Origin of the sequence: Pseudomonas sp. R1-1, assembly GCF_051132135.1 — a bacterium.
Lineage (GTDB): Bacteria > Pseudomonadota > Gammaproteobacteria > Pseudomonadales > Pseudomonadaceae > Aquipseudomonas.
Genome location: NZ_CP071663.1, coordinates 1553517 through 2013930, shown reverse-complemented (window position 1 = coordinate 2013930; position 460414 = coordinate 1553517). Strand labels below are relative to the sequence as shown.

At 59.9% G+C, this 460414-nt stretch carries 404 protein-coding genes, 13 tRNA genes, 3 rRNA genes, 7 pseudogenes and 1 riboswitch (2 of these 428 only partly in view); of the genes and pseudogenes, 163 read left to right on the top strand and 264 right to left on the bottom strand.

Annotated features, from left to right (window positions below; translation table 11 throughout):
• The 5 genes from J3P75_RS09240 to J3P75_RS09220 form a co-directional block, all read right to left on the bottom strand.
• Positions 1-1205 carry the 5' portion of an aminopeptidase P family protein gene (locus J3P75_RS09240; RefSeq protein WP_434710001.1) on the bottom strand. It extends 604 nt beyond the left edge of the window, so only the first 1205 of its 1809 coding nucleotides appear in the window; its start codon is at positions 1203-1205; its stop codon lies off the left edge, out of view.
• Between the two features lie 56 nt (positions 1206-1261).
• Positions 1262-2428: an aminotransferase class V-fold PLP-dependent enzyme gene (locus J3P75_RS09235; RefSeq protein WP_434710000.1), complete on the bottom strand. Its 1167-nt coding sequence runs from the start codon at positions 2426-2428 to the stop codon at positions 1262-1264.
• A gap of 205 nt (positions 2429-2633) precedes the next feature.
• Positions 2634-3248 (bottom strand): LysE family translocator, encoded by a 615-nt coding sequence (locus J3P75_RS09230; protein ID WP_434596712.1) that lies wholly within the window; start codon positions 3246-3248, stop codon positions 2634-2636.
• A 101-nt stretch (positions 3249-3349) separates the two neighbouring features.
• Positions 3350-3619, bottom strand: coding sequence for a hypothetical protein (locus tag J3P75_RS09225; RefSeq protein ID WP_090284800.1), 270 nt, complete (start codon positions 3617-3619; stop codon positions 3350-3352).
• 130 nt (positions 3620-3749) lie between these two features.
• On the bottom strand, positions 3750-4115 hold the full coding sequence (locus J3P75_RS09220; RefSeq protein WP_090284802.1) for an antibiotic biosynthesis monooxygenase: 366 nt from the start codon (positions 4113-4115) through the stop codon (positions 3750-3752).
• A gap of 90 nt (positions 4116-4205) precedes the next feature.
• Between J3P75_RS09220 and soxR the strand changes: the two genes are divergently transcribed.
• The 4 genes from soxR (at position 4206) to J3P75_RS09200 (ending at position 7294) form a co-directional block, all read left to right on the top strand.
• Positions 4206-4658, top strand: a complete 453-nt coding sequence (gene soxR / locus J3P75_RS09215; RefSeq protein ID WP_434709999.1) for a redox-sensitive transcriptional activator SoxR — start codon at positions 4206-4208, stop codon at positions 4656-4658.
• Between the two features lie 102 nt (positions 4659-4760).
• Positions 4761-5219: a VOC family protein gene (locus tag J3P75_RS09210; RefSeq protein WP_434709998.1), complete on the top strand. Its 459-nt coding sequence runs from the start codon at positions 4761-4763 to the stop codon at positions 5217-5219.
• A 224-nt stretch (positions 5220-5443) separates the two neighbouring features.
• Positions 5444-6319, top strand: coding sequence for an alpha/beta fold hydrolase (locus J3P75_RS09205; protein WP_434709997.1), 876 nt, complete (start codon positions 5444-5446; stop codon positions 6317-6319).
• A gap of 24 nt (positions 6320-6343) precedes the next feature.
• Positions 6344-7294, top strand: a complete 951-nt coding sequence (locus tag J3P75_RS09200) for a LysR substrate-binding domain-containing protein (RefSeq protein WP_434709996.1) — start codon at positions 6344-6346, stop codon at positions 7292-7294.
• A gap of 124 nt (positions 7295-7418) precedes the next feature.
• Here J3P75_RS09200 and leuD read toward each other — a convergent pair whose 3' ends face one another.
• Together leuD and leuC are read right to left on the bottom strand one after the other, a co-directional pair.
• Complete coding sequence (gene leuD / locus J3P75_RS09195) at positions 7419-8033, bottom strand: 3-isopropylmalate dehydratase small subunit (RefSeq protein ID WP_434709995.1); 615 nt, start codon at positions 8031-8033, stop codon at positions 7419-7421.
• A complete protein-coding gene (leuC, locus tag J3P75_RS09190) occupies positions 8030-9448 on the bottom strand; it encodes a 3-isopropylmalate dehydratase large subunit (RefSeq protein ID WP_434709994.1) in 1419 nt (472 codons plus the stop codon). Before leuC ends, leuD begins: the two co-directional genes overlap by 4 nt.
• A 401-nt stretch (positions 9449-9849) precedes the next feature.
• Here leuC and J3P75_RS09185 point away from each other — a divergent pair, with 401 nt between their 5' ends.
• The 8 genes from J3P75_RS09185 to J3P75_RS09150 are packed head-to-tail and all read left to right on the top strand — an operon-like array spanning position 9850 to position 16113.
• Positions 9850-11049, top strand: a complete 1200-nt coding sequence (locus J3P75_RS09185) for a PepSY-associated TM helix domain-containing protein (protein WP_090284814.1) — start codon at positions 9850-9852, stop codon at positions 11047-11049.
• Positions 11046-11588: a thiamine pyrophosphate-binding protein gene (locus J3P75_RS09180; RefSeq protein ID WP_434709993.1), complete on the top strand. Its 543-nt coding sequence runs from the start codon at positions 11046-11048 to the stop codon at positions 11586-11588. Before J3P75_RS09185 ends, J3P75_RS09180 begins: the two co-directional genes overlap by 4 nt.
• Positions 11585-11926 (top strand): hypothetical protein, encoded by a 342-nt coding sequence (locus tag J3P75_RS09175; RefSeq protein WP_203418831.1) that lies wholly within the window; start codon positions 11585-11587, stop codon positions 11924-11926. The genes J3P75_RS09180 and J3P75_RS09175 overlap by 4 nt, the downstream gene beginning before the upstream one ends.
• Positions 11923-12498, top strand: coding sequence for a DUF6162 family protein (locus J3P75_RS09170; protein WP_434709992.1), 576 nt, complete (start codon positions 11923-11925; stop codon positions 12496-12498). The genes J3P75_RS09175 and J3P75_RS09170 overlap by 4 nt, the downstream gene beginning before the upstream one ends.
• Positions 12498-13463, top strand: a complete 966-nt coding sequence (locus J3P75_RS09165; protein ID WP_408003537.1) for a metal ABC transporter substrate-binding protein — start codon at positions 12498-12500, stop codon at positions 13461-13463. Before J3P75_RS09170 ends, J3P75_RS09165 begins: the two co-directional genes overlap by 1 nt.
• Positions 13460-14308, top strand: a complete 849-nt coding sequence (locus tag J3P75_RS09160; RefSeq protein WP_434709991.1) for a metal ABC transporter ATP-binding protein — start codon at positions 13460-13462, stop codon at positions 14306-14308. The genes J3P75_RS09165 and J3P75_RS09160 overlap by 4 nt, the downstream gene beginning before the upstream one ends.
• Positions 14308-15207, top strand: a complete 900-nt coding sequence (locus J3P75_RS09155) for a metal ABC transporter permease (protein ID WP_203418833.1) — start codon at positions 14308-14310, stop codon at positions 15205-15207. The genes J3P75_RS09160 and J3P75_RS09155 overlap by 1 nt, the downstream gene beginning before the upstream one ends.
• Positions 15208-16113, top strand: a complete 906-nt coding sequence (locus J3P75_RS09150) for a metal ABC transporter substrate-binding protein (protein ID WP_434709990.1) — start codon at positions 15208-15210, stop codon at positions 16111-16113.
• 182 nt (positions 16114-16295) lie between these two features.
• On the opposite strand, the gene J3P75_RS09145 is transcribed toward J3P75_RS09150, so the two are convergent.
• The 5 genes from J3P75_RS09145 to J3P75_RS09125 all read right to left on the bottom strand — a co-directional run bounded on the left by J3P75_RS09145 (position 16296) and on the right by J3P75_RS09125 (position 20864).
• On the bottom strand, positions 16296-16520 hold the full coding sequence (locus J3P75_RS09145) for an MbtH family protein (RefSeq protein ID WP_053122206.1): 225 nt from the start codon (positions 16518-16520) through the stop codon (positions 16296-16298).
• 83 nt (positions 16521-16603) lie between these two features.
• Entirely contained in the window at positions 16604-18016 is a 1413-nt protein-coding gene (locus J3P75_RS09140) for an aspartate aminotransferase family protein (protein WP_434709989.1), read from the bottom strand.
• Positions 18017-18159: 143 nt separating this feature from the next.
• On the bottom strand, positions 18160-18645 hold the full coding sequence (locus J3P75_RS09135) for a GNAT family N-acetyltransferase (RefSeq protein WP_434709988.1): 486 nt from the start codon (positions 18643-18645) through the stop codon (positions 18160-18162).
• 216 nt (positions 18646-18861) lie between these two features.
• Complete coding sequence (locus J3P75_RS09130) at positions 18862-20184, bottom strand: ATP-binding protein (RefSeq protein ID WP_434709987.1); 1323 nt, start codon at positions 20182-20184, stop codon at positions 18862-18864.
• Positions 20184-20864, bottom strand: coding sequence for a response regulator (locus J3P75_RS09125; RefSeq protein ID WP_203418838.1), 681 nt, complete (start codon positions 20862-20864; stop codon positions 20184-20186). Before J3P75_RS09125 ends, J3P75_RS09130 begins: the two co-directional genes overlap by 1 nt.
• Positions 20865-21093: 229 nt before the next feature.
• Here J3P75_RS09125 and J3P75_RS09120 point away from each other — a divergent pair, with 229 nt between their 5' ends.
• The 4 genes from J3P75_RS09120 to dsbG all read left to right on the top strand — a co-directional run bounded on the left by J3P75_RS09120 (position 21094) and on the right by dsbG (position 25245).
• Positions 21094-21786: a hypothetical protein gene (locus J3P75_RS09120; RefSeq protein ID WP_434709986.1), complete on the top strand. Its 693-nt coding sequence runs from the start codon at positions 21094-21096 to the stop codon at positions 21784-21786.
• A 98-nt stretch (positions 21787-21884) separates the two neighbouring features.
• Positions 21885-23618: a protein-disulfide reductase DsbD gene (dsbD, locus tag J3P75_RS09115; protein ID WP_434709985.1), complete on the top strand. Its 1734-nt coding sequence runs from the start codon at positions 21885-21887 to the stop codon at positions 23616-23618.
• Positions 23618-24499 carry a prolipoprotein diacylglyceryl transferase family protein gene (locus tag J3P75_RS09110; RefSeq protein WP_434709984.1) on the top strand — a complete coding sequence of 294 codons (882 nt, stop codon included), beginning with the start codon at positions 23618-23620 and terminating at the stop codon, positions 24497-24499. The genes dsbD and J3P75_RS09110 overlap by 1 nt, the downstream gene beginning before the upstream one ends.
• Positions 24475-25245: a thiol:disulfide interchange protein DsbG gene (gene dsbG, locus J3P75_RS09105; protein WP_434709983.1), complete on the top strand. Its 771-nt coding sequence runs from the start codon at positions 24475-24477 to the stop codon at positions 25243-25245. Before J3P75_RS09110 ends, dsbG begins: the two co-directional genes overlap by 25 nt.
• A gap of 130 nt (positions 25246-25375) precedes the next feature.
• Here dsbG and J3P75_RS09100 read toward each other — a convergent pair whose 3' ends face one another.
• Together J3P75_RS09100 and J3P75_RS09095 are read right to left on the bottom strand one after the other, a co-directional pair.
• Complete coding sequence (locus tag J3P75_RS09100; protein WP_434709982.1) at positions 25376-26188, bottom strand: alpha/beta fold hydrolase; 813 nt, start codon at positions 26186-26188, stop codon at positions 25376-25378.
• Between the two features lie 206 nt (positions 26189-26394).
• Entirely contained in the window at positions 26395-39393 is a 12999-nt protein-coding gene (locus tag J3P75_RS09095; protein ID WP_434709981.1) for a non-ribosomal peptide synthetase, read from the bottom strand.
• A 372-nt stretch (positions 39394-39765) separates the two neighbouring features.
• Between J3P75_RS09095 and J3P75_RS09090 the strand changes: the two genes are divergently transcribed.
• Positions 39766-40320 (top strand): RNA polymerase factor sigma-70, encoded by a 555-nt coding sequence (locus J3P75_RS09090; protein WP_434709980.1) that lies wholly within the window; start codon positions 39766-39768, stop codon positions 40318-40320.
• Positions 40321-40445: 125 nt separating this feature from the next.
• Here the strand turns inward: J3P75_RS09090 and J3P75_RS09085 are convergent, their stop codons facing one another.
• From J3P75_RS09085 to J3P75_RS09075, 3 genes are all read right to left on the bottom strand, one after another.
• Complete coding sequence (locus J3P75_RS09085; RefSeq protein ID WP_434709979.1) at positions 40446-41459, bottom strand: GNAT family N-acetyltransferase; 1014 nt, start codon at positions 41457-41459, stop codon at positions 40446-40448.
• Positions 41460-41545: 86 nt separating this feature from the next.
• Positions 41546-42343 (bottom strand): substrate-binding periplasmic protein, encoded by a 798-nt coding sequence (locus J3P75_RS09080; protein ID WP_434709978.1) that lies wholly within the window; start codon positions 42341-42343, stop codon positions 41546-41548.
• A gap of 92 nt (positions 42344-42435) precedes the next feature.
• Positions 42436-43059, bottom strand: a complete 624-nt coding sequence (locus tag J3P75_RS09075) for a TetR/AcrR family transcriptional regulator (protein WP_434709977.1) — start codon at positions 43057-43059, stop codon at positions 42436-42438.
• 184 nt (positions 43060-43243) lie between these two features.
• Here J3P75_RS09075 and J3P75_RS09070 point away from each other — a divergent pair, with 184 nt between their 5' ends.
• The 10 genes and pseudogenes from J3P75_RS09070 (at position 43244) to J3P75_RS09025 (ending at position 52560) form a co-directional block, all read left to right on the top strand.
• Positions 43244-45028, top strand: coding sequence for an acyclic terpene utilization AtuA family protein (locus J3P75_RS09070; RefSeq protein ID WP_434709976.1), 1785 nt, complete (start codon positions 43244-43246; stop codon positions 45026-45028).
• Between the two features lie 12 nt (positions 45029-45040).
• Complete coding sequence (locus J3P75_RS09065) at positions 45041-45910, top strand: SDR family oxidoreductase (RefSeq protein ID WP_434709975.1); 870 nt, start codon at positions 45041-45043, stop codon at positions 45908-45910.
• 3 nt (positions 45911-45913) lie between these two features.
• Complete coding sequence (gene atuC, locus J3P75_RS09060; protein WP_434709974.1) at positions 45914-47530, top strand: geranyl-CoA carboxylase subunit beta; 1617 nt, start codon at positions 45914-45916, stop codon at positions 47528-47530.
• 30 nt (positions 47531-47560) lie between these two features.
• The gene (atuD, locus tag J3P75_RS09055) at positions 47561-48718 is read left to right on the top strand and encodes a citronellyl-CoA dehydrogenase (RefSeq protein WP_434709973.1); all 1158 of its coding nucleotides are present in this window, start codon (positions 47561-47563) and stop codon (positions 48716-48718) included.
• Positions 48715-49512 (top strand): enoyl-CoA hydratase/isomerase family protein, encoded by a 798-nt coding sequence (locus J3P75_RS09050; protein WP_434709972.1) that lies wholly within the window; start codon positions 48715-48717, stop codon positions 49510-49512. Before atuD ends, J3P75_RS09050 begins: the two co-directional genes overlap by 4 nt.
• Positions 49513-49630: 118 nt before the next feature.
• Positions 49631-51098: pseudogene (locus tag J3P75_RS09045) on the top strand (acetyl-CoA carboxylase biotin carboxylase subunit); the annotation flags it as partial.
• A pseudogene (locus J3P75_RS09040) lies at positions 51071-51283 on the top strand (3-methylcrotonyl-CoA carboxylase); the annotation flags it as partial. The pseudogenes J3P75_RS09045 and J3P75_RS09040, both read left to right, overlap by 28 nt.
• A gap of 117 nt (positions 51284-51400) precedes the next feature.
• A complete protein-coding gene (locus J3P75_RS09035) occupies positions 51401-51592 on the top strand; it encodes a biotin/lipoyl-containing protein (protein WP_434711246.1) in 192 nt (63 codons plus the stop codon).
• Between the two features lie 70 nt (positions 51593-51662).
• On the top strand, positions 51663-52205 hold the full coding sequence (locus tag J3P75_RS09030) for an exonuclease domain-containing protein (protein WP_434709971.1): 543 nt from the start codon (positions 51663-51665) through the stop codon (positions 52203-52205).
• Positions 52206-52275: 70 nt separating this feature from the next.
• On the top strand, positions 52276-52560 hold the full coding sequence (locus J3P75_RS09025) for a pyrimidine/purine nucleoside phosphorylase (protein ID WP_007940055.1): 285 nt from the start codon (positions 52276-52278) through the stop codon (positions 52558-52560).
• Between the two features lie 74 nt (positions 52561-52634).
• Here the strand turns inward: J3P75_RS09025 and J3P75_RS09020 are convergent, their stop codons facing one another.
• Together J3P75_RS09020 and J3P75_RS09015 are read right to left on the bottom strand one after the other, a co-directional pair.
• Positions 52635-53441: an MOSC domain-containing protein gene (locus tag J3P75_RS09020; protein ID WP_434709970.1), complete on the bottom strand. Its 807-nt coding sequence runs from the start codon at positions 53439-53441 to the stop codon at positions 52635-52637.
• 150 nt (positions 53442-53591) lie between these two features.
• Positions 53592-54527 carry a chemotaxis protein CheV gene (locus tag J3P75_RS09015; protein ID WP_090284879.1) on the bottom strand — a complete coding sequence of 312 codons (936 nt, stop codon included), beginning with the start codon at positions 54525-54527 and terminating at the stop codon, positions 53592-53594.
• 455 nt (positions 54528-54982) lie between these two features.
• On the opposite strand from J3P75_RS09015, the gene J3P75_RS09010 reads away from it, so the two are divergent.
• From J3P75_RS09010 to J3P75_RS09000, 3 genes are all read left to right on the top strand, one after another.
• Positions 54983-55450 carry a hypothetical protein gene (locus J3P75_RS09010; protein ID WP_434596647.1) on the top strand — a complete coding sequence of 156 codons (468 nt, stop codon included), beginning with the start codon at positions 54983-54985 and terminating at the stop codon, positions 55448-55450.
• 491 nt (positions 55451-55941) lie between these two features.
• Positions 55942-56835 carry a sensor histidine kinase gene (locus J3P75_RS09005; RefSeq protein ID WP_434711244.1) on the top strand — a complete coding sequence of 298 codons (894 nt, stop codon included), beginning with the start codon at positions 55942-55944 and terminating at the stop codon, positions 56833-56835.
• A complete protein-coding gene (locus J3P75_RS09000; RefSeq protein ID WP_434596646.1) occupies positions 56832-57491 on the top strand; it encodes a response regulator in 660 nt (219 codons plus the stop codon). Before J3P75_RS09005 ends, J3P75_RS09000 begins: the two co-directional genes overlap by 4 nt.
• Here J3P75_RS09000 and yegS read toward each other — a convergent pair.
• Positions 57475-58392, bottom strand: a complete 918-nt coding sequence (yegS, locus tag J3P75_RS08995; RefSeq protein WP_434709969.1) for a lipid kinase YegS — start codon at positions 58390-58392, stop codon at positions 57475-57477. The two genes, J3P75_RS09000 and yegS, sit on opposite strands and share 17 nt — an antisense overlap.
• A 315-nt stretch (positions 58393-58707) precedes the next feature.
• On the opposite strand from yegS, the gene J3P75_RS08990 reads away from it, so the two are divergent.
• Positions 58708-59016, top strand: coding sequence for a hypothetical protein (locus tag J3P75_RS08990; RefSeq protein ID WP_434596643.1), 309 nt, complete (start codon positions 58708-58710; stop codon positions 59014-59016).
• A gap of 61 nt (positions 59017-59077) precedes the next feature.
• Here J3P75_RS08990 and J3P75_RS08985 read toward each other — a convergent pair whose 3' ends face one another.
• Positions 59078-60304, bottom strand: a complete 1227-nt coding sequence (locus J3P75_RS08985) for a molybdopterin molybdotransferase MoeA (RefSeq protein ID WP_434709968.1) — start codon at positions 60302-60304, stop codon at positions 59078-59080.
• Positions 60288-60827: a molybdenum cofactor biosynthesis protein B gene (moaB, locus tag J3P75_RS08980; RefSeq protein ID WP_434709967.1), complete on the bottom strand. Its 540-nt coding sequence runs from the start codon at positions 60825-60827 to the stop codon at positions 60288-60290. The genes J3P75_RS08985 and moaB overlap by 17 nt, the downstream gene beginning before the upstream one ends.
• A gap of 81 nt (positions 60828-60908) precedes the next feature.
• Between moaB and mobA the strand changes: the two genes are divergently transcribed.
• Positions 60909-61511: a molybdenum cofactor guanylyltransferase MobA gene (gene mobA, locus J3P75_RS08975; protein WP_434709966.1), complete on the top strand. Its 603-nt coding sequence runs from the start codon at positions 60909-60911 to the stop codon at positions 61509-61511.
• A 78-nt stretch (positions 61512-61589) separates the two neighbouring features.
• Complete coding sequence (locus J3P75_RS08970; protein WP_016770600.1) at positions 61590-61811, top strand: YgdI/YgdR family lipoprotein; 222 nt, start codon at positions 61590-61592, stop codon at positions 61809-61811.
• Positions 61812-61886: 75 nt separating this feature from the next.
• On the opposite strand, the gene J3P75_RS08965 is transcribed toward J3P75_RS08970, so the two are convergent.
• The 3 genes from J3P75_RS08965 to J3P75_RS08955 form a co-directional block, all read right to left on the bottom strand.
• Entirely contained in the window at positions 61887-62777 is an 891-nt protein-coding gene (locus J3P75_RS08965) for a pseudouridine synthase (protein ID WP_434709965.1), read from the bottom strand.
• A gap of 71 nt (positions 62778-62848) precedes the next feature.
• Complete coding sequence (locus J3P75_RS08960; protein WP_434709964.1) at positions 62849-63166, bottom strand: transcriptional regulator; 318 nt, start codon at positions 63164-63166, stop codon at positions 62849-62851.
• 111 nt (positions 63167-63277) lie between these two features.
• On the bottom strand, positions 63278-63514 hold the full coding sequence (locus J3P75_RS08955) for a glutaredoxin family protein (protein WP_434709963.1): 237 nt from the start codon (positions 63512-63514) through the stop codon (positions 63278-63280).
• Between the two features lie 211 nt (positions 63515-63725).
• On the opposite strand from J3P75_RS08955, the gene J3P75_RS08950 reads away from it, so the two are divergent.
• Complete coding sequence (locus J3P75_RS08950) at positions 63726-65438, top strand: cation:proton antiporter (RefSeq protein WP_434709962.1); 1713 nt, start codon at positions 63726-63728, stop codon at positions 65436-65438.
• Here J3P75_RS08950 and J3P75_RS08945 read toward each other — a convergent pair.
• Positions 65435-66643: an ammonium transporter gene (locus tag J3P75_RS08945; RefSeq protein ID WP_434709961.1), complete on the bottom strand. Its 1209-nt coding sequence runs from the start codon at positions 66641-66643 to the stop codon at positions 65435-65437. The genes J3P75_RS08950 and J3P75_RS08945 overlap by 4 nt on opposite strands.
• 305 nt (positions 66644-66948) lie before the next feature.
• Here J3P75_RS08945 and J3P75_RS08940 point away from each other — a divergent pair, with 305 nt between their 5' ends.
• The 8 genes from J3P75_RS08940 (at position 66949) to J3P75_RS08905 (ending at position 78753) form a co-directional block, all read left to right on the top strand.
• The gene (locus tag J3P75_RS08940; RefSeq protein WP_090284903.1) at positions 66949-67263 is read left to right on the top strand and encodes a DUF883 family protein; all 315 of its coding nucleotides are present in this window, start codon (positions 66949-66951) and stop codon (positions 67261-67263) included.
• 2 nt (positions 67264-67265) lie between these two features.
• On the top strand, positions 67266-67652 hold the full coding sequence (locus J3P75_RS08935) for a phage holin family protein (RefSeq protein WP_090284905.1): 387 nt from the start codon (positions 67266-67268) through the stop codon (positions 67650-67652).
• Entirely contained in the window at positions 67649-67987 is a 339-nt protein-coding gene (locus tag J3P75_RS08930; protein ID WP_434709960.1) for a hypothetical protein, read from the top strand. The genes J3P75_RS08935 and J3P75_RS08930 overlap by 4 nt, the downstream gene beginning before the upstream one ends.
• Positions 67988-68106: 119 nt before the next feature.
• Complete coding sequence (locus tag J3P75_RS08925) at positions 68107-69270, top strand: EAL domain-containing protein (protein WP_434709959.1); 1164 nt, start codon at positions 68107-68109, stop codon at positions 69268-69270.
• Between the two features lie 76 nt (positions 69271-69346).
• The gene (locus J3P75_RS08920) at positions 69347-70675 is read left to right on the top strand and encodes a deoxyguanosinetriphosphate triphosphohydrolase (RefSeq protein ID WP_090284911.1); all 1329 of its coding nucleotides are present in this window, start codon (positions 69347-69349) and stop codon (positions 70673-70675) included.
• Positions 70676-71480: 805 nt separating this feature from the next.
• Positions 71481-72107, top strand: coding sequence for a response regulator (locus J3P75_RS08915; RefSeq protein ID WP_434596622.1), 627 nt, complete (start codon positions 71481-71483; stop codon positions 72105-72107).
• 8 nt (positions 72108-72115) lie between these two features.
• A complete protein-coding gene (locus J3P75_RS08910; protein ID WP_434709958.1) occupies positions 72116-75760 on the top strand; it encodes a transporter substrate-binding domain-containing protein in 3645 nt (1214 codons plus the stop codon).
• Between the two features lie 47 nt (positions 75761-75807).
• Positions 75808-78753: an HD domain-containing phosphohydrolase gene (locus J3P75_RS08905; protein ID WP_434709957.1), complete on the top strand. Its 2946-nt coding sequence runs from the start codon at positions 75808-75810 to the stop codon at positions 78751-78753.
• Here the strand turns inward: J3P75_RS08905 and J3P75_RS08900 are convergent, their stop codons facing one another.
• Entirely contained in the window at positions 78754-79236 is a 483-nt protein-coding gene (locus J3P75_RS08900; RefSeq protein ID WP_434596617.1) for a GAF domain-containing protein, read from the bottom strand. It abuts the gene before it with no gap.
• On the bottom strand, positions 79233-80123 hold the full coding sequence (locus J3P75_RS08895; RefSeq protein ID WP_434709956.1) for an ATP-binding protein: 891 nt from the start codon (positions 80121-80123) through the stop codon (positions 79233-79235). Before J3P75_RS08895 ends, J3P75_RS08900 begins: the two co-directional genes overlap by 4 nt.
• 166 nt (positions 80124-80289) lie before the next feature.
• Between J3P75_RS08895 and J3P75_RS08890 the strand changes: the two genes are divergently transcribed.
• On the top strand, positions 80290-82611 hold the full coding sequence (locus J3P75_RS08890) for a response regulator (RefSeq protein ID WP_434709955.1): 2322 nt from the start codon (positions 80290-80292) through the stop codon (positions 82609-82611).
• On the opposite strand, the gene J3P75_RS08885 is transcribed toward J3P75_RS08890, so the two are convergent.
• The 3 genes from J3P75_RS08885 to msrB all read right to left on the bottom strand — a co-directional run bounded on the left by J3P75_RS08885 (position 82595) and on the right by msrB (position 84043).
• Positions 82595-83056, bottom strand: coding sequence for a MarR family winged helix-turn-helix transcriptional regulator (locus tag J3P75_RS08885; protein ID WP_434709954.1), 462 nt, complete (start codon positions 83054-83056; stop codon positions 82595-82597). The two genes, J3P75_RS08890 and J3P75_RS08885, sit on opposite strands and share 17 nt — an antisense overlap.
• Positions 83053-83538, bottom strand: a complete 486-nt coding sequence (locus tag J3P75_RS08880) for a glutathione peroxidase (RefSeq protein WP_093099714.1) — start codon at positions 83536-83538, stop codon at positions 83053-83055. The genes J3P75_RS08885 and J3P75_RS08880 overlap by 4 nt, the downstream gene beginning before the upstream one ends.
• Before the next feature lie 109 nt (positions 83539-83647).
• On the bottom strand, positions 83648-84043 hold the full coding sequence (gene msrB / locus J3P75_RS08875; RefSeq protein ID WP_434596610.1) for a peptide-methionine (R)-S-oxide reductase MsrB: 396 nt from the start codon (positions 84041-84043) through the stop codon (positions 83648-83650).
• Between the two features lie 224 nt (positions 84044-84267).
• Here msrB and J3P75_RS08870 point away from each other — a divergent pair, with 224 nt between their 5' ends.
• Positions 84268-85479 (top strand): pyridoxal phosphate-dependent aminotransferase, encoded by a 1212-nt coding sequence (locus J3P75_RS08870; protein ID WP_025113152.1) that lies wholly within the window; start codon positions 84268-84270, stop codon positions 85477-85479.
• Between the two features lie 303 nt (positions 85480-85782).
• Positions 85783-86670, top strand: coding sequence for a protease HtpX (htpX, locus tag J3P75_RS08865; RefSeq protein ID WP_123466521.1), 888 nt, complete (start codon positions 85783-85785; stop codon positions 86668-86670).
• 201 nt (positions 86671-86871) lie between these two features.
• Here htpX and J3P75_RS08860 read toward each other — a convergent pair whose 3' ends face one another.
• Complete coding sequence (locus J3P75_RS08860; protein ID WP_434709953.1) at positions 86872-87528, bottom strand: thiopurine S-methyltransferase; 657 nt, start codon at positions 87526-87528, stop codon at positions 86872-86874.
• Between the two features lie 102 nt (positions 87529-87630).
• Here J3P75_RS08860 and J3P75_RS08855 point away from each other — a divergent pair, with 102 nt between their 5' ends.
• Positions 87631-88398: a DODA-type extradiol aromatic ring-opening family dioxygenase gene (locus J3P75_RS08855; RefSeq protein WP_434709952.1), complete on the top strand. Its 768-nt coding sequence runs from the start codon at positions 87631-87633 to the stop codon at positions 88396-88398.
• A gap of 117 nt (positions 88399-88515) precedes the next feature.
• Here the strand turns inward: J3P75_RS08855 and J3P75_RS08850 are convergent, their stop codons facing one another.
• A complete protein-coding gene (locus J3P75_RS08850; protein ID WP_090284939.1) occupies positions 88516-90189 on the bottom strand; it encodes a DEAD/DEAH box helicase in 1674 nt (557 codons plus the stop codon).
• A gap of 420 nt (positions 90190-90609) precedes the next feature.
• Between J3P75_RS08850 and J3P75_RS08845 the strand changes: the two genes are divergently transcribed.
• Positions 90610-91401, top strand: coding sequence for a crotonase/enoyl-CoA hydratase family protein (locus tag J3P75_RS08845; protein WP_434709951.1), 792 nt, complete (start codon positions 90610-90612; stop codon positions 91399-91401).
• 116 nt (positions 91402-91517) lie between these two features.
• On the opposite strand, the gene J3P75_RS08840 is transcribed toward J3P75_RS08845, so the two are convergent.
• Positions 91518-92273: a spermidine synthase gene (locus J3P75_RS08840; protein ID WP_434709950.1), complete on the bottom strand. Its 756-nt coding sequence runs from the start codon at positions 92271-92273 to the stop codon at positions 91518-91520.
• A gap of 152 nt (positions 92274-92425) precedes the next feature.
• Between J3P75_RS08840 and J3P75_RS08835 the strand changes: the two genes are divergently transcribed.
• Positions 92426-93772 carry a class II 3-deoxy-7-phosphoheptulonate synthase gene (locus J3P75_RS08835; RefSeq protein ID WP_434596598.1) on the top strand — a complete coding sequence of 449 codons (1347 nt, stop codon included), beginning with the start codon at positions 92426-92428 and terminating at the stop codon, positions 93770-93772.
• A 99-nt stretch (positions 93773-93871) separates the two neighbouring features.
• Here the strand turns inward: J3P75_RS08835 and J3P75_RS08830 are convergent, their stop codons facing one another.
• Positions 93872-95098 carry a winged helix-turn-helix domain-containing protein gene (locus J3P75_RS08830; RefSeq protein WP_434709949.1) on the bottom strand — a complete coding sequence of 409 codons (1227 nt, stop codon included), beginning with the start codon at positions 95096-95098 and terminating at the stop codon, positions 93872-93874.
• A gap of 64 nt (positions 95099-95162) precedes the next feature.
• Positions 95163-95384, bottom strand: a complete 222-nt coding sequence (locus J3P75_RS08825; RefSeq protein ID WP_258448469.1) for a DUF1127 domain-containing protein — start codon at positions 95382-95384, stop codon at positions 95163-95165.
• Between the two features lie 97 nt (positions 95385-95481).
• Between J3P75_RS08825 and J3P75_RS08820 the strand changes: the two genes are divergently transcribed.
• Positions 95482-96336 carry a LysR substrate-binding domain-containing protein gene (locus J3P75_RS08820; protein ID WP_007908606.1) on the top strand — a complete coding sequence of 285 codons (855 nt, stop codon included), beginning with the start codon at positions 95482-95484 and terminating at the stop codon, positions 96334-96336.
• Here the strand turns inward: J3P75_RS08820 and J3P75_RS08815 are convergent.
• Complete coding sequence (locus J3P75_RS08815; protein ID WP_434709948.1) at positions 96326-97075, bottom strand: sulfite exporter TauE/SafE family protein; 750 nt, start codon at positions 97073-97075, stop codon at positions 96326-96328. The two genes, J3P75_RS08820 and J3P75_RS08815, sit on opposite strands and share 11 nt — an antisense overlap.
• A gap of 106 nt (positions 97076-97181) precedes the next feature.
• Between J3P75_RS08815 and J3P75_RS08810 the strand changes: the two genes are divergently transcribed.
• The 4 genes from J3P75_RS08810 to J3P75_RS08795 all read left to right on the top strand — a co-directional run bounded on the left by J3P75_RS08810 (position 97182) and on the right by J3P75_RS08795 (position 100498).
• Positions 97182-98138 carry a LysR family transcriptional regulator gene (locus J3P75_RS08810; RefSeq protein ID WP_203418882.1) on the top strand — a complete coding sequence of 319 codons (957 nt, stop codon included), beginning with the start codon at positions 97182-97184 and terminating at the stop codon, positions 98136-98138.
• A 109-nt stretch (positions 98139-98247) separates the two neighbouring features.
• Positions 98248-98703 (top strand): MarR family winged helix-turn-helix transcriptional regulator, encoded by a 456-nt coding sequence (locus J3P75_RS08805; RefSeq protein WP_208940306.1) that lies wholly within the window; start codon positions 98248-98250, stop codon positions 98701-98703.
• A gap of 330 nt (positions 98704-99033) precedes the next feature.
• The gene (locus tag J3P75_RS08800; protein ID WP_027613448.1) at positions 99034-99453 is read left to right on the top strand and encodes an organic hydroperoxide resistance protein; all 420 of its coding nucleotides are present in this window, start codon (positions 99034-99036) and stop codon (positions 99451-99453) included.
• A 34-nt stretch (positions 99454-99487) separates the two neighbouring features.
• On the top strand, positions 99488-100498 hold the full coding sequence (locus tag J3P75_RS08795; RefSeq protein ID WP_258448467.1) for an alpha/beta hydrolase: 1011 nt from the start codon (positions 99488-99490) through the stop codon (positions 100496-100498).
• Between the two features lie 184 nt (positions 100499-100682).
• On the opposite strand, the gene J3P75_RS08790 is transcribed toward J3P75_RS08795, so the two are convergent.
• Positions 100683-101252: an elongation factor P gene (locus tag J3P75_RS08790; RefSeq protein ID WP_203418884.1), complete on the bottom strand. Its 570-nt coding sequence runs from the start codon at positions 101250-101252 to the stop codon at positions 100683-100685.
• Positions 101253-101300: 48 nt separating this feature from the next.
• The gene (gene earP, locus J3P75_RS08785) at positions 101301-102443 is read right to left on the bottom strand and encodes an elongation factor P maturation arginine rhamnosyltransferase EarP (RefSeq protein ID WP_434709947.1); all 1143 of its coding nucleotides are present in this window, start codon (positions 102441-102443) and stop codon (positions 101301-101303) included.
• A 124-nt stretch (positions 102444-102567) separates the two neighbouring features.
• Between earP and J3P75_RS08780 the strand changes: the two genes are divergently transcribed.
• Positions 102568-102978: a hypothetical protein gene (locus J3P75_RS08780; protein ID WP_434596583.1), complete on the top strand. Its 411-nt coding sequence runs from the start codon at positions 102568-102570 to the stop codon at positions 102976-102978.
• A gap of 2 nt (positions 102979-102980) precedes the next feature.
• Complete coding sequence (locus tag J3P75_RS08775) at positions 102981-103463, top strand: GreA/GreB family elongation factor (RefSeq protein ID WP_434596582.1); 483 nt, start codon at positions 102981-102983, stop codon at positions 103461-103463.
• Between the two features lie 9 nt (positions 103464-103472).
• Here J3P75_RS08775 and cysB read toward each other — a convergent pair whose 3' ends face one another.
• From cysB to J3P75_RS08750, 5 genes are all read right to left on the bottom strand, one after another.
• Positions 103473-104447 (bottom strand): HTH-type transcriptional regulator CysB, encoded by a 975-nt coding sequence (gene cysB / locus J3P75_RS08770; protein WP_208940300.1) that lies wholly within the window; start codon positions 104445-104447, stop codon positions 103473-103475.
• A 112-nt stretch (positions 104448-104559) separates the two neighbouring features.
• The gene (locus J3P75_RS08765) at positions 104560-105063 is read right to left on the bottom strand and encodes a universal stress protein (protein ID WP_434596580.1); all 504 of its coding nucleotides are present in this window, start codon (positions 105061-105063) and stop codon (positions 104560-104562) included.
• A 96-nt stretch (positions 105064-105159) separates the two neighbouring features.
• Positions 105160-106065 carry a 5'-nucleotidase gene (locus tag J3P75_RS08760; RefSeq protein WP_434709946.1) on the bottom strand — a complete coding sequence of 302 codons (906 nt, stop codon included), beginning with the start codon at positions 106063-106065 and terminating at the stop codon, positions 105160-105162.
• Positions 106066-106086: 21 nt separating this feature from the next.
• Positions 106087-107040, bottom strand: coding sequence for a putative 2-dehydropantoate 2-reductase (locus J3P75_RS08755; protein WP_434709945.1), 954 nt, complete (start codon positions 107038-107040; stop codon positions 106087-106089).
• A complete protein-coding gene (locus J3P75_RS08750) occupies positions 107040-107426 on the bottom strand; it encodes a thioredoxin family protein (protein ID WP_434596575.1) in 387 nt (128 codons plus the stop codon). The genes J3P75_RS08755 and J3P75_RS08750 overlap by 1 nt, the downstream gene beginning before the upstream one ends.
• Between J3P75_RS08750 and J3P75_RS08745 the strand changes: the two genes are divergently transcribed.
• Positions 107425-107868: a PilZ domain-containing protein gene (locus J3P75_RS08745; RefSeq protein WP_434709944.1), complete on the top strand. Its 444-nt coding sequence runs from the start codon at positions 107425-107427 to the stop codon at positions 107866-107868. The genes J3P75_RS08750 and J3P75_RS08745 overlap by 2 nt on opposite strands.
• A 129-nt stretch (positions 107869-107997) precedes the next feature.
• Positions 107998-109074, top strand: coding sequence for a 3-deoxy-7-phosphoheptulonate synthase (locus J3P75_RS08740; RefSeq protein WP_090284978.1), 1077 nt, complete (start codon positions 107998-108000; stop codon positions 109072-109074).
• Between the two features lie 64 nt (positions 109075-109138).
• Here J3P75_RS08740 and J3P75_RS08735 read toward each other — a convergent pair whose 3' ends face one another.
• Entirely contained in the window at positions 109139-109420 is a 282-nt protein-coding gene (locus tag J3P75_RS08735) for a GNAT family N-acetyltransferase (RefSeq protein ID WP_203418892.1), read from the bottom strand.
• A 639-nt stretch (positions 109421-110059) separates the two neighbouring features.
• Between J3P75_RS08735 and oprI the strand changes: the two genes are divergently transcribed.
• Positions 110060-110311, top strand: coding sequence for an outer membrane lipoprotei OprI (oprI, locus tag J3P75_RS08730; RefSeq protein WP_003183784.1), 252 nt, complete (start codon positions 110060-110062; stop codon positions 110309-110311).
• A 125-nt stretch (positions 110312-110436) separates the two neighbouring features.
• Here the strand turns inward: oprI and J3P75_RS08725 are convergent, their stop codons facing one another.
• From J3P75_RS08725 to J3P75_RS08715, 3 genes are all read right to left on the bottom strand, one after another.
• Positions 110437-111408 (bottom strand): L,D-transpeptidase family protein, encoded by a 972-nt coding sequence (locus J3P75_RS08725; RefSeq protein ID WP_090284982.1) that lies wholly within the window; start codon positions 111406-111408, stop codon positions 110437-110439.
• 102 nt (positions 111409-111510) lie between these two features.
• Complete coding sequence (locus J3P75_RS08720) at positions 111511-111804, bottom strand: hypothetical protein (RefSeq protein ID WP_003226812.1); 294 nt, start codon at positions 111802-111804, stop codon at positions 111511-111513.
• A 57-nt stretch (positions 111805-111861) separates the two neighbouring features.
• The gene (locus J3P75_RS08715; RefSeq protein ID WP_203418894.1) at positions 111862-112467 is read right to left on the bottom strand and encodes an arylesterase; all 606 of its coding nucleotides are present in this window, start codon (positions 112465-112467) and stop codon (positions 111862-111864) included.
• 10 nt (positions 112468-112477) lie between these two features.
• Here J3P75_RS08715 and J3P75_RS08710 point away from each other — a divergent pair, with 10 nt between their 5' ends.
• Genes J3P75_RS08710 through greB form a run of 3 tightly spaced genes read left to right on the top strand, consistent with a single transcriptional unit; the run spans position 112478 to position 116197 of the window.
• The gene (locus J3P75_RS08710; RefSeq protein WP_090284986.1) at positions 112478-113161 is read left to right on the top strand and encodes an ABC transporter ATP-binding protein; all 684 of its coding nucleotides are present in this window, start codon (positions 112478-112480) and stop codon (positions 113159-113161) included.
• Complete coding sequence (locus J3P75_RS08705) at positions 113161-115665, top strand: ABC transporter permease (protein ID WP_434709943.1); 2505 nt, start codon at positions 113161-113163, stop codon at positions 115663-115665. The genes J3P75_RS08710 and J3P75_RS08705 overlap by 1 nt, the downstream gene beginning before the upstream one ends.
• Before the next feature lie 34 nt (positions 115666-115699).
• On the top strand, positions 115700-116197 hold the full coding sequence (gene greB / locus J3P75_RS08700; protein ID WP_434709942.1) for a transcription elongation factor GreB: 498 nt from the start codon (positions 115700-115702) through the stop codon (positions 116195-116197).
• A gap of 6 nt (positions 116198-116203) precedes the next feature.
• On the opposite strand, the gene J3P75_RS08695 is transcribed toward greB, so the two are convergent.
• From J3P75_RS08695 to J3P75_RS08685, 3 genes are all read right to left on the bottom strand, one after another.
• The gene (locus J3P75_RS08695) at positions 116204-116512 is read right to left on the bottom strand and encodes a hypothetical protein (protein ID WP_090284993.1); all 309 of its coding nucleotides are present in this window, start codon (positions 116510-116512) and stop codon (positions 116204-116206) included.
• Positions 116513-116760: 248 nt separating this feature from the next.
• Positions 116761-117195, bottom strand: a complete 435-nt coding sequence (locus J3P75_RS08690) for a DoxX family protein (RefSeq protein ID WP_093099599.1) — start codon at positions 117193-117195, stop codon at positions 116761-116763.
• Between the two features lie 112 nt (positions 117196-117307).
• Entirely contained in the window at positions 117308-118729 is a 1422-nt protein-coding gene (locus tag J3P75_RS08685) for a transglycosylase SLT domain-containing protein (RefSeq protein WP_434709941.1), read from the bottom strand.
• A gap of 224 nt (positions 118730-118953) precedes the next feature.
• Here J3P75_RS08685 and J3P75_RS08680 point away from each other — a divergent pair, with 224 nt between their 5' ends.
• The 3 genes from J3P75_RS08680 to J3P75_RS08670 all read left to right on the top strand — a co-directional run bounded on the left by J3P75_RS08680 (position 118954) and on the right by J3P75_RS08670 (position 121971).
• Positions 118954-119760: a TatD family hydrolase gene (locus tag J3P75_RS08680; RefSeq protein WP_434709940.1), complete on the top strand. Its 807-nt coding sequence runs from the start codon at positions 118954-118956 to the stop codon at positions 119758-119760.
• Positions 119761-119976: 216 nt separating this feature from the next.
• Positions 119977-121458, top strand: coding sequence for a methyl-accepting chemotaxis protein (locus J3P75_RS08675; protein WP_434709939.1), 1482 nt, complete (start codon positions 119977-119979; stop codon positions 121456-121458).
• A 147-nt stretch (positions 121459-121605) separates the two neighbouring features.
• Positions 121606-121971, top strand: coding sequence for a terminase (locus J3P75_RS08670; protein ID WP_203418902.1), 366 nt, complete (start codon positions 121606-121608; stop codon positions 121969-121971).
• Here the strand turns inward: J3P75_RS08670 and J3P75_RS08665 are convergent, their stop codons facing one another.
• The 3 genes from J3P75_RS08665 to J3P75_RS08655 all read right to left on the bottom strand — a co-directional run bounded on the left by J3P75_RS08665 (position 121972) and on the right by J3P75_RS08655 (position 124115).
• Positions 121972-122766, bottom strand: a complete 795-nt coding sequence (locus J3P75_RS08665; protein ID WP_434709938.1) for an acyl-CoA thioesterase — start codon at positions 122764-122766, stop codon at positions 121972-121974. It lies immediately after the preceding gene.
• 231 nt (positions 122767-122997) lie between these two features.
• The gene (locus J3P75_RS08660) at positions 122998-123768 is read right to left on the bottom strand and encodes a CHAD domain-containing protein (protein WP_434709937.1); all 771 of its coding nucleotides are present in this window, start codon (positions 123766-123768) and stop codon (positions 122998-123000) included.
• A 68-nt stretch (positions 123769-123836) separates the two neighbouring features.
• Positions 123837-124115 carry a hypothetical protein gene (locus tag J3P75_RS08655; protein ID WP_090285007.1) on the bottom strand — a complete coding sequence of 93 codons (279 nt, stop codon included), beginning with the start codon at positions 124113-124115 and terminating at the stop codon, positions 123837-123839.
• 213 nt (positions 124116-124328) lie between these two features.
• Here J3P75_RS08655 and J3P75_RS08650 point away from each other — a divergent pair, with 213 nt between their 5' ends.
• Positions 124329-125366, top strand: coding sequence for a patatin-like phospholipase family protein (locus tag J3P75_RS08650; protein WP_203418905.1), 1038 nt, complete (start codon positions 124329-124331; stop codon positions 125364-125366).
• A 127-nt stretch (positions 125367-125493) separates the two neighbouring features.
• Here the strand turns inward: J3P75_RS08650 and J3P75_RS08645 are convergent, their stop codons facing one another.
• From J3P75_RS08645 to kdpF, 6 genes and pseudogenes are all read right to left on the bottom strand, one after another.
• Positions 125494-126192, bottom strand: a complete 699-nt coding sequence (locus J3P75_RS08645) for a response regulator (RefSeq protein WP_434709936.1) — start codon at positions 126190-126192, stop codon at positions 125494-125496.
• 48 nt (positions 126193-126240) lie between these two features.
• Complete coding sequence (locus tag J3P75_RS08640; RefSeq protein ID WP_434709935.1) at positions 126241-128892, bottom strand: DUF4118 domain-containing protein; 2652 nt, start codon at positions 128890-128892, stop codon at positions 126241-126243.
• Between the two features lie 127 nt (positions 128893-129019).
• Complete coding sequence (kdpC, locus tag J3P75_RS08635; protein WP_434709934.1) at positions 129020-129565, bottom strand: potassium-transporting ATPase subunit KdpC; 546 nt, start codon at positions 129563-129565, stop codon at positions 129020-129022.
• 233 nt (positions 129566-129798) lie between these two features.
• A pseudogene (gene kdpB / locus J3P75_RS08630) lies at positions 129799-131852 on the bottom strand (potassium-transporting ATPase subunit KdpB).
• Positions 131853-131866: 14 nt separating this feature from the next.
• Positions 131867-133561: a potassium-transporting ATPase subunit KdpA gene (gene kdpA, locus J3P75_RS08625; RefSeq protein ID WP_434709933.1), complete on the bottom strand. Its 1695-nt coding sequence runs from the start codon at positions 133559-133561 to the stop codon at positions 131867-131869.
• Positions 133562-133569: 8 nt separating this feature from the next.
• A complete protein-coding gene (gene kdpF / locus J3P75_RS08620) occupies positions 133570-133659 on the bottom strand; it encodes a K(+)-transporting ATPase subunit F (protein WP_007899818.1) in 90 nt (29 codons plus the stop codon).
• Positions 133660-134056: 397 nt separating this feature from the next.
• Here kdpF and eat point away from each other — a divergent pair, with 397 nt between their 5' ends.
• The 3 genes from eat to J3P75_RS08605 all read left to right on the top strand — a co-directional run bounded on the left by eat (position 134057) and on the right by J3P75_RS08605 (position 136410).
• The gene (gene eat / locus J3P75_RS08615) at positions 134057-135421 is read left to right on the top strand and encodes an ethanolamine permease (RefSeq protein ID WP_434709932.1); all 1365 of its coding nucleotides are present in this window, start codon (positions 134057-134059) and stop codon (positions 135419-135421) included.
• Between the two features lie 129 nt (positions 135422-135550).
• Positions 135551-135718: a DUF2897 family protein gene (locus J3P75_RS08610; RefSeq protein ID WP_203418912.1), complete on the top strand. Its 168-nt coding sequence runs from the start codon at positions 135551-135553 to the stop codon at positions 135716-135718.
• A gap of 137 nt (positions 135719-135855) precedes the next feature.
• Positions 135856-136410, top strand: a complete 555-nt coding sequence (locus J3P75_RS08605) for a TetR/AcrR family transcriptional regulator (RefSeq protein ID WP_434709931.1) — start codon at positions 135856-135858, stop codon at positions 136408-136410.
• Here the strand turns inward: J3P75_RS08605 and fabF (J3P75_RS08600) are convergent.
• The 4 genes from fabF (J3P75_RS08600) to J3P75_RS08585 all read right to left on the bottom strand — a co-directional run bounded on the left by fabF (J3P75_RS08600) (position 136407) and on the right by J3P75_RS08585 (position 141148).
• Complete coding sequence (fabF, locus tag J3P75_RS08600; RefSeq protein ID WP_434709930.1) at positions 136407-137681, bottom strand: beta-ketoacyl-ACP synthase II; 1275 nt, start codon at positions 137679-137681, stop codon at positions 136407-136409. The two genes, J3P75_RS08605 and fabF (J3P75_RS08600), sit on opposite strands and share 4 nt — an antisense overlap.
• Before the next feature lie 17 nt (positions 137682-137698).
• Positions 137699-138496: an SDR family NAD(P)-dependent oxidoreductase gene (locus J3P75_RS08595; RefSeq protein WP_434709929.1), complete on the bottom strand. Its 798-nt coding sequence runs from the start codon at positions 138494-138496 to the stop codon at positions 137699-137701.
• Between the two features lie 211 nt (positions 138497-138707).
• The gene (locus tag J3P75_RS08590; RefSeq protein WP_434709928.1) at positions 138708-139043 is read right to left on the bottom strand and encodes a ComEA family DNA-binding protein; all 336 of its coding nucleotides are present in this window, start codon (positions 139041-139043) and stop codon (positions 138708-138710) included.
• A gap of 110 nt (positions 139044-139153) precedes the next feature.
• Complete coding sequence (locus J3P75_RS08585; protein WP_434709927.1) at positions 139154-141148, bottom strand: polysaccharide biosynthesis protein; 1995 nt, start codon at positions 141146-141148, stop codon at positions 139154-139156.
• A gap of 298 nt (positions 141149-141446) precedes the next feature.
• On the opposite strand from J3P75_RS08585, the gene J3P75_RS08580 reads away from it, so the two are divergent.
• The 6 genes from J3P75_RS08580 to J3P75_RS08555 all read left to right on the top strand — a co-directional run bounded on the left by J3P75_RS08580 (position 141447) and on the right by J3P75_RS08555 (position 152044).
• Positions 141447-142433, top strand: a complete 987-nt coding sequence (locus J3P75_RS08580; RefSeq protein ID WP_434709926.1) for a glycosyltransferase family 2 protein — start codon at positions 141447-141449, stop codon at positions 142431-142433.
• A gap of 378 nt (positions 142434-142811) precedes the next feature.
• The gene (locus J3P75_RS08575; RefSeq protein ID WP_434709925.1) at positions 142812-143630 is read left to right on the top strand and encodes an ABC transporter permease; all 819 of its coding nucleotides are present in this window, start codon (positions 142812-142814) and stop codon (positions 143628-143630) included.
• Positions 143620-144978: an ABC transporter ATP-binding protein gene (locus J3P75_RS08570; RefSeq protein ID WP_434709924.1), complete on the top strand. Its 1359-nt coding sequence runs from the start codon at positions 143620-143622 to the stop codon at positions 144976-144978. The genes J3P75_RS08575 and J3P75_RS08570 overlap by 11 nt, the downstream gene beginning before the upstream one ends.
• A gap of 4 nt (positions 144979-144982) precedes the next feature.
• Positions 144983-149920: a glycoside hydrolase family 99-like domain-containing protein gene (locus tag J3P75_RS08565; RefSeq protein ID WP_434709923.1), complete on the top strand. Its 4938-nt coding sequence runs from the start codon at positions 144983-144985 to the stop codon at positions 149918-149920.
• 160 nt (positions 149921-150080) lie between these two features.
• On the top strand, positions 150081-150674 hold the full coding sequence (gene cysC, locus J3P75_RS08560; protein ID WP_434709922.1) for an adenylyl-sulfate kinase: 594 nt from the start codon (positions 150081-150083) through the stop codon (positions 150672-150674).
• Complete coding sequence (locus tag J3P75_RS08555) at positions 150671-152044, top strand: FAD/NAD(P)-binding protein (protein ID WP_434709921.1); 1374 nt, start codon at positions 150671-150673, stop codon at positions 152042-152044. The genes cysC and J3P75_RS08555 overlap by 4 nt, the downstream gene beginning before the upstream one ends.
• Here the strand turns inward: J3P75_RS08555 and J3P75_RS08550 are convergent.
• The 17 genes from J3P75_RS08550 to mtnA all read right to left on the bottom strand — a co-directional run bounded on the left by J3P75_RS08550 (position 152041) and on the right by mtnA (position 171802).
• Entirely contained in the window at positions 152041-153060 is a 1020-nt protein-coding gene (locus tag J3P75_RS08550; RefSeq protein WP_434709920.1) for an MraY family glycosyltransferase, read from the bottom strand. The genes J3P75_RS08555 and J3P75_RS08550 overlap by 4 nt on opposite strands.
• Positions 153057-154019: an NAD-dependent epimerase/dehydratase family protein gene (locus tag J3P75_RS08545; protein WP_434709919.1), complete on the bottom strand. Its 963-nt coding sequence runs from the start codon at positions 154017-154019 to the stop codon at positions 153057-153059. Before J3P75_RS08545 ends, J3P75_RS08550 begins: the two co-directional genes overlap by 4 nt.
• Positions 154019-154942 carry a glycosyltransferase gene (locus J3P75_RS08540; protein WP_434709918.1) on the bottom strand — a complete coding sequence of 308 codons (924 nt, stop codon included), beginning with the start codon at positions 154940-154942 and terminating at the stop codon, positions 154019-154021. The genes J3P75_RS08545 and J3P75_RS08540 overlap by 1 nt, the downstream gene beginning before the upstream one ends.
• A gap of 56 nt (positions 154943-154998) precedes the next feature.
• Positions 154999-155889 (bottom strand): glucose-1-phosphate thymidylyltransferase RfbA, encoded by an 891-nt coding sequence (gene rfbA / locus J3P75_RS08535; protein WP_434709917.1) that lies wholly within the window; start codon positions 155887-155889, stop codon positions 154999-155001.
• Positions 155886-156779 (bottom strand): dTDP-4-dehydrorhamnose reductase, encoded by an 894-nt coding sequence (rfbD, locus tag J3P75_RS08530; RefSeq protein ID WP_434709916.1) that lies wholly within the window; start codon positions 156777-156779, stop codon positions 155886-155888. The genes rfbA and rfbD overlap by 4 nt, the downstream gene beginning before the upstream one ends.
• Complete coding sequence (rfbB, locus tag J3P75_RS08525) at positions 156776-157852, bottom strand: dTDP-glucose 4,6-dehydratase (RefSeq protein ID WP_434709915.1); 1077 nt, start codon at positions 157850-157852, stop codon at positions 156776-156778. Before rfbB ends, rfbD begins: the two co-directional genes overlap by 4 nt.
• A 223-nt stretch (positions 157853-158075) precedes the next feature.
• Entirely contained in the window at positions 158076-158315 is a 240-nt protein-coding gene (locus J3P75_RS08520) for a lipopolysaccharide assembly protein LapA domain-containing protein (protein WP_073472358.1), read from the bottom strand.
• A 30-nt stretch (positions 158316-158345) separates the two neighbouring features.
• Positions 158346-158642: an integration host factor subunit beta gene (gene ihfB, locus J3P75_RS08515; protein ID WP_007950920.1), complete on the bottom strand. Its 297-nt coding sequence runs from the start codon at positions 158640-158642 to the stop codon at positions 158346-158348.
• A gap of 153 nt (positions 158643-158795) precedes the next feature.
• Positions 158796-159074: a hypothetical protein gene (locus J3P75_RS08510; RefSeq protein WP_434709914.1), complete on the bottom strand. Its 279-nt coding sequence runs from the start codon at positions 159072-159074 to the stop codon at positions 158796-158798.
• 193 nt (positions 159075-159267) lie between these two features.
• Positions 159268-160953: a 30S ribosomal protein S1 gene (gene rpsA, locus J3P75_RS08505; RefSeq protein ID WP_016770920.1), complete on the bottom strand. Its 1686-nt coding sequence runs from the start codon at positions 160951-160953 to the stop codon at positions 159268-159270.
• Between the two features lie 119 nt (positions 160954-161072).
• The gene (gene cmk, locus J3P75_RS08500; protein WP_203418935.1) at positions 161073-161762 is read right to left on the bottom strand and encodes a (d)CMP kinase; all 690 of its coding nucleotides are present in this window, start codon (positions 161760-161762) and stop codon (positions 161073-161075) included.
• The gene (locus J3P75_RS08495) at positions 161759-163966 is read right to left on the bottom strand and encodes a bifunctional prephenate dehydrogenase/3-phosphoshikimate 1-carboxyvinyltransferase (protein WP_434709913.1); all 2208 of its coding nucleotides are present in this window, start codon (positions 163964-163966) and stop codon (positions 161759-161761) included. The genes cmk and J3P75_RS08495 overlap by 4 nt, the downstream gene beginning before the upstream one ends.
• Before the next feature lie 28 nt (positions 163967-163994).
• Positions 163995-165107, bottom strand: coding sequence for a histidinol-phosphate transaminase (gene hisC, locus J3P75_RS08490; protein WP_434596482.1), 1113 nt, complete (start codon positions 165105-165107; stop codon positions 163995-163997).
• Positions 165108-165119: 12 nt separating this feature from the next.
• Positions 165120-166214 carry a prephenate dehydratase gene (gene pheA, locus J3P75_RS08485; protein WP_016770924.1) on the bottom strand — a complete coding sequence of 365 codons (1095 nt, stop codon included), beginning with the start codon at positions 166212-166214 and terminating at the stop codon, positions 165120-165122.
• On the bottom strand, positions 166214-167299 hold the full coding sequence (gene serC / locus J3P75_RS08480) for a 3-phosphoserine/phosphohydroxythreonine transaminase (RefSeq protein WP_434709912.1): 1086 nt from the start codon (positions 167297-167299) through the stop codon (positions 166214-166216). The genes pheA and serC overlap by 1 nt, the downstream gene beginning before the upstream one ends.
• Before the next feature lie 228 nt (positions 167300-167527).
• Complete coding sequence (gyrA, locus tag J3P75_RS08475; RefSeq protein ID WP_434709911.1) at positions 167528-170302, bottom strand: DNA gyrase subunit A; 2775 nt, start codon at positions 170300-170302, stop codon at positions 167528-167530.
• Between the two features lie 423 nt (positions 170303-170725).
• On the bottom strand, positions 170726-171802 hold the full coding sequence (gene mtnA / locus J3P75_RS08470) for an S-methyl-5-thioribose-1-phosphate isomerase (protein ID WP_206415881.1): 1077 nt from the start codon (positions 171800-171802) through the stop codon (positions 170726-170728).
• Between the two features lie 108 nt (positions 171803-171910).
• Here mtnA and J3P75_RS08465 point away from each other — a divergent pair, with 108 nt between their 5' ends.
• From J3P75_RS08465 to J3P75_RS08445, 5 genes are all read left to right on the top strand, one after another.
• Positions 171911-173245, top strand: a complete 1335-nt coding sequence (locus J3P75_RS08465; protein WP_434709910.1) for a TRZ/ATZ family hydrolase — start codon at positions 171911-171913, stop codon at positions 173243-173245.
• A 58-nt stretch (positions 173246-173303) separates the two neighbouring features.
• Positions 173304-174002: a bifunctional 2-polyprenyl-6-hydroxyphenol methylase/3-demethylubiquinol 3-O-methyltransferase UbiG gene (gene ubiG, locus J3P75_RS08460; protein ID WP_434596471.1), complete on the top strand. Its 699-nt coding sequence runs from the start codon at positions 173304-173306 to the stop codon at positions 174000-174002.
• Between the two features lie 2 nt (positions 174003-174004).
• Positions 174005-174676, top strand: coding sequence for an N-acetylmuramic acid 6-phosphate phosphatase MupP (mupP, locus tag J3P75_RS08455; RefSeq protein WP_206415883.1), 672 nt, complete (start codon positions 174005-174007; stop codon positions 174674-174676).
• A gap of 73 nt (positions 174677-174749) precedes the next feature.
• Positions 174750-175490, top strand: coding sequence for a YciK family oxidoreductase (locus J3P75_RS08450; protein ID WP_434709909.1), 741 nt, complete (start codon positions 174750-174752; stop codon positions 175488-175490).
• 361 nt (positions 175491-175851) lie between these two features.
• Positions 175852-176778: a GGDEF domain-containing protein gene (locus J3P75_RS08445; RefSeq protein ID WP_203418944.1), complete on the top strand. Its 927-nt coding sequence runs from the start codon at positions 175852-175854 to the stop codon at positions 176776-176778.
• Between the two features lie 525 nt (positions 176779-177303).
• On the opposite strand, the gene J3P75_RS08440 is transcribed toward J3P75_RS08445, so the two are convergent.
• From J3P75_RS08440 to J3P75_RS08410, 7 genes are all read right to left on the bottom strand, one after another.
• Positions 177304-178065, bottom strand: coding sequence for a TenA family transcriptional regulator (locus tag J3P75_RS08440; RefSeq protein WP_434709908.1), 762 nt, complete (start codon positions 178063-178065; stop codon positions 177304-177306).
• A gap of 79 nt (positions 178066-178144) precedes the next feature.
• Positions 178145-180604, bottom strand: a complete 2460-nt coding sequence (locus J3P75_RS08435) for an EAL domain-containing protein (protein ID WP_434709907.1) — start codon at positions 180602-180604, stop codon at positions 178145-178147.
• 201 nt (positions 180605-180805) lie between these two features.
• Positions 180806-182632 carry an ABC transporter ATP-binding protein gene (locus J3P75_RS08430; protein ID WP_434709906.1) on the bottom strand — a complete coding sequence of 609 codons (1827 nt, stop codon included), beginning with the start codon at positions 182630-182632 and terminating at the stop codon, positions 180806-180808.
• The gene (locus J3P75_RS08425) at positions 182625-183260 is read right to left on the bottom strand and encodes a DsbA family protein (protein ID WP_434709905.1); all 636 of its coding nucleotides are present in this window, start codon (positions 183258-183260) and stop codon (positions 182625-182627) included. The genes J3P75_RS08430 and J3P75_RS08425 overlap by 8 nt, the downstream gene beginning before the upstream one ends.
• A 2-nt stretch (positions 183261-183262) precedes the next feature.
• A complete protein-coding gene (locus J3P75_RS08420) occupies positions 183263-184204 on the bottom strand; it encodes a rhodanese-related sulfurtransferase (RefSeq protein WP_090285086.1) in 942 nt (313 codons plus the stop codon).
• A gap of 162 nt (positions 184205-184366) precedes the next feature.
• Positions 184367-184666, bottom strand: a complete 300-nt coding sequence (locus tag J3P75_RS08415) for a BolA family protein (protein WP_090285088.1) — start codon at positions 184664-184666, stop codon at positions 184367-184369.
• Positions 184667-184678: 12 nt separating this feature from the next.
• Entirely contained in the window at positions 184679-185194 is a 516-nt protein-coding gene (locus J3P75_RS08410; RefSeq protein WP_090285089.1) for a DUF2059 domain-containing protein, read from the bottom strand.
• Positions 185195-185386: 192 nt separating this feature from the next.
• On the opposite strand from J3P75_RS08410, the gene J3P75_RS08405 reads away from it, so the two are divergent.
• The gene (locus J3P75_RS08405; protein ID WP_434709904.1) at positions 185387-186781 is read left to right on the top strand and encodes a class II fumarate hydratase; all 1395 of its coding nucleotides are present in this window, start codon (positions 185387-185389) and stop codon (positions 186779-186781) included.
• Positions 186782-186885: 104 nt separating this feature from the next.
• Here J3P75_RS08405 and J3P75_RS08400 read toward each other — a convergent pair whose 3' ends face one another.
• A complete protein-coding gene (locus J3P75_RS08400) occupies positions 186886-187845 on the bottom strand; it encodes a DMT family transporter (RefSeq protein ID WP_434709903.1) in 960 nt (319 codons plus the stop codon).
• Positions 187846-188054: 209 nt separating this feature from the next.
• Here J3P75_RS08400 and J3P75_RS08395 point away from each other — a divergent pair, with 209 nt between their 5' ends.
• Entirely contained in the window at positions 188055-188249 is a 195-nt protein-coding gene (locus J3P75_RS08395; protein ID WP_434709902.1) for a DUF6316 family protein, read from the top strand.
• Between the two features lie 112 nt (positions 188250-188361).
• On the opposite strand, the gene J3P75_RS08390 is transcribed toward J3P75_RS08395, so the two are convergent.
• Both J3P75_RS08390 and pap read right to left on the bottom strand, forming a co-directional pair.
• Positions 188362-189546, bottom strand: coding sequence for a thiolase family protein (locus tag J3P75_RS08390; protein ID WP_203418950.1), 1185 nt, complete (start codon positions 189544-189546; stop codon positions 188362-188364).
• Positions 189547-189646: 100 nt separating this feature from the next.
• Complete coding sequence (gene pap / locus J3P75_RS08385; protein ID WP_434709901.1) at positions 189647-191161, bottom strand: polyphosphate:AMP phosphotransferase; 1515 nt, start codon at positions 191159-191161, stop codon at positions 189647-189649.
• 173 nt (positions 191162-191334) lie between these two features.
• Here pap and mnmC point away from each other — a divergent pair, with 173 nt between their 5' ends.
• Positions 191335-193314 carry a bifunctional tRNA (5-methylaminomethyl-2-thiouridine)(34)-methyltransferase MnmD/FAD-dependent 5-carboxymethylaminomethyl-2-thiouridine(34) oxidoreductase MnmC gene (gene mnmC / locus J3P75_RS08380; RefSeq protein ID WP_434709900.1) on the top strand — a complete coding sequence of 660 codons (1980 nt, stop codon included), beginning with the start codon at positions 191335-191337 and terminating at the stop codon, positions 193312-193314.
• A 3-nt stretch (positions 193315-193317) separates the two neighbouring features.
• Here mnmC and J3P75_RS08375 read toward each other — a convergent pair whose 3' ends face one another.
• Positions 193318-198144 carry an NEL-type E3 ubiquitin ligase domain-containing protein gene (locus J3P75_RS08375; RefSeq protein ID WP_434709899.1) on the bottom strand — a complete coding sequence of 1609 codons (4827 nt, stop codon included), beginning with the start codon at positions 198142-198144 and terminating at the stop codon, positions 193318-193320.
• A 242-nt stretch (positions 198145-198386) separates the two neighbouring features.
• Here J3P75_RS08375 and J3P75_RS08370 point away from each other — a divergent pair, with 242 nt between their 5' ends.
• The 4 genes from J3P75_RS08370 to J3P75_RS08355 all read left to right on the top strand — a co-directional run bounded on the left by J3P75_RS08370 (position 198387) and on the right by J3P75_RS08355 (position 203636).
• Positions 198387-200159: an N-acetylglutaminylglutamine amidotransferase gene (locus J3P75_RS08370; RefSeq protein ID WP_434596438.1), complete on the top strand. Its 1773-nt coding sequence runs from the start codon at positions 198387-198389 to the stop codon at positions 200157-200159.
• A gap of 3 nt (positions 200160-200162) precedes the next feature.
• Positions 200163-201908 (top strand): N-acetylglutaminylglutamine synthetase, encoded by a 1746-nt coding sequence (ngg, locus tag J3P75_RS08365; RefSeq protein WP_434709898.1) that lies wholly within the window; start codon positions 200163-200165, stop codon positions 201906-201908.
• A 138-nt stretch (positions 201909-202046) separates the two neighbouring features.
• Positions 202047-203237 (top strand): osmoprotectant NAGGN system M42 family peptidase, encoded by a 1191-nt coding sequence (locus J3P75_RS08360; protein WP_203418956.1) that lies wholly within the window; start codon positions 202047-202049, stop codon positions 203235-203237.
• A gap of 171 nt (positions 203238-203408) precedes the next feature.
• Complete coding sequence (locus J3P75_RS08355; protein ID WP_003172962.1) at positions 203409-203636, top strand: YheU family protein; 228 nt, start codon at positions 203409-203411, stop codon at positions 203634-203636.
• Between the two features lie 3 nt (positions 203637-203639).
• Here J3P75_RS08355 and csrA (J3P75_RS08350) read toward each other — a convergent pair whose 3' ends face one another.
• The 3 genes from csrA (J3P75_RS08350) to J3P75_RS08340 form a co-directional block, all read right to left on the bottom strand.
• The gene (csrA, locus tag J3P75_RS08350; protein WP_090285114.1) at positions 203640-203825 is read right to left on the bottom strand and encodes a carbon storage regulator CsrA; all 186 of its coding nucleotides are present in this window, start codon (positions 203823-203825) and stop codon (positions 203640-203642) included.
• Between the two features lie 135 nt (positions 203826-203960).
• Positions 203961-204293: a YnfA family protein gene (locus tag J3P75_RS08345; protein ID WP_008088571.1), complete on the bottom strand. Its 333-nt coding sequence runs from the start codon at positions 204291-204293 to the stop codon at positions 203961-203963.
• A 63-nt stretch (positions 204294-204356) separates the two neighbouring features.
• On the bottom strand, positions 204357-205172 hold the full coding sequence (locus J3P75_RS08340; protein WP_434709897.1) for an SDR family oxidoreductase: 816 nt from the start codon (positions 205170-205172) through the stop codon (positions 204357-204359).
• Between the two features lie 299 nt (positions 205173-205471).
• Between J3P75_RS08340 and J3P75_RS08335 the strand changes: the two genes are divergently transcribed.
• Positions 205472-205630, top strand: a complete 159-nt coding sequence (locus tag J3P75_RS08335) for a DUF3309 family protein (protein ID WP_172833327.1) — start codon at positions 205472-205474, stop codon at positions 205628-205630.
• A 69-nt stretch (positions 205631-205699) separates the two neighbouring features.
• Here J3P75_RS08335 and J3P75_RS08330 read toward each other — a convergent pair whose 3' ends face one another.
• The 10 genes from J3P75_RS08330 to J3P75_RS08285 form a co-directional block, all read right to left on the bottom strand.
• Positions 205700-207793 carry an LTA synthase family protein gene (locus tag J3P75_RS08330; RefSeq protein ID WP_434709896.1) on the bottom strand — a complete coding sequence of 698 codons (2094 nt, stop codon included), beginning with the start codon at positions 207791-207793 and terminating at the stop codon, positions 205700-205702.
• A 308-nt stretch (positions 207794-208101) separates the two neighbouring features.
• The gene (locus tag J3P75_RS08325; RefSeq protein ID WP_434709895.1) at positions 208102-208707 is read right to left on the bottom strand and encodes an START domain-containing protein; all 606 of its coding nucleotides are present in this window, start codon (positions 208705-208707) and stop codon (positions 208102-208104) included.
• A gap of 40 nt (positions 208708-208747) precedes the next feature.
• Positions 208748-209002 carry a YkgJ family cysteine cluster protein gene (locus J3P75_RS08320; RefSeq protein WP_434709894.1) on the bottom strand — a complete coding sequence of 85 codons (255 nt, stop codon included), beginning with the start codon at positions 209000-209002 and terminating at the stop codon, positions 208748-208750.
• A gap of 163 nt (positions 209003-209165) precedes the next feature.
• Positions 209166-209639, bottom strand: coding sequence for a translation initiation factor 2 (locus tag J3P75_RS08315; protein WP_434709893.1), 474 nt, complete (start codon positions 209637-209639; stop codon positions 209166-209168).
• A gap of 77 nt (positions 209640-209716) precedes the next feature.
• Positions 209717-211156: a PLP-dependent aminotransferase family protein gene (locus tag J3P75_RS08310; protein ID WP_090285127.1), complete on the bottom strand. Its 1440-nt coding sequence runs from the start codon at positions 211154-211156 to the stop codon at positions 209717-209719.
• Positions 211157-211907: 751 nt separating this feature from the next.
• Positions 211908-212720: an OmpA family protein gene (locus tag J3P75_RS08305; RefSeq protein ID WP_434709892.1), complete on the bottom strand. Its 813-nt coding sequence runs from the start codon at positions 212718-212720 to the stop codon at positions 211908-211910.
• Positions 212717-213073 (bottom strand): DUF4398 domain-containing protein, encoded by a 357-nt coding sequence (locus J3P75_RS08300; protein WP_090285131.1) that lies wholly within the window; start codon positions 213071-213073, stop codon positions 212717-212719. Before J3P75_RS08300 ends, J3P75_RS08305 begins: the two co-directional genes overlap by 4 nt.
• A gap of 9 nt (positions 213074-213082) precedes the next feature.
• The gene (locus tag J3P75_RS08295) at positions 213083-213901 is read right to left on the bottom strand and encodes a substrate-binding periplasmic protein (RefSeq protein WP_434709891.1); all 819 of its coding nucleotides are present in this window, start codon (positions 213899-213901) and stop codon (positions 213083-213085) included.
• Between the two features lie 79 nt (positions 213902-213980).
• The gene (locus tag J3P75_RS08290; protein WP_434709890.1) at positions 213981-214910 is read right to left on the bottom strand and encodes an electron transfer flavoprotein subunit alpha/FixB family protein; all 930 of its coding nucleotides are present in this window, start codon (positions 214908-214910) and stop codon (positions 213981-213983) included.
• Positions 214911-214912: 2 nt separating this feature from the next.
• Positions 214913-215662 carry an electron transfer flavoprotein subunit beta/FixA family protein gene (locus J3P75_RS08285; RefSeq protein WP_090285137.1) on the bottom strand — a complete coding sequence of 250 codons (750 nt, stop codon included), beginning with the start codon at positions 215660-215662 and terminating at the stop codon, positions 214913-214915.
• Positions 215663-216210: 548 nt separating this feature from the next.
• On the opposite strand from J3P75_RS08285, the gene J3P75_RS08280 reads away from it, so the two are divergent.
• Positions 216211-217875, top strand: a complete 1665-nt coding sequence (locus tag J3P75_RS08280; RefSeq protein ID WP_434709889.1) for an electron transfer flavoprotein-ubiquinone oxidoreductase — start codon at positions 216211-216213, stop codon at positions 217873-217875.
• Positions 217876-218055: 180 nt separating this feature from the next.
• Here J3P75_RS08280 and J3P75_RS08275 read toward each other — a convergent pair whose 3' ends face one another.
• On the bottom strand, positions 218056-218946 hold the full coding sequence (locus J3P75_RS08275) for an AraC family transcriptional regulator (protein ID WP_016770956.1): 891 nt from the start codon (positions 218944-218946) through the stop codon (positions 218056-218058).
• Between the two features lie 191 nt (positions 218947-219137).
• Between J3P75_RS08275 and J3P75_RS08270 the strand changes: the two genes are divergently transcribed.
• Positions 219138-220190: an NAD(P)-dependent alcohol dehydrogenase gene (locus J3P75_RS08270; protein ID WP_093099459.1), complete on the top strand. Its 1053-nt coding sequence runs from the start codon at positions 219138-219140 to the stop codon at positions 220188-220190.
• Positions 220191-220202: 12 nt separating this feature from the next.
• On the opposite strand, the gene J3P75_RS08265 is transcribed toward J3P75_RS08270, so the two are convergent.
• The 6 genes from J3P75_RS08265 to J3P75_RS08240 all read right to left on the bottom strand — a co-directional run bounded on the left by J3P75_RS08265 (position 220203) and on the right by J3P75_RS08240 (position 226033).
• Entirely contained in the window at positions 220203-221006 is an 804-nt protein-coding gene (locus tag J3P75_RS08265) for an IclR family transcriptional regulator (protein ID WP_434709888.1), read from the bottom strand.
• 62 nt (positions 221007-221068) lie between these two features.
• A complete protein-coding gene (locus J3P75_RS08260) occupies positions 221069-222379 on the bottom strand; it encodes an MFS transporter (protein ID WP_093099457.1) in 1311 nt (436 codons plus the stop codon).
• Positions 222380-222555: 176 nt separating this feature from the next.
• Entirely contained in the window at positions 222556-223704 is a 1149-nt protein-coding gene (gene dgoD / locus J3P75_RS08255) for a galactonate dehydratase (protein ID WP_007908327.1), read from the bottom strand.
• A 62-nt stretch (positions 223705-223766) separates the two neighbouring features.
• Positions 223767-224387, bottom strand: coding sequence for a 2-dehydro-3-deoxy-6-phosphogalactonate aldolase (locus J3P75_RS08250; RefSeq protein ID WP_093099455.1), 621 nt, complete (start codon positions 224385-224387; stop codon positions 223767-223769).
• An 18-nt stretch (positions 224388-224405) separates the two neighbouring features.
• Positions 224406-225395, bottom strand: a complete 990-nt coding sequence (locus J3P75_RS08245; RefSeq protein ID WP_434709887.1) for a 2-dehydro-3-deoxygalactonokinase — start codon at positions 225393-225395, stop codon at positions 224406-224408.
• A 155-nt stretch (positions 225396-225550) separates the two neighbouring features.
• Positions 225551-226033, bottom strand: a complete 483-nt coding sequence (locus tag J3P75_RS08240) for a GNAT family N-acetyltransferase (protein WP_090285151.1) — start codon at positions 226031-226033, stop codon at positions 225551-225553.
• A 221-nt stretch (positions 226034-226254) separates the two neighbouring features.
• Here J3P75_RS08240 and J3P75_RS08235 point away from each other — a divergent pair, with 221 nt between their 5' ends.
• The 4 genes from J3P75_RS08235 (at position 226255) to J3P75_RS08220 (ending at position 228107) form a co-directional block, all read left to right on the top strand.
• On the top strand, positions 226255-226926 hold the full coding sequence (locus J3P75_RS08235) for an HD domain-containing protein (protein ID WP_434709886.1): 672 nt from the start codon (positions 226255-226257) through the stop codon (positions 226924-226926).
• 90 nt (positions 226927-227016) lie between these two features.
• Positions 227017-227358: a hypothetical protein gene (locus J3P75_RS08230; protein ID WP_093099449.1), complete on the top strand. Its 342-nt coding sequence runs from the start codon at positions 227017-227019 to the stop codon at positions 227356-227358.
• A 47-nt stretch (positions 227359-227405) separates the two neighbouring features.
• Positions 227406-227663, top strand: coding sequence for a hypothetical protein (locus J3P75_RS08225; RefSeq protein ID WP_332767353.1), 258 nt, complete (start codon positions 227406-227408; stop codon positions 227661-227663).
• Positions 227664-227726: 63 nt separating this feature from the next.
• Complete coding sequence (locus J3P75_RS08220) at positions 227727-228107, top strand: Rho termination factor N-terminal domain-containing protein (RefSeq protein WP_090285159.1); 381 nt, start codon at positions 227727-227729, stop codon at positions 228105-228107.
• A gap of 212 nt (positions 228108-228319) precedes the next feature.
• On the opposite strand, the gene J3P75_RS08215 is transcribed toward J3P75_RS08220, so the two are convergent.
• The 27 genes from J3P75_RS08215 to J3P75_RS08085 form a co-directional block, all read right to left on the bottom strand.
• Complete coding sequence (locus J3P75_RS08215; protein WP_434709885.1) at positions 228320-229249, bottom strand: PfkB family carbohydrate kinase; 930 nt, start codon at positions 229247-229249, stop codon at positions 228320-228322.
• Complete coding sequence (locus J3P75_RS08210) at positions 229242-230708, bottom strand: purine-cytosine permease family protein (RefSeq protein ID WP_434709884.1); 1467 nt, start codon at positions 230706-230708, stop codon at positions 229242-229244. Before J3P75_RS08210 ends, J3P75_RS08215 begins: the two co-directional genes overlap by 8 nt.
• A gap of 199 nt (positions 230709-230907) precedes the next feature.
• Positions 230908-231906, bottom strand: a complete 999-nt coding sequence (locus J3P75_RS08205; protein WP_434709883.1) for an ADP-ribosylglycohydrolase family protein — start codon at positions 231904-231906, stop codon at positions 230908-230910.
• Positions 231903-232616, bottom strand: coding sequence for a GntR family transcriptional regulator (locus tag J3P75_RS08200; protein ID WP_016770970.1), 714 nt, complete (start codon positions 232614-232616; stop codon positions 231903-231905). Before J3P75_RS08200 ends, J3P75_RS08205 begins: the two co-directional genes overlap by 4 nt.
• Positions 232617-232799: 183 nt before the next feature.
• Positions 232800-233768, bottom strand: coding sequence for an L-arabinose ABC transporter permease AraH (gene araH / locus J3P75_RS08195; RefSeq protein WP_093106558.1), 969 nt, complete (start codon positions 233766-233768; stop codon positions 232800-232802).
• Between the two features lie 12 nt (positions 233769-233780).
• Complete coding sequence (gene araG, locus J3P75_RS08190) at positions 233781-235328, bottom strand: L-arabinose ABC transporter ATP-binding protein AraG (RefSeq protein WP_434709882.1); 1548 nt, start codon at positions 235326-235328, stop codon at positions 233781-233783.
• 53 nt (positions 235329-235381) lie between these two features.
• Positions 235382-236386, bottom strand: coding sequence for a substrate-binding domain-containing protein (locus J3P75_RS08185; RefSeq protein WP_434596386.1), 1005 nt, complete (start codon positions 236384-236386; stop codon positions 235382-235384).
• A gap of 136 nt (positions 236387-236522) precedes the next feature.
• Entirely contained in the window at positions 236523-237341 is an 819-nt protein-coding gene (locus tag J3P75_RS08180) for an SDR family oxidoreductase (RefSeq protein ID WP_434709881.1), read from the bottom strand.
• A gap of 270 nt (positions 237342-237611) precedes the next feature.
• Positions 237612-238487: an SMP-30/gluconolactonase/LRE family protein gene (locus J3P75_RS08175; protein ID WP_434709880.1), complete on the bottom strand. Its 876-nt coding sequence runs from the start codon at positions 238485-238487 to the stop codon at positions 237612-237614.
• A 128-nt stretch (positions 238488-238615) separates the two neighbouring features.
• The gene (locus J3P75_RS08170) at positions 238616-239332 is read right to left on the bottom strand and encodes a FadR/GntR family transcriptional regulator (protein WP_434709879.1); all 717 of its coding nucleotides are present in this window, start codon (positions 239330-239332) and stop codon (positions 238616-238618) included.
• A 193-nt stretch (positions 239333-239525) separates the two neighbouring features.
• Positions 239526-240086, bottom strand: a complete 561-nt coding sequence (locus J3P75_RS08165) for a DUF1285 domain-containing protein (RefSeq protein ID WP_434709878.1) — start codon at positions 240084-240086, stop codon at positions 239526-239528.
• 15 nt (positions 240087-240101) lie between these two features.
• On the bottom strand, positions 240102-240707 hold the full coding sequence (locus tag J3P75_RS08160; protein ID WP_434709877.1) for a DUF4823 domain-containing protein: 606 nt from the start codon (positions 240705-240707) through the stop codon (positions 240102-240104).
• 166 nt (positions 240708-240873) lie between these two features.
• Positions 240874-241842, bottom strand: a complete 969-nt coding sequence (locus J3P75_RS08155) for a GTP 3',8-cyclase MoaA (protein WP_434709876.1) — start codon at positions 241840-241842, stop codon at positions 240874-240876.
• Positions 241843-241979: 137 nt separating this feature from the next.
• Entirely contained in the window at positions 241980-242618 is a 639-nt protein-coding gene (locus J3P75_RS08150; protein ID WP_090285183.1) for a TetR/AcrR family transcriptional regulator, read from the bottom strand.
• A gap of 350 nt (positions 242619-242968) precedes the next feature.
• On the bottom strand, positions 242969-243760 hold the full coding sequence (locus J3P75_RS08145) for a TatD family hydrolase (protein WP_434709875.1): 792 nt from the start codon (positions 243758-243760) through the stop codon (positions 242969-242971).
• A gap of 12 nt (positions 243761-243772) precedes the next feature.
• Entirely contained in the window at positions 243773-244129 is a 357-nt protein-coding gene (locus J3P75_RS08140) for a PilZ domain-containing protein (RefSeq protein ID WP_434709874.1), read from the bottom strand.
• Positions 244130-244171: 42 nt separating this feature from the next.
• Positions 244172-245155: a DNA polymerase III subunit delta' gene (locus J3P75_RS08135; protein ID WP_434709873.1), complete on the bottom strand. Its 984-nt coding sequence runs from the start codon at positions 245153-245155 to the stop codon at positions 244172-244174.
• Entirely contained in the window at positions 245148-245780 is a 633-nt protein-coding gene (gene tmk, locus J3P75_RS08130; protein WP_090285190.1) for a dTMP kinase, read from the bottom strand. Before tmk ends, J3P75_RS08135 begins: the two co-directional genes overlap by 8 nt.
• Before the next feature lie 19 nt (positions 245781-245799).
• Positions 245800-246972: an endolytic transglycosylase MltG gene (gene mltG, locus J3P75_RS08125; RefSeq protein WP_434709872.1), complete on the bottom strand. Its 1173-nt coding sequence runs from the start codon at positions 246970-246972 to the stop codon at positions 245800-245802.
• A gap of 3 nt (positions 246973-246975) precedes the next feature.
• Positions 246976-247791 carry an aminodeoxychorismate lyase gene (pabC, locus tag J3P75_RS08120; RefSeq protein ID WP_434709871.1) on the bottom strand — a complete coding sequence of 272 codons (816 nt, stop codon included), beginning with the start codon at positions 247789-247791 and terminating at the stop codon, positions 246976-246978.
• Positions 247791-249035: a beta-ketoacyl-ACP synthase II gene (gene fabF, locus J3P75_RS08115; RefSeq protein WP_007908259.1), complete on the bottom strand. Its 1245-nt coding sequence runs from the start codon at positions 249033-249035 to the stop codon at positions 247791-247793. Before fabF (J3P75_RS08115) ends, pabC begins: the two co-directional genes overlap by 1 nt.
• A gap of 108 nt (positions 249036-249143) precedes the next feature.
• A complete protein-coding gene (gene acpP / locus J3P75_RS08110; RefSeq protein ID WP_087265500.1) occupies positions 249144-249380 on the bottom strand; it encodes an acyl carrier protein in 237 nt (78 codons plus the stop codon).
• Positions 249381-249576: 196 nt separating this feature from the next.
• Positions 249577-250320, bottom strand: a complete 744-nt coding sequence (gene fabG, locus J3P75_RS08105; RefSeq protein WP_016770989.1) for a 3-oxoacyl-ACP reductase FabG — start codon at positions 250318-250320, stop codon at positions 249577-249579.
• 16 nt (positions 250321-250336) lie between these two features.
• On the bottom strand, positions 250337-251275 hold the full coding sequence (gene fabD / locus J3P75_RS08100) for an ACP S-malonyltransferase (RefSeq protein WP_103306704.1): 939 nt from the start codon (positions 251273-251275) through the stop codon (positions 250337-250339).
• 123 nt (positions 251276-251398) lie between these two features.
• The gene (plsX, locus tag J3P75_RS08095; RefSeq protein WP_434709870.1) at positions 251399-252409 is read right to left on the bottom strand and encodes a phosphate acyltransferase PlsX; all 1011 of its coding nucleotides are present in this window, start codon (positions 252407-252409) and stop codon (positions 251399-251401) included.
• 4 nt (positions 252410-252413) lie between these two features.
• Positions 252414-252596 (bottom strand): 50S ribosomal protein L32, encoded by a 183-nt coding sequence (gene rpmF / locus J3P75_RS08090; protein WP_003179396.1) that lies wholly within the window; start codon positions 252594-252596, stop codon positions 252414-252416.
• A gap of 13 nt (positions 252597-252609) precedes the next feature.
• On the bottom strand, positions 252610-253137 hold the full coding sequence (locus J3P75_RS08085) for a YceD family protein (RefSeq protein ID WP_003204262.1): 528 nt from the start codon (positions 253135-253137) through the stop codon (positions 252610-252612).
• Positions 253138-253242: 105 nt separating this feature from the next.
• Between J3P75_RS08085 and J3P75_RS08080 the strand changes: the two genes are divergently transcribed.
• Entirely contained in the window at positions 253243-253821 is a 579-nt protein-coding gene (locus tag J3P75_RS08080) for a Maf family protein (protein ID WP_434709869.1), read from the top strand.
• Between the two features lie 51 nt (positions 253822-253872).
• Here the strand turns inward: J3P75_RS08080 and sppA are convergent, their stop codons facing one another.
• The 3 genes and pseudogenes from sppA to rluC all read right to left on the bottom strand — a co-directional run bounded on the left by sppA (position 253873) and on the right by rluC (position 256477).
• The gene (sppA, locus tag J3P75_RS08075; protein ID WP_434709868.1) at positions 253873-254862 is read right to left on the bottom strand and encodes a signal peptide peptidase SppA; all 990 of its coding nucleotides are present in this window, start codon (positions 254860-254862) and stop codon (positions 253873-253875) included.
• A gap of 20 nt (positions 254863-254882) precedes the next feature.
• Positions 254883-255531: pseudogene (locus J3P75_RS08070) on the bottom strand (HAD-IA family hydrolase).
• Positions 255518-256477: a 23S rRNA pseudouridine(955/2504/2580) synthase RluC gene (gene rluC, locus J3P75_RS08065; protein ID WP_394508464.1), complete on the bottom strand. Its 960-nt coding sequence runs from the start codon at positions 256475-256477 to the stop codon at positions 255518-255520. Before rluC ends, J3P75_RS08070 begins: the two are co-directional and overlap by 14 nt.
• Before the next feature lie 700 nt (positions 256478-257177).
• Between rluC and rne the strand changes: the two genes are divergently transcribed.
• Positions 257178-260435 carry a ribonuclease E gene (gene rne / locus J3P75_RS08060; RefSeq protein ID WP_434709867.1) on the top strand — a complete coding sequence of 1086 codons (3258 nt, stop codon included), beginning with the start codon at positions 257178-257180 and terminating at the stop codon, positions 260433-260435.
• Positions 260436-260626: 191 nt separating this feature from the next.
• On the opposite strand, the gene J3P75_RS08055 is transcribed toward rne, so the two are convergent.
• From J3P75_RS08055 to J3P75_RS08000, 12 genes are all read right to left on the bottom strand, one after another.
• Positions 260627-261223, bottom strand: coding sequence for a nucleotidyltransferase family protein (locus J3P75_RS08055; RefSeq protein WP_434709866.1), 597 nt, complete (start codon positions 261221-261223; stop codon positions 260627-260629).
• Entirely contained in the window at positions 261220-262200 is a 981-nt protein-coding gene (locus J3P75_RS08050; RefSeq protein ID WP_434709865.1) for an XdhC family protein, read from the bottom strand. Before J3P75_RS08050 ends, J3P75_RS08055 begins: the two co-directional genes overlap by 4 nt.
• A complete protein-coding gene (locus tag J3P75_RS08045; protein WP_434709864.1) occupies positions 262200-264521 on the bottom strand; it encodes a molybdopterin cofactor-binding domain-containing protein in 2322 nt (773 codons plus the stop codon). The genes J3P75_RS08050 and J3P75_RS08045 overlap by 1 nt, the downstream gene beginning before the upstream one ends.
• A complete protein-coding gene (locus tag J3P75_RS08040) occupies positions 264518-264988 on the bottom strand; it encodes a (2Fe-2S)-binding protein (protein ID WP_208940195.1) in 471 nt (156 codons plus the stop codon). Before J3P75_RS08040 ends, J3P75_RS08045 begins: the two co-directional genes overlap by 4 nt.
• A gap of 247 nt (positions 264989-265235) precedes the next feature.
• The gene (murB, locus tag J3P75_RS08035) at positions 265236-266255 is read right to left on the bottom strand and encodes a UDP-N-acetylmuramate dehydrogenase (RefSeq protein ID WP_434709863.1); all 1020 of its coding nucleotides are present in this window, start codon (positions 266253-266255) and stop codon (positions 265236-265238) included.
• A complete protein-coding gene (locus J3P75_RS08030) occupies positions 266252-266716 on the bottom strand; it encodes a low molecular weight protein-tyrosine-phosphatase (protein WP_093099392.1) in 465 nt (154 codons plus the stop codon). Before J3P75_RS08030 ends, murB begins: the two co-directional genes overlap by 4 nt.
• Positions 266716-267480 (bottom strand): 3-deoxy-manno-octulosonate cytidylyltransferase, encoded by a 765-nt coding sequence (gene kdsB, locus J3P75_RS08025; RefSeq protein ID WP_208940192.1) that lies wholly within the window; start codon positions 267478-267480, stop codon positions 266716-266718. The genes J3P75_RS08030 and kdsB overlap by 1 nt, the downstream gene beginning before the upstream one ends.
• On the bottom strand, positions 267477-267662 hold the full coding sequence (locus J3P75_RS08020) for a Trm112 family protein (RefSeq protein WP_003179363.1): 186 nt from the start codon (positions 267660-267662) through the stop codon (positions 267477-267479). Before J3P75_RS08020 ends, kdsB begins: the two co-directional genes overlap by 4 nt.
• A 24-nt stretch (positions 267663-267686) precedes the next feature.
• Positions 267687-268697 (bottom strand): tetraacyldisaccharide 4'-kinase, encoded by a 1011-nt coding sequence (lpxK, locus tag J3P75_RS08015; protein WP_434709862.1) that lies wholly within the window; start codon positions 268695-268697, stop codon positions 267687-267689.
• Positions 268697-269125, bottom strand: coding sequence for an ExbD/TolR family protein (locus J3P75_RS08010; protein ID WP_090285229.1), 429 nt, complete (start codon positions 269123-269125; stop codon positions 268697-268699). Before J3P75_RS08010 ends, lpxK begins: the two co-directional genes overlap by 1 nt.
• A complete protein-coding gene (locus tag J3P75_RS08005; RefSeq protein WP_167359904.1) occupies positions 269122-269757 on the bottom strand; it encodes a MotA/TolQ/ExbB proton channel family protein in 636 nt (211 codons plus the stop codon). Before J3P75_RS08005 ends, J3P75_RS08010 begins: the two co-directional genes overlap by 4 nt.
• Before the next feature lie 101 nt (positions 269758-269858).
• Positions 269859-272099 (bottom strand): DNA internalization-related competence protein ComEC/Rec2, encoded by a 2241-nt coding sequence (locus J3P75_RS08000; RefSeq protein WP_434709861.1) that lies wholly within the window; start codon positions 272097-272099, stop codon positions 269859-269861.
• Positions 272100-272235: 136 nt separating this feature from the next.
• Here J3P75_RS08000 and J3P75_RS07995 point away from each other — a divergent pair, with 136 nt between their 5' ends.
• Positions 272236-272754 carry a DUF2062 domain-containing protein gene (locus J3P75_RS07995; RefSeq protein ID WP_203419028.1) on the top strand — a complete coding sequence of 173 codons (519 nt, stop codon included), beginning with the start codon at positions 272236-272238 and terminating at the stop codon, positions 272752-272754.
• A gap of 827 nt (positions 272755-273581) precedes the next feature.
• Here J3P75_RS07995 and J3P75_RS07990 read toward each other — a convergent pair.
• From J3P75_RS07990 to J3P75_RS07975, 4 genes are all read right to left on the bottom strand, one after another.
• Positions 273582-274361, bottom strand: a complete 780-nt coding sequence (locus tag J3P75_RS07990; RefSeq protein WP_039760202.1) for an ABC transporter permease — start codon at positions 274359-274361, stop codon at positions 273582-273584.
• The gene (locus J3P75_RS07985; RefSeq protein WP_203419030.1) at positions 274358-275290 is read right to left on the bottom strand and encodes an ABC transporter ATP-binding protein; all 933 of its coding nucleotides are present in this window, start codon (positions 275288-275290) and stop codon (positions 274358-274360) included. The genes J3P75_RS07990 and J3P75_RS07985 overlap by 4 nt, the downstream gene beginning before the upstream one ends.
• 133 nt (positions 275291-275423) lie before the next feature.
• A complete protein-coding gene (locus J3P75_RS07980) occupies positions 275424-276047 on the bottom strand; it encodes a glutathione S-transferase family protein (protein WP_434709860.1) in 624 nt (207 codons plus the stop codon).
• A gap of 43 nt (positions 276048-276090) precedes the next feature.
• The gene (locus J3P75_RS07975; protein ID WP_434709859.1) at positions 276091-276750 is read right to left on the bottom strand and encodes a transglutaminase-like domain-containing protein; all 660 of its coding nucleotides are present in this window, start codon (positions 276748-276750) and stop codon (positions 276091-276093) included.
• 248 nt (positions 276751-276998) lie between these two features.
• On the opposite strand from J3P75_RS07975, the gene J3P75_RS07970 reads away from it, so the two are divergent.
• Both J3P75_RS07970 and J3P75_RS07965 read left to right on the top strand, forming a co-directional pair.
• Positions 276999-279446, top strand: a complete 2448-nt coding sequence (locus tag J3P75_RS07970) for an acyl-CoA dehydrogenase (RefSeq protein WP_434709858.1) — start codon at positions 276999-277001, stop codon at positions 279444-279446.
• A gap of 89 nt (positions 279447-279535) precedes the next feature.
• A complete protein-coding gene (locus tag J3P75_RS07965) occupies positions 279536-279943 on the top strand; it encodes a PA2817 family protein (protein ID WP_434709857.1) in 408 nt (135 codons plus the stop codon).
• Between the two features lie 706 nt (positions 279944-280649).
• On the opposite strand, the gene J3P75_RS07960 is transcribed toward J3P75_RS07965, so the two are convergent.
• Positions 280650-281648, bottom strand: a complete 999-nt coding sequence (locus J3P75_RS07960) for a LysR family transcriptional regulator (RefSeq protein ID WP_434709856.1) — start codon at positions 281646-281648, stop codon at positions 280650-280652.
• 90 nt (positions 281649-281738) lie between these two features.
• Between J3P75_RS07960 and J3P75_RS07955 the strand changes: the two genes are divergently transcribed.
• From J3P75_RS07955 to J3P75_RS07945, 3 genes are all read left to right on the top strand, one after another.
• Complete coding sequence (locus J3P75_RS07955; RefSeq protein WP_434709855.1) at positions 281739-282365, top strand: alanyl-tRNA editing protein; 627 nt, start codon at positions 281739-281741, stop codon at positions 282363-282365.
• Between the two features lie 87 nt (positions 282366-282452).
• The gene (locus tag J3P75_RS07950; protein ID WP_434709854.1) at positions 282453-283223 is read left to right on the top strand and encodes a 2OG-Fe(II) oxygenase; all 771 of its coding nucleotides are present in this window, start codon (positions 282453-282455) and stop codon (positions 283221-283223) included.
• A gap of 1 nt (position 283224) precedes the next feature.
• A complete protein-coding gene (locus J3P75_RS07945; RefSeq protein ID WP_434709853.1) occupies positions 283225-283863 on the top strand; it encodes a LysE family translocator in 639 nt (212 codons plus the stop codon).
• A 129-nt stretch (positions 283864-283992) separates the two neighbouring features.
• On the opposite strand, the gene J3P75_RS07940 is transcribed toward J3P75_RS07945, so the two are convergent.
• The 6 genes from J3P75_RS07940 to J3P75_RS07915 form a co-directional block, all read right to left on the bottom strand.
• Positions 283993-284068, bottom strand: a tRNA-Gly gene (locus J3P75_RS07940).
• 2 nt (positions 284069-284070) lie between these two features.
• Positions 284071-284146, bottom strand: a tRNA-Glu gene (locus tag J3P75_RS07935).
• A 57-nt stretch (positions 284147-284203) separates the two neighbouring features.
• A tRNA-Gly gene (locus J3P75_RS07930) sits at positions 284204-284279 on the bottom strand.
• 3 nt (positions 284280-284282) lie between these two features.
• Positions 284283-284358, bottom strand: a tRNA-Glu gene (locus tag J3P75_RS07925).
• A 104-nt stretch (positions 284359-284462) separates the two neighbouring features.
• Positions 284463-284538 (bottom strand) — tRNA-Gly (locus J3P75_RS07920).
• Positions 284539-284540: 2 nt separating this feature from the next.
• Positions 284541-284616: transfer RNA gene (locus tag J3P75_RS07915), tRNA-Glu, on the bottom strand.
• Between the two features lie 378 nt (positions 284617-284994).
• On the opposite strand from J3P75_RS07915, the gene J3P75_RS07910 reads away from it, so the two are divergent.
• The gene (locus tag J3P75_RS07910; RefSeq protein WP_434709852.1) at positions 284995-285753 is read left to right on the top strand and encodes a hypothetical protein; all 759 of its coding nucleotides are present in this window, start codon (positions 284995-284997) and stop codon (positions 285751-285753) included.
• Between the two features lie 699 nt (positions 285754-286452).
• Here the strand turns inward: J3P75_RS07910 and J3P75_RS07905 are convergent.
• The 4 genes and pseudogenes from J3P75_RS07905 to J3P75_RS07890 form a co-directional block, all read right to left on the bottom strand.
• Complete coding sequence (locus J3P75_RS07905; protein WP_434711242.1) at positions 286453-287157, bottom strand: methyl-accepting chemotaxis protein; 705 nt, start codon at positions 287155-287157, stop codon at positions 286453-286455.
• Positions 287158-287361: 204 nt separating this feature from the next.
• A pseudogene (locus tag J3P75_RS07900) lies at positions 287362-287538 on the bottom strand (HAMP domain-containing protein); the annotation flags it as partial.
• Positions 287539-288528: 990 nt separating this feature from the next.
• Entirely contained in the window at positions 288529-289929 is a 1401-nt protein-coding gene (locus J3P75_RS07895) for a PLP-dependent aminotransferase family protein (RefSeq protein ID WP_434709851.1), read from the bottom strand.
• 742 nt (positions 289930-290671) lie between these two features.
• On the bottom strand, positions 290672-291433 hold the full coding sequence (locus J3P75_RS07890) for an SDR family oxidoreductase (protein WP_093099361.1): 762 nt from the start codon (positions 291431-291433) through the stop codon (positions 290672-290674).
• 235 nt (positions 291434-291668) lie between these two features.
• On the opposite strand from J3P75_RS07890, the gene J3P75_RS07885 reads away from it, so the two are divergent.
• Positions 291669-292673, top strand: a complete 1005-nt coding sequence (locus J3P75_RS07885; RefSeq protein WP_434709850.1) for an NADP-dependent oxidoreductase — start codon at positions 291669-291671, stop codon at positions 292671-292673.
• A gap of 123 nt (positions 292674-292796) precedes the next feature.
• Here J3P75_RS07885 and pyrF read toward each other — a convergent pair whose 3' ends face one another.
• The gene (gene pyrF, locus J3P75_RS07880; RefSeq protein WP_175553485.1) at positions 292797-293495 is read right to left on the bottom strand and encodes an orotidine-5'-phosphate decarboxylase; all 699 of its coding nucleotides are present in this window, start codon (positions 293493-293495) and stop codon (positions 292797-292799) included.
• Between the two features lie 296 nt (positions 293496-293791).
• On the opposite strand from pyrF, the gene J3P75_RS07875 reads away from it, so the two are divergent.
• Positions 293792-294541 carry a response regulator gene (locus J3P75_RS07875; RefSeq protein WP_434709849.1) on the top strand — a complete coding sequence of 250 codons (750 nt, stop codon included), beginning with the start codon at positions 293792-293794 and terminating at the stop codon, positions 294539-294541.
• Entirely contained in the window at positions 294541-295593 is a 1053-nt protein-coding gene (locus J3P75_RS07870) for an ATP-binding protein (protein ID WP_434709848.1), read from the top strand. Before J3P75_RS07875 ends, J3P75_RS07870 begins: the two co-directional genes overlap by 1 nt.
• A gap of 677 nt (positions 295594-296270) precedes the next feature.
• On the opposite strand, the gene J3P75_RS07865 is transcribed toward J3P75_RS07870, so the two are convergent.
• The 4 genes from J3P75_RS07865 to J3P75_RS07850 all read right to left on the bottom strand — a co-directional run bounded on the left by J3P75_RS07865 (position 296271) and on the right by J3P75_RS07850 (position 299970).
• On the bottom strand, positions 296271-297323 hold the full coding sequence (locus tag J3P75_RS07865) for an AI-2E family transporter (protein ID WP_434709847.1): 1053 nt from the start codon (positions 297321-297323) through the stop codon (positions 296271-296273).
• 67 nt (positions 297324-297390) lie between these two features.
• The gene (locus J3P75_RS07860; RefSeq protein WP_434596305.1) at positions 297391-298197 is read right to left on the bottom strand and encodes a DUF4892 domain-containing protein; all 807 of its coding nucleotides are present in this window, start codon (positions 298195-298197) and stop codon (positions 297391-297393) included.
• A gap of 115 nt (positions 298198-298312) precedes the next feature.
• Positions 298313-299167, bottom strand: a complete 855-nt coding sequence (locus J3P75_RS07855) for an alpha/beta hydrolase (protein WP_434709846.1) — start codon at positions 299165-299167, stop codon at positions 298313-298315.
• Positions 299164-299970, bottom strand: coding sequence for an alpha/beta fold hydrolase (locus J3P75_RS07850; protein ID WP_434709845.1), 807 nt, complete (start codon positions 299968-299970; stop codon positions 299164-299166). The genes J3P75_RS07855 and J3P75_RS07850 overlap by 4 nt, the downstream gene beginning before the upstream one ends.
• 221 nt (positions 299971-300191) lie before the next feature.
• On the opposite strand from J3P75_RS07850, the gene J3P75_RS07845 reads away from it, so the two are divergent.
• Positions 300192-303182: an RHS repeat-associated core domain-containing protein gene (locus tag J3P75_RS07845; protein ID WP_434709844.1), complete on the top strand. Its 2991-nt coding sequence runs from the start codon at positions 300192-300194 to the stop codon at positions 303180-303182.
• A 1-nt stretch (position 303183) separates the two neighbouring features.
• Here the strand turns inward: J3P75_RS07845 and J3P75_RS07840 are convergent, their stop codons facing one another.
• The 5 genes from J3P75_RS07840 to J3P75_RS07820 all read right to left on the bottom strand — a co-directional run bounded on the left by J3P75_RS07840 (position 303184) and on the right by J3P75_RS07820 (position 307375).
• Positions 303184-303627: a hotdog fold thioesterase gene (locus J3P75_RS07840; protein WP_434596294.1), complete on the bottom strand. Its 444-nt coding sequence runs from the start codon at positions 303625-303627 to the stop codon at positions 303184-303186.
• Positions 303628-303659: 32 nt separating this feature from the next.
• Entirely contained in the window at positions 303660-305315 is a 1656-nt protein-coding gene (locus J3P75_RS07835; protein ID WP_434709843.1) for an AMP-binding protein, read from the bottom strand.
• Between the two features lie 207 nt (positions 305316-305522).
• Entirely contained in the window at positions 305523-305975 is a 453-nt protein-coding gene (sixA, locus tag J3P75_RS07830; protein ID WP_434709842.1) for a phosphohistidine phosphatase SixA, read from the bottom strand.
• A complete protein-coding gene (locus J3P75_RS07825; RefSeq protein WP_434709841.1) occupies positions 305972-306319 on the bottom strand; it encodes a DUF4389 domain-containing protein in 348 nt (115 codons plus the stop codon). The genes sixA and J3P75_RS07825 overlap by 4 nt, the downstream gene beginning before the upstream one ends.
• 30 nt (positions 306320-306349) lie before the next feature.
• The gene (locus J3P75_RS07820) at positions 306350-307375 is read right to left on the bottom strand and encodes an NAD(P)H-dependent glycerol-3-phosphate dehydrogenase (protein ID WP_434709840.1); all 1026 of its coding nucleotides are present in this window, start codon (positions 307373-307375) and stop codon (positions 306350-306352) included.
• A gap of 196 nt (positions 307376-307571) precedes the next feature.
• On the opposite strand from J3P75_RS07820, the gene J3P75_RS07815 reads away from it, so the two are divergent.
• The 6 genes from J3P75_RS07815 to J3P75_RS07790 all read left to right on the top strand — a co-directional run bounded on the left by J3P75_RS07815 (position 307572) and on the right by J3P75_RS07790 (position 315118).
• The gene (locus J3P75_RS07815; protein ID WP_434709839.1) at positions 307572-309695 is read left to right on the top strand and encodes a TonB-dependent receptor plug domain-containing protein; all 2124 of its coding nucleotides are present in this window, start codon (positions 307572-307574) and stop codon (positions 309693-309695) included.
• Between the two features lies 1 nt (position 309696).
• Positions 309697-310629 (top strand): ABC transporter substrate-binding protein, encoded by a 933-nt coding sequence (locus J3P75_RS07810; RefSeq protein ID WP_434709838.1) that lies wholly within the window; start codon positions 309697-309699, stop codon positions 310627-310629.
• Positions 310626-312530: an ATP-binding protein gene (locus tag J3P75_RS07805; protein WP_434709837.1), complete on the top strand. Its 1905-nt coding sequence runs from the start codon at positions 310626-310628 to the stop codon at positions 312528-312530. The genes J3P75_RS07810 and J3P75_RS07805 overlap by 4 nt, the downstream gene beginning before the upstream one ends.
• Before the next feature lie 247 nt (positions 312531-312777).
• Complete coding sequence (gene fabA, locus J3P75_RS07800) at positions 312778-313293, top strand: 3-hydroxyacyl-[acyl-carrier-protein] dehydratase FabA (protein WP_003227150.1); 516 nt, start codon at positions 312778-312780, stop codon at positions 313291-313293.
• An 11-nt stretch (positions 313294-313304) separates the two neighbouring features.
• Positions 313305-314525, top strand: coding sequence for a beta-ketoacyl-ACP synthase I (fabB, locus tag J3P75_RS07795; protein ID WP_434709836.1), 1221 nt, complete (start codon positions 313305-313307; stop codon positions 314523-314525).
• Positions 314526-314929: 404 nt separating this feature from the next.
• Complete coding sequence (locus tag J3P75_RS07790; protein WP_434709835.1) at positions 314930-315118, top strand: hypothetical protein; 189 nt, start codon at positions 314930-314932, stop codon at positions 315116-315118.
• 68 nt (positions 315119-315186) lie between these two features.
• Here J3P75_RS07790 and J3P75_RS07785 read toward each other — a convergent pair whose 3' ends face one another.
• The 8 genes from J3P75_RS07785 to J3P75_RS07750 form a co-directional block, all read right to left on the bottom strand.
• Entirely contained in the window at positions 315187-315729 is a 543-nt protein-coding gene (locus J3P75_RS07785) for a DUF2058 domain-containing protein (protein ID WP_090285301.1), read from the bottom strand.
• A 25-nt stretch (positions 315730-315754) separates the two neighbouring features.
• Positions 315755-316588: a nucleoside triphosphate pyrophosphohydrolase gene (gene mazG, locus J3P75_RS07780; RefSeq protein ID WP_434709834.1), complete on the bottom strand. Its 834-nt coding sequence runs from the start codon at positions 316586-316588 to the stop codon at positions 315755-315757.
• 139 nt (positions 316589-316727) lie between these two features.
• Positions 316728-318971, bottom strand: a complete 2244-nt coding sequence (gene relA / locus J3P75_RS07775; RefSeq protein ID WP_090285304.1) for a GTP diphosphokinase — start codon at positions 318969-318971, stop codon at positions 316728-316730.
• A 101-nt stretch (positions 318972-319072) separates the two neighbouring features.
• On the bottom strand, positions 319073-320449 hold the full coding sequence (rlmD, locus tag J3P75_RS07770; RefSeq protein WP_434709833.1) for a 23S rRNA (uracil(1939)-C(5))-methyltransferase RlmD: 1377 nt from the start codon (positions 320447-320449) through the stop codon (positions 319073-319075).
• Positions 320449-321351: a cysteine synthase CysM gene (gene cysM / locus J3P75_RS07765; RefSeq protein ID WP_434711240.1), complete on the bottom strand. Its 903-nt coding sequence runs from the start codon at positions 321349-321351 to the stop codon at positions 320449-320451. The genes rlmD and cysM overlap by 1 nt, the downstream gene beginning before the upstream one ends.
• 107 nt (positions 321352-321458) lie before the next feature.
• The gene (locus tag J3P75_RS07760; RefSeq protein WP_434709832.1) at positions 321459-322484 is read right to left on the bottom strand and encodes a PDDEXK nuclease domain-containing protein; all 1026 of its coding nucleotides are present in this window, start codon (positions 322482-322484) and stop codon (positions 321459-321461) included.
• A gap of 184 nt (positions 322485-322668) precedes the next feature.
• On the bottom strand, positions 322669-324093 hold the full coding sequence (locus tag J3P75_RS07755; RefSeq protein ID WP_434709831.1) for a histidine kinase sensor domain-containing protein: 1425 nt from the start codon (positions 324091-324093) through the stop codon (positions 322669-322671).
• Positions 324080-324802, bottom strand: a complete 723-nt coding sequence (locus J3P75_RS07750; protein ID WP_434596259.1) for a response regulator transcription factor — start codon at positions 324800-324802, stop codon at positions 324080-324082. Before J3P75_RS07750 ends, J3P75_RS07755 begins: the two co-directional genes overlap by 14 nt.
• 219 nt (positions 324803-325021) lie before the next feature.
• On the opposite strand from J3P75_RS07750, the gene J3P75_RS07745 reads away from it, so the two are divergent.
• Both J3P75_RS07745 and J3P75_RS07740 read left to right on the top strand, forming a co-directional pair.
• Positions 325022-327775 (top strand): response regulator, encoded by a 2754-nt coding sequence (locus J3P75_RS07745; protein WP_434711238.1) that lies wholly within the window; start codon positions 325022-325024, stop codon positions 327773-327775.
• Positions 327776-327856: 81 nt separating this feature from the next.
• Positions 327857-328846, top strand: coding sequence for a 2-hydroxyacid dehydrogenase (locus J3P75_RS07740; RefSeq protein WP_434709830.1), 990 nt, complete (start codon positions 327857-327859; stop codon positions 328844-328846).
• 10 nt (positions 328847-328856) lie between these two features.
• On the opposite strand, the gene J3P75_RS07735 is transcribed toward J3P75_RS07740, so the two are convergent.
• Positions 328857-329309 carry a hypothetical protein gene (locus J3P75_RS07735; protein WP_434709829.1) on the bottom strand — a complete coding sequence of 151 codons (453 nt, stop codon included), beginning with the start codon at positions 329307-329309 and terminating at the stop codon, positions 328857-328859.
• A gap of 133 nt (positions 329310-329442) precedes the next feature.
• On the opposite strand from J3P75_RS07735, the gene J3P75_RS07730 reads away from it, so the two are divergent.
• Together J3P75_RS07730 and J3P75_RS07725 are read left to right on the top strand one after the other, a co-directional pair.
• Positions 329443-329877, top strand: coding sequence for a hypothetical protein (locus tag J3P75_RS07730; RefSeq protein ID WP_434709828.1), 435 nt, complete (start codon positions 329443-329445; stop codon positions 329875-329877).
• On the top strand, positions 329877-330281 hold the full coding sequence (locus J3P75_RS07725; RefSeq protein WP_208940154.1) for an META domain-containing protein: 405 nt from the start codon (positions 329877-329879) through the stop codon (positions 330279-330281). The genes J3P75_RS07730 and J3P75_RS07725 overlap by 1 nt, the downstream gene beginning before the upstream one ends.
• 149 nt (positions 330282-330430) lie before the next feature.
• Here the strand turns inward: J3P75_RS07725 and J3P75_RS07720 are convergent, their stop codons facing one another.
• Complete coding sequence (locus J3P75_RS07720; RefSeq protein ID WP_434709827.1) at positions 330431-330898, bottom strand: TlpA disulfide reductase family protein; 468 nt, start codon at positions 330896-330898, stop codon at positions 330431-330433.
• Positions 330899-331011: 113 nt separating this feature from the next.
• Between J3P75_RS07720 and arsC the strand changes: the two genes are divergently transcribed.
• The 3 genes from arsC to J3P75_RS07705 are packed head-to-tail and all read left to right on the top strand — an operon-like array spanning position 331012 to position 332385.
• The gene (arsC, locus tag J3P75_RS07715) at positions 331012-331365 is read left to right on the top strand and encodes an arsenate reductase (glutaredoxin) (protein WP_434709826.1); all 354 of its coding nucleotides are present in this window, start codon (positions 331012-331014) and stop codon (positions 331363-331365) included.
• Positions 331362-331958, top strand: coding sequence for an NAD(P)H:quinone oxidoreductase (wrbA, locus tag J3P75_RS07710; RefSeq protein ID WP_090285324.1), 597 nt, complete (start codon positions 331362-331364; stop codon positions 331956-331958). The genes arsC and wrbA overlap by 4 nt, the downstream gene beginning before the upstream one ends.
• Before the next feature lies 1 nt (position 331959).
• A complete protein-coding gene (locus J3P75_RS07705; RefSeq protein WP_434709825.1) occupies positions 331960-332385 on the top strand; it encodes a DUF2069 domain-containing protein in 426 nt (141 codons plus the stop codon).
• Between the two features lie 97 nt (positions 332386-332482).
• Here the strand turns inward: J3P75_RS07705 and J3P75_RS07700 are convergent, their stop codons facing one another.
• Positions 332483-333157: a DNA-3-methyladenine glycosylase I gene (locus J3P75_RS07700; protein WP_434709824.1), complete on the bottom strand. Its 675-nt coding sequence runs from the start codon at positions 333155-333157 to the stop codon at positions 332483-332485.
• Between the two features lie 147 nt (positions 333158-333304).
• Positions 333305-334129: a tRNA 2-thiocytidine(32) synthetase TtcA gene (gene ttcA / locus J3P75_RS07695; RefSeq protein WP_434709823.1), complete on the bottom strand. Its 825-nt coding sequence runs from the start codon at positions 334127-334129 to the stop codon at positions 333305-333307.
• A gap of 287 nt (positions 334130-334416) precedes the next feature.
• Between ttcA and J3P75_RS07690 the strand changes: the two genes are divergently transcribed.
• Together J3P75_RS07690 and J3P75_RS07685 are read left to right on the top strand one after the other, a co-directional pair.
• Positions 334417-335019, top strand: coding sequence for a Yip1 family protein (locus J3P75_RS07690; RefSeq protein WP_090285332.1), 603 nt, complete (start codon positions 334417-334419; stop codon positions 335017-335019).
• Positions 335020-335149: 130 nt separating this feature from the next.
• Complete coding sequence (locus J3P75_RS07685) at positions 335150-335644, top strand: SprT family zinc-dependent metalloprotease (RefSeq protein WP_090285334.1); 495 nt, start codon at positions 335150-335152, stop codon at positions 335642-335644.
• A gap of 110 nt (positions 335645-335754) precedes the next feature.
• Here the strand turns inward: J3P75_RS07685 and J3P75_RS07680 are convergent, their stop codons facing one another.
• Entirely contained in the window at positions 335755-336936 is a 1182-nt protein-coding gene (locus J3P75_RS07680; RefSeq protein ID WP_434709822.1) for a CaiB/BaiF CoA transferase family protein, read from the bottom strand.
• A gap of 145 nt (positions 336937-337081) precedes the next feature.
• Positions 337082-338416, bottom strand: coding sequence for a dicarboxylate/amino acid:cation symporter (locus tag J3P75_RS07675; RefSeq protein ID WP_434709821.1), 1335 nt, complete (start codon positions 338414-338416; stop codon positions 337082-337084).
• A 345-nt stretch (positions 338417-338761) separates the two neighbouring features.
• On the opposite strand from J3P75_RS07675, the gene J3P75_RS07670 reads away from it, so the two are divergent.
• Positions 338762-339760 carry an AraC family transcriptional regulator gene (locus tag J3P75_RS07670; protein ID WP_434709820.1) on the top strand — a complete coding sequence of 333 codons (999 nt, stop codon included), beginning with the start codon at positions 338762-338764 and terminating at the stop codon, positions 339758-339760.
• A 169-nt stretch (positions 339761-339929) separates the two neighbouring features.
• Here the strand turns inward: J3P75_RS07670 and J3P75_RS07665 are convergent, their stop codons facing one another.
• The 3 genes from J3P75_RS07665 to J3P75_RS07655 all read right to left on the bottom strand — a co-directional run bounded on the left by J3P75_RS07665 (position 339930) and on the right by J3P75_RS07655 (position 342706).
• A complete protein-coding gene (locus J3P75_RS07665; RefSeq protein ID WP_203419103.1) occupies positions 339930-341276 on the bottom strand; it encodes an ATP-binding protein in 1347 nt (448 codons plus the stop codon).
• Positions 341273-341950 carry a response regulator transcription factor gene (locus tag J3P75_RS07660; RefSeq protein ID WP_042560510.1) on the bottom strand — a complete coding sequence of 226 codons (678 nt, stop codon included), beginning with the start codon at positions 341948-341950 and terminating at the stop codon, positions 341273-341275. Before J3P75_RS07660 ends, J3P75_RS07665 begins: the two co-directional genes overlap by 4 nt.
• A 150-nt stretch (positions 341951-342100) precedes the next feature.
• Positions 342101-342706: an outer membrane beta-barrel protein gene (locus J3P75_RS07655; RefSeq protein WP_090285344.1), complete on the bottom strand. Its 606-nt coding sequence runs from the start codon at positions 342704-342706 to the stop codon at positions 342101-342103.
• 143 nt (positions 342707-342849) lie between these two features.
• Here J3P75_RS07655 and J3P75_RS07650 point away from each other — a divergent pair, with 143 nt between their 5' ends.
• Both J3P75_RS07650 and J3P75_RS07645 read left to right on the top strand, forming a co-directional pair.
• A complete protein-coding gene (locus J3P75_RS07650) occupies positions 342850-343641 on the top strand; it encodes a dienelactone hydrolase family protein (protein ID WP_434709819.1) in 792 nt (263 codons plus the stop codon).
• Positions 343642-343812: 171 nt separating this feature from the next.
• Complete coding sequence (locus J3P75_RS07645) at positions 343813-344538, top strand: 4'-phosphopantetheinyl transferase family protein (RefSeq protein WP_434709818.1); 726 nt, start codon at positions 343813-343815, stop codon at positions 344536-344538.
• A gap of 117 nt (positions 344539-344655) precedes the next feature.
• On the opposite strand, the gene J3P75_RS07640 is transcribed toward J3P75_RS07645, so the two are convergent.
• Entirely contained in the window at positions 344656-346266 is a 1611-nt protein-coding gene (locus J3P75_RS07640) for an ATP-binding protein (RefSeq protein WP_434709817.1), read from the bottom strand.
• A complete protein-coding gene (locus J3P75_RS07635) occupies positions 346263-346985 on the bottom strand; it encodes a response regulator (protein ID WP_434709816.1) in 723 nt (240 codons plus the stop codon). Before J3P75_RS07635 ends, J3P75_RS07640 begins: the two co-directional genes overlap by 4 nt.
• Before the next feature lie 856 nt (positions 346986-347841).
• On the opposite strand from J3P75_RS07635, the gene J3P75_RS07630 reads away from it, so the two are divergent.
• Positions 347842-350736, top strand: coding sequence for a ribonucleoside-diphosphate reductase subunit alpha (locus J3P75_RS07630; RefSeq protein ID WP_093099251.1), 2895 nt, complete (start codon positions 347842-347844; stop codon positions 350734-350736).
• Between the two features lie 1030 nt (positions 350737-351766).
• On the opposite strand, the gene flgE is transcribed toward J3P75_RS07630, so the two are convergent.
• The 6 genes from flgE to J3P75_RS07600 all read right to left on the bottom strand — a co-directional run bounded on the left by flgE (position 351767) and on the right by J3P75_RS07600 (position 356916).
• Complete coding sequence (gene flgE / locus J3P75_RS07625; protein ID WP_076563858.1) at positions 351767-353113, bottom strand: flagellar hook protein FlgE; 1347 nt, start codon at positions 353111-353113, stop codon at positions 351767-351769.
• Between the two features lie 31 nt (positions 353114-353144).
• Positions 353145-353870 (bottom strand): flagellar hook assembly protein FlgD, encoded by a 726-nt coding sequence (gene flgD, locus J3P75_RS07620; RefSeq protein ID WP_090285356.1) that lies wholly within the window; start codon positions 353868-353870, stop codon positions 353145-353147.
• Between the two features lie 15 nt (positions 353871-353885).
• Positions 353886-354329, bottom strand: coding sequence for a flagellar basal body rod protein FlgC (flgC, locus tag J3P75_RS07615; protein ID WP_007937507.1), 444 nt, complete (start codon positions 354327-354329; stop codon positions 353886-353888).
• Positions 354330-354332: 3 nt separating this feature from the next.
• Positions 354333-354740, bottom strand: a complete 408-nt coding sequence (flgB, locus tag J3P75_RS07610; protein ID WP_093099242.1) for a flagellar basal body rod protein FlgB — start codon at positions 354738-354740, stop codon at positions 354333-354335.
• Positions 354741-355109: 369 nt separating this feature from the next.
• A complete protein-coding gene (gene cheR, locus J3P75_RS07605; RefSeq protein ID WP_016773612.1) occupies positions 355110-355937 on the bottom strand; it encodes a protein-glutamate O-methyltransferase CheR in 828 nt (275 codons plus the stop codon).
• 46 nt (positions 355938-355983) lie between these two features.
• A complete protein-coding gene (locus J3P75_RS07600) occupies positions 355984-356916 on the bottom strand; it encodes a chemotaxis protein CheV (protein WP_090285360.1) in 933 nt (310 codons plus the stop codon).
• Positions 356917-356998: 82 nt separating this feature from the next.
• Here J3P75_RS07600 and flgA point away from each other — a divergent pair, with 82 nt between their 5' ends.
• From flgA to J3P75_RS07580, 4 genes are all read left to right on the top strand, one after another.
• Positions 356999-357760 carry a flagellar basal body P-ring formation chaperone FlgA gene (gene flgA, locus J3P75_RS07595; protein WP_434711237.1) on the top strand — a complete coding sequence of 254 codons (762 nt, stop codon included), beginning with the start codon at positions 356999-357001 and terminating at the stop codon, positions 357758-357760.
• A gap of 161 nt (positions 357761-357921) precedes the next feature.
• On the top strand, positions 357922-358248 hold the full coding sequence (flgM, locus tag J3P75_RS07590; RefSeq protein WP_090285364.1) for a flagellar biosynthesis anti-sigma factor FlgM: 327 nt from the start codon (positions 357922-357924) through the stop codon (positions 358246-358248).
• A 48-nt stretch (positions 358249-358296) separates the two neighbouring features.
• Positions 358297-358764, top strand: coding sequence for a flagella synthesis protein FlgN (locus tag J3P75_RS07585; protein ID WP_434709815.1), 468 nt, complete (start codon positions 358297-358299; stop codon positions 358762-358764).
• 88 nt (positions 358765-358852) lie between these two features.
• Entirely contained in the window at positions 358853-359599 is a 747-nt protein-coding gene (locus J3P75_RS07580) for a flagellar brake protein (RefSeq protein WP_090285368.1), read from the top strand.
• A 72-nt stretch (positions 359600-359671) separates the two neighbouring features.
• Here the strand turns inward: J3P75_RS07580 and J3P75_RS07575 are convergent, their stop codons facing one another.
• The 4 genes from J3P75_RS07575 to J3P75_RS07560 all read right to left on the bottom strand — a co-directional run bounded on the left by J3P75_RS07575 (position 359672) and on the right by J3P75_RS07560 (position 364861).
• The gene (locus J3P75_RS07575) at positions 359672-361057 is read right to left on the bottom strand and encodes an MFS transporter (RefSeq protein WP_434596192.1); all 1386 of its coding nucleotides are present in this window, start codon (positions 361055-361057) and stop codon (positions 359672-359674) included.
• 69 nt (positions 361058-361126) lie between these two features.
• A complete protein-coding gene (locus tag J3P75_RS07570; RefSeq protein WP_434711235.1) occupies positions 361127-362368 on the bottom strand; it encodes a glutamine synthetase family protein in 1242 nt (413 codons plus the stop codon).
• A gap of 199 nt (positions 362369-362567) precedes the next feature.
• Positions 362568-363260, bottom strand: coding sequence for a sensor histidine kinase (locus J3P75_RS07565; RefSeq protein ID WP_434596189.1), 693 nt, complete (start codon positions 363258-363260; stop codon positions 362568-362570).
• Positions 363257-364861 (bottom strand): response regulator, encoded by a 1605-nt coding sequence (locus J3P75_RS07560; protein ID WP_434709814.1) that lies wholly within the window; start codon positions 364859-364861, stop codon positions 363257-363259. Before J3P75_RS07560 ends, J3P75_RS07565 begins: the two co-directional genes overlap by 4 nt.
• Positions 364862-365163: 302 nt before the next feature.
• Here J3P75_RS07560 and J3P75_RS07555 point away from each other — a divergent pair, with 302 nt between their 5' ends.
• Positions 365164-369300 carry a CheR family methyltransferase gene (locus J3P75_RS07555; RefSeq protein WP_434709813.1) on the top strand — a complete coding sequence of 1379 codons (4137 nt, stop codon included), beginning with the start codon at positions 365164-365166 and terminating at the stop codon, positions 369298-369300.
• Positions 369301-369305: 5 nt separating this feature from the next.
• Here J3P75_RS07555 and J3P75_RS07550 read toward each other — a convergent pair whose 3' ends face one another.
• The 7 genes from J3P75_RS07550 to J3P75_RS07520 form a co-directional block, all read right to left on the bottom strand.
• Positions 369306-369845, bottom strand: a complete 540-nt coding sequence (locus J3P75_RS07550) for a hypothetical protein (RefSeq protein WP_434709812.1) — start codon at positions 369843-369845, stop codon at positions 369306-369308.
• A 147-nt stretch (positions 369846-369992) separates the two neighbouring features.
• Positions 369993-370108 (bottom strand): 5S ribosomal RNA (gene rrf, locus J3P75_RS07545).
• A 148-nt stretch (positions 370109-370256) separates the two neighbouring features.
• A 23S ribosomal RNA gene (locus J3P75_RS07540) occupies positions 370257-373150 on the bottom strand.
• 234 nt (positions 373151-373384) lie between these two features.
• Positions 373385-373460 (bottom strand) — tRNA-Ala (locus tag J3P75_RS07535).
• A gap of 10 nt (positions 373461-373470) precedes the next feature.
• Positions 373471-373547 (bottom strand) — tRNA-Ile (locus J3P75_RS07530).
• A gap of 123 nt (positions 373548-373670) precedes the next feature.
• Positions 373671-375207, bottom strand: a 16S ribosomal RNA gene (locus J3P75_RS07525).
• Together the 16S, 23S and 5S rRNA genes with 2 tRNA genes alongside form the textbook arrangement of a ribosomal RNA operon.
• Positions 375208-375836: 629 nt before the next feature.
• Positions 375837-375913 (bottom strand) — tRNA-Arg (locus J3P75_RS07520).
• 293 nt (positions 375914-376206) lie between these two features.
• On the opposite strand from J3P75_RS07520, the gene J3P75_RS07515 reads away from it, so the two are divergent.
• A complete protein-coding gene (locus tag J3P75_RS07515) occupies positions 376207-376437 on the top strand; it encodes a hypothetical protein (RefSeq protein WP_434709811.1) in 231 nt (76 codons plus the stop codon).
• Positions 376438-376460: 23 nt separating this feature from the next.
• Positions 376461-376640, top strand: coding sequence for a PA3371 family protein (locus tag J3P75_RS07510; RefSeq protein ID WP_434709810.1), 180 nt, complete (start codon positions 376461-376463; stop codon positions 376638-376640).
• On the opposite strand, the gene phnN is transcribed toward J3P75_RS07510, so the two are convergent.
• On the bottom strand, positions 376615-377184 hold the full coding sequence (gene phnN / locus J3P75_RS07505) for a phosphonate metabolism protein/1,5-bisphosphokinase (PRPP-forming) PhnN (protein ID WP_434709809.1): 570 nt from the start codon (positions 377182-377184) through the stop codon (positions 376615-376617). The two genes, J3P75_RS07510 and phnN, sit on opposite strands and share 26 nt — an antisense overlap.
• Before the next feature lie 387 nt (positions 377185-377571).
• On the opposite strand from phnN, the gene J3P75_RS07500 reads away from it, so the two are divergent.
• On the top strand, positions 377572-377898 hold the full coding sequence (locus tag J3P75_RS07500) for an Arc family DNA-binding protein (protein ID WP_003178899.1): 327 nt from the start codon (positions 377572-377574) through the stop codon (positions 377896-377898).
• Positions 377899-378012: 114 nt separating this feature from the next.
• Here J3P75_RS07500 and mgtE read toward each other — a convergent pair whose 3' ends face one another.
• Complete coding sequence (gene mgtE / locus J3P75_RS07495; protein WP_203419134.1) at positions 378013-379455, bottom strand: magnesium transporter; 1443 nt, start codon at positions 379453-379455, stop codon at positions 378013-378015.
• Between the two features lie 320 nt (positions 379456-379775).
• Between mgtE and J3P75_RS07490 the strand changes: the two genes are divergently transcribed.
• Entirely contained in the window at positions 379776-380294 is a 519-nt protein-coding gene (locus J3P75_RS07490) for a cell envelope protein SmpA (RefSeq protein WP_434709808.1), read from the top strand.
• Between the two features lie 19 nt (positions 380295-380313).
• On the opposite strand, the gene J3P75_RS07485 is transcribed toward J3P75_RS07490, so the two are convergent.
• The 8 genes from J3P75_RS07485 to ltaE all read right to left on the bottom strand — a co-directional run bounded on the left by J3P75_RS07485 (position 380314) and on the right by ltaE (position 386422).
• Positions 380314-380390, bottom strand: a tRNA-Arg gene (locus J3P75_RS07485).
• A 72-nt stretch (positions 380391-380462) separates the two neighbouring features.
• Positions 380463-380539: transfer RNA gene (locus J3P75_RS07480), tRNA-Arg, on the bottom strand.
• 71 nt (positions 380540-380610) lie between these two features.
• A tRNA-Arg gene (locus J3P75_RS07475) sits at positions 380611-380687 on the bottom strand.
• Between the two features lie 107 nt (positions 380688-380794).
• Positions 380795-380885 (bottom strand) — tRNA-Ser (locus J3P75_RS07470).
• 62 nt (positions 380886-380947) lie between these two features.
• Positions 380948-381136 carry a carbon storage regulator CsrA gene (gene csrA, locus J3P75_RS07465; protein ID WP_002554426.1) on the bottom strand — a complete coding sequence of 63 codons (189 nt, stop codon included), beginning with the start codon at positions 381134-381136 and terminating at the stop codon, positions 380948-380950.
• A gap of 185 nt (positions 381137-381321) precedes the next feature.
• A complete protein-coding gene (locus J3P75_RS07460; protein WP_093099222.1) occupies positions 381322-382563 on the bottom strand; it encodes an aspartate kinase in 1242 nt (413 codons plus the stop codon).
• 90 nt (positions 382564-382653) lie between these two features.
• The gene (gene alaS, locus J3P75_RS07455) at positions 382654-385272 is read right to left on the bottom strand and encodes an alanine--tRNA ligase (RefSeq protein WP_434709807.1); all 2619 of its coding nucleotides are present in this window, start codon (positions 385270-385272) and stop codon (positions 382654-382656) included.
• Between the two features lie 145 nt (positions 385273-385417).
• Entirely contained in the window at positions 385418-386422 is a 1005-nt protein-coding gene (gene ltaE, locus J3P75_RS07450) for a low-specificity L-threonine aldolase (protein WP_434709806.1), read from the bottom strand.
• Between the two features lie 189 nt (positions 386423-386611).
• Positions 386612-386783, top strand: a riboswitch (FMN riboswitch).
• Between the two features lie 101 nt (positions 386784-386884).
• Between ltaE and J3P75_RS07445 the strand changes: the two genes are divergently transcribed.
• Positions 386885-387394 carry a 6,7-dimethyl-8-ribityllumazine synthase gene (locus J3P75_RS07445; RefSeq protein ID WP_434709805.1) on the top strand — a complete coding sequence of 170 codons (510 nt, stop codon included), beginning with the start codon at positions 386885-386887 and terminating at the stop codon, positions 387392-387394.
• A gap of 148 nt (positions 387395-387542) precedes the next feature.
• Here the strand turns inward: J3P75_RS07445 and astE are convergent, their stop codons facing one another.
• The 7 genes from astE to J3P75_RS07410 form a co-directional block, all read right to left on the bottom strand.
• Entirely contained in the window at positions 387543-388553 is a 1011-nt protein-coding gene (astE, locus tag J3P75_RS07440; RefSeq protein ID WP_434709804.1) for a succinylglutamate desuccinylase, read from the bottom strand.
• A gap of 12 nt (positions 388554-388565) precedes the next feature.
• Entirely contained in the window at positions 388566-388856 is a 291-nt protein-coding gene (locus J3P75_RS07435; protein ID WP_016773591.1) for a hypothetical protein, read from the bottom strand.
• A gap of 57 nt (positions 388857-388913) precedes the next feature.
• On the bottom strand, positions 388914-390260 hold the full coding sequence (astB, locus tag J3P75_RS07430; protein WP_434596144.1) for an N-succinylarginine dihydrolase: 1347 nt from the start codon (positions 390258-390260) through the stop codon (positions 388914-388916).
• Positions 390261-390397: 137 nt separating this feature from the next.
• A complete protein-coding gene (gene astD / locus J3P75_RS07425) occupies positions 390398-391864 on the bottom strand; it encodes a succinylglutamate-semialdehyde dehydrogenase (RefSeq protein ID WP_434709803.1) in 1467 nt (488 codons plus the stop codon).
• Positions 391861-392889 (bottom strand): arginine N-succinyltransferase, encoded by a 1029-nt coding sequence (astA, locus tag J3P75_RS07420; protein WP_093099208.1) that lies wholly within the window; start codon positions 392887-392889, stop codon positions 391861-391863. Before astA ends, astD begins: the two co-directional genes overlap by 4 nt.
• Positions 392890-392940: 51 nt before the next feature.
• Complete coding sequence (aruF, locus tag J3P75_RS07415; protein WP_059404897.1) at positions 392941-393960, bottom strand: arginine/ornithine succinyltransferase subunit alpha; 1020 nt, start codon at positions 393958-393960, stop codon at positions 392941-392943.
• Positions 393961-394188: 228 nt separating this feature from the next.
• Positions 394189-395409: an aspartate aminotransferase family protein gene (locus J3P75_RS07410; protein ID WP_434709802.1), complete on the bottom strand. Its 1221-nt coding sequence runs from the start codon at positions 395407-395409 to the stop codon at positions 394189-394191.
• A gap of 304 nt (positions 395410-395713) precedes the next feature.
• On the opposite strand from J3P75_RS07410, the gene J3P75_RS07405 reads away from it, so the two are divergent.
• The gene (locus tag J3P75_RS07405) at positions 395714-403498 is read left to right on the top strand and encodes a dermonecrotic toxin domain-containing protein (RefSeq protein WP_434709801.1); all 7785 of its coding nucleotides are present in this window, start codon (positions 395714-395716) and stop codon (positions 403496-403498) included.
• 8 nt (positions 403499-403506) lie between these two features.
• Here J3P75_RS07405 and argR read toward each other — a convergent pair whose 3' ends face one another.
• From argR to acs, 7 genes are all read right to left on the bottom strand, one after another.
• Positions 403507-404487 carry a transcriptional regulator ArgR gene (gene argR, locus J3P75_RS07400; RefSeq protein ID WP_434709800.1) on the bottom strand — a complete coding sequence of 327 codons (981 nt, stop codon included), beginning with the start codon at positions 404485-404487 and terminating at the stop codon, positions 403507-403509.
• Positions 404488-404735: 248 nt separating this feature from the next.
• Positions 404736-405500 (bottom strand): ABC transporter ATP-binding protein, encoded by a 765-nt coding sequence (locus J3P75_RS07395; protein ID WP_007912705.1) that lies wholly within the window; start codon positions 405498-405500, stop codon positions 404736-404738.
• Between the two features lie 27 nt (positions 405501-405527).
• Positions 405528-406640: a succinylglutamate desuccinylase/aspartoacylase family protein gene (locus tag J3P75_RS07390; protein ID WP_434709799.1), complete on the bottom strand. Its 1113-nt coding sequence runs from the start codon at positions 406638-406640 to the stop codon at positions 405528-405530.
• 1 nt (position 406641) lies between these two features.
• Positions 406642-407340: an ABC transporter permease gene (locus J3P75_RS07385; protein WP_101155916.1), complete on the bottom strand. Its 699-nt coding sequence runs from the start codon at positions 407338-407340 to the stop codon at positions 406642-406644.
• Positions 407337-408026, bottom strand: coding sequence for an ABC transporter permease (locus tag J3P75_RS07380; protein ID WP_007912702.1), 690 nt, complete (start codon positions 408024-408026; stop codon positions 407337-407339). The genes J3P75_RS07385 and J3P75_RS07380 overlap by 4 nt, the downstream gene beginning before the upstream one ends.
• A 91-nt stretch (positions 408027-408117) precedes the next feature.
• A complete protein-coding gene (locus tag J3P75_RS07375) occupies positions 408118-408891 on the bottom strand; it encodes an ABC transporter substrate-binding protein (protein WP_090285420.1) in 774 nt (257 codons plus the stop codon).
• 727 nt (positions 408892-409618) lie between these two features.
• Complete coding sequence (gene acs, locus J3P75_RS07370; protein ID WP_090285423.1) at positions 409619-411574, bottom strand: acetate--CoA ligase; 1956 nt, start codon at positions 411572-411574, stop codon at positions 409619-409621.
• Between the two features lie 673 nt (positions 411575-412247).
• On the opposite strand from acs, the gene J3P75_RS07365 reads away from it, so the two are divergent.
• From J3P75_RS07365 to J3P75_RS07350, 4 genes are all read left to right on the top strand, one after another.
• Positions 412248-412508 (top strand): DUF2790 domain-containing protein, encoded by a 261-nt coding sequence (locus J3P75_RS07365; RefSeq protein ID WP_203419157.1) that lies wholly within the window; start codon positions 412248-412250, stop codon positions 412506-412508.
• 549 nt (positions 412509-413057) lie between these two features.
• Positions 413058-414305: a ribonucleotide-diphosphate reductase subunit beta gene (locus J3P75_RS07360; RefSeq protein ID WP_090285427.1), complete on the top strand. Its 1248-nt coding sequence runs from the start codon at positions 413058-413060 to the stop codon at positions 414303-414305.
• A 368-nt stretch (positions 414306-414673) separates the two neighbouring features.
• A complete protein-coding gene (locus J3P75_RS07355; protein ID WP_434709798.1) occupies positions 414674-415207 on the top strand; it encodes a BRO-N domain-containing protein in 534 nt (177 codons plus the stop codon).
• Between the two features lie 113 nt (positions 415208-415320).
• The gene (locus J3P75_RS07350; protein ID WP_434709797.1) at positions 415321-416088 is read left to right on the top strand and encodes an HNH endonuclease; all 768 of its coding nucleotides are present in this window, start codon (positions 415321-415323) and stop codon (positions 416086-416088) included.
• On the opposite strand, the gene J3P75_RS07345 is transcribed toward J3P75_RS07350, so the two are convergent.
• On the bottom strand, positions 416085-417809 hold the full coding sequence (locus J3P75_RS07345) for a DUF262 domain-containing protein (RefSeq protein ID WP_434709796.1): 1725 nt from the start codon (positions 417807-417809) through the stop codon (positions 416085-416087). The genes J3P75_RS07350 and J3P75_RS07345 overlap by 4 nt on opposite strands.
• 389 nt (positions 417810-418198) lie before the next feature.
• On the opposite strand from J3P75_RS07345, the gene J3P75_RS07340 reads away from it, so the two are divergent.
• Complete coding sequence (locus J3P75_RS07340) at positions 418199-419188, top strand: hypothetical protein (protein ID WP_434709795.1); 990 nt, start codon at positions 418199-418201, stop codon at positions 419186-419188.
• 3 nt (positions 419189-419191) lie between these two features.
• On the opposite strand, the gene J3P75_RS07335 is transcribed toward J3P75_RS07340, so the two are convergent.
• The 3 genes from J3P75_RS07335 to J3P75_RS07325 all read right to left on the bottom strand — a co-directional run bounded on the left by J3P75_RS07335 (position 419192) and on the right by J3P75_RS07325 (position 422021).
• A complete protein-coding gene (locus J3P75_RS07335) occupies positions 419192-420328 on the bottom strand; it encodes a hypothetical protein (RefSeq protein ID WP_434709794.1) in 1137 nt (378 codons plus the stop codon).
• Positions 420329-420409: 81 nt separating this feature from the next.
• A complete protein-coding gene (locus J3P75_RS07330) occupies positions 420410-421129 on the bottom strand; it encodes a DUF6933 domain-containing protein (protein ID WP_434709793.1) in 720 nt (239 codons plus the stop codon).
• Positions 421130-421205: 76 nt separating this feature from the next.
• Positions 421206-422021, bottom strand: a complete 816-nt coding sequence (locus J3P75_RS07325) for a sulfite exporter TauE/SafE family protein (protein WP_434709792.1) — start codon at positions 422019-422021, stop codon at positions 421206-421208.
• Positions 422022-422132: 111 nt separating this feature from the next.
• On the opposite strand from J3P75_RS07325, the gene J3P75_RS07320 reads away from it, so the two are divergent.
• The 4 genes from J3P75_RS07320 to J3P75_RS07305 all read left to right on the top strand — a co-directional run bounded on the left by J3P75_RS07320 (position 422133) and on the right by J3P75_RS07305 (position 424030).
• Complete coding sequence (locus J3P75_RS07320) at positions 422133-422900, top strand: AraC family transcriptional regulator (RefSeq protein WP_434709791.1); 768 nt, start codon at positions 422133-422135, stop codon at positions 422898-422900.
• A gap of 93 nt (positions 422901-422993) precedes the next feature.
• Complete coding sequence (locus tag J3P75_RS07315; protein WP_434709790.1) at positions 422994-423311, top strand: XRE family transcriptional regulator; 318 nt, start codon at positions 422994-422996, stop codon at positions 423309-423311.
• Positions 423312-423411: 100 nt separating this feature from the next.
• The gene (locus J3P75_RS07310; protein WP_197677946.1) at positions 423412-423723 is read left to right on the top strand and encodes a type II toxin-antitoxin system RelE/ParE family toxin; all 312 of its coding nucleotides are present in this window, start codon (positions 423412-423414) and stop codon (positions 423721-423723) included.
• Positions 423713-424030 carry a helix-turn-helix domain-containing protein gene (locus J3P75_RS07305; RefSeq protein ID WP_090285453.1) on the top strand — a complete coding sequence of 106 codons (318 nt, stop codon included), beginning with the start codon at positions 423713-423715 and terminating at the stop codon, positions 424028-424030. The genes J3P75_RS07310 and J3P75_RS07305 overlap by 11 nt, the downstream gene beginning before the upstream one ends.
• 10 nt (positions 424031-424040) lie before the next feature.
• On the opposite strand, the gene J3P75_RS07300 is transcribed toward J3P75_RS07305, so the two are convergent.
• Positions 424041-425096, bottom strand: a complete 1056-nt coding sequence (locus tag J3P75_RS07300; RefSeq protein WP_434709789.1) for an MBL fold metallo-hydrolase — start codon at positions 425094-425096, stop codon at positions 424041-424043.
• 212 nt (positions 425097-425308) lie between these two features.
• Between J3P75_RS07300 and J3P75_RS07295 the strand changes: the two genes are divergently transcribed.
• Positions 425309-425917: a TetR/AcrR family transcriptional regulator gene (locus J3P75_RS07295; RefSeq protein ID WP_206415201.1), complete on the top strand. Its 609-nt coding sequence runs from the start codon at positions 425309-425311 to the stop codon at positions 425915-425917.
• A 447-nt stretch (positions 425918-426364) separates the two neighbouring features.
• Complete coding sequence (locus tag J3P75_RS07290) at positions 426365-427684, top strand: methyl-accepting chemotaxis protein (protein WP_434709788.1); 1320 nt, start codon at positions 426365-426367, stop codon at positions 427682-427684.
• A gap of 116 nt (positions 427685-427800) precedes the next feature.
• Here the strand turns inward: J3P75_RS07290 and J3P75_RS07285 are convergent, their stop codons facing one another.
• A complete protein-coding gene (locus tag J3P75_RS07285) occupies positions 427801-428742 on the bottom strand; it encodes a LysR family transcriptional regulator (RefSeq protein ID WP_434711233.1) in 942 nt (313 codons plus the stop codon).
• 15 nt (positions 428743-428757) lie between these two features.
• On the opposite strand from J3P75_RS07285, the gene J3P75_RS07280 reads away from it, so the two are divergent.
• Together J3P75_RS07280 and J3P75_RS07275 are read left to right on the top strand one after the other, a co-directional pair.
• A complete protein-coding gene (locus tag J3P75_RS07280) occupies positions 428758-429462 on the top strand; it encodes a CTP synthase C-terminal region-related (seleno)protein (RefSeq protein ID WP_434709787.1) in 705 nt (234 codons plus the stop codon).
• On the top strand, positions 429462-429767 hold the full coding sequence (locus J3P75_RS07275; protein ID WP_434709786.1) for an antibiotic biosynthesis monooxygenase family protein: 306 nt from the start codon (positions 429462-429464) through the stop codon (positions 429765-429767). The genes J3P75_RS07280 and J3P75_RS07275 overlap by 1 nt, the downstream gene beginning before the upstream one ends.
• Before the next feature lie 164 nt (positions 429768-429931).
• On the opposite strand, the gene J3P75_RS07270 is transcribed toward J3P75_RS07275, so the two are convergent.
• Positions 429932-430258, bottom strand: a complete 327-nt coding sequence (locus J3P75_RS07270) for a DUF2025 family protein (RefSeq protein ID WP_434709785.1) — start codon at positions 430256-430258, stop codon at positions 429932-429934.
• 220 nt (positions 430259-430478) lie between these two features.
• Here J3P75_RS07270 and J3P75_RS07265 point away from each other — a divergent pair, with 220 nt between their 5' ends.
• Positions 430479-431606, top strand: a complete 1128-nt coding sequence (locus J3P75_RS07265; RefSeq protein WP_434709784.1) for a glycerophosphodiester phosphodiesterase — start codon at positions 430479-430481, stop codon at positions 431604-431606.
• Between the two features lie 156 nt (positions 431607-431762).
• Positions 431763-432068, top strand: coding sequence for a PepSY domain-containing protein (locus J3P75_RS07260; RefSeq protein ID WP_434709783.1), 306 nt, complete (start codon positions 431763-431765; stop codon positions 432066-432068).
• Between the two features lie 295 nt (positions 432069-432363).
• Here J3P75_RS07260 and J3P75_RS07255 read toward each other — a convergent pair whose 3' ends face one another.
• Complete coding sequence (locus tag J3P75_RS07255; RefSeq protein WP_434709782.1) at positions 432364-433986, bottom strand: methyl-accepting chemotaxis protein; 1623 nt, start codon at positions 433984-433986, stop codon at positions 432364-432366.
• 276 nt (positions 433987-434262) lie between these two features.
• Here J3P75_RS07255 and J3P75_RS07250 point away from each other — a divergent pair, with 276 nt between their 5' ends.
• Positions 434263-435285 carry a transporter gene (locus J3P75_RS07250; RefSeq protein WP_434709781.1) on the top strand — a complete coding sequence of 341 codons (1023 nt, stop codon included), beginning with the start codon at positions 434263-434265 and terminating at the stop codon, positions 435283-435285.
• A gap of 239 nt (positions 435286-435524) precedes the next feature.
• Positions 435525-437138, top strand: a complete 1614-nt coding sequence (locus J3P75_RS07245; protein WP_434709780.1) for an inorganic phosphate transporter — start codon at positions 435525-435527, stop codon at positions 437136-437138.
• Positions 437139-437262: 124 nt separating this feature from the next.
• Here the strand turns inward: J3P75_RS07245 and J3P75_RS07240 are convergent, their stop codons facing one another.
• The gene (locus J3P75_RS07240; RefSeq protein ID WP_434709779.1) at positions 437263-438159 is read right to left on the bottom strand and encodes a LysR family transcriptional regulator; all 897 of its coding nucleotides are present in this window, start codon (positions 438157-438159) and stop codon (positions 437263-437265) included.
• Between the two features lie 122 nt (positions 438160-438281).
• Between J3P75_RS07240 and J3P75_RS07235 the strand changes: the two genes are divergently transcribed.
• A complete protein-coding gene (locus J3P75_RS07235) occupies positions 438282-439040 on the top strand; it encodes an SDR family NAD(P)-dependent oxidoreductase (protein WP_434709778.1) in 759 nt (252 codons plus the stop codon).
• Between the two features lie 48 nt (positions 439041-439088).
• Here the strand turns inward: J3P75_RS07235 and J3P75_RS07230 are convergent, their stop codons facing one another.
• On the bottom strand, positions 439089-439526 hold the full coding sequence (locus tag J3P75_RS07230; RefSeq protein WP_434709777.1) for a multidrug/biocide efflux PACE transporter: 438 nt from the start codon (positions 439524-439526) through the stop codon (positions 439089-439091).
• Positions 439527-439615: 89 nt separating this feature from the next.
• On the opposite strand from J3P75_RS07230, the gene J3P75_RS07225 reads away from it, so the two are divergent.
• Complete coding sequence (locus J3P75_RS07225) at positions 439616-440470, top strand: LysR family transcriptional regulator (protein ID WP_434709776.1); 855 nt, start codon at positions 439616-439618, stop codon at positions 440468-440470.
• A gap of 235 nt (positions 440471-440705) precedes the next feature.
• On the opposite strand, the gene J3P75_RS07220 is transcribed toward J3P75_RS07225, so the two are convergent.
• Genes J3P75_RS07220 through J3P75_RS07210 form a run of 3 tightly spaced genes read right to left on the bottom strand, consistent with a single transcriptional unit; the run spans position 440706 to position 442738 of the window.
• Entirely contained in the window at positions 440706-441935 is a 1230-nt protein-coding gene (locus J3P75_RS07220) for an RNA polymerase sigma factor (RefSeq protein WP_434709775.1), read from the bottom strand.
• A complete protein-coding gene (locus J3P75_RS07215) occupies positions 441928-442272 on the bottom strand; it encodes a YciI family protein (RefSeq protein WP_077574226.1) in 345 nt (114 codons plus the stop codon). Before J3P75_RS07215 ends, J3P75_RS07220 begins: the two co-directional genes overlap by 8 nt.
• 40 nt (positions 442273-442312) lie before the next feature.
• The gene (locus J3P75_RS07210; protein ID WP_203419186.1) at positions 442313-442738 is read right to left on the bottom strand and encodes a YybH family protein; all 426 of its coding nucleotides are present in this window, start codon (positions 442736-442738) and stop codon (positions 442313-442315) included.
• 140 nt (positions 442739-442878) lie between these two features.
• Here J3P75_RS07210 and J3P75_RS07205 point away from each other — a divergent pair, with 140 nt between their 5' ends.
• Positions 442879-443364: a GNAT family N-acetyltransferase gene (locus tag J3P75_RS07205; RefSeq protein WP_434709774.1), complete on the top strand. Its 486-nt coding sequence runs from the start codon at positions 442879-442881 to the stop codon at positions 443362-443364.
• 998 nt (positions 443365-444362) lie between these two features.
• Here the strand turns inward: J3P75_RS07205 and J3P75_RS07200 are convergent.
• The 3 genes from J3P75_RS07200 to J3P75_RS07190 form a co-directional block, all read right to left on the bottom strand.
• Positions 444363-444851 (bottom strand): GNAT family N-acetyltransferase, encoded by a 489-nt coding sequence (locus J3P75_RS07200; protein WP_090285489.1) that lies wholly within the window; start codon positions 444849-444851, stop codon positions 444363-444365.
• 86 nt (positions 444852-444937) lie between these two features.
• Positions 444938-445423, bottom strand: a complete 486-nt coding sequence (locus tag J3P75_RS07195; RefSeq protein WP_434709773.1) for a GyrI-like domain-containing protein — start codon at positions 445421-445423, stop codon at positions 444938-444940.
• A 69-nt stretch (positions 445424-445492) separates the two neighbouring features.
• Positions 445493-446155: a LysE family translocator gene (locus tag J3P75_RS07190; protein WP_434709772.1), complete on the bottom strand. Its 663-nt coding sequence runs from the start codon at positions 446153-446155 to the stop codon at positions 445493-445495.
• A 139-nt stretch (positions 446156-446294) separates the two neighbouring features.
• Between J3P75_RS07190 and alaC the strand changes: the two genes are divergently transcribed.
• The gene (gene alaC, locus J3P75_RS07185; RefSeq protein WP_434709771.1) at positions 446295-447512 is read left to right on the top strand and encodes an alanine transaminase; all 1218 of its coding nucleotides are present in this window, start codon (positions 446295-446297) and stop codon (positions 447510-447512) included.
• A gap of 177 nt (positions 447513-447689) precedes the next feature.
• Here alaC and J3P75_RS07180 read toward each other — a convergent pair whose 3' ends face one another.
• Both J3P75_RS07180 and J3P75_RS07175 read right to left on the bottom strand, forming a co-directional pair.
• Complete coding sequence (locus J3P75_RS07180) at positions 447690-449042, bottom strand: GntP family permease (protein ID WP_093099116.1); 1353 nt, start codon at positions 449040-449042, stop codon at positions 447690-447692.
• An 82-nt stretch (positions 449043-449124) separates the two neighbouring features.
• Complete coding sequence (locus tag J3P75_RS07175; RefSeq protein WP_203419196.1) at positions 449125-449658, bottom strand: gluconokinase; 534 nt, start codon at positions 449656-449658, stop codon at positions 449125-449127.
• A 216-nt stretch (positions 449659-449874) separates the two neighbouring features.
• Here J3P75_RS07175 and J3P75_RS07170 point away from each other — a divergent pair, with 216 nt between their 5' ends.
• Positions 449875-450906 carry a LacI family DNA-binding transcriptional regulator gene (locus J3P75_RS07170; protein WP_434709770.1) on the top strand — a complete coding sequence of 344 codons (1032 nt, stop codon included), beginning with the start codon at positions 449875-449877 and terminating at the stop codon, positions 450904-450906.
• Positions 450907-451043: 137 nt separating this feature from the next.
• Here the strand turns inward: J3P75_RS07170 and J3P75_RS07165 are convergent, their stop codons facing one another.
• Entirely contained in the window at positions 451044-451916 is an 873-nt protein-coding gene (locus J3P75_RS07165) for a LysR family transcriptional regulator (RefSeq protein WP_434709769.1), read from the bottom strand.
• Between the two features lie 122 nt (positions 451917-452038).
• Here J3P75_RS07165 and J3P75_RS07160 point away from each other — a divergent pair, with 122 nt between their 5' ends.
• From J3P75_RS07160 to J3P75_RS07150, 3 genes are all read left to right on the top strand, one after another.
• On the top strand, positions 452039-452479 hold the full coding sequence (locus J3P75_RS07160; RefSeq protein ID WP_434709768.1) for a PACE efflux transporter: 441 nt from the start codon (positions 452039-452041) through the stop codon (positions 452477-452479).
• 126 nt (positions 452480-452605) lie between these two features.
• Positions 452606-454030, top strand: a complete 1425-nt coding sequence (locus tag J3P75_RS07155) for an MFS transporter (protein WP_434709767.1) — start codon at positions 452606-452608, stop codon at positions 454028-454030.
• A 223-nt stretch (positions 454031-454253) separates the two neighbouring features.
• Positions 454254-454652 (top strand): hypothetical protein, encoded by a 399-nt coding sequence (locus J3P75_RS07150; RefSeq protein WP_434709766.1) that lies wholly within the window; start codon positions 454254-454256, stop codon positions 454650-454652.
• Between the two features lie 86 nt (positions 454653-454738).
• Here J3P75_RS07150 and J3P75_RS07145 read toward each other — a convergent pair.
• Together J3P75_RS07145 and J3P75_RS07140 are read right to left on the bottom strand one after the other, a co-directional pair.
• A pseudogene (locus J3P75_RS07145) lies at positions 454739-455164 on the bottom strand (methyl-accepting chemotaxis protein); the annotation flags it as partial.
• Between the two features lie 171 nt (positions 455165-455335).
• Positions 455336-455953, bottom strand: a pseudogene (locus tag J3P75_RS07140) (PAS domain-containing protein); the annotation flags it as partial.
• Positions 455954-456740: 787 nt separating this feature from the next.
• Here J3P75_RS07140 and J3P75_RS07135 point away from each other — a divergent pair.
• Entirely contained in the window at positions 456741-457157 is a 417-nt protein-coding gene (locus J3P75_RS07135; RefSeq protein WP_434709765.1) for a GNAT family N-acetyltransferase, read from the top strand.
• Between the two features lie 122 nt (positions 457158-457279).
• Here the strand turns inward: J3P75_RS07135 and def are convergent, their stop codons facing one another.
• The 3 genes from def to J3P75_RS07120 all read right to left on the bottom strand — a co-directional run bounded on the left by def (position 457280) and on the right by J3P75_RS07120 (position 459127).
• Positions 457280-457819: a peptide deformylase gene (gene def / locus J3P75_RS07130; protein ID WP_434709764.1), complete on the bottom strand. Its 540-nt coding sequence runs from the start codon at positions 457817-457819 to the stop codon at positions 457280-457282.
• A gap of 2 nt (positions 457820-457821) precedes the next feature.
• Complete coding sequence (locus J3P75_RS07125; protein ID WP_434709763.1) at positions 457822-458772, bottom strand: YihY/virulence factor BrkB family protein; 951 nt, start codon at positions 458770-458772, stop codon at positions 457822-457824.
• Positions 458773-458935: 163 nt separating this feature from the next.
• Positions 458936-459127 carry a CsbD family protein gene (locus J3P75_RS07120; RefSeq protein ID WP_090285520.1) on the bottom strand — a complete coding sequence of 64 codons (192 nt, stop codon included), beginning with the start codon at positions 459125-459127 and terminating at the stop codon, positions 458936-458938.
• Positions 459128-459321: 194 nt separating this feature from the next.
• Here J3P75_RS07120 and J3P75_RS07115 point away from each other — a divergent pair, with 194 nt between their 5' ends.
• Positions 459322-459699 carry a hypothetical protein gene (locus tag J3P75_RS07115; protein WP_007917843.1) on the top strand — a complete coding sequence of 126 codons (378 nt, stop codon included), beginning with the start codon at positions 459322-459324 and terminating at the stop codon, positions 459697-459699.
• A 257-nt stretch (positions 459700-459956) separates the two neighbouring features.
• Here J3P75_RS07115 and fadD1 read toward each other — a convergent pair whose 3' ends face one another.
• Positions 459957-460414 carry the 3' portion of a long-chain-fatty-acid--CoA ligase FadD1 gene (gene fadD1 / locus J3P75_RS07110; protein WP_090285522.1) on the bottom strand. The gene runs 1240 nt beyond the window's last position, so 458 of the gene's 1698 nt are visible here — the last part of the coding sequence; the start codon falls outside the window, past its right edge — the gene reads right to left on this strand; it ends in the stop codon at positions 459957-459959.

Sequence of the window (460414 nt, the reverse complement as noted above, 5' to 3'; positions counted from 1 at the left end):
ATCAGCAGCAAGCCGTCACCTTCGATCAGCGCATGCTCTTCTTCGGTGGCATGGTAATGCGGCATGGCGCCGTTGGCGTTGAAAGCGGCAATGGTATTGAAGCTCAGCGAGACATAATCCGGACGCCGCTCACGTGCAGCTGTCAGCTTCTCGTCGATGGTCAATTCGGTAATGCATTCGCGTCCCCAGGCCGATTCCAGCCAGGCAAAAAACTCGCACAGCGCCGCACCGTCCTGTTCCATCGCGCGGCGGATGTGCTGCGCATCCGCTTCACTTTTCTGTGATTTGGCAAGCGTGGTCGGGTTCAAGCCTTCGACCAGTTGCACTTCGCTGTCGAGGTTGTCCAGCAGGCCAGTGGTGACTCGCGCCGGATCGACCAGCAGGCTCGCGCCCTTCGGTACGTCACGCAGAGCGTGCGCTACTTCGCTGTAGTCGCGCAGCGTCACGCCATCCTGTTCCAGCACTGCGCGCAAATCCGCGTCGACTTTGCTCAGCGCGACGAACAGCGTCGCTTGCTGTTGACTGATCAAGGCAAACGAAACAAACACCGGGTTGAACGACACGTCGCCGCCGCGCAGGTTGAACAGCCAGGCGATGTCGTCGAGGGTGGCGATGAAATGCCAGTCAGCCCCGCGCTCCTGCAGGGTTTCGCGCAGTCTGGCGAGTTTTTCGCCACGGCTGACCGTCGCCTGCGGTGGCAGATGCGGATAGATCGGCGCATTCGGCAGGCTCGGGCGATCAATCCAGACTTGCTGCAGCAGGTCGATATCAGTGCGCAGACGAGCCCCACGCGCTTCGAGCTTGCTGCTCAAGGTACGCGCCGATGCCACGGCCATTACCGCACCGTCAACCGCGACCACACCGCCTTGCGGTGTCTGCTCGGCCAGCCAGTCCAGCGGGCTCGGCTGCCCCGGTTGCAACTTGACCAGTTCGATGCCGCTGCCCTTGAGTTCCTTGGTCGCCTGCTCCCAGTAACGGCTGTCGGCCCAGACCCCGGCGAAATCAGCGGTGACGATCAGCGTGCCGACCGAACCATGGAAACCCGACAACCACTGCCGGCCTTGCCAGTAGCCCGGCAGGTATTCCGACAGATGCGGGTCGGCGGACGGCACCAGCAACGCATGGATGCCTTCACGGCGCATCAGTTCGCGGGTCTGCGCCAGGCGCTGGGGCACCGATCCTTCGGTCAAGGTCTGGGTACTCATCATGTCTCCTGCTAATCATTTCATCGTTATTGTTCGTAGCCGTTTATCCGGCTCGTTTAAAGCCCTGTCGCCCAGAATGCCGGGGCACTGGCGCAGGCGCTCTTGATCAGTTCAACGGCCTTGTCGACATCCTCGGCGGTGGTGAAACGGCCAAGGCTCAGGCGGATGGTGCGGCCGGCCAGATGCGCGTCATGCCCCAGCGCCAGCAGCACGTGAGACGGCGCGTTACTTGCCGAATTGCACGCCGACGTCGCGGAAAAAGCGATCGACTGGCTCAACGCCGCACTGTTGAACTCACCTTCACTGAAGGTCAGGCTCAAGGTATGCGGAATACGCTGGCTGGCACAGCCGTTCAGGCGCACGCCCGGCAGGCTCAGCAGTTGTTCGAGCAGGCGTTGGCGCAGCGCGACAATGGTTGCTTTCTCCGCGTCGAAGGCTTCGGCGGCCAAGGCAAACGCGGCGCCCATGCCGGCAATCTGGTGGGTCGCCAACGTCCCGGAACGCAATCCACCTTCGTGACCGCCGCCGTGAATCTGCGCCTGCAAACGCTGCTGCGCCCGCGGGCCGACGTACAACGCGCCGATGCCTTTGGGGCCATAGAGCTTGTGCGCGGAAAACGACATCAGGTCCACCGGCCATTGCCGCAGATCGATGGCGACTTTACCGGCACCCTGCGCGGCATCAACGTGAAACAACGCCCCGCGAGCCCGGACGACTTCGCCAATCGCTTGCACATCATTGACGGTGCCCAACTCGTTGTTGACCAGCATCAGCGACACCAGAAAGGTGTCGTCGCGCAGGGCTTCGCTGACCGCTTGCGCCGTGATCAATCCATTGGCATCGGGCACCAGATAGGTCACGGCGACGCCGCTGTCCTGCAACTGGCGGGCGGTATCGAGGATGGCTTTGTGTTCGATCTGGCTGGTAATGATGTGGCCACCAGGCACACCGCGCGCCTGTGCCACGCCCTTGAGAGCAAGGTTGTTGGATTCGGTGGCGCCGGAGGTCCAGACGATCTGCCCGGCATTGGCTCCGACCAGTCCGGCGACTTGCTGGCGCGCCTGCTCGACCGTGTCCCGGGCCTGCTGGCCGAAGGCATGGGAGCTGGAAGCCGGGTTACCGAAATTGCCGTGAAAACCCAGACACTCGATCATCACCTGGATGACCCGCTCGTCCACCGGGGTGGTGGCGGCGTAATCGAAATACAACGGACGTGTGTTCATAAAAGACTCGCAGAGCGTGTTCCGGGATCAGGAGGCTCGTGTCTGCAAACGGCACCGCGCAGCCTCGTGAGTTGCGCGTCGGTTCGAGAGCGTCATCAATACCTGATCGGATGCCGTTAAAGAAGGACAACTTCATTTAAAAGTGCGTAGGAACGCTCCTGAAGCCGAGCTTAACAGGCATCCGGCCTGCGGTTGAAGCAATGCGTCAGCGAAAGCTTTCGAGAAGTAACGGGTACAGGGAAATCACCAGCAGCGCGGCCATGCCCCAGTTGAACACGCGCAACCAGCGCGGCTCCTTCAGTACATTGCGCAATAAAGTCCCGCAGGCGGCCCAGACACCGACGCTGGGCAAGTTGATGATGGCAAACACCGCAGCGATCACCACGACGTTGGTGAAATAACCCTGCATCGGCGTGTAGGTGCTGATCGCGCCAATGGCCATGATCCACGCTTTCGGGTTGACCCATTGAAACGCCGCGGCACCGAGATAGCTGATCGGCCTGGCCTCGCCTTCGACATTGTCGCCGACCGGCCCCGAATGGGCGATTTTCCACGCCAGGTACAACAGATACGCCGCGCCGACGTAGCGCAGTATCGTGTAGAGAATCGGATAGTTCTGAAACACCGCGCCCAGACCAAAGCCCACCGCGACCACCAGCACGAAGAAGCCGCAGGTGATGCCAAGCATGTGCGGAATGGTGCGGTTGAAGCCGAAATTCACCCCCGATGCCAGCAACATGGTGTTGTTCGGCCCCGGCGTTATCGAGGTGACAAGGGCAAACAGGGCAAAGCCCAACAGCAGGTCAAGCGAGAGGGTCATAGCGGGCAGTCCGTCAGGGTCATTCAGAGGTAGACCCTATACCACTGCGTACGCCCGGCCCACGGACAGTTACGCAAAACTTGTAGCAGTACAGTTGCGCTTCAGCTTGGGCGACCGTGCAGCTGTACGGCACGCTCGGCGCTCATCTCGCCTTGCTGATCGAAACCATAGGATTTCTGTGGCTGACCCAGCAGTGCGGCTTTTTTCGCGTGGTATTCGTCGAAGGACAGACCACTGCGGTTCAGCGCTTCGAGCGCCAGTTCGCGGGATTCTTCCGCAGTATAAGGGCGCAATTCCGGCGCAACGTGGCCGGCACATCCGGCGAGTACGGAAACAGCAAGCAGCAGCGAAACAGTCAATAAACGATTCATGGGAGCGTCCTGGCGAGCAGTGTTGGTCGATGTAGAAAGGCTACGCCGCGGCACGCTCGCGCAGAAATCAACGCTCTCAATAGTGGCTATCAGTGATTCGCCACGGCCAGTGATGAATCGCCGAATCGGCCTAACCGAGCAACCGGCAATGCAGCGCGTCATCGTGGCTGCGGGCGATGCTGCTGAGCACCTGGAACGAATTGAAGGTGATGGTTTTCGCCCGATGCCGACGAATCAGTTGCCAGAAATCCTGCTCACCGGTCTCGAAACTGCGAAACGCCGCCTCCCCCGCCTCACGGGTCTGCCATTGCAGAAACCCCAGCACGCGGCGGCCATCGTCGCTGGCTTGCACGCTCGCGCTGACGAAGCCGGCATAACGCTGGGCCAGGCGCTCGGTTTGTAGCGCCAGTTCCGCCACCAGGGCAGGCTGCTGGAGCGGTTCGATTTCGAATTCGATCAATTGCGTGAAGCTGCGGTTTTGCGCGGATGCTTGCATGGTGTCCCCACTTATCGTAAGGCGAATCTTGCGACTCGAAGGCCAGCAGGGTAAAACCTCCAGTTAAGTCAAGGTCAAGAGCTGTTTTCCATGATCAGCAAAGAACAGGTGCGTAAACCGTTGACCGTCGGTGAAGTAGCGGCGCGCAGCGGTGTTGCGGTCACGGCGCTGCATTTTTATGAAACCAAAGGCTTGATCAAGAGCCAACGCAACGCGGGCAATCAACGCCGCTATGAGCGTGAGGTGCTGCGCCGGGTGGCGCTGATCAAAGTGGCGCAGCGCCTGGGCATCCCACTGGCGCAGATAGGCGACGCATTGCAAATGCTCCCGGACGATCGCGCACCGACCGCCGCCGACTGGAAAATCCTCTCGGAGCGCTGGCGGCGGGAGCTGGATGAGCGCATCGAACAATTGCTGTTACTGCGCGACCGCCTCGACGGTTGCATCGGTTGCGGGTGTTTGTCGATGGAGGCCTGCCCGCTGCGCAATCACGGCGACGTACTCGGTGAACAGGGTCCGGGGCCGCATTTTCCCAACGATTGACGGCTCGTCGGGCAAACGTCTGCACTGCGCCGAGCGTTCTATAGTGGTTTTTCCACCCATCCGGTGGACCCCATTTCGTAGAACAAAATCAGGGAGAACGTCATGAGCGTCAAACCCATTCCCGAGGGGTATCACAGCATTACCCCCTATCTCGGCATCCACAAAGCGGCCGAGGCCATCGACTTTTATAAAAAAGCCTTCGGCGCCACCGAGGTCATGCGCCTGGCCATGCCCGACGGTTCCATCGGTCACGCCGAGCTGCGCATTGGCGACAGCGCAATCATGCTCGGTTCGCCTTGTGATCAGGGGCCGTTGAGCAATCCGGAGCAAGCGGTATCGGTCGGTTTGCATTTGTACGTGGTCGACGTCGATCAATCGTTTCAACGCGCGCTGGATGCCGGGGCGACGACGGTATCCGAGGTCCAGGATCAATTTTATGGCGATCGCAGCGGGACGTTGAAGGATCCCTATGGGCATTTGTGGTTTCTGGCTACGCGCAAGGAGGATTTGACTGAAGAGCAAATCAAGCAGCAGGCGATGGAGATGTTTCAGCAAAGTTGAGCGCTTTCGTGTCTGCACCGGCGCCATCGCGAGCAGGCTCACTCCTACAGTTGAAATACATTGCAAATGTAGGAGTGAGCCTGCTCGCGATGGCGCCGGCAAAGGCAACTCAAAACTCCCTGAACACAGTTCATGAACCTGCTCACCACGCTTTAGCCCTTGCCACACTCTCCGGACGATTTCAGGATGCATCCAACAAGAACCCTGAAAGAAGGACCAGCCCGATGTTTGCCGGATTCCGCAAAGACCAGCGTCACGTCAACGGCGTCGACATTGCCTACCGCATCGGTGGCAGCGGCCCGGGATTGTTGCTGTTGCACGGCCACCCGCAGACCCATGTGATCTGGCACAAGATCGCCGAATCCCTGGCCGAGCATTTCACCGTGGTCGCCGCCGACTTGCGCGGTTACGGCGACAGCGGCCGCCCGCCGGCGGATGACCTGCATCGCAATTATTCAAAACGGGAAATGGCCCGCGACAATGTCGAGCTGATGCAGTCGCTGGGTTTTGCACAGTTCTCGGTCCTGGCTCACGACCGCGGTGCGCGGGTCGCTCATCGTCTGGCGCTCGACCACGCCGAAGCCGTGCAACGCATGATGCTACTGGACATCGCGCCGACCCTGTCGATGTATGCGCAAACCAACGAAGCCTTCGCCCGCGCGTATTGGCACTGGTTCTTCCTGATCCGCCCGGCGCCGCTGCCGGAAACCCTGATCGAAGCCGATCCCGAAGGCTACCTGCGCAGTGTCATGGGCAGTCGCAGCGCCGGCTTCAAGCCGTTCACCGATGAGGCGTTTGGCGAATATCTGCGCTGTCTGCAACAACCGGGCAGTGCGCGCGGCCTCTGCGAGGATTACCGCGCCAGCGCCAGCATCGATCTGGAGGATGATCGCGCCGACATCGCTGCCGGACATCGACTGAATCTGCCGTTGCGCGTGCTGTGGGGCGCCGAAGGCACCGTCGGGCGCTGTTTCGATCCGCTCAAGGAATGGCAACACGTAGCCGCCAATGTCAGCGGCAAAGCCTTGCCCGCTGGCCATTACATCGCCGAAGAAGTCCCCGAGTTGCTGCTGGCCGAAGCGCTGGCGTTTCTGCGCTGAGCTGCGTCTGCACAGCGCGGTGCTATGCTGGCGGCTCGTCCCGCCAGTGCTCGTTTTGCCATGTCCCGGAATAAAGACGCCTTGCCCCTGCCCGAAGACCTGCGTGTGCTGCTCACGGTGATTCGCAAGAACGGTTTCGCTGCCGCGGCGGATGAATTGGGGCTGTCGCCGGCCTATGTCAGCAAACGCATCCAGATTCTCGAAAGCACCCTCGGCACGCGTCTGCTGCATCGCACCAGTCGGCGGATTTCGCTGACCGAAGATGGCGAGCGCGTGCAACGTTGGGCGCTGCGCATTCTCGATGATTTTCAGCAATTGCACGACGAATTGTCCGATGCCCACGCCAGTCCGCGTGGGCGTTTGCACATTTGCAGCAGCTTCGGCTTCGGCCGCAATCACGTGGCGCCAGCGGTGTCGTTGCTGGCAGAACGTTATCCGCAACTGGAGATTCGTCTCGACCTGTTTGACCGGGTGGTCGACATCATCGAGGAAGGCTTCGATCTGGAGATTCGCGTGGGTGATGACCTTCCCGGCCAGCACATCGGCCGCCGTCTGGTCAGTAATCGCCGCGTGCTGTGCGCCGCCCCCGCTTACCTGCAACGCCGCGGAACACCGCAGACCCTCGAAGACCTGCAAGCGCATGATTGTCTGGTGATCAAGGAGCGCGACAACGCTTTCGGCATCTGGAATCTGCAGGGTGACAACGGCGTGGAAGACGTGCGGGTCAGCGGGCCGTTGTCCTCGAACAACGGTGAGATCGTCCTGCAATGGGCGCTGGACGGCCGCGGGATTCTGCTGCGTTCACTGTGGGACGTGAAACCGCTGCTGGAGCAAGGGCGCCTGGTGCAGGTGCTGGACGGTTACAGCCAGAGCGCCAACGTCTGGGCGGTATACCCGACGCGCCTGGCGCATTCCGGGAAATTGCGCGCCTGTGTGGAGTTCTTGCAGGAGCATTTCAAAAGCTTGTCGCTGTAACCTCAAACACCCCAAAACACTTGTGGGAGCTAGCCTGCTAGCGATTGCGATGTGTCAGATATGCATCATTGCCTGACACTCCGCAATCGCTAGCAGGCTAGCTCCCACAGGGATTAGTGGTGAGTCAGGCGAGCCATGGGTTGCTGGCCAGATGCTCGCGCTCAAAGGCCTCGATCTGCTCGCGCCGCTGCAAGGTGCTGCCGATCGCATCGAGTCCCAGCAGCAACGCGCTTTTGCGCAAGGTGTCGATCTCAAAACCCACAACCGAGCCATCGGCCAGGCGGATCTGCTGCGCCTCAAGGTCAATGCTGATCCGCGCGGTTTCTGGCTGCCCGACCAGCCGGCCAATCCGCTGCACCTGCGCCTCGTCCAGGGTGATCAACAACACGCCGTTACGCTGGCAATTGTCGTAGAAAATCCCGGCAAAGCTGCTGCCGATCAGCGCGCGGATGCCCATTTGCTGCAAACCCCACACGGCATGTTCACGGCTGGAGCCGCAGCCGAAATTCGGCCCGACCACGAGAAACTTCGCCTCCTGCCACGCCGGTTGATTCAGCACGAAATCGGGGTCGGGACGGCCATCGCGCAGAAAGCGCAGATCGAAGAACAATCCGCGATCCAGTCCGTGGCGATCGATGCCCTTGAGGAACTGCTTGGGCATGATCACGTCGGTGTCGATGTTGGCCGCCAGTAACGGCGCGGCCTGGCCGCTGACTTGCGTGAAGGGTTGCAGGCTCATGGGCGTTCTCCAAAATCGCGGACATCGGTGAGTCGGCCGCTGATCGCTGCGGCGGCGACCATCGCCGGGCTCATCAGGTGGGTGCGCGCGCCGGCGCCCTGACGGCCTTCGAAATTGCGGTTGGTGCTGGAGGCGCAACGGTCGCCGGGCGCGAGCACATCGTCGTTCATCGCCAGGCACATCGAACAACCGGACTGGCGCCATTCGAAGCCAGCGTCGATAAAGATCCGCGCCAGCCCTTCCGCCTCAGCCTGGGCGCGGACTTCGCTGGAACCGGGTACGATCATCGCCCGCACGTGCCCGGCCACTTGCCGGCCATCGACGATTCGGGCGGCGTCACGCAAATCTTCGATGCGCGCATTGGTGCACGAGCCGATAAAGGCGTGGCTGATGGCGATCTCGCTGAGCGCCATGCCCGCTTCGAGGCCCATGTAATCGAGGGCGCGGCGCATGTCCTGACGCAGGATCGGATCGCTGATCGCTTGCGGGTCCGGTACACGCGCGCCAATAGCGGCAGCCTGATCCGGGCTGGTGCCCCAGGTGACCATCGGCTCGAGGACGCTGGCATCGAGGTGGATCTCGCGGTCAAACACCGCGCCCGGATCACTGCGCAGCTCACGCCACTTTTCCACGCCCTGCTCCCACAACGCGCCCGTTGGTGCACGCGGCTTGCCCTTGAGGTAGGCGAACACCTTGTCATCCGGCGCCATGAACGCTCCGCGCGCGCCGGCCTCGACCGCCATGTTGCAAATGGTCATGCGCGCTTCGACGCTCAAGGCATCGATGGTCGCACCGCAAAATTCGATCGCGTAGCCGCTGGCTCCGGACGCGCCGATCCGACCGATCAGGGCCATGATCACGTCTTTCGAGGTCAGGCCCGGTGCCAGCGCACCCTCAATGGTTACGCGCAAGGTTTTCAGGCGTTTGTAGATCAGTGTCTGTGACGCTAGCAGGTGCTCGATCTCGGAGGTGCCAATGCCAAAACCAAACGCACCGAGGGCGCCGTAGGTCGTGGTGTGGCTGTCGCCAGCGGCAATCACCATGCCCGGCAGAATGAAGCCCTGCTCCGGGGCGATCACATGTTCGATGCCCTGACGCTTGTCGAGGATGTCGAGTAATTCGATGCCGAAGTCCCGGCAGTTTTCCGCCAGATACGACACTTGCCGGGCGCCGCCCGCGTCGGGCATGGCGGCAATACGCAGCGGCGCGGTCGGGTTGACGTGGTCGACCACCGCCAGCGCCGTGCCCGGCCGCCACACCTTGCGCCCGGCCGCACGCAAACCGCTGAAGGCCTGCGGGCTGGTGTATTCGTTGATCACCTGGCGATCGATATACAACAGCACATGGCCCTGATCGTCGAGACGACAAACTGTGTGCGAGTCGATGTGTTTGGCGTAGAGGGTTCTGGCGGTCATCACGGGGCGCTCATCAGGGAATCCGGTGAAGCCCATCATAGGGAGCGTGCACGGGCCATCAATTGGCAGACGGTGATGGCGTCATTCATGAAGCGTGTTCGATCCCGACACACCGAATCCCCTTGTAGGAGTGAGCCTGCTCGCGATAGCGGTGTATCTGTCGGAGTTGCTCTGTCTGACAGACCGCTATCGCGAGCAGGCTCACTCCTACAGGGGCGGTTGCGCTTGGTGGAAACGCGAAACATTTACTTTCATATCGTTTATCGGGATTTGCCGCGCTCATCCGTCTTATATAGATGCGGGCCGGCCGCGTAGGCAAAAGCCACGGCCGGACCTTCCAGGGAAACAGCGCTGCGAAGCCCGTAGTCCTGCCCCTTTCACCGAAAACAAGACGCGCAACCATGTCGAAGAAATCCCGTTCCAAACTGTGGTTCCTGGTGCATAGCTGGCTCGCTTTGCCCATCTGGTTCTTTGTGCTGATCGTCTGTGTCACCGGCACGCTGGCGGTGGTCAGCCAGGAGATCGTCTGGCTGGCCAACCCGCAGATGCGCGCCAGCCAGCCGGCGGACGATGCGCCCCGACTCAGCTACGACCAGATTCTGGCCGCGATCAAACAAGCCGAACCGCAGACCGTGGTGCAGCGCATCAGCCGGCCCGACGAGTCGCATTTTGCTCTCGACGTCAACGTCAGCTACCCCGACGGGCGTTCGCAGACCGTTTACGTCAATCCCTATACCGGGGTGATTCAGGGCGGCGCGCCGGACTTCAACTTCAAAGCCTTCACCCGTGCGCTGCATGGCTGGTGGCTGGTGCCGTTCACCAACGGCTTCAGCTGGGGCTGGTATCTGGTGTCGTTCCTCGGTTTGCCGTTGCTGGCATCGTTGATCACCGGACTGGTGGTCTATAAACGCTTCTGGAAAGGCTTCTTCCGCCCGACCCTGCGTTTTCGCCACGGTGCGCGGATCTTCTGGGGCGATTTCCACCGCCTCAGCGGCATCTGGTCGATCTGGTTCATCGCGGTGATCTCGATCACCGGCATCTGGTTCCTGATCGAAGCGCTGCTGTTCGACAATCACATTTCCATTTCCAGCGAGCCGGTGATTCCGGCGATGGCCCGTGAAGCGGTGCCGATCTCCGCCGACGGCACACCGCCGCCGCGCATCAGCCTCGACCGCGCGATTGAAGTCGCACAACAGAAAATCCCCGGCCTGGAAGTCAGCTTCGTCAGCCTGCCGGGCAATGCCTATAGCCATATGAACCTCGGTGGCCGTGGCTGGTATCCGCTGATGTTCCAATCCGCCACGCTCAACCCGTTCAACGGTGATCTGGCCGCTTCGCGGCTGTTGTCCGATCGCACTGCGCTGGAGTTCGTCACCGAATCCATGCGTCCCCTGCACACCGGCGACTTTGGCGGGTTGTGGATCAAGCTGATCTGGTTCTTCTTCGGTCTGGTGCTGAGCATGATGGTGCTCAGCGGCCTGTTGATCTGGACCAAACGCACCGCACTGGCCACCGCCAATGCGCTCAAGCGTGAATCGAAGAAAACCCGCGTGACGGCGCAACCGGCCATCAATCGTGAACCTGCGGAGGTCAACCCGTGAGCAAGTCCATTGCGGCACCGCAACCCTCGCGCCTGAGCCGGTTCTGGCATAAGTGGCGCTTCCACATCAACGTTCTGCTGTTGCTGATTCCGTTGGGCTTCATGCCCAAGTACTTCGCCGATGCCGCGCTGTTTCGCGGCGATATCGGCCTGGGTGAGCGCGAAGTCGGTGAAATCGCCGTCGGCCCGTGGAGCCTGCGTCTGGCCGAACTGCGCAACGAAGCGCCACGCCTGGAAGGCCCGGCGGGCTACATGAAAGGTTTCAACGCCGCGCTCTGCGATGCCTGCATCGGCCAGGTCAAGGCCACCTACCTGCGGATCGGCAAACCGCGCAGCCTGCGCGCAGCCGGTGCGCTGTTCTTCGGCACGCCCTATCGCATGGGCGCGCAATTGCCGGTGCCGGAAAAAACCAAAGCCGATGCCGAACTGTGGATCACCATGGAAGGCTGGGACGGCAGCATGCATCAGGCCTCCATTCCCCTGAGCCAGGCCTCGCCCGCCACCCTCGACTGGCTGAACAAACAAGGAGCCCGACCATGACTCGCTTTCAACATGCTTCGCGCCTGAGCGTGAGCGCCGCGTTGCTGGTGCTGAGCGCCGCTTTCAGCAGCAGTGCGCTGGCGCATAACCCAATGTGCGAATGCACAGCCATCGACGCCGAACAGATCAAATGCACCGGCGGCTTTTCCGACGGCAGCGGCGCCCCGGGGGTGACCCTCGATGTGATCGGCTATGACGAAACGATCCTGGTGCCGGGCAAGCTCGGCGCCGATTCGACCCTGACCTTCAAAAAGCCCGGTGCCGAATTCTACGTATTGTTCGACGCCGGCCCCGGCCATGTGGTCGAAATCGACCAAGCGGATATCCAGGCCCCATGAGTACGCCAACCACGCAAATCGTGCGCCCGGCCGGCGCCGGCCACGAAACCCTGAATGTCTTGCTGCTGTGCCTGCTGATTCTGGCTATTGCCGGTTCCGTGGTGGCCTGGCGCGGGGTGTCCCATGAGCCGGCGCCCGTGGCCAGCAATCAGCTCGACGCGCGCCGCGACCTCACGGCGTCCGAACAAGGCATCTATGCCGATCTGCGCGTGACCCTCGATGAAATCCGTTTGCTGCGAGACGAACAGCAAGCGCTGCCGACGCCGCAACATCTGGCAGACGAAGGGTTTGCGCCGTTTGCCCGCGATGCCAGTTCGGTCAGCCGCGGCGGACATGCCTGGCAACTGCTCGGCGACACCGCCTACTTCGGTCACAGCCAGTCGAGCAGCGTCGCCGGTTCGTTTTTGATGCGCCTCGGCAGCGATGACCAGGCGGCGCCGGACATCTGGCTCAACCGTGGCGCGGATCTTCAAACACCGGCCGAATTGACCGACGCGGCACTCGCCGCTGCTGGCTGGAAACAGATTGTCGCGCAATACGATGCCGGGGTGACCCGCGAACATCGCCATTGATGCCTCGCCCATTTTCGAGAGAAGACTGCTTGCCCATGTCCATTTCATTACCTCGCCGTCCGTTGCTGCGTTCGTTTCTGCTCGGCCTCTGCGCCTGCCTGCTCAGCCCGCTGGTCAGCGCCGATCAGGCCAAGCGCCTGCGCATCGGCATCACCCTGCACCCGTATTACAGCTATGTGGCGAACATCGTCGGCGACAAGGCCGAAGTGGTGCCGCTGATTCCCGCCGGCTTCAACCCGCACGCCTATGAGCCGCGTGCCGAAGACATCAAACGCATCAGCGGCCTGGATGTGATCGTGCTCAACGGCGTCGGCCATGATGACTTCGCCGACCGCATGATCGCCGCCAGCGAAACACCGAACATCAAGACCATCGAAGCCAATGAAAACGTTCCGCTGCTGGCGGCCACCGGGGTGGCCGCGCGCGGCGCCGGCAAGGTGGTCAATCCGCACACGTTCCTGTCGATCAGCGCTTCCATCGCCCAGGTCAACAACATCGCCCGCGAACTGGGCAAACTCGATCCGGACAACGCCAAGACCTATACGCAGAACGCCCGCGCCTATGGCAAACGCCTGCGGCAGATGCGCGCCGACGCTCTGGCGAAACTGACCCAGGCGCCCAACGCCGAGTTGCGTGTCGCCACGGTGCACGCGGCCTATGATTACCTGTTGCGCGAATTTGGCCTCGAAGTCACCGCGGTGGTCGAACCGGCCCACGGCATCGAGCCAAGCCCGAGTCAGTTGAAAAAGACCATCGATCAACTGCGCGAGCTGGACGTGAAGGTGATCTTTTCGGAGATGGATTTCCCGTCCACTTATGTCGACACCATTCAGCGTGAGTCCGGGGTGAAGCTGTATCCGCTGTCGCACATTTCCTATGGCGAATACACCGCCGACAAGTACGAAAAGGAAATGACCGGCAACCTCAACACCGTGGTGCGGGCGATTCAGGAGTCTGGCGCATGACCTCAAAGGAAACCCTCTCTTCAGAAAACACCAAATCCCCTGTAGGAGTGAGCCTGCTCGCGATGGCGCCGGGTCAGCCGACATCATTGTTGAATGACACACCGCTATCGCGAGCAGGCTCACTCCTACAGGTTACGGGGCCGACGCTGGATTTTGCGGAAATCTCACTGACCCTGGGCCGCACGACCATTCTCGACAGGGTCACCTTCCAGGTGCAGCCCGGCAGCGTGCATGCGCTGGTCGGCCCGAACGGCGGCGGCAAGAGTTCGCTGATCAAGACCTTGCTCGGGCAGATGCCGCATCAGGGTCAGCTCAGTCTGCAGTGGCCCGGAGCGCCGGGCACCATCGGTTACGTGCCACAGGCGCTGGAGTTCGATCGCGGTTTACCGATGACGGTCGACGATTTCATGGCAGCGATGTGTCAGCGCCGTCCGGCATTCCTTGGTCTGAGCAAGCGCTATGCCGCCGCCATTGGTGAGGCGCTGGAGCGCGTCGGCATGCAGGACAAGCGCAAGCGGCGCATGGGCGCACTGTCCGGTGGCGAACGTCAGCGCGTTTTGCTCGCGCAGGGGCTGATTCCGGCACCGCAATTGCTGGTGCTGGATGAACCAATGTCGGCCCTCGATGAGGCCGGAATTCAGGTGTTCGAACGGCTGCTCGGCGACTGGCGCGCCGCGGGTATCACGGTGCTGTGGATCGAGCACGATCTGGAAGCGGTCGGCCGTTTGGCCGATCGGGTCACCGGGCTCAATCGGCGCGTGCTGTTCGACGCCTCGCCGCAACAGGCGCTGACCCCGGAACGGCTGCTCAGCCTGTTTTCGACCCATCCACGGAGTGCTGCCTGATGAGTTACGAAGCCTTTCGTTTGATGGTGCAAGGCTGGGCCTCGTCCGGTTATTTGCCGGAAGCGCTGGCCTACGGATTTGTGGTCAACGCGTTGCTCGCCGGCCTGCTGATCGGCCCGGTGCTCGGCGGCCTCGGCACGCTGGTGGTGGTCAAGCGCTTTGCGTTTTTCTCGGAAGCCGTCGGCCATGCGGCGCTGACCGGTGTGGCCATCGGCATTCTGCTCGGCGAACCCTACACCGGCCCGTATGGCGCCCTGTTCGGCTACTGCCTGCTGTTCGGCATCCTGCTCAACTATCTGCGCAACCGCACCGGTCTGGCGCCGGACACGTTGATCGGCGTGTTCCTCTCGGTGTCGCTGGCGCTGGGGGCGAGTCTGCTGCTGATTCTTGCCGGCAAGATCAACGTGCACATTCTCGAGAACGTGCTGTTCGGTTCGGTGCTGACGGTCAACGGCAACGACATTGCGGTGCTGGCGATTGTCGGCTCGCTGGTCATGGCCCTCGCCTTGCCGTTGTACAACCGCATCATGCTGGCCAGCTTCAACCCGCAACTGGCGGCGGTACGCGGCGTCGCGGTGAAGACCCTGGATTATCTGTTCGTGATTCTGGTGACCCTGATCACCGTGGCGGCGGTAAAAGTCATCGGCGCGATTCTGGTCGGTGCCTTGCTGGTGATTCCGGCCGCCGCCGCGCGCTTGCTCAGCCAGTCGCTCAAGGGCTTTTTCTGGTGTTCGGTGCTGATCGCCACGGTCAGTACGCTGTGCGGGATTCTCGCGCCGATCGTGTTCGATCTGCCGATCCCGTCCGGCGCCGCGATCATTCTGGTCGCCGGCATCGCCTTCGCCCTCGCCGCCGTTGCCCGCGGCGTTGTCCCCAGCCTGAAAGGGAATCTTGGATAAATGATCTTTTCATTGCGCAAACTGACCCTGGCCCTGGCCCTGTGCGGCATGGTCAGCACGCCGTTGTTGGCCGCCGAAAGCGCCAAACCGCTGCGGGTTTTGGCCTCGTTGCCGATTACCTATGGTCTGGGCGAGGTTCTGCTCAAGGGTACGGATGTCAGCCTTGAACGCGCGGCGCCGGCGAACCTGCCGGGCAGCCGGCAGAGCGCCTACTTCACCGGGCGTGGCGCGCCGGCCCTGAGCAAACTGGCCAGCGATGCCGACGCGGTGATAGGCGTACGCTCGCTGTGGCCGGATGATCAGCTGTACCCGATCGCCCGGCGCAGCAATATCCGCATCGTCGAAGTCGACGCGGCGCGCCCGGTCGACGGCGCCCTGCCCGGCATTGCCGTACAGCCAGATCTCAAAGTCGATGGTTTGAACAGTCAGCCATGGCTGGCCAGCAACAACATGGGACGCATGGCCGATGTAATGGCGGCTGATCTGGTGCGCCTGGCACCGGGCGCCAAAGCGAAAATCGAGGCGAATCTGGCGACGCTGAAACAACGCTTGCTCAAGCTCAGCGCCGACAGCGAGGCGCGCCTGGCCCGTGCAGATAACCTCAGCGTGATGAGTTTGAGCGATCACTTCGGCTATCTGATCGGTAGCCTCAATCTGGAGCTGATCGGTCAGGATGCGCGACCCGACGCAGAATGGACGGCTGAGGATCTGAAGAAACTCACGGCGACCCTCAAGGACAACGACGTCGCGGTGGTGCTGCATCATCGTCAGCCATCGGAAGCGGTGACGGCGGCGATTGCCGAATCGGGCAGCCGCTTGCTGGTATTGAGCACCGATGCGGTAGATCCGGTGGCGGAACTGGAAGGCAATGTGGATGCGCTGATCAAAGGGTTGAGCGGAGCGTAATTTCAGTCGAGCCGAATTATCGTGCATCGCCAGCAGGCTGGCTCCCACAGGGGTTTTGTTCACCGATAATCTTCTGTGGGAGCTAGCCTGCTGGCGATGAGGTCCGCCCGAGCAATACAAATCCAACACATAAAAAAACCCGCTGCCCCTAAGAGGTCCAGCGGGTTTCTTTTGCCCCGGATTTACTGGGCAGCGACCTGCGCTTCCATTTTCTGACGCAGGCTCAGCGGGCGCATATCGGTCCAGACTTCCTCGATGTAGGCCAGGCATTCCTTTTTCAGGCCGCTCTTGCCCACGGTGCGCCAGCCCTCTGGCACGGCTTTGTAATCCGGCCAGATCGAGTATTGCTCTTCGTGATTGACCACGACTTGAAAGAGGATGTCCTCGCGGTCGAATACTGACGTCATGCTGCTTCTCCATCGTTGTAAGGGTGGGCCGCACGCGCGGTGCAGCCGGGTATGTAGAAAGAACGTTCGGCGCGGCGAAAAATTTACAGTGCCGTGGTCGCCGCCGCCAAAGCGCGGCCGAAGATTTCGGCGACGCGGTCGATCTCGGCGGCAGTGATCACCAATGGCGGCAGGAACCGCACTACCGCGCCATGCCGCCCGCCCAACTCGAGGATCAGGCCACGCTTGAGGCATTCGCGCTGCACCAGTGGCGCCAGACGGGCAAATGCCGGTGGATGACCTAGGGCATCCACCGCGCCGTTAGGGTCGACCAGTTCAACGCCAAGCATCAGGCCACGCCCGCGGATATCGCCCAGTTGCGGGAAGTCGCGTTGCAGGATGTGCAGGTGCTCGCTCAGCCTTGCGCCCATGGCGGCGGCGTGCTCGCAGACCTTGTGTTCGAGCAGATAGCGCATCACCGCAGAACCGGCCGCCATGGCCATCTGATTGCCGCGGAAGGTGCCGGCGTGAGCGCCCGGCTGCCAGGTGTCGAGCCAGTCGCGATAGACCACCACCGCCAGCGGCAGGCTGCCGCCGATGGCTTTCGACAGCACCACCACATCCGGAATGATGCCGGCGTGCTCGAAGGCAAACATCTTGCCGGTGCGGGCGAAACCGCTCTGGATCTCGTCGACGATCAACGCCACGCCAGCCTGCTCGGTGATCCGGCGCAGGCCGCGCAACCACTCGATATCGGCGGGAATAACGCCGCCCTCGCCCTGCACCGCTTCAACGATGACCGCGGCGGGCAACTGCACACCGGCTTCGGGGTCGTTGAGCAGGTTTTCCAGATAACTCAGATTGGCTTTCACCCCCGCCGCGCCGCCGAGGCCGAACGGGCAACGGTAGTCATACGGGAACGGCATGAACTGCACGCCGTTGCTGAGCAAGGCACCCAGCGGTTTTTTCGGGCCCAGGCTGCCCATCAGGCTCAAAGCGCCCTGACTCATGCCGTGATAACCACCGGAAAACGACAGCACCGTGCTGCGCCCCGTGGCCGTGCGTACCAGTTTCAGCGCGGCTTCCACCGCGTCGGTCCCGGTCGGCCCGCAGAACTGGATTTTCGCTTGCGCCGCGAGAGTGGGCGGCAGCAGACCGAACAGGTCCTGGACAAACTGATCCTTGACCGGCGTGGTCAGGTCGAGGGTGTGCAAGGGCAATTCATCGGCCAGCACCTTCTGGATCGCCTCGATCACCACCGGGTGATTGTGCCCCAGCGCCAGCGTACCGGCACCGGCCAGGCAATCGATGAAGCGGCGGCCCTCGACGTCTTCGACATACAGGCCCTTGGCGCGTTTGAGCGCCAGCGGGATGCGCCGCGGATAACTGCGAGCATTCGACTCCTGTTGCGCCTGGCGCGCGAGCAATGGTGATTCGTCGAACTGATACAACGTTTCCGCAGGCGCCGGGCTGACCCGCGCCGACGATGCTTCGATAAGGCTGGTGGCGACTGACATTTCTCGACCCCTTGATTGGCAATGCATAGCGACCCAAAACAACACACCGGACAGGTGCGCATTCCGGTCACGGGGCGCACTGGCAGGTTTTCCTGTTCTGGAAACGCTTAAGAGCGGTGAGGATTTAGCCCTTGATCGGGTCGTCAGACCGGCAACAGCAAAGGCTTGTGCATCGGCTGCACCTGCAAGCCATGGCATTCGCAAGGCGCAGTGGCTGCGCGATAGCCCAGATGCCGATAAAACGCCTGGCCCGTACGCGTGCTGTTGAGCTGCGCCTGCAGCACACCACGTATCAGTAGCCAACACTCAAGATCCCTCATCAACGCGCGCCCGACACCGCGGCGAAACGATTCCGGCTGGACATGACACAGCAGAATCTCGCCGCCATTGCCCGCCATGCCGACGCCGACCGGCTTGTCATCAAGCAACGCGATGCACAGGTAAAACTGCGGGTCGGCGAGCCGGGCGCTGATGACATCGGCCGATTGCAGGCCGAGCCAGCGGCTGACCAGTGAAGGGTCGTTACGGTGATCGTGCGCACAGCCAAAGCGGATCGAACGTTCGATGATGCGGCTGATAAGGCCGGCGTCGGCCAGGGTGGCCGGGCTGATGCAGATGGACGCTTCCATGGCCCAGTTCCCTCAATCCATTGAGTCAAAGCTGCGATGACCTTACGCCCAGCCCGAGCGGATAGCGAACGCCGAGAAGTTACATTTGATGTGTCGAATCACCGAGTTTTGTAGGAGTGAGCCTGCTCGCGATGGCGTTGCGTCAGTCGACCGCATCATCGACTGACCGGACGCTATCGCGAGCAGGCTCGCTCCTACAGGGGATTTGTACAGGGTTCAGACGCGTTGCAACGGCATGGTCAGTTCAACACGCAACCCATCGGCGCGGCTGTCGAAATGCAGCGCACAGTCGCAGCGCTGGACGATCGCCTGAACGATCGCCAGGCCGAGGCCACAACCGGTGCTCTGGCCGTTGCGCCAGAAGCGTTGCGTCAGGTATTGCAGATCATCCGGGGCAATCCCCGGACCATGATCGCGGACGACGAAGCGCACACGGTTGCCGACGGTTACCAGACTCAGATCGACCCTGCAGTCCTCGGCGGTATGGCGCAGGGCGTTGTCGAGCAGATTACGCAGCGCGGCAATCGCCAGTGCGGCGGGCATTTGCAGCGGCGCTGTCGACAAATCTGTCGGCAGTTGCAGCTGAATGCGCGTGCGCTCGCCGCCGGTGGCGTCCTGAATCGCCAGGCGCGCGACTTGTTCGGCGCTGTATTGCGAGCCGTCGTCGAACGACAGGCTGCCCTCGACCCGCGCCAGCAACAACAACTGCTCGAGGGTACGATGCAGGCGATCGGCGCCCTCCTCGGCCCGCGCCAACGATTGATCGCGGGCGTTGCCGTCGGTCATTCGGGCAACTTGCAGGTGGGTCTTGATCGCGGTCAGCGGGCTGCGCAGTTCATGTGCGGCGTCACCGGTCAGGCGTCGTTCGCGTTCGAGGGTCTTGCCGATGCGCTGGAACAACTGGTTCTGGGTTTCCAGCAGCGGTTTCAATTCGCTGGGAAACGCCTGAATCTGCAACGGCTCAAGCGAATCGGCGTTGCGCCGCATCAGCGCTTCACGCAAGCGGTTGAGCGGCGCCAGCCCCTGGCCGATGCCCAGCCACAACAGGCACAGACAACCGAGCAGCGCCACACCGACCGGCACCGACGCCGCCAACAGGATCGACATGTTCAGCGCCTCACGCTCGATCTGCCGATCGGCTGTGGTAATCCGCACATCACCCCGCGCGAGGGTGAAACTGCGCCACGGTGCGCCGTCGATCATCTGATCGTGAAAGCCCATTTTCTCGGCTTCCAGCGCCTGGTCCGGATTGTTATGACTGCGGGCAAGGATTTCCCCGCGCAAGGAACTGACCTGACAGGCCATGCCGCCGGGAATATTCAGTTGCTCGGCGCTGAAATGAGTGCCCTCGCCTTTGCTCGGCAGCGCTGGCAACTGCTCGAGCAGGCCGGCGACCATCCGCGCCGATGCGACCAGTCGCTGATCGAGGGAAAACATCATCTGATTGCGCAGATCACTGAGCATCCACGCCGCCGCCAGCGCCCAGATCAACGCAAACGCGGCGCCGAGGGTCAGGCTCAGGCGCAACCGCAGACTCATCACTTGCCTTGCTCTCCACCGTCGGCCGGACCAAGACGATAGCCCAGACCGCGCACGGTTTCGACGATGCCCTTGCCCAGCTTGCTGCGCAGATGATGGATGTGCACGTTCAGTGCGTTGCTTTCCAGTTCATCGTTGAAACCGTAGACGCTGTCCTTCAATTGCTCGGTGGACAGCACCCGGCCACGATTGTGCAACAGCGCCTGAAGCAGTGACTGCTCGCGCCGCGACAGGTCGACCGGTTGCCCGGCCAGAGTGGTTTCGCGGCTGCTCGGGTCGTAGGTCAGTGCGCCGTGCTCGATCAGGTTGACGCTGCGTCCGGCCACCCGACGCAACAGGGTTTGCAGACGCGCGAACAACTCACGCAGATCAAAGGGTTTGAGCAGGTAATCGTCCGCCCCGGCCTGCAAGCCGTCGACGCGGTCGGTCACCGAATCGCGCGCGGTCAGTATCAGCACCGGAATCTCCAGCCCGCCCTGACGCAATTGCTGGAGCAACTTGAGGCCATCTTCGTCGGGCAGACCGAGGTCGAGCACCATCACGTCGAATTCGGCGACCTTGAGCATCGCCCGCGCTTTCGATGCGGTGTTGACGTGTTCTACCGTCAAACCCTGAGCCGTGAGGCCGGCAACGATGCCGCTGGCGATCAGCTCATCGTCTTCGCAAACCAGTACGTGCATGGGCGCTCCGAAAATAAAAAGGCGAGTGAAGCAGGCGAGGATTAAGCGGCAATTATGGCCGTCAGCAGCATTGACGGGAAGCCGAACCTGGGGAAAGGCAAGGCAGACCGGAAACCTTATTAAATATGTACACCGATACGGAAACACTTTGCGCCTGTTTCGGCGAACAGCGCTGTTTTAGCCTTGACGTTGAAGTTCCACCCCCATTTGTTAAAAGGACTTACTACAGATGCCTCAACTAAAAAATTTTGTCGCCATCGACTGGCGCGCCGGCCCGGATCGCATTTATTTCTTTTTCAAAGACAGCGAGACCTACTCTCGCTTCGATCTGGGCGCCAATAAGGTCCCAGATAATTACCCGGCCTCTACGGCAGGCAGCTGGGATAAGTTCGACCCGTTCATCAAAGACTTGCGCTTCGGTTTTACCACCACGTCAATCGGCTTCAACGCCCCGGGCGACGAAGACATCGCGTGGTTATTCCATTACCAGGGTTCAACGCCCATGGTCTGCAAGTACAATCAGGATAAAGATGCAGTAGACAGTTTTCAGAAAGTCGCCGATTCGATCTGGAAACCGATCCTGCCGTACTTCGATCAGATCATTGCCGGCACCTGGTTCCAACTGACCGGGCAAGCGTTTCTGTTTCGCTTCATCCTCAATGACGGCCATTATCTGTCGTTCAATTACCGAGCAAAAACCCTGACGCGCAAGCCGTTCGGCGAATATCAACTGGGGGTATTGAAGCCCTACAAAGACCGCATCGTTACCGCCGCACAAAATGACCGGACGTTCGCCGACAGCTACTGGTACATCTTTCTGACCAACAACCAGTATCTGGTTTACAACATCCAGAGCGACCGACTGGTCTCCGGCCCGCACACGATCAACGAAGCGAACTGGCCCGGACTGCTGCGCGGCTGATTGGCCGATCCGCAGAGAGCCTTGTACGATACGGGTTAATTATCGGTTAATCGCCGCCGCCCATTCTGCGCTCACTTGCACAGGGACAAGGCTCCTCCATGCGTCATTTCTTTCTGTTATTCGCGCTCTTGATCTCGGGTCTGGCCCAGGCAGGAAACAATCCATTCGATACCAAACCGGAGTTCTTGCCGGTCGACAAAGCCTTCGTGCTCACGTCCGAACGTCTTGAATCCGGGGAAACCCAGCTGTTCTGGCAGATCAGCGACGGCTATTACCTGTATCAGAAACGCTTGAAGTTCGACGGGCTCACCGCCGATCAGCAGCCGACGCTGCCTGAGGGCGAATCCCACAGCGACGAGTTCTTCGGCGAGCAACCGGTCTACCGTCAGGGTCTGGAAGTGAAAATTCCGGCGGCGGCCAGCGGTCAGATCAAGGTCAGCTATCAGGGCTGCGCCGATGCCGGTTTGTGTTATCCACCGCAAACCCGCGTGATTGATCTTGGCGGCAAGGCGGCCGTGGCGCCGGGCGCGCAGGCAGCGGACGAGGCACTGGCGAGCAGCCTGCAACAGCGCGCCCTGGGCTGGAGCCTGCTGGTGTTCTTCGGCCTCGGTCTGCTGCTGGCCTTTACTCCTTGCACCTTGCCGATGCTGCCGATTCTCGCCGGAATGGTGGTCGGTAGCGGCGCCACACCGCGGCGCGGTTTTGCTCTGGCCGGCAGCTATGTGATCTGCATGGCACTGGTCTATGCCGCGATGGGCGTGATTGCTGCGCTGCTCGGGGCGAACCTGCAGGCGTGGTTGCAGAACCCTTGGTTGCTCGGCACGTTCGCGGCGATTTTCGTGATCCTGGCCCTGCCGATGTTCGGCTTTTTCGAACTGCAACTGCCGGTGGCCCTGCGTGATCGCCTCGAACACGCCTCGCGCAGTCGCAGCGGTGGCAGCCTGATCGGCGCCGGGGTGCTCGGTGCGCTGTCCGGTCTACTGGTCGGCCCATGCATGACCGCTCCGCTGGCCGGCGCGCTGTTGTATATCGCGCAGACCGGCAATGCCTTGCACGGTGGTTTGATTCTGTTCTCGCTGGGCATCGGTATCGGTGTGCCGTTGCTGTTGCTGGTGACCGTGGGCAACCGCTTCCTGCCCAAACCCGGCGCGTGGATGAACATGCTCAAAGGCGTGTTCGGTTTCCTCTTTCTTGCCACTGCGCTGTTGATGTTGCGCCCGGTACTCGATACGTCGTTGTGGCTGGGCCTGTGCGGTGCATTGCTGTTGATCGCCGCGTTCTGCGCCTGGAAACAGTCCGCAGGTTTCGGCCGCGTCGCGCAGTTGTTCGGCGGCACGTCGTTGCTGCTCGGGTTGTGGGGCAGTCTGCTGGTGATTGGCGCAGCCGGCGGCAGCGACGACCCGTATCAACCATTGCAGGTCTACAGCGCTGGCCGTGCCGGTTCAGCGGCGCCTGCCGGGCATGAGGCGTTCACCACGATCAACGAGCCGGCGGCGCTGCAACGCGAACTCGACGCGGCCAAGGCGCAGGGCCAGTGGGTATTGCTCGACTACTACGCCGACTGGTGCGTGTCGTGCAAGGTCATGGAGAAGCAGGTGTTCGGCAAGGCCAATGTGATGCAGGCGTTGACTGATGTGCGCCTGCTGCGCCTCGATGTCACCACTGACAATGCCGCCAGCCGTGAGCTGCTCAGCCGCTATAAAGTGCCGGGGCCACCGAGTTTCGTCTGGATCGGCCCCGATGGTGAAGAACGCCGCAGCCAGCGGATTACCGGCGAAGTCGATGCCGATACATTCCTGCAACGCTGGAACGCTACCCGAGACGCCCATTAATGCTCACTCTCACCCTCGGCACCTTTGCCATCGCGCTCAATCATCTGCTGCTGATCAGCGCCCTGGCGCTGGCGACGTTTGTCGGCTGGCGGGTGGCCAAGCGCGGTGGCGATAACCCCGAGTCGGCACTGTTCAGCCTGTTTCTGCTGGGCATGCTCGCCGCGCGGGTGGCCTTTGTCGCGCTGTACTGGTCGCACTATCGCACTGACCCGTGGCAGATCATCGACCTGCGTGACGGCGGTTTCCTCGCCTGGCCGGGGGTGATCGTGCTGTTGCTGGCGGCGCTGTATCGCGGCTGGCGCCGTCCCGGGCTGCGTCGACCGCTGGGTTTCGGCGTGGCCAGCGGCGTGGCGTTCTGGCTGCTGGCGACGCTGTCGCTGAATATTTACGAGCAAGGTACCCGTCTGCCGGACATCAGCCTGCGCAACGCGGCCGGGGAAACCATCCAGCTCAGCGATTATCAGGGCGGGCCGCTGGTGATCAATCTGTGGGCGACCTGGTGCCCGCCGTGCCGGCGCGAAATGCCGGTGCTGGAAAATGCCCAGCAACAACGTCCGGACCTGACGTTCCTGTTCGTCAACCAGGCCGAAAGCATGCAAAGCGTGGCGACTTTCCTCGAAACCCAGGGGCTGAGCCTGAACAACGTCCTGTTCGACCGCAGCGGTCGCCTCGGCCAGGCCGTGGGTTCAATGGCATTGCCGACTACGCTGTTCTATAGCCCCGACGGTCTTCTGCTGAGCAGCCACCTCGGTGAACTGTCGAACGCCAGCCTTGCCCGCGCGCTGGAAAACTTCGACACACCGATCGCCCATTCGAATCCGGCCACCGCACCGGCCACCTCTGCAAGGAAACTGCCATGCCCCGCCTCCGCCACCTGCTGACCTTGACCCTGAGCGGCGCCCTGCTGCAATTGCCGTCGGTGCAGGCTGCCGAAGAACTGCCCGCCGCGATCAAGCAGATCGAAGCCAAGGGCGCGAAAATTGTCGGCCAGTTCGACGCACCCGATGGTCTGCGCGGTTATGCGGCGCAATACCAGAATCGCGGCATGGCGCTGTACCTGACGCCGGACGGCAAGCACGTTCTGCTGGGTAACCTGTACGACGCCGACGGCAAGGACCTGAGCAGCGAGCCGCTGCAAAAACTGGTCTATGCGCCGATGGCCAAGGAAGTCTGGGCCAGGTTCGAAGCGAGCAACTGGATTCAGGACGGCAACAAGGACGCACCGCGCACGGTGTACCTGTTCAGCGATCCGAACTGCCCGTACTGCAACATGTTCTGGGAGCAGGCGCGGCCGTGGGTGAAGGCCGGCAAGGTGCAATTGCGCCACATCATGGTCGGCATCATTCGCGAAGACAGCCCGGGCAAATCGGCGGCGCTGCTGGCGGCGAAAGACCCGGCCAAGGCACTGGAAGACCACGAAAAGGCTGGCAAGGGCAGCTCGCTCAAAGCCTTGAAGGATATTCCAGTGGCAGTGCAGACCAAACTGGCGGCGAACATGCAGTTGATGGAAGACCTTGAGTTGCAGGCAACACCGGCGATCTTCTATATGGATGACAAGGGTGAGCTGCAACAGCAGCAAGGGGCGCCGACGGCGGAGAAACTGGTGAAGATTCTGGGGCCGAAATAACCCTGGCCTTGCGTTGCCTGGACTGGCCTCATCGCGAGCAGGCGAAGGCCTACAGTTGATCGCATTCCTCCAGCACAAATGCGATCAACTGTAGGCCTTCGCCTGCTCGCGATTGGGATCACCCGGTGTATCAGTTGTGCTCGGCCAGAAACGCAAGCAGTGCTTCAGTGACAAACTGCGGATTCTCCAGATTGGAGATATGCCCCGCCTCCGGCACCAGCACGCATGGACAGCCGATCAACTCAGCCATTTCCCGGGCTTCCGCTGGTGGCCGTGGCTTGTCCTGATCCCCGCACAGCACCAGCGTCGATGCTGCGTCCAGCTCACCCAGGCGTGGCAGCAAGTCATCGCGACCAAAGGTGATACGCCCCATCGGCACGATGCTGTCGCGCAGTCGATCCGAGGAATACGCCGCCAGTTTCGCGCGGAAATCCTGATACAGCGCCGACTGCGGATCGATGCCCGGACGGAAGAAGATCGGCACGACGATATCGAGCAGTTGTTCGGAAATCTCGCCGCTGTCTTCGATCTGCTTGAACAGCGAGAAATAGTACTGGCGGGTCGGCTCGGGTTCGACGCCGACATAGGTGTCCATCAGCACCAGACCGTTGAGTCGCTGCGGCGCCGAGAGCGCCAGGCGCACGCCCCACATGCCGCCGACCGACAGGCCTACCAGCGTGACGCGGTCGATCTGCAGATGGTCGAGCAAGGCTTGCGCCTGACGGGCGATGTCATCCAGTGACGAGGTGCCTTCCGGCAACCGCCCCGACTCGCCATGGCCCCACAGGTCCAGCGCAATCACCCGATAGTGCGGCACCAGCGCGGCGATCTGCGGCGCCCACATGGCGTGATCCCACAAGTAACTGCCGGCCAGCAGCACCGCGGGGCCAGCGCCTTGATCGGTGTAATGCAGCGCTTGTCCGTCAACCGTGAAAAAAGGCATCGAGCATCCCTCGCGAGAATAAACAGAACCGGCAGACTGAGCTGCCGGTTGCTGATCGTCAAGGATCGAAATGTACAGTCACTTACCGGTTGATTTGTGTTGAATTTACTGACGCCATCGCGAGCAGGCTCACTCCTACAGGGGAACGCATTCCAACTTGTAGGAGTGAGCCTGTTTGCGATGGCGCCGGTTCAGACACTAAATAATCAAAGCCCCTCCAGCGCCGCCATCAGATCATTGAGCCGATCAACCTTCTCTTCGGTGATGTCACTCGCTCCCAGTCCATCGATGTACTCGGCCAACTCCTCCACCGTGCTGCACTCGAACATCGCCCGCAGCGGCACGTCACGTTGCAGGGCTTTCTGCACCCGCGAGGCAATCTGCGTGGCCAGCAACGAATGCCCGCCCAGTTCGAAGAAGTTGTCGCGCACGCCGACCTTGTCGACCTTGAGCACCTCGGCCCAGATATCCGCCAGCGTTTGCTCCAGCTCATTGCGCGGCGCCAGGTAGTCGTGGCTGTGCAACTGGCCGATTTCCAGCGTTGGCAAGGCTTTGCGGTCGAGCTTGCCGTTGGCGTTGAGCGGCAGTCGATCGAGCCACAGCCAGTGCAACGGCACCATGTATTCCGGCAGTTCGGCGCGCAGGCGCTGTTTGATTCGCTCCAGGCGTTCGTTCGGGTTCAGTGTGGAATCCGCTGCGACCAGGTAACCCACCAGATGTTTGCCGTTAGCCCCCTCCTGCACACCGACTGCGCCGTCGCGCACTTCCGGCTGTTCATGCAGGCGTGCTTCGATCTCGCCCAGCTCGATGCGGTAGCCACGGATTTTCACCTGATGGTCAACGCGGCCGACATATTCCAGCACGCCATCGCTGCGCCGCCGCGCCAGGTCACCGGTGCGATATAGACGCTCGCCCGGCGCACCGAACGGGTTCGGTACGAATACCGGCGCAGTCCGTAGCGGATCGCTGACATAACCGCGACCGACACCGGTGCCGGCCACGCAGAGTTCACCCACCGCGCCCAACGGCACCAGCTCCAGCGCACCGTCGAGCAGGTACAGCAAGTTGTTATCGGTCGGTGTACCGATCGGCAGATAGCTGCCGCGCGTCGATGCCATGTCGACACGGAAGAACGCCACATCGTCCGAGCACTCGGCCGGGCCATAGGCGTTGACCAGACCAATGTCCGGGTAACGCAGCAGCCATTGGTGCGCCAGCTCCGGTGGCATTGCTTCACCGGTTGGCAGCATCCAGCGCAAGCCATCCAGGCTCAGGCGCTCGGAAGCAAGCATGCCCTGAATCAGCGACGGCACGCTCTCCAGCACAGTGATGCCCTGCGCTTGCACATGCGTCAGCAAACCTTGCGGATCGTGAGCAATGCTGTTCGGCACGATGTCGACCCGCGCGCCGAACAACGGCGCGGCGAGGAACTGCCAGACCGAAATGTCGAAACTTTGCGAAGCGGTCTGCGCGATCACATCGGTTTCGCTCAGCTGCAGATACGGCACCTTGCTCAACTGGTTGTTGAGCATGCCGCGCTGCTCGACCATCACCCCTTTCGGCAACCCGGTGGAGCCCGAGGTGTAGATCACGTAGGCGAGGTTGTCCGGGCCGCTGTAAAGGCCGGGATTGTCCGTCGATGTCGCCGCCGCCTGGAGGTCTTCCCAGACCAGCAGCCGTGGACGATGCGCACAACCACATTCATCGAGCAACGCTTGTGCCTGTTTGCGGCAGGCCTCGCTGCAGACCAGTACCGGCGTGCGGCTCAGCTCGACGATGCGTTGCAGGCGCTGGCCCGGCAGGCCCGGGTCCAGCGGCAGATAGCCGGCGCCGGCCTTGAAGCTGCCGATGATCATACCGAGCAGGTCGAGATTGCGTTCGCCCAGCAGCGCCACCGGTTGATCGAATGTCACCCCGGCGGCGGCGAGTGCGTGACCGAGGCGGTTGGCGCGCTGGTTCAGCTCGGCGTAGCTCAGCTGTTGATCGAGATAACTGGCCGCAATGCGTTGCGGATGCGCGGCGACCTGCGCTTCGAACAGCGCGACGTAGCTCTGCTCCAGCGGATATTCCTGCGCACTCTGGTTGCAAGCGTGCAGGAGGAAATCCTCCTCCTGCGCACCGAGCAGCGGCAGCTCGGCCATGTCGCCATGGAAACCCTCGACCAGCGCCAGCAGCAAGCGCTTGAACTCAGCGAGCAGGCGTTCGACCGTCGATTCGTCGAAATAGCGCTGGTCATACGACAGGTGCAGACCGAGGTCATCGCCCGGGTAACACACCGCCGTCAGCGGGAAGTTGGTGTGGGTCCGGCCGGAATCCGAGGTCGCGTTGAGGCTCTGCGCGCGGTCCAGCACCGAGACTTCCACCGGGGCGTTTTCGAAGACGAACAGGCTGTCGAACAGCGGCTGGCCCTTGGGTAATTCGCTTTGTTCCTGAATGTTCACCAAAGGCAAATATTCGTACTCGCGCAACTGCATGTTGCGGTCGAGCAGCGCGCTCAGCCATTGCTGCACACTGCAGCGCTCATCGTCTGCCGGCATCTGCACGCGCAGCGCAATGCTGTTGATGAACAGACCGACGGTGCGTTGCATCTCCGGCATGTCCACCGGGCGCCCGGCCACGGTGACACCGAACAACACGTCGCGATCACCGCTAAGGCGACGCAAGACCAGCGCCCACGCCGCCTGGGCAAACGTATTGATCGTCAGCTGATGCGCCTGCGCCAGTTCACGCAACCGCGCACCGTCCTCGACATTGAGGCGGGTGTAGCAGTCGCCAACGATCATTCCGCCACTTTCACCGGCATGTTCACGCAGGAACGGACGGTCGCTCGGAATCGGTGTGGTGCGCTCGAACCCTTGCAGGTTCTGCTGCCACCACTGCCGCGCTTCGGCCAGACTCTGGCGTTGCAGCCAGCCGATGTAATCGCGATAACGCGGCGGCGTGCTCAACTGCGCTTCGCGGCCTTCACCGAGGGCGCTGTAGATTTCGAAGAAATCGTTCATCAGCAACGAGCGGCACCAGGCATCGATGAGGATGTGGTGGTTGCTCATCATGAACCAGTAACGCGCCGCGCCGACCTTGATCAGGCGCAGATGAAACGGCGCCTGAGCGAGCAGATCGAAACCGGCCTCGCGCTCGCGTTTCAGCAGCGCTTGCAGCTGCGGTTCCTGCTCGGCTTCGGCGATGGCGCTCCAGTCCAGATATTCGATCGGCGTGCGACCCGGCGTGTGGATCACTTGCAGCATGTCTTCGCCGACGTTCCAGCAGAACGATGCACGCAACGCTTCATGCCGGGCGACCACCGCTTGCCACGCCTGGGCAAAACGCTCGGGGTCGAGTTCGCTGTTGATGCGGTAGCGATCCTGCATGTAGTACAGACCGGTGCCCGGTTCGAGCAAGGTGTGCAGCAGCATGCCCTCCTGCATCGGCGTCAGCGGATAGACATCCTCGATGTGCGCAGCCGGCACCGGCAGCGCATCGAGTTGCGCCTGGGTCAGTTGCGCCAGCGGGAAGTCCGACGGCGTCAGGCCGCCGGCCTCGTCTTGCAGGCAATGGGCGATCAGGTTTTGCAGCTCAGCCAGGTAGGCATCGGCCAGATCGGTAATGGTCTTGGCATCGAAACGCTCGGCGCTGTAGGTCCAGCGCAGCTGCAGTTCGCCGCCGTAGACCTGACTGTCGACACTCAGCTCATTCGGCAACGGCGCCTGCGGATCGTGGGCGGCACCAAGCGGCTCGTCGAGTGGACGGAACAGCGCATCGCTGGCGAAGCTTTGGTCGAACTGGCCGAGGTAGTTGAAGGTGATCGGCGCGCTCGGCAGCGCGGTCATGCTCGCACGGCTGGCGTCGTCAGCCAGATAACGCAGCACACCGTAACCCAGGCCTTTGTGCGGCACTGCACGCAATTGTTCTTTGATCGCTTTGATCGCCGCGCCCTGCCCGGCGCTTTCTTCACTGGCACACGGCGTCAGGCGCAGCGGGTAAGCGCTGGTGAACCAGCCGACCGTGCGGGTCAGATCGATGTCTTCAAACAGGGTTTCGCGGCCGTGGCCTTCCAATTGAATCAGCGCCGACGCCTCGCCCGTCCAACGGCACAGCACGCGGGCCAGCGCGGTCAGCAACAAGTCGTTGACCTGCGTGCGGTAAGCGCTTGGCGCCTGTTGCAGCAGTTGCCGGGTACGCTCGGCATCGAGGCGCACGCTGACGGTTTGCGCGTGACGATGCTGTCGCCCGCCGTGTGGGTTCGCACACGGCAGATCGATACTCGGGCCGGCCAGTTGGGCCTGCCACCAACCGAGTTCTTCGCGCAGGGATTCGCTGCCGGCGTAGGCCTGCAAACGCCCGGCCCAATCCTTGAACGCGCTGGTTTTCGCCGGCAGTTGCAGCGGCTGCTCGGCATCGAGTTGGCGATAGACCGTTTGCACATCGTCGAGCAACACGCGCCACGAAACACCGTCGACCACCAAGTGATGAATTGCCATGAACAGACGTTGCTGACCTTGCGGGCCGTCGACCAGAACCGCACGCAACAGCGGACCTTGCGCCAGATCGAGGCTGCGCTGGGCCTCGGCGAACAGGGCTTGGCAAGCCTCCATCGATTCGACGCGGCGATGCCAGAAAAAATTCGCAGCGGACAGCGGTTCATGGGTGGCTTGCCACTGACCATTGACCTCGGCGAAACGCAGACGCAATGCATCGTGCTGCTCGATTACTGCCAGCAGCGCTTGCCCCAGAATCTGCGCTTGCAGCGCCGCGCTCGGCTCCAGCAGCAACGCCTGGTTCCAGTGCTGTCGCTGGGGAATGTCGGTGTCGAAGAACCAATGCTGAATCGGCGTCAGACGTGATTCACCCGTCACCAGACCCTGTTCGGCCGTCACCCGCTCGGTGCGGCTGGCGACGGCGGCGAGGCTCTGCACGGTCTGATGCTGGAACAGATCCCGCGGGCTGAAATGAATGCCCTGTTGACGCGCGCGACTGACCACCTGAATCGACAGAATCGAATCACCGCCGAGTTCGAAGAAGTTGTCGTTAAGACCGACCTGCTTGACGTTGAGCACATCGCACCAGATCAGCGCGAGGCTCTGCTCCAGTTCATTGCTCGGCGCCACATAATCCTGACGGTTAAGCTCAGGGTCGGGCGCGGGCAAGGCGCGGCGGTCGAGTTTGCCGTTGGCGGTCAGCGGCATGCTCGCCAACAGAATCAGGTGGGTCGGCACCATGTAATCCGGTAGCTGTGCCTTGAGATGGGCCTTCAGCGCTTCGCGCAGCTCGGCCTGGCTGGCTGCGCTTTGCTCGGCGACTTCGGTCACCAGATAGCCAACCAGTTGCTTGCCACTTGGCGCATCCAGCGCCAGTACCACGGCTTCGCGGATCGAATCGTGATCGAGCAGGCGGGTTTCGATTTCACCGAGTTCGATGCGGAAACCGCGGATTTTCACTTGATGATCGATACGCCCCAGATATTCCACCAGCCCATCGGCTCGCTGGCGCACCAGATCGCCGGTGCGGTACATGCGTCCGCCAGCAGCGGCAAACGGATCGGCGACAAAACGTTCGGCGCTGATCCCCGGACGATCGTGATAGGCCTGCGCCAGCCCCGCGCCACCGACAAACAGTTCACCGGTCGCACCTTGCGGTACCAGCGCTAGATCAGCGTCGAGAATGTACGCCACGCGCGCACCGATCACGCTGCCGATCGGCACACTGCCGGCGCCCTCCTCCAGCACCTCTGGCGCCAGACTGGCCAACGGCATGACCACGGTTTCCGTTGGGCCATAGGCATTGAAGAACAGCGCCGGTTTGAAGGCTGCACGAATCCGTTGCAGGTGTTCGCCGGTCAGCGCTTCGCCGCCGGTAATGATCATCCGCACTGGCAGGATTTGCTCTTGCGTGGCGAGGAACTGTGCCAACTGGCTGCCATAACTCGGCGTGAAACCGAGGACATTGATCCGATGGTCACGGATCAAACCGCAGATTTCCTCGGCGTCCCACTGACCTTGCGCACGCAGCACCACCTGCGCGCCACTGAGCAATGGCACCAACAGCCGCTCGGTCGCGGCGTCGAAGTTGATCGAATAGAAGTGCAGTTCGCAGTCGTCGGGGCGCATGCCGAAACGCTCGATCACCGCTTGGCAGTGCATGGCGATTTCGCCGTGGGAAACCACCACGCCTTTCGGTTTGCCGGTCGAACCCGAGGTGTAGATCAGGTACGCCTGATGCTGCGGCAGACTGATCAACGGCAGCTCGGTCACCGGGTAATCGGCGAGTGCCGCGCTGTCTTCTTCCAGGCACCAGCGCACGACGCCGGACGGCAGCTCACCGAGGGCGGCGAACATTGCCCGATCGCTGAGCAGCAGACCGATGCGGCTGTCTTCGATCATGTAGTGCAGACGGTCGAGCGGGTATTCCGGGTCGAGCGGCACATACGCGCCGCCGGCCTTGAGAATCGCCAGCAGGCCAATGACCATTTCCAGTGAGCGCTCCAGTGCCAGACCGACCCGCACTTGCGGGCCGACGCCGCGCTCGCGCAGGGCCCAGGCCAGACGATTGGCGCGGGCGTCGAGTTCGGCGTAGCTCAGGGTCTGCCCGGCAAAGGTCAGCGCCGGCGCGTCCTGGCGCGCCAGTGCCTGTTCGGCGAACAGGTGATGAATGCACTGGTCGAGACGGTGCGCGCCCGCCTCGACACCCAGGCTGTCGAGCAAGTGCTGCTGTTCGGGCTGATCGAGCAGCGGCAATTCGCTGAGACGCTGTTGCGGATCGGCGATCAGCGCTTCGAGCAGATTGCGCCAATGTCTGGCCATGCGCGCGATGGTCGGCTCGTCGAACAGATCGGTGCTGTAGGTCAGGCAGCAACCGAGACGCTGGTCGAGGTCGGTGACTTCCAGGTTGAGATCGAATTTGGTCGCGCGGGCATCGTTGGCCAGGTACTCGACGGTCATCCCGGCCAGACTGCGGCTCTGCTGGAATTCCCAGCGCTGCACGTTGCACATCACCTGGAACAACGGGTTGTACGCGGCACTGCGTGGCGGCTGCAACGCTTCAACCAAATGATCGAACGGCAGGTCCTGATGCGACTGACCTTCGATCACTGTGTGGCGTACCTGCTCGAACAGTTCGCTGACCGACATCATGCCGTCGAGCTGGCAACGCAGCACCTGGGTATTGAGGAACGCCCCAATCAGCCCTTCGCTTTCCGGGCGGATGCGGTTGGCCACCGGCGCGCCGATGCGCAGATCGGTCTGGCCGCTGTAGCGGTACAGCAAGGTGGCGAGCGCAGCCGTCATGGTCATGAACAGGGTCAGACCGTGTTGCGCATTGAATGCCCGCACGCGCGCGGCGAGGTCGTCGCTCAGGTCGAAGCGGAACAGTTCGCCTCGATGGCTTTGTACCGGTGGTCGTGGACGGTCGCCCGGCAGTTCCAGCAACGGATGTTCTCGGCCCAGTTGCGCGGTCCAGTAGTCGAGCTGACGCTGACGCTCGCCGGATTCCAGCCAGTGGCGCTGCCAGACGCTGTAGTCCAGATACTGCACTGGCAACGGCTCGAGCGGCGACTCGCGCTCATCGACAAAGGCTTCGTACAACGCGCTGAGTTCGCGGGCGAAAATGTCCATCGCCCAGCCTTCGGTGACGATGTGGTGCAGGGTCAGGACGAAGTAATGCTCCTGCTCGGCGGTCTTCACCAGACAGGCGCGCAGCAGCGGGCCGGTTTCCAGATCGAACGGCCGATGCGCTTCTTCGTCAGCCAGTTGCTGGACCTTTTGTTCACGCACGTCAGCAGCAGAGCCGGTGAAATCCTGCCAGCCCATGCGCACGCCCGTTTCGCCATGCACCTGCTGGCGGGCTACGCCGTCGATGCTGGGGAATGTGGTGCGCAGGGTTTCGTGACGCAGGATCAGCGCTTGCAGGGCTGCTTCAAAATGCTCGACGTGTAACACGCCGCGCAGCCGCGCCATGCCACCGACGTTGTACGCCGGGCTGTCCGGTTCCATCTGCCAGAGGAACCACATGCGCTGTTGCGAATAGGACAACGGCACCGCCTGGCTGCGATCGACTTTGGCGATTGGTGGCTGTTCGTTGGTGCGCCCGCTGAGCTGAATCTGCCGAACCTGCTCGGCGAAATCGCCGAGTTCGCTGTGTTCGAACAACGTACGCAGCGGCAGCTCGACGTCGCAGGCCTGGCGGGTACGCGAGATGATTTGCGTGGCCAGCAGCGAATGACCGCCAAGGGCGAAGAAGTCGTCACGCAGGCCGACCCGGGTCAGGCCCAACACTTCACGCCAGATCGCGGCGATCTGCTGCTGCAGTTCGGTCACCGGTTCGACGTGCTCGCGCAGCTGCCATTGCGGCTCGGGCAAGGCGCGGCGGTCGAGTTTGCCGCTGGGGCTCAACGGCATGGCGTCGAGGCGCAGCAGCTGCGCCGGGACCATGTATTCCGGCAGCTCGGCGGCCAGTGCGGCTTTCAGCCGAGTGATCTGCTCATCGTGATTTTCGCTGGCATCGCTAGCGGTGAAGTAGCCGATCAGTTGCGCGCCGGCAGCCGTTTCGCGCACCAGCACCACGGCTTGAGCGACGCCCTCCTGGGCGAGCAATCGCGCCTGGATTTCTTCCGGCTCGACGCGAAAGCCGCGCAGCTTGACCTGCTGATCGAGACGGCCAAGGTATTCGATCACGCCGTCACGGGTCCAGCGTGCGCGGTCGCCAGTGCGGTACAAACGTGCGCCCTGCTCGCCCAGTGGATCGACGACAAAGCGTTCCGCGGTCAGCGACGGACGCCCCAGATAACCGCGAGCCAGACCGATGCCGCTGATGCACAACTCGCCCGGCACGCCGGCCGGCAGCGGATTGAGATCGGCATCCAGCACGCGGCAGATCACGTTACCCAATGGACGGCCAATCGGCGAACGCTGGCCATCGGCAGCGGTGCAGTGCCAGTGGGTGACGTTGATCGCGGTTTCGGTCGGGCCATAACGGTTGTGCAATTGCACCGCTGGCAACTGTGCCAGCACGCGGTTGCGCAGTTCGGCGGGCAGCGCTTCACCGCCGGAAAAAACCCGGCGCAGGCTGGTGCATTCGACGCTCAGCGGTTCGTCGACGAACAGCGCCAGCAGCGGCGGCACGAAATGCAGCGTGGTCACGCCAAACTGCTGCACGAGCTGGGCGATGCGATGCGGATCGCGATGTTCACCGGGCCCGGCGAGCAACAACCGCGCACCAGTGATCAAAGGCCAGAAACACTCCCACACCGAGACGTCAAAACTGATCGGCGCTTTTTGCATCAGCACATCGGTTTCATCGAGACGGTAGGTGTTCTGCATCCATTGCAGACGTTCGGCCAGTGCCGCGTGGGTATTGCCGACGCCTTTTGGCTGGCCGGTGGAGCCCGATGTGTAAATCACGTAAGCGAGGTTGTCGCCATGCAGGTGCAGACCCGGTGCCTGGCTCGGCCAGTTTTCCAGGTGCAACGCGTCCATGGCGATCACACTGACGCCGTCGCTGGCCGGCAGGCGCTCAAGCAGTCGGGTCTGGGTCAGGAGCAATTCGACGCCGCTGTCGCGCAGCATGTAGGCCAGGCGCTCGGCCGGGTACTCCGGGTCCAGCGGCACGTAGGCACCGCCAGCCTTGATGATGGCCAACAGACCGATCAGCAGTTGCGGCGAACGCTCGGCGGCGATCGCCACGCAGACATCCGGGCCGACGCCTTTGTCGCGCAGATAATGCGCGAGGCGGTTGGCCTGCGTATGCAGTTCGGCGAAATCGAGGCTGCCGCCGTCCCACACCAGCGCGGTGCGCTGCGGGGTCAGGCCTGCCTGAAGATTGAGCAGTTGCGGCAGCCATCGTTGTGCCGGGGCGCAGGGTTCTGCGCTCCACTGTTGCTGGTGTTGCTGCTCATCGGGCGCCAGCAATTGCAGATCGCCAATCGCCTGCTGCGGATGCTCGCAGACATCACGCAACAGGTTGCAGAAGTGCTCGGCCAGTCGCCCGATGGTGGCCGCGTCGAACAGTTCGCTGGCGTAATCGAATGACAGGGTCAGGCGTCCGTTACGGTCTTCTTCGCTGTGCAGTTGCAGGTCGAACTTGGCTTCGCGGCTGTGCCACGGCAGTTCTTCGGCGAGCAGCCCCGGCAAACGCTTGAGCGCACTCAGATCCCGTTGCTGATGGTTGAACATGACCTGGAACAGACCGTGTTCACGAGCCTGCGGAAAGGCTTCGAGCAGTTGTTCGAACGGCAGGTCCTGATGCGCTTGTGCGCCAAGTGCCGCCAGGCGTGTCTCGGCCAGCAGTTGGGCAAACGACTGGCGTGAATCGATCTGCGCACGCAGCACCTGGGTGTTGATGAAGAAGCCGATCAGCCCTTGGGTATCGAGCCGTGGACGGTTGGCGTTGGGCACGCCGATGCGAATGTCGCGCTGACCGCTGTAGCGGTACAACAGGCTTTGCAAAGCGGCGAGCAACAGCATGAAGGCGGTCGATTCATGCGCCTGCGCTGTGTTGCGGATGGCTGCGCTGAGGCTCGCCTCCAGCCGCAGGCTATGCCGCGCTGCGCTGTGTTTTTGCTGGGCGGAGCGTGGGTGATCGGTGGCCAGTTCCAGCACCGGGTGCTCGTCGCCCAGTTGGGCTTGCCAGTACGCCAGTTGCCGTTCGCCCTCGCCTTGTGCCAGCCATTGGCGCTGCCAGTTGCCGTAGTCGGCGTACTGCGTGGGCAGCGCTGGCAGGTCAGCCGTCGCGCCTTGGCTGGCGGCGGCATACAGACGCGAGAACTCGTCGAGCAGGATGTTCAGCGACCAACCGTCGGCGATGATGTGGTGCATCGTCACCAGCAATTGATGATCTTCGTCGTCGAGGCGAATCAGGCTCGCGCTGAGCAGCGGGCCTTTTTCCAGATCGAACTGCGTATGCGCCTGGTCTTCGCGGATCTGTTGAGCGCGGGCTTCGCGCTCGTTGGCCGGCACGTCGCTGAGGTCGATCATTTGCAGTTCGAACTCGCCTGCCGCCAGCACTTGTTGCAAGGCGACGCCGTCGCGCTCGAAGAAGCGTGTGCGCAGGGATTCGTGGCGCTCGATCAGTTGCTCAAAACTGCCGCGCAGGGCGACCTCGTCGAGTTCGCCGCGCAAGCGCAAGGCACCCGGAATGTTGTAGGCGCTGCTGTGCGGGTCGAGTTGCCAGGTGATCCACAAGCGGTTTTGCGCCAGCGACTGCGGCATCGGCTCGCTGCGCGGCAACGCGGCGATTACACCTTGGGCTCTGCCGCCGGCCTGCTGCTGTTGCGCCACGGCAGCAGCGAACGCCGACAGGGTTGACGCCTCGAACAGCAGCCGCAGGTTCAGCTCCAGCGCGAGTTCTTCGCGCACCCGGGCGATCACCTGCGTGGCTGCAATCGAATTGCCGCCGAGCAGAAAAAAATGATCGTCGCTGGCGACCTGTTCGACGTTCAGCTGCTCGGCCCAGATCTGCCCGATCCGCGCTTGCAGATCCGAGCCACTGGTGGGCGCGGCTTGGGATTCGGCCGTCGTCGACGGGAACAGCGCATAGCTGTCGAGGCTGCCGTCGGCCAGACCACTGCGGCACGCCGAGCGCTGCAATTTGCCGCTGGAGGTTTTCGGCAAGGCGCCCGGATTGAGCAGGACCACCACGCTTGGCGCCTGTTGATACGCCTCGGCCACCGCTTGGCGAATGGCCTTGATCAACGCCTGCGGCGGGAGGATTTTCTGCACGCTGCGGCTGATTTCCGCGGCGATACCGATGCCCTCCTCGCCCTCATGATTGACGGCGAACGCGGCGACGCGGCCCTTGCGCACCACTTCCACTTCGTTCTCGACGGTTTTCTCGATGTCCTGCGGATAGAGGTTGTGACCGCGCACGATCAGCATGTCCTTCAGGCGCCCGGTGATGAACAGCTCGCCGTCGCGCAGAAAACCCAGATCACCGGTACGCAGCCAGGTGCGGCCGGCGTGCTGGACGAAGGTCTTGGCGCTGGCCTCGGGGTTGCGCCAGTAACCGTGAGCAATGCTCGGCCCGGTGGCCCAGACTTCACCGACGGCGTTATCCGCCAGTTGTTCCAGCGAATTCGGCTCGACGATCAGCACCGCGTGCCCCGGCTGGCTGATGCCGCAGCTCATGATCGCGCTGCCATCACCCGGTTCGGCGCGGTTCTGCGCCAAGGCTTGATCGTCGACACGCAACGCTGGAATCCCGGTGCCGCGCGGCGTGCCAGCAACGAACAGTGTGGCTTCGGCGAGGCCGTACGAGGCCATGAAACTCGCAGCGCTGAAACCGCACGCGGCAAATTTTTCGGCGAAGCGTTCGAGGCTGTCGAGGCGGATCGGTTCGGAGCCGGAATACGCCACGCGCCAGCGGCTCAGGTCGAGGCGCGCCAGGGCTGAATCGCTGACCCGTTCGCTGCACAGACGATAGGCAAAATCCGGTCCGCCGCTGATGGTGCCGCCGTATTCGCTGATCGCCTCCAACCAGCGCAACGGTCGACCGAGAAAATACGCCGGCGACATCAAAACGCACGGCACGCCGCTGAAGATCGGCTGCAGCAAACCGCCGATCAGACCCATGTCGTGGTACAGCGGCAGCCAGCTGACGATCACGTCGTCCGGATTGACGTCGATGCCAAAACCGTGGCGGATCAACTGTTCGTTGGCGACCAGATTGCCGTGGCTGACCTGCACGCCTTTGGGCAATGCGGTGGAGCCGGAGGTGTATTGCAGAAAGGCGATGTGATCGGCAGTCAGCGTCGGCTCGAGCCAGTTTTCTGCCTGCGCCTCGTCGAGGCTGTCGACGCACAGCAGCAGCGGCGCGCCTTCGATCTGCTGCAAGGCGTCGCGAAGATCGGCGCTGGTCAGCAACAGGCGTGGTTCGGCATCGGCAATGATCGACAGCAAGCGTTCCTGATGATGACGCCGCGCCGATTCTGGCGGATAGGCCGGCACTGCGATCACGCCGGCGTACAGGCAACCAAAAAACGCCGCGACGTAGTCCGGGCCGCTGGGAAACAGCAGCACCGCGCGGTCGCCCGCCTCGGCCTCCGCCTGCAACGCGGCAGCGATGGTCCGCGCCCGCTGATCGAGTTCGCGATAACTGAGTACCACAGCCTGCTCCTGGTTTTCGGCAAGAAAACGCAAGGCCAGTCGATCCGGCGTCAGGGCCGCACGGCGCTGAAGGGCTTGGACCAGGGTGCTGGGGAGTTCGAACGCGTCGGTCATGAGGTTTCCTGCCTGAATTCGGCTTGCTGATGGAATCGGGTTACGGCGTCACGCCTTGCGAAAAGGCCTGCGGAGGCGGGTCTGTGCCGACCGCGCAAGGCATCGGAATGCTCTCTGGCCGGGGAGCTATACCCGCGGCCATTCACAGATGAGAACGGATGACGTCTGCAAATAATTAGTCGCCAGCCGCGCCCCTCAACGGGGCCGGGGTGCGGCGGCGTGTCGCAGTTCGCAAAACACAATTGCTTGCAGCATTAGTTCTCTTTCTCAATTGACAATCATTATCATTCAACATAATTTGTCGCTCGATGTGTAGGACAGCCCTGCCCCCAGGGGCGTCCCACGAACCAATTTGGCAGCAAGGTGATTTCCATGACGGAACAAGTATCCACAAGCAGGTGCGATTCACCGCTACTTCAGGCATTCGTCGACAATCGGCTGATTCTGGTCAAGATCGCCGCGCGCATTACCGGTTGTCGTTCGCGCGCCGAGGATGTGGTGCAGGATGCGTTTTTCCGCCTGCAATCGGCGCCACCGATCACCTCGTCGATCAAGGCGCAACTGAGTTATCTGTTCCAGATCGTGCGCAACCTCGCGATCGATCACTACCGCAAACAGGCGCTCGAGCAGAAATACTCCGGCCCTGAAGAGGAAGGGCTGAATGTGGTCATCCAGGGTGCTTCGCCGGAAACCTCGCACATCAATTTCTCGACCCTGGAAAACATCGCCGACGCCCTGACCGAACTGCCCAGCCGCACACGCTATGCGTTCGAGATGTACCGCCTGCACGGCGTGCCGCAAAAGGACATCGCCAAGGAACTCGGCGTCTCGCCGACCCTGGTCAACTTCATGATTCGTGATGCGCTGGTGCACTGCCGCAAGGTTTCGGGCAGTCGGCGGGATGCAGTGGTGGCGGGGCGCAGGTAAACAACAAGATCTGTGGTGTGTTCAATCGCTGGCAGGGCTAGCTCCCACAGGGGTTTCGTGGACGACACAAACCCCGTGTGAGAGCCAGCCCTGCTGGCGATAGCGGTCTCAAGATCACTCGATCATCAAGCCAGCTTGCAGCGATCAAAAAACCGTTCACGCCCGAGCATCATCAGCGCCGCGCGCTTGTGCGGGAAGTCGAATTCCTTCTCGCAGTGGAAACACTGATTGTGCATGTGACTGATCATCTTCGCGTTGTCGGCACGCGGTTCGGCGACCACTCGTTGCGTGCGCGGATCATCAAGAAACAGGTAATGCACCAGCGCCGACAACCAGCTCGCCACTTTGTGCGGGCCGCGGTGGTCTTCCTCACCGACCAGCATGTGAATGCCGCGATCGTAATCGTCGGCATCGTAGAACGGCGCGATGCGATCTTCCTTGGCCCAATAAGCTTCGAAATAGGCAAACGGTTGATCGTCGAAACAGCCGATCAAGGTCAGCGTGTGCGGGTCGGCGTCGAGTTTACTGAGGTACTCTCGGTGCTTGTCGAGGCTGCCCTCTTCCTGCCAGAAACTGGCCACCCGCGGGCTGTTCTGCCAACGGTTGAAGCGCGGTAGATCATTTTCAATTTCGACGGTGCGCAGGGAAATCCACGCGCCAAGCCGTGCGTCGAAACGCCGATAGACTTCACCGCGCGGTTTGACCGGGCGCCGGGGATGGCGTTTGCCTTCGCTGATGATCATTTGTTGCGGATAACTGCCGGTCAACGACTGGCCGAGCCAGGGTTGCGGCAATTGCCAGAACAGCGTGCGTTCGCAACGATATTCGCCGCTCACCTCGGTGCTTATCAACAAACCACTGAGCAAGGCTTCGGTCGGCGGCTGATCCAGTTGCCAGGTCAGTTGCTGGCACGCCGGATCACGCGCAAACAGCCAGTAACAGGCGGCCCACAGCGCCTGGCCGGGCGGCAACGCGAAGCGCTCATCGATCTGGATCGGGCCCTTCGCGTCACGATCAAGGCGCAGGCGAATCAGCGGCTGGCCGTCGAGGCTCAGGCTCAAACGGCTTTCACTGGCATCAGCGATCAGTTGACTGCCCGAAGGCAAAGCCAGGGCAGTCAGGTCATTCAGATTGGACATGGGGCGGGCTCACGATAATCGTCGACAGTTAGACGATGTGACGTGAGCGGCAGGCGGAAATTTAGGCTTTCAGCGCAAATGGCGTCTCAGCGATTGAGTACCGGCACCACGGCGATTTTGTACGGATCGAAAATCTTCAGCATTTCGCCGTTGTCGCGCAGCCCCTGCAACAGCTTGCCGAAGGCCACGCCGCTGATCGGTGCCGCCGGGCGCAGAATCGCATAGTGGTGATAGATCTGATCGACACGCTGCGACACCAGCAACTCATCACGCACCTTCTCGTTACGCAGCAGGTAATCGCTCAGGTATGAGCGGGTCACCAGGGCGATGTCGGCGCGTGAGCGCAGCACCATCAGCAGGTTGCTGTCGTGGGAATAGGTCAGCGTCGCGTTGAATTGCTGCGCGAGGAATTTGGGGTCGGCGTTGAAGGCCGCGAATTCGTAGTGATAGCCGCTGAACAGCGCCAGACGCTTGCCTTTGAGGTCGGCGAAATAGTTTTGCTGACGGCCATCTGCACGCTGCGCGACGAAAATCTCGGCATCTTCAAGGCCCATGTCGACGTCGCTGTGGGGGATGTCTTTCCAGCCCCATTCAGGGTTCTCGAAGATCGCCATGTCGATCCGGCCCTGCTTGAAATCACCGAAACGCCGGGGAATCGACGTGGGCACCAGGACAAACTGATACTCGCTTTGCAGGCGGTTCAGCGCCTCGACCAATTGCGGCAGCAGACCGGTGTCGGCGCCGTTTTCCGGGCGAATGGTGTAGGGCGGAAAATGCGCCGCGCCGACCCGGACCAATTGCGCTGCCTGAGCGGGCAATACCCATAATGCAGCCAGCGCTGCGAGCATCAATCCCGCGACGGTCCGAATTGGCAAAGACTTCAAAACACCCCACTCCCCGAAAAAATACCGATCAATGCATTCAAGCTAGGCGGTTTCGCCCAGTTAGCCAGTTTCCCGGCCGGATAGAAAGTGGCTCAGCGCTCTTCGAGGACCAGAATCAGCGCCTCGTCGGCCAACTGATCGAGGCTCAAACTGCCGCCGGCACGGAACCAGGTGGTGGTCCAGGACAGTGCGCCGGTCAGGAAACGTCGCGTAATAAAAACGTCGCCACGGATAAATCCGGCGTCCTTGGCTTCACCCAGTACTTGCAACCAGATGTCTTCGTAGACGTCGCGCAGCGCCAGCACTTTGGCCTGGCCTTCTTCGGACAGCGAGCGCCACTCGTAGACCAGCACCGCCATGGCCTCGCCGCTGCCGCCCATGATCGACTGCAATTCGCAGCGGATCAGCGCCAGCACGCGTTCGCGGACACCGGCGGCATCGGCCAGCGCCGCGCGCATTAAAGCGGTGTTGTAGCGAATGGTTTCTTCCATCACCGCACGCAGGATCTCGTCCTTGCTCTTGAAGTGATGAAAAATGCTCCCCGATTGGATACCGACCGCGCCGGCCAGATCACGCACCGTGGTGCGCTCGTAGCCTTTGTTGCGAAACAGGTGAGCCGCCACTTGCAGCAATTTGCCGCGGGCGCTGTCGGGGTCGGTCAACTGGCCGCTGTCGACCAAATCGCGCATGACCCTCAGGGCTTTTTGCTCGTCCACCCGTTCTCTCCTACAGTCGATCAGTGTCTTGCCCCCTGAAACCGCAGGGTTGCGCGCAATTTAAGCCGCCAGCGGCAACCAAGCAAGCGCTTGGGCAGAAGATAGTTTCAGGTGTTTACAAACCAAGCGCTTGCTTGGTAGCCTCCAGACACTTCTGTCGCAGATCGCTGAGTCGGAGATAAAAATGCCAAATACCGTGCGGATCGGATGCGCCAGCGCCTTCTGGGGAGACACGTCGACCGCCGCCGCGCAACTGGTCGCCGGCGGGCGCCTGGATTATCTGGTATTCGATTATCTGGCCGAGATCACGATGTCGATCATGGCCGGCGCACGCATGAAAGACCCACAGGCCGGCTACGCCACTGATTTCATCGAAGTGCTGACACCGCTGCTGGCGCAATTGGCGGAACAAAATATCCGCGTCATCAGCAACGCCGGCGGGGTCAATCCACAGGCCTGCGCCGCCGCCCTGCAAGCCGCGTGTGATCGCGCCGGCGTCGCGTTGAAAATCGCTGTGCTGCTTGGCGATGACCTGCAGCCGCAACTGCGACAGCTCAGCGGTATCACTGAAATGTTCACTGGCGCCCCGCTGCCGCCACTGTGCGTGTCGACCAACGCCTACCTTGGCGCACCGGGCATCGTCGAAGCGCTGCGGCTGGGCGCCGATATCGTCATCACTGGCCGGGTGGTCGACAGCGCCGTGGTCAGCGCGGCGCTGGTGCACGAGTTCGGCTGGTCGTGGCACGACTACGACAAACTGGCCCAGGCCGCACTGGCCGGGCACATCATCGAATGCGGCGCGCAATGCACCGGCGGCAACTTTACCGATTGGCGCGACGTGCCGGATTACGAACACATCGGTTTTCCGATCGTCGAGGTCAGCGCCGACGGCCAGTTCACTGTTAGCAAACCCGAAGGCAGCGGCGGCCTGATCACAGCGCTGACCGTCGGCGAACAGATGCTCTATGAAATCGGCGATCCACAGGCGTATCGGCTGCCCGATGTGATCTGTGATTTCACTCAGGTCGAACTGCGGCAACACGGCAAAAACACCGTCCATGTGCAGGGTGCCAAAGGCCTGCCACCCAGCGACCAATACAAGGTCAGCGCGACTTACCCGGACGGCTTTCGCTGCACCGCCAGTTGCCTGATCGCCGGCATCGATGCGGTCGCCAAGGCGCAGCGCGTCAGTCAGGCGATCATCGACAAAACCGCTGAAATGTTCAGCCAGCGCGGCTGGGCGGCCTACAGCGAAACCCATGTCGAACTGCTCGGCAGCGAGGCCACCTACGGCCCGCACGGTCAGCGTCAGGACAGCCGCGAAGTGGTGATCAAACTCGCCGTGCGCCACCCGGACAAACGAGCGCTGGTTCTTTTTTCCAGGGAAATCGCTCAGGCCGCAACGGGCATGGCGCCGGGGTTGACCGGCATCGTCGGCGGTCGTCCGACGGTGTACCCGCTGATCCGCCTGTTTTCGTTTCTGATCGATAAAAGCGTCTGCACGCTGCACGTCGACATGGCTGGCGAACATCATCCGTGCAGCCTGCCGGTACCTGCCGCACCGCAAAGCCAAACCGCCCCCCTGCCCCATCACCCGCCCGAACCGCAGGGCCGCGCCGATGCTTCTGTGCCGCTGGTCAAACTCGCGGTCGCGCGTTCCGGCGACAAAGGCAATCACAGCAACATCGGCGTCATGCCGCGCAAACCCGAATATCTGCCGTGGATCGCCGCAGCGCTGACGCCAGCGGTGGTCGCAGACTGGATGCGCCATGTGCTCGACCCGGTTAACGGTCGGGTCGAGCGCTGGTACCTGCCCGGCACCCACAGCCTTAACTTCCTGCTGGAAAACGCCCTCGGCGGCGGCGGTGTCGCCAGTCTGCGCATCGATCCGCAAGGCAAGGCGTTCGCCCAGCAACTGCTGGAAATCCGCATACCGGTGCCGCAGAGCATCGCCGAACAACTCGACTAGAGGTTGAGCTTCATGGCCTACGCATCGATTTTCCAGGCCGGGCTGTTCAGCGGCCAGAGCATTATCGTCACCGGTGGCGGCAGCGGCATCGGCCGTTGTACCGCGCATGAACTGGCGGCGCTTGGCGCCAACGTTTTGCTGGTCGGGCGCAAGCCTGAAAAGCTCGAACGCGTCGCCGCAGAAATCGCCGAGGACGGCGGTCGCGCGCACTGGCAGGCCTGCGATATCCGCTATGAAGAAGCGGTAAAACAGCTGGTCAGTGAGCTGATTGCCGCACACGGGCCGATTCACGGTCTGGTCAACAATGCCGGCGGCCAGTATCCGTCGCCGCTGGCGTCGATCAATCAGAAAGGTTTCGAGACCGTGCTACGGACCAATCTGGTCGGTGGATTTCTGATGGCCCGGGAAGTGTTCAACCAGTCGATGAGCAAACACGGCGGCAACATCGTCAACATGCTCGCCGACATGTGGGGTGGCATGCCCGGCATGGGCCACTCTGGCGCTGCGCGCTCGGGCATGGACAACTTCACCAAAACCGCGGCCGTCGAGTGGGGTTATGCCGGGGTGCGGGTCAATTCGGTGGCGCCGGGCTGGATCGCTTCCAGCGGCATGGACACTTACCAAGGCGCGTTCAAAGCGGTGATTCCGACCTTGCGCGAGCATGTGCCGCTCAAGCGCATCGGCACCGAATCGGAAGTCAGCGCGGCGATCGTGTTCCTGCTCAGCCCGGCGGCGGCGTTCATCAGCGGCAGCACCTTGAAAATCGACGGCGCGGCCAGCCTCGGCAGTCGCGCCTGGCCCCTGCATAAAGCCACGCACAGCGAGTCGTTCAACGGATTTCATCGGACGTACCTGCCTGACGTGCTCAAGGACAAGGAATAAGCCATGGCACAGATCCAGTCGCAACTCGACCCGCACAGCGAAGCCTTCGCACGTAACCGTACGGCGATGCTCGCCGCCATCGAACACGTGCAGCAACTGGAACAGAACCTGCTGAACAAGGCCGCCGAAGCCAAGGCGAAATTCGCTCAGCGCGGGCAGCTTTTGCCGCGCGAACGGCTGAACCTGTTGCTCGATCCCGGCGCGCCGTTTCTGGAGCTGGCGAGTCTGGCCGGCTACAAACTGCACGACGACAAGGACGGCAGCGCGGCCGGTGGCGGCTTGATTGCCGGCATCGGTTACGTCTGCGGTATTCGCGCGATGGTGGTGGCGAACAACAGCGCGATCAAGGGCGGGACGATCTCGCCCAGCGGCCTGAAAAAATCCCTGCGCCTGCAACAGATCGCCCTGGAAAACAAACTGCCGATGATCACCCTCGCCGAAAGCGGCGGCGCCAATCTCAATTACGCCGCGGAGATTTTCGTCGAAGGCGCGCGCAGCTTTGCCAATCAGGCGCGGCTGTCAGCGCTGGGTTTGCCGCAGATTACCGTGGTGCATGGCTCGGCCACCGCTGGCGGCGCCTATCAGCCCGGTTTGTCGGATTATGTGGTGGTGGTGCGTGGCAAGGCCAAGCTGTTTCTCGCCGGGCCGCCGCTGCTCAAGGCGGCCACCGGTGAAGTCGCCACTGACGAAGAACTTGGCGGCGCCGAGATGCACGCGCAGGTCGCCGGGACCGCCGAGTACCTGGCGGAAAACGATGCCGATGGCGTGCGCCAGGTCCGCGATATCCTGCGCATGCTGCCGTGGAACGAACAACTGCCGTGGCGGCCGGAGCTGCAATACAACGAGCCGCTCTACCCCATCGACGAATTGCTCGGGCTGATCCCGGACGATCCGAAAAAGCCCTACGACGTGCGCGAAATCATCGCGCGCATCGCCGATGAATCGAACTTCGTCGAGTTCAAGGGCGAATACGATCAGCAGACCCTGTGCGGTCATCTGAAGATTCAGGGCCGCGCCTGCGGCTTCATCGGCAACAACGGCCCGATCACCCCGAACGGTGCGAGCAAAGCGGCGCAGTTCATCCAGCTGTGCGACCAGAGCCAGATCCCGCTGCTGTTTTTCCACAACACCACCGGCTTCATGGTCGGCACCGAATCGGAACAGCAAGGCGTGATCAAACACGGCTCGAAACTGATTCAAGCGGTAGCCAATGCCCGGGTGCCTAAACTGACTCTGGTGGTCGGTGGCTCCTACGGTGCCGGCAATTATGCGATGTGCGGACGCGGTCTCGATCCACGCTTCATTTTCGCTTGGCCGAACAGCCGCACCGCAGTGATGGGCGGCGCGCAGGCCGGCAAGGTGCTGCGCATCGTCACCGAGGCCAAACAATTGAAGGACGGCCTGGTGCCGGACCCAAAAATGCTCGACATGCTCGAACAGGTCACCGCGCAGAAACTCGACAGCCAGTCCACGGCGCTCTACGGCAGCGCCAACCTGTGGGACGACGGGCTGATCGACCCGCGCGACACGCGCACCCTGCTCGGCTATCTGCTGGACATTTGCCACGAAGCCGACGTTCGTAAGCTGCAACCCAACAGCTTCGGCGTCAGCCGCTTCTGACCGTCACGGATCTTACGGAGAACAAGAACAATGATCTTCACCCCGGAACACGAAGCGCTGCGCCGTACCGTTCGCCAGTTCGTCGACAATCAGATCAACCCGCACGTCGATGAATGGGAAAAGGCCGGACGCTTTCCGATCCACGAGATTTTCCGTCAGGCCGGTGAGCTGGGTTTGCTGGGGATTTCCAAACCGGAAAAATTCGGCGGCATGGGCCTCGACTACAGTTACTCGATCGTTGCCGCCGAGGAGTTCGGCACCATTCATTGCGGCGGCATTCCGATGTCGATCGGCGTGCAGACCGACATGTGCACGCCGGCGCTGGCCCGCTTCGGTTCCGATGCACTGCGCGAAGAGTTCCTGCGCCCGGCGATCAGCGGTGAGCAGGTCGGCTGCATCGGCGTCTCCGAAGTCGGCGCCGGCTCCGACGTCGCCGGGCTGAAGACCACCGCGCGCAAGGACGGCGACGATTACGTGATCAACGGCAGCAAGATGTGGATCACCAACTCGCCGAGCGCCGACTTCATCTGCCTGCTGGCCAACACGTCGGATGACAAGCCGCACATCAACAAGTCGCTGATCATGGTGCCGATGAACACGCCCGGCATCAGTCTCAGCTCACATCTGGACAAGCTCGGCATGCGCAGCTCGGAAACCGCCCAGGTGTTCTTCGATAACGTACGCGTGCCACAGCGCAACCGCATCGGCCACGAAGGCGCCGGTTTCATGATGCAGATGCTGCAGTTTCAGGAAGAACGCCTGTTCGGCGCGGCCAATATGATCAAGGGCCTGGAATATTGCGTCGACAGCACCATCGAGTACTGCAAGAAGCGCAAGACCTTCGGCAATGCGCTGATCGACAATCAGGTGATTCACTTCCGCCTCGCCGAGTTGCAGACCGAAATCGAGTGCCTGCGTGCGCTGGTCTATCAGGCCACCGAGCAGTACATCAAAGGCCAGGACGTCACCCGGCTGGCATCGATGGCCAAGCTCAAGGCCGGTCGGCTGGGCAGAGAGGTCAGCGACAGCTGCCTGCAATATTGGGGCGGCATGGGCTTCATGTGGGACAACCCGGTGGCGCGCGCCTATCGCGATGTGCGGCTGGTATCGATCGGCGGCGGTGCCGATGAAATCATGCTGGGGATCATCTGCAAGCTGATGGGCATCCTGCCGGGGAAAAAGAAATGAGCCACCTGCCAGAGTGCCAGACGCTGTTGCTGGAACTGCATGGCGGCGTCCTGCACGTCACGCTCAACCGGCCGGACAGCCGCAATGCGATGAGCCTGCAGATGGTCAGCGAGTTGCGTGCGGTGTTCGCCGCCGTTGGTGAAAAGCTCGATATTCGCGCACTGGTGCTCAGCGGCGCCGGCGGGCATTTCTGCGCTGGTGGCGACATCAAGGACATGGCCAGCGCCCGTACTCAAGGTGGCGAGGCTTATCGCGAGCTGAACCGGGCCTTCGGTGCCCTGCTCGAAGAAGCGCAAAACACACCGCAGGTATTGATCAGCGTGCTGCAAGGCGCGGTGCTCGGCGGTGGTTTCGGGCTGGCCTGCGTCAGCGATGTCGCGATTGCCGACCATCAGGCGCAGTTCGGTCTGCCGGAAACCAGTCTCGGCGTGATTCCGGCGCAGATCGCACCGTTTGTGCTGCAGCGCATCGGCCTCACAGAAACCCGCCGTCTGGCACTGACCGCAGCGCGTTTCGATGGCGATCAGGCTCGGCAACTGGGGCTGGTGCATTTTGTCGAGCGCGATGCCCAGGCGCTGGCCGAACGGCTCGATGAGGTGTTGCAGCAGGTACTGCGTTGCGCGCCGCAGGCGAATGCCATGACCAAGCAGTTGCTGCTGGCCAGTGCCGGGCAGCCGTCGAGTGAATTGCTTGATCAGGCCGCGCAGTGGTTCAGCGAAGCGGTGACGGGCGAAGAAGGCGTCGAGGGCACGCTGGCTATTGTACAAAAGCGCAAGCCTCGATGGGCCTTTTAAAAGCATCGCTAGCAGGCTAGCTCCCACAGGGGTTTTGCGTCGTTCAAAAAACCTGTGGGAGCTAGCCTGCTAGCGATGAGGCCGCCACATCCACCGCTACAACTTCAGGAAACCCAACATGCCCGTCATCCACAAAATCCTGATCGCCAACCGCGGTGAAATCGCCTGCCGCATCCAGCGCACCGCCCAGGCCCTCGGCTATCGGACCGTTGCCGTCTACAGCGATGCCGACGCCGATGCGCTGCACGTAAAGATGGCCGATCAGGCCGTGCGTATCGGCCCGGCCCCGGTGCAGCAGTCCTACCTGAACATCCCGGCAATCCTCGACGCCGCCCGCCGCAGCGGCGCCGACGCGGTCCATCCCGGCTATGGCTTTCTCTCGGAAAACGCCGAATTCGCCCGCGCCTGCGAACAGGCCGGGCTGACCTTCATCGGCCCCAGCGTCGAAGCCATCGAACTGATGGGCAGCAAACGCCTGTCGAAGATCGCCATGCTAGAGGCCGGCGTGCCGTGCATCCGCGGTTATCAGGGCGCCGCGCAGGACGACGCGACCTTGTTGCGTGAAGCCGAGCGCATCGGCTATCCGTTGATGATCAAGGCCAGTGCCGGCGGTGGCGGGCGCGGCATGCGCCTGGTGCACAGTGCGGCTGAGCTGCCGGCGCAATTGCGCACCGCGCGCTCGGAAGCGTTAAACGGTTTTGGCAGTGATGAATTGATTCTTGAACAGGCCGTGCTTGAACCTCGGCATATGGAAGTGCAGTTGTTCGGCGACCGTCACGGCAACTTGATTTATCTGGGCGAGCGCGACTGTTCGATCCAGCGACGCCATCAGAAAGTCATCGAAGAAGCGCCCTGCCCGATCATGACCACCGAGTTGCGCCAAGCTATGGGTGAAGCGGCGTTGAAGGCTGGCCGCGCGGTGAATTATGTCGGCGCCGGCACCGTGGAATTTCTGCTCGATGCACGAGGGCAGTTCTATTTTCTGGAGATGAACACGCGCCTGCAGGTCGAACACCCGGTCACCGAATTGATCACTGGTGTCGATCTGGTGGCGTGGCAATTACAGATTGCCGAGGGCCAGCCACTGCCGCTGACTCAGGATCAGGTGCAACTCGACGGCCACGCCATCGAGGTGCGGTTGTATGCGGAAGATCCGGCGCAGGATTTTCTTCCGCAGACCGGACGTATCGAGGCCTGGGAGCCGGCGCTGGGCCATGGTGTGCGGATTGATCACGGCTTGCTCGAAGGGCAAGCGGTCAGCCCGTTCTATGACCCGCTGCTGGGCAAACTGATCGCCCATGGTGCCACCCGGGAAGAGGCGCGACGCAAGCTGTTGCGCGCGGTGCAAGACACCGTGTTGTTAGGCGTGCAAAGTAATCAGCGCCTGCTCGCCAGCCTGTTACAGCATGAACAATTCGTCAGTGGCCAATTCAGTACCGCGTTCATTGCCCAGCATTTCAGCAATCACCCCGACCTGCATCGTTATGCACCCAGCGCCGAGGAACTGGCGATTGCGGCGCTGCTGTTCTATCAAACCAGTGCGCGCAACCATCGTCAGCCACTGAGCGGCTGGCGCAACAACGCCAGCGTACCGCTGACTTATCGCCTCGGCTTGGATGAGCAGAACTGGACGCTGCAACTGCACGCTCAAGGGCCAGACGTCTTTCAGGTTAGCCTCGGTGGACGCACGATCGACCTGCAACTCATCGACCTCGACGCGCATTCGCTGACGCTGACCGTCAACGGCGTGCGCCAGCGCCACGCCTGTCGACTGGCGGGCGCAGAGCTCTGGCTGTTCACCCATCCGGGCAGTCTGCGGCTGGAGGATCGAACTCATGCGGTGATCGACAGTCAGACCAGCGTCAGCTCCGGCACCTTGAAAGCGCCGATGGACGGCGCCATCGTCGACGTCCTGGTCAGCGAAGGCAGCACGGTCAGCAAAGGCCAGTTGCTGGTGGTACTGGAGGCAATGAAAATGGAGCACCCGCTCAAGGCCGGCATCGACGGCGTGCTCAAGCGGGTGCAAGTCAAGGTTGGCGATCAGGTAAAAAATCGTCAGGTTCTGTTGCAGGTCGAGTAGTCGCCCACACGCCGATGCGGGTTTTGACTACGCTCTGAGATATCAGAACGCGAAAATCAGGAACCCTGCGATGCCCCACTGGCTGGTCATAGATCTGGAAGCCACCACCGACGAGGGTGGCTGGCCGGTCACCGAAATGGAAATTATCGAGATCGGCGCGACCCTGGTTGATCGCGCCGGACGCGAGCAGGATCACTTCCAGCGTTTCGTCAAACCGACGCGGCGGCCCTTGCTCACCACGTTTTGCCGGGAACTGACGCACATCACCCAGGCCAATATCGATGCCGCGCAACCGCTGCATGAGGTCTGGCCGGCCTTCGAGCGCTGGCTGGCACAGCACCAGTCGCGCCTCGAGGGGTGGGTCAGCTGGGGCGATTACGATCGCCAGCAGTTGCTGCAGGAGTGGCAGCGCCTGCACATCGACAGTGGCCTCAGCCGCGTGCCGCACATGAACCTCAAACAACGCTTCGCCAAGGCCCGCCGCCTCGAGCGGCCACTGGGCCTCAACGGTGCGCTGCAACTGGCCGGCCTGCAGTTCAGCGGTCAGCAGCACCGGGCGCTGGAGGATGCGCGCAACACGGCGCGGTTATTGCCGCTGGTGTTGCCGCTTTAGAGACGTGACGGGGCTGAAAGCCTTGGGCATACTGGCCGGCCCCTTTTCAGCCCTTTTCGAGGAATCGCCCATGTTTAAAGTCAACGAGTACTTCGACGGCACCGTCAAGTCGATCGCCTTTGGCACTGCTGAAGGTCCGGCGACCATCGGCGTCATGGCCCCGGGCGAATACGAATTCGGCACCAGCCAGCGTGAAATCATGCACGTCGTGTCGGGCGCCCTGACCGTCAAGCTGCCCGACAGCAGCGACTGGGAAACCTTCGCCGCCGGCAGCCAGTTCAATGTACCGGCCAACAGCAAGTTCCAGCTGAAGGTCGCGGTCGACACTGCCTACCTGTGTGAATACCGCGGCTGATACGGCGGTTCTATCCAGCACAAAAAAAAGCCCGCGTACAACGACGCGGGCTTTTTTTATGCCTGCAAACTTATTTATTCGAGAATTTCCACCGGCATCCCGACTTCGAGTCGACCGTTACTGTCATTGACCAGGTTCTGCCCGAACATTGCGCCATCGGCTGTGGCCCGATGTTTTTGCAGGGTGGCGAACGGTTCGCGGTCGGCACTGCGCTCGCCGGTTTGCGGGTCGACGGTCGTCATGATGCAGCGTGAGCACGGCTTGACCACGCGAAACTCGATATCGCCGATACGAATACGCTTCCAGCCATCCTCGGCATAAGCCGCGCTGCCTTCGATCACCAGATTCGGCCGGAAACGCAGCATCTCCAGCGAACGCCCGACCTTGCCGGAAAGGTCCTGCAGCGAAGCGTCGCCAATCAATAGCAACGGATAGCCGTCGGCGAAGGCGACTTGATCGTTATCGTGGCCGAAACCCGATTGTGTCGTGCGTGCTCGATCCAGCGGCATCTGCACCAGGCGTGTCGGCTTGCCAAGGAACTCGCTGACCCAGCGCGCCGCCGCGTCGCCGGCATCCGGCACGCGCAAGGTATCGCGCCAGATGGTCACGCCGCGCAGTTCGGCATCATCCGCCGGCAAGGGAATATCGATGGAGCCTTGCCCGGGCGTCGCGAGTGTCAGGCCGCCATCGGCATTGCACAGCGCCGACAGCTGACTCATCCGTGCTTCGGCACGCTGAGTCAGGAAGCGCCCGCTGGCCTCGTCTACCAGCATCCAGCGTCGATCGCCCGTCAGCCCCAGCTTGTCCAGCTCGGCGCTTTGCAGCACTTCGCCCTTGCCGGATTTCAACGGGTAACGATAAAGCGCGCTCAGACGCAGCATGGCCAGCTCCTTGTGATTGAAGCGCCACCCTATACGAGCCGTGTGGCGGAATCAAAGTGTGGAAGCGCGCCTGCTCGCCAAAGCGCTGTTCGATCCAATCTACGCAGCGCAAGTGAGTTCGCAATTGCGACCTGCCCGCTCCTGATGCCGTCAGGCCGGGACTTCGTCGAGCATCAAACGCTGACGCACCACGTCGACCAGTTTGTCCGGCTGGAATTTGGACAGGAAGTTGTCGCAGCCGACCTTCTTCACCATCGAATCGTTGAAGCTGCCCGACAGCGAGGTGTGCAGCACCACGTAAAGGCCGCGCAGGCGCGGATCGTTGCGAATTTCGGTGGTCAGACGATAGCCGTCCATTTCCGGCATTTCCGCGTCGGTGAAGATCATCAGCAACTTGTCGGTCATGTGCACGCCGGTATCGGCCCAGGCCTTGAGCATGTTCAGCGCCTTGAGGCCGTCACTGGCAATGTGCATTTTCACCCCGAGCTGGCCGAGGGTGTCGCGCAGCTGCGAAAGCGCCACGTTGGAGTCGTCGACCAGCAGCACTTCACGGCCACGGGCGCGTTCCAGCACCGGATCATCGAGTTTGTCACGCGAGACCTTGGCGTTGTAGGGGACGATTTCGGCGAGGACTTTTTCCACGTCGATGATTTCCACCAACTGATCGTCGACCTTGCTGATGGCCGTCAGATAATGCTGGCGACCGGCGCTGGTCGGCGGCGGCAGAATGGCTTCCCAGTTCATGTTGACGATGCGATCGACGCCGCCCACCAGGAAGGCCTGCACCGAACGGTTGTATTCAGTGACGATGATCGTGCTGTTCGGCCCTGGCACCAGCGGGCGCATGCCGATCGCCTGGGACAGGTCGATCACCGGCAAGGTCTGCCCGCGCAGGTTGACCACACCGCAGACGAACGGGTGACGCTGCGGCATCAGGGTCAGCTTCGGCAGTTGCAGCACTTCCTGAACCTTGAACACGTTGATCGCAAACAACTGCCGCCCGGCCAGTCGAAACATGAGAATTTCCAGGCGATTCTCACCCACCAGTTGCGTGCGTTGGTCTACCGTGTCGAGAATGCCGGCCATCAATGACTCCTGGGCTTGTTCTGATGAATTCACTTATGTGAGGTTATCGGCTGCAAATGGCGCTTCTTGATTGTCATAACTGACCTGTAAAAAATGCTCTGGACAGCCATTGATGTCACATTAACATCATGGTTTACTGGCGCAGTGATTTTTATCTGCTACTTTTATCTGCGGCGCGACCTCGGTTTGCGTCATAGGTTCCCGCACCTAAGGGATTCCCCTAGGAGCAATCAGGCCCAACCTGATATTCCCGATATCCAATAGCCATTAATGTGACGCCATTCTCATTGCATGAACGGAGTCAGGCTATTGTGTGCGATCGCAGTTCAGTGGCAACAAACCCTCTGGAAACTCTCAGTCTGTGCACTTGCACGGCCGGGCGCGATCTGCCGACGATTCATGATCGTCGCTACACACGGCATTCGTTCATCAGACGTGACGTTGTGGAGATAAGCATGCCAATCGACCGCAAAGACTGGGTACAACGCTTCCCCGAATTTCTTGTCGAGGCTGAAACACTGCTGGCCAAGTCCGAGGAATGCCTGAGCCATCTGCAACTGATCAGCAATGACAGGGACGCCATTGAATGCATGCTCAGTACCCTGCTCAAGCTTGCTCGCCGGGCGGAAGCTCTGGCGCTGGAGTCGATCAGCGAATTTTCCCTGCACATCCACAGCCTGCTTGATCTCAATCATGCTCGTGTCGATCTTCATGATCAGGCGCTGCAAGCGTTGCAGGATTGCTTCACGCTGATGGCCTGGCAGCTCGAACTGGTCGATCAGAAGACTGGCCAACTGAGCCTGGATGAAAGCGAGCAGGCTTCACTGATCGAAGCGCTGGCGTTTCAGGTCGGTCAAAGCCCGATTCAGTCGCCGCTGCCAGGCAAACGTTTGCCGCAACTGCCTTACTCGGGCCAGGCCTGACTCATCGCCGTGGCGCGGATGGCCTTGGCGGACTCACGCGTCGAATGTCGTAATTGAATAGTCCATACCTGCCAGCGACAAAACGATACAAATAATCAGCATTGATCACCCGCCCTTTTTCCTGTCGGCCTCAGGGTTTGCCTGTGTACCAGGGAGCACAACTTCGGGCATCGCTGATCTTCTCTTCACACCCCATCAAAACCGACTTTCGACTTTATGGAACTGGCGTGCAAACCCATGTATTTCCTGACTGAATGGACATATATAGCAAGCGCGACCAACGGTATCTTAAGTGGTATTATGTCGACCATTAGTTGTCCTCAAATTAATGGCACGGTGCTTTCATTCAGGCGTTATCTACTGAAGTTCGCAAACATCCGGGGCTCCCGGCCATGTTGAAACCATTGCCATATTTGACAGTATTTCCAGACAGAGACCCGCCAGGCTCCGGCCGGTCTGCCCGCAGCGAACATTCATTGGCTCCATCCGCTATGTACGCCAGCCTCAAGTCAATTACCCAATGGCCTCCTTCGCGGGAAAATGCGCGTCGGTTCACGCTGATATTGTCAGTCGCGGCCACATTGGGCAGTTTGCTGACCTATGGTTTTTCAACTTCCTTCAGCCTCGGTCTGCTGCTATTGCAACTCGCGGCGACTGCCTGTGTCTGGGTGCAATATCGGCTGTCGCGCAAATCCATCAAGTTTCAGCCGCAGGAACTCGCCGACCGTCTGCTGCAAGTCCAGGAAAACGAACGCCATCGCCTCAGCCGTGAACTGCACGACGATATCGGCCAGTTGCTGACGGCGGCGAAACTGCAGAGCGAGTGGCTCAAGCGCCGCCTGCCGCCCGACTCGCAGGAGCAATGCGCGGTGTTATGCGACACCCTCGAAGAAACCCTGAACAAGGTGCGCGACGTTTCGGCCATTCTCAATCCACGCCAGTTGACCAGTCTGGGACTCGAGGCCAGCCTGCGTGCGCATCTGCTCAAGACCCTGGCCAACACCAGCGTGCAATGGAGCCTCGATTGTCAGCAGCGCCTCAATGGCATTCCGGAAGAGATGGCGGTCGCCGCCTTTCGCATCACCCAGGAAGCGGTGACCAATATTCTTCGTCACGCACAGGCGAAAAATCTGGTGGTACGCTTGCAGCGCCTGCCCGAAGGTCTGACATTATTGATCAGTGATGACGGCGCGGGATTTGCGCCGGCGACCGATCCAGGTCGTGAAGGACAACGCGGCATGGCCGGGATGGCCGAACGAATCGAGCAACTGGGTGGCACCCTGAGCGTCGTCAGCGAGCCGGGCAGAGGCACCCAGATCGAAGCACTTTTCCCGTGGGCGCCGCGCGCACTCGAACGGGCCAGTACGAATAAGGTTATGCGTTGACTTGCAATTTACTTCTGGTGGATGACCACTCGCTGATCAGGGCCGGCGTGCGCGCTCTGGTGCTGGATATTCCCGGTTACGCGGTGATTGGCGAGGCCAATGATGGTTCGCAATTGCTCGAAATGGTCGAGCAACTCAATCCCGATATCGTCTTGCTGGATATCTCCATGAAGGAAACCGGGGGGCTGGAAGCACTGCAACGCCTCAAGCGCGTGCGACCGCAGAGCAAGGTGCTGATTCTGTCGATGCACACCGATCCGGCGCTGATCATGCAGGCCCTCGAGTCCGGTGCCTACGGTTACTTGCTCAAGGACACCACCGCAACGGAACTCGAACACGCCCTGGAAGCCTTGCGCAACAACGAGCGCTACTTGAGTCCGGCCATTGCCCATACCGTGATCAATCAGGCGCTGACCCGCAATCAGAATCAGCAGCCGGACATCGCCGACTCGCACAACCTGACGGCGCGCCAACTGGAAATCCTGCGCCTGATCGTGCGGGGCAAGTCCACCCGCGAGATTGCCAACGGTCTGGGCTTGAGCATCAAAACGGTCGAAACCCACCGCTCCCAGATCATGAAGCGTCTGCAGATCTTCGACGTGGCGGGCCTCGTCCTGTTTGCCGTGCGCGAACAGATCATCAGCCTTGACGACTGATCGCTTCGGTACTGCTCAACAAGGGTGAATGCTCCGGCAAATGCACGCGCAATGCCGCCGGACGCGCTTCAAAGCGCAGGCTGTTGCACTCCAGCGGTTCGCCGTCGAGGTTCATGCAAAGCCCCTCGGCTACCTTGATTTCGACCCATGGCAAACGGGTTCGCACGAACAGATTATCCAGTCCGAAACCGTCGCTCAGCAGTGATTTCAAAGTCCCCACCAGCTCCTGTGGTGCTGGCAGGATGCTGATATCGAGCAGTCCATCATCGGCCAGCGCCTGCGGGCACAATACATGTCCGCCACCGGCCTGACGGCCATTGCCGATGCCCAGCGCCAACAGCTCGCCACTCCAATGGAAGTCCGGCCCCTGCAATTCACCATAGGCGGCATGCAACTCGCTGAAGCGCGACAACCCGGTGAACAGATAAGCTGCGCCGCCGAGGACTTTCTTCAAATCTTCAGACGTGTTGGCCGTGACCTGACTGCCGAACCCGCCGGTGGCCATGTTGAGAAAAATCTGTCCGCCAACCTCGCCGACATCGATAGCGTGCGGCGGCACATCGAGCAGATCCAGTGCTTCGGCAGGCTCCAGCGGCACCCCGGCGGCGCGGGAAAAGTCGTTGGCGGTACCCAATGGCAAAAGCACCAGACTGGCCTTGCCCGGATGCGCCGCGAGCGCTTCGGCAATATCGCGCAAGGTGCCATCGCCGCCGCCGGCAATAATCGTGGTGTAGCCTTCCGCCAACGCCTGTTCTACCCAGCGCTGAGCGTCTCCGGCTTCCCAGGTCAGGCGCACGGCCAGCTCCCAGCCCTGCTTGCGCTTGTCTTCGACGGCGGTGCGCACCGCCTCGTTGAGAGCCTGTTTGCCATGCAGAATCAACAGCGCCCGGCGCTCGTTCATCGTGTTACTCCCCAGAATCGAATCGATTGAAACATCTTGACCACTGCGGCACGCAAAAAAGCCCCGCCTTCCCTAATTAAATCTGCCTTGCGCCGCGGGTGTCCTACACGACGGTACTTTTTCTTACAAGACATGCGGAATCGGCTCAATTGACCCGCTTCGAGCATTGGGTCACCGTGTGCCGGCGGTATCAATCTTCAAATCCAATACACAAGGACGTGCATGTAATGAGTGGATACACCCACAAAGCTTCGGTCAGTTCTGCAGCCCGAATAGCCTGCAAGCGAACATTTGAAACAGCCGGTGGATGCTTCCATGCCAAGCCATGAAGCACGAATGCCAGTGAGCCCGGTTGGCCCCATCGTCGAAAGTCGCACGAACCACAAGTCCGACTTCAAAAACAGCGCCAGAACGACTGGAGAAGTTGATATGGAACCTCGTGTTACCGAGCTGGAAACCCATCTCAAATATCTTCGACGGGACATGGACGAAGTCCGTGGTGATGTCAGAACGATCAAACACCGGCTCGCCTATTCGGCCGGAGCCATGGCGGTGGTGCTGGGACTGCTGGGCTGGGTCGCCAACAGCCGGTTCGACCAGCTCGTCACCTTGATGAGCAATTGAACTTGTGAGTCATGGCGGGCGCCGCTTGAGTCAGCCGGCGCCCGCCTTTGCACTGTGCCGGTCAGCCCAGCAGATCACTCAACGGAATGAAGCCCACCTCGTCGCCTTCACTCAACGTGCGACCTTCCAGAACTTCGACCAGACCGTCAGCCCACACGGCGCTGCGCAATACCCCGGAACTCTGATTGCGGTAAACAGTAGCCTGCCCCTGCTCGAGACGCCCGCGCAGGTATTCACGCCGATTGCCGGCCACAGGCCAGGCGAAACCCGCGGGTACGCTGAATTTCAGCGGCTCGACGTCACGCACACCCTGGCGTCGCAACAGATAAGGCCGGGTCAGCAGCGCAAAGGTCACCAGGGTCGAAGCCGGATTTCCCGGCAAGCCAATCACCGGCACGTTGCGAAAATGACCACAGGTCAGTGGCTTCCCAGGTTTGATTGCCAGCTTCCACAGTGCGAGTTCACCCTCCTCACGCAGCGCGATGCCGAGAAAATCCGCTTCGCCGACCGACACGCCACCGGTGGAAAGAATCAGATCGACATCCTGCAATTCACCGAGCCGAGCGCGGGTGGTGGCGAGGTCGTCCGGAAGAATGCCGGCATCGATCACCTCGCAGCCAAGCCGTTGCAGCCAGCTGCAAAGCAGGACCCGGTTGCTGTTGTAGATCTGCCCCGGTCCAAGCGTCTGACCTGGTTCCACCAATTCGTCGCCAGTGGAAATCACCGCCACGCGAACCTTGCGCACCACCTTCAGCCCGGCACAGCCCAGCGACGCAGCAAGCCCTTGCTCGATAGGGCCCAGGCGGGTTCCGGCCGGCAGAATCAGCTCACCGATGGTGGTTTCCTGCCCTTGCGGCCGAATGTTCTGCCCAGCCTTCATCGCTTCGAGGAAGCGCACTTTGCCGCCGGCCTCGACCTCAGCGTTCTCCTGCATTTCCACGCAGTCGGCGCCCGCCGGTACCGGTGCGCCGGTGAAGATGCGTGCGCAGGTGCCAGGCTCCAAAGGTTGCGGAGGTTGGCCGGCAAATACTTTTTGACTGACCGGCAGCGGCTGCCCATTCCATTCGCCGAGGTTGAGTGCGTAACCATCCATGGCGGAGTTCGGCCAAGGTGGCAGATCCAGCGTGGAAAACAGATCCTCGCTTAGCACTCTGCCCTGGACCTGCGCCAGCGGCAGGTACTCATGCTCGACAATGGGTGAGGCCTCGGCCATTTCCAGCAAGCGCGCCAGCGCCACTTCGACCGGCATCAAGGCTCCGCTCTTGCCCGGCTTAGCCACGGGTTTCACACGGCGCCGCCTGCTTCAGATGCGTGACGAAATTGCACGGACGATGGCGGGCGTCCAACTGCTCACCGAGAATGCCATCCCAACCGGTGCGCACCGCATTGGTCGAACCCGGCAGGCAGCACACCAGCGTGCCATTGGCCAGACCGGCCAGCGCGCGTGATTGCACGGTCGAAGTGCCGATATCGGCGACCGAGATCTGCCGGAACAATTCGCCAAAGCCGTCGACCTGTTTGTCGAGCAGGCAGGCAACCGCTTCCGGGGTGCTGTCGCGACCGGTGAAACCAGTGCCGCCGGTGATCAGCACCACCTGCACGACATCGTCGGCAATCCAGTTGGCGACTTGCGCACGAATTTTGTAGAGATCATCTTTGAGCAACACGCGTTGCGCCAGGTTGTGGCCCGCCGCCGTCAAGCGGTCGACGAAGACCTGGCCGGAGGTGTCGGTTTCCAGGGTCCGGGTATCACTGACAGTCAGCACCGCAATATTGAGCGGCACGAAAGGTACTTCAGCCTTGGCTTTCATAGGCTCTTCCAGTTGTAGGAGAAACAGCCCGGTGTTATATCACAGCGCCCCCTTTTTTCGCCGCCCCTGTGGAGGGATGCAATGACCGTCAACACTCGACTACCCGCTTGTTCCATCCTCCTGTTGGCGGGCGGACGCGGCCAGCGCATGGGCGGCCAGGACAAAGGGCTGGTGCAATGGCTGGGCGAGCCGATGATCGCGCATCTGCAGCGCAAGGTCCGCGCGCTGACCGACGACCTGATTATTTCCTGCAACCGCAACCGCGAGCGCTACGCGCCGTTTGCCGATCAACTGGTTGCCGACGATGAAGGCGATTTCCCCGGGCCACTGGCCGGGATTCGTGCCGGCCTGAAAGCCGCACACCATTCGCACTTGCTGGTACTGCCCTGCGATGTTCCACGCATCGACACGGCATTGCTGCAGAGCATGCGTGAGACGGCGCAGCTGAATTCTGAAAAACCTTTAATGTTGCGTCATGGCGAACACTGGGAACCGTTGCTTTGCGTGATCCCGCTGAGCCTCTCGGCGGCCTTCGAAGAGGCCTGGAACGCCGGTGAACGCAGCCCAGGCCGGGTGATGCGCAGTCTCGGCGCGACGGCTCTGCAATGCCCGGACAACGACCCGCGCCTGGCCAACCTCAACACCCCCGAACTGTTAAACGCTTACAACACTGTGTCAGACTGACACCATTCAAGGAACTCTCACGCCTTGTATACGTCTCAAGCTCAGTAACCAAAAGAATTCCCATTCGGAGACACACTCATGACTCAACGGACCCTCGCCACTTTCATGCTCGCACTGGGCCTGGCTACCCTCGCCGGTTGCTCCTCGCCTACAGTGATCACCTTGAATGACGGTCGCGAAATCCAGGCCGTCGACACCCCGAAATACGATGACGATTCGGGCTTCTACGAGTTCCAGCAGCTGGACGGCAAAGAGACCCGCATCAACAAGGATCAGGTGCGTACCGTTAAAGAACTGTAAGTTCTGGTCAACCGGATACAAAAAAGCCCGCATTGATTGCGGGCTTTTTCATGGGCGCTCGAAAGTGCCTGGGTGTCACCACTGCAGCGTTATCCGGCTTTCGAACTCACGCGCCTCGCCCGTCACCGGATCGATGAATTTCAGTCCCTGCGCCAGCAGCTTCAGCGGGTTGGCGTAGTCATCCTCGATGTCTTTCAACACCTGCGGATAAAACGGATCGTTGCAGATGCTCGCGCCCAGCGCGGTCATGTGGACACGCAGTTGATGTTTCTTGCCGGTTACCGGATACAGCCCATAGCGCCACAGGTCGCCGTTCTTTTCCCGCACTTGCACCGCCGTTTCGGTATTGCTGACACCCGGACCTTCCTGCATGCGGAAGAACGGCTCGCCGTCGACCAGACGACTCTTGTGCACCAAGGGAAATTCCAGATCAGGCAGCGCCGGGGCAATCGCTTCATAACGCTTGTCGATCTGGCGCGTGGGGAACAACGACTGATAGGCCGAACGGGTCTGCGGATTGGCCGAGAAAATCACCAGCCCGGCGGTATGTCGATCGATACGGTGCAGCGGCACCAGATGAGGATTGTCCAGACGGCGGATCAAGCGGCGCAGTAACGTTTGCTCAACGTACTCCCCGGCCGGCGTCACCGGTAAAAAATGCGGTTTGTCCGCCACGACCAGGTGTTCATCGGCATACAGAATCGTCTCGAGCACCGGAATCGGCTTTTCGTCCGGCACTTCGCGAAAGTAATGAATGCGCAGACCTTCCCTGTAAGCCAGGTTCACGTCGATCGGCTGACCGTTGCCATCCAGTACACGCCCTCGGGCAATCCGGTCCAGCCATTGCTCACGGCCAACGGCACTGAAATGCTCGCACAGACAATCGAGTACGGTCCGCCATTGACCCGGCGGCAGATAGAGCGTGCTGGCCTGAGTGTGGGCGGCAGAGAATGTTGGAGTGGACATATGAAAATTCGGACCCTCAATGCGAAGTCGCATTATCCAGCACTGAGGGAAACCTACCTAGCGCAGAATACTTACGCCGGAATCGACTTGACCACTGCGGCCTCGGTGAATTCCTTGAGCCAGCGCAGCACGTCGACCGCCTCCCAGCGCCCCGGATCATACAAGGCATAAAGCAGGCCCTGATAACCGACCACATCCAGCTGTTTGTGATAACCGGCACGCTGGAACAACGCCTCGATCTCGGCGAAACAGGTGTTGAAATGCAATTTGTTGAAAGGCGTCTTGCCCTCCGTGACCAGCCCGTCCAGGCGCAATTCAAGAACCGCCTCGCGCACCACGTCAACCGACATCCGGTTCACGCTGTTCTTCAACTGTTCGACATTGACCACGGTTCATCCCTCTGACGCATTTACTGTATAGGCATACAGTAACCGAACGAACCGTAAAAAGCCAAGGGATGGAGGCCGGTGGCGACCGGCGGAAAACGCAGGCATTTTCAGTCAACGCAGAAAGGCGACAACCTCGTCCGCGCCGAACGGCCAGTCGAGTTCCGCTCCGGTATCGATCCGGCGCAGTACTGGAATTCTCAGGCTGTAAGCCTCATACCAGGTTTCATCTTCAGCAATATCGATCAGTTCGACCAGCAGCCCGTGCTCGACGAAAGGCATGAGCTCGGCTTCAGCGACCTCACAGAGATGACACCCGAGCGTGCCGAACAACTGACATTCAGGAGGCATGTGCGCGCAACCGCAAAATGAGTGGGGCTCCATTCTAGGCCTGCGCGCAAAACCCGTCGAGCCAGCACCGCCCAAAGGCTCCAGCGCCGCAACAGCGCAACGCTGGCAAAACCCTGACGCACATCAGTTCGCAGAAAAGCCGATTGCGCGATGCTTGCGGTCTTTTTGCTTCTACGCTTGAAAAAGCCTGAAGCCGCCGCCGGAGTGTCCAGTGTTCGCCAATCTGTTGATCATCCTCGCCTCGTCCCTCGTGGTGATTGCCCTGTTTCGACGGCTGCGATTGCCGCCAGTGCTGGGCTATCTGTGCGTCGGACTGCTGGTCGGGCCGAGTGCGTTCGATTGGGTCAACGAGAGCGAACATCTGCCGGACGTCGCCGAGCTGGGCGTGGTATTCCTGTTGTTTTCGCTGGGTCTGGAGTTTTCCCTGTCGAAGATGATTGCCCTGCGCCAGGTCGTGTTTCGCCTTGGCAGTCAGCAAGTACTGATCAGCACCGCGTTGCTCGGACTGCTGTTGATACTGCTGGGCATGCCAGTCACACCGGCGCTGCTGCTCGGCGCCGGACTTTCGCTGTCGTCGACGGCAATCGTCACCAAGGAGCTGGGCAGCCTCGGCGAAGTATTCAGCAGCCATGGGCAGAATGCGGTGGGGGTTTTGCTTTTTCAGGATGTCGTGGCGGTGTTGCTGCTGACCCTGATCCCGGTGTTTGCCGGCAGCAGCGAGCAAGCCTGGTACTGGGCGCTGCCGCTGACGCTGGGGAAAACCGTGGTGCTGTTCGTCGGTCTGTTGCTGGCCAGTCGCTGGTTGCTGCCGCGGCTGTTTCACGAAGTCGCGGCCTCGCGCTCGGCAGAGTTGTTTGTGTTGCTGGCGCTGGTGATCGTGCTGTTGACTGCCTGGCTGACCCACCTGCTGGGCCTGTCCCCTGCCCTTGGCGCCTTTCTCGCTGGGATGTTGCTCGGTGAAAGCCATTACCGCCACCAGATCGAGGCCGATATCCGGCCCTTTCGCGACATCCTGCTCGGAGTCTTTTTCGTCAGCATCGGCATGCTGATCGACCTGCAACTTTTCCTCAGCCACAGCCTGTCAATCCTCGGCCTCACCGTCGGGTTGATGGTGATCAAGGGCATCGTCGTGGCCTTGCTGGTGAAATGGCGCGGCAGCGACAGCGAAACCGCCTGGCGCAGCGGTCTGGCGCTGGCCCAGGGCGGCGAGTTCTGCTTCGCATTGATGGCGCAGATGCAACAGAACCGCATGCTGCCCGCGGGCTTGGGCGACCTGCTGCTGGCGGCGACATTCTGCTCGATGCTGCTGACCCCGCTATTGCTGCGTGCAGCACCACGCATCGCCGCAGCGCTGCATCGCAAACCCAATCAGGAAGCGCAGATCGAAGAAATCAGCGCGCTCAACGCCGACCTCAACCAACACGTAGTGATTTGCGGCTACGGCCGTGTCGGCCAATCGATCGGGCGGTTCGTGAGCAATGCCAGGCAGCCTTACATCGCCTTGGACAACGACCCGGTGCGCATACAGGAAGCCACACATGGCGAAAGTGACGTGCACTATGGCGACTCGTCGCGTAGCGACCTGCTGAGCGCCGTCGGCCTGCTACGTGCGCGACTGTTGGTGATCGCTGTGGATCAGAGCGATGTCGCCCTGCGCATTCTCAAGGAAGCGCGGCGGTTGAATGCCCATGTGCCGATTCTGGTGCGCACCCGCGACGACAGCCAGTGGGCCGAATTGAAAGCCGCCGGCGCCACTGAAGTGGTGCCGGAGCTGTTGGAGTCAAGCCTGATGCTCGCCTCTCACGCGTTGATCATGCTCGGATTGCCCGCGCATAAAGTGCAGGAACAAGTCGATCAGGTGCGCATCGACCGCTATCGCCTGCTGCATGGTTTTTATCCCGGTTCCGACGATGCCGAGACTTAATCCTGGCTCACCGCGCCGATCTTGTGCAGCGACAGGTCGGCACCGTAATACTCTTGTTCCTGGCTCAGGCGCAGACCATGCAATGCCTTGATCATGCCGTAGACGACGAAGCCGCCGACCAGCGCCACCGCGACGCCGAGCCCCGTGCCGATCAACTGGCTGATCAGGCTGACACCGCCGATACCGCCGAGCGCGGTCTGGCCGAAAATCCCGCAGGCGATGCCACCCCACACGCCGCACAAGCCGTGCAATGGCCATACACCCAGCACATCGTCGATGCGCCATTTCACTTGCGCAGCGGTAAAGCACCAGACAAACAGTGCGCCAGCGATCGCCCCGGTCAGCAGCGCGCCGACCGGATGCATCAAATCCGAACCGGCACAGATCGCCACCAACCCGGCCAGCGGGCCGTTGTGCAGAAAGCCCGGGTCATTGCGCCCGACAATCAGCGCCGCCACCGTGCCGCCGACCATCGCCATCAGCGAGTTGACCGCGACCAGACCACTGACGCCCTGCAGCGTCTGCGCGCTCATCACGTTGAAGCCGAACCAGCCAACAATCAGAATCCACGAGCCCAGTGCCAGGAACGGAATGCTCGACGGTGCGAACGCCACCAGACGCCCATCGCGATAACGGCCATTGCGCGGCCCCAGCAGCAACACCGCCGCCAGCGCCAGCCAGCCGCCCATGGCATGCACCACCACGGAACCGGCAAAGTCATGGAACGCCGCGCCGAACTGCGCCGTCAGCCAGGCTTGCAGGCCGTAGTTGCCGTTCCAGATCATGCCTTCGAAGAACGGATAAATGAACGCGACGATCAATGCCGTGGCGCACAACTGCGGAACGAAACGCGCACGCTCGGCGATGCCACCGGAAATGATCGCCGGGATCGCCGCGGCGAACGTCAGCAGGAAGAAAAACTTCACCAGACCGTAACCGTGATCGGCGCTCAGCACCGCTGCCGGTTGCATGAACGTCACACCGTAAGAGATCCAATAGCCTATAAAGAAATAGGCCAGCGTCGAGACGGCGAAATCGCTGAGAATTTTCGCCAGCGCGTTGACCTGGTTTTTCTGCCGGACCGTTCCGACCTCCAGAAAGGCGAAACCGGCGTGCATCGCCAGTACCATCACGGCACCGATCAGAATGAACAAGGTATTGGAGCTGTGGACCAGCGTGTCCACAGCGCTTTGCAGATTTTCCATAAGCAGGCAGACCTAACGGCAGAAAAGGCACCAAAGCGGTTCATGCGCACATTTCATGCACCAAGTTGCGACCAGACAGGCACCGAATGGCATCTTCAGCGACCTACTTTGGCGCACCCGGTCGATGTGCTGACACGAACCGCGATCATTCGGGACAAGGTTTCCCGTGGCGTACGCCCGGCAACAGCGCACAATGGCCGGGCGACGCACCACAACACAGCAATTGTCGTACCAGTCATTTCTACTGAACCTTCGCGCAAGGCTCATACTCGAACGCTTCAGACGTCACTACGGAGATCCACCCAATGGCCAGCATCAAGGCAAAGACTGCTCAAGACATCCTGATGAACGACTTCCAGACCCTGGTCGCCGACACCGAGCGTTTGCTCGAGCACACCGCCACCCTGGCCGGTGATCAGGCCGATGAGCTGCGTGCGCAGATCCACGACAGCCTGTTGCGTGCCCGCGAAACCCTGAAACTGACCGAAGACAGCCTGCGCGAACGCGGTCAGGCCGCTGTCACCGCCACCGAGGAATACGTGTCGGCCAACCCATGGCAGTCGGTCGGCATTGCTGCCGGCGTCGGTTTTCTGATTGGCCTGCTGGCCACTCGGCGCTGATCATGTCGATCGGTGAATCCGGCCCGACTGCGGGCACCGCCTCTTCCACGCGACGCCTGGGCGCCGCCGTTCTGGGTCTGCTGCACAGTCATGTCGAATTGTTCGGCATCGAATTGCAGGAGCAGAAATCGCGCACCGTCAGCCTGTTGCTGTTCGCCGGGCTGGCGCTGGTCTTTGCCCTGTTGTTACTGGTGGGGTTATCGACCCTGGTGATGATCCTGTTCTGGGATACGTATCGTCTGGCTGCCATCATCGGGCTGTGCGTTTTTTATACCCTGGCCTCGATCTTCTGCGGACTGCGCCTCAAGGCGGCCATCTTCGATGAGTCCTCGCCTTTCCACGGCACGCTCGAAGAGCTGGCCAACGACCGGGAGCGCCTGTTGCCATGAGCCATCCTCAATTGCCGCATAACAGCTCGCGCCGGGAAATGCGCAAGGCGCTGATTCGCCTGCGCATGGAAATGCATCGCCAGGAAATCCGCCATGAGGCCGGGCAGGTTCTGCAGCCTTTGCAGCGCGTGCGCGGCATGACGCAGGGTCTGCACAGCGGTTTCGGCATCAAGCACGCGCCATTGTGGGGCGTGGCAGCGGTTACGCTGCTGGGCTTTCTCACCGGCAAAGGCGCGAAAAGCGGCGGCGCCGGTGGGGTCAGCCGCTTGATCCGGCTCGGCACCACGCTGGGGCCGCTGATCAGACTGGTCATGCAGAGTTCGGCTAAACGCTGAAGTGCTCCATCTGGCTACATTCTTGCACTGACGGCGGGATGAACCTGTTATCCGCAGGTTCAATCCCGCACGCCTACGCGGCCATCGGGGTTCATCAAAACAAGAACCAAGGAGGCCCCGTGATCGACGGGCAACCGCTCGCCTGCTTTCAACCGTTCATCGATACCGCCACCGGACTGATTGCAGGCGTCGAAGCGCTGGGCCGCCTGCGCCAGCCTGACGGCCAACTGACTTCGGTCGGACCGTTGTTCGCCGATCCGCGTACGCCAGCGATTGCCCTGCGTCGCCTCGACCGGCAGATCCGTGACAACGCTTTGAGCCGCCTGCACGAAGCACCCTCCGACTGGTTTCTCAGCCTGAACATGTCGCCGCGCTGGATCAGTCGCCTGCGCGCCGGGCAGGCGTTGCCCAGCCTCAGGCAACTGGCGCGTCATGGTGTCGATCCGCAGCGCATAGTCTTCGAAATCACCGAACTGGGCGGCAATGATCAGCGCCTGGCCGAGGTGGTCGCGCGCTATCGCGAGGCCGGTGCCAGAATCGCTATCGACGACTTCGGCGCCGGGTATTCCCAGCTCGATCGGGTGCTGGCATTGCAACCGGACATTCTCAAACTCGACATGCGCCTGTTTCAGGCTGCGGCGCTGGGCGGGCCGAGCAGCGACGTGGTCAAGGCGCTGGCGCAAATGGCCGAGAAGACCGGCTGCTGGATCATTGCCGAAGGTGTCGAAACCGAAGCGCAGCTAAATTTCGCGCTGGAATGCGGGTCGCGCTACGTGCAGGGTTTTCTCTTCGCCCGGGCGCAAGAGGCGTTCTTCCCCACTGATGCGTTTGTGCAGCGGTTCGCCGAACTGCGTCAGCGCTATGTGCGGCAGAAACTCGCCGAACGCGGGCGGCTGATGCAGATGCGCCAGCAACTGGCCGAACTGATGTCGATCCTGCAAGCCTGGGCGCAGGCCCACGCACCATTGAGCGCGCTGCCACAACTGGACGCCTTCCCGTGGCTGCTGCGCTTTTATCAATGCGATCGCCATGGCACGCAACTGACGCCGAACCTGGAATGGCGCCAGCATCGCTGGGTCGCCGACAACCGATACCTGGGCCATAACTGGTCGTGGCGCCCGTACTTCTATCATCTGCTCGCCGAAGGCTGGGAGGAACGCCGTTTGACCCTGTCCAGCACTTACCGCGATGCCACCAGCAATCAGTACTGCCTCACCGCCGGGCAGTTTTTCGACAATGGCGAGCGCTTGCTGCTGATCGACATCGACGCGGCCGGTCTGTAGTTCCGCTTGCAGGGGCCAGCGCGAACCGGGAAGCTAGGGGCCAACGCCCCTAGTCACCTGACGGAGAGAAACAGCCTTGGATTGGCACACCCTGCTCAACCGCGAACGTCTCGGCAAGCCGCTGCACAGCCCGCAAGAACTCGGACGCAGCCCTTTTCACAAAGACCATGACCGGATCATCTTCTCCGGCGCCTTCCGCCGGCTCGGGCGCAAGACCCAAGTGCACCCGGTCACCAGCAACGACCATATTCACACGCGCCTGACCCACTCGCTGGAAGTCAGCTGCGTCGGCCGCTCGCTGGGCATGCGCGTCGGTGAAACCCTGCGCAGCGCGCTACCCGAATGGTGCGACCCGGCCGACCTCGGCATGGTCGTGCAATCGGCGTGTCTGGCCCACGACATCGGCAACCCGCCCTTCGGCCATTCCGGTGAAGACGCCATCCGTCACTGGTTCCAGCAGGCCGCCGGTCGCGGCTGGCTCGACGGCATGAGCGAAGCCGAACGCGGCGATTTTCTCAACTTTGAAGGCAATGCCCAAGGCTTCCGCGTCCTTACGCAACTGGAATACCACCAGTTCGACGGCGGCACCCGCCTGACCTACGCGACCCTCGGCACCTACCTGAAATACCCGTGGACTGCCCGCCACGCCGACTCGCTGGGCTACAAGAAACACAAGTTCGGCTGTTATCAGAGCGAACTGCCGCTGCTCGAGCAGATCGCCCACAAACTCGGCCTGCCGCAAATCGAAGACCAGCGCTGGGCGCGCCATCCACTGGTGTATCTGATGGAAGCCGCCGACGACATCTGCTACGCATTGATCGATCTCGAAGACGGCCTCGAAATGGAGCTGCTGGAATATGCCGAAGTCGAAGCGCTGCTGCTCGGCCTGGTCGGCGATGACCTGCCGGAAACCTATCGCCTGCTCGGCCCGCAAGACTCGCGCCGACGCAAACTGGCGATCCTGCGCGGCAAAGCCATCGAACACCTGACCAACGCCGCCGCACGCGCCTTCGTCGAACAACAGGACGCACTGCTCGCCGGCACCCTGCACGGCGACCTGGTCGAACATATGCACGGCCCGGCCAAACGCTGCGTACTGAACGCCAAAGACATCGCACGCAAGAAAATTTTCCAGGACAAACGCAAGACCCTGCACGAAATCGGCGCCTACACCACCCTGGAAATCCTCCTCAACTCCTTCTGCGGCGCAGCGCTGGAACAACACAACGGCCGCACCCCGTCCTTCAAAAGCCGACGCATCCTCGACCTGCTCGGCAGCAACGCCCCCGACCCGCAAGGCTCGCTGCACACCTCATTCCTGCGCATGATCGACTTCATCGCCGGCATGACCGACAGCTACGCCAGCGACATGGCACTGGAAATGACCGGACGCTCCAGCCACTGAGGCCTGCATGTACCGGCAACATCAAAAGCCCCTCACCCTAGCCCTCCCGAAACGTCGGACCGCCCGGAGGGAGAGGGGACTGATCGAGGTGAATTCGAAAGTTACGCCGACCAGAGTATCGAGTTCAATCCAACACTTGAAAAGCACACCGATCGGCTCCCTCTCCCTCGGGAGAGGGCTGGGGTGAGCGGCAGCACCACCACAAATCCAAAGCCATGCGACGCTTCTCACCACTCAACAATGAGCGTTAGCTCGAGTGCTTTTGATCTTGCGTCACCGGCGACATCGGAAGGCTGAGCGCAGGGATTGATCCGGGCGTGGGAGCGCAGCGACCGTCTGGCGCAGCCAGACACAGCGGACGTAGGTGCAGCGCAGCAAACCGTAGCCGCTGCGCCCGGATCGATCCCGGAGCGAAGGGACCCGAGCCTGCGAGGGCCGAACGCAGGAGCAAGCCTTTTTGGGTACTTTTTCGGCGTCTGGAAAAAGTGCCTCGCCGTAAGGGCGAAACCATAAGAAGCCGTCACCGCAGCAACGCATATTCACCCAAAATAAAACCCAAACACCCATAACTTTAAACAATAAAAAAACGCGATCCCCCGCCAACACTTACAACTCGATCAAGCCAAACTAAAAGCCCACCCCGATCCCGCACTTCCTTACGCCAAACCCAGTTCAACTGTAGTCCGCTTCCTCAATGATTGTAGGACTTATCCGATACCATGACCCAGACCCTGTCACTCCCTGCGTGTGCTCATACAACTGAGCTAAGGTGCGCGCTTTATTCGTGTTCGCATGGGATTTGATTATGAACTCCGTTTTTATTGTCGACGATCACCCGGTCATCCGTCTCGCCGTTCGAATGCTGCTCGAACATGAAGGTTACAAGGTCGTCGGCGAGACCGATAACGGAGTCGACGCCATGCAGATGGTCCGCGAATGCATGCCCGACCTGGTCATCCTCGACGTCAGCATTCCCAAGCTGGACGGCCTGGAAGTACTGGCGCGCTTCAACGCCATGGGCTCACCGCTGAAAATCCTGATCCTGACCGCACAGTGTCCGACCCTCTTCGGCATTCGCTGCATGCAATCCGGCGCCTCGGGTTATGTCTGCAAACAGGAAGACCTGAGCGAACTGGTCAGTGCGATCAAAGCAGTACTTTCCGGATACAACTACTTTCCCAGTCAAGCGTTGAACCCGGTTCGCAATGACGACGTCCGTTATGCCGAACTTGAACTGTTCAAAACCGTTAACGATCGCGAATTGATGGTCCTGCAACTTTTTGCCCAGGGCCGCACCAACAAGGAAATCGCCAAAGGCATGTTTCTGAGTAATAAAACCGTTAGCACTTACAAGAAGCGCCTGATGCAAAAACTCAAAGCCAAATCCCTTGTAGAACTTATCGAGATGGCCAAACGCAACGCACTCGTGTGAGAGCCAGCATGCCCAGTCGTTTGAAGGACTATCTGATCACGTTGAGCGCAGGACTGTTGCTGAGCGCAAACGTCTTCGCCCTGCCCGTCTCCTCGCCGGACTACGCCTTGCTCAGCCGGTCGGCGAGCGACGCGGTGACGGTGATGCTCGACCGGCCACAGCGGCAGTGGCTGCTGGAACGCAACGAACTGGTGCTGGGCACCTCGGCGCCCGACTACCCGCCGTTTGACATGACGGTCAGTGGCAAGGATTACGAAGGCCTCACCGCCGACTACGCCGGACTGCTGAGCCAGGCCACCGGTCTGCCGATCCGGGTGCAGCGCTTCCCTTCACGCGATGCGGCAATTCGCGCCCTGCTTGATGGCCAGGTCGACCTGCTCGGGACCGCCAACGGCTTCGAAGCCAGCAACGCCAACCTCGCCCTGTCGGCCCCTTACGCTTTTGATCAACCGGTGCTGGTTACCCGCGAGGACGAAACCCGCTCGCTCAGCGAAGGCCTCGCCGGGCTGCGGCTGAGCATGGTCTATCACTATCTGCCGTTGCCCGAAATCAAGGCGCTGTATCCGAAAGCGCTCATCACCTGCTATCCCTCCTACCAGAACGCGATCAACGCGGTGGCGTTCGATCAGGCCGATGTGTTTCTCGGCGATACCCTGTCCACTCACTACATGATCAACAAGGGCTACCTGAACAACGTGCGCATGGCCAATTTCGGCAAGCAGGAAGCCCAGGGTTTCAGCTTCGCCGTGCGTCGCAGCAACCCGCAACTGTTAAGCATCATCGACCGCGTGCTCAAAGCCGTGCCGGCCAGTGAACGTGACAGTATAGCCAAACGCTGGAGCGCCGGTAGCGATCTGCTGCTCAGCGAGCAGAAACCGCAACTGACCGAGCGCGAAGAAGCCTGGCTCAAACAGCATCCGGTGGTCAGCGTGGTGGTCAATGAGGCCTTTGCCCCCCTGACGTTCTTTGATAACGACGGTAATTTTCGCGGCATCAGCGCCGACCTGCTCGAGCTGATCCGCCTGCGTACCGGCCTGCGCTTCGAGATTCGGCGCAGCCGTAACGACGCGGAAATGATCGAGCAGATCGATCGCCATCAAGCCGATCTGATCGCCGCGCTGCTGCCGTCGGAGGAACGCGAGAAACACCTGAGTTTCAGTCGGCCCTATCTGGAAAATTCCTACGTGTTGCTCACGCGCAAGAGCGCCGACGGGCCGACCAATCTCGGCCAGTTGCGCGGCAAGCAATTGGCAATTGCCCAGGGCAATCCAATGGTCGACTACCTGCGCGAGGAATATCCGCGCATCCATCTGATTGAAACCGCGGACACCTTCAGCGCAGTGTCGCTACTTGCCGAAGGCCGGGTCGACGGCGCCGTGAATTCGCTGGTCATTGCCAACTACTTCATTTCCTCGCGGATCTTCAACCAGCCGCTACAGATCACCACCACCATTGGTACGCGCCAGGCCGCATTTTCCCTGGCGACGGCGCGCGACAACACCGAGCTGACCTCGATCATCAACAAGGCGTTATTGAGCATCGCACCGGATGAGCTGGGCGTGATCAATGGCCGTTGGCGCGGTTACTCCACCGCCTCACAAAACATCTGGCACAACTATCAGCGCCTGTTCTATCAAGTCATTCTCGGCGCCTGTCTGCTGTTGTTGCTGCTACTGGCGTGGAACGCCTACATGCGCCACCAGATCAAGCAGCGCCAGGCCGCCGAACGCGCGCTGAACGATCAACTGGAGTTCATGCGTTCACTGGTCGACGGCACACCGCATCCGATTTACGTGCGCGACCGCCAGGGCTTGCTGCAAAGTTGCAACGAAAGCTACCTCGAAGCATTTGCTGCCAAGCGTGAGGACGTGATTGGCAAAAGCGTCATTGAAGGCACCTTGAGCAATGCTTTCGAGGCCCATGCCTTTCATGCCGATTACCAGCGAGTGGTTGCCGAAGGCACGCCGATGGTAGTCGACCGGCCGTTGCACATCGGCAACCGCCGCCTGACGATCTATCACTGGATATTGCCGTACCGCGATTCCAGCGGCGCTGTGCAGGGCATCATCGGCGGCTGGATCGACATCAGCGAGCGTCGTCAGTTGTTCGATGAACTGCGCGCGGCCAAGGAGCAGGCGGACGAGGCCAACCGGGCGAAAAGCACCTTTCTGGCGACCATGAGCCATGAGATCCGCACGCCGATGAACGCGGTGATCGGCATGCTCGAACTGACCCTCAAACGCATGGATCAACAACACCCGGATCGTTCTTCGATCGATACCGCCTACCATTCGGCCAAGGATCTGCTCGGTTTGATCGGCGACATTCTCGACATTGCACGCATCGAATCCGGGCACCTGAGCCTGTGTCCGGAGCGGGTCAATCTGGTCGATACCGTGGCATCGGTCACGCGTATTTTCGACGGCCTCGCCCGGCAGAAAAACCTCGTCCTGCAAACCCTGCTCAACCCACCGGAACTGGCCGTCGATGTCTATCTCGACCCGCTGCGCTTCAAGCAGGTGCTGTCGAATCTGGTCAGCAACGCAATCAAATTCACCGAGCAGGGTCATGTCAGGATCACCCTCGATCTGATCAACACCGAAGTGCCCGACCGCGCGCTGATGCAACTGACCGTGCAGGACAGCGGCGTCGGTATCAACGCTGAAGATCAGCAACGCCTGTTCGCGCCATTTGCCCAGGCGCAGAACAGCCATCGACAAGCTCGAAGCGGCGCCGGTCTGGGCCTGGTGATCAGTCGTAACCTGTGCGAAATGATGGGCGGCCAGTTGCAATTAAGCAGCCAGCCGGGAATCGGCACTCAGGTGTGCATTACGCTGGCTGTGGAAACGCTGCCAGCACAGGTGAGCGCCAGCAAAAACGAAGCTGTAATCAAAACAGCGCGTACGCCCCTGCGCGTGCTGGTGGTGGACGATCACCCGGCCAACCGCCTGCTGATGTGCCAGCAGCTGGAATTTCTCGGCCATCGCTTCAGCGTTGCCGAAAACGGCTGCGTCGGTCTGCAATTGTGGCAGGCCGGCCACTTCGATCTGGTGATCGTCGATTGCAACATGCCGCTGATGAACGGCTATGAGCTGACCCGCGCTATTCGCCAGCATGAAGCGCAGACGCGTTGCCCGCCCTGCACGGTGCTGGGCTTTACCGCCAATGCGCAACCGGAAGAAGTCCAGCGTTGCAAACAGGCCGGCATGGACGATTGTCTGTTCAAACCGCTGAGTCTGAGCCTGCTCAGTGAATGGGTCGACGGCATCACCCCGGCGTCAGCAAGCCCGGCGTTCGATCTGCAAAACCTCGACATGCTGACCGCTGGCAACCCGGCGCAGACCCAACGTTTGCTGGCCGAGTTGCTCAAGAGCAGCCGCCTTGACCGCCAGGAGCTGCTGGCGTTAGCGCCGGCCAATGACCGCGCGGCACTGGCGGCGGTTGCGCACAAGATCAAGGGCGCCGCACGGATTGCGCAAGCCGCACGGGTCATCGAATGTTGCGAAGCCCTCGAGCAGGCTTGCGCCAACGCCGCGGAAAAAACCGAGCTTGCCCGCCACTGCGAAGCGACCGACCGGGCGATGCTCGAACTGGAGCAGGCTTTGCAACAACAATTGACACTGTCGGAGCAAAGCACAATGAGCTTGCCTTAACTATGCTGGGTGCTGAGCAGTGAGTTAAACATCATGGAGAGCCAGAAATGCCCAGCCCACTGCGCCCGGAACAACGCCGGTTACCGCTGCACGTGCACATCAGCGTCATGTTCACCTGTTTGCTGCTGCTCACCGGGGTCGTGCTGGGGGTTTTCAATTACCGCCAGACCACGCAGATCATCCTGTCGAGCAGCGAAAAACTGTTCAACCGCATCGAACAGGATGTGCGTCTGGACATGGCCGCCACCTATCAACCGATCCGCCATCTGCTGAGCCTGCTGGCCGGTGATCCGGCCGCGCAGGCAGCCAGCCTCGAGCAACGCCTGCCCTTGCTGCGCCCCTTCAGCCAGTCGCTGACCGACAACCCGAGCCTGGCCTCGCTGTACCTGGGTTATGCCAACGGCGACTTTTTCATGGTGCGGCCATTGCGCAGCGCCGCCCTCAAGACCTTGGTCAAGGCGCCCGAGGCTGCAGCGTTTCAGGTCTGGAGCATCGAGCATGATGCGCAGGGCAACCTGCACTCGCAGTCGCTGTTTTTCGACCCGGCGCTGCTGCCGGTCGGTCGTCAGGACAATCTCGCCGACCGCTACGATCCGCGCAGCCGCGCCTGGTTCACCCAGGCGCGCGAGCAGAACGAGCAGATCACCACCGAGCCCTATGTGTTTTTCTCCACACACAACGTCGGCACCACCCTGGCCCGACGCAGTGGCGACAACGCCGTGATCGGCGCCGACCTGACACTGGTCGCTCTGTCGGCAACCTTGAGCAAGCACGTGGTCACGCCGTCCACCGAGATCGCCCTGTTCGATGCAGACGGCAACGCCGTGGCCTACCCGGACAGCCAACGCCTGATCGTCGACGGCAGCGCGGCGAGCCTGGCCAAGGCCGCCGATCTGAGCCCTGCCCTGCATGCACTGCTGACCGGCGCCCAGACCAGCAATCGCGTCAGTGCCGAAGGCCGGCAGTGGATTGTCGCGCGCAGCACCGTCGAGGAAGGCGGGCCAAAGGGTTTGCAACTGGCGTTGCTGGTGCCGGAAGACGAACTGCTCGTCGATGCCTACCGCTTGCGCTGGCAAGGCGCGCTGATCACCTTGGCGATCCTGCTGCTGTGCCTGCCGTTGGGCTGGGTGATTTCCCGGATTCTGGTCAAGCCTTTGCACGCGCTGGTCAAGGAGGCCGACGCGATCCGCAGTTTCAATTTCGACTTTCCCTCGGCACGCCGCTCACCGGTGCTCGAAGTCGATCAGTTGAGCGTGTCGATGGCGCGGATGAAAGACACCTTGGCGAGTTTTTTCCGCATCACCGACACCCTCGGCGCGGAAACGCGCTTCGCCTCTCTGTTGCAACGGGTGCTGTTCGAAACGGTGCAGATCGCCCAGGCGCAGGCCGGACTGATTTACCTGCGCGAAAGCGACAGCACACGCATGGAGCCTTACGGCTTAGTCATAGACGGCGCACCCCAGGCGCTGGAAAACTTCGACATACAGGGTCACGACCTGCAGCACAGCAACGGCCCCGAGTGGTTCGAGCAATTGATCAGCGCCAACAATGTCGTCAGCCATCTGGGTTTCGATCAGGCCGGGGATCTGCAAAGAGTCCTGCTGGCGATGCAAGCGCCGCGCATCCATCTGATCGGCATCCGTCTGCACAATCGCCATGACGAAACCATCGGTCTGCTGATTCTGCTGGTCAATGACAGCGGCACCACGGCCGATCTGGAAAAACTGCGACCGGACCGTATCGCCTTCCTGCAGGCCGTTTCCGGAGCAGCCGCGGTGAGCATCGAGAGCCAGCGTCTGCAAGCGCGGCAGAAGCAACTGCTGGATGCATTCATTCAATTGCTGGCCGGCGCCATCGATGCGAAAAGCCCCTACACCGGCGGGCATTGCCAGCGCGTGCCAGAGCTGACACTGATGCTCGCTCAGGCGGCAGCGGCCAGCGATGCGCCGGCCTTCCGCGCCTACCAGCCCAGCGAGGATGAATGGGAAGCCCTGCACATCGCCGCGTGGTTGCACGACTGCGGCAAGGTCACGACGCCGGAATACGTGGTCGACAAGGCCACCAAACTGGAAACCATCAACGACCGCATCCACGAAATCCGCACGCGTTTCGAAGTACTCAAGCGCGATGCCTGGGTCAGCTATTGGCAGGCACTTGCCATGGGCGGCGATGAGTCCGCCCTGGCGGGCCTGCGCGACACGACGCTGGCGGCGCTGGATGACGATTTTGCGTTTGTCGCGCGTTGCAACCTGGGCAGCGAGGCCATGGCTGACGCCGATCTGCAACGCCTGAACACACTGGCGCAGCGCACCTGGATGCGTACGCTGGATGATCGTCTGGGCGTTTCGTGGGAGGAGAACCGGCGGCAGGCACACACACCCGCGCCAAGCTTACCGGTCCGGGAAAAGCTGTTGGCGGACAAGCCCGAACATCTGCTCGAACGTGACCCCAACGAGTTGATTCCCGAAGACAATCCGTGGGGTTTCAAGCTCGATGTGCCGCGCTACAAATACAATCGCGGCGAACTGTACAACCTGAGCATCAGCCGCGGCACGCTGACCCGCGAGGAGCGCTATGTGATCAACCACCACATGGTGCAGACGATCATGATGCTCAGCCACCTGCCCTTTCCCGGCCATCTCGAGAGCATTGCCGAAATCGCCGGCGGCCATCACGAAAAAATGGACGGTACCGGCTACCCGAAACGTCTCAAGCGTGAAGAAATGAGCCTGCCGGCGCGGATGATGGCAATTGCCGATATCTTCGAAGCATTGACCGCTGCCGATCGCCCCTACAAGAAAGCCAAGACCCTCAGCGAGGCATTGGCGATCATGGCAACCATGTGCCGCGAAGCGCACATCGATGCGCAGCTGTTTGGCCTGTTCATCAGCGAAGGCGTGTACCGGCAGTACGCCGAGCGTTTTCTCGACCCGGCGCAGATCGACAGCGTCGACCCGGCCAGCCTGTTGCTCAAGGCTGGCCTCGATCCGTGATCAGCAGTCGGTCAGACGCAGGAAAATCGCCGCCAGTTGCTCGATGCCGGCCTGATCCTGCGCAGCGAAACGCGAAAGTTTCGGGCTGTCGAGATCAAGCACACCGATCAGGCGACCCTCTTTGACCAGCGGCACGACCAACTCGCTGTTGGAAGCGCTGTCGCAGGCGATATGTCCCGGGAAGGCGTGCACGTCTTCGACGCGCTGGGTCTGCCGCGTAGCTGCCGCCGCGCCACAGACACCGCGACCAAACGGAATGCGCACACAGGCGATCTGGCCCTGGAACGGGCCGAGTACCAGCTCCTCGTTGCGATTGAGGTAAAAACCGGCCCAGTTCAGGTCATCGAGCTGGTTAAACAGAAAGGCCGAAAACTGCGCGGCGTTGGCGATAAAATCGCGCTCGTCCGCCAGCAGCGATTCCAGCTGTGCCGCCAACAAGCCATAGCCTTCAAGGCCCTGGCCACTTTGTTGCAAATCGATCATGCCTTGTGCTCCAGCAATTTCAGGCCCACCCAATAGCGGGCAAATTGATACGCGCAACGTCCGTTGCGATTGCCGCGGCCGGTGGCCCAACGCACGGCGAGAATGTCCAGCGCTTCGTCACGCTGCCAGCTCAGGCCGGCCTTGGCCGCCAACTGGCCGATCCAGTGTTCGACGACGTTGAGGAAATGTTCTTGGGTAAACGGGTAGAACGACAGCCACAGGCCGAAACGGTCCGACAGCGCGATCTTGTCTTCAACGGCTTCGCTGGGATGCAGTTCGCCGTCGACGCGTTTCCAGTTTTCGTTGTCGCTTTCCTTTTCCGGTACCAGATGGCGACGGTTCGAGGTGGCGTACAGCAAGACGTTGTCCGGCGCCTGCTCGAGCGAGCCATCGAGCACGCTTTTCAGCACGCGATAATCGCCTTCGCCGGATTCGAACGACAGGTCGTCGCAAAACAGCACGAAGCGTTGCGGCAGTTTGGCGATCTGCTCGACCACCCGCGGCAGGTCCGCCAGATGGTCACGCTCGATCTCGATCAGGCGCAGGCCGGCCGCGGCGTGTTCCGCCAGCAGCGCGCGCACCAGCGACGACTTGCCGGTACCGCGCGAGCCCCAGAGCAACGCATGGTTGGCCGGCATGCCATCGAGAAACTGTTGGGTGTTGCGGCCCAGTTGTTCCAGTTGCCGGTCGACGCCGATCAGGTCCGACAAGCGCATGTCGAGGCTGACTTCCAGCGGCAGCAGATAGCCGCTGCGCCCGTCGCGCTGCCAGCGCGCAGCCAGGCAGGTGCCCCAGTCGATCACCGGCCGTGGCGCCGGCAACAACGGTTCGATGCGCTCCAGAACCGACTCGGCGCGTTCAAGAAAAGCATTCAATCGGGAATCCACGTCTTCTCCTCGGGCACGTTCACAGTGATGATGACGATCCAGCGACGACACACAGACCCAAATCACCCGAGCAAGCCTTGTTACAAGGCGATTCGGGAACCTCGGTATCCATACATGATCGACTATGCTTGAGCAGCGAAGGGAAACGGAAGTGGTTCAACACCCCATGGATATCAAATTCACCCACCGGCTGTCGTTCAAACAAGCCAGGCTTACCGTGCTGGTCGGGTTCATTCTGGGCACGCTGCTCAGCCTGCTGCAAATCGGCATCGATTATGCCAGCGAAGACGCCTCCATCAACCGTGAAATCCTGTCGCTGCTGGAAATCAGCCACAATCCGGCCTCGCGCATCGCCTACAACATCGATGCCGAACTGGCGCAGGAACTGACCCTGGGCCTGTTGCGCTCGCCGGCGATCATCTCGGCGACCCTCACCGACAACAACGGCACGGTACTGGCCAACGTCAAACGCCCGGAGCTGCAGAGCGGCTATCGGGTGATCAGCGATTTTCTGTTTGGCGCCAAGCGCCAGTTCGAGGATCGCCTGTATCTGGATCACCTGCCCAATGAATCGCTTGGCGTATTGAATCTGGAAGTCGACACCTACGCCTTCGGCAGCCGGTTCCTGCGCCGGGCCGAGATCACCCTGCTCAACGGTTTCGCCCGTAGCCTGCTGCTGACCGGCATTCTGCTCGCGCTGTTCTACGTGATGCTGACCAAGCCGTTGGTGCGGGTCATCCGCGAACTCAGCGGCCGCGACCCGCGCAGCGCCGAGCCGACCACTCTGGAATGCCCCGCTGGCCATGCCAACGATGAAATCGGCGTGCTGGTCAAAGTCGCCAATCAGCAATTCGAGAACATTGCCACCGAGATCCAGCAGCGGCGCAATGCAGAAAACCGTCTGACCGACTACCTCGGTCAACTGGAAAACATCGTTTCGGCGCGCACTGCCGAACTCAAGGCCATCAATGCGCGGCTCAGCCAGTCCAACCAGGAACTGGAAATCGCGCGCAGCACCGCGCTGGACATGGCCGAAGCGCGCTCGGCGTTTCTCGCCAACATGAGCCACGAAATCCGCACACCGCTCAACGGCTTGCTGGGGATGATCGCGCTGTCGCTCGACGGCCCGCTGAATGCCGAACAGCAGCAACAGCTATCGATCGCCCATGACTCGGGCAAGGTGCTGGTCGAGCTGCTTAACGATATTCTCGACCTGTCGAAATTCGATGCCGGGCAACTGGAGCTCGAACACATCCCGTTCGATCTCGGCTCGCTGATCGAAGACACCGCCAACCTGCTGTCACAGAACGCCGCGCCAAGCGTCGAGCTGACCTGCCTGATCGATCCGCACTTTCCGGCACTGGTGCTCGGCGACCCGACCCGGGTGCGGCAGATCGTCAGCAACCTGCTGTCCAACGCGCTGAAATTCACCCGCTTCGGCCGGGTCGATGTGCGCCTGTCGACCTACAAGGACGGCGTACGCATTGAAGTCTGTGACACCGGCATCGGCATCGCTCAGGAAGCGCAGTTGAAAATCTTCCAGCCGTTCACCCAGGCCGGCGCCGGTATCACCCGCCAATACGGCGGCACCGGACTGGGGCTGGCGCTGACTTACAACCTTTGCGAAGCGATGCAGGGCCGGCTGACGATCAGTTCCGAAATCGGTTTCGGCAGTCAGTTCTGCGCCGAGCTGCCCCTGCCCTGTCATACCCGCGACCTGGCGCCGGCGCCGCTGCAAGGGAAGATTCTGGCCATTACCGCAGCCAGCAGCGGTCTGGCGGAACTGTTGCAAAGTCTGCTGCCGGTCTGGGGCCTGGAGTACACGCAGCGCACCATCGATGATTCGCTGCTGGGCCTGAAACCTGACGTGTTGATTACCGATTGCCCGGAGTGCCTGTTCGGGCTGCGACCGACCATCACCGCGCCGATCCTGCTGGTGACGGCTTACGGCAGTTTCCTGCCGAGCGAAGAAGCCGCCGCCCTCGCGCCCCTGCAACAACAGGCCCGCCCGCTGGCGCGTAACGCGCTGTACCAGAACCTGCGGCGCACTTTGCAGCCGGAAGTGGTCGCGATCAACGATGCGCAGCAAGACGCTTCGACCGCAAACACTCGCGGGCGGGTCTTGCTGGTCGAGGACAACCCGGTCAACCAGCTGGTGGCCAAGGGCATGCTCGGCAAGCTGGGTTGCGAAGTCGTCGTCGCTGCCCACGGCGCCGAAGCGCTGGATCAGCTTGAATTCAACGATTTCGATCTGGTGCTGATGGATTGCAACATGCCGGTGATGGACGGTTACGAAGCGAGCCGGCAGATCCGCCAGAGCGGACGCTGGCCGCAACTGCCGATTGTCGCCCTGACCGCCAACGCCATGTCCGAGGAGCGCGAACGCTGCCGCGCGGCCGGCATGAGCGATTATCTGGCCAAGCCGTTCCGCCGCGAGGAGCTGGCGGCCCTGCTCGATCAGTGGGTGCCGCCTACCCCAGCGCCTTGATCTGTCCCAACAAGTGGTCGAGGCCGTCGCGCAGTTGGTTGAGCCGGTCCAGATCCACCCCGCTGTCGCATAACAGGCGGGCCCTCAGCGGCCCGACCTGTTCACGCAGCGCCTGTCCCTCAGGCGTCAGGCTCAAGTGCACTTCACGTTCGTCGCGGGCCGAACGTTGGCGCTGCACCAACTGCAATTGCTCCAGACGTTTCAGCAGCGGCGTTAACGTGCCCGAATCCAGCACCAGACGTTCGCCCAGGGCTTTGACGGTCGGTTGCTGCGGAGCGACGTCCTGCCATTCCCACAGCACCAGCATCGCCAGGTATTGCGGGTACGTCAGGCCGAGCTGATCGAGCATCGGCTTGTAGGCGCGAATCACCGCCCGCGAAGCGGCATACAGCTTGAAGCACAACTGGCTGTCGAGCTTCAGCGAAACGAGCGGCAGGCTGTTCATTTGAGCAGGGCTTCGATCTCGCGGCTCAGGTCCTGCGGCTTGGTGGCCGGGGCGAAGCGCTTGACCAACTGGCCGTCCTTGCCGATCAGAAACTTGGTGAAGTTCCACTTGATGCCTTGCGAACCGAGGACGCCGGGCGCGCGTTTCTTCAACTGCACGAACAATGGATGAGCGCCGGCGCCGTTGACCTCGACCTTTTTGAACAGCGGGAAGCTCACACCAAAATTCAATTCGCAGAACTCGCTGATCGCGCCTTCGTTGCCCGGCTCCTGCTTGCCGAACTGGTTGCAGGGAAAGCCCAATACCACCAGCCCCTGATCCTTGTAGGTCTGCCACAGCTCTTCGAGGCCTTTGTACTGCGGAGTGAAGCCGCATTTGCTCGCCGTATTGACCACCAGCACCGCTTTGCCGGCGAAATCGGCCAGAGTCTTTTGCTCACCCTTGATAGTGGTGCAGGGGATGTTCAGCAGGTTGTCGCTCATGAGTCGGGCTCCACGGAAGGTCGGGAAAGAGCAAACATAGCGAGCAATTCAATTGTGTGCAATTTAATTACCGGATAAAAAGGCGACCCGGCGGCCGCCCTGTTGACGCTTACTGGCGTGGTTCGAGATTCAGGCACACCGAGTTGATGCAATAGCGCAGGCCGGTCGGTGGCGGGCCGTCCGGGAACACGTGGCCCAGATGCGCATCGCAACGCGCGCACTTCACTTCGGTGCGGATCATGCCGTGGCTGGTGTCACGGATTTCGGTCATCGCACTTTCGCCGATCGGCGCGTAGAAACTCGGCCAGCCGCAGCCGGAATCGAACTTGGTGGTGGAATCGAACAGCGGCTCGTTGCAGCAGACACAGTGATAGACGCCATCGGTCTTGGTGTCGTTGTATTTGCCGGAGAACGGGCGCTCGGTGGCACTGAGGCGGCACACGTTGTACTGCTCCGGATCGAGCATGGCTTTCCATTCTTCCAGGGTTTTTTGCAACTTTTCCATCATCACACCTCAGCGGCTGAAAAAGCCCGATCTGTACCTTTTCCACGGATCGGGCGGCACGTATGATTGCGCCTCGTCACGCACCAGTCTGGCAGCCAGACCGGGCGCATTCAAACGGATTCTCCGAGCCACGGCTCGATCGGTCCGCCTGTGTGCAGACGCAGGATTCCCAGTACGGTTGTCCATTCGCCGCCTGGATCGTTCATTTTCAGGATCACATCGCCATGCAGTTCAGCAAATCGAACAAGCTCGCCAACGTCTGCTACGACATTCGCGGCCCGGTGCTCAAGCACGCCAAACGTCTGGAGGAGGAAGGCCAGCGCATCCTCAAGCTGAACATCGGCAACCCGGCACCGTTCGGTTTCGAAGCGCCGGACGAAATTCTTCAGGATGTGATCCGCAACCTGCCGACCGCGCAAGGCTACAGCGACTCCAAAGGCCTGTTCAGTGCGCGCAAAGCCGTGATGCAGTACTACCAGCAGAAGAATGTCGAAGGCGTCGGCATCGAAGACATTTACCTGGGCAACGGCGTGTCCGAGCTGATCGTGATGTCGCTGCAGGCGCTGCTCAACAACGGCGACGAAGTGCTGGTGCCGGCCCCGGATTACCCGCTGTGGACCGCTGCCGTCAGCCTCGCCGGCGGTAACGCCGTGCATTACCTGTGTGACGAGGGCGCCGGCTGGTTCCCCGATCTGGCCGATATCAAGGCCAAAATCACCCCGAACACCAAAGCGATGGTGATCATCAACCCGAACAACCCGACCGGCGCGGTGTATTCGAAGGAAGTGCTGCTGGGCATGCTGGAAATCGCCCGGGCGCACAATCTGGTGGTGTTCTCCGACGAGATCTACGACAAGATCCTTTATGATGATGCCGTGCACATCTGCACCGCCTCGCTGGCGCCGGACCTGCTCTGCCTGACCTTCAACGGCCTGTCGAAGTCCTACCGCGTGGCCGGCTTCCGCTCGGGCTGGATTGCCATTTCCGGGCCGAAACACAACGCACAGAGCTACATCGAAGGCATCGACATGCTGGCCAACATGCGCCTGTGCGCCAACGTGCCGAGCCAGCATGCAATCCAGACCGCGCTGGGCGGCTATCAGAGCATTAATGATCTGGTGCTGCCGCAGGGTCGCCTGCTGGAACAGCGCAATCGCACCTGGGAATTGCTCAACGACATTCCTGGCGTCAGCTGCGTCAAGCCGATGGGCGCGCTGTATGCGTTCCCGAAAATCGACCCTAAAGTCTGCCCGATCCACAACGACGAGAAATTCGTCCTCGACCTGCTGCTTTCGGAAAAGCTGCTGGTCGTGCAAGGCACGGCGTTCAACTGGCCATGGCCGGACCACTTCCGTGTGGTCACCCTGCCCCGCGTCGACGATCTGGAAATGGCCATCGGCCGCATCGGTAACTTCCTCAAGTCCTACCGCCAGTAACTGGCCAGCAGTGCGCAACAGCCCAATGTTGCGCACTGTCTGATTCAGCAACACTTCTGCGTTCCGCCTGCGCACAGGCCTTCTACACTTGCGTTTCGTGCCCGCTAACAGCGTCCGGGGTAATGACGACGGGTCGCGACTGCCCGTCATCCTTGTCCTGATCTGACGTGGGAAATGTGCCCGGTACTGAAGAATTCACTGTAGGACACAGTTTGAAATAGTCACTCAGTTGAATAGCCGGGTGCAGCACCTTATATACCCCGCAGTACGCTACATCTTTAGCTTGAGGAGATTTCTACAACCATGATGCGCATCCTGCTGTTTTTGGCCACTAACCTGGCGGTCGTGCTGATAGCCAGCATCACCCTGAGCCTGTTCGGCTTCAACGGGTTCATGGCGGCCAACGGGGTCGACCTCGACCTCAGTCAGCTGCTGGTTTTCTGTGCCGTCTTTGGTTTCGCCGGCTCGCTGTTCTCGCTGTTCATCTCCAAGTGGATGGCGAAGATGAGCACGGGCACCCAGATCATCAGCCAGCCGCGGACCCGGCACGAGCAATGGCTGCTGCAAACCGTCGAGCAACTGTCCCGCGAAGCCGGGATCAAGATGCCCGAAGTGGGTATTTTCCCGGCCTACGAAGCGAACGCTTTCGCCACCGGCTGGAACAAGAACGACGCGCTGGTCGCGGTCAGCCAGGGCCTGCTCGAGCGGTTTTCGCCCGATGAAGTCAAAGCCGTGCTGGCCCACGAGATCGGCCACGTCGCCAATGGCGACATGGTCACGCTGGCGTTGATCCAGGGCGTGGTGAACACCTTCGTGATGTTCTTCGCACGGATCATCGGCAACTTCGTCGACAAGGTGATCTTCAAGAACGAAGAAGGCCAGGGCATCGCCTACTACGTGGCGACGATCTTCGCCGAACTGGTACTGGGCATTCTCGCCAGCGCGATCGTCATGTGGTTCTCGCGCAAGCGCGAATTCCGTGCCGACGAAGCCGGCGCCCGACTGGCCGGCACCAACGCGATGATCGGCGCGCTGCAACGTCTGCGCGCCGAACAGGGCCTGCCGGTGCACATGCCGGACACCCTGAACGCGTTCGGCATCAACGGTGGCATCAAACAGGGCTTCGCCCGCATGTTCATGAGCCACCCGCCGCTGGAAGAGCGTATCGACGCGTTGCGTCGTCGCGGTTGATTTAACCGGTTGTAAAAGACAAGGCCCGCAGTGATGCGGGCCTTTTTGCGTTTTCCTGAATATTTTTCGGCGACTGATAAGGCCTCATCGCGAGCAGGCTCACTCCCACAGGATTTGTGGTATTCACATAATCCTTGACCCACCATAAATCAATGTAGGAGTGAGCCTGCTCGCGATGAGGCCGGAACTGCCTGCACATAACTATCGGCTGGAAATCCGGTAAACCCGCTCCACCAATTCCGTCACCCCCGCATCGGAAAACCTCGGACTCTCGGCCAACACATCCTGCTCTTCCAGCCTCTGCACCTGCCAGCCCTCACTGAACAACCGTTGCACCTCGTCATCATCCACCGCAAACGGCGGCCCGGGCATTTGCGCCTGAGGGTAATCGAGGGTGATCAACAATCCCTGCACGCCGGGCGCAAGGATTTGCTGAAGATGCGCCGCATAACGTTCACGCATCGGCGCCGGCAAGGCGATCAGCGCGGCGCGGTCGTACAACGCCGTGCAACCGGCAACGTCCTGCGCCGTCAACGCAAAGAAGTCACCGCACCACAGCTCGATGGCATCACTGCGGTAAACCTTGAAAGCGCCTTTCTGGCTGATCTGCGGTTCAACCTTATGCTCACTGAAAAAGCCCTCGATCGCCTTCTCCGACAGCTCAACCCCGAGCACCTGATGGCCACGCTCGGCAAGCCACAGCAAATCCAGACTTTTCCCGCACAGCGGCACCAGCACACGCGCCAAGGGCTCAATCGACAGGTCGGGCCAATAGCGTCGCAAATACGGGTTGGCCTCGGACTGATGAAAGCCGATCTGGTTCGAATCCCATTTCTTGTACCAAAACTCAGGCTGCATGCATCACTCCCGAAAAATCGATAAAAAACCGCGAAAACTTATATTAGATTCAAATCGGTCAACTGACCGAAGATGAGCCATCTTAATCCTCAGGAATCCACCATGTTGCCCAGCCTGTTCATTTCCCATGGCTCACCCATGCTGGCCCTGGAACCCGGCGCCAGCGGCCCGGCATTGGCGCGGCTGGCGGCCGAACTGCCTAGACCCAAAGCCATTGTCGTGGTTTCCGCGCATTGGGAAAGCCAGGAGTTGCTGGTCAGCAGTCATCCGCAGCCAGAAACCTGGCACGACTTCGGCGGCTTTCCTCGCGCATTGTTCGAGGTGCAGTATCCGGCGCCGGGCAATCCGCAACTGGCCGCCGAGGTTGCCGCCCTGCTGACCGCCAACCACCTGCCGGCGCGCCTCGACCCGCAACGCCCGTTCGATCATGGCGTTTGGGTGCCGCTGTCGCTGATGTATCCGCAAGCGGACATTCCGGTGGTGCAGGTGTCGCTGCCAAGTCGTGCGGGACCGGCGCTGCAAACGCGGGTTGGCCGCGCGCTGGCGAGCCTGCGCGATCAGGGCGTTCTGTTGATCGGCTCTGGCAGCATCACTCACAACCTGCGCGAACTTGACTGGCATGCCGGCCCCGAGAGCGTCGAGCCGTGGGCGCGGGATTTTCGTGACTGGATCATCCACAAACTCGAAGCCGATGATGAGACGGCATTGCACGATTACCGCCAGCAGGCGCCGCATGCGGTGCGCAGTCATCCGAGTGATGAGCATTTGTTGCCGCTGTACTTTGCGCGAGGTGCCGGAGGTGAGTTCAGCGTGGCGCACAAGGGGTTCACGATGGGGGCGTTGGGGATGGATATCTATCGCTTTGGCTGACGCCATCGCCAGCAGGCTGGCTCCCACAGGGTTTTGTGTGAACCCGAAAGACAGGCAAAAAAAATCCCCGAACCAGTCGGGGATTTTTTATGTGCGATCAATCAGCCCGAGAGCGGATCAATCTTCGCGGTAGCGACGCAGTTTCAGCTGTTTGCCGGCAACGCGAGTGTCCTTCAGTTTGGTCAGGAGTTTGTCCAGACCATCTTCCGGCAGCTCGACGAGGCTGAAGCTGTCACGCACCTGGATGCGACCGATCGCTTCGCGGGCCAGGCCACCTTCGTTGAGGATCGCGCCCAGCAGGTTTTTCGCTGCGATACCGTCACGCGCGCCCAGCGCGGTACGGCAACGAGCACGGCCTTCGCCCAGAGGCATTGGCGCGCGACGCTCGCGGTCACCACGATCAGGACGATCACCGGAACGCTCAGGACGGTCGCCACGCGGTGCGTTGTTCGGCACCAGTGGACGTTCCTTCTCGATCGCCGCCAGGTTCAGCGCTTGACCGTTGGTGGCTTTGCGCAGCAGCGCTGCAGCCAGTGCACGTGGAGTGCAACCGATGTCAGCGGTCAGGCGATCGAGCAGATCACCGTGAGTCGACTCGGCATCGCCAACCAGCGGCGACAGGCTGTTGGTCAGTTTCTTGATGCGTGCATCGAGAACGGCCTGAGCGTCCGGCAGGCGGACTTCAGCAACCTTCTGACCGGTGACGCGCTCGATCACTTGCAGCATGCGGCGCTCACGTGGAGTCACCAGCAGCAGTGCGCGACCTTCGCGACCGGCACGGCCGGTACGGCCGATACGGTGCACGTAGGATTCCGGATCGTACGGCATGTCCACGTTGAACACATGGGTGATGCGTGGAACGTCCAGACCACGAGCAGCAACGTCGGTGGCGACGACGATGTCCAGACGGCCATCCTTGAGCGAGTCGATGACGCGCTCACGCTGGTTCTGGGCGATGTCACCGTTCAGCGCCGCGGCTTTGTAGCCTTTGGCGTCGAGGGCGCTGGCCAGATCCAGAGTCGCTTGCTTGGTGCGCACGAACATGATCAGTGCGTCGAAGTCTTCGACTTCCAGCAGGCTGAGCACGGCCGAGGTCTTCTGGTCAGCGTGAACCAACAGGTGAGCCTGTTCGATCGCGGTAACGGTCTGGGTCTTGGTCTGGATCTTGACGTGTTGCGGATCGCGCAGGTGGCGTTCGGCAATGGCGCGGATCGACTGCGGCAGGGTCGCCGAGAACAGAACGGTCTGACGGGTCGCTGGCAGAGCCTTGAAGATGACTTCCAGGTCATCCATGAAGCCCAGTTTCAGCATTTCGTCAGCTTCGTCGAGCACCAGATGGTTCACGGTCGACAGGACTTTCTCGTCGCGACGCAGGTGGTCACACAGACGACCCGGGGTGGCGACAACGATCTGTGCGCCATTACGGATAGCCTTGAGTTGCGGGCCCATCGGCGCGCCGCCGTAAACGGCCACGACAGTAACGCCTGGCATTTGCTTGGCGTAGGTTTCAAAAGCGGTTGCTACTTGCAGCGCCAACTCTCGGGTCGGCGCCAGGATCAGGGCTTGCGGTTCGCGCTTGGCAGGATCGATGCGGTGCAGAATAGGCAGTGCGAACGCGGCGGTTTTACCGGTACCGGTTTGCGCCTGGCCAATCATGTCCTGGCCGGCCATGATGATCGGGATCGATTGCTGCTGAATCGCCGAAGGCTCTTCGTAGCCAGTCGCTGCGACGGCTGCAAGAATATTCGGGTTGAGATTAAAAGCGGCGAATCCGCCGGTTTCCTGGGTCATGGGTCTGCCTCTAAGTGCATCCGCAAAGACCCATGCTCCAAAGCTGCGCATGCCGTGTTGAGACTCAAGAGTCGCCCTGGCAGCTTTGTCGGCGGGGATTTGCGAAAACGAATGAATGAAGATGAATCGTCAAGGAAGAGCCCGCAGTGCGGACGTGCAGCCGAAGCTGACTTCGGGGAATTGCGCTACCTAAACGCGGCCCGGTTAAAGGCCGGCGCGCACTATACCGGATTTTGCCCGAAAAGGGAGCTTTTTTTATCGGTCGGATCGCTGTGTCAGCGCTGTGTAACGGGGTTTTGCAGATAATCGCGCCAGGGTCTATTTTGCAAAGGCCCGCCACGGCGTGTGATGCCGCTTAAACGATTCATCGAGCTGCGACATACCGTCGCGGCGCCGCTCTTCCCGCCCGAGGATTCAGCCATGAACCAGCCCTGTCCGGGTCGCGTCAGCCGCGAACGTCGCGGTCATGTCCACCTGATCGGCCTCGATCGGGCGGCCAAACGCAACGCCTTTGATCTGGACCTGCTTAATGATTTGAGTCTGGCCTATGGCGAATTCGAGGCAGACAGCGACGCGCGGGTAGCGGTGGTGTTCGGCCATGGCGAACATTTCACCGCCGGCCTGGATCTGCTCAATGCCAGCGCTGCTTTCGCTGAAGGCTGGCAGGTGCCGATCGGCGGTTGCGATCCGTGGGGCGTGTTCGTCGGGCCACGAGTGAGCAAACCGGTGATCGTCGCCGCGCAGGGTTACTGCCTGACCATCGGTATCGAGCTGATGCTGGCTGCTGACGTCAACCTCTGCGCGAGCAATACCCGCTTCGCGCAAATGGAGGTTCAGCGTGGGATCTTTCCTTTTGGTGGCGCGACTTTACGCTTTCAGCAGATCGCCGGTTGGGGCAACGCGATGCGCTGGCTGCTGACCGGGGATGAATTCGATGCGCATGACGCGTTGCATCTGGGCCTGGTGCAGGAAGTGATGGCCAGCGAAGACCTGATGCCGCGTGCCATCGAGCTGGCAGAACGGATTGCCCGGCAGGCGCCGCTGGGGGTGCAGGCGACGTTGCTGTCGGCACGGCAGGCGCGCTATGAGGGCGAGACGGCGGCGGCGCAGGGATTGCCTGCACTGGTGAAGAAATTGCTGGCCACTGAAGATGCCAAGGAAGGCGTGCGGTCGTTGGTGGAGCGGCGGCCCGGGGTTTTCAAAGGGGTCTGAATATGTGCCGTTCATCAGGCCGCCATCGCTAGCAGGCTAGCTCCCACAGGGGTTTTGTGTACGACGAAGAACCCTGTGGGAGCCAGCCTGCTGGCGATGAGGCCGGCACTGCCGACTCAGGTCGCCGGGCGAATACTGTTGATCAACGACTGCAACGAATACCCCAATCTTGGCGCCAATGCTTGCGCCCGTGCCGTCAGCGCCTGCACGTCGAGCACCTGATCAAGGTCCGCCGGAACAATCAGAATCACATTGCCTTCCTTCACCGGCAGTTCCCAGTAATGCCGGTGGTAGAGCCCGCGCAGCAACGCCGCGCCCAGCGGTTTGCCGTCATCCGTCGCCCATTGATTGATCACCAGCCAGCCGCCCGGGTTCAAACGCTTCTGGCAGTCGCCGAGAAAGCTCCAGGCCAGATGCCCGACGCCCGGCCCGACATCGGTATAGAGGTCGACGAAAATCAGATCCGCCGGCTCTGCGCTCGGCAACAACTCGAGGGCGTCGCCGACCCGAATGTACAAGCGCGGATCGTCGTCCAGACCCAGGTATTCAATCGCCAGGCGCGGCACGTCCGGGCGCAGTTCGATGGCTTCGACGTCTTCCAGCGGCAGGAATTCAAGGCAAGCCTGGGTCAGCGTACCGGCACCGAGGCCGAGAAACAGCGCACTTTCCGGTTGCTCGTGGCATAGCGCGCCAATCAGCATGGCGCGCGTGTAGTCGTATTCGAGCCAGCTCGGATCGGCGGTGAACACGCAGCTCTGTTCGATGGCATCGCCAAATTCGAGAAAGCGGTAATCGGCCACTTCCAGCACGCGAATCACGCCGAACTCATCCTGTACTTCGGCGAGCAGATGCTCGACGCGCTCCTCAGTCATTTCGTCTCCTGATGGTCACCGGGCGCGGTGACGCGATGGCACCGCTGTGGTGCCGTGGCAAAGCGGCAATTGTCGGTGATGGGGCGGGAACAGGTCACGCACTAATTGCTGCTACCATGGCGTTCCCCTGCGTATGAAACTTCGAGACCGTGATGAGCCAACCGTGGAGCCCTGACAGCTGGCGCGCCCTGCCGATCCAGCAACAACCGCAATACCCCGACGCTGCGCACCTGCGTCAGGTCGAGCAAACCCTGGCCAGTTATCCGCCATTGGTGTTTGCCGGCGAAGCGCGCGAGCTGCGCCGTCAGTTTGCCGAAGTCACCCAGGGCCGGGCCTTCCTGTTGCAGGGCGGCGATTGCGCGGAAAGCTTCGCCGAATTCTCCGCTGCCAAGATTCGCGACACGTTTAAAGTGTTGCTGCAAATGGCGATCGTCATGACCTTCGCCGCCGGTTGCCCGGTGGTCAAAGTCGGGCGCATGGCCGGTCAGTTCGCCAAACCGCGTTCGGCCAACGATGAAACCATCGCAGGCGTGACGCTGCCGGCCTATCGTGGCGATATCGTCAACGGCATCGGTTTCGACGAAAAGAGCCGCGTGCCCGATCCAGAACGCCTGCTGCAGTCCTATCACCAGTCCACCGCGACCCTGAATCTGCTGCGCGCCTTTGCTCAGGGCGGTTTTGCCGACCTGCACCAAGTGCACAAGTGGAACCTGGACTTCATCGCCAACTCGGCGCTGGCCGAAAAGTACAGCCACCTCGCTGATCGTATCGATGAAACCCTGGCGTTCATGCGCGCCTGCGGCATGGACAGCTCGCCGCAACTGCGCGAAACCAGTTTCTTCACCGCCCACGAGGCGCTGCTGCTGAACTACGAAGAAGCTTTCGTGCGCCGCGACAGCCTGACCAACGATTACTACGATTGCTCGGCGCACATGCTGTGGATCGGCGACCGCACCCGCCAACTGGACGGCGCGCATGTGGAATTCCTCCGCGGGGTGAACAACCCGATTGGCGTGAAAGTCGGCCCGAGCATGGATCCCGACGACCTGATCCGCCTGATCGATGTGCTCAACCCGGACAACGATCCCGGCCGCCTCAACCTGATCGCGCGAATGGGCGCGAACAAGGTCGGCGATCACTTGCCGGCGCTGATTCGCGCAGTGCAGCGCGAAGGCAAGCAAGTGCTGTGGAGCTCCGATCCGATGCACGGCAACACCATCAAGGCCAGCAGCGGCTACAAGACCCGCGACTTTGCGCAGATCCTTGGTGAAGTGAAGCAGTTCTTCCAGGTGCACGAAGCTGAGGGCAGCTACGCCGGCGGCATTCATATCGAGATGACCGGGCAGAACGTCACCGAATGCATCGGCGGCGCACGGCCGATTACTGAGGATGGCTTGTCGGACCGTTATCACACCCATTGTGATCCGCGGATGAATGCCGATCAGTCGCTTGAGCTGGCGTTTTTGATTGCCGAGACCTTGAAACAGGTCCGACGCTAGACCGCGTCGCCCCCAATCGCTAGCAGGCTAGCTCCCACAGGGGTTTTGTGTCCGGCACAGAACCAATGTGGGAGCCAGCCTGCTGGCGATGAGGCCAGCTCAGGCGCTATCAATCTGTGCCAGTGCCACCCTAAGCCGCGCCGCACTCTCACGCTGACAATTGAGCTGCACCCGCGCCAGGCCCAGCCAACTTGCCATCCTGCGCAAACTCACCGCCAGCGCCAGCATCCCCTCCTCGTCCAGCCCGGCTTCTTCCTCGTGCACCGCATGCACCGCCAACTGCCCCGCCGCTCGCTCGGCGCGCAGATCGACCCGTGCGGCGATCCGCTCGTTGTGCAAAAACGGCAACACGTAATAGCCGTAAACCCGCTTGGGTTGCGGCGTATAAATCTCTAGCCGATAACGGAAATCGAACAAGCGCTCGGTGCGGCTGCGTTCCCAGATCAGCGAATCGAACGGCGATAACAGCGCACTGGCGATGACTTTACGCGGCACTGCGGGCTCCGGCAGGCAGTAGGCGATCTGCCGCCAATCGGCCACCTCGCACATCTGCAATTGCCCCGCCTCGACCAGCTCGGCCAGACGCGACCGCGCATCCGTCGGGCTCAAGCGGAAATAATCACGCAAGTCTTTCTCCGTGCCGACGCCCAACGCCCCCGCAGCATGCAGCAAGAGTTCGCGTTGCGCCTCCGCCTCGTCGGGCATCCGCTGCTGCAGGATCGCCGCAGGAATCACTCGCTCGGGCAAATCGTACAGACGCTCGAACCCGCGTCGCCCGGCCACGGTCACTTCACCGGCAGCGAACAACCATTCCAGCGCAAGCTTTTCCGCGCTCCAGTCCCACCACGGGCCGGCCTTGTCGGCGCGGGTCGAAAGACTGCCGGCGCCCAAGGCGCCCTGCGCTTCAACCGCTGCCAGCACCCGGCGAATCGTCTCTTGCTGCTCGCGGCCGAATGTCGCCAGTTGCTGATAAATGTCCTCGCCGCGCCGGGCCCGCTGCATGCGCCAGCCCAGCAACGGGTACATCGACAGCGGCAGCAGCGACGCTTCATGCCCCCAGTATTCGAACAACGTGCGCCGACGCCCCGAACTCCAGGCAGCCTGGTCGAGCAAATCCAAAGAATAGGCACCGAGACGGGAAAACAGCGGCAGGTAGTGCGAGCGCACCACGGCGTTGACGGAGTCGATTTGCAGCAGGCCCAGCCGTTCGATCAGCCGGTTGAGGTGCGGCGCCTTGACGGTCGGCGGCTGGCGCCCGTTGAACCCTTGGGCAGCCAGCGCCAGACGTCGCGCCTGTTTGAGAGAAAACGACACTGTCGCGGGCATTTATTCCTCCATGTCTGCTCGCAACCTACCTCACCTGAAAGGGGTTTGTGTAGCGGTGGCCTCATCATTTATGCATCGGATCATCCCAGAACGGCCGCACGGCTTCGTGTTCAACGTCGGCACGACTGACACCGATGTCCTTCAACGCTTCGTCACTCAGACTGGCGAGCAACTCGCGTTCACGGTGCAATTCGTACCAGCGGCTAAACTTGTGCAGCAGATCGGAAACGATATGGCCGTGGCCGGACAGCTGTTCTTCGTTCACATACTCTCTTTGACCTTTCATCGTCTTGCCTCCCTTTGTGGATGGCTCAAGTCTCGTCCCGACGCTAAGATCAATCCAACGAATGTTTCTGATGGCATGCATCACGGAGATTCATCAATTGTCCGCTTACCCCAGTATCGATACCGATGTCCTGCGCACCTTTGTGGCGATTGCCGATCAGGGCGGGTTCACCCGCGCCGGCGAGATGGTCAACCGCACGCAATCGGCGGTGAGCATGCAGATGAAGCGTCTGGAAGAAGACGTGTTGCAGCGCCAGTTGTTCGAGCGCGATGGCCGTCAGGTGCGCCTCACCGCCGAAGGCCAGGTATTGCTCGGCTATGCGCGGCGCATCCTCAAGTTGCACAGCGAGGTGTTCAACACCTTGCGCGAGCCGCACATGGTCGGCACCGTGCGCATCGGCACGCCGGATGATTACGTGATGCGCTTTCTGCCGGGGATTCTCTCGCGGTTTGCGCAGTTCTATCCGCTGATCCAGATCGAGGTGCATTGCGAGTCGACCAAACAGTTGCTGCAGCGCACCGATCTGGATTTATCGATCGTCACCCGCGAGCCGGGTAACGAGATCGGCCAACTGTTGCGCAAGGAGCGTTTTGTCTGGGCCGAGGCGCAGAACTTCAGCGCCCACGAACAGACGCCGCTGCCGCTGGCGATGTTCAACAGTGATTGTTTCTGCCGTTTATGGGCGTGCAATGCGCTGGACGCGATGGGCCGCGAGTACCGCATCGCCTATAACAGCACCAGCCTGTCGGCGTTGATGGCCGTTGTCAGCGCGGGCCTGGCGATCACCGCGCAACTGGAGAGCCTGATCACCCCGGACATGCGCATTCTCGGCGCCGCTGAAGACCTGCCATTACTGCCCGAGGCCAGCATCATGCTGATCCGCAACCTGAACAATCCGTCGCCGATCACTGAATGTCTGGCCGAACACATCGTCGAAGGCTTCAAACTTTAAACGCGAGCATCACCGCACACAGCACCAGGAAACCGCAGAACAGCCCGCGCAGAAGTTTTTCCGGCATCGCGTGGGCGACTTTAACGCCCCAACTGATGCTGGCCAGACCGCCGAGCGCCAACGGCAGTCCAATCATCCAGTCGACTTCGTGGTGCACCGCATAAGTCACCAGGGTAACGCCAGTGCTGGGTAAGGCCAGTGCCAGGGACAAACCTTGAGCAACCACCTGAGTGGTGCCGAACAGACTGGTCAGCACCGGCGTTGCCACCACCGCCCCGCCCACGCCGAACAAACCGCCCATGGTTCCCGAAGCGGCGCCGAGCACACCGAGCCACGGCCACGAGTAGCGCATTTGCGAGGTCGCCGCGGGTACCGGGCCGAACATCTTCAACAGGTTGTACGCCGACAACGCCACCAGAAAAGCTACGAAACCGATGCGCATGGTTTGCGCATCGATGCCCACCGCCCAGATCGAACCGAGCCAGGCAAAGCAGAAACCCATCAGTGCCAACGGCAGCGCATGGCGCACCTCGATGCGGTTGCGCTGGTGATATCGCCACAGCGCCAGCATCACGTTCGGCACCACCATTACCAGCGCCGTGCCCTGGGCGATCTGCTGATCGAGCCCGAACCACACGCCAAGCAACGGAATGGCAATCAAGCCGCCGCCGATACCGAAAATGCCGCCGAGCGTGCCAAGCGCAGCGCCGAACAGCAGGTAAATCAGAAAATCCATCACAGCGCATTCCTCTTCGTCAGGCTTGCCATGCTACGCAGTCGCGGCTGGCGGGGAAACGCACAGCAACGCACAATGGCTGTGCCGATTCCGCATAAGCGCCCATTCCATGAACCCCAATCAATTAACCGATCAGCTCGGACTGTTCCTCGATGTGCTGGAAAGCGGCAGTTTTTCCGCCGCCGCACGCCGCCATCCGCTAACACCTTCGGCGGTCGCCCGGCGTATCGACAATCTCGAAAGCGCGGTAGGCAGCCAGTTATTCGTGCGCAGCACCCATGCGGTGCGCGCGACGCCGGCCGGGCTGGCCTTTGCCGAGCGCGCACGGCGAATTGTCGCCGAGCTGCAATTGGCCCGCGCCGAAGCGGTGTCGCTGAGCAGTGCGCCGGAAGGCTTGATCCGCATCGACGCGCCCGCCGCGTTCGGGCGCCGCCATCTGGCGCCGGTGCTCGCTGACTTTCTGTTGCTATACCCGGGCCTGGACGTGCAGTTGCATTTGATCGACAGCTTCATCGACATGGACGGCTCGAACCTGGGCAAAGTCGACCTGGTCCTGCGCGCCGGGCAACTGGCTGACACGCGTCTGGTGGCCACGCCACTGGCGAGCATTGTGCGCATCGCCTGCGCCAGCCCCGATTACCTGAAACGCCGTGGCGTGCCGAGCCATCCCGCACAACTGAATGAACACGACGGGCTCGACTGGGACGGCCTCGCCCCGCCCTTCGCCTGGCGCTTTCAACTCGACGGGCAATTGCAGTTGCACCGTCCGGCCCGTATCCGCCTGAGCGCCAACAACGCCGAAGCGTTGGTCTGCGGCGCTTTGGCCGGATTGGGTATCGCCCATCTGCCGACCTGGCTGGCCAGCGAATACCTGCTGCGCGGCGAACTGCTGCCGCTGTTCTGCGACAACGGCTTGCCCGAAGCAGAATCCGCCGGCATTTACGCCTTGCGCATGGGTCAGCAGACCCACTCACGCAGCCGCTTGCTATTGGAATATCTGAAAACCCGCTTCAGCCCTGTTCCTCCCTGGGATCTGGCGTTGCAACGGGATCTGGGCCGGCACTAGGCTCAAGGCTCAAGGCTCAAGGCTCAAGGCTCAAGGCTCAGGAAAAATTATCTGGCGCATTAAAGATTCGAGCGCTAGATTCATCGCATTACTGAACAAGGCTTGCACCATGACTTCCGAACGCGACACCTGCGACGACCTGCTGCTGGCTAACCAGGCCTGCTTCGCCCTGCATTCCACTTCGCTGATGATGACCAAGGTCTACAAGCCGCTGCTGCAAGCGCTGAACCTGACCTACCCGCAGTACCTGGCGATGATGGTGTTGTGGGAACAGGATGGTTTGACGGTCGGAGAAATCAGCACACGCCTGCTCACCGATCCGGGCTCGCTGACGCCACTGCTCAAGCGTCTGGAAGCAGAAGGCTTGCTCAGCCGCACGCGCAGTCGCGAGGACGAGCGTGTGGTCATCGTCGAGTTGACCGAGCAAGGCCGGGCCCTGCGGGACAAGGCGCAAAGCATTCCGCAGTGCATCCTCGGCGCCAGCGGCTTTACCCTGGAACGCTTGCAAAAGCTGCAAGCTGAACTGCAGGCGCTGCGCGGGCACCTGCAAGACAGCCTGAATTAAGCCCCACCCCCGTCCCCCCTGTAGGAGTGAGCCTGCTCGCGATTGCGCTGGGTCAGTCAGCACATGTATTTCTGACTCATCGCTATCGCGAGCAGGCTCACTCCTACACTTGATCTCCTTCGCCTGAAAAATATTTTCAGGCTTCAACCCCCCCTCCGGTCCCTCTATCTCAATCCTTTCAAGAAGATTGATCTACCAAAGATCACGCTCAGGAAAATTTTTTTGAAAATTTATCTTGCGCGCTAAACATTAGCGCTATACATTCGCTTCACACCTACTTAGCGCGCAAACAATTAGCGCACAAAACCACAACCCAACGAGGCTCACACCATGCAAACTCTCTACACCGCAATCGCAACCTCCACTGGCGGCCGTGACGGTCGTGCGATCTCCAGCGACAACATCCTCGACGTCAAACTCGCCACGCCAAAAGAACTCGGCGGTGCTGGCGGTGCGGCGACCAACCCGGAGCAACTGTTCGCTGCCGGCTACTCGGCCTGCTTCATCGGCGCGCTGAAATTCGTTGCCAGCCAGACCAAACGCAAGATCCCTGATGACGCTTCGATCACCGCCCACGTCGGTATCGGTCAGATCCCCGGCGGCTTCGGTCTGGACATCGACCTGCACATCAGCCTGCCAGGTCTGGAACAAGCCGATGCGCAAACCCTGGTCGACGCGGCTCACCAGGTCTGCCCGTACTCCAATGCCACCCGCGGCAACGTCGACGTCCGTCTGCACGTGACCGTGTAATCACTGAGCCCCGGCCCGAACAAGGAAATTGAACATGAACACTTTCAGCAAAGTCTTGACCGGTACCCTTCTCGCCCTGTCCGTGCACAGCGCCTTCGCCGGTGATGTCGAGCACAACACCCAGGCGTTTCTCGATGTGCTGAATGCCGGCAGCGGCAAGCCGATCGAGCAACTGTCGCCCAAGGACGCTCGCGCCGTGCTGGTCGGCGCGCAGTCCGGGGTCAAACTGACACTGCCAAAAGCCGATGTCAGCGAGAAGACCATCCAGGTCGATGGCCAACCGTTGAGCCTGACCATCGTCCGGCCGGCCGGGGTCAAGGGCGAGCTGCCGGTGTTCATGTTCTTCCACGGTGGCGGCTGGGTGCTGGGAGATTTCCCGACCCACGAACGTCTGGTCCGCGATCTGGTGGCCGGTTCGGGTGCGGCGGCGGTATTCGTCAACTACACCCCTTCGCCTGAAGCGCATTACCCGGTGGCGATCAACCAGGCCTACGCCGCCACCAAGTGGGTGGCGGAACACGGCAAGGAGATCAACGTCGACGGCAAACGTCTGGCCGTGGCCGGCAACAGCGTCGGCGGCAACATGGCCGCAGTGGTTGCACTGATGGCCAAGGACAAGGGCACCCCGGCGATCAGATTTCAGGCGCTGCTGTGGCCAGTGACCGACGCCAATTTCGACACCGGTTCCTATAACCAGTATGCCGAGGGGCACTTCCTCACCCGCAACATGATGAAGTGGTTCTGGGACAACTACACCACCGACGCGAAACAGCGTAACGAGATCTACGCCTCACCGCTGCGCGCTACCACCGCGCAACTCAAAGGTCTGCCGCCAGCACTGGTGCAAACCGCCAGCGCCGATGTCCTGCGCGATGAAGGCGAGGCGTATGCGCGCAAGCTCGACGAAGCCGGTGTGCCGGTGACGTCGGTGCGTTACAACGGCATGATCCACGATTACGGTTTGCTCAACGTGGTCAGCCAGGTGCCGGCAGTGCGCTCGGCGATGTTGCAGGCTTCGCAAGAGCTGAAAGAACATCTGAAATAAACCTATCCCCATGTAGGAGTGAGCCTGCTCGCGATAGCGGTGTATCAGTCGATGAACATGTCGACTGGTATGACGCCATCGCGAGCAGGCTTACTCCTACAGGGATTTGTGGTGATGGCTGAATTGCAGGCACAAAAAAACCCGACTCAATGGTCGGGTTTTTTCTTTCCGTAAAAAGCAGTGCTTATTTCGCACGGCCTTTGTAGGAACCGCCTTCGCGGGTATCGATCTCGATCATGTCGCCGATTTCGATGAAGTCGGCAACCGACAGCTCGGTACCGTTCTTCAGTTTGGCAGGCTTCATCACCTTGCCGGAAGTGTCACCGCGAGCGGAACCTTCGGTGTAGTCAACCTGACGCACGATGGTGGTCGGCAGTTCTACGGAAACCAGACGGCCTTCGAAGAATACGGCTTCGCAGACGTCTTCCATGCCTTCTTCAACGAACGGCAGAACGGCTTCGATGTCGTCAGCGTTCAGTTCGTACATGGTGTAGTCAGTGGTGTCCATGAACGTGTAAGTGTCACCGCTGATGAACGACAGGGTGGCTTCTTTACGATCCAGGATCACGTCGTCCAGCTTGTCGTCCGCACCGTAAACGGTTTCGGTCTTGTAACCGGTCAGCAGGTTCTTCAGCTTGGTCTTCATGATCGCGCTGTTACGGCCCGACTTGGTGAATTCAGCTTTCTGAACCAGCCAAGGATCGTTGTCGATACGGATCACGGTACCGGGTTTGAGTTCTTTACCAGTTTTCATTGCGAATATCCGAATTTGGATGGGATTTACAAAAATCTAGGCCGCGTATCATATCCAATTTAGGTAAAACTGTACCAGCGCCGTGGCGAGATCCGCCTGCAAGCCCTGTTCCAGACACCACGCTTGGGCATTTTCTTGCAGTTCCGGCCAGTGTTTGCGCGCCACCAGCCAGTGCTCGCCGATCGGCTGGCCGGCACTCCAGGCGCGCCACAGACCGTTCATCGCCTCGGCAGCCGCTGGCGACAAGCCTTTGGTGTAAAGCGCGAGGAAGGCGTCGAGCTTGTCCAGATGGATGTCTTCGTCCTGCTGATAGATGTGCCAGAGCATCGGTCGTGCCGCCCATTGCGCACGCACGAACGAATCCTCACCGCGCACCGCGTTGAAATCGCAGCACCAGAGCAAGTGGTCGTATTGATCCTGACGGACGAACGGCAACACCTGCACGGTCAGCGATTGGCGTTGATGAATGGCGCCGACCGTCAGCGTTTCCACTTCGAGCCAACGCGCCACATCGCCGAGAATCCGGCCTTCCGGCACCAGCAGGTGAGTCGGCGTGTCCGCCGCTGCCAGTACATCGAGCCAACTGGCCAGCCCGGGGTTCTCGTAGGCAAACAGCGAAATCAGTTGTGCGTCCGGTGCGCGCTCGATGCCCAGCCCTTGCAGGAATTGTCGCTGCGCCGCGGCATCCTGTTGAAACTGCCGACGCTGCTCAAGCAAGCCGCGCTCGCGCAACAACCCGCCGGTGCCTGGCTGAAAGCCGGGAAAGAAGAAAATCTTCTGCACCGATTTGTATTTGACCGAGGGCAATCCGTGACAGCCGACGACCCAGTCTTCGGCGCTGAGATAATCGAGGTTCAGCCACAGCGGCGGGCGTTCACGCGCGGCCATGGCGTCCATGTAATCGTTGGGTAAATTGCAGGCGAACGCGGCGATCACGACGTCAGCGGCGTCCGTGTGAACCCACTCGGCGGGCCAGTGCCGCACTTCGACGCCCTGCTGATATTGCTGAGCAGCGTCGATATCGATCGCTGGGCAGATACGTTCGAAAGCGCGCAAATCGTCGACCCACAGGCGCACTGTCAGTGAATGCTCGGCAACCAGTTGCCGGGCCAGGCGCCAGGTCACGCCAATGTCGCCGAAGTTGTCGACGACGGTGCAGAAAATATCCCAGCGGGTGTTCGTTTCAGTCATTCAAGGCTCCCGTTGGCAAAAGCGCCGATTGTCCGCATAAATGCCCTCGCGCAGAAGAGCCGACGCCGATTAATCTTCGTGCGACAATCGCCACTTGCCCGCATTCATCCGCCAGGAGGCAGCGATGCCCTACCGTCCCCGTTCGCGTCGCCCCTTGCCTGTTCAGCTTAGCGCCCTGCACCTGATCGGCAGCATCGCCCTGGGCATGTGGCTGGGCTTTCTCGCCATCGCTCTGACCTGCTGGCTGCTTTCGCGGTTCATCTTTGCCGAGCAACTGGCGCCCGTCGCCCAGGCGGTGCAGCAGATCGCCCATCCGCCTGCGCCGGTGCAAGCCCAGCCGGACATTCCGCCGCAGAGCCCATTGTTCGAGCAGTACGAAGAAAACCTGCGCAAGAATGAACAGCAGGCTCGACTGGATCAGGCGCGCGCCAGTTCGCGCAACGCGTCCAACCCGAAATGCCAGTTCTGGCTGCAGCAGGACCAGACCGCACCCAGCGAAAAAAGCCGCGCCAACGTTTTGCAGTTCTGCGATTGATCATGAACAAACACACTGTCCACCAATTGATTCTCGACAAACTGCGCATCGACCTCGACATCGCCGAACGCGCTGCGCAAACGGCGTACGAAACCGCGACCCACGAAGAGAATATCGCCGAGAACAAATACGACACCCTGGGCCTTGAGGCGTCGTATCTGGCGGCGGGTCAGGCGAAACGGGTCGAAGAGATTCGTCAGTCACTGGCGCTGTGCCAGAACCTCACGCTGCGTGCCTACGATGAACAGCGTGGCATCGAGATCGGCGCCCTGCTCGGCCTGGAAGACGAAAAGGGCCGCGAGCAATGGCTGTTTCTGGCGCCGGATGCAGCCGGTCTGAAAGTCGATGTGGTCGGTCAGCCGATAACCGTTATCACCCCGCGCTCACCGCTGGGCAAAAGCCTGCTGGGCAAGTTCGAGGGCGATGAGGTGGAGATTCTGGTGGCGGGCACCCGGCAACAGTTCGCAGTTACCGAGGTGCTTTGAGACAGCGGATCAGTGCACCGGCAGCTCGACGCCGTCGAACAGTTCTTCCAGTTCCTGTTTGTTGTGGCACTGAATGGCTCTGGCCATGACTTCGCGGGTCAGGTGCGGAGCGAACTTCTCGATGAAGTCGCACATGAAACCACGCAGGAAGGTGCCGCGACGGAAACCGATCTTGGTCACGCTCGATTCGAACAGCTCGCTGGCGTCCAGCACCACCAGATCGTTATCGAGTTTGGTGTCGACCGCCATTTTCGCCACGATGCCCACACCCAGACCCAGGCGCACGTAGGTTTTGATTACGTCGGCGTCGGCAGCGGTGAACACCACTTTCGGTGTCAGGCCGCGATGGCTGAAGGCTTCGTCGAGTTTCGAACGGCCGGTGAAGCCGAACACGTACGTCACGATCGGGTATTCGGCCAGGGCCTCAAGAGTCAGCTTCGGCAGCTTGGTCAGCGGGTGGCCCTGAGGCACGACCACGCAACGGTTCCAGCGGTAGCACGGCATCATCACCAGATCGCCGAACAGCTCCAGCGCTTCGGTGGCAATGGCGAAATCGACGGTGCCGTCCGCGGCCATTTCGGCGATCTGCATTGGCGAGCCCTGGTGCATGTGCAGGGCCACGTCAGGGTATTGCTTGATGAAATTGCTGATCACCGGTGGCAGCGCATAACGAGCCTGAGTGTGCGTGGTGGCGATCGACAAGGTGCCCTTTTTCTCGTTGGAGAATTCCTGGGCGATCTGCTTGATGCTTTCGACCTTGCGCAGGATCTCGCCAGCGGTGGTGATGATGCGCTCGCCAGCCGGGGTGACGCGGGTCAGGTGTTTGCCGCTACGGGCGAACACTTCGACGCCCAGTTCGTCTTCCAGCAGACGGATTTGCTTACTGATGCCCGGTTGCGAGGTGTACAGGCTTTGGGCTGTAGCGGAAACGTTGAGGTCGTGGTGCGCCACTTCCCAGATGTAGCGCAGTTGTTGAAGCTTCATATCAATCCCTCAAAGCAGGTAGACGCCACGGGCATCAGCGACGGTATATAACTATATTAATGGTTTGAAGAATAAATCTAGAACTTTTTCATCAAAGCGCCATTATTTTGCCTCAGCGATCCTCGCGCCGCCGACGCTCCATCAACGGCACCAGATAAACCGGCACCTTGGCCAATTGCAGGACCCGTGCTGCCGTGCGCCCCAACGGTGTTTCCGCGCCGACGCCGTGGCTGTGACTGCCGACGATCAGCAGGTCGACAGAGAGCTTCTGCACCTGGTCGAGAATCACCTGCGACGGATCGCCCTGCAGCACGCGCACCGCACGAATGCGTTGCAGATCCAGTTCGCCATCGTCGCCGAGTTCTTCGCGAAAGCTCTCCAGCACGCGCTGCTCGATATTGGCGATGACTGTTTTCAGACCCTGGCTGTGGAATTCGTTCAATGCCTGTTCGTCGAGATAGCTTTGCAGCACCGACTCGGCAAACAGGCCCATGGGTTCCACCGCGTGTACTACATACAGATCGGCATTGAACGTGCGCGCCAACGCCAGCGCATGCTGCATCACGAACGGGGCGTACAGACCGAGGTCAGTGGCATACAGCATCGAACGAATCATATGACCTCCTCGCAAGCCAACATGGCGGAGATTGATTCAGCTTAGCAGTGCCTTGACGAGTACGACGGGCGACGCAACGTCTTGAGTCAAAGGGCTTTAAACCGACGGTTCGTTGCTGATGCCGTGGGGCACGTGACCGGTGGCGACGACTTCGCGTGCCAGCTCGCAATGCCCGGTCTGATCGTCGAAAAACACGTCGGCAGCGAAGGCTTCGAGGAATGCCGATTTGGTCAGGCCGCCAAGAAACAGCGATTCATCGAGACGGATGTCCCACTCGCGCAACGTGCGAATGACTCGCTCGTGAGCCGGCGCCGAACGTGCGGTGACCAGTGCGGTACGGATCGGGCAATCATCGTCGGGAAACTCGCGCTGGAGCAGATTGAGCGCCGCGAGAAAGCCCTTGAACGGGCCGCCGCGCAACGGCTCGCGCGCCGACTCGCGTTCCTTGGCCTGAAACGCGGCGAGGCCGCCGGATTGATAAATGCGCTCTGACTCGTCAGAAAAAATCACCGCATCACCGTCGAAGGCGATACGCAATTCGTCGCTGGCGGCGCGGCTGGCACCGCCGGATAGAATCGTCGCCGCGGCGAAACCGGCGTCCAGCGCGGCGCGCACATCCTCGGCATGGGTGGACAGAAACAGGTCGCAGCCAAAGGCTTTCAGATAGGGATAAGGACTGCGCCCGCCGACAAACGCCGCGCGGGAAATCGCCAGACCGTAATGATGGATCGAGTTGAATACGCGTAGCCCGGTGTCGGCGCTGTTGCGCGAGACCAGAATCACTTCGACCCGCGCGCGGCCAAGGCGGCTGTTCAGGCTCAGGAGTTTTTCCACCAGCGGGAAGGCATCGCCGGGCGCGAGAATCTCGTCTTCGTGTTCGATCTGGTATTGCCGATAAGCCTCGACGCCACTCGACAGGTAGACCTTGTGGCTCTCGCTCAGGTCGAACAAGGCGCGCGACGAAATCGCCAGCACCAGTTTGTCATCGATGTTGTTGGCCATGTTTTCCCCCAGAGCGACCGGTTAATGGTTGCGTCGGTCGATAAATCCTAAAGTGCGGTACAGCGATTCGATGCGCGGCAGTTCGCAGCCTGCTGCTTTCGCGGCTGCCAATGGCCGAGCATAGATCGCTTCCAGCTCCAGCGGCCGCTTGTGCAAAAAGTCGTGATGCATGCTCGGCCAGTAGTCGGGCATTTTCTTGGTCATCGTAAACAGGTAATCAGCGTAGCCCGGCGGCATGTCGTGGCCGCAGGCCTTGGCGCCCTGCACCACTTCGGCCATCAGCGCCTGGATCAACGCGCGGCTGTCGGCATCGGCCATCAGCGCGCTGGTACCGGCGCCGAGCAACACCGAGAGCCCGTTGTAGGGAATGTTCCACACCAATTTCTGCCAGCGCGCCTGATGCAGATTGGGCATCGCCTGGGAGTCGATGCCGGCAGAGCGGAACAGCCCGGCGCCCTCCTCGACCATCGCCATGCGTGCCACCTGATCGATGGCCGGGCCGCTGTGATAACCGATGTTCACCGCGCCCAAGGCTTGATGAGTGACCACGCCGGGGCCTTCGCGATGTACGCAGATCAGGCACAAGCCGCCCAACAAATGCAAAGTGTCGGGGAGCAATGGACGCAAGCTGTCTTCGACGTCCAGACCGTTTTGCAGCAACAGCACTTTTGCGTCTGGCTTGGCTGCCTGAATGATCACCGGCGCCAGATCGGCGTTGCTGGTGGTTTTGGCGCCGACCAGCAGCCAATCGCATTTGGGCATGTCGGCGGCGGCGCAATAGGCCTGCGCCGGGTTCAGCGTCAGCGGGCCATGCACGGCGCTGTTGACCTGCAAGCCGCGTTCAGCCACCGCCGAAAACTCGCTGCGCAATAGAAAGTGCACATCGAAACCGGCGCGCGCCAGCATCACCCCGTAAAAACCACCAATCGCCCCGGTGCCGATAATCCCCACCACTGGTTTGTGCTCTGCCCCCATCACGGCAACTCCTCTGCAGTTCGATTCAGCGCCTGCGCCAGTGCGGCGTTGAGCGCATCGGCAGTCAGGCGCGTGTGCAATGCGCCAAAGAACTCGCCGTCGCGCACCACAAACAGCGCCGGCAAATGAAACACCTGATAACGCTCGACCAGTCCGCCGTTGTCGCCGGCATCGATCCAGCACAGCCGATCGACGGCCAGCGCCAGCCCCGGCAGCACTTCGCGGGCATAGCGGCAACTGGCGCAGCCGACGCTGGTGAAAATGACCAGCGAAACGCCGCTCATCGCCAACAGGCGCTGGTCGGCGTCGAAATCGGTCAGTTCGGATTCGACCACTATACTGGGTGGAACAATGTCAGAAGGCCGACACAGGGAGTCTGTGCTCATGGGACGTTTCATTCCTCATCCGGACGAAGTGCCGGTTGAATTGACGTTGCTCAAGCCTGAATGCATTTCCAGACAACAGCTGCACACTATCAGCCTCGGCGGCATCGCTTGCAATTACCACCGCGCCTGGCGCCATGGCACCGCGTTGCAGGTGCGGATGCCCAGCGTCAATGCCGAGCTGTGTTATCCGGGCTATGTGGCGTGGTGTCTGCGCCGCAAGAAAGGCTACCTGGTGGGGATCGCGTTCACCGACGAGCAGACGCTGTTCAGTGCGCGAAAGGGTGAGCAGGTGTGTCAGATCGAGCGTTTCTACCGGATGAAAAACAGCCACGACGATCTGCAGGATATTCAGGCGCTGGCCCTGCAATGGGTCGAGCAGCACGCCGACGAGTTCTCCCACGACACCGTGCGCAAGGCTTTTATGCCGCCGACATTGGACTAAAGCGCCGTTTGCCCATTGTCGAGCAGCGCCCGACGCGCTAAGGTTCGGCTCCCCCGACGCGCTAAATCTGCTGTGCCCCGCCGCGCGGGGATCGCTGGCGGCCGGCACCCGTGACCTGACGAGTAAACGATGGCTGATTTACCGATCAACGACCTGAACGTCGCCTCTAACGAGACCCTGATCACTCCCGATCAGCTCAAGCGTGATATCCCTCTGAGCGACGCCGCCCTGCGCACCGTCACCAAGGGCCGCGAAGTCATTCGCAACATTCTCGATGGCACTGACCACCGTCTGTTCGTCGTGATCGGCCCGTGCTCGATCCACGACATCAAGGCCGCTCACGAATACGCCGATCGCCTCAAGGTGCTGGCCGAAGAAGTGTCCGACACCCTGTATCTGGTCATGCGCGTGTACTTCGAGAAACCGCGCACCACTGTGGGCTGGAAAGGCCTGATCAACGATCCGTATCTGGATGACTCGTTCAAGATCCAGGACGGCCTGCACATCGGCCGCCAGTTGCTGCTGGACCTGGCCGAGAAAGGCCTGCCGACCGCCACCGAAGCCCTCGACCCAATCTCGCCGCAGTACTTGCAGGACCTGATCAGTTGGTCGGCGATCGGTGCCCGTACCACTGAATCGCAGACCCACCGGGAAATGGCTTCCGGCCTGTCTTCGGCCGTCGGTTTCAAGAACGGCACCGATGGCGGCCTGACCGTGGCGATCAACGCCCTGCAGTCAGTGTCGAGCCCGCACCGCTTCCTCGGGATCAACCAGGAAGGCGGCGTGTCGATCGTCACCACCAAAGGCAACGCCTACGGTCATGTGGTGCTGCGCGGTGGTAACGGCAAGCCGAACTACGATTCGGTCAGCGTCGCCCTGTGCGAGCAGGCGCTGAACAAGGCGAAGATCAAGCCGAACATCATGGTCGATTGCAGCCACGCCAACTCCAACAAGGACCCGGCCCTGCAACCGCTGGTGATGGAAAACGTCGCCAACCAGATCCTCGAAGGCAACCAGTCGATCATCGGTCTGATGGTCGAGAGCCATCTGAACTGGGGCTGCCAGGCAATCCCGAAAGACCTCGCCGATCTGCAATACGGCGTGTCGATCACCGACGCCTGCATCGACTGGTCCGCCACCGAGACCACCCTGCGCAGCATGCACGCCAAGCTCAAGGATGTGTTGCCGAAACGTCAGCGCACCTGATCGAGGTTTCGCAGGCATAAAAAAACGCCGGGCAATGCCCGGCGTTTTTTTGTGTGTGTGCGACTCAGATTTTCGCGGCGCGGCGCTGGTGACGCTCCATGTAGCGCTCGACGTACGAGCACGAAGGGATCACCGTGTAGCCCATTTCTTCAGCGTAATTCAACGCACTTTCGGTCAGCGCGGCAGCGACGCCACGGCCACGCAGGGCGTTGGGCACGAACGTGCGGTAGATATCCAGGGTCTGTTTCCCCAGATCCATATAGGTCAGGTAGGCACGATGACCGTCCACGGTGGTCTCGAACTGATGACCAGCCTGGTCATGGTGGATGGACAACGCCTCGCTCATCACTACTCCTCGCGGGTCTTGGATTGTGACCCCTACCTTACCGATGTTTTCCCGGCGAAGGAACATCTACGCCACCCCGTGCCTGACGGACACCGAGAAGAGCCACACCGATCTCGCGTACCCTGACACCTGATAAATAGTAGGCACCATTGGCGGGAATGCTCAAGATGCGCTCGTCATTGAGCGCGTTGCACAGGGTGGCTCCCGGGGGATGCAGGACAGTCCCGGAAGAAGATCTTCGCGGGCCGCTCAGCTGAACATTGCCGGTTGTTGAGACTTGAGACGTGCAACCTTTTATAAAGTCACCTGAACATCAAAAAGATACGCCAAGCCGCTCACAGAAACGGAACAAAAGTGTGGACGAATTCATTTAGACAGACTTTAGCCGAAGACGTGAAAAGAGCATCACGGGCAGGGAACTTTTCACGATCAAGTCGCTCGGGGCGGGGCTTGTAGCTGGATGTTTTTTATACAGCGCAGTTAAAAGTTGCTCGAAAAAGAATCAACGCCTACAATTTTTTTTGCTTCTTGCGCTACGTCAGTTTACTTACTACAAGTAATGGGTAGTATGTACGCCGGCTATTTCCTCAATCGTGAGGAGACAGCTACTTAATTTGAAAGTCCTTGAAGGGGAACACGATGAACAACGTTCTGAAATTCTCTGCTCTGGCTCTGGCCGCAGTTCTGGCTACCGGTTGCAGCAGCGCATCGAAAGAAACCGAAGCACGTCTGACCGCTACTGAAGACGCAGCTGCTCGCTCCCAGGCTCGTGCAGACGAAGCTTACCGTAAAGCTGATGAAGCTCTGGCTGCTGCTCAAAAAGCACAACAGACTGCTGACGAAGCTAACGAGCGTGCTCTGCGCATGCTGGAAAAAGCTAGCCGCAAGTAATAATCCCTCGGGATTGTTATCGAGCCGACCCATTTTTTGGGTCGGCTTTTTTGTGCCCGGTGCTTTTGTCCGGGCAATAAAAAACCCGCCGACGCGGTACGCATCGGCGGGTTGCTGAGCAGAGCTTATTGCAGGTCGATCGGCGTGCTGGTAACCATCGGCGCCGGGGCGTTGGTCGGCGTAGCGATCTCCACCGGCAGGCCATCTTCTGCCGCGACTACGTCACGCACCACATCCCAGTCCATGCGCAGGTTGCTGGTGATGTCTTCACGCTTGAGCATCGCGTTGATCACCGCGGTGTGCTTGTCGACCACCGACGGGTTGCCCTTGTCGTCCAGCGGCGTGTGCGCCTCCAGATAGACCTTGCCGCCACTGCGACCGAATTTGTACGGGTCGTTGATGATCCGCACCGACGTGCCGACCGGCACCATGCCAGCCATTTCCAGCACGTTGTTGTTGAACATGCGGAAGCAGCCGTGGCTGGTGCGCATGCCGATACCGAACTTCTTGTTGGAACCGTGGATCAGGTAGCCCGGCGTGCCGAGGGTGAACTTGAACGGCCCCAGCGGGTTGTCCGGGCCGGCCGGCACTACGTTCGGCAGCGGATCTCCATCAGCGGCGTGCTCGGCCTTGATCGACGCCGGCGGCGTCCAGGTCGGATTCGGCGTCTTGGCGATGATCGAGGTATGCGCGATCGGCGAGCCCCAGCCTTCACGACCGATACCCAGCGGGAACGTGTACACCACGTCGCGACCTTTCGGGTAGTAGTAGAGACGGTATTCGGCGAGGTTGATGACGATGCCTTCGCGCGGGCCCGGCGGCAGGATGAAACGCGTAGGCAGAACGATCTCGGTGCCGGCGCCCGGCAGCCAGGCGTCGATGCCCGGGTTGGCCGCGACCATTTCCGAATAGCCCAGGTCGTAGGTAGTGCCCAGATCGGCAAACGTATCTTCGTACTTGGCCTTGATCACCTGCACCTGGCCGACGATGTCTTCGCCGGGCGGTGGCAGGGGAAGCTCCAATGCAGCAACGGGACCGGCCACACACAGGGCGGCAAGTGACAGGCAGCGGGTGACGGCAGGAAAGCGCGGCAACATCCGGAAAATCCTTCGCATGATCATCAAGGGTATAAGCGCGCGATTGTACACCGCGGCACGGGAATTCGGGGAGGTAGCGCCGCTATAGGCGACAGGGTGCGTTCAGAGCTCGAAACGCAGCTCCGGCCAGATCGGCGAGGTGCCGCGCTTCTGCGATTCGAGAATGGCCCGGCACAGCGAACACAGACGCTGATCCTGGAACACCCGGCGATCCACACTCGACCAGCGCGGTTGCGCCGGCAGCAGACTACCGCACAAGGTGCGATCGGCCGAACCGCCAAGCTCGAGCTGACGAGTCACCAGATGCACCCGCACTTCCTGGCAGGCGAACAGATCCAGCTGTTCGTCTGGCTCGATCAGTTGGTAGGCGAACAGGGACCAGGCAGGACGCGGCATCGGGGCCTCCGAATAAGGGGGCGCCACATTAGCCGAAAGCCTGCCGCTAGAAAAGCCTCATAACAGCGGTTTTAGCGTCGGCCAGACATTTTCCAGCAACTTGCCCTGAGCCCCGGCTGCCGGGTGCAGACCGTCAGCCTGCATCAGGTCCGGATGGCCGCCGACGCCTTCGAGGAAAAACGGTACCAGCGGGATGTTTTTCTCCTCCGCGAGCTTGCCGTAGACCTCGGCAAACGCATCGGTGTAACGCTTGCCGTAATTGGGCGGCAATTGCATGCCGAGCAACAGCACCTTGGCGCCCACCTGGCGAGAGCTGTCTATCATCGAGGCAAGATTTTGTTGCAATTGCGTTGGCGGCATTCCACGCAGGCCGTCGTTACCACCCAGCTCGAGGATCACCAGCGCCGGCTTATGCTCTGCAAGCAGCGCCGGCAGCCGCGCCTGGCCTCCTGCGCTGGTGTCGCCGCTGATGGAGGCATTGACCACTTTGTCGTCGAAACCCTCCTGTTTGAGCCGTTGCTCGAGCAACGATACCCACCCCAGACGGGTATCCAGTCCGAAACCGGCGCTGATACTATCGCCAACGATCAGGACCGTACCCGCCGCTGCGTTCTGGGCCATGCACATCAAGGCCAGGCCAGCACTCAAAAACCACACTCGCATCGGATTCTCCATGGGCGCAAGCATTCTCACCGCGAAGGACCTCAGCAAAGTGGTAGCCAGCGCGGAAGGTGAACTGACTATCCTGCACGAACTCAGCCTGGAACTGAACAAGGGCGACAGCCTGGCCATCGTCGGCGCCTCAGGTTCGGGCAAATCCACCCTCCTCGGCCTGCTTGCCGGTCTCGATCTGCCGAGCAGCGGCGAAGTGGTGCTCGCCGGACAAGGCCTGAGCAATCTCGACGAAGATCAGCGCGCGCGCATTCGCGCCGAACATGTCGGTTTCGTCTTCCAGTCGTTTCAATTGCTCGACAGCCTCAATGCACTGGAAAACGTCATGCTGCCGCTGGAACTCGACGGCCGCAAAGATGCCCGCGAGCGCGCGACGCAATTGCTCGAGCGTGTCGGTCTCGGTCAGCGTCTGACCCACTCGCCGCGCCAGCTCTCTGGTGGTGAGCAGCAACGCGTCGCCATTGCCCGCGCCTTCGCTGCCGAACCCGACGTGCTGTTCGCCGACGAACCGACCGGCAATCTCGACAGCCACACCGGCGAGCGCATCAGCGATCTGCTGTTCGAGCTGAACAAGGAGCGCGGCACGACTCTGGTGCTGGTGACCCACGACGAACGCCTGGCCCATCGTTGCCGGCGCCTGATCCGCCTTGAAGCCGGGCGACTGGTCGCCCCTCTGGAGCCTTGATGGTGCGCCTGCCGCTGTTGCGTCTGTGCAGTCTCGCGATTCGCCAACTGTTGCGCGATGCCCGCGCCGGCGAGTTGCGCGTGTTGTTTTTTGCGCTGGTGGTGGCCGTCGCGGCGAGTACCGCCATCGGCTACTTCGGCGCCCGCCTGAATGGCGCCATGACCCTGCGCGCCACCGAATTTCTCGGCGCCGATCTGGTGCTGGAGGGCAGCTCACCAGCCCGCGAAGAACAGATCAGGAGCGGCACCGAACTGCGCCTGCAGCATGCGCAGGTGGTGGAGTTCTCCAGTGTTGTCGCGACCGACAACGGCATTCAGTTGTCGAGTATCAAGGCCGTCGACCGCGCCTATCCGTTGCGCGGCGAACTGAAAAGCGCTGCCGCACCCTTCGCGCCCGAAGAAGTGGGCGGCGAACCGCAACCCGGCGAAGCCTGGGTCGAGGCACGCCTGCTGACTGCACTGGATCTGAAAATCGGCGACAGCATCGACGTCGGCATGAAATCCCTGAAGCTGGCGCGGGTGCTGACCTACGAGCCGGATCGCGCCGGCAACTTTTACAGCCTGACGCCGCGAGTGATGATCAACCTCGACGACCTCGCCGCCACCGGTGTGGTGCAACCCGGCAGCCGGGTCAGTTACCGCGAACTGTGGCGCGGTGAACCGCAGGCGCTGGAAACCTATCGGCAACTGATCAAACCCGGGCTCGCCGCCAATCAGCGCATTCAGGATGCTCGCGATGGTAACCGGCAGATCGGCGGTGCCCTGGGCAAAGCCGAGCGTTATCTGAACATGGCCAGTCTGGTCGCGGTGTTATTGGCCGGTGTGGCGGTGGCGCTGTCGGCCAATCGGTTCGCCAGTCGCCGTTTCGATGCCAGCGCCTTGCTGCGCTGTCTCGGCCTGTCGCGGCGCGAAACCATGCTGTTGTTCAGTATTCAACTGACGGTCCTCGGCCTGCTCGCCGCCCTCAGCGGTGCGCTGCTGGGTTGGCTGGCGCAACTGGGCCTGTTCGCATTGCTGCATGATTTGCTGCCGACCGATGTTCCGCCGGGCGGCCTGTTTCCGGCGCTTGCCGGGATCGGCACCGGGCTGGTGGCATTGGCCGGGTTTGCCCTGCCGCCGCTGGCCGCACTGGGTCGCGTGCCACCGCTGCGGGTGTTGCGCCGCGACATGCTGCCGATTCCGTCGAGCACCTGGATGGTCTACGGCGCCGCCTTGGGCGCGCTGGGCCTGATCATGTGGCGGCTGAGCCTGGATCTGTTGCTGACGTTTGCCCTGCTCGGTGGCGGTGTGGTGGCGGCGCTGGTCTTGGGTGGCTTGCTGTTACTGTTGCTGCAAAGCTTGCGGCGCATGCTCGCCCGCGCCTCGTTGCCGTGGCGATTGGGCCTTGGCCAGTTGCTGCGTCATCCTTTGGCAGCGGCGGGTCAGTCACTGGCATTCGGTCTGATTCTGCTGTCGATGGCCTTGATCGCCCTGCTGCGCGGTGAACTGCTCGACACCTGGCAGAACCAGTTGCCGAAAAACGCGCCGAACTATTTCGCGCTGAATATCCTCCCGGGCGACAAACAAGCCTTTACCGATCACCTGATCAAAGTCTCTGCGCAAGCCGCGCCACTCTATCCGGTCGTGCCGGGGCGCCTGATCAGCATCAACGGCGAAGCGGTGCAGCAAATCGTCAGTAAGGATTCGGCGGGGGATCGTGCGATTCAGCGGGATTTGAGCCTGACCTGGGCGGCGGACTTGCCGGCCGGCAACAAGCTCACCGCCGGGGAATGGTGGAAGGATCAGCCCGGCGACGACGTGCCGGGTGTCTCGGTCGAAGGCAAAGTCGCCGAAAGCCTCAAGCTCAAACTCGGCGATCACATGGTGTTCAGCGTCGGCGGGGTCAACCGTGAAGCGCGGGTGACCAGCCTGCGCGAGATCAACTGGGACAACTTCCAGCCAAACTTCTTCATGATCTTCCAGCCCGGCACCTTGAAGGATCTGCCTGCGACGTACCTGACCAGTTTCTATCTGGCGCCGGGTCATGATCAGCAGATCGTCGAACTGTCGCGGACCTTCCCGGCGGTAACGATTCTTCAGGTCGAGGCGTTGCTCGAGCAACTGCGCAGCATCCTCGCCCAAGTCACTCTGGCGGTGGAATACGTGTTGTTGTTCGTTCTGGCGGCGGGGATGGCGGTGCTGTTTTCCGGCTTGCAGGCGACGCTGGATGAACGCATTCGCCAAGGTGCGCTGTTGCGTGCATTGGGGGCCGAGCGGCAATTGCTGATCAAGGCGCGGCGCATCGAATTCGGCCTGCTCGGTGCGGTGAGCGGTTTGCTCGCGGCCATCGGTTCGGAAGTAGTGAGCCTGGTGTTGTATCGCTTTGCCTTTGACCTGCCGTGGCATCCGCATCCGTGGTTGCTGGTGTTGCCATTGATCGGTGCGGTGCTGATCGGCGGTGCCGGTGTGTTCGGTACTCGTCGCGCGCTGAACGCCAGCCCGCTGACAGTGTTGCGCGAGGGTTGATAGACTTCGGCGGTCTCTCTCACAAGAAGTTGCCATGAGCCGTTATCGCCCTCCCCGCACCGCCGGCACCGCGCTGATCACCCCAGAAGGTGAAGCGCGGATGCGCGCCGAATTCCATGAGTTGTGGCATGTGCGCCGCCCCCAAGTGACGCAAGCGGTCAGTGAGGCGGCGGCGCAAGGCGATCGGTCGGAAAACGCCGAATACACCTACGGCAAGAAGATGCTCCGCGAGATCGACAGTCGCGTGCGCTTTCTCACCAAACGGCTGGAAGCGCTGAAAGTCGTCAGCGAAAAACCCAGCGATCCGAACAAGGTCTATTTTGGCGCCTGGGTGACCATCGAAGACGAAGACGGCAAGCAATCGCGCTACCGCATTGTCGGCCCGGATGAACTGGATCTGAAATTCGGCCTCATCAGCATCGACTCGCCGCTGGCCCGCGCCTTGATCGGCAAGGCGCTGGACGCGGAAGTCCGGGTACAGACGCCGACAGGCGAGCAGCTGGTTTACATCGTGGAGATTGAATATCGGTAAAGCGCTTCAGCGCCGGGTGATCAGGCCCTGCCGCGCTACGCGGGTCAGTTGCTTGATCATTTCCGGCGCTTGTTCCGCGCTCGGCGCCTGAATCACCGCCAGATCGAAACTGTCACTGGCAAACCGCGCCAGCGACTCACCGTCGTCAACAAACTGGATCAGGAACGCGGCAGGACCGCCGCTGCGACGTGGCCAGCCATCCAGATAGCGCAACAGCGTCGGTTGGTGTTTGCCGCCAAGCAGGATTTTTGGATTGCGCTGGGTGATGTGCGCCGTGATCGGTGCGGGACGTGCTGGAGGGCGTAGTGCATTCATCGTGTCGTGTCTCTGCCTCAAAAGTCTGCATGGCAGGTGAGAGGCAACACCGAACCAGCGCTTTAGCGGTATTTCGAAGCCCTGTTCCGGCTTCTGACGGCAACTGATTGAGTCACCTGGCGCCCCGCAAGTAGCTGTTTAAATCGGCGCATGGGCAACATCCTAGATAACGTGACCGACCAGTGTCAAGAATCGCCCGCAACAAAAAAGGCCCGCACAATGCGGGCCTTTGCCTTGAGTTAGAGCGCTCAACCGGCGATGGCGCGATCCGCCGAGAGTTTGCCGGCGCCTTCGATCAGCACCGCGATGCTGCCGGCCAGCAAGGCCAGGGCGAACTCGTAACCGTTGTTGGCCATGAACAGACCGTTGCCGATGTGCACCGAGAAGATCGCCACCAGCGAAAGGAACGCCAGACCCAGCGCCGCCGGACGGGTCAGCAGGCCGATGATCAGTGCCAGACCGGCGAAGAATTCGGTTCCGCCAGCCAGTGTTGCCATCAGGTAGCCCGGAGTCAGCCCGATGCTTTCCATCCATTGGGCAGTGCCCGCCAGACCGTAGCCACCGAACAGGCCGAACAGCTTCTGCGAACCGTGGGCGGCGAAGATCACGCCGACAACGATGCGCAGGACAGTCAGGCCGTAGCCAGCGCGGGTAAACAGTACTTTGTTGATCAGAGAGCTCATGGGGCGTTCCTTGTTGTTGCGAGAGGTGGTATGTGTTGGTTGGCCGCTATATTAATCAATAAATTTCATGTTAAAAGCGCAAAAAATCCGCCATACCAATCGATTTATCAGATCATTTTCGGGAGACGACTCTTTGCGAGCCGGGCTCCAACGACTCCCGTTCCCGGTCGTACGCCAAATAGTACTTGTTCACGCTATTAACATAGCTGACGGCGCCCATCCCCACTTGCTCCATGGCAATGCGCTCGACTTGAAAGAACCATTGATTGGGGTTGAGCCCGCGACGCCGGGCTTCGGCGCGCATGCCCTGCACGCGCTCGGGGCCGATGTTGTAAGCCGCGAGCGTGAAGGCCATGCGCTCACGCTCGTTGAGCTTGGGGCTGCTGAAGAACTTGCGTCGGATCATCGCCAGGTACTTGGCCCCGGCCTGCACATTGGCATCGAGATTCTGGATATTGCTGACGCCGACGCGCTGGGCTGCCGACGGCGTGATCTGCATCAGGCCGGTCGGGCCGCTGCCGCTGCGGGCATTGGGTTGCAGACGCGATTCCTTGAATGCCAGCGCCGCCAGATTGAGCCAGTCCATGTTCTGCGCCTGGGCGTGTTTCTGCAGGGTCGGGCGCAGTTTTTCCAGACGCTGGCGGTCGGCCTTGGCCAACGGATAGTGAACCTGGTACAGGCGTCGATAGATGCGCAGAAATGCGGCGTCTTCGTTCGACGGTTTCTTGTAGCCGCTCAGAAAGCGATCGATGCTGGCGCGCAACATCGAGGCATCACGGCGCACGAACCAGTGCTCCTCGCCCGGCTCGCTGATGACCAGTTGCCGGTCCAGGCGCAGCTTGGGCAGGATCTTGCCCCAGCGCTCGGCAATCGGTTGCTCGACGATGGTCAGGTGAAAAATCCCGCCCTGGACCATTTCCAGCACGTCTTCCACGGCGAGCGTCGGATCGACCCATTCGATGTTGATCGGCGCGAGTTTGTGCAGCGCCAGTTTCTGATTGAGCTGACTGACCGCCTCCCCCGCCGCGCTGCCGGTGGGCAACGCCAGGGTCTTGCCGGAGAGTTGTTCGACCTTGGTGTAGCGCCGCTGGCCCTTGATCCCGACCAGTACCAACGGCACGTCGCGGGCGATCGGCTCGCTGCTGGAAACCGCATAGCCACCCGGCAAGTCCATCAATTCACCGGGGGCAACCATGTCGCCTTCGCCACGCTGCAACGCGCCGAGCAACTGGTCCTTGGCCTTGGGAATGATCTTCAGGGTGACTTCCTGACCGTCGCGGGCATGGCCATTGAGGTATTGTTCGAAGGCGCGCAGGCGATGGTATTCGACGCCGATGGCCTGGCCTTGAACCTCACCGGAACTGTTGCGGCTCTGATTGACCAGTACGCGCAGGACGCGGCTGCTGCGGATCTCCGACAAGTCACGGACCTTGGCAGCCGGCACCGCCTGCAGCGGCCCGGGCAGGCGCGCAACCGCCGTCAGCGGCAGCAGCAGCGAGGCGCACAACAGCAGCAAAACCGAGGGACGATGCATCCACTCTCCGAAAAGAATACGGGGTGATTTCTTTTGAAATCACCGACGAAAACAGAGCGCCTGGAGCGCTGGTAAAGTGCGAGAGACTGGCACAGTGATGGCATTGCCGCCACCCTGGAACTCTCGCGGCCTCAACAGACAGCCATAAGTCGTTGTAGTTCTTGGCTTTTCTTATGAATCTACAGCTCTGGTATGCTTTCCGGCCTTCGGCCCGAGGTAGCACCATGCAACTCATCGATATCGGCGTCAACCTGACCAACCCCAGTTTCGCCGACAAACACGCGGCGGTGCTTGAGCGCGCCTACGCGGCCGGCGTCTGCCAACTGGTGCTGACCGGCACCAGCGTCGAAGGCAGCGAACAGGCGCTGGAGCTGTGTCAGCAACTGGATGCCAGCGGCCAGCGGCTGTTCGCCACCGCCGGCATTCACCCGCATTCGGCCAGCGACTGGAATGCCGACAGCGCGCGACGCCTGCGCAGCCTCCTCAACGAAACCAATGTGGTCGCGGTGGGTGAATGCGGGCTGGATTTCAACCGTGACTTCTCGCCGCGCCCGCAGCAGGAAAAAGTCCTCGAAGAGCACTTGGCGCTGGCCGTCGAGCTGCAATTGCCGGTGTTCCTGCATGAGCGCGATGCCAGCCAGCGCCTGCTGGAGATCCTCAAGGACTTCCGCGATCAGCTACCTGCCGCCGTGGTGCATTGCTTCACTGGCGAGCGCAAGGCGCTGTTCAGTTACCTGGACCTCGATCTGCACATCGGCATCACCGGCTGGATCTGCGACGAGCGCCGTGGCACGCATCTGCACCAACTGGTGAAAGAGATCAAACGCGGGCGCTTGATGCTGGAAAGCGATGCGCCTTATCTGCTGCCACGCACGCTGCGGCCGAAGCCGAAAAACGGCCGCAATGAACCGGCCTATCTGACTGAAGTGCTGCGCGAAGTGGCGCTGCATCGTGGTGAGAGCGAAGAGGATCTGGCGGCGCATACCACGGCATGTGCACGGGCATTTTTCAGCCTGCCCACCCTCAACTGACACAACTCAAGTCCCATGTAGGAGTGAGCCTGCTCGCGATAGCGGTGGGTCAGTCAATAAATTTTTTGCCTGACCCACCGCTATCGCGAGCAGGCTCACTCCTACATAAAAGCGGGACCGCGTCGTCTGTTGATTCATATCAAGGTCTTCGCGCCTACATAGCGGCACAATAATGGCACCTTGCCAAAACTGTTTCCGCTATCAGAGAAGACCTCCATGGGTGCCTGGCTTAGCAATATCTCGCTGAAATACAAATTCTGGGCGGTCAATGCGGTCGCCTTTGTTACCACCCTGCTGCTGGTGTTGTACGCCGTGCAGCTCGAACAACAGGCTCGCACTCACGCCGCTCAAGCCTCCGCGCAGGCTCAGGCGCAATTACTCAAGGCTTGGCCGTCGGGCCAGCCGCTGCCCAAAGTAGAGCATGTGCTGACCTTCAAACACGGCGAAGCACCGCGGCTCAACGGTCAGCCGCTGCTGGAAATCACCGGCAGCAATGGCTGGAACGAGATCAACGCCCTGCCCTTGTTCGGCGAGAATCCGTTGCTGGGCGCCGAGGTGTTCAGCCGCGCCGACGGCGAGCAGGTTGCGGTGATCGCCTACGGGCCGAGCCTGAGCCAGGTGTTCAGCGAGCGTTTTGCCCATTACGCGGTGGCGGTGTTCATCCTGATGCTGGCAATGCTCGGCGCGTCGCAATTGCTGATCCGCTTTTTGCTCAGCCAGCTCAACACTCTCAAAGACGTCATGCTGCATGTCGAGCAAAGCGGCGATCTCAGCGCGCGGGTGCCGCTGGCTGGCAAAGATGAAGTCGGGCAAATGGCGAATGCGTTTAACGCCATGCAGGCCGGTTATCAACGTGTGGTCAGCACCGTCGCCAATACGGCGCGGCAACTGGATGTCGGCGCAGCGCGGCTGGCGTCGAGCATGAACGAGGTACGTCACGGCATGCTCGGCCAGCAGAGCGAAACCGATCAGGCGGCCACCGCGATCAATGAAATGACCACCACGGTTCACCACATCGCCCAACACGCTGGCGCCACCCGCGACCTGTCGAAGACCGCCGATGGCCTGGCCGGCAGCGGTCAGCAAGTGGTCGCCCGGGTGCAGCATTCGATCGCCGGTTTATCCAGCGGCGTGCAGCAGACCGCGCAAATGATTCAACGCCTCGCCGAAGACAGCCAGAAGATAAACGGCGTGGTCAGCGTGATTCACAGCATCGCCGAACAGACCAATCTGCTCGCCCTGAACGCGGCCATCGAAGCCGCGCGCGCCGGTGAGATGGGCCGGGGTTTTGCGGTGGTCGCCGACGAGGTGCGCAACCTCGCCAAACGGGTGCAAACCTCGACTGACGAGATCACCACCATGGTTTCCGCATTGCAGGCCGGCACCCGCGATGCGGTAGATTTCATGCAGGAAAGTTCGTACAAGGCTGACGATTGCGTGCAGCAGGCGCAGGAGGCTGGCGAGGCGCTGGCAGACATCACCGGAGCGGTGGCGCAGATGCGCGAGAGCAACACGCAGATCGCCGTGGCGGCGGAACAGCAGAGCCAGGTTGCCGAGGAAATGAACCGGGCGGTGGTGAGCATTCGTGACGTGACCGAAAACACCGTGCAGCAGACGGTGGATTCGGCGACCACCAGTAATGAGTTGGCGACGTTGGCCGGGGAACTCAACAAGGTCATAGGTCAGTTGAAACTCTGATGGCCCTGCTAGCGATGGCGCCAGCCGAGACAACATCAAATTCTGCGATGACGCCTATCACTTCAATAGCCAACCTTGATTCGCCGCCCTGCGCGCCCGGGCCTATTCTTCAACCATGAGTTCAAACATGGATCGAGGAGTAGCAACATGGGCAAACGTCACCCCAACCTTCCCGCGTGGCAATGGCGCGCCTACCCGGGCAATCATCAGCACCCGACCAATCTGGTGTTGCATCTGATTGCCGTGCCGCTGTTCATCGTGGCGTTTCTGCTGATCGTGTCCGGGGTGTTCAGCCTGAGTCTGGCGAGCGTGGCCATCGGCGTGATCGGGATTGTCGCGGCGCTGGCTCTGCAGCGCCACGGCCACAGCCTGGAGGCGCAAGCCTCCGAGCCGTTCAGTGATCGCAAAGATGCGGTATCGCGTTTGCTGGTCGAGCAGTTTCTGACCTTCCCGCGATTCTTCCTGAGTGGCGGCTGGTGGCGCGCCTGGCGTGAGCGCCACCGCCGGCATTGATCAGGCGAAGATCGTTACGGTTTGCCGACTCATGGCAATCAACTCGCCTTTCGCGCTCCACAGCTTGGCCGCGACATGGCCATAACCGTCGGCGGCGTATTCGATATCGGCCAGGTACTGGCACCAGTCCAGCGTGCTCAAATCGTGTAACGGCTGCACGAACTCGATGGTCCAGGTCAGCGTGCTGCCCGGTGCAGGTTTCTTCAGATACGGCAACAGCGCCGGCGGCCAGGCATCGACCAGAGCCAGCAGATGCGTCTCGTTGACCGGCTCCTCTTTGACATCCCCACGCAAGCGCACCCAACCGCCCATCAAGCGCGACGCAATGCCGGTGAACGGCATGCCGCCGACGCTCCAGCGCATCGCCAGATGCCGCATGAATTCCGGCGTTACGCCTTTGATGTACGGCAGCTCCTGGCAATCGTCCCATTGGTTCATCGACGGCGCCGGATACGCTTCAACCGTTACCTGCGAAGGCCGCGAGGCACCGAAGCTGCCTTGCACGATCGTCACCACCTGCCCGTTCTGCAACGCCCGGCCCAACACCTGGCTGACGGCTTTGCCTTCACGCAACACTTCGACTTCGAAGCGCACCGGCACGCCCGGCTCGACCGGACCGACGAAGGTAATCGCCAGCGAACGCACCGGGCGCTCCGCCGGCACTTTGCCGCGCATCGCCTCATATTGCAGCGCAGCCACCAGGCCGCCAAAACTGGCCCGGCCCTGACCCCATTCGGCTGGAATCGTCACTTCAGGTTGTTGGCGGACAGCATCGAGCAGATCGCAAAAGCGCATGGCAACCTCGGCAAGCGGAAAAGGAATGCGCGGATCTTAACCAGACCCGCCGCGCGCCGCAGCGTCTATTCCGGTCAAATGGGCTGACAGAAAGGCCTAGGTTCCATATACAGCCCAAAGCCCTCTGTAGGAGTGAGCCTGCTCGCGATAGCGGTTTGACATTCAACGATGTGTTGGCTGACAGATTGCTATCGCGAGCAGGCTCACTCCTACAGGGGGATCGGTGGTGGTTCAGGAAGACTTGAAGCAGTCGGCATCGAGCTTTTCCAGCACTTGATCAGCCTTCAGCTCTGCCTTGATCAGCCCCGCCTGCCAAGTGGCGACACACGGTTGCAGATCCGCTTCCAGTTCGGCCTTGGCCAGCCACTGCCAGCAATCATGCCAGTCACCCAGCGCACCCTGTGCAGACTTCGAGCGCTTGTAGGCCGCGGCGGGCAAACGGTTCAGCTCGGGATAGGCTTCGATGCCATAACGCACGCGTTTGATCAAAAGGCGCAGGCGATGACGGTCGTGGGCGGGATCGTGCAGTGCCTCATCGAGCTTTTGCCATTGCTTGCCCAAGCGTTTTTCGATGCGCTTGTCCAAGCCTTTGAGCAGGCCCTGACGCTGGGAAGCGCGCAGGAAACGCGGAAACGCATCGAGGATCATCATCAACGACGCCACTTCGTTGCTCGCAGCCAACGCTGGATAGGCCTCGGCCATCTGCGCCATGCGACGCTCGGCGGCTTGCGGCTGATCATGTTTGAGCAGGTACGCCGCCAGCACTTCGCGATCGCGCCACGGCGTGGTCAGTTCACCGACGGCAGACGCCGCGCCTTCAAGCTGCTCGACACCCGGCAAGCCGCGTAGCGGCCGCAACAGACTGCGCAACCGTCGCACCGTGGTACGCAAATCGTGCAGCGCCTCGGGATCGGTCCTCGCCGTCATACGCGCCTGACAAGCCAGCAGTCGCACTTCCAGGCTCAGAATATGAGCCACTAACCGGTCAACCAACGCGGACATCGTTTGCTCCTTCAAATGGCCGAGGCTCAGGCATCAAAACCTCAGCCCCAGAGTGCTCCGTCAGCGGATTAGCGCCCCGCGCGGGATTCGCGGATGTAAAAACGTGCTTTCTCGGCTTTCTTGCTGCAGCCTTCAAAGCCTTCGAATTGCTGTTGAGTCTTGGCCGCGGTCAGCAGTGACAAGGCTTTGGAATAACTGACGGTGCCGGCAAAGCCTTCGGCCTTGGCCAGGTCCAGCTCGTGCCAGGCGGCGTCGAGCTGGCTGCCGCAGCTGTCGCGGTAAGCGGTTTTACCGGCGCAACCGGCCAATGCCAGCGCCAACAACGGCACACAGATCCAGGCTTTCATCAATCACACCTCAAAGTAGGTCAACAATCGTGCAGGTAAGACGGTCAGGCGGCGAAAAAGTGCCTTGCCGGCGCATGAAACAAGCGGCTGAAGGATAGCGCTGAAGCGCGAGGCAAGGGCAAAAAAACGACGTCACCGCCATGCTCAGCGACCTTGGCGATTGAGCCTGCTCGGCGATCAGTGCATTGTGCAGGCTTGCCGGGAGGAAGCTGGATGAAAAAACGTGTCGCACTGGTGTTGGGTTCCGGTGGCGCCCGGGGCTATGCCCATATCGGCGTCATCGAAGAAATCGAGAAACGCGGTTACGAAATCGCCTGCATCGCCGGCTGCTCGATGGGTGCGGTGGTCGGCGGAATCTACGCCGCGGGCAAGCTCGACGAGTACCGCAACTGGATCGAACGCCTCGACTACCTCGATGTGCTGCGACTGGTCGACGTGAGCTTTCGCCTCGGCGCGATTCGCGGCGAAAAGGTCTTCGGGCAGATCCGCAAGATCGTCGGCGAAATCAATATCGAAGACTTGCGCATCCCCTACACCGCCGTCGCCGCCGACCTCACCAACCAACAGGAAATCTGGTTTCAGGAAGGCTGCCTCCATCAGGCAATGCGCGCCTCGGCGGCGATTCCCAGCCTGTTCACGCCGGTGATGCAAGGCAATCGCATGCTGGTCGACGGCGGCATTCTCAACCCGTTGCCGATCGTGCCGGTGGTGTCGAGTCACTGTGACCTGATCATTGCGGTCAATCTCAACGCGACCAACCAGCGCCAGTACAAACTGCCGGTCATTGAGCGCCCGCCAGCGTTCCGCTCGCGTTTTGACAGCTTGATCAATTCGCTGGGCTCGAAGCTGCCGTTCCGCCGCAAACAGGCCGAACAATTACTCAAGCTCGAACAGGAAGCGCTGCGCGCCGAGGCGGCGGCCATCAATCCCTGGCTCGAAGGCGCCGAACCGGAAAGCCAGCAACCGGCCGCCGCGCCCGAGCGTGAAGGTGCGCCAAAATCCGCCACCGGTTCGTTCATCATCGACAACGTCGGGCCGGCCTCGCTGCTCGATCTGATCAACCAGAGTTTCGAGGTCATGCAAACCTCGCTGGCGCAGTACAAGATCGCCGGGTATCCGCCGGATATCCTGATCAACGTGCCGAAACGCGTATGCCGGTTTTTCGAGTTCTACAAGGCGCCTGAGTTGATCGCGCTGGGGCGCGAGATCGCCAGCGATACGCTGGATCGGTATGAGCAGGAGCAAGGCTGATCGACTGAGAAATCTCGATTGAATGCAATGCCCTCATCGCGAGCAGGCTCACTCCTACAAGTGGAATGCATTCCAAATGTAGGAGTGAGCCTGCTCGCGATGAGGCCAGAAAAGACAACACAACTACCTACAGGCTGTGCTCATTCAACAGGCGATAGCCAACCCCGGCCTCGGTGAGGATGAATCGCGGCCGCGTCGGATCATCCGCGAGTTTCTGGCGCAGATGCCCGACCACGATCCGCAAGTAATGGCTGTCCTCGGTATGCGTCGGCCCCCAGATATCCTTGAGCAATTGCTGCTGGGTGATCACCCGCCCCGGATGCCGCGCCAGTTGCGCCAGCACCGCGTATTCCTTGCGGGTCAGCGCCACTTCGACGCCGTCGAGCAGCACTCGCCGATAAGCCAGATCCACGGTCAACGGGCCGAAGCTCAACGCGGCCTGCTGCGCCTCCCCCGCCGGTGCCTGACGCAACAAGGCGCGAACCCGGGCGAGGAATTCCTGAATGCCGAACGGCTTGGTCACGTAGTCATTGGCGCCGCCATCCAGCGCCTCGACCTTCTGCCCTTCGCTGGCGCGCACCGACAACACCAGCACCGGCGCCGTGGCCCATTCGCGAAACTCGCGCAGCACTTGCTGGCCGTCCATGTCCGGCAGGCCGAGGTCGAGCACCAGCAGGTCGGGTTTGTTCAGCGCCGCCTGGGCCAGGCCTTCGGCACCGGTGCCGGCCTCAAGGACTTTGTAGCCTTGAGACGCCAGGCTGATGCGCAGGAACTTGCGGATCTGCGGCTCGTCATCGATGACCAAAATGGTCGCGGTCTGGCTCATGAATTCACATCAACAGAAAAGAGTGGCAAGAGAGTAGCGCAGTCGGATTCAGGCTTCACCGTCCATCCCCGGCTGCGTCTGCAACGGCAAGTGCAAAGTGATGCAAGTACCGCGGCCATCGATACCGTCGGCAACGCTGATGCGCCCACCGTGCGCACCGACCATGCCCTGACAGATCGCCAGCCCCAGACCCGTACCCTGACCGCCACGATCACCGCGGGCGGCGGTGTAGAACATGTCGAAGATCTTCGCCCGCTCGTCTTCGGGAATCCCCGGCCCCTCGTCGCTGACCGAGAAAAAAATCTCCTGATCATCCGCACCCGCGTTGAGTTGCAAGCGGCCGTGAACGGGTGAAAAGCGCGCGGCGTTTTCCAGCACGTTGACCAGCGCCTGCTCGATCAGCGCCGCGTGCACGTACAGCAGCGGCAACTCGGCCGGCACCTCGGTGCTGACCTGCAACGGCGCGAGCACCGCGCGCAAGCGATTGAGCGAACTGCCGACGATGTCTGCCGGCGACACCCAGTCACGCGCCAGTTTCAATGCGCCGTGGCCGAGCCGGGTCATGTCGAGCAGGTTCTGGATGTAGCGGTCGAGGCGTTCGGCCTCATCGCGGGTGCCTTCGAGCAGTTCGCGACGGTCCGCCAACGGGATCGCTTCGCCGAGCGCCAGCAGACTGTCGATGCTGCCGCGCATGGCGGTCAGCGGCGTGCGCAGATCGTGGGACACCGAGGCCAGCAAGGCACTGCGCAATTGCTCGGTTTCGCCGTGCAGGCGCGCCGCTTCCAGATCGTCCGCCAACTGCGCGCGCGCCAGTGCCTGCGCCAGCGGCTGACTCAACGCAGTGAGCAGGCGACGGCGCTGGCCACTCAGGGTCTGGCCTTCTTTTGCGCAGACGCCAAGCAGCGCCAACGGTCCGTCCTCGACCGACAGCGGCCACCACCACCAACGCCCGAACGGCAGCGTGCCGGTGCCCATGCCCGCCGGTTGATCGTGCTGCCACGCCCAATCGGCGGCGGCGCGCTCGGCCTCGGTGAATTGCAGCGGGCCGCCGGTCTCGACTTTCCAGCCGCCCTGACCGTCGCGATTGAGCAGGCACAGTTGCAGATCGTTCCAGCCATTGAGGTGCTGCGCCGCGGCGCTGACCACGGCCTGTCGGTCGGTGGCGGCAGTGAGTTTGCGCGACAGGTCGAGCAGTTCGCTGGTTTCCTCCTGGGTATCGCGCAACGCCTGCAACTGTCGGCGCTGGCGCGCTGCGAGATTGCCGGTGAGCGCCGCCATCAGCAGGAAAAACAGCAAGGTCAGCACGTCTTCTTCGCGCTGAATGCTGAAGGAAAAATTCGGCGGAATGAACAAGAAATCGTAAGTCAGAAACGACAGCGCCGCACACGCCAGCGACGGGCCGAGACTGCTGCGCACCGCCACCAGCAACACCGCCGCGAGAAACACCAGCGAGATGTTCGGCAGCGGCAACACGCTCGATACCGCCCATGCCAGTGCCGTCGCCAATAGCGTCGCAACCAGCGCCAGTGCGTAGTCGAACCACACCAGCGTCAGTGGATTATGCGGACGCGGTTGCTGCGGTTGTTCATCACTGTCGAGGACGTTGATCTCCAAGCCATGGGCCTGACGCAACAGCCGCGCAGCGAGTCCCCCGCCGAACAGACGGCGACGCAGACGTGGCCGCGACTGGCCGACCAGCACCAGACTGGCGCGACGTTCGGCGGCGTGCTGGATCAGGGTCTTCGCCACTTCCCCAGCACGCAACAACACCACTTCGCCACCGAGGCGTTCAGCCAGTTGCTGAGCACTTTGCAGGCGCAGGCGCGATTGCTCGTCACGCACGCTGCCGTTGTCGACATGCACCAAACTCCACGGCAAATGCCGACGTTGAGCGACGCGACTGGCGTGGCGCACCAGGCGCTCAGCCTGGGCATCGCCATCGACGCCGACCAGCAAGCGCCCGCGCACCGCCGGCGCGGCCTGACCGAGCTGGCGATAACCCTGCGCCAGATCGTTATCGACCTGTGCGGCGGCGGTTTGCATCGCCAGTTCGCGCAACGCGGTGAGGTTGGTCTGGGTAAAAAAGGCGTCGATGGCGGCGCGGGCTTGCTCTGGGACGTAGACCTTGCCTTCGCGCAGACGCTCGAGCAATTCACGCGGGGGCAGGTCGATCAGCAGCAGTTCGAAGGCTTCTTGCAGAACCCAGTCCGGCAGGGTTTCGCGGACCTGCACACCGGTGATGCCGCGCACCTGATCGTTAAGGCTTTCCAGATGCTGGACGTTGACCGTGGTGAAGACGTCGATGCCGGCGGCGAGCAGTTCCTGAATGTCCTGCCAGCGCTTGGCGTGACGGCTGCCGGGGGCGTTGCTGTGTGCCAGCTCGTCGACCAGCACCAGCTTCGGTCGCGCCGCGAGAATGCCGTCGAGGTCCATTTCTTCGAGCATCACGCCACGGTATTCCGAGCGCAGCAGCGGTTGCTGCGGCAGGCCGCCGAGCAGCGCTTCGGTTTCGGCGCGGCCGTGGGTTTCGACCACCCCGGCAAGGACTATCACGCCTTGGCGAAGTTGGCTGTGGGCGGCCTGGAGCATGGCGTAGGTCTTGCCGACACCGGGCGCGGCGCCGAGGAATACCTTCAGCCGGCCACGGCCGTCACGGGGCAGGTCTGCTAACAGCGCGTCGGCGCGGCCGGAGTCGCTCATGCTGGGTCTCTTTTTCTGGTATTGATGCGGTGACGGTGATGCCGCCATCGCCAGCAGGCTGGCTCCCACAGGGGAATGTGGTCTCCTGTGGGAGCCAGCCCTGCTAGCGAATGGCGGCGCCGCCGATTCAGAGCTTTTGCAGCGCCATGTTCAGCGCCAGCACATTCACCACCGGTGGCCCTACCAGCGGCTGTTCGATGTGCGCATCGAGCAGTTGCTGCACGGTCGACAACGGCAGATTACGCGCCTGCGCGACACGCGCCAGTTGATAGGCAATTGCCGCCGGTGGCAAGTGTGGATCGAGGCCGCTGGCCGAGGTGGTCAGTAACGCCAGCGGCACAGGGCCCTGACCGGGAACTTGCATTTTGTGGGCCTCGTCGATCACCCGTGTGGCGAGCGCCGGGTTGCTCGGGGCGAGGTTGCTGGCGCTGCTGGAAACGGTGGCGAAGGCGCCGGCGGATGGCCGTGGATGGAACCACGCGTCGCCGCTGAAATCCTGGGCGATCAGTGAGGAGCCGCGGACTTTGCCGTCGGCGTCACGGACCAGACTGCCATTGGCTTGCTCGGGGAAGGCCACCTGGGCAATGCCGGTGACCACCAGTGGATAGGCGATGCCGGTGACCAGGGTCATCAGCACCAACAGGCTCAGGGCCGGACGTAGCATTGTGGACATTTGTAGATCCTCGAATTCGTTGGGCAAACTTTTGGTGGGGTGTCAGGGCGATCTTTTCCCCCTCACCCCAGCCCTCTCCCCCAAGGGGGCGAGGGGGAAAGGGAGCCGATCTTCATGCTTTTCAAAACCCGGACTCGACTCGGTATCTCAAGTCGGCGTATCTCTCGCAAACACCTCGGTCAGTCCCCTCTCCATCCGGGAGAGGGCTAGGGTGAGGGGCTCTTTTCTAATCGTCACACCAGGTGCAACGCCGTGAGCAGCATGTCGATCGCCTTGATTCCCACAAACGGCACCAGAATCCCGCCCACGCCATAGATCAGCAGATTGCGCCGCAGCAACGCCGCCGCACTCGCCGCCTGCACGCGCACGCCGCGCAGTGCCAGCGGAATCAGCACGACGATGATCAAGGCGTTGAACACAATCGCCGACAGAATCGCGCTCTGCGGACTGGTCAGATGCATGATGTTCAGCACGCCCAGTTGCGGGTAGATCGCGGCGAATAGCGCCGGCAGGATGGCGAAGTATTTGGCCACGTCGTTGGCGATGGAAAAGGTCGTCAACGCGCCACGGGTCACCAGCAATTCCTTGCCGATCTGCACCACGTCGAGCAGCTTGGTCGGGTCGCTGTCGAGGTCGACCATGTTCGCCGCTTCGCGTGCCGCTTGCGTGCCGTCATTCATCGCCATGCCAACGTCAGCCTGGGCCAGCGCTGGCGCGTCGTTGGCGCCGTCGCCGCACATCGCGACCAGGCGACCGTCGTTCTGCTCGTGACGAATGCGCGCGAGTTTCTTCTCCGGTGTGGCTTCGGCAAGCACGTCATCGACGCCCGCTTCCGCAGCAATCGCCGCAGCCGTCAGCGGGTTGTCGCCGGTGACCATCACCGTGCGGATCCCCAGTTTGCGCAGTTCGGCAAAGCGCTCGCGAATGCCCGGTTTGACCACGTCCTTGAGATGGATCGCACCGAGCAGTTTTCCGTCGGCACAGACCAGCAACGGCGTGCCACCGCTCTGGGCGATCTTGTCGATCTCCCGCGACAGCGCCGGGGCCAGATCGGCGCGTTGCTGGCCGAGGAAAGTCAGCAACGAGTCCACCGCGCCCTTGCGATAGACGCGGCCCTGATAGTCGATACCCGACAAACGCGTTTCGGCACTGAATGGCACCACCGTGAGGACTTCCAGCGCCGGCTCAGGCTGCGGATGCAGACCGCGCAGGTACTCGACGATGGATTTGCCTTCGGCGGTTTCGTCGCCCAGCGAGGCAAACAACGCGCCCTCGGCAAGATCACGCGCCGACACACCCGGCGCGGCGTACACCGCGCTGCAACGACGGTTACCGAAAGTGATGGTGCCGGTCTTGTCCAGCAGCAGCACATGCACATCGCCCGCCGCTTCCACCGCGCGACCGGATTTGGCGATCACGTTGAGGCGCACCAGCCGGTCCATCCCGGCGATACCGATGGCTGAGAGCAGGCCGCCGATGGTGGTTGGAATCAGCGTGACCAATAACGCCACCAGAAACACCAGCGGCAGGCTGCCGTTGGCGAAGTGGGCGAACGGTTGCAGGGTGACCACCACCAAAAGGAAGATCAGGGTCAGGCCGATCAGCAGGATATCCAGCGCGACTTCGTTGGGAGTCTTCTGGCGTTTCGCGCCCTCGACCAGCGCGATCATGCGATCGAGGGTCGATTCACCGGGGTTGGCGGTGATCCGCACCAGCAACCAGTCGGACACCAGTCGCGTATTGCCGGTAACCGCCGAGCGATCACCACCGGACTCACGGATCACCGGCGCCGATTCACCGGTGATCGCCGCCTCGTTGACCGCTGCGATCCCTTCAATCACTTCGCCGTCGCCGGGAATCATTTCCCCCGCTTCGACACGCACCACATCACCCTTGCGTAGATTGGCGGCAGGCACCACCTGGAAGCTGCCATTGGCCTGCCGGCGCCGGGCGCTGAGGCCTTCGCTGCCGGCCTTGAGGCTGTCGGCGCGGGCCTTGCCGCGCCCTTCGGCCAAGGCTTCGGCGAAGTTGGCAAACAGCACGGTGAACCATAGCCACAGGGCGATTTGTGCAGCCACCAAAGTCGGCACATTGGCATCGGGGATGAAGCACAGCACCGTGGTGAAAATCGCGGTCAGTTCGACCACCAGCATCACCGGGGAACGCTTCAGTTGCCGTGGATCAAGCTTGACGAACGCTTGCACCAGCGCCGGGCGCCACAAAGCCGAAATCGCGGTTTTCGCTTGTTCCGGCGCTTTGGCAGCGACGGGTTTAATTGCAGGCATATTCATCGTCAGCTCCTCAGAAGCCCAGGCTCAGATGTTCGGCAATCGGGCCCAGCGCCAGGGTCGGCAGAAAGGTCAGGCCGCCCACCAGCAAAATGGTCACGGTCAGCAGGGTCACGAACAGCGGGCCGTGGGTCGGGAAGCTGTTCTGGCCGATCGGTGCGGTTTTCTTCAGCGCCAGGCTGCCGGCCAGTGCCAGCACCGGCAGGATGTAACCGAAGCGCCCGATCAACATGCCCAGGCCGAGCATCAGGTTGTGAAACGGCGTGTTCGCACTCAGGCCACCGAACGCCGAGCCGTTGTTGGCGCCCGCCGAGGTGTAGGCGTAAAGCAACTGGCTGAAACCGTGCGGGCCGGGGTTGCTGATGGTCGCCGCCGGACCAGGCAAGGCAGCGGCAATCGCGCCGAGGACCAGCACGCTGACCGGCATCACCAACAGCGTGACCACCAGTAATTGCACTTCCCGCGCCTGGAGTTTCTTGCCGAGGTATTCCGGGGTGCGCCCGATCATCAGGCCGGCGAGGAACACTGCGATCAGCACGTTGAGCAACATGCCGTAGAGCCCGGCACCGACGCCGCCGAAGATCACTTCGCCGACCATCATGTTGACCAGCGCAACCATGCCGCTCAGCGGGTTGAGGCTGTCGTGCATGCCATTGACCGAACCGTTCGACGCCGCCGTCGTGGTCACCGACCACAGCACGGTGGCGGTGGTGCCGAAGCGCGCTTCTTTGCCTTCCAGCGGCGCGGTCTGTTCGACGGCGGCGTTGTTCAGGGTCGGGTTCGGCTGATATTCGGCCCACAGCGAAGTAGCACCGCCGATCAGGAACAGTGCCAGCATGCAGGCGATGATCGCGCGGCTCTGGCGCAGGTCCTTGACGTAGTGGCCGAAGGTGAACACCAGCGCTGCCGGAATCAGAATGATCGACGCGACTTCGAACAGATTGCTCCAGGCCGTCGGGTTCTCGAACGGATGCGCCGAGTTGACGCCGAAGAAACCGCCACCGTTGGTGCCCAGTTGCTTGATTGCAATCTGGCTGGCGGCCGGGCCCAGCGGAATGACTTGATCGACGCCCTGCAGGGTCACCGCGTTGACGTATTGCGCAAACGTCTGTGGCACGCCCTGCCAAACCAGATACAACGCCAGCAACAGGCACAGCGGCAACAGGCCATAAAGGGTGGCGCGGGTCATGTCGACCCAGAAGTTGCCAAGGGTCTGCGCCGATTTACGGCCGATGCCACGGCACAGCGCGACCAGCACGGCGAGGCCGGTGGCGGCGCTGACGAAGTTCTGCACAGTGAGGCCGACCATCTGGCTCAGGTAGCTGAGGGTCGCCTCACCGCTGTAGGACTGCCAGTTGGTGTTGGTCATGAAACTGACCGCAGTGTTGAACGCCTGCGTCCACTCTTGGCCCGGCAGGTTCTGCGGGTTCAGCGGCAGGTGGTCCTGGAACAACAGGATCGCGAACAGCAGCAGAAATCCGGCGAGGTTGAACGCCAGCAGCGCCAGCGTATATTTCTGCCAGCTCTGCTCCACCTGCGGATCGACCCCGGCAATGCGATAGCAACCGCGCTCGACCGGACCGAGAATCGGCGTTAGCCAGGTGCGCTGGCCTTCCATTACCTTGTAGTAAAAGCGTCCCAGGAACGGCGCCGGCAGCAAGACCAGCGCAAAGAAACCGAGGATCAGCCAATAGTCATAACTGTGCATAGCCGCTCCTAGTTCCGGTCCGCGCGCAACAGCGCAACCAACAGATAAATGAACAGCCCCACTGCCAACAGCAGTGACACCCCGTCCAGAACGCTCATGGAAGATCTCCGTGTAACGGCGTATTGCCGCGTGTGGAGTGATTGTCGGGAAGGAGGCTGTAAAGGAACGAGAGCGAGGGTCATGGCGGGGCATAAAGAATGCGTAAAGAGTGGGTTTATGCGGGTTTTACGGGCAGATTTCTTGTGGTTGTACAGGCCCCATCGCGAGCAGGCTCACTCCTACAGTTGGAATGCGATCCCCTGTAGGAGTGAGCCTGCTCGCGATAGCGGCATTAACGGCAACATCGCACCCAACTGGCGCACAACACCAGCACATCCAGCGCAGATCATCCCCGCTGCGACAGCTTTGAACTCATTACGACTTGTTTCAGCGTAATGGCACGCCCACTGCACACGGCCTCCTCTGAAGCTTTCCAATCCTTCAGGGAGCAAGCGCATGAACACACAACTCAAACCCACGCTCGGCACGCTGCACCTGTGGGGCATTGCCGTGGGGCTGGTGATTTCCGGGGAATATTTCGGCTGGAGTTATGGCTGGGGCGTCGCCGGCACACTGGGTTTTCTGGTCACCTCGTTCATGGTCGCGACCATGTACACCTGCTTCATCTTCAGCTTCACCGAACTGACAACCGCGATTCCTCATGCCGGCGGGCCGTTTGCCTACAGCCGCCGCGCATTTGGCGAGAAAGGCGGATTGATCGCCGGTCTGGCAACGCTGATCGAATTCGTCTTCGCCCCGCCAGCGATTGCCTTGGCGATTGGCGCGTACCTCAATGTGCAATTTCCGGCACTCGACCCGAAACACGCAGCGGTCGGTGCGTACATCGTGTTCATGGGCCTGAACATTCTCGGCGTGAAACTGGCCGCAACCTTTGAACTGATCGTCTGTGTGCTGGCGGTGGCTGAATTGCTGGTGTTCATGGGCGTGGTCGCGCCGGCGTTCAGTTTCAGCAACTTTGCCCTCAACGGCTGGGCGGGGTCAGATGTCTTCGGCGCACCGGCGATTGCCGGGATGTTCGCGGCGATTCCGTTTGCGATCTGGTTTTTCCTCGCCATCGAAGGCGCGGCGATGGCCGCAGAAGAAGCCAAGGACCCGAAACGCACGATCCCGAAAGCCTACATCAGCGGCATTCTGACCCTGGTGTTGCTGGCGATGGGGGTGATGTTCTTCGCTGGCGGCGTCGGCGACTGGCGCACCCTGGCCAATATCAACGACCCGCTGCCGCAAGCGATGAAAACCGTGGTCGGCGACAACTCCGGCTGGCTGCACATGCTGGTGTGGATCGGCCTGTTCGGGCTGGTGGCAAGTTTCCACGGGATCATCCTCGGCTACTCGCGACAGTTCTTCGCCCTCGCCCGCGCCGGGTATCTGCCAGCCTCGCTGGCGAAACTGTCGCGTTTCCAGACACCGCATCGCGCAATCATCATTGGCGGCATCATCGGCATCGCGGCGATCTACAGCGATGGCCTGATCAACCTCGGCGGCATGACGCTGACCGCAGCGATGATCACCATGGCCGTGTTCGGTGCCATCGTGATGTACATCATGAGCATGCTCAGCCTGTTCAAACTGCGTAAATCGGAACCGAATCTGGAACGCACCTTCCGCGCGCCGTGCTACCCGTTGGTGCCGATGATTGCGCTGGTGCTGGCGGTGGTGTGCCTGGTGGCGATGGCGTGGTTCAACACGCTGATCGGGCTGATTTTCCTCGGTTTCATGGCGGTCGGGTTCTGCTACTTCTTGCTGACCGGACAGCTGCGCGCCGATGCGCCGGCGGATGCGATGTTGACCGGTCTGTGACACCGCTCGGGTGTGCCGGGCAGAAGCGGCCTAGAATGGAACCACTGCGAAGTCGTTTCGCTCAAAGGTGGTATGCAGCGTCGTATGGCGAAATTCTCGTCCGTCGAGCTGCCCTTAAGGAGAGCCGTTATGCCCTGGTATGCCTGGTTGATTCTGGTTGTTGCAATCGGCTCGATCGTCGGTGGCTTGATGATGTTGCGCGACACCGCCAACAAGGTCGAACTGACCGATGAGGAACGCAGGCGCGTTGCCCAGCGCAATGCCGAAGCGGATGCCAAGGACGCAAACGATCGCTGAAACCAACCCCGCCTGACCGGCGGGGTTTGCTTTTTATATAGCTATCGGATCTGACCGCACGCTTTTAAGAAGTAGAAGTACAGTCACCATCTAATTTTCCTTGGTTAAGATGCGTGCATTGTTGCGGAGAGTTCCCGATGCGTTATTCGCAAGACCATAAAGCCCAGACCCATCAGCGCATCATCAAGGAAGCCTCGGCGCGCTTTCGCAAGGACGGCATCGGCGCCACCGGCCTGCAACCTCTGATGAAAGCGCTGGGGCTGACCCATGGCGGTTTCTATTCTCATTTCAAGTCCAAGGACGATCTGGTCGAAAAGGCCCTGCAGGAGGCCGGCAACCAGGTCGACGGTTTGTGCGCAGAGATTTTCGCCCAGGACAATGCGCTGGATCTGTTCATCGAGACTTACTTGTCCGAATGGCATCAAACCTCGCCCGACGAAGGCTGCCCGCTGCTGACCATTTCCTCCGAACTGGGCCTGCGCGGACAACCGAGCCCTACCAGTGACGAAGTACTCAACGCACGGCTGACGCAAATCGAGAACAGCCTCGACGGCGAGAACAATGCCGACCGTGCCGTCGTGATCATGTCGACGCTGGTCGGCGCGTTGCTGCTGTCACGCAGCGTCGCGGATGCCGGGTTTGCGCAACACATTCTCGACGTCACCCGCGACCATCTGAAGAATCGCGACTAAGCCTGCCAGCGCTTGAACAACACGCTGGCATTGACCCCGCCAAAACCGAAGCCATTGGACAGTGCATGCTCGATCGGCATGGACCGCGCCTGGCCATGGACGATGTCCACCCCTGCACTCGCCGGGTCCGGGTTGTCGAAGTTCAGCGTTGGCGGCACCACCTGATCACGAATCGCCAATAGCGTGAAGATCGCTTCCAGCCCACCGGCGGCGCCGAGCAAATGCCCCGTGGCGGATTTGGTCGAAGTGACAGCGATTTTGTTTTCGGCACCGAACACCGCCTTGATCGCCGCCAGTTCGCCAAGATCGCCTACCGGCGTCGACGTCGCATGAGCATTCAGATGCTGGACCTGCACCGGCTCGATAGCGGCCTGCGCCAATGCCAGCTCCATTGCACGCTGTGCCCCGCTGCCATCCTCCGGCCCGGCGGTCAGGTGGTAAGCGTCGGCACTGGTGCCGTAGCCGACGAGTTCGGCTAACGGTTGTGCGCCACGTGCCAGGGCATGTTCGAGTGATTCGATGACCAGCAGACCGGCGCCCTCGCCCATCACGAATCCGTCGCGACCGCTGTCGAACGGGCGCGATGCGCTCTCAGGCGTGTCGTTGTAGCCGCTCGACAGCGCCCGCGCTGCGGCGAAACCGGCAAGACTGACACGGTCGATGCAAGCCTCGGCCCCGCCGCACACCGCAATGTCTGCTTCACCGGAACGAATCAACCGCGCCGCATCGCCGATCGCCTGCACGCCGGCGGCGCATGCTGTGACCGGCGCACCCAACGGCCCCTTCAGACCATGCTGAATAGAAACGTGCCCAGCAGCGAGGTTGACCAGAAACGATGGAATGGTGAACGGCGACAAACGCCGAGGACCCCGGCTGTCGGTGGTGCGCACCGCATCAGCGATCGCGCCAAAGCCGCCGACTCCAGAGCCGATGATCGTCGCGGTGCGCTCTCGGTCCTTATCCTCTTGCGGATGCCAGCCAGCTTGATCCAGCGCTTGCCGGCCGGCCTCCATGGCAAACAGGATGAAGCGGTCCATCTTCTTCTGTTCCTTGGGTGGCGTAGCGCGATCCGGATCGAAACCGGCTTCAGCGTCCTCCTCGACAGTGGGCACACTACCGCCAACGCGGGTCGGCAGGTCAGCAACCACCGCATCGGGCAAATTACGCAACCCGGAACGCCCGGCGAGCAAACGCTGCCAGACGATTTCAACATCACTGCCCAAGGGTGAAACCAGGCCCATGCCCGTGACGACGACTCGACGCGAATCCATACTCTGCTTACCTCCGATCAAGATTTATAGCGTTGCGCCGCAGCACTGCGCGACAGATTCGGCACCATCGCATGGCGCGCAGCAACGAATGCCTGCCATTCACCCGCGTCAGGCAGCGAAGGAATGGTGATCAACTCACCCTGATCCAGCCCGGCCAGCGCCGCATCGACCATTTCATCCACTTCCATGATCATCTCCGCCGGAATGCCACTGGCGTCGGTACCCGAGCGCGCCCAGATTTCGGTACGCGTCACGCCGGGCAATACAGCCTGAATCTGCACCCCGGTACCCTCGAGCTCGGTATGCAACGACTGCGTCAGACTCAGCACATAGGCCTTGCTCGCGCTATAGGTGGCGTTGAACCGCTCAGGAAACAGCGCCACCACCGAGGCGATATTGATGATCGTGCCACGGCCAGCCTTGGCGAAACTGGCGGCAGCGGCCGATGCCAAGCGGGTGACCGCGGTGATGTTCAACTGGATCAGTTGCTCCAGCTGATCCAGATCGGCGTTGGCCAGCAAACCGTTTGCCGCAACACCAGCGTTATTGACCAGCAGACTGATGCTTGAATCACTGCGCAGCCGCTGCTCGAGTTTGAGCACATCATCTTTTTGCGTCAGGTCCGCTTTCAGCACTTCGACCTGCACACCGTACGCTTCCCGCAAGCGGCTCGCGGCACTTTCCAGACGATCCTTGTCGCGGGCTACCAGCAGCAGATCAAACCCGCGTGCTGCCAGGCGATCAGCGTAAATCGCTCCTATGCCGGACGAGGCGCCAGTGACGAGCGCTGTACCTTGGGATTTTGCGGAATTCATGAAAATGCTCCACGAAGGCTGGGTGAAAAGGGTTGCTCGATCACGTCGGCTCGACCGATCGGCAAATTATTATAGGCATAATTTTAAGGCTATATGATAGTCGTAATTTTACATACGCAATGCCCCACATCATGCAAGCCGCCGTAGAGCATCAGTGCGCAAATCAAAAAAGGCCGGTCAATGACCGGCCTCTTGGCGTTGTACATCCAGCTTAGTTGACTTCCAGCTTGTCGCGGTTGCGATCCAGAATCGCCTTGCCAATCCCCTTCACTTCCAGCAACTCATCCACCGATGAAAACGGTCCGTTTGTATCACGGTACGCAACAATAGCTTGCGCCTTGGCTTCACCGACACCCGCCAGCTCTTTCTGCAGTGTTGCCGCATCGGCTTCATTAAGATCGACCTTCGCACTCTGCGCAGGCTTCGCCGATTCCATCACAACAGGCGCCTTGCCGGCTTCCACGGGCACAACAGGTGCCGCAATCGCGGCGATCGAGGCGCTGGTCAGGAAAGCGAAAATCAGGGAGTAGAAAAAACCGGTACGCATAAGTGACGCTCCATCATCGTTTGAGAAAGCAGCTTTTCCGAAGCTGCTCTCCAAACGTAGGTCATGACGGGGTTATGTCAAAAATGCGAGCGTTACAGAATGTGAAACAATCAGGGCTCGAGGCGGCGTTGCTGGTAGATCCAGTCGACGATCTCACCGTCGGGGGTGTAGCCGCTGACGGTTTCACGAAGGAGCTGGCGGACGCGGGTGTAGTCATCCCTTTCAACGGCAGCGAGCAGTTCGCCAAGCCTGTTTTTCAGCAATTCCCAAGATATATGATCTTCGTTCGCGGTCATGATCATTGGATGCGGTGTTGCTTCAACGTTTTCACCGATCAACAGCTCCTCGTAGAGCTTTTCACCAGGGCGCAACCCAGTGAATTCGATAGAAATATCCCCTTGGGGATTACGCTCCGAGCGGATGCTCAAGCCGGACAGATGGATCATCTTTTCTGCGAGCTCAACGATCCTGACAGGTTCACCCATGTCAAGAACGAACACGTCCCCCCCCCGCCCCATGGACCCAGCCTGAATGACCAATTGCGCAGCCTCAGGAATCGTCATGAAATATCGAGTGATTTTAGGATGCGTAACTGTAAGCGGTCCACCCGATTTGATTTGGCTGTGAAACAAGGGAATGACCGAACCAGAAGATCCGAGCACGTTACCAAAACGAACCATAGTGAAACGGGTTTTGTTGACTCTGGAAACATTACTCTTGTCGCCAAACATCACAGGTGCGACTTCATGGCTGAGTGCCTGCAAGACCATTTCCGCCAACCGTTTGGTTCCGCCCATCACATTTGTCGGGCGAACCGCCTTGTCAGTGGAAATCAGGACGAAGTTCGATACCCCGGACTGCAGCGCGGCCTGAGCCGTATTGAGTGTTCCCATGACGTTGTTCAGAACACCCTCAGCAATGTTGTGCTCGACCATCGGAACGTGCTTATACGCCGCCGCATGGTAAACAGTGTCAACCTTCCAGGTTTTCATCACATCGAGCAGTTTGTCCTGATGGCGAATGGAACCAAGAATTGGCAACAGGCGTACGGATATCGACTCTCGGCAGGAGCGTTGCTCAAGCTCGGAGAGGATCATATAAAGGTTAAATTCGCCGTGATCAAAAAGTATTAAAGTCTTGGGTTGCAGCGAGAAGATTTGTCTGCAAAGTTCAGAACCGATTGACCCCCCGGCGCCCGTGACCAATACGGCCTTGTCTTTGATGCATCGCTCCAAAAGATCAGGTTGAGCAGGAACAGAATCGCGTCCCAGCAAATCGGCAATATCCACTTCCTGAATGTCTTCGACCTTCACCCGACCACTGGCAAGATCCGTGAAATTGGGAACGCTGCGAACGTGCAAGGGAAATCTCTCGAGAAAATTCAGAATTTCTCTTCGCCGCGCGCGCGTAGACGACGGCAGAGCAAGAAGAATCTCCTCTGCCCCCGTGACCTCTATCATCTGTTGAATATTTTTCGGCTTATAAACCTGGAGCCCGGAGATGGATCGGTCAGCTATGCTCGCGTCATCGTCAATAAACGCAACTGGACGCATCACACGTCCCATGCGAAGCGCTGCGACCAATTGGTTTCCGGCTACTCCCGCTCCGTAAATCGCTACCTTGGTCAAACCATCTTCCCGATTCGTAAATGGCACATGCTGAGCAGCGGTGAACCAGTCCCCCATGAAATATTGCCGCATGCATAATCTCAAACCGCCGATGATTACGAGGCTCAACCACCAATAATTGAAAATGATCGAGCGCGGGACAACAGCATCATGATTGCTGTACCAGTAGACCACTACAGCCAGGATCAGAGACGACAGGCTAACCGCTTTGATGATCGCAATAAGTGCGTCGTTTCCAAAATAGCGCATGACCGCACGGTACATCCCGAATCGGATAAACAGCGGGATGGCTACGATCGGCGCGCAGGAGAAAAGCCAGACATGGACGCGCAGAGGATTGTACATATCGTCGATGCCCAGACGGACTATGAATGCAAGCCAAAGCGCGACCCAGACCAGCACAACATCGGTAGCTACCTGAAGCAGGCGCTTCTGACGCCGCGGAAGGCCCAAGAGAAATGTGCGTACTTTGTCCATATATCCTTCATGCGAACTAATGATTGAACTGCATGCTCCAAGCTCCGCGATTGTACTCAAGTGCGCCCATGTTGAGCCAGCAAGCAGCTTCGCAGACATGAAAAACCCGACTGCCTCGCTCTGGAGGGTCGTCCAAAATCCGTGAGCCTTCGCTAGGTCAACCCGATAAGATAGCGCTCCAGAGCATCGACCATAGCAGCATTCGCGAGAACACCTGTCGCGATTTTCAGCGCTCCATACTCACTTTGAGTGGACACGAAAACACTGCCAACGTTCATCTGCGCAACAGGATCCACTCATGACATTCCCTTCGGAAACTCGAGACCCTGCTCAAACCGGAGCCAACCGCCGTCCATCGCCCGCGCAGCCTTCGGTAGCGATATTATTGTGCACTTTTAATGGCGCAAGGTTTCTCGCCGAGCAAATTGATTCCATATTGATACAAACGCATTCCAATTGGATTATTCACGCGTCAGACGACGGCTCTTGCGACAACACCGTCAACTTGCTTGAAACTTATCGAAAAACCGTAGGACAAGATCGCTTCAGGATTTATCAAGGCCCGCAACAAGGTTTCGCGAAAAATTTCATTTCGTTGATAAAAAACAGCTCAATCGAAGCAGACTACTTCGCTTTTAGTGATCAGGACGACATTTGGCACCCCACTAAACTTGAGAAAAGCGTAAAGGTGTTACAAGGGATTGAGGACAGCAAGCCCGCTCTTTATTGCACGAGGGTACGATTGATCGATGCGGAGCAACGCTGCGTAGGCTTTTCTCCATTGCGTAAATATGCGCCTGCGTTCGAAAACGCGCTTGTTCAAAGTCTGGCCGGCGCAAACACCATGCTGATCAATCAGCCCGCACGAACACTGATAGCAGCTGTGCCGGACAAATCCCCTGTCGTTGCACATGACTGGCTCGCATACTTATTGGTCACGGCGGCCGCGGGCCAGGTCGTATATGACAGCACTCCATCGCTTGATTACCGCCAGCACGAAGGCAATTTGATAGGTAACCGAACCGGATTGAGCGCAAACTTCCAGAGACTCAAAAGATTTGCGACTGGAGATTTCAGCATCTGGAGCGATATGAACAGTCAAATACTCGATAGCATGGTTGGATATATGCCATTGCGAAACCGAACCCTGTTCAGTGACTTCAAAACGTTGCGAACGGCGGGGCTGGTAAAACGCATCAGAATATTTTTCAAAGTCGGTCTGTATCGACAGGGACCGCTGGAGAACTGGCTGCTGATCCTCGCACTTCTGCTGAAAAAAATCTGAAGTCATTACCGGACATCAGATTTATCGCCGTCGCCTGCCTCTTCGGCCTCCCACCAAAGCGGATGCCTCGAATTTTGAGCTGTGATAAAGTATTTCCGCCACAGGCGGGGTCAAGCTAGCAGCGAATGGCCAGCAATGCTGCGCATGGGGTGGAGGCCATCGTGCGACGCGTGTTCCCTTTCACTCCGACCATGGAGCATCCAATCCCCTGAGAAGGCGAGCGTCCCCTGAGGTTTCCTGGTTGGCCTCGATACCGCACGCAATACGCTTTACCGCCTAAATCGATCAACCCATTTTTGAGTAGCAGATGGATATTAGAATTTTTTGTTTTTATGCGTTGACCGACACGGACAAGCAGACAAGGGAGTGTTTGGCACCATGAAAACTTTTTCCATTAGTCCTCGAGAAATAATAGCTTCCAATTGGCGTAACAGGGGGCTGATTTCAGCTTTGATAAAACGCGAAATTATCGGACGATACAGAGGCTCAATCATGGGCCTGCTCTGGTCGCTGTTCAACCCGATTTTCATGCTGGTCATTTACACATTTGTATTCAGTGTCGTATTCAAAGCACGCTGGAGCGTAGACAGCGAATCAAAAACCGAATTTGCGTTAATGCTGTTTGCAGGCCTTATGACCTTCAACTTATTCGCAGAGTGTCTAAACCGCGCACCAAGCTTAATCTTAAGTAACGTAAACTACGTAAAAAAAGTTGTTTTTCCGCTTGAAATCCTGTCTCTGGTCACTTTCGGCTCAGCGCTTTTTCATTACTTGGTAAGTTTGACAGTATGGTTAGCTGCCTCGCTGATACTTTTCGGAAAAATTGAACTTACCACTCTGTGGCTTCCAGTCATTCTAGGACCGCTGGTGATGATTACGCTCGGCCTTGTCTGGTTCTTGTCTTCACTCGGTGTCTATCTACGTGACGTAAGCCAGATCATTGGTGTTTTAACATCCGTACTGATGTTCATGTCACCTATTTTTTATCCAATAACGGCTCTCCCTTTGGAATATCGTTATTTGCTGTCCGCCAACCCACTGACTCCCGCAATAGAAAATGCCCGGGCGGTTCTTTTCCGCGGTCAAATGCCTGACCTCGCTGCTTTGGGTATCAGCTACATAATTGGAGCCATCGTATTGTACCTTGGGTTCGTATGGTTTCAAAAAACACGAAAGGGATTTGCCGATGTCCTCTGATTGCGCGATTGTTGTTAGTCAGCTCAACAAAAAATTTCAAATCTACGACAAGCCTCGCGATCGACTTCTGCAGATGCTGTCTTTCGGCAGAAAGCATTATTATCGGGAGTTCCCGGCAGTAAAAGACGTATCGTTTACCATCGAGAAAGGACAAACCGTCGGTATCGTCGGCCGAAACGGAAGTGGTAAATCAACGCTGCTGCAGTTGATCTGTGGAACACTGAATCCTTCTTCAGGAAATATAACGACGTACGGCCGGGTTGCAGCTCTCCTTGAACTCGGCTCGGGATTCAACCCAGAGTTCAGCGGGCGTGAAAACGTATTCATGAACGCCGCCGTTCTCGGGCTCACCCGAGAAGAAACCAGCGCTCGATTCGAAGAGATTGAGCGCTTTGCTGAGATCGGCGACTTCATCGACCAACCGGTAAAAACCTACTCAAGCGGCATGATGGTTCGCTTGGCGTTTGCCGTTGCGATCAATGTCGATCCGCAGATACTGATTGTCGACGAAGCGCTGTCTGTTGGCGATGAACGCTTTCAACGCAAGTGCTTCGCCAGAATCGAAGCTATCAAGTCGACCGGTGCAACAATTCTCTTCGTATCTCACTCAGGGAATACAGTCATCGAGTTGTGTGACCGGGCGATTTTGCTTGATGGCGGAGAGAAGCTCGCTGAGGGCCCACCCAAATTCATCGTTGGCCAATATCAGAAACTGCTTTACGCCCCCAACGAAAAAGTCAGCGCGCTGCGCGAGGAAATCAAGAATTCGGCTCCGGAAGGACCACCGACCGGCGTTGAGTGGACGTTCGCAGAAGACACGTCTGACTTTGCTCAGGACAGCGAAGACTACGATCTTGACGAATTCTTCGATCCAAATCTGATTTCCAAGAGCACATTGTCCTATGAATCACATGGCGCTTTGATCTCCAGGGCACAAATTTTCAATGACGCCGGCGATCAGGTGAATTGCCTGAAACGCGGCCGTATTTATCATTATAGATATACCGTTGAGTTCGAGCTTGCCGCATCTGCTGTGCGCTTCGGAATGATGATCAAATCGCTTGGCGGTGTCGAACTAGGTGGCAGCACCAGCGCCTCCAGACTCCAGGACGCGCTCACTTCCGTGTCCGGCGATTCAAAGATACAGGTCGAGTTCAAATTTCACTGCGACTTGAACCCTGGGACCTATTTCATGAACGCGGGTGTAGTCGGCCTGATCGAGGAAGGTGAAACGTACCTTCACCGTTTAATCGACGCCTGCATGTTCCGGGTGTTACCTGTAATGGAAAATATCGCGACAGGCCCGGTAAGCTTTAAATGTGAAGCAACTTATAAAGAATTGGCGTAAGAACATGATGAACACACCGCTCTCTTCCAAAAAAATAATCGTCGTATTGGGAATGCACCGCTGCGGCACGAGCGTAATCACTCGTGCGCTCAGCACGCTGGGGGTCGATCTTGGCAATCATCTGATGCCAGCTTCCGGGGGAAATAATGATAAAGGGTTCTGGGAAGACGTTGACTTCAACGAACTGAACATCGAGTTGCTCAAGACACTTGGTCACGACTGGCATTCCCTGGCACCTGTAAGCCCCGAAGAATGGCTGAATCCTGTTCTCGATCAATTCAGGGCACAAGCGAAACAGATTATCGCAGAAAAATTCGAGGCTACCGACTGCTTCGGCGTCAAGGATCCGCGCATGGCGCGGACGATGCCTTTCTGGATCAATGTTTTTGACGAGATCGGGCTGGAAGCTTCCTACATAATCGCTTATCGAAACCCTGGAAACGCCGCCCGCTCGCTCGCCGCCCGAGATGGCTTCGAGCTTGAGAAAGGTTATTTTCTGTGGCAGGAACACATGCTCTTGAGCCTGAAATACAGTGAAGGCGCGCAGAGGGTGATTGTCGATTACGATTTGATGCTCAAGAACCCCAACGATCAGATCAAACGTATTGCTAGTAAGTTGGGCTTGAGCTACGACGAAAGCCACCCTGCTCTCAAAGAGTTTCTTGAGCATTTCCTGGAAAAAGATTTACGCCATCACAAAGTCGGATTGGACGACTTGATCGATGACAGATCAGCTACCGCAAGTTTAGTTCGCCTTAGCCAATTGATCGCTTCGCTGGCGAGTGAAAGGATTGCCGATGATGCCAAAGTCAAAGATACGATAAACGCATTATTTATCGAATTATTTGAAAATTATCCAGCCTACAAACTGATGAACATACTGGATCAACGATCAGCAGAACTTTTGAAAGCTCACTGGGGAAAGGATTTGCAGATCAATCAGCAAATGGAAGAGCGTGCGAGCCTCATGGAGACAATCAGCGCGCTTGAACATCAAGCAGAAAGCGCAAACAGCATGAATGAAATACAACAATCCAGAATTACAGAGCTAGAGGCTCGAGTGTCTGCCGAATTGAAGCAGCAACACGAGCTTCGCCTGCTTCTCGACGATCATGCATCGCAAATCAATACATTGCTGCAAACTACTCAGCAATTTTCTTCCGGAAAATTCTTGCTTAAAACACTTGCCCGCTTGATTGCCAAGCGGGCGCTCGCGCTCAACACCGTTAGCGAAGAAAGAATCCGCGCCCGAATCGTCAAGCTGGGATTGCTGGACGAAGAATTCTATCTGAACACATACAAGGACATTCAAAGCGCAAGACTCGACGCTATGGATCATTACCTGAACCATGGTTGGCAAGAAGGAAGAGACCCATCCCCCCACTTTTCCACCAGTTACTATCTCGAGGCTTATGAGGATGTGCAACGCACCGGCGTCAATCCTCTCGTGCATTATGTACGTCATGGCCATAAAGAAGGCCGATCGATTTTTGATATCAGTGGACACCGATACAAATTCGAACGTACCAGTCCCCGCAAGAGCAAATACGTTACTCTGGCAAAGTTGCTGTTAGACGAACCAGCGTTGCTTGGCCGTTTTCTTGCCGAAGCTAAACGCTCTGGCGTGCGCCAGGCGATCGCTCTCAGCAAGAGCCGCATTCAGCGAGAATATCGTCAGCCGGCAGCGATTTCGCAAAAACATGATACCGCTTCTCTCATGGAGTATGAAGTATATAAGATTGTACCGTTTAACCTTAATCCATATCTACAAGATATGCCTGTGATGGTCGCCAGGAAAGTTGCCGTACACCTGCACTTTTTTTATGAAGACATGGGTGAAATTTGCGCGAAATATCTTAAAAACATACCGGTGGAGTTCGACCTTTTCGTCTCCGTTCAACCCGGCACAGACGTTGAACGCGTTAAAAAATTCTTCATCGAACAACTGCCCCTCACAGCTGGCGTTTTCGTTGAACAGAGTCGAAACCGTGGAAGAGATATTGCGCCGCTTATCTGCATGTTCGGGAGCAGGCTTGAAACTTATGATTATGTTGGCCACTTCCATACCAAGAAGAGTCCTCACCGCGAAGATCTGAATGAGTGGTTTGACGCGCTCATGACGACCTTGTGCGGAGAACCGAAACAGATTGCACAGATTTTCAAACTACTTGAAGGTGATGCAAAAGTCGTATATGCCGCAGGTAATCAAGTAGTGCCTGGTGACGATGGATGGAGCGAAAATAAGGACATCGCCAAGGGAATCCTTGAACGGTATACAGACTTTGATATTGCGAACTTTCCATCAGTCGAATTCCCACAAGGCACAATGTTCTGGGCGAAGACAGAGAGTATTCGAGACTACCTCCTTCTTCCTTTGAACTATGAGGATTTCCCGGCTGAGCCAATTTTGCCTGACGCGACGCTAGCCCACGCTCTTGAGCGTCTGTTACTGATCTTCACTACGAAGGTTGCTGGTCGAAATTATCGAATTGAATCTCCGAGCCTGTCGACTGTGCCTCTGACGTACTACGAGGAGCAGAAGGATTACTCGACTTCAGTCGTCCACGACACGATCAAAGTACTAGCTTACTACCTGCCTCAATTCAGCCCGAATCCGGAAAATGATGAATGGCACGGTAAAGGCTTTACAGAGTGGCACAAGGTCCGTTCAGCCAATCCTCTGTTTCAAGGTCACTACCAGCAGCACGTCCCGCACGCTGATATCGGCTACTACAGCCTGGAAAGCCACCACCATATGGCCGTTCAGGCCGCGCAGATGGAGAAGGCCGGGGTCCACGGGATGATTTTTTATCATTACTGGTTCTCAGGTAAGTTGATCCTGGAAAAACCTGCGCAGATGTTGCTCGAACACCCGGAAATCAACATGCCGTTCAGTTTTTGTTGGGCGAATGAAAACTGGACTCGGCGCTGGGATGGCAATGAACAGGAAATATTGCTCGGGCAGGTCTATTCAAAAGAAGATGCTCTGGGCTTTATCAGATATCTGATTCCTTTCTTCAAGGATGAGCGATACATCAAAGTCGACGGCCGACCGCTACTCTTTGTTTATCGCCCGTCTTCGATGGAATATGTCGAAGACTATATCAATATTTGGGCAGAGGAATGTGCGGCCAACGGAATCAGCGCTCCATATGTCGTAGCAACGTTAACCCGTGGAGCTACCGCTCCGCAGAATTATGGAATGGATGCAGCCGTCGAGCGGGTACTTCAAGACTGGACGGGAGGTGCAGTTCCCGACATCAATCACCAGAAACGACCTTACTGGCCGGTTAACGGAAGCATCCTCGATTACAGTTCCGTCGCAGATCATTATCAAGAAAAAGAGCTGTGCAACGACTACACACTATTCCGCTCATTGGTTCCGACCTGGGACAACACGGCACGGTATGGCACCGAGGCTTATGCTTTGGATGGCTTCACAACTTCGAAATTCCAGAATTGGCTGGAACATTTGATTGACTATTCTGAAAAGAATCTTCCGGAAGATCGGCGCTTCGTTGTGATCAACGCCTGGAACGAGTGGGCAGAAGGGGCACACCTGGAGCCCGACACTCGCTTTGGCTACGGTTACTTGAACTCCGTAGGCAGAGCTTTAAGCGACTATAAATTCGACGATCTAGACCATGTTACGCTCGACAAAGATACGGTTATCAACATATCTATCAGCGCTCATGCTCAAAAACGCATATCTGCCAATCGTGAATTACGCAACGCTTTCTACCACTGCATAATGAATTCCAGTGTATTCACCAAGTATACGGTAACCGTTTCAAACGACCATTTACACGATTATCTGGACACGAACGGAATTACCGTTGAAAAGACCAGCCACCTCGATTCCGGCCTGACTCTAGAGTTCAATGACATATATCTGTTCCCGGATTATTCCATTGAAAACCTTATCAAGATGTCCAGCCGACATATTGGATACAATATCTGCGCAAGCGTTAAAAACACCGAGGCATTTGCCGCCGATGCAAAAAGTAACAATGGCGTAATAAGCTTCAGTCAGCGCTCCGGCATGATATTGAAGTCGGGCCAACGAAACGCTGGTTATAAAGAATGTGGCATCGCACCGTGCTTCATGTTGAACATATCGGAACAGTCTGCTGCCAATTCACCAGAGACAGTGTCAACAATTATACGCTTTCATAAGCAGGGCAATAAAAAACTGCTTACAAATTGTCTGTTGTCGCTAATAACTCAAGATCGATGCCATATTCGACCTATCCTTGCTATCCAGGATATGGCTACGGAAGAAATTGAACTCTTGAAAGCGCAATTGGCACGCCTGCCTTGGATGAATACAGCTTTCCCAGAGGTTCAATGCTATTACTCCACCCCCGAGATGCCAGATCTGCGCTCGGTCATGTTGAACGAGTCGTTGAAATCCGTCGAAAGTGGATTTGTCACATTTCTTGATTACGATGACGTGGTCTTTCCTGATGCATACAGAAGAATGGCCGATCGACTAATTGTTACAGGGAAAAATGCAACCTTCGGTCGCGTATATTCGACTAATGTTCATTCCGACAGCGGCTTGGTTATCTCAAGAGACAAGACCTACACATACGGCCGTACTTTTGAAGACTTTCTCGATGTGAATCACGCTCCGATACACAGCTTCATGCTAAATATGGACAAATGCAATATAGCGGCAATCGAGTATTTCAACGACATGAAGTACATGGAAGATTATTACCTGACATTGCAGCTTTTCACCGAGCGGGATACGGATTGGAAATCGCTTGATACCGATATGTTCATCGGCGACTACATTCATCGCATCGATAGCAAGGACAGCAATACCCTTGCAGTTAACGATAAGGAAGAGCGCCAGTCACTTTTGAACAGTGAGCCGTATCTGCTTTCAGAAGAACGTGTCAAGGCATTGCGCTCGCGTATTAGACAGTCACAGTAATATCAGGAAACGCCCTCATACTGGATCTCGGAATAGCATCTGAACGAGAATGCAGTAGAGGGCGTTTTTTGGCTTTAATCAGGCGTCTTTATTGCTCTGCTTCATACTGATATGCTCCCATTTTCAGCATTTCGTTTTTTGTACACGACCAGAGGAAGAGATGAACACTGACCTCGTGTTCCACCCCACCGCCGTCACCCCGTCGGTCAGGGCTGCAGCAAAAGCACAAACGCCCATCGTCATTTGGTTCACAGGTCTCAGTGGTGCTGGCAAGTCAACCATAGCCAATGGACTGGAGCAGGCATTATTGGGGAAGGGTCGTCATACTTTTCTTCTAGATGGCGACAACGTGCGCCTCGGCCTATGCCGTGACTTAGGCTTTAGTGACCAGGACAGGGAGGAGAACATTCGCCGCATCGCTGAAGTTTCGAAGCTGTTTCTTGATTCGGGCCTTATCACCATCGCCTCCTTCATCTCCCCTTTCCGCCAAGACAGAAGCATCGCTAGAGACATCATTGGTCGCGATTCTTTCATAGAGGTGTTTATTGACGCACCTTTGCTAGAGTGTGAAAAACGCGATCCCAAAGGCCTGTATAAAAAAGCCCGTGCCGGCTTTATTAAAAACTTTACAGGCATCGACTCTCTTTATGAAGAGCCTTTATCACCCGACATCCACATTGATACGTTCAAAAATAACATCGAACAATCGGTACAGATTATTATGGATCACCTAGAGCAGCGGGCACTGCGATGAAAACTGTTGTCATTGTTGGTGCCGGATTTAGTGGGGCTGTTCTAGCCGCCCAGCTTCTGAAGCAGCACATCAATGATGTGCACTTGGTCTTAATAAATCGCTCCGGACCAATGGGCCGCGGACTGGCTTATGGTACCAATAGCGCAGTCCATCTTTTAAACGTTCCCGCCGGCAACATGAGCGCTTACGCTGAACATCCCGGTCATTTCCTGAATTACTGTAATTCTAAAGGCCTCAACGTCACAGCTTCTTCATTTGTACCCCGCCAAATCTATGGGGAGTATCTAAGCGACATTCTGAAAAAAGCAGAAGAAACAAGCGGCGGAGGGATGTCTTTTCAGCAAATAAACGCTGAAGTCTTGGGCATTCGATATCAAGATAATCAATTCGAAATTACAGTAAAAGATGGAACTTGCCTGCATGCAGCACATGCTGTTTTAGCGCTGGGCAACTTCTCTCCCGCTGTCCCCCATGAGTTGAAAGCACTTCTGGGCTCCTGTTACTATATTCAGGATCCTTGGGCAGCTCAAATAAATCAGAAGCCACTTGAACCGAATGAATCAGTTCTTCTGATTGGAACCGGGCTGACTGCTTTAGACACCGCCACAAGATTGTTGCAGCAAGGGCACTTGGGTTCGATTTACATGCTTTCGAGGAGAGGGCTATTGCCTTTACCCCATCGTAGAGGCAATCGTCAGGCAGCGCTGGATTACCCTGTCCAAGAAGAACTATTGCAGAGCCACCCTTCGGTGCTGAATTACTCCCTCACTCTCAGAAGCATAATTAAACGCACAGAATATGATTGGAGAGATGTGATTGCGGCCATACGCCCCATCACCCATAAACTTTGGTTACGCTTAAACCATTGTGAACGGAGTCGTTTTTTAAGGCATTTACAGCCTTATTGGGATATACATCGACATCGGGTCGCCCCCGACTCTTTCGATGTATTCAAAGCTTCCTGCGACCGCCGTCAGGTTAAACCTTTTGCAGGGCGCATACAGAGTTTTTCAATTTCCGACAATCATCTCTCACTACTTATAAAACCTCGTAGCTCTGAATCGTTGATTGAAATCGAGGTAGGTAGAATAATCAATTGTACCGGACCAAACACCAATCTTGAACTAGTCAACGAACCGTTGATAAATCAACTCATGGAATCCAAGCTGGTACTTCAGGACGAACAGAAGCTGGGTTTACTCGTCAATGACGATCTCACACTTGCAAACGAACTGCCAGAAGGTGGCGCTTCATTAAGCTATATTGGCCCTATGCTGAAGGCGAAATACTGGGAGGCAACTGCAGTTCCAGAACTTCGCAAATATGCTGCCGAACTCGCTGCATCTATCGCACACAGACTAAAAAGCTAACGCTTGTCCGGTAGCATACGTCCAGCTCTGAGTCTGAACGCTAAATAACATAAGGGGGTATAGGCAAGAAGCATACCCAGAATAGGCTCTAGCCCTTTAGCAGCAGCCAATGCTAAAGGGAACAGCCATAGAATATTAATAGCCAATATATAACCAGTCGTATGTTTATGACTCTCAAGCTTTATTGCTGCGTGCTGATACGCGTGAGAGCGATGTGCTTGATAAATTTTCTCTCCTCGCAGGAGGCGCTGTAACAGGGTCCAGGTTGCATCCGTAATAAACGCTGCCAAAAGTATAAGCCAGCTCCAAAATAACGCTGGCGAAGCTGCAGCACCCAATATGCTCAAGCCCCCGAGGATGATTCCAAGGAAACCGCTGCCGGCATCCCCCATGAAAATCCTTGCGGGTGGGAAGTTCCACCATAAAAAGCCCGCAGTTGAACAAGCGAGAAGCAGTGGACCCCATATCAGACTTGGCGTTCCTGCAAACCAATAAATCAGGCACATACCCAAACAAACACTGATTGCCTCGACGCTCGCGAGTCCGTCAATACCATCCATAAAATTATATAAATTCAACATCCAGACTAAATAACACAGCGCGAAAACTGTAGTCAGCATTCCCGACTGGATCGTAATTCCGAGTAGTTGCAGTGACGGAAATCCGCTCATCCAGTACAATAACCATGCTGCAGCACTGAAATGCCCAACCAGCCGCCATCTGGCGGCTATATGCCCATGATCATCAGCGAATCCCAGAACGGCTACAATTGTACCGGAGCCCAGAAGCGCACAGAGCACCTCCAAGCTCATAACACCTATCCCACTCAAAAACGTCAGGCTGGACAGAAATGTGAGCACAATAGCGACACCCCCACCTCGGGGCGTGGGTATACAATGCGAACTTCGCTCATTTGGAATATCGATCAAACTTTTGGCTAGTGCATACTTTCGCAAAAGCAAAGTAAGAGCCCAAGAGGTGACGCAGCAGACCGGTAGCAACCACAAAGTGATCATTTGGAAGTATGTTCCTGGTAATACTTGACTGTACGGCGAAAAGTCTCATCCATAGCGGATGATGGCATCCACCCCAACAGTTTTTGGTTCTTTTCAATATCAATCTGTAGCGATCCCAGTAGTCTGTCGGCAATGCCTTGCCTTCCCAAGAGCTTTGCTACCCATTGCAGAAAATGTTGAGGCACTGGTATCAGCCGAGATGGTTTTCCAAGCGAGCACGAAAGAAGAGACAACAATTCGGAAGTAGAAAGGTCCACGCCGTCTCCAGCAAGGAATACTTGATTACTCGCTGAAGGATGATCAATACAAGTGATTATCAAGCTGAGCAGATTATCGATTGATACCAGGCTGCGCTTGTTATTAATTCCCCCTAAAGGTAAAGGGATGCCAGTATCCAGCCACCTTAGCATGTTTTGGAAATTTGCTTTCACGCCAGGCCCATAAACAAGTGGAGGTCGAATGATTACAACTTCCAAGCCTGACTCATGAGCCAACTCTCTCAACGATTCTTCCGCCTCGTATTTTGAAACACCGTAAGCATCAGAGGGATTCGGAAGATCATCAGCCCGAAAGCGCTGCCCAGCAGAAGTTTGCTCACCATTTACTTTGATTGAACTGATAAATATGAAGCGCTTCACTCCCGATGACACAGCTCTTCGAGCCAAACGAAGCGTACCATCTACGTTTACCTTGCGGAATGAATCAAGAGCCTGCGCAGCAATATCGTTCATGACATGAACACGCGCAGCGGTATGTATAACTACATCTATATCAGTCAAATCAGGCAATTGCTCAGGCTGAGTCAAATCACATTTAACCACTGGACACAACCCTCTTAGCCGGGAATTGCCACGCAGTGCTGCAACAGGCTGAAAGGCTCGGTCTACTAATAATTTCAAGACCGTCGCCTCGCCGACAAATCCATTCGCACCGGTTACCAGCACCCTCGGGGCGGTCATTATTTTTTCCCCCCACCGATCAACGCGGTCAACCAACAAATGCAGAAAAAAAAGAATTTATCGCGTACTCGCCGTCGACACTTCCATGCACTAAAGGACAACTTCAACAGCTCCGCTCGACGCAAATCAAGCCAACCGCTTATGAACGGATCACTTTCAAGCTTGAGCAGCGCGCATATTAATTGAACCTGTTTGAACCACCAGCCATCGTGAATAATCTTGTATCGAGCGATAAGCGATCGCACCCCTTTATTTGCACCGACCTGATTATTCTCGTGCTGTCTGTAACTCATTGACGGCTCCGGATCGATGAACCAGCGGTATCCATTGCGTCGAGCGAACGCATAACAATACCAATCGTGCAGGGTGACAGCTTGCAGATATCGCCAGTTAGTCATGATTGACTGTTTGAAATCCGCGGCGAGCTTTCTGCACATTACATAGGTGCACCCGGGCCCCGCAGCTTCGAAAACATAATCCCAGCTAACTTGAGGTTGAGCCTTATTTAACAGGTGACGTTGGCCATCAGGCCAAAATGCTGTCACGTTGCTGGAGTAAGCGTCAACCTGAAGAATTTGAATAGCGGAAACGGCGCGACTGAGTTTATTTTGAAACCAGATGTCGTCCTGGTCTGAAAATGCAACGAAATCATAGGAATCAAACGGAACATCCCGTATCAGACGGAAAAAATTACCTGAGGCACCGCCGAAACTACCGGCCATTGGTAGTAAAACTACCTGCGGATGTCTGGCAGCATAATTTGCACACCAGGCTTCCGTGCCGTCACTGGAAGGGTCGACACTAATGAATACAGTTACGTCCACTCCAGTCTGAGACAGGATCGAGGTGATCTGTTCCTCGATCCAAAGCATGCCATTATACGCAGCTAGTAAAATTGCAATCCTAGGATATTCTGCTGGCATGCCGTCTCTGCTTACACCGTTAAAACATGATCGCCTAAAAAGCTCGAGCACTGCAGTCAGTGGGAATCAGAGTCCAGAATTTTCTTCAAATACTGACCATACCCTGTTTTCTTCAGCGAATCAGCTTGAGCCGCCACTTGATCGGCGGTGATCCAGCCATTGTGATAAGCAATTTCTTCAAGGCAAGCCACTTTCAATCCTTGGCGCTGTTCAATCGTATGAACGAAATGACTGGCCTCAAGCAATGAATCGTGTGTCCCTGTATCCAGCCAGGCGAATCCGCGGCCGAGCATTTCTACGTTGAGTGTTTTCTGTTCAAGATAGGCGCGATTGATATCAGTAATTTCCAGTTCGCCGCGCTCGGAAGGCTTGATGCTTTTAGCGATGTCGATCACTTGATTGTCATAGAAGTAAAGACCGGTCACAGCGTAATTCGATTTAGGCTTTGATGGCTTTTCTTCAATGCTCAGCGCACGCCCGGTTGCATCGAACTCAACGACACCAAATCTTTCCGGGTCGGAGACGTGGTAGCCGAAAACGGTTGCGCCCGACTTCTGCGAACCCGCAGAGCGCAGGTTTTCGGAGAAGTGGTGGCCGTAGAAAATATTGTCACCGAGAATAAGACAGCAAGGGTCATTCCCGATGAACTCTTCACCAATAATGAAAGCCTGTGCCAAACCGTCAGGGCTAGGCTGTACGGCGTAACTCAGTTTTATCCCGTAAGTGCTGCCATCCCCCAAGAGTTTGCGAAAGCATGGAAGATCTTCCGGTGTAGAAATGATAAGAATCTCGCGCATCCCTGCAAGCATAAGTACCGATAACGGATAAAAGATCATCGGCTTGTCGTAGATCGGCAACATCTGTTTCGACACGCCCAGAGTCAACGGGTGCAGGCGCGTGCCCGAGCCACCGGCGAGGATGATGCCTTTACGATTTGTCGTGGTCATTTGTTCAGAACTTCCCTAAGCATTCGGGTTACACCACTTTGCCAATCCGGCAAGTGTAGAGAAAAATTGTCGCGCAGCTTCTGACTATTCAATCGTGAGTTCAGAGGACGACGTGCAGGTGTCGGATAGGCTGTGGTTTCAATCGGGTTGACCGCCGTTACAGCTAACTCCTCACCTTGGGCTTTAGCGAAGTCTATGACGTGACTGGCATACCCATGCCAGGACACTTCGCCCGCAGCGGCCAAGTGATAGAGGCCAGCCAACTCTGGACGACTGATAACTCGCTGAATAGCAAACGCCGAAACGTCAGCAATCAGATCAGCACCGGTTGGAGCACCAATCTGATCCGCAATCACATTCAATGTTTCGCGATCCTTGGCCAAGCGCAGCATGGTCTTAGCGAAGTTGTTGCCGCGCGCACCGTAGACCCAACTAGTGCGGAAGATCAGATACTTGCAACCCGACGCGATAATCGCGTGTTCGCCGGCGAGCTTGCTGGAGCCGTAATGGTTTACCGGCGCAACAGCGTCCGTTTCCTGCCATGGCGTCACGCCCTGACCATTGAAAACGTAATCCGTAGAGTAATGAACCAGCCATGCGCCAGACGCTGCGGCTTCTTCGGCCATGACACCACTGGCAGCGCCGTTTACGCGATCAGCTAACTCGGTTTCCGACTCAGCCTTGTCGACCGCCGTATAGGCTGCGGCATTAACAATGACGTTCGGTTTTACCTGACGGATCGTTGCGCGCAAAGATTCAAGATTGGACAGATCACCGCTGAGGCCATCAACAAGATGCCGATCGAGAGCGACCAGCTCACCAAGCGGAGCCAGGGAGCGTTGCAGCTCCCAACCCACTTGGCCGTTTTTGCCTAGTAGAAGAATCTTCATGCTTTGCTCGAACGATCCGCGTAGTTCTGATCAATCCATTGTTGGTAGCTGCCGCTCTTCACGTGCTCCACCCACTCAGTGTTATTCAGATACCACTCGACAGTCTTACGAATACCGGTTTCGAAAGTCTCTTCCGGTGTCCAGCCCAACTCACGCTGAATCTTGCTCGCGTCGATCGCATAACGCACGTCATGACCAGGACGATCTTGAACATAAGTGATCAGACTCGCATGCGGACGGTGAGCCGAATCCGGACGCAATTCATCGAGCAACGCACACAGGGTATGCACCACTTCGATGTTTTGTTTTTCGTTATGACCGCCGATGTTGTAAGTCTCACCGATCACGCCTTCGGTGACGACTTTGTACAACGCGCGCGCGTGATCTTCAACATACAGCCAGTCGCGAACCTGATTGCCTTTGCCGTACACCGGCAGCGGCTTGCCTTCCAGCGCGTTGAGGATGATCAGCGGGATCAGCTTCTCAGGGAAGTGGCATGGGCCGTAGTTGTTCGAGCAGTTGGTCACCAGTGTCGGCAGGCCGTAGGTGCGGGCCCAGGCGCGAACAAGGTGATCGGAGCTTGCCTTGCTGGCCGAGTATGGCGAGCTTGGCTGGTAAGGCGTGGTTTCGGTGAAGAGGTCTTCCGGGCCTTCGAGGTCTCCGTACACTTCGTCAGTCGAAATGTGGTGGAAGCGGAAGTCGGCTTTACGCGTGTCGTCCAGCGCAGCCCAGTAGTGCCGCGCGGCTTCGAGCAGCGTGTAGGTGCCGATGATGTTGGTCTGGATGAACTCGGACGGGCCGGAGATCGAGCGGTCGACGTGGGACTCTGCGGCCAGATGCATGATTGCATCCGGTTGGTGCTCACGCAGAACGCGGTCGATCTGGTCACGATCGCAGATATCGACGCGCTCGAAGGCGTAACGCGAATTCTGGCTGACTTCTGCCAGGGACTCCAGATTACCGGCGTACGTCAGCTTGTCGACGTTGACCACCGCATCGGAAGTGTTGGAGATGATGTGACGGATAACTGCCGAGCCAATGAAGCCGGCGCCGCCGGTAACTAGAATTTTCACGCGAAACGATACCCTTGAGCTGCGGACAGCGCTGCCAGCGAGCGCGGTCTAATCCATGAATGCAGAGGCCACTTTCAGTTGGCATCCGTCAGAGTCAGTCTGAATCGACATGCAATACGGCACGATCGAACAAGGGACGCATTTTACAGCTTAATGATGGTTTTACTAATGGATAAAGACAGGCTGAGACGCAATTTCGACAGATGCCGCGCACCTGTCGTTTTCAGACCAGTCGCTTGCGTGCCGCTCTGGACGAACGTCCCAGAAACCATCCCAGTACAGGGCCGATCAGCATACCGATCAGCAGCGCCAACACAGCCACCACCGACACTGGCAATTGCGGGCCGGAAAAACCCAGAAACAAAAGCGAAACCGATTGCTGGTTCTCAAGCACAAACGCCAGAACAATCAGAACCATCAGCAGAAGAAAAACGCCAAGCAGTATGCGTTTCAGATTACGCATTCACGCCCCCTCGAATTTGAATAGCGAAGATCAAGCGCCCTCCTCCTCTTCCTCATTCACACGATCACGTAATTCCTTGCCTGGCTTGAAGTGCGGAACGAATTTACCGTCAAGACTAACGGACTGACCGGTCTTCGGATTACGGCCCACGCGAGGCGCGCGGTAGTGGAGGGAGAAACTTCCAAATCCACGGATCTCGATACGATCACCTGTGGCAAGGCATTGGGACATTTGTTCAAGCATGGTCTTGATGGCCAACTCCACATCCTTGGATGAGAGTAGCCCTTGATGGGTGACAATTCGTTCGATCAACTCCGACTTCGTCATATTTTTCCCTTCTTTTTCAAGCAGCTAGATCAGCGCTTGAAAGGTTTTAGCATGCCCGGAAGAATTTGAACAGCCCAGGGATTGACATATCTTTTCCGGCGTTGAAACGCCCATTTTCAGGGCACTCCGCTGGCGAGTCGGTTCGCTACGCACCTAGCGACACATCACCAGCATGGTCCGGGTTACGAATCCAGCGGGATTGAAGCCGAACGGGTATTCGTCTTCATCTTTCGCATCATCAGACCGGGTGATGACCCTGTAGCCTCTGCCTTTGCACTCCTTCGCTGCACGCTTCTGACACTTCTCCCAGCCGGAACCCAGCCCGGAGCAGTCGACCTCGATACCACTGACGCCACGCACTGCGTGAGTCTTCGCACTGGTAGTGCACCCTGCCAGCATCAAGACCATTGCAACAACCAGTAACTTGTTCATCCACTTCCTTATGCCAGGCCATGCCGACGACTACACGCTCAAGACCAAGCATAGTCGCGAATAGGCGATTGATCCGATTAAAGAAACAGACCCGCAAGCGAAGGCATTGGTTTCACGCACGGACGTACAAAGACCAAATCGCAGGCACAAAAAAGGGCGACCGAAGTCGCCCTTTTTAATGATCAAGCAGAACTCAGTTCTGTTTGGCCATTGCTTGACGCAGCAGTGCCGCCATGGTGGTGTCAGCTGCTTCGCCTTCCGGAGCTGCTTTCAGGCTCTGGATGGCTTCTTTCTCTTCAGCATCGTCTTTCGACTTGATCGAGAGCTGAATTACGCGGCTCTTGCGATCAACGCTGATGATCTTGGCTTCAACTTCCTGGCCTTCTTTCAGAACGTTGCGCGCGTCTTCAACGCGGTCACGGCTGATTTCGGAGGCTTTCAGGGTAGCTTCGATGTCGTCGGCCAGAACGATGATGGCGCCTTTGGCGTCAACTTCTTTCACGGTACCGGTCACGATAGCGCCCTTGTCGTTAACCGAGACGTACTCGGAGAACGGATCGCTTTCCAGTTGCTTGATGCCCAGAGAGATGCGCTCGCGCTCTGGGTCAACCGACAGAATGACGGTGTCCAGCTCGTCGCCCTTCTTGAAACGACGTACGGCCTCTTCGCCCACTTCGTTCCAGGAGATGTCGGACAGGTGAACCAGACCGTCGATGCCGCCGTCCAGACCAATGAAGATACCGAAATCGGTGATCGACTTGATGGTGCCGGAGATCTTGTCGCCCTTGTTGAACTGGCCAGAGAAGTCTTCCCATGGGTTCGACTTGCACTGCTTGATGCCCAGGGAGATACGACGACGCTCTTCGTCGATGTCCAGAACCATGACTTCCACTTCGTCGCCGACTTGTACGACTTTCGAAGGGTGGATGTTCTTGTTGGTCCAGTCCATTTCCGAAACGTGTACCAGACCTTCAACGCCTTCTTCCAGCTCAGCGAAGCAGCCGTAGTCGGTCAGGTTGGTTACACGAGCGGTAACGCGAGTGCCTTCTGGGTAACGGGCTTTGATAGCAACCCATGGATCTTCGCCCAGTTGCTTCAGGCCCAGGGAAACACGGTTGCGTTCGCGATCGTATTTCAGAACCTTGACGTCGATTTCGTCACCAACGTTGACGATTTCGGAAGGATGCTTGATGCGCTTCCAGGCCATGTCGGTGATGTGCAGCAGGCCGTCCACGCCACCCAGATCGACGAATGCGCCGTAATCGGTGAGGTTTTTGACGATACCTTTGACTTGCTGGCCTTCCTGCAGGGATTCCAGCAGAGCTTCACGCTCGGCGGAGTTCTCGGCTTCGAGGACGCTGCGACGGGAAACGACAACGTTGTTGCGCTTCTGGTCCAGCTTGATGACCTTGAATTCCAGCTCTTTGCCTTCCAGGTGCGTGGTGTCGCGCACTGGACGGACGTCAACCAGGGAACCTGGCAGGAACGCACGGATGCCGTTAACGTCGACAGTGAAGCCGCCTTTAACCTTACCGTTGATAACGCCCTTGACCACTTCCTCGGCTGCGAAGGCTGCTTCCAGAACGATCCAGCATTCAGCGCGCTTGGCTTTTTCACGGGACAGCTTGGTTTCGCCAAAGCCGTCTTCAACCGAATCCAGAGCAACGTGAACTTCATCACCAACGTTGATGTTCAGTTCGCCAGCATCGTTGTAGAACTGCTCAAGCGGGATGAGTGCTTCAGACTTCAGACCAGCGTGAACGGTTACCCAGCGAGCCTGGTAATCGATATCAACGATAACACCGGTGATGATGGAGCCTGCCTGAAGGTTCAGGGTTTTCAGGCTTTCTTCAAAGAGTTCCGCAAAGCTTTCGCTCATTTTAATTCCTGTAGATGAGGGCGAAGTAAACGCCCATCTCCACACCCCAGACGGTGTGGGTTAGTTTCATTTAAAAGAAGCACCGCAGGACTATGACTGGTCCCCTGCGACCCTCTTGGTCACCCGGCGATATCGCGAATGGCGATCTCGCTCATGATGCGTTCAAGCACCTGATCGATGGAAAGCTCCGTGGAATCCAGCTGAATCGCGTCGGCCGCCGGCTTGAGCGGGGCTACTGCGCGCTGGGTGTCACGCTCATCGCGTGCACGGATCTCATCTAGCAGACTCGACAGACTAACACCCTCGACTTTGCCCTTCAACTGCAAATATCGACGGCGCGCCCGCTCCTCGGCGCTGGCGGTGAGGAAAATCTTCAGCGGTGCATCGGGAAAAACCACCGTGCCCATGTCGCGACCATCGGCCACCAGACCCGGCGCTTCCTGGAATGCGCGCTGGCGCTGCAGCAGCGCCTCGCGCACAGCGGGCAGCGCAGCCACCTGCGAAGCGCCGGAGCCGACGCTTTCGGTGCGGATGACATCGCTGACTTCGTCGCCTTCCAGAATGATCCGCTGCAACTGACCTTCGGTCGCCGCGATGAACTGCACATCCAGATGAGCGGCAAGTTGCTTCAGCAGCTCTTCATTGGTCAGGTCAACGCCATGATTGTGCGCAGCGAACGCGAGCAAGCGATAAAGCGCACCGGAATCGAGCAGGTTCCAGCCCAGACGCTTGGCCAGAATCCCGGCGACAGTGCCTTTGCCCGAACCGCTTGGCCCATCGATGGTGATGACCGGTGCAATGTTTTTCACGACTGAGCCTCTTGTGCCACACGAATACCGACTTGCCCGCACAGCGCGAGGAAGTTGGGGAACGACGTCGCGACGTTGGCGCAATCATGGATGCGGATCGGCGCAGTGGCGCGCAGCGATGCCACACTGAAGGCCATGGCGATGCGGTGATCGCCGTGACCGTGCACCTCACCGCCACCAATCTGGCCGCCGTCGATGATAATGCCGTCCGGGGTTGGCTGGCATTTTACGCCCAGCGCCAACAGGCCGTCAGCCATCACCTGAATCCGATCCGATTCCTTGACCCGCAGCTCTTCGGCACCGGTCAGTACGGTACGCCCTTCAGCGCACGCAGCCGCGACGAACAGCACCGGGAACTCATCGATGGCCAACGGCACCAGTTCTTCCGGAATTTCGATGCCTTTTAGCTTGGCCGCGCGCACGCGCAGGTCAGCCACTGGCTCGCCGCCGACTTCACGCTGGTTTTCCAGCGTGATGTCCGCGCCCATCAGGCGCAGGATGTCGATGACGCCGGTGCGGGTCGGGTTGATGCCGACGTGCTCAAGCACCAGCTCGGAACCCTCGGCAATCGACGCCGCCACCAGGAAGAACGCCGACGACGAGATATCGCCCGGCACTTCGATGTGAGTTGCGGAGAGCTTGCCGCCGGACTCGACCGAAGCCGTGGCACCGTCGACGCTGACCGGGTAGCCGAAGCCGCGCAGCATGCGCTCGGTGTGGTCGCGGGTCGGTGCCGGCTCGGTCACGGTGGTTTTGCCTTCGGCGTACAGACCGGCGAGCAGCAGGCAGGATTTCACCTGCGCACTGGCCATCGGCATCGTGTAGGTCAGGCCTTTGAGCTTGTGCCCGCCGCGAATGGTCATCGGTGGACGACCTTCTGCTGCGGTTTCAATCACCGCGCCCATTTCCCGCAAAGGATTGGCCACGCGGTTCATTGGGCGCTTCGAAAGCGAGGCATCACCCGTCAAAACACTGTCGAAGTTCTGCGCCGCCAGCAGGCCGGACAGCAGACGCATCGAGGTGCCGGAGTTGCCCAGATAGATCGGCCCCGGCGCGGGTTTCAAGCCGTGCAGGCCGACACCGTGAATGGTCACGCGGCCGTGGTGCGGGCCTTCGATGACCACGCCCATGTCGCGAAAAGCCTGCAAGGTCGCCAAGGCGTCTTCGCCCTCGAGGAAGCCTTCGACTTCGGTGACGCCTTCGGCCAGCGAGCCGAGCATGATCGAACGGTGGGAAATCGATTTGTCACCCGGTACGCGAATCCGACCGGACAGGCGGCCACCAGGTTGAGCCAGGAAGATCAGATCGTTGGAATTCATAGCGTCCACATAGGCCCTGCGGGCCAGGATTTTACTGAAATGCTCGCGGGCAACCCGGGCGCGCGTGAAGACGCCCAACAATTGGTGCCCATCCCCTGCATCGACCGCGTCGCGCAAGGCGTCGAGGTCGCTGCGAAATGTATCGAGTGTGCGCAGGACAGCCTCGCGATTGGCGAGAAAGATGTCGTGCCACATCACCGGGTCGCTTCCGGCGATTCTTGTGAAATCGCGGAAACCGCCCGCAGCGTAACGGAAGATCTCCAGATTTTCATTGCGCTTGGCCAATGAATCGACCAGACCGAAGGCCAGCAGGTGCGGCAAATGGCTGGTCGCCGCCAGCACTTCATCGTGACGCTCTACCTGCATGTGTTCGACGTCGGCACCCAATTCGCGCCACAAATGATCGACCACAGCCACTGCGGCAGGATCGGTCTGCTCAAGCGGCGTAAGGATCACTTTATGACGACGGAACAACTCGCCATTGGACGCCTCCACCCCACTCTGCTCGGACCCGGCGATCGGATGCCCCGGCACAAAGCGCGCCGGCATGCCGCCGAACGCCTCGGTCGCCGCGCGCACCACATTGCCCTTGGCACTGCCGACATCGGTGAGAATCGCCTGCCTCAGATCCATGCCTGCCAGACGCGCGAGCAGTTTTTCCATGGCCAGGATCGGCACCGCCAGCTGAATCACATCGGCGCCCTGGCACGCAGCGGCCAAATCGTCTTCGCAGCGATCAACCACACCCAACTCGACCGCCAGCTTGCGCGATTGCGGGTCGAGATCGACGCCGACCACTTCGCGGCACACGCCGCTTTCACGCAAGCCTTTGGCAAACGAACCACCGATCAACCCCAGACCGACCACCACAAGGCGCCCGATCATAGGTGCAGCAGGTTGCAACGCAGTGACATCAACCACGAGCCAGAACCTTACGCAGCGCTTCGAGGAAGCGGCTGTTTTCCGCCGGCAGACCGATGGTCACCCGCAGATGATTCGGCATGCCGTAGTTGGCCACCGGGCGCACGATCACACCTTCGCGCAACAAGCCCTGAAATACCGGGGCCGCGACCTGAGCGAGATCGACGCAAATGAAGTTGCCTTTGGATTCAATCCAGCCCAGACCCAGCTCACGGAAACCGGCTTGCAACTGCTGCATGCCCGCCTCGTTGAGCTGACGGCTTTGCGCCAGATATTCCTCATCCTTCAAAGCTGCACAAGCAGCCGCCAGGGCGAGGCTGTTGACATTGAACGGCTGGCGCACACGGTTGAGCACGTCGGCCACTACCGGGGTCGACAGCGCGTAGCCGACGCGCAGCGCCGCCAGACCGTAGGCCTTGGAGAACGTGCGCGACACCAGCAGGTTCGGATAAGCCGCGAGGAAATCGAGGCCGTCCGGCAGATCGCTACCTTCGGCATATTCGATGTAGGCCTCGTCGAGCACCACCAGCACATGCTCCGGCACATCCTGCAGGAACTCGTCCAGCGCCTCGGCACCGAACCAGGTGCCGGTGGGGTTGTTCGGGTTGGCGATGAACACCACACGCGTATTCGCGTCGATGGCCGCGAGCATGGCGGGCAGGTCATGCCCCCAATCCTTGGCCGGCACTACTTTGGCTTGTGCGCCGACCGCCTGCGTGGCGATCGGATACACCGCAAACGCGTGCTCACTGAACACGGCATTCAGGCCCGGCGCCAGATAGGCGCGAGCGACCAGTTCAAGAATGTCGTTGGAGCCGTTGCCCAGAGTGACCTGGTTCAGCTCGACGCGGCATTGCTCAGCCAGCAGGGATTTCAGCGCGAAACCATTGCCGTCCGGGTAACGGGTCAGCTCTGTCAACTCTTCGCGAATTGCCGCCAAGGCTTTCGGGCTGGCACCCAGCGGGTTTTCATTGCTCGCCAGTTTGACGATTTTTGCCGGATCCAGATCCAGCTCGCGCGCGAGTTCGTCCACAGGCTTGCCCGGAACGTACGGCGACAGTTGTTGCACGCCCGGCTGTGCCAGAGCGAGGAAGTTGCCACTCATTTGCTACCGCCCTTAGAGAACTGCTTTCGGGTAGGAACCCAGCACTTTGAGTGCTACCGCTTCCTGACTGATCTTTTCCAGCACACCTTTGATCAACGGATCGCGGTGGTGGCCGACAAAGTCGATGAAGAACACGTACGTCCATTTGCCGCTGCGCGACGGACGGGTTTCGATGCGGGTCAGGTCGATCCCGTTGTCATGGAACGGCACCAGCAGCTCGTGCAGCGCGCCGGGTTTGTTGCTCATCGACACGATGATCGACGTCTTGTCGTCGCCGGTCGGCGGCACTTCCTGGTTACCGATCATCAGGAAGCGCGTGGAGTTGTCCGGGCGATCCTCGATTTTCTCGGCCAGACGCGTCAGGCCATACAGGCCCGCCGCCATGTCGCCGGCAATCGCCGCTGAATTCCACTCACCCTTGACCCGCTTGGCCGCTTCGGCGTTGCTCGACACCGCGACGCGCTCGACATTCGGGTAATGCGCGTCCAGCCACTTGCGGCACTGGGCCAGCGACTGCGCGTGGGAATAGATGCGGCTGATGCTGTCGGTCTTGGTGTTCTCGCCGACCAACAGATGGTGGTGAATACGCAGCTCGACTTCGCCGCAGATGACCATGTCGTGCTCGAGGAAACTGTCGAGGGTGTGGTTGACCGCGCCCTCGGTGGAGTTTTCCACCGGGACCACGCCAAAATTCACCGCCCCGGCCGCCACTTCACGGAACACTTCGTCGATTGCCGCCATTGGCTTGCTGATCACCGCGTGGCCGAAATGCTTCATCGCCGCCGCTTGGGTGAAGGTGCCTTCAGGGCCGAGGTACGCCACTTTCAGCGGCTGCTCCAGCGCCAGACACGACGACATGATTTCGCGGAACAGCCGCGCCATCTCTTCGTTGCCCAGCGGCCCCTGATTGCGCTCCATCACTCGCTTGAGCACCTGAGCTTCACGCTCGGGACGATAGAACACCGGCACCTCGCCTTCGGCCAGCGAGGCCATCTTCACGCGCGCAACTTCCTGGGCGCAGCGCGCACGCTCACTGATCAGTTCCAGGACCTTGGTGTCCAGAGCGTCGATGCGAACGCGCAGCGCCTTGAGTTCTTGCTCGGACATCAGCCGTGTTCCTTCTCGAATTCCGCCATGTAGGCCACCAGCGCGTTGACCGCGTTGAGGTCGACGGCGTTGTAGATGGAAGCGCGCATGCCGCCCACCGAGCGGTGGCCCTTGAGGTTGAGCAGGCCACGCGCATCGGCACCGGCGAGGAACGGCTTGTCCAGACGGTCATCGGCCAGACGGAACGGCACGTTCATCCACGAGCGATCCGACTTGTTGATCGGGTTGCTGTAGAGGCCGCTGGCGTCGATGAAGTCGTACAGCGTGCGCTGCTTGACGTCGTTCAGTTTGGCGATCGCGTCAACGCCGCCCTGCTCTTTCAGCCACTGGAAGACCAGACCGGACAGGTACCAGGCCAGGGTCGGCGGCGTGTTGTACATCGAGCCGTTATCGGCGGCGACCTTGTAGTCGAGCATGGTCGGGCACAGCGCGCGTGCCTTGCCGAGCAGGTCTTCGCGGATGATGTTGACGACGATGCCGCTCGGGCCAATGTTTTTCTGCGCGCCGGCGTAGATCATGCCGAAACGCGAGATGTCGACCGGGCGCGAGAGGATGTCCGAAGACATGTCGGCCACCAGCGGCACGTCACCGGTTTCGGGGATCCACTGGAATTCCAGGCCGCCGATGGTTTCGTTCGGCGCGTAGTGAACGTAAGCGGCGTCTTTCGACAGGTTCCACTCGTTCTGGCCGGGAATGGCGAAATAGTCATAAGGCTTGGCGGTGGCAGCCACGTTGACGTGGCCGTAGCGCGAGGCTTCTTCGATGGCTTTCTGCGACCAGATACCGGTGTCGATGTAGTCAGCCGAGCCGCCTTCAGGCAACAGGTTCAGCGGAATCTGGGCGAATTGCTGGCTGGCGCCGCCTTGCAGGAACAGCACTTTGTAGTTCGACGGGATATTCAGCAGGTCACGCAGATCCTGCTCGGCCTGGGTCGCGATGGACACGAACTCATCGCTGCGATGGCTCATTTCCATGACCGACAGACCCTTGCCGTGCCAATCAAGGAGTTCACCCTGGGCGCGCTGCAGAACAGCTTCAGGCAACGCCGCAGGACCGGCGCAGAAGTTATAGGCTCGCTTGCTCACATCCAATCTCGCTCTGATCTGGTGGTCACTTAAATCTTTTGATATGCGGGTGATCGTTCCCACGCTCTGCGTGGGAATGCATCCGATGACGCTCTGCGTCATGGGACGCGGAGCGTCCCCAGCGGCATTCCCACGCAGAGCGTGGGAACGATCGTTGCAGTGTCGCAAATTTTCAAACAGGACAAATAACAAGGGGGCGAATTTTCATCCGCCCCCTCGTTTGTCCGCTTATTCTTGCGGCTCTTCGTCAGCTGCGGCGTCGAGTTGCTGGTCGTCTCCAGCCTCGTCGATACCGACGGTGCCTTCGAATTCCTCGCCCTCTTCACCTTCAAGCTCTTCACCTTCGATCTCCGAAGGCTCCTGAACCCGCTCCAGACCGACCAGGGTTTCATCCTTGGCCAGTTTGATCAGGGTCACGCCCTGGGTGTTACGGCCCAGGCTCGATACTTCGTCGACACGGGTACGCACCAGGGTGCCCTGATCGGAAATCAGCATGATTTCTTCACCGTCCTGCACCTGCACCGCGCCGACCAGACGGCCGTTACGCTCGTTGCTGACCATGGCGATAACGCCCTGACCGCCACGCTTGTACTCAGGGAACTCGGTGATCGCCGTGCGCTTGCCGTAGCCGCGCTCGGAAGCGGTGAGGATCTGGCTGCCTTCTTCCGGGATCAGCATGGAGATCAGCTTCTGCCCTTCCGGCAGACGCATGCCGCGCACACCGCGAGCGGTACGGCCCATGGCGCGAACTTCGGATTCCTTGAAGCGCGTGACCTTGCCGCCGTCGGAGAACAGCATGATTTCCTGCTCGCCATCGGTAATGGCCGCAGAGATCAGGATGTCGCCTTCGTCCAGCTCCAGTGCGATCAGACCGACGCTGCGTTGACGGCTGAAGGCCACCAGCGGGGTCTTCTTCACGGTACCGTTGGCGGTGGACATGAAGATGAACGGCGCTTTCTTGCGATCGGCAGCCTTGATGCGCGCACGGCGCTCTTCGTCGGTTTCGTTGCTGTTTTCGATCTCTTCTACATCAGCCTCGACGCCTTCGGCTTCTTCTTCATCAGCCTGACGCTTCATGGCTTCGAGATCGACCGGCAGCATGGTGGTGATGTATTCGCCTTCGCTCAGCGGCAGCAGGTTGACCAGCGGACGACCACGGGCGGCGCGGGACGCTTCCGGGATCTCGTAGGTCTTGAGCCAGTACACCTTGCCCTTGCTGGAAAACAGCAGGAGCGTGGTGTGGCTGTTGGCAACCAGCAGGTGAGCGATGTAGTCCTCATCCTTGACACCGGTGGCCGACTTGCCTTTACCGCCACGACGCTGCGCCTGATACGCCGCCAGTGGCTGGGTCTTGGCATAGCCACCGTGGGAAATGGTCACCACGCGCTCTTCTTCCGGGATCATGTCGCCCAGGGTCAGGTCGAGACGCGCATCGAGGATTTCGGTGCGGCGCTGGTCGCCGTATTCGGCGCGGATCACTTCCAGCTCTTCGCGGATCACTTCCATCAGGCGCACGGCGCTGTTGAGGATGCGGATCAGCTCGCCGATCTGGTTGAGAATCTCTTGATACTCGGCCAGCAGCTTTTCGTGCTCCAGACCGGTCAGACGGTGCAGACGCAGTTCGAGAATGGCTTGCGCCTGTTCCGGCGACAGGAAGTACTTGCCTTCGCGCAGACCGTATTGCGGATCGAGGTTTTCCGGACGGCACGAATCGGCACCGGCACGCTCGACCATGGCCACCACTGCCGAGGATTCCCACGGTGTGCTGACCAGCGCTTCCTTGGCTTCCGACGGCGTCGGCGAAGCCTTGATCAGGGCGATGACCGGGTCGATGTTCGACAGGGCAACGGCCTGGCCTTCAAGAATGTGACCACGCTCGCGGGCCTTGCGCAGTTCGAACACGGTACGGCGGGTGACGACTTCGCGACGGTGACGAACGAAGGCTTCGAGCAGATCCTTGAGGTTAAGGATGCGTGGACGGCCGTCGATCAGCGCCACGATGTTGATGCCGAATACCGATTGCAACTGGGTCTGGGCGTAGAGGTTGTTGAGGATCACCTCAGGCACTTCGCCGCGACGCAGCTCGATCACGACGCGCATACCGTCCTTGTCGGACTCGTCGCGCAGTTCGGTGATGCCTTCGAGCTTCTTCTCTTTGACCAGCTCGGCGATCTTCTCGATCAGACGCGCCTTGTTCAGCTGGTAAGGGAGTTCGGTGATGACGATCTGCTGACGGCCACCGACCTTGTCGATGTCTTCGATGATCGAGCGGGCGCGCATGTAAATGCGCCCGCGACCGGTACGGTAGGCTTCGATGATGCCGGCGCGACCGTTGATGATCGCTGCGGTCGGGAAGTCCGGACCGGGAATGTATTGCATCAGCTCGTCGACGGTCAGCTCGGGGTTGTCGATGAGCGCCAGGCAACCGTCGATGACTTCACCGAGGTTGTGCGGCGGGATGTTGGTCGCCATGCCCACGGCGATACCGCTGGAACCGTTGACCAGCAGGTTCGGTACGCGGGTCGGCATGACCGCCGGGATCAGTTCGGTGCCGTCGTAGTTCGGCACCCAGTCCACCGTTTCCTTGTGCAGGTCGGCCAGCAGCTCGTGCGCCAGCTTGGTCATGCGCACTTCGGTGTATCGCATGGCCGCGGCATTGTCGCCGTCGACAGAACCGAAGTTGCCCTGGCCGTCGACCAGCAGGTAACGCAGGGAGAACGGCTGGGCCATACGAACGATGGTGTCGTACACGGCAGTGTCACCGTGCGGGTGATACTTACCGATCACGTCGCCGACGACACGGGCAGATTTCTTGTACGGCTTGTTGAAGTCGTTGCCCAGCTCGCTCATCGCGAACAGCACGCGACGGTGCACGGGCTTGAGGCCATCGCGCGCGTCCGGCAGTGCTCGGCCGACGATTACGCTCATTGCGTAGTCGAGGTAGGACTGTTTCAGCTCGTCTTCGATATTGACCGGGAGGATTTCTTTGGCCAGTTCGCCCATGAGAAGCCTGATTCCTTTTTCTGGTGAAACTTCGTCATATCCATGTGGGAGCAACGAAGCTCGTCGGGGCAGGCCGGGTGCCATGCGCCGACTTACGACAAATCAACATTCGGATCGCGGATTTGCGCAGTGAAGACAGCTCCGTGGAGCGGCCTCGGAAAACGCCGGATGTTATCACAAGAGCCGCCACGCACCTATCCCCCAGATGCGCATGGAGCATAGTTAGTTGACCGGTGACAGGCTTGAGGGGGACGAGAGAGGCTCAGAGCTTCTTTGAATGTGAAATCCGGGGCAGGTTTTGAGTTGTTTATTGACTTTTCTGGCCTCATCGCGAGCAGGCTCACTCCTACAGGGTTTGCGCCGGACACAAAATTGTAGGAGTGAGCCTGCTCGCGATGGCGACCTTGCAGACGCCACAGTCCTTCAATGCAGGCGCTTGCGGCACATCAACTGGGCCATCTTGGCGGTGTCCGGGCGTTCGACGATGCCCTTTTCGGTGACGATCGCATCGATCAGGTCCGCCGGCGTTACATCAAACACCGGGTTGAAGGCTTCAACATCCGCACCGACGCGCTTGCCGCCGACTTCGAGCAATTCGGCGCCGGCGCGCTCTTCGATCGGGATGTCATCACCGCTGGCCAGGTTCATGTCGATGGTCGAGCTCGGCGCGACGACCATGAAGCGCACGCCGTGGTGCATGGCGTTGACCGCCAGTTGATAGGTGCCAATCTTGTTGGCCACATCGCCGTTGGCGGTGATGCGGTCGGCACCGACGATGACCCAGGTCACGCCTTTGGTTTTCATGATGTGCGCGGCGGCGGAGTCAGCATTGAGGGTTACCGGAATGCCTTCGTTGGCCAGCTCCCACGCGGTCAGGCGCGAACCCTGTAGCCAAGGACGGGTTTCGTCGGCGTAAACGCGTTCGACCATACCTTCAATATAAGCCGCGCGAATCACCCCCAGGGCCGTGCCGAAACCGCCGGTTGCCAAGGCGCCGGTGTTGCAGTGGGTGAGGATCGCCTGGGCATTGCCCTGGTGTTTGCGGATCAGGTCGACGCCCAACTGGGCCATGGTCAGATTGGCTTCGCGATCGCTCTCGTGAATGGCGATGGCTTCGGCCTCCAGCGCCACCAGCGGATCGGCATTGCCTTTGAGGCGGTCGAGGCGATCATGCATGCGCCCCAGCGCCCAGAACAGATTGACTGCGGTCGGACGAGAATCGGCCAACAGCGCAAAGTCTTCCTCCAGCGCCGCGTACCAGTCACCACCCTCGGCGATCCGCGCGCGGGCCGCGAGCACAATGCCATAGGCCGCGCTGATGCCGATGGCCGGTGCGCCACGCACAACCATCGAGCGGATCGCCTCGGCCACGCCGGCGGCGCTGGTGTAGGCGATCCAGGTTTCTTCAAACGGCAAAATACGCTGATCCAGCAGGTGCAGCGCGCCGTCTCGCCAATCGATGGCCTTCACTTTCTCCGCAGCCAACAGTCGATCGCGCATCCCACACCCCGCACTCATGAACAAAAGCCGCCGATTATAGCGATCCCCCCGCGAAGACGCTCGGGTATACTTCGCCATCCTTTACAAAAGCACTGGAACCGACTCCCGATGCCCAAACCTGCCATTGCGCTCGACCTTTTATTGCTGCCGACCTGGCTGGTCCCCGTCGAACCCGCTGGCGTCGTACTCAAGGAGCACGGCCTGGGCATCCGCGACGGTTGTATCGTGTTTATCGGCCCGCGCGCCGAAGCGCTGAAGTGTAACGCCACTGAAATCCGTGAATTGCCGGATGTGCTGCTCGCCCCGGGCCTGATCAATGCCCATGGCCACGCCGCGATGACGCTGTTCCGCGGCCTGGCAGACGATCTGCCGCTGATGACCTGGCTGGAAAATCACATCTGGCCGGCCGAGGCCAAATGGGTCGATGAAGATTTCGTCCGTGACGGCACCGATCTGGCCATTGCCGAGCAGATCAAGGGCGGCATCAGCTGTTTTTCCGACATGTACTTCTACCCCAAGGTCGCCAGCGAGCGCGTGCACAACAGCGGCATTCGCGCGCAGATCGCCATTCCGATCCTCGACTTTCCGATTCCCGGCGCAAGCAGTGCCGATGAAGCCATCCGTCAGGGCGTCGAGCTGTTCGGCGATCTGAAGCATCACGATCGCATCAAGGTTACTTTCGGCCCTCACGCACCGTACACCGTCGGCGACGAGAACCTCGAGAAAATCCGCGTGATTGCCGAGGAACTGGACGCCGCGATTCACATGCACGTCCATGAAACCGCGTTCGAGGTCCAGCAGGCAGTCGAGCAGACCGGCGAACGGCCACTGGCGCGCCTCGGTCGCCTCGGCCTGCTCGGCCCGCGTTTCCAGGCCGTGCACATGACCCAGATCAGCGATGACGACCTCGCGCTGCTGGTAGAAAGCAATACCAGCGTGATCCACTGCCCGGAGTCGAACCTCAAACTGGCCAGCGGTTTTTGCCCGGTCGAGCGTTTGTGGCAGGCTGGGGTGAATGTCGCGGTCGGCACCGATGGCGCCGCCAGCAACAACGATCTCGACCTGCTCGGGGAAACCCGCACCGCGGCATTGCTGGCGAAAGCCGTTGCCGGCTCGGCCACCGCGCTGGACGCCCACCGTGCGCTGCGCATGGCCACGCTCAACGGCGCGCGGGCACTGGGGATCGACGCGCAAGTGGGCTCGCTGGAAATCGGCAAAGCCGCCGACATCGTGGCTTTCGATCTGTCCGGCCTGGCGCAGCAACCGGTGTATGACCCGGTTTCGCAGCTTATCTATGCCACCGGTCGCGATTGCGTGAAACACCTGTGGGTCGCCGGCAAACAACTGCTCGACGACCGGCGCCTGACGCGCATGGACGAACAGCAACTGGGCGCCACCGCACGCCACTGGGGTCAGCGCATCAGCGGCCACACCGAATCGTAAACACCGTGGAGCAGACTCCGCGGCTACAGCCTTTTTGAAGTTTTTCGAGGAATTGAACATGAGCAACGTCGACCACGCCGAAATCGCCAAATTCGAGGCCCTGGCCCATCGCTGGTGGGACCGCGAAAGCGAATTCAAACCGCTGCACGACATCAACCCGCTGCGCGTCAACTGGATCGACGAGCGGGTCAATCTGGCCGGCAAGAAAGTTCTCGACGTCGGCTGCGGCGGCGGCATCCTCAGTGAAGCCATGGCCCAGCGCGGCGCGACCGTGATGGGCATCGACATGGGCGAAGCGCCGCTGGCGGTCGCGCAACTGCATCAACTGGAGTCCGGCGTCAGCGTCGAATACCGGCAGATCACTGCCGAAGCGCTGGCCGAAGAATTGCCCGAGCAGTTCGACGTGGTCACCTGTCTGGAAATGCTTGAGCACGTGCCGGACCCATCGTCGGTCATCCGCGCCTGCTTCCGCATGGTCAAACCCGGCGGCCAGGTATTCTTTTCGACCATCAACCGCAACCCGAAGGCGTACCTGTTCGCGATCATCGGCGCCGAATACATCATGAAGCTGCTGCCGCGCGGCACCCACGACTTCAAGAAATTCATTCGCCCCTCCGAACTGGGCGCCTGGAGCCGCATGGCTGGCCTGACCGTCAAGGACATCATCGGCCTGACGTACAACCCGCTGACCAAGCACTACAAGCTGTCCAACGACGTTGACGTCAACTACATGATCCAGACCCTGCGCGAGGAATAAGCATGGCTATCAGAGCGGTTCTTTTCGACATGGACGGCACCCTGCTCGACACGGCGCCGGACTTCATCGCCATCTGCCAGGCCATGCGCGCCGATCGCGGCTTGCCGCCGATCAACGACAAGCACATCCGCGACGAAATTTCCGGTGGCGCCAAAGCCATGGTCGCGGTGACCTTTTCGATGGACCCGGAATCGCCGGGTTTCGAGGAGTTGCGTCAGGAATTTCTCGAGCGCTATCTGGTCGGCTGCGCAGTGCACAGCAAGCTGTTCGACGGCATGGCCGAGTTGCTGGTCGACATCGAAAAGGCCAACCTGATCTGGGGCGTGGTCACCAACAAGCCGGTGCGTTTTGCCGAGCCGATCATGCAGCGACTGGGGCTGGCCGAGCGTTCGGCGCTGCTGATCTGCCCGGACCACGTGAAAAACAGCAAGCCCGATCCGGAGCCGCTGACCCTCGCGTGCAACATGCTTGATCTGGATCCTGCGAGCGTTCTGTTTATCGGCGATGATCTGCGCGACATCGAATCCGGCCGCGCCGCCGGCACCAAGACGTGTGCGGTGACTTACGGCTACATCCACCCGGACGATCACCCGCGTCACTGGGGCGCGGACGTGGTGGTGGATCATCCGCTGGAGTTGCGCAAGGTGCTCGATAACGCGCTGTGCAGTTGCTGAACCTGACGCGAAACGGCACAGGCTGGATTCCCGTACGGAGCGCGGGCGCTCTGACTCTTGAAGAGGTTGTTTTATGTTTGATTACACCGCTCGTCCCGAATTGCTCAAGGATCGGGTCATTCTGGTCACCGGTGCCGGTCGCGGCATCGGTGCAGCGGCGGCGAAAACCTACGCCGCCCATGGCGCCACGGTGCTGCTGCTGGGCAAGACCGAAGCCAATCTGACCGAGGTCTACGATGCAATCGAAGCAGCGGGCCATCCGCAACCGGCGGTGATTCCGTTCAACCTCGAAACCGCCCTGCCCCATCAATACGATGAGCTGGCGGCGATGATCGAAACCGAGTTCGGCCACCTCGACGGCCTGCTGCACAACGCCTCGATCATCGGCCCGCGCACGCCGATCGAACAGTTGTCCGGCGAGAATTTCATGCGGGTGATGCAGGTCAACGTCAACGCGATGTTCATGCTGACCAGCACCCTGTTGCCGCTGCTCAAACTGTCGCAGGACGCCTCGGTGGTGTTCACCTCCAGCAGCGTCGGCCGCAAGGGTCGCGCCTATTGGGGCGCGTACGGCGTGTCGAAGTTCGCCACCGAAGGCCTGATGCAGACGCTGGCCGATGAGGTCGACGGTGTCGCGCCGGTGCGATCCAACAGCATCAACCCCGGCGGCACCCGTACCAGCATGCGTGCACAGGCTTATCCGGGGGAAAACCCGCTGAACAACCCGACCCCGGAAGAGATCATGCCGGTGTACCTGTACCTGATGGGCCCGGACAGTACCGGCATCAACGGCCAGGCGTTCAACGCGCAGTAACCGCCATACGTCGCTTTTGTTGCCGCGGCAGATTGCTGTCGCGGCAGACCTTTGCCGCCTGCAACCGTAACAAATCAGCCAATTTCCCGGCAGCGGCTCGCTCGACGGTTATTCAACCTGTTGATTTGAATCGATTTAAATTAAAGCGAACCGATTGGCATGAGTTTCGCTCTAACCTTCCTTAAAGCATGCCGTGTGAAGGCAATGGGGCGAGGCCGATTTCGATAGCTGACTGATCGTCATCCGGCAGACTAGACTTACGCCAGATGTCCTACGGGACTGACGGACCAGTATGACGCGCAGCCCATCGCCGCCTCACCCAGCCTGTAAGACAGACTTACTGCTTAGGGGCTCACGCCATATGAAATCACCCACCCAGACCAATGCGATTGACTTCGACAGTGCGAAATTGCAGCGCCTGGGCTTTGGTCAACTGCCTCCCCTGCTGGAGCGACCGGCCAGCCTGGCGCAACTGCGCCAGCAAATGAGCCTGCAACTGCAGACCAGCCTCGAACCGCAACGCATTCTCGGTCTGTTTTTCCGTGAAGTTCAGCGCCTGGTGCCGCTGGACGCCCTGGTTTATGCGCACCAGGGCAGCGATCTGCGCCTGGAGTTCGGCAGCCGCGGCCATCACTCGATCAGCTATAGCCTGAGCCATGAAGGCGAGCATCTGGGCGAAGTGGTATTCCGCCGCAACCAGCGCTTCAGCGAGCTTGAACAAGGCCAACTGGAATCGTTGCTGTCGTCCTTGCTGTACCCGATGCGCAACGCCCTGCTCTATCGCGAAGCGACGCAGAGCGCGCTGCGCGATCCGCTGACCGGCGCCGGCAACCGCATCGCCATGGAGCAGACCCTGCAACGCGAGATCGACATGGCGCGGCGTCATCAACAACCGTTGTCGCTGCTGATGATCGACATCGACCACTTCAAACGGGTCAATGACAGTCATGGCCACAGCGCCGGTGATAATGTGCTCAAAGCGATCGCGGCGACGCTGAAGGCGCAGTTGCGCAATGTCGACATGGTGTTTCGCTATGGCGGGGAAGAGTTTCTGATCCTGCTGTCCAACACCAGCCGCGAGGCTGCGGCAATGGTCGGCGAACGGCTGCGCCATGCGACGCAAACGGCCGAGTATTACGCCGATGGCCAACTGATCGAGCTGACGGTGAGCCTCGGTTGTTCGACTTTGTTGCCGGGCGAATCAGCCGACAGCCTGCTGCGCCGGGCGGACAGTGCGCTGTATGTGGCCAAACGTGAAGGGCGTAACCGCCTGGCAATGGCGGGCTGAGTTTTCCCAGCCACCACAAAACAATGGAGCGAGCCTGCTCGCGATGCGGTGGGTCAGCCAATGCGATCATTGAATGACACACCGCTATCGCGAGCAGGCTCGCTCCCACAGGGGTTCTGTGTGAGCCACTGAATTTCGAAGCCACCACAAAACAATGTGGGAGCGAGCCTGCTCGCGAAGGCGTCAGTCCAGCCGAATCAGCAGCGACTGGCAGTCCGCAATCGCGAGCAGGCTCGCTCCCACAGGGGTTCTGTGTGAGCCACTGAATTTCGAAACCACCACAAAACAATGTGGGAGCGAGCCTGCTCGCGAAGGCGTCAGTCCAGCCGGAATCAGCAGCGACTGGCAGTCCGCAATCGCGAGCAGGCTCGCTCCCACAGGGGGTCTGTGTGAGCCACTGAATTTCGAAACTACCACAAAACAATGTGGGAGCGAGCCTGCTCGCGAAGGCGTCAGTCCAGCCGGAATCAGCAGCGACTGGCAGTCCGCAATCGCGAGCAGGCTCGCTCCCACAAGGGGGGTGCGTTAGTTCTCGACTACTGCCCTGCGCTCGCGGTTATGCACTATGCGCTCCGAGGTTTCCAGTTGCATGCAGCGTTCAAGGAACAGGTACATGTAGTCGTAGCTTTTGCAGATCGCCTGGCGCAGTTCGGCCTGCAAGGCTTTGCTTGGGTTCATGCCGGCCAGGGTGCAGATGATTTCCAGGGCTTCCCAGGGATGCGCATCGTCGTACTGCGCATGCATTTTCAGCCACTTCATCGCACGCTTGCGCTCCTCTTCAGGGAACGCAGCAGCGTAGACGCCGGTAGAGCAGACCACCGCCGACCACTCCCCGGTCGCGCCTTCGATGGCGTAGTTGGTCGCGGCGATGGCGACGATCAGCGAATCGGCTGAACTGGTGTGCCAGCACCAATGACTCAACGCGTGCAATTCCGGTGGCACCTGTTGGGCCTGGAGGTCTTCCAGGCTGACGCCATGGGCCCGGCTCCAGTGCACCCAGTAATCGGCGTGATTGAGTTCGACGCGGATGTTGCGCATCAGCCAGCGTCGCGCCATGTCCTCGCCCGGATGGCGAGCGAATCGGGTCTTGGTGAGGTTCTGCGCCATGTACAAGGCAAATTGCTCAACCACCGGCCAGCCCCCGATCAGGTACTGACGCATGGTTCTGGCGCTGAGCTTGTTATCACGCATGCGCAGGTAAAGTTCATGTTCGACAACCCGGCGCTTGCTCTCGCTGCAATCCTGAATCAGCTGTTGTGCCCAGCCAGGATAACTTGCAGCTTCCATGAGGGGTCCGGTTCGGTTGAATGTGTCGATCACTGTTCGGCTCCTTTTGAGTTGTGATTGTAAGGATCGGCAGAAAACTTCAACGGAACGTGCCAGGCGCTTTGAATAACAGCGGCTGCGGTCTGGCGGGTCTACTTTGCAAACTGTCACAGGTAAACAACTGCGGGCGTTCGATGACATAACCCTGAGCGTAATCGACTCCGATTTCAAGCAATGCCTGCTCGATCTGGGTTGTTTCAACAAACTCGGCAATTGTCTGCTTGCCCATGACATGCCCGATGTGATTGATCACTTCGACCATCGCCCGGTTAATCGGGTCGTCCAGCATGTCCTTAACGAAACTTCCGTCGATCTTCAGGAAGTCTACAGGCAAATGTTTCAAATAAGCGAACGAAGACATTCCGGCACAAAAATCATCCAGCGAAAAGTAGCAACCTAAGCCTTTGAGTTCATTAATGAATCTGATCGCACTGCCTAAATTTGCAATTGCACTGGTTTCGGTAATTTCAAAACAAATCATTTCAGGCGGTATGTTGTAGTTAACGAACTGTTCGCGCAGAAAGTGCAAGAACGCGTCATCTCCTATAGTAATGCCTGACAGATTAATCGCACACATTGCTAATGGCCGTTGATGTTCCTGGGCAATACATTGGGCAATAACTTTAAATACGTTCTGAACTACCCAACGGTCTAGTTGAGTCATCAAGCCATAACGCTCGGCCGCCGGAATGAAACTGTCCGGCAAGATCATCCGCCCGGACTCATCGTGCAGACGCAGCAGAATCTCGATGTGCCCAGCCTCGCCGTGACTCGGTTTGAGCGGGGCGATTTCCTGGGCGTACAGACAAAAGCGGTTTTCTTCCAGGGCCATGTGCAGCCGCTGCACCCAGGCCATTTCCCCAAAGCGCAGCGACAGCTCGGAGTCATCGGCATGGTAGACCTGCACGCGATTGCGGCCCTTTTCCTTGGCCATGTAACAGGCCATATCGGCAGCGCGCAGCGAGGCTTCGAGGGTGGTCGGCGTCTGCGCGACATGCACCAGGCCGATACTGACTGTGGTCAGGAAAGGTCGGCCCTTCCAGACGAAATGCAGGTTCTGCACGGTGTGACGCAGCGCCTCGGCAATCTTCTCTGCCGCCTCCGGCGCGCAGTTTTCCAGGAGAATGCCGAATTCGTCACCGCCCAAACGCGCGAGCGTATCGCCCTCGCGCAAGCCCGATTGCAGCAGCGTGCAAATGTGCCGCAACAGCTCATCGCCGGCGGCGTGACCGCAGGTGTCGTTGACCAGCTTGAATTGGTCCAGATCGAGAAACATCAGCGCATGCCGCCCGGCCTTACGTGTGAGGTTGTGCAGCGCCTGCTCGAGGCGATATTCGAATTCACGGCGGTTGGCCAGCCCGGTCAGCGCATCGTGAGTGGCCTGCCACGACAGGTTGGCGATGTACTGGCGTTCCTGCGTCATGTCGTGCAGCACCAGCACCGTGCCACTGACCTTGCCGGCATTGCGGATCGGCGCACCGACCAGGGTTACCGACAAGGTGCTGCCGTCCAGGCGCTGGATCAGTTTCGAATGCTCGCTGCCGCCGCTGAGCTTGCCGCTGAGAATGTGCTCGATCAGCGTCAGCCCTTCGGCCTGGGCATTGTCATCGAGCAGGTTGAACAACGCCGAGAGTGGCAGGCCAGCGGCCTGCTCGGCCTTCCAGTGAGTCATCGCTTCCGCGGCCGGATTCATGTAATCGATAGCGCCGCTGACGTCGGTGGTGATGACGCCATCGCCGATCGAATGCAAGGTGACGTGCGCACGATCCTTCTCCAGTTGCAGCGCCTCGGCGAAGGCGTGACGTTGCTTGAGCAATTTGTGCGTACGCCACAGCGCCAGGACGATCAGCCCCAGCGCCGTGGCCAGATTGGTGAACAGCAACAGGCGCATGATCATCCGCGAGCCTTCGCCCAAAGCATCGCTGAAGGCTTTGGCAGCCGGGGTTACGGCATCGTTGATGTTGAAGATGCGCGTCTTCCAGTGCTGGATATCGGCGTCGCTCGCAGAGTTCTGCGAAATGCCGCGATGCATTTCCTGAGCGACGTCATCGAGTTGGTCCAGATAGGCATCACCAACCGTCCAGCGATCGATGGCGGTTTCCAGATAACTGAAATGGCGAAAATTGAGGTACAGCCAGATCAGACTGGAGACGTCATCGGGGTGGTTGCCACCCTTGAGAATGCCTTCACGTGCTGTGGCAAGATCAGGTGGCTGGCGGTCCAGCGCCAGGCGCAACTGATGGCCGCCCTGCGGTACGCCGATCGCGTCGCGATACTTGAGGAAGATCGCCTCGTCACGGCTGTCGGCATACAGATTGAGGTAATAGATCGCGTCTTTCTGGCCTTTGGACCAGAGACTTTCCCCGGCAACGTAGCCGCGCACGGCCGAGAGCACGTACAGACTCACGCCACCCAACAACGCTTGAAACAGCACAACGGCAATAAATGGCCAGACGATGCCCAACAACCGTGGCGTTCCGAGAGTCCGCTTTTGCTTCATGAGATCCCTTGCGCAAGCACTGCCAGATGAACACCGGAAAATCCCGCTCCTGACAGCTCAGCCTAGGCTAATTTTCGACATGTCAAAGGGACAGCTCTGCCGTCCTCTACGTCGATCGCGCAAGCCGCCGGCCCGAAGTAGCGTTCGAAGGGGTTTTACTCGATGCAATTCAAGCACTAAGCACAGAAACCACGCTGAATTTCAAGGCCGCTGGATCTGCTGCAGATGGCCGTAGAGCTTGGCATATAGCCCGCCGTCGGCAATCAATTGCTGATGATCGCCGTCTTCAGCAATCTGACCGCCGTCGAACACCAGTACGCGATCGGCCTGCTTCACCGCCGACAAGCGGTGGGCGATGATCAGCGTGGTGCGGCCATTGAGGAAGCGCGCCATGGCCTGATGCAGGTTGTATTCGGTGGCGGCGTCGAGGGCCGAAGTGGCTTCGTCGAGAATGACTACTTTCGGCTCGGCAAGGATCATCCGCGCGATCGCCAGGCGCTGGCGCTGACCACCGGACAAGCGCACGCCGGAGCGCCCGACGATGCTGTCGAGGCCGTTGGGCAAGGCACGCACAGTGGCTTCGAGCTGGGCGATTTCCAGCGCCTGCCAGCACGCTTCGTCGCTGCGGGTGCGGCCCATGGTCAGGTTGGCTCGCACTGTGTCGTTGAACAGCGCCGGATGCTGCAAAACCACCGCGACGTTTTCCCGCACGGTTTCCAGGCCGATGTCCTGCTGGGTCGAACCACCGAAACGGATGGTCCCGGCCAGCGGCGTGTACAGCCCGAGAAGCAACTGCACCAAGGTACTTTTACCGCCACCGCTGGCACCGACGATGGCGACTTTCTCGCCCGGCGCAATCGACAGGTTCATCTGATCCAGCACCAGCTCATCGCCATAGCCGAAACTCAGACCTTGCACCTGAATGCCGACGGTGTCGCGACCCTTGAACGGATCGACGCCGCCCGGGTATTGCGGCTCATCGGCGCGTGCCAACAGTTCGTTGATCCGCGCCAGCGCGCCGCCCGCCGCGTAATAGGCGTATTGCAGATTGAGCAGTTGCTCGACCGGACCGATCATGAACCACAGGTAACTGAACACCGCGAGCATCTGCCCGATCGACAGGTCGGAAAACAGCACGGTGAGCATCGCCGCCGCGCGGAAAATATCGATACCGAACTGGAACAGCAAACCACTGGCACGGTTCGAGGCGTCGGTTTTCCACTGCGAATTGACCGCGTAGTTGCGCACTTCCTGCGCGCGCAGGCCGAGGCGACCGAGGAAAAACCCCTGGCGATTGCCGGCGCGCACTTCCTGAATCGCATCGAGTGTTTCGCTCAGTGCCTGGGTGAAGCGTGCGGTGCTGTCGTTTTCGAGTTTCTTCAGGTGTTTGACGCGTTTGCCTAATTGCACCGTGGCGTAGATCACCAGCGGGTTGAACAGCAGAATCAGCAGCGCCAGCTTCCAGTGCATCCACATCAGAATGCTGGCAGTGCCGACCAGCGTGAGCATCGCCACCAGAAAGCGGCTGAGGGTTTCGCCGACGAATTTGTCGAGGGTGTCCAGATCGGTGACCAGATGCGTGGTCACCGTACCGCTGCCCAGGCTTTCGTATTCGCCGAGGGAGATGCGTTTCAGCCGTTCGATCAGGCGCACACGGATGCGGTAGACGATGTCCTTGGCCAGCCGCGCAAACAACCGCGACTGCAACACGCCAAAGCACAGCGCACTGCACCGCAAGGTCAACGTCACCACCAGCATCAGGCCGATATAGCCCGCCGCTTGCTGCCACATGCTCGGCAGAAAATGGTTCATGACTTTCAGCGCGGCATCGCCATGACCGAGCAATACTTCGTCGACCAGCAACGGCAGCAACAGCGGAATTGGCACGCTGCACAGGGTCGCCAGCACGGCCACGCCGTTGGCGATCCACAGGGATTTTTTGTGCGTAAGTGCCAGGCGCCGGACTTCGGCCCAGCTCAGCCGGTCACCATGCTTGCCAGCTGCCGAGTCATCGCCAAGGTCAGGCACAGGCGGCGCGCTCCAGCCAGCGACCGAGTAACGGCGCCAGCTCGCTGAGCGGTTGATAGCCGTTGGTCAGCAATGCCAGTTGGCCGTTGCGCTCGGCGAGCAGGGTCGGGAACCCGGCAATGCCCAGATCCTGCACCCAGGTGAAATCGGCCAGAGTGGCTTTGTATTGATCGGCATGATCAAACAACGCGGCGAACTCGATGCGCGGCACACCTGCCTGCTCGGCGAGCTCGACCAGCACGCTGGCCTGGGTGACGTCGCGACCTTCAACGTAGAACGCCTGCTGGATCAGACCGACCAGCGTCCAGGCGCAATCCGGCGCCAGACTGCGCGCGGTGACGATGGCGCGGCAGGCCGGTTCAGTGTCATAGACAAAACCGTCCGGCAATGCGCCCTCCAGCTTGAATGGCTGGCCGGTGGCCTCGGTGACCGCCTGCCAGTGTTCAAGAATATAGCGCCGCGTGGTCGGTTCCAGCGCCGCGCCGCTGCCGGTGCGCAAACCGCCGACCACCAGATGCAGCTCGACCCCGGCTGCCTGCGCCTGCTCGACCAAGGCCCTGGCCACCGGAGCAAAACCCCAGCACCACGAACACATCGGATCCATCACATAGAGCAGGCGCGCAGACATGGTTAGGCCTCGGTGGATGCTTGCTTGTAGTTGTAACCGATCGGGTGCGGCTGGTTACGCGCCTTGGCCAGTTCGATCTGCTTTTGCCGGTCGATGGCGCTGCGGCGGGTTTTCTCGCTCAGCTTGTCCCAGCAATGCGGGCAACTGATGCCGGCCACGTAATGCTCGGACGCACGATCTTCAACGCTGACCGGAGTGCGGCAGGCATGACATTGATCGTAGTCGCCTTCGCTGAGGTCGTGGCGCACGGTGACGCGGTTGTCGAACACGAAGCAGTCGCCCTGCCACCTGGTTTCTTCCTGCGGCACCTCTTCGAGGTACTTCAGAATGCCGCCCTTGAGGTGATAAACCTCTTCGAACCCTTCGCCGAGCATGTAGCTCGAGGCTTTTTCACAGCGGATGCCGCCGGTGCAGAACATCGCGACCTTCTTGTGCACGGCCGGATCGAAGTGTTCTTTGATGTACTCGGGGAATTCGCGAAAACTGGTGGTTTTCGGATCAATGGCGCCTTCGAAAGTGCCGATCGCCACTTCGTAATCGTTGCGCGTGTCGATCAGCAGCACTTCCGGGTCGCTGATCAACGCGTTCCAGTCCTGCGGCTCAACGTAGGTGCCGACCTTCTTGTTCGGGTCCACGCCTTCGACGCCAAGGGTGACGATTTCTTTCTTCAGCTTGACCTTGGTGCGGTAGAACGGTTGTTCGTCGCAGTACGATTCCTTGTGATCGATGTCGATCATGCGTGGATCGTTTTTCAGCCAGGCGAGCAGGCCGTCAATGCCTTCGCGGGTGCCGGAAACAGTACCGTTGATGCCTTCTTCGGCAATCAGCAGAGTGCCTTTGATGCCGTTGTCGACCATCGCTTGCAGCAGCGGCTCGCGCAGGTCAACGTAATCTTCGAGGGTGACGAACTTGTACAGTGCCGCCACGACAATCGGTTGTGTCATGGGTATTTCTCCAGGTGGCTACCCTCGCAAAGGGTGAACCGGATTCAAAAAAAAACGCGCCGGCTAAGCGGCGCGTCGGGATTTTAGCAAAAAAGCAGCTACAAGCTCCAAGCTTAAAGCGGCAAGCCAAAACTCATCCGCCGTTCACTTGCAGCTTGCCGCTTATCGCTGATCTCCTCCGGCACAAGTTGGCGACGCCGGTGCGGCGCCCACTTCTGCCCATTCCTGCGGGGTGTAGGTGTGCAGCGCCAACGCATGGAACTCGCCCATCAGCTCGCCGAGCGTGCCGTAGACTTTCTGGTGGCGCTTGACCCGATTCAGGCCTTCGAACTGCGCGCTGACCACCACTGCCTTGTAGTGCGTCTGTAACCCGCGACTGTGCATGTGGCTTTCGTCCAGCACTTGCAGATGCTCAGGCTGAAGCAGGCCCAGCGTCGATTCGATGCGTTGTTGCATGGTCATCATGAACTCCGCTTACTTCTTCTTGGCCGGTGCAGCGGCCGGGGTCAGCTCTTTGGTCATGTCGTCGAGCAGCTTGTTGACCACTGGCACGGCGCTTTCCAGCTTGCCTTGGGTCATCTGTGCCGATTGCTGGGTCAGCTGAGGCATTTTTTCCAGGACCTTTTTGCCCAGTGGCGACTGGTAGAACGCGACCAGGTCTTTGAGCTCGGATTCGCTGAAGTTGCTGGTGTAGAGCTTGACCATGTCAGGCTTGAGCTTGTTCCAGCCAATGGCCTGGTCCAGCGCGGCGTTGGCCTTGGCCTGGTAGGTTTCGAGGACGGCTTTCTTGGCCTCGGGAGCTTTGGTCTGCTCAAAACGCTGGGCAAACATTTGCTGCACTTGCATGTACACCGGAGTGCCCAGTTTGTCAGCGTGAGCCAGGGTCAGGAAGGCTTCGGCACTGGCGTTGTGGCTGGCGGTATCGGCAAGCACCTGGCCGCTGGCGCAAACCAGTGCAACCGCGGTGCAGATGGCACGAAGACGAGTCATCGAGTTTCCTTTTAAGCAAAGCGAGGTCAAACCCCAAGGGCGACCATTCTGCGCCTAACGATTGCCGTGGCTCAACCCCCAAGCCTTGCCGCGCTTGATTGAGCCGGTCGGCCAGTCAACAATCGAGTCGATGGAACCACCACGGCCGATGCCGGCCTAAACTGCGCAAACAGACCAACAGGAGTGTGCACGATGAGCCGTATCGAAACCGACAGCCTGGGCCAGATCGAAGTCCCGGACGACGCTTACTGGGGTGCTCAGACGCAACGCTCGCTGATCAACTTCGCCATCGGTCAGGAACGCATGCCGCTACCGGTATTGCACGCCCTGGCCCTGATCAAGAAAGCCGCTGCACGGGTCAATGACCGCAACGGCGATCTGCCTGCCGACATCGCCCGGCTGATCGAACAGGCCGCCGACGAAGTGCTCGACGGCCAGCACGACGACCAGTTCCCACTGGTGGTCTGGCAGACCGGCAGCGGCACCCAGAGCAACATGAACGTCAACGAAGTGATCGCCGGTCGCGCCAACGAACTGGCCGGCAACCCGCGCGGCGGCAAGACCCCGGTGCACCCGAACGATCACGTCAACCGCTCGCAAAGCTCCAACGACTGCTTCCCTACTGCCATGAGCATCGCCACCGCACAAGCCGTGCAGGAGCAATTGCTGCCGGCCATCAGCGAGCTGTCCGGTGGACTCGCCGAACTCGCCGCGCGCCACATGAAACTGGTCAAGACCGGGCGCACGCACATGATGGACGCGACGCCGATCACCTTCGGGCAGGAGTTGTCGGGTTTCATAGCGCAACTGGATTACGCCGAACGGGCGATCCGCGCCGCATTGCCGGCAGTCTGTGAACTGGCCCAGGGCGGCACTGCGGTCGGCACCGGGCTGAACTCGCCGCATGGTTTTGGCGAGGCGATTGCTGCAGAACTGGCAGCGTTGTCCGGCCTGCCGTTCGTCACCGCGCCGAACAAGTTCGCCGCCCTCGCCGGCCACGAACCGCTGACCAGCCTTTCCGGCGCGCTGAAAACCCTCGCCGTGGCGCTGATGAAGATCGCCAATGACCTGCGTCTGCTCGGCTCCGGTCCGCGCGCAGGTTTCGCCGAAGTGAAACTGCCGGCCAACGAGCCGGGCAGCTCGATCATGCCCGGCAAGGTCAACCCGACCCAGTGCGAAGCGCTGTCGATGCTCGCCTGTCAGGTCTTGGGCAACGACGTGACGATCGGCATTGCCGCCAGTCAAGGCCACTTGCAGTTGAACGTGTACAAACCGGTGATCATCCACAACCTGCTGCAATCGATCCGTCTGCTCGCCGACGGCTGCAGCAACTTCCATCAGCACTGCATCGCCGGGCTGGAACCGGACGCCGAGGCCATGGCCCGTCATCTGGAGCGTGGGCTGATGCTGGTGACGGCGTTGAACCCGCACATCGGTTATGACAAATCGGCGGAGATCGCCAAGAAGGCTTACAGCGAAGGGCTGACCTTGCGCGAGGCGGCGTTGCAGTTGGGGTATCTGACCGATGAAGAGTTTGATGCCTGGGTGCGGCCGGAGAACATGATCGAGGCTGGGGCCAAGGGCTGAGATCTGTAGCGTTTCTTAGTCAGTCATCGCGAGCAGGCTCACTCCTACAGGGGGAATGTGGTCCCCTGTAGGAGTGAGCCTGCTCGCGATGGCCCCGACTCGGTCTAACTGGCTGCCATCTTCATCCGCCGCGCCTTGAGCCCGGCCATCAACGACGGCCCCAGCGCCACCAGCGCCGACCCCAACACCACCAGCACCGCCCCGCCATAGCCCAGCGCATTGATCTGCTCCGCGTGCACGTACTCCGGCCAGACCCGCGCGGCCAGCGCCACCGCCGCGAACGTCACCAGCGGCGTGATCGCCAGGGTCGCGCTGACTCGCGAAGCCTCCCAATGCGCCAGCGCTTCAGCGAACGCGCCATAGGCGATCAGCGTGTTCAGGCAGCAGGCCAGCAGCAGCCAGCCTTGCAGCGGGCTCAGGTTGAGCGCTTCGAGCGGATGCACCCACGGCGTCAGCAACAAGGCGCAGAACAGGTAGATCACCATCATCACCTGCAGTGAATTCCACACCGTGAGCAATTGCTTCTGCCCCAGCGCATAGAACGTCCACACCGTCGACGCCAGCAGTACCAGCAAGACCCCGGCGGTGTAATCCGACAGCGAGGTCAACAGCTCCGCCAGACGCTGATTGAAAAACAGCCCGAAGCCGATCAGCAAGACCAGCAGACCGATGCCCTGGCCGAGACTGAAACGTTCCTTGAACACAAACAGACTGGCGATCAGCAACATGATCGGGCCCATCTGCACCACCAGTTGCGCAGTGCCGGGGCTGAGCAGGTTGAGACCCATCAGGTACAGCACGTAGTTGCCGACCAGCCCGAGCACCGCCATCAGCACCAGCCAGCCGCCCTTGGGCCCGAGCACTTTGCGACTGGGTAGACGTTTGACCGAGGCCAGATAAAGGAACAGGCAACCGCCGGACACCAGCAGGCGAAACCAGGTCACGGTGACCGGGTCCATCACCAGCAGCACCTGTTTGAGTTTGATCGGCAGAATGCCCCAGAGCAACGCGGTCAGCAGCGCGAGGAACAATCCATAGACCCAGCGACCGGACGAAATGTGCATGCGAACCCCAAAAGCCTGCTGACAAGAACTCCCATTCTAGGCGCGCATTGGACTGTGACACAGGGACAGTTGCACTCTGGCCGCGAATGCAACTGTGCAGGTCGCAGCATTATGTTGACGCCCTGCCGTTGATCGACTCGCCGCGCAGGCCAAGTGCTTCAGGCATAAGCTCAATGGACCTTCAGCCCGCTCGCCAAGGGAGATCGATGATGTTAGGCATGCGCGCCGCCGACAGCGCCCCCAGCACCCGTTTTCGCAGCAACCGGGTGTGCCGGATCAATGGCCAACTGTTTTTCAGCACCCGGGAAAATACCATGGAGGGGCCGTTTGACAGTCAGGAGAAGGCAGAGCAGGAAATCCGGGCTTATATCGCGCGGATGCAGGCAAAGCATTCCAACAGGTAAATCCGGTTGATCCCATCGCGAGCAGGCTCACTCCTGCACTTGGAACGCGTTCCCCTGTAGGAGTGAGCCTGCTCGCGATAGCTATGTTCCAGACAATGACGTTCTTACCGGTCTAACGCACCGCCTCAAACAACCCACTCGCACCCATCCCGCCACCGACGCACATGGTCACGATGCCGTAACGCAGATTACGCCGCTGCAACTCGCGCACAAGATGCCCGACCTGGCGTGAGCCGGTCATGCCGAACGGGTGGCCGATGGAAATCGAGCCGCCGTTGACGTTGTATTTCTCATTATCGATCTCCAGCCGGTCACGGCTGTACAGGCACTGCGACGCAAACGCCTCGTTCAACTCCCACAAATCGATATCCGCCACCTGCAAGCCCTTGGCCTTGAGCAGTTTTGGCACCGAGAACACCGGGCCGATACCCATCTCGTCCGGCTCGCAACCGGCTACGGTAAAGCCACGGAAAAACGCCTTCGGCTTCAGACCCAGCTCCAGAGCTTTGTCCAGGCTCATCACTAACGTCATCGACGCGCCGTCGGACAGTTGCGAGGAGTTGCCAGCCGTCACCGAACCATCGTCAGCGAATACCGGTTTCAGCCCGGCGAGGCTTTCATAAGTGGTGTCGGGGCGATTGCAATCGTCGTGATCGACCACGCCGTCGAGAATCTGCACCTCACCGCTGTTTTTGTCCTCGACGCGGTATTTGACCGACATCGGCACGATCTCGTCATCGAACAGCCCGGCGGCCTGAGCCTGTGCAGTGCGGATCTGGCTTTGAAGTGCGTAACGATCCTGCGCTTCGCGGCTGACGCCATAACGCCGCGCCACCACCTCGGCGGTCTGGCCCATCGTGTAATAGATGCCGGGGGTCTGCTGCTTGAGCAGCGGGTTGATCAGGTGATCGGTGTTGACGCTTTTCAGGGTCAGGCTGATCGACTCGACGCCGCCGGCGACAATGATCTCGCTGCAACCGGAAGCGATCTGGTTGGCGGCAATCGCAATCGCCTGCAGGCCCGATGAGCAGAAACGGTTGAGGGTCATGCCCGCCGTGCCGGTGCCGAGGCGCGACAGCACCGCGACGTTGCGGCCGATGTTATAGCCCTGCGCACCTTCATTGGAGCCGGCGCCGACGATGCAGTCCTCGACACTGGCCGGGTCGATGTCGTTGCGCGTCAACAGGGCGTTGACGCAATGGGCCGCCATGTCATCGGGGCGGGTCTGGTTGAACTTGCCGCGAAAGGATTTGGCCAGGCCGGTCCGCACGCTGTCGACGATCACCACTTCACGCATGGCATACCTCATTGTTGTCGGTTGAAAGTGGACTTGAGCATAAGTCCACCTTCTCGCCGACCGCGAGGATCATTCACCCGGCGTATGCGCGGCCATCGCTTCAGTCCTTGCGCTTCTTCGCCTGCTTGTCGGATTTTTCGAACGCCTCTTCCAGGGCGCGGTTGATCGTGCGCAGCACCTTGACCCTTGCCCAGCGCTTGTCGTTGGCCTCGACCAGGGTCCACGGGGCGATTTCGGTGCTGGTGCGATCGACCATATCGCCGACGGCGGCACGATAGTCATCCCACTTGTCGCGGTTGCGCCAGTCGTCTTCGGTGATCTTGAAGCGCTTGAACGGGATCTCCTCGCGCTCCTGAAACCGCGCCATCTGCGTGTCCTTGTCGATGGCCAGCCAGAACTTGACCACGATCACTCCAGAGTCGGCCAGTTGTTCCTCGAAATCGTTGATCTCGCCATAGGCGCGCAGCCAGTCGGCCGGCTTGCAGAAACCCTCGATCCGTTCGACCAGCACGCGGCCGTACCAGGAGCGGTCGAACACGGTGAATTTGCCGCGTGCCGGGATGTGCCGCCAGAAGCGCCACAGGTACGGTTGCGCCCGCTCCTCTTCGGTCGGTGCGGCAATCGGCACGATGTTGTACTGGCGCGGATCGAGTGCCGCCGCGACCCGGCGGATCGCCCCGCCCTTGCCGGCGGCGTCGTTGCCTTCGAACACCGCGACCAGCGCATGCCGACGCATGCGTTTGTCACGCATCAGCCCGGACAGCCGCGCCTGTTCGGTGATCAGTTGTTCTTCGTAGTCTTTCTTGTCCAGCCGGTGACCGAGGTTTAGGCTGTCGAGCAGGTTCAACTGATCGACCGGCGTGCCCAGCGGCGCGGCGCTGACCTCCTGCGGACTGACATCGGCGCGCTTGAGCGCCCCCTGCAAACCTTCCAGCAGAATCTTGCCCACCGCCAGGCTGCGGTAGTTGGCGTCAGCGCCTTCGATGACATGCCACGGCGCGTAATCGCGACTGGTGCGGCGCAACACGCGCTCACCGAATTTGACGAACTTGTCGTAGGTTTGCGATTGCTGCCAGTCCAGCGGGCTGATGCGCCAGCTGTGCAGCGGGTCGTCTGCCAGTGCCTTGAGCCGCGCCTTCATCTGTTTCTTGGACAAGTGAAACCAGAACTTGAAGATCAGTGCGCCTTCATCGCAGAGCATCTTTTCCAGACGCTCGGCAGCGGCAATCGCCTGATCCAGACGTGGGTCCTTGAACAAACCGTGCACCCGGCCCTGCAACATCTGGCTGTACCAGTTGCCGAAAAAAACCCCCATGCGCCCCTTCGCCGGAAGCATCCGCCAGTAGCGCCACGCCGGCGGCCGCGCCAGTTCTTCATCGGTCTGCTGATCGAAGGTGCGCACCTCGATCAGGCGCGGGTCCATCCACTCGTTGAGCAGTTTGACCGTCTCGCCCTTGCCCGCGCCTTCGATGCCGTTGATCAGGATGATCACCGGGAAGCGCTTCTGCTGCTGCAATTCGAACTGGGCTTCAAGCAAGGCTTCGCGCAAGGCGGGAACGGCCGCCTCATAAGTGTCGTTGTCGATGGCGTGACCGATTTCAGCGGATTCAAACATGGGGACGGCTCCTTCCAGGATTCAGCAAGACTAGCGGATTGGGCAAAACCGCGGCACAGAAATTCCAGCGCGTCGTGGATTGTCGGCGCGCCCCCGGCCGTGCGCCTTGCCTTGGATCAAGCAGCGCCGGCGCGATCGGCTAGAATGGCGACCTTGCCGTTGCCGAGCCTGCCATGAAACCTGTATTGCCCCACGCCCAGCTCGACTGGGATGACCAGGGACGCCCGCGTTCGCGAGTGTTCGATGACGTGTATTTCTCCGACCAGTCGGGGCTCGACGAAACCCGCTATGTGTTCCTTGAACAAAACCGTCTGGCCGAGCGCTTTGCCGCGCTGCCAGCGAACGGGCGACTGGTGATCGGCGAAACCGGGTTCGGCACCGGGCTGAACTTTCTCTGCGCCTGGCAGCTGTTCGAGCAACACGCCGTGGTCGGTGCGCGGCTGCATTTTGTCAGCGTGGAAAAATACCCGCTGAGCCCGGCCGATCTGCAACGCGCCCTGGCGTTGTGGCCGCAGCTCAAGTCACTGGCCGAGCAATTGCTGCGGCAGTACGTAGCGATCCACGAAGGTTTCCAGCGCATCACCCTGGCCAACGGCCGGGTGACGCTGACGCTGTTGATCGGCGATGCACTGGAGCAACTGCCACAGCTCGACGCACAGATCGACGCGTGGTTTCTCGATGGCTTCGCCCCGGCAAAAAACCCCGACATGTGGACCGCCGAACTGTTCGTCGAACTGGCGCGACTGGCGGCGCCAGGCTCCACCATCAGCACGTTCACCAGCACCGGTTGGGTACGGCGCCTGCTCAACGCGGCCGGGTTCAAGATGAAGCGCACGCCGGGTATCGGCCACAAGTGGGAGATCCTGCGGGGCGAATTCCTCGGCTGGCCGGCAGACGTGACGCAACCCCAGGCGCACAAACCGTGGTTCGCCCGCCCTGCCCCGTTGACCGGTGAACGCCGCGCGCTGGTGATCGGTGCGGGTCTGGCCGGCTGTGCGACGGCCGCCAGCCTCGCAGCTCGCGGTTGGCAGGTCAGCTTGCTTGAGCGCCACGCGGGCGTGGCGCAGGAAGCTTCGGGCAACCCGCAAGGCGTGCTCTACCTGAAGTTGTCCGCCCACGGCACGGCGCTGTCGCAACTGATCGTCAGCGGTTTCGGCTACACCCGCCGTCTGCTGGAAACCCTGCAACGCGGCACCGACTGGGACAATTGCGGGGTGCTGCAACTGGCTTTCAATGAAAAGGAAGCCGAACGGCACGCGCAACTGGCCGAGGCCTTCCCCGAAGATCTGTTGCAGTGGCTGGAGCAACCGGCGGCGCAGGCGCGCGCCGGGGTCGGTGTGGCCCATGGCGGATTGTTCTACCCCGAAGGTGGCTGGGTGCATCCGCCCGCGCTGTGTCAGGCGCAAGCCGCGCAACCGAACATCGAACTGCTCAGCCATCATGACGTACTGCAACTGCGCAAGGTCGGTGATCAGTGGCAAGCGTGGGACGGCGAGCGTCTGCTCGCCAGTGCTGCGGTGGTGGTGCTGGCCGGCGCCGCCGAAATCAAGCGCTTTGCGCAAAGCGCCGCGTTGCCGCTCAAGCGCATTCGCGGGCAGATCACGCGTCTGGCGCAAACCCCGCAAAGCGCCGCGCTGAAGACGGTGGTGTGCGCCGAAGGCTATGTCGCACCGGCGCGTCTGGGCGAGCACACCCTCGGCGCCAGTTTCGACTTTCACAGCGATGACCTGACTCCGACCGCTGCCGAACACCAGGGCAATCTGGCCATGCTCGAGGAAATCTCCAGCGATCTGGTCGACCGTTTGCACATCGATCAGCAGCCCGTGGAAAGCCTTGAGGGACGGGCCGCGTTTCGCTGCACCAGCCCCGATTACCTGCCGATTGTCGGCCCGCTCGCCGACCTGCCTGCGTTCAACCAAACCTATGCAGCGCTGAGCAAGGACGCCCGACAAGTGCCGGACAGCGCCTGCCCGTGGCATCACGGCCTCTACGTCAACAGCGGCCACGGCTCGCGCGGGCTGATTACCGCGCCGCTGTCCGGTGAACTGCTCGCAGCGTGGCTGGAAAACGAGCCGCTGCCGCTGCCGCGCAGCGTCGCCGAAGCCTGTCACCCGAACCGGTTCGCCCTGCGCAAACTGATTCGCGGCAAGTGATGCTCAGGCGTCGGGCCTGGCACACAGGCCCAGATCGGCAACGCGCAGCGCGTCGCTGGTCAGGCGTGTCCAAACATCTGCCAGGGCTTTTTCCCGTTCGGCTTTGATGATCTGCGCCTGGCTCAGGTAATCGGCATCGGACAAGCTCGCCGCCTTGTCGTCCAGCGCGGTCATGCGCGGCGTGTACCTGGCCTCGACCGGGGCGAATTGGCGCGGGAATGTGCGTTGCAGATAGTCTTTCCAGAATGTCTGCTCTGACATGAAGTTCAACCACTTCGGCGACAGCTCGGCCGTAGCGATCCGGTTTTTCGCCACCTCCAGATCAGCCGCAGTGACGCCCGCCAGCGAGCCGTAGCGCATATGCCGTGGCTGTCCGGGCAGCTGCAGGGTCTCGGCAAGCCCGCTGCGATAGGCGAGGCTGACCTCCAGCGGATCGAGTTTGGGGTCTTTACCGGCATGCTCCAGGGCAATCTCGTCCAGTTGTGCCAAGCGGAACAGACCACGCCCCAGTTCCAGCAGTGGTTTGGCGCTGGTGATCTTGCCGCCGGCGAGGCTGGTTACGCGATCGATCTCCACCGCGACTTCCAGATGACTGAAATTCATCGCGGCGCTGTCGATGCAGTTGATCGGGCTGGCAGCCAGATCCAGCACTTGATCGCAGAGCAAGGCGTCATTTTCTGCGGCCTTGAGCACCGTCCAGACCCGCCGCCGCAGGTCCTCGTTGACCTTTTCCGAATCGGCGCTATTGCCCAGTTCCGCGAGCAGTCGGAACAGCCCCTCGGCGCGCGTATCGTCCTTGAAAGCGTTCCAGATGCGCTCTCGCCCGGCCGATTCGACGCCCGCCTCCTCGGGCAGCCACAGCGACCGTGCCTGCTGTTCATCGAGCCGGGCAATGTCATTTTCCAGATAGCCCATGCCCACGCCGACATTGTCGCGATAGTTCTGCAGCAGGGTTTTGCTCGGATCGGCCAATGGATTGCGGCCAAGATTGAGTGTCTGGCTGAAACGTCGAGGCGTCTTGAACAGCCACTGCGGCAAACTCTTGATGTGGTTTTCGCTCAGATCGGCCCAGTCCAGGTACGGCAGGCGCGCAAGTCCCTTGGGCATTTCCGTAAGGCCGCTGTCACGCAACAACAACCGGCGCAGAGAAAACATGCGAGTGACGTCCGGCGTGGCGCCCAGCGGATTTTTGCTCAGGTTCAAATGGTGCAGCGTGTCCAGGCCGTTGAGTTTCGCCAGCGTTTGCTCGGTGAGCTGGAGCTTGTTGCCCGCCAGACTCAGGCGCTTCAGCTCGGGCATGTGCGACAGCACTTCGGGGAAACGGCTGATGCTATTGCCATCGAGTTCCAGCGACTCAAGTTGCTTGAACGACTTGAGGAAGTACGCCACATCATCGTCCAGGGCCATATCGCGCATCGATAACTGCTGAATGTGCTCGAAGCTGATCTGCGGCGGCAAGGTCGGCAGCTTGCCGACGCGCATGCCGTCGAGTTTCAACACGCCGACGGTTTTTCCGTCCTCATTGTTCGCCTGATAAAACCGCCGAAAACCGTGTTCGATCAGTTCAGCAAAGGTCTTGCGACTGTGCCGCACTTCTGCCAGATCCGGACCGACCTTGTTCATCGCCTCGATATCTTCACTCCACGAAAACAGTGCTTCGCGCAGGCTGTCCAGATCGCCGCGCAAGGCATTGACCCGTTTCGCCCGGGTCAGCGCATCGTCACCCAGCCCGTCAATGAACTCGCTGGCCTGCGCTTCGTTCAGGCGCGGGTAGAGTTTGCGGACTTTGCGCAGCAATGCCTGTGGGTGCTTCTTCACTGGCGCAGGATCGCTCTGGATACAGACAGGCTCGGCCTCCAGCGCTATCGACTTGCCACTGACCAGCGTGCGCGCCGCGACCTCGCGCTCCGCCAGAGCGGCGTCAAGCAACTGGCTGCGCAACTGGGCCGCGTCGCCCGGCAGCGCAGGGGCAGAAGCGCCGGCCTTGACTTGCAGCGATGGGGTCGCCTTGAGGATGGCGTCATACAGCGCAGTGGGACCGGAAGCGATTTTGCCCAGGGACTTACCGCTACCGTCGAACGCTTCATAGCCGCTGGCAGATTTCACTAATAAGCACTTTTTAGCGGGGCTCGCCGATTCCTCGCCAACGGCTTGCAAGAGCTTTCCGCCCAGTGATTTGTCGCGCAGTTCCAGCCGCCAGCGTGAATCCCAACCGCGCAGGCGTGGCAGCATCTCGATAGCCAGCGTGTCGGTGTCGTTGTTGGCCAGGTGCGGCCAGTGAAACCCGGCGAGCGCACGGTCGAGGCGCACATGAGCGCTGGTGGTCCGCACCTGCTGTCCGAGCTGCAACGCCACGCGGCCGCTGGTGTGCAGGCTCTGGCGCTGCACACTTGGCGCCTGCTCGATCAGCTTTTTTGCACAGCGCGCGGGGATCTCGGCGAAGACGCTGCGCAGCTTCAGTACCTGATCGACCTCGCTCTTGTCGTAGCGTCGGTACATGCGCTCGAAGACTGCGCGATGATCGGCGTTGAGCGCCGCGCCGAGTTTCCTGGCCAGCGCCGAGTGCTGCAGGTTTTTCGCCACTTTGCTGCCGAGCAAGGCCTCCACCTCGCTCTGATACAAACCGTCCACCACGGTTTGCAGCAACTGGCCCCGAGCCAATTGGCCCTCACTGACCACCACGCCCAGGGTTTCATCGAGCACTTTGGTTTCGGGATAGGTCGCCGTGACGCTGTCTTCGGCGTCGACGACTTCAATATAACGGTCGGTCGGCCAGCCTTTCATCGCTGGCAAGGTATGCAACTGCTCTTCGACCGGCTGGCCGGAGTGGATCTCGCCCGCCTGCAACTCACGGGTCAGGGTGCGTAACTGCCGCGCCAGACGCGCGCGCTCGACGCTGTCGCGCAAGCGCTCGGGCAGGCTCAGATTGTCGGTGAACGCCTGATGCAAATCCTCGGGCAAGGTGTCGCTGAGGCGGCGCAGCATGTCCAGATCGGTATCGACGAACTCGCTCAACTGCGGATCGATACGCTTGAGCGCGTAGGCCGAACTGCCCCACTCCTCAGGCTCTTCGGCGGGAAGGCGCCAGCCGCCCTCGACGTGCCGGGTAATCCGCGGAACATACGCTGGCGCCCGCCGGGCGTGTTGCAGGCGCCAGACTTTGCTGGCGGGATCGTAATCACCGGCAAAGATTCGATGATCGATGCGGCTCAGGGTCTTGTCGCCGATCTGATAAAAATCCTTCGAGCCCGCAGCGATGGTAAACCCGGTCGGCAGCGGATGTTCATAGGGAGCCAGATCAGGCTTCCACAAGCGTGGCTGCCCTGCGCCATTAACGATGGCGCTGAATTGCGCAAAGAACTGCGGGTGCGCTTGCAGGAGTTTTTTGCCGAGCGTTGCTACGGCTTTCTGCCCGACGGCAAACCCGCCCATCACGGCAATGTTTTCCACCACGCTGAGCAGATGTGACAGCGCTTGCTGATGATCGCCACGGCGCCAGTCCTCAACGCCTTCATAGACTTCAGCGAGCATCTGCCCGACTGCAACGCCCATCATCAATTGCCCGAGCACCGGTACCACCAGCCCGGCGACCGAGACGACGGTCACGCCCAACTGAATGAAATCCAGCAGGCGTTTTTTCCGTACGTCTTCATCGATGTCGTCGGTCGGCACGGCCAGCTTGCGCGCGTCGAGCTGTAGCTTGCCGACATGGCTCTGCACCATGAATTCGAAGAGCGGCACGGTCATCGGCCACTGTTGGATATGCCCGAGTTCGACGCTGTCGGTGAAGGTTTTGAAGAAGTCGGCCTTGTTGTCTTCATCGAGGCTGTTGGCGAAATACTCACGGTAGTCTTTCTTTTGCATCTGCTGTGTCAGGTATTGCTTGAACGCGGTGAAACTCGGGTATTCATACAACGGTCGTTGCGGTTCGCCGGCCATGTACACCACACACCGTTCACTGGGGTAGAGCTCCACCGATCGGCTGGAAAACACCACCACGCCCCAAACGCAACTGTCGAGAATCTGCACGCCTTGCATGATCATCGCTTGCTTGCCATAGAGTTTGATTGCACTCGATAGCACGCCTTCGGCGTCGATCAGTTTCTGCAAGACCTGCCGGGTGGCCGCAGTGATGTGGCCCTTGAGGACGGCTTGCTGCATGTCCAGTTGCAGCAGCAGTTTTTTCAGCCTGGCGATATCCCGGGTCATGGCGCTGGTGGCGATGACTTTGCCGTCGAGGTCCAGCAGGCCGAAGACTTTCTGGAAATGCTCCTGATAGCGTTTGCCCAGGTCCAGCTCGCGGCACAGTTTGGCGAAAGCGGCCGGCGTCAGATCGCTCACACCCTGCGCCGCACTGGTGATGCGAATCAAACTGCCCTTCGGGAACGTGCCAGCCGTCTCGTCCTCGCTGAAATTCTGCATGGCCGCTTGCAGCAGCGTCGGCTTCGCATTGGGGAAAGTCTGGATGCCGTTTTCATCGGTGGAAGTTGCCGGGCAACCGCAGTCGACGCCGGGCAGGCTGAGAAAGTCTTTCTCGACATCAAACGTAACGGCCGGCCATTTACCGCGCAGGGCCGCGTGCAATTCATCGATGCAAAAGCTATTCAGAGGTCTCAGCGCGAGCAGGTCCTTGTCGACAAGCATTTGCGTGTCGTGCAGGTCACGTACGGTCTGATCGAGTGCCGACAATGCTTCGGGGCTGGCTTTGAGCAGGTGCGCTGGCAAGGTTTTCTGCAGCGTTTGCGCGGTGTCGAGATCGGCGGTGGCCTCAAGCAGCGTACCAAGGATGGCGTCGTCGTGTGGCGAGGTTTTGTTCACTGTGGCGGGCATGGCAATAGTCCTTTATTGCGGGTCGGGCCGATGAACATAGCGAAAGGCGGGGATGGCAGGTGGTATCCACCTATTGCCGCCATAAAACCCGCAAGTTCAGCGGCTAATATCGGACCCGAATGCCCGCTTATAACTTATCGTTCTAAAACTCCACCTACCGCGGCGGGTCAGTTTCTGAGTACCCGCCCTTTTGGCGAGGTCACGCTTGACCCCTCCCCAACGGAAAAACCGGTAAGGATTTTATGTGTGGATTAGCTGGCGAGTTACGTTTTGATCAACAACCTGCAGACCTTGCAGCCATCGAGCGCATCACCCATCACCTGGCCCCGCGCGGCCCTGACGCGTGGGGCTTTCATGCCCAAGGGCCGATTGCCCTGGGCCATCGGCGCCTGAAAATCATGGACCTGTCGGACGGCTCGGCGCAGCCGATGATCGACAGTCAACTGGGCCTGTCGCTGGCCTTCAACGGCGCCATTTACAACTTCCCGGAACTGCGCGCCGAACTCGAAGCGCTGGGTTATGCGTTCTATTCCGGCGGTGACACCGAAGTCCTGCTCAAGGGTTATCACGCCTGGGGTGAGGCACTGCTGCCCAAGCTCAACGGCATGTTTGCCTTCGCCATCTGGGAGCGTGACGCGCAGCGCCTGTTCATCGCCCGTGACCGTCTCGGCGTAAAGCCCTTGTACCTGTCGCGCACCGGCCAGCGCCTGCGTTTCGCATCGGCACTGCCAGCGCTGCTCAAGGGCGGCGATATCAACCCGATTCTCGATCCGGTGGCGCTCAATCACTATCTGAATTTCCATGCCGTAGTGCCGGCGCCGCGCACGCTGCTGGCGGGTATCGAAAAGCTGCCGCCCGCGAGCTGGATGCGCGTCGAAGCCGATGGCACCACCGAACAGAAAATCTGGTGGACCCTGCCCTACGGCCCGAACGAGGACGAGAAAAACCTCAAGCTGGAAGACTGGGTCGACCGCGTACTCGACAGCACCCGCGAAGCGGTGGCGATTCGTCAACGCGCCGCAGTGGACGTCGGTGTGTTGCTGTCCGGCGGTGTCGATTCGAGCATGCTCGTCGGCCTGTTGCGTGAAGTCGGCGTCGAGAACCTGTCGACCTTTTCCATCGGTTTCCAGGATGCCGGCGGCGAGCGCGGCGACGAGTTCCAGTATTCCGATCTGATCGCCAAACACTACGGCACTCAGCACCACCAATTGCGCATCGATGAGAAAGAAATCATCGAACAACTGCCCGCCGCGTTCCGCGCGATGAGCGAGCCGATGGTCAGCCACGACTGCATCGCCTTTTACCTGCTGTCGCGGGAAGTGGCCAAGCATTGCAAAGTGGTGCAGAGCGGTCAGGGTGCCGACGAATTGTTTGCCGGTTATCACTGGTATCCGCAAGTCGACGGCGCGGCTGATCCGTATGCAGCTTATCGCGCGGCGTTTTTTGACCGCAGCTACGAAGACTACGCCGCTACCGTGCAGCCGAAATGGCTGACGGCCAATGACGCCGCCGGTGACTTCGTCAAGGAACACTTCGCCCAGCCCGGCGCTGAGGCGGCGGTGGACAAGGCCCTGCGCCTGGACAGCACGGTGATGCTGGTCGATGACCCGGTCAAGCGGGTCGACAACATGACCATGGCCTGGGGTCTGGAGGCGCGCACGCCGTTTCTCGACTACCGACTGGTCGAACTGTCGGCGCGTGTACCCGGCCAGTTCAAGCTGCCCGATGGCGGCAAACAGGTGCTCAAGGAAGCCGCGCGTCGAGTCATTCCGAGTGAAGTGATCGACCGCAAGAAAGGCTACTTCCCGGTGCCCGGTCTCAAACATTTGCAGGGTGACACGCTCAACTGGGTGCGCGAACTGCTGCTTGATCCGAGCCAGGATCGCGGCCTGTTCAACCCGAGCATGCTCGACAAGCTTTTGACTGACCCTCAAGGCCAACTGACCCCGTTGCGCGGTTCGAAACTGTGGCAACTGGCGGCGCTGAACCTGTGGCTCAGTGAACAAGGAATCTGATTGATGAAACCCCATGCCACGTCCATCAACCAACGCCTGCTGCGTGGTCAGGCGCCGTCGTATGAACGCCTGCAAGCGCGTCTGGCCGAAGACGGCAGCACCCTGCCCTGCGCGCCGATTGCCGTGCACTGCGGCTGGGGCCGCTTGCTGATCGGTCATACCTTTCCCGATCCTGCGTCGCTGGCGCAAGAACTGCTCAACGAACAACCCGGCGAGCGCGACATTGCCCTGTACGTCGCCGCGCCGCAGCAGATTCTGGGCCTGGAGCCGACGCAGCTGTTCCTCGATCCGTCCGACACCTTGCGCCTGTGGTTCAGCGATTACCGCCAGGCCACTCGCGTGTTTCGCGGCTTCCGCATTCGACGTGCGCAGAGCGAGGCGGACTGGCAAGGCATCAACCGCTTGTATCAGGCGCGCGGCATGTTGCCGATCGATCCCGAGTTGCTCACTCCGCATCCTCAGGGCGGCCCGGTGTACTGGCTGGCCGAGGATGAAGACAGCGGCGCGGTGATCGGCAGTGTCATGGGCCTCAATCATCACAACGCGTTCAACGATCCGGAAAACGGCAGCAGCCTGTGGTGCCTGGCCGTGGACCCGCAATGTTCACGTCCGGGTGTGGGCGAGGTGCTGGTGCGGCATCTGATCGAGCACTTCATGAGCCGTGGGCTGAGCTATCTGGACCTGTCGGTGTTGCACGATAACCGTCAGGCGAAAAACCTCTATGCCAAACTCGGTTTCCGCAACCTGCCGACTTTCGCGATCAAGCGCAAGAACGGCATCAACCAGCCGCTGTTTCTTGGCCCGGGGCCAGAAGCGCAGTTCAACCCGTACGCGCGAATCATTGTCGAGGAAGCTCATCGCCGCGGCATCGACGTGCAGGTCGATGACGCCGACGCCGGGCTGTTCACCCTCATTCATGGCGCGCGCCGGGTGCGCTGCCGTGAATCGTTGAGCGACCTGACCAGCGCGATCAGCATGACCCTGTGCCAGGACAAAAGCCTGACCCACAAAGTGCTGAAAGCGGCCGGGCTGAATCTGCCGGCGCAACAACTGGCCGGTAATGCCGACGACAATCTGGCCTTTCTCGACGAACATCAGCGCGTGGTGGTCAAGCCGCTCGACGGCGAACAGGGCCAAGGCGTGGCGGTCGATCTGCAGACCATTGAAGACGTGCAGCAGGCCATCGAAGCCGCGCGGCAATTCGACAGCCGCGTGCTGCTCGAGAGCTTCCATGAAGGTCTCGATCTGCGCATCGTGGTGATCGGTTTCGAAGTGGTTGCAGCGGCGATCCGCAAACCTGCCGAAGTGGTCGGTGACGGTCAGCATTCGATCGGCGAGCTGATCGAGGCGCAGAGCCGGCGTCGGCAAGCTGCTACCGGTGGCGAAAGCAAGATCCCTGTCGACCACGAAACCGAACGCACCTTGCACGCGGCCGGGTACGACTACGACAGCATTCTGCCGGCCGGCGAACATCTGTTCGTGCGCCGCACCGCCAATCTGCACACCGGCGGCACCCTGGAAGACGTCACGGCGATTCTGCATCCGACCCTGGTCGATGCGGCGGTTCGTGCGGCACGGGCGCTGGATATTCCGATGGTCGGCCTCGACCTGATGGTGCCGGCGGCGGATCAGCCGGAGTATGTGTTCATCGAAGCCAACGAACGCGCCGGCCTGGCCAACCACGAGCCGCAACCGACGGCGGAACGCTTTGTCGATCTGCTGTTTCCGCATAGTCAGGCGGCGGTCTGAACCCATCCGATCGTTCCCACGCTCAGCGTGGGAATGCCTCAAGGGACGCTCCGCGTTCCAAGGGGACGCAGAGCGTCCCGGGCTGCATTCCCACGCTGAGCGTGGGAACGATCAGCGCTCACCCCATCAGGAGTTTCCATGACCCTGCAAATCCCCGAACCGGATCTGAACTACCTGCAAAAAGTCCTGCTGGAAATGCTCGCCATTCCCAGCCCTACGGGCTTCACCGACACCATCGTGCGCTACGTCGCCGAGCGTCTGGAAGAACTCGGCATCCCGTTCGAAATGACCCGGCGCGGGACCATTCGCGCCACGCTCAAAGGCAAGAAGAACAGCCCCGACCGCGCAGTCTCCGCGCACCTGGATACCATTGGCGCCGCGGTCCGCGCGGTCAAGGACAACGGCCGCCTGACCCTCGCCCCGGTCGGCTGCTGGTCGAGCCGCTTCGCCGAGGGCAGCCGCGTCAGCCTGTTCACCGACAGCGGCGTGATTCGTGGCAGTGTGTTGCCGCTGATGGCGTCCGGGCATGCGTTCAATACGCAGGTCGATGAAATGCCGATCAGTTGGGATCACGTCGAGCTGCGCCTCGACGCCTACTGCACGACCAAGGCCGATTGTGAATCGCTGGGCATCAACGTCGGCGACGTGGTGGCGTTCGATCCGCTGCCGGAATTCACCGAGAGTGGCCATATCAGCGCCCGCCACCTCGATGACAAGGCCGGCGTCGCGGCGCTGCTTGCCGCACTCAAAGCGATCATCGACAGCGGCGAGGAGTTGATGATCGATTGCCATCCGCTGTTCACCATCACCGAGGAAACCGGCAGTGGCGCGGCGGCGGCGTTGCCGTGGGACGTCAGTGAGTTCGTTGGCATCGACATCGCCCCGGTCGCACCCGGCCAGCATTCCAGCGAGCATGCTGTCAGCGTGGCGATGCAGGATTCCGGCGGTCCGTATGACTATCACCTGTCGCGGCACTTGTTGCGCCTGGCCGGTGAACACGAATTGCCGGTGCGCCGCGACATGTTTCGCTATTACTTCAGCGACGCTCATTCGGCGGTGACTGCCGGGCATGACATTCGCACCGCCCTGCTCGCCTTTGGCTGCGATGCGACCCACGGCTATGAGCGTACGCACATCGACAGTCTGGCGGCGCTGAGCCGGTTGCTCGGTGCTTACATTCTGAGCCCGCCGGTGTTCGCCAGCGACGCGGCGCCGGCCAATGCCTCGCTGGATCGCTTCAGTCATCAGATCGAACACGACACGCAGATGGAGAGCGAAACCCGCGTGCCGCCGGTGGACAGTCTGGTGGGGCAGCGTTCCGACAGTTAGATCATTGTTGTCTGGGATACCGCTATCGCGAGCAGGCTCACTCCTACAGGAGAACGCATTCCAATTGTAGGAGTGAGCCTGCTCGCGATGGCGCCGGTCGAGGCACTACAAAAACTGGCAGGCCACCCCCAATCGCCGTAGCATCGCGCCATTGATTTAGCCGAGGTGCCCATGCTGATTCCCCACGACGCGCTTGAAGTCGACACCCTCACCCGCCTGATCGAGGATTTTGTCACCCGCGACGGTACCGACAACGGCGATGACACGCCGCTGGAAACCCGCGTTCTGCGCGTACGTCAGGCGCTGACCAAAGGTCAGGCCTTGATCGTGTTCGATCCGGAAAGCGAGCAGTGCCAGTTGATGCTCAAGCACGATGTGCCCAAGCATTTGTTCGACTGACGCTCAGCGAACCTTCTGCACACCTTCCTTGCGCTTGATCCGGTCGTAGACTTCGGAGCGGTGCACGTGCACGTTTTGCGGGGCTTCGACGCCAAAGCGCACGCTGGAGCCATTGACCGACAGAACACGCAACGAGATGTCGTCACCGATTGAAATCAACTCACCAACGACACGGCTGAGTACAAGCATGAGATACGTCCTTCAGGGTTAGCGAACCCAGAAGATGCGCGGCTTGCGGCGGCGACACAATGCACAGCAGGCAAATCAGTTTTGCCTTACAGCCTCGCGCGCTTGGGGCCGTCAGACGCTTCCTGCAAAACACCGTCAAGCCGCGGAAAACCGCGGCCCGAACAGGATCACACTGGCGCCGATCACGCATAACGCCACGCCGATCCAGTCAGAGCCCAATGGGCGCACGCGCTCGACCACCATAAGCCAGCCAATCGAAGCGACGATATAGATTCCGCCGTAAGCGGCATATGCGCGCCCGGCGTAGTTGGCCTCGACGCGGGTCAGCAACAGCGCAAACAGCGTCAGACTCAACAGCGCAGGAATCACCCACAAAGCGCTCTTGCCCTGGCGCAGCCACATGAAGAAGGCGAAACAACCGGCGATCTCGAACAGCGCCGCGAGGAAGAACCACAAATAATTGAGCATCGATGCGTCTCGACAGGGTGACCATTGCGGCCACCCTAACGACGCCGTCTGCTGCGGGCAAGTTCAGCCGTTGTTCTGTTTGGCCTTGGCGCGCGTTTTCTCGGCCATGCTGGTCATTTCGTTATAGAGCAACTGCGGGTTCTTCTGCTTGATCGCCCAGGCCATGCGCCCTTGTTCGTGGGGCAGGATCATGAATTCACCGGCGGCCACTTGCTGGTAGATGTAGTCGGCGATATCCGCGGCAGTGATCGGCGAACTTTCCAGCAACTTGCCCACCTGGGCCTTCATCGCCGGAGTCGGCCCGCGGAACGAATCGAGCAGGTTGGTCTGAAAGAACGACGGACAAACCACGTGCACACCGACTTCCTGTTGTGCCAGTTCGATCAACAGACTTTCCGAAAGCGCCACCACACCGGCCTTGGCCACGTTGTAGTTGCTCATCGCTGGCCCCTGCATCAGCGCCGCCATGGAGGCGATGTTGATGATCTTGCCTTTGCTCTGCTCGAGCAGCGGCAGGAACGCCTTGCAGCCCTTGACCACGCCCATCAGGTTGATCGCGATCTGCCAGTCCCAGTCTTCCAGCGATAACTCGCTGAAGAAACCGCCAGACGCCACGCCGGCGTTATTGACGATGATGTCGATGCCGCCGAGTTTCTCTTCACACGCTTGGGCGAACGCTGTGAGCTGGCTGTAATCACGCACATCGCAGCGCTGGATAAAACCGTCACCGCCCGCCTCACGGATCAGCTTCAGGGTTTCCTGAAGGCCCGGTTCGCTGACGTCGGACAGCGCCAGCTGCCAGCCCTCACGCGCCCAGCGCAGCGCGATTTCGCGGCCCAGACCGGAGCCCGCGCCAGTGATCATCATGCGATTTTGCATAGCAGACAGCCTTGTTGTTCCGGGAAAGATGCGCCGAGTGTAGCGAACGTTCGGCCACCACCCACGCTCCATCAAATTGCTGAATGGTGAGTGCAAACCGGGGCGCGTTGGATTCAATGAGGGCGAGTAAGTTCTGAACTAGCCCGGCGAAAAAAAGAAATAACCCTGCAATCCAAATACATTAAAAAAACATGGAATTTTTTCCACTTGGCACAAGTCGGAACTTGTAAGCCGGCTGGAACTACTTGGTATCCAGTCGCCCTAGAACATCAAGACTTCTCGACATTACCAACAAGGAAATCGACATGGGCACAATTCTTATCATCATCCTGATCCTGTTGCTGATCGGTGGTCTGCCGGTCTTCCCGCACTCCAGAAGTTGGGGTTATGGTCCGTCGGGCATCATCGGTGTCGTACTCGTCGTGCTGTTGGTGTTGTTGTTACTCGGCAAGATATGACGATTTAAAGCTGAAAAAAAAGAAGCCCTGTTCAGGGCCTCTTTTTTATTGCGCGTTTTTTAACAGCAATCAGTCCGGCTTGCCGTGAATCACACCGGCGGTGTTATCCAGCAGGCTCTTGGTCGCGGTTTGCAGGAACGCTTCCAGCTTGAGTTTCAGTTCGGCGGTGCGCGGTGCATTCGGCACCACTTCGGCATGCGGATTGGCACCGAGTTGGTATTGCCAGATTTTCGGCCCCATGTCCTTGTCGCGCGGCAACACCAGAATCTGGTCGGCGGTAACAATCGCCGTGGTCTGCTCGCTGCCCGATGGCTTGATCACACCGAAACCGGTGTCGCCCTGCGGCAGGTTGAGCAGGTCGCGGCCCCAGCACTGGTGACGCACTTCGCCACCGAGACGGCCCATGATGGTCGGCACGATGTCGATTTGCGTGCCCACCGTGTGGTCACGCGTACCGAACTTCTGCTGGATGCCCGGGGCGATCATCAGCATTGGCACGTTGAAGCGACCCAGGTCCATTTCGGTGATCTGACGCTCGTTGCCGAAGCCATGGTCGCCGACGATGACGAACAGGGTCTCGTTAAAGTACTTCTCTTTGCGCGCCTTTTCGAAGAACTGGCCCAGCGCCCAGTCGGAGTAGCGCATGGCAGTCAGGTGTTCGTTGAGACTGCCACGGTCAGTCACGCGCTCGACCGGCAATGGCGTCGGCAAGGCGTACGGCGTGTGGTTGGACAGGGTTTGCAGCAGCGCGTAGAACGGCTTGCCGTTTTCCCGCGCTTTCAGCTCCTGCAGACCACGGTCGAACATGTCCTGGTCGGACACGCCCCACGTCGGATCGGAGAACACCGGATTGACGAAGTCGTTGCGGCCGACGAAGTTGGTCATGCCCTGGTTGCTGAAGAAGCCCGACTGATTGTCCCAGGCGAAGTCGCCGTTGTAGACGTAGACGTCGTCGTAGTTACGCGCACTGAGCAACTGCGGCAGACCGGACAACTTGTGGCTGCCTTCCGGGGTCTGCATCAGGTATTCGAAACCCGGCAGGTTGGGGAAGCAGGCCATGGTCGCGAACATGCCCTGGTGGGTATGCGTGCCGTTGGAGAAGAAGCGGTCGAACAGCAGGCCTTCCTTCGACAGCTTGTCCAGGTAAGGTGTGATATTGCCCGGCGCGCCGAGAGCACCGACCGAGTGACCGGCCATGCTTTCCATCAGGATCACCACGACGTTCTTGATCGGCAGGGTCTTGTCGGCCGGCGGCATGTAGTCACGGCGCACCGCAGCAATGTCGGCCTCGACCAGTTTGTCGTACGGCATCACCAGCATGTCGCGCACCACTTGCTGCGCCTGTTCCTGCGGCAGAGTGGCTTTCCAGATGTTGTCGCGGTCTTCGCCCATGCGCGCCTTGGCGGCAGCGATCAGCGACAGCGTGCCGTTGAGGCCGAGCTGGTTGGCGAAGTTGGAATCGGTGGTGTACACGTCGCCCCAACGCATTGGTGGGCCCTGACGCAAGGTGCCACGCGCAGCCACCACGCAGATCAGCAGGCAGACCACAAACACCGCCAGACGGGTATACCACGGCGCAACCTGACGCGAGCTGACACTGCCGCCGCTGAACGGCCCGCGCGGGCGGGTGGCGCGGTCGGCGCCCTTGAAGGCGAGGGTCAGAATGACCGTGCCGATGACCCACGCCAGCAGGTAGCGAACCACCGGGAAACCGTACCAGAGCATGCTCATCACGGTTTTCGGGTCTTCTTTTACGTACTGGAAAACCAGACCGTTGAGGCGCTGGTGGAACTCGCGGTAGAAGTCCATCTCCATCAGGCCGAGGAACAGCGCGATGCTCGAGGCGATGGTCAGCCACAGACGGAAGAAGCCCCGCGCGGCCATGGCCCGGGCACTGAACAGCGCCAGCACCAGCGGAATGCACAGGTACACCACCAGACGCAGGTCGAAACGCAGGCCATTGACGAACGCTTCAAGGAAGGTCGAGACCGGGGTGTCGAGGATCATCTCGCGGTTGTAGACCAGCAGCGCGAGGCGCAGCACGGAAAACATCACCATCATGACCAGCGCACAAAGCAGCGTGTAGGCCAGATGCGATTTGACGGTCGGTTGCAGCAGGCGACTGGAAGATCGCTGCTGATTCAGGGCGTCCGGGTTTGCCATGTCGTTTTAGGACCCATTGGAAAGTTGAAGTTGCAAAGAATAAAGCGGCGCCAAGCCCTCTATTGGTCATTCCAGACCCCGGGGCGTGCGCGGTGCGCAAATGTTGCACGATCACCCGCACCATTGCCATTGATTACTGCCGCGCTGCCAGATGCTTTCATTCAGAGCCCTGACAGCGAGGCAACAGCGCGGGCGAATTGTCGGGAAGACTTTGTGAAAATTTCGTCCAACGCATATCTGGAAACACAATAAAGCCGAAAACGAAACGCCCCGAATCAATCGGGGCGTTTATTTTCAAAGTGCGTGGATTATTTCTCGGCGCGCTGTTTCAAGGCTTTGAGTGTATTGAAGGGTGCATCGACCACGAACTTGTTGGCAACCATGGCCGGCACGCTGCCGCCTGGTTCGGTGTGCACTTGATAGGTCACTTCGACCTGATCGCCTTTGGGTACGAACTTCCAGAACCCCTTGACCTGCTGCACCCGCACAAAACCCTTTTCTTCCGGCAGATAAGTCGGCACGCCTTCAAGATTGCGGGTCAGGCTGCCATCGGCGCCTTCGACGGTGGTGATGCGCAACACCGAATCACGCGGAGTCACCGGCCACGGCGTGTTGAACTGGGTGTAGGTCCAGCTCTGGTCGCCCTCATGTTTGAGCAGTTTCTGGGTCTTGCATTCGTGAATCCAGGCGCAGGCACCGGCGACGTCTTCCTGCAGCGCGCGCAATTTGGCGATGGTGGTCTTCATCAGCGCGACGCCCTGATAGGACTTGTAGTCCGAGCCGGGTATTTCGCTCAGCGAGACCTTGATGCCGTCCTCGTTCTTGGCGACTTTCCATTCTTCCGCCTGGGCAACCGAGGTGGCCAGCACAGCGGCCAAACCACACAACACAGCGATACGATGCAGCGAACCCATAGTTTTTTCCTTATTGTTGAAGTTCCGTTGCCTTGACACATCACGCCGCGGTCATGGCTTCCCACCAACCGATCAGCCTGATCGCTTCTTCGGCGCTGCTGCCACAGACTACAACGTCGGCAGCGAAGCCCGAGCAGACTGGCGGACGCTCCGGGCGGCCGAAAATGTTGCACAGGTTATCGACCGACAGCTGCACGCAACGTTCGCCGGCAGGTTTGCCATCGGGCATGCCGGGAATCGGCGAACTGATGGACGGGGCAATGCAGCAAGCGCCACAGCCTTCACGGCATTTCATGACGAACAATCCTCGCGACGGGCGATGTGTAAAGAGACGGGAAACAGAGTAACCGCTAAAACGGCTGTTTCAAATTGTCTGCGGCGGGTTTTCAGCGATAAGTGAAAGTGACTGACCAGTCTCCGACAAAGCGTCTGTCCTGCGGGTCACAGGCAGGCATCATTCACTGTTTGAATTCGAAGTCCAGCGCCGCGCCTTCGACTTCACGGCGTTCGTCATTGCGCAGCTGCAACTGCATTTCGTTGCTGAGCAGACGCCCGTTGAGCTGGAAGCCGCTGTCTTTTTCGCCAAACATCTGCGGCAGAATCGCCTCGCGCTTGGGCAGTTCCACGGTGCCCTTGGGCTTCAACTCTTCAACCATATCCTTGGGCAGGCTGAGGTCGAGCTTCGCCGACGGCAATCGGGTTTTTGCCACTTCGCTGGCGGGTTTCGATTTCGAGGCTACCGGGCGGCGCTTCTTCACCGTGGCGGCTTTTTTCGACTGGGCTTTTTTGGCGGGTGCCGCGGTTTTCGCGGTTTTCTTGCTCGTACTGGTCGCAGCCGGTTTTTCCCGGGGGGCAGCCGCCAAGACGCTCGGCACCTGACCGATCATCAACGAACCCAGCAAAACCCACGCGGCAGGAACAATCGCTTTCATGGACCCAACGAACTAACGGCAGAGGGCCACATGCTCGCTCGTTGTGCGCAACAAGACAAGCCTGACCTGCCGCTCGTTCAGAATCCGCCAGCGGTTTCCTGACACAGCTGGGTCGCCAACAACCCTAGCGTCATCAACGCCCGTTCCGCCTCGCGGTTCCACGGAATCCCGCAATTGAGGCGGATACAGTGGTTGAACTGCTCGGTGTTACTGAAGATCAACCCCGGCGCAATACTGATGCCCTGCTGCAACGCACGCACATGCAATTCTTGCGTATTGACCCGTCCCGGCAAACTCACCCAAAGGATGAAACCGCCCGTGGGCCGGGTCATTTGCGTGCCTTCGGGGAAATGCTGCTGCACCGCCAACTGGAAGGCGCTGAGGTTTTTCCGGTATTCCTGGCGGATGTACCGTAAATGCCGGTCATAGCCGCCGTTTTCCAGATAAGCGGCAATCGCCATCTGCGTGACACTGCAGGCCGAATGCGTGCTGAAGGTCTGCAAACGCTGGATTTCCTGCTGATACTTCCCAGCGATCATCCAGCCGATCCGCACACCCGGCGACAGGGTCTTGGAGAAGCTCGAACAGTAGATCACCCGATCGAGCCGGTCATAGGCCTTGAGCGCCTTGGTCTTGCCCTGCTCGAACATCAACTCGCCATAGATATCGTCTTCAACGATCTGGATATCGAAATCCGAGGCCAGCCGCAGCAGTTGCTTCTGCCGCTCCTCGGGCATGGTCCCGCCCAGCGGATTGCTCAGGCGCGTGGTCAGCACCAACGCCTTGATCGACCACTGGTTGGCCGCCAGTTGCAGCGCTTCCAGGCTCATACCGGTGGCGGGGTCGCTAGGGATTTCGATGACTTTGAGTCCAAGCAGATCGGCCAGTTGCAACAGACCGTAATACGTCGGAGATTCAGCAGCGATCAGATCCCCCGGCCGGGTCAACACCCGCAACGACATTTGCAGGGCATCGACACAACCGTGGGTGATCACCACCTCAGACGGATCGACCACCACTCCAGCGTCGCGCATGCGAATCGCCACCTGCCGACGCAGCGGTTCAAAACCGGGGCTGAACATGTAGCTGAAAGCGCGCGGGCTATGGAAACGCGTGACCTTGGCCAATTGCTGATGCAACGCGCGCACCGGCAAGTAATCGACACTCGGCACCGCCGCACCCAGCGGAAACACCCCTTCACGACGCGACTCAACCAAAACCTGCTGAATGATACTGCTGCGCGTCACCAGCCCCGGCCGCTCAACCCGCGCAATGTCCGGCGTCGGCGCCGTCAACGCCGGCGTCTGGTGCACGTAATAACCCGACTGCGGCCGCGCCCGGATCAAGCCCTGATCCTCAAGATTGGCGTAAGCCTGCAACACCGTCGCATGACTGACATTGAGCTGCGAACTCATCTTGCGCACCGAAGGCACCCGCTCCCCCGGCTGATAAACGCCACGCCGAATATCCTCGGCCAGCTGCTGAGCAATACGTTGGTAGAGCAAGAGATTGGTCATGACGCAGCACTCGATTTCACGGGCGATTTTATTCTTGTGCGAAACAATACCGGAACAGTTTAGAAGTGTACTGGGACAGTTGTCACTTTAGTCGACGATACAGTGCGGTGTCTGCGGGGACTGTGCTGTTTTTTTGAGAAGGGGTCGAGGAATGTGGCTGAAGCAAAAGCCCCTCATCGGAACGCCGCCCGCCTATCCCTCTCCCGGAGGGAGAGGGGACGGACCGGGGTGGTTGGGCTGGATGCGTAAGTCTGAGATACCGAGTCGAATGCAAATTTCGAATCCAACCAAAATCGGCTACCTCACCCTCGGGAGAGGGCTGGGCGGGCGGCGTTCCGATGAGGGGCGAATACGCCGAAAATCTTAAGCCATGTGACGCTTCTAACCACTCAACAATGAGCGTTAGCTCGAGTGCTTTTGATTTTGATCTTGCCTAACCAGCGACATCGGAAGGCTGAGTGGAGGGATTGATCCGGGCGTGGGAGCGCAGCGACCGTCTGGCGCAGCCAGACACAGCGGAAGTAGGTGCAGCGAAGCAAACCGTAGCCGCTGCGCCCGGATCGATCCCGGAGCGAAGGAACCCGAGCCTGCGAGGGCCGAACGCAGGAGCAAGCCTTTTCGGTTACCTTTTCGGCGTCTGGAAAAGGTGACTCGCCGTAAGGGCGAAACCGCCATCAGCACCACCCGCAGCAACGGATATACACGCCAAACCAACCAGAGCCTGGTCGGCCCAGAGGCCGCCAAGGCCAACCTAACGAGCCGCCCCGAGCTGCCCCTTTTCATCAGAAAAAACAATCTCAACCCGACGATTCTGCGCACGCCCACGCTCGGAAGCATTGGCATCCACAGGATACTCATCCCCATACCCCTCAACCTGAATCCGCTTGTCATCAATGCCCAGGTCAATCAGCACATCCGCCACCGACTGCGCCCGGTCGCGAGACAACTTGAGATTCTCCTGCTTGCCGCCGGTACTGTCGGTATAACCCTCGATCCGCACCACACGCTTGGGATTCAACTGCAGAAACTGCACAATCTTCAGCACCACCCGATTGGCCGAATTTTTCAGTTCCGCCTCACCGGTATCGAACAGCACATCGCCCAGCGTCATCACCAGACCCCGATCAGTCTGCGTAGTCGCCAACGCAACGATCTGCTCCTCAAGCCACTTGCCCTGCTGCTGCACACTCAACAACTTCGATTCGCGCAAGGCCAGTTGCAGACGTTGGCGCTCCAGCTCCAGCTTGGCTGCGCGCTCTTCGTTGAGCACCTGATTGGTATGCTCAAGAGCAATTTCGCTGTAACGCTGGCTCAGATAAGCGTAATGCACAACGTCCGAACCGCTGCCCCAATAGGTCGACAGGCGATCGGCGCGGGCCAAGGACTCACCGGCACGAATCACATCTTTCGGCGCGATACGCAACACGTTCGAATCTTCCTTGACCTTCTGAAAGTCGCTGCCAGCCTGCTGCAACGCCGCTTCACTGTGCTGTCCGGCGCAGCCAGAAAGGCTCGCGCAACCGACGAGTATCAGGCCGCCGAGGATTTTCACTGACAGGTTCATTGGGCATTCCCCAGTTGCTTGCGCAGTCGGGTGATGCGGGTGTTCAGTACATTCAATTGCTCTTCACTTTTCTGGGTCAGCACCTTGGCTTCGGCCAGCCGGGCGTCCAGTTCAGCCTGCTCGGCGCGCATCCGCGCGTTGCGGTAAGACTGGTCAGCCATGTTGCCTCTGGCGCGGGTGTACTTGGTTTCTGCCAGTTTCATTTCCGGCACTTCGTCGGCCGTGGCGCCAACGGCCTTGGCCTGAGTAATGGCCTGCTCGGTCAGACGCATTTGTTCGATGGGTGCCGGATCGGTCGCGCAACCGGCCAGAGCCAGAACGGCCACGGCCGCGAAAAGAGGTCGAATACTCACTAAGAATCCCTACTGTTTGGGGGCACTGACGGGTTGTGGCGGCTGCTGCTGCGCCTTCCAGCGCTCGATATTGCGTTGCAGCGCGGCTTCCGTCAGTCCGGACGCGGGCAATTCTGTCATCTTTTTGGCTAGCTGTCCGCGCAACCACGGATCGTTGCATGCCGAGCTATGGGAAACCGCAAGGAACAGACCGGGGCGATCAATGGGTTGCTCGAACGCCAGCAGATCGCCGGTCATACCCAGCGCCTGCGCCGCCGCCATGCCTGAATAGCGGCCGGCGAGTACATATTCCACCTCACCGAGAAGCAATTTCTGCAAGGCCTGGGTGAGGTTGGCTGTCTTGGTCAGGGTCAGATTCTGCTCGGCGAAAGTGCCGAATGCCTGGGTCATTCGCGACTTTTCCGACAACGCGCCGGCATGCCCGTGCAGGTCTTTGGCTTCGCTGTAAACCAGGGTTGAGCCTTTGCGCGTCCAGACCAGATAGTCGTTTTCCAGCAATGGCGGATGAATGTAGTCGAGGGTCTCCAGCTCGTTGAGGGTCAGCGGCGCGTCGGCGAGCATGTCCATGCGCCCGCTGCGCACCTCGTCGAGCGCCTGCGCGCGTTTGCCGGCATAGAGCAGCTCGATCTTGATGCCTAGGTCTTTGCCGACTTGCTGCAACAGGTCGGCACTGGCACCGATCAGCCGTTTCGGGTTTTGCGGGTCCTGCCACAGGTACGGTGGCGCATCGGGGCTACCGGTGACGACGAGGCGCTCGCACTTGCCCGCCGCTGATGCCACCACGGGCAACAGGGCCAGACCCAAAAACCATCCGCAGCGCAGATCCATGGCAACACGCCCCCACTCAAATTCAAGACAAAAAAAACCCGACCAAACGGTCGGGCTCTTTATAAGTGAAGCGGCTGGATTAGACCAGCTTCTCCAGCTCGGGTACCGCTTCGAACAGGTCAGCCACGAGGCCGTAATCGGCCACCTGGAAGATCGGCGCTTCTTCGTCCTTGTTGATCGCAACGATCACTTTGGAGTCTTTCATGCCGGCCAGGTGCTGGATCGCGCCGGAAATACCGACGGCGATGTACAGCTGTGGCGCAACGATCTTGCCGGTCTGGCCGACCTGCATGTCGTTGGGTACGAAACCTGCGTCAACCGCGGCGCGCGAAGCACCAACGGCAGCGCCGAGCTTGTCGGCCAGCGCGTACAGGTGTTTGAAGTTGTCGCCGTTCTGCATGCCGCGGCCGCCGGAAACGACGATCTTGGCAGCAGTCAGCTCTGGACGATCGGACTTGGCCAGCTCTTCGCCAACGAAGCTCGAAATGCCTGCATCGTGCGCAGCGCCAACGGCTTCAACAGCCGCCGAACCACCTTCAGCGGCAACCGGGTCGAAACCGGTGGCACGCACGGTGATCACTTTGATCGCAGCGGTCGATTGTACGGTAGCGATGGCGTTACCGGCGTAGATCGGGCGTTTGAAGGTGTCAGCGCTTTCGACCGAGATGATCTCGGAGAGCTGGTCAACGTCCAGCGCGACAGCAACGCGCGGCAGGATGTTTTTGCCGTTGGAGGTGGCGGCAGCCAGGATGTGGCTGTAACCCTTGCCCAACTCGGCAACCAGCGGAGCAACGTTTTCCGGCAGCTGATGCGCATAAGCGGCATTGTCAGCGTTGAGGACTTTGCTCACGCCAGCGATCTTCGCAGCGGCGTCGGCCACCGGGCCTGCGCCCTGACCGGCCACCAGAACGTGGATGTCGCCGCCGATTTTGGCAGCGGCAGCCACGGTGTTCAGCGTGGCCGGAGCCAGCACTTTGTTGTCGTGTTCGGCGATTACCAAGATAGTCATGATTAGATTACCTTCGCTTCGTTTTTCAGTTTCTCGACCAGTTCAGCCACCGACTTGACCTTGATGCCCGCGCTACGTGCAGCCGGCGCTTCGACTTTAAGAGTCTTGTTGGTGGAGGCGGTGGAAACGCCCAAAGCGTCCGGAGTCAGCGTCTCGAGAGGCTTCTTCTTGGCTTTCATGATGTTTGGCAGGGACGCATAACGCGGCTCGTTCAAACGCAGGTCGGTGGTGACGATGGCCGGCAGTTTCAGCGAAACGGTCTGCGCGCCGCCGTCGATTTCGCGGGTCACGGCAACCGTGTCGCCGGAGACTTCGACTTTCGAGGCGAACGTACCCTGACCGTAGCCGCTCAGTGCAGCGAGCATCTGGCCGGTCTGGTTGTTGTCGCTGTCGATCGCCTGTTTGCCGAGGATCACCAGCTGCGGCTGTTCCTTGTCGACCACCGCCTTGAGCAGCTTGGCCACAGCGAGGGAAGTCAGATCTTCAGCGGATTCGACGAGGATGGCACGGTCGGCACCCAGAGCCAGTGCGGTACGCAGCTGTTCCTGAGCGGTGGTCGGGCCGATGGAGACGACGACGATTTCAGTCGCAACGCCCTTCTCTTTCAGGCGTACGGCTTCTTCCACTGCGATTTCGCAGAACGGGTTCATCGACATCTTGACGTTGGCGAGATCGACGCCGGAATTGTCCGCCTTGACGCGGACCTTGACGTTGTAATCCACAACGCGTTTGACAGCTACAAGAACCTTCATGGATTCCTCGTTACTCTCCGGTGAAAAGAAAGTCGCCTAGGCGAACCTGGCGGTTGATGCTCATCAGGCTAAAGGGCACCTCTAAAAACGCCGACGTGGCTGCAATTGGCTTGGGTTGTGAATGCCGCTGACCGTTCGTCAGCGGTGACTGACCAGTCGTGGATTTTCACACCGAGCGGGCACCGCACGGAAACCGCGTTGCGCTCCACCTTTTACTGCCTGTGCCCTGTCTTTAGACGTGCTCCTGAAAGCGCCAGTCTGCTTACGACCAGCGCAAAACCGCCCGTATCTTGACCGGAACGCCTATTCCGGTCAATACAGCAAAATGACCACTCATAAGCCGCGCTTCTTTGATTTCTGTGGGCTGGAGGCAATTCAAACAAACGTTTGTATTGGACGCTGGGAGTGGTGTAGATATAATGCGCCGCCTAGAGAGAAAGGTGGGTTTTCCGTTATCCCCCTTGACGTTAACGTAAAGGCTGACGGGATGCGACATCAAACCTCCAAATCAGAAAAAAAACTGTTGAGCCTTGAGTAGGAGATAGCCTGTGGAACGCGAATACATGGAATTCGACGTGGTCATCGTCGGTGCCGGCCCCGCGGGTCTGTCCGCCGCCTGCCGTCTGAAGCAGAAGGCCGCTGATGCCGGTAAGGAAATCAGCGTTTGCGTGGTCGAAAAAGGCTCCGAAGTCGGCGCACACATCCTCTCCGGTGCGGTTTTTGAACCCCGCGCACTGAACGAACTGTTCCCGGACTGGAAAGCACTTGGCGCCCCGCTGAACACGCCGGTGGCCCGCGATGACATTTTCGTGCTGAAAAACGCCGAAAGCGCGCAGAAAATTCCCGACTTCTTTGTGCCCAAGACCATGCACAACGAAGGCAACTACATTATTTCCCTCGGCAACCTGTGCCGCTGGTTGGCCCAGCAGGCGGAAAACCTCGGCGTGGAAATCTACCCGGGCTTCGCTGCCCAGGAAGCGCTGATCGACGAAAACGGCGTGGTCCGCGGGATCATCACCGGTGATCTGGGCGTCGACCGTGAAGGCCAACCAAAAGAAGGTCTGTACACCCCGGGCATGGAACTGCGTGGCAAATACACGCTGTTCGCCGAAGGCTGCCGTGGCCACATCGGCAAGCAACTGATCAAGCGCTACAACCTCGACAGCGAGGCTGACGTTCAGCACTACGGCATCGGCCTGAAGGAAATCTGGGAAATCGACCCGGCCAAACACCAGCCTGGCCTGGTGGTGCACACCGCCGGCTGGCCGCTGGACATCATGGGCACCGAGAACACCGGTGGCTCGTTCCTCTATCACCTGGAAAACAATCAGGTGGTGGTCGGTCTGATCGTCGATCTTTCCTACAGCAACACTTTCCTGTCGCCGTTCGACGAGTTCCAGCGCCTCAAGCATCACCCGGTGCTGGCACAGTACCTGGAAGGCGGCAAGCGCATCAGCTACGGCGCCCGCGCCATCGCCAAGGGCGGCCTGAACTCGCTGCCGAAAATGGTCTTCAAGGGCGGCGCGCTGATCGGTTGCGACCTCGGCACCCTGAACTTTGCCAAGATCAAGGGCAGCCACACCGCGATGAAGTCCGGCATGCTCGCGGCCGAAGCGGTGGCTGACGCGCTGTTCGCGGAAAAGGACGGCACTGAAGAGCTGACCACTTACGTCGACGCCTTCAAGAACAGCTGGCTCTACGAAGAACTGTTCGCCAGCCGTAACTTCGGCGCGGCGATTCACAAATACGGCGCGATCATTGGCGGTGGTTTCAACTGGCTGGACCAGAACATCTTCGGCGGCAAACTGCCGTTCACCCTGCGTGACACCAAGCCGGATTACGCCTGCCTCAAACTCGCGGCCGACTGCAAGAAGATCGATTACCCGAAACCCGACGGCAAGCTCAGCTTCGACAAACTCAGCTCCGTGTTCATCTCCGGTACCAACCACGAAGAAGAACAGCCGTGCCACCTGAAGCTGACCGACCCGAGCATCCCGATCAGCAAGAACCTGCCGCTGTACGACGAACCGGCGCAGCGCTACTGCCCGGCCGGCGTATACGAAGTGGTGACCAAAGAAGACGGCGAGAAGCGCTTCCAGATCAACGCCCAGAACTGCGTGCACTGCAAGACCTGTGACATCAAGGACCCTGCGCAGAACATCACCTGGGTCGCGCCGGAAGGCGCTGGCGGCCCGACTTATCCGAATATGTAAGTCGTATCGCTGAATAACAAGGCTCCCTGAACGGGGGCCTTTTTGTTGCCCGTGATTCATGCAACCACCGACCCAATGTAGGAGTGAGCCTGCTCGCGATAGCGGTATATCTGTGCCGACAATGTCGACTGACAGACCGCTATCGCGAGCAGGCTCACTCCTACAAGGAACAGCGCAGAATCAAGCAGCGCGCTCATCCCCCGGACTGCGCTCAAAATAGCGCTTGTACTCGCGACTGAACTGCGACGTGCTCTGATACCCGACTCGATGCGCCACCTGCGCTACGCCCAGCCCTTCGGCCACCAGCAACGTCTGCGCCTTCAACAAGCGTAAACGCTTGAGATACTGCACCGGCGACAACAAGGTGCTGCGTTTGAAATGCTCATGAAAGGTCGACACGCTCATGTTCGCGCACCCGGCCAGCGTTTCGACGTTCAGCGGCTCGGTGTAATGCGCGTGCAGATGACTGATCGACGCCGCCACCCGGGCAAACTGCCCCTGCTGTTCGACCAATGCCCGCAGCACATCCGCCTGCGGTCCACGTAATGCGACGAACAGCAACTCACGCACCCGCGCCGGGCCGAGAATCTGGCATTCCAGCGGATCGTGCAAACAACTGAGCAAGCGCTCGACGCAACCGCGCATGCCATCGTCAAGCACCACCGAGGTCATCGACTCCGGCGTCTGCGCGGGAATGTGCCGCCCCGGTGCCAGGCCCATCGCCAGCACCAGTTCACCGAGCAGCACCCGATCAATCGCTACCGAGACGCCAAGCAGCGGCGCATCCGGCAAGGCAAACGTCTCGCACTCGAACGGCACCGGCAGCGCCTGAATCAGGTAATGCCCGGCACCATATTCCATGGTCCGCGGCCCGAGAAACGCCAGTTTGCTGCCCTGGGCAATGATCATCAGGCTCGGTTCATAAATGTGCGGGCCACGGGCGACGTCGCAGCTGGCGCGCAAGATCTGCACGCCGGGCAAGCCGGTCTGGCTGTAACCATCGCGCAGCGCCAGCGGTTCGATCAGCGAAACCAGCCGCGCGTTGGCATCAAGATGACGGGTCAGTTGCATCGAGTCGTTCTTCACAAAAAAACACGCAATAAGGGATGAAAGCATCATCGCAGATCCGTTCGCCAATGCGACCGCGCAAACCCGCATGCCGGAGAATTAGGCATGAGACCCGGAGAATTCGTCATGGCCGCACGAGCATTCGGCGCCCAGAATTCGCCGCCTCACTTGTTCCTGCTTCTGCGAGGTTTGCCATGTACACCGCGATCGGTTATGCCGCCCAATCAGCCACCACTCCCCTCGCCCCGATGAAGTTCGAACGCCGCAGCCCGCGTGCTGACGACGTTGCCATCGAGATTCTGTATTGCGGCGTCTGCCACTCTGACATTCACCAGGCACGCAACGAATGGGGCATCGCGGTTTATCCGTTGATGCCCGGCCATGAGATCGTCGGAAAAGTCACCGCGATCGGTGCGAATGTCACCCGGCACAAAGTCGGCGATCTGGTCGGCGTCGGCTGCATGGTCGACTCGTGCCGTACCTGCGAAGCCTGCCAGTCGAACCTCGAGCAATATTGCCTCGAAGGCCCGACCATGACTTACGCAACCCCGGACCGGGTCGATGGCAGCAACACCATGGGCGGTTATTCCGACAGCATCGTGGTCAGCGAGCACTTCGTCGTGCGCATTCCGGAAAAACTGGCCCTGGCCAGCGCTGCGCCAATTCTCTGCGCCGGCATTACCACCTACTCGCCACTCAAGCACTACGGCGTGAAGGCCGGCGACAAGGTCGGGATTCTCGGCATGGGCGGCCTCGGTCACATGGGCATCAAGTTCGCCAAGGCCATGGGCGCCGAAGTGACGCTGTTCACCCGCTCGGCGAGTAAAGCCGAAGAAGGCCGTCGTCAGGGCGCCGACCATGTGATCGTGTCCACCGACGCCGAGCAAATGAAGGCTGCGGCCGGTTACTTCGATTTCCTGCTCGACACCATTCCGGTGCAGCACGACCTCAACCCCTACCTCGACACCCTGCGTTTCGACGGCGTGCACATTCTGGTCGGCCTGATCGAACCGATCGATCCGCCGGTGCATGCGGCCAAACTGGTGCTGGGGCGTCGGGTATTGGCCGGTTCGTTGATCGGCGGCGTTGCGGAAACCCAGGAAGTGCTGGATTTCTGCGCCGAACACAACATCACCTGCGACATCGAAATGCTCGACATCCGCCAGATCAACGAGGCTTACGCGCGGATGATTGCCGGTGACGTCAAATACCGTTTCGTCATCGACATGGCGACGCTCAAGGCTTAAACCCTAAAAGGCTTATACCTTCAAGCCGAGCTCCGCCGACAGCCGGGCTGTGACCCCTTTGATCAGGGGAATCAGCTCGGCCATTTTCTCCAGCGGCATATAGGGCACGGTGCTGGCGATGCTGATCGCCGCCACAATACCCTTGCTCGCATCGCGAATCGGCGCCGCCACACAGCGGATCGACGGTTCGTTGTCTTCCAGGTCGAAGGCGTAGCCACCGGCCACGTACTCGCTCATGCGCTGCTCAAGCTGTTCCCACGACTGCTGGGGATGCTGCGGCCAGAACTGACTTTTCCCACCCGCCGGCAGACTGATGTCGTACAGACGTTGCCAATCTTTCGGCGAGTCATCGAGCATCAACGCCTTGCCGATGCCGGTACGCGCCAGCGGCATGCGATGGCCGACCCGCGAGCGCATTTCCGGGCCGTTGCGCCCGGGATTCTTCAGCAGGTAAAGCACCTCATCGCCTTCGCGAATCCCCAGGTGCACGGTGTCGCCGGTCAACGCCGACAACTCGTCCAGATACGGCCCGGCCAGAGTCACCAGTGGCAGTTCTTCGCGGGCCTGAAAACCCAGTTCGATCAGCTTCGGCCCGAGCAGATATCCGATTTGCGGGACCACGCGCAGGTAGCGCTCGTCGACCAGGCAACTGGCCAGACGATGGGTGGTGCTGCGGGTGGTGCCGATCAGCCGGGCGATCTCCTTGAGATCGCGGGCGCCACTGGCCACCGCTTGCACCACACCGAGGCCGCGCAACAGCGTCTGGGTGCCGGTGGGCGCGGCGTCCTTGGTTTTTCCCGGGGCGTCTTCCTGCATATCCAGCCTTTTTACCGTTGAGCGAGGGAACGGGCGGCATTATGGTCGCCCGACGCAGACCACTACAACTCGATACGTTCGACCTTGCCCACCAGCAGCACGTAGGACAACGCACCGACCAGCGCGAGCACGGCGATGTAGGTGATCGCCGGAGCGAACGAATCACCGCTGGCGAGGAAGCCGATCACGATCGGTGTGGCGATCGCCGACAGGTTGCCGATGAAGTTGAACACCCCACCCGTCAGCCCGAGCAGGCGTGCCGGGGCCAACGTCGAGACCAGCGACCAGGTGATCGAGGCCAGGCCGTTGCCGAAAAACGCCAGCGCCAGGAAGGCAATCACCAACGGTGTTGATTCAACGAAGTTGGCGCCGATGATCGCGGTGGAGATCAGCAGCCCGCTGATGATCGGCAACTTGCGCGCGAACCCGACGGTGTAACCACGGCGGATCAGCCAGTCGGAAAAGAACCCCGAGCACAGCACGCCAACGAACGCGGCCAGAAACGGCAGCGACGCCAGCAGGCCGGACTTGATGAAGTCCATGCCGCGATATTTCACCAGGTAAGTCGGGAACCAGGTCAGGAAGAACCACAGCGTCGAGTTCAGGCAAAACTGGCCGAGGTAGATGCCCCACAATTTGCGCTTGCTCAGGACAATGCCCAGATCGGTCCAGCTGAATCTGGCTTTGACTTTGGCCGTTTCCGCCTGGATATCGACCAGCCCGCCGCCCTCGCGAATCAGCTCGATTTCGGCTTCGTTGGTACCTTTGAAATCACGCGGCTCGCGATACACCGCGTACCAGATCAGCGCCCAGAGAATGCCGACCGCACCGGTCGCGACGAACACCATGTGCCAGCCGAACGCGTGTTGCAACCACGCCAGCACCGGCGTCAAAAAGGCCAGGCCGACGAACTGCCCGGACGTGTAGAAACCGATCGCCGTGGCGCGTTCGCGCTCGGGAAACCAGGTGGTGACCACGCGGCTGTTGATCGGATACGCCGGGGCTTCCAGCGCGCCAACTGCCATACGCAGCACGAACAGGGCGATGAAACTGCTGACGAAACCGAGCATCACCGTGGCCACCGACCACAGCAGCAGCGCGACACTGTAGAGAATCCGTGGCGGTACGCGATCGACCAGCCAGCCGCCGGGAATCTGCATGGCCGCGTAAGTCCAGCCGAACGCAGAAAAGATCAGCCCGACATGCACCGGATCGATGCCCAGTTCGCTGGTCAGCGCTGGCGCGGCAATCGACAGGTTGCTGCGGTCGAGGTAGTTGATGACCACGGTGATGAACAGCAACACCATGATGAAAAATCGCTTGCGGCTGGGCGTGACTAAAGACGCCTGCCCGGTGAGGGTGTGCGATTGCATGAGGAGAGCCTCTTTTTATGTTTATTGAGGTCGGCCTGAGGCCTGATCGTTCCCACGCTCCGCGTGGGAATGCAGCCCGGGACGCTCCGCGTCCCTCAAGAGCCGAACGCAGAGCGTCCATAGAGGCATTCCCACGCAGAGCGTGGGAACGATCAGGGCGGTGTGTCAGAGATGACTCACCACTCGGCAAAACTGCCATCGGCATGGCGCCAGATCGGGTTGCGCCAGCGGTGGCCGACCGCCGCGCGCTCGATCACATATTCTTCGTTGATCTCGATCCCCAGCCCCGGGCCGTTCGGAATCTTCACGAAGCCTTTGTCGTAATCGAACACGCGTGGATCTTTCACGTAGTCGAGCAAGTCGTTGCTCTCGTTGTAATGGATGCCCAGGCTCTGCTCCTGGATAAACGCGTTGTAACAAGCCGCGTCAAGTTGCAAACACGCCGCCAGTGCAATCGGCCCCAGCGGGCAATGCAGCGCCAGCGCCACGTCGTAGGCTTCGGCCATGTTGGCGATCTTGCGGGTTTCGGTGATGCCGCCGGCATGCGAGGCATCCGGCTGGATGATGTCGACGTAGCCTTCGCTCAACACGCGTTTAAAGTCCCAGCGCGAAAACAGCCGCTCGCCGAGGGCGATCGGCGTGCTGGTCAGCGGCGCCAGTTCTTTCAACGCTTCGTAGTTTTCGCTGAGCACCGGCTCTTCGATGAACATCAGTTTGTACGGGTCGAGTTCCTTCATCAGGACTTTGGCCATCGGCTTGTGCACGCGGCCATGGAAGTCCACGCCAATGCCGACGTTCGGTCCCACTGCGTCACGCACGGCGGCGACGTTGGCCAGGGCCAGATCGACTTTTTCGAAGGTGTCGAGGAACTGCAGTTCTTCGGTGCCGTTCATTTTCACTGCGGTGAAACCACGGCTCACCGCCTCTTTCGCCGCACGCGCCGTGTCCGCCGGACGGTCGCCGCCAATCCACGAATACACACGAATCTTGTCGCGCACCTGGCCTCCGAGCAGATCACTGACCGACACGCCAAGGGCCTTGCCCTTGATGTCCCACAGCGCCTGGTCAATACCGGCCAGTGCGCTCATGTGGATCGCACCGCCACGGTAGAAGCCGCCGCGATACAGCACGGTCCAGATGTCTTCGATGTTGCGTGGGTCTTTGCCGATCAAGTAGTCAGACAATTCTTCAACGGCAGCGGCCACGGTATGCGCCCGGCCTTCGACCACGGGTTCGCCCCAACCGGTCACGCCCTCATCGGTTTCGACCTTGAGGAAGCACCAGCGCGGCGGGACGATGAAGGTCGTGAGTTTGGTGATTTTCATCTCTGCTCTCTTTTGTAAATGCAGCTTTTATTAGATGCAGCGCACGCGGCGCCGGAAAAGTCTCAACGAAGCGCTTTCCATGCGGCCACGTAGGCCTTGGCATTGACCGCCACTTGCTCTGGCGTCATGCCCGGTTTGAAAAGCCCGGAACCGAGACCGAAGCCTTTCACGCCGGCATCGAGGAACGCCTGCATGTTGTCCGGGGTGATGCCGCCGACCGGCGCCAGCACCGTGCCCGCCGGCAACACCGCGAGCCAGGCTTTGACGACTGCCGGGCTCATCTGCTCGGCCGGGAACAGCTTGAGAATGTCCGCGCCCTCCTCCAGCGCCGCGAAGGCTTCGGTCGGCGTGGCGACGCCCGGTGACAGGTACAGCCCGGCCGCTTTCGCCGCGCGCAGGACCTTGGCGTCGCTGTGCGGCATGACGATGACCTGGCCGCCGGCATCCTTGACCTGTTGCACTTGCTGCGCGGTCAACACCGTACCGGCACCGATCAGGCAATCGGCGGGCAGGGTCTTGCGCAGGGTGGCGATACTTTCGTACGGCGAAGGGGAATTGAGCGGCACTTCGATGACGCGAAATCCGGCGGCATACAGGACTTCTCCCACAGCCGCGGCGTCCTGCGGTTGCAGGCCACGCAGGATTGCGATCAGACCGTTTTGCGCCAGTGCTTGCTTGAGCATGTCAGGCCTCCAGTCAGGTTAACGGGATGAGGAATCGATCAGGCCTGCGGCACGCGCCAATTGCCACAGGCCACGCTCGGTAGCCTGCTCGGCCAGCGTCACCCGGGCGAACCCGCAGGCGTCGAGCGCACGGCTGTAACGGGCACAGAGTTGGCCGTTGCCGATCAGCACGATCGAAGGAAGATTCGGGTTATTGCGGCGTTGGCGCTGCACCGCGGCGAGCGCGGCCAGCTCGTGGCCGATCATCAGCCCGGACAGGTAATCCGCTTGCAGGGTCGGGCCGAGTTCACCGGTCAGGCCCAGCGTGCGCGCACTGAACAACGTCGAAAGCACGCCGAGCTCACCGTCCGCCGACAGCGCAATCTGCACGCCACGGTCGAACGCCTGTGCCTCGAAGGTGACGCTGGGTTGTTGGGTGCGGCCGAGAATGCTGTGCTCGCTGAGCACCGCGAACACCTCGCCAGTCATGAACGTGTCGAAATGCGTGATGCAACCATCGACCACTTCGACCCACTTGGAATGACTGCCCGGCAAGCCGATCAGCAGATCAGCGCCCGCCTCGGCCGGCAGTTGCTGAAGGACACCCAGCACCTGGGTTTCCTCGCCACGCATCACATTCGGCAGACGCGAACGCTGAATCACCCCCGGCACGATATGCACAGGGGTGCCGCGCAGACTGACGACTGTTTGTAGGGATTTTCCGAGATTGGCGACGTCCGCCGGCGTTTCGCAGTAGGCCGCTTCGCGCCAGCCCTGTGCGCTGCCGACCATGCCGCAAGCGATCACCGGCAGATCCGGCTGCGCATCGAGCCAGTCGCCACAGGCCTGATCAAACGCCAGTTCAAAACCATCGGCACATTCACGTCCGTGGATGATCCGCGGCGTCTTGGGCAACTGCATGATCCCGGACGACAGCGCACGCTGTTCCAGCACCACACCGTCCGCCGCGAGTTTGTAAGCACGTAATGAGGTCGTCCCCCAATCGAGCGCGATCAATTGCGCCTGCATCGCTTCACCTGTTCTGTTTTTTGGCAGTGAGTGCGATGGACTATAAACCCGGGCGCGGGGAAATCTCAATATATAAATATCAATCCCATATAGTGAGACGAAAACAAAAAAAGATCGCAAAATCGCTGATCGATGTTGCGATCTTCAGTAACGGATCAATGACCCTCGGCGAACTCGCGCAGGACTTTGCCATCCATGCGATACCGCACCCACTCTTCCTGCGGCTGCGCGCCGAGGGATTTGTAGAATTCGATAGCTGGGGTGTTCCATTCCAGCACGCTCCATTCGAAGCGGCCGCAGTCGTTGGCGCAGGCGATTTTGGCGAGGTGGCGCAGCAGGGTCTTGCCGGCGCCGCCGCCGCGTTGTTCGGGGGTGATGTAGAGGTCTTCGAGGTACAGGCAGTTGCTGCCCAACCAGGTCGAATAGCTGAAGAAGAACACCGCGAAACCGATTGGCAGGCCGTCGCGCAGGCAGATCAGGCCGTGGGCGGTGGCGCCTTCGCCGAACAGGCTGCGTTCGATGTCGGCGACGCTGGCGATGACTTCGTGACGAGCCTTTTCGAAATCGGCGAGTTCGGTGATGAAGGTGAGGATCTGCGGTGCATCGCTGGGGGTCGCCGGGCGGATTTCGATCGTCATGGACGGGCCTTGTGTGCAAATTAAAGCGCCATACTAAGGTGCGCGGCGGCGCTCGTCACATGGCAAACGGGCTAACTTGCCAGATTTGCCGAACACTGTGTCACCTGTGTGCGAGCCTGCTCGTGAAGGCGTCCTTTCAGTCAGACCTTGAGCCAACTGACAGAATGCCTTCGCGAGCAGGCTCGCTCCCACAGGTTTTGCGACAATCTGAAAGGATGTTTATGACCGTTGAATATTTCACGCCCGTGCAGACACTTGCCTCAGCGTTGCTTCCTCATGCTCTACAGCCCTCAGACGATGGCGCCCACGACCTCGCCCACCTGCAGCGGGTCTGGCACAACGCACGTACGCTGCATGAAACAGAGGGCGGTGAGCTCGATGTCTTGCTCGCCGCGGTGCTTCTGCACGATTGCGTATCCGTCGAGAAAAACTCGCCACTGCGCGCGCAGGCTTCGCGTCTGGCAGCGGACAAGGCTTCATCCGTCCTGGAAGCGATGAACTGGCCCAACGAAAAAATCACCCAAGTCGCCCACGCCATCGAAGCCCACAGCTTCTCCGCCAACATCACCCCGCTGACCCTCGAAGCAAGAATCGTCCAGGACGCCGACCGTCTCGACTCGCTGGGCATGCTTGGCGTCGCGCGCACTTTCTATGTCGCCGGGCGCATGGGCGCGGCGCTTTACGATCCGCGAGATCCCGTAGCGAAACACCGCGACTACGACGACACACGCTTTTGCCTCGACCATTTCCAGACCAAGCTGCTGCACCTCGCCGAGGGCTTCCAGACCGCCACCGGCCAGCGCCTGGCACAGATTCGCCATCAGCGCTTGAAGGGTTTCATGGAGCAGTTCATGGAAGAAATCGGCATCGACTCAGTGGCAAACACACGATGACGGAATAAACCGTTCGTCGATCCTCAGGCACCAATCCCGACGTACGGCGGACCAATCAAGGGTAAGGATTCCAATCACTGGAGAAGCCCTATGATCCCGTCAAGGTTGACCGCTTTCGTCTTCAGCGCCCTGCTCTGCCCTGCGGTATTCGCCGCCTCGTCCACGGCAGCCGGTACTGGCCCTACCGATCCGACCCCGCCTCGCGCCCCGGCCATCAACAGTGCTCCCGGCATGAACACCGATGGCTCCGGCGTACCGTTGATCAATCAGCCACCGGCCACCGGCACTGACCCGCGCACGCAGGGCAGCGATCCGGGGCGTCAGGGCGGCATGAACACGCCTGACTCTCCGGCTGCGCCCGATAACGCCGGCCCCGGCGTCGGCTCGAAAACCACCACCGGTGGTTCGGGTTCCGAAGGTGCCGGTCAGTAGTAGTTCGCCGACGCGAGCGCCCTATTCACTCCCATGAAGAGGTAACCATGAACGTCGACAAAGACCTGGAAAAAGAAGTCCTCACCCGCCTGTTGCACGCGCATCCCAACGGCTTGGGCAAGGAAGTGCTGGACAATTACCGGGGCGAGAAAGTCGTGGCCAGCGCCCTCGCCGCCCTGCAGGAGCGCGGTTTGATTCATCACGGTCATGTGACCTGCAGCGAAGCGGGCGAGCATGAGTTGAACCTGCCGATCAAGCTCAGTGCTGCTGGCGTTGAAGCGGCGCAGAAACTCGATCGCCAGTAGCTCTGAAGTCGCTCGCGGCCAGTGCGGCGAGCGGCTGAATTCGCACACAAGAGGAGAAATCCCATGCCTCGTGGAAGCAAAGACAAGTACACCAGTGAACAGAAGCGCAAGGCCGAGCACATCGAAGACAGCTATGAGAAAAAAGGCGTGTCGAAAGATGAAGCCGAGGCCCGCGCTTGGGCGACGGTGAATAAACAATCGGGCGGCGGCGAAAAATCCGGCGGTTCCGGGCGCAAGAAACCGGCGAGCGCCAAGTCGGAAGATCGTAAAGAGTCATCGCGCCGGGCGGTGGCCAGCCGCAAGGGGCATTCGCGTAATAGCGAGACTTCTAAGGATGCGCAGACCGTCGACAGTTTGATGAAAGAAGCCCGGGCGAAGAATATTCCGGGCCGCTCGTCGATGCGCAAGCAGGAGTTGATCGAGGCGTTGCGCAAGGCGGGCTGAATGCGGTGAGGCTGCTGACCCCATCGCTAGCAGGCTAGCTCCCACAGGGGTTTTGTGTGGACCACAGATCCAATGTGGGAGCCAGCCTGCTGGCGATAGCGGTAGATCAGCCGCCGCAAAACTTCGGCCGCTATCTGGGCAGGTAGCCCTCACAATGGAATTGTGGTGGACACAAAACCTGTGGGAGCTAGCCTGCTGGCGATAGCGGTGGGTCAGCCGCCGCAGGACTTGCGGATAAACGCATCCACCTCAGCCGCCCCCGGCGCTGTGGCCGGTCCCCAGCGCGTCACCGCCAAGGCTGCCGCCGCGTTAGCCCGCCGCGCTGCTTCGTGGGCATTCAACCCCTGCGCCAACCCGGCGATAAACACTCCCGCATGCGCGTCGCCGGCACCGTTACTGTCTACCGCTTTCACAGCAAACCCCGGCACATGCCGGCGCTCCCCGGCCTGCTGAATCCAGCAGCCCTGCGACCCGTCGCGCACGACCATCAACACCGAATCCGGCAAATGTCTGACCAACCGATCCAACGCTTGGGCTATGTCGTCAGCACCCGTAAAACGCAATGCCTCGACACTGTTGCTGGTCCACACATCAATGCGCGGCAACAGCGCCTGCATCAGTGGCGAGTCCGGCGATTCCACCAGCGGGCCCGGATCAAACACCACGTTGATGCCCTTCGGCACGGCCAGCGTCCAGTCGAGCAACGCTTGCGCCTTGCCAGGGTGAAGCAGGCTGTAACCGCTGAGGTAGACATAATCGCCCGCCTCGGCGGTAACGCTGTTCAAGTCCTCGGAGGACACCTCGCCTTCGGCACCGATATAGGAAATGAAACTGCGCTCGGCCGAGGCATCGGTGAGGGCCACGCACAAACCGGTGTCGCGTTCAGCAGGTTCAGCAATACCGATGCAGATCCCTTCAGCCTGCATCGCCTGGCGCGCCAGATCGCCGAAACGTCCCGTGCCGTGACGCCCCAGGTAAACCACCGGCAGGCCGTTGCGCACCGCTGCCGCCATCACGTTGAACCCGCCACCCGCTTCGAAACCCGCCGACTGCGCCAACACATCGCCGCCAACCTGCGGGAGTTTTTCCACGGCCATGACCAGGTCGATGATGACCTGGCCGGTGTGCAACATCTTAGGCATGAGCATTCTCGGGTTGCGCGGCGCGGCGATCTTTCGCCCCGCCCAATACAAGGTACAGGCCACCGGCAACGACAAAGGTCACGATCCAGCCGAGGCCGTTATGGCCCAGCCAGGAGTCGGACAGGAAACCTTTGAACCAGACGTTTTCGGCAGTGGTGCCGATGGTGGTGAAACTGAAACCCAGCACGATGGCAATCGCCCAGGCGCCGAACGCACGCCACTCGATACCGCCGTGGTACCAGTAGGCGCTGCTCGGGCTGACGTCGAGCAGGTCCTTGGGGCTGTAATAATGACGATGGATCAAATCGACCACGAAGATCCCGACCCACGCCGTGATCGGCACCGCCAACAGGGAAATGAAGGTAATGAACGGACCGTAGAAACTGTCGGCGATCAGCATGAAATAAATCGAGCCGGCAAAGATCGCGACGATGTCCACCACCACCGCGTAGACGCGTTTGACCTTGAGGCCGAGGGTCAGCGTGGTCAGGCCGGCGGAGTACACCGACAGGTTGTTCGACAGTAGCAGACCGCCGAACGCGGTGACCAGATACGGCACGGCCATCCAGGTCGGCAGCATGTCGCGGATCGCCACGATCGGGTCAGTCGCCGACGCCAGATCGTTGTTGCCCACCGACAGCAAGCCGCCGAGGGTGATCAGCAGCACCAACGGAATACCCGCGCCGAACGCAGCAGAGGCGACCAGTCGCACGGCTTTGACGCTGCGGTGCTGATAGCGCGACATATCCGCGCCAGCGTTGGCCCAACCGATCCCGGTGCCGGCGGCCATGGTGCCGATGCCGATGATCATCGCGCTCAGCGGCGCCGGCGTCGCGTTGAATACCGCGCTCCAGTCGATGGTCGCGCAGAGGAAGCCGCCGACCAGAATGTTCAGCGCACCGAACACGTACGTCGCCCACTTCTGGATGACCAGCAAGGTGGCGTGGCCGAGGCCGGACACCGCGAGGGTCAGCAAAACGAAAATCGCAATGAAGATCAGCGTCAGCAGCGGCGCACTTTTCGCTTCGACCGGCGAGCCGAACAGGATCGAACACAGCGACAGCAGGACGAACGCCGCGGTGGTGGTGTTGACCGTTTCCCAGCCCAGCCGCGACATCAGCGACACCAGCGTCGGGCCGATATTGCCGCGTACGCCGAAGATCGCCCGCGACAGGGTCAGGCTCGGCGCGCGACCCCGTCGACCGGCAATCGAGATGATCCCGACCACCGCAAACGAACCGGCGGCACCGAGGATCGCGACGATGATCGCCTGCCAGATCGCCAGCCCGCGAAACGCCACCAGCGTGGCGCCCAAGGGCAGGCCGAGAATGGAAATGTTGGCGGCGAACCAGACCCAGAACAGTTGCAGCGGATGGCCGTTGCACTCGGCTTCCGGCACCGGCTCGATGCCGCGGGTTTCCAGTTGCCCGGCGCTCTGCCCGGCGGTCGATGAACTCATGAACGTGCTCCTGTTTGCCTTTTTTGTGGTTGTGGCAATGATGCAAAACAAGACATTGCGGCCGTCCCGGGCCTGTCTGCGCGATCCATTGCGGTGTGAGAATTCAAATAGGCGGTGCGCCCTTCGCGAGCAGGCTCGCTCCCACAGGGAAATACGGTGCCAGTGTGGGAGCGAGCCTGCTCGCGAAGAGGCCAGCCAGTCAACGCAAGGCCAACAGCCCCTGCACCAACGGCTCAAGCTCCAGATGATTAACGGCCTTCACCGTATCAATCATCTCGGCGGGCCAACACTCAAGCCCCAGGCAGGCCCCGAGCATCGCGCCGAGAATCGCTGCGATGGTGTCGGTATCGCCACCGAGGCTGGCCGCCATGCACAGTGCCTCGAACGCGCTCATTTCGCCGATGGCGACTTGCTGGGCCAGGGCGAACGAGACCACCACCGATTCCTGCGACGCCACCGAAGTGCCGATCACGTCGTAGAGTAGATCCGCCAGCAATGCCTTATCGCTGTCGACACTGATGCTGCGCGCCCAACTGATCCGCGAGCCGATACGACCACCGGCCACCCAATGCCCGTGGGTTTCTGCCTGCTGGGCGACTTGCTGACCGAGGTTCAACGCCTCGCCCAGATCCAGACCATTGACGCCGGCAGACACCACCGCCGCCACCGCCGCCGCGCTGGAAATCCCCAGTGTGGTGTTGTGCGTGACCTGACAGGCCTGCACCACCGCCGCGATAAACCGTTCGCGATCCGCCACATCGGCGGCGATCCCGACCGGGGTGATGCGCATCGCCGCGCCGTTGGTGGTGCCATAGCGCCCGGCCTCTTCCGGTGAATGGCCAGCGAGAATCATTTCAATCGCACGCTTGGTCGACGGCCCGAGCAGATCCTGCGAGCCCTTGGCCTGCATCTCGGCTTCCCACTCGATCAAACGCTGCGCGAGCACTGCCGGCTCGATGCGGCCCTTGCCCTCGACCAGCAATTCGCCGACCAGAATCGCCTGTTCGGTGTCGTCGGTGATCGAGCCTTTGGGCATGTTCGCGGCGATCGGTTGCAGCGGCCCGGCGTCCTGCAGATCGGTGATCTGGCCGAAACGCGCCTTGATCGTTTCGCGATTGAGCGATTGCGTCGGCATGCCCAGCGCATCACCGAGGGCCAGACCATAAAAAGCGCCGAGGGCACGGTTGAGCGGGGTCATTTCGATTCTCCGAATTGCAGGTGCAGACGAAAATGCACCGGGTCAAGCAGGCTTTCGACCTGCTCCATGAAACGGTTCTGGCGGTCGTAGGTGGTGCGCAGGGCTTTGAGGAAGACCGTGCCGACCGGGCGACCGAGCAGTTCGGCATCTTCGGCATTCAGCGGTTCGGCGCCGATCCACTGATCGCCGCGCTCGCCGATGTAGCCATATGCGGCCAGAGTGATGGTCAGGGAATTATCGATCAGGCCTACGCGCGGCAGGCTTTCGAGGCCACCATTGGCCGGCATCAATGAGCGCTCGAGCGACACCAGCGTACCGTCGGTAGCGCGCCGACGACGGTCAAGGGTGATGAACTGGTCGGTGCCGAAACGCACCAGCAGATCGGGCCGGGTCACAGCTTCAAGGCGCAGCACCTCAGTGTTGATCAGCGCCCCGCTGTCGGCCAGCGCCTGCGCCCAGCCACTGCGCTGGTCGAGGGCAACGCCGTCAAACGTGACGATGGAGCCGACGCCGCTTTGCGTGGCGATGTAATTGCGCCGCTTCAGCTCGGCCAGCGCCTCACGCAGCGTGCCGCGGCTGACCTGGAATTCCTGAGCCAACTGATGCTCGCCGGGCAACAGAAAGCCGTCCTCCATGAGGCCGCTTTCGATGCGCCGGACGAGCTCGTCGACCACCCGTTGTTTCTTGTCGAATCGTACCTGTCTAATCATGTACAGATTGATAACCGAAACGGGGTGTGGCGGGCAAGGGATATTTGCGGGAAGTGACCGAAGGTGAAGGGTTTACGCGATCATTGTAGGAGTGAGCCTGCTCGCGATGACGTCAGCACATTGAACATCAATGTATCTGGAAGGACGCTATCGCGAGCAGGCTCACTCCAGGGTGAGTTGATGTCAGCGTTGTTTCAGGCGGTCAATCACCACGGCCAGCAACAGAATCGAACCACGAATCACATACTGATAAAACGTGTCGATGTTCTTCAGGTTCATCGCATTCTCGATGATCGCCAGAATCAGCACCCCGGCAATGACATGGCGGATCATGCCGATCCCGCCGCTCAGCGACACCCCGCCCAGCACGCAGGCCGAGATCACCGTCAGCTCGAAACCCTGACCGATCATCGGCTGCCCGGAAGTCATCCGCGATGCGAGGATCACCCCGGCCAGCGCACCGATCAAGCCATGCACGGCGAAGATGATGATCTTGGTCCGGTCAACGTTGACGCCCGCCAGCAGCGCCGCTTCCTGGTTACCACCGATGGCCATGGTGTTGCGCCCGTAGGTGGTGTAGTTGAGCAGCCAGCCGAAGAACAGGAAGCAGACGATGGTGATCAGGATCGGCACCGGCACGCCGAACAACTGGCCGTTACCGAAGACGAAGAACGACTCCTGCGACACGCCGACCGCTTTGCCATTGGCAAAAATGTAGGCCAGCCCGCGGACGATCTGCATCGTCGCCAGCGTGGTGATCAGGGCGTTGACGCGCAGTTTGGCGATCACGATGCCGTTGATCAGGCCAACGATCAGGCCCATCGCCAGTGCCGCGCTGACGCCGAGAAACACGCTGTTGGTGTCGCGCATCACCACCGCCGCAACCACACCGGCGCAGGCGATTACCGAGCCGACCGACAGGTCGAAATGCCCTGACGCCAGGCAATACAACATGGTGCACGCGGCGATGCCGGTGGTGGAAATCGCCAGGCCCAGCCCGCGCATGTTCAGCGGCGAAAGGAAGTTGTCGATCAACAGCGTGCAGGCAATGAAGATGCCGATCGCCGCCAGCAGCATGACCCAGTCGTCGAGGAAGCGACGCATGTCCAACGGTTTGCGCTCGGTCGGCAGGGTTTCGTTTTGGGTTGTCATCATAGTCACCTCTCAGTTCGCCACGCCGTCAGCGCGGTGGCGCGGCAAAGCCAGTTGCAGCAGGTTGGATTCATTGGCCTGGTCACGGTTGACTTCACCGCGCAGGGCGCCTTCGCACAGCACCAGAATGCGGTCGGAAATGCCCATCACTTCCATCAGGTCGCTGGACACCACGATCACCGCAATACCGTCGGAGGCGAGGTTATGGATGATCTGGTAGATCTCCGCCTTGGCACCGATGTCGATGCCGCGGGTCGGTTCGTCGAGCAGCAGGACTTTCATCGGCATCGACAGCCAGCGACCGAGAATGGCCTTCTGCTGATTGCCGCCGGAGAGGAATTTGATCTGCTGGCCGGCGTGCGGCGTTTTGACTTTCAACGCCTTGATCTGCTTGTCGGCGTTGCCCTTCTCCCACAGCCCGCGAATCAGGCAGCCAAGGCTCGAATGCGCGCCCCGGGCACTGATGTTGATGTTTTCGGCGACGCTCGCCAGCGGAATAATGCCTTCCTTCTTGCGGTCCTCCGGGCACAGCAGAATGCCGGCGGCAATCGCGTCGCGCGGCGAGCGCAATTTCAATTCATGACCACGCAGTTCCAGGCGTCCGGCGGTGTTGCGCTCCAGGCCACTGAGCAGCCGAAACAGCTCGGTGCGCCCTGCCCCGACCAGCCCGAACAGGCCGAGGATCTCGCCTTTGTGCGCTTCGAAACTGATCGGTTCGCGCAGCCCCGGGCCGAGCAAGCCGTCAACTTTCAGCGCCACCGCGCCACGCGGGCGATGACGGTAATCGTAGATGTCCTGAATGTCGCGACCGACCATGCAGGTCACCAGTTGATCGTGGGTCAGCTGGCTCATGTCATCGAAGGTGCGCACGTAGCGACCGTCCTTGAACACCGTGACGGCGTCGCAGATACGGAACACTTCTTCCATGCGATGGGACACGTAAAGCACCACTTTGCCTTCGTCGCGCAGGCGGCCGATGATTGCCATCAAGCGATCGATCTCGCGTGCCGAAAGGCTGCTGGTCGGTTCGTCGAAGGCAATCACATGGGCGCCGCGCGACAAGGCTTTGGCGATTTCCACCAACTGGCGCTGGCCGAGCGACAGGCGCCCGACCTTGGTCTGCGGGTCGATTTCATCGGCCAGGCCTTTGAGGCAATTCAAGGCCTTCTGGCGCAGTTCACCGCGATTGATCAAACCGAAACTGGCCGGCAAATGGCCGAGAAACAGGTTCTCGGCGACGGTCATTTCCGGGACCAGATGCAGTTCCTGGTGAATCACCGCGACGCCGCTGCCAATGCTGTCGGCAGTCGATTTGAACGCCATGGTCTGCTCGCCGATCTGCAGCTCACCGCTGCTCGGAATGTAGGCGCCACCGAGGATTTTCAGCAGGGTCGATTTGCCAGCGCCGTTCTCGCCCATCAGCGCATGAACCTGGCCGGGATGAGCGACGAAACTGATGCCGTCCAGCGCCTTCACGCCGGGAAAGGTTTTGCCGATCCCGTTGAAACGCAGGCTGCCGCTGGCGCTGTGTTGTTCTTGTGTCTGTACTTGCGCGTGCATAAAGCCACCTCTTCACACCGATAAACGGCCCGGTTGCCCGGGCCGTCGCTGCGTCAGTTCCACAGGCCGATTTTTTCCAGCTCTTGCTTGAAGTTTTCGCGGGTGATCAGGGTGACGTCATCCATGGCGGTGTACTTCGGCGGCTCTTTGCCGGCGGTGATCCACTCGTACATCATCTCGGCGGTCTTGTAGCCTTCGATGTGCGGGCTTGGCAGCATGGAGCCGAAGAAGCCGCTGTCAGGCTTTTTCAGTTCGCCGATGGCGTCGGTGCCGTTGATGCCGATGCCGATCACGTTGGTCGCGGCAAAACCGGCCGCTTCAGTGGCGCGCACGCCGCCGAGCACGGTGTTGTCGTTCATGCCACCGATGATCAGGTTTTTCGCCGCGCTCGGCAGTTTCACCAATGCCGAGTTGGTGGCGTCCATGCTGCCCGGTACGTCGAGTGTTTTCAGTGCGGCGAAGAGGATGTGATCTTCCGGCATGCCGGCCTTCTTCAGGGCATCGACCGAACCGTCGGTGCGCTTCTTGCCGGTGTCGAGTTCGTTGTAGGTGTTGACCACCGCGTAGGTGTCTTTCCAGTCCCAGTTACGCTTTTTCGCTTCGGCGGCCATGGCGGCGCCCTGCTTCTGGCCGACTTCGAACGCAGCCATGCCGAGGTACGGCACGTCTTCCATGAATTTGCCGTTGGCGTCGACGAAACGGTCGTCGACTGCGATCACCTTGAGATCGTTGATCTTGGCTTTGGCCATGATCGCCGGGCCGAGGGACACATCCGGCGGGCAGATCACGAAACCCTTGGCGCCGTTGGCCGCGAGGCTATCGATGGCCGAGAGGGTTTTCTCGCCATCGGGTACGGCGATCTTGATCAGTTCAAAGCCTTTGTCCTTGGCGGCTTTCTCGGCGAAGGCCCACTCGGTCTGGAACCAAGGTTCTTCGGCCTGCTTGACCAGAAAACCGATCTTCACCGCGTCGGCGGCGAGCAGCGCACTGCTCAGGCTGAACGCAGTGACCGCCAGGGCAGTACTGCACAGGGTACGAATCCCGAATCGACGTTTCATCAGATGACTCCTTGTTATTTTTTTTGAGCAAGGTTTGAAAAGCGTTGAAGCGTGTTCTCAGTGAAGCGTGTTGAAAATAGTCATATCGTATGATGATTGGATTGCAAGCGTAGTTCAGCGCTGCAAATCCGTTTGTTCAGTCGTGGTACATCACCGACCGCCCACCATCGATGGTGATGCACGAAGCATTGATAAAGGGTGCTTCGTCACTGGCGAGAAACACCGCCGTCATCGCCACTTCCAGCGGCTGGCCGATGCGTTTCGGCGGGTGCAGGTCGAAGGCACGTTGGCGCTCGGCATGCGGGTCGGCAAAACCGTTCCAGTAGTCGACGTTCAGTTGCGTTTCGATGTAGCCCGGGGCGATGGCGTTGACCCGAATGCCTTTGGGCGCGTACTCGATGCCCAGCGCGCGGGTCAGGCCGAGCAAGCCATGTTTGGCCACCGGATACGGGAAACAGCCGGGAATAATGTGGCTGGAATGGGTCGAGGCGATATTGATGATGCTGCCCACGCCTTGTTCGAGCATCTGCGGCAGTACCGCTTTGCAGCCATACCAGGCGCCGTCCAGATCGATGGCGAAGCAACGGCGCCAGTCTTCCTCGGTCATCTGCAGCGGATCACGGAACACGTTGACCCCGGCGCAGTTGACCAGCACGTCGATACGCCCGTGCAGTTCAACGGCGCGTTTGGCCATGGCATTCAGATCTGCCTGACGCGAAACATCGGCCTGCATGGCTTGCACGTCGTAACCCTGGGCGCGCCAGTGCGCGGCGACGTTTTCGACTTTTTCCGCCTGGATGTCGCTGATCAGCAGGTTTGCCTGTTGGCAGGCGAACGCAGCGACGATGGCTTCACCGATGCCTTGCGCGGCGCCGGTCAGCAACACGACTTTGCCGCGCAGACGTTCACCTTGGGGTGGCGCAGGCACCGGCGGCAGAGTAAGCGCTTCAGCCACGGGTCAGGCCCCCTTTTCGCAGGCGCAAAAAAACCGGGCATCAACCGATGTCCGGTTTGCAAGACGTGAAGAATTGAACAGGCAAGTGCGCGCCACGACTTCAAGCCGTGGCGAGAGACGGACTCCGCGCGGGAGTGCGATGGATATTCGCTGCATCACTTCACCTGTTTTGTTCTTTTTAAGTGTGAGTGCGTGTTACTGCTGGAGCCGACTATAAACCCGACCGCCAAATAATCTCAATATATAATTTTGCATCCCATATTATGAGATTCAACCGGCAAAACGCGTACAGAGCTTTCCTGCAACATCGACGCGCATCGACAGCACCGCGCCATCCAGCGGATGGTTATGCGGGCTCTGGGCACTGGTGATGTATAGGGTTTTCAGGTCAGCGCCACCGAATACGCAACTGGTCGGACGGCTGATCGGCAGGTCGATCTTGCGGTCCACAACGCCTTCGGGCGTCAGACGCAGCAGACAACTGCCGTCCCAGCGCGCATTCCACACATAACCTTCAGCGTCCATCGCCGAGCCGTCCGGGCCGCCGTGCTGATCGGATTTATGGAAAACCTGCGCATCGTCGAGACTGCCGTCGGTGCGGATGAAATATTGATTGAGCGTGCTGTCGAGGCTGTCGCCGAACAGCAGCTTGGTGCCGTCGTCACTCCACAGCAGGGTGTTGGGAATGCCCAGATTGAGCAGCAACGGTGTGACGCGTTGATCCGGATCGACCCGGAACAGCCCGCCGGAGCGGCGCACGATCGGCAGGTCTTCACCCTGTTCGCCGATGTTGTTCTGCATGGTGCCCAGCCATAATCGGCCTTGTGCATCGCAGCGCGCTTCGTTGGGCCGGTTGCCGGGTTGCGGGTCGGCGACACAGAACAGCGTCAGCTTCGGTTCGAGGCCCGGCGAATCGAGGTCGAGGCGATAAACGCCGCTGCTCAGGGTCACCAGCGCATCGCCGTTGTTGCACGGAATGAACGCGGACACATGCTCGGGCATCTGCCAGATCTGCACGTTCTGGCCAATCAGACGCAGCGCCTGCTTGCCGGCGATATCGACCCAGTACAGCGCCTGGGTCGGCGCGTCCCAGAAAGGACCTTCACCGAGCTGGGCGCGGTGTTCGGTCAGGGCGGTCCACTGCATTTGAGGGCTCCATTATTGTTGTTTTCTGTAGGAGTGAGCCTGCTCGCGATCGCGGTGTATCAGTGACGTTGATATCAACTGACTGGCCTCATCGCGAGCAGGCTCACTCCTACAGGGGATCGGTGTGTTCAGCTGGCTTTTTTATCGGCCATGACTTTCGGGTAAAACCGCTTTATCGCCAGATCAGCGTTGTCGATCAGGGTCATGCAGGCCCACACACCGCGCGTTGAATCGCGGGCGGCGATGGCATCGGCCATGTCCTTGTGAATCGGTAACGTGCGACGCAGTTCATCCGGGTCGGCAGCAGACACTTCGAACGATACCGCGAGCAACGCGCCGAGGGCCGGGACCATCTGTTCGATAAATTGATTGTGGCTGGCGGCAAGAATGCATTCGTGGAAGGCCTGATCGGCGCGGTTGTACTCGATGCCGCTGTCGACTGCGCGTTCAAGTGCGTGATAGGCCAGTTTCACTGCTTCGATCTGTTCCGGGGTTGCGCGTTCACAGGCCCAGCGCACCGCCATCGGTTCGATGGTGCGGCGCAGATCGAGCAGGTCGTCGACGAAGTTTTCCGGCAAACCGTTGCGCGACAGCCAGCCGACCACTTGCGGGTCGAACAGGTTCCAGCGCCGCACCGGCAAGACTCGCGTGCCGACTTTCGGCCCGACTTCGAGCATGCCTTTGGCGACGAGGGTTTTGATCGCTTCGCGAATCACCGTGCGGCTGACCCCGAGCTGTTCGCCCAGATCCGCCTCGACCTTGATGGTCTGCCCCGGCCGCACTTGGCCCGCGGCGATCCAGCTACCCAGCCAGTCAACCGTCGACGCATGAAAGCTGCTGGACATGAACACCTCAAAGCGGTTCGCGATGGGTGCTTACGCTAATCATCATACGAATAACAGTCAACGAGATTTTTCAGCTGAAATATAAAACCCATGTAGGAGTGAGCCTGCTCGCGATTGCGGTGTGACAGTCGACAGTGCCTTGACTGATACACCGCAATCGCGAGCAGGCTCACTCCTACAAGGGGTATGTGTTCTAGGGTTCGATACCGATGCGGAAGAACTCGCCGCTGCTCCATACGCCCAGCCAGCGCTGGCCGTCGATTTCACGGCTGACGGCCAACTCCACCAACTCGTAGAACACGTTGCGGTGGATCAGCGCTTCAAGATTAGTGCGCACATGCACATAAGGCGCTGGTTCCTGTGTCGTCGGATCAATCTCGACACGCAGCGGATGCTCGGGCCCGGCCTCGGTGGTTTCATCGACGTTGGTGGTGAAGCGCAGCACTTGCGCTTCACCCTCGCCTGCCACCTCAACGGCGATTGCCACGAACGGCGCGTCGTCGACCTTGATGCCGACCTTCTCGACCGGTGTGATCAGGAAATAATCATCGCCGTCGCGGCGGATGATCGTCGAGAACAGCTTGACCATCGGCTTGCGCCCGATCGGCGTGCCCAGGTAATACCAGGTGCCGTCGCGGGCGATGCGCATGTCGATGTCGCCGCAGAAGTCCGGGTTCCACAAGTGCACCGGCGGCAGGCCTTTGGTTTTGGGGATCTGTCCCAACAGGTCATTGGCTTTTTGCGGTCCACTCATGGCGTCCTCCTTCGGTTATTGGTTGCCGATCCCCAGCAGACTGCGTGCGTATTGCGCCAGCGGCGGGCCGATCAGGTCTTCAGGCTTGTTGTCGTGGAACGTCAGTAAACCGCCACGACTCTTGATCCGTGCAGTATCAATCAAATACTGGGTGCTGGTCTCGATCAACATGATCTGAATCACCCCGCCGTCGATACCGAGGCGGTCGACCGCTTCCTGATCGAGCCATTCATCGGAGGTGCCGATACGGTCGTCAGCCTTGGCGAAACGCGTGTAGAGCAAGTAATGCGCGCCGGCATCGCGAGCTTCGCCCATGGCTTGGTCAAGGCCTTCGGGAGCGCGGGCGCGGCGGACCATCGGGAAGTACTCGACGAACCCCTTGAAGGCTTCTTCGGCGACCACGTTAGGCCGCGGATAAGAACCGCCCGGAGGGGCAAAAGCGCCCTGAGCGATGTAGATGAACGAGTCCGGCTGAATGCGGAAATTGTTCACGCGACGACTGTCGCTGTGGTCCAGCAAACCGGCATCACTCATCTGGTAGCGAGTGCCTTCGGCCATATCGCTGACAGTCATACAGCCGCCAAGCGCCAAAACGGCCAGCAGCAAAACCAGGCTACGCATCCTATTCCTCCAAAGGCCGGTGACGGAAAACCGGCGAATGGCCGTTGAATGCAGCTTTTGCGCCAGCTCTGGAAATTGCTGACTTGTAGATCGCATCGCCAGCAGGCTGGCTCCCACAGGATTGCGCAAAACACTGTGGGAGCCAGCCTGCTGGCGATGAGGACAGTCAGCCGCCGATAATCTTCATGACCGTCGCACCACCGGAAAACGCCACCTCCTGCTTGTCCCCCAACGCCTTGATCAGCAAGCGTTGCAACGCAGGCAGTGCCTCATGGCGCGGCTTGTCGAGCAGATCACCGACATAGTGGCGATTGCTCGACGACAGGCAGCCATGCAGCCAACCGGTCGAGGACAGGCGCAGACGCGAGCAGGTGCGGCAGAACGGCACGCTTTCGTTGGCGATCACGCCAAAGTTACCCAAACCGGGAATCGCATAACGAACGGCGGTGGCGTCGATCGGCGCGTCGGTCTGCGCATATTCGTAGCGCTCGCCGATCAGGCTGAGCAGCTGCTCGAGACTGACGAACTGCTGCAGGAACGCATTGGTGTCCTTGGCCAGATGGCCCATGCGCATCAGCTCGATGAAGCGCAATTCGAATCCACGTTCGAGACAGTAATCGAGTAGCGGCATCACCTGATCAAGGTTCTGCCCGCGCAACGGCACCATGTTGACCTTGATCTTCATGCCCGCCGCGGCAGCCTGTTGCATACCGTCGAGTACGCTGGCCAGATCACCGCCACGGGCGATGCTGCGGAACGCTGCTGGATCGAGGGTATCGAGGGAGACGTTGATGCGGCGTAGGCCAGCATCGATGAGCAAGGGCAGTTTTTTCGTCAGGAGCTGGCCGTTGGTGGTCAGGCTGATATCGTCCAGGCCCATCTTGCCGACGGCGCTCATGAACGATTCGAGTTTGGGGCTGACCAGCGGCTCGCCGCCGGTGATGCGCAAGCGCTCGATGCCGGCCGCTTCGATCAGATACGCCACGCCGCGGGCCATGGCTTCGGCCGACAGCTCGTCCTGCGCCGCCACCAGCCGCTTGCCGTTGGGCACGCAGTAGGTACAGGCGTAATTGCAGGCGGAAGTCAGGCTGATACGCAAATTGCGAAAACGCCTGCCTTGACGGTCAACGATCATGATCACTCCGGCGATGGAAAATCGAGCGACTAAAACTTGACTTAGAATTCAAGTTTTAGCAAGCCCTATGCCTGAGTATATTCCTGCGGTATTGCGACATGTAACGAATTCACGGCGCAATAAGGCTGCTGAATGGCTCAGCTGCTTGGCGTTTCCGGGTCGCGCTTGCGCTTGTTGCCCATGCGCACGCCGATATCCATCAGGAACTGGAAGAAGCCTTCCTGATCTTCCAGCACATTGCTCCAGAACGGCGAGTGGTACAGCGCGACTGCGCCGTGTACCAGTGCCCAGGCGGCGCAGTAATGGAAGTACGGCGGCACGTCTTCAAGCTTGCCTTCGCTGATGCGGCCCTTGATCAGCAGGGTCAGGCGTTCGAAGTTCGAGGCACGGATCTTGTGCAGCTCCTCGACCATTTCCGGGACCTGATTGCCTTTGACGACCTTCTCTTCGAGACGGTCGAACAGGCGATAGCGCTGCGGGTCACGCATGCGGAATTCGAAGTAGGCGCGCGACAGCGCTTCCTTGTCCTTGTCGACGTCAGCCGAATGCAGCAGCTCGTTCAAATCGCGCTCGTAATCGAGCATCAGGCGCAGATAGATCTCGGCCTTGGATTTGAAGTGCTTGTAGATCGTGCCTTTGCCGATACCCACGGCATCCGCAATCATCTCGACGGTGACGCTGTCTTCACCTTGTTCGAGGAACAGCTTGAGCGCGGTATCGAGAATTTCCTGCTCGCGGCGACGAAACTCACGGACCTTACGAGGTTCTTTGTGCATAAGAAAAGGTCTGAAGGGTCAAAATACGAAGCCGCGTATTATGCCTAACTTGCGCAAAAATGCACGGATCATCGACCATAGCTGTGTTTGCCGTTCATTTTGCGAACGTTTCAGGGGTAATGAGAACTCAACTGAAGCAAACGTATTCCAAATTTGTTTAAAAACCCCGACCGGCTTACTGGACTGCACGCCAGACTGATCAATACTTGAACTGTCGGGCGACATCTCCCCCAAGTGTCGCGCCGATAAAGGTACCAACGGACCGCGTGCCTTTGTTTTACTCCTAATGGTCTTAACCCGGATTCACCCCCCAGAACCCGGGTTTTTTTTGCCTGCGATTTGGCCAGCCGCTACAGGGCAGATCTGACACTCGCCAAAGGGAACAAACGCTTGAAGTTCTCGGTGGTCTGCTCGGCAAAGCGCTCGTAGTCCTCGCCGCGCAGCATTGCCAGAAACTCCGCCACCTCGCGCACATACTGCGGCAGGTTGGGCTTGCCGCGATAAGGGATCGGCGCCAGATACGGCGAATCGGTCTCCACCAGCAAGCGATCGGCCGGCACTTTGCTGGCGACATCGCGCAAGGCGTCGGCATTGCGGAAGGTGACGATGCCCGACAGGGAAATGTAATAACCCATGTCCAGCGCGGCTTTGGCCATGTCCCAGTCTTCGGTGAAACAATGCAGCACACCGGCCTGAGGCAATGCTGCTTCGCGCAGCAGCTCAAGCGTGTCGGCCCGCGCACCGCGGGTGTGAATGATCACCGGCTTACCGGTCTGTTGCGCGGCTTGCAAGTGCAGGCGGAACGACGCCTGCTGCAGCTCGGCGGCTTCCGGTTCGTAGTGGTAGTCGAGACCGGTTTCGCCGATTGCCACCACTTTCGGATGATCGAGCTCGTGCAGCAGCCAGTCGAGCGCCGGCGCCGCGCCAGGCTGGACGTCGAGCGGGTGCACGCCGACCGAGCAATCGACATCGCTGTAGCGCTCGGCGAGGGCTTTGACATCGGCGGCGTTGTCGGCGCTGACACCAATGCACAGAAAGTGCCCGACACCGCGTCCGCGAGCTGCATCGAGCGCAGCATCCAGCGAGCCGTCATGGGCGGCGAGGTCAAGTCGATCGAGGTGACAATGGGAATCTACGAGCATAAAAACGGCAACTTACATCGTGTGGGTGGGACGGTCGGACTTCAACGCTCCGGCCAGATGGGTTTCGATACGACTGCGCGCGGTGTCGTCGCCATCGTTGAACTGCACGCCGACACCGGCGGCACGATTGCCTTGCGCACCTTTGGGAGTGATCCAGGCGACCTTGCCGGCAACCGGGATCTTCTCCGTCTCGTCCATCAGATTGAGCAGCATGAACACCTCGTCGCCCAACCGGTAATTCTTGTTGGTCGGGATGAACAAGCCACCGTTCTTGATGAATGGCATGTAGGCGGCATACAACACGGATTTGTCCTTGATCGTCAGGGACAGGATGCCGTTGCGCGGGCCGGGGCTGATCGGTTCAAGCATGTTCACCTCCACTGCTGATGTGCAGAGTCTAGGTACACATTTCTATCTTTGACCAGGCAATCCCGCCCATTGCACCAACAATGCTTCCAGCAGCAGCGCCGGATTGAGGTTGGCCTTGCTCAGCACCTTCTGGCGCTGGGCGAGAATCCAGTCCTGAATATCGAGCACTTTGCCTTGTGCACTTTTCTGCGCCAGGTACTGCACGACCTTGCGCATGTCAGGCAGACCGAGACCTGCCTCGTCCTGAGTCAGCTGATAACGCAGGATCAGGCTCGACCAGTTGCAGAACCAGTCGAACAGGCGCAGCATCGGAATGTTTTTCCATTCCTCGGCCAATTGCGTTGGCGACTGCTGGCCCTTGAGCAACTTTTTCACGCCTTCGACCACCTGCGCGCGCTGCTCGCGTACGCCTTGGGCTTGCAGGCTGACCGCCATCAACGGCGAACCGGCCGCCAGCGTCAGCAGTTCGACACGCTCGTCTTCGGAACATTCCGGCAACGCTTGCGCCAGCCACTTGAGACTCATCGCCTCCCCCGGCAACGGACAGGCCTGCTGCACGCAGCGGCTCTTGATCGTCGGCAGCAAACGGCTGGTCTGGTGGCTGACCAGCAGCAACACGGTATCGCCGGACGGCTCTTCAAGGCTTTTCAGCAAGGCGTTGGCGGCATTGATGTTCATCGACTCGACCGGCTCGATCAGCACCACTTTGCGTCCGCCCAGTTGCGCGGTCTGCACCACGAAACTGACCAGATCGCGCACCTGGTCGACCTTGATGGCCTTGTCGGCTTCTTCGGGCTCGAGAATGTAATTGTCCGGGTGGCTGCCGGCCTTGAGCAGCAGGCAGGATTTGCATTCGCCGCAGGCTTCCGGGGTCGGACGCTGACACAGCAAACTCGCCATCAGACGCTCGGCCAGGGCCCGCTTGCCGATCCCGGCCGGGCCGTGCAGCAGATACGCGTGAGCGTGCTGGCTACGCCCGGCCAGTTGCTGCCAGAGGCTGTCCTGCCACGGATAGGCCTCAGCCACGGCTCAGCTCCACCAGATTCGGAATCAGCGTATCCAGCGATTGTTGCACCTTGCTCAATGGCTGACCGGCGTCGATTCGCACATAACGCGCTGGATCGGCTTCGGCACGTTTAAGAAAGGCACTGCGCACCGCTTCGAAAAAGGCCCGCCCTTCCAGCTCGAAACGATCCAGCCGGCCGCGAGCGCTGGCACGCGCCAAACCGATTTCCACTGGCAGGTCGAAAATCAACGTCAGGTCCGGGCGCAGATCGCCCTGCACGAAGCTTTCCAGCGTGGCGATGCGTTCCAGCGACAAGCCGCGACCACCGCCCTGATAGGCGTATGTCGAGTCAGTGAAACGATCGCACAGGACTACCGCGCCTCGGGCCAACGCCGGACGAATCACCTCGGCCAGATGCTGCGCGCGCGCGGCGAAGACCAGCAACAGTTCGGTATCGGGATTCATGACTTCGTCGGCCGGGGCCAGCAGCACGTCGCGGATCCGCTCCGCCAGTGGCGTGCCCCCCGGCTCACGGGTCAGCACGACCTCGATACCAGCGGCGCGCAGGCGCTCGGCAAGGTATTCGCGGTTGGTGCTTTTGCCGGCGCCTTCCGGGCCTTCGAGGGTAATAAACAAGCCAGTCACAGGCAGTCCTTAATCAAAGTCATTGCGCGTTTTCGGGGGCAGCGGCATCCGGTGCCGGCGCAGGCTCCTGCGGCGCAACCTGTGGCAGTGTCTCCGGCGCAGGATTGGGCGAGGCTGCCGGAATAGCTTCCTCGCTTGCCGGGGTTTCCGGCGCTGCTGTCGGTGCGGGGCTGGAACGGTAATCGGCACGGCGCTTGAGCTGATACTCGCGCACCGCATTGTTGTGCGCATCCAGATCATCGGAGAACACGTGGCTGCCGTCACCACGGGCGACGAAATACAGGCTGGTGCCTTCCACGGGATTCAACGCGGCATGAATGGCTTCACGCCCGACCATCGCGATCGGTGTTGGCGGCAGGCCAGGAATCACATAGGTGTTGTACGGCGTCGGTTCTTTCAGGTGCGCACGGGTCAGCTTGCCGGTGTAGCGCTCACCCAGGCCGTAAATCACCGTCGGGTCGGTCTGCAGCTGCATGCCCAGTGCCAGGCGCCGCACGAAGACCCCGGCAATCTGCCCGCGCTCCTGCGGTACGCCGGTTTCCTTCTCGACCAGCGAAGCCATGATCAGCGCCTGATACGGCTCTTTGTAAGGCACATCGGCAGAACGTTTTTCCCACTCGCTGGCCAGCACTTCGTCGAGACGAGCAAAGGCCTTTTTCAGCAACTCGGCATCGGACATGCCGCGCACGAAACGGTAGGTGTCAGGGAAGAAGCGTCCTTCCGGGAACAAGCCTTTATGGCCGATCCTCGCCATGACGTCGCTGTCGCTCAAACCGCTCAGGGTCTGCTCGAGCTTTTCATCCTTGGCCAGCGCGGCGCGCACTTGATGGAAATTCCAGCCTTCGACCAGCGTCAGGCTGTATTGCACCACATCGCCGCGCTTCCACGAGTCGATCAGACCGTTGACGGTCATGCCCGGCTGCATGCGGTATTCGCCGCTGTGGATGGGCGTGCCGGCGAGGTTGAAGCGCCAATACACGCGCAGCCAGAACGCGTCCTTGATGACACCATCGGTTTCGAGAGAAAGGAAAGTACGGGTCGGCGTCGAGCCTTTCGGCACATCCAGCAGTTCTTCCTGCGTGATGTACAGAGGCTGTTCCAGCGCGCTGTGAATCTTCCAGGCGCTGGCGCCCAACAGCAGCCCTGCCAGAACCAGTCCGGTTTCCAGCAGCAGCAAAAATTTACGTCTCACAAATCAGGCATCCAATAGGGCGCGGGCAAGGGTTTGCAGTTTACGGGTGAGCGGGCCAACCGGCCAGCTCAGTGCAGCGTAGGCGCGTACCGGCCACACGCCATACACGCTGTTGCAGACAAACACTTCATCGGCCCATTGCAGCTGTTCCAGGCTGATGTCGGTGATTTGGCTGGGGATGGCCAATGACTCGGCCTGAAACAAAATTTCTGCGCGCATCACACCGGCCACGCCACAGCGCTGCAAATCCGCAGTGATCAACACGCCGTCGCGGACGATGAACAGATTGCTGAACACACCTTCAATGACGCGCCCGGTGCGGTCGAGCATCAAGCCTTCGGCGTGCTCGCTGTCCTGCCATTCGGCGCGGGCGAGTACCTGTTCCAGTCGATTGAGGTGTTTGAGCCCGGCCAGCAACGGCTGCCGGGATAGCCGCGTGGTGCACGGAAACAGACGTATGCCGTGCTCGGCATGGGCAGCGGGATAAGCGGCAGGAGGATTGCCTTGCAGAATGCGCCGGCCCGGCGCCGCGGGATCAGGCGCATAACCGCGCTGACCGTCGCCACGGGTGAGGATGAGTTTGAGCACGCCCTCGCCCATCGCTGCCGCATAGCGCAGCAGCTCGTCGCCGATCAGTTCGATATCGGCGGCGATGGCCAGCCGCGCACAGCCCTCGGCCAGACGCGCCAGATGCCGATCCAGCAGGATCGGCTGGCCGCCACGCACGGCGATGGTCTCGAACAGACCATCGCCGTAAGCCAGGCCGCGATCTTTCAGCGACAGACTGTCAGCCGGTTGACCGTCGACCCAGCAGTCCATCAGCCTGCGAACCGGCGGAACGCCAGGGTGCCGTTGGTGCCGCCAAAACCGAAGGAGTTCGACAGCACGACATCGATGTCCATGTTGCGCGCAGTGTGCGGTACGAAATCGAGGTCGCAGCCTTCGTCCGGCTCATCGAGGTTGATGGTCGGCGGCGCCACCTGGCTGTTGATTGCCAGTACGCTGAAGATCGCCTCGACCGCGCCTGCTGCACCTAACAAGTGACCGGTCATCGACTTGGTCGAGCTGACCGCCAGCTTGTAGGCGTGATCGCCGAACACCGACTTGATCGCATTGGCTTCGGCAAGGTCGCCGGCCGGGGTCGAGGTGCCGTGGGCGTTGATGTATTGCACCTGATCGACATTGATCTTCGCGTCGCGCAGCGCATTGGTGATGCAACGTGCGGCACCGGCGCCATCGGCCGGTGGCGAAGTCATGTGGAAGGCATCGCCGCTGGTGCCGAAACCGATCAGCTCGGCATAGATGGTCGCACCGCGCGCCTTGGCGTGTTCGAGTTCTTCGAGCACCAACGCACCGGCACCGTCGGACAGCACGAAACCATCACGGCCCTTGTCCCACGGACGGCTGGCACGGGTCGGTTCGTCGTTGCGGGTCGACAGCGCACGGGATGCGCCGAAGCCACCCATGCCCAGACCGCACGCGGCCATTTCGGCGCCGCCGGCAATCATCACGTCGGCTTCGTCGTACATGATGTTGCGCGCCGCCATGCCGATGCAGTGCGTACCGGTGGTGCAGGCGGTGGCGATGGCGTAGTTGGGTCCCTGTGCTCCTAGATGGATGGACAGGAAACCGGAAATCATATTGATGATCGAGCCTGGCACGAAAAACGGCGAAATACGTCGTGGGCCGGTCTCATGCAGGGTACGGCTGGTTTCTTCGATGTTGGTCAGACCGCCGATCCCCGAACCCATGGCAACGCCGATGCGCTCACGGTTGGCATCGGTGACTTCCAGCCCGGCATTGCGCACGGCTTGAAAGCCAGCGGCGAGGCCGTACTGAATGAACAGGTCGAGCTTGCGCGCTTCCTTGACCGACAGGTATTCCTCGACATTGAAGCCCTTGACCGAGCCGCCGAAACGGGTGGAATAGGCAGAAAGGTCGGTGTGTTCGATCAGACCAATGCCACTGCGGCCAGCCAGAATGCCCTGCCAACTGCTCGGCACATCCGTGCCCAGTGGCGACAACATACCCATACCGGTGACTACGACGCGTCTACGCGACACAGCACTCTCCTTTTTCGAATGACGACTTTGCATCAGGCCTAAAGAAAAAACCGCACGCCGTAATGGCAGTGCGGTTTTTCCATGACAGCTAGCGACGACTAAAAACGATTACGCCTGGTGGGCAGTAACGTAGTCGATTGCAGCTTGTACAGTAGTGATCTTTTCAGCTTCTTCGTCAGGGATTTCGGTCTCGAATTCCTCTTCCAGAGCCATCACCAGCTCAACGGTGTCAAGGGAGTCGGCACCCAGGTCTTCAACGAAGGAAGCGGTGTTGACTACTTCTTCCGATTTGACACCCAGTTGCTCGGCAACGATTTTCTTGACGCGCTCTTCGATGGTGCTCATACCTTGTTTTCACTCCTAATGGACAAATTCAGGCAGCTGGCCAGTGGGTAAGTGTATAGAAAGACTTTTCAGTTTTTCAACTGAAAGCTTCACTCCTCAAACCCTGCGACCCTCTGCCTATAAATAGATTGCAGCTTTATAACGGATTTTAGACAGCTCGTATGACATTTTTTTGAAGCAATCCGTCACATTTTACTTACATGTACATCCCACCGTTCACCGGGATTGTAGCCCCGGTAACGTATGCCGCACCGTCGGATGCAAGAAAAGCGACCACGGACGCGATCTCTTGAGCTTGCCCCAGACGACCCAGCGGAATCTGCGTCTGCAAGGCTTCACGCTGTGCTTCAGGCAGCTCGCGGGTCATATCGGTGTCGATGAACCCTGGGGTTACCGAGTTGACCGTAATCGAACGCGAACCGACTTCACGCGCCATCGCCCGGCTGAAACCTTCCAGACCGGCCTTGGCGGCTGCATAGTTTACTTGGCCAGCGTTGCCCATGGCACCCACCACCGAGCCAATACTGATAATTCGACCCCAACGCGCCTTGGTCATGCCGCGCAGAACGCCCTTAGACAGGCGATACAGACTGTTCAGGTTGGTATCGATCACGTCGTACCATTCATCGTCTTTCATGCGCATCATCAGGTTATCGCGGGTGATGCCGGCATTATTGACCAGAATCGCCACTGGCGCACCGAACTGTTCCTGAATGCCCGCCAGCACTGCGCTGACCGATTCGTCGCTGGTGACGTTGAGTTCGAAACCCGCGCCCTGGATACCGTTTTCCTTCAGGGTCGCGGCGATGCGCTCGGCGCCCGACGCGGAGGTCGCGGTGCCGACAACGATAGCGCCCTGGCGACCCAGTTCCAGCGCGATGGCCTGGCCGATACCGCGGCTTGCACCGGTGACCAGTGCAACTTTACCTTGCAGACTCATGCAAGTTTCTCCTGATTCAGGCCTGCGCTGCGCGAGCGGCAGCGAAGGCATCTGGGGTATTGAGGTTGGAAGTGGCAACGCCTTCGGCGCAGCGCTTGTTCAGACCGGCCAGGACTTTGCCCGGACCGCATTCGACCAGATTGGTCGCGCCTTTGGCGGCCAGCGTCTGCACCGACTCGACCCAGCGCACTGGTTTGTAGAGTTGTTCGAGCAGATCACGCTTGAGGGTTTCCAGGTCGGCCGGCACTTGTGCACTGACGTTCTGTACCACCGGGATCTGCGGCGCCTGCCAGTCGATGGCAGCGATGGATTCGGCAAAGCGCTCGGCGGCCGGACGCATCAGTTCGCAGTGCGACGGCACGCTCACCGGCAGCGGCATGGCACGCTTGGCACCACGCGCCTTGCAGCCTTCGATGGCGCGCTCAACGGCAGCCTTGGCACCAGCAATCACTACTTGGCCCGGCGAGTTGAAATTCACCGCGCTGACGACTTCGCCTTGCGCGGCTTCGGCGCAGGCTGCCAGCACATCAGCATCTTCCAGGCCGAGGATGGCAGCCATGCCGCCCTGTCCGGCCGGAACCGCTTCCTGCATCAACTGGCCGCGACGCTCGACGAGCTTGACCGCATCCGCCAGGGTCAGGCTGCCGGCGGCAACCAGCGCGCTGTACTCACCCAGGCTGTGACCGGCAACGAATGCCGGACGCGCGCCACCTTCCGCCAGCCACAGACGCCACAGGGCGATCGAGGCGGTCAGAATGGCCGGTTGGGTCTTGTCGGTTTGATTGAGCAGCTCTTCCGGGCCCTGCTGGGTCAACGCCCACAGGTCATAGCCCAGCGCAGCAGAGGCTTCTTGAAAGGTTTCGAGGATCAGCGGATGTTGCGCGCCCAGCTCGGCCAGCATGCCGAGGGACTGCGAACCCTGTCCTGGAAAGACGAATGCGAGGGAAGCAGACATGTAACAAGCCCCTAATGATCTTGTCGTCGGAAAATAACGCCCCGCTCGGGACGCCAGAAACTGACAGTTTGGATGGCCCTTTGAACCGGGCGGTCACATTTAAGCATTGTCCGACGAAAACGCCTAAGACAACAGGTCCTCCAGACGACCGTGGAGACGCTCGGGCAAGTTCTCCTGGATCTCGATCAGCGCACGGGATATGGCGCTCTGAAAGCCCTCAACGCCGGCCGATCCGTGACTCTTCACCACAATGCCCTGCAAGCCGAGAAAGCTTGCGCCGTTATGTCGCGCCGGCGCCAGATCGGCCTGCAAGCGCTTCATCAGCGGCAGCGCCAGCGCTCCCACCGCCCGCGAGGCAAGATTCTTCTTGAACAACGCTTCGATGCGCCCAGCGATCATCGTCGCCAGGCCTTCGCTGGATTTGAGCAGAATGTTGCCAACGAAACCGTCGCACACCACCACATCCGCCTCGCCACGGTACAAACCGTCGCCTTCGATGAAACCGATGTAGTTGATGCCACGCGCCGCCTGCAACAGCGTTGCCGCCAGCTTGACCTGTTGATTGCCCTTGATGTCTTCGGTACCGATGTTCAGCAGAGCGACGCGCGGGCGATGAATGCCCAGCGTTTGCGCCGCCACCGAGCCCATTACGGCGAACTGCAACAGATGTGCGGCGCTGCAATCGACGTTGGCGCCCAGATCGAGCAACTGACAATAGCCGGTCTGCGTCGGGATCGCGGCGACCATCGCGGGGCGATCAATGCCCGGCAAGGTCTTCAGCACAAACCGCGACAACGCCATCAACGCACCGGTATTGCCGGCGCTGACACAGGCCTGAACCTTGCCATCACGCAACAACTCGAGAGCGACACGCATCGACGAGTCCGGCTTGCCACGCAGGGCCTGGGTCGGCTTTTCGTCCATGGTGATGACTTCGCTGGCCGGGACAATCGTCAGGCGCGCGCGATCGGCAGCCGATTGGCCGTTGATCAGTTCTTCAAGAAGGGAAGGTTGACCGACGAGGGTCAGGTGCAGCGAGGGCGTAGCAGACAGGCAAGCAAGGCTGGCCTGAACAATGCTGCGGGGACCGAAGTCCCCGCCCATTGCGTCAATCGCGATGACTTGAGCGGACAAGTGATTACTCGTCAGCGCCCTTGTCGATCACTTTACGGCCACGGTATACACCTTCTGGCGATACGTGGTGACGCAGGTGAACTTCACCAGTGGTTTTTTCTACAGACAGGGTGCTAGCCTCGAGAGCGTCGTGCGAACGGCGCATGTCACGGGCAGAGCGGGATTTTTTGTTCTGCTGAACAGCCATAATTGATTAACTCCTAAACGTTTGGGTCACGCTTTAACTGCGCCAATACACTGAACGGGTTGGACCGCGTTACCTCGTCCTCGCTCGGTTCGGGCTCATCTGCTCCCGCCGGCTGCTGGCATTCTTCCGGATGATGAGCAGGCACAATGGGCAAGGCGAGCAGAAGCTCCTCCTCGATCAGTGACTGCAGATCCAATGGATCTTCGCCCAGTTCCAGCACGTCATAACCTTTCGGCAACGACTGGGTATTCGCACCCTCCTTCACCACGGCGTAACTGCATTCGCTGTGGATCGGCAGGGTGACCAGCTCAAGACAACGCTGGCAAACCATTTTGACTTCGGTGTCGATAAAGCTGTGGATGACCACAGATTTACGTTCATCTCGTTCAAAAACGAATTTGGCCTGCACCGTACCGACATCGTCGGAAAGCGGGTCGCAGAGTCTCTTCAAATCGGCCAGCAGCAGTTCACCTTGAAGGGTGGTGCCACGGTCAGCCAATTTGCGCGGGTCAACGTGAGGTGGAATCGGGTCATTCAACATAGGCGCAGCATTATAGGGATGCCCCCACCCATGTCAAAGGAAATTGTGCCCTGTCCGTCACTTGCGTGCCTCCGCTAGAATCCGCACCTGCCTGAGGAGACGTCCATGCTGCCTTTATTACTTGCTTCAAGCTCGCCCTATCGACGCGAATTGCTCGCTCGCCTGCACCTGCCGTTCGTCTGCAGCTCGCCGGACATCGACGAAAGTCACCGCCCGGGCGAGCGAGCCATCGAGCTGGTCAAACGCCTCGCCGAAGAAAAAGCCCGAGCACTGGCCGACAGCCATCCGGACCATCTGATCATCGGCTCGGACCAGGTGGCCGTACTCGACGAGCAGATCATCGGCAAGCCGCACACCTTCGAGAAGGCCCGCGAGCAACTACTCGCCGCGAGCGGCAGCCGCGTGACCTTCCTGACCGGCCTGGCCCTGCTCAACAGCCAGACCGACCACTGCCAGGTCGACTGCGTGCCGTTTACCGTGCACATGCGCCAACTCGACCCGGCGCGCATCGAGCGCTACCTGCGCATCGAGCAGCCTTACGACTGCGCCGGCAGCTTCAAGGCCGAAGGTCTCGGCGTGAGCCTGTTCCAGTCCACCGAAGGGCCGGACGCCACCAGCCTGATCGGCCTGCCGCTGATTCGCCTGATCGACATGCTGCTGACCGAAGGCGTGCAGATTCCCTGACCCCAAAAAAAAACCGGCCATTGAAAGGCCGGTTTTTTATACAGCGAAGGCTTATCGCAACGACGGCCCGTGGAAACCCATCCACATCGCCAACTGCTCGGCCACACTGGCGCCGAGCTTTTTCGAGAAGCGGTCGAACGGCGATTCCTGAACCGTGAAATCCACCAACTCTTTCTCGCCAATCACGTCCCGCGCCACCGAACTGGCACTGCCCAGACCATCGATCAGACCCAGCGGCAACGCCTGCTCGCCCGACCAGACCAGCCCGGAGAACAGCTCCGGATGCTCCTTGTCTTTCAGGCGATCGCCACGGCCCTGCTTGACGCTGTTGATGAACTGCTTGTGCGTGGTGTCCAGCACACCCTGCCAGAACGCCGTTTCTTCGGGTTTCTGCGGCTGGAACGGATCAAGGAACGCCTTGTGCTCACCAGACGTATAGGTGCGACGCTCGACGCCAAGCTTTTCCATGGTGCCGACAAAGCCGTAACCGGCTGCCGTCACACCAATCGAACCGACCAGACTCGCCTTATCGGCGTAGATCTGATCGGCCGCGCTGGCGATGTAGTAGGCACCGGACGCACCGAGATCGGAAATCACCGCATACAACTTGATCTCTGGATGCAGGCCACGCAGGCGCTTGATTTCGTCATAGACATAACCGGACTGCACCGGACTGCCGCCCGGGCTGTTGATGCGCAGAATCACGCCTTTGACCTTTTTGTCTTCAAACGCAGCGCGCAGGCTGCCGACGATATTGTCGGCACTCGCCGGTTCTTTATCCGCGATCACACCGTCAATTTCGATCAGCGCCGTGTAGTTCGGGCCGCGCGTGGCGCTCTTTTCCATGTCCATCAGTGGCGTGAACAGCAGCAACGCAAAAAACAGATAAACAAACGTCAGCAGCTTGAAAAAAATCCCCCAACGCCGCGAGCGACGCTGTTCCTGCACGCCGGCGAGCAAGGTTTTTTCCAGCAGCTTCCAGCTTTTCGCGTCACCGTCGTCGGCACTTGCCTTGGCCGGTGCTTTCCATTCGTCGGTCATGCCATCACCCCAAAAACGTATTAAGCCTGCTGTCCCAGCCAGGCATGCAATTCAGAAAACCGGTCGATCGACAGCAGCGGCTCGAACTGTTGCAGCGATTCGATCGACTGCGCGCCATAACTGACCGCAACCGTTGCGCGCCATCAGCAGATCGAAGGATGAATCCCCCACCATCAGCGCCTGTTCGGCACGTACACCGCAATGAGCGAGGATCTGCTCCAGCATCAGAGGGTGCGGTTTGCTGGCGGTTTCATCGGCGGCGCGGGTAATGTCGAAATAATCTTCCCAGCCATTGGCCTTGAGCACCCGATCGAGCCCGCGGCGATTCTTGCCGGTCGCCACCGCGAGGTGATAACCCTGCTCGCGAAACGACGCCATCGACTCGATTACACCTTCGAACAACGGCGAAGGCACGGCTTCGGCAGCGATGTAATGATCGGCGTAGTACTCGCGAAACGCGGTCATTTCGGCATCGCTGATTTCCGGGTACAAGGTGCGAATCGCCTCTGGCAAGCCCAGACCGATAATGCCCTTGACCGCGAAATCATCGCGCAGCTCGAAGCCGGAACGCCCGGATGCCGAGTGCATGGCCTCGACAATCCGGTGAATGGAATCGGCCAGCGTGCCGTCCCAGTCGAAAATCAACAGTTTGTAATCAGGGTGCTGCACTCAGACGCTCCACAGTCTTGGCCCACATTTCATCGACCGGGGCCTGCAAGGTCAGCTTGCCGCCATCGGGCAGCGGCACGGTCAGCATGTAGGCGTGCAGAAACAGCCGCTTGCCGCCCAGATCGCGAATTTCCTTGGTGAAATCGTCGTCGCCATACTTGCTGTCACCGGCGATGCAATGCCCGGCGTGCAAGGTATGCACGCGAATCTGGTGCGTACGACCGGTGACTGGCTTGGCCTCGACCATGGTCGCGAAATCACCGAAGCGGCGTAGCACCTTGAACACGGTCAGGGCTTCTTTGCCTTCATCGTTGACTTCAACCATGCGCTCGCCGGAACGCAGATTGCTCTTGAGCAGCGGCGCACTGACCTGCTTGATCGAAGTGGCCCAGTTACCACGCACCAGCGCCATATAGCGCTTATCGACGCCGTCGCCGCGCAGTTTTTCGTGCAGGTGACGCAGCATGCTGCGCTTCTTGGCAATCATCAGCAGACCGGACGTGTCGCGGTCGAGACGGTGGACCAGCTCCAGCTCTTTCGCGTCAGGACGCAACTGACGAAAGGCTTCGATCACGCCGAAATTCAAGCCGCTGCCCCCGTGAACGGCAATGCCCGCGGGCTTGTTGATCACGATCAGGGCTTTATCTTCAAAGACAATCGATGCCTCGAGACGCTGCAGCAGACCTTGCGCCAGCGGGACCGGCTCGTCGCGCTCAGGCACGCGAACGGGTGGCACGCGCACGATATCGCCGGCCTGCAGCTTGTATTCGGGCTTGATCCGGCCCTTGTTCACACGCACTTCGCCTTTGCGCAAAATGCGGTAAATCAAGGTCTTGGGCACGCCTTTGAGCCGGGCGAGAAGAAAATTGTCGATTCGTTGGCCGGCATACTCCGGCGAGACTTCAAGCAGTTGAACGCCTGGAGTCGAAGGGGCAGTAGTTGTCATGCCGCGGATGATAACAATTTTTATGGAATTGAAGCACTTAATCATTGCTGCTATAGTCGCGAACGCCGCCAAAAGCGGCCTGGACAGCGGAACCACGGTCAAAGACCGGCCCTGACCAACGCAATTCACCAGGGCGCGAGGCCGTCCTACGGGGCTTTCGCTACGTAACGGTGGAGTTTGCAGTTGTAACAAGCGCAGGTGACATGAGGCCTGAATCACACCGCCGAGCAGCGCTTCCAATCGCCCGGCAGGCAAATATTCGAGGCCAGTTCACAAAGTGCAGTCAGCTGCGAATGACCCCGAGCGAGCGCTTCGGAAACATCGCCTGAATTAGCCATGATGCGTGACCTCCCCTTTCGGAGCTCACGGTAAATGCCAACCCGCTGCGGATTCTGCGCGCGGCAGCACCCGAATTATCAGGGATACGTGTAGGGTGGAGATGCACAACCGCCGGACTGTGTAGCAACAAGCTTTGATCAAGACGCTTCATCTCGTCCACAGCCGCTGGTTGATTCCTCCTCCTGACTGAGTGCTTAAGTAGCCACAGCAAGCAGGACGCGTACGTCGCGGTATCGGCCCAATTGGCCTGACATCGCTGGACACGGGAATGGCCAACCACTCCCGACGCACCTGACACCGACCGTGAGAAGTCGTGTGTGCCGAACGCCGTTTCCGGCAGCCCGGAAACCGACGGTACTACATGAAAAGAATGCTGATTAACGCAACTCAACCCGAAGAGTTGCGTGTTGCACTGGTAGATGGCCAGCGCCTCTACGACCTGGACATCGAATCCGGTGCACGCGAGCAGAAGAAGGCCAATATCTATAAAGGCCGCATCACTCGCATCGAACCGAGCCTTGAGGCTGCCTTTGTCGATTTCGGCTCCGAGCGCCACGGCTTCCTGCCCCTCAAAGAAATCTCCCGCGAATACTTCAAGAAAGCCCCCGAAGGCCGCGTCAACATCAAGGACGTCCTGAGCGAAGGCCAGGAAGTCATCGTTCAGGTCGAAAAAGAAGAACGTGGCAACAAGGGCGCAGCCCTGACCACCTTCATCAGCCTGGCCGGTCGTTACCTCGTACTGATGCCGAACAACCCGCGCGCCGGTGGTATCTCCCGTCGCATCGAAGGCGAAGAGCGCAACGAACTGCGTGAAGCGCTGAACGGCCTGGTTGCTCCGGCCGACATGGGTCTGATCGTGCGCACTGCTGGCCTTGGCCGCAGCAGCGAAGAAATGCAGTGGGACCTCGATTACCTGCTGCAACTGTGGACTGCCATCAAAGAAGCCTCGCTGGATCGTTCCGCGCCGTTCCTGATCTATCAGGAAAGCAACGTGATCATCCGCGCCATCCGCGACTACCTGCGCCAGGACATCGGCGAAGTGCTGATCGACAGCGTTGAAGCCCAGGACGAAGCCCTGACCTTCATCCGCCAGGTGATGCCGCAATACGCCAGCAAGATCAAGCTGTACGAAGACAGCGTGCCGCTGTTCAACCGTTTCCAGATCGAAAGCCAGATCGAGACCGCCTTCCAGCGCGTCGTCGAACTGCCTTCCGGCGGCTCCATCGTCATCGATCCGACCGAAGCCCTGGTGTCCATCGACATCAACTCGGCACGCGCCACCAAAGGCAGCGACATCGAAGAAACCGCGCTGCAGACCAACCTTGAAGCCGCCGAAGAAATCGCCCGTCAGTTGCGCCTGCGCGACATCGGCGGCCTGATCGTCATCGACTTCATCGACATGACCCCGGCCAAGAACCAGCGCGCCGTGGAAGAGAAAGTCCGCGAATGCCTGGAAGCCGACCGTGCCCGCGTGCAGATCGGCCGCATCTCGCGCTTCGGTCTGCTGGAAATGTCCCGTCAGCGCCTGCGTCCATCGCTGGGCGAAAGCAGCGGCATCGTCTGCCCGCGTTGCAACGGCACCGGCATCATCCGTGACGTTGAATCGCTGTCGCTGGCGATCCTGCGCCTGATCGAAGAAGAAGCCCTGAAAGACCGCACCGCCGAAGTTCGCGCCCAGGTGCCGATCCCGGTCGCTGCGTTCCTGCTCAACGAAAAACGCAACTCGATCACCAAGATCGAACTGCGCACCCGTGCCCGTATCGTCATTCTGCCGAACGATCACCTGGAAACGCCGCACTTCGAAGTCCAGCGTCTGCGTGACGACAGCCCGGAAGCCGCGACCAACCAGTCCAGCTACGAAATCGCTGCCGCCGCTGCCGAAGTCGAAGAAGTCCAGCCAGCCGCTGCGACCCGCACCCTGGTTCGCCAGGAAGCCGCGGTCAAGACTGCCCCGGCCCGCGCCAATGCGCCGGTGCCGACCGAAGTCGCCGCTGCGGCTCCTGCTCCGGCCCCGGTTGCCGCGCCAGAGCCAAGCCTGTTCAAGGGTCTGGTGAAATCGCTGGTCAGCCTGTTCGCCACCAAGGAAGAGCCTGCCGCTCCGGTCGCCGTGGAAAAACCGGCTGCCGAACGTCCGGCGCGCAACGAAGAGCGTCGCAACGGTCGTCAGCAGAGCCGCAACCGTAACGGTCGCCGCGATGAAGAACGCAAGCCGCGCGAAGAACGTGCTCCGCGTGAAGAACGCGCCCCACGCGAGCCGCGTGAAGAGCGTCAGCCACGTGAAGCCCGTGAAGTACGCGAGCCTCGCGAAGCCCGCAGCGAAGCGCCGGCCGCCCGTGAAGAACGCGCGCCACGTGCACCGCGTGAAGAACGTGCGCCGCGTGCGCCGCGTGAAGACCGCAAGCCTCGCGGCGAGCGTGAAGAACGCGTACGTGAACTGCGTGAGCCACTGGACGCCGCTCCAGCGGTAGCCGCTGCCGCCGCCGTCACCGCTGAAGAGCGTCCGGCCCGCCAGCCACGTGAAGAACGCGCCCCGCGTCCGCCGCGTGAAGAGCGTCAGCCGCGCGCCGAACAGGCCGCTGCTGCCGTCGCCGAAGAAGAAGTGATCAGCAACGAAGAGCAACTGCCGGAAGACGGTCAGGATGGCGCCGAAGGTGATCGTCCACGTCGTCGCTCGCGCGGTCAGCGTCGTCGCAGCAACCGTCGTGAGCGTCAGCGTGATGCCAACGGCAACGTGATTGAAGGTTCGGAAGAGTCCGAATCCAACGAGAACGCTGACGAGCCAAGCACTGCCGATCTGGCCGCTGGCCTGGCTGTGACCGCCGCCGTTGCCAGCAGCGCGATCAGCGCTCCGGCCGAAGCACAGGCGCACGAGCAAGCCGAACGCGCCACCGCTGCCACACTGGAAACTGCTCCAGTCGAAGCGCCGGTTGTCGAAGCCAACACACCGGTGGAAGTGACTGCTGCTCCGGAAATCGAAGTGGCGCCGGTCCGCGAAGCTCAGCCTCAAGTTGAAGCGCCCGCTGAACCAGAAGCCGTTGTTGAAGCGCCAACTGCAATCAGTGAACCAGCAACTGAAACCGTCGCTGAAACCGTAACCGAAAGCGTGCGTGAAGTTCGCGAAGAGCAGACTGCCTTCAACTGGACTGCCGAGCCTGCGAAGACCGAAGCGCCAGCGCCAGTCGCTGAAGCAGAAGTTGCAGAGGCGATGGTTTCCGAACCAGTGGTCGCTGCTGCTGAACCGGCACCAGCCCCAGAGGTTGAAGCGCCGGTTGTCGAAGCTCCTGCTGTAGTCGAAGCGCCAGCCCCGGTGGTTGAAGCACCGGCTCCGGTCAGCGCCCTGACGCCAAACGGCCGTGCACCGAACGATCCGCGTGAAGTGCGTCGCCGCAAGCGTGAAGCCGAGCGTCTGCAGAAGGAAGCCGAACTGGCCGCCGCTGCTGCGCCAGTCGCTGCCGAGCCTGCCGCTGCTGCTGAAGTGATCGAGGCAGCCCCTGCCCCGGTTGCTGAAGAAGCATCGGTTGAAGCGGTAATCGCCGAGGCACCACGCTCCGTTCAGGACGCGGTCGAGCAACGCGAAGAGGCCGAGGAAAAAGAGCACGAGCCTAAACCTCTCGTGTAATTCCCCAAGCCGTTAAAAAGCCCCGCCTGGTGTAAGCCTGGCGGGGCTTTTTTATGCCTTCAATTTATGCCTGAACACCGTCCCTTGTAGGAGTGAGCCTGCTCGCGATAGCGGAGTGTCAGTCAACAAACATTTAGCTGAACCACCGCTATCGCGAGCAGGCTCACTCCTACAAGGGATCCATGCATGAATCAGGAATGTGTGAAGACCAACGCCTCAGGCACGTCGACATCCCAAACCACGCCAGGATCATCCACCGCTACTTCCACCACCCTGCCCTGCTCGAAGAGCGGCCTTGCGCCCCGATCACCGGACAAACCGGACAGCGCCGGACCCAAAGCGCGCCCAAACCCCACCGGATGGCCAAACTCGCCACCCAGCACCGGCACGCTCACCGCGTCATCAACCATCGCCGCCACCACTCGCTCGATACTCGACGGCAGGATAAACGGCATATCCCCGAGCACGATCAACCAGCCATCCGCATCGGCACACGCAGCGACACCTGCGGCAATGCTGTCGCCCATCCCCGTCGACTCGATCGATACAACGTCACAGCCGTAAGCCTGGGCCATGCGCATCGCCTGCGGCCGCGCCTCGGTCGTAACCAATACACGCTTATCGAGTTCGGCCGGCAAGTTCACCAGTACCTGCTCGATCACCGAGCGCACCGCGCCATCGCGTCCGGCGCAGTCAGCCAGCAATTTATCCTTGTCAGCACCCGCCACCTGGCGAAAGCGGCTGCCCTCGCCTGCGGCCAACACAATCACTGCGATGGATCGGCTCATGCACCCTCCAGCGGTTTCTTCTGTTTCAACTCCACGCCATTCTTGATCGCGACGATCTCCGCCAGCAGCGACAACGCAATCTCGGCCGGCGAGTGACTGCCGATGTGCAGACCGATCGGCCCGTGCAAACGATCAATGGCCGCTTGCGCCAAGCCTAGCTGAGCCAGATTCTCGCGGCGTTTCTGACTGTTGACCCGCGAGCCCAGCGCGCCGACGTAAAACGCCGGCGAATCCAGCGCCGTCAGCAGCGCCATGTCATCCAGACGCGGATCGTGGGTCAACGCAACAATCGCGGTGCGCTCATCGGTTTGAATGCTCAATACCGCGTCATCCGGCATGCCCGGCACAAACCGTCCGTGCTGCTCTTCCCAGCCATAGACGAACTCGGTGCGCGGGTCGCAGATCAGCACTTCGAAATCCAGCAGCCGCGCCATGTCCGCGACGTAACGCGACAACTGCCCGGCGCCGATCAGCAGCAGGCGCCAGCGCGGGCCATAAATGGCGCGCAAGGTCTTGCCATCGAACACCAGCGAATCGCTTTTACTGGCCGGCGCAAGCGTCACTTCGCCGGTTTCGATATTCAGTTCGCGGGCGACGATCTGGTGATCTTCGCAACGGGCGAGCAGTTCTTCGACCCACGCCGGGTCGCCAACGCGCTCCTCGGTCAGGCGCAGGGTGCCGCCACAGGGCAAACCGAAACGCGCCGCCTCCTCACGGGTCACGCCGTAGGTGATCAACTGCACCGGCGGGCCATCGCTGGCGATGCGGCCGTCGTGCAGGCGGGCAATCAGGTCGTCCTCGACGCAACCGCCCGACACCGAACCGATCACCACGCCATCCTCACGCAAGGCGAGCATGGCACCGGGCGACCGCGGCGCGGTGCCCCAGGTCTGCACCACGCTGAACAACACTACCCGCTGCCCGGCGCGGCGCCATTCAAGGACGCTGCGCAGGACATTCAGATCGACGCTGTCCATTACGCTTGCGCCTTCTGCCAGTCCTGCAACTGATAACGCACCGGCAGATTGCGGATGCGTTTGCCGGTGGCAGCGAAAATCGCGTTGCACAACGCTGGCGCAATCGGCGGCACGCCCGGCTCGCCGACGCCACCCAATGGCACATCGCCCGGCGGCGTGACCAGATGCACGGCGACTTCTCTCGGCGCCAGCGACATGCGCGCCACTTCATACATATGGAAGTTGTCCTGCTGGACCTTGCCGTCCTTGAAGCTGATTTCACCCAGCACCGCGTTGCCCAGGCCCATTACACAGGCGCCTTCGAACTGCGAGCGGATGCGCTCGGGGTTGATCTGCGGTCCGCAATCCACGGCAATGTCGGCCTTGTGCACGATCAGCGTGCCGTCGTCCTTGACCTCGAGTTCAATCACCGCCGCCACGTAAGTGACGAAGCTGTAGTGCACCGCCAGGCCGAGACCGCGGCCCTTGGGCAATTCGCGTCCCCAACCGGCTGCCTTGGCTGCGGTTTCCAGCACGATGCGCATGCGTCCGGTGTCGATCGGATAGCGCTCGGGTGACTCGCCGTAGTTCCACTCTTCACTCAAGGTGCGCGGGTCGATCTGGCGATCGGCGCCGAGCAGTTTGATCTGATACTTCAGCGGATCTTCGCCGGCCTTGTGCGCCAGTTCGTCGACGAAACTCTGGATCGCGAAACCATGGGGAATGTTCGACACCGAGCGATACCAGCCCACCCGCGTGTGCACCTTGGCTTCCGGGTTTTCCAGACGCACGTTGGGAATCGCGTAGGCCATGTTGGTGAAGCCCATGCCCAGTTCGAACGCCGCTTCATGGTTCATGTCCGGCGCGAACAATGCGGTGATGCTCGGCGCCACGGTGCGGTGCAACCAGCCAGAGGGCATGCCGTCCTTGCCGACGGCGGCCTTGAGGTACTCGGCCGACACGGTATGGAAATACGAGTTATGGATGTCGTCTTCGCGCGTCCACTGCACACGCACAGCCTTGCCCGGAAACTCCTTGGCGAGGATTGCCGCTTCAACGACGAAGTCCGGCTTCGACTTGCGACCGAAACCGCCGCCGAGCAAGGTGACATTGAAGGTGACGTTGTCGAATGGCACGCCAAGACGTTCAGCGATGCGCTCGCGGGTCACTTGCGGTGCCTGACTCGGCGCCCAGGCTTCGCAGACACCTTTGTCGAAACGCGCAATGGCGACCATCGGTTCCATCGGTGCCTGCGCCAGATGCGGCAGGTAATAAGACGCTTCCAGGGTGCTGGCCGCGCCGCTCAACGCCTTGTCGATATCGCCGGTGTTGCGCACCACTTTGCCGGGCTTCAGCGACGCCGTTTCCAGTTCCTTGCGATAGGCGATCGAGTCATAACTGGCGTTCGGGCCGTCGTCCCACTCGATCTTCAGCGCTTCGCGACCCTTGATCGCCGCCCAGGTATTGCTGGCAACGACTGCCACGCCACCCAATGGCTGAAATTCCGATGGCAACGGACGAGGTTCGATCCGGACCACTTTGAGTACGCCCGGCACCTTCAGCGCGGCGCTGTCATCCAGCGACTTGACCTTGCCGCCGTACACCGCCGGGCGCGCAATGGTGGCGTAGAGCATGCCGTCAAAATGCACGTCGGCACCGTAGACCGCACGCCCGTTGACGATGTCGTCACCGTCGATGGCTTTATTGCCTTCCTTGCCGATGTAGCGAAATTCCGCCGGCTGCTTGAGACGCAGACTGTCACGCGCCGGTACGGCCAAGGCACTGGCCGCCGCGGCCAGTTCTCCATAGCCTAGCTCACGGCCGGACGGTTTATGGATGACCTTGTGCAACTGCGCGTGGCATTCACCGACCGGCACTTTCCACTGCGCCGCCGCAGCCTGCTCGAGCATGGTTCGCGCGGCCGCGCCACAACGACGCATCGGCTCGTACCAGTGGCGCATGCTGCGTGAGCCGTCGGTGTCCTGGTTGCCGAAGCGCACTTCGTCCCCCGGCGCCTGCTGCACCTTGACCCGCGCCCAGTCGGCTTCCAGTTCATCGGCGACGACCATCGTCAGACTGGTGCGCACGCCCTGGCCCATTTCCGAACGATTGCAGACCACGGTGACGGTGCCGTCGGCGGCAATGCTCACATAGACTTTCGGATCGTCGATCCAGCCGTTGGGCATGCCGTCGGCGCCAAACTGCTTGGGCTTGTCTTCAGCCAGCGCGTCCTGCCAGCCCCAACTCGCGGCCAACACCAGCGCACCAGTGGCGCCGACGCCTTTGAGGAAACCGCGGCGGCTGAGATTGCTCAGGGCGAAATCGTTCGGCAGGCGGCTCATGCCTTGGCCTCCTTCAGGTGAGTGGAGGCCTGGCGGATCGCAGTCTTGATCCGGTTGTACGTGCCGCAGCGGCAAATATTGCCAACCATGGCTTCCTCGATTTGCGCATCGCTCGGGTTCGGGTTGGTCTTGAGCAATGCGGTCGCCGACATGATCTGCCCGCCCTGGCAGTAACCACATTGCGCCACCGCGCTGTCGAGCCAGGCTTGCTGGACGACTTTGCCGATCGGGTCGGCGTGCAGGTTATCGATGGTGGTGACGTTCTGCCCGATCACCGAGCCGATCGGGGTAATGCAACTGCGCGCGGGGGCGCCGTCGATATGAATGGTGCACGCGCCGCACAGGCCCATGCCGCAGCCGAACTTGGTGCCGTTGTAACCGGCGACATCGCGAATCGCCCAGAGCAGCGGCATGTCTTCGGTGACATCGAGGGAATGGTCTTGACCGTTGAGTTTCAGGGTAATCATGGGCACGCCCGCATATTTTCGTGGTTATCGGGTCGAGCAATCTGCCGCCGGAAAATCAGCGGTGGGTTCGCGCAGATCGACTCAGGCTAATCAGGCTCTCTTGTGCTGAGCAGAACGTCTGCACCGGGCCTTTGGTGGAGCAAATGGTTGGTATCGTTAGCTGACTAAGTTAACCCAGCATTAACAAAAAAGCCCTGCACTTTTTAACCGGTGCAGGGCTTCGGAAGGTACTTCGACAAGCGTAGCCTCAATACCGATTGGGCTCCATTTCCAGCTCGACATTGAACCGCTCGGCAATGTCTTTCTGAATGCGTTGCGCCAGCGCGTATAGCTGCTGGCCGGTGGCCGAGCCATGGTTGACCAGCACCAGCGCCTGCAAGGTGTGCACGCCGGCATCCCCGTCGCGAAAGCCTTTCCAACCGGCGCGTTCGATCAGCCAGCCAGCGGCCAGCTTCATCTGCCCGTCTGCCTGTGCATACGCCACGACGTCCGGATGTTGCTGCTTGATCTGCGCGACTTGCGCAGCGGACACCAGCGGATTCTTGAAGAAGCTGCCAGCATTGCCGAGCACCGCAGGATCAGGCAGCTTTTCGCTGCGGATGCTGCAGATCGCGCGGCTGACATCGCTCGGCGTTGGCTGCTCGATGCCCTGTTCGGTCAGGCGCTGGCGCACCGGGCCGTATTCCAGGTGCAGCTGCGCGCCGCGCTCAAGCTTGAAGCGCACACGCAGAATCAGCCAGCGTCCCGGCTGCTGCTTGAACAGGCTGTCGCGGTAAGCGAAATTGCATTCTTCGAGGCTGAAATCGCGTAGCTCGCCGGTCTGCCGATCCAGCGCAGTGAGGCCGGCGAACACGTCCTTGATTTCAACGCCGTAGGCACCGATGTTTTGCATCGGCGCCGCGCCGACCGTGCCGGGAATCAGGCTGAGGTTTTCCAGACCGGAAAAACCCAGCGCCAGCGTATGCAGTACAAAGGGATGCCATGGTTCGCCGGCCTCAGCCTCGATGACCACGCGGCTGCCGTCATCGCTGAGCACGCGGATTCCACGCGTTGCCATGCGCAGGACCAGCGCCGCAATATCCGCGGTCAGCAGCAAGTTGCTGCCTCCGCCGATCACCAGCAACGGCACAGCGTGCGCCGTGGCATAGGCCAGCGCCTCACGGACATCGTCGTCGCTGTGGGCTTCGGCGAACAGTTGCGCGCGCACGTCGACGCCAAAACTGTTGAACGGTTTCAGGGAAACCTGCGCTTGCACCGGCAAACTCATAAGCGCCCCTTCACTTCGATCAACAGTTGGTCACAGGCTGCTTCGATCAGATCCAGCACCTGCTCAAAGCCCTGATCGCCGTCGTAATACGGATCGGGCACTTCGTCGACCAGCCCGGCATAGCGGCGCAGGAACAGATCCAGTTCGGCCTTGCCGGTGGCCGGCTGCAACGCCTTGAGGTTGCGCAGGTTGCTGTTGTCCATGGCCAGAATCAGGTCGTAACTGGCGAAGTCGGCACGGCTGACCTGCTGCGCGCGTTGCAGCGACAAGTCGTAGCCGCGCACTTTCGCCGCGGCCTGGCTGCGCTTGTCCGGCGGGTTGCCAACGTGCCAGTCACCGGTGCCGGCGGAGGCCACTTCGACCTGATCCGCCAGCCCCGCTGCACGCAGTTTGTGACGCAAGACTCCTTCAGCGGTGGGCGAACGACAAATGTTGCCCAGGCACACGAACAGAACGCGCATCAGGCCCCCAGCAGGCGACGAACGCGTTCAAGGTCTTCGACGGTGTCGACACCGGTCGGCGGCGCAATCAGCGCGTCGGCGACGTGAATGCGCACGCCATGCCACAGGGCGCGCAGTTGCTCGAGGGATTCGGTGTTTTCCAGCCAGCACGGGCCCCAGTTGACGAAGTCCTGGAGGAACCCGGCGCGGTAGGCGTAGATGCCGATGTGGCGACGGTACGGCACGCCTTCAGGCAGTTGCTCGCGGCTTTTGGCGAACGCATCGCGGGCCCACGGCAAGGTAGCGCGACTGAAGGTCAGCGCCAGGCCGTTGATGTCGCTGGCGACCTTGACCACGTTCGGGTTGAACAGGGTTTCCACGTCTTCGATCGGCTCGGCCAGAGTGGCCATGCGTGCTTCGGTGTGGGCGGCAAGGTTGGCCGCGACCTGATCGATCACGCTGGGCGGAATCAGCGGCTCGTCGCCCTGCACATTGACCACGATCGCATCGGGCTCGAGGCCCAGCTTTGCGGCGACTTCGGCCAGACGATCAGTGCCGGAATTGTGATCCTCACGGGTCAGCACCACTTCGGCGCCAAAGCCTTTGCAGGCCTCGACGATGCGCGCATCGTCAGTCGCCACCACCACCCGGGTCGCGCTGCTTTTGCTCGCCTGCTCCCAGACGTGCTGGATCATCGGCTTGCCGGCAATATCCAGCAGCGGTTTACCCGGCAGACGCGTCGAGGCATAGCGCGAGGGAATCACAACGGTGAAGGCAGTGCTCATTTATCCAGACGCTCGTCGGTGGTCAGGGTGCGGGCTTCGCTCTCGAGCATCACCGGGATGCCGTCGCGGATCGGGTATGCGAGGCCAGCGCCCTTGCTGATCAATTCGGTCTTGTCAGCGCTGAGCTTGAGCGGACCTTTGCACACAGGGCAGGCGAGGATGTCGAGCAATTTGGTGTCCATGAGCATTCCCAGATAAATAAACAGTCAAGGCAATAGCCGATCGGGCAACAGGCGCATCAGTTGCGTGTCGAACCAGGCCACGAAGGCCGGCGACGGCAGCGCATCGACCGCCAGGTACCACCAATCGGCAGCAGCAAAGGCGCGGCACTTCACCGCGTCCTTTTCGGTCATCACCAACGGCAATGACGGGGTGAAATTCAAGGCCTGCACGCTGTACTCGGCGTGGTCGGCAAATGCATGGGGGATCGCGCGCCAGTCTAGCGCTTCGAGCGTATTGAAGAAACGCTGCGGATTGCCGATCCCCGCCACCGCATGCAGCGCCTGACCGGGCGCAAAATAGTCGAGCGGCTGGCGCTCGCCGCTGCGCAGATTGACCAGTGCTGTGGGTTGCAGGCGAAAGGCAAAACCGTCTTCACGATCTTCGCTGGCGCCGTTGAACAGCACGCCGTCGACGCTTTGCAGGCGCTCGACCGGCTCGCGCAGGGGGCCCGCCGGCAGGCAGCGTTGATTGCCGAGGCCGCGTGCGGCGTCGATCAGCACCAGTTCCAGATCGCGGCCCAAGCGGTAATGCTGCATGCCGTCGTCAGAGAGGATCAGGTCCAGCGGTTCGCTGGCGAGCAAGGCTTTGACGGCGGCGCTGCGATCGGGATCGATCATCAGCGGCACGCCGGTGCGCTGGACGATCAGCAGCGGTTCATCACCGGCAATATCGGCCGTTTGATCGGCCTCGACGCGCCACGGCAATTGCGCCGGTTTGGCCCCGTAACCGCGGCTGACCACGCCGACGCGCAAACCACGCTGGCGACAGTGTTCGATGAGCCAGAGGATCATCGGCGTCTTGCCGGTACCGCCCACAGTGATGTTACCGACCACGATCAACGGCACCGGCGGCTGGTAGATCTCGCCCTCACCGTCAAGAAAACGCTGACGCTTGTTGACCACCACCCGGCGGTAGAGCATTTCCAGCGGCCGCAACAGCGTCAGGGCCGGATGCCCCGCATACCACGCAGCGAGCAAGCGATCGGACAGGCTCATTAGGATTTGGGCGCCGCCTCGACCGTGGTCATGCGCAGATGGCTGAAACCGAGCTTGCCGGCCGCGTCCATGGCGGTGATCACGGATTGGTGCTGGGCCTTGCCGTCAGCACTGATCGACAACGGCATGCTGGTGTCGCCGTTGGCTTCTTTCTGCATAGCGTCCATCAGGGTCGCCAGATCGTTTTTCGGCAGGACCTTGTTGTTCACCGAAAAGACACCCTCGGCGCTGATCGCGATATCCAGTTGCTTGACCTGCTGGTCCTCGGCCGGCGAACCGCTGACCGCTTCCGGCAGGTCAACGCGCAGTTGGGTTTCGCGGGTGAACGTGGTGGTCACCACAAAAAACAGCAACAGGATGAACACCACGTCGATCAGCGACGCAAGGTTGATGTCCACGGTTTCCCGGGGCTTGCGACGGAATTTCACGCTTTGCCCTCGGCCAGGTCGACGTCACGGTCACCCTGCACCACTTCCACCAGTTTGATTGCTTCCTGCTCCATGCCAACCACCAGTTCATCGATGCGGCGTTGCAGGAAACGGTGGAAGAACACCGCCGGAATACCGACCATCAGGCCCGCCGCCGTGGTGATCAGCGCTTTGGAAATACCGCCGGCGAGGACCGAGGCATTGGTGGTCATGCCGGTACCGGTGAACGCGCTGAAAATGTCGATCATGCCCAGCACGGTACCGAGCAGCCCGAGCAGCGGTGCCATCGCAGCGATGGTCCCGAGCGCATTGATGTAGCGCTCCAGCTCATGAATGACACGGGCGGCAGCCTCTTCGATGCACTCTTTCATGATCTCGCGACCATGCTTGGAATTGGCCAGGCCAGCAGCAAGGATTTCACCCAGCGGCGAGTTGGCGCGCAACTCCTTGAGTTTTTCCTTGTTCAGCTGTTTGTCCTTGATCCAGACCCAGACCTGGCCCAGCAGATGCTCGGGGGTAACGCGGCTGGCGCGCAGGGTCCACAGGCGTTCAGCGACAATCGCCATGGCCGCGATGGAACTCAGAATGATCGGCAACATCATCCAGCCGCCGGATTTGACCAATTCCCACACAGTGACAGTCCCCTCGAAAAAGTGCGCCACTTTACCATACCGATTGCCGATTAAGACCCGCCGCCCCGACGACCGTAATGCCACAGCCGCCCACGCGCCGATCAGCGGGACAGTGCCGGCGGATCCCGCCAGAAGCGTCGCTGGTGACGCAGGGTTTGCGCGGGCTGGAAGGTACCCAGTTGCAAATGAATGGCGCCGTGTTCGGCGCTGTCGTAGATACGCAGGCGCTGTTTGCGGTAACGCGCCAGTACCGTCGGATGCGGATGACCGAAAGAATTGCCGTGGCCGCGAGAGATCAGTACCGAGTGCGGTTGCAGTGCCTTGAGCAGCGCCATCGACGATGAGCTGCGGCTGCCGTGATGCGGCGCTTGCAGCCATGGCGTCGGCACCGCCAGCGGCCCGTCGAGCAAGACCCGTTCGGCGTGGCTGTCGATATCACCGGTCAACAACAGACGCTCGCCGTTGGCCTCGATCTGCAACACGCAGGAGCGCTGATTGCTGTCGCGGGCGTCCGTCCATTGCCAGAGCTGAAAAATGACCCCGTCCCACTGCCATTGCTGACCGGATTCACAGGCCGCGGCGTTCAACTGTTGCGGTAATCCCTCGGGGTCACCACTGATCACGCGATCGATCGGCAAACCACGGGAGACTGCCAGCGCACCCCCGGCGTGATCGGCGTCGGCGTGGCTCAGCAACATGATGTCGAGTTTTTCCACGCGCAGCTTGCGCAACGCGGGCACTACCACTCGTTCGCCGATATCGAACTCACCAAATCGCGGTCCGGCGTCGTACAGCAGCGTGTGATGCCGCGTGCGGATCAGGATCGCCAGACCTTGACCCACGTCCAGCTGCCAGACATCGGCGATGCCTTCCGTCAGTCGCTCGCGCGGCGGCAGCGCCAGCAATAACAGCAGCGGCCAGCCCAGCGGACGCAGCGGCACCCCGCGCGGCAACAACAGCAGCACCGCGCCGAGGCTTCCGAGTAGCCAGACCCCGACGGGTAGCGAGGCGGGAATCCACGCCGGCCATTGCCCGGCAATCACCGCGAGCCCGCGAAACAGCCAATCGATCAAGCCACCCGCCAGCCACAGCAAGCCTTCGCCGACATACGGCACCGGCACCGGCAACAATAACGTCCCGAGCAACGCTGGCGGCAGCACCACCAGACTGACCCAGGGCACAGCGAGCAGATTGGCCAACGGCCCGCTCACGCTGATCGGCAGATTCAGCGCCAGCAGCGCCGGGCACAGGCCGATCGCGATCAACCATTGCGCGCGCGTCCAGGTCTGCCACCAGCGCCAGGCACCGAGACGACCGCCGAAGGTAAAAATCAACACGGCCACGGCTGTGAACGACAGCCAGAACCCCGGACGCAAACTCGCCAGCGGGTCGAGCAGCAACACCCCATTTAACGCCAGCAACAGCGGCCACCACGCCCCGAGATGGCGAAAACGCAGACGCCATAACAGCACCAGCCCGACCATCACGCAGGCCCGCTGCACCGGCACATCGAACCCGGCGAGCAGGCCATAACCCAGCGCCGCCGCAAAGGCCAGGCCACAGGCCCACGGCAGCCACGGCCAGTGCAGCGGCCACAGCCCATACCGCGCCAGCCCGGCGACGAGCAGGTACATCACCGCCGCCAGCAGACCGATGTGCTGGCCGGAAATCACCAGCAAGTGCACGGTGCCGGTGTCCTGGAGGATCTGCCAGTCCTCGCGACTCAGCCCGGAACCATCGCCCAGCACCAGCGCGGCCAGCGCACCGTTGCGGCCTTGCGCATCCACCCCCAGCAAGCGCTGCCGAATGCTGTCACGCCAGGCCCAGCGCGCCTCGCTCAGGCGTTGGCCATCCTTGATCGTGCCAGTCGCGCCGATGCGTTGCGCCAGCAGCCACGCCTCGAAATCGAAGGCATCGGGATTGCGCAAGCCACCGGGGCGCTTGAGCTTCACCGCCAGACGCCAACGTTCGCCGCTGCTGACCGCTGGCCCGGCGTACCAGGCCAGACGCATCCGCGCCGGCAGTTTTTCGTGCCGCGACCGCGCATCAACCAACTCGAAGCGCACCACGCCCTCGCTGTTTTGCGGCAGCCCGACGACGCGGCCTTCAAGCCAGCGGGTTTCACCATCAAGCTTCAGCGCCAAGCGATCATCCAGAGCCCACTGCGCCGCGACGCTGGACCAGGCGAAGCCGAACAGCACGAACGCCAACGGATAACTGCGAAACGGCAACAGCATCAACGCCGCCACCGGCATCAACAGCATTAACCAGACCGGCGGTAATGCCGGCATAAAAACCGGGGCCAGCAAACCGACTGCCAGCGCCATCATCCCTGTGCGCATAAGCCCGTCCTTGAGAGTCCCACACCTAGGCATAGCCGGTGTCGGGCACCCGCGCCGTCAATAATTGTCACAAAGTCTGAATGGGCGGTTCGTAGAATCCAGACATACTTGCCGCCTTAACCGACCGAGAAGCCTTATGCCCCGGCGCTTATTCAAACGTTACATGCCCGACCCGACGAGCATCAGGGAACACAAATCCTTACGCTTTCTCGGCAAGTTGCTGCATGACCCGAACCTCTGGCACCTCAACCGCCACTCGGTGGCCCGAGCGATGGCGGTTGGCCTGTTCGCCGCATTCCTGCCGATTCCGGCGCAAATGCTGGTGGCCGCCGCCCTGGCAATCAGCGTACGCGGCAACATGCCGATAGCCGTCAGCCTGGTCTGGCTGACCAACCCGATCACCATGCCCGCGGTGTTCTTCTGCACCTATCAGGCCGGCGCATGGTTGATGGACGTACCCGCACGGCATCTGCCCGACGAGCTGTCCTGGGAATGGATCAGCGGCGAACTGTCGACCTTGTGGCAACCGTTTCTGCTCGGATCAGTCGTGGTCGGACTGGTGCTCGGCGCCCTCGCCTACTGCGTTGTGATGATGTACTGGCGTTGGTGGGTAGCCCGGCAATGGGCACGGCGCAAGAAAAGCCGGCAGCGATGAATGCAAAACGGCCTCCGCAGTGGGAGGCCGTTTTTTATTGCAGTGTTTGGGGTGGTGCTATCGTTTGCAGGCAAGCTCCCACATTTTGATTGCATTGTTTCAGTTGGGATGTGGTCAGCCTGTCGGAGCCAGGCTGCTGGTGATGGCAGTGGTACAGGCAAACGCCTGACTCAGTCTGAAAATCAAAAGCCCCTCACCCTAGCCCACTCCCAGAGGGAGAGGGGACTGACCGTGGTGGATGCGAGTGCTACGCCGTCCGCGATACCGAGTCGAACACAAATTCTGAAAAGCCCAAAGATCGGCCCCCTCTCCTTCGGGAGAGGGCTGGGCGGGCGGCGTTCCGATGAGGGGCAAATCCACCGAAAATCCCAAGCCATGCGGCGCTTCTAACCACTCAACAATGAGCGCCAGCTCGAGTGCTCTTGATCTTGCGTCACCGGCGACGTCGGAAGGCTGAGTGGAGGGATTGATCCGGGCGTGGGAGCGTAGCGACCGTCTGGCGAAGCCAGACACAGCGGAAGGAGGTGCAGCGCAGCAAACCGTAGCCGCTGCGCCCGGATCGGTCCCGGAGCGAAGGGACCCGAGCCTGCGAGGGCCGAACGTAGGAGCAAGCGTTTTTTGCTTACTTTTTTTGGCGCTTGTAAAAAAGTAAGTCGCCGTCAGGCGAAACCATAAGCAGCCGTTACCGCAGCAACGGATATGCATCCAACTATCAGAAACTCACCGCCTGAAAGAAAGCCATCGCTTGCAGGCAAGCTCCCACATTAACAGCGGATGTACTCAGGAATTGTGAGCGACACCGAAACCCTGTGGGAGCCAATCTCAGATCAGGTACGCATCCCCCGCCCACTCACCAGCAACCGCGCACAACCCAGATACAGCACCACCGTCGCCACCAGCATAAACGTGATCGCAATCCCGATCCGGATATCCGACACCCCCAAAATACCGTAGCGGAAGGCGTTAACCATGTGCAAAACCGGATTGGCCAGCGACACCGTTTGCCAGAACGGCGGCAACAGCGTGATCGAATAAAACACCCCGCCCAGATAAGTCAGCGGCGTTAACACGAACGTCGGAATAATCGAAATATCATCAAAATTGCGCGCAAACACCGCATTGATGAAGCCCAAAAGCGAGAATATCGTCGCCGTCAGCACCACCACCAAAATGGTCACACCCAAGTGATGCACCTGCAGATCGGTAAAGAACAGCGACAGAATCGTCACGATCAAACCCACCGCCAGACCACGCAATACACCACCAATGGTGAAGCCGATCAGAATGGTGTGCGGTGACACCGGCGAGACCATCAGTTCTTCGATGGAACGCTGGAACTTGCTGCCGAAGAAACTCGAAACCACGTTGCCGTAGGAGTTGGTGATCACCGACATCATGATCAGCCCGGGCACGATGTACTCCATGTACGTGAAGCCACCCATGTCACCGATCTGTCGGCCGATCAGGTTACCGAAGATCACAAAGTACAGAACCATGGTGATCGCCGGCGGCAGCAGCGTCTGCGGCCAGATCCGCATGAAGCGTTTGACCTCGCGGTAAACGATGGTCTGCAGGGCGACGAGGTTGGGACCGAACTCAGAACTCATACCGCCACCTTCGACAGATTTTTTTCTACCAGCGACACGAACAGCTCCTCGAGGCGATTGGTTTTGTTACGCAGGCTCAGCACTTCGATGTTCTGCAAAGCCAATTGGCCGAACAGCGCAGTAATGCCCATCGATTTGTCGACCTGCACTTCCAGCGTGTGCGCATCGATCAGTCGCGACGGGTAACCAACCAGTTGCGGCGCGGCCGCCAGATCGCCCTTGAGATCGAGCAGGAAGGTTTCCACATGCAGCTGACCGAGCAGTTGGCGCATGCTGGTGTTCTCGACAATCGTGCCGTGATCGATGATGCCGATGTTGCGGCACAACTGCTCAGCCTCCTCCAGATAATGCGTGGTGAGGATGATGGTGATGCCTTTCTGATTCAGTTCGGTGAGGAAGGTCCACATCGACCGGCGCAACTCGATGTCGACACCGGCAGTCGGCTCGTCGAGGATCAGCAGGCGCGGCTCGTGTACCAGTGCGCGAGCGATCATCAAGCGCCGCTTCATACCGCCGGACAGCGAACGCGACGGCACATCGCGCTTGTCCCACAGGCCCAGTTGCGTCAGGTACTGCTCGGCGCGTTCCTTGGCGATTTTCGCCGGGATGCCGTAATAACCGGCCTGGGTCACGACGATATCGAACGTCTTTTCGAACTGGTTGAAATTGAATTCCTGAGGCACCACACCGATCGAGCGCTTGAGCGCGGCCGGGTTCTTGTCCAGGTCATGGCCAAAGATGTTCACCGTGCCGCTGGTCTTGTTGACCAGGGTCGAGAGAATGCCAATCGTGGTGGATTTGCCCGCGCCGTTGGGGCCGAGCAAGGCGAAGAAGTCACCTTCGGCGACGTCCAGATCGATACCACTCAAGGCCTGGAACCCGTTGCCGTAGGTTTTGGTTAGCTGCCGGATGGACAGAGCGGAACTCATATCGGATTTACGCACCATGAAGGGAAGAAAAGAATAAATAAGGGCGAGCGGCGAGGGAAACAACCGCGGCGCAAGTTCGCAATGGTGCTTGCCGCCGCCGCACAAGTACAGTCAAGTGTGTCGATAGTAATTATCAAGTCAACGCGGTCATGACCGCTTTCTGATAGGCCGGACGCTGCTTCAGGCGCTCGTACCAGGCTTGCAGATGGGGATGTGGTGCGCGCTCGATGGGCATTTCGAACCAGGCATAAATGAAGCTGCCGAGCGGGATATCGCCCATGCCGATTTCATTGCCGGAAAGGTAAGGCTGGCTGATCAGGGCATGGTCAGCCATGTTTAGCAACTCGTCGCACTCTTTGATCGCGGCATTGATCGCCGCCCAGTCCTGCTTCTCGGCGGGCGTGCGCAAGACGCCCCAGAACACTGTGCGAAACGGCCCGGCAAAACTCGAGCTGGTCCAGTCCATCCATTTGTCAGCGGTGGCGCGCGCGCGCGGATCCGCCGGATACCAAGCGCTGTCGGGCGCGTGCCTGGCCAGCAGGTAGCGGACGATGGCGTTGGATTCCCAGAGCACCAGCCCGTCGTCTTCGATCACAGGAACCCGACCATTCGGATTCATCGCGCGGTACTCAGGCGTGTCGACCACACCGAACGCGCCACCGGCATCGATCGCCTGGTAAGCCAGGCCCAGCTCCTCGGCCGCCCACAATGCCTTCCTGACATTCGATGAGTTTTTCCGTCCCCAGATCTTCAGCATGACCGCCTCTTTGCAAATGCGTGGACGGCCAGCATACGCCGGATCAGCGAGCGCTCACATCACTGAGCATGTCACCCAGCAACGCCGGTTGCTGATCGGTAAACAGGTGCGGATAGCATTTTTGCAAATGCTCGAAGAAGAACGCTTCCGGCACATCGCTGAACTGGCCGTGATCGACCAGGTACTCCATCAGCAGCGCGCCGTCCCGGTTGAACGGGTGAAAAACGCTGTCGTTGATGCCATCGAATTCCAATGGCGCGACGTTGAACAGTTCACACAGTTGCTGATTGAACGCCGGCGTGGCCTTGACCCAGCGGCCATCAATAAAGAACTCGGTGTAGCCGTGCATGGCGAATCGGTCGCTTCGCAGCAACTCAAGCAGGCGCGGCGTCGACAGATGATTGCGCACATCGGCCAGACCGATGCGCGCGGGGATCCCGCAGTGTCTCGCGCAGCCCGCCAGCAGCGTGGCTTTGGGCACGCAATAGCTTTCGCCGGTTGCCAATGCATGGCTGCCGCGCAAGGTCTGCGGGTCGCGGCTGAACGTGTAAGGGTTGTAGCGCACCGCTTCGCGCACGGCGTAATAGAGACTGATTGCCTGCTCGCGCGGATCATGGCTGGCGCCGCGATGCCGCTCGGCGAACTCCACCACTGCCGGGTGGTCACTATCGATGAAGCGGCCGGGGCTCAGATACTCGTGCATGACGGCAATCTCCTGGATGAGTCACGAGTCTAGCGACAGCCTGAGCACAGAGATAACGACGTTTCGGCCAAACCTGCAAGCAAAGCCGCGGGATCGGCGAACGATTTCCCACACGTGTTGCCCACCGAACCTACGAAAACCATCCGGGGTTTCCCACGATTTCAATCACCTTGGTCTGATCACCCGCTTTTACAGATGCCGTCTAAGCTCTGGAGGGTCGATTTGCCTTGGTTCACGGAGGACTGAATATGCTGTTGTTGTGGATACTGGTTTTGATCGTCGGTGTGGCGTATCTCGCTCACCGGCGCATCGCCCCTCTGCCTGCCTTGGGCATCGTTGCCGTCTACCTGGTGGCGATGGGCATTTTCAGTCACGCGCCGGGCTGGTTACTGGCCTTGTTCTGGGTCGTGCTGGCGCTGATCGCCGCACCCTTGCTGCTGCCTGACCTGCGCCGCCGGCATTTCACCGCGCCATTGTTCAACTGGTTCCAGAAAACCCTGCCGCCAATGTCGCAGACCGAGCGCGATGCCATCGACGCCGGCACTGTGTGGTGGGATGGCGAACTGTTCAGCGGGCGTCCGGACTGGGAAAAACTGCTGGCCTACCCCAAGGCGCAATTGAGCGAAGAAGAGCAAGCGTTCATCGACGGCCCGACCGAAGAACTCTGTGCGATGGTCAGCGACTGGCAGATCGGCCAGTCGATGGACCTGCCGCCTGAAGCCTGGGCCCACATCAAGGAACACGGCTTTTTTGCCCTGATCATTCCCAAGGAATTCGGCGGCAAAGGTTTCTCTGCGTACGCTCACTCGCAAGTGGCGATGAAACTGGCCACCCGCAGCGGCGACCTCGCCTCCACGGTAATGGTGCCCAACTCCCTCGGCCCGGCCGAACTGCTGCTGCATTACGGCACTGACGAACAACGCAATCACTATCTGCCACGACTGGCCCGTGGCGATGACATCCCGTGCTTCGCCCTCACCGGCCCGCTTGCTGGCTCCGATGCCGGTGCCATGCCTGACACTGGCATCATCTGTAAAGGCCAGTGGCACGGCGAGGAAGTCATCGGCCTGCGCCTGAACTGGGAAAAGCGCTACATCACCCTGGGCCCGGTCGCGACTCTTCTCGGCCTGGCCTTCAAGGCTTATGACCCCGAGCATCTGCTCGGCGAAAAGGAAGACCTCGGCATCAGCCTGGCGCTGATCCCGACCGACACCCCCGGCGTGGAAATCGGTCGCCGTCACCTGCCGCTGGGCGCGGCATTCATGAACGGACCGAACTCCGGCAAAGACGTTTTCATCCCGCTGGACTACCTGATTGGCGGTCAGGAAATGCTCGGCAAGGGCTGGATGATGCTGATGAACTGCCTGTCGGTCGGTCGTTCGATCTCGCTGCCCGCGGTCGGCACCGGTGCAGCCAAGTTCACCAGCCTGGTCACCGGGCAATACGCGCAGATTCGTGAACAGTTCAACGTACCGTTGTCAGCCTTCGAAGGTATTCAGGAGGCTATGGCTCGCATCGGCGGCAACGCCTGGATGATGGATGCCGCGCGCATGCTCACCGCCAATGCGGTGGATCTGGGCGAGAAACCGTCGGTGCTGTCGGCCATCCTCAAGTATCACCTCACCGAACGCGGACGCGAGTGCATCAGCCACGCCATGGATGTGCATGGCGGCAAGGCGATCATCATGGGCCCGAACAACTACCTGGGGCGCAGCTGGAACGGCGCGCCGATCTTCATTACCGTCGAAGGCGCGAACATCCTCTCGCGCAATCTGATGATCTTCGGTCAGGGCGCGATCCGCTGCCATCCGTTCGTGCTCAAGGAAATGGCCCTGGCCGGCCGCGAAGACAAGGACCAGGCGCTGAAAGAGTTCGACGGCCTGCTGCTCAAACACATCGGTTTCGCCGTCAGCAATGCCGCCAGTACCCTGGTGCTCAACTTGGGCTTCGGTCACTTTGAACACGCACCGGGCGACAAGATCAGCCAAGGCTACTTCCGCGCGCTCAACCGCCAGGCCGCGGCGTTCGCCATGCTCGCGGACTTCAGCATGATGCTGCTGGGCGGCGAACTGAAACGCCGCGAACGCCTGTCGGCACGCCTTGGCGATGTGCTGAGCAACCTGTACCTGGCCTCAGCCGCGCTCAAGCGTTACCACGACCTCGACTCGCCGGCGTACATGGAACCACTGCTGCGCTGGGCCATGGAAGAAAGCCTCGGCCAGTCAGAACGAGCACTCGATGAACTACTGCGCAACTTCCCCAACAAGGTGTTCGGCTGTCTGTTGCGGGTCATCGTCTTCCCGTTCGGTCGTCGCCACAAAGGCCCGTCGGACAAGCTCGGCGCCGAAGTGGCGGGCATCATCGGTCGCGCCAAGGGCGATCCGGCGCTGGAACAACTCCTCGCCGGCTGCTACCGCCCGCAATCGCCAGACGACGCGGTCGGCGCGCTGCAACACGCCAGCGACCTGCTGCATGCCGCGCAGCCACTGCACAAAAAGCTGCACACCTCGCTGAAAAGCGGTCAGGTCAAACCGGTCGCCGGCGAACACGCCATCGACGCGGCACTGGAGGCCGGCGTGCTGCAACCGGTCGAAGCGCAAAACCTGCGCGACGCCGAAGCCGCTCGACGCAAAGTGATTGATGTCGATGATTTCGCCAAAGAAGAACTGGCACTGGCCGAGGGCAAAGTCCGCTGATCCTTGCTGCCGTATAGCGTTTAACCTGTGAAAAACGGGCGCGGGGGCTTTATACTCCCGCGCCCGTTTTGCTCTTGAGGACTTATCTCGTGTCCAACGTCGTTGCCGATCATCTTGTATTGCTCGACCACCTTCGCAGTATCCTGGTCGCCGTAGGTGAGGCCGTACAGGTGCCCGAAGAAAGCCATGCGCTGTTCCTCGAGCGCTTCGACGAACTGCTGACGTCCTTGCCGGTCGATCCTATCGAAAGCCAATACCTTGGCCAGGACATCCTGACCCAGGTGATCTCCCGCTACCCGCAAATCGCCCACCTCATCCCACGCGACCTGCTGTGGTACTTCGCCGGCGACTGCCTGCACTATTTGTCCGACGAAGAAATCGACATGTACCAGGCACTGGAAGAGCGTCGCTACGAAGCCGAACAGAACGACGAACCGTTCGACTGGAACCAGGAAAAACAGCTGATGGCGATGTCCGCACAGGACAGCAAGCACTGAGATTACACTGGTGACGAAAATGCCCGCATGGTGATGCCTTGCGGGCATTTTTTTTGGTGGTTTAACAGGTGAATATAACGCTGGCTTCCAGCCAATGCGGATTCATCGATAAAAGATCAAAAGCCCCTCACCCTAGCCCTCTCCCAGAGGGAGAGGGGACTGACCGTGGTGAATTGAAAAGTTACGCCGACATTAAATACCGAGTCGTACGCGAACTTCGAAGCCAACAAAGATCGGCTCCCTCTACCTCGGGAGAGGGCTGGGCGGGCGGCGTTCCGATGAGGGGCAAACCCACCGCAAATGCCAAGCCAAGCGCCGCTTCTCACCACTCAACAATGAGCGCCAGCTCGAGTGCTCTTGATCTTGATCTTGCCTAATCAGCGACATCGGAAGGCTGAGCGTAGGGATTGATCCGGGCGTGGGAGCGCAGCGACCGTCTGGCGCAGCCAGACACAGCGGAAGGAGGTGCAGCGAAGCAAACCGTAGCCGCTGCGCCCGGATCGATCCCGGAGCGAAGGAACCCGAGCCTGCGAGGGCCGAACGCAGGAGCAAAGCCTTTTGGTTCCTTTTTGGCGTCTGAAAAAGGGACTCGCCGTAAGGGCGAAACCGCCAGCCGCATCACCCAAAAAAACGGATATTCACCCAAAAACCCCAAAGCCTGGTCGGCCCAAAGGCCGCCAAGACCAAACAAAACCAGACAGAAGAATCAAAGCAACCCCTCCCCCTCCGGCAACTCATAAGCCATCGCCACATCCCCCCCGCCCCCCGACCGGCCCGGTCGCCCCAAGGTCGGCTCTTTCTGCAGACACTCCACCAGATAATCGATAAACACCCGCAGCTTGGGCGGCAAATACCGCGTCGGCGAATGCAACAACCACAACCCACCGTGATACGACGCCAAAAACGTCCACTGCGGCAACACCTGCACCACCAGCCCCTGCTCCAACGCATAACGCGCCGTGAAGTACGGCAGACTGCCAATGCCAATGTGCTGCAACACCGCCCCCAGCCGCACCCCCGTATGGTTGGCGGCATAACGCCCACGCACCCCGACCGTCACCGCTTTGCTGCCTTTCTTGAATTTCCAGCGGGCATCACTCGGGGTTTCGCCCAGATAAATACAGCTGTGATTGAGCAAATCATGTGGATGCGTCGGCGTGCCATGTTCGGCCAAATACTGCGGCGTGGCACAGAGCAAATGATCGATGGTCAGCAACTGTCGCCCGACCAGCCCCGCCGGCGGCCGATCGGTGATTCGGATCGCCAGGTCGACGTGATCATCGATCAGATCGACCTGGCGATCTTCCAGCAGCAGTTCGACATCGACCTTCGGATAACGCCGCAAAAACTCCGGCATGTGCGGATGAATCACGAAGCGCCCCACGGCTTTCGGCACACTCACGCGCACCAGCCCTTCGGCCTCATGTGTGAACTGGCCGCTGATTTCCATCACCGAGCGGGCGGCGCTGACCATCTCCTGACAGCGCTTGAAGACCTCTTCACCGCCATCACTCAAGCGCAGCTTGCGCGTGGTGCGCTGCAACAAGCGCGTGGCCAGTGCCTTTTCCAGGCGGGAAATGCTGCGACTCACCGCTGAGGGTGACGAACCCAGTTGTCGAGCGGCTTCAGAGAAGCTGCCGGTCTCCACGACCCTGACGAAAATCGCCATTTCTCCGAGTAACGGTAGCGGCAAATTTATGCTCACAGCGCACAAGTCCTTTGATGTTTGAACGGATTATCACGCTATTACCCGATTCATATAATAAAAAAAGAAACTTTAATAAGGGCATGGAATATGACGCTTCGCCTCTTTTTCCATAGTGATGACCTCAAGGCCAATGTGGAAGTCCTCGACTGCACGCCCCAGGAAAATGAATTTGCTGTCGTGTTGCGCGCAACTCTGTTTCATCCGCAGGGCGGCGGCCAGCCCAGCGATACCGGCTGGATTGGCGAAAGCCAGGTATCGCGGGTGGTCCAGGAGCCGGAGCGGATCATCCATTTTGTCGACCGTCCGGTACCGCTGGGTATGACAGTAATCCGCATCGACGAACAGCGGCGCCGCTTCAACACGCGCATGCATTCGGCTGGCCATCTCATCGGGCATTTCATTCAGGCGCAGGGCTGGACGCCAATCAAGGCTCACCACTGGCCGGATGAAGGTCGTGTGCAATTCAAACCCGGCGATGCCGCCCAGGAAGTTGACGCAGCCACCGTGCAACAAGCGCTCGATCAATGGATCGCCGACGATCTGCCACGCCTGACCTCACTGCGCGAAGGGGCGCGGGAAATCAGTTTCGGTGACCTGCCCGCTTATGGCTGCGGCGGCACCCATGTACGCCGCCTGAAGGAACTGGGCACAGTCACGATCACGTCCCTTTCGCAGAAGAAAGGCACGTTATCCGTCCACTACAACGTGGATTGAGCATTTCGAACGCTGCCGCACGCAGCGTTCGACGCCGGGGGACCGCATTCGCCGGTTCCGTTGACTATCGATAGATGGACCTAAGACATGATGCTAGACGTCGAGCGTCTCGATGAGACGTGCATAAAAAAACTGGCCAACGAAGAAGTCCTCGCCATCCGCGTCAAAAGCTTTCTGGCCGAGCCGCTGGCGATCGAGATTGGCAACAAGATCCTCGCTCCAGGATTCGAAGGCTACATCAACGCGCCGAGCATCGGCCGCATCGGCATGGCATTTTACGAGGCGGAGAATCAGCCGCTGCTGATCGAGGATTACTTCGAGCGCGCGGCCAGCAATATCGCAGAGCTGCGCAATCGCTGCGCGCCCTACTCCTCACCGATCGACACCTTGCGCTGCATGCTCGACGAATCCTGGCCGGCCGGTGCGCACCTGGAAAACCTCTACGGCCGTAAAATGTATGTCGGTTTGTCGCGCGTGGTGAAGCCGGGCGTGTGCTTTCTTGCCCATCACGACATCTTCGCCAAGGACGCCCCGGACAGTTTTCAGGCGCGCAGTCTGGAAGCGCAGTTCGCCTGCAACGTCTACCTGAACATGCCCACCGAAGGCGGTGCGTTGCAGATGTGGGACGACCACATCACCCCTGACCAATTCGACGAGATGCGTGGTGACAGTTACGGCATCGACCCCGCCCTGCTCGGCCCTCCTGCCCTGGAGGTTCGACCGCAACCGGGCGATTTCATCATGTTCAATTCGCGGCGCATGCACTCGGTGACCCCGGGCGTGGCTGATCCGCGCTTGAGCCTGTCGTTCTTTGTCGGCTATCGCGGCAATGCATCACCCCTGACTTACTGGAGCTGAAATGTATTCGAATTATCTGGGCGAATTTCTCGCGCTGGCGACCATCCACTTTCTGGCCGTGGTAGCGCCCGGCCCGGACTTTGCCGTGACCATTCGGCAAAGTGTGCGCTTCGGCAGGCTGGTGGGTATTTGCACGGCGCTGGGCATCGGCGCGGGGATTTCCGTGCATGTGCTTTATACCCTGCTCGGTGTCGGCGCCTTGATGCACACCACGCCGTGGTTGCTGACCGTCGCCAAGGTGATCGGCGGTGCCTACATCCTGTATCTCGGTATCAGCCTGCTGCGCAGCAAACCGAAATCGGCCGTCGAAGGTGAAAAACCCAGCGACGAACCGATGGTCGAACAGACCTTGTTCAAGGCCTTTAGCACCGGCTTTCTGACCAACGCCACCAATCCGAAAGCCACGTTGTTTTTTCTGGCGATCTTCACCACGATCATCAGTGCCAGCACGCCGCTGCGAATTCAGGCGCTCTATGGATTGTGGATGTGCTTTGTCAACGCATCGTGGTTCGTGCTGGTTGCGTTGTTTTTCTCAAGCAACCGGGTCAGATTGCTGTTCATGCGCATGGGGCACTGGTTCGAACGCACCATGGGCGTGGTACTGATTCTGTTCGCCGGTCGATTGATGTTGTCCTGGTAAAGGGACACAACGCACAAAGGCCCGCCGAAATTGCTTCAGCGGGCCTTTTTGAGGATTTACATGAACGGCAGGTACAAATGCCGCGCAAACAAAAACGCCGATCATTGCTGATCGGCGTTTTTGTGAATATGGAGCGGGAAACGAGACTCGAACTCGCGACCCCGACCTTGGCAAGGTCGTGCTCTACCAACTGAGCTATTCCCGCAATGGCGTCCCCTAGGGGACTCGAACCCCTGTTACCGCCGTGAAAGGGCGGTGTCCTAGGCCACTAGACGAAGGGGACACAGGCTACAACTTTCACTAATAAAAACGCCGCTCACTGAGCGGCGTTTCTAGAATTTGGAGCGGGAAACGAGACTCGAACTCGCGACCCCGACCTTGGCAAGGTCGTGCTCTACCAACTGAGCTATTCCCGCAAATGGCGTCCCCTAGGGGACTCGAACCCCTGTTACCGCCGTGAAAGGGCGGTGTCCTAGGCCACTAGACGAAGGGGACACGCTACCCGGAACACATGGTGTGTGTTTCGGTGTCCAGATCCGCGTCAAAAGACTTGGTTCTGGTTTCACTCAGCACCGCCCGAAAGCACTGCCGTTTAAAACTGGAGCGGGAAACGAGACTCGAACTCGCGACCCCGACCTTGGCAAGGTCGTGCTCTACCAACTGAGCTATTCCCGCATTGGCGTCCCCTAGGGGACTCGAACCCCTGTTACCGCCGTGAAAGGGCGGTGTCCTAGGCCACTAGACGAAGGGGACACACTACAACATTCACTCCCTGCCGCACTTCGCTGTGTGCTTTACGCTGCAAGTGGCGCGCATTCTATGGATGGATTGAGGGGTCGTCAACCCCCAGATATAAATTTATTTAAATCAATGACTTCGCCCTGCTTTAGGGCAGCAGGCGGGCTTTTCCGTCGTCCGATGTTTGACGCCTATATTCTGCCACCCGCCAAGACGTTATAGTCCGCACAGTGATGGCAATCTGTACATCAAGGGCCAGCATTCATATAAACAATGTGCGGCCGATACAGATTGAACTGCCGAACCGAATCGTCGAGTGGCGCTAGGCGGCCCTATGCCCAGCCACTACACTCATGCGAACCCTATAAAGAGGTCTTACCGGTGACACCACTCATGATCACCCTGCTTGTCATAGCCGGGATCGCAATTCTGATCGCCATTGGCTACATGAACCATGTGGTGGAAAACAACAAACTGGAGAAGATCCGCACCAAGGTCGAACTCAACGACCGCCTGCGCCGTTGCGGCGAATTGACCGAGACCTTCCCCGGCCAGTTCATGAGCCCGGCACTCAAGCTGCTGCTGACCCGCCTGGAACTGAACGTCTGCCAGCGCCTGCTGAACCTGGAAAAAACCAGCGCCACCACCAAAGCGCGCATCACCGAACTGAGCGCCCTGGTGGCCCAAGGCGAATCGATCCCGGTCAACAACCCACCGGCACCGATCATCACCGAAGCCAAGGCCAAAGACGTACGCTTTCTCCTCGAAGCCCTGCACGGCCAGATCACCCGCGCCGCCCATGACGGCTTCCTGCCACCGAACGAAGCCAAACACTGGGTTCGCGAAGTGCGCCATATCCTCGTCCTGCTGCACATCGAATTCTTCAACAACCTCGGCCAACAATCCTTACAGCAAAACCAGCCCGGCCAGGCCCGCCTCGCCTTCGAACGCGGCGTGCAATACCTGCGCAAGCAGCAAGACCCGCAGATCTACGCCGAACAACTGCAATACCTGGAAAAACTCCTGGCCCGCGCCAACGCTCAAGTCATGGACAAGATCGCACCGGTCGAAGGCGAAGAGAACCAACTGACCGCCGGCCTCAAAGACGTCGAGGCTGATGCGGACTGGAAGAAGAAAGTCATTTACGACTGATTTCAGTGATTTGAAGAGAAGCCACCGAGAGGTGGCTTTTTTTATGCGATCGCGGCAGAGAGCCTGACAAAATTTCGCTGAAGAGGAGACCGCTTTCGCGAGCGGGCTCGCTCACACAGAAGAGCAAAAGCCCCTCACCCTAGCCCTCTCCCGGAGGGAGAGGGGACTGACCGTAGTGAATGCAAGAGATACGCTGACTTCGGATACTGAGTCGAACGCAAGTTTCGAAACCAACCAAAATCGGCTCCCTCTCCTGGGGGAGAGGGCTGGGCGGGCGGCGTTCCGATGAGGGGCGAACCACCACAAATCCCAAACCAATCACCCGCTTCTAACCACTCAACAATGAGCGCAAGCTCGAGTGCTCTTGATCTTGATCTTGCCTAACCAGCGACATCGGAAGGCTGAGTGGAGGGATCGATCCGGGCGTGGGAGCGCAGCGACCGTCTGGCGCAGCCAGACACAGCGGAAGTAGGTGCAGCGAAGCAAACCGTAGCCGCTGCGCCCGGATCGATCCCGCAGCGAAGGGACCCGAGCCTGCGAGGGCCGAACGCAGGAGCAAGCCTTTTTGGGTACTTTTTCGGCGTCTGGAAAAAGTGCCTCGCCGTAAGGGCGAAACCGCCAGCCACCCCACCCGAAGCAACGGATATTCACACCCATCAACCCCAAAGCCTGGTCGGCCCAGAGGCCGCCAAGGCTCAATCAAAGCCGAAAATGCCCAACCATGGACCGCAACTCCCCCCCCAACTGCGCCAGCTCAACACTCGAAGCCGCATTCCCGCGCATCGCAATCGAGGACTGATCGGCACTCGCGCGAATACTCGTCACACTGCGGTTGATCTCCTCTGCCACCGAACTCTGCTCCTCGGCCGCCGCAGCAATCTGCTGATTCATCTGTTGAATCAACGACACCGCCACCGCAATACTCCCCAGCGCACTCTCGGTCTGCAACGCATCACTGACCGCCAGCTTCACCAGTTCGCCGCTGCTCTGAATCTGCTGCACCGACGACTGCGCCGCCGAGCGCAACGCACTGACCAGCCGCTCAATCTCCTCAGTCGATTGCTGCGTACGCCGCGCCAATGCACGCACTTCATCGGCCACCACCGCGAAGCCCCTGCCCTGCTCCCCGGCCCGCGCCGCCTCGATCGCGGCATTCAATGCCAATAGATTGGTCTGCTCGGCGACGCTCTTGATCACCTCCAGCACCGTGCCGATATTCTGAATCTCAGCACTGAGACTTTCGATACTCGAACTGGCCGAAGTGGCCGAATCAGCCAACTGCTCGATCCGTGCCATGCTCTGGCGCACCACCTGCTGGCCACTTTCGACCTTGTCATCGGCTGTCTGCGCGGCCAGTGCCGCTTCCTCGGCATTGCGTGCCACGTCATGCACCGTGGCGGCCATCTGGTTCATCGCCGTGGCGACCTGCTCGGTCTCTTCCTTCTGGCTACTTACCTCGAGGTTGGTCTGCTCGGTGACCGCCGACAAGGATTGCGCCGAACTGGCGAGTTGTTCGATACCCGCCTGCAAACCACTGACGATCGTGCTCAGCCCTGCGCCCATCTGCTGCATCGCGAGCATCAACTGGCCGATCTCGTCGCGTCGGGTCACTTGCACGCTGGCAGTCAAGTCGCCGGCAGCAATTTGCTGCGCCACCTTAATCACGCTGCGCAACGGCGCGACGATCAGCCGGGTAATGAACCATGCAGCAAGCACACCGACCAGCAACGCCAGGGCCGAAGAGCCAATGATCAGCAGCGAATTTTTCTTCAGCTCAGCCTGCATCGCGGCATCCTCGGCGACGTAGGCCTGATTCACCCGCTCGACCACCTGATCAGCACGCTGATGCAGTTGCCCGTAGACGGTTTTTTCCTGGTCGAGCAACCCAGTGTATTCAGCGAGCTTGTCGTTGAAACCGGCGATATGCCCGGACACTTCGTTGAGAACGGTGAGATAGCCCTCGTCCTTGACCTTGGTTTTCAGTTCTTCGGCCTGCGTCTGTGCTTGCGCCGCCTGTTCAATGTTGCCCTTGCCAGCGCTGTCGGCGTCGCCCTTGCGACTTTGATCGAGACGAACCCGGGCCTCGTTCATCGCCTGCAACATCAGACGCGCTACCTGGCTGACCTGACTGGCCTGTTCGATGAACTGGGCACCGTCCTTGCCCTCGGTGTCCTTCAAGGTATACGCGCCGTCGTCGGCCAGCCCGGCCTGCAGCACATCAAGGTTGTTGGCCACGCTGGATACAGACCAACTGGCCATTTCCAGCGCAAGGTCCTTGGCCTGGCTCAGCGATACGAACTCATCGAACGCCTTGCGATAGGCGCCCAGCGACTGCTCGACATCGTTCATCACTGGCACATTAGCCGGCGTGCGCGCCTTGAGCTCGTTAGCCAGGGCAAGCAGACCGTCCACGCCTTCGCGCAGGGCATCGGCCGTCTTCGGGTTGCCGTGCAAGGCATAATCCTGTTCGAGCAGGCGAACCTTGAGCAGACTGCTATTGAGCGAGGACATCTGTTTCAAGCCGTCGAAGCGCAGGCTGATGGTCTGCAGGGACCAGACGCCAATCGCCGCCACCAGTGCGGTCAAAAGCAACACCAGCACAAACCCGATCCCCAGTTTCTTCGCCATACCGAGGTTGGCGAAACGTCCTTGCATGGCCGAAATCATTGCGCGAGTCCCCTGCCATTGTCAGTAAAGCGAAGAGTCGCAACGGCCAACAACCAGCACAAGTCTCTGTCGCCGCAATAATGGCAAAAAGCTACAGCCGCGTCGTTTTCAGAACACTGGAGGTCGATCCGAACGGGTGTTGCGGAAAAACTGCCGAGCCCGTGGGTCGCAGGCATACGCTACGTTGATGCGATGCCAGTCTCCCGCTTCGCCACTGGGACTGAACGCATCCGCATCCGCCAGCATCACCCCACAGCGCTGGGCCTGGCCGCGAACCGAGCCCTGATCGGCCATCCGCGCACGCGTCCAGATGAACAACCCGCCCGCCGGTCGGCCGAACACCTCCCAGTCGGCGTCTTCCAGCGCCTGCAAAGCCGCGGCGCGATCAGCGTTCAAGCGCTGCCGCTGGCGCTGTACCAGCTTGCGGTAAGCACCACTGGCCAACAGCGTTGCCAGCACCGCCTCGGAAAACCGCGATACCCCAAGTCCACTGACCATTTTGACCTGGGCCAGGCGCCTGACCAGCTCACTGTCTGCGAGGACAAACCCGACCCGCAAGGAACTGCTCAGCGTTTTGGAAAAACTGCCCACATAAATCACTCGATTATCATCGTCCAGCGCAGCCAGGCGCGTACCGTGACCGGTGTGCAGGTCCGCGTAGACATCGTCCTCGATCAAGCGCAGATCATGAATCCTGCTCAGTTGCAGAATACGTTGCGCCACGCCCGGCGACAGGCAACTGCCGGTAGGATTGTGGTGATGACTGTTGATGAACATCGCCGCCGGCCGGAAGTGCTGCAGCAAAGCTTCCAGCGCATCGACATCCGGCCCGTGCGGCGTACGACGCACCTCCAGCATGCGCACGCCATGCAGGCGCAGCAGATCAAATAAAGGCGCATACCCCGGCGTCTCAACCACCACACAGTCACCGGCCTTGAATAACGTGCGCACGATCAGATCCAGCGCATGACTGGCGCCGCCGGTACTCAACAACTGCGCACTGCCGGCGTCGATATCCAGCCGCTTCAAGCGCCTGACAATCTGCTCACGCAACGCCGGCAGCCCCAGCGGCGTGCTGTAATTGAACAGACTGGCCATGTCCGTACGCGCCACCTCACGCAGCGCGTAACCGAGATCGTCCGGCTCACGCCAGCTCTGTGGCAAACCACCGCAACCCAACTTCAAGCCACCGCCGACATCGCAAACCGAATCGCACCCGCCATAGCGCCCGCCAAACAAGTCAGGATCAGTATCGACACCACGCATCAACGGCGAAGCAGCAACCACGAACCCGGTCCCCTGGGATGTGCTCAGAACACCCTGCGACACCAACCGCTCACATGCCTCGACAACACACGAATGACTCAGCAGATTGCCCCGGGCAATCTGCCGGGCAGAGGGCAAACGAGTGGCGGGTGGCACACCACTTTGCAGAATCCAATCCGTCAGCCCATCAACAATCTGCTGCACGACCGGCACCATTGCCTGTCGATCAATTCTCAATTCCATGAGCAAGCAAACTCCTGTCCGTTTTGCTGACCGCAGTAAATCACAGCCACGCCGCACAGCCTGTGCGACAACGCCGCCAAAAGCGACCGATCTAACGGCTTGATACACATTGTTTAAAGGGATACACGGAATTGAGCGGCATCAACGAAAAGCCAAAATCAAAAGCGCCCTCACCCTAGCCCTCTCCCGGAGGGAGAGGGGACTGACCGTGGGGGATGTGAGAGATAACGCCAACCTGCGATACCGAGTCGAACGCAAGCTTTGAATGGCCCACAAATCGGCCCTCTCTCCCTCGGGAGAGGACTGGGGTGAGGGGTGAATCCAACACAAACCCCAAGCCAACCACCCGCTTCTAACCACTCAACAATGAGCGTTAGCTCGAGTGCCTTTGATCTTGATCTTGCCTAACCAGCGACATCGGAAGGCTGAGTGGAGGGATTGATCCGGGCGTGGGAGCGCAGCGACCGTACGACGAAGTCGTACACAGCGGAAGTAGGTGCAGCGAAGCAAACCGTAGCCGCTGCGCCCGGATCGATCCCGCAGCGAAGGGACCCGAGCTTGCGAGGGCCGGACGCAGGAGCAAAGCCTTTTGGTTCCTTTTTGCTGGGCCGGCACTCCGGCGTCTGAAAAAGGGACTCGCCGTAAGGGCGAAACCGCCAGCCGCCCCCCCCCGAAGCAACGGATATTCACCCAAAACCCAAAGAGCACGGCCGGCCCATAGGCCGCCACGCCCACAAAAAAATCAGAACGCCGTAACCCCCCCATCCACTGCCAACGAATGCCCCGTAGTAAACGCCGCCCCATCACTGCACAGATACAACACCGCGCTGGCAATCTCCCCGACCGTACCAATGCGCCCCACCGGATGCATGGCATTGGCAAACTCGCCCTTCTTCGGATCCGCCTCATAAGCACGACGGAACATATCGGTATCGATCACCGCCGGACACACCGCGTTGACGCGGATTTTCTTCTTCGCATATTCGATCGCCGCTGACTTGGTCAGCCCGATCACCGCATGCTTGGAGGCCGCATAAATACTCATCTTCGGCGCCGCCCCCAACCCCGCCACCGACGCCGTATTGACGATCGCCCCGCCGCCCTGCGCCAGCAGCAACGGCAACTGATACTTCATGCACAGCCAGACGCCTTTGACGTTGACCCCCATGATCGCATCGAACTCATCCATCGAACCGTCAGCCAGTTTGCCCTTCTCGATCTCGATGCCGGCGTTGTTGAAGGCGTAATCGAGACGGCCGTAGGTATTGATGACTTCGTCCATCAGATTTTTCACGTCGCTCTCGACGGTGACGTCGCAACGCACGAAGGACGCTTCGCCACCGGCGGTACGAATCAGCGCCACCGTGCCCTCGCCGCCTGCCGCATCGAAGTCGGCGACCACTACTTTCAATCCTTCGGCGGCAAACGCCTGAGCGGTCGCGCGGCCGATGCCGTTGGCCGCTCCGGTAACGACAACGACTTGACCGGAAAACGTCATGCTCATGCGGGTGTCCTCGAACGCTTGGAATGCTGGATGGTTGGACCGCAGCATAGCCATCGCGCCCGGTCGCACGTCAGCACTATCCACACAGCGGTTATGCCCCCATGAACCGTAGTGATTAACCCATGGCACGAATTATCACCGTACTGGATCGAAGTGCATTCGCCGCGTCAGCCAACCTTGCGCCATCGCCGCCGAGGGTCTATCAACAAGGCTTCATTCCGTTCGAGTGCCTGTCATGACCAACCAGACCAATCGCCAGTTCCTGCTCGCCAAACGCCCGGTGGGTGCGGCCAGCCGCGAGACCTTTACCTATCAGGAAGTGCCGGTCGGCGAACCGGCTGAGGGGCAGATTCTGGTGAAGAACGAATACCTGTCCCTGGACCCGGCCATGCGCGGCTGGATGAACGAGGGCAAGTCCTACATCCCGCCGGTCGGTATCGGTGAAGTCATGCGCGCGCTGGGCGTGGGAAAAGTCATTGCTTCGAACAATCCGGGCTTTGCCGCCGGTGATTACGTCAACGGCGCCATCGGCGTGCAGGATTATTTCCTCGGCGAGCCCAGAGGTTTCTACAAGGTCGATCCGAAACTGGCTCCGCTGCCGGTGTATCTGTCCGCGCTGGGCATGACTGGCATGACCGCCTACTTCGCCCTGCTCGATGTCGGCGCGCCAAAGGCTGGCGACACCGTTGTGTTGTCCGGTGCGGCCGGCGCGGTGGGCAGCGTTGCCGGACAGATTGCCAAGCTCAAGGGTTGCCGCGTGGTTGGCATTGCCGGTGGCGCCGACAAGTGCAAATTCCTCATTGATGAGCTGGGCTTTGACGGGGCCATCGATTACAAGAGCGAAGACGTCATCGCCGGGCTCAAGCGCGAATGCCCGAAGGGCGTCGACGTGTATTTCGACAATGTCGGCGGTGACATCCTCGACGCGGTGCTGAGCCGCTTGAACATGAAAGCGCGCGTGGTGATCTGCGGCGCGATCAGCCAGTACAACAACAAAGAAGCAGTTAAAGGCCCGGCCAATTATCTGTCGCTGCTGGTCAATCGCGCGCGGATGGAAGGCTTTGTGGTGATGGACTACGCCGCGCAATACGCCAGCGCCGCGCAGGAAATGGCCGGGTGGATGGCCAAGGGAGAACTCAAAAGCAAGGAAGATATCGTCGAAGGCCTGGAGACCTTCCCGGAGACCTTGATGAAATTGTTCAACGGCGGGAATTTCGGCAAGTTGGTGTTGAAAGTCTAAAGCCACCCCAAAAACAATTGTAGGAGTGAGCCTGCTCGCGATAGCGGTCTGACAGTTACGTTTATTGTGACTGACACACCGCTATCGCGAGCAGGCTCACTCCTACAAGGGGATACGTGGGGTTCAGGCGATCTCGGCGACAACCGAAGCCAGCGCCTGCGCCGGATCGGCCGCCTGGCTGATCGGACGGCCAATCACCAAATAGTCGGAACCGGCATCCAGCGCCTGACGCGGGGTCAGAATGCGCCGCTGATCGTCCTGCGCGCTACCGGCCGGACGGATCCCCGGGGTCACCAGTTGCAACGACGGGTGTGCGGTTTTGAGCGCGGTGGCTTCCAGCGCCGAACAGACCAGACCGTCCATTCCGGCTTTCTCGGCCAGTGCCGCCAGACGCAGCACCTGTTCCTGCGGCTCGATGTCCAGACCGATGCCGGCCAGATCCTCGCGCTCCATGCTGGTCAGCACGGTCACGCCGATCAGCAATGGCTGCGGGCCGCTGCGCTTGTCCAGTTCTTCACGGCAGGCGGCCATCATGCGCAGGCCACCGGAGCAATGCACGTTGACCATCCACACGCCCATCTCTGCAGCGGCTTTCACGGCCATCGCGGTGGTGTTGGGAATGTCATGGAATTTCAGGTCGAGAAACACTTCGAAACCCTTGTCACGCAGGGTGCCGACGATTTCCGCGGCGCAACTGGTGAACAGTTCCTTGCCCACTTTGACCCGGCACAGCTTCGGGTCCAACTGGTCGGCCAGCTTCAGTGCGGCGTCACGGGTGGGGAAATCCAGGGCGACGATGATAGGAGTCTGGCAGGCGGACATGAATGGGCTCTCAGGCAGGTCGAAATCGGCGCGCATTGTAGCGGAACCGGCGGCAGCGCGGCACCCGATGATCGGTAAATCGTCGCGCCGACGCTGAACAGCATAGCCCTCGCTGCTATTGTGTCGACTTCGATACACAGCCGACATGCCGCCAACATGCACCCGCATTAGCCTCGCAGCCGCAACACGTCCTTACAACAGCACTTCCCGCCTCACGGCCGGACGCCTATGCTGAAAACCATCACCTCGCAGCCCATCTTTCGTGGTTGGCGGCCCACTGGCAGACGAACAGCCCCATGCACAACACCCAAACGCCCCTGACGGATGAGCCTAAAGACGACAAGCGCTGGAGCATTCGTGCTCTGATCGTTGACGACGACGTGCCGATCCGCGAGCTGATGATCGATTACCTCGCCCGCTTCAACATCCACGCCAGCGGTGTCACCGATGGTGCAACCATGCGCCAGGCGATGCAGGCCGAACATTTCGACGTCGTGGTGCTGGATCTCATGCTGCCGGGTGAAGACGGTTTGTCGCTGTGCCGCTGGCTACGCGCCGAATCGGACATCCCGATCCTGATGCTCACCGCTCGCTGCGAACCCACCGACCGCATCATCGGCCTCGAACTCGGCGCCGACGACTACATGGCCAAGCCGTTCGAGCCGCGCGAACTGGTGGCACGCATCCAGACGATTCTGCGCCGCGTGCGCGACGACCGCAGCGAACAGCGAGCCAATATCCGTTTCGATAACTGGCGCCTGAACAGCGTCATGCGCCAGTTGATTGCCGACAATGGCCTGGTGGTGCCGCTGTCCAACGCCGAGTTCCGCCTGCTCTGGGTATTTATCGAACGGCCGCGCCGGGTGCTCAGCCGCGAGCAATTGCTCGACGCTGCCCGCGGTCGCTCGATCGAAGCGTTCGACCGCAGTATCGATTTGCTGGTGTCGCGCCTGCGGCAAAAACTCGGCGACGACCCGAAAGCGCCACATCTGATCAAAACCGTGCGCGGTGAGGGATATCTGTTCGACGCACGGGACATCGGCTGATGCGGGCGCGCTTCGACACGCTGTTCGGACGCCTGTTTGGCGTGCTGTTCGTGGCGATCGTCCTCGCGCACCTGCTGGCGTTCACCTGGTTCCGCCTGTACGGCCCGCCCCCGCCTCCACCACCACCGCCGGAGTTTTCCCAAGGTGCCGAGGGACAACAGCCGCCGCCCGACCCGCGTTACCCGCACCGCCCACCGCGTCCATGGTTCGGTGGCCCGGTGGTGCCGCTGACCTTTCAGTTCATCACCTTGATGATCGCGGCATGGTACGGCGCCAAACTGCTCAGCCGCCCGATCCAGCGCCTGAGCGATGCCGCCGAACGCCTCAGCGAGGACCTCGACAGCCCGCCCCTCGACGAATCCGGCCCGCGCGAAGCGCGACAAGCAGCATCCACTTTCAACCTGATGCAACGGCGTATCCGCGAACAGGTCCAGCAACGCGCCCGCATGCTTGGCGCCGTGTCCCACGATTTGCGCACACCACTGTCACGACTGAAACTGCGCCTGGAAAACCTCAGCGACGAAAAGCTTCAGGGCCAGATGCGTCAGGATCTGGATGACATGATCGGCATGCTCGACGCCACCCTCACCTACCTGCACGAACAGCGCACCAGCGAAGCCGTGCAATTGATGGACGTGCAAGCGCTGGTCGAATCACTGTGCGAAAACGCCCAGGATCAGGGCGCCGACGTACAGGTCAGCGGCCATTGCGCCCCGCTGCCGGTACAGCCAATGGCACTGCGTTCATGCCTTAACAACCTGCTCGACAACGCCCTGCGTTACGCCGGACAAGCGCGCATCGAACTGCACGATCAACGCGAACAACTGCTTATTCGCGTAATCGACCACGGCCCAGGGATCGCTGAAGACCAGCGTGAAGCGGTTTTCGAACCCTTTTACCGACTGGAAGGCTCACGCAACCGCAACTCCGGCGGTGTCGGCCTGGGCATGACCATTGCTCGCGAAGCGGCACAGCGTTTGGGTGGACAGTTGAATCTGCAAGAAACCGCGGGGGGAGGCCTGACCGCCGTGATTCGCCTGCCGCGGACCTGATAAGCATCACGGTCCCTGCAAGAGAAAAACGCGTCGGTGGGCACGTAGCGGGATGTGACGACTTAAGTTGAGCCGGCTGTTGCGGTCAGCCAATGAAAAGCCCCTCACCCTAGCCCTCTCCCAGAGGGAGAGGGGACTGACCGTGGTGGATGCGAGGAATACGCCGACCTGGGATACCGAGTCGTACGCAATTTTCAAAGCCAAAGCAGATCGGCTCCCTCTCCTAGGGGAGACGGCTGGGCGGGCGGCGTTCCGATGAGGGGCCGCCACACCACAAACCCAAAGCCAACCACCCGCTCCTAACCACTCATTACAATGAGCGCCAGCTCGAGTGCTTTTGATCTTGCCTAACCAGCGACATCGGAAGGCTGAGCGGAGGGATTGATCCGGGCGTGGGAGCGCAGCGACCGTCTGGCGCAGCCAGACACAGCGGAAGGAGGTGCAGCGAAGCAAACCGTAGCCGCTGCGCCCGGATCGATCCCGCAGCGAAGGGACCCGAGCCTGCGAGGGCCGAACGCAGGAGCAAAGCCTTTTTGGGTACTTTTTCGGCGTCTGGAAAAAGTGCCTCGCCGTAAGGGCGAAACCGCCAGCCGCAACACCCAAAGCAACGGATATGCCCCCAAAACCCCAAGAGCCTGGTCGGCCCAGAGGCCGCCAAGGCCAAACGAAAAAACCACCTACCGCCGCTCCTCAACCCGCCCCTGACTCTTGCTCCAGTCCGTCAATAAACTATAAGCCACCGCCAACAACGTAGGCCCGATAAACAACCCGATAAACCCAAACGCAATCAACCCGCCAAACACCCCAAGTAACACAATCACCAGCGGTAAATTCCCGCCGCGACTGATCAGATACGGCTTGAGCACGTTGTCCACGCCACTGATGATGAATGTCCCCCAGATCCCCAGAAACACCGCCATCCCGTACTCACCCTTCCAGGCCAGCCAGGCCGTGGCCGGCACCCACACCAGCGGTGGCCCCATCGGAATCAGACTGAGCAGAAAAGTCACGATCCCCAGCACCAGCGCGCCCGGTACCCCGGCAATCAGAAATCCGATCAACGCCAGAACTGCCTGCGCCGCCGCCGTGCCAATCACCCCGTTGACCACCCGCTGCACCGTGCCCGCCACCAGCTCGATGTAATAACCGGCACGCTCACCGATCAAGCGCTCCAGCAGACTGTGCACGAACGCCGCCAATCGCGGCCCGTCACGGTAGAAAAAGAACACGAAGACAATACTCAACGTCAGCTCGAGAATACCGCCGCCAATCTGCGCACTGCGCGCCAGCAGCCAGTTACCGACCTGGCCCAGATAAGGCTTGATCGACGCCATCAGCGCCGCGCCCTGCTGATCGATGCTGTTCCACAACCCTACCAACCGCTCTCCCACAAACGGCACGGTACCGAGCCAGTCCGGCGCCTCCGGCAGCCCATCGACCTGTACATCCTTGATGAATGCCGTGGCATCGCGCACATGATCGGCAAGGTTGAAGCCCAGCCAGACCAACGGCGCCGCCACCAGCAGCATCCAGCCCAGGGTCAGAATGGCCGCGGCCAGCGACTCACGACCATTGAGCCAGCGCGTCAGCAGGCGCATCAGCGGCCAGCTGGCGAACGCCAGCACCGCGCCCCAGAACAGCGCCGACCAGAACGGCGCCATCACCCACAGGCTGGCGCCAAACAGCACCAGCAGAAGGATCTGCACCAGCAGGCGATCGTTATTGAGCATGTGAGATCTCGAAAAATTCAGTCAGGCAAAGAGTAGGCGAGCACGCCGTGCATGTTCGCCCGGTAGCTTATCGCAACAGGTCGATGCGCAGACCTTTACCTTCGACAGTGCCGGTTTCCATGCGCGCCGCTCGCACTCCCTGACTGATCAGCGCCTGACGCCACGCCTCAGCCTTGGGCCCGGACAGCGTTACGCGCAACGTGGTGTCGAGATTGAGGCCACGGGAGATCAGCCGTAGCCAGGTGTCATCCGGGGCATCGACGCGGTCGGGAAAATCCAGCTCGCCGGTGCTTTTGAGTTGGCGCAGCAGGGTCGCCGAGGTCGGCAGCAACTCACCTAATGGCGCCAGCGCCTCGAACTGCTCGACATGCAGATAGGCTTTGCGATTGCCGCGAGTGATGCTGTACAGCGCCACCAGTGTGTTGTCCCGCGGTGCGGCCAGGCGCAACAGCAGATACGCCTGCTGCTCGTCGGCGCCATACAGTTTGGCGTTGCCGAATACCTCGTTGGCCCACAGGCTGCTTTCACCGCAGTCACGCGCCTGGCACCAGAACAGCAACTCGGCGTCCTGTTTCTGCAGGGCCTTGCGCGCCTCGGTGAAGGCTTCAGTGGCGGAATGTTCGGGCGGCAACTCGTAGGTGACCGCCGTGGTCTGGCCGCGTGCCGTGACCTGGCCGTCGAAGCGCAACTGGCCGCTGATCTTGCGGATCGAGCCCAGCGGGTAGATCCGCTCAAGCTCGACTGGCGGGCGATAGTCGACGATCTGCGCGTCGGCCAGACGCGGCACGATCGGCAAATCCTGACTGCCCGGCACGTCGGCGGCGAACGAAACGGTGCTGAAACAGCACAGTGCCCACAGGCTTATTGAGCGCATCGTCAGGCTCATCGGATCGGCATGACTAGGTGATTCGAGGTCGCAGCGGTGTAGAAATCCATTGTTGTCGTCTCCCGTTTCAACCCGACCAGCCTCGACAGTTGCCCGCTGCAAGTCAAGGCATGGCGAAGAAGCGATTGAAACAGTCTGCGACAAGATCCGCGCCGGCCTCGTCGTTGAGGTGCAAATGGTGCCCGCCCGCCAACTGTTCCCGGCCAAAGGGCAGACGCTCCAGCAACTCGGGATGTTTGGCCAGCATGCCCTCGGCCGCCACGACCAGTTGCGTCGGACAAGCGATGCGCGCAACGAAAGCCAGCGCCTGTTCCTGGGTCAGGCGTAATGGCGAGGGCAAGGTCAGGCGGTTGTCGGTGCGCCAGGTGTAACCACCGGGTACCGGCATCAGACCGCGCTGGGCCAGCAGCTCGGCCGCTTCCCGACTTACTGCTACCAGCCCTTTCATGCGCGCTTCGATGGCGCGGTCGAGGGTTGGATAGACTGGCTTGCGCTTGTCACGCAGATCCAGTTGCGCTTGCAGGGCCATGCCCATGCGTTCGGCAGCGTTTTCGCCTTTATCTGTAGGAGGAATCACGCCGTCGATCAGCGCCAGATGGCTGATGCGCTCCGGTAATGAGCCGGCCAACACCAGCGAGACGATTGCGCCCATCGAATGCCCGAGCAGGCCGAAACGCTTCCAGCCCAGTTGCTCGGCGACCTGCAGCACATCGTGGGCGTAATCCCACAGCGCATAGCCGGCACCGTGCGGCCGGTGCCCGGAGTGACCGTGCCCGGCCATGTCCAGCGCGATGATGCGCAACCCTTTGAGCCTGGGTGCCAGACGCGCAAAGCTGTTGGCGTTGTCGAGCCAGCCATGCAGGGCGATAACCGGCAAGCCGTCTTCGGGGCCGAACAAATGCGCGGCCAACTCGATATGCGGCAGGCTCAGGCGCACTTCTTCGAAAAGCGGGCTCATGCGCAGTCCTTGTCCTGACGGCTTTGCCAGCGGCTGAACAGCGTCTTCAACAAGCGCGCCGTATCCTGCGGGCGTTCGAGCGGGAACATGTGCCCGCCGGGCATGCTCAGCGCCTCGCCCTGGGCCAGGCGCGAAACGAAGCGGGTGTGATGACGCATCACCACGCGGCTCTTGTGCCCGCGCACCACCGCCAGCGGCACCTGCAAATGTCGCGTATGAGCGGGACTGGTGTGCGGCACGCCGCGATAGATGCTGATTTCGGTGGCCGGATCGAAACGCAGGCGCAATTTGTCGCCGACCTTGTGCAATCCGTGGTGCAGGTAGGCGTCGAAGCATTCGGGGTCGAAACCGCGAAACAGCGTCTTGCCGGCAAAATAACTGCGCGCGCTGTCGAGGTCGGCGAACTCTTCGCGCCGGCCCAATGTGCGTCCGGCCGGCGTCAAGCGGTCGATAAAACCAAAACGCTTGGCCGCACGGATCACCCATTGATCGGCGCGGGTCAGCACCGGCGAATCGAGCATCACCACGCCGCGATACAACTCGGGGCAACGCAGCGCCGCGTGCAGGTGCAGCACGCCGCCAAACGAATGACCGACACCCCACACCGGCTGATCCTGCTGCTGCAAATGGTGGATCAATTCGTCGACGAGGTTGTACCAGTTGTCGTCTGCGGGAAAACGCGGGTCATGGGCATGCTGCTCCAGATGCGCAACCCGGTATTCGGGCGCCAGCGCCGCGAACAACTTGCCATAGGTGCCCGAAGGAAAACCGTTGGCGTGGGTGAAAAAGATCGGTTGCGACATGCTGGGCAAATCCAATGGGCGGAAAACATGCCGATGATTGTCCTCAAGACTGCGCCTTGCGGCAATGACCGTAACGGCCACGAATGATGACAGGCATGTCACAGCCATACCCCATCGACCGCCATGAACACGTGCCTGTCAACTGTCAGCTCTGTCAGTTGACAGCGGTGGCGCCCGGACAGATAAGAGACGGGTTACCACTGACATGATCGCCGGCCCTTATGACCCATGCTCATACCCCCGCCGTTCAGGCGTTCGACCCGCGCGGACTGGTATTGCGCGGCGTGGCGTACCACCGGCGGGACAGCGTTTCAGCACCTGAACGATATATCACGCAACACGTGTATGACGGCGCCGGTCGCCCAGCATTCAGTCGCGACCCGAGACTGTTCACCGAGAACAAGCCCGCCAACCAAAGCAATGTGTACAGTTTGTCGAACGCGACGCTTTTGAGCGACAACACCGATGCAGGCTGGCGCCTGAGTCTATACGCCGAAGACGGGGCCATGCTCGATGGCTGGGATCAGAAGCGCAACCACCTGCGCACCCGTTACGATAGCCTGCGACGCCCCGGCGCTTTGTACGAACAGGGCGAGGATGAGCCTGAGCAGTGCACGGAACGCTTCACCTACTTCCCAGGCACAGCCGAAGATCCGAACAATCGTTGCGGCCGCCTGATTCGTCATGACGATACGGCGGGCTCTTTACAGACCGAGGTTTTCACGATGAGCGGCCTGCCCGTTTATCTGCATCGCACCTTCAAAGCCGACCCCGATTGGGCAGTGGATTGGCCGGAAGTTGAAGCCGATCGCGAGTTGTATCTGGAGGATCTCCCCGCCACGACCCGCTTGGGCTATAACGCAATGGGCGAATTGATTGCCCAGACCGATGCCATAGGCAACTGCCAGATTCTGGTGCAGGACCGCGCCGGCCAATTGGAAGAAACCCGCCTGATGCTGGCCTCCGAATCCGCCAGTCAGGCGCTGGTTGGCGACATCCGCTACAACGCGTTCGGCCATGTGGAAAGCCAGCGCGCCGGCAATGGCGTAGTTTCCATTGCGACCTTCAGCCTTGAGGACGGCCGCCTGCACCGTCTGGTCAGCCGGACCAGTGAAGGCTCCGTCGTGCAGGATCTGACCTATGACCATGACGCAGTCGGCAATATCACCTGCCTCATCGATGGCTCCGTGAGGGTTGGGCATCATCGCAACCAGCGGACCGAAGCGATCTGTCGCTACCGCTACGACAGTCTGTCGCGGTTGATCGAAGCCACCGGGCGACAGATTCGCAATGCCCCCGGCGGGCCGCTTCTGCCACCATTCGTATCACCCGCCGACCCGCAGCAACTGGAAAATTACACGCGCACCTACACCTATGATGCGGCCGCGAACCTGGTGTTGATGGAGCACCGTGCCGCCAGTGGCAGTCGCACCGAACGCACGGTTGTGGCTGGTTCGAGCAATCGCAGCCTGGCGGAAAAATCCCTCGGCCAGTTGCCCGACGAGCAGGACATCGCCGCGGCTTATGATGCCAATGGCAATCGCCTGACATTGCAGGACGGCCAGACACTGCACTGGAATCGACGCAACCAATTGCATCAGGCGAACCTGGTAACCCGCACAGGTTCCGCAGACGATGAAACCGATGACATCGAGCGCTACGTGTATGACAGCAGCGGCCAACGCCAGCGCAAGATTCGGCGAATGCACACCGGATCGCTGCAACGAATCGATGAGACCCGTTATTTACCGGGTCTGGAGATTCGCAGCACTGCGGAACAGACCGTCCATGTCATCTCCATCAAGGCTGGTCGTGCGACAGTGCAAGTGCTGCATTTCGCAACCGCCAGTACGCACGGTATGCCGCAGGATCAGCAGCGCTACAGCTTCAGCGATCATTTGAATTCGAGCACACTGGAGCTCGATGCACAGGCTCGGCTCATCTCGCAGGAAAGCTATTACCCCTTCGGTTCAACTTGCTGGTGGGCCGGGCGCAGTCTGGTGGAGGCGAACTACAAAACCCTGCGTTATTCAGGCAAGGAACGTGATGCCACCGGATTGTATTACTACGGTTTTCGCTACTACGCGCCGTGGCTTCAGCGCTGGCCCAATGCCGACCCGCTTGGCGTGCAGGACGGCTTGAACCTGTTCGCCATGGTCCACGGCAACCCGATCGGGCATGTGGATTTGCAGGGTCTGGTCACGGTCAGGGAAGGCACTGGCGCAGCGCTCGCCACTTTTGCCCGGGATGGACTCAGTGCCCTGGCCGGCGGCGCGGCTCGATACTTCGCCGACCAAGGTATGCGGCAATGGGCCTCGGAGGATGCGGATGCTGCGCCCGATCCCGGCGTCAATCTGGGTGTAACTATCGCGGGCAGCGTCGTCGGCGCGTTCGTCGGTGGTGCAATGGGCGCCGGCGCGGGCAGCCGCATTGCAAGCAGCCGCAATCAGAGCCGTGCCGTACAGACCCTGACAGCAGGAATTTTTGCCCTTGCCGGTGCTGCTGCAGGCGCGGCGGCCCCTCTTTATGCTTATCTGGCCGACAGACAAGCCTTGAATGTCACTGCCATCAGCATTCTTGCCAGTGTGCCCGGGAACATGCTCAGGGAGGCGGGCCAACGCGCAATCGCCCAGATCGGCCCCAATGTCACGCTGGCTCCATCTGGCACTGCCGCCGCCCTGCGCATGGTGCCGTATACGGCATTGCTTTTCGCGGGTGGCACAGCTAGAACGGCAATGGCAGCTGGCGCGGGAGTCGCCGTCAGTGCTGCCGTGGAAGGGCTCAATGGTGTGTCCATTACTGCGATCCACTCAGGGTGGGGCGGACAATACACGCGCCAAAACGATTCGCCGTCGATCCCTGACGTCAGAGAATGGCTGTTCAGCGCAACGACGCGCACCGCCGGGGCAATGCTGACGGCCTCACTGACATCGCTAACCGCCTTCTACACAAATCTTGCCGACGATCCAGTTCGCACAGGGGTCGTCGCGAGCCTCGGTGCATTCGGGGAGGCACGGATCTACCTCGGCCAACATGTCCAGCTCGGAATATACGAGCTACTGGGTTGGGCCGATGACGGCGACTTCACCCTCGATCAATACACCGCCGCCAACAGTGTGTGGCGAAGTTCCACGCCTGACAGCTACCACCCGCAGATGCGCAGCGAGATCGATCTGCCGATGAACGTACTGGGACGACGAAACAGTGTGTAAATCACTGTGAAGGCGGCGTCTGCCCCAACGGCACCACCGCCATCGTCAGACGCGACACACAACTGGCCTTGCCCTCATCGCTGGTCAGGCGGATGTCCCAGACATGCGTGGTGCGACCAATATGGATCGGCCTGGCCACCGCCGTCACCCGGCCACTGCGCAAGCCGCGCAAGTGGTTGGCGTTGATCTCAAGCCCCACGCAATAGAATTTGCTCGCATCGATGCACAGATAACTGGCCATCGAACCGACGGTCTCCGCCAGCACCACCGAGGCGCCGCCGTGCAGCAAGCCGTACGGCTGATGGGTGCGATGGTCGATGACCATGCTCGCCGTCAGCGAGTCGTCATCGAACGCCTCGAAACGAATGTCGAGCAGTTCGCCAATGGTGTTTTTCTGAATCGCGTTCAACTGCTCGATATTCGGAGTGGTACGCCACACGCTCATCGCAGACTTCCTTTTGTTGTTCTGGTCGTCGCTCAATCCTGCCACAGCACCGCCTCGTTGCGCTCGCTCCATTCTTCGAAGCGGCTGCCATAGGTGTCTTCGATGACATTGCGCTTGATCTTCAGGGTTGGCGTGAGGAAGCCGTTTTCCACCGCCCAACTGTCTTTGACCACCACCAGTCGGCGCAGGCGTTCATGCTTGTCGAGGGCGGCGTTGACCTCTTCCAGCAGCTTTTCCAGACTCGAATGCAGACTCGCCCGCCCCTCTCCCTGATTGACGGTCGACAACACACACAAACCCAACGGCGCGCTCAATCCGTCACCGACGACACAGACCTGCTCGATGCGCGAATGCACTGCCAGACGATTTTCGATCGGCGCAGGAGCAACATATTTGCCCTTGCTGGTCTTGAAGATTTCCTTCAGTCGCCCGGTCAGGCGCAGGCGCCCTTCGCCGTCCTGTTCGCCCTTGTCACCGGTGCGCAGGAACCCGTCCTCGGTGATGGTTTCGGCGGTTTTCTGCGGCTCCTTGAAATAGCCGAGCATGGTCGCCTGACTGCGCACCTGCACTTCGCCCGATTCATCGATGCGCACCTCGACCTGCGGGCACGGCTTGCCGATCCAGCCCTGCCGGTATTGCCCCGGCAGGCAAATGTGCGAATAGCCGCAGCCCTCGGTCATGCCGTACACCTCCAGCACGTCGAGGCCGAGTTTCTGGTACCAGGCGAGCAAGGTCTGCGGCACCGGCGCGGCGCCGGACAACGCCACGCGCAGGGCATCCAGCCCCAGCCCGGCGAGGACTTTGTGACCGACGCGCTTGCCGATAAACGGCAGACCAAGAAGAAAATCCAGACGTTTTGCCGGGATCTTGCTGTACACGCCCATCTGGAACTTGGTCCAGATCCGCGGCACGCCGAACATCGCGGTCGGCCGTGCGCGCTTCAGATCGGTGATAAAGGTCTCGAGGCTCTCGGCAAAGAACACGGTCTGCCCGGTATAAATCGACGCCAGCTCGACGAACATGCGCTCGGCGACGTGGCACAGCGGCAGGTACGACAGCAGCCGGTCGTTCTCGTTGAGCCCGAACAATTGCGTGCCATGCGTGGTGGCGAAACCGAGATTGGCGAAACTGTGCATCACACCTTTTGGCAGGCCAGTGGTGCCGGAGGTGTAGATGATCGTCGCCAGTTGCTCGGCGGGCGGGCGCGGGTCGTCCTGGATCGGTGAGCTTTGTTGCAGATCGGCCCAACTGAAATCGAATTCGCCGGGCGGATGCAGCGCCAGGCTGATGGTCGGCAGACCGGCCGGTATGCCCTTGGACATGCCCGGCCAGTCATCGAGCTTGCCGATAAACGCCAGCACGCTTTTGGAGTGCGTCAGCACCTGCGCCACGGAATCGGCGGTGAGATTGGGATATAACGGCACCGAGACGTGCCCGGCCATCCAGATGGCCAGATCGGCGATGATCCAGTGCGCGCAGTTTTTCGAGATCAGGGCGATGTGGCTGCCAGGTGGCAGTTCGCGCAAGCGCAGCCAGTGCGCGGCGCAGCGGGCCTGATGGCCGACATCGGCCCAGGTCAGGGTCTCGACCTGCCCGCCGCCGATCGGCTGCACCAGAAAGCGCTGGCGCGGGTGCCGGGCTTCCCGTTCGTAGAACACGTCCAGCGGCAAACGGAAGGCGGCAGACATGCGACTCGCTCCTGTTTTTTGGTCTGGAGCAAGCGTAGTCAACCAAGCAAGTGCTTGGTTGGATTTTTCAAACAAATAATTTCAGATGGATGCGCTGACCTGTAGGAGTGAGCCTGCTCGCGATAGCGGTGTGTCATTCATATCAGCGGTGACTGACACACCGCTATCGCGAGCAGGCTCACTCCTACAGGGGTCGGTGTTCACAGCTTAAGGGTGTTTCAGGCTGTTGAGGGTCATCGAACCGATCACCAGCTCGGGGCTTTCCAGCTCGGCCAGACCCGCTGTGCTGACCCGCTCCGGCATATGCCCGGCGCCATGCTGCAAATAGCTGAGCAGGTTACCCACCAGCGGGTTGTGGCTGACCAGCAAGACATTGCTGACCGAGACCAGTTGTTCGGCGACCTTGTCCGGATCGGACTCCGGCGTCAGCCACTCGACCGTGCGAATCTCCGGCTCGAATCCCAGCGCCTGGCGCACGATCTGCGCGGTTTGCTGCGCACGCAGATAGGGGCTGGCATAAATCGCCGTCAGCGGCTGGCCGATCAAATGCGCGGCGCTATTCAAGACTTCCTTGCGACCGTGTTCGGTCAGCTCGCGCTCGGAGTCGATTTTCGAGCCATGAGGCACCGCCTCACCGTGACGCAATACCCAGAGTTTCATAGCTTGGGTTCCTCATCTCGAACCGGATGCGCGGCTGGCGCCACGGTGTGCGGCGCTTCGCCTTCCGGGGTGCGCGGCGCCGGCCAGTCGGCGAACGGCCAGGGCTTCTGGTCGCTGTGGAACGTGCCGAAACGGCCGATCTGCGCGAGAAACTGGCTCAGGCTGTCGCCGAAATTCATCAGGCTCGCGCTCGGTGCGCCGTAGATCAAACGGTAGATCAGTTGCACCAGGACCACGGCGCCGAGGATGAACTGCGCCACTTGCCAGACCAGCAGGTAAACGATCATCCACAACACCCTCAGGAGGATGGATTCGTACTGGGCTTCGGTTTTCGGATCGTGCATGGCTTGCTTCCTGTGCGTGTAACAGCTGAGTCAGTTGAAACCGCTGGTGGATATAAAGTCGACGTCGGTTTTCGGCTCGGCGCGCATCAGTAGACCGATCACCTGCTCCAGCGTGCGGCCTTCGAACAGGATTGCGTGAAGCCCGGCGACCAGCGGCATATAGACGCCGACTTCCTGCGACTTGGCCTTGAGCACTTTCAGGGTGTTGACCCCTTCGGCGACTTCACCCAGACGCGACACCGCTTCATCCAGACTCAAGCCCTGACCAAGGGCAAAGCCGACCTGATAGTTGCGGCTCTTGGGTGACGAACAGGTGACGATCAGATCGCCGACCCCGGCAAGACCGAGGAACGTCATTGGGTTGGCACCCTGATTCACCGCAAATCGAGTCATTTCCGCCAACGCGCGGGTAATCAGCATGCTCTTGGTGTTTTCGCCCATTTCCAGGGCCACGGCCATGCCGGCAATGATCGCGTAAACGTTTTTCAACGCCCCGCCCAGTTCGACGCCGAACCGGTCGGCGCTCGCATACACGCGAAAAGTCCGGCCGTGCAGTGCAGCCTGCACCGCTTTGCACAGTTCTTCGTCTTCGCTGGCGACCACCGTGGCGGTCAGCGCATGTTCGGCGATTTCCCGTGCCAGGTTCGGCCCGGACAACACGCCGATGCGCGCTTGCGGCGCGATCTCTTCGAGAATCTGGCTCATCAGCTTGAAGGTCTGCGCTTCGATGCCTTTGGTCAGGCTGACCAGCATCTTGCCGCTCAACCGCTCGGCGTGGGCGGCAAGTACCGTGCGCAGCGCACTGGACGGCAGCGCGACAAAGCACAGATCACAGGCGTCGAGGGTTGCCTGCAGGTCGGTAACCGCGGTCACCCCCGGAAGAATCTTGATGCCTTTGAGGTAACGCGGGTTTTCGCGATTGACCCTGATGGCTTCGGCCTGCGCGGGGTCACGCATCCACTGCCGGACTTGATGGCCGTTTTCGGCCAGCAGATTGGCCACGGCGGTACCAAAACTTCCGCCTCCCAGGACCGCAATCGGGCGCTGTTCAGTCATATGCAATCCGTTAATCCATACCAGTGGCGATGGCGGCATTATACGGGGCGACCCGGTCGCGGCCAGCCCCAGCAACAATTACCGACACTTGTAGGAAGAAGATCAATAAAACCTAGGAAAATGCCTGCAACGTAACTGGAAAAGTCGCTGCCCTCGGTTAACATGCGCGCCAATTCTTTGCTTTCAAGGCTGTGTCGTGTCCGCCGCTTCTCTTCCTTCGCGTTCATCCCTGTTGCTGGCGTTGCTGATCTGCCCGGCCGCGCAGGCGGATGACCTGTTCGTCGACAGCGAAGCACTGCCGCAAGTGCTGACGGCCACACGCCTGAAACAAACGCCGGCGGAAGTGCCCGGCAGCATGACCGTACTCGATAACGAATTGATCAACGCCAGCGGCGCCCGCGACATCAGCGAACTGCTGCGCCTGGTGCCGGGCATGATGGTCGGCAACATCAGTGGCAATCAGGCCGCGGTCAACTATCACGGGACCAACGCCAGCGAAGCACGGCGCATGCAAGTACTGATCGATGGCCGTTCGGTGTACCGCGCCGGGCTGGCGACGGTGGACTGGAGCGACATTCCGGTGGCCATGGAAGACATCGAGCGCGTCGAAGTCTTTCGTGGCCCGAACACCGTCAGCTATGGCGCCAATGCGCTGATGGCGGTGGTCAACATCATTACCCGCCACCCGGCAGACAGCCACGGCACCCGGCTGAAGTACACCCGTGGCCAGCGCGGTATCAGTGACTTTTATGCCAGCCAGGGCAGCAGCTGGAATGGCGGCGATCTGCGCCTTTCGTTGTCCGGTCAGGAAGATGATGGCTTCGACAGCGATCGCAGCGGCGCAGATTACCGCGACAGCCGCCGCTTGAATCGCCTGAGCCTCGCCGTCAGTCATACCCTCAGCGATGATCAAAGCCTCGACTGGCAGATCAACGCCAAGGACGGCACCAATCAAAGGCCTTACACCTACCAACCGGTGTTCTCGGGGATTACCGCCGCCGGGAACAATTCCGACGTGGTGGCCAAGGATTACGCCGGCTCGGTGCGCTGGAACCTCGACATCAACCCGCAGCACAGCCTGTATGTCCAGGGCTCGGCGCAACACTGGGACCGTCAGCAGACCTGGCGCGCCTGCGATGCCGAGGTATCGTTCAGCCCCGAGCTGACGCAACTGTGGCAACTCAATCCCAATTACACCGAGCGGCTGGCGCGCAACATCACTCGCTTCACCGGACCCGGCGCGGCACCCGGCACAGCGCAGGAAATGGCCTTGGGCAATCAGGTGCTCGACCAATGGCGCAACGGCGCGAGCCGAACCCTGTGCGGTGACATCGACCAGAGCGCACGGGAATCGCGCTATGACCTTGAACTGCAAGACACCCTCAGCCTGTCCGACAGCCTGCGCCTGGTCAGCGGCCTGAACTACCGTTACGACCGCGCCGACTCCGAAACCTACTTCAACGGCACGCTCGACGACACCACCTGGCGCGCGTTCGGCCAACTGGAATGGCGCGCGACCGAGCACTGGCTGTTGCAGGGCGGCGCGATGTTCGAAGACACCCGGTTGATCGGCAATTCGCTGACCCCGCGCTTCGCCGTGAATTACCTGATCAACCCGCGCCACAGTCTGCGCGCGGTGTACTCGGAGGCGATCCGCTCGCCGGACATGTTCGAGAACAATGTCAACTGGAGCTATCAGGTCAGCAACCTGCGGCCCTCGGCTTACGGTCAATCCTCGGCACGCTACTTTGTCAAAACCCGTGGCCCGGGCGATCTCGATCAGGAGCACATGCGCTCGCGAGAGCTGGGCTACAACGGCTATTTCGCCGAACTTGGCCTGGCGCTCGACGTGAAGCTGTTCTACGACGAGATCACCGGGATGATCAGCGAGCCGCTGCGCAACAACCAATACATCGCCAGCAATGCCAACAGCTCACGATTTCGCGGCACCGAGACTCAGCTCGACTGGCGCGTGAGCCGCGCCGACCGGTTGCGCTTCACCTACGCCTTCGTCGATGCCGAGGCGAGCAATCCACTCGATCAGCAATTCACCTCGCGCAACAGCGGCTCGGCCGGCTGGCTGCGCGATTGGGGCCACGGCTGGAACAGCGCCCTCTTCTATTACGGCGACAACGCACTCAACGGCTACCGCTTCGAGCGAGTCGACACGCGCATTGCCAAACGCATTGCACTGGGCAAGGCGCAGTTGCAGCTCGCCGGCGTGTTGCAGCAGCGCCTCGATCATGAACCGAACACCTTCGTCGACAATAACTACGACGAGCGCCGGGTCATGTATGTCAGCGCCGAGCTGGAGTTCTAGGATGCGCTACGGCCGGTCACGGAAGACACCGACCCTGAGTCACTGGCTGGCCGGGCTGTTTCTGTTCGTCAGTGCGTGGCTGCACGGGGTCGCGGTGCAGGCCGCCGACATCCTGCTGACCGGCGCCGAGGACAGCCCCGGCGTGCAAGCCTTCGTCCAGGCGCTGAGCGAGTTGCGCCCGACCGACAGCGTGCGTTTCCAGCCATTGGCCAGTTTGCCGGCGCCGGGCAAATTGCCGGCCAGCCTGCGCTTGATCCTGCTGGATTTGCCGAGTCTGGACTGGCGCCTGCAAGAACCTCAGGGCCCGGCGACGCTGGTGTTGCGCATCAGCCGCTTGCAGGCGCGGCAACGCTTGGGCAGCAGCCAGCCGGTGCGCTTGAGTCTGCTCTGGAGTGATCCGCCGTTGAGCCGGCAATTGCAATTGATCCGGCGAATTCTGCCGCAGGCGCGGCGCGTGGGGGTGCTGTTCGGCGAGCACAGCGAATTTCTCCTCAAGGAACTCAACCTCGCCGCCGAACCGTTGGGCCTGCATGTTTTCAGTCAGCGCTGGGACAACATCCACGACAGCCGCCCGTTGCAAGCGGTGCTGAAGAACAGCGACGTGCTGCTCGGCCTCGACGATCCCGATCTGTACAGCCCGAAAACTGCGAAAAACCTGTTGCTCAGCAGCTATTCGCGGCAGACGGCAATGGTGGGCCCCAACATCGCCTTCGTCCGGGCCGGCAGCCTCGCCAGCACCTACAGCGATCAGCACGACTGGCTGAGTCTGCTCGACCAGTTGCTCGACCAGCCACCGGCCAGTTGGCCACGAGCGCTCTATCCCGCACGCTTCAAAGTCTCAAGTAATGCGCAGGTGGCTCGTTCTCTGGGTATCGAACCGCCCGATGATGTGTCTGTCGCCAGCCTGCTGGCTGAAGGAGAGCGCCGCCCATGAATTTCCGTCGCCGTTGGGACATCAACACCCGCACCCAGTTGATCAGTCTAGGCCCGGCACTGTTGCTGACCTTGCTGTTGATCAGCTTCTTCACCTTTGTGCGCATTCAGGATCTGCGTCAGGAGCTGACTCACACCGGGCAACTGATTGCCAACCAACTGGCGCCCGCCACCGAATACGGGGTGATTTCCGGTAATAACGAAGTGCTGGAAAGCCTGCTCAAAGCCACGCTAGCCACGCCCAATGTGCGTTTTCTTGAGGTCCAGGACAGCGCCAACCGGATTCTGGTCTACGTCGAGCAACCGGCCGATGCGCACCGGCGGCCGCATCAGGTCGAAGTGTTCCAGGCACCGGTGCGCCTGCAACGCATCGCTCTGCACAATGATTTTTTCCAAGATGGCAAAGTCAGCAATGGCGGGACTGGCGAGGACTATCTGGGGCGGGTGATCGTCGGTCTGTCCAACGATGCGTTCAGTCAGCGCCAGCAGGAAATCCTCCTCAAGGCTGCCATTCTCGCGCTGTTCGCCCTGCTTTTTACCTTTGTGCTGGCACGGCGTCTGGCCGGCAGTCTGTCGCAGCCGATCCGCAAAATCGGTGATGCGGTCAAGGCGATTCAGGATGGCGATTACAAAGCCCCGCTGCCGATAGTCGACGACACCGAACTCGGCGCCCTGTCGCAACACATCAACAACCTCGCCCAGGCGCTGGAACAGGCCAGCCGCGAGCAGCATCAGGCAATGGCGCAACTGATCCAGACCCGTGAAGAGGCAGAAAAGGCCAACAACGCCAAATCCGACTTTCTGGCGATGATGAGCCATGAACTGCGCACGCCCATGAACGGCGTACTGGGCATGCTGCAATTGCTCGAAACCACCGAGATGACCGACGAGCAGGTCGAATACGCCGCCCTCGCTTCGGAGTCCACCGAACACCTGCTGAAGGTGATCAACGACATTCTCGATTTCTCGCGCATCGAACGTTCGGAACTGGAGCTGGAGCACATTCCGTTCAACCTCGCCGAACTGATCGGCGCCTGCGCGCAGTCGTTCCAGCACAGCGCGGCGCAACGTGGTCTGGCCTTGAACCTGCGCATCCCCGATGACCTGCGCGGCTTGCAGGTGCAGGGCGATCCGACGCGGATCCGGCAGATTCTGGTCAATCTGGTCGGCAACGCGCTGAAGTTCACCGAGCAGGGCCGTGTCAGTATCGAGGCGCAGTGGCAATCGCTGGATCACGAACTGCTGTGGTTCACCTGCTCGGTGCGCGACAGCGGCATCGGTATTTCCTCCGAAAGCCTGGAACTGATGTTCAACGCCTTTCAGCAGGCCGACAGCTCGATCTCGCGGCGTTACGGCGGCACCGGGCTCGGCTTGCCGATCGCCCGCACTTTGGCCGAGCGCATGGGCGGCACGTTGCGCGCGCAAAGCGAGGAAGGTCGCGGCTCGGTGTTCACCCTGGAAATCCCCTTGGCGCTGTACAAACAGGCCTTGCTGCCGCTGGCCGCGCCGCGAGCGCTCAACGCCAGGGAACACGGCGAAGGCCGCCATGTGCTGCTGGTCGAAGACAACCCGGTGAATCAGACCGTGATCGAAGCGATGCTGCGCAGTCTGGGCTTTGCGGTCACCGTCGCCACCGATGGCGCGCAAGCCGTGCGCAGTGCCGAGAGCGGCGCTTTCGAAGCGATTTTGATGGATTGCCGCTTGCCGATCATCGACGGCTACGAGGCCACGCGGCAGATCCGCCGCCTGCCCGGACGCAGCGAGGTGCCGATCATCGCCCTGACCGCCAATGCCTTGCAGGGCGACCGCGAAACCTGCCTGTCGGCGGGGATGAACGATTATCTGGCGAAGCCGTTCAAACGTAATGATCTGCAGCAGATTCTGCAGCGCTGGGTGTCGTAACGTGGGCCTTTCGACCATCTGCGACTGGCGTGAAAAGCGAAAGTGCGGCAGTCTTAGGCACCCGAACGAGCCCCAAAAGGGGCTTGAATAAAAATTTCAGTGCACAAGTGTACATTCATGTCCTTGGTGCTGTGACTTTCACCACAACGCAATAGTCTATGAGTAGGCTGCCGGTTCGAGGCATGAACGCTTCGAACGGTCGGGAAGATTTGCCCCACCTGCCGCATGGGATTATTGAGGAGCTCGCATGACCAAACAAAACGCCTTTACTCGGGAAGATCTGCTGCGCTGCAGTCGCGGTGAGCTGTTCGGCCCAGGTAACGCGCAACTGCCCGCCCCGAACATGCTGATGGTGGATCGCATCACCCTGATCAGCGAAGAAGGCGGCAAGTACGGCAAAGGTGAATTGGTCGCCGAGCTGGATATCAACCCTGACCTGTGGTTCTTCGCGTGCCACTTCGAAGGCGATCCGGTAATGCCGGGCTGCCTGGGTCTGGATGCCATGTGGCAATTGGTCGGCTTCTTCCTGGGCTGGCAAGGCCTGCCGGGCCGCGGCCGTGCGCTGGGTTCGGGCGAAGTGAAATTCTTCGGCCAGGTCCTGCCGACCGCCAAGAAAGTCACTTACAACATTCATATCAAACGCGTCCTCAAGGGCAAGCTGAACCTGGCCATCGCCGATGGTTCGGTGACTGTCGACGGTCGCGAAATCTACACCGCCGAAGGCCTTCGCGTCGGCGTGTTCACCTCCACTGACAACTTCTAAGGGTTATTCGCATGCGCCGCGTCGTTATCACTGGTCTGGGCATCGTTTCGTGCCTGGGCAATGACAAAGAGACCGTCTCCGCTAACCTGCGTGCAAGCCGCCCTGGCATCCGGTTCAACCCGGAATACGCCGAAATGGGTCTGCGTAGCCAGGTTTCCGGCTCCATCGACCTCAACCTTGAAGAACTGATCGATCGCAAGATCTATCGCTTCGTCGGTCACGCAGCGGCTTACGCCTACCTGGCCATGAAAGACGCCATTGCTGACTCCGGCCTGACCGAAGAGCAAGTGTCCAACCCGCGCACTGGCCTGATCGCCGGTTCCGGTGGTGCCTCCACGCTGAACCAGATGGAAGCGCTGGACATCCTGCGCGAGAAAGGCGTGAAGCGCGTTGGCCCGTACCGCGTAACGCGGACCATGAGCAGCACCGTTTCTGCTTGCCTGGCCACCCCGTTCAAGATCAAGGGCCTGAACTACTCCATCGCGTCTGCCTGCGCCACCAGCGCTCACTGCATCGGTACCGCCATGGAACAGATCCAGATGGGCAAGCAGGACATCGTCTTCGCCGGCGGCGGTGAAGAAGAACACTGGAGCCAGTCGTTCCTGTTCGACGCCATGGGCGCGCTGTCCAGCAAGCGTAACGAAACGCCTGAACAGGCTTCCCGTGCCTACGACGCCGACCGTGACGGTTTCGTCATCGCGGGCGGCAGCGGCATGGTCGTGGTCGAAGAGCTGGAACACGCTCTGGCCCGCGGCGCGAAAATCTACGCGGAAATCGTCGGCTACGGCGCGACCTCCGACGGCTACGACATGGTTGCCCCGAGTGGCGAAGGCGCGATCCGCTGCATGCAGCAGGCGCTGTCCACCGTCGACACCCCGATCGACTACCTGAACACCCACGGCACCTCGACTCCGGTCGGTGACGTCGCGGAAATGAAAGGTGTGCGTGAAGTGTTCGGCGACAAGGCTCCGGCGATCAGCTCGACCAAGAGCCTGTCCGGTCACTCCCTGGGCGCCGCCGGCGTTCACGAAGCGATCTACTGCATGCTGATGATGGAAGGCAACTTCATTGCCGGCTCCGCCAACATCGACGAGCTGGACCCAGAAGTGGCCGACCTGCCGGTGCTGACCAAGACCCGTGAAAACGCCACCATCAACACCGTGATGAGCAACAGCTTCGGCTTCGGCGGCACCAACGCCACGCTGGTGCTGAAACGTTGGGAAGGCAAGTAATTCCCCGCAGCTTCGCCGCACATGAAAACGCCCCGACTGGTTCGGGGCGTTTTTTTTGGTCTGCCAAAACCTCATGACTCCACCCAATGATCGTTCCCACGCTCTGCGTGGGAATGCAGCCCGTGACGCTCCGCGTCACTGGACGCGGAGCGTCCCTTGAGGCATTCCCACGCAGAGCGTGGGAACGATCAACGATCAATTTAGGGGTGTCTGAAGATGAAACGTTTGTCATGAAACCAAACGCCCTGCGACCGAATGTCGCGGATTACGCGGGCTGCAGCACTGTTGCAAAATACGCAACAACACCTTGCGCAAATCGGGCGTTTACTTAGCTGGCTAACAAAACCTATAACAGAGTCCTGCACAGGCCTTGCTGCAGACAACCTGAGATTTGGAGCTAGCAGATGACTGTAAAAGTAACTGAACGCGACGATTCACACATGTCCCACGAAGGCGTAGCCGCCGGTATCCGCATCTGGGATGTGCATCAACAAGACATGCTGGTCGGCATGTTCCACAGCGAAGTCGATGCCCATAACTACAAGGCCGAACTCGAAGTCCAAGAGCAACAACGCGACGCCCGCTCCTCCTGAAACAACCACAGCATTGAAAACGACAAACCCCGCCATGAGCGGGGTTTGTCGTTGTGGCCTTCAGCGGATTACCACATCAGGTCATCCGGGATCTGGTACGCCGCGTACGGATCGTCCTCGGTGCTGACCTCTTCGGTCTTCACGTTGAGCTGGACGATGCGCTGTGGGTCGCGCTCCTGGATCTTCAGCGCGGCTTCACGGGGGATCACTTCGTAACCGCCGTTATGATGGACGATCGCCAGTGAACCATTGCTGAGCTTGTTGCGCATCAGCGTGTTGACCGAGATGCGCTTGACCTTCTTGTCGTCGACGAAGTTGTAGTAGTCCTCGGTGGTCAGCTTCGGCAGACGCGAGACTTCGATCAACTGCTTGACCTGCGCGGCACGCGCCTTGGCTTCGGCCTTCTCTTTCGCCTGACGGTTCAGCTCCTGGTCGCGCTTGACCTTCTCGGCCATGGCTTCCTGAGCGGCGCGCTGCTGCGAGTCATCCAGTTCGATCTGACCCTTGTGAGCCAGGCGCTGCTGCTTCTGCTTGTCCTTGCTGACCTGCTTGGCCTGCTTTTGATTGACCAGGCCTGCTTTGAGCAACTGGTCGCGAAGGGAAATACTCATGGTGCTTACTCACTTGGGCAGTGGCTCAGCCGCAGCCGGGCACATTCTTTTCCTGACGTTTGGCTTCGCCCCAGAGGGCGTCCAACTCTTCGAGGGTACAATCTTCCATGGGACGGTGGGTGTCGCGCAATGCCTGTTCGATAAAACGGAAACGTCTTTCAAACTTGCCATTGGCGCCACGCAATGCGGTTTCCGGATCGACCTTCAGATGCCGGGCCAGATTGACCACGGAGAACAGCAGGTCGCCGACCTCGTCGGCCACTGCGACGGGATCGTTTTCGGCCATGGCTTCGAGCACTTCGTCGAGCTCTTCACGCACCTTGTCGAGCACCAGTAAGGCATCAGGCCAGTCGAAACCGACCTGTGCGGCGCGCTTTTGCAACTTCGCGGAACGCGACAATGCCGGCAGCGCGGCCGGCACATCGTCGAGCAAGGACAACTGCTCGGGCGCTGCGGACTTCTCCGCGCGCTCCTCGGCCTTGATCTCTTCCCAGCGCTGCTTGACCTGCGCTTCGCTCAGACGCGGCACGTCGAGCGGCGCGTACAGATCGCCGGTGGGGAATACGTGCGGATGCCGGCGGATCAGCTTGCGGGTGATGCTGTCGATCACCCCGGCAAATTCGAAACGCCCTTCTTCCTTGGCCAACTGGCTGTAATACACCACCTGAAACAGCAGATCGCCAAGTTCTCCCTGCAAATGATCGAAGTCACCGCGCTCGATGGCGTCGGCCACTTCGTAGGCTTCTTCGAGGGTGTGCGCAACGATGGTCGCGTAAGTCTGCTTGATGTCCCATGGGCAACCGAACTGCGGATCGCGCAGGCGGGACATCAGGTGGAGCAGGTCTTCGAGTGAATACAATTTTATAACTCTCTTCCATATTGATCGTTCCCACGCTCTGCGTGGGAATGCAGCCCGTGACGCTCCGCGTCACTGGACGCAGAGCGTCCCTTGAGGCATTCCCACGCGGAGCGTGGGAACGATCAATCGGCGTTGGTCTTCACGGGGTACGGTTACGCCGCGTTTCGATGATGTTCGGCAACTGCGAAATCCGCCCCAGCAAGCGTCCCAGCGCGTCCAGACCGGGAATCTCGATGGTCAGCGACATCAGTGCGGTGTTGTCTTCCTTGTTCGAGCGGGTGTTGACCGCCAGCACGTTGATGCGCTCGTTGAGCAGCACCTGCGAGACGTCACGCAGCAGACCGGAACGGTCGTAGGCGCGGATGACAATGTCCACCGGATAAGTGAGCACCGGCACCGGGCCCCAGCTGACCTGAATGATCCGCTCCGGCTCGCGACCGCCCAGTTGCAGCACCGAGGCGCAGTCCTGACGGTGAATACTCACGCCGCGGCCCTGAGTGATGTAGCCGACGATCGCATCGCCCGGCAGCGGCTGGCAGCAGCCGGCCATCTGCGTCATCAGGTTGCCGACGCCCTGGATCTGAATGTCGCCACGCTTGCCCGGTTTGTAGCCGGTGGCTTTACGCGGGATCAGTTCCAGCTGTTCGTTGCCGCGTTCCGGCTCGACCAGTTGCTGCGCGAGGTTGACCAGTTGCGCCAGGCGCAAGTCGCCGGCACCGAGGGCGGCGAACATGTCTTCGGCGGTTTTCATGTTGGCCTTGTCGGCCAGCTTGTCGAAGTCCACTGCCGGCAGGCCGAGGCGCGTCAGTTCGCGCTCGATCAGGGTCTTGCCGGCCGCGACGTTCTGGTCGCGCGCCTGCAATTTGAACCAGTGCACGATCTTCGCCCGCGCCCGCGACGTGGTGACGTAACCGAGGTTCGAGTTCAACCAGTCGCGGCTCGGCGTGCCGTGCTTGCTGGTGATGATCTCGACCTGTTCACCGGTCTGCAGGCTGTAGTTGAGCGGGACGATGCGCCCGTTGATCTTCGCGCCGCGGCAGTTGTGGCCGATCTCGGTGTGCACGCGGTAGGCGAAGTCCAGCGGCGTCGCGCCTTTGGGCAAGTCGATGGCGTGACCGTCGGGGGTAAAGATGTAGACCCGGTCCGGCTCGATATCGACGCGCAGCTGTTCGGCCAGCCCGCCGATGTCGCCCAGCTCTTCGTGCCACTCGAGCACCTGACGCAGCCAGGAGATTTTCTCTTCGTAGTGGTTGGAACCGGATTTGACGTCAGTGCCCTTGTAGCGCCAGTGCGCGCAGACGCCGAGTTCGGCCTCTTCGTGCATCGAGTGTGTACGGATCTGTACCTCGAGGACCTTGCCTTCCGGGCCGATCACCGCGGTGTGCAGCGAGCGATAGCCGTTCTCTTTCGGGTTGGCGATGTAGTCGTCGAATTCTTTCGGGATGTGCCGCCACAAGGTGTGGACGATGCCCAGCGCGGTGTAGCAGTCGCGCATTTCCGGAACCAGCACGCGCACCGCACGCACGTCGTAGATCTGGCTGAACTCCAGACCCTTGCGCTGCATTTTGCGCCAGATCGAATAGATGTGTTTGGCCCGCCCGCTGATGTCGGCCTCGACACCGGTGGCCTGCAATTCATCCTTGAGCTGGGTCATCACGTCAGCGATGAAACGCTCGCGGTCCAGCCGTCGCTCGTGGAGCAACTTGGCGATCTGTTTGTATTGATCGGGCTCGAGGTAACGGAAGGACAAGTCCTCCAGTTCCCACTTGATATGACCGATGCCGAGGCGGTGCGCGAGCGGCGCATAAATGTCGAAGACTTCGCGGGCGACGCGGTTACGTTTTTCGTCGTCAGCGGTCTTCACCGCACGGATCGCGCAGGTGCGCTCGGCCAGCTTGATCAGCGCGACGCGCACGTCATCGACCATGGCCACGAGCATCTTGCGCAGGTTCTCTACCTGCCCTTGCGTGCCCATGACCATCGACTGGCGCGGGCTGAGGCTGGCGCTGATGGCAGCCATGCGCTGCACACCGTCGATCAGCTTGGCCACCACCGGGCCGAAACGCTGGCCGACGGCGGCGAGTTCGATCTGGCCCTCGCGTACGCCGCGATACAGGACCGCCGCGACCAGCGAATCCTGATCGAGCTTGAGGTCGGCGAGGATCTCGGCGATTTCAAGCCCGGTGCTGAAACTGCCGGAGCCCTCGGCCCACAGATTCTTCTTCGCGTTGGATTGCTGCTCCGCCTCGCGAGCGAACTCGCAGGCTTCCTTCAAGGCTTCGCGATCCAGTGCCAGATCGACACTGACCGCGTGATCGAGCCAAGCCTCGAGATTGATACTGCCGTCGGTGTTGATCGGCTGGTGTGCTCTCACCTGTACCATGTCGCTTTACCTTCCCTACGACGCAGATTCAATGCGTCAAATCGCTGATCCTCATCGTCCGGTGGCGCTCGCGGGGCTCAGGCGAGCGCGGCACGGACAGATCAGACGGATTCAGACGAGCCGTCCTGGCTCGCTTCAAATAACGCCATGGCCTCGACATGTGCCGTCTGAGGAAACATATCGAGAATCCCGGCACGTTTTAACCGGTAGCCCTGCTTGATCAATTCGACCGTGTCGCGCGCCAGAGTTGCAGGGTTGCACGACACATACACCAGCCGTTTGGCACCCAGGCTCGCCAGCTTGCGCACCACCTCGAAAGCACCGTCACGGGGTGGGTCCAAGAGTACCGCAGAAAAGCCGTTTCCGATCCACTGGGCATCGGTCAAAGGCTGGGATAAATCGGCTTGAAAAAACTTTGTGTTATGCAAATTGTTACTGACGGCGTTGGCTTTGGCGCGCTCGACCATGGTCTGTACGCCTTCGACCGCGACCACTTCACGCACGCTTTGAGCCAAGGGCAACGCAAAGTTGCCGAGACCGCAAAACAGATCCAGCACGCGTTCCTCTGCCCTCGGCTTCAGCCAGTCCAGCGCCTGCGCGACCATCGCCTCGTTGACGCCGGCATTGACCTGAACGAAGTCGCCGGGGCGGTAGGCCAGATCCAGGTCCCACTGTTCCAGGCGATAACCCAGCACCTGGCTGGCGTCGACCGGTTGCGGCTCGCCTTCGCCATGCAGCCACAATTGCGCCTCATGAAACTGGCAGAAATCCTTGAGGACCGTCAGGTCCGCTTCGGACAGCGGCGCCATGTGCCGCAGCAACACGGCCAGTGACGAGCCGCTGAACAATTCGACATGCCCCAGCGCTTGCGGCTTGCTCAAGCGCCGCAGCATCTCCGGCAAACGGGTCATGATCGGTTGCAAGGGCTGTACCAGCACCGGGCATTCGCTGATCGCGACAATGTCCTGACTGCCGGCGGCGCGGAAACCCACTTCGAGTTGCTTTGCCTTCATGTCCCAACGCACCGCAATCCGCGCGCGACGGCGATAGCCGAACTCCGGGCCGGTCAACGGCGCGGCCCATTCTTGCGGCTCAACGCCGGCAACCCGCGACAATTGCTCGGCGAGCATGCGCTGTTTCAGGGCGAGCTGTTCGTCGTGGGGCAAGTGCTGCACGCTGCAACCGCCGCAACGACCGGCGTGCGGGCATGGCGCAGGGCGGCGCAATTCGCTGGCCTTGAACACGCGCTCGGTGCGCGCCTCGACGACTTTACCGTGGGCGCCAAGCACCCGCGCTTCGACCTCTTCGCCAGCGAGGGCGCCGAGGACGAACCAGGTTTTGCCTTCGAAAAAGGCGATACCGCGACCGTCATTGGCCAGGCGCTCGATGTTCAAGCGCTGCTTTTTGCCGGTCGGGATTTGCGCGGCCTTGCTACCGCCGGTGGGCTGGAAGCGCAGGCCTCTCTCGTGTTTGGCCATCAGTTGGGCGCGTCGAAAATGCCGGTCGACAGGTAACGGTCGCCACGGTCGCAGATGATCGCGACGATCACCGCGTTTTCAACTTCTTTGGACAAGCGCAGCATCGCTGCCACCGCACCGCCCGAGGACACGCCGCAGAAGATGCCTTCTTCGCGGGCCAGGCGACGGGTGACGTCTTCGGCTTCGCTTTGCGCCATGTCGACGATGCGGTCGACGCGGTCGGCCTGATAGATCTTCGGCAGGTATTCCTGCGGCCAGCGGCGGATCCCGGGAATGGCCGAGCCTTCCATCGGTTGCAGGCCGACGATCTGCACGCTGTCGCTCTGCTCTTTCAAGTAGCGCGAAACGCCCATGATGGTGCCGGTAGTGCCCATCGAACTAACAAAATGGGTGATGCTGCCCTGGGTCTGGCGCCAGATTTCCGGACCGGTGGTGGTGTAGTGCGCTTCGGGGTTATCACCGTTGGCGAACTGATCGAGCACCTTGCCACGGCCTTCGGCTTCCATGCGCTGCGCCAGATCGCGCGCGCCTTCCATGCCTTCTTCCTGGCTGACCAGAATCAACTCGGCGCCATACGCGGTCATCGCCGCTTTACGCTCGGCGCTGGAATTGTCCGGCATGATCAGGATCATCTTGTAACCCTTGATCGCGGCAGCCATGGCCAGGGCGATCCCGGTGTTGCCGGAGGTCGCCTCGATCAGCGTATCGCCGGCCTGGATCTGCCCGCGCAACTCGGCGCGGGTGATCATCGACAGCGCCGGACGGTCCTTGACCGAACCCGCCGGGTTGTTCCCTTCGAGCTTGAGCAATAGGGTGTTGCTGGTGGCTCCGGGCAGGCGCTGCAAACGCACCAGCGGAGTGTTGCCGACGCAATCGGCGATGGTTGGGTACTGCAAGGTCATGGCGTATTCGCAATCCAGACGTGCGGGGGCGCCTATCATACCGGCAAACCCGCGCAGGCCATATCACGCAAAGTGCGGTGCTTATGGTTTATGGGAATAAGCGCACGCTAGTCAGCGTTTTCCATTTGGGCGGTGTCCAGTGCGTAGAACTCATGCAACTTGGCTTGGAGCAACTGCTTATCCGGCAAACAGGTTTGATATTGCGCAATCAGCGCAGGCGAGAGGCTACGATTGAGAGCGTACTCGACCACCTCATCTTCCTTGCTCGCACAAAGCAGAACTCCGATCGCTGGGTTTTCGTGAGGCTTGCGCACATTGCGATCCAGCGCCTCCAGATAGAAATCCAGCTTGCCGAGGTATTCCGGCTCAAAACGGCCGACCTTGAGTTCAATGGCTACAAGGCAGTTGAGCCCTCGGTGGAAGAACAAAAGATCGAGTGAGAAATCCCGGCCGCCGACTTGCAGCGGATATTCGGAACCGACAAAGCAGAAGTCGCGACCAAGTTCGATCAGGAATTCCTTGAGGCGGGATAGCAGTCCCTGGTGCAAATCGGTTTCAGAATGAGCAGAGGGCAGATCGAGAAATTCGACCACGTAGGAATCGCGGAATATCTCGAGAGCTTCGGGGCGGGATTGCTGCAGTGCCGCGGAGGCTTTTGCTGGATCAGTGACACTTCGCTCGAACAGAGCCGTTTTGAATTGGCGTTCCAACTCTCTTGTAGACCATTTCTCCTGAATGGCCATCCGCAGATAAAACTCACGCTCTTCAGAGAGCTTACTCTGAGTCAAAATGAGTAAATTATGAGTCCACGGCAATTGTGTCAGCAGTGCTGACACTTTCTGATCACCCCGATAAGCCTCATAAAACTGGCGCATCCGAAACAGATTCCGACGGGTGAACCCTCGTAATCCCGGTTGTGTCAGAGCCAAATGTTCGGCCAATTGGCCCACCACGGAATCGCCCCACTCCGCCCGCTCAATCTTACGACTGATGTGCGCCCCCACCTGCCAATAAAGCTCAATCAGCTGTGTATTGACCGCCTGCATGGCCTTATGCCTGGAACTGTGAATCAACGCGAGCACTTCATTGAAACGATCGCCATCTGAGCTGCCGGTAAGGCTGGATGCATTCATGCGCAATTCCTTGAAGGTTAGGTGAAGCACGAGCCTAAACCGTTCAGGAAGCCTGAAATGACCGCTGGTGCCGCTTGGGAAATGTCATACAGAAAAAGGCGAGCGCTCCGTCAACCCAGCGGTATTGAAGCCATGGATGGACTACATCGCGAGCAGGCTCACTCCTACAAAAGAGTTATGTTGTTCACACAACCTGCGCCGAACCCAGCTCCATTGTGGGAGCGAGCCTGCTCGCGAACGCGTCAGAACTGGCGACACCATCATCCGCCAGCAAGCGCAAATTCAGCCGCAGCCCCGCCCCGGCATTCTCGGCCCAGAGCAACCCGCCCTGGCGCTGCACCGCATTGCGCGCAATGCTCAAGCCCAAACCAAACCCGCCATCACCGGGCCGCGAGCCGTCGAGTCGGATGAACGGCGAAAAAATTCGCTCCAGATCCGCTTCAGCCACGCCGCCGCCCTGGTCTTCCAGCCAAAAATGCCAATAAGCACCATCACGCCGGCCAGCGAGCCGGACGATGCCGCCCTCGGGCGAATGCCGAATGGCATTGCGCAAAATATTCTCCAGCGCTTGCGCCAAGGTATTGAGATGGCCGCGTACCCAGCACGACGCATCGACCGAACATTGCAACTGCAGGCTCGGCCAGCCGCTTTCGTAACAGGCGTTGTCGGTGAGCATTTCCCAGAGGGCCTGAATCTGGATCGCTTCGTCCGGTAACGGTGTGCGGTCGGTGTCGAGCCAGGCCAGTTGCAAAGTGTCTTCGACCAGCCGCTGCATGCCGTCGACCTCGCGGCCGATGCGTTCGCGCAACTGTGGCAGCCCTTGCTCGCCTTCACTGGCGACACGCAGGCGGCTCAGTGGCGTGCGGAGTTCATGGGATAAATCGCGCAACAGTTGCTGTTGCACGGCGACGGTGGTTTGCAGACGTTCGGACATCGAATCGAACGCGCGGGCCAGCTCACCGAGTTCGTCGGGGCGCTGGGTCATGCCACTCGACAGGCGCACATTCAATTGGTCGGCGCGCCAGGCGTTGGCCTGTTCGCGCAGATTATTCAGGGGCACCACCAGCAAGCGGTACAGGCCGACGCACAACAACAAAGTGAACAGCCCGGGAATCACGCCATTGGTGATGACGCGCCAGAACACCCGGTATTTGCCCGGCACGAAGCGCTCCGGCAATTCGATGACGAGAATGCCGGCCGCCGGCTCGTGGGGAAACGGCACACGCAGCCAAGGTCGGCCCTTTTTGTGGATCGGCCAGTCGAGGCCGCGCAGAAAGGTCAGGTGCTGCACTTCCGCCTCGTTCAACGGTTCGCTGCTCAGCGACTGCAAATTGCCGCCAATCACGCCGACCCAACTGGCCTCGCGCAATTCCATGCTTTGCAGCCAGTCATCCACACCGTGGCGACCGCCGTGCTGCCACGCCTGCTCCGCTTGGGCGGCATAGCGACTGAGCGTGCCGCGAGCCTCGTCGGAGAGGAATTGATTACGCTCTTCCATGTAGCGGCCCCACGACCAGCTCAGCCAGATCATCAGCAGACAGAACGCCACCAGCAGCAAAGCCAGTTTCCAGAACAGCGAATGCCGCCCTGGCAGTTCAGAGCGTTTCATCGGCGCCACTCAATACGTAGCCCTTGCCCCAAACCGTGCGCACTTCGCGCTCGGTGTAACCGATGGCTTTGAGTTTGCGGCGGATCTGGCTGATGTGCATGTCGAGGCTGCGGTCATGGGCGGCATAGCCGCGCTGCAGCACATGCTGATAAAGGAAGGCTTTGCTCAGCACTTCCTCCTCGTTGCGGTTGAGGGTGTCGAGCAAGCGGAACTCGCTGCGGGTCAGCCCGGCGGCTTGCTCGCGGAAAAACACCTCGCACTGTTCATCGTCGAAGCGCAGCGCCCCGCTTGCTGCCGGCAGCGCAGCCGCCGCCGGACGGCGATCGAGGGCGACACGGCGCAGGATCGCTTCGATACGCACATGCAACTCGGCCATGCTGAACGGCTTGGGCAAATAGTCGTCGGCACCGAGACGAAAGCCGCTGATGCGATCGGCCTCGGCGCCAAGTGCCGACATCAACAGCACCGGGGTCGAATGGCTCTGGCGCAATTGCGTCAACAGGTTCAAGCCGTCCAGGCCCGGCAAGAGGATATCCATCAGCACCACGTCGAACGGCTGGTCCCTGGCGATGTTGAGGCCTTCCTCGCCATTCTGGCACCAGGTCACCTTAAAGCCGCTGCGGCCCAGATGTTCATGCACGTAGGCACCGAGCACCGGATCGTCTTCGATGGAAAGAATGCGTGGCTGGCCAACGGAAACAGGAGTCATGAGTATCTGCAAGTAATTCTCAGTTGAGCACGATTATTCAAGATTGCCGGGCTTGCGGCAACTCCAGGTTCGGTCATCAGACCAACGCGCTTGTGCCGGCCTCGCCATCGCTGGCACATTTTTCCGAAGATTGCCTGCGAGCAAATCGCTACACTGCGCCCATGTCGCGTGCCGGATGCACGCATGAGTCAACAGATCAGCGGGATGCAGGAGACAGGCGTGCTCAAGAAACTGGGAATCAAAGGTCGGGTATTGTTGCTGACCTTGTTGCCGACCAGCCTGATGGCGCTGGTGCTGGGCGGGTATTTCACCTGGACGCAGCAGTCCGACCTGCAGACCCAATTGATGCAGCGCGGCGAAATGATCGCCGAGCAACTGGCGCCACTGGTCGCGCCGGCCATGGGCCACGGCAACAACGAACTGCTCGAGCGCATCGCCACACAGTCGCTGGAACAACCCGACGTGCGCGCGGTGACATTCCTCGCCGCGGATCGCTCGCCACTGGCCCACGCCGGCCCGACCATGCTCAATCAGGCGCCGAGCGGCGACAGCGCGCAACTGCAACGACGCAGCGGCAATGACGCCACACGCTATCTGATGCCGGTGTTCGGCAAACACCGCAACCTCGCCGGCGAGCTGATCCCGGAAGAGTCCGACCGCCTGCTCGGCTGGGTCGAGCTGGAGCTGTCGCACAACGGCATGTTGTTGCGCGGCTATCGCAGTCTGTTCGCCAGTCTGCTGTTGATTGCCGCCGGGCTGGCCGGCGCGGCCCTGCTGGCGTTGCGCATGGGGCGCACGATCAACCGCCCGCTCGGGCAGATCAAGCAAGCCGTCGCCCAGCTCAAGGACGGACACCTCGAGACGCGCCTGCCACCGCTCGGCAGCCAGGAACTGGATGAGCTGGCCTCGGGCATCAACCGCATGGCCGGCACCCTGCAGAACGCCCGCGAAGAATTGCAGCACAGTGTCGATCAGGCCACCGAAGACGTACGCCAGAATCTGGAAACCATCGAGATCCAGAACATCGAACTGGACCTGGCGCGCAAAGAGGCGCTGGAGGCGAGCCGGATCAAATCGGAATTTCTCGCCAACATGAGCCACGAGATCCGTACGCCGTTGAACGGCATTCTCGGCTTCACGCATTTATTGCAGAAAAGCGAACTGACCCCGCGCCAGCTCGACTATCTGGGCACCATCGAAAAATCTGCCGACAGCCTGCTGGGGATCATCAACGAGATTCTCGATTTTTCGAAAATCGAGGCCGGCAAACTGGTGCTCGATCATATCCCATTCAACCTGCGCGACCTGCTCCAGGATACCCTGACCATTCTTGCCCCGGCGGCGCACGCCAAGCAGCTGGAACTGGTCAGTCTGGTCTACCGCGACACGCCGCTGTCGCTGGTCGGCGATCCGCTGCGGCTCAAACAGATCCTCACCAACCTGGTCAGCAACGCGATCAAGTTCACCCGCGAAGGCACCATCGTCGCCCGCGCCATGCTGGAAGACGAACACGAAGACAGCGTGCAACTGCGCATCAGCATTCAGGACACCGGGATCGGCCTGTCCAATCAGGATGTACGCGCGTTGTTCCAGGCCTTTAGCCAGGCTGACAATTCACTGTCGCGCCAGCCCGGCGGGACCGGTTTGGGACTGGTGATCTCCAAGCGTCTGATCGAACAAATGGGTGGCGAAATCGGCGTCGACAGCACGCCGGGCGAAGGCTCGGAATTCTGGATCAGCCTGAGCCTGCCGAAAACCCGCGACGACGCCGAAGACATGCCCGCCGCGCCGCTGCTCGGGCGCCGCGTGGCGGTGCTGGAAAACCACGAACTGGCGCGTCAGGCCCTGCAGCATCAACTGGAAGATTGCGGCCTCGATGTCACCCCGTTCAATACCCTCGAGAGCCTGACCAACGGCGTCACCGGCGCGCACCAGACCGATCAGGCGATCGATCTGGCGGTTATCGGGATCACCAGCAACGACATGCTGCCTGAGCGCTTGAATCAGCACATCTGGGACCTCGAACACCTCGGCTGCAAAGTGCTGGTGCTGTGCCCGACCACCGAGCAGACGCTGTTTCATCTGTCGGTACCCAACCCGCACAGCCAGTTGCAGGCCAAACCGGCGTGCACGCGCAAACTGCGTCGAGCCTTGTCCGATCTGGTCAACCCGCGCCAGCCACGCCATGAGCCGGGCGAACCGCTGTCGAGCCGGGCGCCGAAAGTGCTGTGCGTCGATGACAACCCGGCCAACCTGCTGCTGGTGCAAACGCTGCTCGAGGACATGGGCGCCAAGGTCCTTGCGGTGGAAAGCGGTTATGCAGCGGTCAAAGCGGTGCAGACTGAATCCTTCGATCTGGTGCTGATGGATGTGCAGATGCCGGGCATGGACGGTCGCCAGAGCACCGAAGCGATCCGCCTATGGGAAAGCGAGCGGCACAGCACGCCGCTACCGATCGTCGCCCTCACCGCCCACGCCATGGCCAACGAAAAACGCGCGCTGCTGCAAAGCGGCATGGACGATTACCTGACCAAGCCGATCAGCGAACGGCAACTGGCGCAGGTGGTGCTGAAATGGACCGGGTTGGCCCTGCGCAACCAAGCGCCGGAGCGCGGCAGCGACAGCACGGCGAACAGCAATGAATTGCCGGTGCTCGATCACGAAGAAGGTTTGCGTCTGGCCGCCGGCAAGGCCGATCTGGCTGCGGACATGCTGGCGATGCTGCTCGCCTCGCTCGAAGCCGACCGTGAAGCCATCCGCAGCGCTCGCGACAGTCACGATCAGAACGCGCTGCTCGAACGCGTGCATCGCCTGCACGGCGCCACGCGTTACTGCGGCGTACCGCAATTGCGCGCGGCCTGCCAGCGCAGCGAAACCCTGCTCAAGCAAGACGACCCGAAAGCCACTCTGGCGCTGGATGAACTGGAACGGGCGATCAACCGATTGGCGGCGCAGGCGAAGATCAGCGCCTGATCCACGGCAATATCGGGCGGCGCTGTCAGCGCTACAGTGGCTGTCGATGATTCAACCCTGTCGATGTTCAAGGAGGATTGCATGCGCACCATCGTTTTCAGCAGCCAGACTTACGACCGCGACAGTTTCCTTGGCGCCGACTGCCCGGCAGGCATTGAGCTGCACTTTCAACCGGCGCGGCTGAGCCTCGACACGGTGGCACTGGCAGATGCACATGAGGTGGTTTGCGCGTTCATCAACGACGACCTCAGCGCGGCGGTACTGGAACGTCTGGCCGCCGGTGGCACACGCCTGATCGCCTTGCGTTCGGCGGGTTACAACCATGTCGATCTGATCGCCGCCAAACGTCTTGGACTGGCGGTGGTGCGAGTGCCGGCGTACTCGCCGCACGCGGTGGCCGAACATGCGGTGGCGCTGATCCTCGCCCTGAATCGACGCTTGCACCGCGCCTATAACCGCACCCGCGAAGGCGATTTCAGCCTGCATGGCCTGACCGGTTTCGATCTGGTCGGCAAAACCGTGGGGATTGTCGGTACCGGGCAGATCGGCGCGACCTTCGCGAAAATCATGCGCGGCTTCGGCTGTGAATTGCTCGCTTATGACCCGTATCCGAACCCGGATGTGCTCGCTTTGGGCGCGCGTTATCTGAGCTTGCCGGAACTGCTCGCGCAGTCGCGGATCATCAGCCTGCATTGCCCGCTCAATGAGCAGAGCAAGCACTTGATCAACCGCGATTCACTGGCGCACATGCAGCCCGGCGCCATGCTGATCAATACCGGACGCGGCGGTCTGGTCGACACACCCGCGCTGATCGACGCGCTGAAGGACGGCCAACTCGGTTATCTGGGGCTGGATGTGTATGAGGAAGAGGCGCAGCTGTTTTTCGAAGACCGCTCGGACCTGCCCTTGCAGGATGATGTGCTGGCACGCTTGCTGACGTTTCCCAACGTGATCGTCACTGCGCACCAGGCCTTTTTGACGCGCGAGGCACTGGGCGCGATTGCCTCGACAACGCTGCACAACATCGCGACCTGGGCGGCAGGCACGCCACAGAACCAGGTCGAGGGTTGAGTCGGGCCGGTTACTTCGGCGACAGCGAAGACGCCAGAATCAGCAGAGCCAGCCAGCCGAAACCGAACAGCCGCTGTTTCGCCGAGTGGCCATTGCGCAGCAGAAACCAGACAAACACCATCGGCAGCAGGAACACCATGATCTTCAGCCAGCCTTCCACCGGGCGGCTGCCGTCGGGATTGGCGGTCTGTTCAAGCGCTTGCTCGGCCTGCTGACGACGGCGGCGCCCCGCCGCTGCCGGCATCACTTTCGGCAGCTGTTGCACCGCGGGGGCAATCGCCGCCTCCGGTACCGCGTGGTTGCGAGGCAGGCTGCCGAACGAAATCGTCGCCGCCTGGGCCGGCGCGGCTACAGGCTGCGCTTGCACGGCGGCGTATTCGTCGATCGGCGCACCGCAATGAATGCAGGCCGACGCTTCGGAGCTGATGCTCTTTTTGCATTCATAACATTCGATCAGCGCCATGTTCCGTTCCTTCAGATTCGGGGCCGGCAGTTTGCCATGAGTGCTGGCCGATTTGAACCGGATCGAAGGTCGCACGCTCGCATCATTCTGCAATCGGGGCCGTGCTAGCATGTCGCGCATATTTGGAGGACCCATGGTCGAACACGATTTCCGCTACACCCTGATGAACCCGCAACACACCCTCACCGAATGCCGCGCCCTCGTACCGGGCCGCTATCAGGTCACCGGCAACGGTGGCTCGATCCGCATCGGTGATGTCCTGCTGGTGACCCTCAAAGGCAGCAAGGATTTGTCCATGCGCCTGACCGTCGACACCGTCCGCCACCTGATCAACCCGCCGGGCCAATGGACCGCGATGACCACCGGCCCGCTGTTCGGCGAACTGGCGATCCACACCTGGCAGGTCAACTGCGACAGCTGCGGCAAAGAGCTGAGTTTTGAATTCGCGGTCGACGCCAAACTCGGCAAGACCGCTGAAAAACCGGCCGCCACCGCGCGCATCGCCGAGCTGGGCTGGAAAGCCGTGGGCGACAAGCACCTGTGCCCGAAATGCCAGGAGCCGGCGTGATGAAACGCTTCGCCCTGGCCGCTCTGGTCGGTATCGGCCTCGCGGGCTGCGCCGCCGAGCCTGTGCAACTGCAACACAACCGCAGCTACATTCTGGAATGGATCGGCGAGCGCCCGCTGATGGATTACAGCCATCTGACCGTGACCCTCGGCGACGATGGCCGCGCCTATGGCAACGGCGGCTGCAACCATTGGTTCGCGCCGTACACGCTCGAAGGCGACAAGCTGTCGTTCGGCAAGATTGGCAAGACCCGCAAACTCTGCGCCCCGGCATTGATGGAGCAGGAGCAACGGTTCTTGCAGGCGCTGGAAAAGGTCGAGCGCTGGGACATCTCGCCGATCGAGCAGATGCGTTTCTGGCCGGCCGAGGGCAAGCCTTTGCGCTGGTGGCTGGAAGAGGGTTGAGCCTCACTAGCTGATCGCGATCGCTGTAACGATCGTTCCCACGCTCCTGCGTGGGAATGCATCAAGTGACGCTCTGCGTCACAGGGACGCCGAGCGTCCCGGGCGGCATTCCCACGCAGAGCGTGGGAACGATCCTGTCGAACGACCGCCTATTTGGTCGCCTGCAACGCCTCGAGTCTGGCCATCACCCCCGCCGCTGTCTGCTCACCGAGCAACTGCTCCCGCACCTTGCCCTTGTCGTCGATGATGTAAGTCACCGGCAACGCCTCGCTGCGCGGCAATTCGAACAGCTCTGCCGGATCCTGCGCCAGCACGGTGAACCTGATGCCGAGTTTCTCGCTGGCTTCTTTCAGCTCCGCGCCTTGCGCGTTGTCGAAGTTGACCCCGAACACACCGACGTTCTTGCTCTTCAGTTCCTCGGCCAAGTGATTGAGCTCAGGAATTTCCGTGCGGCACGGGCCGCACCATTCGGCCCAGTAGTTGAGCACCACCCAGTGTTTGTCGAGACGCTCGGACGCAACCTTCTGGCCGTTCTGGTCGATCCCGTAATCATTGCCGCAGCCCCCCAGCATCAACGCCCCGATTACCGTCAATGCCGCTGCCAATCGCCGTGTCATGTCGTGTTCCTTGAGAAAATTCGAAAGCGCCTGCGACCCATCGCCTCTGACGGTTCTGGATTGCGCGCTGCACAGTTAGAATAGCCGCCACTTTACGCCAGAAGCGACCCGCCATGACCGATCTGACGCTTTATCACAATCCGCGCTGCTCGAAATCCCGCGGCGCCCTGGAACTGCTCGAAGCCCGCGGCCTGACGCCAACCGTGGTGCGCTACCTCGAAACCCCGCTGGATGCCAAGCAAATCAAGGCGCTGCTCGGCAAGCTCGGGATCAGCGCACGGCAGTTGCTGCGCAGCGGGGAAGATGAATACAAAATGCTTCAGCTCGCTGATGAAAGCCTCAGCGAAGCGCAGTTGATCGACGCCATCGCCGCGCATCCGAAACTGATGGAACGGCCGATCCTCGAAGTCGGCGATAAAGCGGTCATCGGCCGTCCACCGGAAAACATTCTGGAGTTGCTGCCGTGAGCGCACCGTACATTCTGGTTTTGTATTACAGCCGCAGCGGTTCGACCAACGAGATGGCCCGGCAGATCGCCCGTGGCGTCGAACAGGCTGGACTTGAGGCGCGACTGCGCACGGTGCCGGCGATTTCCACCGAGTGCGAAGCCGTCGCCCCGGACATCCCCGCAGAAGGCGCGCTCTACGCGACGCTCGATGACCTGAAGAACTGCGCCGGTCTGGCACTGGGCAGCCCGACGCGATTCGGCAACATGGCCGCCCCGCTGAAATACTTTCTCGACGGCACCAGCAACCTCTGGCTGACCGGTGCTCTGGTCGGCAAACCGGCCGGTGTGTTCACCTCCACCGCCAGCTTGCACGGCGGTCAGGAAACCACCCTGCTGTCGATGATGCTGCCGCTGCTGCACCACGGCATGCTGATCACCGGCCTGCCGTACAGCGAGTCGGCGCTGCTGGAAACCGAGGGCGGCGGTACGCCTTACGGTGCCAGCCATCATGCCGGCGCCGACGGCAAGAGCGGCCTCGATCAACACGAAGTGGCGCTGTGCCGCGCCCTCGGTCTGCGTCTGGCGAAAACCGCACAAAAACTGGTGGGCTGAGATGGCCAGGAAGCCGAAGATCCTGCCCTCTATCGAGTGGCTAGAACCGCGGGTGAAGGCGATGCGGGTGCTCAGCCTGCTGAGCTTTTTCGCCCTCGCCGGCCTGCTCGCGGCGTATTACCTGTGGTTCGCCGACCTGCATGGCGCGCGACCGTGGGTGATTCTGCTGGTCGAACTGATCCCGTGGCTGGTGCTCGCACCGGCGATGATCATGGGCAGCGCCCGTGGTCATTCATGGATGTGTTTTGTGGTGAATCTGTATTTCATCAAAGGCGCACTGGCGGCGTATGACCTGAACCGGCAGTGGTTTGGTGTGCTGGAAATGGCGGCGAGCCTGGCAGTGTTCTGCTCGGCGCTGCTGTATGTGCGCTGGCGTTATCAGCTTGATCGCAAGCTGGCGGGCGAAGGCGAAATCGCCGTCGCCTGAAAGACCGCTATCGCTAGCAGGCTAGCTCCCACAGGGTCTGTGAACGCCACAAATCCAGTGTGGGAGCCAGCCTGCTGGCGATTGGCGCGACGCGGTCTTAATGGTTCACGGTGTAGGCCAGCATCATCGAAATCTGGCTCATCGGCCGCCCGCCGCTCTGTTCGTGCCACTGGTTGAACGCGTTCTGCACCGTCGCCAGATCGCGCAGGCTGGTCGGCGCCTTGTCGACGATCTTCTGCGCATTCAATGCGGCGACCACGTCATAGCTCGGCACAAACGTGTCCTTGCCGACCATGCGCAAAAAGCGCGGCGCTGACAGCCCGCCCAATTGATGACCGTGCTTTTTCAGGTACGTCCACAGACCGACGATGTCGGTCACCGGCCAGTCGGCGATCAGCGCGCCGAAGCTGCCCTTGTCCTGCTCCACATCAAGAATGAACTGCGCATTGCGCGGCACGCTTTTCAGCTTGCCGAGGTGGCGGATGATCCGCGCGTCCTGCATCAGGCGCTCAAGGTGTTCGGCACTCATCAGCACGACTTTTTCCGGATCGAACTTGAAGAACACTTCTTCGAAGGCCGGCCATTTCGCGTCCACCAGACTGTGCTTGAGTCCGGCGCGAAACACCCGCAGGGCCATTGTCGAGAGGTAGCGGTCGTCGCTGATCTTGCGCAATTGTGGCGCGGTTTTCGGAACAGGCAGATGGGCTTCCAGTGCAGCCGCCGAACCGAAACGGTTCAGACAGTATTCGTGCAGCCACTTGTAATCGCGCATGCCCTCTCCTGAGGTTTGAAATGAATATCACCGGTGATCACAAAACCTGTGGGAGCTAGCCTGCTAGCGATTGCGGTGTGCCAGTCGACAAATAGATTGGCTGACAGTTCGCAATCGCTAGCAGGCTAGCTCCCACAATGATCGGGGTTACAGATTGACGACGTTGACGAAGCGCGACGCCGCGGTTTCGTCGATTTTCAGGCTGGTGAAGTCAAACAGGTTGCGGTCGGCCAGTTGCGACGGGATCACGTTCTGCAGGCTGCGGAAAATGCTCTCGGTGCGCCCGGGGGTCTTGCGCTCCCACTCCTGGAGCATTTCCTTGACCACCTGACGCTGCAGGTTTTCCTGCGAACCGCAGAGGTTGCACGGGATGATCGGGAATTGCTTGAGGTCCGAGTAGGCCTGAATGTCCTTCTCGTTGCAGTACGCCAGCGGACGGATCACCACGTTGCGCCCGTCGTCGGCGCGCAGCTTCGGCGGCATGGCCTTGAGGCTGCCGTTGAAGAACATGTTGAGGAAGAACGTCTCGACGATGTCGTCGCGGTGATGACCGAGGGCCATTTTTGTCGCGCCGATTTCATCGGCAAAGGTGTACAGCGTGCCGCGACGCAAGCGTGAGCACAGCGAGCAGGTGGTCTTGCCTTCCGGAATCAGTTCCTTGACTACCGAGTAGGTGTCTTTCTCGACGATGTGGTACTCGACGCCCAGTTCTTTCAGATAGGCCGGCAGCACATCCTCGGGAAAGCCCGGCTGTTTCTGGTCCATGTTCACCGCGACGATCTCGAACTTGATCGGTGCAACCTTCTGCAGGTGCAGCAGCACGTCGAGCATGGTGTAGCTGTCCTTGCCCCCGGACAGGCAGACCATGACCTTGTCGCCGTCTTCGATCATGTTGAAATCGGCGACCGCTTCGCCGGCCAGGCGGCGCAGGCGCTTTTGCAGTTTGTTCTGGTTGACCGTAAGAGTACCCATGACGCGAAATCCGTGAGGTGTGACGAAAGGCCGGCATTTTACGCAAAAACCCCGCCGCTGTGGGGACGGGTTGTCGGCCGTCATGGTCGCATTCAGTACAGACCCCGAGGCGATTATCTGCCCGGTTTACAGCGCGATTTGCTCTAAGCCCCTGATACCGGTGCGGTTCAGTCCTTTCTATACTGCGACATAAGGTCGCACACATTTGAAGACCTGTATTTGCTCGGCCGCCTGGCCCGTAGGCGCTCCGTTGGGGGGCGATGGCAATATCAAGAGGAGTGAATGGCATGATCCATCACGTAGTGGGACTGTTTACCCACCCCGATCAGGAATGGAAGGAAATCCGTGGCGACCAAGAGGAAAGCATCAGCCACATGTACCTCACGCACACGCTGATTCTGGCGGCGATTCCCGCCGTCTCGGCGTTTATCGGCACCACCCAGGTCGGCTGGGTGATCGGCAACCGCGCACCGGTGATGCTCACGTTTGAGAGTGCGCTGTGGATGACGATCATGTCGTACCTGGCGATGCTCGGGGGCGTTGCGGTGATGGGCGCCTTTGTCCACTGGATGGCACGCACGTATGACGCCAACCCCAGCCTGGCCCGTTGCGTGGCCTTCGCCACTTACACCGCGACGCCGTTGTTCGTCGGTGGCCTGGCGGCGCTGTATCCGCACATGTGGCTGGGGATGATCGTCGGTACGGCGGCCATCTGCTACACGGTGTACCTGCTGTATGTGGGCTTGCCGACCTTCATGAACATTCCACCGGACGAAGGCTTCCTGTTTTCCAGCTCGGTGCTGGCGGTGGGCCTGGTGGTGCTGGTGGCGATCATGGCGTTTACCGTGATTGTCTGGGGCCTGGGCGTGGGGCCGGTGTATACCAACTGACGATAACCGCCTGGTGAGAGAGGCCGCCGCAAGGCGGCCTTGTCATTTGGGCGATGACCATTCGGCAGCTCGGCGATTCGCAAGCGCCCGGGGTTGCGGCATACTCGGCGTCTCTGGAGATCCATCAAGCATGCCCGAGCAACTCAATACCCGCGTCGAAGATTGTTACCAACTCGCTGAATCCTTTTTCAAACGTTCCTTCAAACGCCCCGTCGTCAGTCTCAAGCTGCGCGGGCAGAAAGCCGGTGTCGCGCATCTGCACGAAAACAAGCTGCGCTTCAATCCACAGCTGTACCGGGAAAACACCGAACACTTCCTCAAGCAGACCGTGGCCCACGAAGTCGCGCACCTGATCGCTCATCAATTGTTCGGCGACCGCATCCAGCCCCATGGCGAGGAATGGCAACTGATCATGCGCGGCGTTTACGAACTGCCGCCAGATCGCTGCCACACTTATGAAGTCAAACGCCGCAGCGTGACCCGCTACATCTATAAATGCCCGTGCCCCGAGAGCGATTTCCCGTTTACCGCACAGCGCCATAGCCTGGTGCGACAGGGGCGACGGTATTTCTGCCGGCGCTGCCGCACGACACTGGTGTTCAGTGGTGAGATGCGGGTGGAATAGCTGGTTCCTGCGGTGATAGGACTGGCCCTATCGCGAGCAGGCTCACTCCTACATCTGGAATGCGTTCAACCTGTAGAGTGAGCCTGCTCGCGATGAGGCCCGCACATGCACTAGAGAATTACCTTGGCTGAACGCAGCTCGGCAATCTTCGAAGCATCAAACCCCAGCCTCCCCAACACCTCCTCCGTATGCTGCCCCAACGCCGCCCCCACATGCCGCGGCGCTGGCAACGCCTCGGAAAATTTCAGCGGACAGGCCATCTGCGCCTGCGCCGTACCCTCCGCGCGCGGCACTTGCTTCACCAGTTCGCGCGCCTGCAACTGCGGATGGTGCACGGCTTCACTCAGACTCAACACCGGCTCGACACACGCATCGACCCCGGCGAACAACTCGCACAACTGCGCAAAATCATGCTTTTCAAACTCAACCCGCAACGCCTCCTTCAGCGCCTGCTGTTGCTCAGGTTTGGCTGATAGCCCCTGCGCCGCCAGCTCCGGTCTACCCAGCGCTGCACACAAGGCCTGCATGAATGCCGGCTCCAGACTGCCGACCGACATCCAGCGCCCGTCCCGCGTGCGGTAATAGTCATAAAAGCTACCGCCATTGAGCATCTGATCTTCGCGCCCCGGCTCATCTTCGCAGGCGAGATAACCGGCGCCGGCCATGGCGTTCAGGCTGAACGCGCAGTCGGTCATGCTCACATCGACATGCGTGCCCTGCCCGGTTTGCTGGCGGGCGATGACTGCGGCGAGCAGACCGATCACCCCGTGCAGCGAGCCACCGGCAATATCCGCCACTTGCATGCCCAAAGGGAGTGGCCCGCTGTCGCCACGGCCGGTGTAACTCGCCAGCCCCGCCAGGGCCAGATAATTGATGTCGTGGCCGGCGCGGTCCTTATAGGGCCCGGTCTGGCCATAACCGCTGATCGAGACGTAGATCAATCGCGGATTGAGCGCTTTCAGCGCTTCGTAACCCAGGCCCAGGCGCTCCATCACACCGGGGCGAAACTGTTCGAGGACGATGTCGTACTCACTCAACAACTCGCGGATGATTTCCAGCGCTGCCGGCTGTTTCAAGTCCAGCGCCAGACTGCGCTTGTTTCGGTTCAGGTAGGCATGACTGGCCGACACGCCGCCATCGTGCGGTGGCAACACGCGCAGCAGATCCATGCGGGTCGGTGATTCGATGCGCAGCACCTCGGCGCCCAGGTCCGCCAGCAATAACGAGGCGAACGGCCCCGGCAGCAGCGTCGAGAAATCGAGAACCTTCAGTGAGGCCAGCGGTGCGGACATGGGCGAACTCCTTGGGCGATGCACTCAGCCTAGGCAGCGATCAGCGCTGCGGCAATCACCGAAAATGTCAGCGGGTATGACCGTTGCGCTCAAATCGCAGGCATGAAAAAACCCGCCGAAGCGGGTTTTTCCAGACAAGCGATGCTTATTTCACACTGCTTGGGGCTGCGCCTTCAGCCACACCCAGGTCGTCTTCAGGACGGGTTTCGGCGATACCGCGACCACCCGAAGCCAGTTCGGCTTGCAGTTGATCGGTGTCCAGCTCCTTGACCCACTTGGCAACCACGATGGTGGCTACCGCGTTACCGACCAGGTTGGTCAGCGCGCGGGCTTCGGACATGAAGCGGTCGATACCGAGGATCAGCGCCAGACCGGCCACCGGCAGGTGACCGACCGCCGAGAGGGTGGCGGCCAGCACGATGAAGCCCGAACCGGTCACACCGGCTGCGCCTTTGGAGGACAGCAGCAGTACCAGCAGCAGGGTGATCTGGTGAGTGATGTCCATGTGCGTGTCGGTCGCCTGAGCGATGAACACGGCGGCCATGGTCAGGTAGATCGAAGTACCGTCGAGGTTGAACGAGTAACCGGTCGGGATCACCAGACCGACAACCGATTTCTTCGCGCCCAGACGCTCCATCTTGATCAGCATGCGTGGCAGCGCCGATTCCGACGAGGACGTGCCCAGTACGATCAACAGCTCTTCACGGATGTAACGCACCAGCTTGAACACGCTGAAACCGTGAGCACGGCAGATCGCACCCAGCACCAGCACCACGAACAGCACGCAGGTGATGTAGAAGCAGATCATCAGCTGGCCCAGTTGCACCAGCGAGCCCACACCGTAGGCACCGATGGTGAAGGCCATCGCACCGAAGGCACCCAGCGGCGCCAGTTTCATGATCATGTTGATGATGTTGAACATCACGTGGGCGAAGCGATCGATCATGTCCAGCAGCGGACGACCGTACGAACCCAGGCGATGCAGGGCGTAGCCGAAGATCACCGAGAACATCAGTACTTGCAGGATGTCACCGGTGGCGAACGCGCCGACGATGGTGTTCGGGATTACGTTGAGGAGGAAGCCAACGATGCTCTGGTCTTTACTGGCCGTCACGTAGGTGGCGATTTTCGAGGCGTCGAGGGTGGTGACGTCGATGTGCATGCCGGCACCCGGTTGCACGACGTTGACCACGACCAGACCGATCAGCAGGGCAATGGTCGAAACGATTTCGAAGTAGAGCAGCGCGTAGCCGCCGGTCTTGCCCACCGATTTCATGTTCTGCATGCCGGCGATGCCGCTGACAACGGTACAGAAGATGATCGGGGCGATGACCATTTTGATCAGCTTGATGAACCCGTCACCCAGCGGCTTGAGCGCCACACCGGTCTGTGGGTAGAAGTGACCGAGCAGGATGCCGATGGCGATGGCAACGATCACCTGGAAATACAGGGATTTATACAGTGGCTGACGAGTCGTCATTGCAGTTTCCTCAAGCGTCCCGCGACAACATCCATCTGTTGGACACGAAACCTTAATTGCGAACCCTCCTGCACTGGAGGGATTTGTTGTTGGAGCGGCGTTTTCCTACGGGATAAATGCACGCTTCTGTCGCTTGTATCGCAAACGCCGTGCCAGATTGGTGCGATGGGCAGCCAGCCTTTTGATATCAAGGCTCAGGCAGGTTTCCATGTCACCGAGCGGTGACCTGTGCATGGCGGATTTCCGCCAACTGGCCCACCCTCGTCCTGCAATTTGGCGGAAATCCGCCTTGTTGCGGATTGGGCTCGCCGCTACCATCGGTCGCCTGAACAGGATTTGCCGCTCATGCGTGAACGCACCATCGCCAGTCATTTCGCTCGTGCCGCCCTCGGCGGCGCGCGCCGCCAGGGCTTTGATTACTCAGGCCTGCTCGAGCAATTGGGGATCAGCCCGGAACTGCTCGAAGAGCCGCGTGCGCGCCTCGCACCGGAACAATTCGCCCGTTTGATCCAGGGCCTGTGGCTGGCGCTGGACGACGAATACCTTGGGTTTGGCAACGCACCGAGCAAGCCCGGCAGCTTCGCCATGATGTGCCACGCCTCGATCCACTGCCGCAATCTGGAGAAGGCGCTGCAGCGCGGCCTGCTGTTTTATAGCCTGTTCGCCGACGCGCCACGGCTGACGCTGAGCCGCGAAGATGAATGGGTACGTTTGAGTCTCGATGACGCGCGGTTGTGGGATCCGGATCACTTTCTCACTGAAAGCCTGTTGGTGATCTGGCATCGCCTCGGCAGTTGGCTGATCGGCCAGCGGATTCGCCTCGAACAGGCGGCCTTCAGTTACCCGCGCCCCGATCATGGCGCTGAATATGACTTGCTGTTCCCCTGCCCGCTGAGCTTCGGCGCCGAGCACAGCAGCCTGCTGTTTCACAGCCGCTACCTGTCGATGCCGTTGTTGCAGGACGAGCGCACGCTCAAGCATTTCCTCGAACGCTCACCGGCGGACCTGCTCTCACGTCCGGACGACGGCGACAGCCTGAGCAGTCGTCTGCGCCGCTTGCTCAGCCGCGACAGCAACAACTGGCCGAACCTGGAAACGGTGGCGGCGCACCTGCACATCAGCCCACAGACCTTGCGCCGGCATTTGCGTGAGGAAGGCAGCAGTTTCCAGGAGTTGAAAGATCAACTGCGGCGGGATATCGCCATCTATCATCTGGGGCGCGCGGATCTGTCGTTGCAGCAGATTGCCGAACAGTTGGGATTCTCTGAGCCGTCGGCGTTTCACCGCGCGTTCAAGAAGTGGACGGGGCTGACACCGGGGGCTTATCGGGCGCGGGAGTTATAAGTGGAAAAATCAAAGGCCCCTCACCCTGACCCTCTCCCAGAGGAAGAGGGGACTGATTGGGGATTGAATCCGAATACGCTGCAAATCGCCCAGGTCGACAGTTTTCGCCAGACACTTCGGTCAGTCCCCTCTCCCTCTGGGAGAGGGTTAGGGTGAGGGCAAGCTCCATTCACACCGCCGGAAAGTGAATCCTGAACGCCGCCCCGCCCATCGGCGAGTCGCCCAGTGCCAGCCGGGCGTTGTAGCTTTCGATGATGTCCTTGACCACCGCCAGCCCGATGCCCTGCCCCGGATGTTGTGCATCCAGCCGCTCACCGCGTTCGAGTATCCGCGCGCGCTGATCCGGCGGCACACCGGGGCCGTCGTCCTCGACGCACAGCTCGACCCCGGCCAGCGACTCGCGCACGCTGATACGTACTTCGCCCAGGCACAGGCGGTAGGCGTTTTCCAGCAGGTTGCCGAGCATTTCCAGCAAGGCGCCCTGCTCGATCGGCACGTAACAATGTTCAGGCAGGTCGAAAACCACGCGCACCTGCTTGTCGCGATAGACCTTGTCCAGCGTGTCGCACAGGCTTTTGAGCACCGGGCGCAGCTTGACCTGATGGCGCACCAGACCGCTTTTGCGCAGGCTCGCCCGTTGCAGTTGATAGCTGATCTGCTGGCTCATGCGCTCGATCTGACTTTGCAGCACCCACGCCTGATCGCGCTCTTGCGGGCGCTGGGCCATGTCTTCGCTGACCCCTTGCAATACCGCCAGCGGGGTTTTCAGGCTGTGAGCGAGATCATCGAGGGAATCGCGGTAGCGGCTGCGCTGCTGACGTTCGCTGAGCAGCAAGCGGTTGAGCGAGCCGGTCAGGCGCAGCAGTTCGCGCGGATGTTTTTCGGTCAGGCTTTCGCGCGTGCCGCCCTCGATTTCGTCGAGTTCCTGGCTGAGGCGGCGCAAGGCCTTGAGGCCCCAGGTCAGGCCGATCCACAGCAGCGCCAGCAACACCAGGAGTGCTGCGCCAAAGCCCAGATAAAGATTTTCGCGCAGGCCTTCGAGGGTGGTTTCGTATTCACGCACCGGTTGCAGGGCGACAATGCTGAACGCGGCGCTTTTGCCGCCGAGCAATTTCACCTCGACGTCGTAAACGAAGAACTCCTGGCCGTTGCTTTCGCGAATCCGCGCAAACTCATTGCCGAGACCGTCATAGCGCGGCTTGTAGTTGATCTGTTCTTCCTGAGTGGCCTTCGAACGCCAGACCAGACGCCCTTCGCGATCATAGATGTAGCCAAGCAAGCGGAAGTCCGTGAGGTTGAAACGCTCGTCCGGCAGCTGCGTCGGCATGACCAGCCGGCCGTTTTCGATGCGCGCGGCAGAAATCAGCGTGGTCACGTCCGAGGCCAGGCGCTGTTCGATCGAATCCTGCAAGGCCAGGCTGAACGCGCCCTGCATCGCCGGGAGCAAGGCGAGCATGAACAACACCGCCAACGTCGTGGCGGCGAGCATCAAGCGTACGCGTAGGGAACGGATCAAGTGCAGCGCTCATTGAACAGATACCCGAGACCGCGCACGGTGTCGATCGGCTTGAACCCGGCCGGGCCCTCAAGCTTGCGGCGCAGACGGCCGACCAACACTTCGATCACGTTCGGATCGCGCTCGTCGTCGTCCGGGTAGAGTTGTTCCATCAGGCGATCCTTGGGCACCACCTGCTGATGATGGCGCATCAGGTATTCGAGAATGCGGTACTCGTAGGCGGTCAGCGCCAGTGGCTGTTCGTCGAGGCTGGCCTGCTTGCGATTGAGGTCGAGCAGCAGCGGCCCGGCAACAATGGTCGACTGAGTGAAACCACTGGAGCGGCGCAGCAAGGCATTCAGGCGTGCGTCGAGTTCTTCGAACTGGAACGGCTTGACCACGTAATCATCGGCGCCGGCGGCGAGGCCTTCGACCTTGTCCTGCCAATTGCCGCGCGCCGTGAGAATGAGGATCGGGAAGGTCTTGCCGCCCGAGCGCAACTGACGGATCAGGTCGAGCCCGCCCATGCCCGGCAGGCCAAGGTCGATCACCGCCAGGTCGAAGTTGAACTGTCCGGTCTGGTACAGCGCCTCCTCGGCATTGGCCACGGATTCGACCACATGACCGCTCTCGGTGAGGCGGGTTTGCAGGTGATGGCGCAGCAGCGCTTCATCTTCGACGACCAACAGTTTCATAAAGCTCTCCCGGGCAATTCAAAAATCTCCAGACAACCCACTGTGGGAGCCAGCCTTCTGGCGATTGCAATTTGGCAGCCGACAAATATCGTCGAATGTCAGGTCGCTATCGCCAGCAGGCTGGCTCCCACAGGTACCGAGGCGACCGACTTAGAAATAATAGTTGGCCGACAGATAAGTCTGCGCGCTGCTGGTCAAGTCCAGCGAGCCCTGCTTGCTGCCGCCGCTCTCTTTCATCTCGGTGCTGGCGTTGCTGCGCAGGTAACGGTAACCGAGTTCGACCGAGGTGTTCTGCGAGACTTGCTGCAACACACCGAGCTGACCGCCGACGGCGTAACCGATGTCGCTGTCGCGGCTGTAGCCTGGTGAATCCTGGGTCAGCTTGGTCAAGCCTGCGGTGGCCCCGCCAAACAATTTGGTGCTGCCGCCCACCGGGTAGAACAGATCGTAACTGCCCAGCAAGTTTTCCTGGCGCAGTTTAATGCCATTGTGCGAGCCCGACACGTTGTCGTAGGTGGCGTAGTAGCGGCCCTGGCTGTTTTGCTGACCGAGGCGCACGCCGTAGGTGTTGTTGCCGTCGATGGCGCCGGTGGCGTTGGGGTGATCGAGGTTGTTGTTCAAGGAGCGGGACTTGTCGATCTTGTCACTGGTCTGGCCGAAGGTCAGGCCGGCGAAGTTCGAAGACGTGTCGGCCTGGGCCGCGATACTGGCGCTCATGACGCTCAAAGCCAGCAACAGTTTGTTCAAACGAGTCATGGGTAGTTCCTCTTGCACAGTGCTGTTGGGGTATGGCGCAAGATTACTGAGCGCCCCCTGTACCGGCCCTGAACCGTCTCTGAACCTGACCTGAATCAAATCGACTAGGCTGTTTTGACCACTTTCGAGAAGGAGACCCGATCATGCGTTTGTTCCTTGCCCTCACTTTGCTGGCCGTCAGCAGCCTCACCCAGGCGGCGATCAAGACCGAAGAAATCCCCTACCAGAGCGCCGACGGTACCAAGCTGATCGGTTACTACGCCTACGACGACGCCATCAAAGGCAAGCGCCCCGGTGTCGTCGTGGTTCACGAATGGTGGGGGCTGAACGATTACGCCAAGCGCCGAGCGCGTGATCTCGCCGCACTCGGCTACAGCGCGATGGCGATCGATATGTACGGCGACGGCAAAAACACCGAACACCCGAAAGACGCGATGGCGTTCATGCAGGCGGCGACTCAGGATGCGGCGGCGTCCAGCAAGCGCTTCGAGGCGGGGCTGAATTTACTCAAGAAACAAGCACAGACCGACGCGGATAAAATCGCCGCTATCGGTTACTGCTTCGGCGGCGCCGTGGTGTTGAACGCGGCGCGACAGGGCGTGCCGCTGGCGGGCGTGGTGAGCTTCCATGGCGCGCTGGCCACCAAGACTCCGGCCACGCCCGGCAGCGTCAAGGCGAAGATTCTGGTCGAGCACGGCGCGCTGGACAGCATGGTCACTGCCGACAACGTCACCGCGTTCAAGGCGGAAATGGACAAGGCCGGGGCTGACTATAAATTTGTCAGCCTTGACGGTGCCAAGCACGGTTTCAGCAATCCGGATGCGGATCGCCTGAGCCATGGCGAGCATGGCGGCCCGGATATTGGTTACAACAAGGCAGCGGACGAAAAATCCTGGGCGGACATGCAGGCGTTTTTCAAGCAGATCTTCGGCTGATCGCGCTTGTCCCGATCGTTCCCACGCTCCGCGTGGGAATGCCGCCCGGGACGCTCTGCGTCCCATCGCCGGGTGACGCGGAGCGTCACACGATGCGTTCCCACGCAGAGCGTGGAACGATCAGGGTCGCAAGGCTATCCAGCCTGAAGGCTAACCGGCAAAATGCCCGCCATGAACCTAGCCCCCGCCCTTCCCGCCTGCTGCACCGCGCTCGACAGCCACTGGCCGTTGCCCATCGTATTGGCTGACACCGTGCTGATCAGCACCCAATTCGACCCGGCACAATTGCTCGCTGATGATTTTCCGCGCAGCGCGATCGTGGCGCCGCCGAGCATTCAACGTTCGGTGGCCAAGCGTCAGGCCGAATTTCTCGCCGGGAGGATTTGCGCTCGGGCGGCGTTGCAACAACTGCAGGGCAACGGCGCGGTTCCGGCGATCGGCGAAGATCGCGCACCGGTGTGGCCGGCGCATATCTGCGGCTCGATCACTCACAGCAGCGGTCGCGCCGCCGCGATTGTCGCCAACCGCCAGCATTGGCGCAGTCTGGGCATGGACCTGGAAAACCTGCTGAGCGCTGAACGCGCCGAACGTCTGGCCGGGGAAATTCTCACGCCAGCGGAAATGCAGCGCATGGCCGCCGGTTCGCAGGATCTGCGGGCGCTGTGGGTGACCCTGACGTTTTCGGTCAAGGAAAGCCTGTTCAAGGCGCTCTACCCGATCGTGCAGCAGCGCTTTTACTTCGAGCATGCCGAGGTGCTGGAGTGGACCGAGACTGGCGCGGTGAGGTTGCGCTTGCTGACGGATTTATCCAGCGAATGGCGCAACGGTACGGAGTTGGAGGCGCAGTTTGCGGTGCTGGATGAACAGGTGTTGAGTCTGGTGAGCATTCAGGCCTGATGCTTTGCATTGTTAGCTCTGGCGCTATCGCGAGCAGGCTCACTCCTACATTTGGAATGCGTTTCCCTTGTAGGAGTGGGCCTGCTCGCGATGAGGCCGGTACTGCCACCACACAACCTACCGCCGTTCCTGATTCCTCGGCCAGCTCAAACTGAAACACGCCCCGCCCAGGCTTTTGCTCTTGCCGATGATCGCCCGACCGTCGTGCCAGTGAATGATCCGGCGTACGATCGACAACCCCAGACCATGCCCGCCCGACGCCCGCGTGCGGCTGTCATCCAGACGCAGGAACGGCGTGAAAATCCGCTCCCAGGCCACTTCCGGCACACCCGGGCCGTCATCCTCGACATCGACCCGGCAGCGTAATTGCCCGACCTGATAACTCACCGTCACGTTGCCACGGGCATGGCGCATGGCGTTGCTCACCAGATTCTGCAACGCCCGGTGCAGATACCGCGGCTCAGCTTCAACCCAGGCATCGTCATTATCCGCAGCGGACAGGCACAAACCGCGCTGCACGGTGACTTCGGCGCGCAGGGGCGCCAGCTCTGCGATCACTTGATTGACCAACGCATCGAGGTCGACACGCTGGAAGGTCAACGCCGGCGAACCCTGCTCCAGGCGTGCATAGGTGAGCATTTCATCGACCAGCTTATCGAGGTCCTCGATGTCGTGGTCCATGCCCTCGCGGTACTTTTCCAGGGCTTGCGGCGTGGTCGCCGAGCCGATCATCTCCAGACCGAAACGCAGACGCGCCACCGGCGTGCGCAATTCGTGCGACACCGCACGCACCAGTTCGCGCTGGATCGCCAGCAACTGCTGCAGATGCTCAGCCATGCCATTGAACGCCGCGGCCAGCCGCCCGACCGAATCAGCACCGCGCGCTGGCACTCGGGTTTCGAGGCTGCCCTTGGCGATGCGCGTGGCTGCGGCTTCAAGGCCACGCAAACGCCGCTCGAGCTGACGCACCAGCAGATACACGATCAGCCCGATCAGGCTCAGGCCGAGCGCGGCGATCAGCACCAGCCATTCCGGCGGGTACGGGTTCATTTGATACAGCGGGCCGATTTCCAGCACCCACGGCGTGCCGACCATGCCGGCGAATACGCGGATCGAGTCGCCGCCCTTGCCCAGCGCCATCACCGTGTCGCCCTCCGAAACGCGCCGGCTCTGGTCCTCGTCCATGTCGGCGTCGTCCACCGTGACCAGACGCAAGTCGAACCCAAAGCCTTTTTCTTGCTTTATCTGCGCCAGGCGTTTCGGCTGCTCGGCAACCGGTACGCGCACCAGTTCGTCGGCCAAGAGATAAATCGTCGCCCGGGCCAGTTGCTCACTGATCTGCTGCACTTCACCGGTGAGCACCAGTTGTTCCTTGTCGCTAACCAGCCGATAGACCCTGGCCGCATGCGGGCCGGTCTGTTCGACCAGCGCCTGCCCGCGCTGCACGCGGGTGCGCTGGGTCAGATCGAGGTCCGTTTCGGTAAATTTCTTCAGCGCCAGCGGGATGCCGAGCAGACGCTCCCATACCAGCAATGCGCGATGGCGCTCGGTTTCGTTCATCGGCTGCAGATTGTCGGCCATCAGCGAAAACGTGCCGTGGGCCAGGCGTTCACGGTATTGCTCGCTGCGCACCTGATTGAGCAAGTGCAGCGCCAGCACGCCGAGCACAGCAACCAGAATCAGCGCGGCGCACATGCCGCCGTAGATGCGCAGGAAAATCGAGTTCACAACGAAAGGTCTACGCAGGCTTCGGGGACGAACAGATAGCCTTTGCTGCGGATGGTCTTGATCAGACGTGGATGGTCGGGGTCGTCGCCGATCTTCGGGCGGATCCGCGAAATCCGTACATCGATCGAGCGGTCCTGGCCGTCGTAGCCGATGCCGCGCAGTGCGGTGAAGATTTCTTCGCGGGACAAGATGCGCCCGGCGTTGGCAACCAACAGCCAGAGCAGGTCGAATTCGGCGCTGGTCAGCTCGATGCCAATGTCATTCAGCCAGGCTTCGCGCAGCGCGTTGTCGACCACCAACGGCCCGAATTGCAGACGACGGGATTTCTCCGCGGCCGGTTCCGCGCTGTCACTGCGCCGCAGCAACGCCTGGATTCGCGCCAGCAACAGGCGCGGGCGCACCGGCTTGCACACGTAATCGTCGGCCCCGAGGTCCAGCCCTTGAATCTGGTCGGCGTCGTCGGTGCGCGCGGTGAGCATCAGAATCGGCCCATCGAACTGAGTGCGTACCTTGCGACAGATGCTCAGACCGTCTTCGCCGGGCAGCATCCGGTCAAGGATCACCAGGTCCGGCTGTTCCTTGATAATCCGCGCCGCCGCCAGCGCGCCATTGCCTTCGATATCCACGCGCAATCCATTGGCTTGCAGGTAGTCACGCGTCAGCTCGGCCAGACGCTGGTCATCCTCGACGATCAATACCTGAAAGGCTTGTTGCTCCACCGGTGACCTCTGCTTGCTGTTGTTATTGATAATGGAGGATCTGCTGACTAACACGGGACCTGTAGGAGTGAGCCTGCTCGCGATAGCGATTGATCAGCCAATGAAGATGCTGGCCGGAAAGGCGCTATCGCGAGCAGGCTCACTCCTACAGGATTTTCGCCATCCTCCCGTTTTTTTGTCATGTTCGAGGAGGATAAGAATGCCCACGCCCGCAGCGATTGTATAAACGCCGACCACCCGGAATACAAGTCGGTAAATGCGTTCGGACCCGGCGAAAAACTGTGGTAGGGTTCGCGCCCTCAAAAACCGCTGAAGCGTTTTTTCCGGGCAAAAAAACAGTGACAAACGGTCTGGCTCAGCCGGTTCGCGGCCTACACGGGTTTTCCCTGTTTCTTACACAATTTACGCACAGGCTTATCCACAGCCAGTACGTTGCAAGCCCCCTCAAAACGCATTATCTTGTAGCACGGCGAAAACAGAGACCCTACATGTAGGGTTTTTGCCTTAAGCGCCCAACCACATTTCAGACCTGAAACTCAAGCGCTTTATTGCTAGTTTCAGGTTGAACGAAGCAAGTTTTTCGAAGCCCAAACCGCGCTTGCGGATGGCACCGTTTTTTTAGTCCCAAGCGGACAAAACGGTATGGGTGTTGCAGTCATTACTGTCACCCGGGAGGGAATCCGGTTTCGGGCATTTGTCCCGCAACCAGAACTTCGGCAGGGACGCGGCGTTGCAGCCTTTTTCGTCTGTTCCGAAGTGGTAATTGCCGACGCTGGTCGGTTGCAGTGCTTCGGTACAGAACGGTGAGCACCATGACGGTGCCAAACAAACATAGAGAATGTGGAGACCACCCCCCATGCAAACCGACACAACTCGCGAGAACCCGCAGGGCACCTTGCCGCAGGCCGCCGATTCGACTTCGGATCTGGCAGCTACCGCGCCTGGCCAGCTGCGCGTGATCAAGCGTAATGGCACTGTCGTTCCTTACACCGATGACAAGATCACCGTCGCTATCACCAAAGCGTTTCTCGCAGTTGAGGGCGGCACCGCTGCCGCTTCGTCGCGAATCCATGACACCGTGGCGCGTCTGACCGAACAGGTCACCGCAACCTTCAAGCGTCGCATGCCATCGGGCGGCACCATCCACATCGAAGAAATCCAGGACCAGGTCGAACTGGCCCTGATGCGTGCCGGCGAGCAGAAAGTTGCCCGCGACTACGTGATCTACCGCGACGGTCGTTCGAAAGAGCGCGCTGCGCATGCGCCGGCCGAAGCCGCCGTCAATGCACACCCGTCGATCCGCATCACCCGCACCGACGGTAGCCTGGCGCCGCTGGACATGGGCCGCCTGAACACCATCGTCACCGAAGCCTGCGAAGGCCTGGAAGAAGTCGACGGTGACCTGATCCAGCGCGAAACCCTGAAAAACCTCTACGACGGCGTGGCGCTGACCGACGTCAACACCGCGCTGGTCATGACCGCCCGTACTCTGGTCGAGCGTGAGCCGAACTACTCGTTCGTCACCGCCCGCCTGCTGATGGACACCCTGCGCGCCGAAGGCCTGGGTTTCCTCGGTGTCGCCGAAAGCGCCACTCACCACGAAATGGCCGACCTGTACGCCAAGGCACTGCCGGCCTATATCGCCAAAGGTATCGAGTTCGAACTGCTGAACCCTGTGCTGGCCTCCTTCGACCTGGAAAAACTGGGCAAGGCGATCAACCACGAGCGCGATCAGCAATTCACCTACCTCGGCCTGCAGACCCTGTACGACCGTTACTTCATCCACAAGGATGGCGTGCGTTTCGAACTGCCGCAGATCTTCTTCATGCGCGTGGCCATGGGTCTTGCAATCGAAGAGAAGCAGAAAGAAGACCGTGCGATCGAGTTCTACAACTTGCTGTCCTCGTTCGACTACATGGCGTCGACCCCGACCCTGTTCAACGCCGGCACCCTGCGTCCACAGCTGTCGAGCTGCTACCTGACCACCGTGCCGGATGACCTGTCGGGCATCTATCACGCGATCCACGACAACGCCATGCTGTCGAAATTCGCCGGTGGCCTGGGCAACGACTGGACTCCGGTGCGTGCACTGGGCTCGTACATCAAGGGCACCAACGGCAAATCGCAAGGCGTCGTGCCGTTCCTCAAAGTAGTGAACGACACCGCTGTGGCCGTGAACCAGGGTGGCAAGCGCAAAGGCGCTGTGTGTGCCTACCTGGAAACCTGGCACATGGACATCGAAGAGTTCATCGAGCTGCGCAAGAACACCGGTGACGATCGTCGTCGTACCCACGACATGAACACCGCCAACTGGATCCCTGACCTGTTCATGAAGCGTGTCTTCGATGACGGCAAGTGGACCCTGTTCTCGCCATCCGAAGTTCCGGACCTGCACGACCTGACCGGTAAAGCCTTCGAAGAGCGTTACGAGTACTACGAAGCGCTGACCGAATACCCGGGCAAGGTCAAGCTGTTCAAGACCATCCAGGCCAAAGACCTGTGGCGCAAGATGCTGTCCATGCTGTTTGAAACCGGCCACCCATGGCTGACCTTCAAAGACCCGTGCAACCTGCGCAGCCCGCAGCAGCACGTCGGCGTGGTCCACAGCTCGAACCTGTGCACCGAGATCACCTTGAACACCAACAAGGACGAGATCGCCGTTTGCAACCTGGGCTCGATCAACCTGCCGAACCACATCGTCGACGGCAAGCTCGATACCGCCAAGCTGCAACGCACCGTCAACACCGCCGTGCGCATGCTCGACAACGTGATCGACATCAACTACTACTCGGTGCCGCAAGCGAAGAACTCCAACTTCCGCCACCGTCCGGTCGGTCTGGGCATCATGGGCTTCCAGGACGCTTTGTACCTGCAGCACATCCCTTACGGCTCCGACGCTGCCGTCGAGTTCGCCGACAAGTCGATGGAAGCGGTCAGCTACTACGCGATCCAGGCCTCCTGCGACCTGGCCGACGAGCGCGGTGCGTACGAGACGTTCAACGGTTCGCTGTGGTCCAAGGGCATCCTGCCGCTGGATTCGCAACAGATCCTGATCGAACAGCGCGGCCAGAAGTACATCGATGTCGACCTGAACGAAAGCCTCGACTGGGCACCGGTTCGCGCCCGTGTACAGAAAGGCATTCGTAACTCGAACATCATGGCCATCGCACCGACCGCGACCATCGCCAACATCACCGGCGTATCGCAGTCGATCGAACCGACCTACCAGAACCTCTATGTGAAATCGAACCTGTCGGGCGAATTCACCGTGATCAACCCGTACCTGGTTCGCGACCTGAAAGCGCGCGGCCTGTGGGACTCGGTCATGATCAACGACCTGAAGTACTACGACGGTTCGGTTCAGCAGATCGAGCGCATCCCGCAAGAACTCAAAGAGCTCTACGCGACCGCGTTCGAAGTGGACACCAAGTGGATCGTTGACGCCGCCAGCCGTCGTCAGAAGTGGATCGACCAGGCCCAGTCGCTGAACCTGTACATTGCCGGCGCCTCGGGCAAGAAGCTCGACGTGACCTACCGCATGGCCTGGTACCGTGGTCTGAAAACCACCTACTACCTCCGTGCCCTGGCCGCGACCAGCACCGAGAAGTCGACCATCAACACCGGCAAGCTGAACGCTGTTTCCAGCGGCGGCAACCACGGCGATGATTCGGTCCTGGCCGCTCCGGCAGGTCCGGCACCAGTGCCAAAGGCTTGCGCGATTGACGAGCCGGATTGCGAAGCTTGCCAATAAGCTGAGCTGACTCGGGCGTTGCGAGACGCCTGAGACTTCCCAATCGAACCCCCCCGACAGACTTCTGGTTTGTCGGGGGTTTTCTTTTTTTGGGGGTTGGGGGATTGGGGGATTGGGGGCATATCCGTTGCTGCGGAGGTTGCCGCTGGCGGTTTCGCTCTTACAGCGACTCACTTTTCCAGACGCCGAAAAGTAAGCAAAAGGCTTTGCCCCGGCGTTCGGCCCCTCGCTGGGGCTCGGGGTTCCTTCGTTACGGAATCGATCCGGGCGCAGCGGCTACGGTTTGCTTCGCTGCACCTCCTTCCGCTGTGTACGACTCCGTCGTACGGTCGCTACGCTCCCACACCCGAATCGATCCCTTCACTCAGCCTGCCGAAGGGGCAAAAAATCAAAAGCCAGATCAAGATCAAAAGCCAGATCAAAATCAAAAGCCCCTCACCCTAGCCCTCTCCCGGAGGGAGAGGGGATTGACCGCGGTGGATGCGAGAGCTAAACCGACCTGCGATACCGAGTTGTACGCGATTTTCAAAGCCAAAGCAGATCGGCTCCCTCTCCAGGGGGAGAGGGCTGGGGTGAGGGGCGAATCCACCGAAAATCTCAAGCCGTGCGGCGCTTCTAACCACTCAACAATGAGCGCCAGCTCGAGTGCTCTTGATCTTGATCTTGCCTAACCAGCGACATCGGAAGGCTGAGCGCAGGGATTGATCCGGGCGTGGGAGCGCAGCGACCGTCTGGCGCAGCCAGACACAGCGGAAGGAGGTGCAGCGAAGCAAACCGTAGCCGCTGCGCCCGGAGCGATCCCGGAGCGAAGGGACCCGAGCCTGCGAGGGCCGTACGTAGGAGCAAAGCCTTTTGGTTCCTTTTTGGCGTTTGAAAAAGGGACTCGCCGTAAGGGCGAAACCGCCAGCCGCAACACCCGAAGCAACGGATAAATCCCCAAAAACCCAAGAGCCTGGTCGGCCCACAGGCCGCCAAGGCCAAAAAAAAAGCCCCTCAAAACGAGGGGCCCAAAAAATCATCACAAACCCAATCAGGTCATCTGAATAATGGTCTGCATAATCGTGCTCTGCGTCGAAATAGTCTTGGCGTTCGCCTGATAGTTGCTCTGGCCCTTGATCAGATCAACCAGCTCGTTGGTCAGGTTAACGTTCGACTCTTCCAGCGAGTTGGACACCACCTCACCCAACGTACCGGTCTTCGGCGCGTCGTAGCCCGGAATACCCGAAGCGAAAGTCTCTTTCCAGCTAGTACCACCGACAGCCTGCAAGCCCTGCTCGTTGGTGAAACTGGCCAGTGCAACCTGACCAATCGCCTTGCTCTGGTTGTTGCTGAAGTTGGCGAACAGCGTACCGGTACCGTCGATGGTCAGGTTGGTTATCTGTCCAGTGGCGTAGCCATCCTGAGTCGGGATCGTGCGCGAAGTATCAGCGTTGTACTGGGTGGTCTTAGCCATCGAAATGGTCACGCCAGCCGGATTTGCTGCCGCGCCGTTAGGCGTAAAAACACCGTTGGTCACGGTGCCTGGTTTCCAGTTACTCAACGTCAAGTCGCTGCTGATGAGCGGGTTTGGCGCCGGCGGCGGCAAAGTACTCGGTGTACTCACCTGAAGCAATTTGCCGGAACTGTCGAACGTCAATGTCGAAGCAACCGGAGGCGTGGCGGCGTTGGTTGGATCGCTACCGGTGGCATCCGGGTTGCGTCCATCAACCAGGGTGTAAACCTTCCAGGTATTCTCGCCAGTCTTGACCACGTACTGATCCATGACGTGGGAGTTACCCTGAGTGTCATAGATCGGCGTGCTGAACGACTTGGTGTAAGTCTCAGGCTTCGACGGGTCGAACTTCACGGCAGTAGCGCCGGTATCAACAATCACGGGTGCCGAAGAGTTCAGGTTGATGCTCGAAGTCACCGCCGAAGTCGACTTTGGCGCCAGGTTCGAGGTGTCGATCTTCAGATCGGTCAACACGCCATTGATGATCTTGCCGTTGGCATCCACACCGTAACCTTGCAGACGCGAGGTGTAGTCGGTGTTGGTGATGTAACCGGCGTTGTCGACCTTGAACGTACCGGCACGGGTATACGAGATCGAGCCGTTGTTGCTCATGGTGAAGAAGCCGGAACCGTTGATGCCCATGTCCAGCACGTTGCCAGTGTTGTTGATGTCACCTTGGGTGAACTGCTGGGAAACGTTGGCCAGGCGCACGCCGTTGCCGATCACTTTGCTGCCGCTGCCCAGACGAGTCGACGAATAGACGTCTTCGAATTCTGCGCGCGAGGATTTGAAACCGGCGGTGGCGACGTTGGCGATGTTGTTGCCGGTGACGTCGAGTTGTTTGTTGGCGGCATAGAGACCGCTAAGGCCGATGTTAAAAGACATGTTCCACTCCTTCGTGCCGGGTTAGTCGGCTCTATATACCAATGGTTTGTACTTTGGACAGGGCAACGGTGCCCTTGCCGGCCAGGTTGAGCATCAGCTCGCCGCCGGTCTGGCTGATCGTCACGCTGTTGACGGTCGCTGGCAGGTAAGTCGCCAGGTCCGTCGCGGTGCCGTTGATCGGTGCGTTGGCCTTGAAGGTGTAAGTACCGACCGGCACCACGGTGCCTGCGGTGTCCTTGCCATCCCAGGTGAAGCTCGCGTCGCCAGCGGCGCGGCTGCCCAGATCGATGGTGCGAACGGTTTTTCCGTCCTTGTCGGTGATGGTCACGGTGCCACCAGCAATCGACGAAGGCACGGTGACCGAACCGGTCAGGCCTTTGCTCGGGTCATCGAGCTGTGCGGTGTTGGTCTGCACGATCACGTTACGGCCAACCAGCGACGACGCTTGCAGCGCCTGCGACGAGTTGTAGTTGCCGGCCAGGCCACTCACGGTGGAGTTCAGCGTGGTGATGCCTTCGAGGCTGCTGAACTGCGCCAACTGGGCAACGAATGCACTGTTGTCCTGCGGGTCGAGCGGGTTCTGGTTTTTCAGCTGGGTCACCAGCAACTGCAGGAACGCATCCTTGCCCAGCGCTTGTCCGCCGGTGCTGCTGTTGGTCGCCGAAGCAATGCCATCGGTGGTCGAACTGGTCTTTTTCGACGAGTTCGACAGAATATCATTCATGCTCAGGGAGCTGGTGGTATCGGTAACGCTCATGGCAGTCGCCCCTTATTACTGACCGAGGGTCAGCACCTTCTGCATCATGGTTTTGGCGGTGTTCATCATTTCGGCGTTGGTCTGGAACGAACGGCTCGCGGAAATCATGTCAGCCATCTCTTCCACCACGTTGACGTTCGGGTAGTAGACGTAGCCCTTGGCGTCGGCCGCGGGGTGGTTGGGCTCGTAACGCGCTTCGAGGTTGCTCTGGTCTTCGACCACACCGAGCACCTGCACGCCTTGACCGGCCGCGTCCTGGTTCTGGAACAGCGAGTCGCTGCCGCCGCTCTGGCCGCCCTGGAACATGGTGGCGAACACCGGGTGACGGGCGCGGTAGGTCTGGTCGATGCTCGACGAGACGGTCTCGGCGTTGGCGATGTTCGAGGCCACGGTGTTCAGACGCGTGGTCTGGGCGCTCATGCCGCTTCCGGCAATGTTGAAAACGCTGGACAGGGACATGGATTACTCTCCGCGCAGGGCTGACACCAGCCCTTTGAATTTGCTGTTGAGCAGGGTGAAGCTGGCCTGGAAGCCGACGGCGTTTTCCGCGTAGTTGGACTGTTCCAGTTGAGCGTCCACGGTGTTCTGGTCGATCGAAGGCTGCATCGGCGTGCGATACATCAGCGACTCGTCGCCATTGCCCAGACCTTCAGCTTCGATGTGACGGCTGTTGGTCTTGTTCAGAGCGATGGTGCCGTTGGCGTTTTTCTGGCTCTGGGCTTCGAGTACTTTCGAGAAGTCCAGATCCCGCGCCTTGTAGTTCGGGGTATCGGCGTTGGCGATGTTGTTGGCCAGCACTTCGGCACGCTGGGCGCGGAAGCCCAAAGCCTTTTCGTGAATGCCGAGCGCTTTGTCGAAGCTGATGCTCATGTCGGGAACCTTCAGGTGACCGGTTTTTCGTAACTGAGCTTTAGCAAGCGTCGTGCCAGATTGCCAAACTCCCGGTTTCCGTGGCTTTGCGGGCGGGCGGCAACGCGGCAATGCCAGAAAAGCGGCAACCGGCTTCCGGCAGATGCCGCTTTTCTGCCGCTTGGTTGCCTCTTGCCCACGCCACCAATCCCCTGTAGGAGTGAGCCTGCTCGCGATAGCGTCAGGACATTCACCATCGTCGGTGCCTGATACGCCGCTATCGCGAGCAGGCTCACTCCTACAGAGGGGCGGTGGTGGTTTCGAGATAAACGCAGGCAAAAAAAACGGGAGCCCCCTGAGGACTCCCGTCTTGTTGTATTGCCGCGGCAATCACTTCGCCTTGTAAATGATCCCCGGGCTGCACTGGACCATCTGGTAATGGTCCGGCAAACCGTTCAGCGCTTCGGATGCGCCAAGGAACAGATACCCGCCCGGCTTCAACGTGCTGTGAATGCGCAACAGGATGTCTTTCTTCACTTCGGCCGAGAAATAGATCAGTACGTTGCGGCAGAACACGATGTCGAACTTGCCCAGCGCGGCATAGCTGTCGAGCAGGTTGAACGAGCGGAACTCCACCCGGCTCTTGATCGGCGCCTTGACCACCCAGCGCCCCGGCCCTTTCGGGTCGAAGTAGCGTTGCAGACGCTCCGGCGACAAACCGCGGCCGATGGCCAGGCTGTCGTACTCGCCGGTCTTGCAGTTGTTGAGCATCAGGCCCGACAGATCAGTGGCAACGATCTGCACGCCCATCTTCAACTGGCCGAGGTTGCTGCGCTCGAACTCGTCGATCGACATCGACAGCGAGTACGGTTCCTGACCCGACGAGCAGGCCGCCGACCAGATGCGCAAGCGCTGGTTGGGGCTGGCCTTGATCGCTTCCGGCAGGACCTTGTTCTTCAACACCTCAAACGGATAGGTGTCGCGAAACCACAGGGTTTCGTTGGTCGTCATGGCATCGACCACCTGCTCGCGCAAACCGCTGCGCGGCTGGGTCTGGATGCGTTGCACCAGCTCACCCAGCGACTTGATGCCTTGCTGCTCCATCAGTTTGTTGAGACGGCTGGAGACCAGATATTGCTTGTTTTCACCGAGCAAAATGCCACAGGCCTTTTCCAGGAAGACCCGGAACTGTTCGAAATCCAAATTACCCGTAGACAATGGTGCCGCCTCTTAAATCGTGTTGAACACCAGGGACAGTAGGTCCCTAGCTGATATCTGCTGCTTTGATCCGGTCGACTACCCGGGATGCCAGGTCATCAGGACGGAATTTGGCCAGGAAGTCATCGGCGCCGACTTTTTTGACCATCGCCTGATTGAATACCCCCGACAACGAAGTATGCAGGATGATATGGAGCTTTTGCATGCGCGCGTCGCCGCGGATTTCCGCCGTCAAGGTGTACCCGTCCATCTCCGGCATCTCGATGTCGGAAATCATCATCAGGAACTCTTCTTCCGGCTTCTTGCCTTCGTCGACCAGCTTGCGCAGGTAATCCAGCGCCTGCTTGCCGTCGTTCAGCGCCACCACTTCGACACCGATCGTCTGCAGACAACGGGTGACCTGCTTGCGTGCCACCGACGAGTCATCGACCGTCAGCACCCGCAGCGATAACGCCTTGGTCTGGGTCTCGACATCGACCACGCCCACCGAAATCGCTTCCGGCGTCGGTGCGACTTCCGCCAGCACTTTCTCGACATCGATGATTTCGACTAACTGATTGTCGACCCGAGTCACAGCCGTCAGGTAGTGATCGCGACCGGTGCCCTTGGGCGGCGGATGGATCTCTTCCCAGTTCATGTTGACGATGCGCTCCACCGAGCGGACCAGGAAACCCTGGGTCTTGGTGTTGTACTCCGTGATGATCACGAACGGACTGTTCTTGTCTTTCAACGCTCCGGAACCGGTCGCCATTGCCAGATCGAGGATCGGAATGGTCGCCCCGCGAATATTTGCCACCCCGCACACCACAGGACTGGACTTGGGCATCAACGTCAGCGACGGGCATTGCAACACTTCCCGTACCTTGAACACGTTGATGCCATAGAGCTGTTGACCGTCGAGACGGAACAACAACAGCTCCAGGCGATTCTGCCCTACCAGTTGCGTACGCTGGTTCACCGAATCCATTACACCCGCCATGCCCAGACTCCTACATCAACGCCAAGTGTTGTTGCGACGCACATTCATTGCTAAACGGCACGGCGCTTGCTTTTTAACCCGTATGAACATTCAAACGACATTTTCCCGACACCTGATAGCGCCTCTTCGCAGAGCGCTTGCCGGTGCGTGCGCCATTTGCTGCTTGTTCTTTGGCAGTCCTGCCCATGCTGATGCGGTTACCTTGCCTGACATGCTTATCGGCGTCACTCAGGGCTTTCTTGAGTTCACCGTAGAAGACTATCTGACGAGCAGTCAAACCGAAGGCCGTTATGAAATCGAAGTCAACCAGCTCGACCCACGCATGCGCATGCCGATGTGCGACAAGGAATTGACAGCGACGCTGGAGAGTCCGGCACGCCCTTTGGGCCGGGTTACGGTGAAGGTTCGCTGCGAGGGCACATCGCCCTGGACGGTGTTCGTACCCGCTCAAGTCCGGCTGTTTCGCGAGATTGTCACAACCACGCGTGCGCTCAAACGCGCTGGCATTATCGAGCCGCAGGACGTGACCTTGCGCGAGCGCGATGTCAGCCAGATCAATCAGGGCTTTCTGACTTCGGTGGACGAAGCGATCGGGCAGAAATTAACCCGACCAACGGTCGCCGATCAGGTCATCACCCAGGTTCATCTGGAGCAGGCGGAAGTCATTCGCAAGGGCGATCAGGTCGTCATCACCGCACGCAGCGGGACATTGGCCGTGCGCATGCCGGGCGAAGCCCTGGCCAACGGCGGCCTGAAAGAACAGATCCGGGTAAAAAACCTCAATTCACAACGGGTGATCAAGGCGCAGGTCACCGCGCCGGGACAAGTGGAAGTGGCCATGTGAAAGCCCTGTGAGAAAACTGGCGCCGACCTCGTCGCTTCCCTAAACTGTGTCGCAGCAGGACATGCCGCGATGCAGCCAGGCGCATTGGAAAAATGTGCCTAAAGTTTTCCAGGGGATAGCCGAAAACATGGCAAGCGTCCAAATTCCCAGAGGTTTTTATCATGGTCATCGATTTCAGCCGTTTGAACAGTTCCTCGTCACTGACAGGCAGCACACGTACCAGCAACGCCAAGGAAAGCGCTGAAAACAGCCCCTCCGCGCCGCTGAATACCCAGGCCGAACAGGCCAATGCCGCCAAAAGCGGGGAGTCGGTACACCTCAGCAATGAGGCTCAACAGTTGCAGAAGGTCACTGACAAGCTGCGCGATCAGCCTGCTGTCGACAAAGCCCGTGTGGCCGAGTTGAAAGCCGCGATTGCCGATGGCAGCTATAAAGTCGACAGCAACCGTGTAGCCAGCAAACTGCTCAACTTCGAAGCCCAGCGCTAGGCTTTTGCCGGCGCCAGGCTTTTGGACGCTTAAACCCCAAGGCCAGCCATGCACGACACTACTTTATTGCAACTGATCGACGACGACTTTGCTCCAGCGCAAGAATTGCTGGAGTTGCTGCAAACCGAATCCCTCGCGTTGCACGGTCGTGACATGCCCCTGCTGGAAGAAATTCTGGCGCGCAAGCAGGCGTTGATCATTCTGCTGGAACAGCATGGCCGCAAGCGCAGCGAAATCCTCGCCAGCCTCAATCTGCCGACCGATCGCAACGGCCTGCAACAACTGGCCGCGCAATCGAACATTGGCGAGCAGTTGTTGCGCCAGGGCGATGCCCTGACCGACCTGATCGCCCAATGCCAGGCAGCCAACGTCAAGAATGGCCAGTCGATCCGCATTCAGCAGGCCACCACGGCCAATCAGCTGAAAATCCTCACCGGGGGCGAACCGCCAGCGTTGTACGACGCCAGCGGCACCTTTGCCAAGCCCGCCAAACCGCGTCCGCTCAGCCAGGCATGAGCCGTTGATGCGCCAGCTCTATCAACCCGCGGAACATGCTGGCAAAATGCTGGCTAGTCGTCATATTTTGTCTGGAGATTGATAAACCGTGTCCAACGCCCTCAGCGCGGATGATGCTCCGCAGCCCCCTAAGGTGCTCACCACGCCACTGGAAATCTCCAGCAACCTGCGCCAGCTGCAGGACAGCCACGATCCGCTGATCATCACCTTCCACGAGCGCAGCCAGCGTTTTCAAAGCTACCTGATCAAAGTCGACCGCGACAGCGCCTCGATCGCTCTGGACGAAATGATCCCGCGCGATGGCGAACGCTTCCTGCTCGCCGGCGAGCCGTTCAAGGTTGAAGGTTTTCATGACGGCGTACGCATCGCCTGGGAATGCAACGGCACGCTGAACATCGAAGAATCCGACGGCGATCGCTTTTATACCGGCGAGCTGCCGACCGAAGTGGTTTACCACCAGCGCCGCAACGCCTTCCGTGCCGCGCTGAAACTGACCGATCTGGTCAGCGTTGAACTGGGCGGTGAAAAGCTCAAGTCGCCGATCCATGGCAAGCTGCTGGATATTTCCGCGACCGGTTGCAAGTTTCGCTTCGAAGGCGACATCACCGATCGCCTGCAACTGGGCCAGGTCTACGACCGCCTGATCGCCCCGCCGCTGTTCGGCAACCAGCCGATCGCTGTTGAACTGCGCTATCTGCACTTCGAAGAAAAGCTCAACATCACCTTCGCCGGCCTGCGCTTTCACAACATCAGCGGCCCGGCCGCGCGCAACGTCGAGCGTTTCGTTTATCAGCTTCAACGTGAAGCGCGGCGGTTTGATAAAGACGATCTCTGAGCCGTAGCGACCAACAAAAAGGGCAGCCCCTCACAGGGCTGCCCTTTTTGTTGCGCGGTGTTTATGTACGCTTCAGGGCCGCGCGCCACTGATATCCGGCGCAGGCTTGTCATCTGCGCTGCTCACATCATCTTCGGCCGTGGCTGGCGGCGGTTCGGCTGGCTCGGGTTCAGGTTCTGGACTGGACGGCGCCGGATCCTGGACCATCTGCTCCTGCACCACTTGCTCATCGACGCGTGGGTCGAGCGCTGCTACGAGTGGCGAACTCGACATGCTGTCCGGCATGGCCACGTGATGCAGCGGCGCATCATCGACCTGATGCAGATTGGTCACCGCCTTCGGCCGAATCCGCCACACCAGTACCAGCGCAAAAAAGCTGAAGAACGCATACAGACTCTGGCTGCCGAGAAACTTCATCAGCACGCCGGCCAGCAGCGGCCCGATGCTCGCGCCCACCCCGTAGGTCACCAGCAGCATGGCCGTCAGCGACACCCGTCGATCGCCCTCGACATGGTCGTTGGAAAACGCCACGGCCAACGGATAGAGACAGAACTGCACCAGCGAACAGAGGAAGCCCACCACAAACAGCACTTCCAGCGGCACCTGCGGCAGCACCGCCAACGGCAGCGCCGCCACTGCCAGAAACCCGGCGAAGCAGCGGATCAGCAACGCCCGGTCGTAACGATCGGACAACCAGCCGAGCGGCCACTGCACCAGCAAACCAGCAAAAATGCAGCTACCCATGAATAGACCGACCTGCTCGGTCGACAGCCCTTGCTGTGAGGCATACAACGGCGCCAGGCCGTAAAACGAACCGATGATCAAACCGGCGCCGAGCACTGTGCTCAACGACTGCGGCACCCGCTTGATAAAGAAGCGCGGCTCCATCGGCGCCGGATGCAGAGGGGCCGGGTGAATCCGTCGGGTCAGCGCCACCGGCACCAGACACAGCGCAAAGCACAGTGCGACCAGCATCAGCAGCTCGAGGCCGAGGCCCGGGTGCATGACCAGAATCAACTGACCGAGCACCAGGCCCAGATACGAAGCGATCATGTAACCGCTGAACACCAGACCACGCTGATTGGCATCGGCCTGCTCGTTGAGCCAGCTCTCGATCACCATGTACTGGCACATCATGCCGAGGCCGACGATGGTCCGCAGCACCAGCCACGCCGGCAGCCAATCGACCAGACCATGGCCCAGCACTGCCGCACCGACAATCCCGGCACACGCCGAATAAGCGCGAATGTGCCCGACCCGGGCGATCAGCCGGTGACCGATCTTGCCGCCCAGCACCAGACCAAAATAGTTGGCGGCCATCAGCGCACCGACCCACAGGCCGTCGACATTGTCAGCGGCCAGACGCAAGGCCAGATAGGTGGAGAGAAGGCCCGAGCCGATCAACATCATCAGCGAGGCGAAATACAGCGCTCGAAAGGATTTCCAGATTTGGCGCATCGGCGTTCCGAGCGGCTCCTTGCAGTAAAGACCGGGCTAACCAAAGGCTAGCGGGGTGGCGACAGTACGTCAGGCCTGGGCTGCTAGAACACGCCGTTCCCAGGGGGTGATTTCATCGAAGAAGCTGGTCAACTCCATGGTCTTCGAAGCGATGTAGCCTTCGATGAACTCGGGTCCGAACAGTTCCCTGGCCAAGTGGCTACGCTTCAGACGTTCCAGAGCAGCATGCAAGGTACACGGCAACGCAAGATTGTCCGGCACGACAAACTCGCCCTGAATCGCCTCGCTGGGCTCGAGTTCCTGCTCGATGCCATGCAAACCCGCGGCCAGACTGGCGGCGAGCACCAGATACGGATTCGCGTCGGCGCCCGGCAAGCGGTTTTCGACCCGACGAGCGACCGGCGAACTGGCCGGAATGCGCAGCCCGGCGGCACGGTTATCGTGGGACCAGCAGGCATTGTTCGGCGACGCATACGGATGGCACAGGCGCTGATAGGAATTCACGTTGGGCGCAAACAGTGCGGTGAACTCGGCCATGGCTGCCTGCTGCCCGCCGATGAAATGGCGGAACATCGCGGTCGCCTCGCCGCTCGCGTCACTGAAGACATTTCTGCCGCTGCCGATTTCGACCACGCTCTGGTGAATGTGCATCGAACTGCCCGGCGTGTGCGCCAACGGCTTGGCCATACACACCACGGTCAGGTCGTGCTTGAGCGCGACCTCTTTGAGCAGGTGCTTGAACAGGAATGTCTGGTCGGCCAGCAGCAACGGATCGCCGTGCAGCAGATTGATCTCGAACTGACTGACGCCCATTTCGTGCATGAAGGTGTCGCGGGGCAAGCCCAGCGCCGCCATGCATTTGTAGACTTCGCTGAAGAACGGTCGTAGTCCGTTATTGGAGCTGACGCTGAAGGCCGACTGGCCGTCTTCGCGACGACCGTCGAGGCCGACCGGTGGGTGAAATGCTTGGGTGGGATCAGGGTTGGGCGCGAAAACAAAAAACTCCAGCTCGGTCGCCACCACCGGCGCCAATCCGCGCGCGGCGTAACGGGCAATGACTTTCTTTAGCTGGCCACGGGTCGACAGCGGCGAGCTTTCGCCGCTCAGTTCGTCCGCGTCGCAAATCGCCAGGGCGCGCGGCTCGTCACTCCAGGGCAGGCGGTGAACCTGGGTCGGTTCGGCGACCAGTGCAAGATCGCCGTCATCGCTGCCGTAAAACCGCGCCGGCGGGTAGCCGCCCATGATGCATTGCAGCAGCACACCCCGCGCCAACTGCAGGCGCCGCCCTTCGAGGAAACCCTCGGCGGTCATCACTTTGCCTCGCGGCACGCCATTAAGATCCGGCGTAACACATTCAATCTCATCAATGCCCGTCAGTCGCTGTGCGAGTGAGCGCTGGCCATCGGTTGTCATGACGCAATCCTTGTTATTGTGCGAGCCGCGAACGGCGACCCGTACAAAATAGGCTCCGGCTGTTCGGAATATCAAGCAGCGTCAGCAAAAACCATTGTTACGGCAGATACAGACTGAATACTCCGCCACCGAGCGGACCGCCATTGCTGATCTCCGTGCGCCCCTCCACGCCATTGCGCTGATGCAGCGCCGCGATGCGATTGGCAAAGTACAGACCGAGTCCGGTACTGCCGCTGCTGTGATTGATGCCCTGCACGTAATCGGCCTGACGCTCGAGCATCTCTCGCGGATAACCGGCGCCGTCATCGTTGATGCTCAGGACCAGTTGCCCGGCCTCGTCACTCACGGTGATCAATAATGATTCGCGTGCGTAACGAATGGCGTTGTTGATGCAGTTGCTCAGCACCGAAGCAATCAGCTCACGATCAAAGAAACCCAGCGGGCTTAGCGGGTCGACTTCATAGGTGGCGAGAATGCCGCGGCTGGCGAATACCTCCTGATGCGCGGCCAGTTGCGCCTCGATGAAATCGTCGAGTTCGTGATAGGCCGGTTGCAGCGGCAGCTGATTGACGCCGAGCTTGTACAGCCCGAGCAACTGCACGAGCATGCCGTTGAGGTGAGCGAACTCGAAGTCGATCACGCCCTGCTCCGCGCCCTCACGCTGCGCTTGCGGCAGACGCGCCAGCCATTGGCTGTGCGCCTGCATGAGCATGGCCAGGGAGTTTTTCATGTCGTGGACGGTGGAGGCGATCACCGTGGAGAAATCCAGCGCCTGCTCATCGTGGTTCATTCGCCAAACGCCTTGCTTTTCAGCTTCTGATAACGCGCAAACCGCGCGTCGGTGTCGGGCATCAGGCCGACCATTTTCAGGCAGGCCCGACATTCTTCCAGCTCCGCTGACGGCACACTGGTGTCGGTGCCATGCAACAGCGACTGGGCCAGGTTCAACGCGATGCTGAGGTTCTTCGGTTGCATCTTCAATGCCTTGCGGAACACCTCGCGGGCTTCCACCAGGTTGCCGGTCTTGTACACCCGCACGCCCTGACGGTTTAAGTCAGCAGCGGCGTTACTGGAACTGAGTATGGTCGGGTCATCGGTGAGCTTGGCGATGTCTTTCATCACCGCCGGGTCGTCGCCGTAGATCTCCGCGCAGCTCTTGAGCATCGAGGTGCCCGCCTCGGCCTGTCCAAGCATCTGCAACTGCTTGGCCACCAGCAATGCTGCTTCCGGGCTCATGAACTGCTCCATGCCATCGAGACGCATCAGCGCTTGCTCGGTGAGCTTGTCGGCAGTTTCCGCATCGTTGAGCAGCAGGCTGGTGGCTTTCATCAGGCGCGCACGAATCTGCAGGCCCGGGTCACTCGGGTTTTCTTTGGCGACCGCGCTGAGCGTGGTGTTGATCTCCAGTCGCGTGCGCGTATCGAGGCCGCGGTCGCTGCCCTTGCTGATCAAGGCATGCGCCAGACCCAGATTGCTTTCCGGGTCCTTGAAGCGCGACTGCGCGCCTTGCGACACGGCCTGACGATAGGCGCGCGAGGCGGTTTCGAAATCTTCGTTGGCCATCGCCAGTTTGCCCAGCAAAGCCTGACGACGCACCGCCAGCGGTGACAGGCGAATCGCTTCTTCCAGCACCCGTTGCGCGCCTTTGCTGTCGCCCTCAGCCACCAGCACGTCGGCCATGCCGTCATACAGCGCCGGCATCATCGGGAAAACCTTCAAGGCTTTTTCATAGACTTCTTTGGCCTGAGTCACCTGCCCACGCTTGAACAACAGCTTGCCCAACCCGGCAAACGCCCACGGCAATGGACGGTCGGCGATGATGCCGTCATAGAGGCGTTCCAGCGCTTCGTTCTGATTCATGTCGCGCAGCGCATCGGCGCGATAGCGCAGGCACAGCGGCGAATAGCGGATGTCCTGCTTGCACAGAGCGATGCAGGCGTTGAGCACCTCGACCGGTTTGCCACGGTCTAGGGCTTGCAGAATCGGTTTGAGCAGGGTTTTACGCTGCTCCAGACGCTCCAGGCGCTGGGCCAGGCCGGAGCGGTTGAACGGTTTGGTCAGGTACGCATCGGGCTCGTGTTCCAGCGCACTGAGCACCATCGCCTGACTGGTTTCGGCGGTGACCATGACGAACACCGCTTCGTGACTGATGAGCTTTTCCGACATCAGGTCTTCAAGCACTTGCTGGCCGTTTTTCTTGCCGTCGCCCAGATGGAAATCCTGCAGGATGAAATCGTAGGACTTCTGTGAGCACATTTTCAGCGCCTGCTCACCCGTGTCGGCGGTATCGACATCCTTGACGCCCAGCTCACGCAGCATCGAACGCACGGAACTGCGGAAATCCGAAAAATCATCGACGATCAGAAAGCTTCTTTGGTGATACGACGACATCGACGATTTCCAGGCAAATGAAGAGGGGGCAATTTCAGGCGCGCAGATGATAGCTGCCGGCTAAATGCTATCAAGCGATTTCGCGCGACGTTGCTGTCACCGAACGGGTTATCGGCCGCTCCCTCGAATCTCTTGAAGATAGTTGGTGCGTTTACGCAAAGAGCGCGGTCAACCCAGAACAACCAGCACGCCATTCGAACTGTGGCAGGAAAAAAGTCGGAAACAGGATTATCCTGCGCAGTTACCCGTGCGTTTTTTGATCCACCGCGACCACACCCCGTCGCCTTCTCAAGGCCGAAGCCATGACCTCGAAATCACCCTCCTCGCCTTCTGCCCCCGAGCGCCAAGGCCTGAGCCCCAGCCACCTGGACTTCCCGGTGGTCGGCATTGGCGCGTCTGCCGGTGGCCTGCAAGCGATAAAGCTGTTTTTCGAGCACATGCCGCAAGACACCGGCATGGCCTTCGTGATCATCCTGCATTTATCGCCGGATCATCAGAGCGTCGCTGACAAGATCATCCAGGAATCGACGCGGATGCCGGTGCTGCAAGTGACGCAGCCGGTGCCGATCGAGAAAAACTGCGTGTACGTCATTTCGCCCGCGCAATCGCTGTCAATGAACGATGGTTATTTGCGCGTGAGCGCCGCCGCCACACAATCCACCCGACATTCGGCGATTGATCTGTTTTTCCGCGATCTCGCCGATGTGCATCGCGAACGGGCGTTTTGCGTGGTGCTGTCGGGCACCGGCTCCGATGGCGCAGTGGGTTTGTCGCGGATCAAGGAACAGGGCGGCGTCACCTTGGCGCAAGTGCCTGAAGACGCCGAATACGACGGCATGCCGCGCGCCGCGATCGAAACGCGAATGGTCGACCTGGTGCTGCCAGTGGTGGAAATGCCGCAGAAGCTGATGGAGTTGTGGAGCAATTCGCAGAACATCACCCTGCCCAGCGCCAATGACCCAGACATCAAAGTGCAATCGCCGTCCAGCGACCAGGAAGCGGCGATTGCCGAACAGCGCCTGCACGACATCCTGCTCTACTTGCGGGCCAGTACTGGCCACGATTTCAAGCATTACAAGCGCGCCACCGTGCTGCGCCGGATCGAGCGGCGCATGCAGGTCACCGGCCAGTCCGACCTCAGCGCCTATTACGATTACCTGCAAAACACCCCGGACGAAGCCAAGGCATTGTTGGGCGACATGCTGATCGGCGTGACCAATTTTTTCCGCGACCGCGAAGCCTTCGAAGCGCTGGAGCGCGAAGTACTGCCGCAGTTGGTGCAGGCGGTATCCAGCTCGGCGGAAAAAGAGGAATTGCGCGTCTGGTCTGCCGGTTGCTCCACCGGCGAGGAAGCCTACAGCCTGGCGATCCTGCTCGACGATCAGTTGCAGGTCGAAAACAGCAAGGCCAACCTGCAAGTGTTCGCCACCGATATCGACGAACGTGCGATCAGCGTCGGCCGCGCCGGCACTTACCCGCAAGCCATCGTTACCGACGTACCGCCTAATCGCCTGCGCCATTATTTCGTTAAAGACGACGAGCATTACCGCATCCGCAAGGAAATCCGCGAAAAGGTCCTGTTTGCCAAGCACAGCCTGCTGTCCGATCCGCCGTTTTCGCAGATCGATCTGATCACTTGCCGCAATCTGCTGATCTACCTGGATCGCGAAGTGCAGCGCGAAATCCTGCAGATGTTCCACTTTGCCTTGCGACCGGGTGGCTTCCTGTTTCTCGGCACGTCGGAAAGCGCCGATGCCTGCCACGAATTGTTCACCCCGGTGGACAAACGCAACCGCATCTTCCGCGCCAAGACCGGCACGCCGAGCAGCCGTCGTACGCCGACCATGCCTCGAGGCGGTTATATGCGCAGCAGCGTTACACGTCCTGAAGTGAAGACCAGCGAACAACCGAAGTTGTCGTTCGCCGACATTCATCGACGTGCGATCGAGCGTTCGGCGCCGCCGAGCATCATTGTCGACAGCAACGCCGATATCCTGCATATGAGCGAAAGCGCCGGGCGCTTTCTGCGGCATGTCGGCGGCGAGTTGTCGCGCAACCTGCTGACGCTGATCCTGCCGGAGCTGCGCCTGGAGATTCGCACCACGCTGTTCCAGGTGCAGCAGAGCGACTTGACCGTGCGCTCGCGGGAGGTGATCCTCAAGCGCGAAGAGCGGCAGTTCCGCATCGATCTGATCGCCCAACCGTATAAAGACGACGAGTCGGACAGCGAATGCGTGCTGGTGATCTTCGAGGAAGTGGAAATCGATCCCGCCGAACACGCAGCCACCACCATGTTGCAGACCGAGAGCCAGGTGCTGTCGAACCTTGAGCGCGAACTGCAACGCACCAAGCTGCACCTGCAGGACACCATCGAACAGTCGGAAGTCTCCAGCGAAGAACTGAAGGCTTCCAACGAAGAAATGCAGGCGATCAACGAGGAGCTGCGCTCAGCCACCGAAGAGCTGGAAACCAGCAAGGAAGAGCTGCAGTCGATCAACGAAGAGCTGTTGACGGTCAATTACGAGCTGAAAACCAAGGTCGAAGAAACCGACAAGATCAACGATTACCTGACCAACCTGATCGCCTCGACCGACATCGCCACGGTGTTCGTCGATCGCAGCATGCGCATCAAATGGTTCACCCCGCGCGCTACCGATATTTTCAGCATGCTGCCGGTCGACACCGGGCGCTCGCTGCTCGACATCACCCACCGGCTCAACTATGCCGACCTCGCCGACGACGCAGCACAGGTGTTCGAATCACTGAACATGATCGAACGTGAAGTGAACAGCACCGATAACCGCTGGTATATCGCTCGGTTACTACCGTATCGCTCCAGCGAAGACCATATCGACGGCACGGTGCTGACCTTCATCGACATCACCAAACGCCGCGCCGCGGAAGAAGAGTTGCGCCTGGGCGAAGAGCGCATGCGCCTGGTGGCCGAGAGCACCCGCGATTACGCGATCATCATTCTCGACGAACAAGGCGCGATCACCAGCTGGAACAAAGGCGCCGAACTGATTTTCGGCTACAGCAAGGCCGAGGCCGAGGGTGCTTTCTACGATTTCATCTTCACCGCTGAAGACCGCGCGGCCGGCATGGCCGAGAACGAACTGGCAACCGCACGAAATCATGGCCGCGCCGAAGACGAACGTTGGCACCAGCGTAAGGACGGCAGCCGCTTCTTCTGCAGTGGCGAAGTCACCCTGCTCAGCGGCGATTATCTGCAAGGCTACGTGAAGATCGCACGCGACCTGACCGGCCACAAACGTGCACAAGATGAGCAGAGCCAGGAACTGGCGCAGACGCGCAACACGGTGTCCCTGCGCGACGAGTTCTTCGCGGTCATGTCCCATGAACTCAAGCATCCGCTGAACCTGATTCAGCTCAACGCCGAACTGCTAAGGCGTCTTCCGGTCATCCGTACGGCAGGGCCGGCGACCAAAGCGGTCAATACCATCTGCGATGCGGTCAACAGCCAGGCGCGGATCATCGATGACCTGCTCGACGTTGCTCGGGTGCGCACCGGCAAGCTCAAACTGCAACTGACGCGGGTTGATCTCAGCGCCGTACTGCGTGATATCCATACCGTGGTGATCAACGAACAGCATGCGACGCGGGTTGACCTGCACTTGCCAACCGACCCACTAATCATTCATGCCGACCCGACGCGGGTGGAACAGATCATCTGGAATCTGGTGAACAATGCGCTGAAATTCACCCCACCGACCGGTCGGATCGAATTGATCGCCAGTCGCACTGCGCAAATGGCCCGTCTGGACATCAAAGACAACGGCGTCGGCATCGCCGCAGAGAATCTCGAACATGTGTTCGATCTGTTCGGCCAAGCAGAGAAACAGCACACCAATCATCAGCGCGAAGGTCTGGGAATTGGTCTGTCACTGGTCAGGCAACTGACTGAAGCGCAACACGGCTCGGTACTGGTGACCTCGCCTGGCCTGGGCGCCGGTTGCACCTTTACCGTGTGCCTGCCATTGGCGATAGATGTGGTTGAGGAAACTTCGACACAAGAGGTTGAAGTAGCGTCCGGCAAACTCGATGGCCTGAGTATCCTGCTGGTGGATGACTCACCGGAAGTGCTCGACACGCTGAAGATGCTGCTGGAAATGGAGGATGCGGACGTTACCGCGTTCGATCATCCGGTAGCGGCACTGAAAGCAGCTGAAGGCACGCGCTTTGATTTGATCATTTCCGATCTTGGCATGCCGGTCATGAGCGGCTATGAACTGATGAGTGCGTTGCGCAAGTTGCCGCTGGTGAAAAATGTGCCAGCCATCGCCCTCACCGGTTATGGCACACAGAGCGATATGCAGAAGTCCCGCGAGGCGGGTTTTGACCAGCACCTCGGCAAGCCAGTGGCGTATGACGATTTGATCGAAACCATCGATGCGCTGCGCCGCTCGCAACTTCTGTAAATGATTCAGCTCAGATAAGCACGCTGGATGCACACGCGACGGTCGATCGCCTGCTGAAGGCGCGCTTTGCTCTCGGCCCAGATGCCTGGGTCGACGCGCCTCAGGCGCATCAGGTCGAGCATGGCATTCTTGGCATCCAGATATTCTGACCAGGCATCCGACGCCTTGAGTTGAAGGCGCTCGTGCTCGCTCATCTCCATCCGCCGGATCGCCACTATCGATGGGTCGGTCACCACTGCACTCAGCGTTGTCTGAGTACGGTGCGGGGCGGCGAAGACCTGCTGAGCGATAACGATCTCCCGGGCTCGCTCACTTCCCCATTTCAGCGCAACCTCGCAGGGAACGTCTCTGCCGCGGTCATGAAACTCTTCACTGATCGCTCGCCCCTCCTTCGTGTACACACCGATGAACACTTGTGTGTCGCCACTCAGGCCTACACGAGCCTGGACCTCGATCTGTAAGCCGTCGCTCAGTGTCTCGTCATGGCCGTACATCGACAAACGGCTGTTGATCCATAACCAATAGCTGGCTCCACGACGTCGCATGGTCATCCCCCGCCCCGAAAGACAAACATTAAGGCACTGGATCGGAAGGTTCGCCACGTCAATTCGTCGGCTCGCTCGGCGCCTCGAACTTTTTCGCAGGCAAAACAAAACCCCAACTGCTTTCGCAATTGGGGTTTCGGAATTTAATCTTGACGATGACCTACTCTCACATGGGGAAACCCCACACTACCATCGGCGATGCATCGTTTCACTGCTGAGTTCGGGATGGTATCAGGTGGTTCCAACGCTCTATGGTCGTCAAGAAATTCGGGTACTGAGTCGTGACCAGATGGCCTCGCTTCAGCAAATTGGGTATGTGACAGCTGGTGTTTGTGCGTTTCGAACTTTCGGTTCGTTTCGTCTTCACACACCGCAATCTGGTCTCTTCGACGCAAATTGCTTGGGTGTTATATGGTCAAGCCTCACGGGCAATTAGTATTGGTTAGCTCAACGCCTCACAGCGCTTACACACCCAACCTATCAACGTCGTAGTCTTCGACGGCCCTTCAGGGAACTCAAGGTTCCAGTGAGATCTCATCTTGAGGCAAGTTTCCCGCTTAGATGCTTTCAGCGGTTATCTTTCCCGAACATAGCTACCCGGCAATGCCACTGGCGTGACAACCGGAACACCAGAGGTTCGTCCACTCCGGTCCTCTCGTACTAGGAGCAGCCCCTCTCAAATCTCAAACGTCCACGGCAGATAGGGACCGAACTGTCTCACGACGTTCTAAACCCAGCTCGCGTACCACTTTAAATGGCGAACAGCCATACCCTTGGGACCGGCTTCAGCCCCAGGATGTGATGAGCCGACATCGAGGTGCCAAACACCGCCGTCGATATGAACTCTTGGGCGGTATCAGCCTGTTATCCCCGGAGTACCTTTTATCCGTTGAGCGATGGCCCTTCCATACAGAACCACCGGATCACTAAGACCTACTTTCGTACCTGCTCGACGTGTCTGTCTCGCAGTCAAGCGCGCTTTTGCCTTTATACTCTACGACCGATTTCCGACCGGTCTGAGCGCACCTTCGTACTCCTCCGTTACTCTTTAGGAGGAGACCGCCCCAGTCAAACTACCCACCATACACTGTCCTCGATCCGGATAACGGACCTGAGTTAGAACCTCAAAGTTGCCAGGGTGGTATTTCAAGGATGGCTCCACGCGAACTGGCGTCCACGCTTCAAAGCCTCCCACCTATCCTACACAAGCAAATTCAAAGTCCAGTGCAAAGCTATAGTAAAGGTTCACGGGGTCTTTCCGTCTAGCCGCGGATACACTGCATCTTCACAGCGATTTCAATTTCACTGAGTCTCGGGTGGAGACAGCGCCGCCATCGTTACGCCATTCGTGCAGGTCGGAACTTACCCGACAAGGAATTTCGCTACCTTAGGACCGTTATAGTTACGGCCGCCGTTTACCGGGGCTTCGATCAAGAGCTTCGCGTTAGCTAACCCCATCAATTAACCTTCCGGCACCGGGCAGGCGTCACACCCTATACGTCCACTTTCGTGTTTGCAGAGTGCTGTGTTTTTAATAAACAGTCGCAGCGGCCTGGTATCTTCGACCGGCATGAGCTTACGGAGCAAGTCCTTCACCCTCACCGGCGCACCTTCTCCCGAAGTTACGGTGCCATTTTGCCTAGTTCCTTCACCCGAGTTCTCTCAAGCGCCTTGGTATTCTCTACCCAACCACCTGTGTCGGTTTGGGGTACGGTTCCTGGTTACCTGAAGCTTAGAAGCTTTTCTTGGAAGCATGGCATCAACCACTTCGTCACCCAAAGGGTAACTCGTCATCAGCTCTCGGCCTTAAGATCCCGGATTTACCTAAGATCTCAGCCTACCACCTTAAACTTGGACAACCAACGCCAAGCTGGCCTAGCCTTCTCCGTCCCTCCATCGCAATAACCAGAAGTACAGGAATATTAACCTGTTTTCCATCGACTACGCTTTTCAGCCTCGCCTTAGGGACCGACTAACCCTGCGTCGATTAACGTTGCGCAGGAAACCTTGGTCTTTCGGCGTGGGTGTTTTTCACACCCATTGTCGTTACTCATGTCAGCATTCGCACTTCTGATACCTCCAGCAAGCTTCTCAACTCACCTTCACAGGCTTACAGAACGCTCCTCTACCGCATCACCCGAGGGTGATACCCGTAGCTTCGGTGTATGGTTTGAGCCCCGTTACATCTTCCGCGCAGGCCGACTCGACTAGTGAGCTATTACGCTTTCTTTAAAGGGTGGCTGCTTCTAAGCCAACCTCCTAGCTGTCTAAGCCTTCCCACATCGTTTCCCACTTAACCATAACTTTGGGACCTTAGCTGACGGTCTGGGTTGTTTCCCTTTTCACGACGGACGTTAGCACCCGCCGTGTGTCTCCCATGCTCGGCACTTGTAGGTATTCGGAGTTTGCATCGGTTTGGTAAGTCGGGATGACCCCCTAGCCGAAACAGTGCTCTACCCCCTACAGTGATACATGAGGCGCTACCTAAATAGCTTTCGAGGAGAACCAGCTATCTCCGAGCTTGATTAGCCTTTCACTCCGATCCACAGGTCATCCGCTAACTTTTCAACGGTAGTCGGTTCGGTCCTCCAGTCAGTGTTACCTAACCTTCAACCTGCCCATGGATAGATCGCCCGGTTTCGGGTCTATTCCCAGCGACTAGACGCCCTATTAAGACTCGCTTTCGCTACGCCTCCCCTATTCGGTTAAGCTCGCCACTGAAAATAAGTCGCTGACCCATTATACAAAAGGTACGCAGTCACCCAACAAAGTGGGCTCCCACTGCTTGTACGCATACGGTTTCAGGATCTATTTCACTCCCCTCTCCGGGGTTCTTTTCGCCTTTCCCTCACGGTACTAGTTCACTATCGGTCAGTCAGTAGTATTTAGCCTTGGAGGATGGTCCCCCCATATTCAGACAAAGTTTCTCGTGCTCCGTCCTACTCGATTTCATTGATAAGAGATTTTCGCGTACAGGGCTATCACCCACTATGGCCGCACTTTCCAGAGCGTTCCGCTAATCTCAAATCAACTTAAGGGCTAGTCCCCGTTCGCTCGCCACTACTAAGGGAATCTCGGTTGATTTCTTTTCCTCAGGGTACTTAGATGTTTCAGTTCCCCTGGTTCGCCTCTTGCACCTATGTATTCAGTACAAGATAACCATCTTGTGATGGCTGGGTTCCCCCATTCAGACATCTCCGGATCAAAGTCTGTTTGCCGACTCCCCGAAGCTTTTCGCAGGCTACCACGTCTTTCATCGCCTCTGACTGCCAAGGCATCCACCGTATGCGCTTCTTCACTTGACCATATAACCCCAAGCAATCTGGTTATACTGTGAAGACGACATTCGCCGAAAATTCGAATTTCTCAATTAAGAGAACTCACAAATTTTACCTTAGCCTGATCCGTTACCAGTGAAAGTAACGTTCAGTCTATCTTTCTATCACATACCCAAATTTTTAAAGAACGATCTAATCAAAAGACTAGAAATCAATATTCGCACCGAATATTCATTTCTAAGCTTTCAGAAGCAGTTTATATGGTGGAGCCAAGCGGGATCGAACCGCTGACCTCCTGCGTGCAAGGCAGGCGCTCTCCCAGCTGAGCTATGGCCCCATAACAAAATTGGTGGGTCTGGGCAGATTCGAACTGCCGACCTCACCCTTATCAGGGGTGCGCTCTAACCAACTGAGCTACAGACCCAATTTCGAGCGCGTAACTGTTAGCCTGGAGCTATCAGCTTGGAGCTTAAAGCTGCTTCTATCGTCTTCTTCAATGAATCAAGCAATTCGTGTGGGAGCTCATGGAGCAGCTGATGTCGTCGATTAAGGAGGTGATCCAGCCGCAGGTTCCCCTACGGCTACCTTGTTACGACTTCACCCCAGTCATGAATCACACCGTGGTAACCGTCCTCCCGAAGGTTAGACTAGCTACTTCTGGTGCAACCCACTCCCATGGTGTGACGGGCGGTGTGTACAAGGCCCGGGAACGTATTCACCGTGACATTCTGATTCACGATTACTAGCGATTCCGACTTCACGCAGTCGAGTTGCAGACTGCGATCCGGACTACGATCGGTTTTATGGGATTAGCTCCACCTCGCGGCTTGGCAACCCTTTGTACCGACCATTGTAGCACGTGTGTAGCCCAGGCCGTAAGGGCCATGATGACTTGACGTCATCCCCACCTTCCTCCGGTTTGTCACCGGCAGTCTCCTTAGAGTGCCCACCATAACGTGCTGGTAACTAAGGACAAGGGTTGCGCTCGTTACGGGACTTAACCCAACATCTCACGACACGAGCTGACGACAGCCATGCAGCACCTGTCTCAATGTTCCCGAAGGCACCAATCCATCTCTGGAAAGTTCATTGGATGTCAAGGCCTGGTAAGGTTCTTCGCGTTGCTTCGAATTAAACCACATGCTCCACCGCTTGTGCGGGCCCCCGTCAATTCATTTGAGTTTTAACCTTGCGGCCGTACTCCCCAGGCGGTCAACTTAATGCGTTAGCTGCGCCACTAAGAGCTCAAGGCTCCCAACGGCTAGTTGACATCGTTTACGGCGTGGACTACCAGGGTATCTAATCCTGTTTGCTCCCCACGCTTTCGCACCTCAGTGTCAGTATCAGTCCAGGTGGTCGCCTTCGCCACTGGTGTTCCTTCCTATATCTACGCATTTCACCGCTACACAGGAAATTCCACCACCCTCTACCATACTCTAGCTCGACAGTTTTGAATGCAGTTCCCAGGTTGAGCCCGGGGATTTCACATCCAACTTAACGAACCACCTACGCGCGCTTTACGCCCAGTAATTCCGATTAACGCTTGCACCCTCTGTATTACCGCGGCTGCTGGCACAGAGTTAGCCGGTGCTTATTCTGTCGGTAACGTCAAAATTGCAGAGTATTAATCTACAACCCTTCCTCCCAACTTAAAGTGCTTTACAATCCGAAGACCTTCTTCACACACGCGGCATGGCTGGATCAGGCTTTCGCCCATTGTCCAATATTCCCCACTGCTGCCTCCCGTAGGAGTCTGGACCGTGTCTCAGTTCCAGTGTGACTGATCATCCTCTCAGACCAGTTACGGATCGTCGCCTTGGTGAGCCATTACCTCACCAACTAGCTAATCCGACCTAGGCTCATCTGATAGCGCAAGGCCCGAAGGTCCCCTGCTTTCTCCCGTAGGACGTATGCGGTATTAGCGTTCCTTTCGAAACGTTGTCCCCCACTACCAGGCAGATTCCTAGGCATTACTCACCCGTCCGCCGCTGAATCCAGGAGCAAGCTCCTTTCATCCGCTCGACTTGCATGTGTTAGGCCTGCCGCCAGCGTTCAATCTGAGCCATGATCAAACTCTTCAGTTCAAACATCTTTGGGTTTTTAAGAAACCCTAAACTTGGCTCAGCAATCGTTGGTTACATCTTTGATTTCTCGCGGAGTAACTTGTGATGCTGATAATCTTGTTGACTATCAGTCTGACTCCACAAGCACCCACACGAATTGCTTGATTCAGTTGTTAAAGAGCGGTTGGTTAAGGCCTTTCGTCTCAACCGAGGCGCGCATTCTACAGCAGCCTCATTTGCTGTCAAGTGATTATTTTCAGAAGCTTTCGAAGATTTCTTCAACAACTTCAACCACTTGCGCTTCCGATCTCTCGTCAGCGGGAGGCGAATTCTACAGCGTTACACGCTGCTGTCAACACCTCTTTTTCAACTTCCTTTCGGGCTTCGATGAACTGAAGCCGCTTGCCGTCGAAACCTACTTAACTCGTTGAATCTCAAGGAGTTTTCCGTTTCGACTGCGCCGGAAGTGGGGCGAATTATAGACACCTCAGATCTGCCGTCAACCGTTAATTTCGCTTTTTACGAATTCTTGCTTCACTACCCACGTTATATAGAAGCGATGCGAGCGGTCAGACCGGTGGCGCCTGTTAACAGGCAGCCAAAGCCTCCCATTCGGGATGAGCAGTTATCTAGGAGGAAGTCGATATAGATGGTGTCCCAGGGCAGGTTCGAACTGCCAACCTTCCCCTTAGGAGGGGGATGCTCTATCCAATTGAGCTACTGAGACATAGGTAAGCCGCAGCAGGCGCTGCGTGACGGACGGCGTGCATGTTAACGGCCGAACCCTGATTTGTCATGTCATCCCACGGCTTTTTAAGTGTAGGCCGCTGCCTCACCCCGTTGCGGGAAGAATTACCCGCATTTTGCACGACCTTAAAAACACCGCCATTGCAGATTGCAATCACCGCTGTTGCTGAAAATCGTCCAAATGCTTGTTTTTAAAGGATTTAACAGCCTATAGACTGTTGGCACGGCGAGTGCTTTGTCTGTTCTATAAAAGAACATTCGGAGCCCAGCCCCATGAACAGCACCCTATTGCTTGCAAATGCAATTGCTTTGGCGGTTTTGGTCGGTTCTCAGTTTATCCCCGAGCGCAACGCGCCCGAATCCGTGGCTCAACGCGTCCCCCATTACTTGCAGGTACAAAAGGCGCCTCAATTGGCGGTGTTGAGCAATCAGGGCGTGCCACATGCTGTGAGCGATTCCGAGCGGCCACTTCAGGAGGCGAGCTCCGAACGTCTGATTTTTTGAAATATCTTCAGGAGTACAAAATGATGTCCAAGTCAGCTGCGGGATTACTGATCCTCGCCCTATTGAACGGTGTTGTGCACTTTTCGCTGTTCGAGGATACCGAGATCAGCCTGCCGCTGGTTGGCAGCGGCATTTTTGCGGTGTTGTTCGTATTGGCATTGGCAGCCGGACGTAAAATCAAATTCGATCCGGTTTTGCGCTGAGCGTAATCAAAGCCAAAAGTTGATTCACGGCATCCGCCAGGTTGCCGGAGTTGTCGATGAGGTACACAGGCCCATCGCTCGACCTCCTGTCCTTGAACTGCGCATTACGACCCAGCCTCTGATCGATCTGCTCAAGCGTTTCACGACCACGCTTGAGCAGACGCTCTCGTAATACATCGTCCCGCACCGTCAACAAGACCGCTACAAGCTCTGGGTAAAGCGTCATCGCCTGGCGTAGATTAGCTCGCGAACCATTAACCAAAACGTTTCGACCAGCATGCAGGTGTTGATCCATTTCCACGGGAATGCCATAGGACAGGCCATTGGCGTGCCAAGCCAAGGCAAAATCACCTGCGCGCTCGCGCTGGCTGAACTCATCGGGCGTCACTCCGATAGCATCCTCCCCCACCGATTCGGCGGATCGGGTAATCACTCGGCGCATGACTTCACAATTCAACGCACGCAATGGTTGGCGAGCAGCCTCGATCAGACTGTCTTTGCCTGAGCCGGACGGCCCCATCAGATAAATAAGCTTGCCATCCATCCCCTAAACGCCCCCTACGGTCGTCAGCCACTAGTAAATCGGCAATTTGCCACTATCCTGTAAAGGTAGGTAACAAGGATGCGCAGCTGCTTAGCATGCACCTTATGGCGCCCTCGAGCATCCATGGCAGCCGATGAGACCCAAGCAGAGCACGGGACACAGGCAAAGATTTCCAACCAGTCCGCATTTCTGATGATTGGTGCTGGCATTACGCCTTTACCCGGCTCAATATTTGTCACAGAATTGACGCCAATGATCTGGCAATTTTGAGGCATGATGCCGGCCTCTTAACAATTCAGGTTGAACCATTTGGCGCGGATGCTTGTCCTACCACACATCCTGCGGCCAATCCCGAGAACCGCTCCCCTGAACTAACCGGTTAAATATATGCGCCCATTGAAACAGGCAATTTATTCCAGCCGTACGGCTGACAAGTTCGTCGTACGTCTGCCAGACGGAATGCGTGAACGCATTGCCGAGGTGGCTCGCAATCATCATCGCAGCATGAACTCCGAGATCATTGCGCGCCTTGAGCAGAGTCTTATTCAGGAAGGCGCACTGGGCGAAGAGCTGAGCATGCGCCTGGACAGCCCGGAGCTGTCGTTGCACGAGCGCGAGCTGTTGCAACGCTTCCGTCAGTTGTCGCACCGTCAGCAGAACGCCCTGGTTTCGCTGATTGCACATGATGCAGAAATGGCCGCAGACGCGTCCTGAGTAACAACGAACGCCTCAAGCCAGCTTTGATAGCTGGCTTTTTTTTGCCCGAAATTTGTGTTCTCACAGGCAAAAAAAACCCGCCAGAGCGGCGGGTTGTTTCAGTGCGATCAGTTAGAGCAAGAAGATCGTCGCCAGCCCCAGGAAGATGAAGAAACCACCGCTGTCGGTCATGGCAGTGATCATCACACTGGCACCCATCGCCGGATCTCGCCCCATCTTCGCCAGCGTCATCGGAATCAATACCCCCATCAGCGCAGCCAACAGCAGATTCAGCGTCATCGCGGCAGTCATTACCACGCCCAACGACCAACTGCCGTATAGCAGATAGGCAACCACACCAATTACTCCGCCCCAGACCAGGCCATTGATCAGCCCTACCGCAAGCTCCTTACGCATAAGCCGCGAAGTATTACCGGTGCTGACCTGATCGAGCGCCATGGCGCGTACGATCATGGTGATCGTCTGGTTACCGGAGTTGCCCCCGATACCGGCGACGATCGGCATCAATGCCGCGAGTGCCACCAGCTTCTCGATCGACCCTTCGAACAGACCGATCACCCGCGATGCGACAAACGCGGTAATCAGGTTGATCGCCAGCCATGCCCAACGGTTGCGCAGCGACTTCCAGACCGAGGCGAAGATATCTTCTTCTTCGCGCAGACCCGCCATGTTGAGCACTTCGCTTTCGCTCTCTTCACGGATCAGGTCGACCATCTCGTCGATGGTCAGACGGCCGATCAGCTTGCCGTTCTTGTCGACCACGGGTGCCGAGATCAAGTCGTAACGTTCGAACGCCTGGGCCGCATCGTAGGCGTCTTCGTCCGGGTGAAAGCTCACCGGATCGCTGGCCATGACTTCGGCGACCTGCTTCTCCGGATCATTGACCAGCAGACGCTTGATCGGCAGTACACCCTTGAGCACACCGTCGTAATCGACCACGAACAGTTTGTCGGTATGGCCGGGGAGTTCTTTCAGGCGGCGCAGATAACGCAGAACCACTTCGAGACTGACATCCTCACGGATGGTCACCATTTCGAAGTCCATCAACGCACCGACCTGGTCCTCGTCATAGGACAGGGCCGAACGCACGCGTTCACGCTGCTGATTGTCGAGGCTTTCCATCAGTTCATGGACGACGTCTCGCGGCAGCTCGGAAGCCAGGTCAGCGAGTTCGTCGGCGTCCATGTCCTTGGCAGCCGCGAGCAGTTCGTGATCGTCCATGTCGGCGATCAGCGTTTCACGAACGGAATCGGATACTTCGAGCAGAATATCGCCGTCGCGGTCAGCCTTGACCAATTGCCAGAGCGTCAGACGATCGTCCAGCGGCAGGGCTTCGAGAATGTAGGCGACGTCGGCGGAGTGCAGATCATCGAGCTTGCGTTGCAGCTCGACGAGATTTTGCCGGTGAACGAGATTTTCGACGCGGTCGTGATGCGGGCCTTCCTGACGATGAGTCAGGTCTTCGACGACACGCTGGCGCTGCAACAGCTCGACCACCTGAGCCAGGCGATCCTGCAGGCTTTCTTGAGTTTTCTTTACTTCGATTTCAGACATAGGCGAACTCCACTCCCAGCAGCGGGGCACGCCGGAAGGATCAATCAGTCAATTCATGATTGGTGAAACGGGGTACTGAGTAACTACTGGGTAAGTCCATGGAATTTTTCCATAAGCCCCGGCGGGGCTGACGGGCGCAATGATACACCGCTTGACGGTTTAAACGTTAAAAAATCACGGCCGAAACAAGCGCTTGCGAAACAATTCTGAGCGCCGTCCTGAACCCTGCAACTGCGACGACTCATTCTGAAAAGAAAACACACCGGCAGCAGAAAATGTAGCGGCTACGCTTGGAGACAGATCGTCATGGAGGACATCGAATGCTGTTCAAACCCTATGTTTTTCTGCTACCCGCCTGCCTGCTTTGCCTGCCATCCAGCGCAGCGCCTGTTTCGCTTCACCGTTGCGAGGCCAGCGACGGCAGCGTCACGTTCACTTCAATGAGCTGTGCGCAGGGAGAGCAGCGCTCGACACAAGAAGTACACCCCTACTCGCCCGGATCGGTTGCCGTAATGCCCGAGCACGACCACGAACGCATGACCGAACTGAAGGCCATGAGGCGAGAACCCGGCGTGGTTGCTCATGCTGAAGACAACTGCGGAAACCTGATCGACAACCGACAGCGGCGCGAAGCGATCATCAATCGACGCGTCATCGCCGGCATGAGCCGACAGGACGTCGAAAGCGCATTAGGCAAGCCGGACAAGGTGAATATCAGAACGTCGACGACCCGCTACAGTTACGACCTCAAGCGAGGCCGCACTGCTCGGATCGATTTTGACGAGAGAGGATGCGTGAAGGCAAAAGCCAAATCCCGGACAGCAAAAAGCCCGCGTTAAACGCGGGCTTTTTGGTATATGGTGCACTCGACAGGATTCGAACCTGTGACCGCTCGGTTCGTAGCCGAGTACTCTATCCAGCTGAGCTACGAGTGCAATTTGTGTTTTTAGCCCAGACCACAACTGGACGAAGCCAAGTTACCCGCATCGCTGCAACTAACTCTTAAATGGTGCACTCGACAGGATTCGAACCTGTGACCGCTCGGTTCGTAGCCGAGTACTCTATCCAGCTGAGCTACGAGTGCATTTGTGTTTTTAGACCAGCTCACATCTGGTTGAAGCCGAGTTACGTGCATCGCTGCAATTAACTCTTAAATGGTGCACTCGACAGGATTCGAACCTGTGACCGCTCGGTTCGTAGCCGAGTACTCTATCCAGCTGAGCTACGAGTGCATTTGTTGCGCCGCATTATAGCCCGTCTAATCTCTATTCCAACCACTTTTTCTAGTAAATTCAACAACTTACCGAAAAAGCCAGATTACAACGTACTAAGCAAATAATGGCGGAGAACGGGGGATTCGAACCCCCGACACCCTTGTGAGGTGTACTCCCTTAGCAGGGGAGCGCCTTCGGCCACTCGGCCAGCTCTCCGCAACACGGGGCGTATCTTAACCAACCTTTTCCCCGTTTGCAAACATAAAAATCGATAAAAATTAATGGCTTGGTTCTTCGTCCTTCTCTTTCTTTATACGCAGGTAAATTTCCTCACGGTGCACGGCAACCTCTTTCGGCGCGTTGACGCCGATGCGCACCTGGTTTCCTTTAACGCCGAGCACGGTCACGGTGATTTCGCCATCACCGATAATCAGGCTTTCTGCGCACCGACGAGTCAGAATCAGCATACCTTTCTCCTCACGCAATTCTTTCAGGGACAACAGTCTGCAAAAAAAAGGCACCCGACCTACAACCGGAGCGATCGTAGCCCTACATGCCTGAGTATTGACCAGCGCGAGCAAAAGAACAGTTCAGGGCTCGCGCCATTCAAAAATAAAGGGCGCGGTCAGACCGCGCCCTTCAAGAAACGGAATTACTCGCCCTGACGGGCCGGAGCATCCAGTTCGAAAGCCGTGTGCAGGGCGCGCACGGCCAGTTCCAGGTACTTCTCTTCGATCACCACGGAAACCTTGATTTCCGACGTCGAGATCATCTGGATGTTGATGCTTTCCTTGGCCAGCGATTCGAACATGCGACTGGCAACGCCTGCATGGGAACGCATGCCGACGCCGACGATCGAGACCTTGGCAATCTTCGTGTCGCCCACCACTTCACGGGCACCGATCTCGCGAGCGGTGTTTTCCAGCACGGTCTGTGCGGCCTGATAGTCGTTGCGGTGCACGGTGAAGGTGAAGTCGGTGGTGTTATCGTGCGCGACGTTCTGCACGATCATGTCGACTTCGATGTTCGCGGCACTGATCGGGCCGAGAATCTTGAACGCCACACCGGGGGTGTCTGGCACACCACGGATGGTCAGCTTGGCTTCATCGCGGTTGAAAGCGATGCCGGAAATGATCGGCTGTTCCATGGTTTCCTCTTCATCAATAGTAATGAGGGTGCCCGGACCCTCCTTGAAGCTGTGCAGTACGCGCAGCGGAACGTTGTACTTGCCGGCGAACTCCACCGCACGGATCTGCAAAACCTTGGAACCGAGGCTGGCCATTTCCAGCATCTCTTCGAAGGTGATCTTGTCCAGACGCTGTGCAACTGGAACAACACGCGGGTCGGTGGTGTAAACTCCGTCGACGTCGGTGTAGATCTGGCACTCGTCAGCCTTCAGCGCGGCCGCCAGGGCTACGCCAGTGGTATCGGAACCGCCACGCCCGAGGGTAGTGATGTTGCCGTGCTCGTCGACGCCCTGGAAACCAGCGACCACAACCACGCGACCGGCTTTCAGGTCGCCACGAATCTTCTGGTCGTCAATCTGCAAGATACGCGCTTTATTGTGCGCACTGTCTGTCAGGATCCGCACCTGATTACCGGTGTACGACACCGCTGGCACACCGCGCTTGATCAGCGCCATGGCCAACAGGGCAATCGTCACCTGCTCACCGGTGGAAACGATCACGTCCAGTTCACGCGGAACCGGTTGCGTCTCGCCACTGATTTGCTTGGCCAGATCGATCAGACGGTTGGTTTCGCCGCTCATTGCCGACAGCACGACCACCAGGTCATCGCCGGCATCACGGAATTTCTTAACCTTGTCGGCGACCTGCTCGATTCTCTCGACAGTGCCGACCGAGGTGCCTCCAAATTTCTGTACGATCAAAGCCATTTCAAAGCCGCCTCTGCCCATGAAGGGCGCCCAATAATCAATCGAACAGCCGCCCGGCGCGCCACTAGACTGCGGGCCGGGCGAACCGTCTTATAAACCCTGCTCGACGAATGGAACGGTCAGCGCCAGTGCGCCATCCAGCGCGCCGGCATCGACACCGCCGCCCTGCGCCATGTCCGGACGACCACCGCCCTTCCCGCCCACTGCCGCAGCAGCCTGTTTCATCAAATCACCGGCTTTGAGTTGGCCAGTCAGGTCCTTGGTTACGCCTGCAACCAGTACGACCTTTTCCTCATGGACACCGCCGAGCAGGATCACTGCGCGGCCGAGTTTGTTTTTCAGCTGATCGACCAGCGCCAGCAGCGCCTTGCCGTCCTGACCGTCCAGACGTGCGGCCAGAACCTTCACGTCCTTGACGTCCACTGCCGAGGCCGACAGATCGTCGCCCGCGGCACTGGCCGCCTTGGCCTGCAACTGCTCGAGTTGCTTCTCCAGCAGGCGATTGCGCTCGAGCACAGCCGACAGCTTGTCGATCAGATTGTCACGGCTGCCCTTGACGAGGCTGGCCGCTTCCTTGAGTTGTTCTTCGGCAGCGTTGAGGTACGCCAGCGCCGCAGCACCGGTAACGGCTTCGATACGACGCACGCCCGAAGCCACACCGCCTTCGCTGATGATCTTCAGCAGGCCGATGTCGCCGGTACGGTTGGCGTGGATCCCGCCGCACAGTTCGACGGAGAAATCGCCGCCCATGCTCAGCACGCGCACACTGTCACCGTATTTTTCGCCGAACAGCGCCATGGCGCCTTTGTTCTTCGCGGTTTCGATGTCGGTTTCTTCGGTTTCAACCGCAGAGTTCTTGCGGATCTCGGCGTTGACGATGTCTTCCAGCTGCTTGATCTGTGCAGGCTTGATCGCCTCGAAGTGGCTGAAGTCGAAACGCAGGCGCTGGCTGTCGACCAACGAACCTTTCTGCTGAACGTGCTCACCCAGAACCTGACGCAATGCCGCGTGCAGCAAGTGAGTGGCCGAGTGGTTCAACGAGGTGGCGTGACGCACTTCAGCGTCGACGTGGGTTTCCACCGGCGCGCCGATGGTCAGGCTGCCGGAGGCCAGCACGCCGTGGTGCAGGAACGCGCCGCCAGTCTTGGTGGTGTCGCGTACGTCGAAACGGCTGCTGCCGGCCTGAATGAAACCGCAGTCGCCGATCTGGCCGCCGGATTCGGCGTAGAACGGCGTCTGATTGAGAACGATCACCGCCTCTTCGCCTTCGCTCAGCACGTCGACCGACTGGCCATCCTTATAGATAGCCACGATTTTTGCCGAACCGCTGGTGGCGGCGTAACCGGTGAACTCGGTGGCAACGTCAACCTTGACCAGCGTGTTGTAGTCCAGACCGAACGAACTGGCCGAACGCGCACGCAGGCGCTGGGCTTCCATTTCACGCTCGAAACCGACTTCATCGACAGTCAGGCCGCGTTCGCGGGCGATGTCAGCGGTCAGGTCCATCGGAAAACCGTAGGTGTCGTAGAGTTTGAACACCACATCGCCCGGGACCACGGTGCCTTTGAGCTCGGCCAGGTCCTGCTCGAGAATCTTCAGGCCGTGCTCCAGCGTCTTGGAGAACTGCTCTTCTTCAGCCTTGAGCACGCGCTCGATATTGCTCTGCTGCTTCTTCAGTTCCGGGAACGCTTCGCCCATCTCGGCCACCAGCGCCGCGACGATCTTGTAGAAGAAGCTGCCGGTGGCGCCGAGCTTGTTGCCGTGACGGCAGGCGCGACGAATGATCCGGCGGAGCACGTAACCACGGCCTTCGTTGGACGGCAGCACGCCGTCGGCAATCAGGAAACCGCAGGAACGGATGTGGTCGGACACCACTTTGAGCGAAGACTGATCACCGTTTTCGCAACCGATCGCTTCAGCCGAAGCCTTCAGCAGGTTCTTGAACAGGTCGATGTCGTAGTTGGAGTTGACGTGCTGCATCACCGCACTGATCCGCTCCAGGCCCATGCCGGTGTCGACCGACGGCGCTGGCAGCGGATGCAACACGCCGTCGGCGGTGCGGTTGAACTGCATGAACACGTTGTTCCAGATTTCGATGTAACGGTCGCCATCTTCTTCCGGCGAGCCCGGCGGGCCACCCCAGATGTGCTCGCCGTGATCGTAGAAAATCTCGGTGCACGGGCCGCACGGGCCGGTGTCGCCCATGGTCCAGAAGTTGTCGGACGCGTACGGCGCGCCTTTGTTGTCGCCGATGCGGATCATGCGCTCGGCCGGCACGCCGATTTTCTGCGTCCAGATGTCATACGCTTCGTCATCGGTGGCGTAGACGGTGACCCAGAGTTTTTCCTTCGGCAGCTTCAGCACGCCGGTCAGGAAGGTCCAGGCGAAGGTGATCGCGTCGTGCTTGAAATAATCGCCGAAGCTGAAGTTACCGAGCATTTCGAAGAACGTGTGGTGACGGGCGGTATAACCGACGTTTTCCAGGTCACTGTTCTTGCCCCCGGCGCGCACGCACTTCTGGCTGCTGGTCGCACGGGTGTAGGCACGTTTTTCCTGGCCCAGGAAGCAGTCCTTGAACTGGTTCATCCCCGCGTTGGTGAACAGCAGGGTTGGGTCGTTGCCCGGAATCAAAGAGCTGGAGGCTACACGGGTGTGGCCTTGCTCTTCGAAGAAGCGAAGGAAGGCTTCACGGATTTCTGCGCTTTTCATTAGGTTCTTCCACGGAGGCTGCGGCCAAAGGCCTGTTCGAAACGTCAGAGACGAAGCGACGGCAAAGGGCCGCATTATATCGGCCCTGCGCGCGGGGTACAGCGTGTTTATACGATAGAAACGGTCAATTGGACGGCTAACGCTGTCACTTGCGTGAAAACTCGACGAATGTCGCGATCACTTGCTCGATTTGTGCGCGGCTGACATCCATGTGCGTGACCATGCGCAGACGTGCAGCAGCGCTGAGCTTGATCCCGCGCTCGGCCGCGAAGGCCTTGAGCGCCTCGGCCCTGTCGCCCATTTGCACATAAATCATGTTGGTTTGCACGGGTTCGACGACGAAACCGGCTTCACGCAGACCATCGGCCAGCTGTTGCGCATTGGCGTGATCATCGGCCAGCCGCCCGACGTTGTGATCAAGTGCGTACAACCCCGCCGCTGCCAGCACTCCGGCCTGGCGCATGCCGCCACCGACCATTTTGCGCAAACGCCGGGCCTTGCCGATCAGCTGTTCAGAACCGCACAGCACCGAGCCGACCGGTGCACCGAGGCCTTTGGACAGGCACACCGAGACCGAATCGAAATACTGGGTGATTTCCCGCGCATCGACACCCAGCTTGACCGCCGCGTTGTAGAGGCGCGCGCCGTCCAGGTGCAATTGCAGGCCGTGCTGCTGAGTGAAGCGTCGCGCCCGGGCCAGATACTCCAGCGGCAGCACTTTGCCTTGCATGGTGTTTTCCAGCGCCAGAAGGCGCGTACGGGCGAAGTGAAAGTCGTCCGGTTTGATCGCCGCCGCGACCTGCTCCAGATCGAGCGAACCATCAGCCTGCACTTCCAGCGGCTGCGGCTGGATCGAGCCGAGCACCGCCGCACCACCGCCTTCGTATTTGTAGGTGTGCGCCTGCTGGCCGACGATGTATTCGTCGCCGCGCTCACAGTGCGCCATCAACCCGAGCAGATTGCTCATGGTCCCGGTCGGCACGAACAGCGCGGCTGCAAAACCGAGGCGGCTGGCCAGTTCGCCTTCCAGACGGTTGACCGTCGGGTCTTCGCCGTACACGTCGTCACCGGTGTCCGCCGCCAGCATGGCGTCGAGCATGGCGGGAGTCGGTTGAGTGACGGTGTCGCTGCGAAGATCGATAACGCTCATGAACCTGGCCTCTGGTCAGCAGGGGAAATCCCTTTATGAAGTGGGATTACTGCGGTCATGGCGCGGATTAATCAAGCCTTGCGCCAAGAAAATGCAGTTTTTCGTTGAGCAGGCTCGCTCCCACAGGGGTCTGTGCAGGAGCGAAAAATATGTGTTACAAACTGCGCGCTGCCCGACATTGGGCGGCACAAACGTTCTCAGGGCGGGGTGCAATTCCCCACCGGCGGTAATTGCGCGCAATGCGCATAGCCCGCGAGCGCTTGGCGACGAACACGGCAATCGCGGTGGTCGGCGGCAAGGTCAGCAGACCCGGTGTGATTCCGGGGCCGACGGTCATAGTCCGGATGAAGAGAGAACGGGAGCAAAAGCACAGGGCCGTCCGCGCGTTGTCGTGCGTGTGCGCACCCTGGCATCCCTTTCGATTCATAACGCCCTGTTTTTCACACAAACAGGAGTCTGAACATGCAACCCACCGCTATCGATAGCAAAAGCAAACACCCGCACGGCGAGCGCGTCGCGTTTATCCAGGCCTGCTGGCACAAGGAAATTGTCGACCAGAGCCGCAAAGGCTTCGTCGCTGAAATGCTGGTGCAGGGGTATCAGGAATCGGACATCGATTTCTTCGAAGTCGGCGGCGCCTTTGAAATGCCTTTGCACGCCAAACTGCTGGCCAAGACCGGTCGTTACGCCGGAGTCGTGGCTGCTGCCCTGGTCGTGGACGGCGGCATCTATCGCCATGAGTTCGTCGCCCAGTCAGTGGTCAGCGGCCTGATGCAGGTGCAACTGGAAACCGAAGTGCCGGTGTTCTCGGTGTCACTGACGCCGCATCACTTCCATTCTGGCGAAGAACATCAGAAGTTCTTCTTTGAGCACTTTGTGCACAAAGGTCAGGAAGCGGCGCGGACGTGTGCGGATACGCTGCGCAAAGTTCGCGCACTGCGCCGTACCGAGCCGCATGCGGTAGCGGTTTAAACACCGCCCAAAAATGTGGGAGCCAGCCTGCTGGCGATAGCGGTGTATCAGTGCCAGCTAAGGTGACTGAGACATTGCAATCGCCAGCAGGCTGGCTCCCACAGGGATTTGTGCAAGCTGCCAGACTGCGTGTGTGTTGGCCGGAAAATCAGGCGAGATTTTCGTCAGTGGTCGGGACGATCAGGATGCCGGCGCGCAAGCCGTTCTTGACCTTAGGGTTAGGGAAAATGATCCGCGCGCCAGGCTCTTCGATGATCCAGCGGGTATTGGCCAGATCCTCGGCCAGCACATAACCCATGTCCAGCTCGGAAAAATTCTCGATGTCCGCTGGCAGATTCAGGCGGAACGCATCGCTGTGCTTGATGATCTCCCGCGCGACGCTGAACAACTGCAAGCCGTCCAGCCCCGCTTGCGCCATCTCCGGCTCGGTGCCTTCGATGATCTGCTTCAAGCGGGTTTCCAGCAGCGACACGTTGACCCCGTCGTTCTGCCCGAACGGCCGCGCCTTGCCCAGCTCCAGAGTGAAAGCCTCGGCGTCGAGTTTGTCGTAGGTATAGGAACTGAAGACGATCGACGGTTTGTTCTGCAGCAGCACGGCTTCCATCCCGGCGGCGCGCAGGCGTGCCAGTTCAAGGCGCGAATGCTGGCGCCCTTCCTTCCACGGATAGAGGGCGAACTGCTCGATCTTCGAGCCACGAATCGCCGTGTGCAGGTCGTAGTGCAAACGCTGGCGCTCGGGTTTGCTGAAGAAAGTCGCCGCCAGGCGCTCCAGCTCACAGGCGCGCAACGCTTCGCTGCCACTGCTTTGTTCATGCCGGCCGTTGAACAGCCGATTGACGTCCTGCTCGATGAAGCGCTCGCCCTTGCGCATCGCCTCGGGATTCCCGAACAGAAACAGAATGCGTGCCCGCGGCTTCAGATCGCCGCGAGCGATGTCGTGCAGCAACCGGTCGAGCAACTCGATCGGTGCGGTTTCGTTGCCGTGGATACCTGCCGACAGCAGCAGGTCCAGGCCATTGTCGCGCGCTTCCGGGGGTCGGACTTCCAGCGCCCCTTCGCTCAACCAGCGCATGCGCACGCCTTCGACAGTCAGTTGAGTCTTCTCCGCCGGTTCGCGGCCGGCGAGGGTCAGTTCAAGCAGTTTGCCGAGGGCGAGCATAGAGCGGTTTCCTTAGTGGTCGTGGTTGCAATCCGGGCCGTGTACGTGATCCTCGTCAGCGCCGAGGTCAGCCGGTTCCATTTCCAGCTGCAGACTTACCAGATTAGTCGCCAATGGGCGCAGCAGCAGGTTGGCGTACTCTTCGTCACCTTCCTCGACGTCAACGCCGATCAGCAACTGGCCGCGGCCGTCCTGCTGGATCCACAGCTCTTTGCCTTGCCACATGACCGCGACGCGGGTGCACGAGGTTTGCAGTTGCGTGCCGTCGGTGTCTTCAAGGATCAGCTGCAGGGAATCGCTCATGTTTTTACTCTCTTGGGGTGACCCGCCGCGCGCTGCGGTCAAGCGGCGCGCCGGCGATCAATTGATCTGGAAGGGATAAACCGCGCCCAGTTTAAGGATTTGCGTCAGTTCATCCAGTGCCGTCCGGCATTCAAGCAACAACTGCGGGTCCGCCAGATCGCTTTCGCTGAGGCGGTCGCGGTAGTGCTTTTCAACCCATGCGGTCAACGAACCGTACAACGGTGGCGTCATGATAACCCCTGGGTTGACCGCCGCCAGTTCCGTTTCGTTGAGCGCCACGCGCAAGCGCAGGCACGCCGGGCCGCCGCCGTTCTGCATGCTCTGCTTGAGGTCGAAGACTTTCACTTCGCGGATCAGACCGCCGGCGCTGGTCAGGCTTTGCAGATACGCCCAGACGCGCTCGTTGGCCTGGCACTCTTGCGGCACGATCAGCAGCATCGAACCGTCTGGGCGCGACAGCAACTGGCTGTTGAACAGGTACGAGCGCACCGCGTCATCCACGGTGACCGCCGAACGTGGCACGCACACGGACTGGAACTTGCCACCGACCTTGGCCAGTTTGCTTTCCAGTTCAGCGAGCATTTGTTCGGTCTCGAGGAACGCGTCCTCGTGATAGAACAGCACTTCGCCGTTACCGACAGCGATCACGTCGTTATGGAACACGCCCTGATCGATCACGTTGGGATTCTGCTGGGCGTAGACCACGCCGTCTTCACGCAGACCGTGCAGACGCGCCACGGCCTGCGATGCTTCGAGGGTCTGCCGCGCCGGGTACTTCTGCGGCGCCGGGTAACGGTTGTCGAACGCACTGCGGCCGAACACGAAAAACTCGACGCCTGCCTCACCATATTCACGGCAGAAACGCGTGTGGTTGGCCGCGCCTTCGTCGCCGAACTGCGCGACCGCTGGCAGGGCCGCGTGATGGGCGAAGTGCTGCTGATTGGCGAACATCGCCCCGAGCACACGGCTGGTGGTCGGGTGTTCGATGCTGCGGTGGTATTTGCAGTTGAGGTTGGCGGCGGTGAAATGCACGCGGCCGTCAGCGGTGTCAGCGCTCGGGCTGACCGTGGCGGCGTTGGCGACCCACATGCTCGACGCCGAGCAACTGGCGACCAGCAGCGGCATGGCTTCCTTGGCGGCGCGCTCGATCACCTGCGCGTCAGTGCCGCTGAAACCCAGACGGCGCAGCGCGGCCACATCCGGACGTTCCTGCGGCGCCAGTACGCCCTGCTGAAAGCCCATTTCCATCAGCGCTTTCATTTTCGCCAGGCCTTGCAGCGCCGCTTCTTTCGGGCTCGAGGACTGCTGGCTGTTGCTCTGGGAGGCAACGTTGCCGTAGGACAGACCACCGTAGTTATGGGTCGGCCCCACTAGACCGTCAAAATTGACTTCGTAGGATTTCATCAGCGAGGCTCCACGTGAATCTGTTGTTATAGGCTTCGAGTAACAATGAGGTACACCGCGTCGCGGCTATCGCCAGCAGGCTGGCTCCCACAGGGAAATGCATTCCAGTGTGGGAGCCAGCCTGCTGGCGATGGGCATCACGCCATCTTCACGCCGGGCGTCAGGGCGGCAGGCAACACCAGGCTCGGGGTTTCCAGCGACGCCACCGGGTACGCGCAGTAATCCGCGGCGTAGTAGGCGCTGGCACGATGGTTGCCCGAAGCGCCGACACCGCCGAACGGCGCGCTGCTCGCGGCGCCGGTCAGTTGCTTGTTCCAGTTGACGATGCCGGCGCGGCTTTCCAGCCAGAACTGCTGGTAACGCGCTTCGGAATCCGACAACAGGCCGGCAGCCAGACCGTAGGCGGTGTTGTTGGCTTCGACGATGGCGGCTTCGAAATCGACGTAGCGAATCACTTGCAGCAACGGGCCGAACAGTTCTTCGTCGGGGCGCTCGGCGACTGCGGTGACGTCGACAATGCCCGGCGTCAGCAATGCCGACTGGGCTTGCGGCTGAGTCATTTCCAGCAGCGACACTGCGCCGTTGGCCAGCAAATGCTCCTGAGCATCCCTCAGCGCTTTTGCCGCGCCGAGGGAAACCACCGAGCCCATGAACGGTGCCGGCTGCTGATCGAACGCGCCGACTTCGATGGTCGCACTGACGTCGACCAGACGTTTGAGCAGGCTGTCGCCCCACGCGCCTTGCGGCACCAGCAAACGGCGCGCGCAAGTGCAACGCTGGCCGGCGGAGATGAACGCCGATTGAATGATCGTGTAAACCGCGGCATCCAGATCGGCAACCTGATCGACTACCAGCGGATTGTTGCCGCCCATTTCCAGCGCCAGGATCTTGTCCGGGCGACCAGCGAATTGCTGATGCAGATGGTTGCCGGTGCGGCTCGAACCGGTGAAGAACAGACCGTCGATGCCCGGGTTCGCCGCCAGGGCGATGCCGGTTTCCCGCGCGCCTTGCAGCAGGTTCAACACACCGGCCGGCAGACCGGCTTCGATCCAGCACTTGACCGTCAGCTCGGCGACTTTCGGCGTCAGCTCGCTCGGCTTGAACAGCACGCTGTTGCCCGCCAGCAGCGCCGGCACGATATGCCCGTTGGGCAAGTGGCCGGGGAAGTTGTACGGGCCGAACACCGCTACCACGCCGTGCGGCTTGTGGCGCAACACGGCGGTGGCGTCGCCCAGCGGGCCACTCTTCTCGCCAGTACGCTCACGGTAGCTCTGCACCGAGATAGCAATCTTGTTGACCATGCTGGTGACTTCGGTCGCGGCTTCCCACAACGGCTTGCCGGTTTCCTCACCGATGGTACGGGCCAGCTCGTCAGAATGGTTTTTCAGCGCGGCGGCAAACGCTTCGAGCACAATGATGCGCTCGTCCAGCGAACGCCGCGCCCAGCCCGGAAATGCCTGGCGCGCGGCTTGCACGGCGGACTCGACCTGCGCCGTGGTGGCGCCCTCGCCCGACCACAGCACTTGCTGGGTCACCGGATTCAGCGATTGAAAGGCTTCGCCCTGACCGGCCAGCCATTCACCTGCGATGTATAGCGAATTCATTGTTTCGACTCCCGTGCAGCGGACAACGCCACGGCGCGAACCTGATCGCCGGCGCTGAGTTGAAGACGTTTGGCGGTCTGCGGATCGACCACCAGCGTGCCGGCGGCCAGACGCGCAGGCGCCGCGGTGATGCGGCAGTCTTCGCGTTTGCGGTTATGGATGATGAACGGCGTGGCGTCGTCGCCCGGCGTACCGACGGCCAGCACCAACGCTTCGCTGTCGCGCACCGCGCGGATCTTGCCGGTTTCGCATTCGATCGCCGGGCCGGCGTCGAAGATATCGACGTAACCCTGATAGCTGAAACCTTCGCCCTTGAGCATCGCCAGCGCCGGCTCGGTGTCCGGGTGGACCTGGCCGATCACGTTGCGCGCATCCGGCGAGAGGAAGCAGGTGTACAGCGGGAATTTCGGCATCAGTTCGGCAATGAACGCCTTGTTGCCGACACCGGTCAGGTAATCGGCCTGGCTGAATTCCATCTTGAAGAAATGCCGGCCCAGGCTTTCCCAGAACGGCGAGCGCCCGGCGTCGTCGGATACGCCGCGCATCTCGGCGATGATCTTGTTGCCGAACAGCTCCGGGAACTCGGCGATGAACAGCATGCGCGCCTTGGACAACATGCGGCCGTTCAGACCGCTGCGGTAATCGGCGTGCAGGAACAGCGAGCACAGCTCCGAGTTGCCGGTCAGGTCGTTGGCCAGGAACAGCGTCGGAATCTCACGGTAGATGTTCAATTCCTGCGAGGCGCTGACGGTCAGGCCGACGCGGAAGTTGTACCACGGCTCACGCAGACCGACCGCGCCAGCGATGGCGGAAATCCCCACCACACGGCCGTTGTCGTCTTCGAGCACGAACAGGTAGTCCGCATCGCCACGGCCGGCTTCGCCGCGGAAGGTCTTCTCGGCCCAGCCGACCCGGTGGGCCAGACGTTCTTCGTTGGCCGGCAAGGTGGTGAGGCCGGTGCCGGTGCTGCGGGCCAGGTCGATCAGCGCGGGTAAATCGCTGCTGCGTACGGGACGAACAATCATGCTATCTCCTCAAACGGGCCGCTCGCGCCACCCGTGAAACTCGCTAAGGCGTTAAACCGCCACCAGGCGCACGCTGGCACCTTCACCGACGCCCAGGGCTTCGGCCGCTTCCAGATCCAGAGTCACCGGTTTGCCCGGCGCGTAATCCAGCTCGAGCAACACTGCGCGGTAATCCTGCAACTGCGCATTGGCCACCAGATACTGGCGCCCCGCACCTTTGACCGGCTCGCCGATCTTCACCGGCACCACACGGCTCTGGGCGATCGAGCGGATCCCGGAAACCCGGGCGTGCAGGGTCGGGCCACCGTCGAAAATGTCGATGTAGTGATCGGTCTCGAAGCCTTCGCGCATCAGGATGTCGAAGGTGATCTGCGCCCGCGGGTGCACCTGGCCCATCGCTTCTTGCGCGGAGTCCGGCAGCAGCGGCACGTAGATCGGGTAATGCGGCATCAGCTCGGCGAGGAACGTGCGGCTTTTCAGCCCGCACAGGCGTTCGGCTTCGGCGTAGTTGAGGTCGAAGAAGTTGCGCCCGATGGCATCCCAGAACGGCGAGTCACCGTTTTCATCGCTGTAACCGACGATCTCGGTCACCACCGAATCGGCAAAACGCTCCGGGTGGCTGGCGACGAACAGCAGACGGCCACGGGAATTGAGCTCGGCCCAGGGCGATCCGACCAGCTCGCGCTGCACGTAGAAACTGGTCAGCAAGCTGTTGCCGGTCAGGTCGTGGCACTGCGAGAGCACGTGGATCTTGTTGTGGATCTTCAGCTCGCGCGAGGCGTGGACGAAGGTCTCGTTGCGGAAGCTGTAGAACGGCTCCGAATAACCGGCCGAAGCGACAATGGCCGAGCAACCGACCAGCTTGCCGGTGGCGGAATCTTCGAGGACGAAGAAATAGCTTTCCTCACCGTTGAAGCTCACTTCGGCAGCAAACGACGCTTCGCTCGCGGCGATCTTGTCGCTCAGACGTTCCACGTCATCCGGCAAGGAAGTGACACCAATCGGGCTGTCCGCAGCCAGACGCTGTACCTCGCCCAGATCAGCCATTTGCGCGGGGCGCATCACCAGCATGGTGTCACTCCTTTTCTCTTCAAAAAAATCACAGAAGTAAATATCCCGAACTGTCTCTGATTCAACTCAGAGTCAACTGTGGGAGCTAGCCTGCTAGCGATGGCGTCGTGTCAGACAACAAAGATGTTGGCTGTCAGGCCCCCATCGCCAGCAGGCTGGCTCCCACATTTGATCCAGTCTGGAACAAAATTTGATCGACGCCCGTATCGTCGGGCGTCGACGGGTCCATCAAGCTTGCGTCAGTGCAGCAGCGGCGCGTTCGAAGCGGTCGAGACCGGCATCGATATCGGTGTCTTCGACCACCAGGCTCGGGGCGAAGCGGATCACGTCCGGGCCAGCCTGGAGGATCATCAGGCCTTCTTTTTCAGCGGCGTTGAAGATGTCTTTGGCCTTGCCTTTCCAGGCGTCGTTGAGCACGCAACCGATCAGTAGACCGAGGCCACGCACCTGAGTGAACAGGCCGTATTTGGCGCCGATCTGCTCCAGACGCGACTTGAACTTGTCATGCTTGGCGTTCACACCGTTCAACACTTCTGGCGTGTTGACCACATCGATCACCGCTTCCGCCACCGCGCAGGCCAGCGGGTTGCCGCCGTAAGTGGTGCCGTGAGTGCCAACGACCAAATGCTTGGCCAGCGCTTCGGTAGTCAGCATCGCCGCGATCGGGAAACCGCCGCCCAGGCTCTTGGCGCTGGTGAGGATGTCCGGGGTCACGCCGTAATGCTGGTAGGCGAACAGCTTGCCGCTGCGGCCCATGCCGGTCTGCACTTCGTCGAACACCAGCAGCGCGTTGTTCGCGTCGCACAATTCACGGGCGCCTTGCAGGTAAGCCAGTTCGGCCGGCAGCACGCCGCCCTCGCCCTGGATCGGTTCGAGCACGACCGCGCAGGTCTTGTCAGACACCGCCGCTTTCAGCGCCGCCAGATCATTGTAGGGAACGTGGGTGATACCGGTGATTTTCGGGCCGAAACCGTCGGAGTACTTCGACTGGCCACCGACGTTGACGGTGAACAGGGTACGGCCGTGGAAGCTGTTCAGCGCGGCGATGATTTCGTACTTCTCGCTGCCGAAGCGGTCGAACGCGACGCGACGGGCCAGCTTGAATGCGGCCTCGTTGGCCTCGGCGCCGGAGTTGCAGAAGAACGCACGCTCGGCGAACGTGGCGTCAATCAGCTTGTGCGCCAGGCGCAGCGCCGGCTCGTTGGTGAACACGTTGGACACATGCCACAGCTTGTTGGCCTGCTCGGTCAAGGCACCGACCAGCGCCGGGTGCGCGTGGCCCAATACGTTGACGGCAATCCCGCCGGCGAAGTCGATCAGCTCGCGGCCGGCCTGATCCCAGACCCGGGAACCGGCGCCACGCACCGGAATGAAAGCGGCAGGCGCGTAGTTGGGAACCATTACCTGGTCGAAATCGGCGCGTTGTACCGCAGCGTGCTCAACGGACATCGGAGTCTCCTGAAAAGGAACACTCGCCGGAAACTGGCGAGCGATTGGGGGGATTGTAAGGACAGTTTTGTGCCCGGCCTTGCCGCCAAGCGACAACTTCTTATAGCGCAAACCCCGGATTTTCCCGGGTTTACGGCAATGCGACATATACCGTCGCAAAGGCGCAGTTTACCGGGCGCGGCCGATTTGCGGCAGGCCGCGCAGAATAGCAAGTCAGCCCCGCGCCAAAGATATAAATATGTACCGCACGAAGGGCGCGCTCTGCTGGTTTGCTGGGGGTTCTTACCGACGCCAAGGAATGGCCATGCATTTGTCGCAAGCACACCCATCCGTCACCGCTGCTGACACAAACAACGAGCAACATGCGGATGAACATTATCAACCGCTCAAAGAGGCAATCCCGCAGTGGCTGGGCAACGCCTCCGCAACAAGGCGCGAAGCACTGAAGAACAGCGTCCCGCTGCTGCCCGATGCGCTCAAGTCGGCCCCCGCCGAACAGCACGCGCTAATGAAAAGCCTCACTGGCGCGCACATTGATGCGCAGAGCCAGGTCGATAAAGCGCTGGAGCATCTACAGGACGCTGCGGCCTTCGCCGAGCCCTTGCTCAAGGCCGAACTGAAAAGCTGTTTCGATCTGGACCTGGATGTCAGAAACACCTTCGTGCGCCTGTACATCCCGGCGACCACCCCGCTGTTCCCGATCAAGACCGGCGCGCGGGTCTGGAGCGTTTCCCTGCTGGAGGCGGCGCTGCATAACTTCGAAGATCGGGAAACCTACGACAACGCCTTCGAGGCGCAATCGACATTCACCACGGCGCCGACGCCGACCGGGCAATTCGAAACCCTGCCCGCGATCAAAGCCCGACTGAGCGTCCCCGCCTTCACCCAGTTGTGCCGGCGGCTGGACATCGGCGCGAAATACAAAGCCAGCCTGGAAGACAACCTCGGCTATTCCGATCCGATGGTCGCCACGGTGCTGCGCAACAAACTCGACGCTAGCGAGAAAACCGCTATGAAAGCGGCCCTGCAGTGGGCGCGAATGAACCGCGATGTATCGGAAAGTGCCGTGCGCCTGGTCGAGGCCCTGCTTGATGGTATGAAAGGCCTCTATGTAAACGGCGCGCCTTTGCTCTGTCATGACATGAGCATGCTCTGCGCACCGCTGACCGGCATCGTCGTGTTCGCCCCCGACCTGTACCTCTCACAAAACAATGCGCGGGTCGTGGCGTATGTCCCGGATGACCCCGAACATCCGTTCAAGGAGTACACCTCGCCGCTGGAAATGATCGTCGAACTGACGCGTCAGCTGCGCTCGAAGGATTACCAGCGCTTCTTCAGCCGTTTCGTCAGTCACGAGCAACGCGGGTACTTCATCAGCACCCTCAACAGCCGTCTCAGCGAAATCAAGTGGCAACCGCATGAACCCGGCAGTTCCCTGCCGGCCTGGCGCGAAGCGCCGGTAGACCGGCCCGATCTGCAGACGGCGCTGGCGCCCTTCCATGACGACATCTGGCAGCACCTGCATCAGGCGAAACTGAACAAGGTCTTCAACGACGCCCGCTCCATCGCCGTGCCCACCGCAGTCGTCGACCAAAAGGCGCGCTGGGCGTTTTGGGACTCGGTGATCGAAATCATTTCCACGATCGCCCAGACCGCTGCACTGATCGTCGCGCCGTTTGTGCCGGTGCTGGGCGAAGCGATGATGGCGTACATGGCTTATCAGATGCTCGACGAAGTGTTCGAGGGCATCGTCGAATGGGGCCAGGGCCGTAACACCGAAGCGTTCGGGCATTTGATGGGCACCGTTGAATCGATAATCCAGCTGGGCATGTTTGCCGTGGGCGGCGCGATTGCATCGGGCGAGTTTCGCAAGGTCTTGCCCAAGGAAGTGGTGGCGTTCATTGATCGCTTCAAACCGGTGAAGCTGGCCAACGGCGAAACCCGCTACTGGGAGCCGGATCTCGAGCGCTACAAACATCCCGCCAGGCCGCCAGCAGAAGCCCAACCGAATGAACGGGGCCTGCACCCGCATCAGGGCAGGCAACTGCTGCCTCTCGAAGAGGCGCATTTTTTGGTAAAAGAACATGAGGTGCCCGGGCAGTACCGTATCGAACATCCGACCCGCCCCGATGCGTACCAGCCGGTGCTGCGGCACAACGGCGACGGTGCCTGGCACACCGAACTCGAACAACCCATGCAATGGGACGGCGAAACCGCTCTGCGACGCATCGGCCCTGCGGTTGAAGGTTTTACCCCGGCCGAGCGCGAAACCATTCTTCAGGTCAGCGGCAGCAGCGAAGATGCCTTGCGCAAGATGCACGTCAATCAGGAAAAGGTCCCGCCGCTACTGGCCGACAGCATCCAGCGCTTCAAGATCGATCAGCAGTTGCAGCGCTTTATCGATCAGCTCCACAGTGATGTAGCTGAAGATTTTCTACGCGCCGATCAGGTCACCCAATTGCAGTTGCTCAGCGAACATGGTCGCTGGCCGAGTGAGCAGCGCCTGCGCCTGATCGATCGCAACGGTGCGCTGCTCTGGCAGTCCAGCGCGGACGCAAGCCTGCCCCTGACCGAGCTGCGCCAGGACCAGTTGATCGGCGGCGACCTGTTGAAGACTTTGCTTACCACTCTCGACGAAGCGCAAATCAAGGCGCTGCTCGCCGAACCCTTTACCGCCAAGCCGCCCTTGGACATTCGCACCCAGACCCTGCGCAAGCAATTGGTCGGCCTCGCGAAGACCCACCGAAGTGCGCTGTTCGAATCGCGCTATCAAGCGTTGCAACACATTGACGATCCGCTGGCGCAACAGCTCAAGGCTCACAACCCCGACCTGCCGGCGAGCGTCACCCGCGAACTGCTCGAAACCGCCACCGGCAACGAACTGCTGCAAATCAACGAGGGGCAACTGCCAGCGCGTCAGCAGGAACTGATGCAACTGGCCAGTCAGGAAGTGCGCGTGTCCCGCGCCTATGAGGGGCTTGAGCTTGGCTCGGTGAATAATCCCGATTCCGACTCGCTGGCGCTGCACAGTCTCAAATTGCTGCCGGGCTGGAGCGGCGATGTGCGCATCGAAATCCGCGACGGTCGCTATGAAGGGCCGGTCGTTGACAGCATTGGTCGCGAAGACGCCCTCGAGAAAAAGGTCTTGGTGCGCAGCGATGACCAGCGCTATCAAGCCTTCGATGACCGTGGCCAGGAACTGCACTCGCTCAGCGACTTCTATTCCAGCGTGCTGTACGCGCTGCCCGACAGTGAACGCGCCAGCCTCAACATCGGAATTGGCCAGGGCCAGAACCTGAAGGCCGCCATTCGCCAACACAGGCTGGAGCGTCAAGAGCTGCGCGTCGTGCTGCATGAAGCGCCCATTCAGCCACCGATAACCGACACGTTACGTCTGTTGGGCAGCGACGGTTTTTCTCGGGTTGACCGCACTGAAAGCCTGAACAATGTTGCGCGCGCCCATCAGCAGGATATTCGCGCACTTTACCCGCGGATGACCGAACAGCAAATTCGCGCATTGGCGCAAGAGATGCGCGCCAGTGCATCCGGCCCGCGCGGGGAGATTCAGCGACTGCAGAACGATTACCTGCAATTGCAAAACGACCTGCACATCTGGGCCAACGATCCGCCCGCCAGGCATCCCGATACCGGCGCGGCGCTGACATCGCTGCAACAGCGCGTCGAAATCCAGAACCGCCGCTTGCTCAGGGAAGAAATCCTCAAGGGCTGGCGCCGCGAATACCCGACCGCGATCAATCAATACGGCATGGCAACCGGTCACGCCCTGCGGCTTGTACACCCGATCATCGGCGACTTGCCGGCGCTGTCGGCCGACCTCAGCCATATCACCGCGCTGACCCTGGATGGCAGCGCCACGCCGGGCTCTCTGGAAGGCTTTCTTCAGCACTTTCCCCACTTGCAGATGCTTGATGCACGCAACTTGAAATTGCCGGCGCTGCCACAGGTGTTGACTTCAATGCCATCGCTGCGCGAACTGCGAATGCGCAAATGCGGGCTCAGCCTGACGATCACCACGCAGTCGGTGCTGGCTTCCATGCCACAGCTGACCATTCTCGATCTTGCGGGCAACGCCCTGGGATTACCGCCCGATCTGCACACGATGCCTTCGCTGCGTTACGTCAACTTGTCCAACACCGGCATTCACAGCCTGCCCGACGACCTGCTGCACCATCCCCGATTGATCTCCGGCCAGTTCGACGGCAATCGAATGACCACCGTGCCAGACGCGTTTTTCAAGCTGCCGCCCTCGCTGAGCGATGGTTTCACCTTCGCGGACAACCCTTTGACGCCCGCCGCACGCGAACGCGTGAAACGCTTCCATGGCGCTACCGGCAGGCATTTCGGCGTCCGCCCGGAGCGGGCAGACCTGCAGCGCACCACTGCATTGTTTCCAGCGCTCGAGGAGGACCAGGCCACCGCCCTGCTGTACCGCTTGCCCGGAACACTGGCTGAAGGTCGCGCGCAATTGACAGTCTGGGAAACCGAGGTCAATCAGTTGAAACTGGAGCTCAGCCAATGGATCAATAAGGCCGCCACCTCTCACCTCGAAACGGGTGAACGCCTGCCTCACGCTGAGCAGACGCTTGAACTCAATGCCCGGCGCGCCTTTGCGCAGCAACTCGAGCGCTTCTGGCGTAGCCGCGATCAATTCACCCGCAGCGGAGAATTTGAAGCAACGGCCGAGTTCAGCGGAGACATGCCTGTGCTCAGCGCCAATTTCGAGCATGTCTTGCGACTCAAACTGACCGGCAGCGCCGATATTTCGGCGAGCTTGCCCTTCGTGGACGCCTTCCCGAATCTAGTCTCGCTGAGCCTCAATGGCTTTGATCTGAGCACTGACTCCCTGCCCGGGAGGAATTTGCCCCAGTTGACCGATCTGAAGCTGAAGAACTGCGGCGTGGTGATGACGCCCGAACATCAGGCCGAACTGGTTTCGCTGAACGCTTTGCAGACGCTGAATCTGAGTGACAATCCCCTGGGGACTTTCCCCGATCTGAACCTGTTGCCTGCGCTCACATTCATCGACCTGTCCAACAGCGGACTCACCGTTGTTCCGCCAGGTCTGGCCAGCCATCCGCAACTGCGCACTGCGGTATTGACTGGCAATCGCCTTACACACCTGCCCGACGCGATATTCGAGCTGCCTGCAGAACGCAGTGACGGCCTGTATTTTTCCGACAATCCGCTATCAACCGAAACACGGGAAAAAATCAAAACCTACTTCCGCACCCATCAACAGGATTTTGAAGTCAGAGCCGCGGACCAGGACGTCAGCCTGACCCGGCAATTGTTCCCGGAGCTGGATGAGCAAGAGGCCAGCGACCTGATCTATGACTTGCCGGGCAATCTGGCCACCGGTCGCACACAACTGCTGCGCTGGCAAGCGGAGCGGGCGCAGATGCAACTCGACCTCGACCGCTGGGTAATGGCAACCCCATCCACAGATCCGGCCACGGGGCGTGCGCCGACCGACATTGAGCGCGCATGCCAGCGCTCGGCACGATCGGCATTCAAGCAAGACCTGGAGACGTTCTGGCGCCAGACCTCCAGCGAGACCGGCCAGCGCAGCCTGTCCTTTACCGCAGATCTGACGTTCGTTGGCCAGTTGCCTCGCCTGAGCGTCGACTTCAGTCATGTCGCAAGCCTGAGACTGACCGGCAACGCAGCGATCGATGGCATCGGGGAGTTCGTGGCGTTGTTTCCCGAACTCCACACCTTGCAAATGAAGGATTTTGCACTGAATGAAATACCTGCCTTCATCGGCCAACTGCGCAGTCTCAAGAAGCTGCGCCTGGACAGCTGCGCGATAAGCCACACCTCAGCGGGCTATGACGTGCTGAAGTCGCTGCGCACGCTTACGCGTCTGGATTTGATCAACAACCCGTTGACCGTGGCCCCCGATCTGCAGACGCTTCCCGCAGTGCAGGATGTCTTTCTGCTCAATAGCGGTCTGACAGCCGTGCCTGACGGCATCGCCGAACACCCGGCACTGCAGACGGTGCACCTCAACAACAACCACATCAGTGAATTGCCGGAGGCACTTTTCAGCCTCACCCCCAATCGTGCTGACGGTGTGCGTCTGGCTGGTAATCCGCTTTCTGTGGCGGCTCGGGAGCGTATCAAGGCTTACTACGCCCAACATCATCGCAACTTCGGCATCACGCCCGCGGCGAACGATGTCGCGAGGGCGCGCAGAGTGTTTCCGCACCTGACCGACTACATGGCCGGCGACATGATCTATCGCCTGCCCGGCACATTGCAGGCAGGCAGTTCGCAATTGATGAACTGGGAAACTGAAATCACCCAGTTGCTCAGCGACCTTACGGCATGGCAGGAGCGCGTACCGAGTCATGATCCGACGCCAGGTCAACTGTGGAATGCCGAGCAGCGCGCCGCACAGCTGGATGCGCGGTCCCGGTTCAAGGAAGACCTCGAAGGACTCTGGCGCGGCAGTCGCATCGATGTGCCGGATCTACGTGCGGAAATATTCAAAGCCAAGGCTGCGTTTGCTGGCGAATTGCCCGAGCTCAGCGCTGACTTCAGCCAGATAACCCACCTGGAAATTCAAGGCAATCCACACTTGACGGTTCCCGATGGCTTTCTCGATTGCTTCACTGGCCTGGAAGGTCTCGAGTTGCCCGGGTTCGCTCTGGGCCGAATCCCGCGAGCGCTCGAAAGCATGCCAGCGCTTGAAACGCTGATGATGAGCCGGTGCAACATCACCCTCGATGCGGCCGGGCAATCCACCCTGTCGACACTGAGCCGCCTGACGTCGCTGGATCTTTTCAATAATCCACTGGGCCAGACGCCCGATGCCTCGGCACTGGTGAATCTGAGGTTCATCGACCTGATTCGTACAGGGATCGACCGTGTTCCCACCGGGTTGGACCAACTCCCGCACTTGCAAACGGCGCTGCTGAGCGACAACAACATCATCGAATTGCCCGACTTACTGGCGGCGTATGCCAACCGCGGCATCGATGTAGGCTCCAATCCGCTGTCGGCGACTTCGCGCGAACAGATCAAGGCATGCTACCTGGTCAAAGGCGACAACTTTGGCGTCTGGGTCGAACAGGCCGACATTGATCTGGCCCAGACGCTGTATCCCCGACTGAGCGGTTTCGACGCCAATAACCTGATCTATCGTTTGCCCGGGACATTGACGGACGGGCGCACCGAGCTGCTGCGTCGGCACACTGAGCTCAGCACGCTGCTTAACAAACTTGAGACTTGGGTGAATGCGGCGCCCGAAGGTCCGATTACCCACGGTGTGCCGGAAAATGAGCCACCGCGCGGGCAAGTCACGCAGCGCCGGCGCTTCAAGGACAATCTGGAAAAACGCCTGCGCCACTACCCGGTCAATGCCCTGGACGGCGACTTCACCTGCGACCTGTCCTTCACCGGCGAGCTGCCGCAAATGGCGGGTCGCTTTGACTACATCGACCAGCTGCGTCTGACCTCAACGGCAAGCACGCCCCCGCCAGTCGATGCCTTGCTGGCGTTGTTTCCCCGGCTCAGAGTGCTGGATATGCGTGATTACCCGTTACGCCGCATTCCGCCGGCGATCTTTCGCCTCGAAACACTGAGCAGCCTGAATCTGTCGGGTTGCGAGCTCATGATCACGCCGCTGACCGCCGAAGGGTTCGCAGCCCTGAAAAACCTTGGCTCTTTGGATCTGAGTCATAACAACCGACTCGGGACAGTCCCCGACATGATCCATTTTCCCGACCTTCAGGTGCTGAACCTGCGCAGCACCGGCCTGACCAGGCCACCTGCGGGCTTGTTCAGGCTCACTCGGTTAAGAAAGGCGGACCTGTCGAATAACAGAATCAAGCGGTTGCCTCTGGGATTCCCTTCGCGTCCCGACATCATGCTGACCGAGTACGATTTCAGCGCAAATCCATTGACGGCGGAAAGTCAGCAGCGCCTGGACAGTTACAACACGGCGCTGGGCGAGCGCAATCTCGAGGCGCGGATACCGAGTGCTTACGGCATGCACGAACTGGACGACTTTGTGGACTCGGATTTTTCCGATGGCGAGGAGCTCCCGCCGACCGGCCGTAGCTGAACTCTCAGTCAGCCTCGCTCAGGCGGGACTGACGACAATTCGAACGGGCTGCTGCTTCGCCGCTGGTTGCGATCTTCCCGCGGCGTGGCACCGAAGAAGTTGCGGTAGGCGCTGGAGAAATGCGGCCCCGAGGAGAAGCCACACGACAGGCCGATCTGGATGATCGACTTGCTGGTCTGCATCAACATCTGCCGGGCCTTGTTCAGGCGCAGTTCCAGGTAGTACTGGCTCGGCACGCGGTTGAGGTACTGCTTGAAGATCCGCTCCAACTGGCGCCGCGATACGCACACGTGCTGGGCGATTTCGTCGGTGGTCAGCGGTTCTTCGATGTTGGCTTCCATCAGCAACACCGCCTGGGTGAGCTTCGGATGACTGGAGCCGAGTCGGTTCTGCAACGGAATGCGCTGACGTTCGCCGCCTTCGCGAATGCGCTCGACCACCAGTTCTTCGGACACCGCACCGGCCAGTTCCGCGCCGTGATCACGCGCCAGTACCGCCAGCAGCAGGTCGAGCACCGACATGCCACCGCAGGCGGTCAGGCGATCGCGATCCCAATCGAACAGATGACTGGTGGCGATGACTTTCGGGAAGCGTTCGGCGAAATCGTCCTGCCAGCGCCAGTGCACCGCAGCGCGGTAGCCGTCAAGCAAACCGAGCTGGGCCAATGGGTAGACACCGGCCGACAAACCGCCGATCACGCAACCGGCACGCACCAGTTGCTTGAGCGCACTGCTCAGCGCCGGCGCCAGTGTGGTCGGCGGCTCGTCAGCGAGCAGGAACAGTTTCTGGAAGTTCTCGAGCTTGCCGGCCCACGCTTCACCGGGTAATTGCCAGGCGCTTTCTGCCGGCGGTTCGGCCTGCAGGAATGACAACTCGTAGACCACGTCCGGGTGCACACGCTGAGCGACACGCAAGGCTTCCTCCGCCAGCGCCAGCGTCAACGCTTTAGTGCTGGGCCAAATCAGGAAACCAATTCGATGGGCAGTCATGGGCGGGCAATCCGAAACGAACAACGGTGATGAAGGCATGGGCCAATGCTAGCCCGTAAATGAACACACATCGCAAACAATGCAGATCCATTGTAGGAGTGAGCCTGCTCGCGATAGCGGTCTTTCAGACAACCATGATGTTGACTGTTACACCGCTATCGCGAGCAGGCTCACTCCTACAGGGGACTTCGTCTGTCCCCAAGGGCTGCGAAGCATGCACTATTGAAGTGCACAACGGCAGCCCTGTTTTATTTCAGGCTACCGGACAGGAACTGCTGCAAACGCTCCGACTGCGGGTTGACCAGCACTTCGCGCGGGTTGCCGCTTTCTTCGACGACGCCTTTGTGCAGGAACACCAATTGGTTCGACACTTCGCGGGCAAAACCCATTTCGTGGGTGACCACGACCATGGTCCGGCCTTCCTGCGCCAGCGCCTGCATGACTTTCAGCACGTCGCCGACCAGTTCCGGGTCGAGGGCCGAGGTCGGCTCGTCGAACAGCATCACTTCCGGTTCCATCGCCAGCGCACGAGCGATTGCCACGCGCTGCTGCTCGCCACCGGACATGTGCCCAGGGAACGCATCTTTACGATGGGCCACGCCGACCTTGTTCAGGTAGTACTCGGCTTTTTCGCGAGCTTCGTACTTGGGCACGCCAAGCACGTGCACCGGCGCTTCCATGATGTTTTCAATCGCGGTCATGTGCGACCACAGGTTGAAATGCTGGAACACCATCGACAGGCGCGAACGCATGCGTTGCAGCTGCTTCGGATCAGCGGCTTTCAGCGCGCCGTCCTTGTTGGCGACCAGTTTCAGCTCTTCGTTGTTGAGCAGAATCTTGCCCGCGTGCGGCTGCTCGAGCAGGTTGATGCAACGCAGAAAAGTACTTTTGCCGGAGCCACTGGAGCCGATGATGCTGATCACATCGCCGGCGGCCGCTTTCAGGGACACGCCCTTGAGCACTTCGTGACTGCCATAGCGTTTATGCAGGTCTTGGACTTCAAGTTTGTACATGCGGTCGGTTCTCACAAAAACAGTCAGTCAGTCGTTGAGCAAGCGCCCGTGACGCAGCGCTTCGCGCCCCGCCACCTTGGCCAGCCAGAAACCGGGTTGGGCATAACGCAGCCGTTCAATGGCAAACAGCACCCCGGACGTACCAGCACACACCGTGCTGACCCGATCGGCCACAGGGTCGATCACCTCAAAAATCTCCTCGCCCGCCTCGACCCATTCGCCGGGCTTGCGGAAAAAGCTCACCACACCGGGGTGTGGCGCAAACAACAATTCAGTGCCTTCGAACGGCATGCCTTCGCACGGTTCAAAGGCCGGGTTCGGCCACTCGCCCGTAATCAGCCCTTGCTCGGCGAGGAAGGCGAGAATGCCTTCAGCGTAAGCCTCTGCTTCAGCGCGGCCGGTATCGGCCTGACCGCCCAGTTCGATGGTCGTGGCCAGGCACGCCAGCGGAATCTGCGCATCGGGGAACTGCCGCGACAGGCGCAGCCACGGCAGCGAGCAGGCTTCGTCGAACGAGCTGCCGCCGGAGTCTTCTGCGAGCAAGCCAACCTTAACGTTCAGGTGCGCGGCGAGCGAGCGCCACTGCGGCCAGTGTTGCGGCAAGGCATACATGTGCAGCGCGGCTTCGGCATCGCAATGCAGATCGAGCACCACATCGGCAGTGCAGGCATGGCTGAGCAATACCCGCTGCATGCCTTGCAACTGGCTGCTCGCGGCTGGCAGCGCGGCCAAATGATCGGCCATCGCCTGACGGATCATCCGCACATTGGCGTGTGGATCGTCCCCGAGCTTGTCGGCCAGCGCGGCGGCGACCGGCGCGCTCAGCTCGACGAAATCACGGTTGAAATTCTTGCCGCTGCCCGCCTCGAAACGGCCCTGGTGATTGCCTTGAAGCAACTGCCCGAGCCCCAACGGATTGGCGACCGGCACCAGCTCGATCACACCGTTGAGCAAGCCTTGGGCTTCGAGTTCGCCGAGGCGCTTTTTCAGCTCCCAGGCGGTGCGCATGCCCGGCAGTTCGTCGGCGTGCAGGCTGGCCTGGATGTAGGCCTTGCGCTCGCCGTGGCCAAAGCGAAAAACCGAAACCTTGCGCTCGCTGCCCAGGTGGCTCCACGGCAACACGTGGTCGATGCGTTCCATATCAATGCTTCCGCGGCGCGAGGTAGCTCAACCAGCGACGCTCGGCCAGCTTGAACAGCTTGACCAGAATGAAGGTCAGGCACAGGTAGAACACGCCAGCGGTGATATACGCCTCGAACGGCAGATAGAACTGCGCGTTGACGGTACGTGCCGCGCCAGTGATGTCGATCAGGGTCACGATCGACGCCAGACTGGTGGTCTGCAGCATCATGATCACTTCGTTGCTGTACTGCGGCAGGGCCCGGCGCAGGGCCGATGGCAGCAGGATGCGTTTGTACAGTTTGAAGCGCGACATGCCCATGGCCTTGGCCGCTTCGATCTCACCGTTTGGCGTGGCCTTGAGGCTGCCGGCGATGATCTCGGCGGTGTAGGCGCTGGTGTTGACCGCAAACGCCAGGCACGCACAGAACGTGGCACTGGACAGCCACGGCCACAGGAAGCTTTCGCGTACTGCTTCGAACTGCGCCAGACCGTAATAGATCAGGAACAGTTGCACGAGCATCGGCGTGCCACGGATCACGTAGGTGTACAGCCACGCGGCGCCGTTGACGATCGGGTTCTTCGAGACGCGCATCAGCCCCAGCGGCAGGGCCGCCAGCAAGCCGAAAAACAGCGACAGCGCGAGCAGTTTGAGGGTGGTCAGCAGGCCGCCGAAGTACAGCGGCAGCGCCTCCCAAATGACGTTGTAGTCGAAGATCATAGATCAGCCGCCCTTACGCCTACCGAGTAGCGCTTCTCAAGTTGACGCAGGATCAGCAACGAAACACTGGTGATCACCAGGTACATCGCCGCCACTGCGAGGAAGAAGGTGAAAGGCTCACGCGTGGCATCCGCCGCCTGCTTGGCCTTGAACATCATGTCTTGCAGACCGACCACGGAAATCAGCGCGGTGGCCTTGGTCAGTACCAGCCAGTTGTTGGTGAAGCCGGGAATCGCCAGACGAATCATCTGCGGCACCATCACCCGGAAGAACACCTGAAAACTACTCATGCCATACGCCATGCCGGCTTCGGCCTGACCTTTGGGGATCGCCATGAACGCGCCGCGGAAGGTTTCCGACAGGTACGCACCGAAGATGAAACCGAGGGTGCCGATACCGGCGGCCAGCGGGTTCAGGTCGATGTAATCGTCATAGCCGAGCATCGGCGCGACGCGGTTGAGCAAGTCCTGACCGCCGTAGAAAATCAGCAGGATCAGCACCAGATCGGGAATCCCGCGGATCACCGTGGAATACAGATCGCCCAGCCAGGCCAGCCAGCGCACCGGCGACAGGCGCAGCGCGACACCGATCAGCCCGAGAACGATGGCCAGAGCCATGGACGACAAGGCGAGCTGAAGCGTCAGCCATGCGCCATCGAGGATGACAGCCCCGTAGCCTTTCAACATGATTCAGGTCCTCGAAAGTTGGGATGAAAAAATGGCGCAAACCGCAGAGATTCTGTTGCTTGCGCCATTTCGGACTTGTCGCAGAGACGGGTTACTTGCCGTAGATATCGAAGGCGAAGTACTTGTCCTGGATTTGCTTGTATTTGCCGTTCTCGCGGATGGCCGCGATGGCGCTGTTGATCTTGTCTTTCAGGGCGTCGCCCTTGCGTACCGCGATGCCTACGCCGTCGCCGAAGTATTTGACGTCGGTGAACGCCGGGCCAACGAACGCGAAGCCTTTGCCGGCGTCGGTTTTCAGGAAGCCGTCATCGAGCAGGGTCGCGTCAGCCACGGTACCGTCGAGACGACCGGCAGCCACGTCGAGGTAGATCTCGTTCTGCGAACCGTACGGCTTGATCTCGGCACCCAGCGGCGCGAGAACTTCACGAGCGAAACGCTCATGGATCGAACCGCGCTGTACGCCGATGTTCTTGCCCTTGAGCTCAGCCAGACCTTCGCTGACCTGAGTGCCGGCCTTCATCACCAGACGTGCCGGGGTGTTGTAGTACTTGTTGGTGAAGTCGACCGACTTCTTGCGATCTTCGGTGATCGACATGGACGACAGGATCGCGTCGATCTTGCGCACTTTCAGCGCCGGGATCAGACCGTCGAACTCTTGCTCGACCCACACACACTTGACCTTCATTTCTTCGCACAGCGCGTTGCCGATGTCGTAGTCGAAACCGACGATGCTGCCGTCCGGAGCTTTCGAGGCGAATGGCGGGTAAGCCGCTTCGATGCCGATCTTCACAGGTTTTTCGTCAGCGACGGCATTCAGCGACAGCACGGACAGTGCCAGGGCGCCAAGCAGCACAAGTTTCTTCATCTTGGGACTCCATCGGTAAAGGGCAAAAACGGCAGAGTGAGCAACAGCCCAATATGCGAATGGGTGAATCAGGAAATCGGTTGCTGCATCGGTGGGAAATTTCCTGTTGAAACCGGCGAAGATTTCAACGTCAGCCACGATGAGCGAGTGATCGGCATTCTAACGACAGGCCCGAAGCCGATATTTCTTCAATGCGACAACTAATTACAGATGCACAGAGAAAGCGACTTGAGCGCATTGACAGCCTTGCAGTTTCATGCAAGAGCGAAAGACAGTGAACCGATCCATGCTGCAAATTGCGGGCCTATTATTCGCAAACCCTTCTAATCCGGCAAGCGCAGCGTTATGTCTAATTTTTCAGCGGGGGTTTTGAGGCTCTGGAATGGGGCGTTGCGTTTCCCATCGCCCCGTTGCGGGGCGGGCGGTTACACATTGGGTTGTGGTGGGTAACAGCGGGAAAGGTCCTGCGGTGCAGGTCGATAATTATTGATTGGCCAGATGATCGTTCCCACGCTCTGCGTGGGAATGCAGCAAGGGACGCTCTGCGTCCCAAGAATCGACGCAGAGCGTCGGTGGAGGCATTCCTACGCGGAGCGTGGGAACGATCCGCTTCAGGAGTGAGCCTGCTCGCGATGAGGCCAGCCCTACCAGCACAAAACCTGCAGACACAAAAAAAGCCCTGTCCGGCCTACACCGAACAGGGCTTTTCAGCGCATCAACCTGCTACTTAAGCAACATTCATGGTCTTGTGCGTATCAATCAAATGCTGCACCACACCCGGATCCGCCAGGGTCGAGATATCGCCCAGGCCGTCATATTCCGCCGTGGCAATCTTGCGCAGAATCCGCCGCATGATCTTGCCCGAGCGGGTCTTCGGCAGCCCCGGCGCCCACTGGATTACATCCGGCGAAGCGATCGGCCCGATTTCCTTACGGACCCAGTTCTTCAGCTCCAGACGCAGTTGCTCGGTCGGCTCCTCGCCATTCTTCAAGGTCACATAGACATAAATACCCTGACCCTTGATGTCATGCGGCACACCAACCACAGCGGCCTCGGCGACTTTCGGGTGCGCAACCATCGCGCTCTCGATCTCGGCCGTGCCCATGCGGTGGCCGGAAACGTTGAGCACATCATCCACGCGCCCGGTGATCCAGTAGTAACCATCGGCATCGCGACGCGCGCCGTCACCGGTGAAGTACATGCCACGGAACGTCTTGAAGTAGGTATCGACGAAGCGATCGTGATCGCCGTACAGCGTGCGCGCCTGACCCGGCCAGGAATCGAGAATGACCAGATTGCCCTCGGCCTCGCCCTCGATGATGTTGCCGAGATTGTCGACCAGCGCCGGCACCACACCGAAGAACGGCCGTGCCGCCGAACCAGGCTTCAGCGCATGCGCGCCCGGCAATGGGCTCATCATGTTGCCGCCGGTTTCGGTCTGCCACCAGGTATCGACGATCGGGCAACGCGACTTGCCGACATTCTTGTAGTACCAGTCCCACGCTTCCGGGTTGATCGGCTCACCGACAGAACCGAGCAGACGCAGACTGCTGCCATCGGCGCCCTCAACGGCTGCCTGACCGGAAGCCATCATCGCGCGGATCGCGGTCGGCGCGGTGTAGAGAATATTGACCTTGTGCTTGTCGACGATCTTCGCCACCCGGGTGATGTCCGGATAGTTCGGCACGCCTTCGAACAGCAGCGTGGTCGCGCCATTGGCCAGCGGGCCGTAGACGATGTAGCTGTGGCCGGTGACCCAGCCGACGTCGGCGGTGCACCAGTAAATTTCGCCCGGGCGGTAGTCGAACACGCGCTCGTGGGTCATCGCCGCATACAGCAGATAACCGCCAGTGGTGTGCTGCACGCCCTTCGGCTTGCCGGTCGAGCCGGAGGTATAAAGGATGAACAGCGCTTCTTCGGCGCCCATCTCTTTCGGCGCGCAAACGGTGCCCGCCACTTTCATCAGGTCTTCGTACCAGATGTCGCGATGCTGGTTCCACTTGATGTCGCCACCGGTGCGCTTGCAGACGATGACTTTCTGGATGCTGCTGGTTTCCGGGTTGGTCAGCGCGTCATCGACGTTGGCCTTGAGGGAAATCTTCTTGCCGGCACGAATGCCTTCGTCGGCGGTGATCACCACTTTCGAACGGCAGTCGATGATGCGTCCGGCCAGGGCCTCCGGCGAGAAACCACCGAACACCACCGAGTGAATCGCGCCGATCCGGGTGCAGGCCAACATGGCGACCACGGCTTCGGGAATCATCGGCATATAAATGGTCACCACGTCGCCACGGTGCACGTCCTGACCGCGCAGGGCGTTGGCCAGTTTGCACACTTGCTCGTGCAGTTCGCGATAGGTGATGTTGCGGCTCTCGGAAGGATCGTCGCCTTCCCAGATGATTGCGACCTGATCGCCGCGCTCGGCCAGATGACGGTCGAGGCAGTTGTAGGAAACGTTGAGGGTGCCGTCGGCAAACCACTTGATGTCGACGTGGTGATCGTCGAACGACGTCTGTTTCACCGTGGTGAAAGGCTTGATCCAGTCCAGACGCTGGGCTTGCTCGCGCCAGAAGCCGTCAGGGTTGACGACCGACTGTTGGTACATGGCTTTGTAGGTCGCCTCGTCAGTCAGCGTATTGGCCAGAACCTCGGGACGAACGGGATACAGAGAAGCCGCACTCATCTTTCCTACCTCGGTGTAATAGTTGTTTTTGTATGACCCCGTTGTAGCCGGGTGGGCCCCATAGAACCATTCGACGATGGTAGTAACAAGCCCCTACAAAACATCCAGACATCGCTTCTCAAAGGCTGACGCACCTCGCCCAAACACCGCGAATCCCCTGTGGGAGCTTGCCTGCAAGCGATCCGGCCAGCACAGCCAACATCTTCATTGCCTGAACCATTGCCATCGCCAGCAGGCTGGCTCCTACAGTTCTCGGGCATATGCAAAATCCTGTGGGAGCTTGCCTGCAAGCGATCCGGCCAGCACAGCCAACATCTTCATTGCCTGAACCACTGCCATCGCCAGCAGGCTGGCTCCCACAGTTCTCGGGCATATGCAAAATCCTGTGGGAGCTTGCCTGCAAGCGATGCAAACAACTCGGTGCGCCAGACAATCCACTCCCACCGATTGTTACCAAATCTGCCAAAAGTGTTTATCAAAACCCGCTCTGTTTACCCTCGCCCCATCTCCTTAAAATTCACTCCGCCAACACGGCAAACGCGATTAACAACGTTACAGCCCCCACGAAGGCCGTTAATCCAGCTCTCGCATTAAAGATCCAAACACCGACGTTACACACGCAACCCCAAAAAGGTTGCGTGACCCCTTTCGACCTCAAAAAGGTAAACAGCAAATGAAAGCTTTAATGTTCCTGGTCCTCAGCAGCCTGTGCGCAACCGCCATGGCCGACCAGACCCCGACTGATGTTGCACAGCAACAACCGGTGGTCGAGGAATACACGTACTCCACTCACCTGGACATCGCCAAAGTGGTCTCGATGAGCGAAGTCCCGAATGTCTGTGAAGTGGTACCGGCAAAAATGGAATACGACGATTCCAAAGGCCAACGCCACATCCTGCGTTACAGCATCATGGGCAACGGCTGCACGAACTGAATCAGACTGCACCGAATTGGATCGCTCAGCACAGATCTGAGACCCGATTCCAGCCCGACTTCGGTCGGGCTCAGTTGTGTCTGAGGTCGGCAAAAAGGCTTGCAAAACACTAGATGTAGTGAATCGAGCGTTTTTCTGGTCATTTTTCAACCAAAAACGCCGTTGCCAAAAAATTACCGAAAAAAAATCTGCACACCGCAATCCGACGCAAAGCCCTGTAAACCCTCGGTCGGACCTGAATCACTGCCCTCCTCGGCCTCTTCATGAGCCGATTCGCCGCACCACGCCGGTAAAAATTTCCCTATAATGCCGCCCATACGGGTCAGCAATATTCCCTTACAGGGAGCAAGCGCCATTCTGAAGCCCCGCAACAGTGCTCGACACTGGCTGCGCCCATCAGAGGCTCTCGGAACCCGTCAAAATTTCTGTTTATTTGCCTGCGTGCATCGCTGCAAAAAACGACATCCAACGCGGCTTGTTTGGCCGTGTGAAAAACCAACCCATCAGGTTTCACACGGGCACAAGCCCTCACGCAGGAGACGACACGTCATGCTGAGCTGGGACGAATTCGACAAAGAAGACAGTGAAGTAGCGGTAAAAGGCGCCAACGCCGGCCACGCTTCCGAAGCCAACATGGACCGCCTCGACAACGCCGGCGGTGCCGCCGCCCTCGAAGCCCGCGCCGTGACCGCCGACGACTCGGCCGCCGTGGCCCGCGCCAAGGCTGCACTGAACTCCCTCGACGTCGCCGAAGGCCTCGCCGAACTCGAAGGCGCCGCCGCCCGTGTCGCCGTCGACGAAAAGCGCATGATCAACTGCCGCGCCGACCTCAACCAGCTCGTGCCATTCAAGTACGACTGGGCCTGGCAGAAGTATCTGGACGGTTGCGCAAACCACTGGATGCCGCAAGAAGTCAACATGACCGCCGACATCGCCCTCTGGAAAAATCCGGAAGGCCTGACCGACGACGAGCGTCGCATCGTCATGCGCAACCTCGGCTTCTTCTCCACCGCCGACTCCCTGGTTGCCAACAACCTGGTCCTGGCCGTGTACCGCCTGATCACCAACCCGGAATGCCGCCAGTACATCCTGCGCCAGGCTTTCGAAGAAGCGATCCACACCCACGCCTACCAGTACTGCATCGAATCGCTGGCCATGGATGAAGGCGAAATCTTCAACATGTACCACGAGATCCCATCGGTCGCGAAAAAAGCCGCCTGGGGCCTGAAATACACCCGTTCGATCTCCGATCCGAAGTTCGAAACCGGCACCCCGGACACCGACAAAGAGTTGCTGCGCAACCTGATCGCCTACTACTGCGTTCTGGAAGGCATCTTCTTCTACTGCGGCTTCACCCAGATCCTCTCCATGGGCCGCCGCAACAAAATGACCGGCGTCGCCGAGCAGTTCCAATACATCCTGCGCGACGAATCCATGCACCTGAACTTCGGCATCGACGTGATCAACCAGATCAAAATCGAAAACCCACACTTGTGGGATGCCGAGATGAAGGAAGAAGCGACCCAGATGATTTTGCAGGGGACGCAGCTTGAGATCGAATACGCGCGGGATACCATGCCTCGCGGGGTGTTGGGGATGAATGCGGCGATGATGGAGGACTATCTGAAGTTCATTGCTAACCGTCGTTTGTCGCAGATCGGCCTTAAAGAGGAATATCCAGGGACGACTAACCCGTTCCCTTGGATGAGCGAGATTATGGACTTGAAGAAAGAGAAGAATTTCTTTGAGACGCGGGTTATTGAGTATCAGACTGGTGGTGCTCTGAGCTGGGATTGATAATCTCGCTTGGCACGATTCGACGATTGCAGTTTGAGTCGGCGAGTCGAGAAAGCAGAAAGCAGAAAGCAGAAAGCAGAAAGCCCCGATCTAATCGGGGCTTTTTTATGGGTGATAGGTAAACCTTTTTACGCCTACGCCACACCGCTCAATTTCCTACAGCACTTACAGTCACTTCCCATTGAAGCCTGGTGCGAGCACTACTAAGCTCTATCGCAGGTGCCTAAGAAACGCCCAACGTAGAAAGCTTGGTTAGTGACACAGACGTGTAATTCGTCGGTGGCAACTGCTCTGCTCGTTGGGATTTCTTAAGTCCACTCTACGTTGGGGTCAGGCCTTCCCAAATCTAAAACGTAGAGGTCATAAATATGTCTGTTCCATTCTCGGTAACCGTCTTCTCTCGCCACAATCTTTCGCTACATGCCCTTCTATTCGAAAACCAGCCTTGGTTCGCCGCCCGCGATGTCGGCCGATTGATGGGCTTCCATCTGAATGATCGTGTGGTCAACAAGCTAGATATCGATCAGCGTCGCGTCATGTGGATTGAGTACTTTCGAGAACCTCAGCAGCATCTGATGCTCAGTGAGTCCGGGGTGTATGCGCTGTTGGTGTATCACTATGTTCCGGGGAATCGGTTGTTGCGGGAGTGGCTGACCAACGAGGTAGTGCCAACCTTGCGCGACGCTGCAGATTCGGGAGATTCGAATCGGCCAATGTTGAGTTTGTTGGATTGGCCGGAGATGTCTTTGAGCCTGCTGCATTGGCAAGATGAGGGCTGGATTCGGCTTCGGGATATGCCTTACCTGTTGAACCATCAAAATCCACGACGAGCTTCTCTAGAGAAACCCTGGTGGCGGAGGGTTGCGCAGGTGTTTCAGTCTTCGAAGCATTCGATGGGTTAGGAACAAATTTGTAGGACCGCGCAGGACTCGTCGCTATTTCCTGTAGGACTTTTCGTAGACAGATGTGATGGCCACTCAGTATCGTCCGGGGGTTTTCAACCCTCGGCGATTGTATGGACACGAAAAAAAGTAATAGCGATTGGAGTGACGTAGAGATTCAGGCGGCAGTCGACGCCTATCTCAAAATGCTGGCACGCGAGCAGAGCAGCCAGAAATTCGTCAAGACTGAGGAAAATCGAATCTTGCGTGAAGGCCCCTTAGCCGGTCGGACTAAAGGCTCGGTCGAGTTTCGGATGCAGAACATCTCTACCGTGCTGGTAGAAATGGGTCGAACGCGTATTGAAGGCTACAAACCTGCCAAGAATGTTGGCGCGAATGTAGCACGCAGCATTCGTATGGCGCTAAATGCTTCTCTTATTTTGACACCCGAAGATTCTGCTCCGACTGCGGATGAAGAACTATTGGAGCGCCGGGCAGCAAAATTTGAGAGTCAGGCATTTCTGTATGTACCAAAAGGCATCATAAATCCGGTACAGGCTGAGTGCACAAAAAAGACATATCTTCGAGATCCTGAATTAAGGGCATGGGTTCGCCAGCAGGCTAATGGTAGGTGCGAAGGTTGTGGCAACCCCGCACCGTTTGAAAAGAGTGGTGAGCCTTTTTTGGAGGTGCACCACGTTAAGCATCTCTCGGAGAATGGATCAGATCGCCCATCGAATGTTGTTGCGCTATGTCCTAACTGTCACCAACGCTGTCATCACTCGAGCGATAAGCTTGAATTCACTGCTGAGCTCTATAAAAAAGATAACAAGATTAAAACAAGAGTAAAAAGGAAAGAATGGCAGTCATCCTTCCCACCTAAAAATCTCATCCTGCACTAAATCTGCTTACTCCAACGCTCACAGGCCCAAGCCGCGATATCTGCGCCGCGCTTTTTAATCATCTCGATATTCCACTCTTTTAAATTAGAAATCGTTTTTGGTGTTCTATACAAAGTCTCATCACGATAAATCACCTGAGTATCCTCCCAACTCCTATTGCTCTTTTTAGAGTTTGAAGGACTACTGAGCGGGACCAAGTTACCCCATGTATCACAAAAACGACTATGCTCGCCATCATCAACATTCCAGTTAGATGAATTCTGAGGCATAACATGATCGATAGTCATTGGCTGAGAATGAGAGATTGGATCCCCATCAAATCCATTCTCATACTCCACTATCACATACTTGCTTATTTTCCTAGAATAAAGAGGCTTATTACAAATCGCATCGAAAAACATTTCATTATCAGGAAATACAACCGTTTTATTTTCAGAAATTATATCCATAAATAACGCCGGCTTATTACACCCCCCTTTATCACTTATCTTATTAAACATATCTTTGAATAATGCATGCAGGCCTGTGGGCTCATAACCGCAAATAGCACGACGCACTAAGAACGACTCAACTAACTCCAAATAAGTCGCAAATATATCTTGCTTTAGCTTATCTTCCGCCACCAAGCTAAAAAGCCTAAAAACAAATGGCAGCACTGACGCAGGCATTTTTATGCGCTTCAGGCTAACAATTGAATCCAATGTACGGGCAGACAACTCATACCTTTGCTGCGCCTCAGACAATTCCGCGTCCCCACCCACAAAACAAAGATAGATATCCTTATGGCGCTTGATATCCTTTATGATATCTAGTGCACTCCAATCTTTCCATCTAGATTTAAGGGTAGTGAGCATTTTTGACTTGGTTGTGGATGGAGTATCTGATAAGGAAAAAGGAAAGAAATAATTTTCAAAATGATCACCCATTGATTCTTCAAGGGGCAACCAGTAAGAGCGATATACCATCTCAGTAGCTTCTGGATTCTCCAAAGTCTTCTGAAAAACCAAATTCCTGATCAAATCCTTACTGTCTAACTTAATCCCTTTTGCATTGAGACTATCAAAAACCTGGTGAGGATCTTGATCATCTCCCAAGTAGATAGTTACCACTTGCAGTCTTTCAAGCAGCACAACAAGGTATTTCTCAAAGAGTTCCTCGCTAAAACTGCCCGTGTCATCCAGGCACGATTTTTCAATCAACTTTCCGATTTCTATATTCGCGTCCTTTATACGACCAGCTTTATCACCATGATCAAACAAAGATTTTGCAGAGTATTTATCAGGAATTTCGCGAAGAACATTATTTAATTGCCGCAAATCAAGCAGAGTGGGAAGGATCTTGGGCTCCCCACGCTGCTTTGTTTTCTGAATCAGAACATACTTCTCGAACAAATCTTTCGCTACATCGTTAAGACCATATTTTTCAGCGAGCAGACCAAACTGAATAATAAAAAAATAGATGGTAGATAAACGTTGCTGCCCATCAATGATTTCTATATCGTCAGCATTGAATGCCCTACCAGCACTTTTTATATCGAAAACAACCGCACCTAAAAATCTCGAGGATTCAACGCCTTCCACAATTTGCGTGATGTCATCCCAAAGTTCACTAATCTGAGACTTGCCCCAAACGTACTGCCGCTGAAAGAGAGGGGAACGGTAGCAAGCCTCCTTCTCAAAAATTTCCACCATCGAGCTAGCTCCAGCCTCAATCCCTTTCATAAAAAGTACTCCGCGCTAGTATTTTTCAATATGGTCAGTATCAACAGTTGTAATTTTCCCTGCGGCAGGATCAAAAAATCTTACGACTTTTGATTTTTTCTCAATTTTCTTGCCTGCCGAATGGTCGAATGACGACTATTCCTACGGAGATTAAGTACTATCTTACAAGCGGTGTTGCAACCTCTGTAGGAATCTATTTTTTTCCTACCAAGGCTATTTTTCATGCCATCAGTTATCGGTAGGCCTGACACACCCAAGAAACAGGAATCGAGCGACGGTGTCTGGATCTAGGCATATCCAAGGAGCTTTTCCGGATTGTGCTCCGTCTACAAATAATCGTTTTCCCCATCATTAATACCCCTCCCCCACTCAAGGATCCGAGCCCCACCATGAAATTCGACCTCGCCTACTGCCTCAGCCTCGACGACAAGTTGTCGATCTATGACGTTCGCGATCTCAATTTCGATGAGACAGTGGCCTTCGACTCGGCGAAGGAACACTTCCAGTGCCCCAACGATGCCTGTCGTTCGGCGTTCGCGGCGGCCAACAAGTTGGGTACGTTCAATGCAAAGAACGTGAATTACGTGCGCACGCCGCACTTCAAGAATCTGCCCACGACGCAGCATGTGGCGGGTTGTCCGTATGTGAGTTTGAAGGCGTCGGCGTCTGGGGTTGAGGCGTTGGATGGCGAGGCGGATGACGGGCGCGAGGAGCACTTTCCGTCGGAGTTGTTGCTGACGCGGCGTGAGTATGTGCGCAAGCCTGTCGCGCCCGCGGGGGCGGCGGATGTGTTGCGGGATGATCCGGTGCGGGCAGCGGCGGACAGTGGCAAGGAGTCAGCGGGGCGTGAGTCGGCGCCGGACAAGACCAGTGTGTTTGCGCATCCCGTGGAGTGTTTCGTTTCGAACTTCGCTGACAAGGATTTGCTTAAGCGGATGCCGTTGAAGGTCGGTGAGCATTCGGCGCCTTACAGTTCGTTCTTCAAGAAGATTGAATATCTGACGGACAACAAGGGACTGATTTACTGGGGGCGGATCAAGAAGATTGAGGACTTCCACAGCGGCGCCAGTTTTCGTATCGATTTCGAAGACAAGGTCTGGTTCAAGAAGCCCGAGGACAGTAAGAAGAAGCCGTATCCGGTCAGCGTTTATCTGAACAAGAAGCTGATCGACAACTACCGCAAGCGCAAGGCGTTTCTGGAAGAGATCAAGCACGCGGTGGACAGCGACAAGGCGTTGTTTTGTTTCTTCTATGGGGTGACGCCGGAGTTGAAGCAGGTGCCTGGCAAGAAGAACCCCGAAAAGCCTTTCGAGGTCTTCAATGCCAATATCGAGAACCTGGATCACTTCATCATTCGTGAAGCGCCGAGCCTGGAGTGACGGTTAGCCTTCGGGTAGTTGCAGTTTGGCTTCGCCACGGTGTTGATTGACTAGCGAGTACGGCAGCACTGGCCAATCGGGGTTGTCGCAGTTGCGCTGGTATCGGGCGAAGTAAGCGCCGAGGTAAATCCCCTTCGGCGTGAAGTGCCAGTTGGAGTAACCCCAAACACTTTCATCGGTGTAGTCGCAGTCGCCATCGTCTTCGGCGGGCTTTTTCATTTCCCCGGGGTACAGCGTAGTGAACTGCTTGACCAGCCACGGCGCCATGACTTTCAGTTGATCGTATTCGGTGGCTGCGCTATCGGGCTCACCAATCCACAGCACATCCTTGAGTTTCAACAATTCACCGGTGTGCGCATTCAGATTGATCGGTGAACTGCCGAAGTCCGGGTGGGCGCCGCCGCAACTGTAGCCGGTGGAGATATCCAGACTGACCACGTCGGCCGAGAGAAACTGCGGGGCAGCGCCTTGATCGAACTCGGCGTATTCCCCGCCATCCATCATGCAGCGGTGATAGTCGATGACTTCAGTCCAGAGTCGTCCGAGCAAGTGGTTGTTGATGCGCTGTTGTTCTTCTTTCGGGTAGCCCGACTCGACGCTGAACAGCGAGATCTTCGACTCAGGCTCGGTCCACCATTGCAGGTCGTAGCCCATGAAGTTTTCTTTCTTTTCCGGCTTGAGCTTGAGCCCCTGCAAGCGCAAATACTCGTAGGGATCGTCCTTTGGCAACGTGGCAATAAAGGGCAGCGTTGTGGCTGCTGGCGCAGGAAGTTGGGCTTCGGTCAGTTGCACCGGAAACTTCTTGCCCTTGGGATTTCGCCATTCGCCCTGCCAACCATTAGCGGTGGATTTTAACTTCAGGGTAGGAAGCAGTTTTTCTTCACTGTAACGGTTGTTGCCTTCGACGAGACTCAGCGTGTTGTTCTGCAGCGAGCCGCTGAGCGCCAGGTCACGGTGGTACTTCTCGTAGAAATAACGACCGGTCACTTCGTCGTGTTGTGCAGTATTGAGCTCAACCACGATCGGTGATTCGCCCAACGTACCGGTAAAGACACGCGGGCCTTCTTCGGCATGCGCGACGGAAACCAATGAGAACAGCACAGCAGCGCATGGCGCCAGGCGCTTCAATCCTTTGAACATGGATCGATCCTTGAAGAAGTCGGAAATAGCATCGACGGCGCCGACGCTGAAAAATACGCTGCGGATTATGGCGAGAGTCGATCAACTATTCGAGTTTTCTCGTTCGTACTCTTTAAGCCAGGCTTCGTGTTCAAGGGCTGTGAGTTCTCGAGCCACTTGTTGGCGACGTTCCTTGGCCGCATGGAGCTGGACGTCATCAAGAAAGCAGTAATGACGCAGCCAGTGGAGTGTCATTTCTTCATCCGGGAAGAAGTAAGACTTGGCGCCCTTGCTATTCCTGGGTGTGTCATTCATTTGCGCGTCGAACACCATCGCTGCGGTTTCATCCGGTGGCAAAGACCCGGTATGGGCGACCTTGTCCTGGAACATCCATGCAATCTCATCAATGTGTTTTTGCGCGCTGCGATGGCTGCGTCGATAAAAACGTTGGTGTTCACAGGTCTGTAGCAGACGCGCCGCCATCAATTCCGGGTTAAGCCAGGGTCCGAGTTTATGAAGGTGTGCGTTGATCATCAATCCATGGACCCAGCGATCAATAAACCGCGCAACGAAATCTTCGGTATTGGCCTTTTTCAAATCGGCCAGAATCAGGCAATAACGGGTTTTGACGTGAATGACCAGCAGCACGTGCTTGCGTTGCACCGTTATGGTGTGAACCAGCCACTGCTCGTCAGCACCGCTCAACTCATGATCTTCGATGATTGAGGACGGCGGATTAGCGTCCACCGGCGTGACCTTTTTGCCTTTGTGAACACGGCTAAAAAACTTGCTGGCGGCTTCGGTGCAATTAAAGATCAACATCCTGGTTCTCTGGTTATTGCTGGAGGCAGCGTTCAGTTATCGATTTTGGTTTCTTGCGCTGTAACTTGGCAATGGTTCATTTCACCGAGATACACAGCATCACGATAATCAGCAATCCAATATAGACCCACGCATGCACCCGATCCGGAATCCGCCCGATCCACAGTGTCGCGAGCCTTATCCCCAACAACGCCCCCACCGTCAGCACCGCAAAAGCCAGCAAATCCACATACCCGACAAACCACGCACCCAGATCCGTCTCGCTGAACCCGGCCAGCGCCATGTACGTCAGCGTCCCGGCCACTGCTACCGGCACGCTCAGCGGATTGGCCATGGAGGTGGCCTGCGACATGCTCAGCCCGCAGCGGCGCAACAGCGGCACGGTCATGACGCTTCCTCCTACACCGAGAAAGGTCGCGATGGCGCCGATGCCTACGCCGCCGGTGGAGGTTTCTGTACGGCTGAGTCGGCGTGGGATGACACCGTCGGTGTGGCGAAGAAATCCGCGTCTGAGCAGGCAGTCGATGATGGTTACGCCGAGGTAGGCGATGAATGCATAGCGAATCACTTCGCCGCTGACCCACACCGCCGCTGTTGCACCTACGACCGCACCCACTCCAATAAACCCACCCAACGGCCACAGGTAATGGCGGATGAGATTGCCGGCGCGGCGGTGTTGGTTGGTGGCAATCAGGGCGTTGACGATCATTACGCAGGTCGAAGTGGCGACGGCGATGTGCATGGCCGATTGGCTGATTGGGTCGTCGGCGCCGTGGCTGGCGGTGAGCAGGCGATACAGCAGCGGCACAATGACGAAGCCGCCGCCGAAGCCGAACAGCACGGCGGAGATACCGGTCAGGCAGCCGAAGCAGGTCAACAGTAGATAGAACATGTCGAGGCGTCCGTGGTGGGAAAGCGCTCGACGATAGAGTTTCGCCGCTTGGCCCGCTTCAGCATGTCAGCCAATAATGCTCGCGTTTACGCCAACCACCGGAAGACGCACATGCGCAATGTTTCGATCAACCAACTGGATGACACACCGCGCAAGGTGGTGGCGCTCGGTACGGACTATTCCCACGGTCACCTGCTGCCTTTTCATACACATCGGCGCGCGCAGTTGTTGTACGGCGCGACCGGCGTGATGCAAGTCCGCACCCATGACGGCAATTGGGTGGTGCCGCCGCAGCGGGCGGTGTGGATTCCGCCGGGGGTGGCACATGAGGTGTTGATGCTCGGGGTCAGCACTCGCAGTTTGTATATTGAGGCCGGCGCGGTGGATCTGGGACCGCGCTGCCAGGTGATCAGCGTGTCGCCGTTGATGCGTCATCTGTTGATGGAGGCGGTGGCAGCTCCGCTGCTGTATGACTTGGACGGACGTGACGGCGCGCTGTTCGACTTGTTGTTGCATGAGCTGACACGCAGTGAGGTGTTGCCCCTACATATCCCTATGCCAGCCGAAGGAAAGCTCCTCAGTCTGTGTCGGACCTTTCTGAACAAGCCCAACGCACACCAATCCCCGCAGTATTGGGCCGAGCAGATACACATAAGCTTACGCACCTTTAACAGATTGTTTCGGCAGCAGACCGGGCTCAGCTTTCGTCAGTGGCGGCAGCAGGCCTGCGTGGTGCTGGCGCTGGCGCGACTGGCCGAGGGCGAGGCGGTCACGCGCATAGCGCTGGACTTCGGCTATGAAAGCCCGGCGGCGTTCTCGACGATGTTCCGGCGCGTGCTCGGTCAGGCACCGTCCGTCTGGTTGGAGGCGGCGAAGTAGGGCAAATCTAAAAATGCGTTTGATCCCGGCCGAAAACAACTGTACAAAAACACAGTACATTTTCAATCAGCACTTTTGAGCCCGGAGCACACCATGGCCTCTCTTGCGATGAACCACATTCTCGAACGCATTGCCCTTTTCCAGTTCACCCCGACGCACTGCGTCCAGGCCCGAGCGATGCTGGGCTGGAGCGTGGAACAACTATCGCGCGAGGCGCAGGTGCCGGTTGAAGACATTCAACGCTTCGAGGCACAGCAAGAAGTGGCGGACGCAGCGCGGCTGGCGCTGGCTTATCGATTTGAGGCGCTGGGGTTGGTGTTTTTTCCGGGATTCAGGCCGGGGCGTAGTGCGAGTTTGAATGAGGTGAGGCCAGAATCAGCAGCGCGTGGGGATTTTGCGATGGCTGATTGATAGGGCAAGGTTGAACTTTATTCCCAAATAGGTATATTTTCGCATGAGTGCAAGGAAGCCACTCTTGTGGGTCTGCAGTAGCAGGAAAGATCTCAAGCAGATGCCCACGGAGGTACAAGACGTTTTTGGTCATGCATTGGATCTGGCTCAATGTGGGTTGAAGTATCCAGATGCAAAACCATTGAAAGGGTTTGGAGGAGCGGGTGTCCTGGAATTAATAGAAGACTTCGATACCAACACCTACCGAGCCGTTTATACGGTTCGTTTCGGCTGTGCAATTTACGTTTTGCACTGCTTTCAGAAAAAGTCGAAAAGCGGGATCAAAACCGCCCAGTCAGACATTGATCTGATCAGAAACAGACTTCGAGCAGCTCAGGATCATGCGAAAGGATCAGAAAGCTATGGAGATTGAAGTAGGCAGTGGAAACGTCTATCAAGATCTGGACTTACCCAATGCCAGTGAAATGCAGGTCAAGTCGCAGCTCGCAGCAAAAATTGGCGCAATCATCAAGGCGCGTCATCTCACTCAAATTCAGGCGTCGGAAATTCTAGGACTTTCACAGCCCAAGCTTTCCGAAATGTTGCGCGGCAAATTTCGCGGAATCAGTGAGGCAAAAATGATGGAGTGCCTATCTCGTCTCGGACGAGACGTGCAGATCGTAGTCAAATCGGCCCCCCGATCACGCAAAGAGGGCCGGATTGAAGTGGTATTCGCTTGAGGCGAAGCCATCATGCATTCTGCGCCACCACCTCACCCTCCCCTTCAACCGCCGTCCACCACGCACTGCCGCGTTGCGGTTGAGCGATATTGAACGCTTCGCCCATCTGCGGGGTTGTGATGGCGACGCTGCGTTCCCAGGCCAGGGCGAGGATGCGGTCGAAGGGTTCGTGCCAGGCGTGCATGGCCAGGTCGAAGGTGCCGTTGTGGATCGGGAAGAGCCAGCGGCCCTTGAGGTCGATGTGCGCTTGCAGGGTTTCTTCTGGCTGCATGTGCACGTGTGGCCATTCGACGTTGTAAGCGCCGGTTTCCATCAGGGTGAGGTCGAACGGCCCGTACTGCTCGCCGATGCGTTTGAAGCCGTCGAAGTAACCGCTGTCGCCGCTGAAGAAGATGCGGGTGTCGCCGTCGATCATTACCCAGGACGCCCACAGCGTGCTGTTGCCATCGAACAAGCCACGGCCGGAAAAGTGCTGCGAGGGTGTGGCGATAAAGCGAATGCCGGCGATTTCCGCGCCCTGCCACCAGTCGTACTGGCGGACTTTGCTGGCATCGATGCCCCATTTGATCAGGGTGTCGCCGACGCCCAGCGGTGTGAGGAACAGGTTGGTTTTCGCCGCCAGTCTGAGCACGGCGGCGTAATCGAGGTGGTCGTAGTGGTTGTGGGACAGGATCACCGCTTCGATCGGCGGCAACTGGTCGATGCTGATCGGCGGCTGGTGAAAGCGTTTCGGGCCAGCCCACTGCACCGGTGAGGCGCGCTCGGCGAAGACCGGGTCGGTGATCCAGAATTTGTCGCGCATTTTCAGCAGCAAGGTAGAGTGGCCGAGGCGATAAACGCTGTGGTTCGGTGCGGCCAGCAGATCTTCGCGGGTCAGTGCTTGCACCGGGATCGCGGCGCTGGGCCGGGTCGTGCGCGGTTTGTGGAAGATCATGTTCCACAGGATCCGCAGCATTTTGCGCAGACCTTCGCGCTGCACCGGTGCGTGATTGCGGAACAGCCCTTGAGCCTGGCGCGAGGCTTCAGGCGTGGAAGTGTTATCCGTGAGCGAGACTGGATCGGCCATGACTGAATGACTCCGGAATACCGCGAATTACGCGGCTTTCCAACGGTGGGACGGTTGATGGCCAGGCTGCACGCAGAGGCCGAACTGTCGGTTTTGTAAGCGGCGAGGATTAACGCAACATTACACTGACGGGTGTAGTTTCTAGGTTGCATCAAAGCTGCCGCCAAGTAAACTGCCAAGTGTAATTTCCTCTTTTCTGCCTAAGCGACCTTATGACAGCTCCCCAGCGCCTCACCGAGCGTAAACGCGCAGCCATTATCCAGGCGGCGATTGCCGAATTCCGTGCCAATGGGTTCGAGATCACCAGCATGGACAAGATCGCCGCGAGCGCGGGCGTGTCGAAGCGCACGGTGTACAACCACTTCCCTAGCAAGGAAGAGCTGTTCGCGGAAATCCTCAATCAATTGTGGGCGCGCATCAGCGCCGAGCAGTCCGTCGCTTACCGTCGCGACCTGCCACTGCGCGAGCAGTTGTGGCCGCTGCTCCAGGCCAAGGTGCAAATGATGGCCGACGAAAACTTTCTGACGCTGGCGCGGGTTGCGATTGCGGCGACCATTCATTCGCCAGAACGTGCACAGAACATGATCGAGCGCATGGGCGAGCGCGAGGAAGCACTGACCGTGTGGATTCGGGCGGCGCAGGCCGATGGTCGTTTGAAAGCGGTCGATCCGGAGTTCGCCGCGCATCAGGTCCAGGGACTGCTGAAGGCCTTTGGTTTCTGGCCACAGATATCGATGGGTCGCGCCGCGCTGGATGCCGAGACGCAGCAGACCGTCGCCGAATCAGCGCTGGAGATGTTTCTGGCGCGCTATCAGGTCTGAACGCCCTGCTGAACTGGCGCGGCCGACGAACGGCTGGCCGCCAGCACCATCCTGCAACGTCTTTCAGGAACAATCTTGCGCAGATTGTTCATGCGCCAGTGCGCCTGAGTATCGGTCCGAACCGCTTTGCCCTTGTACAAGAATGGCAACAACCCCCCAAACCATGCCGACAAAACGCTGAGAACCCCACGCTTCAAGGCTTGCAGCCGTCCGATACGCCATCCGAGTAATTGCTGACCAATTGGTCCACCACCGAAAACTTATACAAACCTACAAAAATTCACACACTTGTACAGGTTTATGATTTTTTGTATAAGTAGCACTCTGCCAGCCAAGGAACGCTGGCATTGAGCAGTCACCGCCGAATGCCGCACCGCGCATTCGGTCTGCCGGCGCGGTAATAGGGACTGAATCCTTGATCTTCCCAATTTCCAGAGTACTGCGAGCATGTTCTTCAATCGCCAAAAATCCATTATTGACGACCTTCAGCGCACCCTCACTGAACAATCCGGCCTGCTCGATGCGATCAATCGCTCGATGGCGGTGATCGAATTTGATCTGGAGGGCGTGGTGATGCGCGCCAACGACAACTTCCTCAAAACCATGGGCTACACCGCCGAGCAAGCCATTGGTCAGCCGCATCGGCGTTTCTGCACACCAGAATTCGGCCGCAGCGCGCAATACACTGAACTGTGGTCGCGCCTGAAGAATGGCCAGTTTCAGTCCGGCACGTTTGAGCGAATCAACAGCCAGGGTCAGCCGATCTGGCTCGAAGCCAGTTACAACCCGATCAAGGATGCTTCGGGACGCGTGGTGAAAGTGGTCAAGTACGCCATGGACGTGACCGCCAAGGTGCAACAGGAAAGCGAAGCCAACGCCAAGTTGCAGGCGATTGACCGGGCGATGGCCGTGATCGAGTTCGACCTCGAGGGCAATGTCCTCACCGCCAATCAGAATTTTCTGACGCGCATGGGTTACACGCTCGCCGAATTGAAGGGTAAACATCACCGTTTGTTCTGCACCTCGGAGCTGGTCAACAGCGGTGCGTATCATGATTTCTGGCGTCGCTTGAATCAGGGTGAGCTTTTTCACGGCTTGTTTGAACGCGTCGATAAACGCGGGCAAACGGTTTGGCTCGAAGCCAACTACAACCCGGTCTACGATGCCGCCGGGCGCTTGTGCAAAGTGGTCAAGTTCGCCTCCGACGTTACCGCCCGCGTGGTCCAGCATGAGCAGGATGCACGCAGTGCCAGTGCGGCTTATCACATCTCGGTGGCGACTCGAAAAGTTGCCGAGCAAGGCACCCAAGTGATCCAGCAAGCCGCCAGCGAAATGCGCGAAATCGCCGAAGATATCGCCCAATCCTCAACCTTGATTGCGCAATTGGGCGAGCGCTCCGAACAGATCACCGCCATCGTCAACACCATCCGTGCGATTGCCGACCAGACCAATCTACTCGCGCTCAACGCCGCCATCGAAGCCGCTCGCGCCGGTGAACAGGGCCGTGGTTTTGCCGTGGTTGCCGACGAAGTGCGACTGTTGGCCGGCCGCACCAGCGGCTCAACTGCGGAAATTTCCAACATGATCGGCCTGATCCAGAGCGAAACCCGCCAGGCCATCAAGAGCATGGAAGGCACCCGTGGCCGCGCGGCGGAAGGGGTCGAGCTGGCCAATCAGGCGGGCACGGTGATTCTGCAGATTCGCGACGGCGCGAGTGAAGCGGTGGAGGCCGTGAGCATGTTTGCCAATGAGCGGGCGCCGGGGTGAGATTTGTGTAAAGAGGTGGACCGAGGCGCGGCTTTCGCGAGCAGGCTCGCTCCCACAGCTGACATTGTGCAGGTCTGCTGAATCTGTGGGAACGGGCGCGCTAAGGCTGGCGCTGATTACGCCACGCGCAACGCTTGCCCCAGTTCATCAAACAGCGTGACCACCGAGCGTAACGCTCGGCAATCGGGTCGGGTCAGCAGCCATAAGGCGCTGTCATAGCCGTGCAACGGCTCACCCAACGCCTGTAGGCCATCGCCCATCAGAATGTCCGGCAACGCCGCCACGCCGAGCCCGGCCCGCACCAGTTGCGTCACTCCAAGCATGCTGTTGCAACGATAAGCCGGCGTCACTCCAGGCAACTGCTGGCGGCGCCAGACAACGCTCGGGTGATCGGGCAGAAAGTCGTCCGGAGCAATCCAGGTCAGCGCAGCGAGATCCGACGTATCGATGTTCTGCATATAACTTTCACTGGCGCATACCCGGTAAACAACCTTCGCCAGTTGCCGGCCGATCAGGTGCTCGGGCGGCGTGCGCGTCAGGCGCAAAGCGATATCGGCGTCACGTCGGCTGAGGTTGGCAAAGTCATTGGACGTGCTTAATTCGAGGGTCAGCGCGGGGTATTTCGGCATGAACTGCGCCAACGCCGGTAGCAGCAGGCTGTGTAACACGGAATCGGTACAGGTCAGCCGCACCGTGCCGCTGATCACTTCGCCGCCCAGCTCCACGCCCACACGCGCGGCCTCCAACGCCTGTTCGGCGCGCTCGGCCTGCTCGGCCAAGGTGCGTGCGAGGGTTGTCGGCAAGTAGCCGGCACGGCTTTTTTCGAACAATTGCTGACCTAGCGCAGATTCAAGCCGGCGCACCGCGCGGAACACGGTCGATACGTCAACCTTCAACAACTGTGAAGCACGGCCCAGAGACCCGGCACGAACCAGAGCAAGAATCAGCGCCAGATCCGGGTAGTCGATCCGATAGTGCGTAGCTGCATTGATCACTTGGGCAAACGCCAATATTGAGTGTGCGAACGCCAATCTATAGTGAGCGCCATAAATCGACAAGCGCAGGGACATCCCATGGAACGCAACGCCATCCGCATCGCCCTGATCGGCGATCACGACCCGCAAGTCACCGCCCATCGGGCCATTCCCGTCGCCCTCGGGCTGGTTGCCGAACAGCTCGAGCGCGCGGTGCAATTCGAATGGTTGCCCACCGAGCAGATCCACGGCGATACGCCGCTGGACGCCTTCGACGGTTTCTGGTGCGTGCCGGCCAGTCCTTACAAAAGCGAAGCTGGCGCCTTGCGCGCGATCCGGTTTGCCCGCGAACAGCAGCGGCCTTTCCTCGGCACTTGCGGCGGTTTTCAACATGCCGTGCTGGAATATTCACGCAATGTGCTGGGCTGGGCCGATGCGGCACATGGTGAAACCTCGCCGGAGTCCGGGCGCGCATTGCTTACGCCGCTGACGTGTTCGCTGGTCGAGGCAGTGGACAGCATTCATCTCGTGCCTGGCTCGTTGATCGCCAAGGCGTACGAAACGGCTGAAATTCGTGAAGGTTATCGCTGCCGTTATGGGGTGAATCCGCAGTTCGCAGAGCGACTCTTAAGCGATCAGCTTCAAGCAGTCGGCCACGATTCAGCCGGGGATTTGCGTGCGGTTGAGCTAAAGGGTCACCGGTTCTTTGTCGCGACGTTGTTTCAGCCGGAACGTGCAGCGCTTCCAGGACAAACGCCGCCGTTGGTACGCGCATTTTTCCAAGCTTGCCTGGAGCCACGTTGATGCCTGACTGCTTTGCGGTAATTTTCACTTCAACCCGAACCGAGGGTGACAATGGTTATGCCGCTGCGGCGCAACGCATGGTCGAGCTGGCGCGGGACCAGCCAGGGTTTCTCGGGATGGAATCGGTTCGAGGCGCGGACGGCATCGGCATCACCGTGTCGTATTGGCAGAGCGAGGCGGCAATTCTGGCGTGGCGAGATCACCCCGAGCACCGGGCGATTCAGGCGCGTGGACGCTCGCAGTGGTATTCGGAGTTCAGCACTCGGGTGTGCCGGGTTGAGCGCGAGTATGCATTCGGGCATTAAGGATGGCGGCGCCCAGCAAGCCGCCATCGCCAGCAGGCTGGCTCCCACAGGGATCGGTGAATACCTCAATTCCCTGCTAGTTCCCATAGGGTTTTAGGCTCGCCACGAATCCATTGTGGGAGCCAGCCTGCTGGCGATGGCGGCTACCGGGTCACCGCAAGGCTTCAGCCCCGCACCAGACTGCGCACCGCCACGATCTCCGGCACTTGCACCTTGCTCATGTAAACGCGCAGCGGTTCGGTGATGTTGATCCGGTCGTCGATGTGTTGATCCAGCAGCAACTGGATCAACCCGCGTTTAAGGGTCATGGTCTGTTCGGTCGTGGGGGCCCAGACGAATTCGCTGGCGGCGATGATGCCGTCGTCGGCGACGTCCATCCCGAACGAGTCTTCGCTGAATCTGACGATGTATTGACCGGTCTTGCGATTGAGGCCGACGAAGCCCTTGAGGTCGTCGGCGGCCTGGCAGATGAGTTGGGAGGTGATGCGCATGGTAAACCTCGCGAATGATGATCGATGGTTTACACGCAGGGCCACTGAGCGGCGCACCCTCTGCCGGGGTGTCTGCCGAGGGCAAGCGTACTGCAAACGGCGCCACAAACGTGCAGGAAAATTCGCTTTTAATACGTTTATGTCGGTCCTGCGCTGGCACCCGAGCGCTTCAGTTGTTAAAACAGTCCTCTTTGAAATTGCCTGCGAAAGGAACTCGAACATGCCCGCTACTTTTACCAAAAGCGCTTTGGTCCTGAGTCTGCTGCTCGGCCTCGGTCAGGCGCAGGCCGCCAGCCACAGCGATCCTGAAGCCATCGCCGCGGCCCACGGCATCCCGCACCCGGCGGTGATCGCTCACCGTGGCGCGTCGTTCGATGCGCCGGAATCCACCGCCGCCGCTTACCGACTGGCCCGCGATCTGGGCGCCGATTATCTGGAAATGGATTTGCAGCGCAGCAAGGACGGCGTGTTGTTCGCCCTGCACGACGACAATCTGCAGCGCACCACCGACGTTGCGAGCAAATTTCCGGAACGCAAGGACAGCCCGGCCACCGCGTTCACCATGGCCGAACTGAAAACCCTCGACGCCGGTAGCTGGTTCAACGCCAAGTACCCGGACCGCGCGCGCCCGTCCTATGCCGGGCTGAAGATTCTGACCCTCGATGAAATCATCGACATCGCTCGCGCCAATCCACAGCACAAGCCGGGCCTGTACATCGAAACCAAAGAGCCGCAGCTGTTTCCCGGCATCGAACATGACCTCAAGGAAAAACTCCAGGACCGCGGCTGGCTGAGCCCGGCCGGTTCGAAACTGGCGAAAAGCGCGCTCGGCGTCGGCCAGGGCAAAGGCAAGGTGATCCTGCAGACGTTCGACAAGAACAGCCTGCAATTGCTGGAAAAGGAAATGCCGCAAGTACCGAAGATCCTGCTGTTGTGGGTCGGCGAAGGCAGCATCGAGCCGAAATCGAACGTGACCTTTGCCGCTTCCGGCGAAAAGGACAAGAACGTTTTCTACGGTAAACAGGAACCGAAGTCCGAAGCTGAATTCAAGCAGTGGGTCGACTACGCCAAGGCCCAAGGCGCGATCGGCACCGGCCCTTCGGCGAAGCTGAGCCATGGCGGTGACCAGAGCTATTCGGATCTGGTGCAGCCGTGGATGAATCAGTACACCCATGATCAGGGCATGCTCGTGCACGTCTACACCGTCGATGAGCCGGTGGATTACGAGAAAGTGATGGCGGCCGGTGTCGATGGCATCTTTACCAACCGCGCCAGTGAACTGTTGAAGTTTTACCAGCGCCCGGCGGCTGGCAGTGTTGATGAAGTTTTGAAGAAGAACGGTTTCTGAGCCGTTATCCAGTCGCCTGCTTCGCGAGCAGGCTCGCTCTCACAAAGAGCAGTTTTATCGCGAAGCAGAGATTTAAGGGTGAGTTAAGTTGCGCTGGTTAATCTGAACTCACTTACACAGATCAACCACTTCAACGCACAACCAAGGAATGAACCGATGAAAACTTTGACTGCCCTGTTTACCGCCGCTGCCCTGACCCTCACCACAGGCCTGGCTCAGGCCGACGTACGCATCGACCAGATCCCGCAACTGGTGAAAGACGGCAAGATCAAGTCGCTGGAATCGATGAACGCCGAGGCGCTTAAACTGCATCCGGGTGCGACCATTACTGACACCGACCTGGATAACCACTTCAACGGTTATGAGTATGAAGTTGAACTCAAGACCGCTGACGGCAAAGAGTTCGATGTGGACTTTGATGCAACTACCGGCAAGGTGTTGAGCAACAAGCAAGATACTTGATAGAGCGCTGGTAAAGAGCCGCACGATTTAACGATCGTGCGGTTTTTTTGTGGCTGGGGTTTGACGTGAGGTTTGGGGTGACTGGGAAATCGATTCCCCCTCACCCCAGCCCTCTCCCCCAGGAGAGGGAGCCGATTTGCGGGCCGCTCAAATCTGAGTTCGGCAAGTTTGGCGCAATTCACACATTCCCTGCGGTCAGTCCCCTCTCCCTCTGGGCGGTCCGACGTTTCGGGAGGGTTAGGGTGAGGGCCAAGCCATCACGCCGTAAAAACTGACACACCACGCCCCAAACCAATCAGGCACCCAACCGCGCCGTCACTTCATTCAACTGCCCCGACAGCCCATGCAGATTCTGGCTGGCACTCTCGGTGCGCTGCACGTTATCCAGATTGGTACTGGCAATCGCGGTGATTTCAGTCAGGTTGCGCGAGATGTCTTCGGCCACCGACGTCTGCTCCTCAGCCGCGGTAGCGATCTGCCGGTTCATGTCGCGGATCGCTTCCACCGCATGAGTGATGCGCTCGAGCATCGCGCCAGCTTGGGTGACTTGCTCGACGCTTTCATCGCTGCGCGCCTGGCCATTATCGATGGCGTGTGCAGCGTCCACCGCGCCGGTCTGCACGCTCTGGATGATCTGGTTGATTTCGATGATCGATTCTGCGGTGCGCTGTGCGAGGTTGCGCACTTCGTCGGCGACCACGGCAAAGCCACGTCCGGCCTCGCCAGCGCGTGCTGCTTCGATGGCGGCGTTGAGCGCGAGCAGGTTGGTCTGTTCGGCGATGCCGCGAATCACTTCCAGCACTTTACCGATGCGCCCGCTGTCGGCTTCGAGGCGGCGGATCACGGTGGCGGTGTTGGCGATTTCGCCGCGCATCTGGGTGATCGAATGGATGGTGGTCTGCATGACCTTCTCGCCCTGCTGCGCCGACTGATCGGCGTCGTCGGCAGCGCGAGCGGCGTCGGCGGCGTGGCGCGCGACTTCCTGGGCGGTGGCGGACATTTCGTTCATCGCCGTGGCCACTTGATCGGTGCGGTTGAATTGCTCGTTGGTGCCGCCGGCCATGGTCGTGGCGATGGCGTTCAGCTCACCGCTGGCGCTGTCCAGATCGCTGGCACTGCGCTGCAAACGGGTGAAGGTGTCGGCGAGGAAATCGCGCAAGGTGTTCGCTGCAGTGGCGAGGTTGCCCAGCTCGTCGTGCCGCTCGTTGGTCACACGCGCGGCGAGTTGGCCGCGACTCAATTGGCTCACATAGTCGATGAGTTTGCGGATCGGCTCGACCAGGTTGCGGTTGACCAGCCACAGGCTCAGCAGGCCGATCAGCAGCCCCGACGCGAGCATCACCAGCAAGCCGATCCAGACCGTGCGATCGGCGCCGGCACTGATCAATGCCGACTGCTCGGTACCCTGCTGGCGCAGTTCAGTCACCAGTTCGCTCATCTGATCGCTGGTCGCGCGGTCGACGCCTTTGACTGCCGCATCGCCTGCCGCCGGATCACCGCTGGCGGCGACGTAGGCATCGCGGCCCTTCTGGTAGGCCGCGCCGAGTTGGCGGTGTTCGTCACGCAGGCGTTCGATGCGGCTTTTCAGGCGCGGCTCGATGCCGCGCTGGCCGGCCAGTTCACCGAGGATTTTCTGTACGTCGCGCTGACGGTCTTCGAACTGCCCCCAGTACTTGGCCAGATCAGCCGGCTGCTTGCCGCGCAGCAAGACGTTTTTCCATTCCTGCACCTGCACCTTGAATTGCAGGTTGGCTTCGTCGATCAGTTGCGACGTGTGCAACGGACCGGCAAGCAACTGGCTGTAACTCCGTACGCCATTGGACAGGAAATGGAAGCAGGCCAGCGCGATCAACAGCACCGCCAGCAGACTGCCACTCAACAGGGCGAGCATTTGCGCTCTCAGGGATTTTTGCAGCATCGAAGGTACTCACGACAGGGGTGGAGCACGCCCGGAACGAGCGTGAAAAATGGCCGGACCTCCCTGTCGGCGAACCTTGGCTCAAAGCCAATGGCGCGCAACCTAACTCAGCTGAGATCGGCGTGCCAGAGCCCTTCTTGAGAATCTTCCGACAGCCGGTAAGGCATTGATTTGGCGCCGTTTTACTGTCACATAAATGTCATGTGACATTGCGATGATGCCGCTCAGGTGAATCTGTAAAACCCGCATCAGCCGCCCTCCTCGCAGCGAGCCGCCATGAACCACAGCCTCGATATCAGCCATCGCGATCCAGACCTGTTCGGTTTGCTCTATGGCTTCCGTTTTCTGCCCGGCGAACGCGGTCGCGAAGTCGATTCAGCGACGGCGTTGCGCTGTTTGCAGGACGACAGCGACAGCGGCGAATTCCTCTGGCTGCACCTGAATCTGGCCCACGCCGCCTGTGAGCGCTGGATGAAAAGTCATTTGCAGTTGCCGGAAGAATTTTTCGAAGCGCTGCATGAGGGCTCGCGTTCGACACGCATCGAGCATGTCGACTCAGCGTTGCTGGCGGTGGTCAACGACGTGGTGTTCAACCTCAGCAGCATGGTCTCCTCGGACGTGTCGACGCTGTGGGTTTGTGTGCGCAGCAAACTGATCGTCAGCGCGCGCCTGCAACCGCTGCACTCGGTGGACAAATTGCGCTCGTCGGTGAAGGCCGGCGAGCGCTTTCGTTCGCCGTCGGAATTGCTCGTGCACCTGCTGCGCGATCAAGGCGAGGTGCTGACGCAGATCGTGCGCAAGACCAGTTTGAGCGTCGATCAGGTCGAGGACGAATTGCTCTCTTCGCGGCTGTCGACCAACCGCGCCGAACTCGGCGCCAACCGCCGCGTGCTGGTGCGCCTGCAACGCTTGCTGGCGCTGGAACCGGGTTCGCTGCTGCGCCTGCTCAACCGCCCGCCGCCGTGGTTGCAGAAGGAGGATGTGAAGGAGTTACGCAAGTCCACCGAGGAGTTCGCGCTGATCATCAACGACCTCACCGCCCTCGGCGAGCGGATCAAGTTGCTCCAGGAAGAGATCGCCGCCAACCTCAACGAACAAAGCAACCGCACGCTGTTCACCCTGACCGTGGTGACGGTGCTGGCGCTGCCGATAAACATCATCGCCGGTTTCTTCGGCATGAATGTCGGCGGCGTGCCGTTATCGCAGGACCCACACGGGTTCTGGGTACTGGTCGCGCTGGTGGCGACGTTCACCGTGATCGCCGGGCGCTGGGCGTTTCGCAAGCGTGGGGATTATTGACCACATATTCCACCGTTCCCCTGTGGGAGCTGGCTTGCCAGCGATAGCATCAGGTCAGCCAACACCCATGTTGAATGTCAGTCCGCCATCGCTGGCAAGCCAGCTCCCACAGGGGACTTCGGCGTTCTTAAGATCAATGGTCAGACTAATCAGGCAAACACTGATCTGCCGCAGTCTCTCTGTAACATTCTGCAACGATCATGGGCGACATTCCTTCCCTCGCTGAGGATTGTCCGCTCATGGCTACTCCCTCCCTGACCGCCAGCCCCGCCTCTGCCGCCAGCGGCAGGCCGGCGCTGGACAAGAAACCCGGCCCGTTCACTTATGTGATCTTTTTCGCGGTACTGGCCATGGGCATGCTGTTCACCGCCTATAGCCTGATGCACGACATGCACGAACTCGGCACGGTGGTGACCACCTGGACGCCGTTTCTGCTGCTCGGCGTGGCGCTGCTGATTGCGCTGGGCTTCGAGTTCGTCAACGGTTTCCACGATACGGCCAACGCGGTGGCGACGGTGATCTACACCCACTCGCTGCCGCCGAATGTGGCGGTGGTCTGGTCGGGCTTTTTCAACTTTCTCGGCGTGCTGCTTTCCAGCGGCGCGGTAGCGTTCGGCATCATCGCGTTGCTGCCGGTGGAGTTGATTCTGCAGGTCGGTTCGTCGGCTGGGTTCGCGATGATTTTCGCTTTGCTGATCGCCGCCATTCTGTGGAACCTCGGCACCTGGTGGCTGGGGCTGCCGGCGTCGTCTTCGCACACGCTGATCGGCTCGATCATCGGCGTCGGCGTGGCCAATGCGCTGATGCACGGCCGCGACGGCACCAGCGGTGTCGACTGGGCGCAGGCAACCAAGATCGGTTACGCCTTGCTGTTGTCGCCGCTGGTGGGTTTCGGTTGCGCCGCGCTGTTGCTGCTGGCACTGCGCGCCTTCGTCAAGAATCGCTCGCTGTACAAGGCCCCCGAAGGCACCACGCCGCCGCCGTTGTGGATTCGCGGTTTGCTGATCGCCACCTGCACCGGCGTGTCCTTCGCCCACGGCTCCAACGACGGACAAAAAGGCATGGGCCTGATCATGCTGATTCTGGTCGGCACCTTGCCGATGGCCTACGCCTTGAACCGCACCATGCCGGAAGAACAATCGCTGCAGTTCGCCGCTGTGGCGCAAGTCACCCAGCAAGCGCTGGTGAAAAGCTCACCGCTGCCGGCACCGGCCGATCCGCGCCCGATCCTTTCCGATTACGTACGCAGCAAGGAAGCCACACCGCAACTGATTCCCGCCCTCGCCGCGTTGACCGGGCACATTGGCGAAGAAGTCAAAGGCTACGGTTCGCTGGCCAAGGTTCCGGCCGAAGCCATGGGCAACGTGCGCAACGACATGTACTTGGCCAGCGAAAGCATTCGCCTGATGGACAAGAACAAGGTTGGCAATTTCGACGCCGATACCAGCAGCAAACTCCAGTTGTTCAAACAGCAGATCGATAACGCCACGCGCTTTATTCCGCTGTGGGTGAAGATTGCCGTGGCCATTGCGCTGGGGCTTGGCACCATGGTCGGCTGGAAACGCATTGTGGTGACCGTCGGCGAGAAAATCGGCAAGACCCACCTGACTTATGCGCAAGGTGCCTCGGCGGAAACCGTGGCGATGCTGACCATCGGCGCGGCAGACATGTTCGGTTTGCCGGTCTCGACCACCCACGTGCTGTCGTCCGGTGTGGCCGGGACCATGGTCGCCAATGGCGGCGGGTTGCAGATGAAGACCATCCGCAATTTGCTGATGGCGTGGGTGCTGACCTTGCCGGCGGCGATCCTGCTGTCGGGCAGCCTGTATTGGCTGTTCACCCAGATCTTTTGAGCAATCGGGAATCCCTGTGGGAGCTAGCCTGCTAGCGATTGCAATCTGTCAGTTCATATCAATGGTGACTGACACACCGCAATCGCTAGCAGGCTAGCTCCCACAGTTTTATGAGTGGTGTCAGTCAGAGCGTCGACCGAACCACCTCCCCCAGCCAATCCATAAACACCCGCACCCGCAATGGCAAATGCCGTTGCCGCGCATACAGCAATGAAATCGGCATCGCCGGTGCGGTGTATTGCGGCAGCACGGTAACCAGTTCGCCGTTATCCAGATGCGGCTGCATGCCGGTGCGCGGTACCTGAGTCAGGCCAAAGCCACCGAGGCACGCCGCCTCGTAAGCATCGGTGCTGTTGACCGTGATGCTGCCGGCCATCGGCAATCGCCGCACCTCGCCGCCCTCCTCGTAGACAAAACCTTCCGAACGCGACCCCAGCACGCCGACGTAATGCACCAGCCGATGCTGCGCGAGATCCTCCAGGGTTTGCGGCACGCCGTAGCGTTCAAGGTACGCGGGGCTGGCGCAGTTGATCATCGAGAAGTCGCCGAGGTGCCGCGCCACCACCGATTGATCCGGTTGCGCGCCGACGCGCAGCACGCAGTCGAAGCCTTCGCTGAGCAGATCGACACGGCGGTCGGTGCTGCTGATTTCCAGTTGTAGATTCGGGTGCTGCTGCATGAACTGCGGTAGGCGCGGCATGACCAGACGCCGGGCGAGAATGTTCGGCATGTCGACACGGATGCGCCCGGTCAGCGAGGCCTCGTCCTGGCGGAACAAGCCTTCAATCTCGTCCATGTGCGACAGCAGATCCTTGCTGCGCTCGTACAGGACCATGCCGTCCTGGGTCGCTTGCACCTTGCGCGTGGTGCGCTGCAACAAGCGCGTACCGAGCAGGGCTTCCAGCGCCTGCACATGCTCGGACACGGTCGAGCGCGGCAGACCCAGGCTTTCGCCGGCGAGGGTGAAACTCGACAGTTCGCTGACCCGCACGAAGGTGCGCAGCAGTTCCAGTTTGTTCATTTTGGCGCCCCGCGATTGTTCGGCTGATCCGATCAGTGATTCCGCTTTCACTCTGTTTATCAGCTTGGGACGGATAAATAAACTTTGATCCATCCCCACTCAACGCAATCGGAGCAAGCCCCATGAACTGTAAAATCGCATTGATCACCGGCGCCAGCCGTGGCCTCGGCAAAAACGCCGCGCTGCACCTCGCCGCGCAAGGCATCGACATCATCGGCACTTACCACAGCCGCGCTGACGAGGCGCAAGCGCTGGTCAGCGAACTGCAAGCGCTCGGCGCCAAAGCGGTCATGCTGCAACTGGACGTTGGCCGCAGTGACAGCTTTGCCGATTTCGGCGCGCGGGTTGAGCAGGCCTTGCAGCACACTTTCGACCGTCAGCGCTTGGATTTTCTGGTCAACAATGCCGGGATTGGCGTGCACGCGTTGTTCACCGACACCACCCCGGAGCAGTTCGATCTGCTGATGAATGTGCAGTTGAAAGGGCCGTTTTTTCTGACTCAACAGTTGCTGCCGCTGATCAACGATGGCGGGCGCATCATCAATGTTTCCAGCGGCCTGACCCGCTTCAGCCTGCCCGGTTACGGTGCTTATGCAGCGATGAAAGGCGCGATGGAAGTGCTGACGCGTTATCAGGCCAAGGAGCTGGGCGCACGGCAGATCGGCGTGAACATTCTTGCGCCGGGCGCCATCGAGACTGATTTTGGTGGCGGTGCCGTGCGCGACAATTCGGCGTTGAATGCGATGGTCGCCAGCAACACGGCACTGGGGCGTGCCGGGCAACCGGACGATATCGGCGGCGCGCTGGCGCTGTTGCTGTCCGACGGCGGTCGGTGGATCAACGGCCAGCGTGTCGAGGCTTCCGGCGGCATGTTTCTCTGATTTGAAACGAAAAAAAATCGCAGCCTTCAGTGGCTGCGATTTTTGCGTTTAACCCTGACAGACGTTGCGCGATACGAAGCGCTCGCGCAGCACGTCATAACCCCAGTGATAAACGTAGGTGTACGGCAGGAAAAACAGCAGCACACCGATATCGAGCAGCAGCGCCTGCCACAGGCTGACCGACAGCCACCAGGCGATCAACGGCACGCCCATCACGATCAAACCGCCTTCGAATAGCAGCGCATGCACCACTCGCACCCAGGCGTTATGGGCAACGTTCAGACGCACCAGCACCTGATCAAAGAACCGGTTGAACACCACGTTCCAGCCCAGCGCCAGCAGCGCGATCAGCACGGTGACCGCGCCCATGTCGAGCAGCGGTTTTTGCAACAGCCACGCCAGCAACGGTGTGCAGATCAGGATCGCTAGCAGCTCGAAACCGATGGCCTGGAAAATACGTTCAGTGATGGATTTGTCGGCAGTCATGGTCGGGCTCCTTGGGTGAAGATGGTTGCAATGATCAATCCTCACACCGATACTTCATAATCAATAACCATCGATCAAGGCGATAGTTGATGATCTCGCAGGAAGTGCTGTTGGCGTTCGTGCAGGCGGCGACGCAAGGTTCGTTTTCCGCAGCGGCACGCAAACTGGGGCGCAGTCAGTCGACCATCAGCGCGGCGGTGGCCAGCCTGGAGATCGATCTGAATGTGGTGCTGTTCGACCGCAGCAGCCGCAAACCGACGTTGACCCCGGCCGGGCATGTCCTGCTGCAAAGGGCCGAGGCGATTCTGGCGGCGAGCAATCGTCTGGAAATGACCGCACGGCAATTGTCGCAAGGCGTCGAGCCGAAGCTGACGGTGGCGATTTCCGACACCTATCAGTCGTATCGATTCGAGGCGGCGCTGGTGGAGTTCGAACAGCGCTACCCGGACTTGCAACTCGAATGCCTGATCGCCGAATGCGAGGACTTGATCGAACTGGTCCAGCGCGGCCGCGCGCATCTGGCCTTCGCCGAAATGCAGGAAAATTATCCGCCCGACCTGGTGACCTCGACCGTGGCCGAACGCACCGAGATCGCCCTGTTCGTCAACCGCGAGCATGCGCTGGCAAAGCTTGAGCAGGTGGATCAGCAAATGCTGGAGGACCATCGCGAGTTGCGCCTGGCGACCATCGTCAATCCATATGACAGCCGCGGCAAAGGCCGGGTGTGGTCGGCGCCGAGCTATCTGATGCTGATGGAAATGGCCGAAAAAGGGTTTGGCTGGGCACCGCTGCCGCGCTGGCTGGCGCAGCGCTATGGCAATGAATTGCTGGTGGAACTGAACGTGCGCGGCTGGCCGAAACCGGTGTTTGTCGATGCGCTGTGGTCACGCCTTTATCCACCGGGGCCGGCGGGGAGCTGGTTGCTGGGGAAGATGCTGGAATAGTGGCGCTGCCAATCGCTAGCAGGCTAGCTCCCACAATGTCCGAGTCGTGCACAATACTCATGGACAACCTCGACACCTGTGGGAGCTAGCCTGATGCTGGAATAGTGGCGCTGCCAATCGCTAGCAGGCTAGCTCCCACAATGTCCGGGTCGTGCACAATATTCATGGACACCTTCGACACCTGTGGGAGCTAGCCTGCTAGCGATGAGGCCGGCACGGCCGGTGAGATCTCAGGTCAGTCCAATTCGCTCAGACGCCCTTCAATAAAACGCCGCTCAGGTTCTTGTCGAGTCAGCTCAAGAGCACGCAAATAGGCTATGCGCGCCTCATCCACACGCCCCAACTGCCGACAAAACTCCGCCCGCGCCGAATGCGCCAGGTGGTAATCCTGCAATTCGCCGCGCTGCAAAATCTCTTCAATCAGACTCAGCCCCGCCCCCGGCCCATCGCGCTTGGCCACCGCCACCGCGCGATTCAATTCGATCACCGGCGACGGCAGCGCCCGCAGCAGCACGTCATAAAGCCCGACGATCTGCACCCAATCGGTTTGCGCCGCGCTCGGCGCCTCGGCGTGTACCGCAGCAATCGCCGCCTGCAGAGAATACGGGCCGAACCGCCGGGTAGTCAGCGCGCGCTCGACCAGTGCACAGCCTTCGGCGATCAACCCGGCGTCCCACAACGCGCGATCCTGATCGTCGAGCAGCACCAGTTCGCCGCTCGGCGAGGTGCGTGCCGGTCGCCGCGATTCGTGCAGCAGCATCAGCGCCAGCAGCCCGATCACTTCCGGCTCCGGCAATAACTCCATCAACAGGCGCCCGAGGCGAATTGCCTCGCGTGTGAGGTCTTCGCGGGTCAGCTCATGGCCGATCGACGCCGAATAACCCTCGTTGAACACCAGATAAATCACCCGCAAGACGCTGTCGAGGCGTTCGGGCAACTCTTTCAGGCTCGGCACCTGATAGGGGATTTTCGCGTCGCGGATTTTGGCTTTCGCGCGCACGATGCGCTGGGCGATTGCCGCCGGCGCAGAAAGAAAGGCGCGGGCGATCTCCTCGGTGGTCAGGTCGCAGACTTCGCGCAAGGTCAGCGGCACTTGCGCATCCGCCGCCAGCGCCGGGTGACAGCAGGTGAAGATCAGGCGCAGGCGATCGTCTTCCACGTCTTCGCCACTCCAGTCGGCCTGTTCCAGTTCCTCCAGTTGCGCCAGCAGCAGCGGTTGCGAAGCCTTGAACCGCGCGCGCCGACGCAACACATCAATCGCCTTGAAGCGCCCGGTCGAGACCAGCCAGGTGCGCGGGTTGTCCGGCACGCCGTCGCGCTGCCAGCGCTCCACCGCAACGAAGAACGCCTCGTGCAAGGCTTCTTCGGCGAGGTCGAAATCGCCGAGCAGGCGGATCAGCGTTGCCAGGATCCGCCGCGAATCTTGGCGATAAACCTGCTCGACCCGCGCCCGCACGTCAGACATTCAACTGCCGCACCGGTCGCACTTCAACGCTGCCGACCCGCGCTGCCGGAATGTTGCCGGCGACCTGCAGCGCTTCGTTGAGATCCTTGGCGTCGATCAGGTAGAACCCAGCCAGTTGCTCCTTGGTTTCGGCAAACGGCCCGTCGGTGATCGACAGTTTGCCGTTGCGCATTCTGACCGTGGTGGCGGTCTGCACCGACTCCAGCGCTTCGGCGGCGACCATGCGTCCGCTGCCCTGGATCGACTCGGCGTAGGCCCAGCATTCGGCGTCTTCGGGGCTGTCGGGCGACGAATGCAGCAGGCGCTCGTCGCTGTAGACCAGGCATAAATACTTCATGGCGTTCTCCTGATTCGAACGGTTCAACTATGGCTGAAGATCAGGGTTGTACATCGAACAGGGTCGCGCCGCTCATCGGATCGAACGGCGCCGACCAATGCTCATGGGCGATTTTCCACGCTCCACCAACCTGCCGATAACAGGCGGTGACGCGCATCCAGCAGCTCTGGGTTTCACCTTTTTCGTTGGTCCCGCCGCAATTAGCGACCCAGTGGGCGAAGGCGATGGTGTCGGCGCTTTCGATGGCGATTTCCTGAAATTCGAAAACGTGCGGGCCGGGGCACATTTCCATGCACTCGACCCAATGCGCGCGGTACGCCGCTTTACCCTTGAATTGCAGGGCCTTGATCGCGTCGAACGAGACGATGTCATCGGCGTACAGGGCCATGACTTTTTCGACGTCCTTGGTCATCACCGCTTCGCGATAGGTGTTGATCAGGGTCTGGATTTCGCTGTGTGCGTTCATGGTGTTCTCCGTGGTTTTTGTGGGAAGACACCCTTAGTCGTTTGTGCTTTTCGCAGATCGACAGGCCAAACAAAAATATTTCACGACGCCAATATCGCTAGAATCCGAGGCTCACTCTTTGTAGGAAAAAGGAAATTCCCGTGTCAGCCAGACTCGTGCCGTACGACAGCCTGAACGCCTTGCAGCGCCGGCAAGTCGAGGCGATTGAAATCCATGCCGAACAGATCAAGTTCTCCGGCGACATTCACGGTGCGTTGCACACGCTGCTGTCGAAACCCGGCCCTGGGGTGAAAGGTTTTGCCCTGTTGGCAGACGAGGTGCCGGTGGCGTTTCTGCTGCTCAAGCGTCCACCGGTATTGCCCGACTGGGCCGATGAGCACAGCGCCACATTGCACGCGTTACAGGTCGATCGCCGCGCGCAAGGCAAAGGTTTCGGCAAGGCATGCCTGCAAGCGCTGCCCGCCGTCGCGCGTGAAGCCTGGCCGGAAATCAAGGGGCTGGAACTGTCGGTGGACGCCGACAACCAAGCGGCCATTGCGCTGTATACCAAACATGGCTATGTCGACAGCGGCGAGGCGTACAAGGGCCGGATCGGGTACGAGCGGCGCATGGGGCTGTTTTTCTGATTCGTTGAGGGAGGCCCGCAATCGTCAGCAGGCTAGCTCCCACAGGGGTTTCGCGGTGATTCAGTGAGATTAAGCCGAACACAAAACAGTGTAGGAGCCAGCCTGCTGGCGATGCCATTCGATCAGAAAAAGATCAGCTGACTGACACACCGCAATCGCTAGCAGCCTAGCTCCCACAGGGGTTTCGCAGTGATTCAGTGAGATTAAGCCGAGCACAAAACACTGTGGGAGCCAGCCTGCTGGCGATGGCGTCCATTCAGCAAAGGATCAGTTGACTGACACACCGCAATCGCTAGCAGGCTAGCTCCCACAGGGGTTTCGCAGTGATTCAGTGAGATTGAGCCGAGCACAAAAGGGTGGGAGCCAGCCTGCTGGCGATGGCGTCCATTCAGAAAAGGATCAGTTGACTGACACACCGCAATCGCTAGCAGGCTAGCTCCCACAGGGGTTTCGCGGTGATTCAGTGAGATTAAGCCGAGCACAAAAGGGTGGGAGCCAGCCTGCTGGCGATGGCGTTCGATCAGAAAAAGATCAGCTGACTGACACACCGCAATCGCCAGCAGGCTAGCTCCCACAGGGGTTTCGCGGTGATTCAGCGAGATTAAGCCAAGCACAAAACAGGGTGGGAGCCAGCCTGCTGGCGATGGCGTCCATTCAGCAAAGGATCAGTTGACTGACACACCGCAATCGCTAGCAGCCTAGCTCCCACAGGGGTTTCGCAGTGATTCAGTGAGATTAAGCCGAGCACAAAACACTGTGGGAGCCAGCCTGCTGGCGATGGCATTCGATCAGAAAAAGATCAGCTGATCTGACACACCGCAATCGCTAGCAGGCTAGCTCCCACAGGGGTTTCGCAGTGATTCAGTGAGATTAAGCCAAGCACAAAACATTGTGGGAGCCAGCCTGCTGGCGATGGCGTTCGATCAGAAAAAGATCAGCTGATCTGACACACCGCAATCGCTAGCAGGCTAACTCCCACATGAGTTTTACGGTGCGCGTCAGAGAGTCAGGATCATCTCGTGCCACGCCATGCCGCCGTGGTCGGATTCCGACGGTTTGATGTAGGCAAACCCAAACCCGGCATACAGCGGGATGTGCTGCTCTTTGCACATCAGATGAATCGTCGCCTTATCCATCCCGCGCATGCGTTCGATGAACTCGGCCAGCAAGCGCTTCGCCAACCCCTGGCCCTGATAATCCGGATGTACCACCACCGACATGATCACCACGTTCGGCCCTTTCGGGTCGTGGCCGATCAGTTCCTTGAACGCCTCGTCGGACATTTGCACATCGAACGCCGCGCCGGAATTGACGAAACCGGCCACCTCGCCATCCACCTCGGCGACGATAAAACCTTCCGGCCAGGTGGCGATGCGCGTGGCGATCTTCTCGCGGGTCGCGGCTTCGTCGCCTTCGTAGGCAACGGTTTCGATGGCGTAGCAGCGATCCAGATCGGCAGCAGTGACGTTACGGATGACGGTGTTCATGGCAACTCGAAAATCATTGGAATTGAGGTCGCCAAGCATAAAGCAGATCGACCGGGGCGGACATGATTCACCCCGGTTCGGCGCTGTCAGGGTTTGAGCGGCAACCAGATTTCCAGCGTGCCGGTGAGCAGTTTCGGATTGAAATCCTCGCTGTAGCGCTCGAATTCCGGGGCGTCCGCTGTTTCACGGCCTGATTGTGGCAGCCAGGTGTTCCAGATGTACCGAAAGGTCTTGGGCAGTTGCTCCAATGGCCCCTTGTGCTCGAAGACTGCGTAATGCTGCGGGAGGATTTCAACCCAGCGGTACTTCTCCGGCAGGTCATCAAGCTTGTCGATCTGCACGCCGGCGATGTACTCGAAGCCGCCCTTGCCATCCGCATTGCAGCAAACGCCATAGGTCACTTCACCGACCTGCGCGGGAATTTTGCCCAAGTGCGGGATGAGTTTTTCCCACAACGCCGGGATGTCTTCGGTGGAGTCCTGGGTGAATCGTCCACCAAATCCGGCAATCAACAGAAACAGCCCATGTTCGAAGCGAGGTTCTGCCACTTCGACGCGTGTTTGCTCATCCATGACACGACTCCTTGGTACACAAAAGTGGGTTCGGCTGGGAGTATAGGAAGCCCGAACCGTTTCGCACGCTTACAGCGTATGCAACTGCTCGGCGGCGCCCGAACCGACAAACTCGTTATAGCCGGAAAGGATCACATAGACCGCGAAATAGCAGAAGATCGCCGCCGATGCCATGTACGAATAGCGCAACAGCTTGTCGCCCAACAGCTTGCCACCGTGGCTGGCGGCGAAGCACAGACCGGCCGACCACAGCAGCCCGGCGCAGAGGAAACCGCCGAGAAACAGCGCCGAGCTGAGCGCGCCGCCGCCCCCGGAACGGGCGATCAATGTGCCGCCAACCGCCGCAAACCAGAGAATCGCACTCGGCGACGACATGGCGAGAAAGATCCCCCGGAAAAACTCCTTGCGATGGGAGCTCTGCCCCACTTCTGCCGTCTCGGCAAGCAACGCCTCATGATGAATCGCCGAGTAAATCATCTTCCCGGCAAAGTAGATCAGCAGCGCCGAACCACCGATCCACAGCACCCAGCGCACGGTTTCGTATTGCAGCAAAACGGTCATCCCGGCCAGCGCCAACACCGCGTAAATCAGGTCGCCGACGCAAGTGCCCAAGCCCAGCGCAAAGCCCTGAAAGTAGCCGCGCTGCATGGCCAGGGTAATCATCGCGATGTTGGCTACGCCGATGTCCAGGCACAGCGAAAGGCTCAGCAAGAAGCCGCTGGTGAATTCCATTGACCGATTTCCTTCGGAAAAAAATGTTTACAAACAGGCTGGACAGTATGCCATCAGCGCCCTTATCTTCCGCCACAGGTCACCGCAGTGACCAGCGTCGCTCGGACGGTTCCGGGCGCTTACGTTATCCGAGGCAACAATGGCCGAACAAGGTTCGCCGCGCCGCTTTGCGCGCATCGATCGACTCCCCCCGTACGTTTTCAACATCACCGCCGAGCTGAAAATGGCTGCCAGGCGTCGTGGTGAAGACATCATCGACTTGAGCATGGGCAACCCCGACGGCGCCACACCGCCGCACATTGTCGAAAAACTCGTGCAAGTCGCCCAGCGTGAAGACACCCACGGTTACTCGACCTCCAAGGGCATTCCGCGCCTGCGCCGGGCGATTTCCAACTGGTACAAGCAACGCTACGAGGTCGATATCGACCCGGAAAGCGAAGCCATTGTCACCATCGGTTCCAAGGAAGGCCTGGCGCATTTGATGCTGGCGACCCTGGATCAGGGCGACACGGTGCTGGTGCCGAACCCGAGCTACCCGATTCACATTTACGGCGCGGTGATTGCCGGTGCCCAGGTGCGTTCGGTGCCGCTGGTGCCGGGCGTGGACTTCTTCGACGAACTGGAACGGGCGATTCGCGGCTCGATCCCCAAGCCGAAAATGATGATCCTTGGCTTCCCGTCGAACCCGACCGCGCAGTGCGTGGAGCTGGATTTCTTCGAACGGGTGATCGCCCTCGCCAAGCAGTACGACGTGCTGGTGATCCACGATCTGGCCTACGCCGACATCGTCTACGACGGCTGGAAAGCCCCGTCGATCATGCAGGTACCGGGCGCCAAGGACATTGCGGTGGAGTTCTTCACCCTGTCCAAGAGCTACAACATGGCTGGCTGGCGCATCGGTTTCATGGTCGGCAACCCGGAATTGGTCAACGCCCTGGCGCGGATCAAGAGCTACCACGACTACGGCACGTTCACCCCACTGCAAGTGGCCGCAATTGCTGCGCTGGAAGGTGATCAACAGTGCGTGCGCGACATCGCCGAGCAGTATCGCCAGCGCCGCAACGTACTGGTCAAGGGCCTGCATGAGCTGGGCTGGATGGTCGAGAATCCGAAAGCATCGATGTACGTCTGGGCGAAGATTCCCGAGGCGTACGCGCACCTGGGCTCGCTGGAGTTCGCCAAGAAACTGCTCGCTGAGGCCAAGGTCTGCGTCTCGCCGGGAGTGGGCTTTGGCGAGTATGGCGATGATCACGTGCGCTTCGCTCTGATCGAAAACCAGGACCGCATCCGCCAGGCGGTGCGCGGGATTCGCGGGATGTTTCGCGCGGATGGCTTAGTCGCAAAATCTGGCGGCTAACGCAAAACCTGTAGGAGTGAGCCTGCTCGCGATAGCGGTGTGTCAGTGCCATTTACGGTGACTGACACACCGCTATCGCGAGCAGGCTCACTCCTACAAGGGAATGTGTCCGGCCTCGAAATTCCAGGCACAAAAAAACCGCATCGCTGCGGTTTTTTTGTGCCTGCAACGCGCCGCTTAAACGAACAGCGACAGCAGCAGGATAAAGCCCAGGCCGACCACCGACAGGATGGTTTCCATCGCGGTCCAGGTCTTGAAGGTTTCGGCCACGGTCATGTTGAAGTACTGCTTGACCAGCCAGAAACCGGCGTCGTTGACGTGCGACAGGATCAGCGAACCGGCGCCGGTCGCGAGTACCAGCAGCTCACGGTTGACGCCCGGAATCATGCCGACAACCGGCACGACAATGCCGGCGCCAGTGATGGTCGCCACAGTCGCCGAACCGGTAGCAATACGGATCACCGCGGCCACCAGCCACGCCAGCAGGATCGGCGAGATCTGTGCGCTGACCGCCATGTGGCCGATCACGTCGCCCACACCGCTGGTCACCAGCATCTGCTTGAAGCCACCACCTGCGCCGATGATCAGAATGATCGCGGCAGTCGGTGCCAGGCTCGCATCGAGCCACTTGAGCATCTGGTTGGAGCCGATGCCCTGCTTGTAGCCGAAGGTGTACAGCGACAGCAGCAACGCCAGCAGCAGTGCAGAGATCGGGTGACCGATCATGTCCATCCAGGTGCGGAAGAAGTTGCCGTCCGGCAGCGCCACGTCAGCGAAGGTTTTCAGCAGCATCAGGAACACCGGCAGCAGCACGGTGACCAGGGTGATGCCGAAGCTTGGCAGGTCAGTCGAATCGTTTTCGCGAGCCAGTTGATCGACCAGCTCCTGATTGGGGTGACCGGGGATGTGCTTGGCGATGAACGTACCGAAGATCGGACCGGCGATGATCGCGGTCGGCAGCGCAACGATCAGACCGTAGAGAATGGTCTTGCCGATGTCAGCGCCGAACACGCCGATGGCCAGCAGCGGGCCCGGGTGCGGTGGCACCAGACCGTGTACAGCGGACAGGCCGGCGAGCAGCGGGATACCGATCTTGATAATCGACACACCGGTGCGACGCGCCACGATGAACACCAGCGGAATCAGCAGTACGAAGCCGATTTCGAAGAACAGCGGGATGCCGACCAGAAACGCGGCGAACATCATCGCCCACTGGACCTTGTCCTTGCCGAACGCACGAATCAGGGTCTGGGCAATCTGATCCGCCCCGCCCGATTCGGCCATCATTTTGCCGAGCATGGTGCCCAGCGCCAGAATGATGCCGACGAAACCGAGCACGCCACCGAAGCCGTCCTGGAACGCCTTGATGATGGTGCCGATCGGCATGCCCGAGGTCAGGCCGAGGAACGCGGCCGCAATGGTCAGGGCGATAAAGGGGTGAATCTTGAATTTGGTGATCAGGATAATCAGACCGATTACCGTGACCACTGCATCGAGCAGCAGGAACGTCTCGTGGGACATGCCGAACATTGAGGGTGTCTCCTGGATTGTTGTTGTTATTAAAGCGGGTTGAACAGAAGTCGGGAGGACAGCGCTGTCTTTTTCAACATACTCATACCGCCTGTTTCAGACCGTGGGCCTGCCACCAGACGTGAGCCTGCAGCGCCAGCTCTTCAACGCTGTACACCGAGGCGTTGAGCGCCAGGGTCAGCGGCTCGCCCTTGGGCGACTCGAGGGTAGCGAACTGGCTTTCGATCAGCGTGGCCGGCATGAAATGGCCCGGACGGTGCGAGACACGTTCGGCGGCGACTTCAGGGGTCAGTTCCAGGAACACGAAGCCCAGGCCCGGCAAGGCACTGCGCAGGCGTTCGCGATAGATATGTTTAAGGGCCGAGCAGGTCAGCACCGGGCGTTTGCCCGACGCATCGACGCGACGCAGTTCATCGCACAGGCTGTCGAGCCAGCCGGCACGGTCGTCGTCGTTCAGGGGGATCCCCGCGCTCATCTTTTCGATGTTCGCGGCCGGATGAAAAGTATCGCCTTCAATGGCAGTGGCGCCGCTCAAATGGCACAGGGCCTCGCTGACGCACGTCTTGCCGCAACCGGCAACGCCCATGATGACCAGGGCGGTGATGGGATGACTCATATAACACCTCAGCGCGCAGACAGCGCTACCTTTGCTAGCTATGACTCTAGTGCACAGGCAGAAGTTGCCGACGCCTTCTTGTCGTTTTTTTGGGTTGCAGCAGGTTCGTTCCCAACGCCAAAGAGCCAAGATCAGGCAGGACCTCGCTCACGCATTTGCAGCTGCATCAGGACAGCGCTACCTTAGTGCCTTGATTTTTGTTTGGCAAGCCGCCCGATGACCTCCCCCAAGAACGATAAAAATACCCGCACCACCGGCCGTCCTACCCTTAATGAAGTTGCCCGCCTGGCCGGCGTCAGCCCGATTACCGCCTCCCGTGCCCTGCGCGGCGTCAGTACTGTGGCCACCGAACTGGTGGAAAAAGTGCAGAAAGCCGCGCTCGAACTCAACTATGTGGTCAACCCGGCCGCCCGCGCGCTGGCCTCGGCGCAGAGCCATTCGGTCGTCGTGCTGGTGCCGTCGCTGTCCAACCTGCTGTTCATCGACACGCTGGAAGCCATTCATCGGGTGCTGACGCCGAAGGGCTTCGAAGTGCTGATCGGCAACTTCCACTACTCGCGCGATGAAGAAGAAAACCTCCTGCGCAACTACATGGCCTACCAGCCGCGCGGCTTTCTGCTGACCGGCTTCGATCGCACCGAGAGTTCCCGACGGATGATCGAGGCGAGCAATATTCCCTGCGTGTACATGATGGAACTGGACAGCAGCGCCGGGCTCAATTGCGTGGGCTTTTCACAGTTGAGCGCTGGGGAAACCGCCGCCAAACATCTTCTGTCTCGCGGACGCAAACGCCTGGCCTACATCGGCGCACAACTCGATCAGCGCACCCTGCTGCGCGGTGAGGGCTTTCGCCGGGCGTTGCAGAAGGCCGGCCGCTACGACCCGGATCTGGAAGTGCTGACACCGCGATCTTCATCGGTGGGCTTGGGCGGCGAGTTGTTCTTGCAATTGCTGTCGGCGCATCCGGATGTCGATGCGATTTTCTTTGGCAACGACGACCTCGCCCAGGGCGCCTTGCTCGAAGCGCTGCGCAATGGCATCAAGATCCCCGAGCAGGTGGCGATTCTCGGTTTCAATGACCTGCCGATGTCCGAGCACATGGTGCCGCGCCTGAGCAGCATCAACACCCCGCGCGAAGCGATCGGCCGACGCGCGGCAGAGCAGATGCTGACGCTGATGGCGGGCAACAAGGTGCCGCGCCCGGTGGAGGACATGGGGTTTGAGTTGAAGATTCGCGAAAGTACATAACCCGCAAAAATCCAGAGTTGAAACACAATCCCTGTAGGAGTGAGCCTGCTCGCGATAGCGGTGTGTCAACCACATACATGTCACTGATACACCGCTATCGCGAGCAGGCTCACTCCTACAAAGGATCTCCACCCACTTTAGTGGCTGAGTTGGTCGACCAAGGCCTGCGCGCCCTTCTGCAACGGCTGGCTCTTGAGCCACACCGCATGCACCGGCATCACCAGGCCGTTCTCAATATTGCGGAAATTCAGCCGCTGCAAGCGCCCCGCGTCCAGTCGCGGCTGCACCACCGACAGCGGGAAATTACCCCAGCCCAACCCCGCCTCGACCATGTCCATCGCCGCTTCCAGGCTGTCGGTGCGCCAGTACGATTGCGCCACCAGCGGTCGCGTTTCGCTGATCGGCAGGTCACGGCTGGCAACGATGATCTGCCGCACCTGCACCAGATCTTCGAGAAACACATCACGCCCCTGCAACAACGGACTGTCGGCCGCCAGCGTGGCGATTATTCGTTCATTGCCGACAAACTGAAACCGCTCCAGCACGTTCATGCGCAACCCGGCGAACGCCAGGCACAGACCGACGCGACCGCTGTGCAGCATCGCCAGTACGTCATCCTGCGGCGCCGTCAGCACTTCGATGTCGAGCAGCGGGTAGCGCGCGGCAATCAACTTGATCGCCGCGAGCAAACGGCGCCGGTCAATGTCCGCCACCACGCCAATCGACAACTTGCTCTCCAGCCCCAGCGACAGCTCGACCGCGTGCACTTGCAACTGTTTGAGCTGCTCGGCGATCAGCCGTGCGTGCGGTACCAAGGACAGGGCCATGGCGGTCGGTTGCGGTTCACGATGACTGCGATCGAACAGCAGATAGCCAAGCTCGGCTTCAAGATTGCCGATGCCCATGCTTACCGCCGAAGGGACTTTGCCCAACGCACGCGCAGCGGAGGAAAACGAGCCGCGTTCGATCACCGCAAGAAATAATTCGATGCTGTCGCTGTTGAAATTCAATTGGCTTACCTGTCAACAAAACTGAAAGGACCTGACTTTTCCTGTCAGCTCCATTGAAGCTATCTTTCGTCGCCTTCGCCAGCCCCGCTGGCTGTCATTCGGCAAGAAAGAGGCAAATCCCCATGCAAGGCGTCAAACGCAAACTGGTCTACGTGTCGCTCTATGAAGTGATCGGCATGACCTTCTCCGCCCTCGGTCTGGCGCTGCTGTCCGGCACCTCGCCGGGCAGTACCGGGCCGCTGGCGGTGATCATTACCACGATCGCCGTGACCTGGAATTTTATTTACACCTCGCTGTTCGAGCATTGGGAGAGTCGCCAGACCTCGCGCACCCGCACGGTGAAACGACGCATCGCCCATGCCGTGGGTTTTCAACTGACGTTGATCGTGTTTCTGATTCCGCTGATCGCATGGTGGATGAACATCAGCCTGGTGCAGGCGTTTCTGCTGGATCTGGCGCTGATCATCTTCATCCCGTGCTACACGTTTGCCTTCAACTGGCTGTTCGACCGGGTGTTCGGTTTGCCCGCCTCGGCACTGCCGGATTCGGCCGCCGCAGCATAAATCGTTAATTCGTAAGCGAATATTGCGAGAAAAGTGTTGTGGCGCGTTGTTAAACGCCGATATTCACAATCCGTGAACTCCGATAGCAGGCTAAGCTTTTCCGTCAAATAAGAAATGGATCTGCTCATGACTGCTCACGCCTTCGCCGCCGCGCCCAGCGACGGCATCGACCCGGTACGCGCCGCCGAGATTTCCGCCCGCATCGATCGCCAACCCGCCGTGGCGACGATCTGGCGGCTGGTGGCGCTGTTGTCGATCGGGGGTTTCTTCGAACTCTACGATCTGTTTCAGACTGCCTACATCAGCCCCGGCCTGATCCGCGACGGCCTGTTTGCCACCGGCAATCAGGGCGTGTTCGGTTTTTCCGATCAGGCGGCGTTCGCCTCGGCGACGTTTCTCGGCCTGTTTCTCGGTGCCAGCCTGCTCAGTCCGTTGGCGGACCGGTTCGGTCGCCGGGCGATCTTCACCTTCGCGCTGATCTGGTACACGGTGGCGACGGTGATGATGGGCATCCAGACCTCGGCGCTGGGCATTATCGGCATGCGTTTTCTGGTCGGCATCGGGTTGGGCATTGAGCTGGTAACCATCGATGCCTACCTGTCGGAACTGGTGCCCAAACGCATGCGCAGCTCGGCGTTTGCCTTTGCGTTTTTTGTGCAGTTCCTCTCGGTGCCGGCGGTGGCATTGATGTCGTGGTGGCTGGTGCCGCAGGCGCCGTTCGGTGTTTCCGGCTGGCGTTGGGTGGTGCTGGCCAGCGCGGTGTTTGCGCTGTTCATCTGGTGGCTGCGCAAACGCCTGCCAGAATCGCCGCGCTGGCTGGCGCAGCACGGCCGTTTCGACGAGGCCAACCGGATCCTAGACCACCTCGAAGCGCGCTGCGCCAAGGATTACGGCAAAGCGCTGGACGCGCCGGAACCGGTGCCGGTGGATGTCGAAGGCAAGGGCCGTTTTGCTGATATCTGGCAACCACCGTATCGCCGCCGCGCGCTGATGCTGATCGTGTTCCATATTTTTCAGGCGATCGGCTTCTTCGGTTTCGGCAACTGGCTGCCGGCGCTGCTCACGGGCCAAGGCGTCAGCGTCACCCACAGTCTGATGTACGCCTTCATCATCACCCTCGCCTACCCGCTCGGGCCGTTGTTGTTCGTGAAGTTCGCCAACCGCTTCGAGAACAAATGGCAGATCGTCGGCTCGGCCCTTGGCGCGATGACCTTCGGCCCCCTGTTCGCCCTGCAGAGCAGCGCCGCCGGGCTGATCTTCTGCGGGGTGATGATCACCTTCTGCAACGCCTGGCTGAGCTTCAGTTATCACTCGTACCAGAGCGAACTGTTCCCGACCAACATCCGCGCCCGCGCGGTCGGCTTTTGCTATTCGTTCAGTCGGTTGTCGACGGTGTTCAGCAGTTTGTTGATTGGCTTGTTTCTCGACAACTTCGGTACGCCGGGGGTATTGGCTTTCATCGTCAGCAGCATGCTGATCGTGATGTTGACCATCGGCTGGTTCGGCCCGCGCACGCGTAATCTGGCGTTGGAGAATATTGCCCATCGCTGAAAGGCAACATTCCTGATCAGGCCGACAACAGGTGGGCAGAACTGCTCATGACATGGATATTGAGGGCGAGATTCAAGGACGCTCTATGACCGCCCGTCTGAATCGCATCCATTTCAGTGCCCACCTGTAATTTCTGACAGTAGACGAGAGAACACGCCCGACGAATGATGCGCAAGCGGCAACGACTGGTTTCCGCTTTCACTAAGATATATGGAGATATCCCATGACCAGCACCTTCAAAGCCAAAATCAGCTCACCTGGCGCACCGGTTGTACCAGACTATAGCGCCACTGCAACAAGCGTCACACCCAACGCGCCTCCTGTTCCCACCGCGGCTATCCAGTCCAATAATGCTGCCAATATCCATTTAGGGCTTAGTTTTAAAAACAGTGGGCTAGACAGCGGCTCGCATGACCTGACTTCGGATAATACAAGTGTCATATACAGTAATGGGGCTGAGACCGTTTTTCCCGGAATCTCGTCCGGACATATCGACATCGACAGCTCAGTGGGCACTTATAAGGGTAACTTCATCGCGGAGTGGAAAGATAAACATGGGAGGGAGTGGACGGTCGACAGTACCTTTGACATTACCGTTGTACCGACAAAATCAGCGAGCTGAACAATAGAACGTTGCAGCGTTTAGATATGACAACGCTCATTTCCTGCGACCTTGCTCGCCAGAAATGAGCGTTGTGCCACGCAAGTTCAGTTCAATTGCAACGTCTCATTGAACTGGCTGATCGCATCCACCACGTGCCGCGAGCCCTGCTGAATCTCCATGATCACCTCCCCCGCCTCGTTCGCCAATTCCACTCCCAGCCCGGTTCGGCTCAGGCTCGATTGCATGCTCGACACTGCGCTCAGCGACAGGTCATGGTTCCTGCGCACCACATCTACGATTTCCAGCGTGGCCTGACTGGTCCGCGCCGCGAGGCTGCGCACTTCGTCTGCCACTACCGCAAATCCACGGCCATGTTCGCCGGCGCGTGCGGCTTCGATGGCGGCGTTGAGCGCCAGCAAGTTGGTCTGGTCAGCAATGCCACGAATGGTCTGGACGATGGTGCCGATGATGTCCGACTGTTTGCTCACCGCATCGATACTCACCGCGGCTTCGTTGAGGTCGCGGGAGATGTCCTGAATGATTTTCACGGTCTGCTGCACAACCTGTGAGCCCTTTTGCGCGCAGGCGTCGTTTTGTACCGAAGTGCTGTGAGCCGATTCGGCGGCGCTCTGCAAGGTGGTCATCTGGCGGGTGATGTCGCTGGCAAATTTTACTACTTTGTACAAGCGGCCCTTGGCATCGAACAGGGGGTTGTACGAGGCTTCCAGGTAAACCATGTGCCCGGACTTGTTCTTGCGCTCGAAGCGGTGCGAGTGATATTCGCCGCGATTGAGCGACGCCCAGAACGCCTTGTATTGCGCCGACTCGGATTCGCTGCGGTGACAGAACAAACTGTGATGCTGGCCGACGATTTCGTTGAGCGAATACTGCATGGTCTGCAGGAAGTTATCGTTGGCAGCGATGACATTGCCCTCGGGGGTGAACTCGATCACCGCCATGGAACGGCTGATCGCCGCCAGCATTGCTTCTTCTTCATGTTCCTTGTTGATGCGCGCGGTGATGTCCGCAGCAACTTTGATCACGCTCCTGACTTCTTTGTCGGGGCCGAACACCGGCATGTAACTGGCCTCCAGCCAGATCTCCCGACCGCTCTTGTTCAAGCGCAGGAATGTCCCGCTCAGCGGTTCGCCACGGGCCAGGTCGCGCCACAATCTGGCGTAGTCCTCGCTGCGGTAGTAGCTCTCTTCACAAAAGATCCGATGATGTTTGCCACGTACTTCCGCAGCGCTGTAGCCCATGGTCTTGCAGAAGTTGTCGTTGGCATCGAGGACGATGCCGTCAGGGCTGAACTCGATCATGGCCATCGAGCGACTGATCGCGGCCAACTTGGCGTTGGACTCGGTCAGCGCGCAACTAAAGCGCTCGATTTCCTGCAGGTCAGCCTTGTGATGTAGGTTGAACATGGTTGTATCACCTTCCGCGCGGTCTTTCGATTTGATGAAAGTTCTGGTCTCTCAAGATCCACCACTACGTTCCGTGGAACAGGCACACGCCTTCCTCCACGGGAGGAAGTTGTCAGGTGATAAATGATGATCAATCGGAGCGTCCATGCAGCGACGTTCTAACCAAGACATCCTTCTCTTGATAGCCCGCACGCGGGCCAGCCCTAACGCATTGAAGAACTTCCATGTCGGCGACGCTCCTTGTTGGTTCAGTGTCGGTGCCTTGGGTTGCGCACTCTGGCAGCATGAATCACGGGCCAACGATGTCTGTCAGTCTGGTTTTGACATGACGGTCGACATGGTTAGTTACGACAAGCATAGCCAGACCGCCGCCTTGCGCAAGGCCACTAGTCGGCCAGTATCTGGCATTTTTTGCACAAGAAACGGTTCAGCGCAGGACTTGAATCGAGGAATGACGGCCCGTGCTGCCGGCGCGCACGATCAAATGTAGGAGTGAGCCTGCTCGCGATGGCGATTGATCAGGCGGCGATGTTGCCGGGGACAATGCTATCGCTAGCAGGCTAGCTCCCACAGGAATGTATTCCAAATTGGCAGTGGGCCTGCTCGTGATGACGAGCACACCGGGCTATCGGTTGGCGCGCGTTCTCTTATAATTGGCGCTTTGTCCAGCACAGCCCTGCTCATGCCCGATACCCATTTCACCTTGCTCGACGCGTCGCTCTGGCCGTTGATGAACAAGTTCTACCGCAGCCACCAGTCCTCGATGAAAGCCGTGCGCGATGCGCAGTTGTGGGTGGCCCGGCGCGGGGACATCGTCGCAGCGCTGTGCCTGCGCCCGGTGGCGGGTGGGCAGTGGTTGACCGGCTTGTTCGTGGATCCACAGTGCCGAGAACAAGGGATTGCCGCGCAGTTGATTGCGGCGGCCACTCAAGGGGTGAGCGAGTCGGTGTGGCTGTTCTGTCATCCGGATTTGCGCGGGTTCTATGAGCGGCGAGGCTTCAGCGTTGACCCGGCGCTGCCGCAGGCAATGGCGGAACGGTTGAGCCGGTATGCGCGCAGTAAACCGATGATTGCGATGGGGCTCAATTCTCCAGATTGACCACAATCCCCTGTAGGAGTGAGCCTGCTCGCGATAGCGGTGTGTCAGTCGGTGAAAATGTCACTGATATACCGCTATCGCGAGCAGGCTCACTCCTACAAGGGGAATGTGTTGATCCTGAGCTAGTCGTCAGCGTTGGGATCAAGGTCCGGAAACATCACTTCGGTAAAACCGAACTTGCTGAAATCGGTGATGCGCGACGGGTACAGCCGGCCGATCAGATGGTCGCACTCATGCTGCACCACCCGCGAATGAAAGCCTGAGGCCACACGCACGATCGGCTCGCCCTTCGGATCGAAACCCTCATAGCGAATCTGCTGATAGCGATCCACCGCCCCGCGCAAACCCGGCACCGACAGGCAACCCTCGAAGCCCTCTTCCGTGTATGGATTCAACGGTGTGATCAGCGGGTTGATCAGGATCGTCTGCGGCACTGCTTCGGCGTCCGGATAGCGCTCGCTGTGCTCGAAACCAAAGATCACCAGTTGCAGATCGACGCCAATCTGCGGCGCGGCCAGGCCGACGCCGCCGACGCTTTCCATGGTCTGGAACATGTCGTCAATCAGTTGCCACAACTCGGCGCTGTTGAACATTTCCGGCGACACCGGCGCGGCGATGCGCAGCAGGCGCTCGTCGCCCATTTTGAGGATTTCACGGATCATGGTCAGACTTCGTCAGTGTCCGGCTTGAGCGAATGATCGCGGCCCAGGCCCGAGACATGTTGTTTGGGATGTTCTTCTGGCTCGCCCGGGTCTTTCTCGCCCTTCTCCTTGCCTTCGCTGGACATGTGCTCGATCACCGCGTTCATTTCCGCGCCGAGCAGCAGCACCGCGGCAGAGATGTAGAAATACAGCAACAGCACGATGATCGCCCCGATACTGCCATACATCGCATTGTAGTTGGCGAAGGTTTTCACGTAGAAGGCGAACCCCAACGACGCCAGGATCCACACCACCACGGCCAGCACCGAACCTGGGGTGATGAAGCGGAATTCCTGCTTGACGTCGGGCATGACGTAGTAGATCAACGCCACGGCGATCATCATCAGCACCACGATCACCGGCCAGCGCGCGATCGTCCACACGGTAACAATGAAGTCCTCCAGCCCCACTTGCGCGGCGATCCAGCCCATCACCTGCGGCCCGAGTACCATCAATGCGGCGGCAATCAACAGCATGCCGGCGATGCCGACTGTGTACACGATCGACAGCGGGAAGCGCTTCCAGATTGGCCGGCCCTCGACCACGTCGTATGCAGCGTTCATCGCGCTCATCATCAGGCGCACGCCAGCCGAGGCGGTGTACAGCGCGATGACGATACCGATTGAAAGCAGGCCGCCCTTGGATTGCTGCAACTGATCGATCACCGGGTTGACCTGCTCCAGCGCCTGCGGTGGCAAGACCAGCTCCGACTGCAGGCGCAGCCAGGAAAAGAAATCCGGCAAATGCAGGAAACCGATCAGCGCGATCAGAAACAGAATGAACGGGAACAGCGAGAACAGCATCTGGTAGGCCAGTGCCGAGGCATAGGTCGACATTTCGTCGTCGACGAATTCAGTGACCGTGCGCACCATCACCCGGTGCAGGGGCAGACCTTTCATGTTCGGGAAAATCATTCGCGTCTCCTTTCGCCGCAGTACAGGTTGAAGTCGTGGCGACTCAGGGGCCGTTTTTTACATCACGTTAGCCTGTTTGGCGATCTTCGTCGGCATCCGCAGGTTTTTGACACAAAAACGGCCATCCTTGGATGGCCGCTCGTGTGATTCGTTCAAGGCTGGATTACGCCTTGTCGACGCCTTTTTTCACAGCGTCCTTGGTGTTGCCAACAGCCTGTTGGGCCTCGCCTTTTCTCTCCTGGACCTTGCCTTCGGCTTGCAGTCTAGAGTTATCGGTAGCCTTGCCGACGCCTTGCTTGACGTTACCGACGGCTTCGTTGGCCATGCCTTTTACTTTATCGCCTGTGCTGCTCATGGTGTTTCTCCGTGACGCATAAGGGGAAGAAAAGTCAGTACGTAACGATTGACTGGCGCGTTTCCCTGCAAGTTTCAATTATTTGCCGCTCATTTCGTCGCGGCGCGCAGGTTGCGCTTTATGTTTGCCGGCGTTGCCTTGAGAATGCGCAGCTATGGGCGCCAGGCGCCAAAGACCGATACCGCAGGAATGTTATGAAACTCGATAAAACGCAAGCCATCGCCCGTCGCAACAAGGAACTGGGCGGCGCCGTGCTTGGCACCAACAACTGCCACTTCGCCGAACTGAACCGCAACCGCAATATCTGGTGGTTCGACCTGCCAGTGTCGCGCCTGGCAATCGGTCAGTACGAGTGGATTCACCTGCTGATGCACACCCCGGCGACCGACGAGTTGCTGCACCTGAAAGTGCCGACCGTGTTTCTGCGCGAAAAGCTCGAAGGCCTGGTGATTCGCAACGAAGGCAAGCGCAAGGCGGCGTTGAGCCTGGAGCTGAGTGCGGACAAGGATTCGTATCTGCAGGACATGCGGCCAGCCGGGACTAACGTGAATTTTGCGCCGTTTCGTCAGTAGCCCTCACCCTAACCCTCTCCCAGAGGGAGAGGGAACCGAATGGGGGATATTCAAGAGATACGCCGACCTGATCGGGCTTACAGAATCCATAATCGACTCGGTTTTTCAGGTCGATGCTCAACGCCAGACACCTCGATCGGCCCCCTCTCCCTCGGGAGAGGGCTGGGCGGGCGGCGTTCCGATGAGGGGCAGTCTCACCGCGAGATCCAGACCGAACAAGCACCAACAAAAAGCCCCGCATCTGCGGGGCTTCGTGTTTAAGCGGCAGACTTGGCCTTGATCTTCTTCAGCTCTTCATCACGCAATTCGCGGCGCAGGATCTTGCCGACGTTGGTGGTCGGCAGCGCATCGCGGAATTCCACCGAACGCGGCACCTTGTAGCCGGTGACGTTGGCGCGCATGTGGTCCATGACCTGTTCTTTGGTCAGGGTCACGCCCGGTTTGGCGACGATGAAAATCTTGATCGCTTCACCCGACTTGTCGTCCGGCACGCCGATGGCCGCGCATTGCAGCACGCCCGGCAGGGTCGCCAGTACGTCTTCCAGCTCGTTCGGGTAGACGTTGAAACCTGAGACCAGAATCATGTCTTTCTTGCGATCGACGATGCGCATGTAGCCGTCCGGCTGAATCAGCGCGATGTCGCCGGTCTTCAGCCAGCCATCGCTGTCGAGCATTTCATCGGTGGCTTCCTGACGCTGCCAGTAACCCTTCATCA

What these genes read in the sequence shown, in the direction of transcription:
- J3P75_RS07700 (WP_434709824.1), bottom strand. Translation starts at nt 333,157, where the DNA reads ATGCGCGATTACAAGTGGCTGCACGAATACTGTCTGAACCGTTTCGGT.
- J3P75_RS07910 (WP_434709852.1), top strand. Translation starts at nt 284,995, where the DNA reads ATGATCACCCTGCTTGTCATAGCCGGGATCGCAATTCTGATCGCCATT.
- J3P75_RS07660 (WP_042560510.1), bottom strand. Translation starts at nt 341,950, where the DNA reads ATGAAACTGTTGGTCGTCGAAGATGAAGCGCTGCTGCGCCATCACCTG.
- J3P75_RS08260 (WP_093099457.1), bottom strand. Translation starts at nt 222,379, where the DNA reads ATGCAATCGCACACCCTCACCGGGCAGGCGTCTTTAGTCACGCCCAGC.
- astE (WP_434709804.1), bottom strand. Translation starts at nt 388,553, where the DNA reads ATGCTCGCCCTCGGCAAACTGCTTGAACTGACCCTCGCCGGCCGCGAA.
- acs (WP_090285423.1), bottom strand. Translation starts at nt 411,574, where the DNA reads ATGAGTGCGGCTTCTCTGTATCCCGTTCGTCCCGAGGTTCTGGCCAAT.
- J3P75_RS08930 (WP_434709960.1), top strand. Translation starts at nt 67,649, where the DNA reads ATGAGCCATCCTCAATTGCCGCATAACAGCTCGCGCCGGGAAATGCGC.
- J3P75_RS08900 (WP_434596617.1), bottom strand. Translation starts at nt 79,236, where the DNA reads ATGATCGATTTGCAACAAAGTGGCCAGGGCCTTGAAGGCTATGGCTTG.
- pyrF (WP_175553485.1), bottom strand. Translation starts at nt 293,495, where the DNA reads ATGTCCGCCTGCCAGACTCCTATCATCGTCGCCCTGGATTTCCCCACC.
- J3P75_RS07865 (WP_434709847.1), bottom strand. Translation starts at nt 297,323, where the DNA reads ATGCTCAATAACGATCGCCTGCTGGTGCAGATCCTTCTGCTGGTGCTG.
- kdpA (WP_434709933.1), bottom strand. Translation starts at nt 133,561, where the DNA reads ATGCACAGTTATGACTATTGGCTGATCCTCGGTTTCTTTGCGCTGGTC.
- J3P75_RS08520 (WP_073472358.1), bottom strand. Translation starts at nt 158,315, where the DNA reads ATGCGTAATCTGAAACGCATACTGCTTGGCGTTTTTCTTCTGCTGATG.
- J3P75_RS07235 (WP_434709778.1), top strand. Translation starts at nt 438,282, where the DNA reads ATGAACTGTAAAATCGCATTGATCACCGGCGCCAGCCGTGGCCTCGGC.
- J3P75_RS08495 (WP_434709913.1), bottom strand. Translation starts at nt 163,966, where the DNA reads ATGATCGGGCGCCTTGTGGTGGTCGGTCTGGGGTTGATCGGTGGTTCG.
- J3P75_RS07315 (WP_434709790.1), top strand. Translation starts at nt 422,994, where the DNA reads ATGGCCTCTCTTGCGATGAACCACATTCTCGAACGCATTGCCCTTTTC.
- J3P75_RS08085 (WP_003204262.1), bottom strand. Translation starts at nt 253,137, where the DNA reads ATGTTGAATGACCCGATTCCACCTCACGTTGACCCGCGCAAATTGGCT.
- J3P75_RS08940 (WP_090284903.1), top strand. Translation starts at nt 66,949, where the DNA reads ATGGCCAGCATCAAGGCAAAGACTGCTCAAGACATCCTGATGAACGAC.
- J3P75_RS07170 (WP_434709770.1), top strand. Translation starts at nt 449,875, where the DNA reads ATGACCTCCCCCAAGAACGATAAAAATACCCGCACCACCGGCCGTCCT.
- J3P75_RS08695 (WP_090284993.1), bottom strand. Translation starts at nt 116,512, where the DNA reads ATGAATGCACTACGCCCTCCAGCACGTCCCGCACCGATCACGGCGCAC.
- J3P75_RS08200 (WP_016770970.1), bottom strand. Translation starts at nt 232,616, where the DNA reads ATGATTAGACAGGTACGATTCGACAAGAAACAACGGGTGGTCGACGAG.
- J3P75_RS08020 (WP_003179363.1), bottom strand. Translation starts at nt 267,662, where the DNA reads ATGGACACCAAATTGCTCGACATCCTCGCCTGCCCTGTGTGCAAAGGT.
- J3P75_RS07670 (WP_434709820.1), top strand. Translation starts at nt 338,762, where the DNA reads ATGCGTGAACGCACCATCGCCAGTCATTTCGCTCGTGCCGCCCTCGGC.
- J3P75_RS08825 (WP_258448469.1), bottom strand. Translation starts at nt 95,384, where the DNA reads ATGAAAGGTCAAAGAGAGTATGTGAACGAAGAACAGCTGTCCGGCCAC.
- murB (WP_434709863.1), bottom strand. Translation starts at nt 266,255, where the DNA reads ATGAGTTTGCCGGTGCAAGCGCAGGTTTCCCTGAAACCGTTCAACAGT.
- J3P75_RS08205 (WP_434709883.1), bottom strand. Translation starts at nt 231,906, where the DNA reads ATGACCCCGCTCAACCGTGCCCTCGGCGCTTTTTATGGTCTGGCCCTC.
- J3P75_RS08570 (WP_434709924.1), top strand. Translation starts at nt 143,620, where the DNA reads ATGTCCTCTGATTGCGCGATTGTTGTTAGTCAGCTCAACAAAAAATTT.
- gyrA (WP_434709911.1), bottom strand. Translation starts at nt 170,302, where the DNA reads ATGGGCGAACTGGCCAAAGAAATCCTCCCGGTCAATATCGAAGACGAG.
- J3P75_RS07295 (WP_206415201.1), top strand. Translation starts at nt 425,309, where the DNA reads ATGACAGCTCCCCAGCGCCTCACCGAGCGTAAACGCGCAGCCATTATC.
- J3P75_RS08765 (WP_434596580.1), bottom strand. Translation starts at nt 105,063, where the DNA reads ATGATTCGTTCGATGCTGTATGCCACTGACCTCGGTCTGTACGCCCCG.
- J3P75_RS07250 (WP_434709781.1), top strand. Translation starts at nt 434,263, where the DNA reads ATGAACCACAGCCTCGATATCAGCCATCGCGATCCAGACCTGTTCGGT.
- J3P75_RS07490 (WP_434709808.1), top strand. Translation starts at nt 379,776, where the DNA reads ATGCTGTTCAAACCCTATGTTTTTCTGCTACCCGCCTGCCTGCTTTGC.
- J3P75_RS07435 (WP_016773591.1), bottom strand. Translation starts at nt 388,856, where the DNA reads ATGAGCGATTCCCTGCAGCTGATCCTTGAAGACACCGACGGCACGCAA.
- J3P75_RS08970 (WP_016770600.1), top strand. Translation starts at nt 61,590, where the DNA reads ATGACTCAACGGACCCTCGCCACTTTCATGCTCGCACTGGGCCTGGCT.
- J3P75_RS09210 (WP_434709998.1), top strand. Translation starts at nt 4,761, where the DNA reads ATGAGCGTCAAACCCATTCCCGAGGGGTATCACAGCATTACCCCCTAT.
- J3P75_RS07790 (WP_434709835.1), top strand. Translation starts at nt 314,930, where the DNA reads ATGACTGTAAAAGTAACTGAACGCGACGATTCACACATGTCCCACGAA.
- flgC (WP_007937507.1), bottom strand. Translation starts at nt 354,329, where the DNA reads ATGTCCCTGTCCAGCGTTTTCAACATTGCCGGAAGCGGCATGAGCGCC.
- J3P75_RS07820 (WP_434709840.1), bottom strand. Translation starts at nt 307,375, where the DNA reads ATGACTGAACAGCGCCCGATTGCGGTCCTGGGAGGCGGAAGTTTTGGT.
- J3P75_RS08265 (WP_434709888.1), bottom strand. Translation starts at nt 221,006, where the DNA reads ATGCAGGAAGACGCCCCGGGAAAAACCAAGGACGCCGCGCCCACCGGC.
- J3P75_RS08890 (WP_434709955.1), top strand. Translation starts at nt 80,290, where the DNA reads ATGGATATCAAATTCACCCACCGGCTGTCGTTCAAACAAGCCAGGCTT.
- J3P75_RS08245 (WP_434709887.1), bottom strand. Translation starts at nt 225,395, where the DNA reads ATGCAGGCGCAATTGATCGCGCTCGATTGGGGGACGACCTCATTACGT.
- J3P75_RS09120 (WP_434709986.1), top strand. Translation starts at nt 21,094, where the DNA reads ATGCCTCAACTAAAAAATTTTGTCGCCATCGACTGGCGCGCCGGCCCG.
- J3P75_RS07240 (WP_434709779.1), bottom strand. Translation starts at nt 438,159, where the DNA reads ATGAACAAACTGGAACTGCTGCGCACCTTCGTGCGGGTCAGCGAACTG.
- J3P75_RS07875 (WP_434709849.1), top strand. Translation starts at nt 293,792, where the DNA reads ATGCACAACACCCAAACGCCCCTGACGGATGAGCCTAAAGACGACAAG.
- J3P75_RS08030 (WP_093099392.1), bottom strand. Translation starts at nt 266,716, where the DNA reads ATGCGCGTTCTGTTCGTGTGCCTGGGCAACATTTGTCGTTCGCCCACC.
- J3P75_RS07970 (WP_434709858.1), top strand. Translation starts at nt 276,999, where the DNA reads ATGCTGTTGTTGTGGATACTGGTTTTGATCGTCGGTGTGGCGTATCTC.
- J3P75_RS08340 (WP_434709897.1), bottom strand. Translation starts at nt 205,172, where the DNA reads ATGCAAAATCGCATGATGATCACTGGCGCGGGCTCCGGTCTGGGCCGC.
- acpP (WP_087265500.1), bottom strand. Translation starts at nt 249,380, where the DNA reads ATGAGCACCATCGAAGAGCGCGTCAAGAAAATCGTTGCCGAGCAACTG.
- J3P75_RS07215 (WP_077574226.1), bottom strand. Translation starts at nt 442,272, where the DNA reads ATGAAGTATTTATGCCTGGTCTACAGCGACGAGCGCCTGCTGCATTCG.
- J3P75_RS08450 (WP_434709909.1), top strand. Translation starts at nt 174,750, where the DNA reads ATGTTTGATTACACCGCTCGTCCCGAATTGCTCAAGGATCGGGTCATT.
- J3P75_RS07300 (WP_434709789.1), bottom strand. Translation starts at nt 425,096, where the DNA reads ATGGCCGATCCAGTCTCGCTCACGGATAACACTTCCACGCCTGAAGCC.
- J3P75_RS07885 (WP_434709850.1), top strand. Translation starts at nt 291,669, where the DNA reads ATGACCAACCAGACCAATCGCCAGTTCCTGCTCGCCAAACGCCCGGTG.
- J3P75_RS08325 (WP_434709895.1), bottom strand. Translation starts at nt 208,707, where the DNA reads ATGGGTTCGCTGCATCGTATCGCTGTGTTGTGTGGTTTGGCCGCTGTG.
- J3P75_RS08425 (WP_434709905.1), bottom strand. Translation starts at nt 183,260, where the DNA reads ATGTCTGCGCGCCTGCTCTATGTGATGGATCCGATGTGTTCGTGGTGC.
- J3P75_RS08165 (WP_434709878.1), bottom strand. Translation starts at nt 240,086, where the DNA reads ATGAGTGGACCGCAAAAAGCCAATGACCTGTTGGGACAGATCCCCAAA.
- J3P75_RS09170 (WP_434709992.1), top strand. Translation starts at nt 11,923, where the DNA reads ATGAGTACGCCAACCACGCAAATCGTGCGCCCGGCCGGCGCCGGCCAC.
- J3P75_RS08590 (WP_434709928.1), bottom strand. Translation starts at nt 139,043, where the DNA reads ATGCGTACCGGTTTTTTCTACTCCCTGATTTTCGCTTTCCTGACCAGC.
- pap (WP_434709901.1), bottom strand. Translation starts at nt 191,161, where the DNA reads ATGTTTGAATCCGCTGAAATCGGTCACGCCATCGACAACGACACTTAT.
- J3P75_RS09110 (WP_434709984.1), top strand. Translation starts at nt 23,618, where the DNA reads ATGCTCACTCTCACCCTCGGCACCTTTGCCATCGCGCTCAATCATCTG.
- J3P75_RS09150 (WP_434709990.1), top strand. Translation starts at nt 15,208, where the DNA reads ATGATCTTTTCATTGCGCAAACTGACCCTGGCCCTGGCCCTGTGCGGC.
- dsbD (WP_434709985.1), top strand. Translation starts at nt 21,885, where the DNA reads ATGCGTCATTTCTTTCTGTTATTCGCGCTCTTGATCTCGGGTCTGGCC.
- J3P75_RS08810 (WP_203418882.1), top strand. Translation starts at nt 97,182, where the DNA reads ATGAACCCCAATCAATTAACCGATCAGCTCGGACTGTTCCTCGATGTG.
- J3P75_RS07755 (WP_434709831.1), bottom strand. Translation starts at nt 324,093, where the DNA reads ATGAAACGCTCTGAACTGCCAGGGCGGCATTCGCTGTTCTGGAAACTG.
- rpmF (WP_003179396.1), bottom strand. Translation starts at nt 252,596, where the DNA reads ATGGCTGTTCAGCAGAACAAAAAATCCCGCTCTGCCCGTGACATGCGC.
- J3P75_RS07890 (WP_093099361.1), bottom strand. Translation starts at nt 291,433, where the DNA reads ATGAGCATGACGTTTTCCGGTCAAGTCGTTGTCGTTACCGGAGCGGCC.
- csrA (WP_090285114.1), bottom strand. Translation starts at nt 203,825, where the DNA reads ATGCTTGTACTCAGCCGTGTCGTTGGTGAGTTGATTTCAATCGGTGAC.
- J3P75_RS08790 (WP_203418884.1), bottom strand. Translation starts at nt 101,252, where the DNA reads ATGAAAACTGGTAAAGAACTCAAACCCGGTACCGTGATCCGTATCGAC.
- astB (WP_434596144.1), bottom strand. Translation starts at nt 390,260, where the DNA reads ATGAAATCCTACGAAGTCAATTTTGACGGTCTAGTGGGGCCGACCCAT.
- J3P75_RS08210 (WP_434709884.1), bottom strand. Translation starts at nt 230,708, where the DNA reads ATGAGTTCATCGACCGCCGGGCAGAGCGCCGGGCAACTGGAAACCCGC.
- J3P75_RS07360 (WP_090285427.1), top strand. Translation starts at nt 413,058, where the DNA reads ATGCTGAGCTGGGACGAATTCGACAAAGAAGACAGTGAAGTAGCGGTA.
- J3P75_RS08680 (WP_434709940.1), top strand. Translation starts at nt 118,954, where the DNA reads ATGCAACTCATCGATATCGGCGTCAACCTGACCAACCCCAGTTTCGCC.
- mtnA (WP_206415881.1), bottom strand. Translation starts at nt 171,802, where the DNA reads ATGCGCGATCGACTGTTGGCTGCGGAGAAAGTGAAGGCCATCGATTGG.
- J3P75_RS07690 (WP_090285332.1), top strand. Translation starts at nt 334,417, where the DNA reads ATGATCCATCACGTAGTGGGACTGTTTACCCACCCCGATCAGGAATGG.
- J3P75_RS07565 (WP_434596189.1), bottom strand. Translation starts at nt 363,260, where the DNA reads ATGAACCACGATGAGCAGGCGCTGGATTTCTCCACGGTGATCGCCTCC.
- J3P75_RS08510 (WP_434709914.1), bottom strand. Translation starts at nt 159,074, where the DNA reads ATGAACAAGTTACTGGTTGTTGCAATGGTCTTGATGCTGGCAGGGTGC.
- J3P75_RS08305 (WP_434709892.1), bottom strand. Translation starts at nt 212,720, where the DNA reads ATGAACCTGTCAGTGAAAATCCTCGGCGGCCTGATACTCGTCGGTTGC.
- alaS (WP_434709807.1), bottom strand. Translation starts at nt 385,272, where the DNA reads ATGAAAAGCGCAGAAATCCGTGAAGCCTTCCTTCGCTTCTTCGAAGAG.
- araH (WP_093106558.1), bottom strand. Translation starts at nt 233,768, where the DNA reads ATGACAACCCAAAACGAAACCCTGCCGACCGAGCGCAAACCGTTGGAC.
- J3P75_RS07835 (WP_434709843.1), bottom strand. Translation starts at nt 305,315, where the DNA reads ATGTCTGCCGCCTTCCGTTTGCCGCTGGACGTGTTCTACGAACGGGAA.
- cysM (WP_434711240.1), bottom strand. Translation starts at nt 321,351, where the DNA reads ATGACCTTGCAGTACCCAACCATCGCCGATTGCGTCGGCAACACTCCG.
- J3P75_RS08750 (WP_434596575.1), bottom strand. Translation starts at nt 107,426, where the DNA reads ATGAGCACAGACTCCCTGTGTCGGCCTTCTGACATTGTTCCACCCAGT.
- J3P75_RS08735 (WP_203418892.1), bottom strand. Translation starts at nt 109,420, where the DNA reads ATGAGCGAGGCGTTGTCCATCCACCATGACCAGGCTGGTCATCAGTTC.
- J3P75_RS09090 (WP_434709980.1), top strand. Translation starts at nt 39,766, where the DNA reads ATGACGGAACAAGTATCCACAAGCAGGTGCGATTCACCGCTACTTCAG.
- msrB (WP_434596610.1), bottom strand. Translation starts at nt 84,043, where the DNA reads ATGGAAAAGTTGCAAAAAACCCTGGAAGAATGGAAAGCCATGCTCGAT.
- rpsA (WP_016770920.1), bottom strand. Translation starts at nt 160,953, where the DNA reads ATGAGCGAAAGCTTTGCGGAACTCTTTGAAGAAAGCCTGAAAACCCTG.
- J3P75_RS07705 (WP_434709825.1), top strand. Translation starts at nt 331,960, where the DNA reads ATGGCCAGGAAGCCGAAGATCCTGCCCTCTATCGAGTGGCTAGAACCG.
- J3P75_RS07860 (WP_434596305.1), bottom strand. Translation starts at nt 298,197, where the DNA reads ATGCGCTCAATAAGCCTGTGGGCACTGTGCTGTTTCAGCACCGTTTCG.
- J3P75_RS08955 (WP_434709963.1), bottom strand. Translation starts at nt 63,514, where the DNA reads ATGCCTCCTGAATGTCAGTTGTTCGGCACGCTCGGGTGTCATCTCTGT.
- J3P75_RS08990 (WP_434596643.1), top strand. Translation starts at nt 58,708, where the DNA reads ATGCCAAGCCATGAAGCACGAATGCCAGTGAGCCCGGTTGGCCCCATC.
- leuD (WP_434709995.1), bottom strand. Translation starts at nt 8,033, where the DNA reads ATGAGCCTGCAACCCTTCACGCAAGTCAGCGGCCAGGCCGCGCCGTTA.
- J3P75_RS07150 (WP_434709766.1), top strand. Translation starts at nt 454,254, where the DNA reads ATGACCAGCACCTTCAAAGCCAAAATCAGCTCACCTGGCGCACCGGTT.
- csrA (WP_002554426.1), bottom strand. Translation starts at nt 381,136, where the DNA reads ATGCTGATTCTGACTCGTCGGTGCGCAGAAAGCCTGATTATCGGTGAT.
- dsbG (WP_434709983.1), top strand. Translation starts at nt 24,475, where the DNA reads ATGCCCCGCCTCCGCCACCTGCTGACCTTGACCCTGAGCGGCGCCCTG.
- J3P75_RS07380 (WP_007912702.1), bottom strand. Translation starts at nt 408,026, where the DNA reads ATGTTGAAAGGCTACGGGGCTGTCATCCTCGATGGCGCATGGCTGACG.
- J3P75_RS08185 (WP_434596386.1), bottom strand. Translation starts at nt 236,386, where the DNA reads ATGAAACGTCGATTCGGGATTCGTACCCTGTGCAGTACTGCCCTGGCG.
- J3P75_RS08040 (WP_208940195.1), bottom strand. Translation starts at nt 264,988, where the DNA reads ATGATTACCCTGAAACTCAACGGTCAAGACCATTCCCTCGATGTCACC.
- J3P75_RS08800 (WP_027613448.1), top strand. Translation starts at nt 99,034, where the DNA reads ATGCAAACTCTCTACACCGCAATCGCAACCTCCACTGGCGGCCGTGAC.
- J3P75_RS08775 (WP_434596582.1), top strand. Translation starts at nt 102,981, where the DNA reads ATGAACAAACACACTGTCCACCAATTGATTCTCGACAAACTGCGCATC.
- J3P75_RS08555 (WP_434709921.1), top strand. Translation starts at nt 150,671, where the DNA reads ATGAAAACTGTTGTCATTGTTGGTGCCGGATTTAGTGGGGCTGTTCTA.
- J3P75_RS08650 (WP_203418905.1), top strand. Translation starts at nt 124,329, where the DNA reads ATGAAAAAACGTGTCGCACTGGTGTTGGGTTCCGGTGGCGCCCGGGGC.
- J3P75_RS07375 (WP_090285420.1), bottom strand. Translation starts at nt 408,891, where the DNA reads ATGAAGAAACTTGTGCTGCTTGGCGCCCTGGCACTGTCCGTGCTGTCG.
- hisC (WP_434596482.1), bottom strand. Translation starts at nt 165,107, where the DNA reads ATGAGTGGCAACTTCCTCGCTCTGGCACAGCCGGGCGTGCAACAACTG.
- J3P75_RS09085 (WP_434709979.1), bottom strand. Translation starts at nt 41,459, where the DNA reads ATGTCCAATCTGAATGACCTGACTGCCCTGGCTTTGCCTTCGGGCAGT.
- J3P75_RS08585 (WP_434709927.1), bottom strand. Translation starts at nt 141,148, where the DNA reads ATGGACAAAGTACGCACATTTCTCTTGGGCCTTCCGCGGCGTCAGAAG.
- atuC (WP_434709974.1), top strand. Translation starts at nt 45,914, where the DNA reads ATGGCACAGATCCAGTCGCAACTCGACCCGCACAGCGAAGCCTTCGCA.
- J3P75_RS07585 (WP_434709815.1), top strand. Translation starts at nt 358,297, where the DNA reads ATGCACGACACTACTTTATTGCAACTGATCGACGACGACTTTGCTCCA.
- J3P75_RS08420 (WP_090285086.1), bottom strand. Translation starts at nt 184,204, where the DNA reads ATGACACAACCGATTGTCGTGGCGGCACTGTACAAGTTCGTCACCCTC.
- J3P75_RS07575 (WP_434596192.1), bottom strand. Translation starts at nt 361,057, where the DNA reads ATGCGCCAAATCTGGAAATCCTTTCGAGCGCTGTATTTCGCCTCGCTG.
- J3P75_RS07855 (WP_434709846.1), bottom strand. Translation starts at nt 299,167, where the DNA reads ATGAGCCCGCTTTTCGAAGAAGTGCGCCTGAGCCTGCCGCATATCGAG.
- J3P75_RS07735 (WP_434709829.1), bottom strand. Translation starts at nt 329,309, where the DNA reads ATGGCGCTGATCGAATGTTATGAATGCAAAAAGAGCATCAGCTCCGAA.
- J3P75_RS07345 (WP_434709796.1), bottom strand. Translation starts at nt 417,809, where the DNA reads ATGAAAGGGATTGAGGCTGGAGCTAGCTCGATGGTGGAAATTTTTGAG.
- J3P75_RS09050 (WP_434709972.1), top strand. Translation starts at nt 48,715, where the DNA reads ATGAGCCACCTGCCAGAGTGCCAGACGCTGTTGCTGGAACTGCATGGC.
- J3P75_RS07500 (WP_003178899.1), top strand. Translation starts at nt 377,572, where the DNA reads ATGCGCCCATTGAAACAGGCAATTTATTCCAGCCGTACGGCTGACAAG.
- J3P75_RS07445 (WP_434709805.1), top strand. Translation starts at nt 386,885, where the DNA reads ATGCAACCCACCGCTATCGATAGCAAAAGCAAACACCCGCACGGCGAG.
- J3P75_RS09165 (WP_408003537.1), top strand. Translation starts at nt 12,498, where the DNA reads ATGCCTCGCCCATTTTCGAGAGAAGACTGCTTGCCCATGTCCATTTCA.
- rluC (WP_394508464.1), bottom strand. Translation starts at nt 256,477, where the DNA reads ATGACAACTACTGCCCCTTCGACTCCAGGCGTTCAACTGCTTGAAGTC.
- J3P75_RS08445 (WP_203418944.1), top strand. Translation starts at nt 175,852, where the DNA reads ATGAAATCACCCACCCAGACCAATGCGATTGACTTCGACAGTGCGAAA.
- J3P75_RS08545 (WP_434709919.1), bottom strand. Translation starts at nt 154,019, where the DNA reads ATGACCGCCCCGAGGGTGCTGGTAACCGGTGCGAATGGATTTGTCGGC.
- J3P75_RS07950 (WP_434709854.1), top strand. Translation starts at nt 282,453, where the DNA reads ATGATGCTAGACGTCGAGCGTCTCGATGAGACGTGCATAAAAAAACTG.
- J3P75_RS08175 (WP_434709880.1), bottom strand. Translation starts at nt 238,487, where the DNA reads ATGCAGTGGACCGCCCTGACCGAACACCGCGCCCAGCTCGGTGAAGGT.
- J3P75_RS07785 (WP_090285301.1), bottom strand. Translation starts at nt 315,729, where the DNA reads ATGAGTATTTCCCTTCGCGACCAGTTGCTCAAAGCAGGCCTGGTCAAT.
- J3P75_RS07730 (WP_434709828.1), top strand. Translation starts at nt 329,443, where the DNA reads ATGGTCGAACACGATTTCCGCTACACCCTGATGAACCCGCAACACACC.
- J3P75_RS09200 (WP_434709996.1), top strand. Translation starts at nt 6,344, where the DNA reads ATGCTGGCGGCTCGTCCCGCCAGTGCTCGTTTTGCCATGTCCCGGAAT.
- kdsB (WP_208940192.1), bottom strand. Translation starts at nt 267,480, where the DNA reads ATGAGCACTGCCTTCACCGTTGTGATTCCCTCGCGCTATGCCTCGACG.
- J3P75_RS08835 (WP_434596598.1), top strand. Translation starts at nt 92,426, where the DNA reads ATGAGCCAACCGTGGAGCCCTGACAGCTGGCGCGCCCTGCCGATCCAG.
- J3P75_RS07405 (WP_434709801.1), top strand. Translation starts at nt 395,714, where the DNA reads ATGCATTTGTCGCAAGCACACCCATCCGTCACCGCTGCTGACACAAAC.
- alaC (WP_434709771.1), top strand. Translation starts at nt 446,295, where the DNA reads ATGGCCGAACAAGGTTCGCCGCGCCGCTTTGCGCGCATCGATCGACTC.
- J3P75_RS07280 (WP_434709787.1), top strand. Translation starts at nt 428,758, where the DNA reads ATGGAACGCAACGCCATCCGCATCGCCCTGATCGGCGATCACGACCCG.
- J3P75_RS08855 (WP_434709952.1), top strand. Translation starts at nt 87,631, where the DNA reads ATGTTGCCCAGCCTGTTCATTTCCCATGGCTCACCCATGCTGGCCCTG.
- J3P75_RS07410 (WP_434709802.1), bottom strand. Translation starts at nt 395,409, where the DNA reads ATGTCCGTTGAGCACGCTGCGGTACAACGCGCCGATTTCGACCAGGTA.
- J3P75_RS07230 (WP_434709777.1), bottom strand. Translation starts at nt 439,526, where the DNA reads ATGACTGCCGACAAATCCATCACTGAACGTATTTTCCAGGCCATCGGT.
- J3P75_RS08435 (WP_434709907.1), bottom strand. Translation starts at nt 180,604, where the DNA reads ATGAAGCAAAAGCGGACTCTCGGAACGCCACGGTTGTTGGGCATCGTC.
- J3P75_RS08320 (WP_434709894.1), bottom strand. Translation starts at nt 209,002, where the DNA reads ATGAAATGCCGTGAAGGCTGTGGCGCTTGCTGCATTGCCCCGTCCATC.
- J3P75_RS08795 (WP_258448467.1), top strand. Translation starts at nt 99,488, where the DNA reads ATGAACACTTTCAGCAAAGTCTTGACCGGTACCCTTCTCGCCCTGTCC.
- J3P75_RS09065 (WP_434709975.1), top strand. Translation starts at nt 45,041, where the DNA reads ATGGCCTACGCATCGATTTTCCAGGCCGGGCTGTTCAGCGGCCAGAGC.
- J3P75_RS08760 (WP_434709946.1), bottom strand. Translation starts at nt 106,065, where the DNA reads ATGGCCAACAACATCGATGACAAACTGGTGCTGGCGATTTCGTCGCGC.
- J3P75_RS08370 (WP_434596438.1), top strand. Translation starts at nt 198,387, where the DNA reads ATGTGTGGATTAGCTGGCGAGTTACGTTTTGATCAACAACCTGCAGAC.
- J3P75_RS07330 (WP_434709793.1), bottom strand. Translation starts at nt 421,129, where the DNA reads ATGTTGATCTTTAATTGCACCGAAGCCGCCAGCAAGTTTTTTAGCCGT.
- atuD (WP_434709973.1), top strand. Translation starts at nt 47,561, where the DNA reads ATGATCTTCACCCCGGAACACGAAGCGCTGCGCCGTACCGTTCGCCAG.
- J3P75_RS09155 (WP_203418833.1), top strand. Translation starts at nt 14,308, where the DNA reads ATGAGTTACGAAGCCTTTCGTTTGATGGTGCAAGGCTGGGCCTCGTCC.
- J3P75_RS09100 (WP_434709982.1), bottom strand. Translation starts at nt 26,188, where the DNA reads ATGCCTTTTTTCACGGTTGACGGACAAGCGCTGCATTACACCGATCAA.
- J3P75_RS07680 (WP_434709822.1), bottom strand. Translation starts at nt 336,936, where the DNA reads ATGTCCGCACCGCTGGCCTCACTGAAGGTTCTCGATTTCTCGACGCTG.
- J3P75_RS07355 (WP_434709798.1), top strand. Translation starts at nt 414,674, where the DNA reads ATGTCTGTTCCATTCTCGGTAACCGTCTTCTCTCGCCACAATCTTTCG.
- J3P75_RS07325 (WP_434709792.1), bottom strand. Translation starts at nt 422,021, where the DNA reads ATGTTCTATCTACTGTTGACCTGCTTCGGCTGCCTGACCGGTATCTCC.
- pabC (WP_434709871.1), bottom strand. Translation starts at nt 247,791, where the DNA reads ATGGACTGCTGGGTCGACGGTCAACCGGCTGACAGTCTGTCGCTGAAA.
- J3P75_RS08690 (WP_093099599.1), bottom strand. Translation starts at nt 117,195, where the DNA reads ATGAGCTCTCTGATCAACAAAGTACTGTTTACCCGCGCTGGCTACGGC.
- fabD (WP_103306704.1), bottom strand. Translation starts at nt 251,275, where the DNA reads ATGTCTGCTTCCCTCGCATTCGTCTTTCCAGGACAGGGTTCGCAGTCC.
- J3P75_RS07870 (WP_434709848.1), top strand. Translation starts at nt 294,541, where the DNA reads ATGCGGGCGCGCTTCGACACGCTGTTCGGACGCCTGTTTGGCGTGCTG.
- J3P75_RS07675 (WP_434709821.1), bottom strand. Translation starts at nt 338,416, where the DNA reads ATGACGACTCGTCAGCCACTGTATAAATCCCTGTATTTCCAGGTGATC.
- J3P75_RS08345 (WP_008088571.1), bottom strand. Translation starts at nt 204,293, where the DNA reads ATGCTCAATTATTTGTGGTTCTTCCTCGCGGCGCTGTTCGAGATCGCC.
- flgB (WP_093099242.1), bottom strand. Translation starts at nt 354,740, where the DNA reads ATGAGCATCAGCTTCGACAAAGCGCTCGGCATTCACGAAAAGGCTTTG.
- J3P75_RS08540 (WP_434709918.1), bottom strand. Translation starts at nt 154,942, where the DNA reads ATGCCAGCAGAATATCCTAGGATTGCAATTTTACTAGCTGCGTATAAT.
- J3P75_RS08360 (WP_203418956.1), top strand. Translation starts at nt 202,047, where the DNA reads ATGACCCTGCAAATCCCCGAACCGGATCTGAACTACCTGCAAAAAGTC.
- J3P75_RS08755 (WP_434709945.1), bottom strand. Translation starts at nt 107,040, where the DNA reads ATGGGGGCAGAGCACAAACCAGTGGTGGGGATTATCGGCACCGGGGCG.
- J3P75_RS07510 (WP_434709810.1), top strand. Translation starts at nt 376,461, where the DNA reads ATGTCCAAGTCAGCTGCGGGATTACTGATCCTCGCCCTATTGAACGGT.
- J3P75_RS09205 (WP_434709997.1), top strand. Translation starts at nt 5,444, where the DNA reads ATGTTTGCCGGATTCCGCAAAGACCAGCGTCACGTCAACGGCGTCGAC.
- J3P75_RS07320 (WP_434709791.1), top strand. Translation starts at nt 422,133, where the DNA reads ATGCGCAATGTTTCGATCAACCAACTGGATGACACACCGCGCAAGGTG.
- yegS (WP_434709969.1), bottom strand. Translation starts at nt 58,392, where the DNA reads ATGAACGAGCGCCGGGCGCTGTTGATTCTGCATGGCAAACAGGCTCTC.
- J3P75_RS07570 (WP_434711235.1), bottom strand. Translation starts at nt 362,368, where the DNA reads ATGACCGCCGAGGGTTTCCTCGAAGGGCGGCGCCTGCAGTTGGCGCGG.
- J3P75_RS08805 (WP_208940306.1), top strand. Translation starts at nt 98,248, where the DNA reads ATGACTTCCGAACGCGACACCTGCGACGACCTGCTGCTGGCTAACCAG.
- pheA (WP_016770924.1), bottom strand. Translation starts at nt 166,214, where the DNA reads ATGTCCGAGCAAGAACTCAAGGCGCTGCGCGTTCGCATCGACGCTCTG.
- greB (WP_434709942.1), top strand. Translation starts at nt 115,700, where the DNA reads ATGAGCCGTTATCGCCCTCCCCGCACCGCCGGCACCGCGCTGATCACC.
- J3P75_RS07135 (WP_434709765.1), top strand. Translation starts at nt 456,741, where the DNA reads ATGCCCGATACCCATTTCACCTTGCTCGACGCGTCGCTCTGGCCGTTG.
- J3P75_RS08050 (WP_434709865.1), bottom strand. Translation starts at nt 262,200, where the DNA reads ATGGACAGCGTCGATCTGAATGTCCTGCGCAGCGTCCTTGAATGGCGC.
- htpX (WP_123466521.1), top strand. Translation starts at nt 85,783, where the DNA reads ATGATGCGCATCCTGCTGTTTTTGGCCACTAACCTGGCGGTCGTGCTG.
- def (WP_434709764.1), bottom strand. Translation starts at nt 457,819, where the DNA reads ATGATCCGTGAAATCCTCAAAATGGGCGACGAGCGCCTGCTGCGCATC.
- J3P75_RS08235 (WP_434709886.1), top strand. Translation starts at nt 226,255, where the DNA reads ATGACCGTTGAATATTTCACGCCCGTGCAGACACTTGCCTCAGCGTTG.
- J3P75_RS07195 (WP_434709773.1), bottom strand. Translation starts at nt 445,423, where the DNA reads ATGGATGAGCAAACACGCGTCGAAGTGGCAGAACCTCGCTTCGAACAT.
- J3P75_RS09220 (WP_090284802.1), bottom strand. Translation starts at nt 4,115, where the DNA reads ATGCAAGCATCCGCGCAAAACCGCAGCTTCACGCAATTGATCGAATTC.
- J3P75_RS08400 (WP_434709903.1), bottom strand. Translation starts at nt 187,845, where the DNA reads ATGCACATTTCGTCCGGTCGCTGGGTCTATGGATTGTTCCTCGCGCTG.
- mnmC (WP_434709900.1), top strand. Translation starts at nt 191,335, where the DNA reads ATGAAACCTGTATTGCCCCACGCCCAGCTCGACTGGGATGACCAGGGA.
- J3P75_RS07750 (WP_434596259.1), bottom strand. Translation starts at nt 324,802, where the DNA reads ATGACTCCTGTTTCCGTTGGCCAGCCACGCATTCTTTCCATCGAAGAC.
- flgM (WP_090285364.1), top strand. Translation starts at nt 357,922, where the DNA reads ATGGTCATCGATTTCAGCCGTTTGAACAGTTCCTCGTCACTGACAGGC.
- J3P75_RS07760 (WP_434709832.1), bottom strand. Translation starts at nt 322,484, where the DNA reads ATGAATGCATCCAGCCTTACCGGCAGCTCAGATGGCGATCGTTTCAAT.
- J3P75_RS09130 (WP_434709987.1), bottom strand. Translation starts at nt 20,184, where the DNA reads ATGAGTCTGCGGTTGCGCCTGAGCCTGACCCTCGGCGCCGCGTTTGCG.
- J3P75_RS08745 (WP_434709944.1), top strand. Translation starts at nt 107,425, where the DNA reads ATGGGACGTTTCATTCCTCATCCGGACGAAGTGCCGGTTGAATTGACG.
- J3P75_RS07305 (WP_090285453.1), top strand. Translation starts at nt 423,713, where the DNA reads ATGGAGATTGAAGTAGGCAGTGGAAACGTCTATCAAGATCTGGACTTA.
- J3P75_RS07460 (WP_093099222.1), bottom strand. Translation starts at nt 382,563, where the DNA reads ATGGCTTTGATCGTACAGAAATTTGGAGGCACCTCGGTCGGCACTGTC.
- J3P75_RS08850 (WP_090284939.1), bottom strand. Translation starts at nt 90,189, where the DNA reads ATGACCCAGGAAACCGGCGGATTCGCCGCTTTTAATCTCAACCCGAAT.
- J3P75_RS07995 (WP_203419028.1), top strand. Translation starts at nt 272,236, where the DNA reads ATGCCCCGGCGCTTATTCAAACGTTACATGCCCGACCCGACGAGCATC.
- J3P75_RS08270 (WP_093099459.1), top strand. Translation starts at nt 219,138, where the DNA reads ATGTACACCGCGATCGGTTATGCCGCCCAATCAGCCACCACTCCCCTC.
- relA (WP_090285304.1), bottom strand. Translation starts at nt 318,971, where the DNA reads ATGGTACAGGTGAGAGCACACCAGCCGATCAACACCGACGGCAGTATC.
- J3P75_RS07115 (WP_007917843.1), top strand. Translation starts at nt 459,322, where the DNA reads ATGAAACTCGATAAAACGCAAGCCATCGCCCGTCGCAACAAGGAACTG.
- J3P75_RS08575 (WP_434709925.1), top strand. Translation starts at nt 142,812, where the DNA reads ATGAAAACTTTTTCCATTAGTCCTCGAGAAATAATAGCTTCCAATTGG.
- cysC (WP_434709922.1), top strand. Translation starts at nt 150,081, where the DNA reads ATGAACACTGACCTCGTGTTCCACCCCACCGCCGTCACCCCGTCGGTC.
- J3P75_RS09015 (WP_090284879.1), bottom strand. Translation starts at nt 54,527, where the DNA reads ATGGCCGGCATTCTCGACACGGTAGACCAACGCACGCAACTGGTGGGT.
- J3P75_RS08880 (WP_093099714.1), bottom strand. Translation starts at nt 83,538, where the DNA reads ATGAGCGACAACCTGCTGAACATCCCCTGCACCACTATCAAGGGTGAG.
- J3P75_RS08565 (WP_434709923.1), top strand. Translation starts at nt 144,983, where the DNA reads ATGATGAACACACCGCTCTCTTCCAAAAAAATAATCGTCGTATTGGGA.
- J3P75_RS07685 (WP_090285334.1), top strand. Translation starts at nt 335,150, where the DNA reads ATGCCCGAGCAACTCAATACCCGCGTCGAAGATTGTTACCAACTCGCT.
- J3P75_RS07515 (WP_434709811.1), top strand. Translation starts at nt 376,207, where the DNA reads ATGAACAGCACCCTATTGCTTGCAAATGCAATTGCTTTGGCGGTTTTG.
- J3P75_RS08230 (WP_093099449.1), top strand. Translation starts at nt 227,017, where the DNA reads ATGATCCCGTCAAGGTTGACCGCTTTCGTCTTCAGCGCCCTGCTCTGC.
- J3P75_RS08915 (WP_434596622.1), top strand. Translation starts at nt 71,481, where the DNA reads ATGAACTCCGTTTTTATTGTCGACGATCACCCGGTCATCCGTCTCGCC.
- J3P75_RS08240 (WP_090285151.1), bottom strand. Translation starts at nt 226,033, where the DNA reads ATGACGATCGAAATCCGCCCGGCGACCCCCAGCGATGCACCGCAGATC.
- J3P75_RS07290 (WP_434709788.1), top strand. Translation starts at nt 426,365, where the DNA reads ATGTTCTTCAATCGCCAAAAATCCATTATTGACGACCTTCAGCGCACC.
- J3P75_RS07810 (WP_434709838.1), top strand. Translation starts at nt 309,697, where the DNA reads ATGCGCTACGGCCGGTCACGGAAGACACCGACCCTGAGTCACTGGCTG.
- argR (WP_434709800.1), bottom strand. Translation starts at nt 404,487, where the DNA reads ATGACTGCCCATCGAATTGGTTTCCTGATTTGGCCCAGCACTAAAGCG.
- J3P75_RS09140 (WP_434709989.1), bottom strand. Translation starts at nt 18,016, where the DNA reads ATGTCAGTCGCCACCAGCCTTATCGAAGCATCGTCGGCGCGGGTCAGC.
- J3P75_RS09145 (WP_053122206.1), bottom strand. Translation starts at nt 16,520, where the DNA reads ATGACGTCAGTATTCGACCGCGAGGACATCCTCTTTCAAGTCGTGGTC.
- J3P75_RS08150 (WP_090285183.1), bottom strand. Translation starts at nt 242,618, where the DNA reads ATGCACAAAGAACCTCGTAAGGTCCGTGAGTTTCGTCGCCGCGAGCAG.
- dgoD (WP_007908327.1), bottom strand. Translation starts at nt 223,704, where the DNA reads ATGAAAATCACCAAACTCACGACCTTCATCGTCCCGCCGCGCTGGTGC.
- J3P75_RS09160 (WP_434709991.1), top strand. Translation starts at nt 13,460, where the DNA reads ATGACCTCAAAGGAAACCCTCTCTTCAGAAAACACCAAATCCCCTGTA.
- astD (WP_434709803.1), bottom strand. Translation starts at nt 391,864, where the DNA reads ATGAATTCGCTATACATCGCAGGTGAATGGCTGGCCGGTCAGGGCGAA.
- ubiG (WP_434596471.1), top strand. Translation starts at nt 173,304, where the DNA reads ATGAGCAACGTCGACCACGCCGAAATCGCCAAATTCGAGGCCCTGGCC.
- J3P75_RS08605 (WP_434709931.1), top strand. Translation starts at nt 135,856, where the DNA reads ATGCGTTATTCGCAAGACCATAAAGCCCAGACCCATCAGCGCATCATC.
- ltaE (WP_434709806.1), bottom strand. Translation starts at nt 386,422, where the DNA reads ATGAGCGTTATCGATCTTCGCAGCGACACCGTCACTCAACCGACTCCC.
- J3P75_RS09175 (WP_203418831.1), top strand. Translation starts at nt 11,585, where the DNA reads ATGACTCGCTTTCAACATGCTTCGCGCCTGAGCGTGAGCGCCGCGTTG.
- J3P75_RS08885 (WP_434709954.1), bottom strand. Translation starts at nt 83,056, where the DNA reads ATGAACAGCCTGCCGCTCGTTTCGCTGAAGCTCGACAGCCAGTTGTGC.
- J3P75_RS07390 (WP_434709799.1), bottom strand. Translation starts at nt 406,640, where the DNA reads ATGGAACGCATCGACCACGTGTTGCCGTGGAGCCACCTGGGCAGCGAG.
- J3P75_RS08945 (WP_434709961.1), bottom strand. Translation starts at nt 66,643, where the DNA reads ATGGAAAATCTGCAAAGCGCTGTGGACACGCTGGTCCACAGCTCCAAT.
- rne (WP_434709867.1), top strand. Translation starts at nt 257,178, where the DNA reads ATGAAAAGAATGCTGATTAACGCAACTCAACCCGAAGAGTTGCGTGTT.
- sppA (WP_434709868.1), bottom strand. Translation starts at nt 254,862, where the DNA reads ATGACCGACGAATGGAAAGCACCGGCCAAGGCAAGTGCCGACGACGGT.
- J3P75_RS07980 (WP_434709860.1), bottom strand. Translation starts at nt 276,047, where the DNA reads ATGCTGAAGATCTGGGGACGGAAAAACTCATCGAATGTCAGGAAGGCA.
- J3P75_RS09070 (WP_434709976.1), top strand. Translation starts at nt 43,244, where the DNA reads ATGCCAAATACCGTGCGGATCGGATGCGCCAGCGCCTTCTGGGGAGAC.
- fabA (WP_003227150.1), top strand. Translation starts at nt 312,778, where the DNA reads ATGACCAAACAAAACGCCTTTACTCGGGAAGATCTGCTGCGCTGCAGT.
- J3P75_RS07270 (WP_434709785.1), bottom strand. Translation starts at nt 430,258, where the DNA reads ATGCGCATCACCTCCCAACTCATCTGCCAGGCCGCCGACGACCTCAAG.
- J3P75_RS07955 (WP_434709855.1), top strand. Translation starts at nt 281,739, where the DNA reads ATGACGCTTCGCCTCTTTTTCCATAGTGATGACCTCAAGGCCAATGTG.
- J3P75_RS09010 (WP_434596647.1), top strand. Translation starts at nt 54,983, where the DNA reads ATGCCAATCGACCGCAAAGACTGGGTACAACGCTTCCCCGAATTTCTT.
- J3P75_RS08390 (WP_203418950.1), bottom strand. Translation starts at nt 189,546, where the DNA reads ATGCGTGAAGTGGTGATCGTCGACAGCGTGCGGACCGGCCTGGCCAAA.
- J3P75_RS07990 (WP_039760202.1), bottom strand. Translation starts at nt 274,361, where the DNA reads ATGAGTTCTGAGTTCGGTCCCAACCTCGTCGCCCTGCAGACCATCGTT.
- J3P75_RS08580 (WP_434709926.1), top strand. Translation starts at nt 141,447, where the DNA reads ATGACATTCCCTTCGGAAACTCGAGACCCTGCTCAAACCGGAGCCAAC.
- J3P75_RS08935 (WP_090284905.1), top strand. Translation starts at nt 67,266, where the DNA reads ATGTCGATCGGTGAATCCGGCCCGACTGCGGGCACCGCCTCTTCCACG.
- J3P75_RS07180 (WP_093099116.1), bottom strand. Translation starts at nt 449,042, where the DNA reads ATGTTCGGCATGTCCCACGAGACGTTCCTGCTGCTCGATGCAGTGGTC.
- J3P75_RS07740 (WP_434709830.1), top strand. Translation starts at nt 327,857, where the DNA reads ATGCGCACCATCGTTTTCAGCAGCCAGACTTACGACCGCGACAGTTTC.
- J3P75_RS08285 (WP_090285137.1), bottom strand. Translation starts at nt 215,662, where the DNA reads ATGAAGGTTCTTGTAGCTGTCAAACGCGTTGTGGATTACAACGTCAAG.
- earP (WP_434709947.1), bottom strand. Translation starts at nt 102,443, where the DNA reads ATGACTGAAACGAACACCCGCTGGGATATTTTCTGCACCGTCGTCGAC.
- J3P75_RS07975 (WP_434709859.1), bottom strand. Translation starts at nt 276,750, where the DNA reads ATGCACGAGTATCTGAGCCCCGGCCGCTTCATCGATAGTGACCACCCG.
- J3P75_RS07720 (WP_434709827.1), bottom strand. Translation starts at nt 330,898, where the DNA reads ATGACACGGCGATTGGCAGCGGCATTGACGGTAATCGGGGCGTTGATG.
- eat (WP_434709932.1), top strand. Translation starts at nt 134,057, where the DNA reads ATGAACACACAACTCAAACCCACGCTCGGCACGCTGCACCTGTGGGGC.
- ngg (WP_434709898.1), top strand. Translation starts at nt 200,163, where the DNA reads ATGAAACCCCATGCCACGTCCATCAACCAACGCCTGCTGCGTGGTCAG.
- J3P75_RS09030 (WP_434709971.1), top strand. Translation starts at nt 51,663, where the DNA reads ATGCCCCACTGGCTGGTCATAGATCTGGAAGCCACCACCGACGAGGGT.
- phnN (WP_434709809.1), bottom strand. Translation starts at nt 377,184, where the DNA reads ATGGATGGCAAGCTTATTTATCTGATGGGGCCGTCCGGCTCAGGCAAA.
- J3P75_RS07840 (WP_434596294.1), bottom strand. Translation starts at nt 303,627, where the DNA reads ATGAGCGTGTGGCGTACCACTCCGAATATCGAGCAGTTGAACGCGATT.
- cysB (WP_208940300.1), bottom strand. Translation starts at nt 104,447, where the DNA reads ATGAAGCTTCAACAACTGCGCTACATCTGGGAAGTGGCGCACCACGAC.
- J3P75_RS07395 (WP_007912705.1), bottom strand. Translation starts at nt 405,500, where the DNA reads ATGTACAAACTTGAAGTCCAAGACCTGCATAAACGCTATGGCAGTCAC.
- J3P75_RS08440 (WP_434709908.1), bottom strand. Translation starts at nt 178,065, where the DNA reads ATGGAAGCTGCAAGTTATCCTGGCTGGGCACAACAGCTGATTCAGGAT.
- J3P75_RS07260 (WP_434709783.1), top strand. Translation starts at nt 431,763, where the DNA reads ATGAAAACTTTGACTGCCCTGTTTACCGCCGCTGCCCTGACCCTCACC.
- J3P75_RS09135 (WP_434709988.1), bottom strand. Translation starts at nt 18,645, where the DNA reads ATGGAAGCGTCCATCTGCATCAGCCCGGCCACCCTGGCCGACGCCGGC.
- J3P75_RS09230 (WP_434596712.1), bottom strand. Translation starts at nt 3,248, where the DNA reads ATGACCCTCTCGCTTGACCTGCTGTTGGGCTTTGCCCTGTTTGCCCTT.
- J3P75_RS07275 (WP_434709786.1), top strand. Translation starts at nt 429,462, where the DNA reads ATGCCTGACTGCTTTGCGGTAATTTTCACTTCAACCCGAACCGAGGGT.
- J3P75_RS08375 (WP_434709899.1), bottom strand. Translation starts at nt 198,144, where the DNA reads ATGCCCGCCACAGTGAACAAAACCTCGCCACACGACGACGCCATCCTT.
- J3P75_RS08330 (WP_434709896.1), bottom strand. Translation starts at nt 207,793, where the DNA reads ATGGCAAACCCGGACGCCCTGAATCAGCAGCGATCTTCCAGTCGCCTG.
- soxR (WP_434709999.1), top strand. Translation starts at nt 4,206, where the DNA reads ATGATCAGCAAAGAACAGGTGCGTAAACCGTTGACCGTCGGTGAAGTA.
- fabG (WP_016770989.1), bottom strand. Translation starts at nt 250,320, where the DNA reads ATGAGTCTGCAAGGTAAAGTTGCACTGGTCACCGGTGCAAGCCGCGGT.
- J3P75_RS07385 (WP_101155916.1), bottom strand. Translation starts at nt 407,340, where the DNA reads ATGATCTTCGACTACAACGTCATTTGGGAGGCGCTGCCGCTGTACTTC.
- J3P75_RS08215 (WP_434709885.1), bottom strand. Translation starts at nt 229,249, where the DNA reads ATGCCTAAGATGTTGCACACCGGCCAGGTCATCATCGACCTGGTCATG.
- J3P75_RS08140 (WP_434709874.1), bottom strand. Translation starts at nt 244,129, where the DNA reads ATGCTTGAACCGATCAGCCCCGGCCCGCGCAACGGCATCCTGTCCCTG.
- J3P75_RS07245 (WP_434709780.1), top strand. Translation starts at nt 435,525, where the DNA reads ATGGCTACTCCCTCCCTGACCGCCAGCCCCGCCTCTGCCGCCAGCGGC.
- lpxK (WP_434709862.1), bottom strand. Translation starts at nt 268,697, where the DNA reads ATGAGCCTGTCCGATCGCTTGCTCGCTGCGTGGTATGCGGGGCATCCG.
- J3P75_RS07825 (WP_434709841.1), bottom strand. Translation starts at nt 306,319, where the DNA reads ATGCACGATCCGAAAACCGAAGCCCAGTACGAATCCATCCTCCTGAGG.
- mupP (WP_206415883.1), top strand. Translation starts at nt 174,005, where the DNA reads ATGGCTATCAGAGCGGTTCTTTTCGACATGGACGGCACCCTGCTCGAC.
- fabB (WP_434709836.1), top strand. Translation starts at nt 313,305, where the DNA reads ATGCGCCGCGTCGTTATCACTGGTCTGGGCATCGTTTCGTGCCTGGGC.
- J3P75_RS07630 (WP_093099251.1), top strand. Translation starts at nt 347,842, where the DNA reads ATGCAAACCGACACAACTCGCGAGAACCCGCAGGGCACCTTGCCGCAG.
- ttcA (WP_434709823.1), bottom strand. Translation starts at nt 334,129, where the DNA reads ATGGGTACTCTTACGGTCAACCAGAACAAACTGCAAAAGCGCCTGCGC.
- leuC (WP_434709994.1), bottom strand. Translation starts at nt 9,448, where the DNA reads ATGACCGCCAGAACCCTCTACGCCAAACACATCGACTCGCACACAGTT.
- J3P75_RS08685 (WP_434709941.1), bottom strand. Translation starts at nt 118,729, where the DNA reads ATGCATCGTCCCTCGGTTTTGCTGCTGTTGTGCGCCTCGCTGCTGCTG.
- J3P75_RS07600 (WP_090285360.1), bottom strand. Translation starts at nt 356,916, where the DNA reads ATGGCGGGTGTAATGGATTCGGTGAACCAGCGTACGCAACTGGTAGGG.
- J3P75_RS08830 (WP_434709949.1), bottom strand. Translation starts at nt 95,098, where the DNA reads ATGCCCGCGACAGTGTCGTTTTCTCTCAAACAGGCGCGACGTCTGGCG.
- J3P75_RS07220 (WP_434709775.1), bottom strand. Translation starts at nt 441,935, where the DNA reads ATGTCTGACGTGCGGGCGCGGGTCGAGCAGGTTTATCGCCAAGATTCG.
- oprI (WP_003183784.1), top strand. Translation starts at nt 110,060, where the DNA reads ATGAACAACGTTCTGAAATTCTCTGCTCTGGCTCTGGCCGCAGTTCTG.
- J3P75_RS08145 (WP_434709875.1), bottom strand. Translation starts at nt 243,760, where the DNA reads ATGCTCGTAGATTCCCATTGTCACCTCGATCGACTTGACCTCGCCGCC.
- J3P75_RS07365 (WP_203419157.1), top strand. Translation starts at nt 412,248, where the DNA reads ATGAAAGCTTTAATGTTCCTGGTCCTCAGCAGCCTGTGCGCAACCGCC.
- J3P75_RS07225 (WP_434709776.1), top strand. Translation starts at nt 439,616, where the DNA reads ATGATCTCGCAGGAAGTGCTGTTGGCGTTCGTGCAGGCGGCGACGCAA.
- J3P75_RS07850 (WP_434709845.1), bottom strand. Translation starts at nt 299,970, where the DNA reads ATGTCGCAACCGATCTTTTTCACCCACGCCAACGGTTTTCCTTCGGGC.
- J3P75_RS07555 (WP_434709813.1), top strand. Translation starts at nt 365,164, where the DNA reads ATGACCTCGAAATCACCCTCCTCGCCTTCTGCCCCCGAGCGCCAAGGC.
- J3P75_RS08725 (WP_090284982.1), bottom strand. Translation starts at nt 111,408, where the DNA reads ATGTTGCCGCGCTTTCCTGCCGTCACCCGCTGCCTGTCACTTGCCGCC.
- J3P75_RS07155 (WP_434709767.1), top strand. Translation starts at nt 452,606, where the DNA reads ATGACTGCTCACGCCTTCGCCGCCGCGCCCAGCGACGGCATCGACCCG.
- J3P75_RS07845 (WP_434709844.1), top strand. Translation starts at nt 300,192, where the DNA reads ATGACCCATGCTCATACCCCCGCCGTTCAGGCGTTCGACCCGCGCGGA.
- J3P75_RS08155 (WP_434709876.1), bottom strand. Translation starts at nt 241,842, where the DNA reads ATGATCGTTGACCGTCAAGGCAGGCGTTTTCGCAATTTGCGTATCAGC.
- rfbD (WP_434709916.1), bottom strand. Translation starts at nt 156,779, where the DNA reads ATGAAGATTCTTCTACTAGGCAAAAACGGCCAAGTGGGTTGGGAGCTG.
- araG (WP_434709882.1), bottom strand. Translation starts at nt 235,328, where the DNA reads ATGCACGCGCAAGTACAGACACAAGAACAACACAGCGCCAGCGGCAGC.
- J3P75_RS08660 (WP_434709937.1), bottom strand. Translation starts at nt 123,768, where the DNA reads ATGTCCGCGTTGGTTGACCGGTTAGTGGCTCATATTCTGAGCCTGGAA.
- J3P75_RS08315 (WP_434709893.1), bottom strand. Translation starts at nt 209,639, where the DNA reads ATGAAAGCGATTGTTCCTGCCGCGTGGGTTTTGCTGGGTTCGTTGATG.
- J3P75_RS07265 (WP_434709784.1), top strand. Translation starts at nt 430,479, where the DNA reads ATGCCCGCTACTTTTACCAAAAGCGCTTTGGTCCTGAGTCTGCTGCTC.
- J3P75_RS09095 (WP_434709981.1), bottom strand. Translation starts at nt 39,393, where the DNA reads ATGACCGACGCGTTCGAACTCCCCAGCACCCTGGTCCAAGCCCTTCAG.
- J3P75_RS08655 (WP_090285007.1), bottom strand. Translation starts at nt 124,115, where the DNA reads ATGAAAGCCTGGATCTGTGTGCCGTTGTTGGCGCTGGCATTGGCCGGT.
- J3P75_RS08965 (WP_434709965.1), bottom strand. Translation starts at nt 62,777, where the DNA reads ATGTCCACTCCAACATTCTCTGCCGCCCACACTCAGGCCAGCACGCTC.
- J3P75_RS08310 (WP_090285127.1), bottom strand. Translation starts at nt 211,156, where the DNA reads ATGACCAATCTCTTGCTCTACCAACGTATTGCTCAGCAGCTGGCCGAG.
- J3P75_RS07985 (WP_203419030.1), bottom strand. Translation starts at nt 275,290, where the DNA reads ATGAGTTCCGCTCTGTCCATCCGGCAGCTAACCAAAACCTACGGCAAC.
- sixA (WP_434709842.1), bottom strand. Translation starts at nt 305,975, where the DNA reads ATGAAACTCTGGGTATTGCGTCACGGTGAGGCGGTGCCTCATGGCTCG.
- J3P75_RS08295 (WP_434709891.1), bottom strand. Translation starts at nt 213,901, where the DNA reads ATGGATCTGCGCTGCGGATGGTTTTTGGGTCTGGCCCTGTTGCCCGTG.
- J3P75_RS08550 (WP_434709920.1), bottom strand. Translation starts at nt 153,060, where the DNA reads ATGATCACTTTGTGGTTGCTACCGGTCTGCTGCGTCACCTCTTGGGCT.
- kdpC (WP_434709934.1), bottom strand. Translation starts at nt 129,565, where the DNA reads ATGTCCACAATGCTACGTCCGGCCCTGAGCCTGTTGGTGCTGATGACC.
- mgtE (WP_203419134.1), bottom strand. Translation starts at nt 379,455, where the DNA reads ATGTCTGAAATCGAAGTAAAGAAAACTCAAGAAAGCCTGCAGGATCGC.
- J3P75_RS07340 (WP_434709795.1), top strand. Translation starts at nt 418,199, where the DNA reads ATGAAATTCGACCTCGCCTACTGCCTCAGCCTCGACGACAAGTTGTCG.
- J3P75_RS07160 (WP_434709768.1), top strand. Translation starts at nt 452,039, where the DNA reads ATGCAAGGCGTCAAACGCAAACTGGTCTACGTGTCGCTCTATGAAGTG.
- J3P75_RS07725 (WP_208940154.1), top strand. Translation starts at nt 329,877, where the DNA reads ATGAAACGCTTCGCCCTGGCCGCTCTGGTCGGTATCGGCCTCGCGGGC.
- J3P75_RS08405 (WP_434709904.1), top strand. Translation starts at nt 185,387, where the DNA reads ATGAGCCGTATCGAAACCGACAGCCTGGGCCAGATCGAAGTCCCGGAC.
- J3P75_RS07350 (WP_434709797.1), top strand. Translation starts at nt 415,321, where the DNA reads ATGGACACGAAAAAAAGTAATAGCGATTGGAGTGACGTAGAGATTCAG.
- flgE (WP_076563858.1), bottom strand. Translation starts at nt 353,113, where the DNA reads ATGTCTTTTAACATCGGCCTTAGCGGTCTCTATGCCGCCAACAAACAA.
- J3P75_RS08720 (WP_003226812.1), bottom strand. Translation starts at nt 111,804, where the DNA reads ATGCCGCGTCCTGCCTGGTCCCTGTTCGCCTACCAACTGATCGAGCCA.
- J3P75_RS09185 (WP_090284814.1), top strand. Translation starts at nt 9,850, where the DNA reads ATGTCGAAGAAATCCCGTTCCAAACTGTGGTTCCTGGTGCATAGCTGG.
- J3P75_RS08465 (WP_434709910.1), top strand. Translation starts at nt 171,911, where the DNA reads ATGCCCAAACCTGCCATTGCGCTCGACCTTTTATTGCTGCCGACCTGG.
- astA (WP_093099208.1), bottom strand. Translation starts at nt 392,889, where the DNA reads ATGATTGTTCGTCCCGTACGCAGCAGCGATTTACCCGCGCTGATCGAC.
- J3P75_RS07560 (WP_434709814.1), bottom strand. Translation starts at nt 364,861, where the DNA reads ATGTCGTCGTATCACCAAAGAAGCTTTCTGATCGTCGATGATTTTTCG.
- moaB (WP_434709967.1), bottom strand. Translation starts at nt 60,827, where the DNA reads ATGAAAGCCAAGGCTGAAGTACCTTTCGTGCCGCTCAATATTGCGGTG.
- J3P75_RS07210 (WP_203419186.1), bottom strand. Translation starts at nt 442,738, where the DNA reads ATGAACGCACACAGCGAAATCCAGACCCTGATCAACACCTATCGCGAA.
- J3P75_RS08410 (WP_090285089.1), bottom strand. Translation starts at nt 185,194, where the DNA reads ATGACTCGTCTTCGTGCCATCTGCACCGCGGTTGCACTGGTTTGCGCC.
- J3P75_RS07645 (WP_434709818.1), top strand. Translation starts at nt 343,813, where the DNA reads ATGAACCTAGCCCCCGCCCTTCCCGCCTGCTGCACCGCGCTCGACAGC.
- J3P75_RS08045 (WP_434709864.1), bottom strand. Translation starts at nt 264,521, where the DNA reads ATGAGCCGCCTGCCGAACGATTTCGCCCTGAGCAATCTCAGCCGCCGC.
- J3P75_RS08055 (WP_434709866.1), bottom strand. Translation starts at nt 261,223, where the DNA reads ATGAGCCGATCCATCGCAGTGATTGTGTTGGCCGCAGGCGAGGGCAGC.
- J3P75_RS07255 (WP_434709782.1), bottom strand. Translation starts at nt 433,986, where the DNA reads ATGCTGCAAAAATCCCTGAGAGCGCAAATGCTCGCCCTGTTGAGTGGC.
- J3P75_RS09235 (WP_434710000.1), bottom strand. Translation starts at nt 2,428, where the DNA reads ATGAACACACGTCCGTTGTATTTCGATTACGCCGCCACCACCCCGGTG.
- J3P75_RS07945 (WP_434709853.1), top strand. Translation starts at nt 283,225, where the DNA reads ATGTATTCGAATTATCTGGGCGAATTTCTCGCGCTGGCGACCATCCAC.
- J3P75_RS07805 (WP_434709837.1), top strand. Translation starts at nt 310,626, where the DNA reads ATGAATTTCCGTCGCCGTTGGGACATCAACACCCGCACCCAGTTGATC.
- ihfB (WP_007950920.1), bottom strand. Translation starts at nt 158,642, where the DNA reads ATGACGAAGTCGGAGTTGATCGAACGAATTGTCACCCATCAAGGGCTA.
- J3P75_RS08610 (WP_203418912.1), top strand. Translation starts at nt 135,551, where the DNA reads ATGCCCTGGTATGCCTGGTTGATTCTGGTTGTTGCAATCGGCTCGATC.
- J3P75_RS08645 (WP_434709936.1), bottom strand. Translation starts at nt 126,192, where the DNA reads ATGAGCCAGACCGCGACCATTTTGGTCATCGATGACGAGCCGCAGATC.
- J3P75_RS08250 (WP_093099455.1), bottom strand. Translation starts at nt 224,387, where the DNA reads ATGCTCAAGCAAGCACTGGCGCAAAACGGTCTGATCGCAATCCTGCGT.
- aruF (WP_059404897.1), bottom strand. Translation starts at nt 393,960, where the DNA reads ATGCTGGTGATGCGCCCCGCGCAAATGGCTGATCTGGGCGAGGTACAG.
- J3P75_RS08840 (WP_434709950.1), bottom strand. Translation starts at nt 92,273, where the DNA reads ATGACTGAGGAGCGCGTCGAGCATCTGCTCGCCGAAGTACAGGATGAG.
- rlmD (WP_434709833.1), bottom strand. Translation starts at nt 320,449, where the DNA reads ATGGCCAAACACGAGAGAGGCCTGCGCTTCCAGCCCACCGGCGGTAGC.
- J3P75_RS07550 (WP_434709812.1), bottom strand. Translation starts at nt 369,845, where the DNA reads ATGCGACGTCGTGGAGCCAGCTATTGGTTATGGATCAACAGCCGTTTG.
- J3P75_RS09020 (WP_434709970.1), bottom strand. Translation starts at nt 53,441, where the DNA reads ATGCTGCGTCTGAGCGCGCTTTATCGTTACCCGTTGAAATCCGGCAAG.
- J3P75_RS09005 (WP_434711244.1), top strand. Translation starts at nt 55,942, where the DNA reads ATGTACGCCAGCCTCAAGTCAATTACCCAATGGCCTCCTTCGCGGGAA.
- J3P75_RS09125 (WP_203418838.1), bottom strand. Translation starts at nt 20,864, where the DNA reads ATGCACGTACTGGTTTGCGAAGACGATGAGCTGATCGCCAGCGGCATC.
- J3P75_RS07310 (WP_197677946.1), top strand. Translation starts at nt 423,412, where the DNA reads ATGCCCACGGAGGTACAAGACGTTTTTGGTCATGCATTGGATCTGGCT.
- J3P75_RS08000 (WP_434709861.1), bottom strand. Translation starts at nt 272,099, where the DNA reads ATGCGCACAGGGATGATGGCGCTGGCAGTCGGTTTGCTGGCCCCGGTT.
- J3P75_RS09225 (WP_090284800.1), bottom strand. Translation starts at nt 3,619, where the DNA reads ATGAATCGTTTATTGACTGTTTCGCTGCTGCTTGCTGTTTCCGTACTC.
- J3P75_RS07175 (WP_203419196.1), bottom strand. Translation starts at nt 449,658, where the DNA reads ATGAGTCATCCCATCACCGCCCTGGTCATCATGGGCGTTGCCGGTTGC.
- J3P75_RS08715 (WP_203418894.1), bottom strand. Translation starts at nt 112,467, where the DNA reads ATGCGAGTGTGGTTTTTGAGTGCTGGCCTGGCCTTGATGTGCATGGCC.
- J3P75_RS08870 (WP_025113152.1), top strand. Translation starts at nt 84,268, where the DNA reads ATGCAGTTCAGCAAATCGAACAAGCTCGCCAACGTCTGCTACGACATT.
- J3P75_RS08910 (WP_434709958.1), top strand. Translation starts at nt 72,116, where the DNA reads ATGCCCAGTCGTTTGAAGGACTATCTGATCACGTTGAGCGCAGGACTG.
- J3P75_RS08845 (WP_434709951.1), top strand. Translation starts at nt 90,610, where the DNA reads ATGAACCAGCCCTGTCCGGGTCGCGTCAGCCGCGAACGTCGCGGTCAT.
- J3P75_RS08675 (WP_434709939.1), top strand. Translation starts at nt 119,977, where the DNA reads ATGGGTGCCTGGCTTAGCAATATCTCGCTGAAATACAAATTCTGGGCG.
- J3P75_RS07120 (WP_090285520.1), bottom strand. Translation starts at nt 459,127, where the DNA reads ATGAGCAGCACAGGCGATAAAGTAAAAGGCATGGCCAACGAAGCCGTC.
- J3P75_RS07895 (WP_434709851.1), bottom strand. Translation starts at nt 289,929, where the DNA reads ATGGAATTGAGAATTGATCGACAGGCAATGGTGCCGGTCGTGCAGCAG.
- J3P75_RS08740 (WP_090284978.1), top strand. Translation starts at nt 107,998, where the DNA reads ATGGCTGATTTACCGATCAACGACCTGAACGTCGCCTCTAACGAGACC.
- J3P75_RS08220 (WP_090285159.1), top strand. Translation starts at nt 227,727, where the DNA reads ATGCCTCGTGGAAGCAAAGACAAGTACACCAGTGAACAGAAGCGCAAG.
- J3P75_RS08710 (WP_090284986.1), top strand. Translation starts at nt 112,478, where the DNA reads ATGGGCGCAAGCATTCTCACCGCGAAGGACCTCAGCAAAGTGGTAGCC.
- flgA (WP_434711237.1), top strand. Translation starts at nt 356,999, where the DNA reads ATGAACATTCAAACGACATTTTCCCGACACCTGATAGCGCCTCTTCGC.
- J3P75_RS08705 (WP_434709943.1), top strand. Translation starts at nt 113,161, where the DNA reads ATGGTGCGCCTGCCGCTGTTGCGTCTGTGCAGTCTCGCGATTCGCCAA.
- J3P75_RS07335 (WP_434709794.1), bottom strand. Translation starts at nt 420,328, where the DNA reads ATGTTCAAAGGATTGAAGCGCCTGGCGCCATGCGCTGCTGTGCTGTTC.
- kdpF (WP_007899818.1), bottom strand. Translation starts at nt 133,659, where the DNA reads ATGAGCGTTCTGGACGGGGTGTCACTGCTGTTGGCAGTGGGGCTGTTC.
- J3P75_RS08080 (WP_434709869.1), top strand. Translation starts at nt 253,243, where the DNA reads ATGCTGCCTTTATTACTTGCTTCAAGCTCGCCCTATCGACGCGAATTG.
- J3P75_RS08780 (WP_434596583.1), top strand. Translation starts at nt 102,568, where the DNA reads ATGCCCTACCGTCCCCGTTCGCGTCGCCCCTTGCCTGTTCAGCTTAGC.
- J3P75_RS07125 (WP_434709763.1), bottom strand. Translation starts at nt 458,772, where the DNA reads ATGATTTTCCCGAACATGAAAGGTCTGCCCCTGCACCGGGTGATGGTG.
- J3P75_RS08905 (WP_434709957.1), top strand. Translation starts at nt 75,808, where the DNA reads ATGCCCAGCCCACTGCGCCCGGAACAACGCCGGTTACCGCTGCACGTG.
- J3P75_RS08170 (WP_434709879.1), bottom strand. Translation starts at nt 239,332, where the DNA reads ATGTCCAGCAGCTTTCATGCGTCGACGGTTGACTGGCTGGGTAGCTGG.
- J3P75_RS07655 (WP_090285344.1), bottom strand. Translation starts at nt 342,706, where the DNA reads ATGACTCGTTTGAACAAACTGTTGCTGGCTTTGAGCGTCATGAGCGCC.
- rfbA (WP_434709917.1), bottom strand. Translation starts at nt 155,889, where the DNA reads ATGACCACGACAAATCGTAAAGGCATCATCCTCGCCGGTGGCTCGGGC.
- J3P75_RS07650 (WP_434709819.1), top strand. Translation starts at nt 342,850, where the DNA reads ATGCGTTTGTTCCTTGCCCTCACTTTGCTGGCCGTCAGCAGCCTCACC.
- J3P75_RS07905 (WP_434711242.1), bottom strand. Translation starts at nt 287,157, where the DNA reads ATGGCCGCCACGGTGCATGACGTGGCACGCAATGCCGAGGAAGCGGCA.
- J3P75_RS08670 (WP_203418902.1), top strand. Translation starts at nt 121,606, where the DNA reads ATGGGCAAACGTCACCCCAACCTTCCCGCGTGGCAATGGCGCGCCTAC.
- J3P75_RS08395 (WP_434709902.1), top strand. Translation starts at nt 188,055, where the DNA reads ATGTTAGGCATGCGCGCCGCCGACAGCGCCCCCAGCACCCGTTTTCGC.
- J3P75_RS08355 (WP_003172962.1), top strand. Translation starts at nt 203,409, where the DNA reads ATGCTGATTCCCCACGACGCGCTTGAAGTCGACACCCTCACCCGCCTG.
- mobA (WP_434709966.1), top strand. Translation starts at nt 60,909, where the DNA reads ATGACCGTCAACACTCGACTACCCGCTTGTTCCATCCTCCTGTTGGCG.
- J3P75_RS09035 (WP_434711246.1), top strand. Translation starts at nt 51,401, where the DNA reads ATGGACGGCGCCATCGTCGACGTCCTGGTCAGCGAAGGCAGCACGGTC.
- J3P75_RS08860 (WP_434709953.1), bottom strand. Translation starts at nt 87,528, where the DNA reads ATGCAGCCTGAGTTTTGGTACAAGAAATGGGATTCGAACCAGATCGGC.
- J3P75_RS08640 (WP_434709935.1), bottom strand. Translation starts at nt 128,892, where the DNA reads ATGAGCGACTCCGGCCGCGCCGACGCGCTGTTAGCAGACCTGCCCCGT.
- J3P75_RS08225 (WP_332767353.1), top strand. Translation starts at nt 227,406, where the DNA reads ATGAACGTCGACAAAGACCTGGAAAAAGAAGTCCTCACCCGCCTGTTG.
- flgD (WP_090285356.1), bottom strand. Translation starts at nt 353,870, where the DNA reads ATGAGCGTTACCGATACCACCAGCTCCCTGAGCATGAATGATATTCTG.
- J3P75_RS08665 (WP_434709938.1), bottom strand. Translation starts at nt 122,766, where the DNA reads ATGCGCTTTTGCGATCTGCTCGATGCTGTCCGCCAACAACCTGAAGTG.
- fabF (WP_434709930.1), bottom strand. Translation starts at nt 137,681, where the DNA reads ATGGATTCGCGTCGAGTCGTCGTCACGGGCATGGGCCTGGTTTCACCC.
- J3P75_RS08290 (WP_434709890.1), bottom strand. Translation starts at nt 214,910, where the DNA reads ATGACTATCTTGGTAATCGCCGAACACGACAACAAAGTGCTGGCTCCG.
- J3P75_RS08275 (WP_016770956.1), bottom strand. Translation starts at nt 218,946, where the DNA reads ATGCAACTGACCCGTCATCTTGATGCCAACGCGCGGCTGGTTTCGCTG.
- arsC (WP_434709826.1), top strand. Translation starts at nt 331,012, where the DNA reads ATGACCGATCTGACGCTTTATCACAATCCGCGCTGCTCGAAATCCCGC.
- J3P75_RS07200 (WP_090285489.1), bottom strand. Translation starts at nt 444,851, where the DNA reads ATGAACACCGTCATCCGTAACGTCACTGCTGCCGATCTGGATCGCTGC.
- J3P75_RS08415 (WP_090285088.1), bottom strand. Translation starts at nt 184,666, where the DNA reads ATGACCATGCAACAACGCATCGAATCGACGCTGGGCCTGCTTCAGCCT.
- J3P75_RS08595 (WP_434709929.1), bottom strand. Translation starts at nt 138,496, where the DNA reads ATGAATTCCGCAAAATCCCAAGGTACAGCGCTCGTCACTGGCGCCTCG.
- J3P75_RS09025 (WP_007940055.1), top strand. Translation starts at nt 52,276, where the DNA reads ATGTTTAAAGTCAACGAGTACTTCGACGGCACCGTCAAGTCGATCGCC.
- J3P75_RS08160 (WP_434709877.1), bottom strand. Translation starts at nt 240,707, where the DNA reads ATGCGTAGCCTGGTTTTGCTGCTGGCCGTTTTGGCGCTTGGCGGCTGT.
- J3P75_RS07190 (WP_434709772.1), bottom strand. Translation starts at nt 446,155, where the DNA reads ATGGAATTCACCAGCGGCTTCTTGCTGAGCCTTTCGCTGTGCCTGGAC.